Genomic DNA, 461373 nt, shown 5'->3' with positions numbered 1-461373 from the left:
GTGCAATAAAATGTGGATAAATAACGTCAACAGGGGCCGCTAAATTTGTCTCTTGTCGGTAAGAATTAAACGTATTCCCCGTCGTGTTCAAGGCAATATTTTTAGTGACCGTCGTGATATCACTTAAAACACTGTTAGCCGTCGGTAATTCGCCGGCACCGGGGCCATAAAACATCGTATCTCCCACGGCCGTCCCAGTCACCATAACGGCATTATTTTCATTTTGTACCGTCGCTAATGGATGCTGATCTGAGACCAGTACTGGTCCGACCGATACCGCAATCCGATCATCCAGTTCTTCAGCAATCCCTAATAACTTGATGGTATAGCCCAGTTGATGCGCTTCGGCAATGTCTTCCGGACTAATTTTAGTAATCCCTTGTACCTTAACTTGGGATAGCGATAAACTCATCCCAAAAGCGAATTGTGTCAAAATGATCATTTTATACGCCGCATCCAAGCCTTCAACGTCATTCGTTGGATCCTTTTCAGCAAACCCCAATGTCTGCGCACTCGCTAAGGCTTGTTGATACGACCAGTTTTTAGTTAACATTTGTGTCATGATATAGTTAGTCGTCCCATTGACAATTCCCATTACCCGCTGAATCTTATCCGCCGCAAAACTATTATCAATCGTCCGTAAAATCGGAATCCCCCCAGCAACACTCGCTTCATAGAAAAGATCACGATGATTTTCACGCGCAATTTGAACCAATTCGCGTCCGTACTGCGCAATCAAATCCTTATTAGCAGTCACCACATGTTTGCCTGCTTGTAGTGCGCGGGTGATGTATTCTTTGGCTGGATGGATTGATCCCATGACTTCAACCATAATTTGAATCTCGGGATCATCGATCAAGGTCTCAATTTGATCGGTCAATCGGACAGTGCCAAGTTCGGCCTGTTGATGATTGTTCAAGTTATGCACGACAACACAAGCTAATTCGAGCTTGCGACCAGTAATCTCTGAAATTTTTGCTTGATGTGCTTGTAACATTTTGACCACGCCAGTCCCAACTGTTCCTAGACCGACAATACCAATTTTGATTGTTTCCATCGCTAACGCCTCCAAAATTCCTAATAGTTAAGCCCATTCTATCGAACCACCCACTGATAAGCAACGCTTTTCACACTAACTTAATCGGTCCCTGACAACGACCACAAGCATAGCGGTTCAGATTCATTCGCCGTTTCCGGTGATAGACTTGCCCACAACGTTGGCACCGATACGTATATCGATAGGCCAAGGTCGTCGTTTGCTTGGGCTTAGGCGCATACCGTGAACCGTGTACTTGGGCTAATAGCTGTTTAAAGCTTCGGTCGCGATGTTGATAGCCTTGCCGTGCCAGATGCAAATGATAATGACACAGCTCATGTTTAATCACACCAATCAACGTTGCTTCGTCAAAATCGGTCAACATTTTTGGATTAATATCAATGTTATGACTAGCCAATTGATAACGACCACCAGTAGATCGTAAACGCGTATTAAAAAATGCCCGATGCTGAAAGGACCGGTGAAAATCATGGTCCGAAATCTGTTCAACTAACTGTTGGAGTTGCGAGTCAGTCATGCTCAACCTCAGTGGGTGCAATCATTGTCAATGCGATCCGTTGGCGTTGCTCATCCACTTCATCGACCCAGACCGTCACAATATCGCCCACGGCAACAACTCGCCGGGGATCTTTCAAAAACTTAGTCGTTAACTTAGAAATGTGCACCAAACCATCTTGTTTAACACCAATGTCAACAAATGCTCCGAAATCAACCACATTGCGAACCGTTCCCTGTAACTGCATCCCGGGTTTTAAATCACTCATTTTTAAGACATCCTGTCGCAATAATGGCGCTGGCATCGTCTCACGCACATCCCGTCCTGGTTTTTGCAAACTCCGACTAATATCTTGCAAGGTTAACGTCCCGACCTCAGTTGTCGATGCAACTTGCGTCAAATCTACCTGCGCTAATTGTTGCGCCTTCGCCGTCCCAACATCTTGAGTCGCTAAGTCGGCCGCTTGTAACAGGGCCTTCGCCGCTGGATAACTTTCTGGATGAATATCAGTATTATCAAAAATAGTCTTACCCGCAATGATACGTAAGAAACCCACTGCCTGTTCATAAGCTTTAGGTCCTAACCGTGGCACTTTCTTCAATTGTGGCCGACTACTGAACTCCCCATTTTCATCCCGATAAGCGACAATATTTTGTGCAATCGTCTTCGATAGCCCGGAGATATGGGTCAATAATTCGGCACTGGCTGTATTCAAGTTCACCCCAACTTGGTTAACCGCTGTTTCAATCACGACATCTAATTGGGCCGACAACGCTTTTTGCGGCACATCATGTTGATACTGACCAACCCCCACAGATTTCGGATCAATCTTAATGAGTTCCGCCAAGGGATCTTGCAACCGCCGACCAATACTAATGGCACTGCGTTGTTCAACGTGTAAGTCTGGAAATTCGGCCCGCGCATTATCACTAGCTGAATAGACCGAGGCCCCCGCTTCATTAACAATCACGTAATACACCGGTCGCTGCAAGGTTTTCAAAATCGTTGCCACGAATTCTTCCGATTCGCGTGAAGCCGTACCGTTACCAATCGCAATCATTTCAACCTGATACTTTTCAATGAAGGCCGTAAATTCTGCGGTGGCCGCATCGCGTTTCGCCATTGGCGCCGGCTTATGCGGATAAATGACGAGCTTATCCAGAAATTTACCATTCGCATCCATCACAGCCAGCTTACAGCCCGTCCGATAAGCGGGATCAAAACCTAATACGACTCGGCCTTTTAACGGCGCTTGCATTAGTAAGTGGTAAAGATTATCGCCAAACACATTGATGGCCTGTTGATCAGCCGTCGCCGTCAATTCATGCCGCAATTCACGTTCAATGGCCGGTGCAATAAAACGTTTATAGGCATCTTGATACGCCGCTTCAATCAGAGCAACGGTCGGGCCTTGATGTTGGCCGATAAAACGAAAATGACAATACCGTTCAATTGCGGTTGGATCGACTTGCAAATTAACCCGTAACACCTTTTCATGCTCGCCCCGATTAATCGCTAAGACCCGATACGAAACAAGCTGTTTCACGGGACTTGTAAAGTCATAATATTGTTGGTAAACGCCCTGTTCATCTAAGGCTTTCCCTTTGGGCTTCACCTGGACCACCAAGTCACCATGATTGCGCGTCTCATTGCGAATCCAATTGCGTAAATTCGCATTATCGCCGAAAGCTTCGGCCAAAATTTCATGGGCCCCAGCTAAGGCGGCGGTAGTGTCTGAGACGGCCGCTGTCACATACTGTTGCGCCTGTTGGTCAACATCGCCTTGCGGGAACTGAAGCAACCAAGCAGCTAACGGTTCTAGCCCTGCTTCTTTGGCAATTGTCGCTTTAGTCCGCCGTTTTTGCTTATAAGGCAAATATAAATCTTCAACTGTTTGTAGCTTATCAGCCTTCATAATCGCAGCTTTTAGCACTGGGGTTAACTGTTGTTGTTCAGAAATCAGCTTGATTACATCAGCCTTACGACTTTCCAAGCTAGCCAACCGATCATAGTTTTCCTTAATCGCCCGAATTTCGACTTCGTCCAGATCACCAGTACGTTCTTTCCGATATCGTGCAATAAATGGCACAGTATTGCCTTCAGTCATTAAGCTTAGCACCGCTTTAATTTGTTGCGGTTTAAAATCAGTTAGCGTTTGTTCAACCAACTTTAAAATTTCATTATCCATATTTTCACCCAATCTTTAACTAACTATTACGTTATATTATACGCGCTTAACCCGTGATTTTCGTTAAATAAAAAGAGGAACACAGCCAATCGGGCCGGGTCCTCTTCATTTGATGCGAGTTACATCACCATCGTCATAATCCGTTGGACATCATTGGAAACATGCGTCATCGCAGCTTCTTGATCCTTTTCAGCTTGATTAAATGCAGCAACGTCGACAGTTTGATCGGCAATTTTCAAGCTCGCCGTCATCGCGGCACAAGCCGTCGTATAAGCTTCATATGCCGCCAACAAGTTACGATGCTTCCCAATCAAGCGCGCGGGAACGGCCGCTTGCTTTAATTGTTGTAGATTTTTTTGGTATTGCTCAGTGCCATCTGTGAATTCCATCTGAATATCATTAAATTCAGCGGGAACCATTTTAGCAATCGCATCCGTATCTACTGCCTGACGAATCTTTTCAAAACCGGGATTCATTTGTTCGCCCATTTTTTCGGTACTTTCAATAACTTTTGATAAAACTGGCATGTAGGTCGCCATCGTTGCTTTTTTCATGAGTTACGACTCTTTTCTTAGTTTAAGTTACCTTTTATTCTAACAGTTCCTTAACCATTATGCTTGCGTAGCCACCAACGTTGACCGAACTTAACAATTTCAACAACAATAACCATTGAAATTGATGCGGCCGCTACGATTCCCCATTGGTAACCATCCAAATGACTGACATGGAACAAGCCATTTAAGCCTGGCACCATGATAGTCATGGCAAGTAAGGCAAACGCAATTAAGATTGCCCAGTTAAAGAACTTATTTCGGAACAAGCCAACTGTGAACAGTGACTCATGAATCGACTTAGAGTTAAACGCATGGAATAACTGAATTAACCCTAAAGTGGCAAAGGCCATAGTTAACGCATCAGCATGGGCCAAGCTCGCATTAGCATGAACGGGATACGTAATCGCCAGCCAATAAACGAACAGAGTAATCCCACCTTCTAGTAACCCTTGATAGATAATACTAGAGAACACACCCCCTGAGAAGAAGTTCGAGTTACGTCCACGTGGTTTATGCTGCATAATGTTCTTTTCAGTCGGTTCAACGCCCAACGCAATTGCTGGCAAGGTATCAGTCACCAAGTTAATCCATAAAATATGCACCGGTGCTAAGATTTGCCAGCCCAGCATAGTCATCATAAACAAGGTCAAAACTTCGCCTAAGTTTGCTGATAACAAGTATTGAATCGCTTTTTGAATATTGGCAAAGACCTTTCGTCCCTCTTCGACAGCCACCACAATCGTCGCAAAGTTGTCATCTGCTAAGACCATATCACTGGCCCCTTTAGAGACTTCCGTACCAGTAATTCCCATTCCAATACCGATGTCGGCAGCTTTCAAGGCAGGCGCATCATTGACCCCGTCACCAGTCATGGCGACGACCTTCCCACGTTTTTGCCACGCATTAACGATACGTACCTTATGTTCCGGTGCCACACGGGCATACACCGCGTAATCGGCGACTTTTTTACTGAATTCAGCGTCACTCAATGCATCTAATTCTGCACCCGTAATCACGGCAGCATCATCACCCGCTTCAATAATTCCCAGACGAGCTGCAATTGCCTCGGCAGTATCACGATGATCACCAGTAATCATTAATGGGCGAATCCCCGCTGACTTGGCTTCGGCCACCGCTTGTTCAACTTCTGGACGTTCCGGATCAATCATGCCGACCATCCCAGCAAAAATCAACTCATTTTCTAAAGTCAGTGAATCAACCGTTGCGGGAATTTCATCGATAATCTTATAAGCAAACGCCAGGACACGTAAGGCTTGTGTCGCTAACTGATGGTTAGTCGCTAAAATTTGATTGCGAATTGCTGGCGTAAATGGTCCCACCTGTTGCTCGTTTTCAATCGCCGTAACGCGTTTTAATAGTTCATCTGGCGCCCCTTTAACGGCTACTAAGAATTGACCATTCGGTAATGGGTGCACCGTTGACATCAATTTACGTTCAGAATCAAAGGGCACTTCATCCACCCGTGGCCGGTCTTTTAAGAGCTGATCAACGGGATAATCCTGATCTAATTGGTACTGCACTAATGCCGTTTCGGTCGGATCACCGGCTAACCCATCGGCCATGATTTTCGTATCGTTACTCAAAATCATCACTTGTGCCAAATGACTGTCTGGCGCTAAATGAGTCGTCCGGGCGTCAATTAATTTCTGGTTAACGACTAATTTTTCAACCGTCATTTTATTCTGAGTTAACGTCCCGGTCTTATCCGACGCAATAATATCGGTACTTCCAAGCGTCTCAACGGCGGGAAGTTTACGAACTAACGCATGGCGTTTCGCCATCCGTTGTGTGCCCAACGCTAAGGTAATGGTCACAATGGCTGGTAAGCCTTCGGGAATCGCTGCGACGGCTAACGAAATGGCAGTTAGCAGCATGTTAATCAGACTTTCACTGCCCCGCAACATCCCGACCCCAAACACAACTGCGGCAATGATTAAAATCAAAATAGTTAACGATTTTCCTAATTGCGTTAAGTTATCTTGCAATGGTGTCGTCGTCTCATCAGCCGCTTCAATCATACCGGCAATCCGGCCAACTTCGGTCTGCATCCCAGTTGCAACCACGATTCCAGTGCTGCGACCATACGTCACGTTACTGTTCATATAGGCCATATTGACCCGGTCACCAATAGCTAAGTCCGCTGCAGTCAACGTCACCGCTTGCTTCTCAACGGGGACTGATTCCCCGGTCAAAGCGGCTTCTTCAACTTTTAACGAGGCACTGGTCAATAACCGTAAATCCGCTGGTACAATGTCACCAGCTTCTAACGACACAATATCACCTGGGACTAATTCATCGCTTTTGACTGTTTTAAGGGCTTGATCGCGTAAAACGGTCGCATCTGGGGCCGCCATTTCTTTTAACGCATTAATCGCTTCTTCAGCTTTGGATTCTTGGAACACCCCAAAAACCGCATTCAATACGACAACTAATAAAATGATGATAGCGTCCACGCCTTCACCCGTAAAGGCCGCAATTAATGCCGCCACCAGCAAGACAATAATCATAAAGTCTTTAAACTGGGCAATAAATTTTTGCATTAATGACGTTGTTTTTTGTTGATTCAACGCATTATGGCCGTATTTTTCTAGGCGGGCGTCCGCCTCAATTTGGCTCAGACCTTGGTCGTCGGTTTGCAAGTGCTGATAAATCGTTGCTAAAGACTGCTGATAAATCGGTGTTGCTTTTGACATAAAATCTCCTCCTCGCATCTGAGCCTCATCTTCTTGGTATAGAAAATGAGACTCATGTATGCACGCAAAATGTGACATACATAAGTCTCACTATTTAAGACAACACCGGATTGGCTTCTTGTTGACGACGTTGCCGCAGATAATCTGCTAGTTACTCCCTTATGATTGTAGCATCAGTATAGCGAATAACTGGACCGTTGTCTACTAATAGCCATAAGTAATCTTTATTTCCAAAAATCATCAAAGACGTTAATTGCGGCGTGCCGCTTGTGCGCAGTCTTTAAATACCACGCTTCAATCTTTTCAGCGGCAGCAGGGGCAATCGACCGGCCTTCTAAATAATCATCAATCTCATCATAATGCACACCTAACGCCACTTCATCCGGTAAGGCGGGGCGATCATCTTCCAAGTCAGCCGTTGGGACCTTTTCATAAAGGTGTTTAGGCGCTTGTAGATAAGTCAACATCGCGCGCCCTTGTCGTTTATTTAAGCGATATAAAGGCACTACATCAGCGCCACCATCACCATATTTCGTGTAAAATCCGGTGACTGCTTCAGCGGCATGATCCGTACCCACAACGACGCCGTGAGTTTCACCGGCAATCCCATATTGCACAATCATCCGTTGTCGAGCTTTAATGTTCCCTTTGTTAAAATCATGAATGGCCAGTGAGTTGGCTTCCAAAGCTGCAACCATTGCATCCGTTGCGGGTTGAATATCGACACGGTCAACCACATCGGCTTGCATAAAGTCAATCGCCGCCATCGCATCAGATTCGTCCGCCTGATCACCATAAGGCAACCGAACCGCAATAAACTGGTAATCAGGATTGCCAGTTTCCGCACGCATTTCGTCAATGGCCATTTGGGTCAATTTGCCGGCTAGCGTGGAGTCTTGACCACCCGAAATACCTAAAACGTAGGTTGTCAAAAATGAATTCTTTTTGAGATACGCTTTCAAAAAATCAATACTCCGCCGAATTTCGGTTTCGGGATCAATCTGGGGGGCAACGTGGAGTGCCTTAATAATTTCAGTTTGTAATGGCCGCATCGGCTAAATTCCTCCTAATAGTCTTTTTGACTCACCCAGTCACGGACTGAATGAATGATGTTCATTTTATGATCGTAGAGTTTTTGCGATAAATCCACCGGATAATCTTGCGGATTTAAGTCGCGCTTATACTCATCCCATAACGAATCCAAACTATCATAAGCGTATTGCTTAATCGCCGCCAATTCAGGCAACTGATAGACTTGTTTTCCTTGATCATAAATAGGGACTAAAACGGGCCGCGCATCAAAATCACTAACCGTTTTGTTAATATACGTATAACTAGGATGGAACATGTAAATCGATTCTTCATTACGCGGATCTTCATCAGATAAGGTCACATAATCTCCTTCTGATTTACCATCCGCCCGCTTCGTAATCCGCCAAATCTGTTTGCGACCAGGTGTCGAAACCTTTTCCGCATTGTTGGACAACTTAATCGTATCAACCATCTGATGCTGATCATCTTCAATGGAAACCATCTTATAAACCGCCCCGAGTGCTGGTTGGTCAAACGCCGTAATCAGCTTGGTTCCAACCCCCCAAACACTAATCTTGGCGCCTTGCATCTTTAAGTTTTGAATCGTTTTTTCATCTAAATCATTTGAGGCATAAATCTTGGCATCTGGGAAACCGGCTTGATCCAATTGTTCGCGCACCCGCTTAGATAAATAAGCCATGTCGCCACTATCGATCCGGACCCCTTGGAAATTAATGCGGTCGCCCATTTCTTTAGCCACTTTAATTGCACTCGGAACCCCACTGCGTAACGTATCATACGTATCAACTAAGAAGACACAGTCGTGATGGGTCTCTGCATAAGCTTTAAAGGCTGCATAATCATTGCGGTAAGTTTGCACTAACGCATGGGCATGCGTCCCGCTAATTGGAATCCCAAAAATCTTACCCGCACGCACATTACTAGTCGCATCGAAGCCGCCAATATACGCAGCCCGAGTACCCCAAATTGCCGCATCAAATTCTTGGGCCCGCCGAGTTCCAAACTCCAATAAGCCATCTTCACCCACAACCGACTTAATACGGGCAGCCTTGGTCGCAATCAAAGTTTGATAGTTAATAATATTCAACAGCGCCGTTTCAATCAATTGGCAGGTCGCTAAGGGCCCTTCCACTTGCATCACGGGTTCATTATTAAAAACAAGATCCCCTTCACGAGCGGAACGAATCGTCGCATCAAATTTAAAATCTTGTAAATAAGCTAAAAAGCCTTCAGAATAATCTTCGGCTTCACGCAAATAAGCGATATCAGTCGCCGTAAAGTGAAGATTATTGATATACTTAACCACTCGTTCCAAGCCCGCAAAAATTGCGTACCCATTTTGGAACGGCATTTTACGGAAAAAGACCTCAAAAACAGCGTGCTTGTTATGAATCCCTTGTTCCCAATAAGTTTGCATCATGTTAATCTGGTAAGCATCCGTATGCAAGGTTAAACTATCATCCGGATATATTTGAGTCATGCGTCCAATTCTCCATTTCGTAAGTTGTAAGCGACTTTACAAATAAGTTAAGCCTATTTTAGCATTCTTTTAAAAACTAATGAATGTTAGCACCTGAAAAAGTTGCAGAAATTCATGATTTAACTATACTCTAATTAGGATTAGAAAGTGAGGCCTCTTATGTCAGCACCTTTTGACACCGTCACCATTTTAAACGTTTCGTTCATTAAGACGACAAACGTCGCTTTTCAAGCACAATTACAACAAGATATCTTGCAGCACCGCAATCGGTTTGTGGTCACCGCTAACCCGGAAATTCTCATGTATGCTCGCGAACACCCGGATTATCAGCGCATCTTGGCCCAAGCCGACTATATCACGCCCGATGGCATTGGGGTCATTCAAGGGGCAAAAATCTTAGGAACCCCGTTACCCGAACGAATTACCGGCTATGACACACTATTGAGTTTATTGACTTGGGGCGCAAAACATCACCAACGCGTCTTTTTGCTAGGTGCTAAACCAGCCGTTTTAACCCAAGTTGTCGCTAAAGTAACGGCACGCTACCCGCAACTAGTAATTGCAGGCGCCCAAGACGGTTATTATACCGATGAAGCGGCCGTCGTTGACCAGCTAGTTGCGGCACGACCAGATATGATTCTGGTCGCAACGGGCTTTCCCAAGCAAGAGGTCTTCATCGCCACTTATCGTCACCGAGTTGACGGGCTTTGGATGGGTGTTGGCGGGAGCTTCGACGTATTAGCCGGGACCGTCAAGCGCGCGCCAAAATTCTGGCAACAACATCATATTGAATGGCTCTATCGCTTAATCAAAGAACCTAGTCGTTTCAAACGGATGCTCGTGTTACCACGCTATTTACGACTCGTCAAAAAAATTGCCCGCCAACATTAACCAATGCTAAAAACAGGACCTGAGCGCTTTTATCTCAGATCCTGTTTTTAGACTAGTTTATTTTTCTAAATAAAATTCAAACCGATTGCCCACATATTGTGTCCGCACATATTCAAACGGTTCGCCCGTTTGTAAGTACGAAATTTGGCGTAAGCGTAACAATGCATCCCCGCGCCGAACAGACAAAAACTCCGCAATTCGTTCTGAAGCCGACATCGCCGAAACCGTTTGTTGTGCCTTACCAGGTACAAACCCAGCTTTGGCTTCCAACGTCCGATACAACGAACTCGTGACCTCATCCTTAGTAAATTGTTTGACTAGGCGTTCGGGCACCGTTGCGACTTCAAAACAAATTGGCAAGTCATCACCGTACCGAATCCGTTCCATCCGTAAAACCTGTTCGTTAGGTTCTAAAGCTAACTTTTCACTTTCGGATAAGGACGGGCTCGTCACGTGATACGAAATCGTTTTACTGGACGGGACCTTACCTTGAGCTAGCATTAAATCGGTAAAGCTAGTCACTCCTGACATTTTTTCCTGCACTTTTTGGTTAGCAACAAAGGTGCCAGCGCCGACTCGCCGCTCCAGTATTCCCTCATCAACCAAAGTCTGAATGGCTTGGCGCAAGGTCATGCGACTCACGTCAAACTTATTGGCCAACTCACGTTCAGATGGAATTCGGTCACCGACCGCCCACCGACCGGCCTCAATGGCTTGTTTAATTTGGTTGTGAATTTGAATATAAATTGGCGAACTCACGGTCCTCATCCCTTACTTCTAATTATTTATTTAACAGCTTTTTGACCGTAGCTATAGGTAGCGACCAAATCTTGATCAGCATCTAAGATGTTAAGGTCCGCATCTTTGCCAGCTTCCAACGTCCCTTTTTTCGTGAGCTTAAATTCCTCAGCTTGATTAACGGATGACATCTTAACGGCTTCCGCAATACCACAACCAGTGAACTTTTGGACATTCTTAAAGGCGTTGATATAAGTTAACACAGAACCGGCTAAGTTACCAGCTTCCAAACGTGCTTGACCATCTTTAACGATAACCTTTTGGCCACCTAATTCACTGATACCATCAGGTTCACCCTTAGCACGCATCGAATCAGTAACTAATTCAATCCGGTCGACACCCTTTTGTTCATAAGCAAGTTTAATCATGTCAGGGACAATATGGAACCCATCACAAATCAATTCGCAGTACATGTTATTTTCAAGCATGGCATGCCCGGTTACACCTGGTTCGCGGTGCTTAAATTCACGTTGCGCATTGTATAAATGCGTGACATGGGTGGCCTTACTTGCAAGCAACTGAGCCCGCGTCGCATTACTGTGACCAACTGAAGGCACAATGCCATTTTCCAAGCAATACTTTTCGAATTCACGCGACCCAGGATCTTCGGGAGCATAAGTAATTAGCTTAACGCGCCCGCCCGACAATTTATTCCAATTGTCTAATAAAGCCACATTGGGATTCTTAATGTATTCTTCAGGTTGCGCACCTTTAAAGCTAGCTGAAATAAATGGCCCTTCCAAATGAACCCCTTGAATAACTGGATTTTCTTTAGCCGCGGCATTAATTCCGGCCATCGAATGATCTAAGTTTTCATTTGACTGGGTCATCGTCGTACAGAAATACGAGGTAATCCCTTCGCGTGCCACCATATCGTTGACCATTTCATTAATTTCAGCTGGATCACCATCCATAGCATCAAAACTATAACCACCATGACTATGAACATCAATAAAGCCAGGGACAATTGTCTTTCCGCTAACAAATTCAATGTCATCATCTGGTTGTGCGACATAATCGTCCATCGAACCAACCGCTTCGATTTCTTTGCCGAAACGAATATAACCGTCATCAATCTTTTCTAAACCGGTATAGATGATCGCATGTTTTAACACTTTGCTCATGAACTATTCCTCCTAAGATTTACTGGTTATATTATAATCGGTATAGACCAAACATGCAACCATAAAAGTTGTTTAGTCCATCCAATCTCAATAGCTTTAGTTAATCCCTAGTTCCTTGGCAATCGTTGCATCAATCCCTTTAACAACCGCTGTCATAAACCCAGCTTCTTCCATGGCTAATAACCCAGCAACGGTCGTACCACCTGGTGATGAAACTTGATCCACTAATTCAAACGGGACTTTATCGGAATCTAAGACCATCTGGGCACTACCCAAGGTCGCTTGGGCGGCAATTTTAGTCGCCGTCACCTTGTCCAAGCCATGCTTCACCCCAGCCCGGGCCATGGCATCAATGAAGAAATACACATACGCCGGCGAACTACCCGCTAACGCCGCAAAGGTACTAAAATCTTTTTCGGCCACGGCGCTGGTTTGACCAATCGCATCAAATAATTGTTGCCCACTGGCATATTGCGCCGCAGTCAACGTATCGTTACCAACCAAGGCTGTCATGCCAGCACCAATTGCCACATTCACATTTGGCATGATACGTAAGATCGGCAGGTTACCAACCGCTGCTCGATAATCCGCTAAATCTAATCCAGAAATCATCGTAATGACCCATTTATCCGCCGTAATAGCCGGTTGTACGCTTTTGAGCACATCTAACGCAATATTAGGCTTAACTGCCAACACAATCACATCAGCCGCCTCAGCGACCGCTAAATTAGAATCTAACGCATGTAACCCCTTCGCCTTCGCGTATGGACCATAGCTGTCAGCGTGCGCACTATGCAGATAAATATCCGTTGGCGCCACTGCCGCCATTTTAAGCCAACCATCAATAATTGCCCGGCCCATATTGCCGGCTCCAATAAATCCAATTTTCATTTTATTCGCTCCTTGTCATAACCGTTCATTTCATCTTACAAAGGTCTCACTAGTTTGTAAAGCTGACACCCTTAAGGCTTAAAGTTCATTTTTTTAGCAGATTACTTCTTATAGTGTAACAGTTTTTTGAAAACTGAGGTCACACTTAAAGTTTTATGAGCTGGTTACTTTATTGATTATGAGTCATTTAGCGCTTGCAACCTAAGACGTATAAAAATCCATGCTTTTAGGCATACTTTTATACACTGGTGTTCAAAACCGGTGCAGCCGTTAATGCAGTATCAACAATCCTGGATTATGCTGATTTAAAAACCACACAAACCATTTATTTACGACTTACTGCACTGTGTTGTACATCAAAAAATAAAAAAAGTCGTTAATTCAAGCTTTTCAGCTCTCATTAACGACTATCCGGATACTGCAATTGGGCTAGCTGGGTTCGAACCAGCGCATGACAGGATCAAAACCTGTTGCCTTACCACTTGGCTATAGCCCAATAATTAAATGGAGGGAAGTGGATTTGAACCACCGAACCCGAAGGAGCGGATTTACAGTCCGCCGCGTTTAGCCAGACTTCGCTACCCCTCCATGAATCAATCAACTATATTAGAATACAAAACTTTGAATAAAAAATCAAGTCATTTTTCAAAGTTTTTTTATTTTTCCGGTAAATTAAGCAAAAAAGTGTCCCGATACCACTCTGAAATAAAGTCGGACGCCTGCCATTCATTAATTCGTTTTAGCCCATAACCCACGGCTTGATCATAATACGTGGTCGCTCCCACGACTTTAGGTGCCGGATGTAAATGTAAATGACCAAATAAGACATGTTCAACTTGATATTGCTCAACCAGCTGCCCTAATCGCGGCGTCCCCATTAAAGCTTGGGCCATCTTCCAAAAACGATTAGTCGGCAAGTTCGGCAAATAATCAGCTCGTGGGACAAAATGTGTCATCAGAATCACCCGTTTTTTCGCCACCTGCGCTAATTTCAACTGTGTTTGAACCTGCTTGAGGACTAAATCACTACGTTCCGGATCACTCAATGGTTGTTGAATCGCTCGATCAATCCAATACGCCTGTTTCCAAGTTTTAAAATCGGCCAGTGTCTTATCTGGCACTGCAGCGGCAAATTGATAGTCATACCAGCCATTATTGCCAATAACTCGCCAGTCACTATTTGGCAAATCCACATATTGGTTATGCAAATAGCCCGCAAAATGACCGGTTTCAAGTTCATCAAACGAGATACCATGAACCATGTCATGATTTCCCGCCACCCATAAAACATGCGTCTGCGTGCCTAATTTGGCCTGCAAATCAACAACAAACTGTTGACTGCGCTGAAAATCATTAAATAAGTCGCCAGCAATTAAATACCATTGTACCTGTTGACGTAACAAATAATCCGCCTGCGCAGCTAACATCGTTGCGACGTCCACCCGATTAACATCAAAATGATTATCACTACTAAAAGCTATCCGAATCATTCATTTCATCTCCAAAAAAAAGATACATTATCATAAAGATAACATACCTTCTTAAATAATTCGCTTATAAAACGCCCTTCATTGCGCGTTTAATCATTGGTACCATCATAAACAGGATAATTCCCAAGATGATACTTACAATCCCAATCGTCGCAAAATATGGGACTTCTGTCTTAGTTGAATAGAACCGAACTAGTTGGGCATTCAACGCACTCCCAGCTGAATCCGTTAAGAACCACATACTCATCATTTGTGATGCAAACGCCTTAGGTGCTAATTTGGTGGTTACGGATAAACCAATCGGTGAAATCAACATTTCAGCAATTTCAACGACGGCCCAACTACCAACTAACCAAAGTGGACTAACTTTACCCGCAGTGCCAAATAAGGCCCCAGGCATCGCCATAATTAAGTACGATGCACCGGCAAAAACTAACCCTACCGCAAATTTAGCTGGTGAACTCGGTTGCTTTTTACCCCACTTAGTCCATAACCACACGAATGGAATGGTATATAGCATAATGAACAATGGATTTAGAATCTGAAAATCAGAAGCGGCTAAGTGGAAAATTCCGAAGTTCAAGTTAGTTCGATCTGCCGCAAACAACGCTAAGACCGCTGAACCTTGTTCTTCAATAGCCCAGAACAATGCCGCAGCGATGAACAGTGGAATATAAGCCCGGACTCGTGACCGTTCAACTGCAGTCGTCTTTTCAGAAGTTAACATCAACGTAAAGTAAGCAATTGGAGTTAAAATAACCAGCACACTAATTAAAGTAATGATATTAACTAAAGTTAAGGCATGTAATAATTGCATCAGAATTAAAATCAGCCCTAATCCAATGACACCAAGAACGAAGCGACGAATAACTTTCTTTAAGTCGCCTGGTTCCAACGGATCAGTTGGATATAAGCTAGCGGTACTTAGATTTTTTTTGCCATCAAAGTAATACTGTAACAATCCGAAGAACATCCCAATGGCTGCCAATGAGAAGCCTAGATGGAAGTTAACGTTCAGACCAATGCGGCCCACCAAGATTGGCGCGACTAATGACCCCAAGTTAATCCCAAACACGAAAACACTGAAACCAGCATCACGCCGAGAATCCTCAGTCGTATAAAGTTGACCAACCATGTCAGAAACATTAGGCTTTAATAGGCCAGTCCCAATAACAATTAAAGCGATTGAGATAAATAGTGCAGCCACGCCAAATGGTGTCGCCAAGACGATATGGCCGACCATGATTAGGACCCCACCAATAAAAACCGTCTTTCGACTCCCCCAGACACGATCGCTTAAGAAGCCACCGAACACACTAGATACATAAACCAGTGCTGAGTAAATCGACATAATAGATGCGGCAGTCCCTTGATCGAACCCTAGGCCACCTTTAGCAACACTATAGTACATGTAAAAGATTAATAGTGCGCGCATCCCATAGTAACTGAATCGTTCCCACATTTCAGTAAAGAACAACGTTCGCAAACCGCGTGGTTGGCCAAAAAACGACCGATCCAGCTTTTGTTGTTTATCCAATTAAATTTCCTCCAGACGTCATTAAAACCGATTGAACTTCGTTTAAAAGAAACAAAAATAGTTTCCTAATTAAACATAATAACCATTATACTATCCTTAATCTTATTCAACAATATATTTAATCAACTTCTAATTTGCAACCCATAAATAAAAACTATCCTCATAATAACATTTCAATCAAAAAGCCCGTCAAATCACTAAATCTAATAGATTAAAGTGTTTCGAGACCCTTTTATGAACTATTTAATGACATTAATTTCTAATTCACTATGAGAGCAAGTCCGGTTGTTTTCAACAAAAAAAGTGTTTTAACAGCAATTTCAATCTGATTATCTAATTAAACAAAAATTGGATTTATGGGATTATCCTCGTTTCTTGTCCGTTCGCCCTCAAAATCACGTCATACTAAACAGCGTGTGTTAGCAACGCTTGCGCCAAATTCGAAAGCGATGGCCTTCAATCGTTGGGCTTTCATCATCAAGCTCGATTAAAGTTTTTGGTACGGTATTACGGAAATTGAAACTTTGCTAACAAAAAAAGCTCAGGAAATTCCCAAGCCCTTGATCGTCGCTCGATTAAAATTATCATGATAACAAAAAAGACGAGAACCACGTCTCGTCCCAACAAGTGCCGGCTACCAGAGTCGAACTGATGACCCTCGGTTTACGATACCGATGCTCTACCAACTGAGCTAAGCCGGCATGATAGAAAAAAGATGTCAACACTGTGGCCAACATCTACTGTCACTCCGACAGGCGGGCTCGAACCGTCGACATCTTGATTAACAGTCAAGCGCTCTACCAACTGAGCTATGTCGGAATATTGCATGGCAACGTCCTACCCTCGCAGGGAGCGATCCCCCAACTACTCTCGGCGCTAAGAAGCTTAACTTCTGTGTTCGACATGGGAACAGGTGTATCCTTCTTGCCATCGTCGCCACACTATTGAGAAACTTGTGCTCTCAAAACTAGCTAATATCAAATTGTATTTTTCATCTTACCGGAACACCAATTACTTGGTTAAGTCCTCGACCGATTAGTATTAGTCCGCTTCACACGTCACCGTGCTGCCACTTCTAACCTATCTACCTGATCATCTTTCAGGGGTCTTACTTCCATAAAGGAATGGGAAATCTCATCTCGAGGTGTGTTTCACACTTAGATGCTTTCAGCGTTTATCACATCCATACGTAGCTACCCAGCGATGCGCCTGGCGGCACAACTGGTACACCAGAGGTATGTCCATCCCGGTCCTCTCGTACTAAGGACAGATCCTCTCAAATTTCCTACGCCCGCGACGGATAGGGACCGAACTGTCTCACGACGTTCTGAACCCAGCTCGCGTACCGCTTTAATGGGCGAACAGCCCAACCCTTGGGACCGACTACAGCCCCAGGATGCGATGAGCCGACATCGAGGTGCCAAACCTCCCCGTCGATGTGGACTCTTGGGGGAGATAAGCCTGTTATCCCCAGGGTAGCTTTTATCCGTTGAGCGATGGCCCTTCCATACGGTACCACCGGATCACTAAGCCCGACTTTCGTCCCTGCTCGACCTGTCTGTCTCGCAGTCAAGCTCCCTTGTGCCTTTACACTCTGCGAATGATTTCCAACCATTCTGAGGGAACCTTTGGGCGCCTCCGTTACTCTTTAGGAGGCGACCGCCCCAGTCAAACTGCCCACCTGACACTGTCTCCCACCACGCTAAGTGGTGTGGGTTAGAGTGGTCATACAGCGAGGGTAGTATCCCACCAACGCCTCCACCGAAACTAGCGTTCCGGTTTCTATGGCTCCTACCTATCCTGTACAAGCTGTACAAACACTCAATATCAAGCTACAGTAAAGCTCCATGGGGTCTTTCCGTCCTGTCGCGGGTAGTCCGCATCTTCACGGACAATATAATTTCACCGAGTCTCTCGTTGAGACAGTGCCCAGATCGTTACGCCTTTCGTGCGGGTCGGAACTTACCCGACAAGGAATTTCGCTACCTTAGGACCGTTATAGTTACGGCCGCCGTTTACTGGGGCTTCAATTCTGAGCTTCGCCGAAGCTAACCCATCCTTTTAACCTTCCAGCACCGGGCAGGCGTCAGCCCCTATACGTCATCTTACGATTTTGCAGAGACCTGTGTTTTTGATAAACAGTCGCCTGGGCCTATTCACTGCGGCTGATCTTGCGATCAGCACCCCTTCTCCCGAAGTTACGGGGTCATTTTGCCGAGTTCCTTAACGAGAGTTCACTCGCTCACCTTAGGATTCTCTCCTCGACTACCTGTGTTGGTTTGCGGTACGGGTAGTTAAATACTCACTAGAAGCTTTTCTCGGCAGTGTGACATCAGACGCTTCGCTACTAAATTTCGCTCCCCATAACAACTTGTCCTTAAATTGATAAGCATTTGACTCATCAAAAGACTTGTTGCTTGGACATCCTAATCCAACAGGATGCACATCTTAGCCTACTGCGTCCCTCCATCGTTCAAACGCATTTAACTAGTACAGAAATATCAATCTGTTATCCATCGTCTACGCCTCTCGGCCTCGACTTAGGTCCCGACTAACCCTGGGAGGACGAGCCTTCCCCAGGAAACCTTAGTCATTCGGTGGATGGGATTCTCACCCATCTTTCGCTACTCATACCGGCATTCTCACTTCTAAGCGCTCCACAAGTCCTCACGATCTTGCTTCACCGCCCTTAGAACGCTCTCCTATCACGTGACCTAATGGTCACATCCACAGTTTCGGTAGTATACTTAGCCCCGGTACATTTTCGGCGCAGAATCACTCGACTAGTGAGCTATTACGCACTCTTTAAATGGTGGCTGCTTCTGAGCCAACATCCTAGTTGTCTGTGCAACTCCACATCCTTTTCCACTTAGTATACATTTAGGGACCTTAACTGGTGATCTGGGCTGTTCCCCTTTCGACGGTGGATCTTATCACTCATCGTCTGACTCCCGGATATGAATCAATGGCATTCGGAGTTTATCTGAATTCAGTAACCCAAGACGGGCCCCTAGTCCAAATAGTGCTCTACCTCCATGATCCTTCATCCGAGGCTAGCCCTAAAGCTATTTCGGAGAGAACCAGCTATCTCCAAGTTCGATTGGAATTTCACCGCTATCCACACCTCATCCCAGCAATTTTCAACTTACACGGGTTCGGTCCTCCAGTGCGTTTTACCGCACCTTCAACCTGGACATGGATAGGTCACCTGGTTTCGGGTCTACAACCTCGTACTAAAAACGCCCATTTCAGACTCGCTTTCGCTACGGCTCCGACTTTTAAGTCTTAACCTTGCACGGGATCGTAACTCGCCGGTTCATTCTACAAAAGGCACGCCATCACGCATTAACGCGCTCTGACTTATTGTAGGCACATGGTTTCAGGAACTATTTCACTCCCCTTCCGGGGTGCTTTTCACCTTTCCCTCACGGTACTGGTTCACTATCGGTCACTAGGGAGTATTTAGCCTTGGGAGATGGTCCTCCCGGATTCCGACGGAATTTCACGTGTTCCGCCGTACTCAGGATCCTGAACTGAGAACGTTTAATTTAATCTACTGGGCTATCACCATCTATGGCGGATTTTCCCAAATCCTTCGACTATCAAACGTTTTGGTAACTCAAATGTTCAGTCCTACAACCCCAAAGAGCAAGCTCTCTGGTTTGGGCTGTTCCCCGTTCGCTCGCCGCTACTTAGGGAATCGAAATTTCTTTATATTCCTGCTGCTAATGAGATGTTTCAGTTCACAGCGTTTACCTCCGACTAGACTATGTATTCATCTAGCGGTAACAGTTGATTAAAACTGCTGGGTTGCCCCATTCGGAAATCTCCGGATCATAGCTTACGTACAGCTCCCCGAAGCATATCGGTGTTAGTCCCGTCCTTCATCGGCTCCTAGTGCCAAGGCATTCACCATGCGCCCTTGTTAACTTAACCTCATTTTCCTAACGGAAAATGCGATTAATGAGTTTAGCGATTTAAAACTTCTTTAAAAAACTCAAAAAACGCGGTGTTCTCGGTTTAATTATGAAAAATTATATTTGATATTATCTAGTTTTCAAAGAACAAGTTTCATTGACAACCAATGTTGTCAATGGAGAATAACGGGATCGAACCGTTGACCTCCTGCTTGCAAAGCAGGTGCTCTCCCAGCTGAGCTAATTCCCCATAGTGATGCAAGGACAAAAAATCCTCGATGGGCCTAAATGGACTTGAACCATCGACCTCACGCTTATCAGGCGTGCGCTCTCACCAACTGAGCTATAGGCCCAAAAGCGTTATTAAATTGAGAGTTAGACCTCTCAAAACTAAACAAAGTTTCAACAATCATGTGTAAGGTTTCCGTAATATTCCTTAGAAAGGAGGTGATCCAGCCGCAGGTTCTCCTACGGCTACCTTGTTACGACTTCACCCTAATCATCTGTCCCACCTTAGGCGGTTGGCTCCCGAAGGTTACCCCACCGACTTTGGGTGTTACAAACTCTCATGGTGTGACGGGCGGTGTGTACAAGGCCCGGGAACGTATTCACCGCGGCATGCTGATCCGCGATTACTAGCGATTCCGACTTCATGTAGGCGAGTTGCAGCCTACAATCCGAACTGAGAATGGCTTTAAGAGATTAGCTTGCTCTCGCGAGTTCGCAACTCGTTGTACCATCCATTGTAGCACGTGTGTAGCCCAGGTCATAAGGGGCATGATGATTTGACGTCATCCCCACCTTCCTCCGGTTTGTCACCGGCAGTCTCACCAGAGTGCCCAACTTAATGCTGGCAACTGATAATAAGGGTTGCGCTCGTTGCGGGACTTAACCCAACATCTCACGACACGAGCTGACGACAACCATGCACCACCTGTATCCATGTCCCCGAAGGGAACGTCTAATCTCTTAGATTTGCATAGTATGTCAAGACCTGGTAAGGTTCTTCGCGTAGCTTCGAATTAAACCACATGCTCCACCGCTTGTGCGGGCCCCCGTCAATTCCTTTGAGTTTCAGTCTTGCGACCGTACTCCCCAGGCGGAATGCTTAATGCGTTAGCTGCAGCACTGAAGGGCGGAAACCCTCCAACACTTAGCATTCATCGTTTACGGTATGGACTACCAGGGTATCTAATCCTGTTTGCTACCCATACTTTCGAGCCTCAGCGTCAGTTACAGACCAGACAGCCGCCTTCGCCACTGGTGTTCTTCCATATATCTACGCATTTCACCGCTACACATGGAGTTCCACTGTCCTCTTCTGCACTCAAGTTTCCCAGTTTCCGATGCACTTCTTCGGTTGAGCCGAAGGCTTTCACATCAGACTTAAAAAACCGCCTGCGCTCGCTTTACGCCCAATAAATCCGGATAACGCTTGCCACCTACGTATTACCGCGGCTGCTGGCACGTAGTTAGCCGTGGCTTTCTGGTTAAATACCGTCAATACCTGAACAGTTACTCTCAGATATGTTCTTCTTTAACAACAGAGTTTTACGAGCCGAAACCCTTCTTCACTCACGCGGCGTTGCTCCATCAGACTTTCGTCCATTGTGGAAGATTCCCTACTGCTGCCTCCCGTAGGAGTTTGGGCCGTGTCTCAGTCCCAATGTGGCCGATTACCCTCTCAGGTCGGCTACGTATCATTGCCATGGTGAGCCGTTACCCCACCATCTAGCTAATACGCCGCGGGACCATCCAAAAGTGATAGCCGAAGCCATCTTTCAAACTCAGACCATGCGGTCCGAGTTGTTATGCGGTATTAGCATCTGTTTCCAGGTGTTATCCCCCACTTCTGGGCAGGTTTCCCACGTGTTACTCACCAGTTCGCCACTCACTCAAATGTTATATCACTCAGGTGCAAGCACCGTCATTCAACAACCAGAGTTCGTTCGACTTGCATGTATTAGGCACGCCGCCAGCGTTCATCCTGAGCCAGGATCAAACTCTCAAATTAATGATGAGTTCTAAAAAAGCTCATTTAGTACTTGATTTAAAAATTGTTTGTTTACGAATTGACTTCGCAAATGTTTGCTACCAATTCAAGAATTGATAGACCCTACACATTTGATTTGTCGAAACTTTGTTCAGTTTTCAAAGGTCTAATTCGTTGGTTGATTACCTCAACGCAACTTAATCATCATATCAAGTAGCAAACCATTTGTCAACTACTTTTTATAATTCTTTTTTCTGTTGAAAGCTTGCGGCTAACCGCTTTGTGCGCCTCAACAACGTATATAAATTTACCAATTTTTGTACCTAATTGCAAGCCCTAAATTGATAAAAAAACCAGTCAATATTATCATGTTTAGGCATGTGTCAATTCATTGTACGGATATGTCACCTGTACAGACTAATTCAACTGTTATTCGACGTTTCAAAACTAATAATCCTAACATAAAAAGCACTACTGGCTAGTAATGTTCGTTTTAAAAAAGTTCAGTTTTTTTTAAAAAAGTCTCTTTCAAACTGAATTCCCACGTAAAATCTACCTAACACGCCCGTTTTTCTCGCTCGACATCAAAAAAACTAGTCCTAAAATTACCGTAGTAATTTCAGAACTAGCTTCAAATTGTTAGTTTTCTTCTTCTGGACGCATCGTTGGGAACAACAAAACATCACGAATTGAATCAGCATCCGTCATCAACATGACTAACCGATCAATCCCAATACCAAGACCACCAGTTGGTGGCATCCCGTATTCCAAAGCTTCGACGAAATCTTCGTCAATTTGTTCAGCTTCATCATTACCAGCAGTTCGTTCCGCAGCCTGAGCTTCAAAACGCTGGCGCTGATCAATTGGGTCGTTCAATTCACTAAAGGCATTTGCATATTCATTACCCAAAATAAATAGTTCAAACCGATCCGTAAAACGCGGATCTTTTTCATTCTTCTTAGCCAATGGTGAAATTTCCACTGGATGCCCATAAATAAAGGTTGGTTCATTCAGGGTATCTTCTACAAACTCTTCAAAGAATGCATTAATGATATGACCAACTGTCCAGTAGCTTTCATACTTGACATGATGTTCATCCGCTAACTTCTGTGCGGCTTCCAAAGTCATTGGCTGCCAGAAGTCGATACCAGTCTGCGCCTTAATGGCATCCACCATATGCACGCGCTTAAACGGTTGGTTCAAGTCTACTTGCTGGTCATGATACGTAATAATACCATCATCAGTTACCGCTTTGGCCGCAGCTTTAAAGATACCTTCAGTTTCGTCCATCACGTCATGGAAATCAAAATAGGCCACATAAGTTTCCATCATAGTGAATTCAGGATTATGTTCACGGTCCATCCCTTCATTCCGGAAAACACGACCAATTTCATAGACTTTTTCCATCCCACCAACGATTAAACGCTTGAGGTGTAATTCTAAGGCAATCCGCAAATACAAATCAATATTCAATGCATTATGATGTGTAATAAATGGCCGCGCTGCTGCCCCACCAGCTTGATTATGCAGCATTGGCGTCTCAACTTCAGTAAAACCTTGACCATCCAAATGATGCCGAATTGCAGAAATAATTTTAGTCCGCTTCAAAAAGCGATCAAAACTATCACGATTCGAAATCAAGTCCAAATACCGTTGTCGATAGATTTGTTCCACATTCTGTAACCCATGGAACTTATCTGGTAGTGGCCGTAACGCCTTAGATAAGAACGTTAACCCAGTAACCTTTAAGGTTAATTCACCAAAATCAGTCTTGAAAACTTCCCCAGTGATACCCAAAAAGTCACCAATATCGGAACGTTTGAAAACATGGTACACGTCTTCGCCAACAACATCTTTACGAATATACAATTGCATCTTACCGGAACGATCCCAAAGGTCAGCAAAGGCAACTTTACCTTTACCCCGTTTAGCTAACATCCGACCAGCAATGGTCGCAGTAGCTTTTTGCTCATCTAAGGTATCTTTATCAATATCACCATATTTGTCTTTTAAATCCCGGGCCAAATCAGTCCGTTCAAAACGATGACCGAAGGGGTCAATCCCTGCTTCACGTAATTCATCCATTTTATCACGACGAACCTTAAGTTGATCATTCATCGTTTGCTCTTGTCGTGCCACTAGTCTTCCTCCATTTCCAGTTAACAACATTGTTTACCCATGTCGCTATCCATTCACTACAATGTTAATTTTGACAATTAGACTGCAAAAAAGCAAGTTAATTCTGCATTTTACGATTTAGTTGCCAAATAAGTCGCGGTTTGATCCATAAATTGGTCAATAATCGTCGTCATCTTAGTCGCATCATCCGTAGCCATCAAAGCAACTTTAGTTCGTGTCGACCGGGGAATTCCTTTTAGGTAGTATGGGACTTGCCCGCGGAATTCTTGGCATCCCTCGTGTTCACCCTTTAATGCGACTAGCCGTTGTAAATGTGCCTTGGCTAACGTCATCTTTTCCAGTGGCGTTGGTGCTGGCAATAACTCGCCCGTTGCCAAGTAATGTGTTGTTTGTTGTAACATCCAGGGATTACCTTCAACCGCACGACCAATCATGACCGCATCTGCACCAACCTCGGTTAACATCCGTTGTGCATCTTGGGGAGTCTTAACGTCTCCATTTCCCATAAACGGAATTGTTAGTTGTGCCGCTACTTGTCGTAAGAGGTCCCAGTCGGCAGACCCCCGATAACCTTGTTGCCGTGTTCGACCATGCATGGCAATTGCGGCTGCGCCAGCACGTTCAGCCGCTAATGCATTTTCAATTGCATTACAATGGTCCGCATCCCAACCGGTCCGCATCTTAACGGTAACTGGTTTACGGACCACATCCGTGACCGCCGCAACCATCTCGTAAACTTTAGCGGGGTCCAATAACCATTTAGCACCAGCGTCCGTCTTCACGACTTTATTCACCGGACATCCCATATTAATATCAATAATATCAGCATTAGTCTGTTGATCCACAAACTTAGCCGCTTGTACTAATGTCGCTTGGGAGCCACCATAAATTTGAATACTCATCGGGTGCTCTTTAGGATCAACGAACATCATGGCCAGCGTTTTTTGATTATGATACATGATACCGCGATCAGAAATCATTTCGCAAACCACTAGGCCAGCACCAAAATCTTTACAAATCACTCGAAAAGCAGCGTTAGTCACCCCCGCCATGGGAGCTACGACCACGCGATTTTCAATCGGCACACTGCCAATTTTCCAAGTTGCTGTCATCTACCGTCACTCCTATTCAGTAATCTAGGCTTGACCGTGTGATCGGGATAGTACTGCCTGTAATTCAGCTTCAGTAAAGTGATACTGATTGCCACAAAAATGACAGACAGCTTCCGCCCCATGATCTTCATCAATCATCGCTTGAACCTCGTGCTTAGGCAAAGCCATCAAGGATTCACCAAACCGTTCCTTAGAGCAGTCACACTTAAATTTAACTGGCATCTGATCAAGCACTTTAACATCGTCAAAGAGCGCCTTTAAAATATCTTGTGGCGTTTTGCCTGCTCGTAGCAGTTGTGACACTAGCGGGAGCTCTTGCAGTTTATGTTCTAAATCACTAATTGCTTCATCCGTGGCGCCAGGCAGAACTTGTACTAAAAATCCCCCGGCTACTTCAACCGTATTATCTTCATTAACAAAAACCGACAATCCCACTGCTGACGGAATTTGTTCGGACTGTGCCAGATAATACGTGAAGTCTTCGCCTAATTCGCCAGACACTAACGGGACTTGACCCGTAAATGGATCCCCCACCCCTTGGCTCTTGGTTACGGCCAAAAAGCCAGTTGACCCGACTGCCGCTTTAACATCAATCTTATGTTGCGCATTTAAAGGAAGATGCACGTGCGGATGCTGTAAGTAGCCTTTAACAGTACCGTTAGCATTACCATCAATCACAATGCCACCCACAGGACCATTCCCATTAATTTTAACGGTCATCGTCTCGTCACCTTTTAATCCAGCTGAAGCCATTAGCAACGTTCCAACTAGACTACGACCCAATGCCGCTGAAGCCGCACTCCACGTGTCATGTCGTTTCTGGGCTTCAGCAACAACACCAGTTGCATTCACAGCGTACGCGCGAAACATGTCATTACCAGCAATACTTTTAACTAAATAATCTTCCATCAATATGCTCCTATCTCGTATTTAATAGTCCGATTAATAATACCGCATAAAAAGAGCCGAGACAAAGTCTCGGCTCTTCCGAACAAATTTAAGTTAAGCTTGACTACCCGAATCATCCTGAGATGACGCCGAACTAGTCGTACTCGTCGCACTGGCACTTGAGCTAGCTTCAGCATCAGCTGAATCAGGCGTTGGGGCTTGTTGCGATTCACTTGGGAAGGTTGGTTCTGTCTTAGCATCCGTATCGTCAGCTTGGTCAGCCGCTTGCTTTTCAGCTTCTCGGCGTTCCAGTTCACGTTTAGATTCTTCAAAGGTTGCCGCTTTTTCACTAGGAAATTCGTTACCACCTTTGGCAGGCATTTCCCCGGTCTTAAACAGACTAAGAATTTGCTTTTCATCCAATGTTTCATACTTCAGTAAGGCTTCTGCAATCACCTTGTGTTGTTCACGATGGCTCTGAATGATGTCCGTTGCAGTCTGATGAGCTTCCTCAGCCAGGCCACGAATTTCATCATCAATGAGTTGCGCCGTATGTTGTGAAAAGGCACTAGACCCCATGCCTTGTTGGTAAGCAGCTTGCTGGTTAGCATTTTCTAACTCAACTGGACCAAGCTTTTTGCTCATCCCATATTGAGTGACCATTGCACGGGCAATTTGCGTTGCCTGTTCAAAGTCATTAGAAGCCCCAGATGATTGTGCATCAAAGATTAACTCTTCAGCAGCACGACCACCCATTAAACCAGCCATCTGTTCCTTGGCATCACGTTTCGACATTAGCATCTGGTCTTCTCGTGGTAACATGATGGCATAACCGCCAGCACGACCTCGAGGAACAATCGTGACTTTATGCACGACCCGGGCGTCATTTAAGACTAAACCAACAATCGTATGACCAGCTTCATGATAAGCCACGGTTTCACGTTCATGCTTGCTAACCACCCGATCATGCTTGGCCGGACCAGCAATAACTCGATCTTCAGCTTCATCTAAATCAGTTGCTTCAACTTGTTTCTTATTACGCCGAGCCGCAAGTAAAGCCGCTTCGTTCAATAAGTTTTCCAAGTCAGCCCCGACAAAACCAGGCGTTTGCTTAGCGATTTCTTTCAAATCAACATCCGCAGCCAATGGTTTATTCTTCGCATGGACTTTCAAAATTGCTTCACGGCCTTTGACATCTGGACGACCAACTAAGATCTTCCGGTCAAACCGACCTGGACGCAATAAAGCAGGGTCCAAAACATCAGAACGGTTGGTAGCTGCCATGACGATAACACCTTCGTTACCCGTGAATCCATCCATTTCAACCAATAATTGGTTCAAGGTTTGTTCACGTTCATCATGACCACCACCGCCCATACTACCACCACGTTGACGACCAACCGCATCAATTTCATCGATAAAGATGATTGATGGGGCATTCTTCTTAGCTTGATCAAACAAGTCTCGAACCCGGCTAGCCCCAACCCCGACGAACATTTCGACGAAGTCTGAACCAGAGATTGAGAAGAATGGCACGCCCGCTTCACCGGCAACTGCTTTAGCAAGTAAGGTTTTACCAGTACCAGGAGGTCCCTCCAGGAGTACCCCTGATGGAATCCGAGCACCTAACGACACAAACTTGCGCGGATCTTTCAAGAATTCGACCACTTCGACCAATTCTTGCTTTTCTTCTTCTTCACCAGCAACATCTGAGAAACGAATTTTGTTTTGTTTACTATCGGCTGGTTTCGCCTTCGTCTTACCAAAATTCATCACTCGGTTGTTCCCGCCGCCTTGACCAGCTTGTCCCATCATCATATAGAATAGGAATACAAACAAGATCAATGGCGCGATGTACATCAATAACGTGACCCAAATACCGCTAGATTCTTCAGCTTTTGCGGTTAATTTAACGTTCTTTTTAGTCGCTAACTTAGATACTTGATCGACCGTCGAGTTATTCTCCAACATAGTTGTGGTAAACGACGTCGTCTTTGAAGACGAACTCGTAATCCCTAACGCATTGGTTGAAGAAACCTTGCGGGCTTTCCGGTATTGACCAGTAACCTTGTAAACGCCACCACTAGGCTGAATACTAACATTTTTCACGTTATTCTTGTCTAATTGTTTGACAAATTCGCTATAGCGAATATTTTGAGTTTGGGAGCTGGAATTATTACCAAAGAAAAAGTAAATAATCCCCATCAAGCTTAGAAAAATCAAAATATAAAATAAGCTATTACGAAAGAGTCCGTTGCGTCGATTGTTCATATGGGCCTCCTTCATCGAAACTTTTATATACTGTTAAAAGCACGGTACTATACTTCGATAGTTTAAATAATAGCACATTTGACTATCATTGACCAATTATTTATGCTCGTAAATCGCTGGTTTTAAAATTCCAACATACGGTAAGTTTCGGTACCGTTCCGCATAGTCTAAACCATACCCGACCACAAATTCATTTGGGACTTCAAACCCAATATAATCGGCTTTAATATCAACTAAACGACCGGCTGGTTTATCCAATAACGTACAAACTTTAACCGAATTAGCTGATCGTCGCTTCAATAGATCCGTTAAAAACTTCAAGGTCCGGCCAGTATCAATAATGTCTTCAATGACCAAAATATCGCGACCAGCGACCTCAACATCCAAATCCTTGGTCAATTGGACTTCCCCACTGGAGACAGTCTCACTACCATAACTGGACAAGTTAATGAAATCTAAATCCGCATACACATCCATTTCACGGATAATATCCGTGGTAAATAAGACGGCACCCTTGAGTACACAAATAATCAATGGATTTTTACCCGCATATTCAGCGGTTAGGGTTTGACCCAATTTCTGCGCAACTTCGTGGATATCTTCGCGACTATACAGTACTCGTTCAATGTCGTTGTTCATCGTTTCAGATGTACTCCTTTCAACTCCGTATGTTTTAAGGCTAAAAACACTGTTTGGTGACCAACATCCGGCGCCCGGTAACTGAACTTGTGCCCAACAAGCCACAAAACAGTCCCTTGTGCAGTAACCAGCACCATCGCCGTCGATCGCTGGGCCACTGGGACCTTTTGATCAATTAAAATTCGCCGGACTGACTGATGACCATGCCCTTTCAAAGCCAAGCGATCGTCACTTTGCCAGCGTCGAAATGTCAACGGCCAGTCAGTGGCTTGTAACCGAAATGGTTGTGCAGTCGGATTTGGTGCCTGCTGAAAAACCCCCGCAGTTTGCCAATCAGTAATTTTCTGCCATTGGTCTAAGTCTACCATAATTTTTTCAGAGGGCATTAACTTTTTATCCCTTTTTTTTAAGGGCCGGACCTCAGCCAGATTACCGGCTTTGACCAATGTAACGGTGGCGCTTAGCTGGACTGTGCCAGTCGGTTGCTGTGGATTTTTTAGCCACTGATAATAGGGCTGCAGTTTCGTTGAACTCAATCGGACTGCCGCTTGTTGCTCGAGCCAAGCTTTTAAAACCACTAACTGCCATTGACTGGGGAGTTGTTGTAACGCTGGTAGCCGTAATTGTTGGGTGGTAGTTAATACCGTTGGCAATAAAACTGCTACCATCTGAGCTTGCGCTGCTAAAAGCGTTTGCAACTGCTTTTCGTAGCTAGCCACATGCGTCAGTAACGCCGAATTAACCGCCGTTAGTTCTGGCACAACACGGTGGCGGACGCGATTGCGGGTGAGCTGAACATCCGTATTCGTAGCATCTTCAAAATAAGGCACTCGCTGGGTTGTCGCATAATCACGCAATGCTTGTTTCGACCAATCTAATAGTGGCCGTACCAAGTGCCCCTCACCCAAAGGCCGGGTTGCTTGAATCCCCACTAACTGTGCTAAGTCTCCGCCCCGGGCCAGCTTCATCAAATATGTTTCCACCTGATCATTAGCATGGTGGGCGGTTAACACCGTTTTTGCACCAGTTGCCCGCATCACTTGGGTAAAAAAATCATACCTAAATTGACGAGCGGCGGCTTCAATACCATGAGCGGGGTGCGCTGCCATGGGCCAATCCGCAAGTTTTAAGGCTAATTGCCGTTGCTGACAATATGTGGTGATAAAGTCGGCCTCTGTGACACTTTGGGCCCGCAAATGATGGTTAACATGGGCCACGATAAGTTGTGGTCGTTGGTGCCGTGGAATTTGTTGTAATAACGTCAATAAGACCATCGAATCAACGCCAGTCGAGACCGCCACCACAACCGTTGCTGCTGGCGTCAATAGGTTTTTTTGTGCCAACTGACGATTAAATTGTTGAATTAAGGTCATGGCCTGCCTCCATTTTGCTGATAAAGCGACAAAAAAAGCCCATGCTCGACAAGGACTGTCTCACACGAGCTTTAGTTTTTAGCTAGATTAATGGTACCAATAAGCTGGTACTGACCACTATAGCAGTTCCGTTATCCCTGCTTAGCTACGCCGGCCACCACGACCGCCACGTTTACCTTCAGTATTACGCTTTAAGGTTGATAAGCGGTCTTCGCTATCTTTTAAGAAACCAGACATTAATGAATCAAAGTCTTGCTTCTTGGGTTCATGTTGCCGTGATTGGAAACGACCACCACCGTTACCGCCACGACTATGAAAGTTATTGGGCCGATCACGTCGATTGCCACCATTACTTTGGTGTTCACTGTGGTCAGAACGACCGTGATTATTGCTTTGATGACTATTATTATGGTCATGATGGTCGGCTTCACCCTGAGGATGATCAACAGCCTTACGAATTGACAGACCAATCTTGCCATCATTACCAACTGATAACACTTTGACGGTCACGTCATCGCCAACACTCAAAACATCGTGGATGTCTTTAACGAATCCATCAGAAACTTCACTGATATGCACCAGCCCCGTTTGATTGTTTCCCAAGTTCACGAATGCACCAAAATTGGTGATTCCTGATACTTTACCAGTGACTTTCGTACCTACTTCAATTGCCATAAAAAAAGTTGTTCCTCCTATGAAATAATGGTTTTAGTATAGCATACTTTGTGAAACGCTGAGTTAAATTTTTAATGACTTGTTTTAAAATGGTCTACCTATAAACAGCCAGTCAAAATCCCGTCTAATTAGCAGTTACGTCCGCCGCATTGTCATTTGGTAAGCTATAAACCGTCTCGCCGCTCTTCGTATAATCGTATTTCGAACGCAATAATTTTTGTAAGTAATCTTTATTATTGAGTTGCTTAATCTGCGTACTATACGCCGCATGTTTCGCTTGAGCGTGCTTCAACTTGACTTGACTAGTCGCAACCTGGCGATTGACCTGATGTAAGCTCGCACGAGTATTGATCAGTTGGTAACCAAAAAATAATACTAATGCCCCAAAAACAGCCACAATCACAACAAATCGACGCCGGCGAACCTGACTGCGACGCTGCTCATAGCTCAGCTTATTCGTCGCAACCTGACGTGAAAAATCATTATTTAACTTTTTGACCTTACTCCGTGACCCATTCGTCATGTTGCCCCAGTCCTTTCAAATTGAATTGACTAAATTATAACAAGTTCAACCAGCGGTGTAAACGACATCATTACGATTAGAACAATGTTTATGGCGATTTTTTTGAACTAAAGCCATTTGTAACACTAGCCGTTAATCGCTAAAAGGTTGCCGAAAATCCGTCTTATAGTCTTCGCTAATAATGTCATACATTAATTCAGCATCATTTTTCTTAGTTGTTTCTAGCAGTTGCGTAATTTTGACCGTTAATGTCTTATTCCCAAAGCCAATAATCAACGTATCGTCAACATTAACATTCGACGATGATTTGCCAACTTTACCATTAATTTGAATACGACCTTTATCCGCAATTTCTTTTGCGACCGACCGTCGTTTAATAATCCGTGAAACCTTTAAAAATTTATCTAAACGCATACTCATGAATGATGTTCCTTTCCTTGTGCGACTAATTTAATCAATTTTTTGCCATAAGGGAGTACGAGCCATTCGCGAATAGTGAAGAGGCGAGCACCCACTGCGCCAGCCACAAAGACCACAACACCAACCACAACCCCAGCTAGCGTAATCAGCCCCGCAATCCCACGATTATTCGCCATCGCTGGACCGACCAATGCCCGTACCTCATGGCTAGTTAACAAGACTACGATACCCATCAAGCCACTCACAGCGAGTAATTTAATGAGATAACCGCTTTCCACCAACACCTGGCGCAAGTCTTCCGGTGAGCCTAACCACATAATACCAAACATCACCGCTAAGCTGGCAACCGTTGTCAAACTGGCGCCGTTAATCCCAAAATGAACGACCATGAGATAATTCAAGCCAATCTTCGTCGCTAAACCACCAATAATCCCAATAATCATCGCCGTATATTGATCCAGGCTTTGTAAGACACTTGTATAAGTCGTAATGAGCGCCGCAAATAAAATGCTGACGACATAGACTCTTAACGCCGTAGTCCCAGCGATTGATCCAAATAACAAATGATTGATTTGCGGCATTAATGCCACTAAGCCCACCGTTGCTGCCATCGATAATGCCAAGCTGACATGCACCATGGCACGGGTATGCCGCTTGAATTCAATAAATTGTCGTTTGGCTAACGCAGCAGTTAAAGCTGGCAGTAAAGTCGCTGAAAACGATGTCGCAATCACTAAGCCTAATTGAACTAGGGGTTGGCCGCGATCATAAATCCCCTTAATCCCCTTGGCAACCTCAATGGGTTGTCCTTGGCGCACCAAGCCCCGCATAACGGAGAAAGAATCAATTAATTGTAACAAAATAACGACTGCCGCTACCAGACAAAGCGTCCCACCTTCGACTATGAATCGTTTCGTCAATACCCGGTAACTTGATAACGGCCGGGTAGCCACGGGGGCCGGCGCTAATAATTGCCGCAATCCGAAGCTTAGAAAAATCAACGATGAACAAAATGCGGCAATGGCAGCCGAGCTCATGGCCCAAGTCCCCATGTGATAATCATTCCAACCACGATGGAGGCCAAAATAAGCCGCCATAATAATAACACCCACACGCACAAACTGTTCAATCAACTGTGAGACCGCCGTCGGTCCCATCAAGAATTTACCTTGATAGTAGCCGCGCCCGGTCGCTAACCACGGCATGAAGAGAAACATCCAAGCTACTGAACGAATAATCGGGGCCAATAGCCCATCGCCCATCCGCACGGCTAACCAATTTGATCCCAGTTGCAGGCCCAAGAACAAGACTAACGATAAGCCACTTAAAATTTGAAAAGCCCGGCGCGTGATTAACGACTTACTCGCTTCATCCGGTTGTTCGGCAACCAATTTTGAAATAAAAGTTGGAAATCCCGTTAACGCAAAGGTCATCCCGATGCCATAAATCGGATAAATCTGCTGATACACATAAAAACCAGTATTACCAACCATGTTTTGAAATGGAATCCGGTAAACTGCGCTTAAAATCTTGGCGACTAACGATGACACCGATAAGATTAACGCGCCCCGAAACATGGTATTCAAATGATCTTTTGGCATAACAATTCCCTTCTACCGCAATTACTTGCTTGGTTCGGTGACCGGGGTCAGTAACACGGTCCCTAATTGCTGGACAAACAACGTTAACTGTTCCAACCAGTCGGCCACTTGCATTTTAGGCTGAATGACTAATTTAACCTTCATTTTATCATCATCAATCCCGACTGTCGCTCGTAATTTGGTTTTTGCTAAGGCTTTAAAGATATCTTTAGTATCTAGTTTCGTGGTTCCAACCTGTGATAACGTCAATTGTAAATCGTTATCGACCCGTTGAATCTTTTCAATCAAGGCGTCATCAGCCAGCATTTTCAACTTGCCAACCGCCAACAAACCCGCGACCTCAGTAGGATAGTCGCCAAACCGATCAATCAAATCAGCTTGAACTTCCAAATATTGATCATTATTTTCCAACTGCCGAATCCGTTTATAAATTTCAATTTTTTGGCGTTCATCTTCAATATAAGTTGTTGGTAAATAAGCCTCAATGCCTAATTCAATCGTTGCATCCGTCTTGGCCTTGACCGTTTGACCACGTTTCTTTGCCACTGCCTCTGACAACATCTGCGTATATAAATCATACCCGACAGAATCAATAAAACCATGTTGCTGCTTACCCAGTAAGTTACCGGCCCCACGAATGGACAAATCACGCATCGCAATTTTGAAACCTGACCCTAATTCAGTGAAATCCTTAATCGCTTGTAACCGTTTCTCCCCGACTTCAGTCAACACCTTGTTCTGTTGATAGGTAAAGTATGAATAGGCGACCCGACTACTCCGTCCAATCCGACCACGTAATTGATACAGTTGTGATAGGCCCATATGATCCGCATTTTCGACAAATAACGTGTTCACATTCGGAATATCGACGCCAGTTTCAATAATCGTTGTGGTCACTAAGACATCATATTCCCCTCGAATAAAGTCATATAAAATGCCTTCTAATTGTGACTCTGGCATTTGGCCATCAATATGGGCGACCGCTGCATCCGGGACCAAATCCTTAATCTGTGCAACCACCTTATCAATATCATGCACCCGATTGTGTAAGTAAAAGACTTGCCCATTGCGTTGCATTTCACGTTCAATGCCTTCTTTGATGACGCCATAATTTTGTTCCATGACGTAGGTCTGAATCGGATAACGGTTCGTCGGCGGAGTCTCCATTACCGATAAGTCACGAACACCCAACATTGACATATGCAACGTCCGTGGAATCGGGGTCGCGGTTAAGGTCAAAACATCCACATTCGATTTCAATGCTTTGAGCCGTTCCTTGTGTTTCACCCCAAAACGCTGTTCTTCATCGACAATCAGCAAACCCAAGTCAGCAAAGTTCACATCTTTTGACAATAAACGATGGGTACCGACTACGATATCCAGTTCACCGTCTTTTAATTGCTTAATCGTAGCTTTCATTTCTTTGCCCGTCCGAAAGCGTGATAACATTCCCACATTCACTGGATAGCCTTCAAACCGATTCAACATCGTCTCGTAGTGTTGTTGCGCTAAAATTGTCGTTGGCACTAAGAAAGCGACCTGTTTTCCGGCTTCGATAGCTTTAAAAGCTGCTCGCAAAGCGACTTCTGTCTTCCCATACCCGACATCCCCAACTAACAACCGATCCATTGGTTTGGGCCGCTCCATGTCATGCTTAATTTCAGCGATACTCCGGAGTTGATCCGGCGTTTCCGGGTATGGAAAATCATTTTCAAAATCATCCTGGTAACTATCATCTGGCTGGAAAGCATACCCGACTTCGGCTTCTCGTTGGGCGTAGAGTTCCACTAGTTCATCCGCAATATCTTCAATCTTAGCCGCAACCTTACGTTTGGCCTTACTCCATTCCGTCCCACCTAACTTATTCACCCGGGGCGTTTTAGCTTCAGAAGACACATACTTTTGAACGAGATTCAGCTGAGTCACCGGAATAAAAATCTTCGCATTATTCTGATACGCAATCGTAATGTAATCTTGATGGACACCATCGACTTCCAGCGTCTGCATCCCCACATACTGGCCAATCCCATGGTTCACATGAACCACATAGTCACCGGGTTTTAAATCCGTATAACTTTTCAGCCGTTCAGCATTGGCTAACGTTTGTCGCCGGGGGCGTTTTTTAGGAACTTTCTTAAACATCTCTTGTTCGGTCACAATCACCAAGTGACCATCAGGGAATTCAAACCCATTTTGTAAAGTGCCTTGAACAATTTGAACGACGCCGGGCTGTAGATTCTCTGCCTTTGTCATAGTTGCTTCAATCTCAAAATCATCTAATGTATTGCTGACCTTAGTCAATCGCTCAGCTTCTGACACCATTAAAACAACCGTTTGTTTGAGCTTATGCCACCGGTCTAATTCAATTTTCAAAGTAGGTAACTGACCAAAGAATTCTTGCATCGGTCGGGTTCGCACGGGGGTGACTTGTGACAGTCGCACATTCCCAATACCTTTTTGAAATAGCGACATTAAGACTTGCGCATGATGATCACTTTTCAGTAAGTCACGCATATCGTTGCCATAATTAGCCGTAGATAAGACCCGATGATGCGCGAGTTGGTCCGTAATCCAATCAGCTTCAGTTTGTAATAACTGTTGCTCACTATCTAAAATCCGTGAATATTCATCAAAAATAACGACACCCGCAGCTGGGGTATAGTCAAAAATACTCGTTTTACTCCCATAGAGGTACACCCCATACAGTAATAAATCATTACCAATCAATCCCTTGCGCATATCAGCTAACGGTTGAGCCAAGTTATCTGTCAAAGTTTGTTGATCCACCGCATCTAATCGTTTATTTTCCACTGCTAATGCCGCCGTTAAGCGGTCAGCCCCGGCGGTCATCATGGCTTGCGTCAAAATGAAATCAGTCGCCGGTAACACGGTAAACGTCTCCAAATTATCTACTGATCGTTGGGTCTCTGGATCAAAGTATTTTAATGTATCAATTTCAGTATCAAATAAATCTAACCGCAACGGATAATCAGCATCCAACGGATAGATATCAACAATAGATCCTCGCACCGCGAAATCGCCTGGCCGAGCGACCAATTTTTCCTTAATATAGCCCATATCGTGTAACTGGACTTGGAGCTGTTCTAAATCTAAATCATGCCCCACTGTCAAAGTTAATGCAGCTGTTTTAAAGGTTTGTACGGGTGGTAAAAATCGCCGCGCACCTGAAACCGAGGTCACGACAATCACCGGTTTCGGACTTAACAAGGCAGCTAACGCTTGCACCCGCTGAGCCCGATACTCCGGCGAGCTGGTCGCTAACTCAGAAGCCAGCATCTCTTCGGCTGGAAACAAATAGACTTGCTCATCCGCCAATAAACTAGTTAAATCATCCACCGTCTGGCTGGCATGAAAGAGATTATCCGTCACAATTAATACCGAATGCGTGAGTTGATGGAACAACGCACTGATATAGACGGTTCGTGCTGATCCATTCAGACCGGTCACTAACTGGCGACTAGCTGGACTTAATCCAGCTAAAATCGTTTGAAAATCCGGGGTCTGCTCAACAATTGCTTCAATATCCATCGCAACTTTCCTCCTATTAATTGTACTGATTCATGAGCGTTGCAAAATCAGTCCCAGCTAACCATGCTTCAATCGCTGCTGCGGCTGTGATTTTAGCATCTGCCACTAACGGCTGTTGCGTTGGCGTGAACTTGCCAAGGACATAGTCGACAACACTCATCTTTTGCGGATGTTCAATGCCCACTTTAACCCGCTTAAACGTTGGGTCCCCCACATGGCTAAGGATGCTCTTAATCCCATTATGACCACCGGCTGAACCCTTTTGTTTCAAACGTACTTTGCCGACCGGTAAATCTAAGTCATCATGCACCACTAGTAAATCTGATGCTACTAGCTGATAATACGTCATTAATGGGCCAACTGCCCGGCCAGAATCATTCATATAAGTAGATGGCTTAACCAGTAAGACTTTTTCACCATTAACAAAACCAGTCGCCACTTCCGCTTCAAATTTACTCGTTTTAAACGGTACCGCGAGTTGCTCGGCTAACTGATCAACAATCATAAACCCAACATTATGCCGCGTTTGGGCATACTTCGGCCCAATATTACCTAAACCAACAATCATTTTCATTTTAATTATTAACTCCAATATCCGTATTAACATGCAAAACAGGCCGAACCAGTGATAACCTGATTCGGCAACACTCCTTTGCAAGTGTCGATTAACGTTTTTTAGGCGCACCAGCTGACGACTCACCACTGAATCGCCTAGTTGGACGCCCTTTTAGTTCAATTAGTATACCACAAACCCTGCCTTAACACCTCGTTCAAACGTTTCACCAAGCTGGATTGCAATTGGATTAGAAGCACGCTGAAATTAGCGACTTCTGATTATTAAACATGGTATACTCTAATCGTTGAAAAACAAATTTTCGTTATGAGAGGATGACTTATTTTGTCAAGCATGCCAAATCATCAAAAAGTTGTGCTAGTCGGTGACGGCGCAGTTGGTTCCAGCTACGCTTTTGCGATGGCCCAACAAGGAATTGCTGAAGAATTTGTAATTGTCGATGTCGCTAAAGATCGTACTAAAGGGGATGCCCTTGACCTTGAAGACGCCCAAGCTTTCACCGCTCCCAAGAAGATTTATTCTGGTGAATACTCAGATTGTCAAGACGCTGATTTAGTTGTCATTACCGCTGGCGCACCACAAAAGCCCGGTGAATCACGATTAGACTTAGTTAACAAGAATCTAAACATTCTATCTTCAATTGTTAAACCAGTCGTTGACTCCGGTTTTGACGGTATCTTTTTAGTTGCCGCTAACCCAGTTGACATTTTGACTTATGCAACTTGGAAATTATCTGGTTTTCCAAAGCACCGGGTAATTGGTTCTGGAACTTCCTTAGACTCCTCCCGTTTGCGAGTTGCTCTAGGCAAACAATTCAATGTTGACCCCCGGTCCGTCGATGCCTATATCATGGGCGAACATGGCGATTCAGAATTTGCTGCTTACTCAACTGCCACTATCGGGACTCGACCAGTTAAAACGATTGCTAAAGAACAAGGCGTATCCGACGCTGACTTAGCCGCTTTAGAAGATGGTGTTCGTAACAAAGCTTACGATATCATCAACTTAAAGGGCGCAACGTTCTATGGTATTGGGACCGCCTTAATGCGGATTTCTAAAGCCATCTTACGTGATGAAAATGCAGTTCTACCTGTTGGCGCCTACATGGACGGCCAATATGGCTTGAACGACATTTATATTGGGACCCCAGCCATCATTGGTGGGACTGGTTTGAAACAAATCATTGAATCCCCATTATCAGCTGACGAATTAGCTAAAATGCAAGCTTCTGCCGCTACTTTGAAAAAAGTTTTGACAGATGGCCTAGCAACACTTGAAAACAACTAATTAACTCGTAACAATCAGAGCTGTGACTGCGGTCATGGTTCTTTTTTTTCGTCAAAATTTACTGACCAAAGTGGGCGACTAATTGGCTTCATATTTGCACTCCCCATTAAAATGTTATAAGGTGGGAACATTATTATGGACATGGAGGCCAATGTTAATGACATACAAACGTGGACTAATTATTGCTGGCAGTCTCGTCAGCTTGTTAGTCGTCGGGTACTTGGCAACAAGTTTGATCTGGCAACACCAACAAACTTTCTTAGCCAATACCCAAGTGGCCGGCGTCAACGTCAGTGGCAAAACCGCTGCGCAAGCCGCACCAAAAGTTAATGCGGCCCTTGAGCACCGCACTTATCATATCGTTGAAAATCAGAAAAAAGTTTATACCTTTACTAGCAAAACCGCTGGGATGACCATCAACACCAAGTCAGAACTGAAAGAATTAATCGCCAAACAAAATTATTGGCGCTGGCCATTAGCCTTAATGCAAGCTGCACAAGCGGCGGATACAACCAGTTTAGGCGCTTTAAACGTGACTAAAACGACACTACACACGCTCGCCACTAAAATTACGGCGCAAGCCAATCAAACGAAGCGGACCCAAACTGAGAACGCTAAGTTAGTTTATAAAAATAACCAAGTCGCCATTCAAAAAGAAGTTCAAGGGACCGAAATTAGTACCCCAAAACTAAAACAAGTCCTGACTAAGGCATTGCGTACGGGACAAACAAAGATTAATTTAAAAACGGCTTACGTTACTCCAACCGTTACTAGCACGAGCAAAACGCTAAAAACGGCACAAACAGAAACGCAAAAATACGCAAGTGAAACCATCACTTATAACATCAATGGTCACAAGTTTACGGTGCCACACGACTTAATCTTAAGCTGGCTAAAAGTTGATCATGACGGCACTGTCACAATTGATCAAGCAGCCGTACTCACATATGTTAAGCAACTTAACGAAAAGTACCATACTTACCATACCACGCGAACTTTTAAGAGCACTAAGCGGGGAACGGTCAAGATTAGTGGTGGCTTCTATGGTTGGACCATTAAAACTGAGGCTGAAGCCAAAGCCTTAGCCAAGCAAGTCTTAGCGGGCAAAGACTTTACCCGCTCACCACTCATCAATGGTTCTGGCTATAACACTGATCAAACTGATATTGGTAACACGTATATCGAAGTTGATAAAGTCAACCAACATATGTGGGTCTATGTTGATGGCAAGATCAAAGTTTCGACGGACGTTGTCACCGGGAAACCTGGTAAACATGCCACAACTACTGGGATTTGGGATGTTTGGAGCAAACAAAAAAATGCCACGCTCAAAGGTGACAATGATGATGGCTCTAGCTATTCACAACCGGTCACTTACTGGATGCCATTCGATGATACCGGTGAAGGGATTCATGATTCTTCTTGGCAAACTAAGTATGGCGGCACTTGGTATAAAACCAATGGCTCTCACGGTTGTGTGAACACACCACCCAGTGTCATGGCTAAAGTTTATGCGGCGGTTCCAGTTGGCACCCCCGTTGTCGTTTTCTAATTTAAATCTAATTTAAAAAGTCAGTCCGGTTACTTATCGGGCTGGCTTTTTTTGATTAATGACTATCACACGGCGCATATTACTCCCCCATCGGTCTGGCTTTTATGGTATGATTTATTAAAATAAACTAATAATTGGGGGATTTATCATGTTATTAAAAACACTCGTTAAACCGAAAGAACGTTTAACTACGGTCACCGCCGACGCAACACTAGCGGAAGCGCTCCAAGTCTTAGAAGATTCTGGCTTCCGATGTGTCCCAATCCTAGACGAAACCGGGCACATTTTCCGCGGTAACGTTTATAAAATGCACATTTATCGGCATAAATCACGGGGTGGCGATATGTCGTTACCAGTTACGGCGCTTTTAAAGAATGCCACTAAAACGATCCAAGTTGACGCAGCCTTTTACAACGTCTTCTTCTCCATTAAAGACCTACCTTACATCGCCGTTTTAGATGAACATGGTTATTTCTACGGCATCTTGACCCATACGCGACTCCTCGACATGCTCTCACAATCCTGGAACGTCAACGTTGGTAGCTATGTTTTGACTGTCGTTTCAATTGGTGAACGGGGTGACTTAGCCGCCATGGCCAAGATTATCACGAAATATACCTCGATTGCTGGTTGTTTGACGCTAGATGTGCAAAGTGGCACGCTCGGTCACCGGACCCTGTTCACCTTGCCGGAAGACGTTGATACAGAAAAACTCAAACGCATTACCGATAACTTGAATCGCAAACAATTTAAAGTGATTGAAGTGGAAGATTTACAAGCTGAATAACTAGTTTAAATACCAGCACAGCCCCCAATGAATCATCATTATTCATTGGGGGCTTTTTTGACGTTTAAGGACGATTTATGTACGTTAATTAAAAATCTGATTACTAATGGTAATTCTGCAGTAAACTGAACTTGTATCAAAAGCCAATCAAAGAAAGCGGTGTCATTAGATGAAAAACTTTAAATCTTTATCCGAACAGGAACTTGATAGTATTACTGGTGGTGGGAAAAAGTTCGGTTTAGCTGTTGCAGTTGACTGGGCCATAGTTCAAGGAAAAGAAGCATGGAAAACCTATAAAAAAGACTATCGACGCTGGAAATAGTCAAAAATTGAAAAGGAATGAATGAAATTATGAATAAAAAATTATTTATTTATGCTAACTTATCTGACAAAGATTTAGCAACTGTTAGCGGCGGTAGTTTAGGAAATATAGTTGGCCATATCTTATATTTTACATCTAAAGGGATGCGTGAATACGGGAAAACACTCAACAAAGCCTATACTAAAAAACATTGATTGGTTAACAAACTCATGAATAAAATTATTAGAAAAGATAATCTGCCAAAGGCCGCTCTGGATTTTATTGTCAGTATGCTTCTATATACCTTGGGCCAGCTACCACTACTCATTAATAATTCCTGGCGCTCTAGCATGATCACTATCAGTTTAACTTTCTTAGAACTTATGCTAGGTGGTCTCGTTATTGTTATGATTTGGAAAATTTACATGACCGCTGGCTACTCTCACCACAATAAATGGCCTATCAAAACCTATTTATACAATGTAATAATTGGCTATTTAAGCTTGAATACAATTAATCTTAGTTTGGGTGCCTTCCAATCTAAGATTACTGAAAATCAACAAACTGTTATAACTGGTCTTCACAGTAGCTCTCTGCCACTATATTTTATTTGGCTAGTTTTTATGGCACCGATTATTGAAGAACTAATTTTCAGAGGGATCCTGATGGACTTTTGCTTCAAAAAACAAGCCATTATCAGTGCCAGCATGACTAGTGGAATCGTCTTTGGTCTATTTCATGGCTATAGTAATCTTGCTGGCTTATTAACTTATAGCGGTATGGGACTAGTATTCGCATTATTTTATCGTTGGACTGGTAAGTTATCCGTAGTCATTTTAATTCATGGTCTGAATAATCTAATTGTCTTTTTTGAAATCTACTTATTACCAGATTTCGAACCAAGCCTTTTATGGTTACTTACAATTAACATCAGTCTCATTATTGGATTGATCGTCCTAAAAAATAGCTATCACCATTACCATAATGTAAAAACAAACTTCTGATACTAGATACGATTATAACTGAATAATTTTGTGCGACATAATCTCGATAATACATTCATTCTCCCCTTAATTACATTACCTAACTAACTGTTTTAAACCATTTGGCTAGCTCTCGCCCCTTACGAAATGAAACTTTACATGTCAACTCACCATACAGTTGCAACACTCTTTTTTTAGCATCATAATTCTCAATGTAATCAGGATTTATCAGCAAGCTTTTATTGCATCTAAATAAATTAGGATAAGCGGCTTCCAGAACGCCCAAGCTCCCCGGAAAACTAGCTTCTTTTTTTTCTCCTGTCGCTAATACGGTTAACTGCCCATTCGTTGCTTGATTGATCTGTACTAAGACAACTTGGTTCATTGGAATCGAAAAAAAACGATTACCAATTTTATAATTAAATACTATCTTTTTTTGAAACATTGTTTTCGCTTGTTGTGCCTGAACATTATCAATATCCATAACAATTTTTTTCTGAATAGCTTCTAAGAATTGATCTTTTAAAATATAATCTAGTGGTGCTACTCGCCGCTCCAATGTTACAAATGATAATTCCTCATGAGTTGTAATGAAAACAATGTTTGCCAGCGGTAGTTGTGCTCTTATTTTTTCTGAAATTTTCAAGCCAGCAGTTGTATCTTCTTTAATTTCCATATCTAAAAAAAAGAGTCCTGTTTTGGTGTGCTGACTAGCAGCTAATAGCTTCTTTGGATCATCTGTTGACAACATTAAAGTCATCGCATATTCATTAATCATAATGGCTTTTTTTATAAAATCCGTATATTGTGTGCGTTGGCTCTGATTGTCTTCTAACAAATAAACTGGAAACATCTCGTTACTCCTTTGTCATGATTAAAGTCATGCGAACTTTATTACTTGGTGTTTCAATATCTAAGAATAGATTGTTTTGTTTCGCAATCAAATCTTTAACATTATCTAAGCCTAATCCCCGATTAGGCCCCTTCGAAGAATAACCGGGCTTGAAAATTTTATTGACATCAAAAGTATTATCAATCGCATTCTCAATTGAAATTTCAGCGGTTTCGCCAATTTCGTTAAACGCAATTACGACTGTCTTATCTACCATTTTTTCGGCCTGATCAATAGCATTATCTAACAAATTACCTATGATCCGCACTAACGTAACTAAGTCTTGGTTCACCTTGAACTGTTTATCCATTATTTCAATATTCAATTTCACACCGCGTTTTCTTGCATCAAAAAATTTCTGTACGATTAAACCTTTAACAGCTTCATTTCCTAAATTCTGGACTTGTACAATTTGAGAATCATCCAAATCAACCGATGGCATAGCTTGTTTTTTTAAATTAGTTAGATAATCATCTGTACTTCTAATATCTTGGTCTTCATTTTTAACAGTTAAACTAATTATCAAATTCCGATAATCATGTTTAAACCGTCTTAATGCCATGTATTGTTGCTCAATGCTCTTCAAATAATTATTCAATTGTTGGTTTTGCAATTTTTCATTTTCAAGTGCTTGTTGTCGAGCATAGGTTCTTATAATAAATCCCATTTGTGAGCCCATCAACCCAACCATTAACGTAAAGGTGAAAAGTAACGTCATTTGAATTTTGGCTGTAACACCTTCCATATCACTAATCATTAACAATAATTCAATTGAGAAAAATAATACAAATAAGATAACGAAAATTCTAGCATCAATTTTTAGTTGTCGTACTTGTATTATCACATCAGGATGTTTTCGTATGTACTTTAGTGATACCTCCAATAAAAATAGTGCAATTGTATACACAATTCCTACTTCAACAATCACAAACAAGGTACCAGCTCTAGACAATGCTACTAAAGAACGACTCTTCATTATGTTAAATAAAATTAACTTGCTTATCGCTGATGAAAACGACAAAATTAAATTTTGTAACGATATTAATAGCAACAAAATGTTTAAGCGTCCAAAATCCATCTTAAGGGTTCGTTGTCTGACCCACTCAGAGAAGAACATATAACCAAAAACCATCAAAAAAAGACCATCATTTATGATGCCACCAACAAGGGCAAAACAGATACTAAACACGATAGTTTTTACTAAAGACCAAAAATTAATACTTTGAATAGTGAACGTATAAATGAACATAACACCAAAAATCAGAAAAAACATCTGTAAAAGACCAACCATAATACTGGGTTCAATCATTAAAACCACCAAATTTCACTTTATCTAAACGTCTTTTTGATAAGCTTTTTTACTTTTCGAACAATAGATACTCCCATAGTTAAATCGTTACCGTACTTCTTTCCACCTGTAACCCGTTGTAGTTCTCCCTGATTCAAATCTTGATACTTATTAATATTGCTAAAATTAGTCATTTCATTCATCTCCTCATATTTATAATGATAATATAACATAATTTTTATTTTTATTATTATATTTGTATAAACGTACATATTTGATGCATTAACGTCAGAAAAATCACTTATATTTGCCCTTTTCTCATTAAAATAGCAACTTAATCATTCCGAATTAGTTCCGAATGATCAAGCTGCTACTCATTAAATCTCAATAATTTACTACTATATCGTATAGAGCATCCCACGCTTACCAGTACCAAGATATTGGCGAGAAAGCTCAGTGAAAAATGGCACGAGTACCGGTGTTAAATTCTTCGCCAATGCTAACTTGGAAAGCTGAGATTTTAAGGTTGCGGCAACCTTTTCATCGTAGATTCCCTTAGCAAGCGCAAGCTTAGCATCTGATAACAATTGCCGTTCAACCTTTGAAATAGTTGGATCCTTAATTAAAACATCCAAGGTATTAAGAATATCGATCTTTTTTTTCATTTTATCAGTCTCCTATACTTTCCCCCACAAAATTCAAATTACTAAGCCACGTTTATAGTATTTTAATTATCCGTGAAAAGATTTAGCCCAACCAAACGCCATCGTCTTGGCTGTCCAACTTGCAGTACTCGTCGTTTGACGACGAGTGATTTTTCCAGTTTTAGTATTTTTATAAAGTGTAAACGGCCCAACCGTCATATATTTAACAATCTTTCCACCCGTAACCGTCGCCAATTGTGTTGAAGCCATCGTATTCAGATTCCCGAGTCCAGTATAACTTGATAAACCTCGCATTTTTTTGATCATCATCTATTCCCCCCTAATTTTCTCCATCACTCTTTGGAACAAAATTAGTATAAGCCCAATAATTAAACAATTACGAAAAGAAATAAGAACGTCCACTTTTATAGGATTATCGTATATCATGCTTGCTTTAATTACTCGTAAGGAACACAATTGCTGATGATTTTAAGGCTATGAATCTACCTAGTGTCATCAAGCCCGGATACCAATAAATAGTCAACATATTCTTGAGAATTTTAAAAGCTGGTCAGACAAGTAATTGCCGACCAGCTTTTTAAAGTTACCGACTAATTCGGTCACTAAATTGTAAGATACGATTCAAACCGACCATAATGGGCGCCGTAATTGTCATGATAATGAATTCAGAAAGGGCCGTCGTTAAGTAAGTTGGCCAAAAAGCGGTCGCTCCGCCAACTAGCATTAACATCCAAGCAATCATGCACATTGAAATAGTGAATAAAATAATATTCAAGACCAAGCGTTGCCAAACTTTAGTGAGTTTCGGGCCAAGCCAACTCACAACTAACAAGGCAATTAGCGATTGCGCCCCACCAAAGACCACGTTTAGTAAGCTAGCTCCTGGGCCAAATGCATCAAATAAGATAACCCCCGCCACAATCCCCCAAATATATTTCCGGTTAAAGACGACCAGATGATTCAGGCCTTCCGAAACACGGAATTGAATGGCGCCCGAAGCTAAGTTAAAAGCAGCTGGACCAACAGATAAAACGATATAAATAGCCGCGACTAAAGCATTAATAATCCACGGCCGAATTTTTGATTGCGTCATGTTACAAAATCCTCCTAGTTTTTTAACGTGGGATGGTTACGAACCACGTATTTTTTACAGCGGATTCCATCGTAGCACTGGCACAACCCTATCGCAAGGGCCGCTTAACTAAAAAGCTGATCTGGAATAAATAAATGACCCAGACTGGCCGCCATGATGGCTTTAATCGCAGGCATTCGATTTCCAGCTTCTTGAAAAATGACCGCTTGGGGGCCATTGAAGACGGCATCGGTAATTTCGACCGCATCCAAATCAAATTGTTGACCTAATTTTGCACCAATGACGGTTTGCTGATCATGAATCGCTGGCAAGCAATGCATCACAACCGTTGTGGTTTTCCCGGTTGCGGCAACTAAGGCCGTATTAAGCTGAAATGGCAATAGCGCCTGAATGCGTGACCCATAATCAACTTTTTCACCCATCGACACCCAAACATCCGTATACAAGGCATCCGCTTGAGCGACAGCTTGTTGCGGATCTGCAGTAATCAGCAACTGACTCCCACTTTTAGCCGCTAGTTGTTGCGCAATCGCAACAATTTCAGGTGCCGGTTGTAAGTCGGTTGGCGCACCAATCTTCACGTTGACACCCAACATTGCACCCGTAACTAACAGACTGTTCGCCATATTATTGCGGCCATCACCGACGTAAGTTAACGTCAATCCCGCTAAATGCCCAAAATGTTCTTTCAAAGTCATAAAATCCGCAATCATTTGCGTGGGATGCCAAGTATCGGTTAAGCCATTCCACACTGGTACCCCACTATATTCGGCCAACTGTGCAACCGTTTTTTGGTCAAAACCGCGAAATTCAATGCCATCAAACATGCTACCCAACACTTTGGCTGTATCAATAACCGATTCTTTTTTTCCTAACTGAATGTCCGCCTGTCCCAGGAACTCCGGATGCGCTCCCAGGTCATTGGCCGCAACGGTGAATGCCGAGCGGGTTCGAGTTGACGCTTTTTCAAATAGCAAAGCAATATTTTTACCTTGTAAATAAGGATGCGGAATATGGTGTTGCTTTAGCGCTTTTAAATGAATCGCAAAATCAATTAAATAAGTTAACTCCGCTGATGTGTAATCTATTTCCTTTAAAAATGACCGACCTTCAAAATGATTCATCAAATCCACTCCACTTCCAATTGACTTAATCGTCCAACCATCACTAACACACGCTTATTTCACACTATATTCTAATCGTCCATTAGATGCAAGCTCTCTATGATAATATATTCATAAATAGCGATTATTTTGAATATTGCGTCACATTAAATTGGATTTATGCATAAATAATGTATAAACAGGCTTGACATTTCATTGAAATAATTGTTTACTAGTCCCATACGAAAAAACAGTTTTAATCATTTCATTAGAAAGGTCGTGGTCGGATGCAGAAATTTTTAACGTTAGCTGATGGTACGCAATGGACGGGCACAGGCTTTGGCGATCTCAATGTGATAGGTGCTGGTCCGCTCGTCTTTAACACTGGGATGACCGGTTACCAGGAAACCATCACTGACCCTTCCTACCTCAATCAGCTCATTGCTTTCACTTATCCCCTAATTGGTAATTACGGCATCGATCCTACCGTTAACCAGTCAGCGACGCTCGGCACACAAGCGGTGATTGTCCATGAATTGACTGATTTCGCTGACCACTACACCAGCCGTCAATCACTCGATAACTTCTTGTTAACTCATCATATTCCTGGAATTAAAGATGTGGATACCCGTTCATTAACTACTCATCTACGGACAACTGGCACTCAAATGGCAATTCTCAGCAATCAACCAGTGACCGACTTTAATGCAACTTTGGCGATGGCGCCTTTAAAGCAACTCATCCCTAAACCATTACCAGCCAACTTACCCACGCAATCCGCTCACCACTTAATCGTCCTAGACTTTGGCGAAAAGCAGGCCATTACTACTGCATTGCAAGCCCGTGGTTGCCAAGTCAGTGTGTTACCTGCAACCAGTTCTTTTAAAACCATTCAGGCTTACCACCCTGATGGCGTCCTACTTTCAAACGGTCCTGGAAACCCACAACATTATGCTGCGATATTACCGTTAATTCGACAACTCGCACAACATTATCCCTTGGCTGGTATTTGTCTCGGACACCAATTAATTGCACTGGCTTATGGGGCCAAAACCTATCAATTGCCCTTTGGCCATCACGGCTTAAATCATCCGGTACAAGCTACCGCAACCGGGCAAGTCATTATGACCGCACAAAATCATGATTATGCTGTTGACCCAGCCTCGTTAACAACCACGCCACTACATGTCACCTACACCGAACTCAACGACAGCAGTGTTGAAGGCCTGGCATTACCCCAAGCAACCGTCATGTCTGTCCAATTTCATCCTGAGGCCCACCCAGGTCCACAAGAAGCTGGTCAGTTTTTCGATCAATTTATTGCCGTCTTACAAAAGGAGGCTATGCTTAATGCCTAAAAATATTAACATCCATTCAATTGTTGTCATCGGTTCCGGCCCCATTAAAATCGGCCAGGCAGCTGAATTTGATTATGCCGGCACCCAGGCTTGTTTGAGTTTAAAAGCTACTGGCTACCACGTTATCTTAATTAACTCTAATCCAGCCACTATTATGACGGACACCGATACCGCCGATGAAGTTTTCTTAAAACCATTGACCCTACCGAGCGTTACTAAAATTTTAGAACAGACTCAACCCGATGCCCTACTCCCAACACTTGGCGGGCAAACTGCCCTCAACTTAGCGATGGCTTTAGATCAAGCAGGTGTCTTAACTCGACTCCACATTCAATTACTCGGAACTTCATTAAAAACGATTAATCAAGCTGAAGATCGCGCAGCATTTAAAGCCTTAATGACGACGTTGCATCAACCCACACCTGCTAGTACAACCGTTCATCACATCGCAACTGCGCTAACCTTTGCCGAACAAATCGGCTACCCCGTAATTGTTCGGCCTGCTTTTACGTTAGGTGGCTTTGGTGGTGGTATTGCAACAAACGCCACCGCACTAACTCAAATTTTACAGCGAGGCTTAACCCTCTCTCCTGTCACGGAATGTTTAATTGAACAGAGCATCGCTGGCTTTAAAGAAATTGAATTTGAAGTCATGCGCGACAATGTAGGCACCAAAATTGTTGTTTGCAGTATGGAAAATTTCGACCCCGTTGGGATTCACACCGGTGATTCGATTGTCTATGCCCCGGCACAAACTTTAAGTGACACTGAATATCAGAACTTACGTAACGCAGCATTAACCATTGTTGACGCCTTAGATATTAAAGGCGGCTGCAATGTTCAATTAGCCCAAGACCCGGCCAGTAACCAATATTATATTATCGAAGTCAATCCGCGAGTCAGTCGATCCTCAGCACTAGCGTCTAAAGCCACCGGCTACCCCATTGCAAAAATTGCCGCTGAAATTGCGGTCGGTTTGAACCTATCTGAAATTAAAAATCCAGTGACCCAGACGACTTACGCAGCCTTTGAACCGGCTTTAGATTACGTGGTCGCAAAAATTCCGCGTTTTGCATTTGATAAGTTTCCCACGGCGGATGCGCATTTAGGCACCCAGATGAAGGCCACCGGTGAAGTCATGGCAATTGGCACGACTATTGAAGAAGCGACGTTAAAAGCGGTCGCCTCCTTAGAGACCACCGCCACTTTGCAAACAACCTTACAACCCACTGGTCCAATTACGACAGCCGAATTTTTGACAGCCTTACAAAAACCAACTGACCAGCGGTTATTCTATCTCTGCGCAGCTTTTGCTCACGGCTGGCCCTTAGTAAAATTGGCTGAATTAACGAAAATTACCCCATTCTTTTTATGCAAAATACAACACATTATGCAGTTAGCCCAGGCACTTGTTGACCACCCTACAACTGCTAACCTCCTAACGGCCAAAAAATACGGTTTATCGTTAGCCACCTGTCACTATTATTCCGGTTGGACAACCGCTGAAATTAGGGCCACAACTGCACAACACCCACTTGTCTATCATATGGTCGATACATGTGCAGGTGAATTTGCGAGTACGACACCTTATTTTTACAGTACAGCATTCGGAGAAGTTAACGAAAGTCAACCACTCGGCAATAGCATTTTAGTTTTAGGCTCTGGCCCAATCCGGATTGGTCAGGGAATTGAATTTGATTACACTACCGTGCACTGTGTTAAAGCCATTCAACAAGCTGGTTATCACGCTATTGTCGTCAACAATAATCCTGAAACCGTTTCGACTGATTTTTCAAGCTCGGATAAACTCTACTTTGAACCATTAACTTTAGAAGCTTTACTACCGATTATTGAATTAGAACAACCACGTGGCGTCATCGTGCAGTTTGGCGGCCAGACGGCCATTAACTTAGCAAAAGCATTAGCTGATCATGGAGTTAATATTCTAGGTACAAGTGTCGCAGCCACTGATCTCACTGAAAACCGGCATGATTTCGCCAACTTACTCCACACCCACCAGATTGCCCAAGCGACTGGCACAACCATTACCACCTTAGCTGCCGCCCACCCAGCAGCTCAAGCAATTGGCTATCCTTTACTTGTGCGACCTAGTTTCGTACTCGGTGGCCGTGCCATGGCAATCGTCCACACTGAAGCAGAACTGACCCCCGTCATTAACGCTGCTTTGGCTGCTGGTCAAGGTGCCCCAATTTTAATGGATCACTACTTATCCGGACTAGAATGCGAAGTAGACGTTTTATCCGACGGTCAAAACAGTTGTATTCCAGGTATCATGACCCACATCGAGGGAGCGGGGATTCATTCTGGCGATTCCATCGCCGTCTATCCGCCACAACATTTATCCACCGCAACTCAACAGACCATCGTGAATATTGCGATCGAACTAAGCCGAGCACTTCATTGCGTAGGGCTCCTCAATATTCAGTTTGTGGTGACTAAACAGGGTATTAATGTGATTGATGTTAATCCCCGGGCCAGCCGAACCGTGCCATTTATGAGCAAAGTCACCCATTTACCACTTGCGCAATTAGCGACGCAGTTAATTTTGGGACAAACCTTGGCTAACATTGGCTTACCAGCGGGCATCTACCCGATTAGCGACCAGGTTGCAATTAAAGCACCCGTCTTTTCTTTCAATAAGTTGCCAGCAATGCCAACTATTCTAAGCCCCGCGATGAAATCAACTGGCGAAACCATCGGTTTAGGCGCAACCTTTGCCAGTGCTTGGCAAGCGGCTATGGCTGACAGTTATCAATTAGATAATTGGCAACTAAGTGATGGCATTATTACGGATGCTTTCACGATAGCACAACCTAACGTCCAACAATGGTTAGCATTGTACCCGGTCCCAATCACCGTTGTAACAACTACAACCGACTTCCCCGTCACAACCAAAGCGGTCAGTTTTTCACTGGACCCGACCGCACAAAATCTACTCACCAATTGGGCTTTAAATCAGGCCCAACCATTAGTGACCGCCCTGGATACTTTAAAAACCTTAGTACAAGTTAATCAGAATACTGTTGAAGCATAAAAAAGCATTAAGACTAGCCCCAAACGGCTAATCTTAATGCTCTTTGTTCGATTCCCCAAAACGGATCAATTATGTAAATGACTAATCCCCATGCCTTATTAGGATTGCATGGTACGCCGTGAACGATGCTTCGTGCGATCAGCTAAGCCAACACTAACCTGGAGCGCACTATCAACCCGTTGCATCGTTTGTTCATCTAAGTGCGTTACGCGATCTTTTAGCCGTTGTTTATCTAACGTCCGAACCTGTTCCAACAAGACAACTGAATTTTTTTCAATGCCAGTATGCGCCGCATTGATGTTCACATGCGTGGGCATCTTTGCCTTTTGAACTTTCGCTGTAATTGCCGCAACAATGACAGTCGGACTATAATGATTACCAACGTTATTCTGTACGATTAATACCGGTCGCATGCCGCCCTGCTCGGACCCCACAACTGGCGATAAATCGGCATAAAAGATATCACCACGCTTAATATCAGCGGTGGTCATCGCCTCATCTCCCTTTAATCCTGTGACCAAATTACTAGCATGCATCTCCCCAATATACCGGTCCATCCTAGCCGTTCATGCTACTCATAATAGCATGAACCCTTAGCTTTTAGCAACCGTTTACTAACCGACTACACTTCCACTTGGTCCAATGGGCACCTTTAACTTGGGACTTATTATCGTTTAAATCAAGCTTTCACAATCAAACCACTAAAAAAGCCGAGGCACTGACCGCCCCGGCTAACCTTAATCCGTATAAACTCGTGGCAAGCGCGTCGCCAGTCCACAGGCAATTTCATAGTGGATGGTCTGACAATAATCAGCCATTGCTTGTAAGGTAATCATGTTGGCACCATCAGTCCCAATCAGCGTTACCTTGGTACCCACCGCTAACTGATATGGGAGTCGAACCATCAATTGATCCATGCAGACCCGCCCAACGATTTCACAAAACTGACCATCGATTAGAACATGGAATCCTTGCAAGCGGCGTTCATAGCCATCAGCGTACCCAATCGGGACCGTGCCAATCCATTCCGACTCACTGGCAGTATAGGTTGCGCCATAGCTGACGGACTTGCCTCGCGCCAACTTTTTGACGAACGTTAACTCAGCCGTTAATGACAATGCTGGTTGTAACGTATATGGCGCACTCAAAGCCTGACCGGCGGGATTCAAGCCATATAAGGCCACGCCAAACCGAATCATGTTACCATTACAAGCCTGATGCCATAAGCTGGTGGCCGAGTTAGAAACATGAACATAGCGTGGCAACTCATCAACCGCCGCAATTAACTGCTTCCAGGTCGTTAATTGCTGATTAAAATAAGTGTCATCAGACTGATCGGCCGTTGCAAAATGAGTAAAGAGTCCGGCAAAATCAAAGCACTCTGGTTCGGCACGCAAAGCTGCGACCGCCGCCGCTAATTCAGCTGGCGTTTGAAAACCAATTCTTCCCATCCCGGTATCTAATGCTAAATGCACTTGCAGCGCGGGCTTAACCGTGTTGGCTGCCAAAACGGCTGCGGCTTGGGTTAACCAAACTTGCGAGCCGACTGCTACTGAAATGTTTTTTTCAGCAATCAAAGGTGCATATTCTGGTTCCGTAATCCCTAACACTAAGATTGGGGCGGTTAAACCAGCCGCCCGTAACGCCAACGCTTCATCCAAAATTGCGACACAAAAGCCCGTTGCGCCAGCTGCTTGCGCCGCCTGCGCTACTTGAATAATTCCATGACCATAGCCATTAGCCTTGACCACTGCCCATAGTTCCGTCAACGGATCTTTACGAGCCATTTCTTCATTAATATTATGTTTAATTGCCTGCAAGTCCACTTTGACTTGCGTGTGGCGATGTTCCCCAATTACAACCATCACACATTGCCTCTTTCCAAAATAACTTGGGTCATGACGAGCTGATCAGTATGTGAAATCGAAACCCAGGCCGAACCATTAAATGGATGGTGCTTAATCTCTGGCCGTCCCATCGGGTTGTCTAAAATTTCAATATCCTGAAAGCTGACTTCCGCACCAATCCCCGTTCCGAATGCCTTACTATATGCTTCTTTAGCTGAAAAGCGTCCCGCCAAAAATTCAATTTGTCGCTTAGCACCATAGGCGTTAAAAACAGCCAATTCAGCTGGGGTCAACACTTTACTGGGTAACTGCAACCCTTTTTGTAAAATAGTTGCAATTCGCGTTAATTCAGTTAAATCAATGCCAGTTCCGTAGATCACGTCCCCATCGCCTTTCAAATCCAATAGTTCCAATTTACCACAGTCCGTAACTTTGTAACAGGCCTGCTAGCACGCAATCTTTTCACGTCACCGTGAAGACCATTTAATCTCAGCATTAACGTTGTGTTCACGCCGAATTGATAGCCTAATTTTAGCATTTACAGTACAAAAAAAGCCGAGCAAAACGCTCGGCTTTTCAATTGAACCCCGCTTATCAACGAGTTCAGTTGGTTATTTTAATGAGTTAGCTTAATCGTTAGTCCGAATCGTGAAGTTCCGCTTGCTACTTTGCTTACGGCCATCATCATGATTCCGGTTATTACTGCGATTATCTTCACGGCTCCGGCTCTTGTAGCCACCGCTCTTATGATCGCCATGACTATTGTCACGGTCACGATTGCCACCGCGATAACCGCCACGGCTACTGCCGCCACCGTTACCACCACGACTACCGCCATTACTACTACGATTACGGTTACGATTACCACCGCGATAACCGCCACTACGACGGTTACCACCGCCGCCGCCTTTATGGCGAGGTAATGGGCGTTCTGGAGTGATTTTAACTGGAACGGCAGTTGCGTCGTCCTTCGTTAAATCATTCAATAGCGCTGCCACTAAATCAGTCGCATCATACTTTTGTAATAGTTCAGCTGCTTGATCCGCATACTTTTCAGTAGCAGTCTTAGCAACTAACGTATCTACATTAGCTTCAGCAGCTGCGATTTGACCAGCAAAGGCTTCATCGTCAGTTGGTGGCTTCAATGGTAACATCCGCTTCTTGGTTAACTTTTCGATAACCCGCAAGTATTCCATTTCATTAGGCGTCACAAAGGTTAAAGAAACCCCTTTGTGTCCGGCCCGGCCTGTCCGGCCAACCCGGTGAACATAACTGTCAGGATCTTGAGGAATATCATAGTTGTACACATGGGTAACCCCAGAGACATCTAAGCCCCGGGCTGCAACATCAGTAGCAACTAAGATATCCAATTGACCTGCTTTGAATTGACGCATGATTTGCGTCCGGCGTTGTTGACTCAAATCACCATGAATCCCAGCAGCGTTGTAACCACGCGCTTCAAGACCCTTTGATAATTCATCAACTCGACGCTTCGTCCGACCAAAGACAATCGTTAAATCAGGTGACTGAACATCGAATAAACGTGTCATAATATCGAATTTTTCAAATTCTTTAGCTTTAACGTAATATTGATCAACCGTATCAGCGGTCATTTCTTTTGATTTAATCTTAACGTGATGTGGTTCGTTCATGAACTGAACCCCGATGCGCTTAATTTCTGGTGGCATCGTGGCTGAGAACATCATAGTTTGACGTTCGCTAGGAACTTGTTTGATGATTGATTCAATATCATCCAAGAAACCCATGTCTAACATTTCATCGGCTTCATCTAAAACCATCATCCGCACGTGGTCTAACTTAACAGTTCCACGACGAATATGATCTAATAATCGGCCCGGCGTCCCAACAATTACTTGGGGATGCTGTTTTAAGTTTCTGATTTGACGGCGAATGTCAGCCCCGCCATAGACGACTTGCACTTTAGCGCGTTCGTCTTTACCTAACCGGAAGATTTCTTCCTGGGTTTGGATTGCTAATTCACGTGTTGGTGAAATAACTAACGCTTGGATGTTGGGATTGTCAAAATCCAACCGTTGTAGGATTGGCAGTGCAAACGCGGCGGTTTTACCAGTACCGGTTTGAGCTTGTCCAATCACGTCTTTCCCCTCAAGAACCATTGGAATGGTTTCAGCTTGAATTGGGGTTGCTTCCTCATAACCTGCTCGATTAACTGCTTTAAGTAGGCTATCAGATAAGCCTAGTTCTGTAAACTTCAAATATATTTCCTCCTAAGGATGACACCATGGGATTACTGGCAGCTAGGAAAAAATCCGTTCCCCGTGAGGCGCTGTCATGTAAGCCAACGGTCTGACTTTCAAATAGTACAACTAAATTATCATACACCGGTTATTATAAATTAGCAAGAGCGAGCCCTGGCGGTCAAAGCGACGACTCACTCGGTTAAACTCATGTTAGCGTCACCACTTCCCGGCCAATCACCAGTGGCTTGTAAACTAAATAATTAATTTACATTAATTATTTAATTTGTAACCTAAGCTTCGAGGGCCGCTAGGACATTCTCCAAGTGAATGCCATGGCTCCCCTTAAGTAACACTTCATCATCAGCCGTGACAACTTGCTTTAAATCTGCAATCAGTTGGGGCTGTTCTGCCGTCGGATAATAGTGAATCGCCGCTGCCGGGTACTTTGCCGTTAGGTCCTGTGCCAAGACTTGCATATGTTGTCCGTTAAGATAGACACTCTGAATCATCGTCGGATCAAGTTCACTGGCTAGGCTGGCATGTAACGCATCGGCCTGACTACCTAGTTCCAACATATCCCCTAAAACCACGATCCGTTGTCCCTTAGTTGGAATGGCGGAAAAGGCAGCCAAAACACGCTTGGCAGCAGTAGGATTAGAATTATAAACATCGCTTAAGATAGCTTCGCCTTGCTGACCCGTTAACCATTCAGTCCGGTTTTCAGTTGGCACAAAACTCGCTAACGCTTTTTGCGCCGCCGCTGGCCGAATATGGAACGTATCTGCAACTAGTAAAGCCGCCAAGGCATTATTAACATTATAAGCGCCCATCATCGGAATCGTATACGTTTCGGTTGGCCAAAGGCTCGCTTTGAACTGCGTCGTTGCTCGGCTCGTTTGAACCGCACTCCCTACTAACGTGTTCGTAGCTGCCAATCCAAAGGTTCGCTGCCGTTGCTCAACGGTCGCAGCGCGGGCAGTCAATAATGGTTCATCACCATTATAAATGAAGGCACCATCCGCCTTTAAGCCGTGCACGATTTCCATCTTCGCATCGGCAATCTTATCGCGCGTGCCAAAGAATTCAATGTGCGCTTCTCCAATCATCGTAATAACGGCCACATCTGGCTGAACTAACCGACTTAGAAAGTCCAATTCACCAAAATGATCCATGCCCATTTCAACAACGACCACTTCCGTATTGGGTTCCATACTCAATAACGTAATCGGCACCCCAATTTGATTGTTAAAGTTGGCATGGGTCTTAGTCACGTTATATTGCGTGCTCAAAACGTTGGCAATCATATCCTTAGTGGTCGTTTTGCCATTACTACCCGTTACTGCGACTACTTTGGGATTGATTTTTTTTAAATAATACTGACCTAATTGTTGCAAGGCAACCAACGTGTCAGCCACTAAAATCACCGGTAGCTCGGTTGGTGCACTGGTCGCATGATCACTGGCCCATAAAGTTGCCACGGCGCCATGATCGATGGCACTTTGAATGAATTGGTGGCCATCATTAGCCCCGATTAACGGGATAAATAAGTCACCCGCTTTTAGCTGACGGCTATCGAAAGCAACACCTGTTACACTCACATTTGGCCAGGCTTGAGTCATATTTTCGGCTTGCACGGCCTTCGCAATTTCAGTCACTTGCATCTTCATAAAAATAAACGCTCCATTCATGGTTTTCCTATAATAGTGATAGAAAACCGTTCTTCTGACTAATTGTGCCACTATCTCGTCTTGCCAGTTTAATTTTGGCTACTCGCATAAAAATTATACCACTTTGCTAGGCCGGACTCTATGAACGCTCATAAACAAAAGGGGTAACCAGCAGTCTTTCTCAGACGACGCGGTTACCCCATTCCATTAACTCACTTTATAAATGATCTTCAAAAGCCGTTTTATCATGAATCTGAAGACCCCATTCACCAGAATTTAAATTAAATCGCAACGTCGCCACGTTATGGGTCCGCCTTGATTCTTCACTTCTTGCGGGATCAAACACCTCGATATCATCATTCGCCAATTTGGTATGCACAGGCACTAGTAATTGCCGTTGCCGGACCATGGATTGGTCAAAATAGATAAAGAGACCATCTGGCATCAACCGGACTAATTGTTTTAAAATGGCTTCTGGGACCCGCGGCACTTGTAAGCTCCGCATAAACATCCGCCGACCACGATATGCCGCTAAAGTATGGCGGACAATCGACGCACTCAGAACGTGACTAAAAGCCGAAATATAATAGAAGTATAGTTTAATCCCACCATTACGTTGCTCCAAGAAAACGTAATGATTGCGCAACTTGTAATTGAATGGCGAGCGAATCGGCCGATTCATATGGCCCAGATAAAGTAATTCAGCAATTTCCGTGGCCGTCAAAAAATCTAAATCACCGATTTCATCGTAATCCATCCATTTAACCACGGTCGAATGGCTCTGCAATAAATAACGGCGAATCTCATTTTCATCATTAATCACGTTTAAACCAGTATGCGCATTAACGGCATGCTCTTCATCGTCTACCCCGACCAGTGAAACTAAGTTAGCGGGCAACCGTTTAATGCCATGCACAAAATCACTTTGGTCAATACCATAAGCGAATACTAAATTATCAAGCTTTTCTAAATTCGCGTAAATATATCTGCGTTGCAACCGACTCACTCTTTCAACTGTCTATTTGGGATGATTCACATCTGCTTTAATCGTTCAATACGATCAGCCATGGGCGGATGCGTATCAAATAAATGGGTCCAAGAACGCTTGGCTTTAAAGGGATCCGAAATATATAATGCCGCACTGCTCGGGTCCGCTTTTTGCATTGGCTGGCTATCATCAATCTTCGTTAGTGCCTCAATCAACCCTTGTGGATTACGGGTCAACTCAACGCTCCCAGCATCCGCTAAATACTCACGGTTACGTGATAACGCCAACTGCACTAAACTAGCTGCAATTGGTGCCAAGATAATGACAATCACCGCAACCACCATCAAAATCACTTGTAACCCATTGCTACCGTCACGATCGTCATCACGTCGACGTCGACCACCACCCCACCAAAAGGAATTTAATCCCCAATTAACGAGTAAGCTGATTGCTGCTGTCAAAGCTAACGCAATTGTTTGTAGCCGAATATCATAATTTCGTACATGCGTCATTTCATGCCCGATAACGCCTTCTAATTCTTCTCGGTTCAAGCTGGCTTGAATACCAGTAGTGACTGCCACGGCAGCATGTTCCGGATTATTACCAGTCGCAAACGCATTCGGACTGGCATCCTCAATAATGAAGACACGCGGCATTGGCACTTTCGCGACTAGCGCCATATCTTCAACCATATGCCAAAGCTCAGGTGCCTCGTCAACTTGCTGAATTTCACGCGCATGATTCATATTCATGACCACATTGGTCGACTGACCAACCATAATACCAATATAAACTAACGCCACAATCAGGGCCATCACGAGTCCAGCCACGGCACTATCAAAAAACACATAGCCCACCGCCGCACCAATTACAGCCACTAACACGACAAAAGCGGCCATCACGTAAACCGTGTGCCGCTTATTGCGGGCAATTTGCTCAAATAACATGGGCGTAACCTCTAATCATCAAATGAAACGGTTGGTGCAGCTTTTTCAGCTTCTGGTACCGTTAAGAATTCAGTTGGTTGGAAATGATGCACCCCAGCCACTAAATTAGATGGGAATTGTTGCAATTTCATGTTGTAACTAGCCGCACTTGAGTTAAATAACTGCCGTGAATAGGCAATTTTATTTTCTGAATTCGTTAATTCTTCCATTAACTTGCTGAATTCCTGGTTTGCTTTCAAATCAGGATAGTTCTCAGCGAGAGCAAAGATACTTTTCAATGACCCCGTTAATTGATCAGAAACCGCCATGGATTGCTGATGATCACCACTAGGAACCTGGGTTAATTGATTTCGTAACGCGACAACTTGTTCCAAAGTACTTTTTTCGTGCTTCGCATACCCTTTAACGGTACTCACTAAGTTCGGAATTAAATCACTCCGACGTTTTAGCTGAACGTCGATTTGACTCCAAGCTTCTTGGGTATACATCCGGGCTTTAACAATGCCGTTATAGATAATTGCATAGATTGCCACCAAGACTAACACGACTGCAATAATAATTAATCCAACCATCAAGTGTAACCTCCTCATAAAATCTGATACTAGTCCTATTGTACCGTGAATTAACGCCTAACAACACTTAGCGGCTCAAAATTTAATATTTGTTATTGAAATGACTCTCAAATGACTTTTGTACAGCTGCGGGCGCTTGGGTAAAGGCCCATTTTTGGACATATTGGCCCCGAATCATCAATCGTCCCGCACCCGTTTTATCACACGTAATCAATGTAATCAGTGATTGACCAGGGACATCATTAATCACCGCTACGTCCGTCGCAGCAATAAATCGACGTTGTGTCGTCTTATAAGCATAAATATGTTGTGCATCCGTTAAATAAATCATTTGGCCAACTTGACTCTTATAGTAGAGTGGGCTGAACAATGCGCCGTGCTTAATCATATGATGACCCGCTAACGCATAGTTACCAGCCCCCATGGTCTGATTAGCTTTCAACGTACCTGCTGAAAGTGCAAGTGTCGCATTACTGACACCTTTACCAATCGGTAAGTATAAGTCAATCGACGGAATCGCAATCGAACCCACCACATTGACTGCGGACTTACTCAAGCGGGCCTTAGCCACCGTTTGAAAATCGAGTGACTTCACTTTAGTAAAATCAAAATCACCCTTTTTTTTGGTATTCTTTTTGACAGATTTAGCAGTAATCTTTGGTGCATATGAGCTGACCATTTGATCCTTGATCTGTTCATTAAAAATCAAAGCTAATGATAAGGCAATCAAAATCACGAAAATGCCTCGTCCTAACCACTTTAAGCCTGTTTTTTTCTTTGGCTGCATCGCCAGACCTCCCCCAATACTTAACCATTATCATCACGGTTCAACGTAAATATACCTTAATTAGCGCTAATAAGAAAGTCTCGTTCTCAAATGTTTTTCACCAATTAATTATTGCTTATCCAGTTCATAATATTTGCATAATCGATACTTGGTCTGTTATGCTATTAACATCAACTAAAAGAAAGTAGGTTGGACCTATGGATATCATGGTAAAAAATGATCTTAACCAATTAATGCAACAACGCGATGCTGGACCATTCATCGCCATCTATCTGAACACAGAAGCCGTTTTAAATGATTTGAACCGACGCCGTTTACAATTTAAACAACTCGTGAGTGACGCTCAGGAACAATTAGCACAACGCTTTCCTAAAACGAGTTTTCGACCGTTCCAAGTCCAATTCGATCAATTAGCTAATGACAATAGTTTCTGGTTAAAGCATACTGGCCCACAAACTGGCTTGATTGCTAACGCCCAACAACTATTAATTTTCGATTTACAAACACCCACTGATAATCAGGTCATCGTCAATAGTATGCCGGCGATTCGACCAATCTTAGCGGACCGGCAAAATGAATTTGATTTTGACCTACTAGCCCTAAGTGAAACTACAATGGCGCTTTATCAACAACGCCAAGGTCAGTTGATGGCAGTACCGTTACCAGATGACGCTCCTACCACGCTGAAAAAAGCATTAGGGTCTGAAAAACGTGGTGGTGACTTAAACTTTAACTCAAGCCCGGCTCACGGTTTAAACTACCACGGCCATAATGCCAAGGCTGAAGAACGTGAAATTGACCAACGCAACTACTTCTTACAGGTCGACCAGTATTGTTTAACCCACTACTCACAAGCGTCACAACGCCCATTAATCTTAATGAGTTTAGGGAACAATCAAGCCGCCTTCCGGAAGCTCAGTAAAAATCCATACTTGTCGCAACACTTATTAATCGAGACGTCGCCAAATGACCTATCCTTAACGGAAATCCAAGCGGCAACCGCTCCGATTCAGAAGAAATGGCATACTGAATTAACGGACATTCTCTTAACCCGTTATGATAATGCCAAATCGCGACAATTAGCTTTGGATGATCCATTTGACATGATTCAACCCGCCTTGGCTGGTCGGATTGATACCTTAATCGTCGCTGCCGATGCTCAAGTTAGCGGAACGATTACCGCTAGCGGCCAAGTCCAAACCACCGAGTTGACCATGCCAGATAACTTAATCGACGATTTAGTCGATGTGGTCATGAGTAAGCAAGGCCAGATTCGAATTATCCCGGCCGATCGGATGCCAGTTGAAACTGCCGCCTTAGCGTTATTACGTTACTAATTCTAAAATACTAAGTCAGCGCCGTCCAATTAGGACGGCGTTTTTGATATACGTCTAAACAGTACAAAAAAAGCCAACCGATAATTCGGCTGGCTTTTCATTAAATAAACGCTTATTTGAGACCATATTTCTTGTTGAAACGATCGACCGCACCATCGACCTTGGTAAACTTTTGCTTACCAGTGTAGAAAGGATGTGAGTCCGAAGTAACTTCAACCCGGATTAATGGGTAAGTGTTACCATCTTCCCATTCAACAGTTTCGTCAGACGTTGCTGTTGAACCAGAGATAAACTTAAAGCCAGTTGTTGAATCTTGGAAAACCACTTGGTGGTAATCTGGATGAATTCCTTTTTGCATAATATTACGCTCCTTTGCCCTGAATCATTTGCTGAGACAGAGATTATCATAGTTTTAATCAACGCTAAATATTTTATCATGAATCCGCGCGACACGCAACGGTTATCTATGTGACCGCCGACTAGCTGGATTAAATTTAAGACTGCCTAAATCATGTAAGAAAGCCGTATTCGTCTCGGTATGCTTTAAGAATTGGAGAATCTGTTCCGTATATTCTAACGCATTCCCCGTCATTGACCGCCGTAATTGCCAGACTGGCTCTAAATTAGCCTGCCGTAACAAGAGTTCTTCTTTTCGCGTACTGGATTGTTTCAAATCCAGTGCAGGGAAGACCCGTCGTTCGGCCAATTCCCGGGAAAGCTGTAACTCCGAGTTACCAGTTCCCTTAAATTCCTCATAAATCATATCATCCATCCGACTACCCGTTTCGACTAACGCCGTCCCTAAGATTGTCAGACTACCGCCCTCTTCAATATTTCGGGCTGAACCGAAGAACCGCTTAGGCTTATAGAAAGCCGTCGGGTCTAAACCACCGGATAATGTACGCCCACTAGAAGGCATCGTTAAATTATATGCACGCGTCAACCGCGTGATTGAATCTAACAAGATAACCACATCTTGTTTATCTTCCACTAAGCGACGCGCACGCTCCAAGACCAGTTCCGCTACGCGGACATGGTTTTGCGGTTGCTGATCGAAAGTCGAGCTCACAACTTCACCTTTAATCGAGCGTTCCAAATCAGTAACTTCTTCTGGCCGTTCATCAATTAATAACATAATTAATTTTGCCTGGGGATAATTCGTCATAATCCCATTGGCAATATTTTTGAGCAAGGTTGTTTTACCGGCCTTAGGTGGCGCAACAATTAAGCCTCGTTGTCCGAAGCCAATCGGCACAAATGTATCAATCAACCGAGTTGATAACGTTTGCTTATTGGTACTCAGCTTAATCTGGCGTTCTGGATATAGCGGCGTTAGCGCTGGAAAATGGGGCCGCTGTTTCGCCTCATTCGGATCTTTGCCATTAACGGTTCCTACGCGCATCAGCCCATAATACCGTTCACTAGGCTTGGGTGGCCGGGCTTGACCAGCGACATAATCCCCATTGCGCAACCCAAAACGATGAATTTGTGATTGCGAAATGTAAATATCTTCTTGGGAAGGGCCATAATTAATTGGACGCAAAAAGCCGTAGCCCTCTTGCCCAATTATTTCGAGGACACCCTCCATTTGGACAAAGCCGCGCTTCTTATCTTGTTCCCTTAAAACTGCTAATGACAATTCTTTTTTATTCATCTGTGAATAATATTGAATTTTATAGTCACGCGCATAAGTATAAATTTCCTTGAGGGTCTTTTGCTCAAGGTCATGCATTGTTAGAATCTTTTCCATTATCACTGCTCTTTCTCAGCTTATGATGAGCGGCTTTAGCCCTCAGGAACTTGTTCGTCAGTTGCAATTTCGACATCTGCACCTAACGTATGCAACTTTTCAACCACTCGGTCATAACCACGTAAAATGTTATCGGCGCGAGAAATTTCAGTTGTTCCATTGGCAATTAGTCCAGCAATCATTAGGGCCGCACCCGAACGGATTTCGCCAGCTTCCACGTGCGCACCTTGCAGATGAGCTGAATGGCCCACCACAATTAAGTTATCTTGAACGTGAATATTAGCGCCCATTTTTCTTAGTTGCGCAATGTGTTGCGTCCGTTGTGGATAAATCGTATCAATGACGACACTACTGCCGTTAGCCCGCAACAAAAGTGGGGTAATCGGTTGTTGTAAATCCGTGGCAAAGCCCGGATAGGTCATCGTCTTAACCCGCACTGGGCTTAATTCCCCAACACGAGGTACATAAATACTATCTTCATTAATCTGTAGATCAACACCCATTTCGAGCATTTTAGCCGTGAAGGACTCCATGTGTTCTGGAATCACATTCTTTAATAAGACGCCATCGCCCATAGCAGCAGCTAATGACAAATAAGTCCCAGTCTCAATCCGATCGGGAATAATCGTGTGGGTTGCGCGTGACCGTAATGAGTCCACGCCTTCAATCCGGATAACATCCGTACCGGCACCGCGAACTTTGGCCCCTAAGTTATTCAAAAACGTAGCTAAATCAATAATTTCAGGTTCTTTAGCAGCATTCTCAATAGTCGTCGTCCCGTGTGCTTTGACGGCGGCCAAGATAATGTTAATCGTTGCCCCAACTGAGACGACGTCTAAAAAGATACGGGCACCATGTAAGCCTTCCGTACCCGTCGAAATAAAAACGGAATCATTTTTCTCGACAACGTTGGCACCCAGAGCCTTAAACCCTTTGATGTGCTGGTCAATTGGACGCGGACCGATATTATCCCCACCTGGGAATGTGACGGTTGCTCGATTAAATCGCCCGAGTAATGCGCCCATAAAATAATAAGAGGCCCGCAAGCTTTTAATTGCGTGACTTGGTAATTCAGATTCATTAATATGCGTTGGATCAATCGTTAAAACATCATTTTCAAAAGTGGAATGGACATTCATCGATTCCAGAATAATTTTTAAATTGTGTACGTCTAAGATGTGCGGAACCGTATCAAATCGGACCGGAGTGTCTGCTAAAATCGCAGCAGGAATCAGTGCGACGGTACTATTTTTTGCGCCACCGATCGTTAATTCCCCAGAAAGTCGTTTTCCGCCATGGATAATCATTTTTTTCATAACATAACTTTCCTCGCTAAATAAGTGTCACACTGTATCATACAATCAATAACCATAATAAAGAATGTCATGCAAAAAAACAACCAATATCAGGAAACTGTAATCTTTTTTGCGCATAAAATTTTAAACTTAATAAATTTAACCGTTTTCATTACTGATTTTAACTTTTTTTGCCAAAAAAATAAGTCTGGGTTGCCCCAAACTCATTTATTCAATCGTTATTTAACAGTACCCGTCACATTTGCAGCATCAATGAACGCTTTAAATAAGCCTTCAGGCCGGTTGGGACGTGATAAAAATTCTGGATGATACTGACTTGCAACAAAGAACCGTTGCTTAGGTAATTCAATCACTTCTACCAAGCGGTTATCTGGCGAAGTCCCAGAAAAGACCATCCCTTTAGCTTCCATCGCTTCACGGTATTCATTGTTGAATTCATACCGATGACGGTGCCGTTCCATGACAACTTCTTCATTATGATAAGCTTTAGCTGCAACCGTTCCCGGCTTCAACTTGCAGGGATAAGCGCCCAAACGTTGGGTGCCACCCATTTCTTCAACATCTTCTTGGTCCGCCATCAAATCAATAATGTTGTCTGGCGTGTCTGGATCAATTTCCGTTGAATTAGCAGTCTTTAAGTTTAAGACGTCGCGGGCAAATTCAACACTTGCCATTTGCATCCCTAAACAAATCCCTAAGAATGGCACATCATTTTCGCGCGCATACTTAATTGTCGTAATCTTGCCTTCAATCCCACGGTCGCCAAAGCCACCGGGAACCAAGATACCGTCCGCATCGCCCAGTAATGCTTGCACATTTTCAGGTGTGACATCTTCTGCGGAAATTTTATTTAGTTCAATTTCGGCATCATCCGTATAACCAGCATGCTTTAATGCTTCTGTAACGGAGATATAGGCATCTTGTAACGCAACGTACTTTCCAACCAAAGCAATCTTAATTGTCCGTGAGAGGTGCTGTACGTGACGTTCAAGGTCTTCCCATTCGCTCATATCAGCCTTAGGTGCTTGCATTTCAAAATGATCTAAGACAATCTGATCCATATTTTGTTTTTGCACATTTAATGGAATGGAATAGATCGTCTTAACATCTAAGGATTCAATTACGGCTTCTGGTTCAACGTCACAAAATGAAGCAATCTTATTGCGCATTTCGCGCGTAATTGATTGTTCAGTCCGCACCACCAACATATTAGGTTGAATCCCGTAACTCCGCAGTTCTTTAACAGAATGTTGCGTTGGTTTAGTCTTCATTTCACCAGCAGCCCGCAAATAAGGAATTAAGGTCGTGTGAATGTAGAACACATTATCTGACCCTAAGTCACTCTTCATTTGACGTAGTGCTTCAATAAATGGTAAAGATTCAATATCCCCAACCGTCCCACCAATTTCAGTGATGACAATGTCAGAATCAGTTGTCGTGCCGGCCCGCATAATTTTTTCTTTAATTGCATTAGTAATATGTGGGATAACTTGGACCGTGGCGCCTAAATAATCGCCCCGTCGTTCTTTTTGTAGAACTTCTGAATAAATCTTACCGGTCGTTACATTGGAATATTTGTTCAAGTTAATGTCGATGAACCGTTCGTAATGTCCCAAGTCCAAATCAGTTTCCGTCCCGTCATCAGTGACAAAGACTTCACCATGTTGGTAAGGACTCATCGTACCAGGATCAACGTTGATATATGGATCAAACTTCTGAATGGTGACTTTTAAGCCCCGATTTTTCAGTAATCTCCCTAATGATGCTGCGACAATGCCTTTACCAATTGACGACACAACGCCACCAGTTACAAAAATATATTTGGTCATGTGATAACTCCTTAAAGATTTATTTCGTGGGGATATTATAAATAAAGAAAACTCCCTATTCAGTGAATAGGGAGCTTGATTTCGTTCGTTTGTCTCTAGTATGACTACCAGAGAGCCCAAATAAGATAATACAAGTAGAATCAACATCCGTCAAGTTAAATCCCAGCAAATAGTCTACTTGTTTTCGGTTTCGCTGTCATCATCATCGAAGTCGTCGTCATCATCGTCATCGTTCAACTCTGATAATTGCCCTTCAATACCATCTGGCAACGTTTCGTCAGCTGCATCATCATCATCGGTATCATCGACACCTGATAAATCATCATACTTGCTGGCGCTAGCCGAATCATCATCGTCATCGGCCTGATCGTCATCATCATCGTAGTTATCATCGTCTTCAGGATCGTCGTCATCGTAATCAATCACGTCGTCATCGTCCCCGGCGTCTGCTAAGAAAGCATTAACCTTCTTCCGCTTTTTACGCTTAGGCCGATCTTCATCCTCATCGTCGTCGGTATGGATAACCGCTTCGTCAATGGATTCAAATGGGTACCATGCACGCAGGCCCCACATATTGTCACCGAGCGAAATGAAACTACCATCGATGTTTAAATCGGTATAAAATTGTGATAAACGCTCCCGAATTTCTTCGTCACTTTTACCCAAATAAGTTTGTACCGCATTAGCTAAGTCGGCAAAGCCCATGGCATCGCCATGTTGCGACAAAATCGCATGACCAACCTCGATTAAAGATAATTCGGACTTTTTCTGTCCATCAAATTGTTTTAGTTCCAAACTGGTGCACGTCCTTTCCACAGTTTACAGTTCATCATACCAAATCAAGCTGTAAATTGCAATCGTAGCTTGTAGTCGCCAATCGGTTGTTCACCTGCGTATAACTGATAGTTAACGTTGACTTCGCCTGAAAATGGGCGTTCTCGCAACCGGACGCGTAGCATCGGTGTCACCGTGTCGACCGGCAAAATACCCATCGGCGTCCGATAACGGGCTTGAATCCGTTTGCCATTGGAAAAATGGAGCCGCAACCGATTTTCAGCACTCCGCGTTAAGACCACATCGCCATTGGAAACCAGCTTGATGGTTACGGGGACGGGCGCCGCATCATCGCTCACTTCTTTGTACCGCAAATAAAAAGCGTCCCCCATCTGTACTAACTGACCATCAACATCCAGGGCATAATTGGCGGTATCACCTGCTTGTATCGCTTGGGTCTCCAGATGGATCGCCACCGGGACCCCCGTTGTTAAATCATCCATCACTGTTCCTCCTTATCAGTAGCCGTTTCAAGTTACCAGTCAATAACCAAACTTGAAACCAACCTTATTAAGTCACTTAAATGCTATTCTAAACGCTCAAACCAAAACCAGCAATAACCAGCCTCGGATTCGGCTAATTAACCACACCTCACTAGTCAAATTAGAGCCTAATCGCCGTTACGACATGCTAGTTTAATTATAAGCCATGCCACTAAAATTGCCTAAAAATCAATCTATCCAGTAATTGCCCTGCGTGGTGCTTACTTTTCGAGTATAATTAACGTTGTAACCGATATTTTGAGGGGATGACACCGTCATGCAATCAACTATTGCAACTTTAACACAATTTTACCAGCCTGACGAAATCGTGGACAGCTTTGCTTATACGAATGCTTTATTATGGTTAACTGCTGAAATTCAGCAACCACTGGTTCATTATTGGCAGCTGCCCCAAACAGTCATCCTAGGTTTGCTTGATCAACAACTGCCCGCTTTAAAGACCGGTCTCACGACCCTTAACGCTGCCGGCTATCGGACACTGTTGCGTAACTCGGGTGGTTTAGCTGTTGTCGCCGACCCCGGCGTGCTGAATGTGTCACTCTTTTTACCAGCACAACGGGCCGACTATTCCATTGAAGCAGCTTATCAGCTCATGACGAGTTATGTGCAAGCCGTTTGGCCAGCCTGGCCAATTCAAGCCGGCGAAATCACACACTCTTATTGTCCGGGTGCTTATGATTTAAGTATTGCAGGTCAAAAAATTGCCGGTATGTCACAACGCCGAACGGCTTCCGCATTAGTCATCATGCTCTATCTTAGTGTGAATGGCAATCAAGCCCAGCGGGGTCAGCTCGTCCAACAATTCTATCAAACAAGTTTAGCGGGTCAGTTGGACGATCGCTTTCCTCAGGTGGACCCGCAAGTCATGACGACCATGGCCGATCAATTACACCGGCCATTAACAGTCCAAACGGTCATTCAGCGCTTCGATACTGTCCTCGGACAACACGGCGTCGTTGACCGGCAAAAATTACCACGGTTAATCGCTGAGCCTGAGTTTCAAGCACACTTAACCCACGCCTATCAGCAAATGCGACGCCGTCAAGAGCGCCTTAAATAAAATTAGTGAACGGAGGCATTTAGTTGTCATATCGTAATCAATTATTGCCCATGGAAAAGGTCTTTCGCGACCCTGTCCATGACTACGTTTATATTCAGCATCAAGTGATTCTAGACCTTATTAACACATCTGAATTTCAGCGGTTGCGTCGCATCAAGCAATTAGGCACCACATCATTAACTTTTCATGGCGCTGAGCATTCACGCTTTGGCCATTGTTTGGGCGTTTATGAAGTTAGTCGACGTATCTGTGATAACTTTGAACGCAATTACCCAACCAAGATCCCTGGTGATGGCGGTTGGGATGACCGTGAACGCCTCGTCACATTGTGTGCCGCTTTACTCCATGACATCGGCCATGGCGCATACTCGCATACTTTTGAACATATTTTCCATACCGACCACGAAGCCCTGACCGTCAAAATCTTGACGTCGCCGGAAACTGAAGTGAATCAAGTGTTACGGCAAGTGGCCCCAGAATTCCCAAGTCAGGTTGCTGCAGTTATTCAAAAAACTTACCCAAATCCACAAGTCGTCCAAATGATTTCCAGTCAAATTGATGCTGACCGCATGGATTATTTATTACGGGATTCTTATTTCACCGGTACTAATTACGGTAATTTTGATTTAACTCGTATTTTACGGGTGATGCACCCCTATCAAGGCGGCATTACATTCGCAATGGAAGGCATGCATGCGGTTGAGGATTATATTGTTAGTCGCTTTCAAATGTACATGCAAGTGTACTTCCATCCGGTCTCACGTTCGATGGAGGTCATTTTAGACCACTTATTGGAACGTGCCAATGAACTTTATCAAAGTCATGCGACCGATGCTGAAGCTACCCCTTATATGCTATTACCCTTTTTTAACCACAACTTTACGTTACAAGACTATTTGCGCTTAGACGATGGCGTTTTAAATACTTACTTTACCCACTGGCGTGATAGTCAGGATCCAATTTTAGCCGATTTAGCCATGCGCTTTTTAGATCGCCGGCCATTAAAATCTGCCCGGATTGATGTACAGACCCAATCGCTCGTCCCAAAACTACAAACTTTAATCGAACGAGCAGGGTTTAATAGTCATTATTACACTGATACTAATGATAGTTATGACTTACCCTATGATGCTTATGACCCTAAGATGAAAAAGCCGCGGACACAGATTGAATTAATGCAAGAAGACGGCAGCTTAGTTGAACTCTCAACAGTCAGCGATCTCGTCCGGGCGATTACTGGGAAAGTCTCTGGCGATCGGCGCTTCTTCTTTCCCAAAGAAATGTTGAGTCGGACAGCTGAGGTTGACTTATTTGATCCAATCTATCAAGCTTTTCAGCAACATATTCAAAATGATCGGTTAATTATTTAGCAGTTATTATTTTACATGGAGGAATTAGTCTAATGTCAGTTAAGCTCATTGCCATCGATATGGATGGCACCCTACTAAACGAACACAGTGAACTCAATCCAGCAACCATTCAGGCCGTGCAAGCAGCCCGGGCTCAAGGAATCAAAGTAGTACTCTGCACCGGCCGTCCCTTAAGCGGCGTCACCCCTTTTCTGAAACAATTAGCCATTACCGGAGATGACGAATACGTCGTAACCTTCAATGGGGCCATGGCTCAAACCGTGGAAGGCCGCATCATTACCAGTTTGACGCTGTCGCACAATGATTATATTGATATCGAAGCGTTGAGTCGGAAGATTGGCGTTCATTGTCACGTCGAAAGTGAAGACCACATCTATACCGCCAATGCTAACATCAGTCCTTATACAGTCGGCGAAAGCTTCTTAGTTAATATGCCAGTCCGTTACCGGACTGCCGAACAGATGCGGTCTGATTTGCCGATTGTAAAATGTATGTTCATTGATGACCCCCAGATTCTAACAGCGGCCATTAAAAAGATTCCAGCTGAAATTTATGACCGTTATTACCTGGTCCAATCAGAAGCTTACTTTTTAGAATTGATGAATCCTGAAGCTAGTAAAGGTCGGACCTTACAAGTACTCGCTGAACGATTAGGCTTCACGGCGGATGAAGTGATGGCCATCGGTGATCAAGGCAATGATCTCAGCATGCTTAAGTATGCAACGAACAGCGTTGCAATGGGCAATGCAATTCCCCAAGCAAAGGCGCTCGCTAAATACGAAACTAAAACCAACGTTCAAGACGGCGTCGCCCACGCCATTAATACTTGGGCCCTCGCTAAATAACCGCAAATCACAAAAACGAGCCTGAAAAATCAGGCTCGTTTTTGTGTTTAACTTATTCTGAATCATGGTTAGCTTGTTGCTCAACTTGCCCACTCGTTGGGTAATACCGATAAATGTCGGTCGTACTTGTCGCCACGGTATCAGTTGCATGAATGACTTCAATCTGATAATAATGACTCGTCCTAGCAAGCACATTGAACTGGTCTGACTTGGAAAACGTGACCGTTGCCGCCGCCTTAAATTCACTCAAAATAGCCTGATCAGAGACCGCACTACTGCTCATGCTACTGGTCGCTTCGTTAGCTTGGCTCGTCGCCGTCTCACTACTTGTACTAGCAGTACTACTACTCGTACTGCTCTCAGCAATACTACTTGAACTGGTTGTACTCGTGGTAGCAGTCTGACTGCTGCTAGTGGTACTTGTACTAGCGACTGCCGAACTTGCTTGCCCTGAACTGGTTGATTGCGACGCTTCATAGTTCATAATGGCTTGCTTCATTGCCAGTGCTTTTTTCTGTAATTGTTTGATAACTGGGTGAACAGGATCAATTTGGTCTAACTTATCAATCGCCGTTTTCGAACGAGCTAGCGCATGCACACTTAGCTCATCACGGGCCGCATTATAATAGCTGTTCGCTAACTTAACTTGCTGATACTGATGAACCAGTTCAGCGCGCGCTTTAATAAAAGTGGCATCAGTGGTGCCTTGATAAGCAGTCAACGTCTCAAAATAGCCCTTGGCTAAGCTCAATTCATTATCACTTAAAGCATCCGCCGCTTTTTGATAATGCTTTAAACCCGTCGTCAAATTATCAATCGTTGCATTTGACGTCTTAGCGGCCGCCAATGTTTGTAGCGCCGCTGCAATTTTTTGGTGCGAAATTTGTTGATTCGCCTTGGTCAAAACCGTTGCGTTACTGTGCGTGGTCGTTCCAGCAGTAGTTGAACGATTCGTTGCACTCCGCGAAATTGGCGCACAACCCGACAAAGTGAAAAGCCCAAATAAGATGATCACCATCAGCCCCAAACGTGGTCGATGTGTAAGATCCACGGCAAATCCCTCCCTTTTAACTTCGTCCATTATAACATTAACGTTAACAATGCCACCTATTTTCTCAAAACCACCGCGCTAACCTAAATTAACTTTACTAACCAGGCCCCGTAAATCAGAATCAATCCAATAACCGCAACCAAGTTAGCCCAATGATATAACACAATCAAGGCCAAATACTCACGAAACATCGCAAAGGGAACATAATACCACGGTGTCCGCGATCCTCGGCTAACTATATTCAAACGTAACCGGCGTGCTAAAATATTAGCACGAAGCACATGGTAATCGCTGGTCACCACGACTGCCCGATAAAAGGGCTGGCGTTTGACCAACCAAGTGTGCGAAAATTTTAGATTTTCAAGCGTCGAAGTCGATTGATTTTCTTCTTGAATCACATCAACTGGTATCCCTAGCGCCACTAAATATTGACGCATAGCCGTACTTTCAGCCATGATTTCATCTGGACCTTGACCACCCGAAACAATTAACTTAATTGGTTGATGATATTGCGCACGTTGCCCACGATAAAATTTAGCCGCCGCTTTCAATCGATAACTTAACGTGCGCGTTGGTCGACCATCCGGCATTAAGCCAGCACCTAACACAATAATTGCATCGACCGGCCCGCGCCGACCTAACCGAGTCGTCACACCCGCGACTAAATAGGCCAAAAATCCAGCCGCAAAATAGGCGGTTAACACTAACGCTAGCCCTAATAATTCCCAGAGCCATCGTTGCTGCCAGCACAAGCCATTTAATGCCAATAACCCAAGCATGGCAACCAATAAAACACCAACGATTGCTAACAAACTATAATGTAAGTGCCAGCCCTCTTTGCGAATTAAGCGATAACTATACCGAATAAAGCTTAGGGCCACGACCAATACGAGGATTGGTAACACCAGATAACCCACTAGCTTTAGCCCCACAATAATAAATTGCCAAAGGGGACTAGCTTGATTGCTAACCGTCCGATAAGCTGCTAGGGTCAATCCAATAATCGCGGCACTCACAAAATACCCCGTTAACCAGCGCCGCCGATCCGTCAATTGTAGCGTAATCGCAATGACCAACGCTAAACTGCCCCAATAAAACCAATTCATGTCACCCCACCTCCCTTTAGTCCAATACTTCCATTGTAGCTAAAAACAACCCTAATTGCAGATTTTAACTTAATTTAGCACCAAAAAAAGTGTTTGGGTAATTGCCCAAACACTTTGTCATTAAAAATTAGTCTAGTTTTCTTCGTTATGGAACCGATTTTTGAACAATGGACTAACTGGTTTGTTTTCATGAATGAACTTAATGGCTTGACCCATCAATTGTCCAACGGAAACTTGAACAATCTTATCAATCTGCTTTTCAGCTGGTAAAGCAATCGAATCCGTCACAATCAATTTTTTGATAGGTGACTTTTCAATCCGTTCAATCGCTGGACCTGAAAGTACTGGATGCGTACAACTGGCATAAACATCCGTAGCACCAGCATCCATCAAGGCTTGCGCCCCCAAAGTAATCGTCCCAGCAGTATCAATCATATCATCAATCATGATGGCCCGTTTGCCCTTCACATCACCGATAATGTTCATAACTTCTGCAACGTTAGCCCGTGGTCGACGTTTGTCAATAATGGCAATTGGGGCCTTCAAGAATTCAGCTAACTTCCGAGCCCGCGTCACCCCACCATGATCTGGTGAAACCACAACGGCATTTTCAGCTAAGTGATGCGTTAAGAAATAGTCAGCCAACAGCGGCGCTCCCATTAAATGATCCAATGGGATATCAAAAAATCCTTGAATTTGAGCAGCATGTAAATCAAGTGCCAAAATCCGGGTTGCGCCAGCTGTTTCCAGCATGTTAGCAACTAGCTTGGCAGTGATTGGTTCCCGCGAACGCGCTTTGCGGTCTTGGCGTGCATACCCATAATAAGGGATGACCACGTTGATGGTCTTAGCACTAGCTCGCCGTAACGCATCAATCATAATCAATAATTCCATTAGGTTATCATTAACTGGTGCTGAGGTCGATTGGATGATGTAAACTTGGTCACCACGAATACTTTCCTCAATGTTAATACGAATTTCGCCATCGCTAAACCGATCGACGGATGTCTTACCTAACTTAACACCAACGGCTTCAGCAATTTTTTCTGCCAATGGTTTATTTGAATTCAAAGCAAAAATCTTCAACTTTGGATCAAAATACTGTTCTGACATAATTTCCTCCATTCAAAACTTATTACATATAAATAATATGCATTTTGGGGCCGAAAAGCAAGCCCCCCTAACCGTTATAAATTGCATTAGACTGGGCTAGCAGTGGCTATTTCGGGTTTTCAGCGCCGTTGTTACTTTAATATTAAAGTTTCGTGAGGTGAAATTCGTTCGGATTTTACGAGTATACCGACTTAACCCAAACAAAACGAAACCGTTATCACAAATTTCGATTCATCTTTGGCTGGATACTCTGATGACTTTTGCGCTAACATCTTTGTTTTTAATGCCGCTACTTCGATCATCCTGTTCAACGCTGATAAAACGGCAACTTCAGGTTAGCTTCCATGCAAGTCACAATTTTGCCAACTGAAGCCACCCCAGTGTTACTAATGCTAGAATCAGCCCGACCGCAAAAGTCGCCGTTGCGCCCCCGATATTATAGCTTAAAACAAATCCCAAGCTGCCGATTGGCGTTGCCAACATGACGACCGTACTAATCAAACCAAAAATTGCGCCTAGTTGCTGCGGATCGGCTTTGACCATAATTAAAGCAAAAAACTTAGGATCCAATTTACCAGTCAAACAGGCCAAGCTAAAGGTGGCTAGCAAAATCGCCCACAAATGTGGATATACCAGTAGCACGAGAAACTCACTCGCCAAACAGCCAGCAATGCTGATGATGAGCTGCCGTATACTGAGTCGATCTACCCAAGTTTGTTTTGTCAGACCACCAACTACCGTTCCACCAACAAAGCCAAAATTCACTAATAGAATAGCAACACTATAGCTGACTGGTAACTGATCAGCTCGATTAATAAAGAATAAATTCAACGTTGCGGTTAAGCCGTTGGCCAACAGATTGCACCCCATCACAAGCCCTAATCCACTAACCGCCGATAGTTGCATCACGTCACGTAATACTGGTTGCAAAGCCGGCCACACATGCTGCTGGGAGCGTGGTACTGATAATTGGCTAGTCGCTGGCATTTTTAGCGTTGCGTGACCAAGTTGCAAGCAGACCGCCGACAGTAAAAAGGCAATGGCATTCAAGTCGCCTGCGAGTGCATAGTTATGTGTTGCCGCCATTACGGCAACCCCGCACGCTTGCCCAACTGGCTGAACCAATGTACTGACACTCTGATTCAGACCCAACGCCTGTTGTCGATTGCTAGTAACGATGCGGCCCTGCAACACTAGGGTAAACAAACTACTACCGTAATTACCAATCGTATCAGAACTCATATTAATGGCAACGACCACGTAAAAAACCCAAACGACATGCTGATTAATCACTTGGGCTAACACTAAATACAAGGCCGCTTGCACTAATTTGGTCTGAATCATCAACCGTGGCTTCCGCTTAGTCTGATCCGCCGCTCGACCAACCAGAACACCAAAAACACTTGGTAAAACGGTTGCCACTGACACGACTGAAACCAATAATTTGGGCTGCGTAAAACTCTTGGCATAGGTTAACAAAATAATATTAAACAAACTGACCCCCAACGTTGAAAAAAGGTTGGCGCTAACTAGCGTTTGGACGGTTCGATTTCTCAGTATTGTGTGCAATTTTCAAGACCTCCCTAATTGACTAAACCTTAGTTTACGTGCCATAGTCGTGTTACAACGATTAATTAGGTGGCATATAGGCCACATTAAGGAGGTTACAATGAAAACTCTCGGTCTAACAGTCAAACAAATTCGTTTAGATAAGGGCTTTTCTCAAAAAGAAATCTATACTGGCATCGTCTCGCGATCCTTTGCAACCCGCTTCGAGCATGGACAGCATGATATCGCAGCGACGAAACTCTTCGCCATCCTAGATAATCTAGGTGTCTCAGTTGACGAATACCGGTTTATTGCGCAACACTATCAGTCTTCACCACTTGACCGAGCCTTGCTAATCACTACTCAGGCCTATCGTGACCAAAACTTTACTTTTCTAACTGATTGGGTGCGTGACCATCAGCATAGTCCCAAAACTTACGAACGACTGATTGCTAGCTATACAAGTATCCGTTTGATTGCCTTTGATCATCGACAGATGCCCCTCACCGCCGCTGTCCAACCGGCCTATCAACACTTACGTCAAACAAAGACTTGGACGGTACAAGAATTAAAATTAGTCAGCTTGCTCCCCGCCTTAGTCGCAAGTGACGCCGGCATTGCAGCGCTAGCTGACTTTACCCTTAAAATGGAACAAAATTGCTCCCGGTAACAAACGACATTTGGTGATCCATTCCACGTTTTAAATGACTTGATTGACTACTATGGGACTGTGTTGCAAACTTACCTTAACTGGCGCGAATTTGATTGTGCCCGTGCTTTGGCAACTAAATTTCAAGCACTCGATCCAACCCGCTTAAATTGGGATGGCCGCATCGGTCGTCAATTTTGGTTAGCCATCTGGGCTCTTTATTTTGGCGACGCAACTACTGGTCAAACAACGCTCAAAAAACTCATGGCAGTCGAACGACTACATCGGCCGATTATTGATACGAATTTACGGACAATTATTCAAGTACGCCAGCTGGAAGCCCAAGCCTACCGAAAAGGCAAGCTGAATTAAATGATTGCCTTGGTTTTGTTGCGATGATTAACAGCTTAATTATTTTGACTTAACCGGCCTGTAAAACAAAAGTTGCTAGGAAAGACTCAAAAACGAGTCTTTCCTAGCAACTTTTCGTTTAAATCAGCATTATGCCCCTGATTTATTTTTAATTACGGTCTAATTATTTTCTGGTTCATGTGGTAATTTTTTCCAATAGTCTGGTTTATTGGTTTGACGGGCACGTGCAATCGCCATGTCGTGGAAATTAACATCGTCCGTAATCGTCGAACCAGCCGCGATAAAGGAATGATCGGCAACTTCAACTGGTGCAATAACATTGGAATTGCTACCGATGAAAGCTGCATCACCAACGTTAGTATGATGTTTATTAACGCCATCATAATTGATAAAGACCACACCACAGCCAACGTTAATATCCTGACCTAAAGTCGCATCACCAACATAAGTTAAGTGACCTACCTTTGTCCGCGCGCCGATTTGGGCTTTCTTCACTTCCACAAAGTTACCTAAGTGGACATGTTCCCCAATCTCAGCTTGTGGTCGTAAATGACTATAAGGCCCAATATTGCTATCCGCATGCATGATGGAATCTTCTAAGAATGACGACGTAACGGTCACCCGGTCTTCAATCGTCATATCATGAATTTCTGAATGTGCGCCAATAAAACAATCTGAACCAATCGTCGTCTGACCTTTAATTAAGACCCCAGGTTCCACAACCGTATCGGCTCCAATCTTAACACCAGCATCAATATACGTCGCTGCGGGATCAATGATTGACACCCCATTAGCCATATGCGCTGTATTAATTCGTTCTTGCATAACCTTCGTGGCTTGGGCTAATGCTGCTCGCGTATTAACACCCATGGATTCATCAAAATCACTCATCCGGTAAGCGGCAACAATATCGCCTTGCGCCTTCATAATCTGAATCACATCAGTTAAATAATATTCACCTTGCGCATTATCATTGGTCACTTGATGTAACGCCGCAAATAATTTCTGATTATCAAAACAGTAAACGCCGGTATTGATTTCATGAATCGCTTGCTCAGCTTTAGTCGCATCTTTTTGTTCAACAATTTTTTCAACAATGCCTAAATGATTCCGAACAACGCGTCCATACCCTTGTGGATCAGGGGCTTCTGAAGTCAACACGGTCCCAGCGGCCTTCTTTGCCTGGTGGTATTCAAACAACTCTTGGAAAGTTTCAGCGCGGAATAACGGGGTATCCCCACTCACAATCAAAGTCATCCCGTCAGCATCGCGTAATAAATCTTCAGCTTGTAAGACAGCATGACCGGTCCCTAATTGGGACGTTTGCTCCGCATAATAGGTCCGGTCACCTAAAGCCGACTCCACGTCCTTAGCACCATGACCCACAATGGTCACAATCTTATTCATCGAAGTGGCTTCAACTTGGGTCAACACGTGGTCAACCATCGCCTTACCACAAACTTGGTGGAGCACTTTGACTAACTTGGATTTCATCCGGGTCCCTTTACCAGCGGCCATGATGATAGCATTTTTGGTTGTCATAACAAAATTTCTCCTTAGTCTTCAATTCACTTAATCATACCAAAGAATAGGTTCAAAAACATGGCCTTTAGACCTCCGCTCCAAAAACCTTCTCTAAATAGTTACCAGGAATGACTTTGATTGCTTTTTCATTATCATTAACATTAGTGACCTGTAACAATGACGTATAGTCATCAATCAACCGATTACCCGTAAAGGCCGCTTCGGCAAAGACGGTAATGCCAATCAAATTAGCATCAAATTCTTCAATTAACGTCTTCATCCCGTTAATCGTGCCGCCACCTTTCATAAAGTCATCCACAATTAAAACATTGGCGCCTTCGGTTAGACTACGCTTCGATAATTCCATTTTTTTAATGCGTTCAGAAGAACCGGAAACATAGTTCACGCTAACCGTAGAACCTTCGGTAATTTTAGAATCGTTACGGACAATCACAAATGGCACGTTCAAATACGTTGCCACACTCTGGGCAATTGGAATTCCCTTGGTAGCTACCGTCATCACTGCGTCAATTTTTTGATTCAAGTATTGCGTTGCAATCACTCGACCCACTTGCCGCAAAATTTCTGGTTGCCCCAAAATATCGGATAAGTAAATATAGCCGCCGGGTAAAACCCGATCCTTGTCAGCAACTAAGTCCGTCATTTTATCAATAAATGTTTGGGCTTCTTCTTTTAAGATATAAGGAATAAAGCGAGCGCCTCCCGCAGCGCCTGGAATCGTTTCTAGAATCCCGGTACCGCGCATCTGGAAGGTGCGTTTCAAAATCGTTAAGTCTTCACTAATGGAAGATTTCGCCGATTCGTAACGCGCCGCAAAATAAGTTAACGAGACCAATGTATGGGGTCGTTCCAACAAATAGCGCGTCATATCAATTAAACGTTCGCTTCTACGTACTTTCATGTTTCCACCTCAACCTAAATCATCTTTTTTAAAGTCTATGCAAAATGATAACACAAACGTTCGGAAATTAGGTAATCTTTTGCTATCTTTTTAGAAAACAATCGGAATTTCTTAATATCATTCGTTAAATAGTGATTAAACATCTAAATTTTTGGTTAAATTGAGAACAATCAAAAAAAGACGCGTACTAACGGCTTAGCCGTCGGTGCACGTCTAGACGACCCAAGTTAACTGCCAACCCGTAATCGTTGGTAACCTAAAGCCGAAAAATAAAAAAGACACTCGATTGAAGCAATAAAGAAACTGACCGGTAGATTCGTCACGTAACTCAGATACAGGCCCAGCCAGACCCCAATCAGTGCAAAAACAATTGATAACCCAATCATTTTGCTGACAGTATGCACAAAGTAACGTGCCGCAGCTGCCGGTAATGTTAACAGAATGAAAATTAACAAGGACCCAACAATCTGGGCGGCCACACTAACACTCATGGCTACTAAAACGAGGAAAACCACTGAAATTGCCGTCGTCCACAGGCCACTGACTTTAGCGCCAATCGCATCGAAAGAATCGAATTTTAAGGGACGATATAACCCCAACATCACTAGAATAACCAATCCTGACAATACGGCTACCCGGATGACATCCGCTTGGGCAATCCCAATTACACTACCAAATAAAATACTGGTGGCGTAACTCGACGTTTGATTTGACAGCGATAAAAACAAAATTCCTAGTCCAATAAACAATGCCGAAATAGCCGAAATCGAGGCTTCACGTCGTGACTGCTTTACACTCATCTGACCGACAATCACCGAACTAATGACCGTAAAAATCAGCATCCCAGTCAACGCCGTCCAGCCCATAAAAATCCCAAAAGCGGCACCGGCGAATCCAATTTCAGATAAGGTATGCGTCAAAAATGACAAATTACGGGCAATCACAAAGACGCCGATAGTGCCACAAATAATTGCAATAAACGTCCCAGCAAAATAGGCGTTCCGCATAAAAGCTAAACTAAACATTTGTGACCTCCTTTAGTTGGGCCACCGACATCTCGTCAATCGAGCCAAACTGTTGATACCCTGGCTTCAGCGCCAAATAATGCTTGGCATATTGCTTTGCTAACGGAAAATCATGGGTCACAAATACCACGGTAATATCACTTGTTTGATTCAAGTTTTGAACCAAATCTAATAATTCATATTTCATTTCGTTATCTAAACTCGCAGTCGACTCATCGAGAATCAGCAGTTGTGGTTGTTCAACAATAGCTTGCGCTAAGTAAGCCCTCTGTTTTTCACCACCGGATGCCATCCCGAGTTGGCGTTGCTTGATTTTTTTGACGTTAGTCACCGCCATTGCAGTCTGCACTTGTTGGTGTTCCGCCTTTGATAACCAAGGTAACCAGCCCCGCACATTCAAGCCCACAAAATCTTCAATAGTTAACGGATATTCTTGATCCAAATTACGAAATTGAGGTACATAACCTACTTTAATTGCGGCTTTATTGGGATAATACTTAATCTGACCCGCGCTAGGCTTCAACATGCCTAACAAGGCTCGAATTAAAGTCGTTTTACCAACGCCATTTTCACCAATAACAGTCAAAAAATCACCGCGTTGAATCTTAAAATCTAAATCTTTAAAAACCTGGTTATTTGGAAAACTAATTTCCAAATGTTGGACGGCTATTAAGGGTTCCGTCATAGTCTAACCCCCATCTCTCTAAATAAGGTAAATAGTAATGATTACTATTTTAGTTTACCTGAAACCGCCAATTTGTCAACAGGTCAATTCCACTCCAAAAAACGCGACCAGCTTGATCGCGTTAACTTAGCTCTGCCGGCATGTAAACTGACTGGCCCAACTATTTAGGAGGTTAGTCCCACTTGTTCAGTTAAAAATTCACTTACCACGGCTTGATACCGATCTGGATGCGTCCGAACCGCTTGGACGTGGCCCGCATCGGCATCAATGTACAGGCCTTTTTGTTGCGCCACCCGATTATAAAGTTGGTGCGCATTGCGGACCGGTACCGTTGTATCATGCATCCCATGAATAATCAGAATCGGCAAAGCCCCCGTTTGGACCTGCTGTAAAATGTGCCCATCATTGAACGCATAGCCGGCACTGCGACGCGCAATTTGATTAGCCAGCGGCATGATTGGGTAAGCTGGCAAATGAAATTGATGCGTCAATCGAAATTTGGCTTCATCATATAAATCTGCATAACCACTATCTTCCACAATTGCTTTAACATTTTCGGGCAAAGGGTCGCCGCTAGTCGCCATAACCGTCGCCGCCCCCATCGAAATCCCCATCAAAACGATTTCGATGTCAGTGCCTAATTGCGTCAAGGCCATGGTAATCCAGCGATCATAATCCAACCGATCTAACCAGCCATAACCAATTGTATGCCCATCACTATCACCAAAGGCGCGCGCATCTGGCATCAGCACGGCGTACCCCAGACTCATAAAAATACGAGCATAGGGAATCATCTGTTCACGTGAATGGTTGAGACCATGGGCTAAAATAACCAATCGCCCGTTCGCTTGAGGATTGGGTAGATACGTGGCAACTAAGTTCAAGCCATCAAAGCTTTGCAACTGCCATTGTTGTTGTGGGTGTTTATCGTACCAAAAATTTTCGATTTCAGTATTTTCTGACCGCGATAACTGTTGACCACGCTTTTTTTGTTCGTCACTCACGTGCATGGCGACCTGATAGGCAACAGCACCACCAAGCAATGCACCGGCATAGGTCGTTGCACCAACCACTCCCGCTAAAGTTAACCCTAATTTAGTTGTTTGCTTCATTATCATCCACCTCATTTATTTCAATTTAACCACACCTCACCCCACTTATGCTGGGTTCAGCCATTGCATAACAAAAAAAAGCGGTGCTGACCAATTAAGTCACCCGCTTTAATGATTGCTCTTAACGATCTGTTAGATTCACCGGGCGAACCAGATAAACTTCCCGACAAAAACCCTTGAGCGAGTTATAGACGCGCTGGGCGCGCGAACGCTTGCGACAGACGCCAAACACCGTTGGTCCCGTGCCACTCATCTGCGCTGCATCCGCCCCAAAAGTTAATAATTGTTGTTTAATTTGCATGATTTCTGGATAACGATTAGCCGTGATGGGCTCTAACACGTTACCCATATGTTGAAAAATCTGTTCTAAATTGCCCGTTTGGACACCAGCAATTAATCCCGGGATTTCCGGGTGCGTGGTTAATTGCCGATAATCAATCTGCCGTAAGATGTTCGGCGTAGAGACGCTGATTTTAGGCTTGGCGAGTACAATCCACAATGGTGGCAACTTGGGTAGTGGTCGCACTAATTCTCCTTTGCCAGTCACATGAGCGGTCTGACTATAAACACAATAGGGAACGTCCGAATCAATCTGTAATCCTAAGCGGGCCAGGGTGGCTAAATCTAAATTAAGTTCCCACAACCGATTCAACCCCCGTAAAACGGCAGCAGCATCCGAGGAACCGCCACCTAATCCGGCCGCAACTGGAATCGCTTTTTTTATTTTAATCCGCACACCACTCCGAATATGATATTGGCGTTTTAATAAACTTACCGCTTGAAAAGCGAGATTTCGCCGATCGTTCGGCAAAAAGCCACTATCGGTCGCCACTTCAATCCGATTGGCAGTCAGGGTCTCAATCTGCACGTAATCGGCCAAATCAACCGACGTCATCACCATATTCCATTCCTTGGCACCGTTTTGATGTTCAAACAACGTATCTAAGCCCAAGTTGATTTTTGCCGGCGCTTTTTCCACGATCTGCACGCGTCTCACCCTCTTTTATGACCGCGATTATCTGGGTCGTTATCTTACTTTGATACAATTATACTAATATCAGGGCAAAATAAAAAGACCTTGCTGCGGGTCTTAGTATTGAGAGTTCGCACGTGGCGAATTAAGCTTCAGTTGTTTCATCTTCAAAGGCGATTTGAACGTTTTTCGTTAACACATCCGTGTAACTGTATGAGACCCGTTCAAAAGAGTTTTCCTGTTGGTCTAAATCAACGACAAATACAGAACGGTACGTTTCTTTCAAGATACCATGACGTTCAGTGGTCTTTTTACGGCCCGCTTGGGCAACGACTTTCATGTGTTGCCCAATGCGAGCGTCAAGCTTATCTTTAATTGCAGCTAGTGAAATTGGCATTCAGAAACCTCCTCATGTGAAACTACTATACTAGCTTTTCACGAAAAAGTCAATATTATATCACAAGGTTTTCTAATGTGCAACTGTTTTATAGGCCAATTAGGCCAACCGCATGTAAGGCATCCGTCAAGGTAATAAACGTATCGACCGTCAGACGTTCCGCCCGAATTTTTGGATCAATTTCAGCCTGATCCAAAGCAGCTTGGATTAACGTTCGTGTTTCTGGTTGTTTCCCAAATAAGCTCTGTAAATTATTCCATAAATTCTTGCGCCGATGGGCAAAACCGGCCTTAACGACCTTAAAGAACGCCGCTTCATCAAATGGCACGTGGGTCCGCGTTGGTAACGCCGTTAACTTCACAATCGCTGAATCCACATTGGGAGCTGGCACAAAAACGGTGCGGGGCACCACTAGTGCAAGTTCTGCAGCCATCCGATATTGGACTGCAATCGTCAAAGAACCGTACGCCTTAGTCCCTGGTTCCGCTGACAACCGATCGGCAACTTCTTTTTGCATCATGACCACAATGTTCTCAAACTTAACATCGCCCGCCAATAAATTCATTAAAATTGGCGTCGTAATATAGTAAGGTAGATTAGCCACCAATTTTAAAGGCCGCGTGGGGTCTAAGTGCGCCTGAATCATTGCCGGTAAATCAGTTTTCAAAATATCTTGGTTAACCACATCAATATTGTCATAATCAGCTAACGTTTCATCTAAAATTGGCAATAAGCGATCATCAATTTCAAAGGCTAGTACTTGATGCGCCGCACGGGCTAAATATTCAGTCAAAGACCCAATTCCGGGGCCGATTTCAATGACATTATCTTCAGGACTAATGTCAGCAATGGCGACAATATTATGCAACACATTTTGGTCAGTTAGAAAGTTTTGACCCAAACTTTTCTTAACACGTAAACCATATGAATTAATGATGGCTTGCGTACGGGCGGGATTTGCAATATCAATTTCTTTACTCATTTTGTCTCCTCTGTGTGTAATTGTGCGACGGCCTGCCAAAAATCAGCTGGTTGCACTTGAAACAATTGCAACCGCTTAGGCAATTGCTTGCCATTCACGTAGCCGATTTTTAGTAATTCACCGAGCTGTTCTCGGCGCTGACGAGCAGCGGGGCCAGCTAATAAACCAGCCTGAATCAAATCAGTTTTAGTAATCAGGGTCGTCGGTTCACTCAAATTTTCAGTGTACAGATTGGCTAAGGCCGTCCGAATTGCTGCTGGACTAGCGTGTTCCACACCTAAGCTCCCACCCGCTTTGGTGGGCACTCCCGCTTTGCGCGGTAAAAAGGCATGCTGGACCCCAGGAACGGCCGCCGAAACAATCCGCCGAATCCGTTCACCTGAGAAATCTGGATCTGTAAAAACAATCACGCCACGGCTAGCTTGTAATCGTTTGATTTGTGCCACGGTCGCCGCTGAAACTGCCGAGCCATTCGTTTCAATCGTATCGGCATTCACCGCTAACGCTAACCGTTTCGTATCGTCCTTACCTTCGACGACAATAACTTCTTTAATCTTTTTCAATCTTAAATAATTCCTCTGCATTTTGATAAGTTTGGGCGGCAATTTCGGTGGGCGTCGTTGCTCGTAATTTCGCCACGGCATTCACCACGTAATGCGTATAACCGGGTTCATTTTGCTTGCCCCGATAAGGTTCGGGCGTTAGATACGGCGCATCAGTCTCAACCAACAACCGATCACTCGGTGTTTGTTGGACCGACGCATGCACGTCATCAGCATGCTTGAATGACGCCACACCACTATATGAGATGTGCATACCCAAATCCAAAAACTTTTTGAGCCATTCCGGGTCACCGTTAAAGCTATGCATGACCCCACCAATATCGCGGACATCAGCCGCCTTTAAAATCTGATAAGTATCTTCAAAGGCGTCACGATTATGCACCGAAATTGGTAAATGTAAGTCTTTAGCAATCGCCACTTGCCGGGCAAAAACCGTTCGTTGCACGGCTTGCGGTGACGTATCCCAATGATAATCCAGTCCAATCTCGCCAACCGCCACAACTTCTGGCAATTGCAGTTGGTCAATTAATTGGGTCTCCGCTGCTTTAGTATAATCTTTAGCATCTTCAGGATGCCAACCAACAATGGCTACTAATTCAGGATACGTGGTCGCTAACTTAATGGCAGCAGCGTTCAATTGCGTATTTGACCCCACAATTGCCATCCGGACCACGTCTAACGCTTTCGCTTGGGCTAAATACTTGGGAACTTCGTTAATAAATTCTTCACTGTTTAAATGGGTATGGGAATCAAAAATCCGCATGTCACGGCCCCTTTCTAACTTTCGTCAACCCGACAACTATCATCGGCTGACCCAAAATGTATCTTAATTGATTTTACCATGCAACGCAAGCACCCGCTAACCGTCTTAGGCCAACCTTTCAACAATCAAACTTCAGTGGTAAAAAAAGAGCTTGGATTTTAATTATCCCAAGCTCTCAAGCAGCCATGTTTATGAAATCAAGGACCCATTCACTAGGTTTTCTGGTACCGTGATTAGTTGCACATCCCCATCATGTTCAGCTGATAGTAACATGCCTTGGCTCATTTCACCACGCAATTTCCGTGGCTTTAAATTACCAACGATGATCACTTTCTTACCAATTAAAACATCTGGTTCTGGATACCATTTGGCAATTCCAGAAAGAATCTGACGATGATCAGAATCACCAGCGTCTAATCGGAATTGTAACAGTTTGTCCGCCCCTTTTAATTTTTGAACGGCAATGACTTCAGCGACTTTTAATTCAACTTTATCAAAATCATCAATCGTCATCGCATCTTTGGTGAGATTAAGCTCAGTTTCAGCGGGGTTCCAATCGCTTTCAACTTCGGCTTCGTGTTTCGCTGCTTCCATAGCGGCCCGACCCTTCTTTTTATCTGACTTGGTCATTTGACCCTTTAAGAAATCAACTTCAGCGTCCATCTCGACCCGTGGGAAAATTGGCGTCCCTTTAGCAACGACCTGCGTTGCGGCTGGTAAGTCACCGAATTTTAATGCGGCTAACGTTAGACTCGCTGGATCTAGGCCCAATTGGGTAAAGATTTCCTTGGGCGCATGCGTCATCACTGGACTAATCAAGCTAGCAATCACCCGCAAACTGGCAGCTAAATGCGCCATCACACTGGCTAGTTGTGCCTTGGCGTCGGCTGCATCGCTTTTAGCTAACTGCCAAGGCGCGGTCTCATCAATATACTTATTGGTCCGGCTAACTAACTTCCAGACTTCACCTAAAGCGTCGGCCAAATGTAACTCATCCATCCGCGCATTATAGGCATCAATCGTAGTTTTGGCCGTTGCTTCTAAGTCGGCGTCAAATTCAGTCACCCCAGTTTTTAAAGCTGGCACTTGACCATTTTCATACTTATTAATCATCGCGACAGTTCGGTTCAACAAGTTCCCCAAATCATTAGCGAGATCATAATTAACCCGGGCAATAAAATCTTCCGGCGTAAATAATCCATCATTGCCGTAAGGCATGGCCTTAATCAAATAATAACGTAGCGCATCCAAGCCATAGCGTTCCACTAAGGTTTCTGGATAAATCACGTTACCCTTTGATTTCGACATTTTACCGTCTTTCATCAATAACCAACCATGACCAAAGACGGTCTTAGGTAGCGGTAAATCTAAGGCATGCAAAATAATTGGCCAGTAAATCGTATGGAATCGCACAATTTCTTTACCCACCATTTGCACATCAGCTGGCCAGTATTGCTTGAATAACTGGTCATCATCCGTTGCGTAGCCTAAGGCAGTAATATAGTTAATCAAAGCGTCCAACCATACATAAACGACATGCTTCGGATCACTCTTAACTGGAACACCCCAAGTAAAGCTCGTCCGAGAAACCGCTAAGTCTTCTAGCCCCGGCTTGATGAAATTATTAATCATCTCGTTCATCCGATTAGCTGGTTGAATAAAGTCTGGGTGGGCTTGGTAATACGCCAACAACCAGTCAGCATACTTACTCATTTTAAAGAAGTATGATTCTTCCTTAACTAATTCAACCTCATGACCACTAGGGGCTTTGCCGCCAATGACTTTGCCATCATCATCATGATACACTTCGGCCAATTGTGTTTCGGTGAAGTATTCTTCATCATCAACGGAGTACCAGCCTTCATAATGGCCTAAATAAATATCGCCCTTTTTAAGTAGACGTTCAAAAATTGTTTGGACAGCTTGTTCATGGTAATCATCCGTCGTCCGAATAAACTTAGTATTGGAAATCTCCAACAATTTCCATAAGTCTTTAATTTGTTTTGCCATCCCATCAACGTAAGTTTTAGGATCAGTATTTAGCTTTTCAGCTTTTTCTTCGATTTTTAAGCCGTGTTCATCCGTCCCAGTTAGGAAAAAGACATCGTAACCCATCGCCCGCTTATAACGTGCTAAAGTGTCACACGCAATCGTCGTGTAGGAGTTCCCGATGTGTAGTTTACCCGAGGGGTAATAAATCGGTGTTGTAATATAATATGTTGGTTTTGTCTCTGCCATGATTTTAATTCCCTTCAACCCGTTATAAATTTACTTATAATATCATTTTAGCTAAATTCTTTCTAATTGTATCATACTTCCTGTTTAGATCACTTAGCGATTACATCCCATGATAACGGTGATACCCTCACTTGGTCAAAGAAAATACTTAGCGCCAATAAATCAGCGGTACCACCAGGACTCAAGTGCCAGTTAATGAGCTGTTGATCCAGACTATTTAACGCTTGCGTCCAGTCCAGGGCCGTCGTTAAGCCTTGATCTAAAATAGCCTGAGCCGCCTGTTGAACCCGTATTAATCCGGACCGCCCACCCCGATGCAAAAGATTGACATCTTCGAGCGTTGCCATTAGATAAACCATTAGTTGCAAATAACGTAAGGTCATTGGTAGCGTAGCGTGCTGTGCTAAAAATGGTAAGGCGACGTTTTGTAACATGGGGTAACCAGCCTCAGCTTCACCACGAATTCCCGTTACCCCTTCCTTTACATAGAGTGCCTCACCATATGACCAATGTGGTTTAGCTAAAACATGCGCAAAATCCGCGGCCGTGATGCCCGTTGTCATCATTTGGACCGTCTTAAAAACCGCTGTAAAGCGCTGCTCACACAATTGCTTTAGTGTTTGCGTCTTTAAACACCATCCCAATGCTCCCAATAAGATAGCGTAAGAAAAATTAGCGCCCTTATGGGTATTAATTTGATGCGTTGCCGCTAACATCGCAGTTTCCCCTTGTGCACCTACTTGCCGCAACGCCGTAAATAAAGTCGTCAGCGTCGGACATGTTGCACCAATCGTCAAGTATTGTTTTAAATATGGTGACCAGGCTTGAATACTGGTCAAAAACAGATCATAGTCCATATCAACATGGGCCCCCGCTGAAAAGGGATCCACTAATCCCGGTTTCGGCGCTAGGGATACCTCAATTAGCAGCGATTGTTGCGCTAAACGTGGCAACACCGTCAAGTCATGCGTATTAATCAAGGTTGTGTGCCCTCATTTCTTTAATGATAAACTGTAGCGATTGTCCCAAATGTTCACGAATAATTAAATTAATCTGAACCTCGTCCTGATTAACCATTGCTTGATAAATTCGCCAATGTTCTTGTAGCGCCAAACCTCGGCGCTCACGAGACACAATTGAGATATCGCGAAAATAAACTAAGTAAGCTTGTAATTTAAAAACGATTGTCACGAGATGGGGCATGTCACAATGCTGATAAATAAACTGGTTAAAATCAGTAAAATAGCTAATCATCATAATATCTGGGACTTCATCCAATTCTCGCTCGGTCTGTTCCAAGAGCTCACGCAACGTTGTAAAATCAGCCGCTGTCATCCGCAACATCGCTTTGCGGGTCGCCAGCGAGTCTAACTCTTTGCGGATATCAAAAATTTCATAAGCATCTTTAATCGTAATACCTCGTACAACCATGCTAACACCAGGAATACTTTCAACTAAATTTTCACTAGCTAACCGTCGCAATGCATGCCGAATGGGGGTCCGACTAACATTTAATTCTTCCGATAACTTTTTTTCATTAATGTGCGTTCCAGCCGAAATGTCACCTAAAATAATCGTTTTCCGTAGCGCATCAAAAAGCGCATCTTTGAGGGGCTTGTTCTGTGACAAATCTAAATTATTAGCAACTGCTTGCACGGTAGCATCCATTTGCTTTTCTCCTATTTCTTTCTATTATATCAGAGTATGTAAGCGTTACCCGGAGTGTGCAAAGAATAGTTTTTTAGACTAAAAAAGCTCGGAGCTGTAATCTCCGGCTTTTTCAGTAACCCTTTTCGTTAACTTTCGGACGTAAACTCAAGTTTAATCTTTTGAACGGGCACATCATAAAACCGATCTTCACGCCGCCCTAAGAAGTCGCGCCCTTGATCTGGGAACAACCCATAAGTTAAAACATCTTCTAAACTATGGGCGTAATCGCCAATTTCAGCTTTGAATTTCGGTAATTGAGGGGCAATGTCATCCGCGGGTCGAGTCGTAATTGGGCGTTCATCACCGATGATTTTCTTGATCATCGCCGGCGCAATTGCCACTGGTGGCCGCCCATATAAGCCACGAACATAGTCTTTTATTTCATTTGGAATTAACTGATAGCGCTCACCGCTCATCACATTCATCAAAGATTGGGTCCCGACCATCTGCGATAAGGGCGTTACCAACGGTGGATAGCCCAAATCAGCACGAACTTTAGGGACTTCATTCAAGACCTGCTCATACAATGCCGCTTGACCCGCATCTTTAAGCTGTGCCAACAAATTAGATAACATTCCACCAGGAACCTGATAACGTAGGGATTTCGGTTGAACGTCCATCACTTTAGGATTTAGACCACCGGCTTGACGAAACCGATCCCGAATTGGCGCAAAATAGGCTGCAATTTCAGCCGCTAACGTTGGATTAACCCGTAAGTCATAACCTAAGTCTTTCAAAGCGACTAACATTGATTCCGTAGCTGGCTGACTAGTTCCACCAGCGAATGGTGAACTTGCCGTATCAATAATATCAGCACCAGCTTCAATGGCTTTTAAATAAGTCATCGTCGCAATCCCACTTGTCGCATGGGTATGGATTTCAATTGGAATCGTGATGGTGGCTTTTAATTCGCTAACTAAATCGTAAGCCCGCTGTGGCGTTAAAATACCCGCCATGTCCTTAATACATAGTGAATCGGCCCCCATCGCCGTCATTTCTTTAGCCAGCTTAACGTAATATGGAATCGTATGAAAGTCACTAGTTGTATACGCAATCGTCATTTGGGCATGCCCACCATATTTTTTGGTCGCAGCTAAAGCCGTTTTTAAGTTACGGGTATCATTTAAAGCATCAAACATCCGAATAATATCAATCCCATTCGCTAATGATTTTTGCACAAAAGCCGTCACAACGTCATCAGCATAATTTTTATAACCCAGAATATTTTGCCCCCGCAGTAACATTTGTAGCTTCGTATGGTGTGTGTGCTGGCGAATAACCCGTAATCGTTCCCAAGGATCTTCATCTAAATAACGTAAACAAGCATCAAAAGTCGCCCCGCCCCAGACCTCTAACGCATGATAGCCAGCTTGGTCTAATTTATCCAAAATCGGTACCATATCCGTGATTGGCATCCGCGTCGCAATTAAGCTTTGCTGCCCATCACGTAAAACTGTTTCCGTAAGTTCAACTTTTTGCTTACTCAAATTTCTCGCCACCCTACTGTGATAATCTCATCAATGGTCCGCTGAACATCAATTAACCCATGCCGACGTGATCGACTACAAACTTTAGCATCTGCACCACAAATCAAACAGGGACGCACCGGTAAATCCAAGCCGTGCCGATTAGTCTGGTGTAACTGGTTATTAACTAATGTTAAGACGTCTAAGTCACACAATTGACTAAAACCAGGAGACTGTTCAATCATAATTAAGTGCCGCTTAACCCTGCTGGCAGTTTGATCCAAAATCAAGTAAAACTCGAAGCCTGTGGCCCGATTAAATTGCCCTGATGCCAGTACTCGCAGCCCATAATATTGATTTAAGTGTGCCAATACCGTTTGGTACGCAGTCACGAGCCGTGGACCGGTTTTAATCGGCCCTGGAATCCGGACGGAAGACCAAATTAAAGTTGTGCCAAGGTAAGTTTGCAACAGCTTTAATTGTTGGGCAGACCGCCAATCCCTAGTCGCTAACATTTGTGGTAAGGTAATGACTGGCCCAGTCAAATTCTGAAATGACTTAGACATTTTTAACCACATCAATTAAGGTCCCATCCCGATATTCAATTAAGGCTACGGTTTGATCACCATGTTCAATCTTAGCTGGTACGCCAGTAATCGCATACGCTCGGTCTTTAAGTTCTGTAATCGTTAATTGAGGAACCTTTAAGTCTTTAAACATTGCAATTAAGTCTGGTCGTTGTGGATTAATCGCAATTCCTAGTTCAGTCACAACCACGTCAACACTAGCACCTGGCGTAATCACAGTCGTTACTGCATCTACAATAGTTGGGATGCAACCACGAACTACCGGTGCAATCACCATGCTTAACTTGCAAGCGGCACTCGTATCACAATGGCCACCGGAAGCACCTCGCAAAACACCATCTGACCCCGTAATAACGTTAACGTTAAAGTCAGTATCAATTTCTAACGCTGATAAGATTGCCACATCTAATTGATTAATGACAGCCCCTTTGCTCAAAGGCGAGGCATACATGGTCGCATCGATTTCATAATGATTGGCATTCTCAGCCAACGAAATGGCTGCTGGGTGATCAAAGTCTTGCACGTCCATCAGCTTATCAACCAGACCTTCTTTTTGCATCTCAACCATTGCATTGGTAATGCCGCCAAGCGCAAAACTCGCTTTAACATTTTGATCAATCATCGTTTGGCGTAAAAAACGGCTCACTGCTAGTGCCGCCCCGCCACTTCCGGTCTGAAAAGAAAAACCAGTTTTGAAATAGCTAGAAGCCGTGATAACTTTAGCTGCATATTCGGCAATTAATAATTCTTTCGGATTCTTAGTAAACCGGGTAGCTCCTTTGGCAATGCCATCTGGATCCCCGATTTCATCCACTTGGACCACATAATCCACATCGGTTTGCGGAATGCTGATGGGGGTATTGGGATAAGGCATTAAGGTATCTGTGATTGCGACCACTTGATCAGCATACTTAGCATCAACCATGGCATACCCCAATGAACCGCAAGTGGCCTTGCCATGGGTACCGTTAATATTGCCATAGATATCAGCACTTGGTGCGCCTAAAAAAGCAATATCAATATGAATATCTCCTCGTACAATTGCCCGGGCGCGACCTCCATGTGACCGAATAACGACTGGATTAGCCATAATACCACTGGAAATAGCCGCACCAACCTTATCACGTAACCCACTGGAAGTAATATTAGTCACCACACCATTTTTGATATGGTCAATTAAGGGCGCATGCACATTAGCAATTGAACTCGGTGCAATGGACAAGTTTTTAATACCCATCTTAGCAATTTCAGCCAACACCAAGTTCATAACATAATCGCCTTCCCGGAAATGATGATGAAATGAAATCGTCATCCCGTCTTTTAAACCAGTCTTAACAATGGCATCGTGAATACTGGCAACTAATTTACTAGTATGTGGCTGAAGTGGCTTTATCCGGCGGGTTGCCTCCTGGTAGTGTTCAATATGTGTAAATTCACCGGTATAGACCCCATATTGCGTTGCATATTTTGCTGGAATCTCACGTTTCACTTGATTAACAACCATCTTTAGTTCACCTCCATATTAGTTGCTTTTGCTAAAGCTAAGACCCGCTCAGCTCGTTCAACTACTGGCTTATCTACCATCTGACCATTCACCGCAATCACGCCAGCCCCTTTAGCTTCAGCTGCTTTAATTCCAGCCATCATTTCTTGCGCTTTTTGCACTTCCTGACTAGTTGGTGCATAAACCCGATTAATAATTGGAATCTGACGTGGATTAATAACCGACTTACCATCGAATCCAAGTTGCTTAACTAATTCAGTTTCACGTTGCAAACCAGCTTCATTGTCAACGTCCGAATAAACGGTATCAATGGCGGCAATTCCAGTAGCACGAGCAGCATGTAAAATATAATTACGGGCAAAAAACAATTCAGCCCCATCCGCGTATCGCCGAGTTTTCTGGCTTGTCACATAATCCTCGGCCCCTAACGCGATACCAATCATCCGATCAGATGCTTGAGCAATTTCACGCGCATTCAAAACACCCTCAGCTGATTCAATCGCAGCCATCATTTTAGTTTTGCCCACGGTTAACTGATATTTAGTTTCAACGGCTGTAATCGTCTCATCAACGGCCACAATATCTTGCGCCGTTTCCGTCTTCGGCAAACGAATGACATCAATTCCACCTAAAATCATTGCTTCGATATCTTGCTTACCACCGGCATTCAAGGCATTCACACGCACCACGGTCTCAACTGCCGTATAATCGAACGTTTTTAAAGCGGAATAGACTAATATACGTGCTGTATCTTTTTCTTTTAATGAAACGGCATCTTCTAAATCAAACATAATCGAGTCGGCGCCATATAAGATGGCATCGCGCAACATCGCCGGGTTGGCTCCTGGGACAAACATCATGGTTCTTCTTAAACGTGCCATGCGTTAATCGCCTCCCAATCATAGTCAGTTTTCCCTTGTAACCGATAAATTGCCGCAATTGTTCGGGCTTTAATCGTACAATCCAAAGCCCCTTTATCAACAGCTATCACTTGAATATCTGTCACACCAAAGTGCTGTAAAGTTTCAATAATTAGCGTCGTAATGTGGGTGCCAAATTGCTTTTTAACGTTACTTTCTAGGTCAACTTGAATGCCACTGATATTCGGTTTGAGGGTAATCATTAAATCACTTGATTCCAAGGTTCCTACGGTAATGGTTTGAGGTGTTTGCATCGTCTAACTTCCTTTCAAGAATTGCTTATTAATGGGTGGTACTTGTTGTGCAACAGTGGCCCAATCACCAACTGCTAGCGCTTGCCGCACGGTAGTTGCACTAATAGGGCGACCAGCTTGTTGTAATCTTGGTACAACCGTCAATGGTAGTTGATCAGCAAAAACTTGAGCCATCTGATCGTTATAAATCTGGGTAACTGGCGAATCCGGTTCTGCGCCAACAAATCGTTGTTGAATAGCCAGCACTGGCTTGATTTTAGTCAAAAATAACGTCGCATCTAAACAGGCTTGCGTTTTTGCAACAGCTAAATTAGCTTGGTCTTTCAAAAAGTAGGCCGGGAAAGTCGCATTCGAAACCAAATAATGGTTTGTTTCTAAAACTACGACCCGCTGATTTATTGCAACTGCTCGCCTAACCATCGCTAAGCGGGTTGCTGTTTTAAATTGAGAACGATCCTCAGAAACAACAAAGACATAAACCACATCACTACTTTTTAAGGCTTGCTCAATTAAATATTGATGCCCTAACGTAAATGGATTCGCATTCATCACAATAGCAGCGGCATTATCACTCGGGCGCTTATGTCGACGCAAGTAAGCTTGATAATCATCAAAATTAGGATAGCCCCATTCTAATAGACTCACTTCGGCCGTCGTAACAATCACCTTAAATCCCATTGCTTCAAAATATGGCGCTGTCTTAGGCTTGGTATACACGAATGCCGCTTCATATTGGGTCTCGGTTAATTGATCCAACAAGGCTTTAATTAGTGGTGCCAACAGGTTTTGCTGAGTAGCCGCTGGGTCAATCGCCACACACTTAATGATGTTTTGATAAAGTGACCCCGTCCCAATTAACTGCGATCCATCATAAATGCCAACCGTATAATCGACCTGCTCATCCGGCACTAATTGTCCTGCGACTAATAACTCACGCCATTGTTGCTTTACACTTGGCTCAAATTGAAACCAGAGTTGTTTTAACACTGTCATATTGGCCTCACTTAGCTGGTAACAGCTTCAATAGCAACTTGGCAATCAGAAAAATAATAAAGAGCACTAAGAAGACGCCACCCATGCCAAAACCCATTAATTCAAACGCAATTTTCAAATTTTCAATCATGGTACCGGCTCCTCTCTACATAAAGAACGATAACAATAGACCACCTGCAATGACCGAGCCAATCTGGCCTGAAACATTGGCCCCCACGGCATACATCAAGACAAAGTTTTTAGGGTCTTCATCTGAAGCCATTTTTTGGATAACCCGACTAGACATTGGGAACGCTGAAATGCCGGCAGCTCCAATCATGGGGTTGATTTTTTCTTGTCGAAAAACATTTAATAACTTGGCAAACAAAACGCCACCAATGGAATCCATGACGAATGCCACTAACCCAAAAGCAATAATCATCAAAGTTTGTAAGTTTAAGAATTGTGCTGCTTGTAATTTCACGGAGATGGTTAATCCTAATAAAATACTGACAATATTAACCAATTCATTTTGCGCCGTAGCTGCTAACCGATCCAAAACGCCACATTCCCGCAATAGATTGCCAAACATCAAAAAACCAACTAGCGGTAACGAGATTGGCGCAATAAAGCCCGCCAGAATAGTGACGATTATTGGGAACAGAATCTTTGTCGTTTTAGAAACACTTTCAGCCTTATAAGTCATTCTAATTTGACGTTCTTTTTTGGTGGTGACCGCTTTAATCGCCAATGGTTGGATAATAGGGACTAATGCCATATATGAATAGGCTGCCACCGTAATTGGTCCCAGTAAGTTTTGAGCTAACTGGTTAGAAACAAAAATTGCAGTCGGCCCATCTGCCGCACCGATAATACCAATCGAGGCGGCTTCTTTAATATCAAAACCACATAAAACGGCTACGATAATGACAAAGAAAATTCCAAATTGAGCCGCAGCGCCAAATAAGAGCATAAATGGATTTTGTAATAAGGGACCAAAATCAATCATGGCACCAATCCCGATGAAAATTAATAATGGAAACAACTCCGTGGTAATACCGGCTTTAAAGAGAACATCTAAGACCCCTTCTGCTTTAGTTCCTCCAACGATTTGCGTTAAAACGCCTGTATCAGGAAAGTTCACCAAAATAGCGCCTAGTCCCATTGGAACTAGTAAAGTTGGCTCATATTCTTTTTTGATGCCTAAATAAATTAAGATGCCACCAATTAGCATCATCGCAATTTGGCCTAAGGTAATTGACGTTATCCCTTGAATCAATGTCTCCACAGTCTTACTCCCTTCAACTAAGTTTAATTAGCGCGTCACCGGCATTGACCGTATCATTTTTAGTCACATAGATGGCGGCTACTACTCCCGCTTGATTAGCCACAATTTCATTTTCCATTTTCATCGCTTCTAACACCATTAGTGGTTGATTTTCGGTCACTTGATCACCAGGTGCCACTAATATTTTTATAATTGCCCCTGGCATTGGTGCTACCATCGCAGTAGTATCCGCAGCTGGTTGTGAGGATTTAACTGGCGCTACCGTTGCAGCTACTGGGGCTGGGACCACTGGTTGTGACGAGCGACCACCAATTTCTTCCATTTCAACTAAATATTCTTTACCGTCAATTGTAATTTTGAATTTACGTAACATTAGTGCCGGTCAACTCGCTTTCTAATTGATTTAATAACAAATGTGCCATCGCCTAGCTCTAATGCACAACTACTGGTGATAATGCTCACCAATTGGGCCTCAGGATTTTGAACAGATAACTGTTTTAAAACCAAGTGACTATTCGGCGCTTGATCAGTCACCACGCTAGCGGCGATTAATGCCGGCATGACTTGTTCATGGGGATCAACAGCAATATATTCTGGCACGACCTCCCACTCAGCATTATTCAGTTCATTAATTTTGCTACCCACAGCTGGCAAAGGCTTCGTGCTTGGTACCGTCGAATGATGAAATAATTGTTGCAAAAAATTGGGCATCCTTGTCACCTCCTTATCACGGTAGTCAGATGAATCGCTTTCATTTGTTACTAACGCTCATTGCGGAATATAAAATGGCATATGCCCCGTTAACAGAATTGTTACCACGAAAATTGCGAAAACGCCTAAGGCATATTTGGCCGTTTCTTTTTGCCAAGCCCCCATGTCTAACCCAGTTAACCGTAGTAGTAAGTAGATAAAAGCCACGAGTGGACTGAGCAAATGGAACGCCTGACCCATTAACGATGCTAACGCCATTTGCATATTGGTAAATCCATATGCTCGCCCAGCTTGGGCCAAGACTGGTAAGACTCCGAAATAAAACCCATCATTCGATAAGAAGAAGGTACCGAGTGCCGAAATAACTGCAATGACGAGTCCCCAAAAACCGGCCAATTGATGCGGGATAATTTGGGTAAAACTTTGGGCCAAAGCAGTTGCCATCCCGGTTCCTTGGAAAATCCCCATGAAGACCCCTGCCGCAAAAACTAAAATGACAACTTGAACTGCGTCGCCACCATTAGCACCAATGCGTTTCGACTGATCTTTTAATTTAGGATAATTAACCATTAGCGCGATACAAGTCCCCACTAAGAATAAAAGCAATGGTGGCATCTCTAACGCTTTAATAAAGGAACCAGCGACTAACCAGGCAATCAGTACAATCGTTAAAATGCCATTAAAAATAAAGTTCTGTGGCCGTCGAATATCCGCAACTTCAGGATCAGTCACTTGCGTCATCGCTTCAATTTCTGCAGGGGTTAACTGTTTAACACCCAACCGTTTACGTTCTTTTTTACCCATACTCGGCGCAACGATAAAAGTAACGTAAAGTAACGCCAAAATCATGCCAGGCAAAACATAGGCTAGGATGCTGGCGCCAACATCTAAAACAGCCATTGCCCGTGCGGTAGGGCCACCCCAAGGCAATAAGTTCATGATGGTATTCTGCAAAATGACTAAGACTCCTAAATTCATCATCCGCATCTTTAATTTTTTGTAAATTGGAATAAAGGCAGAACAACAAATTAAGGTCGTCGTGGTCCCATCACCGTTTAATGAAACGGCAGCCGCCACTACTGCGGTTGCAATCAAGACTTTCATCGGATCGCCCTTTGCAAAATAAATCATTTTCTTAGTAATCGGATCAAACAAACCAGCATCTAACATAATCGAAAAATAAAGAATAGCAAATAATAACATAATTCCCGTGTTGGCAGTGGTCTTGATGCCTTCCAAAACAAAATCGCCGATGGTTCCCTTTTTAGCAACCCCGGCGACCATCGCAATAATTGCAAAAACTAACGGTACTAGCACTAATGCCGTGAATGGTGATAGCTTTTTCTTCATGATAATAAACATGAAGACGACAATCATGGCATAAGAAATTATTGTCAGTAACATGATTTCAGCTCCTCCTTAGGTTCTCTATATGCCCAGCATAGTCTATTGAAAGCGTTTACGATATCGTTTTTACGGGTAAACACACTTAAAGAACACTTCCAGCTAAAAGCCAACATAATATTGAATAGTAGCCAACAAAAAAGCGTCTGAGTTTAGCTCAAACGCTTGCTTAGCTGGTTACTTTGACTACCAGTCACCAAATTTTTCATCTTTTAACTGTTGTAGCAATTTTTGATAATGCGCCGTTCCCATTTCACCGTGAAAATGACCATCTTCTAATTTATTAAATCTTTCAGCCATATAGTAGGCTGTTAAATATAAGGTTAATTTGCGTTTAACAATCGCTTCAGGATCTAAGTCATCCGAAACGCGATGAGAATTCACAACCATTTCAGCAAACTTATGCCGATTTAAAGCCAAATTATTATCTTTAGAATCCACTTTTCCCACCGGGATTACCTCCTAAATTAGTTCATCCGTGCTATCCATACTTATAAGCTCAGATTAACATACTTTAGGCAATGCACCCTGTTCTTTTAGTGTTCTTCTGTGCACCTAAAACAAATCCAACTGCTGCGGCCCTAAATCACCAAAAGAAACGCCCAGTAACGTCTTTAGTGCCAATGCATTATCCGCGGCATCACCACCGGCATTATTATTGAAAATAACACAAACCTCCTGGGTCTGGGATTGTAACTGTTCAACTAAAACTTTTAACTCGGCTAACTCGGTATCGCTATACCGGTATAAGGTCCGCTGTCCCCGCCAGTTAGGCCCTTTAGTCGACCAGCCAGTTTGATTGCGCCCATGCAACCGTATCATGGCAAGCTTAGGGCTCGTCACCACTGGTTCTAAGCTAACGCCATCATTTAAGGCGTGCGGCTCGTCGACCACCACGTGAATAATACCTAAGTCCTTTAAAAAACTTAAAACTGAGTCCTTCACACCGGGTTCATACCAGCTTTGATTCCGGAACTCAACTGCAATTGGTAAGCCTGGTAGCCAAGTCACCATCCGTTGTAAATAATGAAAATTACGCGTTGAGCGTTCGAAAAACGGTGGAAATTGGAATAAAATCGCCTTTAATTGCTGATGCTGTAGCAATGGTTTTAACATGGCCCGATAATTTCGATAAGCTAATTTCAAAGCATCCATCGAAATACCATCTTCATACGAATCATGCAAGGTCATCGTTTGATTCGCCTTAAGAATAAACTGAAACCTGGCCGGGACCGCTTTTTGCCACTTGGCAACAGTACTTGGTTTGGGAATACCATAGAAGGGTGTATCAACTTCAACTACCGGCAAGACACCCGAATATTCCGTTAAAGTTAATTTGTCCGTCCCGCCCAGTAGGCGCGGATGTTCCGTCCAAGTTGTTAGCCCAATCGTTATCATCAAACGGTCACCCCTTCAAAAAATTAACAACCTTCATTACGACCATTATCGAATCGTAAACGGTTCCTGTAATTCAGTTAATAAGTCCTTTACTGATTTTGCGTATAGCGTTTTGAAAAAAGCATCACTCCGTTTTTGGGCCGGCGCTGGAATGACAAACGCATTTTGCCGATCACCTTTATTTAACCCAATATACGCACGTGTATGTTTGGTCTTATCAACCATTTCAGAATGATAAACATCAAATAATTGCCGCACTTCTAACCGTAATTGCCGTTCACTCAACACACTTTGAACCGTCACGAATTCACTACCATGTAGTAAGGGTAGCTGCCATGCCGTCATCTGGGCATCGAACGCATTGAACAATTTAACGACCGCACGCCGCATCGCAAAAGGTGTGGTCACTGGCTTAGCCGTCATCCCGGCATATAACTGTTGGGCAGCCGCCCAAGCTTGTGGATAATCAGCGGCGACTTTATCAGCTCGAGTTGGCGTCAGTTGACCATCAAAAAAGACTAACAAATCCGTTAGTGTCAACAACCGTAATGTCATCATCGCATCCGTTTTTTGCGGATTTTCTGGATCAATCGTTGCCGCAACCCCACTAAAGTAGCGGTCTTCAATATCCTCATCGATTAATGCATGTTGGCGTTGTTTTTGAACCACAAGAATGTGTGCCACCAAATCATACAATTCCATTGCGATTGCCATTAGCTGTTCATCCAGTTGATCATTTCTAGTGGTTAGATTAAAGGTCACTTGTGGAAAACCTTGTAACAGTAATAATAAATGTAAGAGTTCATGTGATGCCGTATAATTTGGCGCTGTCACATCGCTAACATGAATCTCAATGTCCCCCGCCGTCATCACTTGTTGCGCTTGGTCATGTCGCACATATCCAGAAACCGTCTCACCAAAAGTTACGGTCACATTCCCCGGAAATAATGAATTCGTCGTTGTTAATAAATCCGATACTGCTTGATTTAAGTTAATTTTAGTCATGCGTCTCTTCCTTTGATTGCCTTAAAGTGGCGATAAGTTGTTGGGTCGTGGCTAAGTCTTGTTGCGGTGCTTGTTCCAAACGTTGCAATACTACTGGTAACTCAGCGGTGGTCGCACCGGCCGCTAACGCTAACGATTTCAGTTGCAAGTGCATATGGCCTTGTTGAATTCCAGTTGTCACTAGCGCCCGCAAAGCCGCCAAGTTTTGACCTAAGCCTACTGCTGCCATGGTTTTAGCCAATTCAGTGGCCGTCGTCACGCCCAATAAGCGTTGATTCAGTTGGGCCAGCGCATTAATTTTGATTGACCCCCCGACAATTCCCACCGGTAACGGCAATTCTAAGGTGCCAACCAGCTCTTTTCCGGCCAATGTCCAGGTACTCAGGCCCCGATACTGACCGTCGCGGGCCGCATACGCATGGGCCCCGCTCTCTAACGCGCGCCAATCATTTCCCGTTGCCATGGCGACCGCATCAATTCCATTCATGATACCTTTATTATGCGTTGTTGCCCGATACGGGTCTAACTGTGCCACGGTACTGGCCGCTACCAGCTTTTGTGCCACTAATTGACCTGAATAACGCCCCGCTTGTAATAGACTAACTGGTAGCCGACAACTGGCGCGAACCAAGCTCGCCGTTGCATAGTTAGACAAGATACTCATCAACGCATTATGTTTGGTTAGCACACCAATCGACTTGGCAACGGCTTCCAACATACTATTTAGCATATTAGCACCCATCGCAGCTTGAACATCAACCAATAAATCAATTGATAAATAACCCTGACCTAAGCGCCGAATACGTAATTGTCGGGCGCCACCGCCACGCCGTTGTAAACTTGGATGGGCCGCATCCGCTACAGCTAAAAGTGCTGTTTGCTGCGCCATAATCAGTTGTGTAGTTGCCACCACGTCGTCAACTTTTTCCAATACGATTTGACCAATCATTTCACGTTGGCTCACGCTCGTGCTAAAGCCACCGGCACGTTTCACAATTTTGGCACCGTTACTAGCTGCGGCAATCACCGATGGTTCTTCGGTCACCATCGGCACTAGCCGCGGCGTGCCATCCACAACAAAGTTCACGGCTACGCCCATCGGCACCGCATAATCCGTTAAATAATTCTCAATAATCTCACGATGCTTAGGGTCATAATGCTGTTTAAACAGCGCAGTTTCCGTTGCCGACAACTGCGCTTGTTCAGCGACTAAGGCCGTCCGTTCAGCCCAATCTTTTTGATAAAAATGGCGAAAATCAGCCGTCATATAATCAGTCCTATCTTTAAATTCAGTTTACTGATTTAAATATTCTGAAATGATGCCTTCACGGACACCACTTTCTGAAAAAATCACGCGGTCACTGTCTAACATTTGTAACAAGGTGACTAACGGCAACATGCCCCCGACAATAATATCTGCCCGGCCATATTCCATCCCGGAAATATCCTGACGTCCTTGACGCGACCGGTTTAATAAGTCTAAAAAAGTATGATAGACCGTTTCTGTTTTTAAGCGATACCCATGAATATCTTCTACTTTTAACTTTTTTTGTCGCCGACGATTGATTCGTGCTAGCGTCCGATTAGCCCCGCCCAATAAGACAATCGGGTAATGCACAGCCTCACTAAGCCACCAAATATCCGCCAACCGATTGCGCAAAAACATCTGCGCCCGAAATAGATTAGCTGCGGGCACCAAATCATCAAGTTGAAATTGTTCCGATAGAGTCACCGCCCCAAAGGGCACACTAATCAATTGTTGCTTGCGACCGTCTTTTACTAAAATCAGTTCACAACTGGCCCCACCAGTATCCAAAATCAAACAATCCTGAATGACTAACGAGTTCGCAACGCCTAAGTAATCATAGTAGGCCTCATCGTCACCAGCCAAGACTTGGAGGTCTAAGCCCACTTCCTTTTTAACCCGATCCAAGAACTCGGTCTGGTTTTTAGCCATTCGAACCGCCGCCGTCGTGATTCCGATGACTTTGGTATTCGGTAAATGCACATACAATTGCTTAAAATTTAATAGGGCTTTGATGGTCCGCTCAATCGCCGCTGGTTGTAGGATATGGGCTGCCCCCATTCCTTTTGATAACCGCGTGTCTTCTTTGACGCGTTTGATTTCTTCAACCGTGCCATTGGGGTGAAGGCGATTAACTGCCATTCGTGCCGAATTTGATCCCAAGTCCACAATTGCTAAGTTTTCCATCAACACCACGCTCACTTTACATTTTAGTTATTATTTTTATTTTAACATTAAAGCCGGTGCGTTGCGGGCGTGAGGTTGCAGGCCAATCAAAAAGACTCCCGACATTTAAAAGTCGTGAGCCTGATTGACTATTAACTTAATTGCGCTTCAAAATCAGTCAAAATTTGCCGCACAGCTGTCGTTGATTTCGCTGCCATCAACTGGTTCCGTAACGCCGTTGCCCCTAACTCTGGGCGGGCATAGATCTTAAAAAACCGTTTTAAGGCTGGAAAGCGCGGCACATCATAGCGCGTCGCAAAATCATCAAACAAATCTAATTGCCGTCGTAGCAACCCGAGTAACTCCGCTAAGGTCTGCTGATGTGGTTGTTTCGCAAATGCAAATGGACTTGCAAAAACCCCACGGCCAATCATGATACCATCTAATCCCGGATGTTGTTGCGCTAAAGCTAACCCAGCTTGATAATCTGGAATATCTCCATTTAATTGTAATAAAGTCTGTGGCGCAATCGCATCTCGCAATTGAATCAACTCATCAATGAGTTCAAAATGAGCGCCAACTTTACTCATCTCTTGCTTGGTTCGCAAATGCACCGTTAATAGGTCCACATCTTGTTGTAACAACGTTGTTAACCAAGCGCGATACTCAGTAACTTTGCTATAGCCTAACCGCGTCTTAACACTCACCGCCAAGCCAGCCGTTTTGGCCGCTGCAATACATTCGACCGCCCAATCAGGATGTCGAATCAAGTCACTACCACCATGATGCTTAATAATCGTGCCATCCGGGCAGCCCATATTTAAATCAATGGCTTGAAACCCTTGTTGCTTAACCGCCATGGCCGCGGTCGCAAAATCAGCCGGTGTCTGGCCCCAAAGTTGGACAACCGGCGCCTTAGTTTCTGCCGGTGCTACATATAGCCGCCCATGTATGGGGAACTTCGTTGTCGCATCTGTAACACTGCGCGCATAGACGAATTCAGTGAAAAAAGCATCAGGCGCTGCCGCTTGTGCGACAACCTGCCGAAAAACAGTATTACTAACGGCTTCCATTGGTGCCATCGTAAAAAATGGTCGCTGTTCTGAACGGGCCTGCGTCGCCAACGCTTGCCAAAATGTTGATTCTGTCACTACTAAACGCTCCTCTATCAATTATAATTGGTTATCATTCTATCATGCTTCCACCTGATTGGCGAAAACAGCGCTTGAACACAATTAATACGGTTAGGTGGCTGAATGATGGTGGGAAACCAAAAAACGGCAGTCATTCTCAAAACCAGAATGGCTGCCAATTTCATGTTCACACTCACACATGACCCTAAATGAACTTAGGTTTTAATCGAAATAATTAATGCCAATCGCCGCTTGCATCTCACGCCAAGTCTGATCAGCAACCACGTTAGCTTTGGCTGTGCCAGCTTTCAAGATTGCCATAACTTGGGCTGGATCAGCTTCATAAATAGCCCGCCGTTCCCGGATTGGCCGTAAAACACCATCTAAAACTTCAATTAAGTAACGTTTAATTTTGACATCACCTAAACCACCATGTTGATATTGAGCCTTTAAGTCCGCAACCTTAGCTTGGTCCGTGCCAAAAATATCCAAGTAAGTGAAAACCACATTGCCGGCAACCTTACCAGGATCTTCCACGTGAATATGGTCTGGGTCCGTATACATTGACATAACTTTCTTTTGGACGGTATCGGCGTCATCCGCCAAATAAATCGCATTGCCTAAAGACTTACTCATCTTAGCATTCCCATCTAACCCAGGAATTCGACCTAACCCTTTAGGTGGAAAATAACCTTCTGGTTCAACTAAGACAGCTTGTTGATAAGTCTTGTTAAAACTCCGAACAATTTCACGCGTTTGTTCTAACATGGGTTCTTGATCATCACCAACGGGCACTGTCGTCGCTTTAAAAGCTGTAATGTCAGCTGCTTGGCTCACTGGATAAACAAAAAATCCGGCTGGGACACTCTCACCAAAAGCTTTTTGCTTAATTTCAGTTTTAACCGTGGGGTTCCGATTCAACCGCGCCACCGTGACCAAGTTTAAGAATTGATTCATCATATCGGTTAACGCTGGAATTTGTGACTGCACTAAAATCGTTGATTTTTCAGGATCAATCCCAACAGCTAAATAATCCATCGCCACTTGTAACAAGCTCTGACGAATCTTTTCAGGATCATGCGCATTATCTGTCAACGCCTGATTATCCGCAATCATGATGTAAGAGTCATAGTCCCCTGAATTTTGTAACGTCACACGGTTCCGTAATGACCCGACGTAATGGCCAATGTGCAAACGACCAGTTGGACGGTCACCCGTTAAAATTACTTTTTTTGTCATACTTAAAACTTCCTTTCAAAAAAAACGTCCTCATCAACTAAAACAATAGTCAATTAGGACGCATTACCGTGGTACCACCTAAATTGCAGAATTTTATTCTGCCACTCATTCAACCGATAAGGGTGGGTTCCCGGTTTTCACCGAATCTCCAAAAAGCCAATTCATTAGTCCATCTTAGCTTTCAGCACACACTAAGTCTCTGTTGTTTGGACGCCTTACTGTTCTTTTCTTCAACGATCATTTACCTTTAGTTTAAGCGTTACACGCACCGCTGTCAAAACAAATCCCAAGCAGTCGGCACCTACTTTCGTAAATTAAGTTAAACCCAGGCGCTTTAATTGACACTACCCCTAAATCCGCCTAAAATTATTCAAGCAAAATGGATACAATTAAGACTGGAGGCTGTTATCAGTGACAACATCAAACCAAGAACAGCAACAAGAACAACAGCGGGTGGACCAAGTCGTTGAACAGGTTAAGGCACGGTCTAAACAGACCGATCATCTCTTAAACCAAGCCCATCTTGAAACCGATGTAATTCAGAAAAACTATGGTGATAATAACTCCGTCAATACCTTTGAAGTGGATGACCGCATTGAAACCAACGCTGCGTTGCAACAACAAAAACAAATGGTGGAACGTGCAGTTGAATCCGAAGCTATTTTAAAACGGCAAGTGGGCGTCTTAAAAGACCTCAGCAATTCGCCCTATTTTGGCCGCATTGATATTCAAGATAGTCCAGATGACACACCTGAACGCCTATATATTGGCACGGCTTCTTTCGTCGACGCCGACCAAAACTTCCTCGTCTATGATTGGCGGGCTCCCATCTCATCCGTTTACTACAATGGGACGTTAGGTCAGGTTCAGTATCAAGCCCCGGCTGGTACACAAAGTACCGAATTACTTAAGAAACGGCAATTTCAAATCAATCAGGGTCAAATTAAAAATATGTTCGACACTAACGAAACCGTTGGTGACGAAATTTTACAAAACGTCTTAGGCGAACAAAATGATGCCTATATGCAAAATATTGTTGCCACGATTCAAAAAGAACAAAATGATATTATTCGCGACACTTACAGTGATTTACTCGTTGTTCAAGGGGTCGCTGGTTCCGGCAAAACGTCCGCTATTCTGCAACGAATTGCCTTCTTGCTATATCACTCACGAGCATCGCTAGAAGCTGATCAGATGGTTTTATTTTCACCTAATCGCCTCTTTAGTCATTATATTTCTGAAGTGCTACCTAGTCTGGGTGAACGCAATATGCGGCAAGTGACACTGGCTGAATTTTTAAGCGCTCGTTTTCAAGGGTTGACCGTTGAAAGTCTCTTCGAACGCTACGAACAAGACCACCAAGCGACCACCCTTAATCCGGCCATCCGTGACTTTCAGGAAGGTGCCGCATTTATGCAACAAGTTGATCGCTACTGTCATGAATTACCAGCCGCTGAGCTTCGGTTTACAGATATTGTCTTCAATGGCGAGGTCTTCTTTTCAAAGCAAACTATCACCCAGTTGGCCATGGATTTACCAGCTGCGATGCAGCCAGCCGACCGATTTTTAGCACTCAAGAATACGTTAATTAAACAGTTAAAAAAACGTATTGATCACGAAGCACAAGCTGATTGGGTCAACGATATTATCGATCAATTAAATGATGAAACCTATCATGACTTACTCGGGCATAAACGTCGTGGTGAATTTCAATCTTTAGACGATGAAGTCTTCTACATTGGACAACAGATTGTGACTAAACGGCTCCGCCAAGTTTACGATGCTATTTATAATGGGTATTTTCTCGATACCTACGAACAATATAACGACTTTTTAGCCCAAATTGACCGGCCAGAACCTATTACGGCTGAACAATGGGCCGCGCGACAAAAAACCTTTCAAACGGGCATTGAATACCATCGGATTGCGCTAATTGATTGTGCACCACTATTACTCCTACGTGATATTTTAACCGGTAGTGGTCAAAATCGACGGATGCAATCGATTTTTGTTGATGAAATGCAGGATTATTCACTTGCACAATTATTGTATATCAAACATGCCTTTCCGTTAGCTAAGTTCACCTTGCTTGGTGATAGTGAACAAGCCTTGTTCAAAGGCATCGAAGCCCCCAAGGAATTGCTCACCCGCTTAAAGGCGGCGTTCGACGTTCGCCGGGTTAACCTGATTACGCTGAATAAGAGTTACCGTTCAACCATGCAAATCACCAACTTTGCTAAAGCCTTGCTACCGGATGGCGACCAAATTCAAGCCTTCACCCGCGAAGGTGACCTGCCAAAAGTCATGTTGCGTTACGGTGAGACCAATGCCTTAAAAGGGTTATTGACTGAAGTGAACCGGCAACTCACTAAGACCACAACCGTCGCAATCTTAACGAAAGACCTGTCTGAAAGTAAAACAGTGTATCAATATCTCAAACACCATACCGTCGCAACTTTGATGGCTGACAACGATCGCACCATGCCTCAAGGCGTCATCATCATGCCCATTTATCTCGCCAAGGGGTTAGAATTTGATGCCGTGATTGCTTATGATGTTTCTGCCACGGCTTATCCGGATGACCGCTCCGTTGGCTTGCTCTATACCATTGCATCACGTGCCATGCACCACTTAACCTTACTTAGTGTTGGTGATGTTTCGCCATTAATTGCCCGCATGGCGCCGGGCTTATTCACCATCGAACATCAAGTTCGCGTTTAATTATTCAAAAAATCGACTGATTAATTGGCCTGTCCAATCAATCAGTCGATTTTTTATGTGCTTTAATTTAACGCATAGCGTTGAATGGCAGCCGCCAAGCCGTCAGCATCATTGGTCTCAGTAACATGGTTAGCATGTGCCTTAGCAGCTGCTGAGCCATTGCCCATTGCGACCGCCGTCCCCGCAAAATCAAACATTGTGATGTCATTTTGCTCATCGCCAACTGCCATTATCTCACTCGCATCAAGCTTTAACAGCTGTGCCAAATCTTGGAGTGCTTGGCCTTTGCTGACCCCTGGATGCATGAGTTCCAAAAAGTTAGCAGCGGCGCGAACCACGTATAAGGACTGGCCAAATTTTTGCTTAACCAACGGTTCGATGGCATCTAATTGTTCGGGTTCCCCTACGAATAACCCCTTCGTAATTTGAAAATCAGCTGGTAAGTCGTCCGGTTGGCGAATTAGGAGTCCGGCCTGATTCTCCCAAGCTTGGACGACTGTCACCCAGCTCACATCGTAGTCAGCCGTATAGATGACGCTTTCATCATCGAGCACGTTAAATGGGATATGTTGTTGTTGCCCGAACGCCGTCAATTCACGATAGTAGCTATTAGTCACCAAATGTTTCGCCACGACACGCCCCGTGACTGCTTCAATCACGGCACCATTATAAGTCACCACATATTGGTCATCACCGGTAATGTTAAGTGCCGTCAGATAGGGTTGAACGCCAGCTAAAGGACGGCCAGTACAGAGCACCACCTTAATACCCTGTGATTGGGCTTGTTGAACGGCTGTAATCGTACTTGGTAGTAACTTACCCTCCGAATTGAGCAGCGTATCATCAATATCTAAAGCAATTAAACGAATCGACATAATAAATTCCTTTCATTCACGAATTCGGTTACATCATCGCTGTTGCAACCGTCGTCGTGACTTGAGTTTAGTCTAAATATAGCATAATCCAGCACCTAACGGGGCCGATTTTTGAAACTCGCTAGGGCCATTTTCCGTTTATTTAATCCCTGACGCACAAAAGCAGACCGCTAAAATTAGCAGTCTGCTTTTGATAACACCTTAATATAAATATTGTAAATCACTAGCTGGTGTTGGATACGCCCAAATCAATTGTTGTAACTCTGGTAACGTCATTTGCTTCTGAATCAAAATCATCAAGTAATTGACGACTTCATCCGCAATCTCACTTAGGCAAGTGGCGCCCACTAGTAAGCCAGTCGACTGGTCAATCACGACCTTAGCTAACGCTTGGGGCGTCTGTAACCGATAATAGGTGAACCATTTTGTCATATCTAACGTGTTAACCGTATATTGTGCCGGTTGTTGCGCCGCCTGCGTTGGCGTGACCCCAACTTGTGCCAATTTCAATTCTGAAAAGACTTGCGTCGGAATAACCGGATAACTAATAGCCATACCAGGCGCGGTTAATTCACCGACTAAGTAACGTGCTTCATAGCCTGCGACGGGCGTTAACTTCGGTGCTGGCGTATCGCTAACATCTCCAATCGCATAAACATGGGTATTCGTCGTTTGCAAATGATCATTAACTTGCACGCCACGGCGATTCGTTGCCACTCCAATATTTTCTAACCCAAGATGGGCAATATTAGGTTGGCGTCCAGCTGAACAAATCACTAAATCAGTTGTCAATTCAAAGCCGTGATCGTCGGTTAAATGAATGCCATCTGCTTGTTTAGTTAGGCGTTTGATGCCGATATTCAAATCAAACGTGACACCCATGGTCGTCATATTCGCCATTAATGCCGTCACTAAATCCTGATCAAAAGCCTTCAACGGCCGCTCGTTATGGTGAATCAAATGAACGTCGGCGCCCGCTGCTTGTGCAATGCCAGCTAATTCAAAGCCAACATAGCCGCCACCCACGAAGGTCACCCGCTTCGGCATAGTCTCAAGGTCTAAGAAATCCGTACTCGTCTGAAAGTAGTCGTGCCCTTCAATCGGTAAAATCGTCGGTTGTTGACCAGTGGCAATCACATAATCAGTGCCGTTAACCACGGTCCCATCAACCGTGAGCTGACCATCAGCTTGAAAGTATGCTTGCCTGTGTAACGTATCAATATCACTGGCTTTTAAACCTTGTAAAGTGCCGTCATTAATGCCATCGGTATACCCACGTTTCGTGGTCATCAAAGCTGTCCAGTCCACTTGGGGAACACCACTCAGGCCGTGGCCTTGTAAATCTTGTGCGCGGCGCTTTGCTTCAACCGCACTCAACAGAATCTTTTTGGGATCACAGCCCCGATTGGGACAAGTGCCCCCCATAAATCGGCTTCAATAATTAAAACCGACTTGCCTTGTGCCTTTAAACCACTTGCCACGGCACCCCCAGCTGGACCGCCACCGATTACAATTACATCGTATTGTTTCGTCATTAGTTTACCCCCTAAGGTTTGCCCACATCGTTAACACCTAATCTGGTTCATGTTGACTCAAATAACGCATTACTAACTGCCGATCTAAATACCCTTTAATCTGACCGTCTTCAGTCACGGCTAAATAATCGTGCGTCGCTAACGCTTCAAACGCCGTCCGTAAAGTTGTTTGACCATCGACCGTTTCAATCTTCCCCGCGGCCACGGTTGGCTTTTTAGCCAAATAGCCTTGGACTAAACCAACTCGACCAACATAAATGTCATACACTTTTTTGGCCCGACTGGCATGGAAGAAATCACGCACAAAATCATTCACCGGATGGCGGGCAATGGCTGTTGGCGTATCAACTTGTAACAGTTGCCCCTGCCGCATAATACCAATCCGATCACCTAATTTTAAAGCTTCACTCATGTCATGGGTAACAAAAACAATCGTATTATTATAGCGTTGATGTAATGACAGAACCAAATCTTGCAACTGCTGCCGTGACAACGGGTCTAGCGCACTAAAAGGCTCGTCCATTAAGACAATTGAAGGGTGCGAGGCAATCGCCCGTAAGATACCAATCCGCTGTTGCTCGCCACCCGATAGTTCGTCCGGCATTCGATCACGATAAACAGTGGGATCCAAGCCAACTTCTTTTAATAAGTCATCAATCGTTTGGTTGATTTCTTTTTTCGGCGTCCCTTTCATTTCCGGAATGACCGCGATATTTTGTGCCACCGTCATCGTTGGGAATAGGGCAATCTGTTGTAACACGTAGCCCATTTGCCACCGCAATTCTCGGAGGGGCACGGTGGTTGTTGCTTGGCCGTTGACCAAAATTTTGCCAGCCGTAGTGGATTCTAAGCGGTTAATCATCTTAAGCGACGTTGTTTTCCCACTGCCGGAAGTGCCGACTAACACGAACAATTCACCCTGTGCCACCGTTAAATTCAGGTCTGGAATAACCACGTTATCATTGAAATTTTTTTGTACATGTTGAAATTCAATTGCTGCAGTCATTTAGTTGCCCTCCTTTAATAAACCGTGTTGTACTAAATACCGTTTCGCAACACTGGCGGCCGATTCATTTTTAACATTAACTTCATAGTTCATCTCTTGCATATCAGTTTCCGAAATCTTGCCAGCTAATTTATTTAAAGCTGCCACCACTTGCGGATGTTTCTTCGCAAAGCTGGCTTTCATCAGTGGTGCCCCCTGATAAGTTGGGAAGAAATGCTGGTCATCTTTTAAGATAGCTAAGTGATACTGGCGCAGTTCACTATCAGTGGAATAGGCATCGACTAAGTTAATCCGCCCCTTGCTAATCGCTTCATACCGGAGCGCTGGTTCCATCGACTTCGCAGTGACATCTAACCCATAAGCCTTCTTTAACCCTTTTAATCCGTCATCACGATCAATAAATTCCAACGTCATCCCTGGTTTTAAGATTGATTCTACTTGGGTTAAGTCGCTAATGGTCGTTAAATGATGGGCCTTCTTAAATTGCTTCGTGACTGCCAAAGCGTACGTATTGTTGTACTTCATTGGTTGTAACAAACTTAACTCATCCTGACTAGCTAAGCGCTTTTTCGCTAACTGGTAAGTCTGGTTAGCCGTCAGATTCTGCGGATGACTCCCACTAACTAAGGTTTCTAACACCGAACCCGTAAATTCTGGATAAATATCAATTTGACTATTTTTCAACGCACTGAATAGGAAGGTCGTTTTCCCAAAATTAGGTTTCAAGGTCACTTTAACGTGTTCATCATTGGCTTCAATCAATTGCTTATACATGTTTATCAGGATTTCCGGTTCAGAACCTAGCTTACCGGCAATTGTAATCGTTTCAACCCGATTAGCGTAAGCACTGTAGGCGCCACCGCCACCAAGTAAAGCTAAAATCCCCACAAAAACAATTAAAGCTGATTTTGCTTTGGCCGTTTGGAACCAACGCACAATTGCACTTAAAACAATTGCCAGTAAAGCCGATGAAATAGCTCCAATTAATAGTAAGGACGTATCGTTACGATCAATTCCCAGCATGATAAAGGTCCCAAGACCGCCAGCCCCGATTAAGGCCGCCAACGTAGCCGTCCCAATAATTAAAACCAGCGCCGTCCGAATCCCTGAAATCATTTGCGGCATCGCAATTGGCAGTTCAACTTTAAAGAGTTTCCGCATGCGTGACATGCCAAAAGCATCCGCGGCTTCTTCAATTGACTCATCAATTTCTGAAATACCCAAATATGTATTTTGAAAAATCGGTAATAACGCATAAATCACCAACGCAATCACCGCTGGTACCGTCCCAATCCCGACTAGCGGAATCAATAGTCCCAGCAAGGCTAGTGATGGAATCGTTTGTAAGACACTGGTTAATTGCAGTAATGCTTCCGCCATTTTCGGCCGCCGAACCGCCCAAACGGCTAATGGCATCGCAATGACCATGGCTAAGACTAACGCCGCCAGTGAAATTTCCAAATGTTGCCACAACGCCGTTAATAGATCACCGCGTCGTTCAACTAATGTTTGAATCAAGGTCTGCATGATTACCCTCCCGTAATTTCCCTTTAATATTTTTAATCCTAGCATAACCTGCTTTAAAACCGCACTAAAATGCTTTCATCGTTTTAAATGCTGTGATTTCAAAAGTTACATTAATTATATTAACATTTTTATGTTCAAATGTTAATTTAATTGTTTTTTTATTCACCTGTTGCCAGAAAAAAACAACCCTGCGATTAGCAGCGTTGCAAGGTTCATACAGACTTTAATTCATCGTGCGGCGATAGTGCGCTTTGCCAGCCCGTTGGCCGCGATGTTGTAATTTGGCTAACTTAGCTGCACCGTTAATCGCTTGACCCATCATCCGGTCGAACTGGCGATCGGATAACCAGTGGCGAGCGGTTAATGATAATCCGGCACCCATCCCGGCATGATAGCGTGTTTTCGGCCGTTCATCATTAACCGCTCGCGTCATTAACTTGGCAATGACACCTGGATTCGATGCAAATTCATCAAATAACGACAGCATGGCGCCGACTTTGACTGCTTGCTTGACATAGGCAGTCTCACCTGAAACGACTAATAACTTTTCTTCAGCAATTCCGGCCCATTCTGTCTTAATCCCACCAGGTTCAATAATTGAAACTTGAATACCAAAGGGCGCCACTTCCATTCGCAACGCATCACTCATGCCTTCAATCGCATGCTTGGTCCCCATGTACCAGGCACTTAATGGTTGATAGATTTTGCCACCAATCGACGAGACATTAATAATTCGCCCGGCATGTTGCGCCCGCATCATTGGTAAGACAAGTTGAATCAAACGCATCACACCAAAAACATTGACTTTAAATTGATACTCGCCTTCTGCCAAGCTCACATCTTCTAAGGCGCCGTAAGAACCGTAACCCGCATTGTTAATTAAAACATCTAACCGACCTTGTTCAGTTTTAATCGTTTTGACAGCAGCGACTAACGTGGTCTCGTCCGTCACATCGAGCTTTAAGACATGCACACCACTGGCTGCTAAATCCGTCATTTTTTCAATTCGGCGGGCCGCCCCGTACACAATATTACCTTGTGCCTGTAGCTTCAGAGCCGTGGCTTTCCCAATTCCTGATGACGCCCCGGTAATTAAAATCACGCGTGATTTATCCATGATAGTTGCCTCCTAATAGTCTATGTTCTGTTGTCATGCTACGGCAGTTACGCGGCAAATGCAATCGAATTCACTGCCACGGTTATGCTAAAATAGAGCTAAGTTATTTGGGAAGGTCGTGATTGGTTATGCCAGTCAAATTTGGAATTTTAAGCGCTGCTTCTATTGTGCCACGTGTCGTAGCCGGGATGCACGAATCACCAGTTGCTACTCCGATGGCCATTGCAGCTCGTTCACAAGTTAAAGCCCAACAACTAGCCGCTCAATGCCACATTGCTACTGTGGCACCAACTTATACGGCGCTAGTTGATAATCCACAATTAGATGCCATCTATATTCCAACCTATAATGCCGGTCATTTTCCGTTGGCTAAATTGGCCCTTGAACATCACCAAGCCGTGTTGTTAGAAAAGCCCTTCACCATGACGGTAGCCCAAGCTAATGACTTGTTTGACCTTGCACAGCGAAATCAGGTGTTGTTAATGGAAGCGCAAAAAGCCGTTTTCTTACCTATCACCCAACAGATCAAACAGTTATTGCAAGCTGGGACCCTTGGCACCGTGCGCACAATTGACATTACAGAATACCATCCGCGAGGTAACCCAACAGGTTGGTTCACTAACCGAGCGGCTGGCGGGGGCGCTTTATATGGTAGTGGCGCCTATGCTTTAGATTATCTACAATACTTATTGGCGCCCACCACCGTAAAGGTCACCGGGGTCGCCACGATTCCGATTGGCCTGACCGATACACAAGCAGCACTCAGCCTGAGTCTTGACGACTGCTTGGTTAATCTCTTAATTACGGCCGCCCAACCACAGCCCAGTCAAATGGTGATTCACGGTGACTTAGGGACTATTACCATTCCAAATTATTGGAAGACTGATCATGCGACCTTAGCTTTAAACGACCAACTGCCGCAACAACTTAAAGTCACTCAGCAAAGTGAATTTGTTTTTGAAATCAATCATTTTTGTGACTTACTAAGGCACCACCAGCTCACTAGTCCGATCATGACACCGGCCATCACAAAACAAACGATTCAGTTAATTGAACACTGCTATACACAGTGGTATCACTAAATTTAACACCATTTGGAGGGAATACTTATGTCAACCAAAATTATTATGGATACAGACCCAGGCATCGATGATGCCGCTGCGATTACCATCGCCATCAACCATCCGGCGTTTGATTTGGACCTCATCACGACCGTTGCCGGCAATGTGACCGTTGATAAGACTACTTTAAATGCTTTAAAATTAACTCGCTTTTTCAATAGCGCCATTCCCGTTGCGGCCGGCGCCGCCCAACCGTTAATCAAACCGTTTGAAGATGCAGTCCGGGTACATGGCGTTTCAGGCATGCCGGGTTATGATTTTCCAACTGATTTGGCCCAGCCGCTAGCCGAAACAGCGGTCGAAGCTTTACGTGATCACATTATGCAAGCTGAACAGCCCATCACGTTAGTCCCCACAGGTGCTTACACTAATATTGCGCTCCTTTTTAAGACTTATCCAGAAGTTATGCCACACATTAAAGAAATCGTTGCTATGGGGGGTACCTTAGGTCAGGGCAATATGACCAGTGCAGCCGAATTCAATGTCTTTACCGATCCACATGCGGCCGCAATTATGTATGCCTCAGGTGTACCAATTACGATGGTCGGTCTCGACGTCACGATGAAAGCACTGCTAACGCCGGCAACCATGCAACAATTACCAAGCTTAGGTCGGACTGGCACCATGCTACATGCCCTCTTCAACCATTATCAAGACGGCGATCAGACTGGTTTACCCATGCATGACGTAAACACATTATTTTATCTCCTACATCCAGAAGCCTTTACGACTGAGGCGATGTGGATTGACGTACAGACGGAAGGCCCCGCCAATGGCGAAACCGTTGGCGATACCCGTGGCGCTTACCATGCGGGTCAAACCAATGCAACCGTCTGCGTTGATATTGATGCCCCTGCTTTTAATGCTTGGTTCTTGAAAACAATTGCCGCAATTGGATAAATCAGTTTAAATGTGACAGTAAAGACACCTTGGTCAGCTTGTGCTGACCAAGGTGTCTTTTTAGGTATAAGATTCCAGTTTATCGCTTACTTAAAACTAACGCCTTAATCCCGGAAATAACTAATACGGGCACTGCCGGTAAGAAGATGACCATCAGATAGACCAGCTTGCTTAACCGGGCCGTTCCCATAACTTCATTAAAGAACGGTGACATCGTCACAAACAGCGAACTTAACGCTGAAAAAGCTACCGCTAGCAATAATTTTGGATTGCTGAACGGATTACGGTGAAATAGTGTTTTAGCACTCCGCGCATCAAACACATGCCAGAGTTGCCCAAAAACTAAAGTTAAAAATGCGACCGTTTGAGCTGATTGTACCGCCATTCCGCTAGTTGCTGCCCAAATGAACGCAATAAATACGGTAAGACCCATCACGGTTCCCCGCACCAACACCCGAGGTAACATGCCATTTGCTAAGATGGACTGATGTGTATTTCGCGGTGGCGCCTGCATGATATCTGCTTCGGCAACATCATAGCCCAATGCAAACGATGGTAAAGCATCGCTAACCATATTCACCCATAAAACCATTAATGCAGTTAGCGTCGGCACGTTACTGCCAACCTGACCAATATCGTGTGTAATCAACAATAGTCCGAATAATAAGGACAGGACCTCGGCCACATTGGTGGTTAACTCGTGGCGCATAAAATTCTTGATATTAGTAAAAATGGTTCGGCCAGCCGCGACAGAATGTTCGATGGTCGTGAATTTATCATCTAATAAAATTAAATCAGCCGAATCCTTGGTCACATCCGTACCGTTAATCCCCATCGCAATCCCAATATCAGCTGCTCGTAACGCGGGCGCATCATTCACGCCATCTCCAGTCATGGCAACCACTTCACCATGCCGCTGTAACTGCCGGATAATCCGTTGTTTGTGTTCTGGTGAGACGCGGGCATACACTCGAATTGCCGGCACCTTTTCATATAATTCATCATCCGTTAATTGATCAAGCTGTTGCCCTTCCATAGCAGCCGGACCATCGGCGGTAACAATGCCTAATTTTTCAGCGATAGCTTGCGCTGTTTTAGCATGGTCCCCAGTAATCATGACGACGTTAATCTTTGCTTGGTGTAACGTGGCGACGGATTGCCGAACTTCCTCACGCGGTGGATCAATAATGCCCGCTAATCCCAATAACGTTAACTGTTGCTCCAACTCAGTCATTGATAATTCTAACGCTTCAGCTTTGGTAATCACCCGTTCACCCACTGCCAAGGTACGCAAAGCAGCCGCTGCAAATTCATCAATTTTAGCTGTAAACAACGTATGTGCCGTTGCAATCGGAACTCGTTTACCATTCAATTCAATCGCTTCAGCTTGTTTTAATAACACATCGGGCGCACCTTTAGTAATCACCTTATACGTTTGACCACTTTTAATAACCACACTCATCAACTTACGGGTACTATCGAATGGGAATAGTCGCAGAATATCAAAATCGGCCGTCGCCGTTTGATTTAATAATTCGGCTCGATCTAATCCCGCTTTTAACCCTAAGACAACTAACGCCACATCGGTCGGATTACCAAATGGCACAAAAGCCCCATTCTCATTTTTTGACACATTGGCTTCATTATCTAAAATACTGGCACTAATAAAGGATTGCGCCGCCGTCACTTGTTCTTTCGGCGTAATCTCGCCTAATGGCGCATAGCCACGCCCTTCAACTTCAAAATCAATCCCGTTCGCAAAAAAACGCGTGACCGTCATTTCATTCTTAGTTAACGTTCCTGTTTTATCCGAAGCAATATAAGTCGTTGACCCCAAGGTTTCCACACTTTTAAGCGATTTAATCAGGCCATTACTTTTAGCCAACACAGTCGCACCAATCGTTAATACGATTGATAATACTGCTGGCAACGCATCTGGAATAGCCGCAACCGCTAAAGCAATCGCCGTAGATAATAAGGCGATGAAACTCATAAATGAAAAACTCCCCGTGGTTAACCACGTTTTAAGACTCCCAGCAAGCAACGTAAAAATAACAATGCCGCCAGCAACCAACATCAACTTATGCGTTAACGCATTAATCGTCTTTTCAATTGGCGTCTTTTGATCCGGTGTCGCTTGTAGCAAGTCGGCAATTTTACCAAGTTCCGTTGCCATTCCGGTCGCCACAACCACCGCATAACCGTTCCCATTAGTTACTGTTGAGCCTGAATAACCCATATTTTTACGGTCGCCTAAATCCGTGGTAACCGGCAGTTCGGCAACCGCTTTCATAATTGGTTCTGATTCGCCAGTTAAATGCGCTTCAAGTACTTGCAGTTCTGAAACTTTAATCCAGCGTACATCCGCTTCAATAAAGTCTCCTGTTTTAACACTAATAATGTCGCCCGGAACCAGTTGATTGGCCGCGACTTTATCCCACATATTCTCCCGTAACACCGCCACTTGGTGCTTGTTCATTGCTTTCAGTCCGGCTAATGACTTCCGTGCATTCACTGTCTGCCAGACTGATAAGCCACTATTAATCAAGATTAATATCATAATAGCGGTTGCTTCATAAAATGATGACCGCGCATGTTCACCGTTACCATTCTGAATTAGATCATAACTACCACTTACAACTGATAACAACGCTGCCAACAATAAAATAATAACTAAGGGTTCTTTAAAACTCCGCAACAAGACTAACCAAATTGGGGTTGGCGGGTCAGTTTTCATTTCATTAGTCCCATATTTTACGAGCCGTTGTTGCGCATCAGCCTCGGCTAACCCAGCATGACGACTCGTTTGTAAGTCTTTTAGAACCTTTTCTTTGGTTTGATCATAAAACATCGCGCGCCTCCTTATTTGACTTAGTGACAACTTAAGCTTAACAAATCGGCACGACGAGTACGCCCCAAAACCCTCAATGCGATTAACTAATTGACTGCGCAAAAAGACAAAAGGACGTCTCTATTATAGAAGCAACTTAATTACTGATGATGTCCACATTCTCATCAAATCCCCATTTACACACTAAAAAAACAGTTGGCTTTTATCCCAACTGTCTTAATCTATACTTCTAATCAACACGCCAACTTATCATAATTGGCCCAACTCTTTAGGGTCCGCACCGTTAGCTACTAACCGATCAAATTCCTGCCGGACCGCTGGATCCACGTGATTGGTGTGCGGTAAATAATGGCTTGCTTCCGTTCCCGCCTGCAAAGCAGTCTTGTAATACCACTTTTTCCAGCGTAAAAAGTCTAAGGTTTGTTGCATCCGGGCCATTTTTTCTTCCAACTCGGTCTCGTGCTGGTCTAAATAGTCATACCGGCTTTGCAGCGTGACATCACCAGCCATACAAAGTGCAATGAACGCTGCAATTTGTTTTACCGGTACCTCCGCTTCCTTTAAGCACATGATTACTTCTAAATAATTAAAATCATTATCTTTAAATCGCCGGCGCCCCGCAGCATTCCGCTCAACAAAGGGTAATAGTCCGGCTTTATCATAATAACGTAAGGTGTACGGACTAATCGCTAACTTTTTGGCAACTTCGCCGATTGAATAGGTCATCTCTAAAACTTCCTTTTTTAATTTTACTTGACTTAGAGTTAACTCTAAATTATATACTACAATCAATCAAGTTATTAATTTGGAGGCTACTTATGAAAACACAAAAACCATTAGTCGTTATTACCGGTGCTAGCTCCGGCTTTGGCGCTGAAGACGCAAAACTATTTAATGCTGCAGGCTACCCCTTACTTTTACTAGGTCGGCGGCTTGAAAAAATCAAGGCCCTTCCCTTAAACTTCGATAACGTGCTCACGGCAGCCGTTGATGTGACCGACTATGCTGCTTTAGAACAAGCCATTCAATCAGCCGAAGCCCAATACGGCGCTACTGATTTATTAATTAACAATGCCGGCGTGATGTTACTGGGTAACGTGCAGCGACAAGACCCGAAAGAATGGCAAACGATGCTCGACACCAATGTCATGGGCGTTTTGAATGGCACCAAAATCGTGCTCCCAGCGATGGTTGCACGCCAACATGGGACCATCATTAATATGTCTTCAATTGCTGGATTTAAATCCTTCATCAACCATGCGGCTTACGTCGCTAGTAAATTTGGCGTCCATGGCTTATCCGAAACGATTCGCCAAGAAGTCGCCAATGATAATGTGCGTATCTCACTAGTCGCGCCGGGTGCCGGCGAAACTGAACTATTGACCCATGTGACAGACCAACAAGCCTTAACCGATTATGAAGCTTGGAAAGCCACCATGGGCGGCACTACTTTGGATGCGAAAGACGTTGCCACAACGGTCAAATTCATCTATGACATGCCTCAAAATGTTAATATTCGTGAAATTGATTTGGCAGCCACCCGTCAAGATAACTAATCAGTCATTTAGCACTAATTTCAAAAAACGGCAGCGACAACTCATCCAACTAGGATAAGTCATCGCTGCCGTTTATATTAATTTTAAGGAGGGTTAGACCTCACTAGGCGTATCTAACGCCAATTGTAACAATGGTTGACCAAAGTTTACTTCATCACCATTTTTAGCTAATAACGCCTTCACTTGTCCAGCTTGCTGAGCCACAACCGGTCGCATCATCTGCATTGCCTGAATCAGACCCACTTGTTGGCCCACACTAACATGATCGCCAATCTTAACATATGGGGCTTCATCCGCCGAATGTGCTTGATAATAAATGCCCACAACTGGCGCCGTCACACATTCTTTGGGGTCGATCTCATCAGCTGTCTGTTCCGGATGTGGTGCTAACCGTGTCCCAACTGGAGTGGGCGTCGCTGTTGAGGTCACCGGCGTATTCATGATTGGCGCTGGCGTCACGGGTGCTGGCTCAGTGACAGGGGCGCTAGGCAATGGGACCGGTTGGCCGGCCACCGTTGCTTTACGATGCCCCTTTTTGCCCATTTGAATCTCAAATTCTTGGTCACGATATTCAAAATCAGTTAAACTACTTTGCTCAAACTTATCCATCAGTTGATAAACTTTATCTAAATCCATCAAACAACCCTCCAATAGTTTGCAGTTACCATATATTGTTCAGTGTATCGCAGGATTGTGGTGGAAATATGAATGCTTCTTTAAGAATTTATCAATTATCTAGTCAGTGCAGTAGTTACACACGGCAACACTTTGAAGCGAAATAATGGTGCCGGTGATTTCCCCGCCTTAACGTAAGCCAACACGGCATCGACATGATCTAGTTGTAACAACCGATTATCCAGTTGCCATAAATTTCGTTGATAATAGTCACGACAATATTGCACTAAATGAGTTAACAGATTGCCGACGGCTTCATTAACTGTATTACCACGACCATCAACACCCCAAAAATCAGCAGATTCTACCCAATAACGACTTTCTGATAATTCCCGATAGCGGTCAGTTTCATGAACTAAGACTAAACGTGGTACCATTGCCAGGGCCTCCTCTTAAATGCTGGTTACCTTTAATGTCATTAAAGATAGCACGTTCACGTGTCCCCGACAATCCACTGAAGCTATTCCGTTTCAAAGTAAGCTGGTAGCAACCACTAGCCTAAGTTTTTGAGGAATTTTACGCCTCAAATTAAGAATCTAAAGGCGGCTTTTGCGCCAAAAAATACCCATGGTGTTGCGTGTCTCGTTTTAAATCAGCCATTGTGAATTGATGATAATAAGCGCGATACTGTTGATCTGCTACCGTAAACAAATCAGTCAATGACTCACTTAAATTAGCCGCAATGGGCGAAGCTTCAACCTCATCATCGGTCCGAGAATGGCCCGTAATAAAGCGCGCATAACTCAGAGTAGGTGGAATCGTTAAATCATATAAATCGCCTAAATTCATCGCAGCTAAAGGCTTTTCTAGTTGATAACCACCATATTTGCCGACCGTTCCCAGTAGATAGCCTGCCTTATGTAACACGGACAAAATATTGCGAATCATTACTGGATTCAAATGTAAGGATTGTGCCAATTCACGACTAGATACCTTATCTGCCCGATGCTCATCTAAGTACAGTAGGCTGTGGACTGCCACCGAAAAATCAAGCTTCATCAATATCCCTCCCAGAACCAACTCGTTTAACCTCATTTTACCACCGACTGTAATGATTATCATTTCAATTAATATTGACGTTACGTTACAATAGGCGATAGGAGGCTTTTTTATGACAACTGAACTTAGCGCGGCGACCTTTAAGCTGACTGCGACGGCCGCTTTGTCACCCGCACAACAACAATTGGAACACGCTTTATTGACTTTTATTACCACGCATTTGTCGCAACCGACCACTGGCCTATTCGTCATTCATGGCGATGCCGGTACTGGCAAAAGTGCCGTGCTAGCTGCCGCCTTTAGTCGTCTACAAGCCTTAAGTCGCAGTGCGACGCCAAACGCCTTACAAGGCACTGACAATTATTTAGTTGTCAATCACAACGAAATGTTGAAAATTTATAAACGGTTAGCCGGTTCAGCGCCCAATTTACGAAAAAAAGATTTCCAAAAACCGACGCCCCTAATTAATCAATTAACCAAAACTGACCGCCTAGCCGATGTGGTCTTTATTGATGAAGCACACCTCTTACTCACGCAACCCGACCGTTATAATCGCTTTAACGGTCAAAATCAATTAGCGGAACTTATCAATCACAGCCGCGTGGTCGTCTTAGTCTTTGACGCGCATCAAGTCTTAAAGTTAAAGAGTTACTGGCAAGCAGCGGATTTACAACCTTTCTTGGCCCAATATCCGCACGAAACATTCAATTTAGATGAGCAATTCCGAGTTACCGGGAATGCACAGGTAATCAATTGGATCGACCAGTTTACCCAAGGTCACTTATTACCGCAACCTGTTGATGCTAACTTTGATTTTCGGATTTTTGCGGATGGGCAACCCATGTATGACTTGATTCGCCAACGTGATCGTCAAGTACACTTGGCTCGACTCATTGCGACTGCGGACTTTCCCTATGTGGTAAATCACGGCACTTGGTATGTCACTGCCGGCCACCTCAAACTCCCATGGGATAAAGTTAATCTGACCGATGATCCGTGGGCCCTGCGACCAGAAACCTTAAACGAAGTTGGCTCAATTTATACAATTCAAGGATTCGACCTCAACTATGCTGGCGTTATTTTAGGGCCATCAGTCGGCTATGACGCGGCAACAGATCGCATCATTATTCATCTGAACCGCTATGAAGATCAAGAAGCCTTTAAAAATCGGTCGGATTTAGGTGAATTGGCGGCTTTAAAAACTCAGATAGTCTTTAATTCTATTAACGTTTTAATGAAACGTGGACGCTATGGACTCTACATAACCGCAGTCGATCCAGCATTACGGCAGCGCTTATCAGAATTATCAGCATCACAATCTTAAGGAGGTTTTTTTATGAAAGTTTCCATTCCAACCGAAAACGGCGTCCTCGCCGCAGAATATAGTAAGCAAGCCGCCCCTGACCAACAATATAAGGGCCATCCCATTATGTCATTTCCAATTGAAATCACCGCCGTCCCTGCCGAGACCCAAACTCTTGCATTCGCTTTTTATGATCATGATGCGATTCCAGTCGGCGGCTTTACGTGGATTCATTGGATTGCGGCCAACTTACCCGCCGAGACAACAACGATTCCAGCCAATGCTAGTCAAACGGGAGTTGTGCCAATGGTTCAAGGCAACAACTCGACAGCCGGAAAGTATACAGGAGAGACTGACTTAAAAGTCACGCAACATTACGTGGGCCCTTATCCGCCCAACAAAGACCACGAGTATACTTTCACGCTCTATGCGCTGGACACAACATTACCTTTAAAACCAGGTTATTGGTTAAACAACTTTTATAAAGTCAGCGCCGGTCATATTCTAGCTACTGCTGAAACCACGGTAATTGGAAAAAAATAACGCCTCAACAACTTGGATGAAAAAATAAGCACTGCAAGAATTCAAAAAATTCTTGCAGTGCTTATTTAGCATCCGGTCATCAAGGCTACCGAAACGGGCCCCAAAAGTTAATTTGTTACACTTAAGCTAAACAAACTAAACCGAATGCAATTAATGCGGGTAACCCTTGAATAATCATAATACTTTTGCTAACTTTAACGCTCCCGTAAATAGCTGCTACGACGACACACGCCAAGAAAAACAACGTTACGCCAGTACTAGCCACCGCCGGGACGACAAACAAACTAAAAAGAATGCCGACCGCTAAAAAACCATTGTACAGCCCTTGATTCTTAAATAGAAGTTGCACGGTTGGCTGCGCTAACTGCGCACGTGGTATGCCAAACGCTTGTGCCGTCATCTCGCTATCTGCATTAAACATCTCTAACCACAAAATGAAAAAATGTTCTAAAGCAACTAGTACCGCCATCACCATTGCTACAATTGCCATGTTTAACCCCACCTTTTATGACCCATTTAATACCCTAAGTTTAACAAACTAACGACCAAAGCTAAAGCTATTACAACACCAACAATTTTTCGAATTTTCTTTAATATAGTTTAAGAATAGCCATCTTCTCTGTTGCATTGTTTAAATCCTCGGTAGCTAACCTGAAAGCCCTGATTAGTTGTGCTATAATCGAAAACAATTGGTTAAATTCAATAATTTTTTTATATCATTAACTTAGGAGGTTATCAGTATAATATGCATTTAAGTAAACGTGACTTACGTGATTATCTGGCGGGATTTGCATTAGTTCTACTGATGGTCGCAGCAGCAACTTGGCTCAACGATTATGAAGTGATTTTACCAGAAATCGCAGCGCTAACGACCGGTATGTGGATTTATCATAACCAGAATTGGCTACGCCAACCGTATAAGATTTTCTTAGCACCGTCCGGGACGGCCATCATTGGCTTTTTCGTCAATCAATTGACGTTAACCTATCCCGCAAAGGTCTTATTAGCGCTTGCGCTGATGCTGCTATTATTAAGTGTTTTGCAATCAACCTTAGCACCAGCTTTCGCTACCGGGCTGCTCCCAATCATTGTTAATGCCACCCATTGGTCCTTTATTGTTGCCATTTTCTTATTCACATTCATCCTGATGGTGGGCGTCCTATTACGTGGCTTACATAAAGGACTTGGCAACGGTTTGGGTGCTAGCTACCAGACTATTTTTATTTTCATAGGCGCTGTTATCGTTTGGACGGGCGCCGTTTGGTTAGTCGGGCAACCACAAATGGCCGCGATACCACCCGTATTAGTCGTCTTTTTCGAGGTCCTGCAACAACCCACTTACAGTGGTAAAATGGCCAGCAAACAAATCATCACATTAGCTGGCGCCGCAACAATTGGCGTTTTAGTTCATTTACTTTTCTCAGCTTGGTTAGTCACGACTCTGATTAGCCTGCCATTAGTCTTCGGACTACTCCAGTTACTGCACTTAAAATTACCAGCCGCCTACGCTTTTCCGTTATTGGGACTCGTTTTACCAACCAACATGTTCCGGACGCTGCCATTAACCGCTTTATTAGCTGCCACCTTCTTTTTAGGCTTTAGTTTTAGCTACAAGAAATTTATGGCGGTAAACAAACCGATTATTGACCCATCTAAAAACAAAGTGAACCGCTAAGATCGGCCTATTGGTCCAATCTTAGCAGTTCACTTTATTTTCATTTCATCACAGTAGTACCATTAAAAACACCCACATGTGTAGCCAAAACCTGTTTGACCCATGCTGATTAATTACATTCCTGGCATCCAAACATCTTCTGGTTTAACGCCTTGTTCTTCAGCGAATGCCTGCCGTAACGTTTCCATATCCATTAGGTGATACGTCTTAGGATGATCAGGATCATACGATTCAATCTGGGCCATCATGCCACCATCTTCATGTTCAATAATATGGCAATGATACATGTAGACACCAGTCAAATCAAACTTGACTTTAATCCGAACCGTCTCGCCAGGATTAACACCAACGGTATCTTTTAAGCCATGTTCGTTAGGATAAACCGGGCCATCGTTACGGGCCAAAACCGTGAATTGGGTCCCGTGTACATGGAACGGATGGACCATCCCGTTTTTGGTGCTATTCGTATTTGTAATTTCCCAAATGACAACATCGTTGACCTTTTGGCGCGCATCAATGCGTTCCATATCAAATTTTTTGCCATCCATCGCAACTTCTTCGTCCATCCCATCCATCGTAATTTTCCGAACAGGTACTCCGGGGGTTGGCGCTTCATCGGGAATATCTACCAAGTGGTCTGGTAACGTCGTGTTATCAGGGACAAAAGACTTAATCCGGAAATGACATAACGGGGTCTCATCAGACATCAGCGTCACTTCATCACCAGGTTGATATTGGCCGAAATCAATCACGATTTCATCACGTTCGGCACAAGTAATCATGAGTTTTGACAGATAGACTGGCGCTGGCATAATGCCACCATCCGAGCCCACTTGTGCAAATGTCAACCCATCATCAAAATGCAATCGCCATTCACGCCGGTTAGATCCGTTCAAGATTCGTAGGCGGACCCGTTGTGTCGTGACATCAAAATAAGGATTGATGGTCCCGTTAATTAATGCGGTATGCCCTTGCACACCATCGGGATCATAATCAGTCCGATAATCGAACTGGTTATCCGCATGAAATTCACGGTCTTGTAGAACTAACGGAATATCATCAACCCCATAGTTTCGAGGCAATGGTAATTGTGCTTCTACATCATCTTGAATAATCACCATCGCTGCTAAGCCTTTCCAGACTTGGGTCGCCGTTGATGGACAAGGATGCGCATGGAGCCACGTGGTTGCAGCTGGTTGCATGACTTTAAAATCAATATGATTCGTTTTTCCGGGATACACTGGCGCATGACAGCCACCATCCGTAATTGGTCCGGGCACATTTAACCCATGCCAATGAAAGGTCGTTAATTCTGGTAAAGCATTCTTCAAATCAATATGCGTTTGTTTTCCTTTATGGAAAACGATTGTTTGCCCCAAGAATCCCGCATTATAACCCCAAGTTTTCGTTTTTTTACCTGGTAAAAATTGAGTTTCACTAGTTTCAGCTTTAACCGTGTAATAGTCATCCGTCGCCGTTTGTTTATCCGGTTGCAACAGCGGTGGAATCGCCAACGGTTGTGGCGCTAATTGTGGTGTAACTAGCGGAATGTAGCCACCATCGTGTGTATTATAAGCTGGTTCATCAAAAAAATAATCAGTATAGACTTTTTTTGCCATTTCGACATCCCCTTAAAATTCTAAACAATAATTACCATTGAATCACGTCCTAGTGTCAGCGCTTACCAACACATTAGCTCTAGTTTAGAATTATTTTAAAGGAGTGTCAATCAATATCAAGGTTTAATATTTTAAACTTATCAACCCTAAAATGCCCCGATTAAAATCTTAATTGGGGCATCAAAAGTGAACACCGGTTAAATCAAAACCAGTGAGGTGCGGCGTTACCTTTATTGAATTGATAGCTATACTGGTCATGCAATTTAAAAACTATTTAGTTGACGCTTCGCCAACCGGTAACTGATAACGCTTTTTGACCGCCACAATATCGGCCTGACTAATATGATTGTAACGATTGTCGGCTAACATCACACTATAGGCATCACGACTATGTTGTAAGCCAATCACATGCCCAAGTTCATGCTCAGCCACATGAATTTGATCCGCAGTGGTGTAATGATAAGTCGCTAAATTTCGCGTTAACAGCAGGACTTGCGCCTTAGTAAAGTAATGATCAGCTTGCTCATACGTTAACGTTAGTCCAGCTAACAGATGATAGCGTCCGGTCGTCGCTGTACTAGTCCCCAAAGTCACCTGATGATGTGCCGCAGAACCCGGCACGAATCGAAATTGACCGGTTGCATTCCAAGCCTTAATCGCCGTAGTATAGATTTGCCGGTAATGTGTGGATCCGGTCAGCACGTATGTGACCCGCGGTTTTGGCCAGCGACTAACACCAAACGGAGTGGTTGCTGCCTGGGCAACGGGACTCATACTTAATATCATGATTACTGTCAACGCCATTAACTCGAGTTTATTTCGAATGCTTTGCATTGCTGTTACCCCTTTCACCATAATCAAGGTAGCCATCAATACAGTTATAGTGTAAAACCAACCACTGAAGATACCCATTCTACGGCTCAATATCAGCTCAAATTTGACTTTTAAACAACGGGTACCAGTTAATTAAGCAAGCAATCTAAATCCCGATCACAATCCCGTGGTATGATAGGCTTATCCCAACAATTTTTGGAAGTGAAACTAATGACAATTAAACAACTCATTGCACAAACTGCATTAACCCACATTCAACCGGGGATGGTTGTCGGCTTTGGTGGTGGGTCAACGGTTGCTGAACTCGTTAATGAAGCCGCTAACTTAGTTAATGATATTCAGGTCGTGACACCCTCGCCAACGACCCAACAATTAGCCACCGTTTTAGGTTACACTGTGATTAACCCACAGTATTGCGATCGCATTGATATTGCCTTTGATGGTTGTGACCAGCTTGACCACCACGGTTCAGCTTTAAAAAGTGGTGGCGGCATTCATACAAATGAAAAAATCATCGCTAACTTAGCTGATGAATACTGGCTATTAACTATGCAATCACGGGTAGTCGACCATTTCGATTCCCAAATCCCATTGGTACTAGAAGTTTTGCCCCGCGCTTTAGCCTTAGTCATGCGATCAGTAGCGGCCCGCGGTGGTCAAGCGACCGTTCGGACTGCAACCAATCGTGATGGCCTCACGCTTACAGATAATGGTAATTTAATTATCGATTGTCAATTTCCTAGCTATGCACATTTATCCGAACTCAACCAACACCTCCGACTGATTGCCGGTGTGGTTGAAACATCTTACTTTGACCACCTTGTGACTAACGCCATCTTAGGTAACGAAGTGACTGGAACCGTACAGACATTGTTTTAGCTCGTGCGCAAAAAAACTAGATAAGCTAAAAAAGCTAGTGCATGCTGGCCAGATTCATCATCCCCAGTCGCACTAGCTTTTTTGTTGTATCCGGTTAACTCATCGTTCACTACGCTACTATAATCTTTTTTACAGGACCACCACGTGCTTACCGCTGTATTGACCAGATTCTAGATTTGCTTGGGCTTGGCCAACTTCTGCTAAGCCATGATAGACTTTGGCAATCGGTACAACCACTGTGCCCCGTTCAATTTCAGCCAAAATATCATTAAATACCTTCGCTGGTAGATCTTTAGCCTCACCGGCATAGCTCGTAAGGAAGATTCCCGTTGGAATCATAAATGGTGAAAAATCATCTAACGTCCATTTACCCGACAAAGCACCGGTAAAACAGAGCTTACCGCCCGCTTTCAAAAAATTAATATCTTGCAGTAAGGTTGTTGTACCAACCAACTCTAATACCTTATCCACACCATCCGGCGCAATTTGCTGCATGTTTTTTTCAAAATCTTGATCATCTAATAATGGATAAGTTGCGCCATATTTTTTTAGACTGGTTAAACTTTCCGCATGCCGTGACGTCGAAATGACCGTTGCACCAAAATGCTGCGCAAGACTAGCCGCCATCAACCCGACCGTTGATGATCCACCTCGAATTAACAAGGTCTCATTTTTTTGCAAATTCAAGCCGCGACTGAGTGACCCATAAGCCGTCTGCAACATCTCAGGTAAAGCACCGATCGTGCCCCAGTCTAGGCTCGTCGTTATCGGGATAACATTTTCTTCTTTGACTAACGTATAGTCTGCATAGGACCCATCAATGGCTCTTCCCAGTCCACCCATCATCGTTGCGACCTTTTGACCGATTTCAAATGAACTGTTTTCGCCAACCTCTGCAACAACGCCGACGCCTTCAATCCCTAATATTCTTGGATAAGAAAAATCCGCTGAAGATTCACCTTTACGACTAGTTACTTCTGATTCATTCACCCCGAACGCCTTAACCTTAATCAAAACATAACCAGCTTTAATAACTGGTCGTGCAACCCATTCAGGGACTAGATCTTTGGTATCAACGGGTTGACTAATTTTAATTGCTTGCATTTTACTTGCCATTTTTGTACTCCTATCGTTTATTTTATATTTTTAAACAATCGTTTTTTTCTGACCGAAATCCATATCCATTGGTCGAATAAATGACCAAGTTGACTGGATAACTTTCCAACCGCTGGCCTCTTTTTGGTAAACTTCAACACAATTGTACCGCATATCATTTAACGATGTTTTTGCAAACAATTGATAAGTTAAAACTGCCATATCCACACCAGCCTGTACGCGTGGGGACAAGAAATCATAGCTATCGGCAAATAATTTCCCTTCAACGTTAGCTAATACCGCTGCTTTGACGTCTTGATAGGTATCAATCCGCTTTTCAACAACGCCATCGAAGTAAGAAAAGTTAGTCTGTGACCAGATAGCTAGGTACCCAGCTGTATCCCCTTTAAACCACTTATCTAAGGCCCCTTTTTCTAATGCAATAAGCTATTTTGTTAGAACTTCATTTGTTTGTTCAGTCATTGATATACTCCTTAATGTTAGTTAGTTATAGTTAATTATCCTGTAACCACATGTTATAATTAATTATATGCTGTAACGTAACGTGACAGTCAACGAAGGAGGCTTACCCATGTTAAAAATAAGTGAAATGGCTAAATTAGCTCATACAACCCGGCGGACCTTAATCTTTTACGATCAAGAAGCCCTCTTTACGCCAAACTATAAAACTGCCGCTGGTTATCGTTACTATGACTATGATCAGTTATATGATTTACTATTCATCCTAGGCTTACGGAACTTGAGTATCTCCTTAGAAGAAATCAAAAAAATTAAGGATCAATCAACCGATGTTGCCATTTCGCAACTGCTAGGCACCCAAAGTAAAATCGATGAAAAAATCAATGAACTTGTTAGAATAAAAAAGGTCATTAATAAAAGGCTTGAAAATCAGGCCGTCATTGCGGACACGTCATTCTATCAACCTGCAATTAAAGACCGACCCCCAAAAAAATTCTGGTGTTCGCGCCAATCAGTCGGTTGTACTGAAGAAGAGGTCGCCCAATTATTCTCTGAGTTCTATAATCAGTTGGATTCGCTAGCTGTTATGGATACTAATAAATCAGGCTTTTTAACTAACTTGACAGTTGATCAGCCCGCCGACTACGACACGGCTTCATTTCGGATAATCAGAGAAGTTATTACTGACGCTGCCAACGCCCCACTGCCGACTATCGAGAAAGATGCCGGCAAGTATGCTTGTGTGTTAGTTGAAAATAATTCTGCTGGTATTCATCACGGCTTAACGAATCTGAAAACGTTTTGCCAAGCAAATGGCCTAGTAACCGAAAAATTTTTATGGCAAATAAACGCCAGTAGTACCTTTGTTAAAACTGGCTCCTCCAAGTATGGTTGGCTTGAATTTGCCATCCTTAATGCCTAGTGAAATCAGCTTTAAATGGCGCTTTGCTGTCAGATACCAAATAATCGCTTCAAGAATTTGTGCCTTCTTGAAGCGATTATTTTTGTCCAATTCACTTTAGGTTGTCAAAGATTTTACCGAAACCGCTGATGCCGGTCTAGCAACCGGGCTAATTGTCCTTGGAATTCACCTTGATGCTTTTGAATATCGGTTAATTCTGAACTGATTGGCACCGTGTAATCCGCAACCTCACCGTGTTCACCTTGATCCAAGCCCAATTTTTCTTCGGCCACATCGACCCGCATTTTGATCAAACGTTTCAAAATAACAATAATCACCACACACATCACTGTGGTGAAACCAATCGTGGCTACGGTCGCCAGCACCTGTAACCCGAATAGCTGCCAACCGCCACCATAAAACAACCCATTTAACGCAATACTGGCATTCACTTGTTTCGTGGCGAATAGGCCAGTCAAGATACTACCCACTATCCCAGAAACACCATGACAACCAAAGGCATCTAGCGCATCATCGATTCCTAAATGTGGTTTCACTAACGTAATGAAGGTATAACTCGTCAGCGTCGCAATTAAGCCAATCCAAAAGGCCCCACTAACGGTCACATAACCACAGGCCGGGGTAATACCAACTAGTCCACACAAGGTCCCCGTACAGACCCCGACTAAAGTCGGCTTTCCCTTAGTCGTCATTTCAATGACCATCCAAGTCATCATTGACGTCGCAGTTGCAACTGTAGTTGTTAGGAAGGCCTGGATGGCAATCCCATTAATCGCCAATGCTGAACCAGCATTAAATCCATACCAGCCTATCCAGAGAATTGAAGTTCCTAATAAGACCCATAAAATATTATAATGTTGTGTCTCACCTTTGCCATAATTATAACGTGGCCCTAGGAACGCTGACAAGATTAGTGCAGTAATCCCGGCATTAATATGAACAACCGTCCCACCGGCAAAATCAATCACCCCAAGTTTGGCAAATAACCCATTGTCCCAGACCATGTGGACCATTGGATAATAGATTAAGATGGACCAACAAGCAATGAACGCTAACAAGAATTTAAACCGAATCCGGCCAACGACTGCCCCGACAAACAATGCCGGTGTGATAATGGCAAACATCATTTGAAAAATTAAATATAAGCCGTTGGGGATTTTAGTCGGCGTTAGCGCTTGTAGATTAACCCCATGTAACCAGACCGCCTTTAAATTACCAACAACCCCCCCAAAATCACCAGAGAATGAGAGCGAATACCCTAATAATAACCATAGTAGGATTGCGAGTCCGCAAATCATAAAAACGGATAACATCGTATTAACAACGTTCCGTTTAGAGACTAAGCCACCGTAAAAGAAGGCTAAGCCCGGTGTCATGAACAATACCAATATACTAGATAGAACTAAGAACGTTGAATTTGCAGCATTCATAATCATAACTCCAATCCATACCATTTGATGTGAGAAATTATAACATTAATTATTAGAATTGCCCATTATTTTTTAATAATTCGGGTTATTTTGCTTTTTTTATTCAGATTATTAACCGATTAAGGCTGTTGTTTGTTATATCTTATAACATATCTATTTTGGGTTAATTATCTTAATCCAAGCATGGTAACTTATCGGCACAGCTTAGTACCGTACTTAATATTATAATGACCTCATCAAGAAACCGTTTTCGACAATTGACAGGCGCTGACGCCCGCTGTAAGCTAGGCCTCGTTATATTAAAAATAAATTAGATTGCTAATTTTAATCTTATTAACAAAAAACAGGAGGATGATGTTTATGCGTAAATATGCCATTATCGGGGTGGGCCACGTCGGCGCCACCATTGCTTATACTTTAGTTTGTAAAGGAATTGCTGATGAATTAATTTTAATCGACACCAATCAAGCTAAGGCCCGCGCTGAACAATTAGATTTGCAAGATGCGCAAGCTCGATTAGATAGTCGTACCATTATCAAAATCAACGACTACAGCGAATTAACCGATACTGATATTTTATTCATTACTAGTGGTAATATTCACGCTCTAGATCATGCTTCCGGCAATCGCTGGGCAGAATTCGAATACACCAAACAGATTGTCCAGTCAATTGCACCTAAGGTTAAGGCCACCGGTTTTAATGGCGTGGCAATCGATACGATGAATCCTTGTGATGCGATCACCCACTACTTCCAGCGGGCCACCGGACTTTCGCGCCAACAAGTCTTTGGCACCGGAACCTTTTTGGATACGGCCCGGATGCAAAAAGTGGTTGCCGAAACTTTTGACTGCGATCCTAAAAACATTAGCGGTTACGTTTATGGCGAACACGGCGAATCTCAGTTCACCGCTTGGTCGACGGTCCAAGTTAACGGCATTCCCATTACTGACCTCGTTAAATCCCATCATTTGGACTTAGATGCACTAGAAGCAGAAGCTCGGCATGGCGGTTGGGCCGTTCACTCTGGTAAAGGGTATACCAGCTTTGCCATTGCAACTTGTGCCGTTAAGTTAAGTGAAGCCGTTTTTGCTAATGCCCGATTAGCTTGTCCGGTTTCTGCCTACAGCGAAAAATACGGGACTTACGTTGGTCAACCCGCTATTATTGGCAAAGACGGGATTGAATCAGTCACGACGTTAGCCTTGACTGCCCCAGAACAACATAAATTTCAAAATTCAGCTAACACCATTATTGATAAGTTCCACGCCTTCGATGATGTCTTACCCGATAACTTAGTCGCCGCAGCTCGTAAGCAGGCCTAACTAATCTGGCGCCCCAAGCTCATCTTTCACACCCACTAATTAGTAATAACTTGTCAAAAATAGGCTATTAATGGTAAAATTTTACTTAGCAGAACGTTCAATACGTCAACTAATTTATGGTGGGATGATGGGATGCAACAACGACTAACTAATCAACGACGAGTGCTGATTATCGTCGTTTTAACAATTATTAGCATTGGCAGTGCGTTACTCGGTAAATGGGGCTGCACGCTGAGTGCCATTTTGATCGGTATCGCTCTTGCAACGCTAACTAGTAGTTGCCTACACTTTTTTAAGCGGTTGGGACTCAACCAGACCAGTGGCATGCTCTTTTCCCTAGTCATCGCTACCGGGTATGTCCTAGCAATTTTAGGCAGTTATGGCTACTTCCGTGGTTAACTTAAAAACAATTAAAAGTTGCGTTGAAATTTCCAATCAGAAATTTCAACGCAACTTTTTTAGCGTCATTGGTAACCGGACTAAAAATCCCGGTTACCAATCGAAACGTGCTATGATGGAATGATAACAATCAAAGGGGGTTAGACTAGATGAGTTCAATCATGACAGAGTTACAATTGGCCGAACAACAGGCCCATCTCATCAATCTATATCAAGCCGACAGTGAAGTCGTTTATACCGGCTATATTGATAGTCTGGCACCCGACGGCGTCATCTTAAACACCTACGACGATGCCGGTCTCCAAGATGGGGCCGTCTTTATGCGCTATCGAATTATTGATGAAGTCGAAACGATGAGTGAGGATTTAGATAATATGGCCTTTCGCATTGAGAATGCTGGTGTTGAAGGCCTCAGTACAGTCCCTCAAGTGACGACGCCTTTTAATGCGCACCACGCGGAATTGCCACAAATTCTAGCAGATGCCTTAACGACCAATCAAATCATCTTGCTCGTTCAAACAGACAACGATAATTACTTAGAGGGCCAAGTACAGACGTTGGCCGAACAACAATTTAGCTTTCAAACCTTTGATAAATTTAATTATCAAAAGCAACCAGCGCAAACGATCGATTATGACCAAGTTGAAATTATCGAATTTCGCGGCAATGAACTTTTGCTTGAGAGTGCCTTTGTCAAAACCGACTATCATCACGTCAACACCTTAAAAGTGACGGGCGACTTAGCCATCAACGACACCCTCGACCATGCCCAAGCGGACCATCAAATCATTGCGATTCAATCAGCGGATGGCTCCGACATGTTCTTCGTGGGCTTTATCAATACCTTGAATGCTGACAGTGTTTTAATCAATCTCGTTGATATGACGGGGCAATTCGGTGGTTACACCTTATGTCGGCGGTCATTAATCGAGTCAGTGACCGTTCAATCTGATTACTTACAAACCATGCTAGGCTTCATTGAATTGAATCAACAATACGAACTAAACGTGCAACCCGTTTTAAATGATGAACGGCTATTTGACGCCACTACCGATTTATTCGAAACGCTGCTACGACAGGCCGGAAATTTTAATAACCTCTTGCATCTCACAACCGATAATCCAGGCTTACCCGATATGACCGGTTATCCAGGTACATTGACCAATGGCCATTTTATTTTTTATAACATTGATGAAGATAACCAGGTTAATCGTATTGGCACCTTGATTGAATTGGATCAAGTCGTTGAGTTGTCATTTGGATACATGGATGCTTATTTATTAGAAAAACGTTTGAAAAATACCGGTAATTTATAATAGCAATTGGCGCTTGGAGCTTAAACTCCAGGCGCCTTTTTCATTACTGAAACGAGTTAACTGGGGCGTGAGTTGACCCTTACTTTTCCAGTAGTCCCGGATTATATTGAACAGCACTATTTAATTTGTGACGATTGAAAACATAAATAATTAATACTAATGGAACAATCGTTAACATAATTGGATAGAGTAATTTTAACGGTAAAAAGGCTGGGATAGCACCACCTAAAATTGGTCCTAAAGCCATGCCGATATCAATCCCTAAAAAGTACGTTGAATTCGCAAGCCCTTGTTCTGTTATCGGTGCCAATAAAAGTGCCGTTGACTCACAGATTGAGACCATTATCCCAAAGCCTACCGCCATCATGCCAGCTGCGAGAATCATTTCTACATTGTTTTTCATTATCGTCAAAAGGATAATATACGCAATTGTGGCTAACAAACAGATGTAAAACCAGATACCGAATGCAATTTTGTCAAAATAATCTTTCAAAATAATTCTGATGGCAAACAAAATAACGGAATAGGCCACAAAGAATAATCCAACGGTCACGTTTAGCTTAAGTGTCTCAACATACATGACAATGTCAGCTAGCGTGGTGAAATACGGAATTGACAATAGTGAAATAATGATTGCCGCTGGTAGCGCATCTCGTTGCACAACTTTAAAGTGCTGCACTGTCATGATTGACGCTTGGGGCTTAGCTTGGTTACCGATAAATTGAATAACAATTATCATCGCCACCGCACTTATCGCTGCTAGAATTAAAATAAATCGATAACCCAGATGCTGGTATAAACTAATGGCGATAGCAGGTGCAATTGCCATCGCAACAGCGTTTAATAACCCATAATACCCCATCGCTTTGCCAACATGTTGCCGTGGTACTAAAAATGCTAGCCACGTCGCCAAACAAACTGTACAAAGGACAAAGCCAACACCATTAATCATCCGCGCAAACAATAATTCGGTCGCATTAGTTGACCAAAGATAACCCAAATCACTAATTGCACACAAAACACCACCAATAAATGCTAGTTGGTATTTTGAGACCCGATCCGTCAAGTTACCTGCAAATGGTCTTAATAGCATTGAAGTAATGCTCATAACACCGACAATGATCCCCGTTAAAGCACTATTAACGCCCAAATTACGAGCATATCCGTTAATTAACGGATTAATAGCTTGAATACTAAATTGGTAAAAAAATGTTGCTATCATGATACCTATCATATCTCTTGAGAAAAAAGAAACTCGTTGCGCCAATTTTTTTGCCCCTTACTCACGTGTATTTTAATCGACCGTACAAACTAAGTTAGCCTTCGTCCAATTAAAAAAAGACAATTCAATTAAGAATTCTCTTTCTTTACTGGCTTAAGTATTAAGACCATTCAAGCCGCTATGGCCGTGTGATGCCTTTAAACAAGGCCAATACTTCCTTAGCGTGATCTACGCCAACATAAGGCCGTTGACCAATATCTTTGATGATCACCTGGTCCGCTTTAGCAGCCGGCCATAAGTTGTCATGCTGATTAGTCGCAAAGTTAAGCAAGGCTTCCGCGGTAAAGTGGTCCCGTGCAAGCTGTTCCTCACTACCATTCGGCGCTGCTTGCCCCACGATGCCATACATATCTGTACCATGATATGCCGGTGAGCCTTCCACTGGACCAACACTGAGTTGATAGGCACGACCCCCTGCCGCAGCATGATCATGCACTTCTCGCAATGCTGGCAAAGTGAAATTATAATCGGTATAAAATTGCGCTCTAACTTCGACCGGTTTATCCTTTCCGGCACCACAATGAGCCGCAATTAGCTCTGCTTGTTGCCGGGGAATGTGACACCCATAAACCATTTCATCAATCACGGCGTTAATTGTCTTAGGATCAATATTATCTGCCCGATTGGCAACATACCAACTTGCTTCAGCAGTTGTCGACGTCATCAGTAAATCAATCGCTTTGTGTTCGCCGGATCTAATCACATCTGCTGGATGAGCTTTTAAAATACCGTTAGGTAAGAACTCATCATCAACTATCCCGATTGAATTTGTATTTAAATTAGCACGGTCTAAAATATCGGTTGGCAATAATTTGTTAACCGTCTTAAATAGGCAGTCATTATCAACCGTTAATAGTTGATCCACCGAAGTGAACTGTAACTCTTTCAAGACTTTGTCAGCGAGTTCTTCTGCCCACCATGCAGGAATGTAACGTGCCGCATAGCCAGAAAAGGCAGCCAATTTATGATATAACCCATCAGCTTCAGGAACAGCTAGTAGCGTCATCAACATAAAGGACCCTGCACTATGACCGGTTAAGGTCACTTGGCTAGGATCGCCACCAAATTGGCTGATATTTTGTTGAATCCATTTCAAAGCCAAAACTAAATCTTGTAACCCTAAATTACTGGCATCCTTAAACTTACCGCCATATTGGGATAATTCAAGCCACCCCAGCGGTCCTAAACGGTAGTTAACGGAAACGCCAATCACTTTACCACTTGCGACCAAGCCAGATAAATCAGACGTATCTTGCGAGTTAGCCCCATACGTCCACCCACCACCATGGATATAGACCACGACGGGTAATTTCTCTTGTTGTTCAGTTGGTGCCCAGATATTAAGATTCAAGCAGTCTTCACTTTCACCTTTATCCGAAGTTAGAAATTTCGGTTCAGTAAATTGGACTGCCGCAGGACCAGTTTTAGTATGATCCTCAGCGGTATCAAATTGGACCATTTCTGCTTTTTGAAAGCGTTCTGCTTTACCATAGCGTACACCCAACCATTCTTGAACATTGGGAAATTTTTGATTGACTTTTGACATTTAAATTGCCTCCTAAACTTTACACACCTTACTGTGCTTATCTCTTAATACATCCTAAAGTATCACCTAACGTTACAGTCAAGTAAAACATTATTGTTAGCTGATTCAATCAACTCATTATGCTTAGCAAAAGCGACTTTGACAAAAGAAAACAATCGCTTCAAGAATTTTGTGAATTCTTAAAACGATTGTTTTCTTTGATCATCAAGGCTACCGAAACGTGACCTAAAATTTAGCTTGCATACATCACTTTATGACAAGCGTTTTTCAACGTGGTACTTACGGGCAACGGGTGCCTGCTTGTCCGTCGAAATGAGATCATCTGCATAAAAAACTGAATAGCCATGATCCTCTTCCAGTGGTTTTGCAATCAACAAACCGCGTTTACGGCCATGTTGGGCATTATAGATATCCGCACTCCGTAACGCTTCGTTATAATCGTGTGATTCAGAAATTGCATCGCCTGGATTAAATAAGACATTTTCATCCATTTCAGATCACCCCTTTCGATTGATACCTTAATTATACACGCTGCTACGCTAAAGCAAAATTTTAAAGATTGATATCGACATTATAGGTTAACTTCGATAAAGTTAAGCCCTTCGTAATCAAACGACCAATTAACGCCTCAGCCTTATCCCGCATATCCGCAACCATCACTTTGTCTTGGGCAGTCAAGAACGCCGTTAAGTCAGCACCAGTCAACTTAGCTGCTTTAGCATCCGTAGCCGCAACAAAGCGTCCTAAGTCCATCCGGCATTCTTTCAAGTAATCAATATCCTCTTGAACGAAGTCCGCATAATGTGATTCTACAATCATTGAGACTGTCCGGTATAACCAATAAGCACTCTTACGGTCATAAGTTAATGGGGTGTTTGCAAAGCTAGGATCAGTTTCCGAAACGTTCGCATGGAATGGTAAGAACGGCGCAAAAGCAGGGGTCCCAAAGGTCATCCACATGATAGCACTTTGTTCAACTGGCACATCATTTCTGATTTGCATCACATGCGCATTTTGCGTCCGGTTCATTGAAATCGGCCGAAACTTCTTAGCGTCCGGTGAATCAGTGAAAGGATCATATTGCGTTTCATTGTAATGTGACCCTAAGACATATTCTACATCCGCCACTGAAATCAACTTAGCTGCATGGCAAATAAATGGTAATTCGCTTGATTGCGGATCTTGTTCGATTTCTGGATTGAAGACATGTTGCCCATACCAGACCCGCGGTGTATTGTAATGGCGATCTTTTTCATTATCAGTCCCAAAGATATGCCGGAAATTAAAACCAGTTCTGTCAGGGTTCAAATGATGTTCCGTTACAAATTCTTGAATGCCATCAGACCACATAAAGTTATCTGAATCATTAAAATCAACCCATTGAATAGCAACTTGGTTCGCTGCAACTGCATAGGCGTCGTCTGGAATCCGTTGTGCAACCCAATGATGGCCGGTGACGATTTCCATATACCAAACATCATCTTTATCATTGAACAACACGCCGTTACCTTCTGGTGAGCCATATTTAGCGATCAATTTGCCTAAATATTGCACGCCTTCTTTAGCGGAATCAATAAAAGGCGTTACCATCGTTGGTAAAGAGTCTTCAGCCAACCCATTTTTAACAAATGGATCAAACGTCAAAGTATGTTCGTTACCATAAACACTTTCAGTTGATGAAACACCGACATTCTTTTCGTTAAAGCCGTTTTCTTCAAAGACCCCTTTTTCAGCAACTTCGATATTAGGGACGCCTTGATAACGATAGCCATCAGCGGGTAATGGCGCCGTAAAACCGTTCTTACCAGAGGTTAACGTTTCTTTACGACCGTGGACTGCGGGGTGCACAATGAATTTTTGTGGCGTGATGGGCATAAAAGTATCATCATTCCGGGCAATCATCGTTGAACCATCCACACTGGCCTTTTTTCCGACTAAAATGGTTGTACAAGCTTGTTCGTTCATGCAAACACTCTCCTATTATTTATAATTGTAAAGCCGTCTATCAATCTTAATTTTACACGCTCTCCTAAAAAATACCACTATCTTGGAAACGTTATCAATGAATTCTTACGCAATTCTAATTGCGACGGTGCCCCAATCAGCCATAATTTTAATGATTTGTTGATATTTAATGAATTATTCTTAAAATTGAAAAATCATCGCCACACTTTCTTCATAATTCGTTGGTATAGTTTACTCATAGCAATTAAGGAAGTTACTTCCAAAATTACTACTATAACAATTAACATTCTTTTCATTTACTCCTCCAAAGTAATGAAATCTGTCAGAGCGGATAGCTTTGACAACCCCAGTGAGCGGCATGTGAACGTCCCCCCGCTTATATGAATAAACGTTCACTGGGTACTCACCACGCGACTCCCCATTGCGTGGTGACCTACTCCTTTTGACCTTCGTATTCCCGTACGAAGGTTTTTTTGCGTCCACTGGCAATCGCCTACCTATCAATTCCCCTCTAAACAGCCTATAATTAGGCTATTACAACAAAAAGGTGGGAAGGGTTATGCAAGAAGGATACTTAGATCAACGCTTAATCGGCCAGCGATTTCAGCTAAAAGCAACGGATTTGACTGACGGAATAACGTTTTACGGCATCTTTTACCATATCCACGCGGCAACACCGTTACAAGTTGGCGACTTAGTTGAAATTACTCAAGTAAGTGCACACGGCTTAACTGTAACGGTCGTTACGCCACAATCATAGGGGGAATAAGTATCATGATGGCATTAATTATTGGTATCATTATCGTTTTATTACTTATTATTATCTTAGCAGCGGCAATTCGGATTATCACTCAGCCTAATCAAGGCGTTGTTTTAACATTCGGGAAGTTCGAACGCGTCATTGGTTCCGGTTTTCACTTCATCAAACCATTCATCTCACGAGTCATTACCGTAACAACAGCCCAAACACCTGTTGACTTGAATCAACAAGTCGTGATTACCAAGGACAATGCAGAAATTTCAGTGAAGATTTCTTTGAAATATCACGTCACTAATATCGAAGACTTTGTTTTTAAAAATGAAGATTCCGTTCGAAGTATGATTCAAGATACCCGGGCCGCTTTGCGTGGTATTATCGGGAATAAAGAATTAAACGAGGTCTTAAATGGCACCCAAGAAATCAACGCCGCCCTCTTTAAGGAGATCTCGTCCGTCACAGCCGGTTACGGGTTGAACGTCGACCGGGTCAATATTGATTCGGTGAACCCTTCCGCTGACATTCAAGCTTCCATGAACAAGTTATTGCAGGCCACCCGGGAACGGGACGCTACCATTGCAACCGCCGAAGGAAAAAGCCGCTCCATCACCTTGGAAAACGAAGCCAATAACCAAGCCCTATTAGCGACGAACAAGGCCCAAAATGAGGCTTTAGTTAATAGCGCCACGGCGAAAGCGACTGCTATCCAAACAGAAGCGGATGCCGATGCTTATCGGACGCGGATTTTAAATACCGCATTGAGTAATTCCTCAGAAAATTACTTCATCTTCCAAAATACGGAAGCCGTCAAAGCTTTGGCTAACGGCGATTCCAATACCGTGGTCTTGCCAAACCAAACTTTAGATAGCTTGGGTTTAATTCCAGCCTTAACTAAACTGGGGAAAACCACTAAAAATTAAATTTAATCGGGTTATCATCGCTGCAAAAGCTACGATGATAACCCGATTTTTAATAATCATCTATTCTTGAACCCAGCACCTAAAATTAAATTGGTGTACAATTCACTCATGTGAAACTAATTGAACGGAGATGATAACTTGAAACAGCCTTGGCAAACTGCTTGGCCGGAACGGATTAGTTACGGTCTAAGTGACGCCGCTGACAACCTCGTCTTTCAAATGATGACGACTTATTTACTATTCTTTTATACGGATGTTTATGGTCTTTCGGCGAGTGCTGCTGCCATTTTATTTATCGTGGCCCGCCTCGCTGACGTTGTTGAAAGCTTAATTATTGGAATCATGATTGACCATACCCATTCTCGCTTCGGTAAAAGTCGGCCCTTCTTTTTATGGTACGCCCTGCCCTACGTCATTTTTGCGGTGCTCACCTTTGTTACCCCTAATTTTGATCAGACAGGCAAATTAATTTGGGCTTACGTCACCTACTTAGGTCTCGGTTTTTTCTATACCGCCGTTAACCTACCCATTACGTCAATCTTACCGACGCTCTCTCAAAATGAACATGAATTAACCTTACTCGGCGTTATTCGCCAATTCTTTGGCAGTTCCGTCCAGATCATCGTCGCAGTCTTCACTTTGCCGTTAGTCGCCTTCTTTGGCCGTGGTAATCAACAGCTCGGCTTTCTACTGACGATTATCGTTTTTGGAATTATCTCATTAGTTCTGATTTGGAATACTTTTTTTCATGTCCATGAGCGCTTTAGTCAACCAGAGCAGGCTCATCAGCCCCTTAGCGAAGTCTGGGGCATGTTGAAGCAGAATCAGCCCTGGTTCATTATTTCTATTGTCATCTTGCTCTACTGGCTCACAACTGCCATCAAGAACCAAACGACTATTTATTACTTTAAATACTTGCTACATGCCGAAAAACTAGTCCCACTCGTCAATGGCTTTACCTTTGCCGCCTTAATCGGAGTCTTATTAATCGTCCGGACCTCACGACAACTAGGTAAAAAGCGTACCATGCTAACTGGTATTGCTGTCGCTGCCTTGGGTCAACTCTTATTGGCAGTAGGCGTCATACAAACCAATTTAGCTATCATTTTTGCAGGTACCTTTATTAATGCCATCGGGAATGGCCTCATCATTGGTCTAGTATCCATTATGATTGCTGACACGATTCGTTACGGCATGACCATGGGGATTCAGGCTGAGGGCATCCTAGCTTCCACTGATGACTTCGGTGTCAACGTCGGTTTGGGGCTTGGCGGTCTCGTCACTGCCGGTCTCTTCCATTTGTCCGGCTACGTTGCCAATCAAGCGCAAAACACCGCCACACAACACATGATTACCTTAAACTACGCTTGGCTTCCCTTAGGCCTATACGTGCTCATGTTTATCGTCTTACTTTTCTATCGTGAACACCAACTCATGGCAGCCATTAATTCCTAAATACTTTTCAACACAAAAAACGCCTGAGAATTTAATCTCAGACGTTTTTATTTTATTTATTGTTAATAATCATAAGAAAAGTCGACCAAGGTCGACTTCTCCGAATCAAAAATCTAATTATTTAACAGCTGGTGTTTTGAACCAACCAATCCGTGATGTGATAACATCAACGATGGCTTTCTTACCAGGTGCCAATAACTTACGAGGGTCGTAGCCCTTACCGATTTGGTCAGCGCCAGATTCGATGTAAGCACGAGTAGCGTTAGCGAAAGCCACTTGGTTTTCAGTGTTAACGTTAACCTTGCTAATACCCATTTCAACAGCCTTAACGATTTGGTCCTTAGGAATACCAGAACCACCGTGAAGTACTAATGGCATCTTAACAGCGTTTGAGATTTCTTGTAAACGATCAAAATGTAAGCCAGTCCAGTTTTCTGGGTACTTACCATGAATGTTACCAATCCCAGCAGCTAAGATGTCGATACCAGTAGCAGCTAAGGTCTTAGCTTCTTCAACAGATGCTAATTCACCTTCACCGATGATACCGTCTTCTTCGCCACCAATTGAACCAACTTCGGCTTCGACAGAGATGCCTTTAGCATGAGCCAATTTAACGATTTCCTTAGTCTTTTCTAAGTTTTCGGCAAATGGTAGGTCATGACCATCAAACATAACTGATGAAAAACCAACTTCGATACATTCTTTAGCAGCTTCGTAGTTACCATGGTCTAAGTGCATAACAACAGGAACAGTGATGTTCATGTCTTCCATAGTATCAGCAACTAAGTGCTTGATTAGCTTATAGCCACCCATGTACTTAGCAGCGCCCATTGAAACTTGAAGAATAACTGGGGTGTTGGTTTCTTGAGCACCCTTTAAGATGCAACGAGTCCATTCAAGGTTGTTAGTGTTAAACGCACCAATAGCGTAATGGTTCTTGTATGCGTCTTGTGTCATATCAACAGCATTTACAAATGACATAAAAATAACCCTCCTAGGTTAATTAAGAGATACGATTTTTGAATCACACTTATTTTAGCACACTTTACCTAGGAGTGATAACCGATTTATCATATTTCTTACCTAAGTCAACGCGCTTAAGACTAGGGATTAACAAACCATTTGACAATGTAAGCCTTTCCTAAAATTAATATTATTTATTTCGGTAATTAATAAACGATTGATTTTCAAGATATTTAATTGTGAATCAAATAACTAATTATCAAAGAATTAATAATGTAAGCGTTTTCTTTTATTTCACAATAAAGTCCACTAACACCGGCATTACCAAAAGTAAGTAAAACTAAATTGTCGTAGAAAAGTTCTTATTTACATTTGTGAAGAAGTGTTTATAATAGAACTTGTGAAATAAACAACAAGTATCGTAATCGCTTAGGAGGAATCACTCGATGTTGAAAGAAATTGATGCAAAACCTGAAATTAAACAATCAATTGATCGCTTAGTGTTAAATGCCTCTTTGGCTGCCAGTCGCCTGGAAGTCATGGACCAAGCCCAGATTGATCAAGCTGTTGCAGCCATGGCTCACGCTGCTCATGCTGCTCGTGGGATGTTAGCTGCAATGGCCGTTGATGAGACTGGCCGAGGGAACTACCGTGATAAGGTGGCGAAGAACGACTTTGCTGCTAAAAATATTTATAACTATATAAAAGATGATAAGACGGTTGGTATCATTAGCGATGACCCCGTCAGTGGCATTACTAAAGTTGCGGAACCAGTTGGGATTATTGCCGGGGTAACTCCCGTGACTAACCCAACTTCGACTGTGATTTTCAATGCTATGTTAGCCTTAAAGACCCGAAATCCCATTATCTTTGGCTTCCATCCGTTTGCCCAAAAGACTTGTGTCGAAACTGGAAAAATCATTCGTGATGCGGCCATTGCTACGGGTGCCCCTAAAGATTGGATTCAATGGATCAAACAACCTAGCTTGGATGCCACTAATTCTTTGATGAATCATCCAGGCGTCGCTACTATTATTGCTACCGGTGGTGCTGGCATGGTCAAAACAGCCTATTCAACTGGTAAACCTGCGTTAGGCGTTGGTCCCGGTAATGTCCCTTGCTTCATTGAAAAAACTGCTGACGTTAAGCAAGCCGTTAACGATGTGATTGTCTCTAAGTCATTTGACAATGGGATGATTTGTGCGTCAGAATCTAACTTAATCGTTGATGACAGTATCTATGATGAGGTCAAGCAAGCATTGAGTGCCGATGGTGTCTACTTCGTTGGGCCCGAAAACTTTAAGGCTCTCGAAAGCACGGTCATGAACTTGAAAAAGCAAGCCGTCGATCCGAAAGTTGCCGGTCAAACGCCTTGGCAGATTGCCAAATGGGCTGGTTTCGATGTCCCAGCTACCACTAAAGTCTTGGCCGTTGAATTGGCTGACATTGGTGGAGATCAGCCCCTTTCACGTGAAAAGCTATCGCCCGTTTTGGCCGTGGTTCACGCTAAAGATACCGCTGCAGGCTTTAACTTAATGAAACGTAGCTTAGCGCTCGGTGGCTTAGGTCACACGGCCACTTTGCACACGACTGATGAAGCCGTGATGAATGACTTTGCACTTGAGATGACCGCTTGTCGGGCCTTAATCAACGTGCCATCCTCACAAGGTGCCATTGGCTTTAAGTATGACAACGTTGCCCCTTCCTTAACGCTTGGCTGTGGGACTTGGGGCCATAACTCCATTTCACATAACTTGGAAGATTGGGATTTGTTGAACATTAAAACTGTCGCTAAACGCTTAAATAAAATTCGTTAAACCTTTAAATACAGATGTAGAATTGCCGCCAAAAAGCGCCGCCACTCAGCAAGTTTAGCTTGCTAGTGACGGCGCTTTTTAGTAGACCTGTTTTAGCTTAATTTTTTAAATTTAAAAGCATCCAGAACTCGATCCGGTCGATACATGAGCCAACGCCCAATACTCCAAGTTAAATAAGCCGTGACGATTGCCATGATAATGCCTTGTAACCAAGGAAACTGATCATAGGCCTGACTAGTCACTGTATTTAACAAGAGCGTACAAAAACCAGAGAATCCCACGCTAATGCTCAAATAAATGACTGCTAACCATAAGAATAGCGTTCTAAATTGTGGGAATAGTAAGAAATCGCCACTATTCTTCAGTGATAAGTGTTGACTGGCCCAGCGATTCAATCCATATAACCCAATGATGACCACTAAGGAGCCAATCATCACCAGCCAAAATCCCGGCCAAGTGGCTTGATTCAATTGGTGCAAAGGATCAATTTTAATTGAACTCACTTGCATTAGCTTGGCGCTTAAGCTCAAAACACCATCATAAAAGAAGACTAAGCTTGGTAAAAAGATCAGAATAACCAAAACACTTGCTAATGGCTGGCCTAACCACAAACCAATCGTGGCAACTAGTAGGTAGAGCGCCAGGATAAACATTAACTGACTAATCGTGTAACGTAACGTTTCACCCCAATTGAGATTATAGGCCCGTGGATAATGTGTCAATAACCGCACCAGCCCTAAAAATACCCCTTGCATCAACACATCACTAATCACAATGGTACTCATAAATAGCCCTAATTTTTGCTGATAAAGCTGTTGCCGTGTCGCACGTAAGGCCAGCAGGTAATGATTAAAGTTAGTATAGTTATCCCACATAAATGTAAACCAACCTAGGATAATCACCATCCCAAAGATGGCCAATAACATCGGCACGCCATTATCATTAGCTGGGGCCCCATGTAAAAATACCTTGTTCGATAAAATGGCTGTATTGATGGCTGCACGGACGCCACCAATCAGCGCTAACCCGCAAGCAACGAGTAGTACGCCCCAATAACGATGCCAGAGTAACCGCCGTACCGCTTGATTTGTCATTTAGTTTGCCCCCTAGTTTAACCTAAAATATCGTAATCCTGTTCATCCGTTAAATTTGCCATGAATAAGTCGGTTAACGACAATGGCAATGTTTCTTGAAAGGCCGGCTTAGTCGCAGTTAGCTGCGTGGCTAATTCAGTCGTAAAGTTCTCAAAGACCACGACAATGACCCGACCAGAAACACTGACAATGTGACCTTGTTCTCGCAATAGTCGCGGAATCTTCTTATCTCGATAAACTAATTGCAGTTTCCGAGCTTGCGTTCGCATCGTTTCTAACTGATAGTCATGAATCAAGCGGCCCTGTTTTAAGATTAAGGCCCGGTCGATAATGCCTTCTAATTCTGACAAATTGTGGGACGCAATCAAGACAGCGCGTTGTCCCTTTGCCACCTCATCAATCAAAATGCTCAACACATTCTTACGAATCAACACGTCCAGCCCATCCAAAGGTTCATCTAAAAACAAATACGGGGCTTCGGTTGCTACACTTAGAATAATTGTAAATAGACCGAACATGCCTTTTGAAAAATGTCGCAATTTTCGATTAAGGGATAGGTGGTAACGTTCGGCAAGTTGGGTAAACTTCACCACATCAAATGCCGGATAGGCAGCTTGATAATACCACTGTACTTGTTGACCAGTCAGGCCTTTAAAAAAATTGGCTTGGGCATCCACAAAGCTCAGTTGCGTTTTTAAGTCTGGCTGGTCACTGAGACTTTTGCCATCGACCAAAACTCGGCCACCGGTTGGCAAATATTGCCCATTAATGGTGCGAAATAACGTCGTTTTACCCACACCGTTACGCCCAATCACACCGACGATTTGTCCCAACTGTAGGTCGAAGCTAATTTCAGTTAGCGTCGCTTGTTGGTCAATTTGTTGACTTAATTTATCAATTGTTAAACTCATGATGAGGTCTCCTCCAATTCGGTTAACCAAGTAATTAAATCCGCAATCGGCACGCCAACTTGTTGAGCTTGCTGGACCAATTGTTGGAGATTTTGTTGAATCGTCTCCCGCTCAGCGGTGCGATCAGGCGGATTGACATAACTACCCTTGCCTTGCACGGTCCGAATCACGTGCAGAGCTTCCAATTGTTTGTACGCCTTACTGACGGTATTCGGATTCAATAAGTGCTGCCTAGCCATTTCACGCACCGATGGCAGTTGGTCGTCCGTCTGCAAAACACCATGCGCAATATCTTGTTGCAAACCCGCAACCAGTTGTGCATAGTACGGCTGGCCGTTTTGATGATCAATCATAACCATAGCGCTACCTCCGTAACTGTCTTACACTGTACTACACATCATACAGCATAGTACAGTGTAAGACAACTTAGCGCAAAAAAATAATCACGACAAGAATTTTGTGAATTCCTGTCGTGATTATTTGGCCTCAGTCATCAAGGACACTGACTTCCGACCCATACTAACTTATTTACGTCGTAATTCATGAACAGCATATTCCATAATCCCCATTAAAATAATTAAGCCACTTGGAAAGGCAATCGCACTGACGGTCATACTAGCCGTTAATTCGAAAAAGTAACCGATAGCTGCCACCAAAATAATTGCGGTAATCAACAGCCCCGTGTCCACTTTTCCCCAATGTCTAATCATCAAAATAACCTCATTTCTACTGTTTTTGTCACCACGAGTGTAACATGCCTTGCAACAGTTTATGAGCGCTTTACCGTAAGAATTCCATTAGAATTATTTTAATGTTGACGGCCGGTATTTAAGCTAATAGTCGCGTCATTGTCGTTACTGCTAACCGACCATCATGGGTCAATGGCAAGAATAACTGATCGCCATCTTCAAAGCCCAACTTTTTCCAAAAAGTCGCAGTTACAGTATCATCTGTCACTCGTGATAGCTGCAAGCAATGGATATTACTTTGGAGAGCTGCTTGCATTAGCCCCGTGGCAATCACACTGCCCACTGAGCGCCGCTGGTAGGCTTGACCAACCATCAATAACCCAATGAACAAGAAATCTTGTTTCGGATATTGGGTTAACACGTCTAAAACTGCCACCAAATGATGCGCCAAATAAAACCCAAAAACTTGTTTTTGTTCCGCTGCTACGCCATCTGGACGGGCTGTCAAATCATTTTGGACTTCGGCTAATGTTAAATCAGTTGGTGAAAAATACTGATGATATTGGGGATTGCTTTGTTCGAGTTCCAATAAAGCTTGTTGATCCGCCAACGTTAATAATTTAACTGTAAAGTTAGGCAATTGCGTTTGTAAAGTTGATAATTTCATGATTGGTTACTCCCATGTTTTTTCTAAGTTATACCAAGTCTCGCCGGCATGTGTCGATGCTGCGACCCCTTGGTTTTTAAAGCCGTTCTTCTCATAAAAAGGAATCAACCGGGCCAGACAAGTCAGTGCCATACTCGTGCGCCCTGCTTGTTGGGCCACCGTAGCTAATGCTGTCAACAGTTGACTGCCGATATTTTGATGCTGAGCAGTCGGGGCCACAGCCAAAGTAAATACCAATTGATGACCACCCTGTGCTAAGTTAGCCGGCGTCACCGTGTACATGTGATCTTCAATATATCGGGCCGTCACGGCGGGGCCAACAATAAACCCTAAAACTGTATTAGCCTCGCGAGCCACTAAGAACGTGGTCGCTAACTTAGTCATCCGTTCGCGATAAGCTAGGGCCGTCCCTTGTTCGGCGGCCGTAAAACCGGCTGCTTCAATCGCTAAAATTTGTGGTAAGTCAGTTGACCTTACTGGCGTAATTTCCATGTCTAAGGACTCCTTTCAAGCTTAAAATCAGGCCTTAACTTGCTTTATTATAACAGAAACAATCCTCGTAACGACTTTAACCACTGACCATCGCAAATGGCTTGTCGCTTACTGTTTCAACATGCTATACTTAAGTTGTGAATTCGGTTACAAAAAACGGAATTCAATACTCTAATCGAAATTAGGTGAAAGTTATGCCAGCACAATCAGCAGCACAACTATGGAAAGACTTTAGTGAAACCACTACTACCAGCGGCGTTTCGTATCAGACACGCTGGTTCGGTGATCAAAAAAAGCCAGCTGAAGTTCAAGCATTAACCGATGCGATTTTAGCTGGTATCAAAACAGCCACAACGACTCCACTAGATGCCTACACGGCTGAACAAGTGGCCATCCCGCAAGTTGGTGATTACAACGTCCTTTTAGATGGCGATATGAAACCCGTCGCCATTCTTAAAACGGTTGTTTCAGAATTAATCCCCTTCTATCGCATCTCCGCTGAACATGCCTATCATGAAGCAGATGGTGATCGTTCTATTGGAAATTGGCGGGAACTAAAAACCCAAGCTTTTACACCTGACTTGGAAGCCCATGGACACGTTTTAAATGCAGATACGCCCATGGTCAGTGAAGTCTTTGAACTCGTCTACCGCGCCGACTAATTAAGCGAATCCTACCAATCAAGTGGAAGCGGCAGGGATCTGAGGCCATCGTCTCAGACCCCTGCCTTTTTACGAGCCTTTAAGTCAGGATTCTCCCAGCAAGTTGCCGCTTGCTACTGGGTATTTTTTCGTTATAATTAAAGTTCGAACGATCCGAGGAGGTCTTTAAATTGGCGGTTAACACACAACCGATAATTCGGTTAACTCAGGTTGGTAAAAGCTATGGCGACCAACCCATTCTTAAAAACATTAATTTAGAACTTGAGGCCGGTAAATTTTACACTTTGCTGGGGCCCTCCGGTTGTGGTAAAACCACCATCTTACGGACCATTGCTGGCTTTACAGCGGTCACTAGTGGTCAAGTTTATTTTGATGGTCAGCTTATCAATGACTTACCTGCTAATCAGCGTCAAGTCAATACGGTCTTTCAAGACTATGCACTATTCCCACATTTAAATGTCGCTGAAAACGTGGGCTTCGGCTTAAAATTACATAAAGTCGCTAAAGCTGAAATTGCCACTCGGGTCCAACAAGCCCTGGCACTAGTCCAACTGGCTGATTTTGGTGACCGTGAAATTAGTGCCCTATCTGGTGGTCAACAACAACGAGTCGCAATTGCCCGGGCACTGGTGATGCAGCCAAAAGTGCTCTTACTCGATGAACCCTTATCAGCGTTAGACGCTAAACTCCGTAAAGCCATGCAATATGAGCTCCGCGCCTTACAACAACGCTTAGGGATTACCTTTCTCTTTGTCACTCATGACCAAGAAGAAGCGCTCGCTATGAGTGACGAGATTTTCGTCATGAATGACGGTCAGATTTTGCAAGGCGGTTCTCCTGTCGACATTTATGATGAACCCATTAATCATTTTGTAGCGAACTTCATTGGTGAAAGTAACATTATTCCCGGTCAGATGGTCAAAGACTTCGAAGTAACCTTTGTTGGTAAATCTTTCGAATGTGCAGATGCTGGGATGCGCCCCAACGAAGCCGTGGAAGTCGTTTTACGGCCGGAAGACTTAGACATTGTCAGTGCCGACCAAGGCAAGCTCGTGGTAACCGTTAATTCACAGCTGTTCCGTGGCAATTACTTTGAAATCGTCGCGACCGATAGTGATGGTAACGAGTGGCTGGTGCACTCCACCAATCCGGCAACTGAAGGCGCCCCCATCGGGTTAACCTTTGACCCCCAAGATATCCATGTCATGCGTTTACACGAATCCGAAGCCGCTTTTGACGCGCGCTTGGAACGTTATGATGCGGATTAGGAGGCGCTTAAAATGCAACGAAAACAACGCTTAAGTCGTAATACGGCTTACTTCGTGCCATATATCCTTTGGATTTTATTATTTGTATTGGCACCGGTTATCTTATTGATTTATCAATCATTTTTCAACATAGATGGTCAATTTACTTTGGCTAATTACCAAACTTACTTCACCTCTAAGACCTATCTATTAATGACGGTCAATTCGGTCTGGTATGCCTTTTTAATCACCTTGGCAACAGTCTTAATCAGTTATCCGACCGCTTATTTATTGAATGAAACGAAACATGCCCAACTCTGGTTATTGCTCATCATTATGCCAACTTGGATTAACTTACTATTAAAGGCCTACGCCTTTATTGGGATTTTTAGCCAAAATGGTATTGCCAATCAATTTTTAAGTTTCATTGGAATTGGTCCAAAACAGCTCTTATTTACGAATTTTAGCTTTATCTTTGTGGCCGCTTATATTCAGATTCCATTCATGGTTTTACCGATTTATAATGCGCTGAGTGAACTCAAGCCTTCTTATATCAATGCCAGTCGGGATTTAGGCGCCACCAATTGGCAAACCTTTAGTCGCGTGATTTTCCCACTGACCTTACCGGGTGTCAAAGCCGGGATTCAAGCGGTTTTCATTCCATCACTCTCGCTCTTCATGTTAACGCGGCTGATTGGCGGTAATAAAGTCATTACATTAGGTACGGCAATTGAAGAACACTTTCTCACCACCATGAATTGGGGACTAGGGTCAACGATTGGGGTCATCTTAATCATTGCGATGGTGATTATTATGTGGTTAACTGGCGGCGATAAGCGCCATCATCGAAAGGGGCTGACAAAATGAAGCACCTCGCTTTCAAGTGGCGGCACTTATACCTCTGGTTGATTTTTATCGTGCTATACGCGCCAATTATCTTTTTGGTTGTTTACTCCTTTAGTGCCGGCACCACCATGACAAATTTCCACGGGTTTACTTGGGCTCATTATCAAGCCTTATTCGCTGATAGTCGGCTGATTGCGATTTTTCTAGACACCTTATTAATTGCTTTGTTATCGGCTATTTTAGCAACGACCATTGGGACTTTAGGCGCTTTAGGAATCAATAATACAACACGACCGGTCACCCGCAACACCTTATTAGCGTTAAATAATATCTTGATGGTTTCCCCCGATGTCATTATTGGCGCGAGCTTTTTAATCTTTTTTACTGCTCTAAAAATTCCACTCGGTTTTGGCTCGGTTCTGCTTAGTCACGTGGCTTTTTCAATCCCCATCGTTGTGCTCATGGTCTTGCCTAAAATCCAAGAAATGGGCACCAGCTTGCTCGACGCTGCCGCTGACTTAGGTGCAAATAACTGGCAACTCTTAAGCCAAGTGATCGTCCCCTACATCATGCCCGGGATTTTTTCCGGCTTTTTCATGGCATTAACCTATTCGCTGGATGACTTTGCGGTGACTTTTTTCGTAACCGGGAACGGTTTTACGACGTTATCTGTCGAAATTTATTCCCGCGCCCGCCAAGGCATCAACCTCGAAATCAACGCCTTATCCGGACTAATGTTGCTCTTAGCGTTGGTCCTAGTCATCGGCTATTACTTTATTAACCAGTATGGGCGGCGACAACGCCGCTTACCAAGGAGGCGCCGTGGATGAAAAAACTACTGAGTGCGATTGTCGGCTTACTTCTAATTTGCGGCTTACTGGCGTTAGGTGCCCATCAGTTGCAAACCAGTGCGGGAAGCAATAGTCGCCACGTCTTGAACCTCTATACTTGGGGCGATTATATTGACCCTAGCTTGTTGACCAAGTTCCAAAAACAAACGGGCTATCACGTTAACGTTGAGACTTTTGACAGTAACGAAGCGATGTTCACTAAAATCAAGCAGGGCGGCACTAGCTATGATTTAACGGTACCCAGTGATTACATGATTGAAAAAATGAAAGCCGCCAAGTTACTCCTGCCATTAGATAAAAAACGCCTGACGGGAATGCAGAATTACGACCCGCGTTTTTTAAATTTAGCTTTTGACCGGCACAATCAGTATTCTGTGCCCTATTTTTGGGGCACCCTTGGCATTATTTATAATGACAAGACTGTTCAACCGGGTAGTATTCAGCATTGGCAAGACTTATGGTCCCAGAAATATCGCAATAAAATCATGTTGATTGACAGTGCCCGCGATGTCATGGGGATGGCCTTAGCATCCATGCATCAATCCATGAATACGACTGATCCGGCCACTTTATTAGCGGCGCGCAATAAGTTAGATCAACTATCGCCCAACGTCAAAGCTGTCGTTGCGGATGAAATCAAAATGTATATGATTCAAAATGAAGCGTCCGTGGCTGTTGACTGGTCCGGGGAAGCAGCCGAAATGCTAGCCAATAACTCCCATTTACATTACGTTGTCCCCGCTGAAGGTAGTAACCTCTGGTTTGACAATCTAGTGATTCCTAAAACGGCGCGTCATTTCAAAGCAATCTATGCCTTTTTGAACTTCATGAGCAACCCGAAAAATGCCGCACAAAATGCGGCTTATATCGGTTATGCCACACCTAATCGGGCTGCTAAAGCCTTGTTACCTAAAGCGATTCGTAACGATCGCCAATTTTATCCGGATGATAAGACCATCCGCCATCTTCAAATCTATCAAGATCTCTCACCAGCAAAAGTGGGTCTATATAACGATCGGTATTTAGAATTCAAGATGCATCATTAGAACCAAAAATCAGGACCGACTTGTCGTCGATCCTGATTTTTTGCGTTAATGATACCAGTCAAAACGGCCTTTTTTCAAAACCGTACTCAAATGTGCGCTTTCAACTAACGAACGGTCCGTAATAACTTTTTTGAGCACCGAAGCTGGATAGCCTTGAACGGGACGATTATTACTAAGGATCTCACCAATCCCATCCCGATCACTCAAAGAGGCCACCGTACCACTCGATTGATACCTAAATGGCGTCGTCGGCTGGTTATGCCGCAATGCCCCAATATTTTTAGCTGCTTGTTCACCCGCAGCTAACGCAATCTGCGCCGTAGTTGGATAAGGCCGATTATTAGCAGGATCTATGACTGCCGCAACATCACCAACAATGAACACTTCCGGATGATCCGTCAACGATAAGTCAGGCTGAACTGTCACCCGATTTCGCCGTTGCTCAAAGCCAGAATCATTAATCACGTGCGACCCACTCACGCCGACCGTCCAAATAATCGTATTCGCTGCGAATTCTTGTGCTTGCTGGGCACTGTCTTCGTAAGCCACCACACCGGGTTTGATTGCCGTAATGCTAGCACCTAACTTCATCTCAACATCATGTGCTGCCATAAACGTTTTCGCATAGTTTTGCAATTTCGATGTGAACATCGGCAGGATGCTGGGCATGCGCTCAAAACAAACTAACTTAATTGCCGGCGTCTGATACTTAGCCCGCAACTTTGGCAACGATTGGGTCAACTCGCCTAACAACTCAATCCCCGTAAAGCCAGCGCCACAGACGGCAACTTTTAGATCATTATGATTTTTAGTCGTCGCATACCCTTTGACCTTAGCTTCTAAATGCTGATAAACCGCTTCAGCCGTCGTCAAGTCATCCATTGGTAACGCATTATCATCCGCTCCCGGAACCCCGAATGTTTCTGACTGAAAACCTAATGCCACGACTAAATAATCATAAGTAATCGTCGGTTGATCCACTAACGCCACCCATTGATTAGCAACATCGATTTTAGCTACAACTGCTTGCATAAATTTAACCCGTTTATCAAGCACGGTTCGAATATCATAAGTAATGCGTTCCGGTGCAATGGTGCCCGCGGCGACTTCATGCAGATTAGTTTTTTCAGTATGCGTTGGTGTCTGATCAACTAAGATCAAATCATCATCTAATGGCGCCTTTTTTTGTAAAAATTTAAGCGCCCGCATCCCTGCATAGCCCCCACCAAGTACTAAAATTGTTGCCATATTAGTGCCCCTCTTTTCTAACTGCGGTTACGCTTGCTTTTGGACAGATTCCAGCTTCACTGGCAGTTGCCTTTATCGTACACTGGTAATCACCAAAAATCAGCTAAAGCCACTGGTTAGTTTATTAGCTGGCACTACTGTTCAATTTTAGTAGTAGTATCGATGGCAGTTACGGCTTGCAAAAAGTGGAGCTAAAGTCAATTGGTTCCGTCTCCAGGTTAAAAGCGCGCCTGCCGCCGACTTTTGTCCACACAAAATTTTTGCTGACTTAAATAAACCCAATCGGGGCTAAGCCTAACCAACTCATCACATTCACAGTGACGCCAGCCGGTAAAACAGGCTTTAAGGCCGCCCGAATCTCAGCCTCACTAGCTAAAGTGTGCAAATCATACCAGTAAGTCCCCTTTTTATCGTTTCCGACTAACATCCAGTCACCTAAACTCGCTAATTTTTCCACGTCCAAATCAGCCGGCATTTTTTTCAAAAAGATGTGCATCGTTGGTTTCCACGCACCATCATAATTTTGTGTCCGCACCCGTAATTGATTCGCCACCCGCTGTAACTTTTTGGCCCGCAGCGCACGAAAACCAATCAAAGCTAACTCAATCAAGATAATGGGCCCAAACACTGAATCGAATCGTTGTACGCCCATGATAAAAAGCAAGGCGATGATAATCACTAAACCGGCATAAATCGCAATATTCATTAAATTAAGCTGATGAGCGCGCATGCCTAAAACAATCTTTAACTGGATTTGCGCATCTTGTTGGTCGACGCGCGCCTGCTGTACTTCCGGCTGGGTGCTCCCCGTATAGATCACCTGCATTTTTGGCGCTTTTAACGGGACCGTCGCCAAAATTTCAAAGATAGCCGGCTTTCCCGTTAAAGCCGTCACCACTTCGGTATTGACATATTCACTAAATAGCCGATAATGCGCCTTGGTTGCCGTAAATTGATACCAGTTGCCAGTGATGCCAGCTAGTAGCCACCCCTTTTGCGCCATCTTATTCAACCAAGTCAGTTCAGTTGCTGAGCCTTTAATCATTGTTCGATACCGTCGCATCTTAACCTACCCCCGATAGGCTTGCCAGTTCCCGCTGACAACCACCAAATTTTTCAAGCCACTTGTTTAACACCCGTTAAAGAAAGCGGTTTCCATGTCTCTGTTTTAAATTATGCGTCAGTTGATTATTGAATGCAACCCTGCGCCAACACCTATTAAAACCCAGCTAGCAGTGCTAGACTAAGTTATGATAGCGGTATCATCCGTTATTAACGGGGGGCTTTATTTATGTACAGTAGTCAGCAGCAGCCATGGAAACAAGCATTACAGCTGCTGCCAGCCTTGATTTTTCTCCTCTTACCAGTTAGTCAAAATTATGTGCACTTATTTCAATTAGATTTTAAGCCCATCATTTTCCTTTATTTCGGTTATATCTTACTCATTGGCATCACCGAAGAATACGTTTATCGTGGCGTCTTATTGCCCTTACTGGGGCGGGCTTTACCTCATCGGCCGATGACTGCCATCATTATTGACAGCTTACTCTTTGGCATGAGCCATGTTTTAGTTAACAGTCATCAGTTAGCGCTTAATTACGTCATTCCGCAAGCGCTATACGCAGCTGTTTGTGGCTTATTACTTTGTGGCGTTTATCTCAAAACAAGAAATTTGATACTGCCGATGTTATTGCATGCGCTCAGTGATGTAGGCCTAGTCGTTCAATTCATGACCCACACCCATACGCAGCGTGCTTTAACCTTTTCTGCTCAGACGACCGTCATCTCATTAATCCTAACTAGTGGCTTTTTTATCATCGTTGCCGCAGTCGTTTATTGGCAAATTCGGCACGTCACCATCGAAGAACAATTACTCATTTAAACTAAGAAGTCCACTTATATCAACGCTAATTGCTGATATAAGTGGACTTCTTATTAATCTAACTTTAAATAGTGACGTAAATGTTGGGCGGTAAATGACTTCGGTACGGTCAATAAGTCCTTAACCGGGCCCTCAAACAGCACATGCCCACCATATCGACCAGCATGCAACCCCATATCAATGACCCATTGGGCTTGGCTGATAACTGCTAAATTATGTTCCACGACAATGACTGTCTTGTGTTGGGCCACCAAGCGCTGTAAGAGCGCCAATAAATCGACCAAATCGGCCGCATGTAACCCCGCACTCGGTTCATCTAAAATAAAGATAGGGTGCGAATCTTTGGTCACTAAGCTTTTCGCCAGCTTTAGGCGTTGTAATTCACTCCCTGAAAAGGTCTCAAGTCCTTGCCCCAGCTTAATATAACCAAGCTTCACATCGATTAAAGCTTGTAACTTAACCTTTAAACGTGGTTTAACTAACGTGATGGCTTCGGCGGCTGTCAATTGTAAGACATCATCAATATTATAACCATGCCATTTGACTGCTAATGCCGTGGCATTATAACGCCGACCATGACAAGTTGCGCACGGTTGGCGCAGCGTGCCATGATACGCTGAATCAAAATCAATCACCCCTTTACCGTGACACACCGGACAAGCACCGGCACCGTTAAAGCTAAATAAGCCCATTGGTTCGCCTGATGATTGCGCAAAAAGTTGCCGCACCGTTTCAAAGGCGCCTAGATAAGTGAGTACATTAGACCGACTACGGCCATGAATGACACCGCGATCAAACACTACTGCGCCAGGATATGCCGCTGGAAACAATTGTTGCATGAGGGTCCTTTTTCCCGCGCCCGCCACACCAGTTACAACTGTCAAGGCGCCTTTGGGAACCCGAATGGTCGCGTGATGCACATTAAATCGACTAACATCTGTTAAGGCATAAAAGTCCGTCAGCGCAGCGGACTCGGACTTAATCTGCCGCGGTGCCTGTATGGCCCGACTCGTGACCGTTGTACTTTTAAGTAATTCCGCATAAGTCCCCGTAAAGGTCACTTGACCGCCAGCGTGACCCGCACCCGGACCCAACTCAATCACATAATCTGCATTTTTAATAATATCTAAGTCCTGGTCAACTAAAACCACCGTGTTCCCCTGATCACGTAGCTGCATGAAAACCCGATTAATGCCAATCAAATCTTCGGGATGCAACCCAACACTGGGTTCATTCAAAATATACAGCACATCCGTTAAAGGGCTGTTTACATATTGCGCCAACTTAATTCGTTGCACTTCACCACCGGATAATGAACTCGTCGCCCGATTCATGGTTAAATAACCTAATCCAATCGTTAGTAAATTTGACAAACTTTGTTGCATCTTATGTAAAATTGACTCAATTTGCTCATCATGAATCGTATTAATAAATGCCAATAATTCTGTCACCGATAAATCCACACAATCAGCTAGTGACCGGCCATTCAGCTTGGCATTTCGTACCCGGTCATTAACTCGCATCCCCCCACAAGCTGAACAAGTTTGCGTGCGCATTAATGCCGCCAATCCAGCTAATGACTGACCCGCAGCTAACGCTTGTTTGATTGTCGGTATCACACCCAGATAAGTCATTGCTTGGGGCCACTCGGTCGTCGGCTGGTCTGGTTGACTGCCCTCATCATATAATAACCGTTGCCACTCATCCGCAGTATATGCAGCTAATACCTTATCATTATCAAAGTTACCTGAAGCCGTGTAACCTGCTAACTGAGCACCGCCAGACTGGAAAGCCAGTAATTGAATGGCCCCACCGTTTAAAGACTTGGTCCAGTCAATCAGCCGGGCGACCTCAAGTTGTTTTTCAATCCCACGCCCCAAACATTGCGGGCACCAGCCAGTTGCATTATTGAATGAGTACGCCATGGCAGACCCAATTGCTGGTTGGGCTAACTGGGCAAATAGTAATTGCAACCCTGGATAGACCTCGGTCACAGTCCCCACCGTTGCGCGGGCATTTAGTTCAAATGATTTTTGATCAATCACAATGGCGACCGGTAACTGCTCAATCGCCGCCACTACTGGTCCCGTATCAGTAGCTGCTTGGTAATTCCCAGACCCACCTAGTAAACGCTGCGACGTCGCTGCTAAAGTATCTAACACCAGCGATGATTTACCAGCACCTGCCACCCCTGTTACCACTGTAATCTGGTGTTTAGGCACCCGAACATTAATATGTTGTAAATTAGTCGTACTGGCATCATGAATTAAAATATCTGTTGCTAGCATCATGTTCCCCCTCTTCCATGCCATCACACAGTAAAAGTGCCCCACAAACTTGTGAGGCACTTAAAAACACTGTTTTAAGTTTAACACATCTTACTGCGGCATGGGCGCCCGATGCGTCAACCGTGCGACATCGCGGACAATCATTAATTCTTCATTCGTCGGCACAACCATCACGGTAACTGGCGCACCAGCCTGACTGATAACTTGCTCCTTACCATGGATTTGATTCTTTTCTTCATCCACCGTAATCCCAAAGTAACCCAGTTGTTTCAAGATACGTGACCGCATCGCAAACGAATTTTCACCAACACCAGCCGTAAAGACTAACGCATCAATGCCATTCATTTCAGCGATATAACTCCCCACGTATTTAACAACACGGTTGGCAAAAATTTCCAAGGCGAGTTCGGAACGTGGCCGGTCATGTTTAGTTTCATCTAAGTCTCGCATATCTGGTGATAAGCCAGAAATCCCTAGTAGACCGGATTTATTATTCAAAATATCAATAAAGTCCTGCACGTCCGTAATGCCTAAATGACGCATTAAGTAAGGGATCAACGATGCGTCAATATCACCAGAACGGGTACTCATGGTTATTCCTGCCAATGGGGTAAAGCCCATCGACGTATCAACCGCCTTACCATGATCGAAGGCCGTAATCGAAGCACCAGAACCTAAATGCAACGTGATTAGCTTCAAGTCAGCTAACGGCTTGTCTAAAAGTTCCGCCGTGCGATGGGCGACGTAGCGATGACTCGTTCCGTGGGCGCCATATTTACGCGCACCAAATTTTTGATAATAGTCATAAGGAATACTATAGAGATAATTTACTGCCGGCATCGTCGCATATAGTGAGGTGTCAAAGACCGCCACTTGGACCGTCTTTGGCAATAATTGCTGAAAAACTTCAATATAATAAGCTTGCGTTGGATTGTGTAACGGCGCATATTCGGATAATGCCTTAATTTGTTTTAACGTCGTTGGGGTAATAATTACTGAATCTTTGAATTCTTCCCCACCGGCGACGATTCGATGACCGACCCCAGTAATTTCACTCAAATGTGCTAGAATGCCGTCACTCTTTAACCGCGTCAAAACCATGGCGGCGGCTTCATGAACATCAATCTTGGGTTTCGTCTCTGAATACTTCACCCCGTCCGCCTTTTTAATCTCAAAAACTGAATTAGGTAAGCCTAACCGGTCCACCATTCCAGAAGCGATGACCGTTTCAGCTGGTAAATTAAACAACTTCCATTTCAAAGTCGAACTACCAGCATTAATTGCTAATACTTTTGCCATTATGCGATTTCCTCCATCCATCATCAAGTGTGCATACTGTTAGTGTAACCAATTATGGATACGCTTTCAATAGCACGTTGAAAATGGCACCATTTTGTTCACCTACTGACGCATATTATTTTTGCCCCCGCAACGGCTACGGTATAATAGCCTTAACGAAAGCGAGGGGATTGAGATGGCAAAGCAACCTTTTCATTGGAGCATCAGTAACTTATTCGCAACCGTCTTATTAGTCGTGGGCGCTGGCTTATTAGTCATCGCCCTCCTGACCCAGTTCGGTACCCGCCTAAGTGTTGAAGCCACTGTAACAGCCGCAATCTTATTCTTAGCAGGGCTCATCTTCTTTAAGCCCACACCTTTCTGGCTGTTAATAAGCACGATTAGCTTGATTAGCTTATGTACCGGCTATGCCGCTTACTTCAGCACACCTTACACTTGGCTAGGTGCCATCATTGCCACCGTTGTCATGGCTGGCATTGTGAGTTACGGCTTCAACCTTGGTCAAGTCATGAAACGGCGGCGAAGTCGTTGGTATCAATAAGAGTATGCCTTAAAATTAGTCAGACCTTTGTCGCTAGATGAAGGTCTGTTTGTGGTGGCGATAATCTTTCATGTATTTTTTAAAGGCTCGACTACTATTTTGATAGCCGAAACGTGCTTCAAAAGGCAACTACCTGGGCTTAGCTACGCCAGACCTCCGATGCCTAGGGCGCATCAGAGGAACTTTGACTATTTTGATAGACGAAACGTGCTTCAAAAGGCAACTACCTGGGCTTAGCTACGCCAGACCTCCGATGCCTAGGGCGCATCAGAGGTCTGGCGTAGCTATGCTCGGTGGCTGACCACCTTTTGGCGCACTCTTGCCGAAAGCGAACGTCTGTTTTATAATTAAAGCCAATCAAAATCAGAAAGGCGTTGCGTATGGCGACTAAAATTGGGATTCGTCAACTCGTTGAGTTCGTCCTGCGTAAAGGCGACTTGAACGAAATTAAAAATAGTCAAAACACCGCCCTCGCTGGTGCAAAGATTCATCGGCAACTGCAAAGTAGTCGATCGGTGGATTATCAAAGCGAGGTTTATCTTAAAAAAACTGTGACAATGGCGGGCACCGACTACTTAATTTCAGGTCGCGCCGATGGCATTCAGACCACGGATGCTGGTACTCTAATTGAAGAAATCAAAACTTCCGATCAAGCCTACGACGACTTAACTGATAACACTCGGGATTTATATTGGGGCCAAGTTCAAGTTTATGGCTACCTCTTCTTACAAGACCATCCAGCAATCGACCAGGTCACATTACAACTCACTTACTTTCAAGTTATTAATGAAAAAATCACTAAAACTCAACGTATCTTGACCCGCGCTGAACTGGCGACCTTCTTTAAAACGTTGATTACTGAATACAACTATTGGCTAACCTTGCGGGCTGATTTACGCGACCAGCGCAATGCTTCAATCAAGTCACTGCCCTTTCCATTTCCTGCCTATCGGACGGGTCAACGGGAATTAGCTGTCGCTGTTTACAAAGCCATTCGCTTACAAAAGCGCCTTTTCGTCGAGGCACCCACGGGAACCGGTAAAACTATTTCTACCCTATTTCCAGCAATTAAGGCTTTAGGTGAAGATACCATCGAACGCTTATTTTATCTAACAGCCAAGCAAAGCACGCGCCACGTCGCTGAAGATGCAGTGACTTTAATGAGCCACGATGGGTTAACCTTAAAAAGCATCACCTTAACGGCTAAAGATCAGATTCAGTTTCCAGAAGAACGCGACGTGCCACCAGAAGAGAATCCCTTCATGCTGGGCTACTACGATCGACTAAAGCCGGCCTTAAAGGATTTATTAACGCACGAAGATCAATTGACTCGTCCCGTTATTGAAACTTATGCCAGGAAACACACGTTGGACCCGTTTGAATTTTCACTGGACGCGGCCCTATTTTGTGATGTCATTATTTGTGACTACAACTATCTATTCGATCCCTTAGTTTATTTACAACGCTTCTTCAGTGAGTCCGATGAAAACACCTTTTTCTTAGTCGACGAAGTCCATAATCTAGTTAGTCGCGCCCGTGATATGTATTCAGCGACCATCAGTGACCAACCCATCGCGGCTTTATTAAAGTTAGCCTTACCGGACAAATCCCAAGCTAGCGACGACTTACAACAGGCATTAAAAAAAGTGCAACGGTCCTTTACTCGCCTCAACAAAGTGCTCTTAGCTGATGACGTCACCTCACAAATTGCGATAGAACCACCTGAAAAATTATTAAAGACGTTGCGCACTTTCAATGAATTCGTCAGTGATTGGCTTCAACAGCAATCACCATCCGAGCTCTTAAATGCCGTTCGTGATTATTTTTTTGCAAGTCTCACTTTTGTTAAAATCGGCGATTTATACGATGGTAGTTATCAGACACGGCTTGTCCGTGACGGGCATCATATCACGGTTAAGGAACTTTGCCTCGATCCGAGTGATTTTTTAGACCAATCGCTAAGCCTAGGTGCTGGTGCCGTCTTATTTTCAGCGACTTTATCACCTATGACCTACTATCAAGACGTGTTGGGCGGGCAAGCTAACAGCCTCGCCTATCAATTACCTTCACCATTTCCGCCTAAACATCAAGCAATTCTGGTCACACAGTACGTCCAAACCACTTACCATGAACGTGCGCATAGCGAGGCCGCCATTATCGCAAGTCTGCATGCCTTAGTGACCGCTAAAACAGGCAACTATCTGATTTTCTTCCCATCATATGGTTATCTCAGTCAGCTGAAAGCCGCTTTTGAATTAGCTTACCCGGACATCCAAACGACCGCCCAAACGACGGGCATGGACGCGACCGCTCGGACCACTTTTTTAGCCCAATTTAAAGCCGAAGCGACTGAAACGTTAGTTGGCTTTTGCGTTTTGGGTGGCATCTTCTCTGAAGGCATTGACTTACGCGGTGACCGCTTAATTGGGGTCGCTATCGTTAGTGTCGGCCTGCCCGGACTAAGTGCCGAAACGAATCTGATTCGCGACTACTATGACCATAACAACGGTAACGGCTTTGCCTACGCTTATCAGCTACCCGGCATGAATAATGTGTTGCAAGCAGCGGGACGACTGATTCGCAGTAGCCATGATACCGGCATTATTTTGTTACTGGATCAACGCTTTGCCAGCCGGCGCTATACTGAGCTATTTCCACCGCACTGGCAATATTTCCAACGGATCCAATCTGTCCCACAACTCACCGCCACGATTGCTAATTTTTGGCAAACCACTCAGGGAGACCACACACATGAAAACTAAATTAACCCGTCAATTAGAAAGCACCCTTTACCATTACTGCCTCGACCAAGGGGCCTACGTGGTTGAAGAAGTTTCAATGCCAGCTGATCAGGGCATTGTCGACACCTTGAGCTATCAACAACTGGCCGATGGGCAGGTTGAATGGCGCTGTTACGAACTAAAAGTGACCAAAGCTGATTTTCATTCCAAAGCCAAATTATCCTTTATTGGTAACTATAATTATTTCGTGCTGCCCAAAAAGCTTTACGATGAAGTTGCCGCCGAAATTCCGGCGCATATTGGGGTCCTCATTTATCGGGCCTTTGACCAACGCGCCTTGGACTTAGCGCCCGCACCGCTAACAACCCCGGGCTTTTTAACCATTGCTAAAAAGGCCCAGCATCAACCATTACAAGTTGACGCTGGCCCGCTGACGAGTCATTTCATTGCTTCCTTATTTCGTGAAGTCGATAAAGCCAAACGAGTCAAAAAAGGCCTGGCCTTGTATTCTGATGACCAACTTTTCAAAGCGCTTAAACAACGGGCCCAAGTCGGCTACGATATCTATCACCCTGATCAAAATCTCTATGATCGGTTCGTCACCGACCTCCAGACCGAAGCTGTTACTGCCCTTCAAACCGAACTAGATGCTCGGAATTCTGAGTATCAAGCGCTGCAATTAAAGTTGCATGCCTTAACACAGCCCAACTTAGCGGATCGCTTATGACAACTTATTATCCTTATCTGCGCGGTCGGATGTATGACTTGCTAGCTTTAAAAGCGCTATGTGAAAACCAGCAGCTGGGCCCGCATATCATTCCTATAATTGAACCCGTTCGCGATTCCAAGGAACTCCAACAAACGGTCCAGGTCTTGTTAGCAGCGAAACAACCCTTTAGTGTCATTGCCAACCCCCAAGTGAGTGTTTACGGCTTGAATCACACTAGGTTGTATCCCTTACCAGACCTCACCAGTGCCCCATTTTATCATCCAAGCGCCATTTTAGCGGCAGATTTTAGTGCGGATTTTTTAACCACTACGCCTGGTCAGACGAGCCTCTCGATTGCGCCCAACTATCCGTTGCTCAAGACTTACCAACGTACGGCAGTTTTAAAACAAGTCGCCGGTATCTTGATTCCAAATGAAGCCCGCCTCCATCAAATAGCTGGCTCACGGTCAATTTTGTTAACTGATTCGCTCACCTTTTGGCCCCATGTCGCCGACTATGCCCAGCTAACCGATGACTATTTCGCCCCTGCCAATTGGCATCAATTACCCTTGGGCTATCAAGCCTTTGGTGATTATTCGATAGTCGGCAGCGTTTACTTCGATAAAGGCTTTCCCGCTCGTGCGATTGCCATCCACGTGATTTATGTGACGCCGACTGGTTGCTTACGAATTCACCATTTTGTTTCTGATAGTAATGAGCAGCGTGGCGGTCAAAAGCAAAAGTTTTTTGAGGCCCTCACTAAGTTGATTACGTGGGCGCCAACACATTTAACTGGCCTTAATGCAACTCCGGCCTTAGCTGAATTAGTGGCCTATGCGCACCAACCTAAGTTTCCCGGTCTGGGACCAATCAAAAAATTAATGTTAATGCATCATCTGCAACTGATGAACCGCTTATTGGCTGACTAGGCAAGCATGTTATACTTAAACGTATTAGAAATCGGAGGTTACACCATGCCAGAACATTTACCCGTTTGGAAGACCGTCTACTTATGGTACAAAACTGATTACCAAGAACGCCACGAACTGATGGCTTATGGCGACCTGTGGTTACAGTTAAAATCACGGCAACGGCTAGTCCTTGGCTTAACTGCAGCTGGTCAAGCTGAATTGGGGACCATTACCGCTGTCACCTATGCCGCTGTTGGTCAACACTTGGCAGCTGGTGATGACTTAGTAACCATTATTGGCACTAAAGCAACCAAAACATTAACCCTTCCCGTCAGTGGTCACTTAAAATCACTCAATCAAGCCGTTTTAACTCATCCCGACTTATTAAATGGTAAAGCTGAAAAAAAACGTTGGTTAATCAAGCTGAAAGCTGATTAATCTAAAATTAATTGCACGATTAGCCCTTAATATTACAAAAGATTACAAAAAACGGCTTATATTACAAACACACGGCCAATTCGTAAAATGATTGCTATTCGTTTGTTACAATTGACGGCTATACTATGAGTTAATAAAGTGCTTGGGATGTGTTTCGGGGCCAAGCAAAAATTCGGACTAAAAAAATAGGAGTGACCATTACTTATGAAAATTAAGAATGTTTTATTATCTACTGCAGCAGCCGCATCAGGTCTTTTTGCTATTGGCGCCACCGCTCAAGCCGCAACCGTAACGGTTAAAGCTGGCGACACCGTCTCAGCAATTGCTAACGACAATGATACGACCGTTGCCGCCATCGAAAAAGCAAACCAATTAACCAACGTTAACTTGATCTTCGTTGGTCAAAAGCTTGAAGTTAACGATACGACGACTGCTACCACTACACCAGCCGCAAGTACTACGACTCAGACCCAATCAACAACAACTGCTACACCTAGTCAAAGTACAACGACTACACATAGCACTAGCACCCCAGCCGCAACTACTCAGAGCACCACGACAACTGCGACTAACACCAGCAGTAACACGAGTTCTTCTGATAGTTCTGCTAAAGCTTGGATTGCTAACAAAGAATCTGGCGGTTCATACGGTGCCCGTAATGGCCAATACATTGGTAAATACCAACTAAGTGCTTCTTACTTAAATGGTGACTACTCAGCTGCTAACCAAGAACGCGTTGCTAATAGCTACGTTAGTTCACGATACGGCTCATGGTCGCAAGCTAAGTCACATTGGCTCTCAACTGGTTGGTACTAAAGCTTAAATTCAACTTTTAGCAAAGCACATTACCGGTCCAAGTTCAACTTGGATTGGTAATGTGCTTTTTATCTGTTAATTTTCACGACCAGTTTGTCGAAATTGAGTCGGTGTCATCCCTTGAGCCTGCGAAAAAGCTTGGTAAAAACTCGTCACATTCTTATACCCCAGTTCAAAACTGATTTCCGTAATCCCCTTCGTCGTCAAACTTAGCATTCGACCAGCCATTTCCATTCGAATCCGAGTTTTTACTGCCGAAAAAGAGTCATCAAATAGCGTGCGACAGAGCCGCGAAAAGTAATTCGGCTGATAACCAAAATGAGCAGCAGCTTTGGTTAAGGTCACCGTCGCAATCTGGCGCGATAGATAAGTAAAAATAGCGCCCGATTGCGTCTCCCGACCGGCATGCCGAATCGCTTGAACCGGAAACTGAGAATCCACTAACGAGACCGTCTCGCGATGTTGTCGTAACAGTTCAGTTAATAATAAGCTAAAGACTTGGTTTCGTTCAAAATTTAAGTAGCGATCCGCATCCTGCTGATCCATTTGCGCTAATAAATTACAATAAGTATGACTTAATCGATTTTTCAAATGATGAAAGACCACATATTGACTGGCTGTGCTCGCATCATTCATTAAATCGTGAATTAATGGATTATCACCGACCACAGTCATATTTAGTGGATTAGGAAACGTCACGCTAGCCGTAAATGTCCGACATTTAACCAAATCCTGTTGTGCGCTCACCTTAATTTGCGTGGCTTGCTGGACTAAAATAATATCTTGCGGATTTAACGGCAACACTTGTTGGTCAATTTCACATACACTGGCTGTTAAACTTTCAATGATCAATAACACTGTTTGCTGAGACGCTGGCGTTACCTTTTTAACCCCGGTATGATTGTATATTCCGGGTATTTTAATCGGTTGCTTACTTTGATAATTTCGACTCATCAGCGCTCTCCTCAATTTTAAAAGATATATTTTCATCAGAAAAAAGATACTTCACTTAGTTATATTGTACATTTATTCACTTTATAATGGAATCAAATTCAATTAGGAGTGATTCATTATGACAACAACTATTAAAACCGATGTCATCGTCGCTGGTGCCGGTGGGACCGGGCTGGCAGCCGCCCATGCAGCCGCTGAACAAGGTCTTCAGGTCCTAGTCTTAGAAAAGCAGGCCCAAATTGGTGGTAACACCAAGATTTCTAGTGGCTTTTTTGCAATTGACTCTAAAGAACAACGTGCCAAAGGCCTTCAGTTATCAAAAGCCGAAGCCGTCAATCAGTTAACCACTTATAATCATAATCTTGCTAATGGCCCGTTAATCCATCATATCGTGGATACGGCCGCCGATACGTTAACTTGGTTAGAAAATCTTGGCATGGCAATTCAATTAAACGATAACGCTAAAACGACCCAATTTGCCCATCGTGATAACCCCTATCAAGGTGGCGCTTACCATATGTATCAAAACAAACCTGAAAGTTATGCGCGGATTCAAGCCAAGCTTGAAAATGAAAGCGTTCAATTCAAATTTGGTGTCACCTTAACTGACCTACGTCAAACTGCCGATGGTAAAATCATTGGCGTTTCGGCAACGGATGCCGCTGGGATGACCTTCAATGTTGATGCCCAAGCAACTGTCATCGCAACTGGTGGCTTTGGTGGTGATCGTAAGAAAGTTGCTCGTACAATGCATACCACAGCTTTACGGACTTTAGGCGTCCCCAATATGGGCGAAGGGCTACAAGCAATGGTCAAAGCTGGTGCCGAAGATATTGACGGAACCGCATTAATCCATGCGGCCCAACTAGCTAAATCAACGGTCACTCAAAAAACTTCAGCCGAACATCTGGCGGGCTTTTCACACACCGCTTTAACGCAACTCCTATTAACGCCCTTATTCTGGGTCAATCGGACCGGACAACGCTTTACCAATGAAGATGTTGTCTATGATACGGTCAACTGGGCCAACGCTGGCTGGTCGGTTGGGGGCCAATATTACTTCGTCGTGGACCAAGCAACACTAGATAACTTCACCAAAAATGGTGGTGCATTAGAAGTCTCGCAAGCTGGACCCGGTGCAGATACGGAACCCGGTGATTTCACTGCTTTAGCCAACGCTTCAGTCGCAGCTGGCACAGCCTTTAAAGGCGCCACAATCACCGAACTAGCCACAAAAGTTGGGATGGTCCCAGCGACTTTAATTGCGGCAGTTAAAACTTATAATCAAGCGGTAACAACAAAAACTGATTCCACCTTTAGTAAATCTGCCGCTTCACTAGTTTATCCAGTTAATGTAGGACCTTTCTATGCCTTTACAGCGCAAGTCGCTTACTTAGGCACGGTTGGTGGTGTTCGCGTCGATGAAAACTTACGCGTTTTAGATCAACAATTCCGACCAATTCCTGGGTTATTTACCGGAGGTGCCAATGCCGGTGGGTATTACGAAGGCCATAGCTATCCTGCCTATGAAGGACTAGCATCGGGATTTGCTTGGACCTCCGGCCGCCTAGCTGGCACTAGCGCAGCCAAATTCATTGCGCAAAATACCACTGAGGAGGCGTGACAAACATGCCTAAACAAAACACGCACAGCTGGCCTTTCAAACTCGCTTTACTGTCACTGTCCATCTTGGCAATGACCGCCCCATCAATCGCAATTGCAAATCCCTTGATGGCTAAAACCTTCACTGACCAGACCACGGCCCAAGTTGAGATGATTGCCACCTTGCCAAATCTAGGCGTCTTATTGCTCATTATGTTTTCAACTTGGATTGCACAAAAATTAGGAGTTAAGCGAACCATTATGTTGGGGTTGTTTTTATATCTGATTGGCGGTTTAGTGCCGGTCCTAATTAGTAATTACGTCATTATTATCCTAGCTCGCTTTGTCATGGGCTGTGGGATTGGCTTATTTAATCCCTTCTCAGTTAGTCTAATGTACAACTTCTACCATGATCAAGAGTTAGCGGATATGCTAGGTTATCAAAATACCGCCCAAAATTTAGGCAACGCTGGGTTTGGCCTATTGCTTAGCTTGCTCGTGTTAGCTGGTTGGAAGACCGTCTTTACTGGCTACTTAATTGCCCTAATTCCACTACTATTATTTGGTTTATTGGTTAAAATTCCGACACCTAAGATAGCCGTCAAAACAAGCAGACCTAAGCAAACCACTAATAGTCACGTTTTAGCGCTCGCCGGACTCATGCTAATTATTTTTGGGATGTTTATGATGATGACAATTAAATTAGCCAGTTTTGTCACCACCCAACAACTGACGACCCCTGCCATGGCTTCAACTATTTTAGCCGTTATGGGAGCCGCTTCAATGGTTGCCAGTGCCATCTTTGGCAAGTTGAGCCAGCGCCTAGGTAACTATATATTACCGGTAGCTCTAATCGGGATTGCCCTGGGCTTTCTCATTGTCGCAACTGCCAGTAATGTAGCTTTGCTGTTTGTCGGCGTCATCATTGCTGGTAGCTTCTTTGGTTGGGTCTTTCCCCAAGGATTCCTCCGAGTTGCTCAAATTGCACCCGCACATTCTGAAAACTTATCGACATCCATTATGTTAATGGGGATTAACTTAGGAGCGTTCTTATCACCAACCTTAGTTAACGGGGCCGCTAATCTACTTGGCAACGACCAACCGGCCTTCGTTTTGACTATGTGTGGTTGGGGCTTCGTCATACTCGCAGTTGGTACCGGTCTCTATACCCTAATTGATAATCGTCGGCAAACTAAGGTCCGCAGCTAAGTCAATCTTTAAATGAAATACGTCGGTTTAACTAAGTCTTATCATCGAAACATTTTAAAAGGCTCATCGCATTTTTGTTGCGATGAGCCTTTATATCGTCAATTAAACTTACCTATAATCTAAAGATGATTATCGTCGTTGCTTTTAGTTTTAGTCCTTAATCAATTAATCAGCCATTTTCAGTCTTAATTGCCGCTTAATTTGGTCATATTCATGAAAACGTCACATTTATTTCCAGAAACCATCACCAAATATTACAATTCATTACAAAAAACGCGTTATATTACAATAACTGGCCTAAAACGTAACCTCCTGTTTATTGTGTTGCAATACTCGCTCGGTATACTAGTCATTGTTAATTAGTTAAGGCGACATTAGTTTCCATTGACTAACGCGAGATATTTAGATAAGACAATCGACCCCATTTAAACTTATAGGAGTGTATGACTAATATGAAAATCAAGAACCTTGCATTATCAACTGCCGCAGCTTTAGCTTTATTTGCTGCTACGACAACCGCTGCTGACGCCGCCACCGTTACTGTTAAAGCTGGTGACACCGTTGCCGAAATTGCGAACACTTACAACACCAGTGTTGATGCAATCAAGAACGCCAACAACTTAAGCAACGTTAACTTAATTTTCGTTGGTGACCAACTTGAAGTTAATGGTACTGCAACGACTACCACTACTTCAACGACCACGCCAGTTGCTAATACAACTACAACCACAGCTGCAACGACTCAAAGTAACCATTACCAAGCAGCAGTGTCATCATCAGCTAACACAACTAACAACACGACTGTAACCACTGCACCTAAAGCAGCCGCTACTAGCAGTTCAGTTGCAACAACGACAACTAAACCAGCTGCATCAACGACTAGTACCTCTACTACCACAACTAATGGCAGTGAAGGTTCAGCCAAGGCTTGGATTGCTAACAAAGAATCCGGTGGTTCATACAGCGCAACTAACGGTAACTACTATGGTAAATATCAACTAAGCAAATCATACTTAAATGGTGATTACTCAGCTGCTAACCAAGAAAAAGTTGCTAACAGTTATGTTGCTTCCCGTTACGGCTCATGGGCTGCTGCTAAAGCTCATTCACAAGCTAACGGTTGGTACTAAAATTTAAATTCAATGCTTAAAGACCATCGTCATGATGGTCTTTTTATTTACCTTAGTTTTAGGCTTTGATTTTGAATGCTTATCGAACGCCGGTTAAGGTTGTTGACTCAGCGTACGTGTGAAAAGCTCATTAATACCCACAGGATTAGCCCCACTAATGACAGGCCTAACCACCAATAACGAACCAGCCATTCCCAACTACCATTGGTCGTCAGCTGAGGCAACGTCGACAGTCGACGATTAGCCGAATCGCCTAAAACCAAGTCATCCAAACTAACCTGTAACAACGCTGCTAACTTAATTAATTGATCTAGTTCTGGGGTTGTTTGTCCCTGCTCCCATTGCGTGATAACCGAACGTGGTAATGTTAATTGACGAGCCAGTTGGGCTTGGGACAAGTGTTGTTGCTGCCGAATTTTGGTTAGTTGATGAGCAAAAGTTATCGCCATGCTAACACCTCCTGCTTTTATTTTACGGCTGCATAATACCTCAATTGTGCCCCAATCTGCAACTATTTCGTCAATAACCAAGCTTTAAACCCATTAAAAAAGGAAATTCCATGTGGAATTTCCTTTTTTAGACTTAATTTAAGTTTAGTACCAGCCGTTAGCTAACCAGTGTGCTTTAGCCGCACTCCATGACCCATAGCGGGAACTAACGTAGCTATTTGCAACTTTTTCTTGGTTAGCGGCTGAATAGTCACCATTCAAGTAAGACTTGCTTAATTGATATTTACCATAGTAATTGCCATTTGAAGCAGTGTATGAGCCACCAGATTCTTTGTTAGCAATCCAAGCTTTAGCGGCACTGTCGCTAGAACTAGTAGTTGTTGTAGCAGTTGTACTAGTTGTGGCGGTCGTAGCGCTAGTCTTAGCAGTCGTTGTGCTGGTTGTGTCAGTGGTTGAACTCGTACTAGTCGTAGCTGAAGTTGTTGTGCCATTAACTTCAAGTTGATCACCAACGTAGATTAAGTTAACGTTGCTTAAGCCATTGGCTTGCTTGATGGCACTGACCGTTGTGTTGTTATCACTAGCAATTTTAGCAACGGTGTCACCAGACTTAACTGTCACCGTATCGGCATTAGCTACCGTATTACTAACTGCAAACAATCCTAAAGTGGCCACCGTTGATAGTACAATATTTCTAACCTTCATTAAATTAATTCACTCCTGTATTTTCTAATTGTTTTTTATAAGTTATCAGTCATTAAGTTTCGACTGGCGTTAACCAATCAACACTAATTAGTATACCGGCTACATGTTGCATGCGGATAAATGGCAGGTTACAGTTTGCTGGGTCACTTGTAATAAACTAAGGATTTCGTAATGGTTTGTAACATTATTGCTGTCCTTACGGCTACCACCAATAAAAAAACGGCCGCGACAAGTAATGTCTACGGCCGTCCGAACTATCAAAACACTTATGCCTCTAGTGTAAACTCATGACTGGCTAACCGATAAGCATGGTCGCAAGCGCGCGCCACGTCCGGTTCATGCGTCACAATAATCACACATTTTTGTTGTTCATGCGCAATCTTTTGAAATTGATCAATCACATATTTCGTGTTTTCTTCATCTAAGTTACCGGTTGGTTCATCCGCTACCACCACTTTGGCATCGCAGACCATCGTTCGCGCAATGGCGACCCGTTGTTGTTGCCCACCAGATAACTTCTGCACATTTTTCTTCATTTGGTCATCAGTAATACCAAGCTTATGCAACATATCCGCCGCATACTGCTTGTCACCACGATGACTAGAAGCCGTAATCGCCATCGCCGTTAACAAGTTGTTTAATGGTGACATGTAGGTAAACAGATTATAGGCTTGAAATACGATTGCAACATGCGATTTTCGATAGGCCGTTAAACCGATTTTATTAATCGGTTCACCGTTTAATTCGATTTGACCGGCCCGAGGTTTATCTAGCCCGGCTAATAATGATAAAAATGTCGTCTTACCAGAACCACTCTGACCAACAATCGCATAAGAATTGCCCGCCTTGAATTCGAGATTCACATGCTCGAAAAGGCTGTTTGCTTGGCGATCATACCAATAACCAATATCATTTGCTTTTAACATGAGTAACTCCTCTCTATTCAATCAGGACTTTCTTCGGTTGTAGCCGGAGAATGCCACCAGACGCCAACATAATGGATAAGAACATAATTGCTAAGCCAAAACCACCTAGTTCAACTAAGTCCATGATCGTCACACTGATATCTAATTCAGTTTGTTTTTGTGAGGCCGTTGCACTCGTCGTACTACTGCCTGGGTTGCCACCCATGTTACCGCTAGGCTTACTGCCACCAGTGGTACCACTAGGTGCGCCACCGCCAGTCCCACCAGGTTGCCCCGTCTGAGTACTAGTAGAACTCGTTGTCGCAGTGGTCGTTTGTTGAGAAACCAGTTGTTGGCCTAATTGATTGCCTACGAACTTACCGCCAATCCCGGCGATGACAATCGAAACAACTAAGACCATCACCATTTCAACAAAGAACTGCGCCACAATCTTCCAGCGTGCTTCGCCTAAGGATAGTAAGACACCAATCTCATAACGGCGTTCTCGAATCATCAAGATAACGATTAAGGCCAAAATAATGGTCCCGGCAATCGCCACTAACCAGACAATTTTATCTGCAAAGGACTTCACGTTGTTCATTGAAGACTTAACTGTTTGATAGCTACTATCATCCGTCGTCAACGAATATTTCGAGGTATTGATTAATTGTTTACCTGCTGTTTTAACTGCACTCACTTTAGCTGGATCCGAGACGTTAAACGTAATCGAATCAGCTGTGTTCTTATATTTCGCACCTTTGACCGTATTTGCAAAGGTGTATGACGTGTAGACACTGTTCGATGGATCAGTTGCATCTGGACCTTGGGCAGTTGTCGTGCTAGAACTAGCCTTATAGACCCCAACAATCTTCATCGTATAAGTCGTCTTGCTCCCAGTGGTTGCCTTAAGTTTAATGGTATCACCCACACTCAAGCTATCCTCTTTGGCAAGTTCACTTTCAATGACGACATTATTCGTGCCTTCATCGGCCGTTGTAATTCCGCGGCCTTTTGTAATTTTGCTCGTGCTATCTTCAAAATCAGAAGTTGCACTGGTTGATGTTACCCCAGAAATCGCAATATCGCCGGAACTGGTGGTACTTGCACCACCCATTCCTTTCATACCACCACTTTGACTGCTGCTAGTCGTCGAGATAGCATCAAACCCTTTGGCATTTGCAGATGTCGAAACCGTTGCCGAATAGCTGGCAATATTATTAAGCTTCGCAATCTTTTTGGCATCACTTAACTTAACGGGCGAAGTCGTTAAAGTCGGCTTACTCTTTTTACTCGTTGATGCGCGCCGCATCTTCTTAAAAGCAGCGTCGCGATTAGCAGACAAGGTGACGGTTGCCCCGACACTCTGCTTCGCGTTACTCGTTGCCGTATCAGCGGCATTTCGTATCAAAAGACCGGCCAATACAAATAACATAATAGCTGATGTGACCAGAATTAATAGGACTGAACGCCCCTTCTTCGCTGTTAAATTAAGCCATGCGCGTTTAAAGAAATTCACGGCTTGTAACCTCCTTAAAAAATAAGTATTGAGACTGCTTGTTTCTGAACAAGTTCTAACATACCCGGCAAAAGTATCTAAACTGTGAAATTCCTAAGTCAATTCATCGGCTACCCAACGAATTTTTTTGATAAGTAACGTCTAATGCTCAAATAAATGGGCTTACATCAAAAAAACAGTTACGCGCGCCACCCACTGGCTAACGTAACTGTTTAAACCTCAATTATGATTCAGTTTTAGCTGGTCGCTTACTTTTAGCCAGCCGTTGCAAGGCTGGTGCCAATGCCGCTTGCTCCGTCGATGTCAGCTCGGCCACTAACCACTGATTGGTTTCAGCAAGTAGCGCTTTGATTTCAGGATAAGCCGTTTGCGCTTGCGTTGTTGGAAAAAGCTGCGTCCGGCGACGATCTTGTGGATCCGTCACACGTTGTAACCATCCCAGCGTAATTAAGCGCTTGACCATCTTCGTCACAATACTATGTTCCCGGTAAATATCTTGATTCAATGCCTCTTGCGAAATACCCGGCCGTTCACAGACCCGTAAGACTAACATAAAGTTGCTCTCCGTTAACGTATATGGTTTGAGTTGTTGCGCCAAATGTTGACGGGTGGCCCGATTAATAATCGCAATATTTTTTTCAAAATCCATTTCAACTACCTCGATTGCTAGACTTATTGTCTTTATCATACCGGGGGGCTTATTGATTTGCAACGGCTTTTATTGCTCGAATCTCGCTAATCCCTAACCAAACTAATCCCAGCGCTGCTACAATCGTGACACCCATAGCCAACTGAAAACCACCATTAAAGTTAGCTTGACTATTGACCGCCCAGATAAGGACAGTATTCCCCAGCGAACCTGCGATTTGACGGACCGCGTTATTTAAGGCCGTTCCATGGCTCAACTCACGCCCGGCTAACGGCGCCAAGGCTTGGGCGACCGTGACTGAGATAATCATGGCACTCCCACTCATCCGTAATGCATAGGCTAAAATGATAAAAACGACCGGAGTTTCAGCAGTAATGAAATAAAACCAACCACTGGCAACAAGGGTTAACGCTAACCCAATCATCATGATTTTTTCAAGGCCATGCTGATCATACCAGCGGCCGACTAATGGCGCCAAAATAACATTAGCTAGTGCCCCGGGTAACATAACCAGTCCAGTCTGCATACTACTTAACCCCCGATGCGTTTCTAACAAAACTGGTAACAACGTTTCGGTACCCATCATCACTGCGAACGTTAACATCACCGCTAACGTCATCCGAGTAAACGTTGCATTTTTGAATAATCGTAAATTTAAAATAGGCTGTGTCGTGCTTAACTGTTGGCGTACAAATCCTGCCGTCAAAAAAACACCAACTAATAATAAGCCCAGGCCCCATTGCCAATTCGTTTGTAACGTACTAATTCCAATCAACAGTAAGCCCATTCCGGTCACCAATAGGCCAATGGCCACCCAATCGAATTTAATTGGTTGACCAGCTTGCAAATCGGGTAAAAATCGCCAGCCTAGCCCTAAAATCAGCACCATCACGACTAAGACGACCCAAAATAAACTATGCCAAGTAAAATGGGCTAATAAGATACCAGCAAAGGTGGGACCAATCGCCGGGCCCGCCGAAACGACCATTGAAAATAATCCCAAAATCGTGCCACGTTGTTGTGGTGAATATAATCCTAACAATGCAATCTGACTAAAGGTCATTAAAATCCCACCCATTGCGGCCTGACATAGGCGTGCAATCAGGACCATCGCAAAGTTAACACCACTGGCCCCCACTAACGTCGCCACAATAAAACTAATAATAAGGGTGATAAATAAATGGCGGGTACTGAACCTTTCATATAATAATGCCGAAATCGGGGTGGCGATTCCTAAGACTAGGACATACCCCGTCGTTAACCATTGAGCCGTTGTTAGTTTAATAGAAAATTGTTGCATCATGACCGGTAATGCGGTGACCATCACCGTCTGATTCAATAAAGCGGTAAAAACGGCCACTAATAAAGTTATTGTCAAAATAAAGCGTTGCTTTTTTGTCATTTAAAGTTGCTCCTAGTTTTACGTGCAAATGCACTTATTCGTGTAAGTCCATAATATGTGCATTTGCACGTAAATGCAAGCTTTTTTCTTAAATAAGACAAAAAAACTGATAACCATCAATCGTTAAAGATTGATAGTTACCAGTCTATCCGACGTAATTAAAATTATTTAACCCCAAATTTACTAAAATAAGCGGACAGTGGTTGTAATTCTTCAGCATCATAAGTGTGCTTAAAGTCGGCTACCGACGCTGCCGAAGTCTTTACTGGATCAACGTCCAAGATTTCAACTGGCAAGCCCCGTTTAGCAGTAATCTTGGCATCAATGAGCACCGGACGGCCGGCTTTAAGTTCTGCCATCGCTGTTTCAAAGGCCGCATGCAGTTGGTCAAATCGTTCGACTTTAATCCCCTTAACACCCATGCCTTCTGCAATCATGGCAAAATCGGCGCCAATTAAGTCAATCCCATAATAAGGCTGCGGAACATCTTCTTGTTCCGACTTAATAAAGTTCAACGTTTGATTCGATGTCACAATATTAAAGATTGGCAAATGATACTTCACTTCAGTCAATAAATCCTGCATGACCATTGAAAAGGCTCCGTCACCTGCAATATTGAACGCTTGACGCTCTGGATAACTTAACTTCGCTGCAATCGCCCCTGGTACCCCGGCACCCATCGTTGCAAATAACGCTGAAGTTAACAATTTTTGTTTCGGATTCATCTTTAAGAAGCGGAAACTATTAATCGTATTGTCCCCAACATCCATTGAGAAGATGGCATCGTCAGCTGCCACACGATTGATTTCTTGATAAACTTGTTCATATTCCAATGGATCAGTGGTCCGTTCACTAAGCCGTTGCAGATAACGTTGCCAGTCAGCCATATCGGCTTGGGCAGCTTGATAATACGGCGATGGTGCCGCTGGTTCACCTAACGTCAAAGCGCGTTTAATGAAGGCTTTCGCATCGCCATGAATCCCGTAATCTAAGTGATGATGCCGCCCAAACTTAGCCGCATCCAGTTCAATCTGGACATACTTAAACGTATGCGTGGTATACATGATTTGTGCAAAAGAGTAATCGGCCCCAACGGAAACCACTAAGTCCGTGATTGCCATTAACTCATCCGCCGCTTTTGAGGCCGCACGATAAGCACTGCCCATGTTCCCAGCAAAACTATCTGGAATCACACCTTTAGCCAAGCCGGTGATAATAATCGGAACTTGTAACCGGTCGGCCAACTGCATCATGGCTTCACTGGCACCGCGAGTTCCTTGACCCACGTGAAAGACCGGATACTTGGCCGCTTTGATTAAAGCGAGTACGTGCTCAATCTGGTCATCGGCAATGGCTGGCGCTGTAACCGTATTCGCTGGTACACTCGCTGAATCGTAGGCCACATCAGGAATTTCCACGTAACCAAAATCATTGGGAATCGTGACAACCGCCACGCCCTTTTCCTTGTAGGCAGTCCGAATCGCCTTATCGACCACATATGGTAAGCTTTCAGCCGTCATGACAGTCCGATTAAAGACCGCCACGTCACTAAACATGGGTTCTTCTGCAAACTCTTGAAAATAATCATAATTCATGTTGGTATGGGCCACTTGACCCACCAAAGCCAACACTGGTACATGATCTTCTTTAGCATCATAGAGGCCATTCAAAAGATTGACAGCGCCTGGACCCGCAGACCCAAAAGCGACCCCAATCTGACCATTCAACTTCGCTGCCGCTGCTGCCGCTAAGGCGCCGACCTGTTCATGGCGCACTTGAACATAGTGCAAGCGGGCTTGTTCAACATCGAGTGCATGCATCGTCGAATTAAACGACCCACCAGCGTACCCATAAATCTGCTTAACGCCCCATGCTTCCAAAACTTTTAACATTGCAACTGATGCTTCAACTGTTTTAACCATGATTATTGCCTTCTTTTAAGTATTATTGTTAGCGTTTTCATTCATGAGTTAACTGTAACGCTATTTGGTGTGAAATTCAATTGTTTACAATCGAAAAAGGTGCTAATTCATTGACAGAATTAGCGCCTTCAACCAAACAGCGTAATACGCTAGCAGATAACGTTCATCACAGTTATCAGTAACTGGTCTTTCGATGTTCCGGTGCCCAATCACAGCTCGCCAAATGATCATTGACCAAACCAGCGCCTTGTAAGTAGGCATAAATCGTCGTCGGCCCGACAAACTTAAAGCCTAACTTTTTCATGGCCTTCGAAATTTCAATCGCTAAAGTCGTCGTTGGCGGTAAATCACGACTAGTCGTCCAGGCTTGCCTGATTGGTTGGTCATTGACAAACTGCCATAACCACGCCGAATAGGACTGCTTTAACGGCCAATCACGAATAATTTGTGCATTATTAATCGTCGCCATGAGTTTTTGGCGATGCCGAATAATGCGTGCATCCGTTAATAACCGATCCACATCAGCCGCGGTCATAGCGGCCACGCGCTCAATATCGTAATTATAAAAGTCTTCATTAAAAGCTGCCCGTTTATTCAGCACCGTTTGCCAACTCAGTCCAGCCTGATAGGTTTCGAGGCATAACAGTTCAAACAATTGTTGCTGATTATGAACCGGTTGCCCCCATTCGGTATCATGATAATGCTGCATTGCTGGCGATGAATCCGCCCAGTCACATCTCGTCATTTACTGACCTCCATTTTCAACCAAAAAACGACGCCCGCCAAAATTGATTGCTCAATTTCGACCGGCGTCGCCAGTGCTTTAACAGTAACATACCTGCTAAATTAACTTTAATAATTAGTGTCGGTTACGCTTAGTTTGCTCGCCAGCTTCGGCATCATCCGTCATCTTATCAGTCAACGGATACGTTAACCGAATCAAGCTTGGAATAACCGCTGGAATCGCAAAGACTAAGATAATCAGCCCAATGATAACGACCATTGCAACTTGAATCAAGGTTAAGACCCCAGATGGCATCAAGGCCGCGAAGGTCCCACTCAAGATTAGCGCTGCGGATAAGACAACCGCGCCAATAACAGCCGAGGCCCGTACAATCCGAGTGCTTGGCGTTGCCGAAGTATTATCAAATTCACGATACTTCATCATCAAGAAGATACTGTAATCAACCCCAAGGGCAATTAACATGATAAACCCGAAGAATGGGGTGTTCCAAGTTAACATATCTTGGCCCATGAACCAACTGCTGAGCATCCGTGTAATACTTAAGGACATAATGTAAGCCAATAACAAGGTCCCTAAGATATAGAATGGTTGCAAGACTGAACGAGTGATAACCATTAAGGCAATCAGAATCCCAATCAACATAATCGCAGCCGTCCGAATGAAGTCACTCGACGCAATTGATTGGGTATCGTTAGTCGTTGATGTCTGACCACCGATGGCAATCGTTGAACCTGATAAGGAAGTCCCCTTCAACGCATTAGTTGCTTGCGTTTGAATGGCATTAACCTTATTCATCGCCGCCTTCGAACTTGGATTATCATTTAAGACAATCGTCATCTTAGTGGCATGGTTATTACCAGACATGTAAGCCTTCAAAGCAGTCTTGTAAGTCTTACCCTTCAAGGTACTCTTTGGTACATAGTAAGTCTTGGCCGCATCCGACTTCTTCAAACCGACTAGGTAGCTATTCGCTGACCCAACCCCTTTGTTGATTGTCTTCGTGCCATCACTCGCCGTACCTAAGCCCTTTTGTAAGGTTGCCATTTGCTTAACTAGACTTTGTAACGTGGTATACATGGTCTGGTTCCCATCAGCAACTTGTGAAGCACCGTCCGCTAAGGTTGCTGAATTAGCAACTAACTTATTGGTCCCAGCGTCTAATGCACTGATTGCACTCGTTAAGGTTGGAATTTGACCTTGTAAACTCGTCATCCCAGTTGAAACTTGGCTTGCGCCTGAAGATAACTTGTTAACACCACTCACAAGCGTTGGTACTTGCGCATTTAATTGCCCATTACCACTTGCAAGTTGTGAAGCCCCACTGTTAAGGGCACTGGAATTGGCAACTAACTTGTTCGTCCCAGCATCCAAAGCACTGATGGCACTCGTTAAGGTTGGAATTGATGATTGTAACGTCCCAACCCCATTGTTGACTTGGTTAGCACCCGAAGCAGCGCTTGAAACGCCGTTCGTGTATTCACCTAAGCTGGAAGCTAACGTCGTTGTACCAGATTGTAGTTGACTCAGTCCAGTCGTTAATTGACTAGAACCTGGTACTAAACCAAGTTGCGTATTGGTACCTTTGAGCGCAACTTCAATTTTTTGCATGCTGGCAACTGCTGTTTGAAGCCCACTAACTGCCGTCTTAGAATTATTATTAACGTCAATTGTCTTTTGAGCTAACGTAGACAATTGTGACAAACTGCTTAACTGGTTGCTTAAATCAGACAACTGTTTCGTTGCTTTTTCCATACTGGTTAATTGCTCTTGTAAATCAGATAATGCTTGTAAACCAGCGGTGGCATTAGTTGTCGAACCAGCTTTTGTAGTTGCCGTCGATGAACTAGTATTTGCAAATTCGGAAGCAACCGCAGCACTAATGGCCGCTTTTTCTGAATCCGTTGCCGACGATCCGGCTGCCGCAATCGCTGCCGAAGCAACTGAATTGGCGTTGACACTGGTACTAGTCGTACCCGCAGCGTCCGTCTTGGCAGCACTTTCTAAAGCAGCTTGAATAGTCGTCATGTCTTTTGTAATCCCAGATTGAGATTTCGACATTGAGTCTGAAACAGAATTCAAAGTTGAGACGCTTGATTCAATACTACCAGAGGATTGAATTAAAGCTTCCATCTGCTTATTAATCGCATCTAAGCCAGCTGTTAATTGGGCTAATTTAGCCGTATCAACGGTACTCGTCCCAGCTTTAATCTGTTCATCCATTTGGGCCAAACCATTAGAAATTGAGCTAGCACCAGTTTGTAGTTGTGCCACACTAGATGTTAGATTTGCTGTCCCATTAGCAATCGTTGAATTTTTACTACTTAACTTATCCAACCCAGTTGACAACGATTGGGTCCCACTAAATAGTTGATTGACACTCGAACTCAACGTACCAGTCTTACTATTTAACGTACTTAAGCCCTTATTAACCGTATAAACGCCGTTCGTGTAAGTCACGACCCCGGTCTTTAAACTATTGGCCCCCGTTGATAACTGACTCGTGGCACTGGCAAGCGTCCCGGTCTTACTACTTAACGTATTCAACCCGGTACTAACTTGCTTTGAGCCACTTGCTAATTGGTTGACACCACTAGATAACGTACCAGTCTTACTGTTCAACTGGTCTAACCCGTTATTAACCGTGTAAACACCATTAGCATAAGTGACCACGCCGTCAGCGACCGTTTTAGCCCCGGTAGCAAGCTCTTTAGCGTCGCTGACACCAGATGACATGTTGGACCCTTTGAGCTGACTATCGGCACTATCTAAGCCACTACTAATCTTAGTGAGGCCCTTACTTGCCGATTTCATCCCACTTGTTACTGTTCCTAATTGACTCTTAACGTATAACGCACTGATTTCTGAGCCACCTGGTTGGGTCGCTGAAGCCACGGTCTTAACCCCGTCAACTTTTTGCAGTTGTTTTGTTAATGAATCAATCACTTTTAAATCTTTTTCATTATTTAACGCATGATCACTCTTGATATATAGGGTTGATGGTTCCGCCGTCCCTTTCGAGAAATGCGTTTGAACCACTTTAAACCCTTGCTTAGCTGGAATCGTATCTTTCAATTCAGCTAAGGTATCGTAATTTAATTGATTATTATACGTCAAAATGAATGGCAACGACACGCCTAGGACCACGACCAACGCGATAATTGGATAACGCACTGAACTGGCCGAAATGCCATGCCACATTTTACTTGTACTACCGCCGGCAAACTTCTTAGTCGGCCAGAATAGTCTTGGCCCTAAGATTGCCATGAAGAATGGGTTCAAGGTTAGTAAGACTAACAACAAGACCGCCACCGCAATAGCAACCCCAACGGCTGACCGATAAATTGAGAAGTTCGCTAAACCTAGCGATGTAAACCCAATTAATACCGATGAGCCACTATAGAGAATGGTCCGTCCAGCAATCTTTACTGCTCGCCCAGTCGCGGCAACAGGACTATCGCCATGACTGAGTTCTTCTTTGAATTGATCGAACAGCAAAATATTGTAGTCGGTCCCAATCCCAAAGAGCACCACGACCATAAAGACTTCGGTAAAGTTTGACAGTGGAAAATCAAATTTATTAACCAAATTCATCACGATACTCAACGAAATAATGAAGGATACCCCGACTGATAGCAATGAAACAAGTGGGGTAATCGGTGACCGGAAGACTAACGTCAACACAATGAAAATAAAGATGACGGTAATAATTTCGGTCTTTTGAATCCCGGCTTCAGTCTCTTGCGTGAAGTCATCGTCTAAGATATCACTCCCAGTGATGTAGGTTTTCACCCCACTGGTCTTCGCCCCAGCCGTGATGTTAGCAGTCATATTCTCAACAGTCTGCGTCTTACCGACCATTAATTGTAACAACTCGGTCGATTTATCTTTAGAAATCAATTGTTTCTTAGCCGCTGAGTTGTCACTCGCAGCCGTCATTGACTTCACATGATACTTCGACTTTTGAACCTTAAAGCGTTGAATCGTCCCAGCGATTTCTTGCTTCTGGTTAGCTGTTAATGGCTTATCACCATTACTAAAGACCACCACCACTTGGCGGGTATTATTCTGATTACGTCCCCAATGATCTTGGATAACTTGTGCAACTTGACTCTTAGCCGAACTCGGCAACTGTGTCTGGCCCTTATCGCGAACCAGTTGGCTGACATTTGGGAGCATAACAATGGCCGCCACCATTACTACGACCCAAATGAGTGCCTGGATTATAAAGCGTCTATGACTCCCTTTCAATCTGTATCCCTTCCCTAAATCAGATTCTAAAACGACATCGTGACATTTAATCAACAATGTGTTTAAATAATAACAACATGTTAGTTGAAAACAATATAAATTTCAACCAACAATTTTCATAAATATGTCATTAAATAAACAATTAATAGTGAACTGTCCATATAATGGAGTGATTTTAAAATGGTTGGAACAAAAAACAATCGGCGGTCCCAAATGACCGACCGTTTAATCCAAGATAGCTTAATTGAACTACTACAAAAACAAACGATTAACGAAATTACCGTGACCGCCGTTTGCAAGGTCGCTGACATTAATCGTGGGACTTTTTACGCCCACTACGAAGACGTCAAAGACTGCATGCATACAATGGAACAAGACGCCACCAAAGAATTACTCGCTGTGATCAATGAACATACGCATCCGAATTCCTTACGTGCGATTCTAACGGGGATTTTCGAAATCGTAAAAAAGCGGCATGCCGTAACCTCCTTCATTTTGACCACTGACCAAGACTTTTTGATGCATTTCATTGCCACGACTAAGCGCGAAATTCTCGAACACGACCGGGCAAAAGTTGGCGCCACCAGTATTCGTGAGGGTCAGTATATGTTTGAATACTACTTAAATGGTATCGTGGGTGTTGTGCGTTATTGGTTGAAGACCGGTTTACAAGAGACTCCCGAACAACTCGCTAGCTTCATTAACGATTGGTGGTATCGTGGCAAACCTTTGAAAGATATTACGGATTTGCCTACCGAACCTTAACTAGCTTTACCAATTCACAACTTTCCTTACCGGAACTAAAGCAATTCATAACGAAAAGATCATTTAACCCCAGCAAAATGACCACATTTTATCAGTATGATTATCATAGTGTGATTAATGAAGTCAGCTGGAAAGTGAGATGCACAATATGCTACTAGATAATAACCCACGTATTAAAAATATCATGGCGGCCAAAATTGTGAAAGTATTCTATCCTCAAATTATTGTCCAAACGGAAACCGGTCACTATCTCCCCGTCAACATCAGTGATCAGCAGCGCCAAGACACCATCTTTTGGGAAAGTGTCCAAGATATTTGGCACGCCCAACTGTGGGTCCCCATCGGTCGTAAGTTCCACCAATTACTCGCCGACGACTGGCTGTTACCGCAACGCGATGAACTGGGTCTACTCAATTAAAAATAAAATAAAGCGCCGGCTAACTGGTTTAACCCAATTGGCCGGCGTTTTTAAGGTACTAAGACTAGTTACTTAGGATCTTGGTCATACATGCGGGTCTTAATATCATCCATTTCTTGATCTAAACGGGTAATTAACCGCGCCTTTTTAGTCAAGGCTCGTTGTAAGGTCGCTTGTTCGGGAACATTCTTTTTATAGTTCAGTTCATGTTCTAACGACGCCCAGAAATTCATCGCAATTGTCCGAATCTGTAATTCAACTTCAATAATATTCGGACCATCAACCGTATACACCGGGACACCCAAAATCAAATGCAAACTTTGATAACCGTTCGCCTTCGGATGATGCACATAATCCTTGACGCGTAATACTTTAATATCTGCTTGGGTCGCCAATAAGTCTTCGACGGTTTTAATGTCACTCAAAAAGCGGACGATTAACCGAATCCCAGCAATATCGTGTAAATTATCAAATACCGTCGCCAGCGTCAAAGGCAACTGCTTACGTTTGACCTTACCGATGATACTTTCCGGCGACTTGATGCGGGACTGTTCACTATCAATTAAAGCATAGCCATAGCGCAGTTCATATTCACGACTAATATAGTCTAACTTATCTAAAACAAGCTTCATTGCGACTTCATACCGCAACGAATACGCCTTCAATTGATCGACTGCTTGTAATAATTCAGGCGCGGCGGGTAATAATTGATTGGCCGCATCCGATTGAGGATTTGCTTTACTCACGTTGTTTTATCGCTCCAATGATTAACTTGACCTAGCCAACATCTTATTGAATCGTGACTAACCATTCTCTCACAATTTGATGATAGTCAATCGTGTACTGTTCACGGCCGGCATGATAACTTAACTGCCCCTCAACATCTTTAAAATCACTCGGAATTAGCCCATGACCTTCTAAAACATTCAGATGACCTAGCACCACTCGATCCTCTATAAAATGTTCAAATCGGTGCCAAAAACGTTGAAAACTGGCAAAATCTTCGATGTCAAAAATCTCATTACGCAAGACCTCCGCATCAAATTCAAGGCGAATTTTGGATTCTTTTGTTGCCATAACAAGCGCCTCCTTATCTTTCAAATCTACCCTTATATCATAAGCATTATCTTCACGTGACGCAATCTTATTCCGCTAATTTAACCTTTCATTAAACGACCCGGCCTTTTCCAGACAGACTATTTGCACAGTTACCTATCTAAGACGGTTCAATGGTATCTATTTTTTAAATTACGTACACTTAAATTAAGTATTTTCCAGTTCACAGTAAAACCAGTATGCTAGCTACTATAGTTTTAAAAAAACGCGGGGAACGTTGCACCAAAAAACAGAGGGGAAGTTACAAACAACTTATGGCACATTTTAAATTACGACCGGTACTAATCGCAGTGGGCATCGTTGCCCTAATCGTTTTAATCGCTGGCGGCCTATTCGTTCATCAAACTTTAGCGGCCTATCAATCATCGATTAATTCCGGTAAAACGGCCAAAAACGTTGATACCAGCAAGCCACTCAGTATTTTATTATTGGGAACCGATACTGGTGCCGATGGCCGGATTGATAAAGGGAATTCTGATACGATCATGGTCGTGACCATTAATCCCAAGACTAAAAAGACGGTCATTACCAGTATTCCACGTGACACCTTAGCCGAAATGGTGGGCGACTCACAAACTAATGTTCAAAAACTGAACGCCGCTTATAATATCGGCGGTTCCGATATGGCGAAAGCTAGTGTCAGTCGATTGCTCAACATTCCCATTAACTACTATGCCACGATTAACATGGGCGGCTTGAAACAAATTGTGAATGCCGTTGGCGGGGTCACGATTACCAGTCCCATGGATGTCACCTTTGACAATATTACCGTCACTAAAGGGACCCATCACCTCAACGGCAAAGAGGCCTTGGCTTATACCCGGATGCGGCACCAAGATCCCCGGGGCGATTATGGGCGCCAGCTACGGCAGCAGCAAGTCATGAAGGCTGTCCTAGCTAAACTCGCTAAAACGGCGACCCTCACTCATTACAGCGAGTTATTAAGTTCACTTAAAGGCAACTTAAAGACCGACCTGAGCTTCAAAGAATTAGTCGGCTTAGCCACGCATGATCATGAAAATACGAAGAATATTCAGTCTACGCAACTAGTCGGCACCCCCGCTTGGATTAATACCAGTTCTTATCAAATTGCCAGCACGAAGACCTTACAAGCAACTTCCGATGCGATTCGCCAACAATTAGGGCTTAAAAAGGCTAAGTTGTCGAACATGGAAACCAAGTTAAATGCGTTAAATCCAACCTATGATGGCATTAACAATTTAAATTATGACACCAATGGTTTGGACCGTATCACTTATACCGATAGTACCAACTAAAAATACAGCCTAACCTAAATAGACACTGCAAGAATTTTCACAACTAATTCTTGCAGTGTCTATTCTTTTGGTCCTGCTTGCTTTATCTTAATAGCCGAACACCATTAACACTGGTGTTGCCAATTCATTAATTGGGTTATTAAGCCGCCCGTATCGTCATTAAATTCATACTTTTTGTGCGTCGTTGCCGTCACGACTTGGTGGTGACTGACACGCAAATCGCTCACGCGAAAGGTCAGTTCAAAGGGTTTAAAAGCTTGAAGCGACCGAATTTGAATCCATTCTGCCTGCTGACTTGCCGCTACAAAAAAATACTGTTCCGCCGTCGTCTTCAAATCAATTTGCTTCAAAATACCCGTTTCCATGAATTAACCCTCCCACTTGAGATTTACTTTTGAGGCTACTATAACTGGTGAAACGCGTTTCAGGTCAAGCAATTGCGCTTTATTTTTTTAATTGCAACTATGTTTGTTACATTTCAATAACACTTTTGTAAAAAGCTAGGATTATTAGTCAAGCGGTTGTACTATATATTGGAAAGTTAATTTAAGGGCTGACGTAATTAGCGCCGTCCTACCACGACAAAGGAGCTGACTATCATGGTCGTCACCGCTGCAAGCCATCAATATAATTATTGCTACTTACTGGAATTAACTGGCAATCGTTATACTGACTTATTGATCAATCTAACCCCCGATGAGCAAAATATGGGGACTTGGGAACGCGTTTACGCCGCTAATTTGCCGACTTGGCGACTTTGGACTAACGCAAATGCTGATATGGTTCGTTTCGTCATCACGCACGTTATCGCACGCCATGCGCTCCCACAAAACGACTACTGGCTTATTCAATATCAGGGTCACGACCATCAGCATCCCAAGTTACTGCATCCGCAATTTCATACGAGTTAAAAAAACGAGCCTGAGGATTTCCTCAAGCTCGTTATTTACTCATATTAAGCTTTGACAGTTTCGCCAGCCGCTTGTTTTTCAGCAAACGTTTTTTCTTCTTTAATCTTATCACGATCTAAGGCCTTAAAGAAGAAGTAGTAAATCGCACCATCCATGATGATATTAGCAATTTGTAAAACCACCCCAGAAATGTGACCCGTTGCTAAGTAACCAGAAATAATTGGCGGCGTGGTCCAAGGAACCATGACCCCCATCGTCTTAGCAACCAAGCCAGTCGACATCGTGACGTAAGTGGTCACAACGTTAGCTAATGGTGCCACGATAAATGGAATTGCCATCCGATAGTTCATAACGATTGGTAACCCGAAGACGATTGGTTCATTGATATTAAAGATCGCCGGACCAATAATCAATTTACCTAACGTCTTAAATTCAGCACTCTTCGAGACAAAGGCAATCATGAAAGCTAACCCTAAGGTCGCACCAGAACCACCCATGTGGACGAAGTTATCGAAGAATTGTTGGGTAACGACGTTTGGCAAAGCTTTACCAGCTTGTAACGCATGCGCATTTTGTGACATCGCAGCCAACCAGATTGGTTGCATGACACCACTGACCACGTTGGCACCATGAATCCCAAAGATCCAAAGGATACAAACGACGAATTCAGCGACCATCGCACCAGGTAAGGTGTTGCTTAGTAAGCCCAATGGTTTTGCCAAAACGAAAGAAATGACATTTGGAATACTTTGCATTGGCGTTGCTTCCACAAGTAAGCGTAATAACCAGATTAGAACCAAGATGATGGCCCCTGGTACTAACGCCGCAAACGAGTTACTAACAGCCGGCGGTACACTATCGGGCATTTTAATCGTCCAATTGCGGTGCACCATAAAGACATAAAGATCGGTAATAAATAGACCAATAATAAGAGCTGTAAACAAACCGGCTGAATCAAGTTGGGTCAATGGTACCCATAAAGCCCCAGCTTTATCGCTGGTGAATGGAATCGTTAATAAGAAAGCACTCATCGAAACAATTGCCGCTGAAATTGGATCAACTTTGTAACTCTTTGCCAAGTTATAAGCAATCCCGATAACGGCAATCAACCCCATCACATGGAACGAGGCGTTAGTTGGATATTGAACAATCGTTGCCCAGTTCTTACCAAAGGTATTCAACATGAATGTTTGATACCCTTTGATTGGAAACTGCGCGATAATCATGAAGACCGACCCGATAATAATCATTGGTACGGCTAGTGTCATCCCATCACGTAACGCGATTAAGTGACGAGAACCAGCAATCTTACCAAATAATGGGACAAGTCGATCATTAACGAAACTTGATTTATTATTTTCGCTCATGTCGTGACCCCCTAGAATAATTTAAAAACCACTTGGGTGTGACCAGCTTGGATATCGCCAAACCAATTCACCTAAAACCTACCTACCAACAACGGCCGCTTGCCAGTAAGCCCTGCTAACCGATAAATAACACTATGTTTCACAACAACGCGACACTTATTCAGTGGAAACGTTGAATGCGCTTTCCACAACATCCATTATACCAATCGATGACTGAATGTATACCCTTTCAAAACAAACAGTGTCCTGTTTCCAATAAAGGAATTTGTTCCATTTGTGAAACATGTTCCATATCAACTTGGCACATCGGTCTATTCCAAGGGTTGGACGCCCATCGCCAATTGTTCTAAAAAATAAACGACTGGTAACTGTGACAAAGTGCTGCCACCACTGACCGCCTGCACTTCCGGAATATCATAGGTTAAGACCACCTCGCCAATTCCAGCTGCGGTGGAATGACTACTAGCGGTGATGACAACTAAATGCGCCCCACTTTGCTGATAATATAACCCTTGTTGAATGACCGCTTCGGATTCTCCAGAAACGGATAAGAGCAATAACACCGTTTGCGACAAATCACGATGTTGAACAGGCAACGGTTGCATCGTCTCCACAATTTGTAAAGCATACACGCCAAAGTTAGCTAGTAAGTGCGTGCCATAACTCGCCAAGCCTTTGCTCGTCCCCGCGCCAATGAGAACCACCGTTTGGGCATGTTGAATCAAGGTCGTCGCTTGTTTTAATTTCGTCGTGACCGCTGGAATATTCAGGCGGTCAAAAAAGGCCCGCATCGGCACAACCGTTTTAGCTAAAGGTTGTTCAGCATCTTGCTTCAACTGTTCGCGCAAGGTAAATTTGAATTCAGCGTAGCCGTCATAACCCATCCGCTTTAAAAACCGCAAGATGGTGGTCGCCGAGACATGACTTTGATTCGCTAATTGTCGGATCGTCATGGTACTCACTTCTACCGGATGACCCATAATATACTTATAAATCTCAATCTCTAAGCGATTCAACTGCTGAACTTGATCATATGAAAACATCTTTTCCACCTCAAGCTTTTATTAATTGGTATATTATATAATTCATAGTTACAACCAGAACTTGTAGGAACAAATTCCAATTATTACCGATCGCCCCAGCGGCCATCCATTTCCGGCTTAATCGTGACATCCGTCATTTCAAGTGGGCAGGTCGCAATTGCCGCCGTCAACTTTTGGGTAAACTCGGCCACCTTAAATGGTGAATCGAATTCCCAGGTTTTAAAATTAGGAGTTCGGTTTAATTGACCTAACGCCATAATCGCTGGCACCGTTTTCGGATCGATTGCCGGCGCCGTTTTTTTAATAATGATGGCATACCGATAATGGCCACTATGATATAAAGCTTGCATTGCATCGCCAAAAAGTCCCATTTTGCCACTCCTTTTCTATTTTATTACTAACTCAAGTTTACCATAAGTCACTAAGGCGCTTACATTTAGATGATAAGTTCAGTTACCAATTCAGTCGACTATCGCCAGATATCCGTTATAATTAAACTAATCAATCATCATCAAAGGAGTTTTGTTAACTGATGAAAAATACAATTCTAATCGTGGAAGATGAACACAGCCTCTCCGGTTACCTAACCAAAGAACTACAATTTGAAGATTTCAACGTGCTAGTCGCTGACGATGGCTTGGCGGCAATGGCGACTTATGAAGCCCATCAAAATGAACTCTTACTCATCTTATTAGACTGGATGCTCCCCAAGCTAGACGGTATGGAAGTTCTCCGGCGGATCCGTAAACACGACCAAGTCCCAGTCATCATCATGACTGCGCGGGATTATATCGGCGATAAAGTCGCTGGCTTAGACAACGGGGCCGATGATTATATGACGAAGCCCTTCGAAATTGAAGAACTCTTAGCTCGGGTCCGGGTCATTCAGCGCCGCGCCGAAAACCAAGCTGAACCCAATCAAGTCTATCAACTTGATGACCTGATTTTAGATACCAAAGCACATCGGGTAACCAACGCCGGTGACGATGTCCAACTTACCCATCGCGAATACGACCTGTTACAATTTTTCTTAGCCCATCCCGAACAAGTCTTCACCCGTGATGACTTACTCGACCAAGTCTGGGGGGCCGACTTTTTAGGCCAACAAAACGTGGTTGATGTCTACGTTGGTTATTTACGCAATAAAATTATCAGTCCAACCGCTACAGAACCCTTAATTAAAACGGTCCGCGGGGTTGGCTATAAACTAAGGGAGCCGTTAGCCAATGCAAAAAACAACTGACACCACCCTCACCTATGAACAACTGATTAACCGGGCCATCAAACGGCTGGTATTGACCATCACCCTGATGATTAGCTTGATTATCTTAGTCTTAGTTGGGGGCCAGCAGACCATTAATACGACGCATGAGGCCCATGACCTGATGAGCAGTCTCAAACGAGCCAATATTAAAGACGTCCCGAGCTTTATCCAGTGGAATAATTCGACCACTCGCAACACGAAGCAACCCGCCTTTATTCGGGTCACGACGCAAAAAGCCACGTTAACGACCACGACGAAGAATCGCCGCACCATCTTAACGTCACCGTCATCCAAAAGCTTTTTCGCTAACCGGCAAACACACCTAGTTGGACCATTAATTTACGTCCAAAAATTCGGTTTCGTTCTATTGTATACACAAAAAGACGGTCACAATACGTATCAACTAGGCGTCAGCTTGCAGCGCTTAATGCATAGCTTACTCATTTTGATTGCGTTAATCATTGCAGTTACCCTCTTGACGCTAGCCATTGGCACTTGGTGGGCCCACCGTTTGGCTGCCCGGTTAAGTGCACCGACGATTGCGCTCGTTCATGAAACGAAATATACGTCAAATAATCCTGAAGCCGATCAACCAACCTTAAAAGTTCCGACCAGTCCACGTGAAATCAACGATTTAGGCCAAGCTTTTAATGAACTTTTAGTGACCCAGAATCACCGCCTGCAACACGAACGGCAATTTATTTCAGATGCTTCTCATGAATTACGGACCCCGATTGCGGCTATTCGGGGTAATCTCAGTCTCATTCGTCGCCGGGGCACGGCTCATCCGGAAGTCATTCCGGAATCGTTACACTTTATCGATGAAGAGTCCTTGCGAATGCAGCATTTGATTGAGAATCTCTTACATTTATCTCGGGCCGACCGAGCCAAGTTAACCTTGACGGACCAAAACTTATCGGACCTCTTGTTACAACTCGCTGATCATTATCAGCCGTCTTGGTCACAACCGTTAAAATTAGCCATTGCTCCCAATATTCATGTCGCCGGTAATGCCGAAATGTTACAACAAATTGTGGTCGCCCTCTTAGATAATGCGCATAAGTATTCACCAGCTGACCAGCCGATTACGTTAAGCTTAACTCAGACCGCTGAACAAACTCAGCTGGCCGTCGCTGATTTAGGTGAAGGCGTCCCTGACGACCAAAAAGCTGCCATTTTCCAACGATTCTATCGCGTCGACCAAGCACGGTCGCAAACGATTGAAGGCAGTGGCCTAGGCTTAGCAATTGTGCAACAACTCGTCACTTTAAACCAAGCGACTATCACGGTCACTGATAATCAGCCCCAAGGGACGATTTTCACAGTAAGCTGGAAAATAAACTGATAGCTTTAACTAAGCGTTTGGCCGCTACCAAACGCTTTTTTGCTGCCAAAAATACTATTCTAAATGCTTTTCTAAGAAATTCTTATTTAAAGCTTACTAAAACTCGATAGTTAGTTAGACCAGTTCCCGGTAAACTAAAGTCATTCAAGTCAAGCCAGCAACTAAGGAGTTGTCCATATGTTATTAGATACCGACCCAAAAATTAAAAACATTACTGCGGTGCATTTAGTCAAAGTCTTCTACCCGCTCATCATCGCCAAAAGTGAACAAGGCGAGTACATCAAGGTTAAGTTAAGTGACGAGCAACTCAGTGATCCGCTCTTTTGGGAAACGGCACGCAACATTTGCAAGTCCGAATTATGGGTGCCGCTTGGCCGTCACTTCCACCAACTACTTTCAAATGATTGGCTGATGCCAGTCGTCTAACATAAAAATAACACTAACAACTAAAAGGAGTTCGAAACTAATGAAAAATACATTTAAAAAGCTCACCATCACCTTAATGGCCGCCGGGACCCTCTTCGCAACCACCGCTACTGCCATGGCAGACACGACCCCAACCACCACTGCTCAAACGACAACAACCCTGACTAAAAAAGTCAATCATGAGACTAACTTGGCAATGCCAGCAACTAAACATCCCATTGCTCCCGACCTGACACCAAAAGCAACAAAATTAGTCAATAAGACCATCCAAAACCAAGTACTGGCAACAATTGATGCCAGTAGTCAAAGTCTCGACAAGCTCAAATATCAACCAGCCGCTGATTAAACCCACCAAATATGAAAGGAGCCTTGCCAGATGTCGACTTTAACCACTGCGATCGAACAACAATTACGTCAAAACTATCAGCGCCCAATCATTAAAAATCCCGCCCAAGGCATCTGGTATACTGGCGCCGACCTACTCGAGGATGCCACCCTGTGCCGGACCAGCTTACAACAGCAGGCCGTGACCCCCGGACAAACAATTCTCATCAGTCTCCTTAACTTAACAACTTTGCCGGCCTTACTACTCGCAAGCTGGCAATTGGACTTAACGGTGCGGCTGACGCCCCCAACGGCGGCTTTACCACAATTGGCGCCGAAGCGTTACGCAGCCATGGTTTACCCGGCCACCCAAATGCAACAATTAGCCCAGCAACTTAATCCAACAGAAATTAGTCGCTTACCCTTGTTATTGAACACGGCCCCCGACTTTGCGTACTTCGTCCATGACTTAGCCCCCAAACTAGCAACCACCACGGCCCCCGCTCTGATTCTAGCGGATGGGCATCCTTACTCTCTAGCTGATTTAAAGCAAGCGGCCAGCAGTCCCAGCTCCCCGGTAATTAATATTTATGACTTCGAAACGGGCATCCGACCACTGCTAGCGACGCTCCTCAACTTGACACCATTTACTTTGGCCTCTGCCGGTTAATCAAATTTTGGTCACTAAAAAACGAGCTGGGGACTTATCCCAAGCTCGCTGCTTTAATTTATCATCGTTATCGGCAAGAAAACTGTCTAAACTAAACCGATTGTTTGCAGAATCAAGTAAATATTCAAAATAATTAATACGGCCGTAATGACCCAAGCTGTCCACTTAACCCAAGTACGGCTCTTGAAATTCCCCATCAATTGCTTATCACTCGTAAACATCACGAGTGGAATCATCGCAAATGGCAAGGCAATACTCAAGAAGACTTGTGAGAAGGTCAATAGACTTTCAATCTTGGCTTCATTGCCATGATAATAAATGGCAAATACTAAGACGGGCGTTACTGAGATGAGCCGAGTTAACAACCGTTGTGCCCATAATGGCATCTTTAGCCGGATGAACCCTTCCATAATAATCTGACCAGATAACGTCCCCGTAATGGTTGAACTTTGTCCAGAAGCCAGTAACGCAACTGCGAACAACATACTCAATACTGGACTGGCAATTGCGCCAACAACCTTACTATCACCCAAGGCATTGTATAAATCCACGAAACGACCCAAGTCACCCTTAGTTCCGAAGAATAAGGCTGCCCCTAAGATTAAGAGCAAACTGTTCACAACAAACGCAACTGATAACTGAATATTAGAATCAATCGTGGTGAACTTAACCGCCTTGGCAACTTCTTTTTCATCGCTACGGTCAACTGCACGTGTTTGCGAAATTGACGAACCAAGGTACAAATTATGCGGCATAACCGTCGCTCCAACAATCCCTAATGCCAAGTACAACATTGACTGATTGCTGACAATTTGTGTGGTTGGCACATAACCTTTGAACATTTCTGGTACGTTTGGTTGTGAAATAATAACTTCATATAAGAAAACAAATAAGATAACGGCAACCAAGGTTGCAACAATTGCTTCAATCTTTCGGAAACCAAGCTTCATCAACAACAACAAGATTAAAACGTCAGCCGTTGTTATCAGGATCCCCACAATTAGGGGGAAGCCGAATAACAACTTTAAGGCAATCCCAGAACCAATGATTTCGGCCACATCCGTTGCCATAATCGCTAATTCAGTAATAACCCAGAGGAAGATTCCCATCCCTTTTGACGTTCGTTCACGTGTCAATTGAGCTAGATCTTTTCCGGTGACAATTCCTAACCGTGCTGCCATTGCTTGCAATAACATGGCAATTAAACTTGATAACAAGATAACGGATAGCAATGCGTACTTATATTGTGAACCCCCAGCAATTGATGTAATCCAGTTCCCTGGATCCATGTAACCAACTGCTACCAGTGCGCCCGGGCCCGTATATGCAACTAATGTGCGCCAAAAGTTGGCATTTTTCGGGACCCGAACACTCCCATTCACTTCGTCCAAGCTCTTACTATCGGTCCCAGTTGAATGAACCCCCGTACTACCTTTGGTGGCCACCATCGCTGAACGGTCCTTCGTTTTTGCTAGTTTCATTATGAAACCCTCTCTTCTATTGGTTTAGAATTCAGGTTGTGGACTACTGTGTGATCCTCAACAGCTAACACCCGTTACTATTCAATTGAGCGCTCGCTTTAATTCCAATAAGTAGTATATCATCATTGAAAAATTAGTCAACTGTTTTCACTTATTTTTTTGGCGTTCCTAAACTCAATCAAACCCCGGCTCATCAACATGTAAAGGCATCCGTCGCGGACTCAATCCGTTTACTAAGAAATCGCTGAGGTACGTAATCTTAGCGGCGGTTGCCATCCGATTCAAGGTTGGATATAAGACCTCTTCCACCATGTACCCGCCTAACGTTGAAAACAACAACTGTAAGATCATATGGTTTGGCCAATCGACCAATTCACCGGTAGCTTTTAATTGATCCATCACTTGATTGGCTTGCGTTAGAATCGCCGGTGATACCATGCCCATGACGGCAGCACGATCAGCCGCATTATTAAAAAATTGCGATAAAACCACCGCTAGCGACGCGCGATTCTGTTCAATAAAAGCAACTCGGTCAGACACTAATGCCAGTACAAAGGCATCTAGCGTTTGTTTTTCACTGTCTAGTACCGCTTGATCTAAAGCATTCAACATGGCCGGTAAGACCTGCTTCACAATTGGCTGTATAATGGCGGCGAGAATCCCATTTTTATTCGTAAAATTATGAAAAAGAGTGCCTTCAGCCACGCCAGCACGGTCGGCAATTTCACGGGTCCCGACTTCTTCATACCCTTTGTCAGCAAATAACGCTAAAGCCGCTGCGAGTATTTTTTGTTGGGTTTTCGTAATTTGACCATCCTTACTCAATGAAGCGGCATAATATGCCTGGATAGTTTCAAGCTCACTCATGTTGATTTGGCTCCTTTTGCAGTAACTGCTCAATTTAGTACCATCATCATAACCGATTTTATCCTAATAAGCGATAATTATCGTTAAAAAGTTACATGATAAGTTGATACTCACTTGATAATTGCTTTAATAATCTGCTTAGTTTATAATCACGGTAATTAATTAAGTTACAGGAGGAACTATAGATGCGTGTGTCAACTCGTTTTAGTGATTCGATTCACCTGCTAGCATTTATCAAAATCTATGACCAAGCCAAGTTAACCAGTGACTTGATTGCCAGTAGTATCGAGACCAGTCCCGTGGTCGTTCGCCGACTGATGAGTAAGTTACGCCGGGCCGGCTTGATTACCACGACGCCGGGAACGGCCCAGCCCGCTTTAGCCAAACCCCTAAGTGACATCTCACTTTTGACTATTTTTTATGCCATTGAAGGTGATAAGGCCCTGTTTGCTGTTGACCCAAAGACCAATCCTGAATGTATCGTCGGTGGCAATATTCAAAATGTGCTCCAACAATATTATCAAGATGCGCAGACAGCAGCGGAAGCACGACTCGCAAAAGTGAGCATGCAAGACGTGGTCGATAGTATTTTAGTCGATCAAGCTAAGAAAGACGCGCAACATTAAAAATGAGCCGACAATCCAGCTGTTTGCACACATTAATCTGAATCGGCAGTCACGCTGTGTTTGAGCATGACTGCCGTTTTTTCATTAACCGATCCATCCTGACTTTTGGCGTCCATGATGACCGCCTTACTGACTGCTGCTAAATAATCGAGATTATTTTAGCAAAAAGCCTTGCCTTCAACTTACTGTAACCCTGTATGCTAGAGGCAATCAAGTGATAAAGGAGTGCTCAATATGTCAAAAAAAGTATTGATTGTTGATTATTCATGGTCGCAAACAACAGCCGCAATGGCGGCTCAATTGCAACAACTCACAGCGGCAACCCGGATTGAACTCACTGTTGCGCCAGACACTTTTCCTAGCGATATGTTCGCCACTGCCGATGTTGCTAATCAGCAACTAGCTAGTGGACACTTACCTGAACTAACCAATTCATGGCCTGAGTTAAACCAATATGCCATCATTTTAGTCGGTGGACCCGTGTGGTCGGCAAAAGTTGCTACCCCGGTCCGCACATTTCTACAACAACTCACAACCTATTCAGGCACAGTTGCACCCTTTTATACTGATGCCGGAACGCCCGGAAACTACGAGGCCGACTTTGCCAGCCTATTACCAACAGCAACGGTAGTTCCAGGCATTGGTTTGACGGCAAGTGCCCTTCAAACTGCAGCACAGCCACTCACAACTTGGTGGCAAACATTGCTTAGCGAGCTAAAATAAACCTAAGAATGACAAAACGCTAGTCCCCCATCAAGATGATGGTTGACTAGCGTTTTGTGAATCAACTGGTTAACGATAATATTCAGGCTTAACAGCTTGAATCGGATTAGCTTGTAACCAAGCAATAATTTGTTGGCCTAAGTCTAGGGTCATCGGCGTGGCCGCCGCAATCTGCGCCTTCGTAATCTGATTAACGTGAATCCCAGCAGTAATCGTACAGCTCCCCGTTAGATAGGGCTGTAACTGTTGTGCTAAGCGTTCTGAAATGAAATTATCTTTATGAAAACGGCCATCATGACTTGGAAATTTAACCGTTTGTGGGCTCGTTGTCGCCGTTAGCGTGGTGACATCGCCAATATGAGGATTCGTTCCACCCGTCACTACGACCAATAAATCAAATCCAATCACTTGCAAGGTTGCCGTCATCTGGTAACCTGCTTGTGTCGTCGTAAAATTTGGCATTACTAAGCGCCCTCCCAACGGTGATCATTCTTATTAGCAATTTGGAAGGCATCCAAGATTTTCATCGTCTGATGATTAACTAAATCCTGAATGGTTTTCGGCTGATTATAAAAAGCTGGAATCGGTGGAATAATCTGCGCGCCTAATTGGGCTAATTTGGTTAAGTTTTCTAAGTGAATCACGCTCAACGGTGTTTCACGTGGAACAATCACTAACTTACGTTGCTCCTTAATCATGACGTCCGCCGCTCGTGAAATCAAGTTGTCACCAAAACCAGTCGCAATCCCTGCGACCGTCTTCATGCTAGCCGGCACAATGACCATGCCATCATTTAAGAACGACCCACTCGCAATCGTGGCACCTTGATCGTTAATGTTATACGTGTAATCGGCTAACGCCTTTAATTGCTTTAAGGTGTAGTCCGTTTCTAAGGCTAAATTTTTCTTAGCCCAGGTACTCATTACCAAATGGACTTCCACCGTTGGATCTTGATGTAACTTTTCTAACAAATCAACCGCATAAATCGTTCCGGACGCCCCGGTAATTCCAATCACAATCCGCTTCATCTCTATGACCTCACTTACTAACTCTTTTTTATATCGAATTTCAATCTGCTCACCTTACTTATGTTAAGCGTTTCGGCGCTAACGAACAACTCGACTTTTGACTAAGTGATATTCGTTTTAAGAATATTAGCTTAAAATGGCCATTCGACAGTTGTGCAATTGCCAATAAAAGCCGAAACTCAGCCAACAATAATGATCACTTTAAAGGTGCCAATGCTTGCACCCAAAGTCAGTTTGTTCTGCTTAAACCAAAATCGGCAGTCATTCCTTAACCTAGAATGACCGCCGATTTTAAGTTAATCTTCGCAAACTAGCCGAGCTTTGACGACGCTCTGCGATGTTAACTATTATTCAATTTAATTTTGGCGACCACCGAGAGATGCCACCATTTTTGGATCACGGTGATCGAAGAAAGCTGATTCCTTCATATCAAGGTTTGCAATCTGAACCATCTCAGCATCTGATAGTTTGAAATCGAAAATATTGATATTCTCTACCATCCGGCTTTTATGAACTGATTTTGCCAATGACACGACACCTCGCTGATAGAGCCAGCGTAGTACGACTTGACCAACACCTTTATTGTGAGTCTGGGCAATTGTTACTAATGTTTCATTAGTAAACAAGTGATGCTTGCCTTCAGCAAATGGTGCCCAAGCTTCTGGTTGAATGCCTTCCTTATTCAACCAATCCATTTCATCCTTTTGCTGATTCCACGGATTGATTTCAATTTGATTCAATTGTGGCGTGACTTCGTTGTGAATATCAAGATCAACAAACCGGTCAGCCTTAAAGTTAGAAATGCCAATAGCCCGAACCTTACCAGCCTTTTTCAAGTCCTCCATTGCACGCCATGAGCCGTACACGTCACCATAAGGCTGGTGAATCAGGTACATGTCTAGATAATCTAGTTGCAATTTAGCTAATGACGCGTCGAAAGCCTTCATTGTAGCATCATAACCGGTCGAGCTAATCCACACTTTGGTTGTCACAAAGAGTTCTTCACGAGCAACAGCTGACGCTTTGATAGCTTCACCAACTTCGGCTTCATTGCCATACATTTGCGCTGTGTCAATTAACCGGTAACCTGCATCAATTGCATCTAAAACCGCTTGTTTGGTCCCACCATTTTCAATTTGAAAAACACCAAACCCAACTGCTGGAATCTCAACACCATTGTTTAATTTAATCATTGGTACGTTTGCCATAATTATAATTCCTCCTTATTAATTCTTAGTAAAAACTAGGCTTTTCAAAGTCCGTTCCTGGCTCACCCAGACCCAAGCTCTCACGATGGTAATCCGCCTGCCCTGTCAATAAATCCGTGACAAATTGAGCAACCGCCTGTCTTGTGACCTGCGCTTCAGTAAAAGGTTCACCTTTCTTCGTCACATGAACTGCTGTATTTCCTTCTTGATTGTACAGCCAAGTAATTCGTAAAATAATGTAATCTAACTGACTACTTTCGATAATATCTGCGGCCTTTTTGTATGGTGTCTGCCAAATAATCCCTGTATGTTCCCGATACCAGGATTGAAAGTTACCACTCACTTCTTGATAGAGATCTGGAATATTGGCTGCAATAAATCGCTTAATGCCAGCTGCTGCCAAAGTTTTCACTAAAGGACCAATGACATCATCATTAGCGACAAAACTTAAGTAAACAGCATCTACATCCGTTAAGTTTGCTTTAATTGTCGCCACTTCTTGAAAGGTACCATCTACAAGTGTTACCCGGGAGCTCTTCAAGTTGCTCAACCGTGACGTCACATTTCGACCATATAAAACCAAGTCATCATCTGTCTGCTTTAACAGATTTTGCGTAACCATTCGACCAATCTGACCGGCGGCCCCTAAAATCATAACTTTCATCATCATTACCCCTAACTTTTTTAAATCATTCGACTATGCTAAATCACTACTAATTTGTTTGCGTCTTTGCAACCCAAACATTGATGCTTTTATCTGCTTGATTAACTTTATTCCCATCAACAACTAGCGCCGATACAAATTGATTTTCGCTTGCACCATCTGATTTTAAAATTGACTTAATTCGATCAACACTATCACCTTGACCATACCCCCCCTCAGTCATAAAAGGGGCTATTTTCTTATCAGTTAATTGGTTACCATTTTTTATCAGGAAAGCCGTCATTGGATGTGATAAGGTCATGGCCCATATTGGATATCCCAGATAAACAGTATCGTATTGCTTCAAGCTAGGGACCTGCATATGCAATTCGGGAAAGTCTTGTGACTCACGTTCTGAATTTGCACGCGCTAGCGTCTTTTGATAATTTCCTGGATATGGCTTGCTGACCACGATCTCTAATAAATCAGCATCAGTCTGCTTAGCAATCTTACTAGCCAGTAGTTCAGTGCTACCAGACCTCGAAAAATAAATCACAATACTTTTTGCAGCTTTGGTTAATCGACGTGTTGGTTGATTTTTACTGTTGGTATCTTGATTGTCAGATTGAGTTCCATAACCATTTCGCCAACCACTAGCTGATTTTCCTAATTGATAAGCCGCTATTGGTTGACCCGCAATTTTCTCAGTTGTCGAACGCGCCGGTCGCTCTCCAGTAGGCTTATTCAAATACATCATAAACACCGCTCCCATTAAAATAATACTCATTATTCCAAGCCTGATTCGTCGCTGAACTCGCATTAGTAATCCTTATTAACCCTGACCATCCTTGAAAGCAGGATACAAAGTCATCCCACCATCAATAAATAACGTAATACCGGTAACATAACTAGACTCAGCGGAGGCTAACCAGGCCGCTCCGGCAGCAACTTCTTCCGGCGTTCCAATACGATTCATTGGTACCATATCAGCCGTTTGCGCATATTGTTCAGGGTCAGCAAATTTCTTAGCGTTGATCGGTGTATTAATTGCACCAGGTCCAATTGCATTGACTCGAATGTTGTCCTGAGCATATTCCATCGCAATTGTTTGTGAAAACAACTTGACGCTCCCTTTTGCGGCTGCATAACTCGCAAACGTCGGCCATGGAATCCGTTCATGAACAGATGACATGTTAATAATATTTCCTGGCTTATTATGCGCTTTAAAGTAAGCTAATGCCGTTCTTGAACCTAAGAACACCCCAGTCTGATCAATAGCCGTTACCTTATTCCAATCATCAAGTGTGAGTTCATGCGTTGGCGACTTAATTTCCATGCCCGCATTATTAACCCACACATCCAGATCACCAAAGTTATCTATCGCTGCGCTTAATAAGTCATTAGCACCTTTTTCAGTCGCGATATTAGCTTGAACGATGACAGCCTGTCCACCAGCGACCTTAACCTCATCAGCCGTTTTTTGTGCACCGACCGGATCACTATTATAGTTAATCACGACATTCATTTTTTCCTTGCCAAAACGTTTTGAGATTGCTGAGCCAATTCCTTTGGAACCACCTGTAATAACAGCTACCTTACCCTTTAAATCTTCATACATTATCATTCACTCCTTAACCAGTTGAATTAATGTGCCGTTTTGTTCGTGCACCGTTCTGATTGAATATCTATATATTAAAACCAAAATTGGGCTTTGAAAATTACCAGATAATCATGCTACCATACGTTCAACGCATGGTGGACCAAACTACCCGATTAGTCAGGACTTCAACTAACTAAACAACAGGATTAGTTAGCAACAAGTCCACCGCTATACCTCACTTAGATCAACGTGGTCACAATTGCGCCCACCACAATCAGTCCTAAACCACTTAGCGTTAACACCAATTCATGCCGTGATTTTCGTTCATGTAAAAATAACAATCCGCCTAACGTGGAAATCACTACTGATAATTGAGACACAACAAATGCTGCATTAACCCCATTTTGACTCACCGATACAATATAGCTCAGTGAGGCGATCGAAAAAACAAGGCCACCAATAACATTCAGCCAACTCGTCCGTTGTCTCACAATTTTCACTTGACCACGAAATAACATATAAACAATTACAGCTACAACCATTCCAATCGATTCAGGTAAGAAAATGGCAATCCCCGATGCTGATAGCGCTCTAGGAATTGCATTAAAAACAATGAACCCAATCGTCGTTAGCACTAACATGACAACTGTCTGTATTTGCTTGCCACTGGTTTCTCCTTGATGATCCTGAATAGCGGTCATGATCACTCCGAGGACTAACAACCCGATTCCAATACCACCAAACACCCTAGCAGTTATCGTGTGCCATTCACCAAACAAAAAGACACCTACTAATGCTGTGCCAACCAGCTGTAAACCGGTTGAAATTGGCATCGTCTTAGAAACACCTATATTGGCATAGCCTGTATATTGTCCCAACTGCCCCACAATCCAGAACGCACCTGCCGCAGCTGCCATTAAAAATGCCGTTAGATTAATAGCTGGTTGTAATATAATTTGAACAACGATGCTGGCTAATAACGTCCCAATAGTTGTGCCGAAAATCTGATTGATTGGTCGACCACCTAATTGACTCACAATCAATGGTAAGATGCCCCACGCAACTGCAGGCAATAACATCCAAATAACAGTCATAATTCTATCCCTCATTCTTTTAATTTTTTTAGTAAAACTAAGTTCTTACGATGGTAGACTATCTTTCCAGTTAGCCGCCCGATTCTTTTGAATACTTGTGCCAAAAATCTGATCGATAGTGACTGGATCACGGTGATTAAAAAATTGGCTATAATGTTGATCAAGCGTGGTAATTTGCTGCATATCCTGATCATCCAGTTCAAAGTCACAACTATTATGATTTGTTTCCATCCGGTCTCGATGACTTGTTTTAGAAATAACCACAATTTGACGTTGCAATAGCCAGCGTAAAATCACCTGACTAACTGACTTCCCATACCGTTCACCAATCGCAACCAGCTTCTGATTGGTGAAAATATCTTGTTTTCCCTCTGCGAATGGTGCCCATGCCTCAGTCTGAATGCCTTCTGAGTGTAAAAACTGAACAGCATCGGTTTGCTGATACCAGGGATTAATCTCTATCTGGTTAATTGCAGGCCTGATAGCCGTTGTTAACTCTAAATTTTTTAATTGATCGGCATAAAAGTTTGAGACTCCGATAGCGCGGATTTTCCCCGCCTGATAGGCCTCTTCCAATGCCCGCCATGCACCAATAACATCGCCATAAGGTTGATGTAATAAATATAAATCTAAATAATCTAAGCCCAGTCGGTTAAGTGATGCGTCAATCCCCGCCTTAGCTCGTTCATATGAGGCATCAGCAACCCATAGTTTAGACGTAATAAACAGTGCTTGGCGATCAATACCACTTTTTTTAATGGCCCGCCCAACCGCAACTTCATTTTGGTAAGCCGTAGCAGTATCAATTAAGCGATAACCTACTTGCAAGGCCTGAGTTACTGCAGACTCACATTTTTGTTCATCAATAATTTGAAAAACACCGAAACCAATTTGTGGCATTTCAACCCCATTATTTAATTCTACCAATTGCTCAACCATGCGCTTACGCCACCTATTTCTCTAATTGAATGACTCTATCATAGGTCGCAACTGAATATTTGAAAATTACCAGATAAACATGCTAATATACGTTTAACGCATGCTTAGGAGCTGATGAAATGATTGAAAATTATTTATTAGAAGAACTCACCGTCTTTGCTCAGACCGGAACACTGACCCAAACGGCGGCCCAATTGAACGTGACCCAACCATCGGTCACGCGTGGCATGCAAAAACTAGAGGATGATTTTGGTGTGCAATTATTTGTTCGCCAAGCAAATCGAATCAAACTCACACCTACTGGTGAACTAGCCGCTAAAGAGGCAACCAAGCTATTACAAGAAAGTACCGCCATGGTTTCCAGAGTTCAGAACTACTACCATAGCCAACACACAACAATCCTTGCCGCCACCGTCCCTGGTCCACTAATTTTATTGAATCAGTTACAGAACACCCTTAACGAAAAAATTCAACTTGTCGATAAACTTATCCCCACAGAAGAGATTGAAACAGTACTGAATAGCAATCAATATTCAATCCTATTTTCCAATCAAGAGATTTTTGCGACCGACATCGAATCTCAATACATTGGTGAAGAACGACTACAAGTTAATCTAGACCAGTTTACGTACCTAGCCAACCAAGCAACCGTAACTTTCGACGAATTAAAAGGCCTAAGCTTTATCGTCATGCGTGCCATTGGCTCATGGCATAAAATAATCGAAGAACAGATTGCAAATGCAAAATTTATGTATCAAGACGATCGTGATTCTTTTACTGAAATCACTAAATATTCTCGTTTTCCATTCTTTACCACTAGCCTTTCACAGAGTGACGCTTTATATGATAAAAGTGTTAAAGCAGACACTGATCGAGTTTCCGTACCAATTAGCGACGATAGTGCTCAGATGCCAATCTATGCCAACTATTCACTGTCCCAAAAGAGCCGCTTAATCCCCTTAATTAGGGACATCCAACAACACTGGCCTACTGCTATCCCAAAATAGGAAAATTTAGTATCAAAAATGGTCCAATCAATGGGTTTTAGTCATTGATTGGACCATTATTTACTTCATTTCTAAGCTTACACTGCTAAGATACGAATCAGCCGTTGATCCGCATCGATAGTCACTTCATCACCTTGCGCGCCCGTCACGACTAAAGCTGTCGCCGTCACTTCAATCGTATAGATAATCCCGCGATAACGTAACTTAAACGTACAACTGGTCCAGTTGGCAGGTAACTGTGGTCGTAAAGTAGCCACATCATCATCAACGGTTAAGCCCATCAGCCCCCAAGCAAAGGTTAGCCAACTACCACCCATGGCCGCTGAATGCAGGCCAGCCACCGGATTACCCTGTTCATTTTCTAGGTCCGTATTAATGGTCCGTTGCAAGAAGGCACTCGCGTCAGTATCATCACCAAAACGTGCCGCCGCAATCGCATGGATTGCTGGCGAAAGTGATGAATCAGGTGCTGTCAACGGTTCGTAATAATCATAGTTAGTCTTTACTTGTGCCATGCTGAACTGTTCTGGTAACAATACCATTGCTAATAGTAAATCTGCCTGCTGCAAAACTTGTAACCGGTATAACATCAAGGGATGGTAGTGTCGCGAAAGTGGAAATTGATCCTTAGGAATGCGTTTCAAATCTAAGCGTTCCTTCGACAAGAAACTATCATCTTGCGCAATCAAATCGCCATGGGTTTCAAAGTACATCTGATCCGCTGCAGCTTTAAAATGATCCCATTCGCGTTGTGAAACTTTAAAGCGGCCGATATCTTTTTGCGTGAAGTGGTCCGTTAAATAACGCAGTTCAAATTGAACCAGATAATTCGTATAAGCATTATTATTAATTAACGCCGTATATTCATCCGGTCCCGTCACCGTATTCAAAACAAATCCTTTTTCCTGATCAAAATTGCCATAACTTAAATAAAAACGACTGGTTTCAACTAATAATTCCTGACCATAGTCCCGCATAAAGGTCGCATCATGCGTAACCTGATAATAGCGAATCACCAAATAGGCAATATCCGCATTAATATGAATAGCCGCCGTACTAGCTGGACAGTAGGCTGACGCCGTTTCATCATTAATCGTTTGCCAGGAGAACAAGGCGCCATTCAGGCCTAATGCTTGTGCGTGGGACTGTGCCTGCACCAATTGCTGGTAATGGCCTAATAATAACCGCCGGGCTAACTGCGGCTGGTTCCAATAAAAGAAAGGGGCTTCATAGATTTCAGTATTCCAAAAGTAATGCCCATTATAGCCACTCTCGGTTAATTCCTTTGCAGCAGTGCCTTGACAACCTTGATACGTTCCCGACGACTGTAATAACCCAAATTGTGAAAAACGGAGGCCTAATTGTGACGTTGAATCCCCACTAATTTGAATATCACACGTGGCCCAAAGCTTTGTTAACACCGCCGTTTGTGCCTGTGCTAATTCTGCAAAGCTCGTCGTCAACTGGGTAGTCGCCGTTGTTGATAAGGCCGTGAGGGCGCCTAATTGGAACCACCCGGTTTTGGTTAAGCTGATTGGTTGCGTGGTTAATTCAAATTCACTCAACCAATTTCCATCAGCAACCCACTGTCCAGGTTGATCATAGTGGGTCACTAAGGTCACAATTTGTTTACTGTGTGGCGCCGTATAGGTTAACCCACGTAAGGCTGGCGTTAATTGCGTCACTGCTGGTTCAATACTCTGATCAGTCGCCTCAGCTTGTGCCTGCGCATGTCGCCCAGAAATCACCCGCAAACGACCGTGTTCAAAATTAAGCGCTTGCACTCGGAGCTGTTGGGTTAATAGCCCTGCAGTATCCAAGCTTGCAAAACGCGTTAAGGTAATGGCTAGTTGTCGACCGGTCGCCTGTTCTTCCCAAGTAATCGTATGGGTAAATTGCCCGGTTTGCATGGATAACTGATAATGTTGTGCCACGAGTCGCCCTTGTTGTAAATCCACTGGCACATCGTCCAACCATAGGTCAAAACGCGTGGGCGCTGGTAGTGGCAACATGGTTTGATTTTGTTTTGGAAAACCAAATTGGGCTTTACCGTATTGAATCGGGGCATCATCATAAAACCCATTCACATAAACAACCGTATCAGTCGGTTGTCCGGTTTGTAACTGTGGTATTTCAGTTAAATCTTTAACCCCAATCAACCCATTACTAACCGTGAATTGGGTTGCCAATTCACGGGTTGGTTGATCGGCTTCAATTGTCCATAAATCCATTTTGGGCCTCCTCAAACTCTTACCTGTTAACCGTCTAAAACTGGTTATCAAATAATCAGCTCTCACTTTCTATTATACCGCGGTCACCCCGAATTACCGCCGAAAGTCATCAGTCTTTTAAAATTTGAACCTTATTTGTGTGGTCCGCAGTACTTTGACCTATACTCAGGGTAGTTTATTTAGTCAGGAGAGATGCGTGTTGGCAAAATGGCGAACAACTCAAATTTCACAACCATTCATTAATACCGCCAGTCATCGGCGTCAACTCCAGCTAGCTGTTCAGACGGCACTCCCTCCTACTGTTCATATCCTAGCGCGGAACTTTGCGCGGTCTAGTGCCAGTTCCTACTGGTTATTAATGTTGGATCAACCAGCACCACAAGCCGCCCGTTTTTTAACGTTACGATTAGCCGACCATCCGCTATGGTTAACAAATCACGATCAATTAGCGCTAACTTGGCAAGCCGGTGATTTTTTGGCGTTGCAACAGACTTTACATACTCACCTGACCCCCACCAACTTAAACCATTATAGTTATGCCCTAACGCCAACGGATGTCGTCACGTTACGACTACTGCTGCACCTAGAGCAACATCAACTCATCTGGTTAGTTCAACTATCACCGGTGATTGCTAAAGCCTATAAGAATCAACAGTTGGACTTACACACTGACTTTCCGCACACAAAATTATTATTAGGGGATATGAACAACAGTCGTTTGCAACTCATTCCAGTCAATCAACCCGGCTTTCAAGCTCGCTTAGGACAGCTCTTTGGGCGCAATTTATTATTCTCCCAATTCACGAGCCACTGCTTATTACGCTTGCTCCCAACTAATCAATGGATTCGGCCTTTACTGCAAGTCTTGCCACCAACGCCGAATCTTGAACAACACTTGGCGACCACGTATGGCACCGACTTTGTACGGATTTATGTTGAAGCGATGCACCAACAAGCGCATGTGAATCAGCTTAATTAAAAAAACGGCATGAATTCGAGAAAATAAACGAATTCATGCCGTTTTTGCGTCACATATAAATTTTTAAAATTAGGCCGTTTCACCTAAATGACGTTTCTTAGGCGCCGTCTTAACGGTTGCGACATCTTCATCCTTAAAGCCGAAGAACCAAGTTAAGGTAAATGACACCACAATTGTGGCAAGCGTCGCAATCCAATAACCCCAGAAGCTAAAGTCCAACCCCTTCGGATTCACAAAAGAAGTAAATCCAATTAACGACCCACTAAAGCCCCACATATTAACGTGTAGCAGTCCGGTCAAGAAGCCCCCAACGGCAGCCCCGATACTGGCGGTGACAAAGGCGCGACCATACTTTAAGTTAATCCCGTACATCGCTGGTTCTGTCACACCAGAAAAGGCTGAGATGGTTGCCGGCCAAGCTAACTCTTTGATATTAGCTAATTTAGACTTCATCGCAATCGCCAGCACGGCCCCACCTTGAGCAACCATGGTTGCAGAAATGATGGCATTTAAATAACTATGCCCCGTCGACGCAATATCGTTAGCGACGATTGGAATCAAGGCCCAATGTAATCCAAAAATCACGAGAACTTGATAGAACCCACCAATAATCAACCCAGAAATTGCTGGACTTAAGTTATAAATGGCCACAATGGCATTGGCTAAGCCCGTTGAAATCACAGTAATGATTGGCCCGAGGAATAAAATAATAACGCCAGAAATAATGACAACTTCGAATAATGGCACAAAAATCATCCGTAAAACCACTGGAATTACCCGTTTTAACCACGGTTCAAGCTTGCTAGCCAGCCAAGCCCCCGCAATCATTGGAAAAATAGAATACGTATACGACGCCATATGCACCGGTAAGCCAAAGAAACTCGCATTCACACTCATACCGAGGAAAGTCCCCAACGTCTTGCCACCACCCGCAATTGAAACCAAGGTCGGATAGGTTAAGACGCCACCAATAATCCCCATAATGACTGGATCAGACCCTAACTTTTTCGCAGCGGTGAAGCCGACAAAAATCGGTAAGAAGTAAAACACCGAATCACCCATGGCATTAATAATGATATACGTCGAGGCCTTTGGATCAACAATATTAAAGGTCGTCAGTAATGCCAGCACCCCTTTTAGAATCCCAGAAGCAGCCAATAATCCAATCACCGGAATCATCGACCCCGTAATCACCCCAATTAGACTACTAAAGGCATACTTGATCTGACCCCACAACGTGGTTGGCCGATTGGCAGCGGCATTGGTTTCGGCGACCGCTTTAGCCGTTTCCGCATCATTGGATAATTCGGGTCCGATTAACTTAATTACGGCATCATAGACATCCGTTACAGCTGGCCCAATAATCACTTGATATTGACCGCCGGCTTTCGCAACGTCGATAACGCCTTTTAAATTCGCAATGACCTCATCATTAGCTTGCTGTTCATCCTTAAGATAGAAGCGCAGCCGCGTAATACAGTGAATCAAACTCTTAATATTCTCAACGCCACCGACATTAGCAACGATTGCCGCTGCTAGTTCATCATACTTACCTTCTTGTGGTAAGCGGCCCTGCCGCTTGGCATTAAATGTATTAGCATTTAGTCGTCCCGTAGCAACCGTTTGACCTGCCGTAGCAGTCCCAGTCGCAATATCTAACGAGTCCAACTTATCACTAGAATTAGTCACCGCTAGAATCACGGTCGTCTGCTTATTGGCTTGTTCGATAGCTGCTAAATCCATGGTCGCAATCACGTCGCCGGCTCTCACCTCGTCACCAACTTTGACCGTTAAGGTAAACGGTGCACCTTTTAAGTCCACCGTATCAATCCCTAAATGTACCAACACTTCTAAGTTATCAGCTGGTGTACTGAAGCCAATTGCGTGCTTGGTTTCAGCGACCATCGTTACTTTCCCACTGACTGGTGCGACGATTTGCCCATCACTAGGCTGCACGCCAAATCCAAGTCCCAACATGCCGGCTGAAAAAACCGGATCTTTCACTGATTTTAACGGGATAACCGTTCCATTAACAGGGGTCAAAACTGTAACCGTTTGCATTTTCTTCACCATAAAAATGGCCTCCTTTTTATGCTTGCATTAAGACAACTGATTGGTAAGGTTTCAAAACTAAGTTAGGTTGCACATGAACTTGCGTATAATTAGAGAGCAAGACTTTGGCCGTGACCATTTCAGCGGGGAGGGGTACCGTCGTCGCCGTGCCGTAGAAGTTATTTAAGACTAGTAACCGTTGCGTCCCTAATTGCCGCCAATAACCAAAGACTTGATCATCATCTAAGCGCCACGGCTGATAATCCCCATCCGCAACAATTGGCATGGTCTTCCGCAAGTGAATCAACTGTTGATAATAATTGAAAATTTCGCCATGGGTTAATTCCTCATCAACATTAATCTCAGCCTGATTAGTTGGCTGAAGCCAGGGCGTGCCAGTCGTAAAGCCGGCAGTTGCACTCGCATCCCATTGCATCGGTGTCCGTGAATTATCCCGCGCTTTGGCTTTGACAATGGTGAAAGCATCTTCAGGACGATACCCTTGTTGAATCAAGGTGTGATAAGCATTTTCAGCTTCAACATCCACATAGTCAGTCATCGACTGATAATCCGGATCGGTCATCCCGATTTCTTCACCCATATAAATGAACGGCGTGCCCCGCATCAAATGAATAACGGTGGCTAACATCTCGGCCGACTTAATACGGTACTTGCCAGCATCACCAAACCGATTAATGGCCCGCGGTTGATCGTGGTTATTCCAAAATAGTGCTTGCCAACCGCCACCGGCAGCCATTCCCTTGGCCCAGTCATCTAAAAGTTGTTTCAAGCGGGGAAAGTTAAAGGGCATTTTTGACCATTTGCGACCATCGACATAATCGGTCTTTAAATGATGGAAATTAAACACCATCGACAGTTCCTGATTAGCCGGCGCCGTATACCCGATACTGTTTTCAATCGTGGTCGATGACATCTCACCGACAGTAATGCTAGCCGCATCTTGACCATAGCTGGCTTGATTCAGTTCTCGTAAATAATCATGCACCACCGGTTGATCCGTATAAAGCGTCTTGCTGGCAACACCAGCGGGCGCATCAACTAAGGTGGTGGCTTTGCCAGTCACATTGAAAACATCAAAACGAAAGCCTTTAACACCCTTTTGACGCCAAAAGTTAACGACTGCGCTACAAGCCGCACGCACGGCGGGATTATGCCAATCCAAATCCGCTTGTGTGGGGTCGTATAGATGTAAATAATATAAATCAGTCGTCCCTAACGGTGCCCAGGCCGGCCCGCCAAACTTCGATTCCCAATTCGTTGGTAATTGACCATTGGCTTTGGCTGGCCGCAAATAATAAAATTTTTGATAGTTGGGATCGCCGGCTAACGCCTTTTGAAACCAAGGATGCGCCGTTGACGTATGATTGAAGACCATATCGAGCATAACCTCAATCCCAACTGCCTTGAGCTTCGCGACCAATTCGTCAAAATCAGCCATCGTGCCAAAAGTTGGATCAATTTGATAATAATCCGCAATATCATAACCGTTATCATTTTGCGGTGATACGAAGAACGGATTGAACCAAATCATATCAATATTCAGTTTGGCTAAGTAAGGAATCTTGGCAATAATCCCTTGCAAATCACCAATTCCATCACCATCACTATCGTAAAATGATTTTGGATAAAGTTGATAAATGACTTGTTGTGATAACTTCATAACGCCGGCTCCTTTCTAGTTTGACTTCTTAGTCCGGCGGGCAAAGTCACGAAACCGAAACTTATCCGCACGATGCCGTGATTCGGTATATTGGAATGGCGTCGCATCCGCTAGACTAGTGACACTTCGAACTACTGCCATATACGACCCAGCTGCTAAATTGAGGCGCTCGCGATCTTCGGCGTTCGCCGGTTCCATCGTAATCTCCTTGGTGGCATAGGCAATCTCTAACCCCAATTGATCCTCAAAGTAGGCATACAATGAATCTTCAGCTGCACTTTTCGGTAACTCTGGCACCACCGCTTGTAAAATATAATCCTTGTCGATAATATCTGGTTCCCCATCAATAACCCGAATCCGCTTAATCGCAGTCACTGGTTCGGCAGCCATCTCAACCCTTAACGACGTAAACTTTTGAACTGGTAAACTCACATGTGGTTCAAAGTAATAGACGTCATTTTCAGTATTCACGTGTAGCTGTTGCGCTAACTCTTTATAACTGACAATCCCAGAAACTGGAAATTCATACTGTCGATGCTCAATCACCATCGACCCCTTCCCACGAATCTTCTGGATATAACCATCCTCAGCTAACATTGCCAAAGCCTTGCGCCCAGTTTCTCGTGAGATACCGTAAAGTTCGCAGATTTGATATTCACTAGGCAGATAAGTGCCCAGTTTGTAAACCTCGCGATCAATTTTTTGCATTAAGTCATCATAAACTAACGCTGATTTATTTCGCATCTGATTGACCCTCCAATTGATTAAGCAATCGCTTTCAAGGATGACTATAAACTTGTTTAGACAAGTTGTCAAATAGCAGTGCTTTTCACTTTTAATCATGGGTTTCACAGCATCTACGCTTGTCTATACTAGCTAGACAAGTCATCAAAAAACGATTGCGACGTCAATCATCGCAATCGTTTTTTAATCGTGTTACCTATTCTGATTAATGATTTAAACTAAAGTCCGTTGCGGCATCATCCGCTGATTCACTGGCAGCGGCCTTTTCTTCGGCAATCAAGCGAGCCCGTTCATGCTTGTTATACCAAGGCGAAACGGTAAACGCTAAGACGTCATTCATTAAGTAAACGGAACTATTAATGAACATTGCTAAGGTTGCAGAACCTTGTCGGAACGAGATGAACCAAAGGACCATTTGTGCTAACCCCGATGCGATCCACCAGAAATATTGATTATTGTAACGTAAGTAGCAAATCACACCTGCAGTTAAGCAAATGGCGAAACTAATCGCATCAACCCACGGCCGTGGATCATCCGTTAAGGCGCCGATTAAGTAACCAGATACCCCATATACCACTAAGGTTGCCACAATGGCTACGACCCAAGTCCGGCCAGTAAATTTTCGGATTTTTGAGACCATGTTGACGTTCCAGCTCGCACTGAGTAACACTGGAATATCTAAAGTCACGACGTAAGCAAGCTGTTCCCCAATACTTAAATAGTTTTTTGCTGAAAAACCAACAACTACGAAGCAAATCGCTGATATAACGCCCAACAAACCGTTGACTGATTTCGCCGCATTGATTGCTAAGACACATAAAACGCCCAAGGTCGTCCCAATAAATGTTAGAATAGATAGGATTGTGATGGGCGCACTTACCAAGGTCATCACTTGGCAACCCAGGCTAAAATAAAATAGATAGTAGTTCTGTTGTGGCCAACCTTTTAATTGGTGGGACAAAAATTTAAAATAATTACTCAAAATAAAGTTCCTCTTTCCATCGCTAAATATACCGCTGTATGCTAATAGTTGGCCAACTATTCGGTAGCCACTACAATATGTAGTGGCCTCGTTTGAAACAACACTATATATTGTATCATTAACTTTTGGGATGACCAGCCTTTATTTTGAAATGTCGATTCAATTGTAAACAACCAATCCGCTTACTTGCCCGCCAGTTCAATATCGACGGCCGAGTAAATTTTTTATGATTTTTTTATTACGCCGACTCGTCACGTCATGCCACAAACAATGCATTTTGTCGGATATGGCTGGTTGCAGTATACTAACAAGGGAACCAATTTTACTTATAAATTCATTTAATTTTTTTGGAGGAAACATGATAACTCTTAAATCAGATCGCGAGATTAAGGGCATGCAAGCAGCTGGCAACATCATGGTCGGCTTGTTTCATGCCTTAGAAGATTACATTAAGCCTGGCATCACAACTTGGGATGTGGATCATTTTGCTTATGATTACATTACTGATCACGACGCCACTCCGGGTGAACTTAACTTTGAAGGCTACAAATACTCAACTTGTGTCAGCGTTAATGACATGATTTGTCATGGTTGCCCTAGCAAAGACATCTTAGTTAAAGACGGCGATTTGTTAAAAATCGACACCGTCATTAACTACCATGGTTACTTAAGTGACTCTTGCCACGCTTTCGTTGCCGGTACAGCTTCACCAGAAGTCAAAAAACTGATGGCTGTCACCTATGAAGCACTTTACCGTGGGATTGACCAAGCCGTTGTTGGCAACCGTATCGGTGATATTGGCTGGGCAATTCAAGATTACGCTGAAAACCAAATGGGTTACGGCGTGGTTCGCGAATACATCGGCCATGGCATCGGACCAACGATGCATGAAAAACCAGACGTCCCTCATTATGGTGAAGCTGGTCACGGGACACGGCTCAAGGCTGGGATGACGATTACCATTGAACCAATGGTGAACATCGGCGACTGGCGTTCTGGCGAAACGGCTGACGATGGCTGGACCGTCCGGACAATGGATGGCAGTTTAAGTTGCCAATATGAACATACCCTCGTTATTACCGATGATGGGCCTAAGATTTTATCCTCATTCAATCATGTAGCGGATGCGGCCTATTTATTAAAATAAACTGGTTTGATGTGACCAAATTTCAAACCTCGATAAAACAAAAATAAAGTGACCCTCAAGGATTGGACAATATTTGTCCTAATTGAGGATCACTTTATTTTTGTTTTATTTGAAAACGCCACATAACAATGCTTAATAAAATAAGAAAGCCTATGTTCTAATCAACAAGATTGCTAATGCGAAGAATGCAAACGCAATGGCTTCTTTTAGTCTAAGCTTGTTAGCAAATTGGTAGTCCGCAACCGTTGGTATAATGATTTTTTGATTAGGATTGGGCTGTTGCGACCAATAATTATAGATTTGTTTAGGCATTATGATAATCCCTGGAATATATGGTGAACTACTCGACCATGAATGACCAAGCTTCTGAGAACACTGCTAACTTACGCAATAGCGCCTAGCACTATGCACAGCGGTTACAGCTATTTATCACGGCTCGTTCCGAGCCTAGCTAGTCTGGTTAAGCGCTTAGTATATTCTTGGCGGCATTAATGTCTCGATCGTGGTTAACACCACAACTAGGGCATGTCCATTGCCGTATAGCCAGCCCATGCTTACCGTCATCGTAACCACAATTAGCACAAATTTGGCTGGTTTTTCGAGGGTTTACAGTGACCAGTTGCTTACCATACCAAGCACATTTATATTCAAGCTGGGTGCGTAGTTCACGCCAAGCCTGATTGGCAATTGCGCGAGCGAGCTTATGATTTCTGAGAAGATTTTTGGTTTTCAAATCTTCTATTTTAATCACATCGTACAGCGTTACTAGTTTCTTAGTGAGTTGATGTAAATAGTTATTTCGCCGGTTAGCGATTTTCTCGTTATATTTGGCAACCATTGTACGTGCCTTACGATAATTACTGAAATCGGTTAATTCACGGGGTTCTAATACTTGATTGTGTTTATCCCAAGCAATTTCTTTCAAGGCTTGTAACCGACGTCGGGCTAGCCGTTTTTCCCAATAATGTTTCTTTTGCGATAAGGCTTTATCAAAGCGAATGGTGGGATATTTGACACCATCACTAGTAATCATTAAATCCGCTACCCCCATATCAATCCCCACTGATTGCTTAACTTTCGGCAGTTCTTGCACATCATTATCGACTAACACAATGGCGTAGTATTTGTCGGTAGCAGATAGACGAATTGTCACGTTCTTAATCTTACCAGTGAGTTGTCGGCCAGATTTAAAGGCAATACAGCCTAATTTTGGGATTTTGATATGGTGTTGATTGATTTGAGTAACGTTGTGATTGACGGCACTAGACTGATAACTCTGTTTGGGAAATTTTCGTGATTTGAACTTCGGAAAACCGCTGTGTTCCTTGAACAATTTCTGAAAAGCGTGATGTAAATCACGACTAACATGTAAAAGACTGGTTGATTCCGCTTGCTTTAAGAAAGGGTATTCCTGTTTGAGACACTTGATCAGATAATTCATGCCAAATTCGTTGACGTAGGCGCCACCGTTATTATGGCGTTCAATCTGCATACTTAATAGTTGGTTCCAAACGAAACGACAGCAGCCAAAGTTGTTAATGATTTTTTCTTGTTGGTCAATTTGGGGATAGATCCTTGTTTTAATCGCCCGCAGTGTCATCTAAAGATACCTCTTTTATTTGTTGGTCATCAATGCTTGTTGGCTAGTAATACTAATATTTTCGACATCATTACTAGGTGATTACCAGTGACGATTAGTTTTTCGCCGATAACTTTGGCGGTACATTAACTAATAAGTAGCTATAATCATCCTGACCAATTTCCATCTATTCAATACTAAATACGCATTTTGAAACAATTTCTATTAAATATACGCTACTTACAAACCCAAAAGCGATTCATCACGTCCTTAAAAGAACATGTTTCCTCGCCTAATTTGATAAAAATGCGATAGCTAGGAACTCTTGATTGAATAGCCACTGCATCGTTTGGTAAGCGGCGATGAAATCCGTACCAATGCCAGAACATAGATAACAACCCAAAAGATTGAACTTCACCAGGTCGCGCCATTGACTTTAACAACTTTCCTTGCCGCCGAAAATAGAAAAGGCTGCCGAAAGCCACTATTGCTACTGTAAGATTAATTCATGTTTTAATTGTTTCAGCACACTCTCTTCTTTTTTCGTATCATACCATAAAATATATATAACATCTGAAACTAATCTTAGGGACCAAAATTCCACACACCTAAAAGACCAAATGCCGTCGCATCTGGTCTTTTTTGAATTTAATTCAGTTAATCTAACTGTAAATAAGTTTGATAATCACTTTCAACTTGGTCAACATACGCCTCGGCCCAGTTGCCCATCGCTTCATCAAATTTATCTGAGCTCCCGACATACCCGCGAATCATTGCGGCAGTTGGGCTTTGCGCATGTGCTTGGGCTAAAATCATCGCACACGTATTTGCATAGGCGCTAAATTGGCCCCATGACAACGCTGGAATATCAATTGACTCTTTCATATCGCGGAATTGACGGACGTAAAAACTCTTATCCGCCATCTGAAAATACCCTAAAAAGACATCCGAAGTTGATTGCAGAATTCGTTGCGCACTCACAATCCGTTGCCCTTCTGTCAATTCCAAAGCCGCCGTTAACTTAGGCCCGGTCGTTTGACTACCGATTTTCCGAGTTGGTAGGGCTTCTTTGATCTGTAAGACCATGTGACTGCCATCGGTACTCGTCAATAATACGAGGTAACATAAAGAACCAAAGCTCCCCACCCCAACACTATGCCGAATAATATCCGTGACTTCATATTGTGACAAGAGTAACGCCACATCCGTGCGCACCGTCTGTAAATAATCTAAGATACCCTGCTTCAATCCACGATACGTTTTTTTATCAATGTGAACTGAACGGGGGGCGTTGTCTTTGAATTGGCGCTCACCACGACTGTTCGTAATTGTAAACTTTCGGACAACCTGTTCTGAATTTCGGCGAGCAGCCTTTTTAGCTAACTCCGCAATAAAGTCCACCGTATCTTCCGGTTCACCACCAAAGTTCAAGACGGATTGTGCTTCATTATCCCGATAAAAGCGTTCCAGTGTCGTTTGGTTAAACATCCGTTTAATCCCATCACGATAGCTGGCACTGGCTTCGCGAACTAATTTTTCAATTTTTTTAGGTTTGAAATCAGAATCCTTGGCCGCCAGAATGATACTGACCAATAACCGCCGCAAATCCCATTCCCAAGGATGGACACTGGCTTCATCAAAATCATTCAAATCAAAAACTAAACGTCGTTCCGGTGACGCATAAAATCCAAAATTACCAATATGGGCGTCACCGCAAACCACGGCCGAAATTTCAGTTGATTTTTGATAATCTAAATCATAATCCATCAATTCGACAGATCCCCGAAAGAAGGCAAAACTAGAAGCCGACATTCGTTCCCGCCGCAATGGTAATAATTCTGGCACTAACATTTTACGGACCCGCTTCAAATAAGCAGCCGCATCCCGTTTTACGGGGATAAACGTCCCTAATTGGTCAAAAGTTGTAACCAATCGGCGCGCCTTTCCAAGCGCAATCAATTCGGCAACCGTATGATGCTGGCGAATATGCGTTAAATCAAGTGGTGGCATGCACATCAATCCTTTGTTTTTGAGCTACTTTCATTATACCGGTAAAATCATTTTAGGAATACGATTAAGCTGATTAATTCAGCCTAATTATAACTTATTTCATGATTTAGCCTGTCCTTAGTTGACGTCCGCCCTTGGTTCATCTACAATTTAAGTTAATCAACATTGAAAGCGTTTTCTAAAACTTTAGGAGGTCCTTGATTATGGCAAATTCTGAAAAAACTTTAGTACTGGTAAAACCAGATGGTGTCCTCGAAGGTCACATTGGTGATATTATTTCTCGGTTTGAACGTAAGAGCTATCAAATCACCGCACTGAAAGTCATCACTGCGACACCTGAACAATTACGGCAACATTATTGTGAAAAAGTTGAGAAACCTTACTTTGCCGAGATTGAAACTTATATGACAGAAGGCCCCCTAGTCGCCATCATCGTTAGCGGCACTGGTGTCGTCAAGTCAGTGCATAATCTTGCGGGTAAGACCCGGCCAAATGATGCCCAACCCGGCACCATTCGAGGCGACTTTGCACATGAATATCCTGATGGCATTCTGCGCAACATCATTCACACCTCCGACAGTCGTGAAAATGCCCACCATGAAATTGCCATTTGGTTTCCAGAATTAGCTGTTAAATCACGTAAAAAAATCGAAAAACTGGCTAAAAAATAAGGTCACCTAGCTAGAAAGTTAAAAAATCAACTAGTTTACATGAAATCGGTAGTCATTCTGTTTTTTGAGAATGCCTGTCGATTTTTTATTAGCCGAAACAACCTGACAAAACCGCTGTTTGTAAGCCTTACTAAGATATCTTATAAAGATACCCAACTAACGACCCTTACATGTCGAAATTATAGAACCTTCGCTTAAAAGGCCTTATGATTAAACTATCAATTAAGGATTTGGGGGAATTCTTATGAATTTAGTTGTCGGACCTTTTTTACGTAAAACACGGACAGTCCCAAAAGTTTCAATGTATACAGCCTTAGAACGTGTTGACCAGTGTTTAAAGTTAATCACTAACACGGGGGCCATGGGGCTGACCAATTCAACCGCCACGTTAGGACTTAACTTAACACACTTACTTGATGCTAATGTCGTTGTAACCAGTAATCATCAGACCTTTAACATCATCATTCAAGTTCAAACCGAAACGCTGGTTATGACTGGCTGCGTCATCAAAGATGCCTTTCATAACATGGTCAATCCCATGCATCCCACTTATTTGATTTCGTTAGATCGTCAATTAATTGTTAATAGCGATGATCTGATTGAAGCCATTTACACTCATCTATAGGTTACTATCCGAACAAAAAAAACGCCGTTCAACAATTTTCCTTGTTGAGCGGCGTTTCTGACTGGCCTAATTAAAAATGGCAACGTGTTTCCAAAAACACTGTCATTCACAAAAAAATGGAAGTACACTTCCAAAAAAATAGTTTTTACGCTAAAATGGAAGTATACTTCCATTTTATAATTTAATATTTTGTTGAAAAGAGGCCAACATGATTCAGCGTGATGCTTACCTAAATAAGTTAATTCAATTAAAAGATATTGATGCCATCAAAGTTATTACCGGCGTACGTCGATCTGGTAAATCTGTCCTGCTGATGCTCTATCGTGATTATCTAAAAACACAGGGCATCTCTGAGCAGTCAATTTTATATTATAACTTTGAAGAGTTCGAGCTCTTAAATATCCGCAACCAATCTCAATTAATGACCTTGTTAAAACCAAAACTAACTAAAGAACGACATCTCTACCTGATGTTTGATGAAATTCAAATGGTTACCGGTTGGCAAAGTGTGATTAATGGGGTGCGCGTCAGTTACGACTGCGACATCATTATCACCGGTTCCAACGCAAAAATGTTATCCGGCGAATTAGCGACCTTATTAAGCGGTCGCTATGTTGAAATACCAATTTATCCATTTTCATTTCGAGAATTCTTAGCCGCTAAGGATATTAATCCTAACACACCTAATATCGATCAAGCATTTTTAGAATATGAACAGTATGGCGGCTTTCCATCCGTAGTTTTAGCCAATCCCGCTATTAAAGACACCATCTTATCTGGCATTTTTGATACGATTATTTTAAATGATGTTTCAATGCGGGCCAACGTCCGTGATCCCGAATCATTACGTGGCTTGGTTGGCTTTTTGGCAGATAATATTGGCCAGCTTGTACGACCGGCAAAAGTAGCGGGCACCTTAACCAATGAAGGAATTAAAATTACCAATCATACGATTGAACGTTATCTACAGTTGCTAGAAGACGCCTTTTTATTTTATCAAAGTCGACAATATGATATTCGAGGCCGCTCTTATTTGAGATCAGCCGGTAAGTATTTTATTGTGGACCCTGGATTAAGAAGAAATGCCGTTGGACGCCGACCCGGGAACTATTCAGGTCAATTAGAAAGTATTGTTTATCTTGAGCTAATCCGACGTGGCTACACTGTTGATGTCGGTAAATTGGATACAGCGGAAGTAGATTTTGTCGCCCGTAAAGTTGACCAAATCATCTATATCCAAGTCACTTACGAAATCCCTAAGAATTCCCACGAAACTGATAACTTATTGCACATTCAGGACAACTATCAAAAAATTCTAATCACACAGCGACACTATCCCGACCTTCAAGAAATTGATGGAATCCCGATTATTAATATCGTTGATTGGTTACTATCAGAATAGCCTGCCTTTTGTCAGTATACCTAAAAACGCTAGCCACTAATCACATCCGATTAGCGGCTAGCGTTTCCTGTTAAACTCATTATCCCGCCGTTACTTCTGCGAGCTTTTGATCTAAATATTTTTTTAAAGCCCCTTGCGGATGAAAACCCACGACTTTTTCGGCTGGTTGGCCATTTTTGAAAACAACCAAAGCTGGAATACTCATGATTTGCAACTCTTCTGCTAGTGCTTTGTTTTGGTCAACATCTAATGATGCAAACTTAATTTTGCCATCGTATTCTTCATCTAATGCTTCTAGTGCTGGCGTCTGCATCTTACATGGCCCACACCAATCCGCCCAAAAATCAACGACCGTTAAGTCAGTACCAGCAGCAACAGTCGCAAACTGATCACCATTGATTGGTTCAATCATCTTAGTCCCTCACTTCAAATTCATTTACTCATTATCATAGCACGTTTAGGAACTAACTTTCTCAATTGAAGTTTCAAATCTAATGACTAGTTAAGGCATTTCCGTCAGCATCTAATGTGAACTCACCAGTTGATGATAATCCATTCACAGATAATACTTTTTCAAATTTCGCTTTATCGGAATTAGTTAAGACATACTTATTTTGGATGTATTGTAAATAATCACTCAACGTCATTACTTTTGATTGCATCATTTCAGCATAGATAACGCCAAAATTAATTTTATCAATTTGTTTTTCAGTTAAATCATCGTCTAAATAACGCTCCGTAATATAAAAGTCTTCGTCTTCACCAGTTGACTTAACATCTAACAAATCATATAACACTTGCTCAACAGTCTTATTGGTTGATTTGCCATACAAACGATTAATGTTATTAGCATTATCAGTCTGAACTTCAGTATCAGTCGCATTCATGTCATAATCATAGGCAAACATGTCACCAGCAAATAGGGCCAACCCTTCTTTGTAGCTAATCTTAAAGTCCGTATTATAACTATAATGCGAGGTGTACGAACCACTTGGCAAACCTGCTGTTCGATATAAATTCCAATGAGTCCACTCATGCATAACATTAGCCATTAAATACCGAGATGTAAATGAACTGAGATTAGTTCGATCAGCTAAGACAATATCTGGCGTTCCACTCCCATCATGACCATTACGGTAAAAAGCATTACTTTCATTCAGATGATAGCCCCGTTCATAGGTAATATTAATTGGCGCTAATTCAAAGGTAGAAATACCAGTAAATTGTTTATGTGCCATATCAATTGCACTAGTCAACTCCTGAATAGCTTGTACATAGTAGTTATTAATTCGAGTTGAAATATAGTTGGTTTGATAAGAGGCTTCGTTCCCGGCTTGACCAAATTTTGAATTGCCAACATAATTAATCTGATTATTATTCGGAATTGCCTTAATATACGTAAACTGACATTTTTTGCCAGTTGACCGTAATATATATCCCCGAGACGAATTTCCTAACGTATAGTTAAACTTAATTGTTGAAACATCCGTGGGAATATCAGGTAGTGTGACATTCTTGATTGCGCCCTCACTATCAGTCTCGCCCTCGGCTACCTTAACTGATTTACCATCAGCATCGGCATACGTAATGGTATATTCACTATCCGGAATTGAGGCAGCTTGGTCAGCATCATCATAATAAACACCAATTGTAAAATTATTAACCGTTACGTCTCGACCTGTATCAGCTTGACCGTTAATGTTTAGACTTATAAAAGTACCGATAACAATTATTACACTCAGTATGGTTCCTAAAACAACCCTCAGACTATTCTTTTTCATATTAATTTCACTCCCCTTTTTATTGGTGACCTTTTAAACTAATATTAATTAGCACCATCTACAACGGAATCACAACCGCATTCAAATCGCCATCCAATTTAGTCGTTGCGTATTCAGTACCAAACACACCCGCTGCTTCTTTAAAATCTTCATCATTCACAAAGGCCGGTTGCCAGAAAGTTTCACGATTATTGGCATAAAATGGACATAGATAGAGACGTTGCTTGTCCAAATCAAGCCGAACTGTCGCACCGTAGGCTAAGCACCCACGCTTAACAAACTCCCCATTATTATTGAATACACCGTTGCCGATACTGTAGATTACTGGTGCCTTACCCACATACTTAATTGGCTGTAAGATATGGGGACCATGCCCAATAATCAAATCTGCTCCGGCACTCACGAGTTTTTCGGCCGTTGCTTGCTGGACTGGCATAATTTTTCCTTGGAAATCATTACCCCAATGAGCACTAACAATTACCTTGGCATCCGGATTTTGTTGCTTATAGGTGCGCACATCTTCCCACACCAACGTATCTAAACAATTAACACCAGCCACGTTTGTCTTCGCATAAAAATCAAATAAATTATAGGCTGGATTGCGATACCAATAACCATTGAACAAGGCAATTTTTTGCCCGTGATAGTCAAATTCAACGAAACGACGGCTATCAGTCTGATCAACACCAGCACCTACCGTAGCAATGTCAGCTTGATGAAAGGCCGTAATACTAGCCGTCAATGCTTCTGCGCCCGCATCTTTCGCATGATTATTCCCCATCATCGCTAGATTAAAGTGGCGCCGCTTTAATTCAGCAATCGTTGGCTTAGCCTTAGCATCTAAGACAAATGGCTTAATCCCCGTAAGCGCACTCGGCCCATTAGCAAAGACCGCTTCAAAATTAAAAATATTATAAGCTGTGGCTGAAAAGAACGACCCAATTTTTTCAAATGAATGCCCATAGCCATATTTTTGTAGACCATCATCAATCTGGCGCCGTTGCCGGTCTCGCGTATACATTTCACCAAAGTAAGTGTCACTCAATAAATTAACAATCGGTTGTTTCAACTTAACCGTATTCACAGGTGCTTTAACAGCCGTCGCTGGCAAGCCACCGTCAATCAGTTGTTCCAACTTAGTATCAATATAACTAATATGCGGCGCATTAATAAATGCAATAGCCCGCTTACCCGTTGGTGTATTGAAAAAGATCAAACCGTTACTTTCTTTAGGTCCAAAGAAAACCGAACCATAGCTTTTCCCAGTTTTTAATAACTGCGACCGCTTCTGATAACTCTTATGACTATTCGCTAATTGTGCCCACTGTAAACTTAATAAGCTCAAAAATTCATTGGGTAATTTAACTAAGGCAGCCCCAATCTTTTCCACATCACTTAAATAAGTCCGTTGCGGATGACGGGTTGGCCGACCGGTAATGTTAACTACCGCTTGGGCCGATAATCCCAATTGCTTGGCCCGCTGTTGTAAGCCTTGAATTGCCGCTCGATTACCGCCAAAGATTGATTCGGCCAAGTTAATAATGACATCCGGTGCTGGCGCAACAATCGCTAGACTTATCAATTCTAACAGCGTATGTGATTCGCCCACTGTTAGTCCAACCTTATTCACACTACGATCGTGATTTAAATCTTGCGTAATTTTAACTAAATCTGTCAGTTTTAACTTGCGATACGTTAAGCGTTCTAAACAACTTAAAATAACTAATAATCGTCCGACACCATTAGTGGTATATGCCGTTGAACTTGGCGCAATCTCAGCAATTGCGACTTGATCAGCACCGTCAACATAGTGTGGCGCCTGTCTTACAAATTGCCGACTAATACGATTGATTTTAGAATTACGACTCGATCCCTTGATAAAAATAACCGTATCCGTGGATAAACGCTTCGTAATCGCTTGAATCAGTAACTCAATTGTCTCAAAATGTCCGCCATAAAGCGCTGGCTTAAATTCGGCTGCAACTTGATCAATCTCTGGACCAAACGTATAGACCGTATCAAACTGACTTTGATTAAATTCCGTCACTAGTTGCTGATAAACTTGGCGAGCTTGCGATTCTAAATTAATAATCCGCCCAACAATAAAAATCTTTTGCGTCTGCGCTGAAACTGGATAACTTTGGGCATACCGCATAAAGTTCGTCATCGAGAGTAACTCGGCATTATGCGTATCATCAATAATAGTGACCTGATGATCCTGAACCGTCGTCTGTTGCAAAGCTTTGACAGCCAAAGCCTGACAACTGGTGGCAAAAGTTGTTAAATCAGCCGACGCCAAATTTCCTATTAACAATTGATGAGCTGCTAAAGCACCAATAATATTACTGATGAGACCTTGGTCAAAACCAGCCACTGTTAACGTCGCCACTACTTTACCTTGATAAGTCACGGTCAGTTGTCCTGTAGCATTGACTTGCCCAACAAAATTACAGGCCGCAGTGGTTCCATACGTCACGATATTTTTCGTATACCGTTGCGCATCCGTTACTACTTCATCAATATTGGCAATATCCCCATTAACCAAAAAGGGTTGACCCGGCTTTAAACCATAGGCAATCCGTGTTTTAAAATCGGCCATTTTGTGTTCATCATAACCACGTTGGCCGACTCCCACCTGGGTTAAGATAGCCAAATCTAGCTTAACATCTTCCACAATGCCTACTTTTTGGCGGCCATACCATAACGATGCCAATGCAATCTCTAAAACATTGTAATCAGCTTTAGAATTATTCAGAACCGTAATCCGCGATGACGTCCGTGAATTATGGTTCAGTGGCGTTTTATTCGCCGTGGTCGTGCATGATAACAAGGTTGCAACTAATTCCTTCATCGTACTTTTTCCAACAGTACCCGTAATGCCCACGTTACGACTAGGATTATGTTGATTGACCCATTTAAAGAGTGTGACCATCGCTACATAAGGGTCTGCGACCTGTAGCTGTGGCACGGTCGTGTCAGCCACCGGATGTTGGACAACTGCCATCTGCAAGTACTGTTGATATTGACTAACTTTGGCATGTGAATCAGCAAAAGTGGTGGCATATACCCCAGTATTACTAGTCCCTCGTTGCCAAGTTGGGACATCCATTGCGAACCATAAATTGGCATTGTCCTTATGTATTAGCTCACCAGAATAAATTGCATAGTGCTCGACCAACGCTTGGTCATCAGCCGGTGGCAGCACCCACTTTCCGTCTAACATTTCAGCAATTTCATGCATACTTAGGAACGTTTCATTACTAATCATTACTTGTCAATTCCTCCGTCTTCAATGACTGATACAATCAGTTTTTATTAATTCAATTATGCCATCGCTTACATTTTTTGTATGCTAATTGCGCTTGCCAACCTGAATTTTTTAATGAATTCAAGCGGATAATCATTAATCTAAATTAGTAACCCCGTGACTCGAAAAAAAAGGACCGATTGCCCTAGCGGTTGGCAATCAGTCCTTTAAGTTAACTTTATTTTTCAGCTAAATGCTTTTCATACGCAGCCTTGATTTCATCAATCAAAGCGGCATCTTTCAAACCAGTCGCTGTTTTAATGACTGTTTCAATTGGTTCATCCTTCAATAATTGTTGTAACTTGACGCTTTCGGCATCATTCGGGTAATCAAAGAAGAACATCATACCAGCAGTGTCCACTAAGGCACTGTAATCACGGCCACGTTCCTTCAATTCACGAATTGGGCGAATGAAACGTTCGTCAAAACCCAACTTCCGAATGGGCGTCCGACCAACCCGTTCGATATCATCGGAAATATAAGGATTTTCAAAGCGACTCAAAATTTTAGCTTGATAAGCGTGATGCACTTCAGGATCAAAGCCCCACTTTTGAATGAGTAAGTCCCCAGTCTCGCCTAAGACGCGTTGCGCTTGGGCAACGACACTGTCATCTTTAACCGCTTCGCCAATCGTCTTGTACCCTTTCATATTACCGGTATAAGCCACGGTTGCATGCCCGGTATTAACAGAGAAGAGCTTCCGTTCGATATAAGGTTCCAAGTCATCTGCATAATCGACCCCTTTTAATTGAATCTTGGGGTTCTTCATTTGCGACTTGTCAATGACCCATTCTTTGAATGGTTCGACTGAAACAAATAACGGATCATCATGTTTTTGTAACGGTACAATCCGGTCAACAGCGGCATTAGGGAAGCCAATATATTGGTCTGCCCATGCTTTTTCGCTATCATCCAAAGCTTCATAAACGGATTGCTTCAAAGATTGACTCCCACCAATCATATTTTCACAAGCAATCACATCTAAAGGCGTGGTATCAGCATTAGCTTGACGTAACTTAATCCCATCCGCAATCAATGGTGCGATGAACTTCAGAATCTTAGGCCCAATCGCAGTCGTGACTAAGTCCGCTTGCGCGATTTCGGCGGCAACGGCTTGTGGATCTTTACCGTTATTAATCCCTTTAACGTCATGAACTTCGATATGTTCTTGGCCTTCTGCCGCCAATTCAATCGTATAACCATGTCGTTTGTTTAATTCATCAATCAACGTTTCGTTAACATCCACGAAAGTAATCTTAAATCCATTGTCCGCTAAGGTTTCACCAATGAAACCCCGACCAATATTACCGGCACCAAAATGTACGTCTAACATGCTAATCAACTTCCTTTAATAGATTAATAATTTCATCTTCAGATTGGGCATCAGCTAACTTCGCCACGTTCGCCACGTCACTACAGTAGATGGCAATCTGTGATAAGAGGTTCAAGTGTTCACCATTTAAGCCAGCAATCCCGAAGATTACTGTGACGGCTTTATCATCGTCATCATTTTCGGGATCACCCCAGCTCACACCCATTGGAACTTGCACCACGGAAATTCCTGTTTTCTTAATATATTTCATGCCATCCTCAGTTCCATGGGGAATGGCAATGAAGTTACCCATATACACGGAAACATCTTGGTTACGTGCCTGCATCGCATCAATATATTCAGGTTCGACACAACCACCGTCGACCAATAATTGACCGGCTAACCGAATCCCTTCCGCTTGCGTGGCAACTTGTTGATTTAAAGCAATCATCTTTTTATCTAAAGCTTCCATTTTTATTCACCTACACTATTTCGTTAGTTCGTTCAAAAATGCTTGACTAATTAATTGATACAATTCCGGGCGATTCCCCGTCATAAAGGCGGTGGTATTCGCTTGGTTTTCAATCACTAGGGCACTTAACTTGCCCATTAAGCGGTTTTCAAAACTATTCATATTTTCTGGACCCAGCATCAGTACGATGCGCTGGAGTTGAATCGTTTGGTCATCCATACTTTTAAACGTTATTGGCGTTGTCAGTTCAAAGATGGCGCAATACGGCGCCGTGACTTGTTGACTTAAAGTATGCACGAGCGCCAGGTTGGTTTTGGGAATACCAACTGGGGCAACCCCAATTCGGTGTAACAATTTCCCGGCCACTTCTAGCGGATCACGAACAAGTTTAGAATCAAGTGAACGCGTGATTTTTACTAGGGTTTCCGCAATCGTCGCCTGCTCATTAGCAATAGCGGTAATTGTGAATCGATCCAAGATTTGTTTTGCCATGGTTAACCGTCGATAGGTCGTGTCGAAGTCTAAAGTGAGTTCCGGCTGGGGGGCCGGTTGCGCATCCACTAATTGGGTACTTGGAAAATACTGGTGGATATAATCACGCAATGCACTCACTTCATTTTCAAGTAACAAGGGACTGACTACCCGATAATTCAACTTGAATCCCGGTAGTTGGGTCGTGGATAGAATCATGTCAAATTGTTTTAAGTCAATCTGACCAAGATTCCCAATCCGAGCCACTTCAATCATGGTAATTTCTGGAATCAACCGTGCCAGACGCGTCTTTAAAATCCGTGCCGTTGTCATCCCATTGGGACATAGCACCAAGACCTTCAACGCCTGATGACTTAACTGTTGTTCATAGGTACTGGCAAAATGAATCAGCAAATACGTTAGTTCATCAATTTGAAAATTTTGATCCGGGAACGTGGCCGCAAAGCCCCGCACCACGGCCGAATATAACTTCGGATACTGAGAACGAACTTCTTGTAATTCCGGACTCGGCGGTACTGGCCCGGGAATGCCGTTCCGTTGTAATGCAATCTGCATGTGCGCCGTCAAATTATTAAGCAGTTGATCATCCGTACCGAACGACCAATCAAAATATTGGGCGACGGCATCAATTAACTTCTTCACTCGATATGTGAGTTGCAAATCATAGTTAGACAACGACGCATCCTGATCAATCCGAAACGTGAGGCCTTTAATCTGCTGGGCTAAAAAGTCAATCTCAGCACCGGTAATCTGGGCTTTCAACGTTCCCGGCAATTGCGTCAAAATCGCTAAGGCAATCCGTTGATACTTTAAGAAGTCATCACGATTGATGCCTTGTAAATACGTCACCCGTTGACCGCGTTGTAACCGCATGACAGCGGTCGTTAGCGTGATAATCAACTGTTGTAATTGACCATCAGGTACTGCGGAAAAATATTGTTTTTTCAGGCTCCGCACCGCTTGATAACAGTACATCAAGACGGTGGTATCTAATTGACTGAGAAAATAAGATTGTTCATCAATCGTTGACACTTCCAACCCACGCTTGAGCTTGCCAATTGTTTTGAAGAATTCGTAGTCATTGATGGCATGATTCAAAATCGTAGCAAACAAACTTCGAATATTACCTTCCGTACCGGCCACTTGAATTCCCCGCGACTTTAAACGTTCAATCGAAAGTTCATAGTCCGCAAAGGGGGTACTCAACGTGTTTAAATCATTGGAAATGGTCGCAATACTGACGTTAAAATCTAACGCTAATTCTTTTAACTTCATCGAACGGTCCGCCATTAAGACGCGACATGCCAAGGCATTCTGCCGTGTTTGCGAATCAAAGGCGGGCGTAATCCCATGACTAGCTGTCAATTGGGCTTTAAAAGCCGTTAATTCCGTCGCCGTCCCACTTAATTGGAACCGATGCTCGTGATTAACAACTTTTAAATGCGCATTTTCAAGAACTAGTTCTAAGTTGCTAAACTCTCGATAGATCGTCCGACGACTGCTATTGATGGCGGTTTCAATCTGACTCATGCTGAGTCCCGTTGGGCTAGCCAACAATAGTTGTAGTAATTCGTCTTGACGTTTCGTGAACTTAACCATGGGTCACCTCATATGATAACGGTTTATTTTAATCCTAAGACCATCTTATCATATTTAGGCGAGTTCAGAAGATCGTCCGTGACTAACACTTGAACGTGTGTATAACGGGTCTTCAAGTTTTTAGCGGCTTCCGAACTGGAAACAACTAAGAGACTGTGGTTATCTTGCAATTCATCAATACCTAAGTTCTTAACGGCAATTGACTTGTTAGCTTTCTTTAAACGCCCTTTCATCAACGACGTTGCCATGGTTGCGGTACCCAAGTGACCATCATGATGCACAAAGACCACTTCGTTAACAACGGTTAAATCTAAGTTATCAGGTAATGCACTCGGATCTTCGGTGGCACTTTGTGGTGCTGCTGAAGCAGGTGCTGGTTCCGGATTAACTTGATCGCGAGCCTTTAGGTTAACGACTACTTGATCATACTTAGGACTGCTCAAGAAGTTATCAACAGCTAACCGTAAAGCGTGCGGCGCTTTTTGGGCAGCTCGATCAGCTAATTCATCTTGCGTGATAACTAATAAGCCTGGTTCATCTTTCAAATTACTGATGGCCGTATTCGTCACGGACATCTCAATACCAGCTTTCTTCACTTTATCCCGTAATAAGGATGCCCCCATTGCGGAAGATCCCATACCGGCATCACAAGCGAAGATGATATGATCAACATCTTTATAAGAAGCAATCACGTCAGCGGCTTCGGCAGGATTAACCGCTTCACCATTTTTAGCATTCTTCATTGCACTCATTTGACCTTGAGCAGCGGCCAAATCTTCGGTGCCCATACTCTTATCACGACGTAAGATAATCGCCGCAACAATGAATGACGCCACCGTTGCTAAGGTAACCCCTAACAAGAGACCAATGTAATTTGAAATGCTACGTGGTGACATGATGAATAGCATGAAGATTGAACCAGGTGATGGCGTTGACTTCAAACCAACATTTAACAAACTAAAGGTCGCCGTACCGGTAACCCCACCAGCGATAACTGCTAAGAACAAGGCTGGTTTCATTAAAATGTATGGGAAGTAAATTTCATGAATCCCACCGAAGAAGTGAATAATCATCGCACTTGGTGCCGAAGCCTTGGCAGTTCCTTTACCGAATAAGGCAAAGGCTAACAAGACCCCAAGACCTGGACCTGGATCTGGTTCAAGTAAGAACAGAATTGATTTACCAGCTGAAGCAGCTGATTGAATCCCAAGTGGGGTTAAAATCCCCTGATTAATTGCATTATTTAAGAATAAAATCTTGGCTGGTTCAATAAAGACATTCGCTAATGGTAATAAGTTAACCTTGATAATCCAGTTAACTCCAGCGGCCATTGCCGCACTAGCACCCGCAACAACAGGCCCAATACCGTAATACCCAACAATGGCTAGTAACATCCCCATAATCCCGGCGGAGAAGTTATTAACGAGCATTTCAAAGCCACTCCGGACTTTATCTGAAATCGCATCGTCCCATTTCTTGATGGCCCAGCCACCAAGTGGTCCCATAATCATGGCCCCAATAAACATTGGAATGTTGGACCCAACAATGACCCCAATGGTCGCAATCGCACCAACGACCCCACCACGATGACCGGCAATCATATTCCCACCGGTAAACGCAATTAGTAATGGTAAGAGATAATTAACCATGGGTTGAATCATCTTAGCCAAATCCGCATTTGGGAACCAACCACCCTTCATAAAGATGGCGGTAATTAACCCCCAAGCAATAAAGGCCCCGATGTTCGGCATGACCATGTTACTTAATGCACTCCCAAATTTTTGTACACGGGCTTTGATACCCGGCTTCTTTGCAACAGGAGCGGATTGGGTTGCAGAATTATTTACATTTGCTGCTTTCATTACACTAAAGCTCCTTCCTTTTTCTTAACGTCTCTATCATATCGAGTATAGAAAACGGTTTCAAGGAGTTCTAGGTAGACCGGTGGCACAGGAAAGTGTGCCAGAATTAAACTCACTAATTCACAAAATAAAAGTTTGGCACACATCTTAAAATCGCTGTTTTAAAAGGAATGATAACCATTTCATAAATTAAATTGCCGTATTAATGATTACGTTTTCACAAACGCTCAATCCAACCACCGTTGAATTCTCTCCTCAGACTCCTATACTAGAAGCAATCAAGGGGGCAACACTAATGATAAATAAAAGTTCTGATTGCACCGAAATATTAGTTGGCAAAGCCGCTAGTATAGATGGTTCCACAATGGTGGCACGTAACGAGGATGGTTACGGCCCGATTAATCCCATTAAATTTGTGGTCCATCCCGCCATTGATCAACCTAATGCGACCTTCACCTCAGTGACGACCGGCGTGACCGTGCCGTTACCCGACCACGCTTACCGCTATACGGGTACCCCGCAGGCAGACCAAAGCGACGGTCAATATGAAGAAGCTGGGATTAATGACTATAACGTCGGCATGAGTGCAACTGAAACCACAGCGACCAATGCCCGTGTTTTAGGTTACGATCCACTCGTCACCGATGGGATTAATGAGGAAGCAATGGTCACATTAGTGTTACCGTACATCAAAAGTGCGAAAGCCGGCGTCCAACGGCTGGGCGCCTTGATCGAAAAATACGGGACTGGTGAAAGCAACAGTATTGCGTTCAATGACCATGATGACATTTGGTTGCTCGAAACCGCTGGCGGTCATCATTGGGGCGCCATGCGCTTACCTGAAGCGACCTATGCAATTGTCCCTAACCAAATGGTCATGGAAGAACTAGATTTAAGCGATCCTGATAACTTTTTAGGTGCCACCGATTTAGTGGCCTTTGTTAACCAAAACCATTTGAATCCCACTCCTGATCACTTTAATTTCCGTCAGATTTTTGGGACCCATGGCGAAGACGATGCTTACTACAACACGCCGCGAACTTGGTACGGGCAAACCTTGTTCAATCCTGAGGTAACCACGCAACAACCGACCGATCAAACGATGCCAATGTATCGTAAACCCAGCCGTTTATTAGCGGTTGACGACGTTCAGTTCTTCCTATCTTCACACTATAATGGCACGCCGTACGATCCATTCGACACCTATGCTTCTGGAACCGTTGCGGAACAAAAGCGGTACCGTTCGATTGCGATGGACCGCAATCAATGCCAATCCATCTTGCAAATCCGCAACGATGTTCCGGCCGAGCAAGCGGCGATTCAATGGGTAACGATGGGCTTGTTCGCTTATGCACCTGCCGTCCCATTCTTTACCAACATTAATGACACACCGCTGGACTACCGCAATACAACGGCCACGGTCGATAGCCATAATGTTTACTGGTTAAACAAAACCTTATCCGCTTTGATTGAACCACACTGGCACGACTTTGCTACCACGGTTAATGCCTTTCGTGAAGATTGCCAATCCTATGCGCTGGGTCGTGTGGCTAAAACGGATGCCATGGTTCAAGGGAAAAATGTAACGACCACTTTAACGCGGGCAAACGCTGAAACAGCCGGTGAGATTTCAAAACGGACCTATGCCTTATTCGATCAGCTGGTTAAACAAAGCTTATTATTATCGGCAACAAGTTGGGAAAAAGGCCAGAATCTATAACTTGATACCCAAAACGCCACCTTGATCAGTTTCAGGGTGGCGTTTTTTCGATTATTTTTCAATCAGCAAAAAAGCATCACAAAACCAAAGCGGTTTTGTGATGCTAAGCTTCTAATATGCGTTTAAATTAATATTTTTTGCTTAATTTGCTAGCTGCGGCTTCATCAATAATAACGGTAACGTTAGGATGATTTTGCAAAATGCTGGCTGGTAAATCTGGCGTGTCAGGACCTTCAATCATGCCCTTAACTGCATCTGCTTTGTTTTCGCCAAAGGCTTCAAGCAATAAGTGCTTGCTCTTCATGATTGAAGCTAAGCCCATTGAGAAGGCTTGCTTAGGCACATCATTTTCGCTGGCAAAGAACCGAGCGTTGGCTTCGATGGTTGATGGTGTCAAATCAACAACATGGGTCGTGACATCACGAGAAGTACCAGGTTCGTTGAACCCAATATGACCATTCCGACCAATTCCTAAGATTTGTAAATCAATTGGATGTTCGTCGATAACCTTATCATAACGTTTAACTTCTTCATCTGGATTAGCAGCTAACCCATTTGGTAAGAATGATGCCTTGAATGGCTTTTGGTCAAATAAATGTGATTGCATGAAGTACTTATAACTTTGGTCGTTGTCTGGTGCAATACCAACATATTCATCCAAGTTAACGGATGTGCAGTTACTGAAATCTAAGTCACTCTTTACGATTTCTTGATAAGTTGTAACGGGTGTTGAACCAGTTGCCAACCCAAATACTTTAGCCCCATCATCTAAGGCATCCTTAAAGACCTTAAATCCTTCTTTGCCGCCGGCAGCTTGATCCTTTACTACGATAACTTTCATAATTAACTGACTCCCTCTTTGTTTGGTATAGTCCAATTGTATATTGGTCTAGACTAAAATTCAAGCAGTTTGTTCAAAATATTTTATTTTTCTTTGTAATCGTTACCATATTCATCATTAATGCCACTTCTTTAATAACATAACAATTGTATTTTTTCATTAATTTGCCTATACTGAAAGTGTTCGTAACTCCGTAAGGCGTGAGAAACCTTACAACTAGCCAAAGCTGTAAAGCTATTGGCTATTTTTTTGGTCTTAATTGCAACCCGTCTGCCGAGCCAATTCCTACTTAATTAACACTAACCTGTCGCCGATTATCTAACTAACACCCATCTGGTACCAATTCAAATAAATTTGCGGTAAACTATTGTCAGCAAAATCCAAGTAATGTGAGGTTTTAACCCATGGAACCAACCTTTAATAAAATGACAGCAGCCGGTTACCACGCGATTGAGCAAGAAATTGCCGAATTGATTGCCCAACGTCCGCACCGCATCAAAGTGCTGGCCGCAGCCGCAGCGCTAGGTGACCGCTCTGAAAACGCCGAATATACGAATGCTAAACGTGATTTGGGCCGTCTGGAGAGTCGCGTTCGCTTTTTAAATAAGCAATTGCAGTACGCTAAAGTCGTTACGCCGGCTGATAATGACCAACTTGATATTGGCAAATCAGTCACGTTAGAATTCATGGACGACCACGACCGCGTGACTTATCAATTAGTCGGTAAACAAGAAGCCAACCTAACTGATAATAAAATCTCATTCACCTCGCCCATTGGTGCCGCCCTGAACCAACACACGGTTGATGACATCGTCACCGTCATGGCGCCCAATGGTCATTATCAAGTTAAAATTATTGCGATTCATAAGGCCTAAAATTTCCCTCATCAACTCACTGACAAGCACCATACCTAAGACTGCTTGCTTTACTACTATCTCTATTATTTAAACTTATGCTGATACCCAATCATATCGTTTAAGGAACTTATCTGATTGATGCTTGGGTTCAGACTGTTTGGTATTTTCCTTAGCCTGATGTAATTTAAAGTTAACATCCAAGTTAAGGAGTAATTGACTAGAAATACCCATAACTGTTTCAATTCGTAAAGCCAATAACTCATTTATGAATCGTTTGCGTTTAAGAATATCTGAAATGTTTTTCTGACTAACGCCTAATCGAGCGGCTAAATCAGTTTGGGTAATTTGATAAAAGTCCATGGTTTCTTTAATTAAATCGGCAGCTGAACTTGTGTGATACTTCCGAATAATATTCTCGCGATGCAACATACTCTTCAACTCCTTAATGATAGTCTTCAATCTTTATAATTTGAACAGTTACAATTGATGACTTTTCAACTGAAAATTGATCAGCTTTATCGTAACCCTCAAAAACAATGCGGAAATTCTTGCTGACATCAACGGCAAATTTGCCTTCTAAATTGTTACGCAATCGATGACAGCGAGGCGGTGGATCAAAAGGAATTTGCTGCAGCGTATCAGCAGCGTTGAACTCATCAAGGCGAGCTTTAATTCGTTTAGCTCGATCATGGCCAAAAGTTTTAACTAGCAAACGGGAATCGTTCAATATTTTTGTGAGCTTGCGATTTTCAGCAAAGTACTCCATACATTCTTCCACCTCAATAGTCATTATACCGTTATGGTATAATATAGTAAAGCGATTTTCTTAATATTATTTTTAATCATCTGTCACAATCAAGAACTGTATACGAGTATTCCTAAGCCAATAAGTTTTATCAATCGGTTTGGTTTCTAAATTGATAACCACAAAATATTAGATGTACAATCTAAGTTAAAGTGAACCCAAATTTTCCTCATCAACACTGGTTGATAAGGAACCCCAAAAAATAAGTGTGTTAAGAATTTTGCGAATTCTTAACACACTTATTTTTTGTCCACGTCATATTTTTAAATGTCGTAATCCAGCCTAAAATTCTTGATAAACAGCGGGGTCCTGAGCTTTCAGTCGGCCATCCGCCTGATTTAACCCATTAATGGTTGCCATATCTGCCGTCGAAATTTCAAAATCAAAAATGTCGAGATTGCCGGCTTGTCGTCCGGGGGTCGAAGACTTCGGAATTGGCAGTACCCCGAGTTGCGTTTCCCAGCGTAAGATCAATTGACCCACATTTTTGTCATAGGTAGCCGCCAGCTTTTTAAGCGTTGGATTTTTTAACAGCTCACTGGCCCGTCCAAGCGGGCTCCAAGCTTGCGTTAAGATACCGTGCGCCGTGTCATAGTCACGCTGATCCGCTTGATTGAAGTACGGATGGAGTTCAACTTGATTAATCACCGGTAGCACACCCGTTTCCTGCGCTAGGCGATCCAGATGAGCTGGCAAAAAGTTCGATACGCCGATTGACCGCACCAGCCCAAACTTTTGGGCATCAATCAAAGCCTGCCAAGCTTCTACATAGTGGTCCTCCTTAGGATTGGGCCAATGAATCAGATAGAGGTCATAATAATCTAACCCTGCCCGATATAAGGATTCTTCAATCGTCGCAATCGCTTCATGATAAGTATGATGCCGGCCGGGCAGCTTCGACGAAATAATTAAGTCAGAGCGCGGCACCGTTGTCCGCCGCACTGCTTCACCAACGGCCCCCTCGTTTTCATAATTGAAAGCCGTATCCAATAACCGGTATCCGCGATCAATGGCACTATCAATCACTTGAACACCTTGTGCACCATTCAATTTATAGGTTCCAAAGCCAACCTTTGGCACCGTTAAGCCATCGCGTAATGTATAAGTTTCCACACTAAATTCCTCCCGTCTTATGACCGATCCGCTAATGCATCGCGAATCGCTGCTTCAAATGTTTCTGGTCGCGTAGTAGGTGCAAACCGATTTAAGACGCGCCCATCACGACCAATTAAAAATTTTGTGAAGTTCCATTTAATCCGACCATGTCCCGCCGTTTGTTTCAGGTAAGCAAACAATGGATCTTCGTCCTCACCATTGACTAACACCCGTTTGGTCATCGGAAAAGTGACGCCATAATGCCGTTGACAATAGTCATGGGTCGCCGCATCATCCGCCTTTTCTTGGTGAAATTGATTCGAAGGCAAGCCTAAAACGACTAACCCCTCAGCTTTATATTTTAGATACAACGCTTCTAAGCCTTTAAACTGCGGTGCTAAGCCACAATTACTAGCCGTATTAACAATTAAAATCACTTGCCCACGATACTGCTCTAATGCGAGTAAGTCGCCGTTCATTTCAGTCTCTTTAAAATCATATATTGTTGTCATCCTAACAACCTCCAACTTGACTGCCACTTGATTAACTTGCAAGTTTACTAACTTATAGTAAAGCACAAAATCAAGATTTTCCAATGAACTTTGCTCACCCTTGGTAAGAAGTCGTTGCATGCCCCACTGAATTCGGTTACACTAAGCGTAACATTCATAGCAACTGGGGTGCCAAACGGCTGAGATAATACCCATTGAACCTGAATCTGGACAATGCCAGCGCAGGGAGCAATGCTTTTAGGGAACCATCAATACGGACTTTAGCCGGCCACCACTAGTTATTTATGACTAATGGTGGCCGTTTTTAGTCTACCGAATGCATGAATGCCACATTATTGGGGAGGTTTTATTGATGAACTGGACAAAAGCATGGCATTTAAGTGATATTATTTTGATTGCGTTAATTGGGATTTTTTTTGGCGCAATTTTTATGGGAACTAACTATGTTTACGATGTTTTAACGGCCCTCTTAGCGCCCGTTGGACTATCGGGACTCGCAAATGAACTCTTATTGGGCCTTTGGTGTATGCCAGGGATGTTAGCTGGCTACCTCATACGCCTAAAAGGGGCGGCGACACTGGGGGAACTACTCGCTTCAATCGTCGAAATGTTTTTTGGTGGTCAATGGGGCATTTCAACTTTGATTTCGGGGGTAACGCAAGGTATCGGCGCTGAATTAGGTTATGTGGTCACCCGTTATCGACACTACGACTGGTTAGGCCTGACTACTTCAGCCCTGACGACCACCATTGTCACCTTTGCTTGGGACTTGGCCCGCAACGGCTATATCAAGCTCCAACTTTGGTTACTAATCTTGTATTTCGTCGTCCGCTTCTGCTCCATGTTCTTATTCGGCGGCGTCTTAACTCGCTTAATCACCAATTTATTAGATCGTAGTCATGTTTTTACAACGCACACTAATTAGAAAAGGGGCTTTTTGATGGCAACGATTGCGCTTAAAAAACTCACTTACACGTATCCGGCGGCGCAAACGCCCATCTTTGATCAGGCAACGCTCACCTTTCCGGCCCACCGGTTCACTTTACTCACGGGGCCATCCGGAACAGGCAAATCCACCTTACTCAAATTGATGGCCGGCTTATTACCTGCAACCGCCGCTACCGATGCTATTTATTATGATCAAACACGGCTCACCGACTTACCGCTCACCAAACGTGCTGGTCAAGTCGCGTTAATGTTTCAAAATCCGAACCAGCAATTCGCTATGGATACAGTTGAAAATGAATTAATCTTTGCGTTAGAGAATCGCCAAGTCGACCCGGCCGCCATGCCAGCAAAAATCACCCATGCTTTAGACTTGGTCGGCATCGGGGCACTCCGCCACCGTTTGTTGGATCAGTTATCCGGTGGGGAAAAACAAAAAGTCGCTTTAGCGGTCATTGTCGCCATGGATAGTGATGTCATTTTATTAGACGAACCTTTTGCTAGCGTTGATCCAGCCGCCCGGGCAAGTCTGTTACAGTGTCTCGTTCAGCTCCGTGACCAAGCTGGTAAAACCATTATTTTAGCGGACCATGATTTCACTGGTTATGCTCAACTCATTGATAATCTGGTCCAGATTACTGCAACCCAAGGCCTAGCCACGTTGCCATCCAATCAGTGGGTCTCATTACTAACGGCCTTTGAAACGCCAACCTGGCCCTTACCGGCGCCAACTGCGACGCCCTTGTTTAAGCTTGCTAACGTGCAACTAACGGCCGGAACCCGGCTCTTGTTAGCACCCACTGACCTATTGTTATGTCAGCATCACAATACCTTGATTACGGGCCCAAATGGCAGCGGCAAATCAACTCTTTTTGAAGCACTCGTCCGGCTGGCACCCTATCTAGGCACGATTAGTTACGCTGGCCGTGACATCAAAAAAATCAAGCGTACCCCATATGCGCGACAAGTCGCACTCTTATTCCAAGAGGCTGAGACACAATTCTTAACGATTACCATGGCTGAAGAATTAGCGCTTAGCCAGCAACACGCTTATGGGGACTATTTCACGCCAGCCCGTATTCAGGCAGCACTACAACAGCTGAATCTAGCCGACCACACCGACCAAGTCATCTATACGTTAAGTGAAGGTCAAAAGAAAAAGCTACAGATATTAACGATGCTCATCATGCAAACGCCGGTATTACTCATGGACGAACCGCTAAAGGGGCTGGACTTAGCTTCGGTGCATGCCTTAGTCACATTATTGCAGACCACCCAAACGGCCACTCAGCAAACCCTGATTATTATTAGTCATCAGTTAACCGGTCTGACCCCTTTAATTGATTATCATTTGCGGTTTGAGCAACAGCACTTACGTTATCCGGAGGTGCACGCATGAATCCTAGTATTAAGCTATTACTACTATTAATAGTTGCTTTAGAAATTTCGTTTACGACGATTATCAGCCTCAACGTTGCATTAGTCATTTTAGCCATCATCAACCTGCTTTGGCACGGGACCAAGTTGCGCACGCTCGGCTGGTTATTACTGGTACCATTGCTGCCCGCCATCGGTTTATGGAGCACGCAATATATCAACGGTAGTGGCAATCGGACCATGATGGCCTGGGTGTTATTTACCCGGATTTATGCGTTCGTCTTTACTGGAGCAACCTTCACGCTAACGACGAACATTCTCCAATTAGCTGATTCTTTAGAACAAAATTGGCATTTACCCGCTAAGTTTGCCTACGGGGTCTTAGCGGCTTATAACCTGGTTCCAAAGATTCAGCACGAAGTCAAAGTGATTCACACGGCAGGCTTAATGCGTGGTCAGGCGCTAAGTTCCTGGTCACCCAAGCTGTACTTTAAAGCCGTGCTAGTGGCCGTTAACTGGGCACAAAATCTAGCGCAAGCGATGACCTCCCACGGTTTTGTCGAAGACGCCGCGCGCACCCATTATCGACAAGTGCCATTGCGATCACGCGATTGGGCCCTCTTAATTAGCGGTATTATTTTAATGCAACTCGGGGTCTTCGTCATTCCTTGGCACTAACCTAAAATCGGCAGTCATTCAGATACTGAGAATGACTGCCGATTTTTAGATTAAGTGACAGATACTGACTTTTAGCCCACACGTTTTATATTAACTTATTTTAAGGCCTCAATTTGCATACGCAAGGCTTGGATGTCAGCGGTTTTAGCGGTTGGATCTTGCATTAATTGATCATACTTGAACTGTAACAATGGTAAATCTGACGGTTGGGCCGCTTGCGTGGCAACTTGGGCTGGATCAATCAAAGTCCGGTCGGCGAAGGTTAGCGTCCGCGTCACGACCTGTTGCCGAAAAGTCGCATCATGAGAGACAAACAAGACCGTGCCGGGATAATGCTGCAAGTAAGCAGCTAATGCATCTAAGGCGGCAACGTCTAAATAATTGGTCGGTTCATCCAGAATTAAGACGTTGTACATCCCGACTAAAATCCGGGCCAGTTGAAGCTTGACCAATTCACCACCACTCAAGCTTGCCACGAGTTGTGAATAGAATCGAGCCGGCAATCCCAGGGCGCCCAAAACGTTACGAATCGTTTGATCCGGCAACGCACTGGTCGCACGGACTGTTTTCCAGACCGTCAACTGACCGTCTAGTAGCGTCATATCTTGATTAAAGACACCAATTTTAGCGGTTGGCGCCACGGCTAGGCCCGCCGTTCTAGCTTGAATAGCCTGTAATAATGTTGTTTTGCCACAGCCATTCGGACCGACTAATGCCACCCGTTCGCCCGGTTTGAGTTGCAAATTAAGTTGGTTTAAAATCGTTTGGTTGAACGCCCTTAACGTAAAGTCCGTCGCAGCAACGACTGTTTTACCCGTCAATGGCGGAAAGTCGGTTGCCACTAATTTGAAACCAGTCGCAGTCACTGGTTTGGCGACGGTCGCTTCACGCGCCCCCCGCTGGCCCAAGCTACTAGCACTGCGTTCCAACTTGGCAGCCGTCGCTTCACGTAACGATTTTGAATTAGCCCGTTCCGCTGGTGTTAAACGCCGATTGCCCCGCCGAACCCGTTGAGCCTTTTCACGCCGTGCCTGCATGGCCTGTTGTAACTCCTGCGTATGCCGTGTTTGACGGTCATACGCATTCTGTTGACTGGCTAACTGTTGCGCCTGCACTGCGGCATAAGCCGCATAATTACCAGCATAAGCCGTAAATTGGTGCTGGGCAACGGCCCACGTCTGGTCAGTCACCGCATTGAGCAACTGGCGATCATGGGAGATGAGCACTAATAGGCCGCGATATTGCTGTAGCTTTTTAATCAACCACGCTTGATGCGTCTCATCCAAATTAGATGACGGTTCATCCAAAATCAGAATTTCTGGTCGCTCCTGTAACGCCTGCCGCACCCGGGCCAACATAGCTTGCCCACCACTGCGGTCATGATTCGCTGCAATTTGTGGCACATAGCTGACTGGTGCATCGACCAATACTTGGCCGGTATAATCCTGATCGGCACCTGTAATCAGGTGGGCCAGGGTCGATTTACCAGCCCCATTGCGACCCACGACACCGATATGTGCCGAACCCGTCGCTTGTAATTGGTCAATTTCAAACAACGTTTGACCATTAATTTGTTTTTCAATTTTGCTTAATTTAAGACTTACCACGTTAAATTCCCCCTTAAATTCAGGGATTAAACTGGGCACAAAAAAAGTGCTCTCAATTAAGAGACCACTGGCATTTAGTATCCTGCCAGCCCAACTAATTAATCCCAAGAAAAGACAGTTGACCCCTTAAAGAGTGGTCAAAACTGTTCAATTACTCGCATTAATTAGTTACGCATTGGCTGAATACCCCGTTTTTCATAAGTTGTGTTATAGATTAACATGCTTTAATTTATTTTGCAACTAGGCTGCAAAGGCTTTAAACTGAAGCTAAACAATTCAAAGGAGCCAATATTTTTGAAAAAAATAAGTGCCATCGCCATTTTTGCTTTTATCGGTGGCGGTAGTCGTGAATGGCTCAGTCTGCTCATCAGCTGGCCGCAACATTTTTGGCTAACCGTCATTATTAACGTGACGGGTGCTTTCCTATTGAGTCTCGTAACGCAATTACTCCCAACCTGGCTATCGCTGTCCGAAGCGGTCATCACCGGGTTAAGCGTCGGCCTCATCGGTAGTTTTACCACCTTTTCTACTTTCACATTTGAAACCTTGCAACTCCTCCACCAACATCAGCTAGGTTTAGTAGGCGCTTATGTTGGTGCCAGCTTAGGATTAGGACTCGTCGCCAGCCTAGCAGGAAATTTACTGAGTCATTATTGGCTTACTAAGGGGGCGACCTCATGTTGATGGCAGTTAGTCTAGTTGGTGGCGGTGCGTCACTGGGCGCCCTCACCCGCTACGGTGTCATGACCCTCGCCAAGCCACTCAATCGTCGTTTCGCCTTACCCCTGGCTACCCTCATCATCAATCTTGTTGGCGCCTTACTCCTTGGCTGGGATTTGACCAGTTCATTGCCGCCGTTATGCCAACTTTTCTTGGGGGCTGGCATTATGGGTGGCCTGACAACGTTTTCCACCATGATTAACGAAATTATTTTATTAGCGCGTCACCACCATTGGGTCACGGCCAGTTGGTATTTAGGCCTCAGCTTTTTCGGCGGCTTAAGTTTTGTCTGGCTAGGAACTTTGCTTTAACCCACCATCAACCTGAACTGTACTTTTTATTTTACGCCAAAAAGCCGTCAGTCGTAATCAACCAGTGATTACGACTGACGGCTTTAAAAATAGCTTGAATTTACTAATTACGAAATGGGCTGGCAACTAAGGCTAAACCACCGATGGCTAGCACGGCAACACCTAGCCATAAGGCAATCCGAATTAAGAATAGGCCGACCACAATCATAGCCGCCAATCCAATCAGCCAAAAACCAACTTTAAAGACAACTTTCAGCAACCAAAAGCCAATTACTAAAGTAATCAATAACCCGATCATCTATGCGCTCAACAAACTGAGCTTCCCTCCTTACGGTCATCACAACCGCTGGTTGAACAAACTTGTTCTCAACGTTAAGTTTAGCATGGGCTGGCACCCAACGCCTACCGTCCAGTTCCAAGTTTAGGAAAGCTTAATTACTGTTGTAATGCGGCGACTTGGCGCACCATTGCTAACTCTTCGTTGGTTGGAATTAACATGACTTTAATCGCTGAATCGGCGCTACTAATCACACCTTCGTTACCGGCAGCATTCAAGTCAGCATCCAGCTTAAGACCAAAGATACTTAATTCATCAACAATTTGTTGCCGTAATTGCGCATTATGTTCGCCAATCCCACCGGCAAAAATCACCGCATCGGCCCCGTGCAATTCAGTCAAGTAACTACCAGCATACTTCGTAATACGGTTCACAAAAATATCAACCGCTAACTTCGCTTGCGGATTAGTCGTTTCTTGGGCTTTAATCTCGCGCATATCTGGTGAAATCCCTGAAACACCAAGTAATCCTGACTTGTTATTCAACATCATCATGATTTCATTGGGATCGCTAATCTTTAGGACCTGCATTAAATAAGGCAACACAGCTGGATCGACATCCCCAGCACGCGTCCCCATCGTAACACCCGTTAATGGCGTAAAGCCCATCGAAGTATCATAAGCTTTGCCGGCTTTAACGGCGGCTAATGAAGCGCCACTACCTAAATGTAGCGTGACCAAGTCGACTGCTGAAACGGGCTTACCCAATAATTCAGCCGCCCGATTAGTCAAATAGCGGTGTGAAATACCATGTTCGCCATACCGGCGAATATGGTATTTTTGTGTTAATTCATACGGTAAACTATAAATCGCGTTCATCTCTGGTAAATCCGTAAAGAATTGACTGTCAAAAACAGCATACTGCTTCACATTAGGTAAGGTTTGTGCCATGGTTTCAATCCCTTTTGCTTCCATCGGATTGTGTAACGGCGCAAAGTTACTTAACTGCTTAATCGTATCCAAGACGGCTGGCGTTACTTCCACTGCGTGCTTGAAAGTTTCACCACCGGCAACCACGCGATGGGCCACCGCCGTAATTTCTGCCAACGTTTGAATCACATGCAACCGTTGTAATTCTGCCAACATCATTTGAGCCGCTTGGTTCTGGTCCAAATTATCAACCACGGTCTCAAATTTTTGATGGTCACCGTACTTAATCGTAAAGATTGAGCCGGGCATACTAATTCGCTCTACCATACCGCTAGCTAGCACCGTTTCAGCGGGCATTTCAAATAACTGCCACTTTAACGACGAACTACCAGCATTAATAATTAATGTTTTTTGCATCGAAATATCAACCTCCCATATAATAGAATACCGAATTTTCATGAAAAGTGTTGAATTATTTTGAATGCGGTATACTAAACCTACGTTTATCTTCAAGCAAAGGACGGTTACTCATGTCAATTTCAACCGAACCAACCGATACACAACTCGTCCAAGCTGCGATGACCCGGCAGCTTTTTCGGACTAACAAACAAATTACAGCTCTAACCCGCGCCATTGGTCAAGTGGGTGATGCCACCGACCTACAAGTCAAAGGCACTTTACTAAAAACCTATGCGAGTCAAATCACTGGTCATCAGCAGACCGTGACCTTGCCCGATTATCGAACCCCTGGGCAGACCATTACGATTCAACTCGATGTCGCTAAGTCGATTATGGTCAATGCCGAAGCTTACTTCCATGCTTATCGCAAAGCCAAACGTGGCCTAGCAACCGTCACTGAACACTTGCAAACAGCTAAGCAGCTTCGCCAAGCACAACTCGACCGGCAGGCCAGCTTTCAACCGACCGACGCCGCACAAGTTGCCACGCTAAAACAAGCATTGATTGCTGAAGGCGCCTTAAAAATGCATGTTTTACATTCATCAAAAGCGCCCGAACCAGCACATCCGCGTCGCTTTTACACGAGCGACCACGTGTTAGTGGAAGTTGGTAAAGATAGCGATCAAAACGATCACTTGACCCTGACTGCCCGTAAGGATTACTACTGGATGCATGTAAGCGAACTCGCTGGGTCACACGTGGTCATTCATAGCAATCACCCTAGCCAACAGACCTTAACCGAAGCGGCCGTCTTGACGGCTTACTACAGTAAAGGCCGCAAATACCCACGGGTTCCGGTTGACGTCTTAAAAGTTAGTCAACTTCGAAAGCCGAAGGGCGCCAAATCTGGCCTCGTCACTTTTAGTGGTCAAGCGCAGACGATCACTGTCCGACCGGATGCCACATTAGTCAAACAGTTACGGGTTCAAGCTGATTAACACGCACTTTGAGCCAAAAAATAATCGCCGCAAGAATTCAAAAAATTCTTACGGCGATTATTTGGTATCGGTCATCACCGATACTAAAACAAGCTTTTGGGCTGACTAGTTAACGCTGCCACCAGGGTTCTTTCAAAAAGACAATCTCAGTCACATCGCTGATGGCAATTTGATTAACAATGCCGGCCTGTTGATTTAAGAAGACGGCCGTATCATTGACCGCTGCGATTAAGCCGCTGGGATTGCGCCCATCCGTTAAGCCTAATCGCACCACACAATTCAATTCATACGCTTGTAATAACGACGCTTCAATTGTTTTCAGCTGTTCCATTCAGATCACCTCATCGAAAATAGTATCCTAATCATAGCACATTTACAGAACGCATGTTCGATATTTAAAGTTACAGTTTGATTACTTTTTAGTCTACCGACCTAGGCTAAAATTTGCTTAATCGTGGTCACTCCGGTAGCACTAAAAGTTAACGGCTGCGTCGCTGCTGAATGAGTCAATTTAAATTCCCCGCCATTTTTAAAAGCCAACTTGCCGATTATAATAGCTCACATAGGCGCGATCTTCCGCTGGCACCACGGTCAACTTCGTCACACTGGCATTATCCGGTTCAGGAATACTCATCGGATCAGCCGGTTTTAAGATAGCAAGTAACATCGCCTTCACTGTAAACCCGTGCGTCACCACGATAATCTGCTCAGTTGGATGGGTTTGTGCCGTCGTCGTTAAGAAGTCGGTCACTCGTTGGACCACATGATCAAACGACTCTCCAGCCGTTGCAACCTTGATATAACTTGGCAAGACGTCATGTAAGGCGGGATCAAAATATTGGGGATACTGCGCTTTTAGCTCGGCATTTTTTTGACCATCCCATTGACCATATGAGATTTCAAGTAAGCGCTCATCGAGTGTGATCGGCAAATCACGACCATGATTTAGAATAGCGGCAGTCGCTTGCGTCCGAGCTAACGGACTCACGATTAAGCGGTCAGCAAAACTAATGTCAAAACGTGCTTGTAGTGCTTGTGCTTGGCGCTCACCAACCGCATTTAAATGCGTAATAGCGGTATTAATCGTCCCTTGTTTTAAGTCTTGAGCATTGGCAGTCGTTTGACCATGCCGGACAATATAGAAAGTAGTCATCAGCTGAATCTCCTTGCATTAATTGGCTTAGTTGCTTTTCATTATGCCACAATAATTTTAGTCATGTTAGCTTGACAAATTTTTACCGGCTTGGTAGATTTAAGGCAACGAAATTTTAGGAGTGGTCAGCATGGTTATTAATCGTCAAGCTAACTTAATCGTCTCCTCCTGGTCAACACAGACAACTGTGTCGGCCTAGTTTTGCGTTCCAACAAAGCCCGCGCACTTGTCAATGACCATTGATGACGCGGACGGTTATAACTCCTGACTTTAAGTCCGCGTAATCAAAATTGATTGCGCGGACTTTTTTTAGCTAGTCGTCCGTTAATTTGAAAGTGGGGATATTAATGCCAATTTATAATTTTTCCGCCGGTCCGGCCGTCATGCCGCAATCAGTGATTGCTCAGATTCAAGCTGAATTACCATCATTTCAAGGATCGCACATGAGTATCATGGAACTTTCACACCGCTCCCAGTTATTTGACCAGGTTATCACTGATGCTGAAGCTGATTTACGGACGCTGATGCAAATTCCTGATAATTATCGCGTGCTCTTCTTTCAAGGTGGTGGCACCTTACAATTCACCGCCGCACCGTTAAATTTAGCGATTCAACATCATCATATCGGTCTCCTCGATAGTGGTCATTGGGCGAGTCGGGCTGCGGATGAAGCCACGCGCGTCCACACTAAAGTCGATATTTTGGGTAGCAGTGCGGCGACTCACTTCACCACCTTACCGACCCTCAATCAGCCGGTCGCAACTGACTTAGACTATGTCCATGTCACAACTAATAACACGATTGAAGGCACAGCCTATACCACTTTACCTGTCACAGGGACCGTCCCCTTAGTCGCCGACATGTCGTCTAACTTTTTAGGCCAGATTTACAACGTCGCCGACTTTGGGATGATTTTTGCCGGTGCTCAAAAAAATCTCGGTCCAGCTGGCTTAACCTTAGTCATTGTTCGTGATGACTTAATTGGGCACGCAAAACACCTGCCCAGCATGCTTGACTATCAGCTCTTTGCAACCAAACGGTCGATGTTCAATACCCCGCCAGTCATGGCCATTTATGCCGCTGGACTAGTCTTGAAATGGCTCAAAACACAAGGTGGCGTCGCCGTCATGGCCCAACGTAACCGCCAAAAAGCGGCTTTATTATATGACTTTTTGGATCAATCCACGTTGTTTAATAATCCCGTCGCCCCCGCTGACCGGTCACTGATGAACGTCCCTTTTAAGACGGTTAGTCCAGCCTTAGATACGCAAGTGATTGCCGGTGCTACTCAAAATGGCTTATTGAATTTAAAAGGTCATCGCTTATTAGGCGGCATGCGTGCTAGTTTTTATAACGCTATGCCAATCGCTGGTGTGCAAGCACTCGTTGATTATCTCGCCACTTTTGAAGCCACTCATAAAGGAGTTCAGTCAAATGTATCAAATTAAAACTTATAACGCGATTGCCCAAGCCGGCTTAGACCGGTTTACCAGCGATTACCAACTCAACCAAACCGATGATCCTGATGCTTATCTCATTCGCTCAGTCGACCTCACGCACCAACCCCTACCAGCAACACTCAAAGTGATTGCCCGCGCCGGAGCTGGCGTCAATAATATTCCCATCGCCGCCGCTACTAAAAATGGGACGGCGGTTTTCAACACACCTGGCAGTAACGCCAATGCGGTTAAAGAACTCGTCATTGCGCTCTTAATTGTGGCCTCACGGAACTTAATCGAAGCCGCTAATTATTCAGCCCGCCACACTGAAGCAGACGTCTCGCAACGCACCGAACATGACAAAACCAAATTCAACGGTACCGAATTATACGGCAAGACGCTCGCCGTCGTTGGTCTGGGACATGTCGGGGTCTTAGTGGCGAACGCGGCCCTCGCCCTCGGGATGAACGTTGTCGGCTACGATCCGTACCTGTCAGCCAACGCTGCCTGGAATATTTCCAAACAAGTCCAGCGCGCCGCTACCTTACCGATGGCCGTTAAAGATGCAGATTATGTCACCGTTCATGTCCCTAAAAGTGCGGCAACTTTAAACTTAATTGGCGCCCCTGAATTGGCTGCAATGCCAGCCAAGGTCCAATTATTCAATTACGCGCGCAGTGGAATTGTGGATAATAGTGCCGTTTTAGCAGCCATCAAGACTGGCCAAGTGGCCCACTATTACACTGACTTTGGTGAACCGAGCTTGGCTAACCAAGCCCAGGTCACCGTCACTCCCCACATCGGCGGATCGACCATCGAGGCCGAAGTTAACGGGGCCACCGCAGCCGCCCAAGCCATCATGACTTACCTTGAAACGGGCAATGTTCAAGATGCCATTAACTTACCCAACCTAAGCGTGCCATTTAATGCCGCCAATCGATTCACTATCATTCATCAAAACGTGCCCAATATGGTTAGTCAAATCACCGCAACACTAGCAGCAGCAGGGCTCAATATCGCGTCAATGGCGAACGCTGCTAAGCAGCAAACCGCCTACACCATCATTGATATTGATGCGCTTGACCATACCCGTAGTCAGCACTTAATCACGACACTCAACCAAATTCCGGCTGTTGATCGCGTCCGGCTACTTAAACGACCTTACTAAACCAAAGCTACTCTGACATTGTTAGGTGAATTCTTTTACTAAGCAGTCCCGGTGAAACCCACCGCTGGGACTGCTTTTTTGATGTCCGGCTAAAAATAATTTTAATTTTAAGTTGATTTTAATCTATTTTTAATGTATTCTCATCCTTATATCATAAAAGGAACTAGGGGGTCCCCGCTCATGAAATGGCAAAAAATCACTGCGGCACTTGCCGTCACTGCCACCATCGGGCTATTATTAGCCGGTTGCGGCAAAACCAACTCGTCCAGTAGTAACAGTCAATCAACTGGCAAACTAGCCAGTTCACAAGTTTTAAATTGGTCTGAAAATGGCCAAGATTTATCCACACTAGATCCATCACTAGCAGTCGACGTCATTAGTGGCACCATGATTAGTAACTCACAAGAAGGCCTTTATCGCATTGGCAATGATAGTAAAATCACGCCGGGCATTGCGACTGCCACCAAGATTTCTAAAGATAAGTTAACCTATACCTTTACGTTACGTAAAAATGCCCATTGGAGTAACGGCGACCAAGTCACGGCGCAAGACTTCGTTTATGGTTGGCGCCGGAGTGTCGATCCCAAGACGGCCTCACAATACGCTTACCTCTACTCCGGCATTAAAAATGCCGATAAAATCACCAGTGGCAAAGCAAAGCCCACAACTTTAGGGATTAAAGCTGATGGTAAGTACCAGTTAACTGTCACGTTAGAAAAACCCATTGAGTATTTCAAGCTATTGATGGGCTTTGATGTTTTCTTCCCCCAAAACGAAAATGCCGTTAAAAAATATGGTAAAGCCTATGGGACCAGCTCTAGTAAAATGGTCTACGATGGGCCGTTTAAAATGACTGGTTGGGAAGGGACCAACGCTACTTGGACCTTAGTTAAAAACGACCAATACTGGGACAAAAAGAATGTCCACCTAACCAAGATTCATGATCAAGTCATCAAATCAACCACGACCGCCTTTAACTTGTTCCAGAGCGGTAAGCTTGATATGGCAACCTTATCTGGTCAACAAGTTAAAAACGAAAAGAACAACAATAAGTTAGTTATTCGCAAATCTTCCCGCCTAAATTACTTGGAATTCAATCAAAAGAAAGTTAAGGCCTTAGCCAACACTAAGTTGCGTCAAGCCATGTCCTTAACGCTCAACCGGAAACAGCTCGTCAATAATGTTTTAGGTGACGGTTCGGTCACGCCAAAGGGCTTTGTGACCGCCGGCTTAGCGAAAGATCCAACCACTGGCAAAGACTTCGCCACGGAAAATACTGTTAACAGTTCAGTGACCCAAGACAATGCCAAGGCCAAAAAGCTCTGGCGTGAAGGCTTGGCAGCGGTTGGCAAAAAGAGCTTAACATTGACTTTAACGCATGATGATACTGATCAGATGAAAGCTCTATCAGAATATGTTCAAGGCCAATTAGAAAAAGAATTGCCAGGCCTAAAAATCACGAGCATCACCGTTCCTTATAAGACACGGATTGCTCGAGAAACTGCCGGGAACTTCCAATTGGTACTATCCGCATGGCAAGCTGATTTCTCCGATCCAATTTCAGATTTAGGTATCATGACCTCAACGAACGATTACAACTTCGGTAAATGGGCCAACTCAGATTACGATGCCGCAATTACGACTGCCGCTAATACGACCAACAGCAAAACTCGTTGGGCGGCTTTAGCCAAAGCTGAAAAGATTATCGGGACTGACCAAGGCGTCGCCCCACTTTCACAAAACGTCATCGCCCAGATGGTTAATCCAAAGCTAAAAGGTTTAATTTACAATACTGCGGGCATTAACTATAATTTCAAGTCCGCTTACATGGCTAAATAACTGCACCAAGTCACATTGAAGTGCCCCATCATCATTAACTAACTAGTCTAATGATGATGGAGCACTTTTTTACTGCCAGATTCCAGTCAAGGCTTGTCACACCCGATGTTAGCCTTGTTGTTCATCGTCAATTCTGATAAAGTTAATGCGATAACCTTTAAGGGGGTCCATAAAAATGAACATTGAATTATTTATTGCCCGTCGCAAGGCTTTAGGCTTATCACAAAAAGCCCTATCTGCGGGAATCTGTACCCAAGCAACCTTAAGCAAATTTGAAAATAACGGCAAGGCCCCAGCAATTCGGATTGTCGCACAACTTTGTCAGCGCCTCCAATTACAACTAGAAGACGTTTTCCCAACGGAACGGGTCGCAGATGCGGCTGTCTTAACGGAACTCGAAAAAGTTGAATTTGATTTAATTACCAGTGACTACGCCGACGCCGAAATACGGCTCAAAAAAATTGCCGACCTGCCCCGCCACGATCAAGAAACCAAGCTACAATATTACTATTTAAACGGCTATGTTGCCGCCCTTAATCACCATCCCATTAGTGATGTCTTATTTAATTTTGACCAAATCATCACCGATTTAGATGAACAGCATGCCCTCATTTATACTCAGCTCGCTTATTGTGGCAGCGGGATTGCCTACCAATATAATCATGAACTAAATAAGGCTCAGTATTACTTTGAAAAAGTTCGTCATGCTTTGCCAAATCTCGCTTTAACAACGACGGCCAGTGTCTGGCGCGTGATTAATTTAGCCTTTCACACGGGCGCCTTTTACGCTGAATTAGGCGAAACCGACCAGAGTGAGAAGCTGCTTGCGTACGCTATCAAGATTTGTGCCCAATTCCACGTCACTTTTTATGTTGCTCGTGTTAAATTTTTACAGGCGCAATTAAGCTCAGATCCAGCCAAGACTGCATTACTCTTAAATGACGCTGCCGCCTTTGCAAGAATCAACAATAATCAACAATTACTTAAGAAAATTGCAACTTATGCAAAAGTTCGTTAATTTACCAGCTTATTAATTGCATTTCACCGCCAACTCGCCTAAACTGCAAGTAATCAAAACGTTACTAGTGCTTTAACGAAAAGGAGGTCTTGCACATGCTACTAGCAGGTTTATTAGCAGCTGCTGGGCTCGCGGCCGTTGCTGGTGTTGTCGCCGGGAACCGCGTCCCCGCTGCTCAACCCGTTCGAATAAGACCCACAAACCGATCACATCAAGATCGGCGTTAAGGACCATTCAATCAAAATTCAAAAAAACTGCGACTAACTAACGTCGCAGTTTTTTTATGGCTAATTTATTTACCGCCACCAAAGATATGGTCCAAGCTTTGATTAAAGCGCTCACGGTCAATCGTCGTATCACCGCTTAGTTGCAAGCCTGGCCTTAAAAAACGGCCTTTCGATTAACTCACTTACATAATAACGTTTTCATTCCAATCGTAAAGTAGGAAGTTACCAACTAAACCATTGTATTTAATTCGGTTTGTTTATAATAATATTTTATACTGAATTAACAAACTCATTGATTTTAAGCCGTTTATCGAATTAATAATCGGTTTAGTATTATAATAACTTATATAGAACAGATGATTCCCAACACCGCTAGCTAAATTAGCACACCCCTTTAACCAATACGCCGTGATTATGTCGGTTTATATTAACTTAGTCAGTACAGCCCAACCACTCAGCCAGACTAAATCGACTTATTAACATCAGTTATAGTTTTAGGGGGTTAACTTTATTCGTCGTAAAATTAGTCAAAACTAAAGAAAACGTTGTCAACACTAACTTTTCCTCCTTTTCAGCTGGCAAATCACCTCGTTGAAATTAAATATGACACCGCTTTAACCGATAAGTAATGCTTATAAGTTGCTTTTTTGTTGCTTGGTCGATAACTCATCATAATTGGGTGCGTCAAACAGGTTATAAACTAAATTTATTTTCTAGCGTTGTTTTTTCTATTTCTAATATTAATTATAACCATTTCATAGTGGTCCTACCGGCACTCATTTTATGAGATCCCCAGTTAGCTGCGCCATTTCATTTAACCATTGGGAGCGTTGAAACCCCTCAGTCATCAGCATTTCCGGTCGTCAACACTGCCGATTAATCATTATTAAAATTAATTATAAATTTAAGCCTTCAACCATTATATGATTAATTGCCCTAAATTAAATATTCAGTAACATAATTAGCCTGTTCAAGCGATAATCGTGGTATGATTAATTGGTCAACTGATAACCCAAACATCAAGGTCGGGTCATTGAACACCCCCTTAATCAATAAGTTTTTTTTATAATTATGTCTAAATAACTCAAACTTTAGCTAGCCCAGAACGATTCTTTGATGAATCGTCACTAACAATTCTTATGGAGGCTACATTTTCATGAACATTAAGGATCTGTATTACTTTCAGCGTTTGATTAGTACCCAGAGTTATACCCAAACGGCCGCCGACTTTCATGTTAGTCAGCCAACAATTTCTCAGGCTATCAAACGTCTTGAACGTCATTTCCAAGTGACACTCTTTTTTCGCCAAGCCAAGACTAAAGCCCTGGTCTTAACGCCCAGCGGTCAACAACTCTTATTAGCCGCTAATGATATTACATCTAACTGGCAACACGTAAACGAATCCATTAGTCACTTGCGTCAGCACACGTTGCGGCTCGGTGTTGAACCGGCCATTGGTGAACATTATTTGCCAGCCTTAACCAGACCGATTATTGAAAAAGACTTATTGGATAGTGTCCACACCGTTGAAATGGGTGCTAACCAATTAGTCAAACAAGTCTTAGCTGGTCAGCTTGACTTAGCAATTAGTGGGAATCTCGACCAAACACTCGATGAACGCTTAGCGGTAACGCCCTTGCGACCATTTGAGTTTAAAATTTTGAGTCACCCTGATCACCCATTTGCACAATTAGAACATCCTACTTTCAAGGATGCTTTACAGTACCCGTTCGTAATTTTAAATGCCACTTACCTAAACAAACTTGTCTTCCACCAATTGACAGAACAATTATCAATTGAACCGCAAGTTCTATTTGAGTCGGATAATAGTAATTTAATCAGCGGTTTAGTCCGTGAAAACATGGCGTTAGGCTTTGTTTCAGACATTACCACGGCACCCATTGATGGCTTAGTTAAATTACCCATTAACGATGTTCAAATTCCAAGCGTGCATATCAATTTAATTCGCCGGTCCCACCAATTTCCAATCGGCTTGTTCAAAGAAGTCATGGATATCGTGGAACAAACCTTTAATGCGGATCAAGGCTAACCTTTTAACTGTCACACTTGACGTTCTGGTCACAACATGCTAATATCGCCTTTAACTTAATAATGAACGTTAATTTTACTTTCAAGTAACATCTTAACTGTGGGTCAGGAAGTCGGTGGTTGCTGCGAACCGATCAGGTTAATGATGCCGAAATACGGTAAAATGTCCGGGTTCGCCCGGCGGATAATAACTAGAACCGTTACCTTCTAGTGAGTGGAAGTGACTTAAAGTTGCTTCAAGCTGGGTGGTACCACGGTCTAATCAATCGTCCCTGTTGCATTAATTGCAATAGGGACGATTTTTTTGTCAAAAAAAAGGAGTGTTGACCATGCAACCTAATTCTCATTGGCGGCCGGTTCGTTTACCCGCCGCGCTACTTATTTTATTACTCATGTTAACGATTATGGGGCTAGGCGTCATCAAGTTCGGGCTTTCTCCACAGACCCCCGTCATTTTAGTTATCGCATTACTGATTCTCTGGGCCAAAACTCGCGGGGCAACCTGGGAAGAGATTCATGCCGGCATTGTAGATGGCATTACCACTGGTATCATTCCAATCTTTATCTTTCTGTTGATCGGTGCCTTAATCAGTGTTTGGATTGCGGCCGGTATTATTCCATCCATGATGGTCTTCGGCTTCCATCTGATTTCCGCACAATGGTTCGTGCCCTCGGTCTTCTTAGTTTGTGCCATTATCGGGACTTCAATTGGGAGTGCTTTTACCATTATTTCGACGATTGGGATTGCGCTATTCGGGATTGGGACCACTATGGGGATTAACCCGGCCTTAATTGCCGGTGCCATCATTTCCGGTGCTATTTTTGGAGACAAGACGTCACCACTATCTGATTCAACAAATTTAGCCGCTGCCATCGCTGAAAGTGATCTCTTTAACCATATTCGAAACTTAATGTGGTCCACGATTCCCGCTTTCGTCGTTTCGCTTGGCCTATACACCATTCTCGGTTTAGGGGCCGCCACAGGTAGCCAGTTGGGAAAAATCCAAACAACTTTGGCCGTGCTAAATCAAAATTTCACCATTAGTTGGTGGGCAAGCTTACCACTGTTACTCATGTTAGGCTGTGCGTTACGCAAAATTCCCGCCATTCCGACCCTCTTATTGAATATTGGTCTGGCCATCGTAATGTTGTTTATTGAACAGCCCCACACGCCATTAACCAAAGTTGCCGGCATGATTGAAACAGGGTTCGTGGCAAAAACCGGCAATGCGGGTGTCGATCAGTTACTGTCCCGGGGTGGTATCAGCGCAATGATGGGCACCGTTTCGTTAATATTGTTGACCCTAGCGTTAGGCGGTTTGCTCATGAAATTCAACCTCGTGCAAACTGCCATGGTGCCCCTCGCCAAGCGCCTCCATGGCACCGGCGCCACTGTCACCGCAACAATTCTAGCGGGTATCGGTGTCAATCTCTTTGTTGGTGAACAGTACCTCTCCGTTATTCTGCCAGGGAAAGCTTTCAAAAAAACTTTTAATGACCGCGGCTTAGCTAATCTCGCCTTGAGCCGAGTCCTAGAAGATGGCGGAACCGTCATTAACTACCTCATTCCTTGGGGCGTTGCGGGCGCCTTCGCAGCCAATACATTAGGCGTGAGCACGCTGGCTTACCTCCCATTTTGCTTCTTCAGCTTATTGTCGCCGCTCTTCTCCATTCTAAGTGGTTTCACTGGTTGGGGGCTCAAGCGTCAGCCTAAAAAAACAGTTGCCGAGTGAATAAGCAAGCCATTGCGCTTACTAAGTTAGTCACCAAACAAAGCCCCTAATCTGATGGTCGTAGCTTGTGGTTTGCCCTTGTCCGCCGCTACAATTGGCTTAAAGAACTTTTTTGCCTAGGAGGGGGAAAACGATGCTTGCATATGGTTATCGCAAATTTGGGGGACCTGCCATTTTTGAAGCAATCGAACAGCCAGCTTTAGAACCAACCGCGAATCAGCTGGTCATTGAAACATCAGCGGTAAATTTAAATGATATTGATCGCCTTGATCATCTGGGAACTAACCCGGACACGCCATTACCACTCATTCCCGGCCATGATGTCGTTGGTCGCGTCATCAAAGTGGGGGCCGCTGTGACAGATATGCCGTTGCAGACCCGCGTAGCTGCGCATACAGAACATGCCTACGCTGAACAAGTCTGTGTAGATGCTGATACTGTGGTCACAGTGCCGGACAATTTAACAGCGGCAATGGCAGCTAGTCTGATTACACCGGGTATTACCGCTTATAAAACCGTTCGTTATTTTGCTGACGTTCAGGCCGGCCAAACCGTGATTGTCAAAGGCGCAGCCGGTGGCGTGGGAATGCTCGTCGTCCAATTGGCCCAGCGTCTAGGAGCCCACGTGATTGCCATTGCGAGTCAGCGCCATGCAGACGAACTTGCGGCCTTAGGTTTAGACCAGTTTGTGGCTTATGATCATCAAAATCCCGCCCATGTCTTAGCTGACCGGGGGGACGTGATTATCAACGTCACGCTCAATGGCGTAGATGGTAAGACCGATTTGGCGATGGCTAAATTTGATGCGACAATTGTTTCAGTCGCTAAACGGTTACCAGCTAGTAGTAAATCAATTCGTTTCCAATCCATTCACGCAACTAATGCCATTTCTGACCAGGCCGCGTTACAAATGTTATTCAAATTACTCAGTACTGATCAATTACGGACCACCATTGGGACCCACTTACCATTCACATTAGCAGGCTTCACTCAAGGCCAAGCATTATTAGCGGGAACCCATGATGGCCGGATTGTTATTGAAAAATAACTGCAAAAAAATTGCGTCAAGAATTTTGTGAATTCTTGACGCGATTTTTTGGGTTTATACTCAATTAACGATGTTAAACGGCGTAGACCTTAGCTTCATAAGGCCGCAATAAATCGCCCTGATCATCCGTATAATTGCCAATCATCAGCTGTGCTTGTGGTGTCAAATATGGCGTCAACGAGCGCGTGACCTGCTCGGCGGTAAAGTTGCAAACAACTAACCAAGTTTGCGATTGATAGTGGCGTTGATACATAAATACTGCTGGATCAGTCGGTAACAATAAGGTAAAGGTCCCCAAGGTGACCAGCGGATAATTGTGGCGTAACGCAATTAATTTTTGATAATAATACCAGACTGAATTAGGATCAGCTAATGCCGCAGCCGCGTTCACTGTTTGGTAATTGGCATTGACCTCAATCCACGGTGTGCCAGTACTAAAGCCCGCATTTTCATGGGCATTCCATTGCATTGGGGTTCGTGAATTATCACGTGACTTAGCTGCAATCCGGGCCAACATATCTGGTGCAGTTAACTGATGGTTAGCTGTGACTAGGTCACGATACGCATGTAACGTTTCAATATCTCGATACTGACTGAGGTGGTCAAAATGTGCATCCGTCATGCCAAGTTCCTCTCCCTGATAAATATACGGGGTCCCTTGTAACAGATGTAAACAGGTCGCTAACATTTTAGCCGACCGTTCACGATACTGCGGGGTATCATTACCAAACCGTGAGACAACGCGGGGGGTATCATGATTATTCCAAAACAAACTATTCCAAGCCTGACCATTTAACCCGACTTGCCATTTTTCAATCACCGCTTTCAAAGCTACCAGTGGCGTTTTGCGGGTACTCCACTTGCCGTAACCAGCCTGACTGTTGTCCAATTTAAGATGGTCAAATTCAAAAACCATATCCAATTCACGTCGGTCTTGCCCCGCATATTTAAGCGCATCTGCCGGGGTCACCCCATGGGTTTCACCGACGGTCATCACATCGAACTTTGCCAACACCTGCTGGTGCATTTCTTGCAAAAATTCATGCACTCGCGGACCATTGGCTAGTTGAGAATCGCCAAAAGCACTATTCGGTTTCAAAGGCCCATCCGGTAAGCCCGGTCGCTTGGAAATCTGATTAATAACGTCCATGCGAAACCCATCAACGCCCTTCTCCAGCCACCACGTCATCATCTGATAAATGGCTTGACGCACCGTTGGATTTTCCCAATTCAAATCTGGTTGTTTCGTTGAGAAAGTATGCAAATAGAAGGCTTCCGTCTGCTGATCATACTGCCAAGCGGAACCACCAAAGGCCGAATCCCAGTTATTAGGTGCGGCTTCACCATTGCCAGCACGCCAAAAGTAAAAATCACGATAAGCATTGGTCGTACTTGAGCGACTCTGGCGAAACCACGGATGTTCATCTGACGTATGGTTAACCACTAAATCCATGATAATTTTGAGGCCCCGCTGATGCGCAGCAGCTAACAAGGTCTCAAAATCTGCCATCGTGCCAAATTCTGACGCAATTTTTTGATAATCACTAATATCATAGCCATTATCGTCATTTGGTGACCGATAAATTGGATTCAACCAGATTACATCGACCCCTAATTTTTTCAAATAATCTAAATGAGCGGTGACACCGGGTAAATCGCCAATACCATCCTGATTTGTATCTTGAAAACTCCGCGGATAAACTTGGTAAACTACGGCTTTTTGCCACCATTTAATTTCTGCCGTCTGCATCTTCAAACCGCCTTCCTTATTTTAAGTTAAGCTGTGGTCCCTTTAACTAATTTTACTGGTAACGTGTATTTCGCTTCTAATTCACAATTTGCATCGGTAATGCGTTGTAATAATAATGAGACCAATAACGTACTAATATCAGCCAAAGGTTGCTCAATCGTCGTTAGTTGTGGGTGATAGTTGCGTATCAAGGCCGTCCCATCATACCCCACCACTTTTAATTCAGTGGGAACATTAATCGGAATTTGCTGCGCCACATTAATCGTGAGTAGCGCCGTCAAATCATCACTGCAAAAGACCCCATCATAGTCATTATTTTCTAAAATAGTCCGAATTTGCATCATTTTTAATGCTGGTGACAATTCAAAGGGGATCTCGTGAACATGCGGTGTTAATTGCTGTTGCTCTAAATAGGATGTAAAACCTTCCCGGCGCCCATTAGTTGGGGAACCGGCTTGATTTTTACCCGTAAAAATCGCTAATTTTGTTGACCCAGCTTGCCGTAAAGCTTGCGCAGCCAAGTAACCGCCATTAAAATTATCCGAGCTCACAATTGGAATATTAGCTGACAAATAACGGTCAAACGAAATAATCGGTAAGCCATACTGTTGATATTCCTCCAACCCCAAATTATGTGCCCCGGCAATAATACCATCGACTTGATTGGCCATTAACATTTGTAAATAATCGCGCTCTTTTTGGGGATCATCGGCACTGTTACATAAAATAACCTTATAATTTTTGGCAAATAATAACTTTTCAATCCGGGAGACCAGCTCGGCGAAAAACGGATTACTAATATCTGAAAAAATCACGCCCACCAATTGGGTATTCTTGCCTTGTAACGAACGCGCCATATTATTCGGCTGATAATGTAACTCGCGCATCGCTGCCATAACTGCGGTTTTTGTTTTTTGACTCAGATAACCATGATTGTTAATCACGCGCGACACCGTCGTGACCGAAACACCGGCTAACTTTGCCACATCATTTAATTTTGGTTTCATTATTTGACTCCATTGCTCACTTATTTACGCCATTCCCAGACGGTGCCAGTAGCCAGCGAACCGGTTAATTGAACCGTGGTTGGCGCTTCATCTAAAAAGAAGCGTCCCGTTAAAACGGTATAGCCCTCATTAATATAGCATTCAAAGACTGACACATCTATGATTAGCCGCATTTTTATCGCAGCACCGGCTGTTACTTGAGCTGTTCGAAGCTGACCATACTTTTCCGCAAAGGGATGGCCCGTGGCACTTCGATCAACAGTGACCTGACCACGCTTGGCATCTAAGATTACGGTTAAGTGCCCGCCCGTGGCAGTCCCCGTCTTAATCGTGACCGTCGCGATAGTTGCGGCCGGAGCGGTGAGTTCTACCTCAAAAGTACCGTTCAGTTGCGTTACTTCGGTCACTAAATCATGGGACTGCGTTCTTAATTGCATCACTTCGGCAACTGGATTTTGATAGAGGTGGTTATCTTTTAACGTTAACGTCTTCACCACACTTAAACAGTGGGCCCAATTCTCAACATCCGTCGGGTAAGCGACTTCTGGTAATCCAATCCAACTCACCGCTAAGGCACGGCCATCAGGCGCATTAAAAGCCTGCGTCGCATAGACGTCAAACCCAGCATCCAATTGCATTGGACCGGTGGGCGCTGTCAAAGTCGCCTGTGACCAATCAAAGGTTTGCCCGACAATATAAACATTAGGATAGATATTTTGATAAGCCATAGTCGTTTGCGGTAATCCTTGTGGACAAAACAAGAAAACTGGTTGTCCCGCAATAAAGACTAAATTAGGGCATTCCACCATGTACCCACGCATCGCTGCTGGCAAGTTGAGTTCACCTTTAAATTGCCAGTGTTGTAAATCTGGTGAGTCATAGACTAAGGCCGCCCCAACTTCGGCAGTCGTCTGACCACCAATAATAGCTTGATACCGCCCATCGTGGTGCAATAAGTATGGATCACGAAACGAAGTCGTGTAACCCTTGGGTGCGGCGTCAATTAATGGCGCTGCCAGCTTTTCAATGTGATTATCTGAGTCCATCCAAGCACCCAACTGATAAGCTTGCCGCTGCCAAGCTTCGTTGCGGACATTGCCGGTATACATAATGAATAATTGGTCGTCAACGGGTAACGCCGTCCCTGTATAGGCGCCATGGGAATCGTAACGGGTATCTGGCTGAATCGCTAGGCCCTCATCATGCCAATCAATTAAATTTTTAGAAGTCACATGTTGCCAAGCTTTCAGACCGTGCACGGGTCCATATGGAAAAACTTGATAAAACAAATGCCACTGCTGGTTAAAATAAGAAAACCCATTTGGATCGTTCAACAGGCCACTAGCGGGTTGAATATGGTGCTGCATCCGCCACTTGGACCCTTTGGCTTGCGCTTTTAAGGCCGTTAACCGCGACTGCGGCCACTGTTGATAGGGGGTATACCTTGTTTGACGATTCCATTCCATGATTGTTAACTCCTTCGATGGACTAATTTAAGTTAAGCCTATTATAAAACCGCTTACAACGATATGTCAAACGCTTGTCACATTTCGCTTAATTATGTGTTATTTTTTATGAAATCGGCTGTTCAATAAAGAATACACTGATAAATTATTTTATGTTAAGCGCTTGACATATTTTGATAACTTGTTATTATTGGATTGTGTAAAGCGCTTGCAAAACTAATTTATCAAACTTAAAGGAGTGGTCCTAATGAACCATCAAGCAGTCGCTGATCGTGTTTTAGCTGCGATCGGTACTAATAATCTTCAAGCCGCTGCCCATTGTGCAACTCGACTACGGTTAGTGATTAAAGATGAAAGCAAAATCAATCAAAAAGCGTTAGATGATGATCCCGATGTTAAGGGCACCTTCGAAACTAACGGGCAATACCAGATTATTATTGGACCCGGTGACGTTGATTACGTATATGATGCTTTAATTGAAAGAACCGGCCTTAAAGAAGCCACCCCTGATGACATTAAAGCCGTCGCCAGTGCAGGCCAAAAGAAAAACCCATTAATGGACTTTTTGAAAGTGCTATCTGATATTTTTATTCCAATTATTCCAGCCTTAGTTGCTGGTGGTCTATTAATGGCTTTAAATAATGTGTTAACGGCCGAAAATCTATTCATGGCCAAGTCCGTGGTTGAAGTTTATCCCGGTCTCAAAGGCATTGCCGAAATGATTAACGCCATGGCGGCTGCCCCCTTCACCTTCTTACCAATCCTACTAGGCTTTTCAGCCACGAAACGGTTCGGTGGTAATCCATTCTTAGGCGCTGCCATGGGAATGATTATGGTCTTACCCGACCTCGTTAACGGTAATAGTGTAGCCGCCGTTACCGCTGCCGGCAAAATGACTTACTGGAATATCTTTGGCTTAAATGTTGCCCAAGCTGGGTATCAAGGTCAGGTCTTACCCGTGCTAGCCGTTTCTTTCATCCTAGCTACGCTTGAAAAATTCTTCCATAAACATATTAAAGGCGCCTTCGACTTTACGTTCACACCCATGTTTGCCATTGTGATTACCGGGTTTCTAACTTTTACCATTGTTGGTCCGGTTTTACGAACGGTCAGTGATGCTTTAACTAATGGGCTAGTTGGCCTTTATAACACCACCGGCTGGATTGGAATGGGGATTTTCGGGCTCCTCTACTCAGCCATCGTGATTACTGGGTTGCACCAGACTTTCCCGGCGATTGAAACTCAGTTATTAGCTAATATTAGTAAAACCGGTGGTTCCTTTATCTTCCCGGTCGCTTCCATGGCTAACATTGCACAAGGGGCCGCAACCTTAGCGATTTTCTTTGCAACTAAGAGTCAAAAACAAAAAGCCTTGACTTCATCTGCCGGACTATCAGCGTTATTAGGAATTACTGAGCCCGCCATTTTCGGGGTCAACTTAAAAATGAAATATCCCTTTATCTTTGGCGCCATTGCCTCTGGGATTGCTTGTATTTTTCTAGGTCTGTTTCACGTTTTAGCCGTCGCCATGGGGCCAGCTTCCGTAATTGGCTTCATTTCGATTGCATCACGTTCAATTCCGGCCTTCTTGTTAAGCGCTTTAATCGCCTTTATTGTGGCTTTCATTCCGACTTTCATCTATGCAAAACAAACTTTGGGTGATGATACTGATGTTCGTGAAACCACACCCGATGCGCCCGTTGTTAGTGCCGTCGCTGATGAAATCTTAGTAGCGCCCGTCAGCGGTACCAACGAAAGTCTCCGCCAAGTTCATGATCAAGTCTTTTCCGCTGAAATCATGGGTCAAGGGGCTGCCATTATTCCTAGCAGCGACCAAGTTTTAGCACCAGCTAGTGGGATTGTCACCGTTACTTATGACAGTCACCACGCTTATGGTATTAAAACAGATGCTGGCGCTGAAATCCTGATTCATCTTGGTATTGATACCGTTAACTTAAACGGCGAACACTTTACGACCAAGGTCGAAAAAGGCGACCACGTCCAAGCTGGTGATCTATTGGGAACCTTTGACATTGCTGCCTTAACTGCGGCCAACTATGACCCCACGGTGATGCTCGTCATTACTAATACACCGGCCTACGCCAATGTTGAACGCTTAAAAGTTGACCAAGTTACAGCAGGGAACCAATTAGTTGCCCTAACACAACCAGCAACTGGTGGCGTCGCTGCAGCCATTTAAATCTGATTGGAGCCTTTAAAATGCCCGTTAAATTCGATAAAACGAGTGGTCTGATCCAACTTTATAATCATCAAATTAGTTATATTATTCAGTTACTCGACCACCGGTATCCGGTGCACCGCTATTTTGGGCGTTATTTGCCGAACTATTGCGGAGAACCCGGCTTGCCAACTGGCGCACATGCCTTTGCCACTGACCCCACTGCGACTTTTCCATATGCCATCACGTCGCTTCCGTTAGAATATGCCACGATTGGCAGCGGGGATTATCGGCAACCAAGTTACTTGATTAAAGACGCGGCTAATCAACTATTACCGCTCCTAACTTACACTGGCATGACAGTCACGCAAGAGCCCTTAAATCCAGAACAATTACCGCCAACGGTTAAAGCCGGGACAGCAGTGACCACGCTAATTTTACATTTAAGCGATACCGTCACCCAGTTAAAGTTAGATTTAAATTATACGATTTTTGAAGATTCAGCTTTAATCTTACGTAGTACAACCTTAATTAATGCGGGTTCGACCACGCTGATGGTCGACGCTGCGGCCAGTCTACAATTGGACTTAGCGGATGCGAACTATAAAGCGCTAACCTTTAGCGGCACTCATGCTCATGAAGCTCAGGCTAACTTCACTCCGCTGCATCCTGGATTGCAAAGCCAGCGGAGTTTGCGCGGCACCAGTGGGCCACAACACCAACCATTTGTGGCGTTAGCTCGCCCCCAGACAACTGAATTCACTGGCGAAGTCTTGGGAAGTGCGCTAGTCTGGAGCGGTAATTTTCAGCACACCATAGAAGTCGATCAATATCAGCAAACCCGCTTAACAATTGGCTTAGAGCCCACGACTTTCACTTGGAAACTAGCCGCTGGGACCACTTTCCAAACACCAGAAGCTGTTTTAAGCTGGTCTGATCAAGGCTTTAACGGTCTGTCGCAATCATTGCATGCATTTGCTAACCAAATGCACCCAACTACAATTCACAATCCAATTGCCCTGAACACCTGGGAGACCCTAGGTTTTGACGTCTCAGCTGCTAAAATGCAACCTTTGATTCAGACGGCACAAAAATTAGGCTTAACCATGGTGGTCTTAGACGATGGGTGGTTCGTTAACCGTAATAGTGAGCACGGCCAATTGGGCGATTGGGTGGTAGATTCACAAAAATTTCCACAAGGGTTACGCCCCTTAGCTGAGCAAGCTCATCAGGCTGGCTTAAAATTTGGCTTATGGGTTGAACCAGAAATGATCACCATGACCAGCCAACTTTACCAGCAGCATCCTGATTGGGCACTCCACTATCAACAACGTGCCCCCATTACTGCACGCCATCAGTTAGTTTTGGACTTATCTCGAACCGTTGTCCGTCAACACCTCTTAACAACGTTGACCACACTAATTACCACCAATCATTTGGATTACTTGAAATGGGATATGAATCGTCATTTAACCCAAGTGGGCAATGATTGCCTCCCTAGTGACCAACAAGATGAACTTTATTACCGCTACGTCTTAGGGTTGTACGACCTATTGGGTCAGTTGCGCGCCCGTTTTCCGGCCTTAATCATTGAAAATTGTTCCGCAGGTGGCGGCCGCTTAGACTTTGGGATGTTAGCTTACACGGATCAAACTTGGCTGAGTGACTTAACCGACCCAGTCGACCGCGCCACCATTATCAAAGGCTTTAGTTATCAGTTCCCTCAATCGGTGTTTAGCTCCCACGTCGCTGCTAGTCCAAATGCACAAAATGGTCGGGCCACACCATTAAAAACTCGTTTGGATTTAGCGACAATCGGCCAACTAGGCTTCGAATTGGATTTAAATACCTTGTCGGCAACAGCTCAAGCGGCCATTAAAAATCGGCTTAAAACGTATCAAACTTGGCAACCACTTTTTAAAACCGCTAACTTTTACCGGTTGGCAACGCAACATCCTGCAACAACTGAACAAGCTTGGCTGTTAGTGACGGCTGATCAAAAACATGCCATCTGCTTCTACACCGCTGGCTTAAGTTCTGCGGTCAAAGTACCCACTCAGCTACCCTTGCGCTATCTCAACGAAACTGCGAGTTATCAATTAACCACCGGGGGCCAGTGGTCCGGTCAAGAACTAAACCAAGTCGGCTTGTCATTAGCCCCGCCGACCCATGATTTTGAAACTAAGTTATTATTCTTGCACCAAGTTTAACGATTTCCTAATATGCGTTGCCTCGTTTGCAACTATATAACATGAAATTGGCAGTCATTCCGTTTTTTGGAATGATTGCCAATTTTTGATTAAGCGGAACAAACTGACTTTTAGCATCCTTGATGACAAAAAACGTATTCCCATTCAGGAATACGTCGTTTAGGAGTAGTTTAGAATGACGATTAACGCATTCTAGGGTGTGAAAACTTGATTCCAACCAGATTCGGCCACGTTGAAATCAAGCCTAAACTTTAGTGGCTACTGTATCTTTCAAGTTGACTGCTTGACCAGCCAATTCAATCGTCAATGGGGCACCTGAAACCAATTCAACCGTCGACCCTTGTTGATCAACATCAACTTTCAATAACCGCCCACGGAAGTTGACATGGAATTGATAATGCGACCAAGCTTTCGGCACAAATGGCGCAAACGCTAATTTACCATCGCGTACTCGCATCCCTGCGAAACCTTGGACAATTGCGAGCCAAGAACCTGTCATTGAGGTAATGTGTAACCCATCGACCGTATCATTATTGTAATTATCCAAATCCAAACGCGCCGTTCGTTGATACATTTCAACAGCCTTATCTTCATAATGCAAGTCCGCAGCTAAAACCGCATGCACTGCGGGTGACAAGCTCGATTCGTGGACTGTCAACGGTTCATAAAAGTCAAAGTTAGCTTGCTTTTGGGCCGGTGTAAACTGGTCCATAAAATAATAGATGCCTTGTAACACATCTGCCTGCTTAATGTAAGGTGACCGCAAGATACGATCCCATGACCAGTGTTGATTAATCGGCCGTTGATCAGCTGGAATTGACGCCGCTGGTTTCAAATCCTTATCTAAATAAGTATCGTTTTGAACAAAGATGCCTAATTGATCATCGTGTGGGAAGTACATCCGATCCACAATATCTTGCCATTTAGCCCGTTCAGTCGCACTCACGGCGAGTTCTGCTTGCTTCGCTGAGGTCACTTTCTTCAAGCTTGCCAACGTATATTGCAACGTCCAGCGTGCCATAAAGTTGGTGTACCAGTTATTGTTAACATTATTTTCATATTCGTTGGGACCAGTGACCCCATGAATCATATATTGTTGCCGCCGTTCTGAAAAATGAACGCGATCCGCCCAGAAACGAGAAATTGCGGTCAACACATCGATGCCATCCGTCTTCAAATAAGTTTCATCACCGGTATAGCGAGTATAATTGAAAATTGCGTATGCAATCGAACCATTCCGATGAATTTCTTCAAAAGTAATTTCCCATTCGTTATGACATTCGATGCCGTTAAAGGTCACCATCGGGAATAATGCACCGTCCAAGCCTTGCATCTGCGCATTATGATACGCACCATCTAATTGATTGTGTCGATATTCTAGTAAATTTTCAGTAACTTTTGGTTTCGCTAATGACAGGTAGAATGGCACGCCGAAAGCTTCTGTATCCCAATAAGTTGCGCCACCATATTTTTCACCAGTGAACCCTTTTGGTCCTAGGTTTAGCCGCTTGTCCTCACCATAATACGTACTAAATAGCTGGAACAAGTTGAATCGAATTCCTTGTTGCGCCGCATCGTCACCGTCAATCGCCACATCAGCTAATTCCCAACGTTGCGCCCAGACTGCCACGTGCGCTTGCAATAGCTCTTCATAAGTCTGCGTATTGATTTTTTCACTTAGCTCTGCCAAGCCGGAACGTAAAGCTAACATATCTTCATAGTCGCGCGAGGTCACCACGAGCACCCTTTTTTCAAAGTTTTTCGTTTCATCCGCTGCCAGGGTGCCACGAAAAATATTGGTGACTGACTTTTCAGTATCCGGTGCATTAACACCCCGAAAATCAGTCCGATGCATCATTTGCAATCCTAAGGTAAACCGCGGTGTCCCAAAGTCGTTGGGTTTTGTTTCAGCTACCATGCTGCCACCGGTAATGGTATGCCGCTTATCAAGAACCTGCCAGAATTGTTCATCATAATTAGCATCTTCATTAAAGACATCCGCATCAATTTGTGAAATAAAACCAATTTGAACGGGTTCTGCACTCAAATTATGCACGCTATAGTGAACGTCAAATAATTCTTTTTGTGCAACACTAACGAACCGGTCAATCATGAACTGAACGCGTTTAGCACCTTTTGTTACGATGAATGATCGCCGTAACACCCCCGTGTGCATATCTAAATCGACCGTAAAATCACTAATATCATCTTTAGCCAAATCTACTTGATCACCATCAATCGTTAAGTTCACTTTAATGAAATTAACCGCATTAACAACCTTGCCAAAGTAGTCGGGATAGCCATTCTTCCACCAGCCTACCCGGGTCTTATCTGGATACCAAATACCGCCAATGTAAATTCCTTTGAGCGTATCATTTGAGTAATGCTCTTCAAACATCCCGCGCATCCCCATATAACCATTACCAATACTTGTCATGCTCTCTTGTAGTCGCTTATCAGTCGGCACTAATTCGTGACTAATCACGTGCCATGGATTGACTTCAAAAATACGTTTCATTTGCTTACGTCCTCCTAATTAGCCCCGCTAAAAAAGAGCCTGCGACAGCTACTGCCACCAGACTCTTTTCATCAGCATTAACTTAACCCCGCAACAATTGTTTACTCAATTGTCAATTCAGTTTCGTCATCGAAGAAATGAGCTTTACTCATTTCAAAGGCCATTTTAACTTCTTCGCCTGGTTTATGATAATCACGTGCATTAACTTGGGCTACAAATTCCGTGGCCCCTGTCCGTGAATAGAGCATTGAATCAGTACCTAAGAATTCTGAAACTTCAACTTTAGCATTAACAACTGCATCTGCCATGGCATCCAAAGCAACTTGTTCGGTATGAATATCTTCTGGTCGAATCCCAACCGTTAATTTCTTGCCATCGTAGCCTTGCTCGCGTAAAAGCTTTAAGCGCCCTTCTGGTACCGCGACATCCAGACCCTTGCCATTTGAAACACGACCATCTTTTAGTTCGGCTTCAAAGAAATTCATTGACGGTGATCCCATAAAGCCAGCGACAAATTTGTTAACTGGTTTGTTATACAAATCATCTGGCGTCCCAACTTGTTGGACTTTACCATCATTCATAATCACAATCCGATCAGCCATGGTCATCGCTTCAATTTGATCATGCGTCACATAAATCATATTGGTCTTTAAGCGCTGATGTAACTGCGCAATTTGAGTCCGCATATCAACTCGAAGTTTGGCATCTAAGTTTGATAAAGGTTCATCAAGTAAGAATAATTTAGCATCCCGCACAATAGCGCGACCTAAAGCCACCCGTTGACGTTGCCCACCAGATAACGCACCCGGTTTCCGTTTCAAATAATTAGTGAGGCCTAAGATATCAGCCGCATTATTAACCCGTTTTTCAATTTCATCTTTTGGCATTTTTCGGATTTTTAGCCCAAAAGCCATATTATCAAAAACTGACATTTGTGGATATAATGCGTAGTTTTGGAAAACCATTGCGATATTTCGATCTTTGGGTTTAACATCGTTCATAACTTCTCCATCAATCTTTAGATCGCCCTTGGTAATATCTTCCAATCCGGCAATCATCCGCAAAGTTGTTGATTTACCACACCCAGAAGGACCGACAAATACGATAAATTCATTATCTTTAATGTCTAAGTTAAAATCAGTTACCGAGTCTGCGTCGTTTCCGGGATAACGTTTATAGATGTGTTCCAATTTTATTTCTGCCATTATGCCAACGCTCCTTTATTTCCATCATTCATTTAGTTAAAATCAGTTTGTCGACTCGGCTTTTAAACGCGGGTTAAAAATTCGATAGGTTGTTAGCGCTGACAAAGACATGCTAAACAACAAGATAAAGAAAATCAGCCGCAACTCGAAGTTAAGTGCAAATAGAATTATCGTAACCACTGCTGATAGTAGTAGCTTGAATGGGTGGGCTACCACCAATTCAATGACCGATAAATTTTCAAACTGACAATAATTCCACCCGTTCCAAAGAGTTAGTAATACAATGCCGAAAACTAGTGTCGCAACATGTAACCCAACATTAGTTGTCGTTAGTCTTAAAGCCGTTATCCAGCTACCTGCTACTACTGCCATGAGCAGATTCGCCTGCCAATGCATTAACGCCCCTAAATAAGCGCGCCAAGTGACCTTGATAAATGAGCCACTGTCGGTAGTCTGCCACACTTGCACGGCTTGATACGTCGCAGTCGTGGCCGGTACCGTGAAGGCTGCTAACATCACAACCGTAATCACCAGTGAACCAGCATACGTTTGGTTTAATGGTACGCTGAAACTTAAAACCAACATCACCAGAACCGGCAGTGTCACTAGAAACCAAATGAGATTAATTGTAACCAATGCTGCGAACCAATTACCAATGACGATCAATTTTTGTCCAAACTTTGATTGTAGATTTAACATTAGCACCCTCCCTTCGCTTTAATTCAATTGCTTAATTTACTTGACCGCACCATCAGTAACACCTTTGATAATGTAACGTTGTGCAAAGGCGTAAAAGAGAATGACTGGAATAATCGACAAAGTCAATCCGGCTAACGCTAGATGCCATTGTTTGGTATATTGACCAAAGAAGAAGAACATCTGTAGCGGAATTGTATACTGAGTTTGTGGTAAGACCAGTGATGGTAACAGATAATCGTTCCAAATCGAGATAATATTTAGGATCCCAACAGTCACTGTAATTGGTGTTAACATTGGAAAAATAACTTTAAAGAAGATTTGGAACCGATTAGCCCCTTCCAATTCAGCCGATTCATCCATGGCAATCGGAATACTGCTCATTGTACCTTGATACAGGAAGATTGATAAGCTGGCATCAAAGCCAAGATACATCAACATTAATCCCCACATATTTAACATATGAACATGTCCAAAGTTTGCCGTTAATGGAATCATAACCGTTTGAAATGGAATCAGCATCGCTGAAACAAATAACATTAACAAGGCACCGCTTAACTTACTCTTGTTACGTTGCAACGCGTAAGCCGCCATTGATGAAAAGAAGACAATGATGACTACCGAAACAACAGTAATTAGTAACGAGTGGCCTAATGAATTCATGAAATCTAACGCTTTAAAAGAGTTTTTATAGTTAGCCGTCGTAGCCGTTGTTGGCAAGCCTAATACGGATGCAAAAATTCCCTTTGGCGTTTTAAAAGAGTTTGTCAAAATCATGTAAAATGGAAAGAGCCAGACCAGCCCTAACAGAATTCCTAAAATCCCTAAGAAGATTCGACTAGTTTTCTTCATTACAAATCTACCTCCCGCTTACGGTTATAGTAGACTTGCAACATGGAGATGGCCGCCACAATCAAGAAGAATATTAAAGCTTTCGCTTCAGCTAAAGCAAAATTATTTTCTGAGTAAGCCGTATTAACAATATTCATTGCTAACATTTCCGTTGATTTATAAGGACCACCGTTCGTTAATGACAAGTTTTGATCATAAATCTTAAAACCATTTGAAAGTGTTAAAAACATGCAAATCGTAAAGGCTGGTGCAATCATTGGGAACGTAATATGAACGAATCGTTGCCACGGTGAAGCTCCATCCATTTCAGCAGCTTCAATTACTTCACTGGGGATATTCTGCAAATAAGCAATGTAAATAATCATGATATAACCACTCATTTGCCAGACAGTGACAATGACTAAGCCCCAAAAACCAGTCTTAGCATCCGTCAACCACCCCGATAATCCCGCGATGTGTAAAGCTTTACCGATTGCTGTAAAAGCTTGGGTAAAGATAAACTGCCAAATGAAACCTAAAATCAACCCACCAATTAAGTTTGGCATGAAGAAAATTGTCCGTAATAAATTACTACCCTTAAACTTTTGCGTTACTAATAACGCTAATGCCAAACCAATCACGTTCAATAAGATAACGGTTACAATTACAAATCGGACAGTAAACCACAAAGCGGCTAAAAAGCCACTGTTATGGAAAAGTGTGATGTAATTTTTAAAACCGAGCATCTCAGTATAGCCAAGTCCATCCCAGTTAGTGAATGAGTAAAATACACCCATAATGGCTGGAATAAAGACAACTAGTGCTAACGCAACGAGGGTTGGCGTTAAAAAGAGCCAGAAAGATAAGCTTCGATTCTTCATATATAATCCCCTCTTCTGAAATACCTTTAGACTTTACTAATTTGACGATTGTTGTTCGTTCCAACCCTTAATTGAATTCTTAACGGTTGTATCCCAGCTTTGTTTGCCTGATAGATACTTCTGTAAGTTTGGTTGGAAGGTATTTGGATCCCATGATGTCCCAGTGTAAGCAGGGAATGCCCAACCAATTGTCTTATTAGCTTTTGAGTACTTGAAGACAACTTGTGACAACGCATCTGGCATCTTAACGTTACCGTAACCCTTGTAAGCTGGTACGAAGTGAAGCTTGTTAACAACTAACTTCTTACCTTCTTTAGATGTATATAACCAATCCAAGAAGTTCTTAGCTGCAGTTTGTTCAGCAGTTGACTTGTTCTTGTTAACACCCCAGTATAATGAAGTCCCAACTGGTAATTTATTCTCATAACCTTTAACTGGAATTGGAATCATGCCAATATCATTTTTAGCAAATTTCTTATCGATTTGTTCAACTGTTGAATAAATCCAGTCCCCTTGTTGAATCATCGCAACCTTACCTTGTGAGAAGTTTTGGTTAACTTGAGCAGAGTAGTCTAATTGCATAACTGGTCCAACGGAATACTTCTTTTGTAGATCAATCATTGACTTCATTTCTTTATTAGCTGTAAAGCTCATACTCTTAGATTTATACATCTTTTGCGCATTGCCATTAAATTGTTGACCCACATACAGGTTAGCTAAATGGTCAGAAAGAATCCAAGTTTCCTTACCAGGTAGTGCAAAGACGCCTTTAATCCCTAGTTCAGATTTTTCAGAATCAATCTTCTTAACAGCGGCAGTTAATTTAGCCATTGTTGTTAAGCTAGTTGGATCGATCCCAGCTTTCTTGAAGATTGTCTTGTTATAAACAAACCCATAACCTTCAACGTTGAATGGTAATCCAACTGTTTTACCATTCGTTGTAACGGCGTTCAAAGTCCCAGATTGGGCAGCTTTAGCAGCCTTAGTGTTAGACAAATCAGCTTCTTGTGAAGCAAATTGCTTAACATCTGCTGGTCCAGCTAAACTAAAGATTGTTGGGGCATTTCCTGAAGAAATCCGTGTCTTTAGAACCGGACTATAATCGGTCCCCCCACCAACTGATGAAACTGAAATTGAAACATTTGGATGTAACTTATGATACCGTGCCGCAATTTGTTTAAATTGCTTGTTGGATTCAACCTTCCCTTGGAAGATTGTAATCTTAACTTTCTTGTTAGAAGTACTTGAAGAATTGCTGTTACCACAACCGACCAATGTTAATGCCATTGCCCCGGCTAAAACTGTAACTCCTAACTTTTTCCATCCCTTTGTCATGATGTTACCCCCTACTTAATTTTATTAAGATCCATAACCTTTTATGACAACTTCAATTATGCGGTTTTGAAAGCGTTTTCGCAACCCCTTTCACAATGTTACCGATAACAATTTTTATATTCCGTTTATAAACAGCGTCATCACGCGACTTACTACTAGAAAAAGCCCATGCAATCGGTTGCGGAAATTCAAACCTTCTTAACATTATTTTCACGCAAAAACCTTAAATCATCTCGTGATATCACTGAATTTTTACACAATTTCATTTTAAGCAAATCAATTATTTTATTAAAATAACTGGGTCACCAGTGAAGGTAAAGTGGTTGTTTTTCACCGTAATATCTTGACCATCCAGTTGATTAAGATACTTTCCATTCGCTAACGAACAATTAATCTCACCGCTAAAAGTTTGAAATGCAAAATAACCTAAGGCCAGTTCATCAGCTTGCTGATACTGAACTTGCATTACTTGTTCATTAACTGGTTGAACCCGATAGGCCCCAGTTGAAAAAAGAGTATGATGCTTAATCGAACTCATTTGGCGAATCATCGGCGTCAAAGCTAGCGGACCATTTAAAGCAACCGGATCACGATCAAATAAACTCGGCAAATGCTTAGCGCCGAACTCTTCACCGGCATAAATTAATGCACTTCCCTTTTCAAATAAGTTAAATGCTAATAGATTCTTTAATTGTTGGGGTCCTGAAAGATAGTCGGCCGCTCTAGGTACATCGTGGTTTTCTAAAAATCGTAGCTTTACATAATTTTTCGGGAAAGTAACATCTTGTTTCATTAGGATTCGGGCAAACTCGCTGAGATTACGCTTGCCAGCTACGGTGGCATGTAAATCAGCTAAAGTATCATAGTCATATACCATATCAAAAGCTTGATATAGTTCACTATCTGATAAATCTTCAAAACCGGCATCACGAACTTGCTTCAAAAAAGCTGAATCATTACTTTCCGCTAACCAAATTAGCCCTGGTTTATAGGCCGCCAATTCTCGCCGAGCGGTTAACCAAAAGTTTAAAGGTACTAGAGGCGCTACATCACAACGAAAACCATCTACCTCGACCGCCCATTGCTTTAAGGTCTCAATTTGATACGTCCACAAGGCCGAATTTTGATAGTCTAAATCAATGATATCCGACCAATCTGCCACACGATTACCAAAATCACCATTCGGTTTATGATAGAACCAGTCCGGATGCTGTTGAACTAACTTCGAATCTGGCGACGTATGATTATAAACAATATCAATAATTACTCGCATCCCTTGTTGATGAATTGCAGCCGTCAATGCTTTAAAATCTGCCATCGTTCCTAATTCTGGATTAATACTGCGATAGTCTTCGATTGCATACGGTGAACCTAAGGCGCCTTTACGATGGACCTCGCCAATCGGATAAATTGGCATTAACCAAATAATATCAGTGCCCAAGGCCTTTATTCGTGGTAAATCAGCTTTAATCGCGCTAAACGTGCCTTGTGCAGTATAATTGCGCGGAAAAACAGAATAGATTAATTGTTGTCGTAAATTGGTAGTCGTATCATTTGCCATTTAAAGAAACCTCCTAATTTTTAGTGACGATTACTGACCAAGGCTGATAAGTCGTCGTAGTCGCAGTCTGAGTAACTTTGCCTTCCAATAATTGCACTTTAGCCAACGTAGGTACCGCGACTGTAATGCCCGTATCCGTCAGATTACAAGTAACCGTTGCCCGCATGCCGTCCAATTGACGTGTAAACTGAAATAATCCTTTTGGTGATGCCTCAATCAGCTCATCACCAGCTGTAAATAACTCAGTCTGTTTAAGCTTGAATAACTGGCGATAAAAACTGAATAGGCTCACCGCAGTTGCTGGACTTTCAGGCTTAGTTTGACCAATTAGCCAAGGTGTTTGTGTTGAAAATCCACCATAGGGCTGGTTTTTATCCCATTGCATCGGACCACGGGCTGCCAACTTATGCGTTTGATTCAACATCTGCATAACTTGATGCCGATCATAACCTAAGACCTGCGCTTGACGATCGAATGGGCCCACCGTTCGGTCCTTAAATGCTTGCAAATTTGGCAAAGTTAAATTTTCCATACCAACTTCTTCACCATAATAAATAATCGGAATACCACGTTGTAAATATAGCATCGCTGCTAAGCATTTAAGACTTTGCTCATGATGCTGTTTGCTCGCATATCGCGTCGCTAATCGCGCCATATCGTGATTGCTCCAATATAAGACTGGTAAGCTAACACCAGCTAACTTAGTTTGGATCGTAGTGAGTTGCCGCTTCATTCCTTCAATATCCAAAGGCTTAGGTTGAAATTCCACGGGCAATTTTGGATTAAGATGACGTTTATCATCAACCAATGACCGAAAAGTAATGACTGCATTACATTCATTATTAGCCGGACGACTATAATCCATTAGCAATTCTGGGCTGGCAGAAGCTGCTTCACCTAAAATAAAAATATCCGGCTTAAGTTGCCGTAATGCGCCACAAAATTTACTTAAATAAGGTTGAACATGCGGTAAATGTGCATAAAACTCCTCAGCAATAACCGGTGCAGTCGACTGGCTAGGAACCTGTTGCTTAAAGTTAGCTTTATCAATATGGATAAAAGCATCTAAGCGTAAGCCGTCGATACCTTTCTTCACCCAAAATTTGGCAATCTCTAGCATTGAATGCCGTACTTCTGGATTGCGCCAATTTAAATCCGGCATGTGTCGATCAAATAAATGAAAATAATATTGTTCAGTTTCTCCCGGATCAGCTTCCCAAACACTCCCGCCAAAAAATGACCCCCAATTATTCGGTAATTGATTAGCCGGTGCATCTGACCATAAGTAATAATCCCGGTACAATCCCTGAGGGTGCTTAATGGCGTCTTTGAACCAAGGATGTTGATCAGATGTATGATTCATGACAAAATCTAACAATAAGTGCATGTTGTTTTGATGCAACGCTTTAATTAACGCCTCGACATCACTCATCGTGCCCAAAGATGGCTCAATCGCATAATAATTTGAAACATCATAACCATTATCAACTTGCGGTGAAACATAGATTGGATTTAACCAAACTGTGGTGATTCCCAATTTCTTTAAGTAGGGAATTCGTTTAATCACACCTTGTAAATCACCGATACCATCATCATTTGTATCTTGAAAACTTTTTGGATAAATTTGATAAATAATCTGTCGATCATACCAATTTATCATTGCAACTACCCCCTTCGCCTATTAAAAAAACGCTTTCTTATACAATAATCCTACTGACTATCCATAAGAGAAACAAGGGTTTTCTAATTGTTATCGCTAACAGATTTCAGCCCAATAAAAAAATCAGGATTTTCATCCTGACCACCTTTTATAAAAGCTATGCCAAATCAATTTATCTTGTTGAACCACCGATTAGTAACGTCGGTTTCACCTGATGGATTCCCTGTGGCTGACCGGCTTGACTAATTTTAGTCAATAACATCTGTGCACATTGGACACCCAATTCGAAAACAGGTTGCTGAATCGTAGTCAATTTGGGGGTTGCAACCTGATTTAAAAAGACCCCATCAAAGCCAATAATTCCAAAATCTGTGGGAATTTTAGCGTTAAAACGCGTTAAGCCCTTCTCGATGCCAAACGCCAACCGATCACTGGCACAAATATAACAAGTATTGACTTGTAATCGTTGGGCCTGTTGCTGAATATATTCCATGGCTAAGTGACTGTGATTACTAAATCGTTGAATCGACGTGGTTAATTGGTGCTTTTGCATGCTGATCAAATAACCCGCTTCACGTGAATATTCGAAAGGTTCTTTTACATTAATGCCAATAAATTCAATCTGCGTATAACCTTGTTTAATTGCATATTCAGTGGCCATTTTGGTACCCAACGTATTATCCGTATCACAATAATCGAACTCTAGGCGATTCTCCCCAAATAAAACGACTGGTCGCTCTAAGCGTTGTAACCACTCATAATCAGAATGACGCATCCCAGTAACGATATACCCGTCACAACCACCAATATCAAAGTTATGCTCCGTTACTAACTGTAATGAATATTGCTCTTTCCCTAATTCCTTTGAGATTCCGGCTAAAAGTTTCATGTAATAGGGTTCCGTTGTATCCATATCTTCTAATATAAATAACTTTATAATTTGAGTTCGATTATTTACTAACGCTTTTGCAGCAACATTGGGCCGATAATTCAACGCTTGCATTGCCGAAAAAACACTGCGTTTCAATTCATCACGAACTTGTTCTGGATGATTAATCACCCGTGATACCGTCATCTTGGAAACATTGGCCCGCTTTGCAACATCTGTTAATGTGGTCACACTTACACCTCCGAAAATGATGTTTTACATAGTTACGACGGAATGACGTTCAATAATTTGATGAGGAACAATGATTTTAGTCGTTAAATGTTCGTGCGTTTGTAAGCCTGCCGCAATTTTAGCCGCCTCATTACCTAAGCGCCGTGGGAATACTTCCACAGAAGTTAAAGCTGGATGAGCCGCTTCTGAATAGACCGAATTATTAAAACCAACAATTGAAATTTGACGTCCAGTTACCATTTCAGAAGATTGCAGAACTTGTTGAATCCGTAAACCTAACATATCATCAACCGTCACAAAACCGGTTATTTCAGGATGTTGCGTTAAATATTGAATAACTAATTGTCGCCCACCCGGATATTCTTGTGCTGGTAATGCCAACATATTAACTGGAAAATGATTTTCCATCATAATTCGTTGATAGCCTAACAATCGATCATTTTGAACCATTTTTTTTAAATCATTATGCACAAAACAAATTTCATGATGCCCATGCGCAACTAAAAATTGGGTAGCATCCGAACCAGCTAAAATATTATCGTTATCAACATACGGCGTTTCATTCACCAATTGATATGGTTTCCCAATTATGACATATTGAGCCTCTAATTGTCGTAGCTTAACTAAAATTGGATCATCGCGTTCCGAATACAGGACAATAAACCGTTTAATCATACCCTGAGTAACCATAATATCAATACTTTTTAATAATTCAGCTTGTGACGATCCGGTTGCTAAGTTAACCATCATTTTAGCATGATAACATGCTTCACTAATCCCACGTATAACTTCCAAGAAAAACGGATTGGTGAATATTTCTTGTTGATCAATTGGTAAAATTACACCAATTGCATTACTACGTTTGTTTGCTAGCCCTTGGGCATTAAAATCCGGCGCATAATGTAAACGTTCCATTGCTCGCCAAACTCGTGCTTTCGTTTTTTGACTGATTGCTGGATTATCATGCATTGCGCGGGATGCCGTTGATGGCGAAACCTGCGCTAATTTTGCAACATCTTTAATTGTCGCCATAAAATCGCCCCCTACATTTTAACTTTCAATAGTCATTGTAAGCGTTAGCCGGCACCGATGCAAACGGTTGCAAAAATTATGTTGCCGGATTAGGCTAACAATAATAAAACGTGTCAAGCCAACTTAGCACTAAAACACTTCAATTTAATTGGCAATCAATTCGGTAATCATCTCTTTAATACTCGACTCTTTAAGTGTTGATAAATAGCCTAATAATTGATTGGTGTCATCCGCCTTATCAAACGCCTGCCAAATTTGCCACTTAATTTCAAAATCTAACTTTGAAAATTGCAACCGTTGCTTAATTAAGTGCGCCACTATGGTTTTTTGAGACCGAATTTTGTAATTCTTAAATTGAAACGTAGTAGCCGTCATTGAGGCTATTTTAGCAATTGCCCCAACTAATACCGGTTGATACTCGCGGTTAACCGGTATTAAGTGAGTAGGATCATCACTAACAACACTTAATCGTTGCTGGTCTTCCTCCCAAGTAATCGTTGTGATAGCCTTTCGTTGCCCCAAATGTTCAACGAGTTCATAAGTCCCCGCTTGACCAGTAAATATCTTAAGTTCTAGTTTTGTTGGTAATTGCGTCAACGGAGCCATATAATCGAGGCTTAAAGGGATAATACTGCCAGCTTTAACAAATACTGGATAAGTCGCCTTTTCACGATACGCTTCAAATACACGGTTTCCTTGATAGCGTAACCCGGTAAAGAAATCATACCAAGTACCTGCAGGTAGCCAGACCTTCGTCTTCGCTAATTGTGTCACTGCATCTGCGGGCATCGTAATTGATGCCACAATCATGGCAGGTCCAAATTGATACTCATTAGGCACTTGATAAGCCATCTCAGTATTCGGATGACCATAATACATTGGTTGCACTAATGGTAACCCTTCCGCATGCGTTTGATAATTAGCACTATCTAAATAGGGCAATAACTGTGTCCGTAATTGTAAGAATTTAATCATCACCGGCGCTATTGTTTGATCATAATTCCAAGGCTCTTTCCCCATGAAGATATTGTTAGAACTATGCAAGCGCAAAATCGGGCTAAAAACACCTAATTGTAGCCATCGCAATGCCAGTTCACCGTCATACGTACCACGCATATGACCACCAATATCATGACTCCACCAAGTATAACCAATATTACTAGCAGTCGCCGTGAAGTAAGGTTGAAACTGCAATGAAGCCCACGAAGCAACCGTGTCACCAGAAAATCCAATTGGATAGCGATGACTCCCAGGACCAGCATATCGTGATAGTACGAGTCCCTCTCCTGGATGCTGCTGTTCATTGTCTAAGTAATGATTAAGATTTAATAACCATAATGGATCAATTTTTGACTTACCACGAGCGCCTCCTTGTTGCCAATCAACCCACCAAAAATCTACCCCTTGTTGTTCTAATTGTCGATGAACAAAATTAAAATAAATCAGTTTGAATCGGTTGTCTTGCAAGTTAAATAAAGCTGGTTGTTCATTAGCACGATCTAAATTCAATTTTTTCGCAACAACAGGGTACTCGGCCTCACTCGCACGAATACCAGCAGCTGGATGGACATTTAAAGTCACTTTCCGACCCTGAGCGTGCAATTGTTGTATCATTTTAACTGGATTTGGAAAATAATCCCGGTTCCAAGTATAGCCAGTCCAACCACTACCATATCTTTTAGGAATAGCAGTTATATGCCAATTCATATCAAAGACAGCGACCGCAATCGGAACTTGCCGCTGATCAAATTTTTGCATTAACTCTAAATATTCATTCTGAGTATAAGGATAAAAGCGACTCCACCAATTTCCTAAAGCATATCGTGGCACTAACGGAGGAAAACCTGTTAACTGATAATAGACTTGCAACGTCTGACGATAATCGCGGCCATAAGCAAAATAGTATAAATCAATTTCTGACTGTTGCCGCACACTAACTTGATCATTTTCTAAAATAAATGAATTTGAATCATCTAACACACTAAAGCCATCTTTAGACATCAGACCATCTGCTAACGGAATAGCACCATCTGCTTTATCCAAAGTTCGAGCAGTTCCCTTTAAATTTTTGGTCAATGGCTCTCCGTAATACCAGCGACTATAATGAGTTCCATAATTCGAAGCTGCATCGATAAACAAGCTTCCAGCATCAAGTTCACCGCCATCATAGTACAGATGAAAACCAGTCGTCACCAATTCTAAAACATGTCCATGTTCATTTTGGTAAATTTTAAACTGAACTGGCGGAAAATCTCGATTTTGAACCAGTTGCGTCTTTTGATTCTCAAATTGACCAGACTTTGAATATTCGATTCGAATTAATTTATCTGTTAAAATGGTAAACCGGACTTGCTCATTTTGGATAATACCATCTTTAATTTGCATGTTTAACTCCCCTTATTCTGATATTAAAAACCCTAGACTTCGTAGTTCTCGGATAGCCCTATTGACCTGGTACCAGCCGCGGTCTAAAAAAATAGCTTCCGAAACGACACTTTGTGTTCGGAAGCTGTACCTATTAACTATTTTATCCTCACTTCAAAGCCGCCAAAATCCCAGCCAAAAACGTAGCTGCCGTCCCAACAAACGCTTGCTGTGACACTCTAAAAATTGCTGCCGTGGCATCCTCATTGACTGATAAAATGTGGGCAGCTCCCATCATGCCGCTAACGTATTGTTCGGAACCAGAAATACCGATATTAATAATCACTTCCGGGGTCACCGTGGCCCCACCGGTGCCGATTTGTTGGTCAATGCTGAATTGTTCTTTAGTGGTCAAAGGCCGGGTCACGGCTACGGCCGCCCCAATCCATTTAGCCAATTGCTGCGCTTGCAACAAAACTTCCGGATCATCAGCCCCTCGCCCCAATGCAATAATTCGTTTGGCGGTACGAATGCCACCGACCGTCACAGGAACCTCTTCCGTCAACCGTAATGCCTTAATCACCTGTGGAAAATCGGTAACTTCAATCCGTTTTGTCACGGATACCGGTTGTTTGGCCGTTAGGTGCCCGTGATTAGCCACTCCTAGCTCAGCTGCGCCTAATTCCTGTTGCAACATTTCGACAGGGCCATCAATGAGTGTTAGGGCACGCATATCGCGCATCAATTGTTCAAATGGCAACTGATTGGTGTAAGCCAGCCCCCCAGCCAATTGTAAGGCCTGATTTGTAACCGTCAGGCCGTTTTGACTCCCAAATAACGTTGCCATCGTCGCAGCAGCGGCAAAATCTGGTTGTCGATCCATTTGGCGCGCCGCATCGAGCGTTAACAGTTGGGTTGCTCGTAACGTTGTTGCCATCGTGGCGACTTGGGTTTGTGCGGTTGCGAACGTGTTTAGGGGACCATCAACTAAGTGTCGTTGTCGCGTATACGATTTCAATTGGGTTAAGGCGTGTTGCATGATTCCAGCTGCCAAAGCACCATTGAAGATTCGAGCCATATTTTGTTGGTACCGTGAAATTTCTAAGCCTTGACCAATTTGGCCTAATAGATGCGTGGCAGTAACGGCCACATTATTCAATTGTAAGCCGGCTACCGCAACCCCACGCAGCCCTAACGTGTCAACTGACTGAGTCACTTTAACACCTGGCATCGTAGCATCAATTATAAAAACAGCAAAATCATTTTGATCAGTTTTCGCCAAAACTAAATAGTGGGCTGCTTGCCCGCCATTGGTAATTAACACTTTTTCGCCATCTAATAACCAGCCGGTCGTGCTTTTAAATGCGGTCGTTTGGACACCTAACGCATTCCCACCACCCGGTTCAGTGACGGCAAAGCCCATTAATTTAGTCTGCGCCGCCGCTAGCAAAGTCGCGCGCTGGTCAGCCGTGCCATACCGATCAATTTGCGCCGTAATTTGCCATAAGCTCGCTAACACTGTGGCAACACTGGCAGAACCTTGCGCTAATGCCATGACACATAGCACTTGCGATACCATATCTAAGCCCTGCCCAAAGGGTGCCGTTAGCCCTTGTTGTGGGAGACCTTGTTGCACTAATAACGCATAAGCTTTGGCCGCAAACTGACCTTGTTGATCAATATCATGATCCAGTGGCGCTATTTTTTGCGCAGTAAAAGTCGTCATCTTTTGCCACAACGCTGCCTGTTCTGCCGTTAAATTCAATTCCATCATCGTTACTCAACTTTCACTATCATTTTTGGGGCCAACCAACCCAACTTCTAAAATATGCATATAAGCCTTAGCCCGTTCCACAATCCATTGCGTATCCGCCATGGTCGTCATCACTGAATGGGCCGGTAACTGTTGTTGAAATTCGATGAAAATTTGATTATAGACGCCCATAATTAACGCCACCACCGTTGGTCGATCTAATTCTGGTCGCAGAACCATCCGCTCAAGAACTGCTTCAATCAACGTTTGCATCGCCACCATACTTTGCGTATAAAGTTGCGTTAATTGCTGCTGAATCTCGCTTGGCAATTGTTCGGCATTACCATACGACGCAATCATAAGCCGCATTTCATCAGGATAACTTTGACCAAAATCAGCTTTAGCTTGCGTACTTTGAACCACTAACGTCACTAAATCAATCGGCGCTGGGGGTATCACTGAAACTAGCTTCAACTTGATTAATGCCGTCGCCGCTTGCACCGTTTCAAAATAAAGTTGTTGCTTATTCCCATAATAATGAAAAATTAAGCCCTTTGACACCTGAGCCGCTTTAGCAATCTGGTCGGTCTTCGCCTTGGTATACCCCTGACTGGCGAATTCATGGGTCGCTGCCTGCATGATTCGCCGCACTTTCTTGGGATCTTGCGGTCGTCTAACTACTGCCATGCTTGCCGCATCCTTTCTGGCTGATCGGTTATTATTCATTAATAGTATCACAATTAAGTTCAGCCAACCGGCTCCGCAAAAAAACAAGCTGTGCAAATTTAGGGCAGCAAAAAAGGCATTTGGATTTTATCCCAAACGCCTGCAATTAATCATCAGACTTATGTACGCGTTATTCCGCGCTTGACTTGGCATATTCGGCTAACACGGGCATCACATAATGTTGTTCCGCCTGTTTGCGCGCTAAAATAGCATCATCCATATCAGCAAATTGCTGATTTAAAACCAAGCGACCACGATACATTAAGCGGGCCACCCATTTTTGTGAGCACCGATCAAAAGAAACACCGATAACACCACTGCGGTTACGACTATTCGGCTTCAAACGGTCTACGGACGTACCTTGATATAATGGCAAATTATCGCTACGGCCCATATTTTGACGGGTTTTAGGATTTTCAAAGATATTTTTTCGACTGACGTCGGCCCGTAAACAGCCACAACTCTTCGTAATTTCTTTACGCAACCGATAACTGTCAACAACCACTTTTCGCCCACACGAACACTGACATAACCAGCGTGCATTGCCATTAGGTGCGCTTTCGGCCCGTTCAATCACTGTTAAACGGGTAAAAGTTACCCCAGTTAAATCTTTTAATCGCATCAAAATCACCTCGCTAATTTTTTCCTGGTCAACCTAATTGACCCTAACTACAATTTAAACTGATTTTATGAAAATAGTATGACGAATACCGCAACATTCATAGCATTATTTATTTATATTTTAATAGACCAATAATTACTGATTATAATAACGCACATCCCTGCTTTAGTCTTTATCAGAGTACTACTATTTTAATTTTGTGTCACCTAATATTATTTATATTATAAAAACCCTTGGTTACTGATACGCAAAAAGGACCCGTTTAATTTTCCGGGCCCTGCCTTAATATTCGTTAACTAACCCAACCAAGTGGTGCTAATCCCAACCAACTAATCACATTCACTTGTCCGGCAACTGGTAAAAATGGTTGGAGGGCTTGTTTAATTTCGGCTGCTGACGCTAACGTTTGCAAATCATACCAGTAAGTCCCGTTAGGGCTATGACCAACTAACGTCCAGCGGCCCAAACTCGCTACTGGCGCCAACGCTAGGTCACTCGGCATGGCCGTCAAAAAGACATGCATCGTCGGCATCCAAGCCCCCTCATAGTCTGCCGTCGCTCGGCGTAAAATTGCAATTTGTGCCTGTAAATTCTTAGTTGCCTTGGCAAATCGTAGCGCGACATAGATGCCAATTGCCCCATACACCGTCAATAGGATAAGCTGCAAATCACTATCCATGGTAAAAATCAGCAAACCAAAAAAGCCAACGCCTAAATAGATTAATAGATTCATTGTATTGAGAGCGCGATCGCGTAAACTGAGCGCCACTTTTAGACGCATTGGCGCATCCCCTGGTGATAACCGTGTCGCTTGGACCGCAGCTTGCGGACTCCCCGTATAAACAATTTGAATATCTGGGTTTTTGAGTTGAACCGTTGCTAACACGCTAAATAGCTGATTGCCCTGCGCCACAGTCGTCATCAATTCAGTGGGCACATACTCACTAAATAGACGATATGTCGCCTTCGTCCGCCGAAAATGATACCAATTCCCCTGAATTCGAGCCAGTAACCAGCCTTTTTGGGCCATCTGATTCAACCAAGTTAACTCTTGTCCTGATCCTTTAATTAAAAACCGATAACGCCACATTGACTCGCTTCCCCATTAAATCATTCATCTAAAACAATCATGCTTACACCTGTTCCCGTTTTAAAATCGCCGTTAATAGTTGCAGGCGATCTCGTTCGGCCGCTAACACCGCTTCACCGCCCCCAGTGATTTCATAAATGGCTTGATCATCATCATCTAAGCGCTCCGTCATTAAATAATCCTTGGTCATCGCATGTAAAGTCGTAAATAAGGTGCCTAATCCCAATTGCAACTTTCCCTGTGTCAACGCCGCAATTTTTGTTGGCAGCGCCGAACTTTTAATTGGTTGCCGGACACTCACTAAAATTAAAAAAGCCGCTTCTGTCATCGGTTCATACTTATCAATCAAACGTTGATAAAAATCTTCAGCCATTTGAAAGCCCCCTTTAGCGTTTTGGAAAGCGCTTACTTTTTCAACTAAATTATGCACCTCTTATTTACCGAATGCAACCTACGCAAAAAGCCCATGTAACGGCCATGGGCTAATGATTGTCGCTAAATTAGTGCACCTGAATATCCGCCACAACGGTACTACTGGCATACGGAAAATGCGATTCTGATAATTCAAAAGGTTGCCCATCATCCGTGTAACTGACTTGCTTAATCACAAGTACCGGATCACCAAGCTGAGCAGCCATCGCTTCAACATCTTCGGCCGTCGCTTTTGCCGCCGAAATCAGCCGATGAGAACCAGCTAACGACATGCCGCGAACCTGTTCCAAATAACCATAGATTGAACCTTCTAACACGTTTCTCGTTAAGGTCACAATACTGGTGGGCATCAGTGTATGCTCGTAGGCCCAAATTTTGCCATCCACGAATCGTGTTCGCCGAATCACGTAAACGGGATCCATCTCATCAATCATGAGTTGTTCAGCTTCGTGGGCGGTTGGTAAGCGAGCCTGTAATTCTAACACTTTACTGGTCACCTTTTTACCCTGATTGGTTCGCGTTGTCCCTAAAGGGCGGTCGACTTGGCTCGCCTGCCGCTGTTCTTTTAGCCCGAAATCTTTTCGCACAAAAGTCCCGGCCCCCCGCTTAGAATAAACCATCCCTTCAATAATCAATAACTGAATGGCTTTATGGATTGTAATACGCGTAGTGTCAAACGTGGTTGCTAACTTATTTTGATCCGGCATCAATTCACCTGGGGCATACTTACCGGTTTTGATATCTTGCCGCAAACTAGTTGCGATGGCTTCATACTTGTAAGCCAAATTAGTCACATTCCTTCTTCATTAGTCTTCTTGTCCAACAGTCTAACCTATTTTAGAGTGAAAATAAAACATTTGTATATACTTTTTATTTTAATTGTCATTTTCATCAGTTCCGGAGTTTATCGTTCCCCTTAACGGCGATTAATCGCTATAATAACGATAACTGGACTGTATTTTTTTAATGAGGTGATTAACGATGGAAGTCCATTCCTTAAAACTTGATCAAGACGCTGTGATTTATTCAGCCGCCATTAAAGCGCTGGCTGATTTCAAGCCCGAAATCGACGTTGATTTTTCAAAACTATCGAACCAAGCAGAGGCTCAGATTTTAGCTCAGGCCACCACTGAACAATTTACTGTAATTTTTCAAAAGTTATTAGAACAGGGTTATGCCAAAGCAATCTCAAAAGGCCAATTAGCCGAATGGGGCGCTTATTATATGGCCCATAAAGTCCACAATAAATAAATTAACCGTTCAATCTCGTGTAAACGGCTTCATTTGTTCGGATTTGCTTGCTTATCCAGTTAGTTTAGCGTATGCTATGGTAAGTTAAATTCAGATGAGAAAAAGCTGTGACGAGATGAGTAGCTGGTCAAGCGTCCTAAGAGAGTCGTGTTTGGTGCAAGCGATGGCGTGAACTGGTGAAGATGGTCTTGAAGAAGCCACTGAGGGTAACCTTGGTCGGAGCGATCCGTTACCATCAAGACAAGTCCCAGTATCGGGAAAATTCAGGTGGTAACACGCAAACGCGTCCTTGAAAGCATTTTGCTTTCAGGCGCGTTTTTTTTCGTCATCCGTACAACTTTAACTGATCTAGCCATTATAAGGAGTGTGTCATTAGATGCAAAATAAACAATCAACTTCCATTCGGACCGTTGTCGCCACTGGTATCGGCGCAGCTGTCATTTTTGTCCTCATGAAATTTGTCGCCATCCCAACCGGAGTCCCGAATACGCAATTTAACGTTGCCATGGGATTTTTAGCCTTACTAGGTGCCATTTTTGGCCCCGTTGCAGCTGGATTAGCCGTTTTTATCGGGCATGCTTTAAATGATTTTGTCACTTACGGTTCCCCTTGGTGGACTTGGGTCATTGTCGATGGCTTAATTGGGGTGGCTTTTGGGCTTGCCAAAAATCGCCTTAAGATTGACCAGGGGGTTTTAAGTAAAGCTAAGTTAATCTGGTTCAACCTCTACCAAATTGTCATTAACTTTATCGGCTGGGTTATCTTAGCACCCACCGGTGACATTATTATTTATCACGAACCTGCTAGCAAGGTCTATGTTCAAGGTATCACCACTTGGATTGTCGACTCAATTTCAGTGGCCGTCATTGGGACCATCCTGCTCGTTTTATACGCCCGGACGCGGACTCAACATGGCAGCTTAAAAAAGGAACGTTAACCTATGACTGCACCGATTATTACCTTCAAAGACTTTTCATTTCAATATGATAGTCAAACGGAACCAACTTTACGTCACCTTAATCTTGCCATTTATCCCGGTGAAAAGGTACTGATTGCCGGGCCATCAGGTTCAGGAAAATCAACGCTAGGTCGCTGTCTCAATGGTTTAATTCCCCAATCTTTCAAGGGTAAGCTCAGCGGTGAAGCTAGTGTGAACGGACAAGCAGTCCAAACAACTTCCATTTTTGAACGTTCACTGGCCGTTGGGACGGTCTTACAAGATCCCGATAGTCAATTCGTCGGCTTGTCCGTAGTAGAAGACATGGCCTTTTCCCTTGAAAATGACCAACAATCACAACCACAGATGCAAGCTGCCACGGCTAAATGGGCCCAAACATTACACCTGCAAGCGCTGTTGGATCAACGACCCCAAGCCTTATCTGGTGGTCAAAAGCAGCGGGTTGCCATGGCTGGCGTTTTAATTGATAACAGTAAAATCCTTTTATTCGACGAACCCTTAGCAAGTCTTGATCCCGCAGCAGGCAAAGCTTCAATGGCTTTAATCGAACAGTTAACTCACACAGAAGCTTTAACCGTTGTTATTATTGAACATCGCATTGAAGCCGTCTTAGAACAACCGATTGACCGGTTAGTCATCATGAGCGACGGTCAAATCGTGGCCAACGATCGACCCGAAGTTATTCTGAAGACCGCGTTGTTAGCGCAATTAGGCCTCCGCGAACCGCTTTACTTAGCCGCCTTAAAATTAGCTGGCATCGACCTACATGCAGTTAGTCATGTGGCGGACCTGCAACAATTAACCGTACCGAACTTAACAGCAACCTTGCAGCATTGGACAGCCGGGGTCGCCTTAAAGTCACCCGTGCCGCATCTTGATTCCTTGCTTAACATCGACCAACTTAGTTTTGGTTACGACCCTAGGAAACCAATTATTGACCAATTGTCGCTAACGTTGCATCGCGGTGAAATGGTTAGTTTAGTCGGCCAAAACGGGACTGGCAAATCGACTCTTAGCAATCTCATCACCGGTTTTTTAACACCTCAAGCGGGACACCTAACCTTCGATGGCCACGACCTCTTAACCCAGTCTGTTAAAGAGCGTGCAGACAAAATTGGTTATATTTTACAAGATCCTAATCAAATGCTATCAAAGACATTGATTTTTGATGAAGTCGCAACTGGGCTGGTTTTACGTGGCGTTGCGACCGCCACTATTAAAAAGCGCGTCTTAGCCACTTTAAAAGTCTGTGGCCTTTACGAATTTCGCCATTGGCCTATCTCAGCCTTAAGCTTCGGTCAGAAAAAACGCGTGACCATTGCGGCTATTTTAGTCTTGGAACCAACCATGCTCATCTTAGATGAACCCACGGCCGGCCAAGATTTAAAGCACTATACTGAAATGATGACCTTCTTAACGACGCTTAATCAGCAACAGCATTTGACGATTATGCTCATCACCCATGATATGCACCTGATGCTTGAATATACCGACCGGACCCTCGTGTTAGGGCATGGCAAAATCATCAAAGATGCGGCCCCCGCTGACGTCTTAACCGATACCGCCATCATCAAAACCGCTGGCTTGGCTAAAACAAGTCTCTACACGTTAGCGGCGCAACACCAACTCAATCCAACCGAATTTGTCGCTAAATTCGTCCAAGCGGAACGGGAGGCGCGTTAAGATGTCACAACTGCTTATCGGTTACACTAATCGACAGACTTTCTTACATCGACTCAGTGGTAGCACTAAATTACTCGGGTTTATTGGCCTATCAATCATCGGTATGATGACTTACGATACCCGCTATCTCATTGGAATTATGATTTTTTCGCTTATTTTGTTTCACTTTTCAAAAATTAAATTCCATGAAATTTCAGTTGTTGTCAGCGTCATTATCGGCTTTTCAGTGCTCAATCTGGTCATGGTTTATATTTTTGCGCCCCACTATGGTGTGACCATTTATGGGACTGAACATTTACTATTAGGTACCAATCAGCATTACTTTAATCTCACTACTGAACAATTATTCTATGAGTTTAATCTATTGCTCAAATACACGTTTGCCGTGCCCCTCGCACTCATTTTTTTAATGACGACTAATCCCAGCGAATTTGCGGCCAGTCTCAACAAGATTGGAATTTCTTATCGCATTAGCTATTCGGTTGCCATCGCTTTGCGTTATATTCCTGATGTTCAAAATGACTACCGAACAATCAGTCTAGCTCAACAGGCCCGCGGCTTTGAACTCTCTAAAAAAGCAACCCTACCAACGCGAATTCGGGGTGGCATCCAAATTCTTTTGCCTTTGATTTTTTCAAGTCTCGATCGCATTGAGATTATTAGTCAAGCCATGGAATTACGACGCTTCGGTAAGGGGAAGCATCGGACTTGGTATCGCGCCCAAAAATTTCAGTGGCGCGACTATCTAGCACTAACCATCGTCTTCCTCTTAATCCTCCTCGGCATCGCCGGCTTTAAACTCAATGGTGGCCGTTTCTGGAATCCTTTTAAAAACTAACTAAACCAATAGCCAACATATCCCTTATTAATGGGTCAACTTTAAAAGTTGGCTCATTTTTTGATGCTGCTGGCTCTTTTCACAGTGACTCGAAAGGTAATGATACCAGCATTGAACCCGAATACACTTCAATCTCCAGGCAAAAGAATATACAAATATAGTTAAAAGGATTGTTTTTAATACCAGTTCAGGCTATACTATCAGTGTTAAGGAAAGCGCTTCCTGCTACAACTTTTAGATTGGAGAAAACGATGCAAGAATCACGTAAAATGCCTAAAGATTTTTTCTGGGGGAACTCCGTTTCAAGCATGCAAACGGAAGGCGCCTGGAATGTGGATGGTAAAGGCTTATCCGTTTATGATGTTCGACCAGCGACGGCAACTACCGCTGACTGGCACGATGCGATTGATGAGTATCACCGTTATGATGAGGACTTAGATCTCATGCAAGCGTTGCATATGAACATGTATCGCATTCAAATTTCGTGGTCACGAATCGTCCCTGACGGTGATGGCGACTTTAATCCCGCAGGCTTGGCCTTCTACGATCGCCTCGTCGACGGCATGATCAAACGTGGCATTACGCCGATGATTTGTCTCTATCACTTTGACATGCCCTTAGCTTTAGCTCAAAAAGAAAACGGATTCATGTCTCGTCATACCGTGGCGGCATTCGTCCGTTTTGGTAAAAAAATTATTGAACATTTCGCTGATCGCGTTAAATATTGGATTACGTTCAATGAACATAACCTCTATTTCAGTGATGAAGCCTTTAATATCTCCGGCTACACCACTGGCGATCGGTCATTGAGTGATCTGTACACGATTTTTCATCACACGATGCTCGCCCACGCGCAGTTAGACGCCTTTGTACATGCGACCTATTCAGACGTCAAAATTGGTGGTATGTTGGCTTACACACCGGTCTACCCGGCGACTGCCAAACCGAACGACGTTTTCGCCGCCCGCCAATTAGATCAATTTTTGAATCAAAATTTGAATACGGCCTTCGTTAATGGACACTATGATCATGAAGTCCTGACCTTTATTAAGAACCACCATCTTGATTATGATTTACAACCTGGTGATGAGGCTATTTTAGCGGCAATGCATGCTGATTTCTTAGCTTTCAGCTATTATCGTTCAACCACGATTAACGCTGATAAAATTCCAGCGCACACGGCCCCTAATCGCTACTTAAATTTCGGCATGGAAAGTAACCGCTTTCTAGAGGCTAACGAATGGGACTGGCCGATTGATCCATTGGGTTTCCGCAATTTAATTACTGATTTATATAATCGTTACCAAGTTCCCGTCTTTCCGATTGAAAATGGGATTGGCATCCGTGAGCATTGGGATGGTCAGCATCCGATTGCTGATGACTTACGGATTCGCTATCACGCCGAACATTTAAAAGCGATGAAAGATGCCATGTTTCTAGATGGTGCCCAAGTGTTAGGTTACTTGGGGTGGGGCCTCATTGATATTCCAAGTTCACACGCGGATATCGAAAAACGTTACGGGGTTGTTTATGTTAACCGAAGTAATCATGATTTAAAGGATCTAAAACGCGTGCCGAAAAAATCTTATTATTGGTTACAAGCAGTTTTAGAAAAAAATGGAGATGAATTGTAATGGATGAAACAAGTAGTAACAGTGCTTTCAGTAATTTCATTAACAAAAAAGTGCTACCACCGATTATGAAGTTCGTGAACACTAAACCGGTGAAAGCCTTACAAGATGGGATGGTTTATGCGCTCCCCTTTATCATTATTGGGTCAGTCTTCTTAATCCTATCAAATATTCCAATCGCTTCCGTTGCGGCAGCGGTGAAAGCTTCCGGCTGGTCAGCCTTCTTTAACCAAGCCTATACCGTTACCTTTGGGATTATGTCACTTTGGGCCGCCGTTGGGATTGCATACGTTTATGTCCGTAATGAGGGTTATGAAGCTTTGCCAGCTGGCTTAACGTCGATGGCAACTTTCCTCTTATTACAAACTTTAAACATCGCTAGTCCATTAGCTGGTGCAATGGGTAAAGCCGGTACTGGTATTACCAACGCCGCTGGCAACGTGGTTATGTCTGGTGGCGCCGTTGCAACCAACATCGACAAATTACCAACCGCTTTACAAAACTTTGTCACCTCCCCCGTTACTGGCGTCATTAATATCACCTGGCTAGGTGGTCAAGGGATGGTTGCTGCCATTATCGTTGGGATTTTGGTTGGTTGGTCATATTCTGCGATGATTCGCGCCGGCTGGAAGATTACCTTACCTGAACAAGTCCCTTCAAGTGTCGCTAATCAATTTACTGCGATGATTCCTGCTGGGATTATCCTGATTGTTTCAATGTTAATTTATGCTGCTTTCAATGCTTTTGGCAATACTGATGTTTTGCAATTTATTTATAAAGTTTTACAAACACCTTTACAAGGATTATCTGATTCTTTAGGTGGTGCCTTAGTCATTGCCCTATTAGTCCCATTCTTCTGGTTCTTTGGGGTCCATGGTGGCTTAATCATGGGAGCCATTACCAGTGGCTTGTTAATTCCCAACACCTTTGATAATGCCGCTTTATATAAAGCCGGTAAATTAACTGTTGCTAATGGTGCCCACATTGTGACCAATGAATTCTACAATAACTTTATTAACTTAACCGGTTCTGGGATTACGATTGGCTTAGTTATCTTTACGTTAGTCGCTGCTAAGTCAGTCCAGTTTAAGACAATTGGGAAAATTGAATTAGTCCCAGCTCTCTTCAACATTAACGAACCTTTCCTATTTGGTTTACCGATTGTCATGAATCCGTTCTTGGCAATTCCATTCTTCCTGACACCAGTCATCGTCGCTTTGTCGACTTACTTAGTCATCTACTTCGGGATTGTACCGCCATTGAATGGATTCGCTGCACCTTGGACAACACCTGCCATCATTTCTGGCTTCTTAATCGGTGGTTGGAAGATGGCCATTTGGCAAACAATTACCCTGTTAATGTCTGTCGGCATCTACTTCCCATTTGCTAAGAAATATGACGCAATCTTGACAAAACAAGAAGGCGCTAAAGCCGCAGCTGAAGCAGCTGCTGGCAACACTGCTACTGAAAAATTATAAAATTAAGTCCTAAAAGGAGTTCATCATTATGGCTGAAAAAATAATTATGTTGGCTTGTTCGGCTGGCATGTCAACCTCGTTACTGGTTTCTAAAATGGAAGCGGCCGCTAAAGCTGATGGCGTTAATTACAAGATCTTCGCCACCGCTTCATCCGACATTGATCATCAACTAAAGTCTGAACAAAAGCCAGATGTTTTGATGCTAGGACCACAGATTAGTTATATGGCTGCTGATGTAAAAAAGAAAGCCGACCAAGCTGGGATTCCAATGGCGCTTATCAACATGCAAGATTATGGCATGATGAACGGTGAAAACGTCCTAACCACTGCTGAAAAACTATTAGGCGATAAGTAACCGGCTAGCTGAGTAGCACAAATTAACTTTTGGTACACGTTTCGACCTGCTGGATAACCAATACCAAATAGGGACTGCAAGAATTAATTACATTCTTGCAGTCCCTATTTTTTTGTCTTAGTCGGTACTTTTCATTTGGTGCTAGCTATGCTAAGGTATTGCTTAATATACCGTCGTAAAGGATCCTCACCAATGCCTAAAAAAACCATCATGTTAGCTTGTACCGGTGGCATATCCACCTCATTACTCGTTGCTAAAATGCAGACAGCCGCCGAACAGCAAGGTACCAATTACTACATTTTCGCCACTGCTGCAGCCACAATTGACCGCGAGTTAACGGCCGCCCAGCGCCCAGATGTCCTCTTATTAGGCCCTCAAATTAGCTTTTTAGCACCAAAAGTCAAGCTGCTCGCTGCCCAATTACATATTCCCATGGCTATTATCAACATGCGTGACTATGGGACAATGAACGGTCAAAAAGTACTCGCTTTAGCAGAAACCCTTTTGACATCCTAAGTAGATGTTTCACGTGAAACATTTTAAAACTACGCCAATCAAACTAGCACGCATTATTGTCGCAATAACCACTGCAATTGCTGGAGCGCAACTTGATGGTCGGCAGTACTATGTTTCGCCACGTAATAATACGCTAAAGTCTCGTGCCATTGCATCTGGCGCTCAGCTGGCAACTGATAATAACGGTCAAAAGTTCGCTGGAAATCTGCCGCTGTAGCACTCGCAGTCAACTCTCGCTGGCAAAATTCTCGTAATTCTGGCCGGGTTAATCGCGATCTGGCAATTGGTCCGGATGTCTTGAACCGCTGTTCCAGCTGAGTTTGCATGGTCGTATCGGCATGCTTGGCTAGCCAAGCAACCACAGTAGCGTCAGTCTGCTGAGCCAGTTCTTGGAACCAAGCCAGTGACAGTTTAGTACCAAACCGAGTCGCTAACAAACGTTGCCAATCGGCCCGTTGCTCGGCGGCCTGATGATAGATCCAACCCCAACAACTATTATAAACATCATCATAAAACCGAATCGTTTGGCGCTGATCTAATTGCCGGGTAACTTGGTTCAACGCTTGCACAAAATCACGATCCAACATTGCCAAACGGCGCACCTGAATTTGGCCATTCTGCTGATACTCCGTCACCATTAATCCAAACTGGTAAGAATTGACTAGTGGCCGGGTTGTTGCTGGTGGTGTCAGTTTACTGAACAGTGCTTTAGCTGTCGCACGGTCTGGGCGGGCCACAATAATGACCGCTAATTGATGTAAATATTGACGGTAAAGTGGACTAGTCTTAAGCTTTTCGACAGCGGACTGAACCGTTCGTTGCGCTGCTTTAGTCCGTTGTTGCTGAGTTGCATCCGCTTGCGCCTTTTGAACAGCAGCTTTAGTTGCGACCGTTTTCACTTCCAACTTGACCAATTGGTCATAATCCTTTAGAGCTGGCTTTAAGGCTAACAGCGGTAAGGTCGTCGTGCGACGTTTCAAATAAGTCGTCACCGTTTGGCTAGTCGTCGTTCGCAACTGCTGTGCCTGGGCATGCTGGTCGCTTGATAATTGTGGTAACCATGGTTGCTGGAACATAATCGTTGGGATGACTGGCACTTGGGTCGTCAACGTTTGATATTGAGCGACTGCATAAAAGTTATCTTCCGTCGTAATCACCATTAAATACCGCGTTTCTGCATTCATGAACTTCTTCACGCATTCAGAACCCACCACTAAAGCTTGCTGGTTATGTTTATTTTGCACATGATATTCATAGCGCACTGGCTTATGACACAGCTCGCAATGGTGCCAATTATGCCGGTCATCGCTCGGATTAATCACATACGGTAAGCTCGCTAAAAGCTGCCACTCATGGCTACACGCTGTCAGCCATGCCGCATGGTCATGCAAGATCAAATTACGCACCGTGTCTAATAAAAAGTCACTGGTCGCTTTGACGGTCACATGGTCACGGAGCAGGCCGCTAATTTGTTGTAATGTCGTGGTTCGTCGGGCTCGTTCGCTCAATAGAAAAAAGCGATTCTCGGCTGGCGTAATCAACGTGGTCATTGCTGGCATATCAATTCCACTCCTCATAAAAAGTCTTTTTCTAGCATAGCATACCTCGTTGAAAATCCGGGCTGATAAGCCTAGTTATGATTAATGCCGACTAAAAAAAGAGATTAGTCGCCCAATCTCTTAAAACCAACTTTAGTTTTAGTCAAACATTTTCTTAGTAGCCTTCATCAAGGTCTTTGGATCCTTGTCATAACGTGGTGTCTTAACTAAGTTATCCATTGGGACTCCTGCAAAATGATAAGCTGCAATTTCACCAGAACGAACAGCACTTTGTTCCGTGAAAATCATTTGGTAAGGTTGTTCCGCAAATTCACCCGTAAAGGCTAAGTTGGTTGAATGTTGTGGGATAACTTCTGGCCGATCAGTCTTGGCCCGGTTATTGAACAACGCCGACGCATATGGCATGTAAACCGGAATATTATTGATGATACTATCTAATAATTCTTTTTCCTTATCCTTAATGTTGCCGGGACCAGGATCAACTTTCGAAAGCTGACCAATTAATTCTTGTGCCATTTCTTTACCCGTCATCTTAATGTATGGCTTGTGGACAAATTCACCTTGCCGCCGTGGATAGAGGAAGTAGCCCCAAAGCACGGTTTCATTTGGATTTTGCGTGGTAAAGTGTGGCTGATGATGAATAACAATCGACATGTTGATATCTTTTTGATTCAATGGCGTAATTGGCGTCGTTGATAAGAAGGAATTCAACGCATTCCCTGGTTCTTGCGTCGTAATCCGCACAATTTCATTTAAGAAAGCATGATCCTTGGTCGTTAACGTAAAGCTGACCCATTCACTTGCATTCCGATCATTAAAGAATTTATCCGGCGTACCCAAGTTATAGAAGCGTTCTGTCGCTTTCTTCCAAAGTGCGGCACTAATCCCATACTCCATATTTTCAGGTGCGGGCGTATTGTAATCCCCCATGGTAGCAGAATCGGTAATTGACCCATTGGTAAAGATTACCGCTGTATCATCATCAACTTCAACTTCTTCAGTCTCACCAGTTTTAGCATCTTTAACAACTAACCCGGTTACCGTAATTTCATCTTGCATTGCGGTATCTTTGAATTGCCAATCTTCAACAATCTTGTTGTCAATAAAGGTGACATTTTGAGCCTGTAAATACTTAATCAGTGGTTCAATCATACTTTCAAATTGGTTGTAACGGGTCCGATTGACCCCAACTAGATGTTCAATTTGAGTAAATTCATAAATCATTTGATGCATGTAACGCCGTAGTTCTTGCGCAGAACTTTGAGTTCTAAACGCAAAGGTCGTTTCCCACATGTACCAGAAATTCGTTTGGAACATATGTGGATCATCCGCAAAATATTCTGCGATGGTCACATTATCGAGTTTTTCTTCCTCACCATCTGGCATCAAAATCAGCTTCGTGAGTAAGGCCCGATCTTTATTGTTAAAGCCTAACTTGCTGGCATTGATAATACCTTTGCCACCTTGTAGTAACCGTGCTTTATCAAAAGTCCGATGTTTTGCATCAAAATCACGCGTATCTTCTGCGGCAGTCATACCTGGTTCAGTAATTGATGGAATCCGGTCTAACAATTCCATAAGATCCACGTAGGTCCGATAATTTAACATCCGACCACCCCGAGCTACATACCCGGTTGTGTTCTCCATGGGATGATTCTTGTTCCAATATTCGTTCGTGAAGTCGGCGGTTGACCCACCATCATTAGCACCATGCATATCGACCCCGTAAAAGGTGATATCTTTGCCATCCCAATGACCATCTTGAATCAAATACACTGCTGAAGCCATGTTCGATAGCCCAGCACCAATCATAATTGCTTTACTTTTAACCATAAATAACGCCCCCAAATTCGGATTTTGTTAACGCTTACAGGTACATTATACAACTTGGATATCAATTGTCTAGTTTGAACTGAAAAAAATCTATTACTTTCATCAATTTACACCTAATTTAAGTTTTTACCGTGATGTTTTTCAGTAATTTCCCTGACGCCTGCCAACTTCTAGTATAATAGCTTTATAGGAGTGACGTTAATGATGACACCTTATTTAATCTTTTCTGACGTCGACGGGACGCTCATGATTGACCATACCCACCTGACAACAGTAACTCAGCAAACACTCAATCAAGTGATGGCCCGCGGTCACCATTTTTATATCGCTACCGGTCGCATGCTACCACTGGCACGACAAGCCGCAGAACAAATTGGCGGACCCGTTAAAATCATCGCCGCTAATGGCGCAACTTTTGAACTCGGCGACCAATTACAAACCGCTTACTTGTCAGCAGCCCAATTAACGACGATTTACCAGACAGTCTTGGGTCACGACTGCAAAGTCTTTTTCTTTGAAACCGACCGTTTATATTACACTGGCGACGAACCCCCTTATCAGGCAGACGCTGCCCAGGCCAATGTCACCACGATGCCCGATTTAAACGCTTTGCCACTGATTGGCCCGGAATACTTGCCTAATCTCGCTGGTTACGTCACTAATGCCATTGCTTATGGTGACCCCAGTAAATTAGCTGCCATCCGTGCTGAGTTAGGCCACCAGACCCAGCTAAATTTATCTAGCTCCAATACTAATAATTTAGAACTGATTCCGCAGGGCGTTGATAAAGCCAGTGCCATCACCACCATTCAACAGGCTACTGGCATTGATCGTGCGCACACCTTAGTTTTTGGCGATGGCTTGAATGACTTAGGGATGTTTCAGGTCGCCGATTACAGCATTGCCATGGGAAATGCCCCTGACATCGTGAAGCAGGCAGCCACGGCCGTCACTTTACCCAATACTCAAGACGGCGTCGCAGTTTATCTTCAGGACTTCTTCAAATTAACTGACTGAGCGTTAAAATACCACTCAAACGACAGCAACCAGCTAGTTCTTTAACTCGCCTTAATGAACTTAGTCTTTTTATTAGCTTATTTAGTTTCAACTTAAAGGGCTGCTTGATCAAAATCTGATTAAGCAGCCTTTTTGGTACTTTATTTTAGGGTTAGACTAGTGACTTCCGCCCCATGTTTAATCGGTTGCGTGATAATCGGTGTTAAACCGGCTAACTGTGTCGCAGAATTAGTAACCAACGTTAATACAACTGTCTCTTTACCAGCGGCTTTAATCTGATCAAAATCGACATCCGCTAAGACAGCCTTAGGAGTGACCTGATCATTTTTTTGAACCTCGATGCTGAATGGTGCACCATTCAATTCAACCGTATCCAAACCAATGTGTATTAATACTTCTAATCCTTCCGGCGTGGTTAGACCAATGGCATGTTTAGTTTTAAACACACTAGTAATCGTACCATTAATCGGCGCATACACTTGACCACTGGTTGGCTGAACACCAAAACCTTCTCCCATTAATTTCTGTGAAAAAACAGGATCGTTCACATTTTCTAACGCCACTATTTGACCATCAACTGGTGCCGCTAACTTTAACGCTACTTTTTTCTTTAAAAATTTAAACATTTTATTTTTCCTCCTAATCGGTACCTAAAATCTGATTAATCTCTTGACTATACAAATCTGCTTTACCACCAAAAACAGCTTGGATACCGCCGCCCATTTCAAGAACAGCAGTTGCACCTAATGATTTCAGCTGTGTTTTATCAACTAGACCACTATCTTTAACCGCAATACGTAGTCGCGTCGCACAAGCTTCAATTGATTCAATATTCGTCGCACCGCCCAATGCGTCAATGATTATTTGCGATTGCGTATTTAAATCACTATCGCTACTGCTGGATTCTGCTACACTAGTGCTATCGGCATCTACCATTCCTGGAATAGCAACTTTAAATTTTCTAATACAAAATGAAAAAACAAAGTAGTAAATGAATGCCCAAGCAATCCCATAAGGAATAACATACATCCAATGAGTCCTATCTTGACCTTGTAGCACACCAAAGAGTAAATAATCAATCAAACCACCGGAAAAAGAATTACCAATTCGAATATTTAAAATATCAGCAACAAAGAAAGAACAGCCGTCTAAGAACGCATGAATAACATATAACCAGGGTGCAACAAATAAAAATGTATACTCTAAAGGTTCAGTAATACCCGTTAAAAACGATGTCAAAGCGCCGCTAAAATACAAGCCACCATTTTGTTTGCGATTACGTTTTGGAATGGCATGATACATTGCTAACGCCGCAGCTGGTAGGCCAAACATCATTGTTGCAAACCGACCAGCAAAGAATCGTGTGCCATAGGTGAACAACCCCGTATGATTAGGGTCAGCTAATTGAGCAAAGAAAATGTTCTGTGCCCCTTGAATCGTATGACCAGCTACAACTTCAGTTCCGCCCAAAGAGGTGTACCAAAACATAGGATAGATAGTATGATGCAGACCAACCGCACCAAGCAAGCGAAGTAAGAATCCATATAAAAAAGTGCCGATACTACCTAAGGTTGCGATTTCTTTACCCGCAACCACTAACCATCCCTGAATCGGTGGCCAAATTAAGTAAAAAATCATGCCTAGAACGATTGCTGCAAAGGAAGAAACAATGGGAATGAACCTTGATCCACCAAAGAAACCTAAAAATTGTGGTAATTCAATTTTACGGTAGCGGTTATGTAAATAGGCAACTACCCCACCAACGACAATGGAACCTAAAACACCCGTATCAATTGCAGCATCTTTGGCTGAAAACAATTGTAATAATCCACTGATTGTAGCGGTATACACTAGGTACGCTACAGCCCCAGACAACCCTGCTGTGCCTTTATCTCCTTTTGCTAAACCAACTGCAATCCCAACTGTAAAGATTAGCGCAATATTAGCAAAAACAGCATTTCCTGCAAAATTCATTACTTTTAGAATAGTTTGTAGCCAACTAACATCCAAGAAAGGGTACGCCGTCAGCGCACTTTTATTCGTTAAAGCCCCGCCTAATCCAAGTAACAATCCTGCTGCGGGTAAAATGGCAATTGGCAACATAAAAGCTTGACCCAGCTTAGAAAATTGTTTAAACATTTTTCAATCCTCCTAAAAAGTTATTTGATTGCTTGAATAAAACGCGTCGCAATCTCTAAGGGCCGAGTAATTGCCCCACCAACTACCATTCCAGCCACACCTAAACTATGAACGACCTTCGCTTGTTCGGGACTATGAATACGACCTTCAGCAATCACGTCAACCCCGCCAGCTACCAGCTTATTAATCAGATCAATGTCAGGGCCAATTAATTTAGGACTTTCTTCTGTATAGCCACTAAGCGTGGTCCCGACAAGATCAATCCCTTGTTGCCAAGCAGTTATCCCTTCATCAAAAGTTGAAATATCAGCCATCAATAATTGATCAGGATACTTGGCTTTAACTTGCTGAATAAAAGCCGTCACGGTTAGCCCATCATGACGTTGACGATTAGTACAATCAAACGCAACTACTTCAACCCCGGCCGCAACTAACGCATCAACTTCTTGCATGGTTGCTGTAATGAATGGCTTCTCTGGCAGATAGTCTTTTTTTATAATGCCAATAATTGGTAAATCAACGACTCCTTGAATTTCCTTGATATCCCGAATTGAATTTGCTCGAATTCCGACTGCTCCGGCCTGTTGTGCGGCACTTGCTAACAGTGGCATCACCCCACCAGTCTTTGTGTACAACGGTTCACCCGGTAATGCTTGGCAAGAAACAATGAGACCATTTTTAATTTGTGATAAAAATTGTGATTTTTCCATTATCCATATTTCCTCCATAAATAATCTTTTTGGATTTTATCTCCAAATAAAATATAACAGCTGTTTTGGATAATGTAAAGCGCTTTATTTGATTTTGCGGAGTAATACTCCAATTTAATTTTATTTAGAATAGCGTATAATATTCCCCATAAGGATGGTGATACCTGTTGCGCTATGATTACTTAATTCATGAACAGTATGAAACGCTAACCCGTTCAGAAAAAAAAGTTGCCGACTACGTCTTAAAAGTTGGTAGTCAACTAATGTACGCTACAATGAGTGATATCAAAATGGCAACTAAAGTTGGTGATGCAACCATTATTCGGTTTTGTCAAAAATTAGGCTTTAGTGGCTTTTCTGACTTCAAAATCGAAATTGCTAAAGAGGATTTTACTCAAAAGGAACAGACCCGACCAGCTGATTACTATGATGATATTAATCGCCATCTACAAGATGCTTTAACTGCGACTGCCCAATTAATTGATCCTAGTCGACTAAACCAGGCTATTGATTTGCTGAGTCAGGCTAAATCAATTTATATTTTTGGTGTTGGTGGTAGTGCCCAAGTAAGTGAGTCATTTGCTTCAATCCTTTTGCGGGTGGGCGTTCAAGCGACCCCCGTTAGTGACCCACATATTCAGGCGCAAGTTGCCTCATTATTTAAGTCAACTGATTTAGTTATCGGTCTGTCTCTAACCGGCCGAACTAAAGATACTTATGATGCGCTAAAAATTGCCAAAAATAATCATGCTAAAGTGATTGCGATTACCAATAATTTAAATAGTCCTGTCGCTCAACTCGGTGATGTTGTTTTACAAACAGCCATCGAAGAATTTTTAAATGGCGGGTCTGTTGCTGGACGGATTTCACAGCTATACATTTGTGATGTGCTCACTCAAGGCTATGAAAATCGTAACCAAGTAGATGCAGTTGCACTACGTGAGAAAGTTCTACGTTCAATTCTTGATAAAAGTTTAGATTAGTCTAAAAATCTGCTTAATATAAATAACGCCATTCTGACAAAAATTTGTCAGAATGGCGTTATTTATATTATATGAAATTTACCGAATTGCACCGGTATACTGAAAATCATCACTTGTCGGATCCAGTAAGAATGTCTTCAAATCAGCCATATTCTGAACCGTCGCTTTACCCGATTTCGCCAACATTACATTAAAGGTCCCATCGGCTAAAGTTTCAGCGTAGTAAGCCACTGGAATGTCCAGTCCAAAGGCCGTACCAGTCTCCCAGATGGTCCCCGTATCAAAACCATCCACGACTGCAACGACTAGCTTAGCTTGTTTCAAATGCGCCACGTTGTCATCAAAGACGGCATTACGGTCGGCGTCAGTTGCATCCGGCGTGAGATCGATCCCATCTAGGCGTGGACTGTAATACGTTAATTCTAACTCATTCATGAGCTGTTCAATCTTCGCTAACCGTTCGGGTTGCCCCGCTGTAAACCAAGGCCCTGCCAAATAAATCATCGGTGTCGTACTTTCGAGACGTGTCTTCATCTGATTATTCATCCTCTTTCAACTTAAGCTTTCTTTATTTTAAACGTAATTGGGGCTCGAAAACAAGCGCAAAAAAAAGCGTTTGGACTTGACCCCAAACGCTAACCGTTTATTTAAGACTTAATTGACTTAGTTCGTTGAAATCAGCTGTCGTCAAGTCGACGTTAGCAGCAGCGACATTATCCGCCAAATGAGCTACAGAACTGGTCCCAGGAATTGGTAAAATATTTGCCGACCGCTTCAATAACCAAGCTAAAGCAATTTGCGCAGGACTTACTTGATATTTTTCAGCCATTGTACTCAACGCACTACCTGGTTGTGCTAATTGACCAGTGGCTAATGGGAACCAAGGCAAGAAAGCCATGCCTTGTTCAGCCGCATAATCAACCACGTCATCATCATGATGATCAGCAACATTATACAAGTTTTCAATCGCATCAATTTTGGCAACTTTTTGCGCTTCCTTGATTTGAGCAACCGAGACCTGGCTCAAACCGATATGCTTGATTTTGCCTTCAGTTTGTAGCTTTTTCAATTCACCGACTTGTTCAGCCACTGAAAAATGACTGTCAATTCGATGCAAGAATACCAAGTCTTCATGGTCTAAGCCCAAGGTCATCATGGACACTTCGACTTGTTGCCGCAAATAATTAGCTTCACCATGTGGCGTCCAAATATTTGGTCCTTGCCGAGTTTGACCAACTTTATCCGAAATAAAGATTTGATCCCGGTTAGCAGCACCCTTTAAACCGGCTGCTAAATACCGATCGGCAAACCAAGGCCCATAAGAATCCGCAGTATCAAAAAAGTTAATCCCATAATCAAGGGCTTTTTTAACGACTTTAATCCCCTCTTCAGGGTCTTTGTAAGGGCCCCAGGTTCCAGGGCCAGTTAATTGCATGGTCCCATAACCTAACCGATTCACCTTAAAATTATCATCAAATGCATAAGTGCCCGCATTAGCGGCATTAATTGTTGCCATCGAATTTTGCTCCTATCATTTTTTATTGCCTTCATTTACAAGTCTTAGTGTAGTCCCTGTCACCGGGGTCAGGTCAATTATTTGACCCGCAAATTTTTAACCCTGGGTTGGATTGTGAAAGACGGAGGCATCCACAACCGACATCGCATTTAGCGTCACCATATCCGCCGCACTAATTTCAAAGTCCAACTTAGTATTGGCTTCAATATGATCCGGATTAATCGCCTTAGGTAGCGGTAAAATGCCATTTTGAAGCACAAACCGTAACGCCAACTGAGGGACACTAACCTGATAGTGATCAGCAACTTGCTGAATTGCCGGATTGTGCAAAAGTCCACCCGTTGCTAGTGGTGAATAAGCTTCAACCAACATACCGTTAGCTGTCGAAAATGCCGTGATTTTAGGTTCAGTATAACCTAAATAATATTGAATCTGATTAACCATCGGTTTAACTTCGGCCTGTTTCAGAATGTTTTTCAAATCCCGAACGGCAAAATTAGAAACCCCAATGGCTTTGGCTCGACCACTCCGATAAATAGCTTCCATCGCTTGCCAAACTTCTAAATTAGCTTCATCATAGTTGCGCCCAAGTTGACCCCATGGCCATGGGGCATGGATAATATACAAGTCAACATAGTCCAAGCCTAAATTGTTTAGTGATTGGTCAAAATCCGCTAATGTCCCTTGATAAGACTTTGTTTCAGCAGGTAACTTAGTCGTGACAAAAATCTCTTCTCGTGGAATACCAGCATCACGAATCGCTTCACCGACACTGTGTTCATTGCCATAAGCTAAGGCGGTATCGATATGCCGATATCCTGCCGCCAAAGCATTTTTAACGGCTTGATACGTGGTGTCACCACTTGAAATTTGCCAAGTGCCGAAAGCGACCTGTGGAATCTCAACACCATTGGTTAAGGTATAAGTATCTGTCATTACTGTCATTTTAAGAAATCTCCATTTCTATATTAAATTAATTATTTAAAATCGACTTAATGCCGACGTCTAATCCGTTGAGTTGCTAGTGGTCGTGTCGGATCACCAATAAGGGTCAATAGCCCAGTCGCAACCAAAACAACGACTAAAATCTGAATTACTGCCATTGTTGGGCCCTCCTAATTAAGATAGCTTGATTAAGTGTAACAATGCTCAGTTTAAGACCTTAGTCCTACTCTAAGGCAACTAATTAGTTCGCAAATTCAAATTTTTTTAATTTAATAAAATAACACAGCCTAGTCATAAATTGACGTATGCCGCTGTATGACCAGCCCTGCTAACGTGAGTAACACTGAAAAAATAATTGCCAACCACAGAACTGGTGCCCAACCAAGCTGACTCCCTAACCAACCGAAAACGACCGGACCTAAAGCCGCCAGTAAATAACCAGCGGATTGGGCCATGCCTGATAAATCTGCTGTTTCAAAACCAGTCGTCGTTTTTTGCGTAAAGAACACCACTGCCAAGCTAAAAGCCGCACCTGAGCCGAGACCGATTAACACACATAAACCCGCAACGACTGCAAAATTAGTTCCAGCCACCAAAATACCAGCAATCCCGGCAATAAAGCCAATACCCACAACCGCTACCATCACATGCACCCCAACTTTTTTGTTAGCCGTTGCTGGCACGATGTAGGCCATCGGTAGCCCACTTAATTGCATGACAGTAACTAAATTTCCAGCGGCAACTAGTGTAAAGCCATGCGCCACTAAAATAGTCGGTAGCCACGTTAACAATGAATAATAGACTAAAGCTTGTAACCCAAAGAACGCCGTCACCACCCAGGCTAAGGGTAACCGCCAGACACTGGCATGTGCTGATGCACTCACCTGGCGCTTAACGGTGGGACGCTCGGCACGGTGATTATATTTCAGATTAGGTCCCCAAGCAATTAGGTTAACTATTCCTAGCACCGATAAAACTGCCATTGTAACTGGCAGCGACCAATACGCTGCTAGTACGCCAGAAAGTCCCGTCCCAAAAGCACCAACAAGTAGCATTGACAAGGTATACTCACTGGTAGCGACGCCAATTTTAGTTGGAAAATTATCCTTAATAATTGCTGGAATCAAGACATTACCACCATCAGCGCCAATTCCAACCAGTAACGTCCCTAAAAATAGCAAGGCAATCGACGGAATCACCCGTAAATAACTGCCGATGGCTAAGATAATAAGCATGACATAAATGGTCAGCTCATTACCAAACCGGCGGCCCCACCGTGAAATTAACGGTGACATCACGGCAAAGGTCAGCAACGGGATCGTCGTCAATAAACCTGCCATTGAGCTCGGTAAACCTAAAGTTCGTTTCAAACTACTGATTAACCCTGGCATCATCGTAATCGGCAAGCGCATATTAGCGGCGGCTAACATCATGCCTAAAGTCAGATAACGACTATGTTGATGCGTGTCCAACATGAAAATCCACTCCTCTTAGCTTACGTAATTCGACAAATATCGAACTAAGTTTCAAAAAAATTATAATGTGCTTAAAAATCCAGGTAAATACTGGTCAAACGTTGCCGGACGTAAAGACAAATATTTCGTCTGCGCCACGCGTCGTGTATTAGTTAAACCAACTAATCGTAAGGCTTTAAAATGATAAGACACCGTGGACTTGCTAATCTTTAATTGCGCACCTACCTCACTGCAAGTCATTTCACGGTTCGTCTGATAAAGCACTCGGATAATTCGCAATCGGTTTTGGTCGGCCAAAGCTTTAAAAATTGCGACACGTTGTTGGTCTCCACTAATTTGTTGCTTTAGTTCGATAGTCATAGAACTACCATACGCCTACATTTAAATTTTGACAACAAAAAATGATTAGCGAGGTACACCTCCCTAACCATTTAAACCGTACTATTCAGCTAATGGTCCATGTTGTTTCCAAATTCCTGGGACCAGCCACAAAATCAAACCTAAGTTAATGGCCAACATCACGGCAGTTAGAATAAAGACTGAATTATAGTCAAAAATTCCGGCAATTACGCCACCTAACAAAGCCCCTATCATATTACCAATCGCCTGAAAAGACTGATTGTAACTAAAAATCGTTGACGTCAGATGCACCGGCGTATTCTTAGTCAATAAGGTTTGAATTTCTGGGAACAATGCCCCATCAGAAATTCCAATCGCAAATCGTAACAGCCCTAAGGCAATCACACTCGTGACCCAACCTTGTGGGAAATACATAATAACTGCAAAAATATACCCAAACAATAGCACACGCCCTGAGCCATGCTGGTCGCCATACCGACCAAGCCGCGGGGCCGCTAAAATATTAGAAATTCCGGGCAAGGCAGCAATAATCCCGGCCACAACCGTAATGGGACCTTTATAATGCATCAATTCGCGCACATACAAACTAATAATCGGCGCAATTGAAGCATTGCCTAGTTGGACAATCATGGTCGAGCACAGCATGATAATGATTAACTTAGGATTTTGAAAGGCTGCCAATGGATTTCGACTAGCCCCCGGTTCCCGATGATGATCAACTGGTTTGAAATGTTCTTGCACGAAGAACAAACTCAGCAAGAATGCGCCGACTAATAGCCCCGCCGTAATAAAGAACGTGTTTCGAATCGAGAACACTTCGGCTAAGATACCACCGATAACTGGCCCAAATAATTGACCACTAACAGCGCCAGTGATTAAGGTACTCAACGCGTGACCACTATATTTACGCGGTGTTTGCGAAGCAACTAGCGCTTGCGCATTGGAAATAAAGCCTGCAAAGACACCTTGTAAAGCCCGTAAAGCGACTAATTGCCAAACATTAGTGACAAACCCCATTAGCCCCATCGCCAATGCCATCCCTAACGAAGCTCGTAGTAACATCACTTTACGCCCTTTTTTATCCGCAATAATACCCCACAATGGGGCGGAAATGGCGGAAATAGCATAGTCGGCTGCATAGGCGAGACCACTATAAAAGGTCACCTGCTGTTTATTAAAATCACCTAGCTGGCTCACAAACAATGACAAGAATGGCATGATTTCACTAAATGCCATCCCAGCCACAAAGGTACAAAACCATAAAACAATTAAATTACGATGCCATGGTCCGCGCTCACGTTCTGCGTCATCCACAACTATCATCTCCAAATCTAGCTACTACTAATTTTTCGTAAGTTAAGATAGTACAACCTAGCTTATCATATTTTAGCTCCTATTTTGTAATTATTTCCTGGGAAATTTTTAGCATTAAAAATCGCAATTATGCCCGTGGCTTTCAATTACTTGTCATTCCCGGATGCTAGTCACGGCTTGATTTGTCGAATTCGGTGCATCAAGGTCACGAACCGGGTTAATTCCGCTGGTGTATAGTCTGCGGCAATGGCGCTGGCCTGTGCGGCAATCGCCAACTTTAATTGGTGCTGGAGTTGTGCCACCTGTTGTCCCGCCGTCGTTAGCCGAACTAAAACTTCTTTATTGTTTTGTAAACTCCGAAATTTTTCAACTAAGCCCAACTGCGCTAATTTAGTAACTGCTCGTGAAATTGTCGCTTGTGACAGCGTTGTTAGCTGTGGCAATGCCTTAGCATGCGTTGCCGGCTGGGTGGCCAATTGCGCAATTATTTTAATATCAGTGGTCGATAATTGCTTGAGTTGTTGTTGCAGGTGGACATCCGTCGTCTGCCGTTGCGCCCATTGCTTCTCATCATCATCAATGCCATCTTGGGCAATAAATGCATTTAATTCGGACATTATCTGCTCGATTAACGGTTCGGTCATCTTTCTATCTCCTTTTTAATTCACATGAATAAATACTTGTATTATTAATATTATCCGTCTATAATAACATTTTGTATTCACATGAATCAATAATGAAATGGAGTTAATTAATTATGCAAACAATTGCGATTATTTTAGGCAGCACCCGTAAAAGTTCCTTAGGTCGTTCTTTATTCAACCATTTGCAGCTAACAGCACCCGCATTATGTGCTGAATTAGCCATCAAGGCGACCTTTTTAGACTTAGCTCAATACAATCTTCCCTTCTTCGATGAAGTCCTGCCACCAATGGCAAACAACCAGCGTCACTTACCTGCTAATCAGCAGCAATGGATCAGTGATATGGCCCAAGCAGATGGTTATCTTATCTTGACACCAGAATATAACCACGCGATGCCCGCCGCACTCAAAAACGCCCTCGATTTTCTAGCATTTGAAGGCCAGCGTAAACCGGTTAAACTCATCTCATATGCTGATAACATGCGTGGCGGCCAGTTTGGCGCGGCAGCGTTGGTCCCCGTCTTACAACGGCTGGGCATGCTGGTCTTACCTAAACCTACCCCCGTTGGTCAGTTACAAAATAACCTGCAACCCGATGGTCATTTCATCGCCGCAGCGCCATTAAAAGCACGCTATACCAAGGGATTATCACAAGCACTTCAAGAAATTGCTTACTACACGACAGTGCTCACTGAACACCCGTTTCCAACCGCTTAAAGCATCTCAGTAGACGGACCAGTCTGAACACGATACACTTGAGGTAAATATACTTCAAGGAGGGCTTTCGTCATGAAAATTAACATTCATCGTTCTAATCAAAATCGTGTGATTGCGGGTGTCATTGGCGGCATTGCAACACGTTACGACTGGAATGCCAATCTCGCACGACTTATTTTCGTCGTACTTGCAATTACACCAATGTTTCCAGGATTAATCGCTTACTTAATCCTTTGGCTACTCATGAAGGACCCCGTCGACTAATCTGATAATACCTTTAGAACATTAAGCGCTCAGGACAAAAAGTCCGAGCACTTTTTTGATATACCGCCCTTTTAAGGACCTCAAAAAAGCGTGATCAGTTACCCGCTATGAGTAACCGATCACGCTTTTTTCTGCGATGACTATTAACGCTGACCTTTATTAATCTCCGCTACTAGTCAATCAAATAAGCCAGGCCATAATCATCCACAAAATGACCATCTATGTAAAAAGCCTCGCGAGCAACACTTTCAACTTGAAATCCCAGTTGTGCATAGAACTGACGAGCTACTAAGTTAGTCGCTAGGACCCGTAATTCAAGCCGATGAATTCCGAGACGCCGTGCTTCAGCCTTTAACTTCGTCATCAAGCCCCGTCCAACACCTTGGTGCTGCGCTTGCGGTAAAATACCGATGCCAATATCCCAAGTAAATCGCATTGACATAAAGGGCGGCATTGGATTCCAAGAAATCATCCCTAAAATTTGCTCATCTTGAACCGCAACCAATTGACTGCCAACTGGATAATTTTGTGCATATGTCGCTAAATTCTGGGCTAGCATTGGCCCTGGACTATTTTGTGAATTCCAGATAGTTTGATCAATGGCGAATAATGCTGGTAAATCCGCCGCTACGGAATAGCGATAAGTAATCATCAAATTGTGCCCTCTTTTAGTCATATTTACTAGTCATCATACTGGTTTTAAATCCGTGATGCAATGCTAACTAGCGCCATTTAACGGGTAATCTGATATATTATTGCAACTAGAGTCATCAAGCGTCATATAACTATAAAACATTTTTATAACAACCTTGATTAATATTCGTTTATAATAATAACTAACGATAGCTTAAACCTGGAAAGGATGTGGCCGAATTGGCCTGCTTAACGCACAAACCACGTTGCATTTTTACTGAGCCCCATCGCTAAGCCTAAACTTTTATAGGAGTGAATTTAATGATAGATGATAACCAGCAGCAGTTGACCAACCCGGAAGACCAAGACCAGGTGCCTCCCGATACCGATACTACCCATTTGTGGCAGCTTGATGAACCAACTTTAGCGACTAAGTACCAGACTGATCCTGTCACTGGCCTTAGTGCCGCTGAAGCTGAGCACCGTCTACAACAAAACGGTCGGAATGAACTGGAAACTAAGCACACCTCACGCTTCATTCAGTTCATCAAGCAGTTTAATAATAGTATTATTTATATTTTAGCGGCTGCTGCAATTATGACCTTTCTAATGGATCGTTATTCAGATTCAATCGTTATCGGACTAGTCATCATTGCTAATGCCATCATTGGTTATGTCCAAGAACGTCAAGCGGGTAACGCTCTGGAACGCATTCGTGAAATGTTGATTTCTAAAAACTTCGTCATTCGTGATAACCAAAAGCTTGAAATCGACGCCCGCGACTTAGTAATTGGTGATTTGGTTAACTTAGAGGCGGGGGATGCAGTCCCTGCTGACATGCGACTCATTTCCGCCGATAACTTAAGCGTCCAAGAATCCATTTTAACTGGTGAAACCAATCCGGTTGAAAAGATTGAAGAACCAATGCCGGACCAGCAACTTCCCTTAGCGGACCGCCGTAATTTAGTTTACGCCTCAACTGCAGTAACTAGTGGTTCGGGCTTAGGGATTGTCGTTGCCACGGCTGAGGCAACCGAAATTGGTGCAATTCAGCAATCAGTTGGCGCCGTCAAAGAAAAACCAACGCCCTTAATGCGGAACTTGAATTCATTAGGACTCGGTTTATCAATTGCAATTATCGTCGCCGCAGTCTTATTATTTGGCTTAGGCCTGCTGATGGATACTTACAGCTTACCAACCTTACTAATTGCTGTGATTACCATGGTGGTTGGCTCCATGCCAGAAGGGTTGCCCGCTAGTACTTCAGTCGTCTTAGCGATGGGGACCCGGCGGATGACCAAGAAAAATGTCATTGTTAAATCACTGCCAGCCGTCGAAACGTTGGGTGCCGTGGATATTGTTAATACCGATAAAACCGGGACTTTAACCAAAAATGAAATGACCGTCACTAAAGTGGTTACGCCACACCATTTCTTCGATGTTACCGGTGTGGGTTATGATGCTGATGGCGGCGTTAACTTCGATGGTGCCTTAAAACTGAATGGTCAAACTATGGATTGGCACCAAGATCAAAGCATGGAATGGCTGGTAAACATTGCTGGTCAAACGACTGATGCGCAATTACACTTTGAAAACAACAAATGGGAACTGACGGGTGAACCAACTGATGGTGCCTTAACGACACTTTATCGTAAGATGACCGGACATGATCCTGAAGTGGCTGAAGTGGATTCGCTACCGTTTGACTCGGCTTTCCGATTTTCCGCCCGCCTAGCTGACTTTGATGGGCAGCGCATCTTGATGGTCAAAGGGTCCCCTGCCACCATTCTACGATTAACCAATCAAAAAACGGACCCAGCTTATTGGGATCATGCCATGACTGACTTAACGGCGGACGGGTTGCGAGTTGTCGCCTTAGCTTATCAAGTTGTTGCGGCTGATGTGACTGCTATTGATGCTAAAACCATTGGTAACTTAGAATTAGCCGGTATGGTTGGCATCATTGACCCACCCCGTGAAGAAGCGGCCGCTGCTATTGCAGAACTTCGGCAAGCTGGTGTCCAAGTTAAAATGATTACTGGTGATCATCCGGATACCGCAACTGCCATTGCCAACAAGCTGGCTTTAGCACCGCAAGTCAAAGCGATTACCGGACCCGAGATTGACGCTTTAGATGATCAGCAACTCAAAGCTCAAATCGATGATTATAACGTCTTCGCTCGGGCAACACCGGCCAACAAATTACGAATTGTCCGCGCACAGCAAGCCAACCAACACGTTGTTTCCATGACTGGTGATGGGGTTAACGATGCGCCGGCCCTCAAACAAGCCGATATCGGGGTTGCTATGGGGATTAAGGGCACTGAAGTTGCCAAAGAAGCTGCTAATATGGTCTTAGCGGACGATGATTTCGCTGATATTGTAGCTGCGGTTCGTGAAGGTCGTCATGTCTTTGATAATATTCGGAAAACAATCCGCTTCTTACTCCCAACTAGTTTTGCGGAAGGGTTAGTGGTCATCATTAGTATTCTAATGGGCCATGAACTGCCGCTCTACCCGACCCAGTTGCTCTGGATTAACATGGTTTCGGCATTAACGATTCAGTTTGCGTTTATCTTCGAGCCACCGGAAGCTGATATTATGGCCCGTGGTCCTAGGAATGTCAAAGCCGGCCTACTGTCCAAGCTAGACTCGTTTGAGATTGTATACGTCTCGTTACTAATTTCCGGACTCGGCATTTTTGCCTACGACTACTTAACAGCACTAGGCTTGCCAAACGTAGTCGGGAGTACAATGTCGCTAAACATCATTATCTTTGGTAAGATTTTCTACTTGTTTAATTTACGAAATAATCATCCAGTAATTTCTAAGTATCTATTCCAAAATAAAATGGCTTTCTACATTGTCGGTATCCTGATTCTTCTACAGCTAGGGATTGTCTACTTGCCATTTATGCAATCCGTCTTCCATACGACTAACGTTAGTTTTGGTTACGGTTGGGGAATTCCAATCTTAGCTGGGATTGTGGTCCTAATTGTCACTGAAATTGGTAAGTTCATCCGCTTCCACTTCTTGGAAAAAGATCCGAACTTAAATTAAGCTTTAAAAACAAGTCATACAAAAAAATCCTCGCCGGAAAAATTTCCGACGGGGATTTTTTAATCTAACCGATTGTTTCACGTGAAACATTTTTTACAGCGGGGCCAATTGTTCCCCACATAGCCATTGCATCACCATCGGTAACTGCTGGTTCCACAATGGCCAATCATGGCGTCCTGGTAATTCTTGCCAGGTGAAATTCGTTTTAAATGCATTGGCAAAACGTGGCTGGTACGCAACGTCCATGGCACGTAACATGTCCTCACTCCCAGTCGTCATCAAAACACGCAACGCTTGGCTAGGGGCAGTTAAATGCTGTAACAAATAATCAATACCAACTGGTGTATCACTCAAATGTTGCGGATCAAAAGCCAAATCAAAATCGGGCATGATGGCTGCTTGGTCAACCCTGAATCGTGCTAAATCAGTCACTGGCGATAAAGCTGCGACTGCCGCAAAGCGTTCCGGATAAGTCAGGGCCCACCTTAAGGCGCCATACCCGCCCATGGAATTTCCCACCACAAAATTTTTTTCTCTAGCAGCACTTAATGGAAACATGAATCGTAATCGGTCTGGCAATTCAGTTGTCAGAAAAGTCCAATAACGTGGCCCAGTAACCATGTCCGTATAAAACCCGCGTTCCGTTTGTGGCATCACCACCGCAACGCGATATTGTGTCGCTAATTGTTCAATTGCGGTTTGACGTACCCAAGTCGTCGCATCGCCCCCTAAGCCATGCAGTAGCCAGATAACAGGCAACTGGGATGACCCCTGACTAAAAGCAGCAGCTACTTTACCTGCTGAGTTCAATGGCTCCGGTAGAATCACGGTCACGTTAACTAAGCGTCCTAACTCATTAGCATAGAAATTATTATAATGAATTGACATTAAGCCACCCCCATTTCGTTCGCTTAATTTAGCCAAATTTATCGTTAAAATATATTCGAATAAATTATGACATATTTAGCCAACAAAAACAACTAAACCGGGGTGTCAATCCGATAAGCTTAAGCGATGGTTGCTAAAAATGGCAGTAAGGTGGCATTGAAAGCTGCGGATTGTTCCGCCATCACAATATGCCCAGCTTCCGGAATCACAACACTATGCCCTTGTGGCGCAGTTTGCGCTACAACTGCTGCAAATTCTGAATTAAAGTAAGGTGACTCTCGTCCCGCAATGATCAAAAAAGGCTTGGTCAGCTGGCGCACAACATCTCGCCAGTCTTGAACCGCATGATTAATGAGTAATGGCCCCATTAAAGCTGCATCAAATGGCGCTTGAGCAGCAACCGCTTTAACTTGGGCATAGGTGTCATCATCAATATGCTTGAACGTCGAACGGCCAAGTGGCTGCTGAAAACTAGCTGGAAAATCTGCCCAGGTTAATTTTTTAAAACCGTATGCCCATTGCGGTGTATTTATCATTTTAGGTGATTGGTCAACATCTATCACTGCTCCGACATTGGCATCACCAAACAAAGATAAATAGGCAAACCAGGTTGCCGCCCCCATTGAATTACCTAGTAAAATCGGTCGGTCTAATTGTAAAGCCGCAATTAATTCGGCCGCATCCAAGGCTCGACGACTCATCCGTAACCCTTTTGCTGTATGTTGCGAGAGACCTTGGCACCGCCCATCCAGATTGATGACGCGATAACCCGCTGCCACTAGCACTGGAATCTGGGCCGCCCAAATAGCTTTAGATCCCCCAAATCCGGTTAAAATGACCACTGCACGCCCATGGCCGGTATCCGTATAATCCAAACTCACATGATCAGACGTCATAAATTTCATCAGAATAGCTCCTTTTTTGAACGCTTAGTCAAAATCACTAGGCGTTAACTTTGTTAATTGATTTAACCAGGTCTGAGTACTGGCCTCAGCACTCGAACTAGCCGCATCAATCGGCGCCAACACGATTGCCACTTGTTGCCAGTCAATCCTCGTCGCCGTTTGCAGGCTAGTTTGCAATTGTGTTACCTGGGCCGTTGTCACTTGTGCCAATCGTTGTTCATTTTGCCCCAACAGTCCTAATAATGCATTAACGGCTAATTGTTGTGTTAGCTGGGCTCGCCATTGATCCGGCGACCACTGATCCGTGAGCGTTAAGCGGTGGGCCAATGGTACCGCTGGCACTTCTTTAGCCAAGAAAGCTTGCCAAGCATCGAAATTTTGACTCACAATCGCATAACCTTGCCATGGTAATTGCTGGTTGAATGCTTGCAGTGTTTGCGCCGTCAAGGTTGTGACTGACCAAGTCCTGGTCGGCGTCGCTGTAGCTACTGTCAACCACTGTGTCAACCAGCGTTGCATCGTTTTACGGACTACGGGCCGTTGTGACTTAGCTTGCGTCAGATGATACCGAACGCTTAAAAATTCAGCGGTCGCGGTCGAATCAATCACCCGGTCAGCTTGCACTTGATGATGTCGTTTTAATTGATGTGCAACTTTACGACGACTTGCTTTCGCATAATGTCCTTGTTTAACCATCGCATTGAGTCTCCTTTCATTAATCAATCAATACTTAATTTTACCGCAACTTTTGCCCAAATAAAAAGCCTGCAACTATTAAGCCACAAGCTGATTACTGACCCTATATTACGATGCATCCGTCGGTTGACGATATTTCCGAAAATAGATAATTGTCATAATAACTAGGAAAACAACCCCGACCAAAATAGAATATCGTGTTTCTGGATTAATAAACATGAACACTAGGGTTAACGCTAAGAAAGCGAGCGTTAAATAATTCGAGTATGGTGAAAATGGCATTTTGAATGGATGATTAACCATCTTAGCCGCATTTTGCTTTCGAAATTCAATTTGACTAACTAAGATAACAATCCAAGGGACCATTCCAGGTAAGACGCTGGAACTATAAACCATCACAAAAATCTCACTGGCACTCTTAAAGTAATAAGGTAAGATAACATTCAATAAGACCCCAATTAAAATACCAACTGAAATTGAAATGACCGCGTAGAACGGCACGCCATGACGATTTAATAGCGTCATTTTGTGTGGTAACTGTTGATTTTCCGCTAAGGTATATGTCATCCGGCTGGCACTATAAATACCAGAATTAGTTCCTGACAACGACGCCGTAATGACCACAAAATTAATAATTGAAGCTGCTGCGGTGATTCCGATTTTTGCAAAAGTTTGAACGAATGGAGAACCAATCTGACTTAGTTGGTCCCAAGGGTAAATACTAACAATTACGAAAATGGCCCCGACGTAAAAAATCAAAATTCTAGCAACTGTTGATCGAATTGCTTTAACTAAGGTACTTTGTGGATTTTCAGCTTCACCAGCCGTAACCCCAATCAGCTCAATCCCTTGATAGGAAGCCAACACAATGGCCAAAGCAAACATGAACCCCTTCACACCGCCCGTAAAGAAGCCACCATGTGTCCATAGGTTACTGATACCAATGGCATGACCGTGATTGCCAAAACCAAATAAAATGAGTCCCAAGCCCGCAATAATCATTAAAATAATGGTCACAACTTTTATTAACGAGAACCAGGTCTCCAACGCGCCAAACATTTTAACCGAAATTAAATTGGCGGCGCATAGGAACCCAATCGCAATTAACCCTGGAATCCAATCAGGCAAGTTCGGCCACCAGTATCGACAATACCCGCCTAACGCAATCATTTCGCTCATTCCAACGACCACAAATTGAAACACATTACTCCAAGCAGTTAAATAACCGAATACTGGGTGAATGTATTCAGAAGCAAACTTGGCAAACGATCCCGTATTTGGATCAACGTACAACATTTCACCGAGGGCCCGCATAATCAGGTACAGAAAAGCGCCCGCGACGATATACGCAATCAAAACTGACGGTCCGGTCCACTTGATGGTTGATCCGGAACCCATGAAGAGTCCCACGCCAATCGTGCCACCTAATGCAATCATCTGCATTTGGCCCGTACTTAATTTTCTTTGCATCGATTTCTCTCTTTTCATTATTCAAAACACTAATTACTACCTAGTAGGATATAGCTTCCATCTTAGCTAAAAATTAGCGGATGCGCAAATCCTAATTAAACGTTGACACACTAGTCAGGTTGCCCTGATTAAGAAATAGGCCCTAAATGTAACCGGTTTATTTATCGCGATTAACGCGTATAATTACCTTTAATAACATCAAAAGTGAGGTATTCAAGCATGGCAAATTATATTCAAGAAATTCGGGCCTTAGTGGGCCACAAACCTATTATTTTAAATACTGCTGCTGGTATCCTAGTTGATACCCAGCAACGAGTCCTTTTAAACTTACGAACCGATACCCATAATTGGAGCTTGCCTGGAGGCTACTTAGAGTATGGTGAAACTTATGCCGAGGCTTGTATTCGTGAATACCAAGAAGATAGTGGTCTTAAAGTTAAAATCAGCGCCCCGATTGGCATTTTTGATCGTGGTGAAACCGCCTATCCTAATGGCGACGTGGCTCAGACTATTACCCAGCTATTCTTAGTGCAGGCTATTGGTGGTCAAATCTTAAATCAAGCAACCGATGAGACCCTTAAACTAGACTACTTTGACTTCAAACAGCTGCCACCATTGCTTAATCAGCAAACCGCAGATTTAATTGAAGCCGGTCATCAATTTATTACTAAGGCTTAAACTTAAGTATATCAATCTTGACCATACGGTAAAATTCGATCGTTCTAGCTCATTGAAATTGCAATCTTCAATTAGAGCCCTTTTTCAAAACATAGTTGCGGCTGTGGGTGATAACGCCACAACTAACCTAACATCCTAACCAACAGACTTATCTTTAATTTCAAAATAACCTCATCATAGGCCAGTGGCGTTTAAATCAGTTATTAGTACCTGTTCAGATAACTGAACAGGTACAGTTCACATGCCTACCATTGCTCGCAGTTTTAACGTTTCCTAATTATCACAACTTTAAAGCCATTAAAGCGACCTCTTTCACGATAATAAAAGCCCTACCAGCCAGTCACAAAAAGAGTGCCCACCACATTTTGCGGGCACCCCCCTGACTTATTTTGATGTAAGTGCCGTTAAATAGCGATACACTTGTTGTCCAGCTTGGCGCCCAAAAATCACAGTTTCAGCAATCGAATTACCGCCAATTCGATTATTACCATGGAGCCCACCAACAACTTCACCCGCCGCATACAACCCCGGAATCACTTGTTGGTCAGCATTCAAAACTTGGGTTTGGGGGTTAATCTTAATCCCGCCCATCGTGTAATGAACTGCCGGTGCAATGCGAATAGCATAAAATGGCCCCGTTTTAAGACCATGACTCATGCCCGTCGTACGTCCAAATACTGTATCTTGGTGCGTGGTGACTGCTTGGTTCCAAGCAGTCACGGTCTGTGCTAGCGCCGCTGCTGGTAGTTTGGTTTTAGTTGCAAGCTGCGTTAAGGTCGACCCATTTTCAACTAAACCGATATGGTCATAAAATTCAATTGCTGGCACTCGTTGACGAACGGCGTGGTCCAGAATTAAAGTCGCCTTTTTCGTTGGTAATTGATTAATAGCAGCGGTCACGTTTTTGCGGGTATCCAGTTCGTTAACAAACCGCTGACCATTGTCATCAACTAAGATGGCTCCTTCCCCACGGACAGCTTCACCAATCAAAAATGGATGATTTGTTTCTTGCTGGACCGTTGGGTGCACCTGAATCTGATCCATATCAACCAATTGTGCGCCAACCTGTTTGGCTAGCGTTAAGCCATCACCTGTCGCACCTGGTTGATTAGTGGTTTGATAAGCCTTTAAGTCTGGTCGATATTGGCCAATCAACTCCTTGTTCGCCCCAAAGCCCCCGGTGGCTATAATGATTGCTGAGCCCTGTAGTGTTCGTTGTTCCCCGGTTGCTAGTTGCACTTGGACCCCCGTCACTTTTGTTGCGGTCTGTTGTAGTTGTGACACCTTCACTTCAGTAAATAACGGAATCTTTTCAGCCGCAATAACTTTTAACAATTGCGTCACTAAGAAGCCTCCGATTGGTGCCAAGCTACTTGGTCGATGCGTTCGTTTAACCCGCATCCCGCCAGTAATTGTTAAATCATCTAAGTCAATATGATGTGCCGCCAACCAGTCAATGGCTAAAGCCCCGTGTGACGTGAAATAATCCAATAGGGCTGGGTCATTCTGACGGCCACCACCAATAAAAGTCTCGTGATAAAAATCAGCATAGCTATCCACGACTTGATGTTTTAATTGCACCAAACTCTCGGCAGCGTTCATTCCGGATGAGGCCCGTGTCGTATTACCACCGATTTTAGCCATTTTCTCCAAAATAACCGGTTTTAAACCCAACTCGTGCGCTTGGACCGCACTTACAAGCCCACTACTTCCAGATCCAATAATGATGACATCATACTGATCCTTTAACGCAGTAATTGCCGTTGAGTCAAATTGAAACTTTTCCGCCATGCTGACCAATCCCTTCACTAACCGTTAATTTTGAATGTTTCACGTGAAACATGCTTGGTTACTTTCTATTTTACCGTAATCCGACTAAATAAACAGGTCTTGTGACTATCTGAGATTAACCTAAAATTAGCCCTGCAAAACCAAATTGGTTTTGCAGAGCTAATTTCAATCTACCTCACCATTTTTTTAAAGTTGGTGATGCGCACCCAAAAGTCAACCTTATTTCCAATAGGCATATCGGTATAACGCATCTCGTAACAAGGTGAAGTGAACACCGCCAACCTGCTTGCTGACGAGGTGTGCCGCTGCCGTTTGATAGAGTGGCGTCACGCCTTGCTTAGCTGCGACCAATTTTGCGGCTTGTTGCATACTTTGATACCGTTGCGATGTGCTTTGCGTTCCAGCCGTAATCTTTGCAATGCTAGCTTCATAAGTTGGATCCTTAAATTTCCCGAAATCAACTGAATTCGTCACCGAGGCTTTATTCAAGAAATCAATCGGGTCTTGAAAATCGCTTGACCATGACAAGGTTGCAAAATCAAAGTTACCACTACTCAAAGTTGAAATTTCATTGGTGAGCGGTACCGATTTGATTGTCACAGTAACCCCAGTTAGATTTTTTTCAATTGCAGCTTGAATAAATTCAGCAACCGATTTATTCACATCGCTATCATTCGTTAACAACTGTAAAGTAAGCTTTTTTCGACCCAAACTTGCTTGCGCCTTTTTCCAATAGGCTTTGGCTTTAGTTGGACTGTAGGGATATAAATTTCCAGTATCCGTATTGAAATCTTTACCCGTAGTCGGATTGGTCGTATTTCCCGTTGGAACTAATGAAGTTGCGGCCGTTGACCCGTCCTTTAAAACATCTTTTACTAACGATTGCCGATTTAACGCATAACTAACTGCCCGCCGTAAATCTGCGTTTTTAGTGACTGTGCGGCGTTGATTCCAAGGCATAAAGTACAGTTGATTTAATTTCGTAATTGTTAAACTTGAGTTCAGCTTGCCTTGTTGGGCATTTTCAACTTGAGTTCCGGTAATTTGCGTTACTTGAGCCCCGTTACTTTCAAATAGGTTCTGTGCTGTACTATTGGTTTTAACCGTTTGAACCTTAATGGTCTTAATCCGAACCCCTTGACGTGCGTAATAGTACGGGTTCTTCGTGTATTGCCAAGTGTCACTGGTCCCATTCCAAGCTTTTAAAACATAGGGGCCATTTGATAACGTCTTACCAGCCGTGGTACCATATTTATTACCGTATTTTTCAGTGAATGTTTGATTTAATGGATAAATTTCAGTTGCCAAGCGGTAATTAAAATAGGGCACCTTCTGGGTTAGTGTCAATTGTAAGCGATACTTGCCTAAGGCCTTAGCCCCTAATGTTTGCACTGATTTTTTTCCGGCTGTAATTGCCGTCGCATTCTTAATTTCAGCCACATGTCCGACTTCTTGAGATTTTGTCGTCGGCTTAACTTGGCGTTGTAACGCATAAACAAAATCCGCCGCTGTTACTTTTTTACCATTCGACCACTTGGCATTGTGACGTAACGTAAAGGTATACGTTTTGCCACCATTGGTTGGTTTAACAATTTTGGTTGCAATGGCTGGTACAATTTTGCCCGTCGTGTTAGTCGTATACAGGCCTTCCATAAATTGTGAAATGGCCGCCTGACTAGCAATGTCGTCTGCTTTATTCGGATCAGCCGTCGCAATCGCTTGCGAGGCTGTCACTTTTAACACTTGATTACTTTTTTTAGCCTGCTTTGAATTAGTTACGCAACCAGCTAAACCCAATCCAAGTAGCACAATACCCAGTCCACTTAACCATTTTTTTGTTTGTTGCATTTAACTGACCCCCGACCTAAAATTTGATGTTACACAGCACTAGTGTTAATAAACTTAGCAAACAATTGTGACATTACCGGATTAGTCGGTTGCATCATTTCCGGATGCCATTGAACACCCAACTGTAGTCCGCCCGTCGTTGCCTCAATGGCTTCAACAACTTGGTCCGGTGCTGTAGCCACCACGTTAAACCCTGGTGCAATTTTGTTTAACGTTTGATGATGAAACGAGTTAACGGTTAGCTTTGTTTGCCCCAAATAAGCCGCCAATTGTGACGACGCAGCAACCTGGATATGATGTATGCCATAGGCCGGCAACTGGGCTTGCATATGTTTGATGGTTCCTTCACCAGCAGGCATATCCGCTACATCTTGGTACAACGTGCCACCATATAACGTATTCAAAAGTTGCAGTCCCCGACAAATACCCAACACTGGCTTATGTGCCGCATGTGTGGCACGCACTAATGCCATTTCATATTGATCACGTTGTGGGTCAATCTCACCGAGCTCAGCCAACGGTTCTTCACCATAATTGAGCGGATCAATATCTTGTCCCCCACACAACAATAAACCATCAATTAACTGACTATACTGTTGAATCATCGCCGCATCAGCTGTCACCGGTAAAATCAACGGCACGCCGCCATTGGCCGTTACTGATTGTAAATAATCGCGATTGACATAATCACGTTGTCGCCCGGGAAACATATGGCTATCCACTGTTAAAACACCCGGTGCAATCCCAATAATTGGTTTTGTCATCCCGACTTCAACCTCCTTCTTTTGCCATAAAAAAGCCCCGCACACCTTTAAACGGTATACAGGGACGTTAAATTTCGTCGTCATACCCTAAGTTTATGAACCAAAACTCCGCTCAAATCAAGCATGACTGATTTAACCAACTTGATTAAAGAAAAGTGATAATTCAATTAATTATAGGTTAGGGGTAATTGATTCGAATGTCAACTAATAAGTTAGACCACTTAGAACGCAACTACATGGATGTATCACTTATCTTGTTATCTCGTAACTGTTGCCACTGTTTCAAAGTGCGCAAATTCAACACTTAACCAATCAGTGATTTCCATCGAAAGCTAATATTCCGTATCACGGTCAGTCTATTTCCCGGGAAATAAATCCTCTGTTACATCGTTGCCGCTAACATGGCCTGAACTGTTGCCGGATAGTCCGAGCTTTGAGTGATTAACGAAATCACCGCTGACCCAACGGCCCCAGTTTGTGCTATTGGCCTTAGTTGCGGTGCAGTAATACCACCAATTGCAACAACCGGATGACTGGCAGCTTGAACCAATTGAGTTAGCCCAGCTAAACCAATTACTGGGGCAGCATCGCGTTTAGACCGCGTTGGAAAGACTGGTCCACTGCCTAAATAGGCCAAATCTGAAAGCTGATTAGCAGTTCGAACCTCAGTTAGGGTCGTACATGACAACCCCACAAACAGCTTTCCGGCTACCTGTTGTAAGACTTGTTGAATCTGATGATCCGTTTGGCCGACATGCACACCATCGGCCTTCAATGCCAAAGCCAGCTCAACATCATCATCCACAATAAACGGCACTTGCGCTTGTGCACAAGCAGCACGTAATGTCAGGCCTAACTCGTAACGCTGACTAGCGGTTAACTGGCTAGTCCCTTTATCTCGATACTGGAAAGCTGTAATTCCCGCAACTAACGCTTTTTGCAACACTTGTCGTAAATCCTGACCTGGAACATCCTGAGTACCTGCAACCAAGTAAGCCCGTAGCTGCGCTGGTTCAAAATCAAGCCTCATCTTCGGTCACCGCCAGACTTGGACTCGCCCAATGGTTTAAAGGCCCATGACCATGGCCGACTTGAATCGTTGCCGCAATCGCCGCTGTCACCACAGCTTTGCCCGTCCGAATCGCTGCCCGCAACGGTTGTCCTTTAGCTAATTCAGCCGTAATACAGGCTGACAACGTATCACCGGTACCGTGTGTCCGACTAGTAGCAGTACGCGGAGCAGATAACCAAAAGGCCGTGCCATCTGCTAGCAACACAAAATCACGTGCCCGTTTAGCATCCGTTTGATGACCACCCTTAATCATGACATTTTGAGCGCCTAGCTTTTGCAATGCGACTCCCGCTGCCACCATGCCAGCAGCATCCGTAATTGTCAAACCGGTCAGTTGTTCCGCCTCCGGTAAATTAGGTGTGATTAACGTCGCTAATGGGACTAACTCGGAACGAACAACTTGCACAGCATCTGTCGCTAATAGCGCCGCCCCACCTTTAGCAATCATCACAGGATCAACTACCAATGGGCCAAAATCATAACGCTTTAAGTTTCGTACGACTGCCTGCACATGTTTCGCATCTGCCAGCATCCCGGTCTTACAGGCCTTAATTTTTAAATCAGCTGCTAATGACTCAAACTGGGCGTCAATCAATTTAGTCGGTAAGGCCATAAAGTCTTGGACTCCGATTGTATTTTGAGCGGTAACAGCAACCACCACCCCGGTCCCAAACACGTGTCGGGCTTGCATCGTCTTTAAATCTGCCATCATACCGGCACCACCACCACTATCCGTGCCAGCAATCGTTAAAGCTTGTGGAAAGTCAGTCATCAGCTATTACTCCTTTTTCGTTAAGTGTTCAATTTCAGCGATTGTGACTAAGTGTAACTTGTCAATGAGCGCCGTCCCAAATGAGCCCGGCCGGTCCGAAGTTAATTGTTTGGCCACGAGTTCGCCCGTCGCCCCTAATACCAAGCCAGCGACCTGGGTCGCTTCAAAATAATCACTGGGACTAATCGCTAATAAGGCCGCCACCACACTTGATAGCAGATCGCCAGACCCAACGTGTAATTGTAATAGCGGTGTCCCATTAGTTAACATTGTCATGCGGTGACCATCCGTAATAATATCAGTGGCCCCAGATAGTAACACCAAGCAATTATATTTCAGCGCACAAGCCTTAGCAATTTCAACTAGATTGCCGGTCCCAGTTCCAGCATCAATCCCTTGCGACTGCCAATCAAAGTCAGCCAGGGCTGCAATTTCGCCAGCATTACCTCGAATCACAGTGACTTGGATCTGTTCTAACAGGGCTAACGCCACCCGTTTTCGATAAGGAACAGCCCCAACCGCTACCGGATCAAATACAATTGGTTTATGTCGTTCATTAGCTAACCGACCCACCACTTGCATTTGCTCAACTTGTAGACTATTTATGGTCCCTAGATTAAGACAAACCGCTCCCGCAATTTCAACTAATGCTTCAGCCTCTTGAACTTCTGCCGACATAATCGGTGAAGCGCCCAGTGCCTTTAATCCATTAGCAACATCCTGAACCGTAACGAAATTAGCCAAATTAAGGACAATCGGCTGTCGTTGTCGGAGTTTTTCCAGTAAAGTTAAATCCATTTCATTTCCCCCTCACATTGATAGTTAACTGACTGCAACACAAAAAACGGCCGCTTCAACTTTCATTGAACCCGGGACCGCTAGTTAGTAACTCATTAACTCATTAGCTGTGACACTTTCCCTACGCAAGTTTGAACTTACAGGTTCAAAGGGATCAGCGCATCGGCACTGTCTCAGCCCAGTTATGGACACCCCTAGTGTATATATTTTCAGTGTACCGGTTGTAAGCGTTACCGTCAACTGGTTAACTGAGCTAAACTTTGCTATGATTAACTAAGGCTCTGGTTATTGGTAATAGTGCATTAATCTGACAATAATCTTAGTTATCAAGCGGATTCAACACTGTCCATCAAAGTGACACAATCCCACGAAAATTTTCGCGGTAAATTGTGCGATTGATGACTTTATAATAATAAGGAGTTGGAGAATTTGATTAACCCAAATGGTGCCGTTCATCGTGGGTGGAATCGACGCGTGGTTACGGGTAAAACTTTGGCTGAATGCGACGAACTACTCGTTCAATATTTAAATGATCAAGATTACGGTTCTGGTGAATTCGTCGTTTTACATGAAAATGACGGTAGTAACCTCAACACTGGTTATGATTTACCCGATGGTGATCAATGCTATATTAGTTTCTTAATTTATAACAGTCGTCTCTAATCACGACCAAGAGTTTGGGATTAAAAACCCAAGCTCTTTTTTAATCGCCAAATCATTAAATTAAGGACATTGATTTACCCCAAGAACACTTCGGTTATTGACTTTCCGGTTGAGTTACACAAAAAAGTTTAAAATTTCTCCTTGCTAGGGAGTTAGGTACAGGGTTTACAATAAATACATAAATTAGGAAAGCCGGTGAGTTTCGATGAATAGAAAAGAAGTTTCAAACTTAATTGGTTTCTCAACTGATACCCTGCGTTACTACGAAAATATCGGTGTAATTCCGCCGATAAGACGTGACAAGAATGGCTATCGCGACTATCGTCCAAACGATTTGAACTGGCTGTTTTTGGTCAAGTGCTTAAAAGATGCTGGCTTATCGATGGAAGCATTGATTGAATTTGCCAGATTAAATCAACGGGGCGAAAATGAACCAGCTCAAAAAGCAATTTTACAAGAACAACTGGAAGACCTTAATCAAAAATTGACTGAGATGAAACGAACTCAGGCGCTACTTCAATACAAGATCGATACGTTCGAGGATCACACTGCCAAGTTCAAAACTGGCGAAATGGATGATGATCATGTTGAAGAACTTTGGAAGATGTCTAAATTTAAGACGGCTGAACATTAACCATTCAACTATGAAAGAAGTGCTATAAATGACAACCAATAGATATGAAAAGACTATGACACCATTTACCTTTAAGAATGGACTGACACTTAACAACCGAATGGTCATGGCACCGATGACAACGTGGTCTGGAAATGACGATGGCACAGTTGCTGATCAAGAAATCGCTTATTATCGTCGTCGGGTTAACGGCTTAGGACTAGTCATCACAGGATCAACACCAGTCGCCGCAAATGCAATTGGCTTCAGTGATGAATTTGCTGGCTATGATGACAAGTTTTTACCAAGTCTGACACGGCTCGCAACTGTTGCTAAAGGTGGTGGTGCCAAAGCAATTTTACAACTGTTGCATGCGGGTAATAAAGCTAACACCGATTTAGTAGATCCTAAAGATGTCGTAAGTTCAAGTACGATCACAACCAAAGAAAGTACCTTTGTCAAAGCTCTGAGTCCACGAGCTTTAACTGAAAAAGAAATTTTGGCAATCATCAAATCATTTGGTGAAACGACTAGAAGAGCAATTGCTGCTGGATTTGATGGCGTTGAATTACATGGTGCGTTTGGTTTCTTGTTCCAAAACTTTCTCTCGCCATACTATAACAAACGACAAGATCAATGGGGCGGTTCACTTGCCAATCGAATGCGTTTTGCATTAGCCGTCGTTGACGAAATAAAATCAGTCATTGCACGCTATGCAAAACACCCCTTTATCTTAGGGTATCGTATTACGCTTGAAGAACATCTCGATGGTGGCTTACGGTTACATGATTCGTTGGCCTTAATTGATGAGTTGATTAACCGAGATATCGATTATGTTCACGTCACATTGAACAATGTGTTAACCTCTAAACCAATTGGCAGTTCCAATGACGATCCGACTTATCTTGAAACATTAGCTCAACACATCGACCACCGGGTGCCATTGATTTCTGCCGGCTCATTAAATACACCAGCACAGGCAGAGCAAGCCTTGGCTGAAGGTTTAGATCTTGCTGCGATTGCGCATGGGCTAATCATCAACCCTGATTGGGCTGAGAAAGTTAAAACCGGCGAAACCGCCGACATTGAAAAACAATTACACATCTCTCAATTAGCCAATATGAAATTACCTGATAAGTTGTGGCAATTATTGCAAAATTCGGGTGATTGGTTTGATATCGTACAGTAGTGCGAGGAAAATCAGGATTACAACTACCAGCAGGTAGCTCCTACGTTCCAAATATATTTAGCTAAAAAGCAGTATGGTTTCCGCCAGCGAGGGGAACCATACTGCTTTTTAGTTATTAAACTAGCAACTAAGGACACAAAAAATGCGCTGAACCCGACTCAATCGGTCATTCAGCGCATCATGATTTTATTTATCAGCCAATTCGTTTAAAGCATTACTTGAAATGTAACGTCCCTTTGGGTTGTCCAAGTCCCGGATCAACATAGACATCTTTGAGCACGAGTTCAAAGACAACTAACTTAGACCCGATTAAATCCCAAACTTTTTGATAATTCGGCACCGTTGCAAGGTAACTAGGCAACAAATCGGTCATTGTCTTTGTAGAAGGCCGCAACTGCACATGTTGCGCCCGCATATAGGGATTACCCGGCGTCCCATCCTTGGGTACCGAGATGAACGCCAAGTCAGGATTTTGCGCATAAATAGCTAGTGCTGGACTATCTTTGACCGATGAAAAATATAAGCGATCTGGTTGTTCAGCCAACCAAATAAAATTAACGATTTTAACATCAGCCTGATGATCTAACGCCGTACTTAACGCAATCTTGTTACTCGTTTTAATGACTTGTTGTAAGGCAGAAACTTCCATGATAAAGTCACCTTTCCTACTAATTGATAACTTCTATTATACCCCTTTTCTGCCCATAAGGGAACGCACGTTTGGGTTAATTTTGACGGGTGGTACGATGCACGTGCACTTGATACCAGATAATCCCAATCAGGCCAAACAAAACTGGTCCGACTAACATCCAAATCGTATTTTTAAAGTTCCCCGTAGCTAGGATTGGTTGAATCAACGTGAAAATATTGGCACCTAAAACAACAACGAATACGACCCAACTAATTAATACCGTTAGCCGCGGTGATTTATAAACTTCAAATGGTTTTTGAATCGCATGATTTTGTTTGAACTTTGGAAAAGCATAGAGTAAAAACAAGTATGGCAAGGTCATTGAAACGTTGGCCATCAGCGTTAAGACATTATAAAAAGCTGAGGCATCACTAGTCGCAAAGGAAGCCACTAAGATAATCACAATAACAATTGCGCATTGGACCATCATCGCATAACTAGGCATCTTGTTTTCGTTTAATTTTGTAAACTTTTTAGGCCATAAAGACTTTGGTGTCCCAAGAATCAGCGTTTTCAGTGGCGAATAAGTTAACGTAAAGAACGCTCCAGAATAAGCTAAGAACATGCCTAACCCCGTATAGCGCGCAAACCACAAGCCGATTAAATTACTTGTCGCTTGGCTCAATCCTAATGACTGCCCTAAAACTAGCCCTAAATTACGCATCATCACGTAACTAATATTACCCATATTCGTCGTTGGGTTAGCTAAGACAGCTTGCCAGTTCGTACTAATTCCCCAGCATAAAATCCCCAACGCATAGCCAAGTGTAATCACGATGGCCGAAATAATAATACCACGTGGAAAAGTTTTTTCTGGATTCTTCGTCTTATCGACCATCCCGCCAAGGACTTCTAAGCCCCCGTACGCAAAAATAGCAAACACCGCAAAACTCATCAATCCCACTGGCTGCTGATAACCAGGATTAGGCGAATCTAACAGATGGGTCATTGGTTGGGCAAAATGACCGTGATTTAACGCCAAAATGACCCCTGAAACGACCAATAATATCGCGTTCAAGCTGGTCACTGCTAAACCACCTAAACTTGTGATTCGGACAATCCCTTTGACCCCTTTAATGGAAACCAGGGTCACAATAACCATCCACAGACATGATAATAGACCAATCACTTGGGTTGCATTCAAGCCTAAAAAGGCGAATTTTTGCGTTTGATCACTCCCAAAAAACATTGTGGTAAAGGGAATCCAAACTTTCGCTGACGTCGAAACCAACCAAATGATATAAGAAGCAAACCACATAAAGGTGCCGACAAACGCAAAGCGCGCATTGACACTCACTTCTAACCACTTATACATCCCACTACTATCCGATTTAATCGCCGCACCATATTCCGCCATCATCATGGCAAACGGAATAAAGAATAGCACCGCCGCTAACAAGTAGAATAAGATTGACGCATAACCCATCAAGTAAAATGCCACCGTACTATTGGCAAAGCCAAAAACCGTAGTAAAGATCATCATAACTAACGCCGTTAGCGTTATTTTATTACTATTTTCCGCCATTATTTCGCCCCACTGCTTCTCATTTAAAATTATTCCGTTTTAAGGGAAATTAATATCTAATTATAATTTTAAAGTAAAAACAATATAATTACGTTGAGGTTTACTAACAAGCAGCTAATTTTTTTATGTGATAATTGCATCGTTTATTAATTAAATAAACTCAACTAACCGCAGCCAATTTTGAAGCAGCAAAAAGGCGTTTGGATTTTCATCCAAACGCCCTCCCAGTGAATTAATGACTTAGTTTTGGATTGCAAACGTAGCTAATTGTTGCTTAGTCAACGTGTCATTCATATGACCACTCCGGAAGCCACCTAAATCTAAGGTAACATATCGGAAACCTAATGATTGTAATTGGCGATTAACACGGTCATTGAAGACTAAGAAATCTCCAATCCGAGCTTCTGGTAATTCAATCCGAGCAATATCATCATGATAACGAACCCGTACCGTTGGGAAGCCTAAGCTACGCAAATACTTTTCCGCTGCCATCACTTGTTTAACGTTAGCATGCGTCAACGTGGTGCCATAAGGGAAGCGTGAAGAAACGGAACATGAGGCCACTTTATTCCAGTTAGTTAAGCCAAGTTCTTGCGCCAAGGCCCGGACATCTACCTTATAAAAGTCGGCTTCTTGTAACAAGCTCCGAGCTCCGGCTTCAGTCCGTGCCTTCAAACCAGGCCGATAATCTTGTTCATCATTTTTGATCATGCCATCAAGAACGGTGGCACTCCCATTTTCAGCAGCTAAAGCTGTCAAACGATCGTAGAACATTTTCTTTGCATAATACCAGCTGTCTGCTGTGTTATGTTCGATATGCGTATCGCTTAAGTAATCTAACGTGGTCGTTTGAACTGTAGCGCCTAATTCTTGTGCCAAGCTAACGGCTTTTTCAAATTCTTCATCCGTAAATAATTCTGAATTAGCAACAACGGCAGTGACGTTTTCAGCGCCTAATGTGTTTAAAGCCATTTTTAAAACTAAGGTACTGTCAATTCCGCCTGAAAATGCGACGGTAACACGTTTTAAATCTTTTAATAAGTTGCTTAAAGTTGCTTTCTTAGTTGCTAAAGTTGTCATTCTAATGACCCTCTTCTATTTAGTTTAAATTAAATACCAAAAAATCCATGCATAAACCAAGCCGCCAAGGCCGCCCCGACAAATGGTGCAATCCCTGGAACCATGATACCGTATTGCCAATCGCTATCCGCTTTATTGGCAATAGGCAAGATGGCATGCGCAATTCTAGGCCCCATATCACGTGCTAAGTTCATGGCGAAACCGGTAGGACCCCCAAGTCCCATCCCGATGGCCCAGACTAGTAAACCGACACCGATTGGCACAATTCCGGGCGTCTTTACCGTCGAAATAGCTAAAATTCCTGAAATAAAAATAAACGTATCAAATAATTCGACGAAAAAGTTCCGTGGTAAGTTCCGCACAGCTGGGGACGTACAAAATAAATTTCGAATCGTAATCGGTGAAATCTCATCAGCCGACGCTTTAAAATGATCCGCATACATAATCCATACAATGACAGAGCCGACGACCCCACCTAAAACTTCGGCGATGGAATAAGGAACGAACCGACTCCAAGCCAAGTTGCCTAACAAACATTGGGCCAATACCATGGCCGGATTAATACAAACATTACCAAAAATAAATAAGGCAATCGTAATCCCAAATCCCCACGTGGTGATTGCAAAAATATGACCAGAACCACGATATTTGGTCCCTTTTAGCACCGTACTACAGTGCACGCCGACCCCAAAAATAATCATTAAGGCGGTGCCCATAAATTCGGCAATTAATTGATGTAACAAAACTCATTCCTCCTGCTTCAAGTCAGTTGCGGCCACTAAGGCAGCTTGGTAAACGGTCATAAACGGAATATGGTAACGCTGCGCCAAATGAGCACAGTCCGCATATTCTGGCGTCCGTTTTTCAAGGTCGTCATATGTCGCAATTTTGATTTGCACGAGTCCATATGGCGTTTCAACGCTCGTAAACCGCCGCCGCATAATGGTCCGTTGCCAAGTCTGATAACGTACGCCCATTGTGCTAGTGGCCGTTAAAATAATTTTAGTTAGTTTTTCACGATCTTGCGGCTGACCTAATACCGACAACTTAGTGGCAGGTCGATTTTTCTTCATTTGAATGGGGGTAAAGTAGACGTCATAAGCGCCAGCTGCCAAGAGTTCCGCCATCGCATATCCTAGGCTCTCTCCCGTTTGATCATCCAAATTTGCCTCAATTAAGACCACCGCATCCGCCGTCTGATCAACCAATTGATGACTTAGTTTTTTTTTTCGAATAAAACCGCGCGTAACGCATTGAAGCCACCGGTATCACGTTGCCCAAAACCATAGCCAACCTTGAGTGGCGTCTGATCTGCAGGTAATGGCCCAAACTCATGCACTAAAGTTTTAACCAAGCCCATCCCGGTTGGCGTAATCAATTCTGTTTGCACATCTAACCGTTGGTGAATTGGAATCTGGGTACCGACACGCATCTGCATCACAGCAGGCACTGGTACGGGCATCTGCCCATGCGCCACCTGGATAAACCCGCTACCATCACTTAATGGTGACGCGATTATCTGGTCAATTTGCATCAATTCCAATGCCACACAACAGCCGACGATATCCACAATCGAGTCTAATGCCCCGACTTCATGAAAATGAACCTCGGCAAGTGGCATTTGATGGACGGTAGCTTCAGCTTGCGCAATTTCAGTGAAAATGGCCTGCGCCCGTTCCTTAACCGTGGTCGACAAGGCACTATTATCAATTAGCGTTAAAATATCGCTTAAATGACGGGCCGCACCATGGTGATGGTGACCAGCATCAGGATGATGATGTTCCACGAACCCATGATCCTTGCCACCAGCGACTTGCACATCAAAGCTAGTCCCATAAATACTACTTTTAGCTTGTCGGACATGGGTTAAGGTATAGCCAGTCACGGGTAACTTGGCGAGTTCCGTTTTTAAGGCTTCAAAATCCAAGCCTAAATCCAAGAGTGCCCCTAAAAACATATCCCCGCTAATTCCGGAAAAAGCATCTAAATAAAGTATTCGCATGTTGTTTCCCTCTCTGTTCAGTTAATTGAACAATCCTATAATTGATTAATCATGCTGGCCGAATACGCTGCGCCAAAACCATTATCAATATTAACTACGGTAATTCCAGACGCACAGCTATTTAGCATGGTCAACAATGCGGTCATGCCTTGGAAATTTGTGCCATAACCGACACTGGTCGGTACAGCAATTAAAGGTTTATCAATCAAGCCACCAACGACACTGGCTAAAGCGCCTTCCATGCCCGCGACCACGATGACGACTTTAGCGCCACGAATCACGTCTAGCTTAGCAAATAACCGATGAATCCCAGCCACACCGACATCGTAGACCCGTTCAACCCGGTTACCAAAAGTTTGGGCGGTAATCACCGCTTCTTCTGCTACCGGCATGTCCGACGTCCCGGCTGTTACCACAGCAATATAATCCGCTGACTCAACTGGGTTTAACGCCCCAACCGTCATGCATTGGGCCGTGGCATGATACACCGCTGTTGGTAAGGCCGGCTGAATAGCCGCAAACTTAGCTGCTGACAATCGTGTCGTTAAAATCGGCGCCGCTGTAGTAGTCATCGCTTTTACAATATCGACAATTTGAGTCGCAGTTTTACCTGCACCGTAGACGACCTCTGGAAACCCATTGCGATGTTGGCGACTTAAATCAACATTAGCAAACCCTAAATCAGCCGTTTGCGTGGCTTCTAATTGACTTGCGGCAGCCGTTGGACTAAGGCTACCAGCAGCGACGGCTTGTAAGATTTCATCAGTTGTCATGTTATTTTACAATGACACCTAAACCGTCAGGAACAACGGTAACTCGAGCCTGCTGGCCTTCGCGAGCATAAGCTTTAGCCATTGCTTCATCTAAGGTTTTAGCGAGTTCCATATGCATGCCCGTAATCAAGGCTGGGTCAACTAAATCTGACACAAAGATAACGTGATGATGCACTAAAATCCGGGCAAAGATTTGCGCAGTCCATTGATCAGGAATCGTCTTTAAACGCGGCGTATTAATGGCCTGGTCTAAGAATTCTTTCGGATCGTCAACATCAGCCAAATTATGGAAGAAGCCATCGCCACCGTGACCATCTCGGGCACCAGCAACCATCACAATCGTACCGCCTTCTTTATTCGTTGCTTCGGCGGCTGTCATCCCTTTAACAGCTTGATAAATGTTTTGATCTAAGGGGTAACCACCATTGGTTGAAATTGCAATATCACAATCAATTTTAGGGACACTGGAAAGTTCTTTGACAAAGTCACAACCAACTTTGTGCGCTGCTTCCATGTCACCAGCAAAGGATCCAATAATTTTTTTATCTTCATCTAAAACAACATTTAAAATAAATGCCAGCTTAGCTGTCCGGGCAGCATAAACCATATCTTTATGAATCGGATTATGCATCAAATTCCCGGTCCGGGCTTTAGGTGAATTAATAAATTCACCCGAATGATTAGCCATAATCGTCTTATAAGATGCAACCCCCGGCAAAACTGACTTACGACCACCAGAGAACCCGGCAAAGAAATGGGATTCAATGAAGCCTTCTGAAATTAATAAGTCGGCTTCAGCAGCGACTTTATTAATAATGCAAGCGCCACCAGATGGTAACTGGCCGATTTGAACCATACTGCTATCATCGGTTGACACATGCATCACGATTTCTTCATTAGCAACGATATCAGCACCATATTTGTTAACTAATTCCTCATGGGTTGATGGCCGATGAAAGCCTGTCGCGACTAAAATCCGAATCCGTGCATCTGGCGCAACGGACCGTAACCGCCGTAATAAAATGGGCGTCATAATGTGTGAAGGTACTGGCCGGGTATGGTCGGAGCTAATAATGACAATGTTCTTTTTTCCTTGAGCTAAAGTTTCTAATTTATCCGTGCCAATGGGGTGATTTAGTGACTGTTCCACCGTTTCACTTTCGGATAATTTGTTATGATATGTTGCAGCTTGTGAGACTAGTTTACCGGCGAAATTCTTTTCAGGAATTTCAGCGGTAATCGTGGTCTTGTCATAGGGTAAATCAATTGCAACCATGTCTTTTGGCCATCCTCTTTCATTAAACTATTTTTTACACGCACCTCTTGTTATACTCGTACCTGCCAAAATTAACTGCTACATTTAAAGTTTTCAAAACGCGTTAACAAATGTATACTTTAAATGCGATTGTACTAATTTCAAAAAAAGGTATGCTTAACAACGGACTGATCGTGATTAGGACAATCGTGAGCCTAAATCTATTCACGAAAGAACTGAAACTAAGATGGTATTAACTGATATTGAATATTTACTGAGTTATTTAGAAGCCCATCACGTGCCGACAATTCAAAAAAAGCGTCATACTTACTTGACCTATCACGGCTTAGCGGAACACTACACGTACGTCTTAAAGGATGGCATTATTAAGAACAGTATCATTTTGCAAGACGGTCGTGAATTTAATTTATCTTACATTGCTAAACCAGATGTCATCTCCTTACTCCGTGATGAAGTGTCACGCTCGACCGATCAACCCTTTAACGTTCGGATTGAATCCGAATACGCGACATTTTACCAAGTTAATCGGGTCGATTTTTGGAAATACGTCAACCATACCCCAGAGTTACAAAATTACGTCAAAAATTATTATCGGAAAAAGTTATCCGAAAATATTTTCCGCTTGCAACGGATGGTCATGAACGGTAAAAAAGGGGCAATTTGTGCTTTTATTTACAGTTTAGTCAGTTTATTTGGCCGCCAGATTAAAGCCGGGATTTTAATTGATTTTGTGGTTACTAATGAAGACATTGCGGGATTTTGTGGGATTAGTTCACGGAGCAGCGTCAACCGAATGCTAAAAGAATTGCGGGCTGATAACGTGCTATTGGTTCAAAATCATAAGTTCATTATTCAAGACATCAGTTACCTCTTAGATCAAATTGCTAATTAGAAGAGGTGCTCATCCGTGCATATTCCGGATAATTATTTAAGCCCTGCCACTTGTGGCACGCTCGTTGCCGCCATGGCGCCCATTTGGACCGTTGCGGTACTGAAAGTTAAAGTTCAAATCAAAGCCCATCATGAAACCTTACCGATGCTCGGGATTGCTGCCGCGTTGGCTTTTTTAATCATGATGTTTAATCTGCCAATCCCAGGAGGAACCACGGCTCATGCCGTTGGTGGTACCTTGTTAGCGGTGCTGATTGGGCCCTGGGCGGCCTGTTTAGCCTTAACTGTGACTCTGTTGCTACAAGCCTTACTTTTCGGCGATGGCGGCATTCTGGCCTTTGGCGCTAATGCGTTTAACATGGCGGTCATCATGCCGTTTGTTGGTTATGCTTGCTATCGTATCGGTCAAAAATGGCACCACGAAAAAATCGGCCTTGCAGTTGGGGCCTACCTTGGGATTAACACTGCTGCCCTAGTTGCTGGGATTGAGCTTGGTCTACAACCCTTATTAGCGCACACCGCTAACGGCACGCCGCTCTACTGTCCTTATGGACTCAATGTCGCTGTTCCGGCCATGCTGGTTGCTCATTTATTAGTCGCTGGTTGGGTGGAAGTCGGTTTTACGTTACTGGTTTATCAGTTCGTTAAGAAAGTCGCGCCACTTAATTTGTATCAAGCGACACCCCGGACAACTCGGCGACCATGGTTATATTTGCTGGTCGGCCTGGCGCTAATTTCACCATTGGGCTTACTCGCCAGTAACACCGCTTGGGGCGAATGGAGTCCCAGTGAGCTCCAACAGCGGCTCGGTCAATCAACCGCACCACTCGGAATGACCCATGGCATTCATTTTCAAGCCTTATTTCAAGATTATTCAATTGCCGGATTACCACTCGCCATTGGGTATATTTTATCTGCTTTGACGGCCATTTTACTTTGTTTATTATTGATCCGAGGTCTTCAACATGATGTCAAAAGTACCCACTGAGCTACCAGCCTGGTTGCAACAGGCCCCACAGCCGGTTACTGCTGGTAAACAACGCCCATTTTTAGCACGCAACCAGCGCCGACTAAAAAAATTATTGGCACAGTTTGCACAGCCAGCACCGGTCCAAACACCATCGCATTGGCAACTTGCGCCCGCCATTAAATTGGTTCGATTGTTACTGCTATTATTATTAATCACTTTAATTCAAAACAGCTTACTCTTATGGGGATTAGCCCTACTACTTGGCGGTCAATTACTCAGCCTATCACCACGACAATTGCGCCGTTTCACCCGTGATTGGGCTGTTAGCTTACTCGTCGCTCTATTAGTGGTGTTGCCTAGTTACTGGCTGACCGGTCCCACGACGGTGCTATTCTTCGGTATCAAGACTGCCCTGCTACTGGCAAATGCCCATTATTATCGATTAACGACCCCTTTTCAAGACTTATTGACTGGACTCAAACACTTGCACTGTCCCGATGTCTTAATTATGACGCTAGCGATCGCCATCACTTATTTACGGATGCTCGGCAACTACTTGCTACACACCATGGAAGCATTAGACTTACGAACCGTTGCACCGACTAAGCACCCTTACCATTTAATTGGTGCCCTATTCGGCAATCTCTACTTAAAAAGTTACGCCTATGCTTTAGAACTTTATGACGCAATGGAAGCTCGTGGGTTTAACGGCCATTATGTGCAAGTTCCTACTAAACAACATCACTGGCAAGACTACCTGTCACTTAGTCCTGAACTGATTCTAATGGCTGTTTTACTACTAGGGAGGCTCTAAATTGACCTTAATCAAGCTTGAAAATGCGACCTATGATTACCCCGACACACAGGGTCTGGATCAGTTGAGTCTAACTATCAATACTGGTGAATTGGTTTGTTTAATGGGACCAAATGGTTCCGGAAAATCTACCTTATTACGCCTGCTAAGTGGGTTAACCACCACTAGTCAGGGCCAGTATTGGTTTAATGACCAAGCAATCACACCGGCCTATCTCGCCAACCCTGCTCAGCGGCAACAACTGCACCAGCAAATCGGGATGGTTTTTCAAAACACCGATATTCAATTGTTTAACCCCTCAGTGGCTGAAGAGATTGCCTTTGGTCCTCAACAATTGGGATTAAGTCCAGCTGAAATCAGCCAACGGGTGACTGACTGTCTTGAGCTAACCGACTGTGTGGCCTTACGTGATCGTGTTCCTTATCAACTCTCCGGTGGTGAAAAAAAACGGGTGGCTTTAGCCAGCGTATTAGCACTTAATCCGGCCGTTTTATTGCTTGATGAACCACTCAATGGCCTAACCATTGCCGCCCAACAGCAAATGCTGGCCCTACTTAAACGCCTTCAAGCAGCTGGTAAGACCATCATTATGGCTAGCCATAACTATCAACAGGTTCAAGCTGTGGGCCAACGTTACCTAATTTTTAATGCCGCTCATCAAATTGAAGCCGACCTAACCGCAGCAGAACTGTCAGCACAGCCTCAACGTCAAGCGCAGCTACAAACTTTATAATTAAAGGAGTTAAAAAATTATGATTAATCCAAATGGTACCATTCACCGCGGCTGGAATCGTCGCATTGTCACCGGTAAGACCTTAGCGGACTGTGATGAAAGCTTAGTCCTTTACTTAAACGATCAAGATTACGGCGCCGGTGAATTCATCGTATTACATGAAAATGATGATTCAAACCAAAATTCTGGTTACACTTTACCAGACGGCGATACGTGTTATATCAGCTTCTTGATTTATAACAGCCGCCTTTAAAGCACTAAAAAACGTTGAGAAAAATCTCAACGTTTTTTGATGTTTCACGTGAAACATTTTGTTTTTTAGTTGACGGCACCTAGTTGAACGTGCGATACTACTGATGGTGCCAAACCATGATGGAGGTACGCGATCGGCGCGCAAGCGTTCTGAAGGTCGCCGCACTTCATCAAGAAACACGCTGGTCATGCCTTTCGGGGCATTACCAGCGTGTTTTTTTGTATTCACAACAGAACGTGTTCAGTCACTAACCGGATATCCTGGCGCTTTTGTCGAAAAGTGCTCAGCCAACCAGCGACCTCCGCTTAGCTACACAACCCCGCCGATGCTAAAACCCGCATCAAAGGGGTTACTAGGCTATGCTCAGTCGCTAACCGGTTGGCTGAGCACTCTTACTTCATTGTTCCCATGGATACTTGCCGTTTTCATCTTTTTTTGTCCGCGCCATCAAGCGCTTGGTTTCTTCATCCATTTCGGTGCGAGATTTTTTACGGTGTCGGTGTCGAATAATCAAAACCAGACCACCTAGTACCAAATAGGCCACTAAGCGGATACCCATTTTGATACCTGTGTAAGTCGACATCATAATTAACATTTATCAGGCCCTCACTTTACAGTTGCCGCGACTGGCTTAGCACCACTCGGGAAAGCTTCTAACAATGTTTGCCACTTATCAAAAACTGCCGCCGCTGAATAACGTTGACTATTTTGATAAGCATTAGTGCTATAAGTCGCCAACTTATCTTGATGACTCAACAAATCCAACATTGCGTCTGCTAATTGCTGCACATTACCAGCCGTCGTTAAGACCCCACTAACACCATCTTGGATAATATCACTAGGACCATACTTCACATCGTTCGCAATCATTGGTAACCCATGTGCTTGCGCTTCTAATAACATCAACGAGAATCCTTCGGCCCGACTAGGCAAAAGTCCCACTTGAGCATGGTTGTAGACCGCATTCACATCGTTAGTATAACCTTTGAATTGAATCACTTTTTCTAAATTAGCCGCTTTAACTTGGGCCTTTAGCTGCTGTTCAGTATCACCATTGGCATAGCCCCAAAATTCTAAACGCGCTTCTGGGAACTGCGCATAAACTTGTTGAAAAGCCTCAATCGAATGATTTTGTTGCTTTTCTGGTGATAGCCGCGCGACTTGTACCATCAAATACTTTTGACGCTGTTCAAATGGCACTTGTGGCGCATTTAACGTTGTTTCTTCGACATATCCAACTGGAATTGTAAAGGCCGGAATTGATTGTCCAAATCGAGCAATTACATCTGCTGACTGCTCTGGTGTCGCTGAAATAACTGCATCCCAGTTAGCCCAATTATTCAATGCGTGGGCATAGTTATTGTTAAAGCTAGCATGCAACGAATCAGCCTCTTCACCCACATGATTATTATGCAGATGCAAGATTTTTTTAGCTGGCGTCACCATATTGAACAAGCCCCAAGCGCATTCAACTGTCCGATCACAAATGAAGACATTCTCTTCATCGTTTTGATTCAATTCATCATAGAAGAAACGCGTTAAGTCATTCAAACCATTAAAAGTCCAACTGGTTCCGTGATAGTTCAAGACACGCCAGGTAATCCGTTCTTGCCCAGCATGATTTAAAAAGTGTAATTTTTCAAGATGAATTTGCTCGTCTGGGCCAAAATAAGCTTCTTGGACAATTTTGCCGTCCCAGTCAAACAACTGTTCCAAACACTTCATCCCACGGGTATCCCACCAAGTCATTTTTAAAGTCTTGCCGTTAATATCAAAATACTGCACATTACTGATTTCATCCTCAGTTGGCCGCAAATAAATAATCATCATTAATTTACCTTGGCGGACAACGTGGACTTGACGGTCTTTTCGGGTCTTGATGGCATCAGCCGGAATCTTAAAATCAGCAAGCTTAACTGATTGCGACGAAACCTGTTGGCTGCCACAAAAGAAATCAAATAAATTGACCAAATCTGTATCAGCTAAGCCAGCATCAGCCATAACTGCATGTAAATTCATGGCAAAAATCCGCGTCACAATCTTAGCCGGAATCTGATGTTGCTTAAAAAGCTCTAAGCGTTTCAATTCTGCATGTTCAATCCCAGATTTAGAAAATTGTAAGTTGTCATTCAAAAAATAATACAAATTTTTATCCTCCGTTTTTCAACCCTAATAACCGTTGCCACTGATGCCAAACCTTTAAGTAAGTCTGCTCAGTATGCAATTTATGATAAGCAGCTTCACTAAATGCCGTCAATTGTTTCGTATCAGTCAACAATTGCACGATATGATTACTCATTGCAAGCTGATCGCCTGGTTCAACAATGTAACCATCCTGACCATCATTAATAAAATCCCGTGGCCCATAATTAAAGCGATAGCTCACAACTGGTACACCTTGTGCCATTGCTTCTGGCATTGCCATTGGCCCACCATTAACTAACTCGGTATTCAATAACAACTGATAATCTTGATAACGTTGTTTTAAATCTGGTTGATAGCCACTTAGATGGACATTGGTCTTCAGGTCAAGTTCATCAATTAATGCGATGAGCGTCTCAAGATACGCCGTATCACCATAACCATATAAATCTAGTTGGATGGTCGGTATTTGATGCTTTACTAATGCCACGACTCGAATCAACTGATCAAGCTGCCGGTCTTCTGCCAATCGACCCACATATAACAGCTGTTTAGGCCGTTGTGTGATCGGTGTAAGTTGACTTTGGCTTAACGGTGTCGTCGCAACTACTGGCAACTGAGTAACTGTCGCCTGTGGGAATCGTGTTTGTAAATGCTGTGCTTGAGACGTCGTTGATGTGATAAAGCCATTAAAATGAGGCGCATTATCAAGGGCCGGTTCCAAGAAGCCATCTAACGGCGCATGTAACGGATCATTTAGCGCCTTTGCATGGTAAATAGGGACCATAACGTATTTTTTAGCATCATCATTTAATTGTAATAATGGTTGCACCCCAGTCCCAGGACGGTCACTAATAAAGGTCGTCACTTCAGTATCTTGGTGACTTAGTTCAGCAATGAAAAAATTAAATAAATCGGTCGTATTTTGGAAGAAACGATCCCCTTGGCCTTGGTAATCCTTAACAATTAACCGTGACGCTAATGGGTTGCCCTTCGTATCCGGCACAAAATATTGTTCCATGGCAATTTTTCCAGCTGGCGTATAGTACCGTTCCATGGTCAACTTACCATTTTGGCCAAAATACTGTGTACTCGATTTAAAGCCACGCCAGTCCCATAAATCAGTTACCATTCGATTGCCTTGATTATCCATAAATTCTTGATAAAAAACACGACCGATGGTACCCGGAATGAACCCGACATTTTCAACTAACTCGTCACCATTAAAAACACGACTGAAATTAGCGCCAACTTCGACGGCATATTCAACGGGTAACTGAAGTTCTTCCGTGTGATAAACCTTGGTAGGAACTGTCGTTGCCTGTTGAAAATAATCGAACATGTTAAGCACGTGATCAGCTGGCAATTCAAACGTCTCAATCGTTTGGTGTAATAAACGATCATACATTTTAGTCACAATTTTAGCCGGTGTTTGGTAGTGATTAAAAAGCTTTACCCGATCCATCGCACTATGTTCCACACTAGAATTTTTAGGTAGTAAATATTCATTAATAAAGTAAAACATACTAACATCCTCTCCGAATCATGATGGCACTCGTTTATTGGTACGTATAATTATAGTAATTGATTAATCCTGATAAGAAGTGTTCACAGTCATCAATCCGAGTTCGAAAGCTATCATGTCGTGCATAAAAGCCCCCGATAAACTTAGCTGGTCGGTAATAATACATTGCTAATTCTGGTAAGAAGCTCCCTGTCGTCACTTCATATTCCGCACGATATTTTAAAACTTGTCGTAATCGGATAACATCATACGGTGCCAGTAAATCCTCATTACCGGAAGCCCGCACAAAGTCAGTCATTTTAACGGCGGCATCGACTAATTCTAATAACGTCGGATAAGTGGTATCACGTTCTTCGATGAACTTTAAGTGAATGAACACATTCTTCAGACCCAACGCCATGTAATCGCGGTTGTCTGGAAAAACTTGTAAGGCTTCATTAATCGCATATGAGATCCAGTGATCATGGTACTTTCCGTAATCATTAGCCACCATATAATCTAGAATTTGCTTAACCAATTCAAGAACGGCTGGATCGTGATTTAATTCGTACAACCGCGATAGGCCGAATGCCACTTCACCTTCATAATAAATCGTTCGATAAGCACTTTTAAGGGTTAAGTCCGTGTTTAACACGTGATTTAATTTCCCAGAAGCTTCACGGAAAAATGGCACCCCTTTAAAGGCCTTATTTAAAACTGGTTCAAAACTTTTATCACCCGTAACCGTTTGATATTGGCAAAGCGTTAGCATGAGTAAGGCTTGGCCCCCCAATTTAAGCTCCCCATTATCATTAATAAAGAGTGCGCCTTGCTGTTCAATCGTTGCGTTGTCCAGTCCCCACTGAATCGCTTGCTTAACTTTGACATAGTCCGCGGTACGACCAGTAAACGGAATCGCTTCTAGCAAGGCATACAGTGATGAAAAGTGTCGCACACAATTATAGTTAGATAATACTTTTTGTCGACTTGGAAAATAGCCATAAACAAATTGCCCGTCAGGTTTAATTTGATTAATCAAAAAGGTTTCGCCTTGGTCAATCACAGATGCAATCTCTTTCTGTGGATCAGTGAGCACTCGAATCCCCTTAGCACAATTTTCCTTCGTTTCCAACGTCCATAGCTGATCACCATCGGTAAAGACCCCAGCTGTCGTAAAGACCCAGACAAATTCAGTCTGTTCAATATCGACTGGTAGTGAACCCATTCGTTGCTTTAAATAGGGTGTAATCCGCTGATAATCAGCCCACGATCCAGACCGATTCCGACCAATGCGATGCTCCTTACTTGGTCGGAAAAAGGCTTGTCCATTAATTTCCATCTCTAACAAGGCCGTTTTAAAATCAGCATCGAAACTCACACCATACCGCCAATAATTCATACGGAACGTCGCTGCTAATCGCTGCACAAATTCTGCTCGTGGTAAGCGCTGAATTGACTGAATGCTTTCAACTCTAACCCAGCTGTGTTGCGGCGTTGTCGCCAAAATCGTCTCAACTTCTTGCCAAGCTTGATTGAATGTTTCTTGGCGAATAAATTGAACCTTAGCTCGATGTTGTTGATCAGAAATGGATACTGCCAGGGTGACCGTATTGGTCCCATGATCCACCACATTTCCAGTCGCTAAAACGGCCTGTTTTAATTGTTTAATGGTTGTCTTTTGCACGTTAGTCACCTTGCCTTTTTCTATTATGTATATCAGGGAAGCTATTAAGCCTCCCTGATGTGTTAACTCTAATTTACCATGTTACTGACAAGTCATCATGCAAAACCACCTATAAATCTTAGTTCTTGTTACGACGACGCCAGCCAATGGCTAGAACACTACCCAAAGCAGCAGCGGCAATAGCAGCTAACCAAGCCCCAATTGTTGCCCAGTTATTGCTTGAACTAATCTTATCGCTATCACTTTGTTTCTTATCTGGCAGTATTTCTTTAGCAACAGTCTTCGTCTTGGCCGCTTTCTTCACAGCTGCTTTAGACTTAGCCTTTTTGCTAGTTGTATTAGTTGCTTCACCAGTATCACTATTGGTACTTGCTTGCGCCGCAGTTGCTAATGCAACCGCTGGTGTTGTTGATGCTGCACCATCGCTCAAGGCATTGCCAGTTGTTGCAGCGTTAGTAGCAGTTACACCACTAACATTGGCATTGTTAGTTTGAGCACTGAGACTAGTAATACCGGTCGTTCCATTGCCAGTAGCGGTATTGGCTACTGCACTTAATTGTGTCGTAGTCGTGCCATTACCCATGTTGGAACTGGTTGTTGATCCGGTTCCAGTAGTCGTGTTATTACTACCGTTGGTTGACCCGGTTCCAGTAGTCGTGTTCGAACCATTATTTGAACCAGTAGTCGAACCTGATCCGTTACCTGTTCCTGAACCATTACCCGTACTACCATTGCCTGAACCAGTATCACCATTGCCTGAACCAGTATCACCTTCAGAGCCAGAATCAGTTCCTGAACCATTACCTGAGTCAGTGTCAGTATCAGTATCTGTGTCGGTATCAGTATCCGTATCGGTATCAGTATCGGTATCCGTGTCGGTATCTGTATCTGTATCGGTATCTGTATCCGTATCAGTATCCGTGTCGGTATCCGTGTCGGTATCCGTATCAGTATCAGTATCGGTATCTGAGTCGGTATCCGTATCAGTATCCGTGTCGGTATCTGTATCTGTATCCGTATCGGTATCGGTGTCGGTATCAGTATCTGTGTCGGTATCAGTATCTGTATCCGTATCAGTATCGGTATCCGTATCCGTGTCGGTATCCGTATCGGTATCTGTATCCGTGTCGGTATCCGTATCTGAGTCAGTATCGGTATCAGTATCGGTATCCGTGTCCGTATCGGTATCAGTATCCGTATCCGTATCGGTATCCGTATCCGTATCCGTATCGGTATCCGTGTCCGTATCCGTGTCGGTATCAGTATCGGTGTCGGTATCCGTATCCGTATCCGTGTCAGTATCAGTATCGGTATCTGTGTCGGTGTCGGTGTCGGTATCCGTGTCGGTATCAGTATCTGAGTCAGTATCGGTATCAGTATCAGTATCAGTATCCGTATCAGTATCCGTATCAGTATCGGTATCCGTATCGGTATCTGTGTCGGTATCAGTATCGGTGTCCGTATCGGTATCGGTATCTGTGTCGGTATCAGTATCGGTATCCGTATCAGTATCTGAGTCAGTATCGGTATCCGTGTCCGTATCCGTGTCGGTATCGGTGTCGGTATCCGTGTCGGTATCTGTATCTGTATCGGTATCAGTATCTGTGTCGGTATCGGTATCAGTATCCGTATCAGTATCAGTATCGGTATCGGTATCAGTATCCGTGTCTGAGTCGGTATCAGTATCCGTGTCGGTATCGGTATCAGTATCGGTGTCCGTATCGGTATCCGTGTCGGTATCGGTATCAGTATCCGTGTCGGTATCCGTATCGGTATCCGTATCTGTGTCGGTGTCGGTGTCGGTATCCGTGTCCGTGTCCGTGTCCGTGTCGGTATCCGTGTCGGTATCGGTATCCGTATCAGTATCAGTATCTGTATCGGTATCAGTATCCGTATCTGTGTCGGTATCAGTATCCGTATCCGTGTCGGTATCGGTATCAGTATCCGTATCAGTATCCGTGTCGGTGTCGGTATCGGTATCAGTATCTGTATCTGTATCAGTATCAGTATCAGTATCGGTATCGGTATCGGTATCTGTGTCGGTGTCGGTATCCGTATCCGTGTCGGTATCCGTATCAGTATCTGAGTCGGTATCCGTATCAGTATCCGTATCCGTATCCGTATCTGTATCCGTATCTGTGTCGGTATCCGTGTCCGTATCGGTATCGGTATCGGTATCAGTATCAGTATCGGTGTCGGTATCAGTATCAGTATCGGTATCGGTATCCGTATCTGTGTCGGTATCGGTATCAGTATCCGTGTCTGAGTCGGTATCAGTATCCGTGTCGGTATCCGTATCAGTATCGGTATCCGTATCTGTGTCGGTATCGGTATCGGTATCAGTATCAGTATCGGTATCTGTATCAGTATCTGAGTCGGTATCCGTATCAGTATCTGAGTCGGTATCCGTATCAGTATCGGTATCTGTATCAGTATCAGTATCCGTGTCGGTATCAGTATCTGTGTCGGTATCGGTATCAGTATCTGAGTCGGTATCCGTGTCCGTATCGGTATCAGTATCAGTATCCGTGTCGGTATCCGTATCAGTATCGGTATCAGTATCGGTATCAGTATCAGTATCGGTATCGGTATCGGTATCAGTATCCGTGTCTGAGTCGGTATCAGTATCCGTGTCGGTATCGGTATCAGTATCGGTATCAGTATCTGTATCTGTGTCGGTGTCGGTATCCGTATCAGTATCCGTGTCCGTATCGGTATCGGTATCGGTATCCGTGTCGGTATCAGTATCCGTATCCGTATCCGTATCTGTATCGGTATCAGTATCAGTATCAGTATCGGTATCTGTGTCGGTATCAGTATCCGTATCAGTATCGGTATCAGTATCAGTATCGGTGTCGGTATCAGTATCAGTATCGGTATCGGTATCCGTATCTGTGTCGGTATCGGTATCAGTATCAGTGTCTGAGTCGGTATCAGTATCCGTGTCGGTATCCGTATCGGTATCAGTATCGGTGTCCGTATCGGTATCAGTATCCGTGTCTGAGTCGGTATCAGTATCCGTGTCGGTATCGGTATCGGTATCAGTATCGGTGTCCGTATCGGTATCCGTGTCGGTATCGGTATCCGTATCAGTATCCGTGTCCGTATCGGTATCGGTATCCGTATCGGTATCCGTATCTGTGTCGGTATCGGTATCAGTATCCGTATCAGTATCCGTGTCGGTATCGGTATCAGTATCAGTATCAGTATCTGTATCCGTATCCGTATCAGTATCCGTATCGGTATCGGTATCCGTATCGGTATCGGTATCAGTATCTGTATCAGTATCAGTGTCAGTGTCCGTGTCCGTGTCCGTATCCGTATCGGTATCCGTGTCGGTATCCGTGTCAGTATCGGTATCGGTATCTGTGTCGGTGTCGGTATCCGTATCCGTGTCGGTATCCGTATCAGTATCTGAGTCGGTATCCGTATCCGTATCCGTATCTGTGTCGGTATCAGTATCTGTGTCGGTATCAGTATCTGTATCGGTATCGGTATCCGTATCGGTATCTGTGTCGGTATCAGTATCTGTATCCGTGTCGGTATCCGTATCTGAGTCAGTATCGGTATCGGTATCAGTATCCGTATCCGTGTCGGTATCCGTATCTGTGTCGGTATCCGTATCGGTATCAGTATCTGAGTCGGTATCCGTGTCCGTATCAGTATCAGTATCAGTATCGGTGTCGGTATCAGTATCAGTATCAGTATCGGTATCAGTATCGGTGTCGGTATCGGTATCAGTATCGGTATCAGTATCGGTATCAGTATCTGAGTCGGTATCGGTATCAGTATCCGTATCGGTATCAGTATCAGTATCCGTATCGGTGTCGGTATCAGTATCTGTGTCGGTATCCGTGTCCGTATCGGTATCAGTATCAGTATCCGTGTCGGTATCGGTATCAGTATCAGTATCGGTATCAGTATCTGAGTCGGTATCGGTATCTGTATCCGTATCGGTATCGGTATCCGTATCGGTATCCGTATCGGTATCCGTGTCGGTATCGGTATCCGTATCAGTATCGGTATCGGTATCCGTATCGGTATCGGTATCCGTATCGGTATCGGTATCAGTATCCGTATCGGTATCAGTATCAGTATCTGAGTCGGTATCGGTATCAGTATCGGTATCAGTATCCGTATCGGTATCCGTATCGGTATCCGTATCAGTATCGGTATCCGTGTCGGTATCGGTATCTGAGTCGGTATCTGAGTCGGTATCGGTGTCGGTATCAGTATCCGTATCGGTATCAGTATCAGTATCAGTATCCGTGTCCGTATCAGTATCAGTGTCGGTATCAGTATCAGTATCGGTATCGGTATCCGTATCGGTATCTGAGTCGGTATCCGTGTCGGTATCAGTATCAGTATCGGTATCCGTATCCGTATCCGTGTCGGTATCCGTATCTGTGTCGGTATCGGTATCCGTATCAGTATCAGTATCAGTATCCGTATCGGTATCGGTATCGGTATCAGTATCAGTATCTGAGTCGGTATCGGTATCCGTATCAGTATCGGTATCGGTATCAGTATCTGAGTCGGTATCGGTATCCGTGTCGGTATCTGTGTCCGTATCGGTATCAGTATCAGTATCGGTGTCGGTATCAGTATCAGTATCGGTATCTGTGTCGGTATCAGTATCAGTATCGGTATCGGTATCAGTATCGGTATCAGTATCAGTATCAGTATCGGTATCGGTATCAGTATCGGTATCGGTATCAGTATCGGTATCCGTATCCGTATCGGTATCCGTATCAGTATCAGTATCGGTATCAGTATCGGTATCAGTATCGGTATCAGTATCCGTATCGGTATCTGAGTCGGTATCAGTATCCGTGTCGGTATCGGTATCAGTATCGGTATCGGTATCTGAGTCGGTATCAGTATCCGTGTCGGTATCTGTATCTGTATCCGTATCGGTATCTGTGTCGGTATCTGTATCAGTATCAGTATCAGTATCGGTATCCGTATCCGTGTCGGTATCCGTATCCGTATCCGTATCCGTATCTGTATCCGTGTCGGTATCCGTATCTGAGTCAGTATCGGTATCCGTATCGGTATCCGTATCAGTATCCGTATCAGTATCAGTATCGGTATCAGTATCAGTATCGGTATCCGTATCAGTATCCGTATCGGTATCCGTATCCGTATCAGTATCCGTGTCGGTATCAGTATCAGTATCAGTATCTGTGTCGGTATCCGTATCCGTGTCAGTATCAGTATCGGTATCTGTGTCGGTATCCGTGTCGGTATCCGTATCTGAGTCAGTATCAGTATCGGTATCAGTATCCGTGTCAGTATCCGTATCGGTATCGGTATCAGTATCGGTATCTGTGTCGGTATCAGTATCTGTGTCGGTATCGGTATCTGAGTCAGTATCGGTATCCGTGTCGGTATCGGTATCCGTGTCGGTATCTGTATCAGTATCCGTATCCGTGTCGGTATCCGTATCGGTGTCGGTATCGGTGTCGGTATCGGTATCAGTATCTGAGTCGGTATCCGTGTCAGTATCAGTATCAGTATCGGTGTCGGTATCCGTATCAGTATCGGTATCCGTATCGGTGTCGGTATCGGTATCGGTATCGGTATCGGTATCGGTATCGGTATCCGTATCGGTATCAGTATCTGAGTCGGTATCGGTATCAGTATCCGTATCGGTATCCGTATCAGTATCCGTATCGGTGTCGGTATCAGTATCCGTATCGGTATCTGTGTCGGTGTCGGTATCCGTATCCGTATCCGTATCGGTATCCGTATCCGTATCCGTATCAGTATCAGTATCGGTATCCGTATCGGTATCGGTATCCGTATCAGTATCCGTATCGGTATCTGTGTCGGTATCAGTATCCGTGTCGGTATCCGTATCGGTATCCGTATCGGTATCAGTATCAGTATCGGTATCTGTGTCGGTATCAGTATCAGTATCGGTATCTGTGTCGGTATCAGTATCAGTATCGGTATCTGTGTCGGTATCCGTATCCGTATCCGTATCAGTATCCAACGCATCTGCAGCTAACGCGGCGTAATAACCAGCATCATCGGTTGCTTGCGCAGCTTTTTTCTTGGCCTCTGCAGCACTTGAAGCAGCTTCCTGCGCTTTTTTAGCATAACTTGACGCAGCCGAATTTTGACCAGCAGCTTCTGCTGAATCAGCATTAGCTTGCGCTTCCTTAGCAGCAGCAGCAGCACTTTTAGCATCTTCTGTAGCTTGTTGTGCTGTTGCAGCAGCATCCGCAGCCTGTTGTGCATATGAACTAGCAGCGCTATTACCATCCGCATATTCATCAGCAATGTTGGCATATGATCCAGCAATACTACCATAGACTGAAGCATCATCTGCTGCTTCACTGGCTTCATTGGCTGAAGATTCAGCTGCTGAAGTTTGGATCGCATTAACCGTTAGATAAGCACTACCAAGCGTAACCGTCTGAGTTGTGACAGTACCATCATCAGCAGTTGAAGTTCCAGTAATCACAAGGTAATAGTAACCAGAATCATTAACTGAAATATCATCCTTGTTTAACGTAGCACCATTAGCACCACTGATAGCAGTACCAGTGCCATCTTGAGTCTTGGAGTAATACCATTGGTAACTAATGTCATCACCGGCATCGCCAAGACCACCATCTGGAATCCACTCAATTGTGTCACCAGCATTAACTTCTTTATCATCTAAACCATTACCGATAGTAATGACTTTAGAAGTTGAGTAGGTGCTACCATCCGCATTAGTAATCGTAACCATAATCGTGACAGTCCCACTACCAACTACCGTAATTAAACCGGCATTATCAATAGTAGCAACACTTTCATCACTACTTGACCAAGTGATTTCACCGGTTGCATTGCCTGGATTAGTTGTAACAACGTATTGACCGGTCGTCGCATCATCGTCACCACCAACCGTCGAAATTACGATATAGTCATCACCGCTAATTTCAACGCCAGTTGCTGGAATATCACTATCATAAACGTTCACTTGCGCTAAATCACTGGCATAAGTTGCCGTTGTGATACCTAAGTCTTTAAACGTTGTAACCATTTGGAAAATTAATGACCCTGTAAATGAATCGCTTAATTTGACAGTCAAGGCACTCCGGCCAGTTGAAGCCAGCCCTACCAAGGAACCACTATCATTACCGACTGCCGTCGCACTAACAAAGTAGCCAGCCTTTACTGCGGCCGCAACGGTCATCCAAGTCCCATTAATTTGGACATACCAGGTATTCGTAACCCCAATTGCTGGAACGCCTAATCCTAATGAAGACGAAGCTGACAAGGTGAAGGTATTCCCGGATTTCGTTGACGTCACTGCGGCTGGTTGAGAGGTCATCCCACCGACAACGACTACGCCAAAGACCGTACCAGCATTTCCTGTTTTATTCGATTGCTTGCTTCCCAAATTATTGGAGAAAGCAACTGCGGAATCAGCAGCAACACTCCCTGAATTAGCAGCAGCGGTTGCCATTGCCGCATAAGAACTCGCATCAGCGTAAGCACGATCCGCACTAGTGACATAAGAACTTGCATCGGCAAAGTTCCCGGCATTAACTGCAGAAGTGGCCATGCTCATATATTGAACGGCCATCGCTGCAGCCGAATTGGCAGCAGCAGCGGCGCTATAAACATCTTCAGCGTAACCCTTGGTATCAGCAACATATGATGAGCCTAAAGCTGTATTGCTGGCATACTTCGCTGATAACGAGTTGGCAACTGATGCAGCTGAACTTGCAGCTGAACTCGCGGCTGCAGCAGCGTTTTTAGCATCTTGAGCTAAGGAGTTATAATACGTGCTTTGTGCTTGAACAATGGTTGAAGTCACCATGTTAGCCGCACTTTGCGCAGCATTCAACTCATTAGTGGCATAAACCAATCGTAATGCCGCTAAATCCTGTTGCACGGAAGCGTTACTATAATCACCTGTTGCTGCATATGATTGCGCCAAGCTGGCAGCGGCACTAGCATCAGCCGCATAAGATTGAGCGGCGGAAGCGGCGGAAGCGGCAGCAGAAGAATAGCTGGCCGTTCCATTATTGAAGTTAGGTGAAGCAGTATAAGCATTGTTGGCATTGTTGGCATTGGAGGCCGCTAAACTAGCTTGCTTGGCCGCTGAAGAAGCGGCAGCGGCGGCGGCGGCGGCATAGCTTGAGGCTAAATAGTCAGCAGCGGCGTTATCTTCAGTTTCACTGACCGCTTTTTCTAGCGCCGTATTTAGTGCAGCCATCGCTGCTGAAGCAGCGGTTGAGCCCAATGTTGCATATGAATTCGCATCGTTAGCGTAACTAGCCGCATTAACAGCATATGAGCTAGCCAATTCATAATTTCCACTAGCTTCATAACTTGCAGCACTAGCTTGCGCAGCATTGGCGGCACTAGCAGCACTAGCAGCTAATGCTGCATAAGAGCTTGAAACTTTGTAAGAAGAATTGGCTTGACTAGCATAAAAGCTAGCTAAAGATCCATTCAAGTTAGCTGAAGAACTGGCATTTTTAATCGCATCACTAGTTGCATTGGCATTTGAATTGGCACCATTAGCGTAGTCTGACGCAACATTAGCAGAACTGCTAGCTTGATCAGCGTACGTTCCAGCTGGATCAGTAACCACAACTGTCATAACATTCGATGCAGCTTTAAATTTAGTGGTATAAAGAACTAATGTCTTCGACCCAGAAATCACAGCTTGGAAATAGTAAGTCCCAGCGACATTCATTGACGCACTGTAACTAGCTGCCGTGGCACCGCTAATAATGGTCCAAGTCTTACCATCAGTTGACATGTACCAAACATAGGTTTTCCCAGAAGTCGTATAACCGGTCCCTATTCCTGAAAGATCAGTGGTTAGATTAACCGAACTACCGACATTAATCGTCTCATTAGTAACCGAAGTTGTCAGAACTGCACCATCAGCATCCGTTTGTTCATTAGAAACATCCGTACTGAATTTTTTAGCTAACGTAGCGTTCGTTGCTGCGATTGCAGCGTAACTATTGGCTTCTTCCGCCGCAGTAGCTGCGATTCGAGCATACGAGTTCGCATCTTTAGCGGTGGTAGCTGTAGCTGCCTCAGCGGTTGCTAAGCTAGCCGTCGCATAGGCGGCTGCCGCAGCCAATGCTGCTGAATTAGCTAAGCTCGCATATTGTGAAGCCTGCGTCCCAACATAATTAGCTGCCTCACTAGCTTGTTTGGCTGCTGAAATACTAGCGGTACTAGCAGTCGTCGCATCTTTAGCTGCTGACGAGGCCGTATCACTAATTGAGATACTTGTGGCTGTGCTAGCTGCTGACTGTGCGGTTGAATTGGCCGCAGTCGCAATATTCTTTTGATTAACCGTGGTGGTCATATTTACCGTAGCGCTTGAATAAGCGGTACTTCCAGCAGCATAATCATCGGCTGCCGCTGCTGATACAGCATTGGCATAAGCGACTGAAGCTTGTTGTGCAGCAGATTTAGCATTAATTGCAGCAGTTGAAGCGGCTGCAGCATTACTCGTTGCCGTGTTATAGGCAGCGGCAACGGAGGAACTATTTTTATCATATTGTGTTGCTAAATAAGCACTATTGGCCGCATCAGCTGCTGAACTAGCAGCAGCTTCGGCAGCTTTAGCAGCATCGCTGGCAACAGCGTATGTACTGCTTGCCATGCTAGCTAAACCTTGAGTTGCAGCACTACGCGCGGTTTCGGCTGCTGAAGAAGCGGTCGTGGCATAGTCAGCTGCGGCGGTTGCAGCTGATTGAGCAGCCTTAATGGCATCAGCGTAACTCAATGCGTTGTCTGAAGGTGTCCCCACCCCATCATCAACGGCATCTAAATACATATTCGCCAAACTATTATAATGTTTAGCTAAATCTGCCATCTTCAAGGCTTCTTGGTAAGCACTTTGGGCAGAGCTATAAGCACTCTGTGTTTGTAAATTATTAACTAAGCTCGCGTAACTACTAGCGGCAACCGCATATGAAGAGGCCAAATTTGCAGCTGAATTTGCAGCATTGGCGGCACTACTATCGGTGTTATTGCCTTTGCTAGCAGCATTACGAGCTGCTTTAGCCTGAGCAGCCGCAACGGCAGCTTCATCAGTAATATCAGCGGTGGCTTGACTCGTTAAATTCTGATTAGTCGCCGCACTGCTGACTGACGAAGACAGTTTGTCCGCATCACTAGTTGCTGTGACGGTATTATCAGTGCTCGTTACTGCTGCAACACTGGCGCTAGCAGTATCCGTTGTACTACTGCTAGTTGCAGCTGAGCTCGCAGTGGAAGTTGTCGTTGAACTGGTTGTTGCCGTGCTACTGGCGGCACTGCTAGTTTCTACAGTACTGCTACTAGTCGCACTACTGGTTTTGGTCGCGGCGCTACTGCTACTTGCACTGGTCGTCGTCGCATCACTAGCTGCAGTGCTACTGGTTGCACTAGCGGTACTGCTACTACTAGTTGCGGTGCTACTTGCAGCTGATGAAGTTGTAGAACTGGCTTTCGTACTAGCCGTGGCACTACTACTGGTTGCATCGCTGCTAGCGACACTACTGCTACCACTGGCAGCGGTCGCCATTGCTGCAGCTAATGACGCTGCATCAGTGGCGCTGGAGCTGGTACTACTGCTGGTTGTCGTTGTTGCTGCACTGGTAGCAGCCGCCAATGCCGTTGCTGACGCATCATCAGTATCCGCAACGGTAGTGTGAGTAGTCGTCGCACTACTGGTGGCAGTCACACTCGCCGTTGTTTCATTATTAGTTGTCGTCTCGGCATGGGCTGCTAATTGCATCCCACCAGTTAAAGCGAAAGTCGCCATGGTGGTAAACACCCAAGAACGGCCAACTTTAAACATCTTGTATCGCAATTTAGGATCGCCTTTAAAAGCCGTATTCCTCAAGAATTTCACAATTATGCCCTCTTTCACAAATCTTAAAAGTATCAAAATATAATTTTATTTAATTGATTCAATGCATTAATCGTCATTGACAAACTACATTGTATCATCAATTTATTGATACGTGGGGATAATTAATCCCGTTAACCTTTATCGACCTGCAGGATATAAATGTGAAAGTCACTTTACTTGCACAGAATCAAAAACTACTGTCACAGGCGTTTTTAGCCGTTAAATCAAGATTATGGTTCTAATAATTTATATCTAATATGCGTTATAAAACTGATGGCCGCAGTATCAAACTGACGTGATTAGTTTATCAACCGACTCAACTAATTATGTATTCACCCGGTATATTTTGGTTAATGGATCGATTTAATTTAACAACTTTCACGTTAAAATGAACCCGCTTCCATTAATTTTTTTATCATTTTTTTGATTTTTATTTTTTTTATTTTTTTTTTGCAATTTAGTTTTATTCTTAAAGTTTAAGAACTGTTTTAAACGTGCTGTGTCTCATCTTTAGGCTAATCGACTTACTAAAAAAAAGCGTTTGGGCTGAATGCAGGAAAACCCCACAAAAAACCAAACACTTTTTAAATCCTCATCTTTTAATTTGGTTGGATCGACTTCGTTGCCAGACTATCGTTATTATCAATCAAAAATCGCTGTAACTTAAAGCCTGACGCCAACTTAAAACAAGTCTCAGCATCACGTAAATCACACCCTGTAATCGTTGTAATTGCTTTCAACCGATTCCGTAGCGTATTCGGATGCACGTAAAGCTTTTTAGCCGTCCGCGTTAAATTACACGTCGCTACTAAATAAGCATCCAAGGTCGGTACTAACGTCGTCTTATTCTTAGCATCATAGCTGATTAACGCTTTTAAGGCCGGGTTCACGAAAAACGGTAAAATCTCAATATGATTAACTCGCGCCAACGCTAAGTTATAAAACTCATCTTCACAAAAGACCACGCGACTGTGAATCGTCTTTAACTTGGCCGTGCGGCTGCACACCAGATAGGCCGCCGCAGTATCTTCCGGCTGGTTATAATAATTTGAAACAATCAAGCGACAATCAGCTTGCTTCGTAATCTGCTGCAGTTGCGCCTTAAATTCCAAACTATTATAGGCTGCCAAACTAATGGTCACCAGCGCCAAACAGTGTTGCCGATAAACCGAAATTAAACTTTGCGCAAATAATGGTCGTAATAAATATTGGAGCCGTTGTTGCAAAATCATTGGCGCCTGCTCAGCTAAGGGCTCACACTTAATGAGGACCATTTCAGTTGGCAACTTAGCATTTTGTTCTTTAAATTGGGCATCAAAAGTCGCACTTTGACGTTCAGTTAATAACATATTAAGTAGCCGGTCTCGTTGAGAAGCTGCGGTTGTCATAATTTGATTCTTAACTAAAGAACCTGCAATAATTTTACTTAAACTATTAATCAGTAAGGCATGCTGTGTGTTTAACGGTGTCGTCAATGCAGGCATCACCAGATAGCCTAAGGGTTCTTGCCGGTGAGCCAGTGGCGTCACTAACATCGGGACCGCCGAAAGCTGATCTGAGGCCACATAGATTTGCGTCAAAAAATCTAACTTTTCCGGGGCAAATCCCCGCTCCAATAACCAGCGCCCAATCTGATTGTTACCTACCGCCGCTTGTATACTCGCACCGTTTAGCTTTGTCATATGTGATCGAGACAAGACTTGCCCGTTTAAATCAATAATCGCTAATGGATTTTGAACTAATCGCACCGCCCGGTCAAAAATCGGATCAAAGTCAGCTGTGATCGCATCAATCGCTAAATCATTAAGCGTCGTTAAGCCAGTCGTGACGGGCTGCAATATCTGTCCAAGCATAAAAAGTAATTTTAATAGTTGATTTTGTGTTTGGGCAACCGTCAGTTGCTTGGGACCTAATTGAATAGTCGCCACAACCTGCCAGCTACCTTGCATATCGCAACTTAAACGAACTTGCTGGTCAACTGGCAACTGTAATAATAACGTCTGGGCATCAATTGGTGGTCGTCCCTTATTTTCAAATTGCGCTTGGTTAATGACTAATGCTGCGGTCGCAGTCGTTAAGCTAGTCGTGACTTCAAACTTAGCCGCTAAGCGTTGGATAACTTGTTTAAGTTTCATATCGGCTCCTTAGATGAACGGACTTCATTGCCTTCATCATAGGCAATGTAAGCGCTGTTGTAAAGGGCCATAAAACAAAGTGATCCAATCCCAGTAATAAAAAAAGAATTTGGGTTTTATCCCAAATTCTAATTCGGTAGTTAACCACCATCAATAACCAGCTTCAAATTCAATCCACTGACAAAAAGTCGGTTAAGGTCTTAGCATCATAACGATCCGTCTGCAATGGTTCGGTCGCAGCCTTACCAAGTGCAACCCCCATGACCGGAATGTAACGTTTTGGATCAAGGCCTAACGTCGGAATCATATGTTCAAAATCAATCCCTGAAAAGGCATTCGCATCATAGCCGTGAGCCCGAGCTACCAATAAAAGCTGCATCCCAACGATGGAACAATCAATGGTCGCATCAAATTTCAAAAAATCAGGTGTTGCATGTTCATACATTGGCAGGAACGTCCCTAAGATTTGATCCAAACGTTCTTTAGTAATTTTACCGGCTTTATAAACTTGATTCCAGACATCTCGATAAACGAAATGGGATTGCGTATCACCGGCAATAAAGACAATCGCCGCTGCACTATCAACTTGCGGATAGTTAAAGCTCATGACTGACTCCTTGAATTTAGCCTTAGCGGCTGGCGTATCAATAACCACAAAATGCCATGATTGTAAATTACAAGCAGATGGTGCCTTTGCTGCTTCCGCAATCATTGCTTGCAGTTCGGGACGTGGAATCTTAACTTCAGGATCAAAATCCCGTACTGAGTGGCGATTAAAAACGACATCTGAAAAATCATTATTGACCATTGTAGGTCTGGTTTGTGTCATATTAAACCCTTCTTTTCATTAATTTTAACGCACTACTAAATCGTATATGTGGTCGCTTTCGGATTGAAGAACGTCCGATCATAGCGACTAGTTAATAATTTTGGCATCGTCACATCAGCATCAACCGTTTCTAACTTCAACGTATTGAACATGACTGAAGTGTCAAAGTGGAACCAGGCTGCCCCAAGTGGTTTCAAAACTTTTAGCTCGCCAAACGGATCATCATCCGTCGAATTCATGGTAATCGTCAAATTTCCAGGTTCAACTTGATCAGCTAACGACCGTAATTGCGTTGCCACTAGTTCAACATTCGTGAAATGATTGGAGCCATCGGGATGCTGATCTAAATCATAGGTGTAGAAGAAACTATTCATTTCTGCTTCCTTACCCAATGCCAATTGACCCGCAAATTGTTGCATGATTGATGGATCGTTTAGTTCGCCAGCCGTCCATGACACATCTAGCAATGTTTTGCCGTGGCGTTTGACGGTCGCTGTCGCAGAATTATCGTTGCGGCGTAATTCAATGGCATCGGCTAACTTTTTAGGAATCCCGGCACCTTCACGACCAGCGATAACCCCACTTTCAGCACCAGGACCGTGCAGTAGTAACGAGATTGGATAGGCACCCATCATCTTGTCTTTGTAGCTCACCAAAGCAAATAAACTTTGTTCCAGATATGGGGCACTAAATGTCGGTTTTCCCATGTGAACGACGTAACCACAAACCACTGGCGCTAATAATTTTAGCGGTGCCGGAATTAATTTTTTCAATAGAGTCTCATCCGTTGCATAGGCAAAGCCAATCCCAGCTTGATCATTCATACTTGGCAGATTTAAAAAGTTTTTCATATCGTCATTACTTGCAATAAAACTAGCCATTATTCAACACTCCTTTTTAATTCTAAAACGTTACATGAGCCCGTCCATAACGTGCACATCGGGTGCACCATCATGGACAATCCGATCAACTCGATCTGCAATCAACGGGTTAAATTCAGGATGCGTCAGGATATAGAATCGATTATCTTCGAGCGCCTTAAAAACCGTCGCCGCAATCGTGTCAATTGGCTTCCCAGTTGTAATCACATATTTCGCAAATTGTTGCCCTTTTAAGTAAGCTTCACTCTGATAGTATGGATCGGTATCATCCCGATATTGATCAGGCCGATGACTTTCCGTGTGATAGAGGTCCGTCTGAACAAAACCAGGACACATCACATGCATATCAATATCCGCTTTAATCCGTTGTAAATCATATGCTGTCGCTTCGGTCATCCCCACTGAGGCAAACTTACTGGCATGGTACGACGGCATACCTGGCGTATCAACCAACCCGGCAATGGACGCCACGTTTAAAATATCCGCATGGGTCTTTTGTTTCAGCATAATTGGAATAATTCGTTTCATTGCATAGACTTGACTCATCAAATTAATATGCATAATCCATTCCCAATCGCGAGTTGGTAATTCCCAAATCCGCCCGGGTAATGCAATACCGGCATTATTAACCAATAAATCAATCTGACCAAATTTAGCCATAGTTTGATCGACGGCCGCATTCACGTCATCTTCTTTGGTGACATCTGCGCCAATCATAATCGCAGTGGCCCCAGCATCCGTAACAGCTTGATAAGTTATTTTTAAAGCAGGCTCGTCAATATCAACCATTGCGAGACGCATCCCACGTTTAGCACCAGCTTCAGCGATCACTTGTCCGAACCCATGGGCCGCACCGGTAATAAACATGACCTTATCTTTAAAATCTTTCATGAAAAATAACCTCCTTGATGAAACAGTCTTGATTGTGAATGATTTAATTATATTTAATGATGACGATGTTAATGACAATAACTAGTTATTCCTTACTACGCCTATATGGTAACACTTACATTGTCTTTGGATAAGGGACAATAGCTACAGTGTTTGGGCCAAAATTATGTACATTTTTCACATGGTCAGATTTATTTACGGTGTCAACGCTGATCCTATGCTAAACTTAAGGCCTGATTATCTCTGAAAGAAGGCCTCGTTATTAAAATTATTATTGCGCCCGCTAAAAAGATGCTCGTGGATACCGACACCTTTGCCGTTGCTGCCTTACCGCTGTATTTAACCCACACCCAACTTATCTTGCAGGCTTTACGCCGCTTATCCTATCCAGCTGCCAAAACCCTGTGGCATTGTAGCGATCGGCTCGCCCAAATCAACTACGACTGGCTGCAACACTTAGAACTAACTCAGAACTTGACGCCCGCCCTGTTCAGCTTTAGCGGTATTCAGTATCAGTATATGGCTCCAGACATTTTTACGGCTCCGGCCTTAGCTTATTGTCAGGAAAACTTACGGCTCTTGTCTGGTTTCTACGGCAGCCTACGCCCCTTTGATGGCGTCGTACCCTATCGGTTGGAATTTCAAGCCAAATTGTCGGTTGCGGGAACTAACAATCTTTATGATTTTTGGGGTGACCGCCTCTATCAAGCCTTACAATTGGGGCCAACTGAGCCCGTAATTAACTTAGCCTCTGAAGAGTACGCTAAGGCCATCTACCCTTACATGCAGCCGCAACAACCCTTTATCACGATTGTCTTTGCCAGCTTAGTTAACGGCAAGTTAAAGACTAAAGCCACCTTGGCCAAAATGGCCCGTGGCGCAATGGTGCGCTTTCTTGCCGAACACCAAGTGACTGACATTGCCACTATTCAGCAGTTCGATCATCCTGACTACTATTTTGATTCGGCCCATTCAACAGCTACCCGTCTCGTCTTTTGCTATAAAAAATAGTCTGGTTTAATCAGAATCCTGATTAAACCAGACTATTTTTTGAGATTAGGTGAAGAAACACGTTCTTTTAAGGACGTGATAAAGCGCCTTTTGTTTTGTACGACGAATGGTTAAACCAAGTGCAACACTTTGTCGAATAAAAGCTCTGCTGGCATACGATAGCCAAGAACCCTTTTAGGACAATGATTTAACTCCCATTGGCAATGTTTTACTTCTTTGATGAGATAATTCAATTAGTCACTAATCACTAACAATGATTTAATGGCCGTTCGTTGGTCCATCGCTGTATAAGCGTCTTGAATATGGTCTAAATCAAAGCGTTGTGTAAAGACCTTGCCCGGATGAATGGCGCCCTTTAAAACAGCGTCTAATAAGACTTGCCGATCAGCGGTCGTTACTGCGGCAATCCCACCACGTAAGCCGATATTTTTCCAAAAAAGGTTATTCGTATTCATCTCAGCTTTTTGTGGTACCCCAACACGACCAACAACTGCGCCGGCTCGGCCCACTTTGACTGCCGTATCAACTGATTGCGCCGTTCCAACACATTCCAAAACAGCATCAGCGCCGGCACCAGCAGTTAACGCCATGACCCGGTCAACTGCGTCAGTTCCGCGTTCGGCAACAATATCAGTCGCGCCAAATTCTTGCGCTAATTGTTGACGATCAGCATGCCGGCTCATCGCAATAATCCGCTTAGCACCCAATAATTTAGCCGCAATCACCCCACATAAGCCAACGGCACCATCACCCATAACGACTACGGTATCACCAGCCTTAACTTCCGCACTAATAGCCGCATGATAACCCGTCGCCATCACATCGGATAACGTTAATAAATCATTTAATTGGTCATCAGTATAATCAGCGGGTTGGCCGGGAATCTTGACTAAAGCCCAATTAGCGTTCGTAAACCGTAAATATTCACCTTGGTAACCGACAACTTCTGAATCGGTATTATTTTGGCAATCACCATCAAAACCAGCTAGACAAGCAGCACAATGTCCACAACCATGGGTAAATGGTGCAATCACAAAATCACCAGGTTGCACATTCGTCACTTCAGCCCCAACACTTTCAACAATCCCAATCGCTTCGTGGCCGGCGGGACTATTAGCTGGTCGCTTGGCCAGGCCCCGATACCACCAAAGGTCGGAACCACAGACACAGGCCCGGACCACCTTTAAGACGGCATCTGTTGGCGCTTTAATCGTCGCTTTAGGTAAATCTTGTGCCACCATTTTACCAGGTTCAATAAATACTGCTGTTTTCATCATTAATCACTCCTCAACTTATTAATATAATTAAGTGTACCCCTTAAAGTAAACTTTAAGGCAACTAACTAATTTTAAGCAACTATAACCAGTAACTTAAATCCACGACTGGTCTAGTTATGATAGCCAAATCGCATTTGTTCAGTTAGCTGATTTTTATTTAAATTTTCACACTTAGATAATTATAGCCTTAACTCATTAAAGATTGTATGATAACAGATAGTAGGACCATCAAAAGTGGAAAGAAGTGGGGATTAATATGTTAAAAGACCACCAGATTGTTTGGGCAATTCATCAAATGGAAGCTGAGATTGGACCAGTGGGACCATCATTAGATTCGCGTACCCCGTTTCAATACCTGATATCCGTAATTTTAAGCGCTCAAGCGACGGACGTTTCCGTTAACAAGGTAACACCGCGTTTGTTTGCGGCTTACCCAACCCCAAAGGACTTAATGGTAGCGGATGTCACCGCCGTTGAAGACATCATCAGAAGTGTGGGCTTGTTTCGTAATAAAGCCAAAAACATTATCAAAACAGCGCGAATCGTACACGAAGACTTGCATGACGTCGTCCCAACCACCCGCAAAGACCTGATGGCGTTACCCGGCGCCGGCCGAAAAACCGCTAATGTCGTTTTGAGCGACGTCTTTGAACAACCTACCTTCGCAGTGGATACCCATGTTTCAGCTATCGCCAAACGCTTGTACTTTGTCGATCAATCCGCCTCACCTTTGCAGGTCGAAAATAAGATTGTCGGGGTACTAGCACCAGCGGAATTGCATCAAGCGCACCATACCATGATTGAATATGGTCGCAAATACTCCATGAAATTAACACCAGCTAAAGAAGTTTGCCAGTTAATTATTGATTGCGATAAATTAAACGAAGAAAATGAGGCTGAAGTCTAAGTCGGATAAGTTAAAAAGCGTAGGACAAAAATCAAGTTGTCCCACGCTTTTAGTTAGCTCAATTTTTCTAAATCAGTGGCTGTATAAGTATAAGGCACGTGTGCCATTGCCGGCACCGCATCCCAAGAGACAGGATAGCCAGCACCATGCGTACAGAAAACTGAATCTGGTGTATTTTCTAAATCCGCCACTGGTTGATAAGCCATGTCTGCAATAACTGCGGCAGCATTATGACAAGGGCGATAGCCATCAACGACACAGTCCAGTTGTCCTTGACCATGCGTATACGCTTGGACCACCTGCGAATAAGCTTGCATTTCGGCCACTGGCGCCATCCCTGTAATTGTCGTTAAAGTTGCATCATGACCAGCTTCCGGCGGGTCAAACGTTCCGCTCATGCGTTGAATATCCGTCAATGCTCGTCCCACTTGGTCGGTGCCAATTACTAAGCTGAAACGATACCACGGTTCAAGTAATTGACATTGATCCGTGGTTTGCAAAATCATCAAACCTTGCCGAACCGCGCGCCAGGTTGCTTCTCGAAAATCGCCACCAACTGAATGGACATTGCTAGCCTTACCACTAACCAGTGTAATTTTCAAATCGGTTAACGGTGACCCAGTCAATACCCCGAGCTGAGTTTTGGCCTGTAGATTACTCAAAACTTGATGTTGCCAGTTGCGACCTAATACTTCCAAATCACATTGTGACGCCACTGTTAATCCACTACCAGGTGCGGTGGGCGCCAATAATAAATGAACTTCCGCATAGTGCCGTAAGGGTTCAAAATGGCCAACCCCTTCCACCGCATGAGTAATCGTTTCCTTATAAAGAATTTGGCCTTCATCAAAGCCAACATCCAAATTAAAGCGATCGTGTAGTAATTGTTGCAGAATTTCAAGTTGAACCGGACCCATGAGTTGCAACCGGATTGATTGGAGCTGTTCGGACCAAACCACATGTAATTGGGGATCTTCATCAGCTAGCTGACGTAAAATCCGCAAACATTCATGACTATCACGGCCTTTAAGATCAAGTGTGTAGTTCAAGACTGGCTGAATTTCCGGCGGCCGCCCAGCTGGTTCAGTGCCTAAGCCTTGTCCCGGATACGTCCCGGTCAAGCCTGGAATGACACCTACCATTCCAGCTGATAAAGTCGGTAAGCTCTTAAATTTAGTCCCATTATAAACGCGCAGTTGGTTCACTTTCTGATCACCTAAAAGTAGGGCTTTAGTCGCCAAGGTCCCGCCCGTCAACCGTAGCCACGTCAGCCGTTCACCCTGGGCATCATGTGAAATTTTAAAGACCCGTGCGCCAAATTTTTCAGGATACGTCACCGGCTGTGTCCAGTGATCAAGCCCGGTGAGTAAGTCAGTAACCCCCGTCGTTTTAAGCGCTGCTCCAAAGTAACAGGGAAAAACTTCACGCTGTTGAATCATTTTTCGGACGGTGACATCACTGAGTTGCTCCGTCTCCAAATAATCAGCTAACACCGTGTCATTTTGCATGGCCATTGTTTCATAAGTCGCCGTCGTTAAGTCATTATCTCCAAAATCAACACATCCGGCTGCCAATTCTTGTTGCAATTGTTGTAGAATGGCCGTACGATCCGTCGCTGGCGCGTCCATTTTATTCACAAAAATAATCGTCGGCACGTGATAATGTGACAGTAACCGCCACAAAGTCCGGGTATGGCCTTGGACGCCATCTGTGGCTGAAATTACTAAAATCGCCATATCTAAAACGCTCAAAACTTGTTCCGTTTGCGTGGCAAAATCCACGTGTCCGGGGGTATCCAATAACGTGAGATCTAATTCTCGATAATGTAAATTCGCTTGATGCGAAAAAATCGTAATGCCTCGTTGCTTTTCAAGCTCATCCGAATCCAAAAAGGCATCACGTTTATCAACCCGACCTAATTGTCGTAACGCCCCCGCTTGATACAACATTGCCTCTGAAAGCGTCGTTTTTCCAGCATCCACATGGGCAATAATCCCGGCTACTACTGTTGCCATTGTTCAGGACTCCTTTCTCATTTCACTCATCTCAACTATCATACTACGGTGTTCATAAAGATGTGTCCCTTTAAACTGGTCATTAAAAAAACACGCTAGAAATTTTTACTTTCCAACGTGTTAATCACTAAGTTAGCGCATCATTTGCATCATTTCGGGTCCTTTATTAGTTAGCACATAACCTGTTGAGGACCGATGTTTAAAGACTAAACCTTCAAATTCACGATTCCCCTTAAAATTGCTGGCACTCACATCGTTCGTTCGCAATTTACCGAGTCGATTTGTCGGTATCGAGAAAATACTTTCATCCGATGCTAGGTAAAGGCGATGATTGCTCGTATTATAGCTCATCGATTGCAAGACTTGACCGGGAGCTTTATTAATCCCTTGCATCACGAGTTTAAAATGCACATTGCTGGTGCTTAATTTCCCTTGGTAAATCTTAACCGAATTGACACCCGCTTTGGGCCAGGCCGTCTTCATTTGTGCCCAGAAATAAGCATTGCCAGCATCATCAAAGGTTAAAACACTTCCCATGTGAACATTAGATTTTAATTGAAATTTCACAGCGGCATTCGGCTTTAACGTGTTCGCATTTAACCGCTCCGCCGTCGCTTGATACCCATTCTTGTAAGCTTTAATAAACCACAATTCATTGGTTTTTGGATTTAACGCCAACGACTGCGCATGGCCGGTTGCAAACCGTGGTCCAACTTTGATACAGGCTAAAACTTGCCGATCAAAGGCCGTCGTTGTCCCATGCCAGTACCGATTAGTTGCCCGCCGCAACATATCCATCCGACCGGCTTTTGAGGCACCTAAGCTAGTTAATCGATTCCAGTCATAGCGAATCACCCAGCCTGGCTGACTATCATTATTCGCCTTCGTATTGTCGGTATACATCACGTATAAATAACGATCATCTTTCGAGAACGTGGCACTTTGGGGATTACCAAGCACACTCTTGCTGGTAAATCGATTAGTCGGTGTACTCTTATAATCAATTGGCAAATACATGCTTGTTTTAAGCGTATAGCGACTAGTACTGTCACGCGTGCGCCGTAATAATCCTAACGTTTCAGGATTCGTTTGAAAACTACCGAGCCTTTTATATGAGGACATGTATTGGTACTTGATGGGGCCCATCATATAATTGCCAATCTTCACCGTCGAAAAAGCCCGTGTTGAATAAGCAGATAAATTCATCCCATCAACTTTATATTGGGTCATGCCGTTACTAGTCCCCGTCTTAAGCGAGCGGCCAAAAGCTGACTTCAAGCTATTGCTTAACACCCAGCCCGTCACCTTACCATGTTTCGAATTTTGCACGTAATAGTAATGGTATGACTTCTTCCCTCGTTTGAGGGTCATTTGTTTGGTTGCTTTCCAGTTAGTCTGCGTATAATTTTTCAACGCATGGTTAGCACGTAACTTCGTCTTTTTAGCAGCCCCACTAATCTGATAAACTTTAGCCGTTCTATTCGTTGAATAATACCATCTGGTCGCAAAGCTAGTGATTTTTGACCGTTGATACGTCGTCGCTGCTTGCCCGTTGAGTCCCGTTCCAACCAGTAACCCGACCATCATGACAATTGCTAATAACACTTGTTTCTTAAGTTTCATGAGTTAATTTCCCCAACCTTTTATTTAAAATGACATAATCCAGTTATTATTTTAACATTAACTGCAATTGATTAGGTTGGTATTTCTTAAAAATCACTCATGGTTTTAATCGAACTTTTACGGTATTGACTACCTGATACTCAAAGTGACAATTGTTTCACGTGAAACAATTGTCACTTTGAGTATCAGATTTCAATTGTCATTTTGACCTAAAAACATGACGCTAGTGCGCTAACGCGTTAGTACTACTAGTCACGTAATACTTGTAACTATTCTCTAAAGCCATAAATAAGCGCTCACCATTCTGAATGGCGCCTTGATCCTCAATCGAAAATAGATAGAGCTGGAAAAGACGAAAAACAGCTGGGGTTGCATCAAGCGTCCTGTTTTCTTGATAGCTGTTAATCAGACAAGCCAGCAAGCTTTCTTGTGTCCATTGTCGTAATCGTCGATTATAGTTCACCACCATATTATGATGAATTTGTAAAATCCATGATTCATAAACTGTCCAATCTGATAGTGCTAATTTATCTTTAACCGCCATTTGAAAGTTATTAAGTAAGCGATGGGCTTGCTTCAGTTCTAAGTCTAACTGATGCTGATCCAAATATTTTTTTAATTTTAACGGTTTCTGAGGTACAAAGGTAGCCATCGCTGGTTGCGGTTGTCCCATTTTAGCTAAGACTACTCTTGCCTTACCGACATCAATTGTATAATTCGGTTTAGTAAAAATTTCGTCAGCTAATTTGCGCCCTTGACTGAATAACATCATTTCTTGGTTAAAATTCTGATTATCAGCCTGCCGAGCTTTGACTACGCCGATTAAAGCTTGATTGCCAATTCGCTGAACAACAGCGTATGCTTGGGCATTAAGCAACTGATTGTCTAGCATGAATTTTAGTAGCAAATGAAATACCTTTGCCAAATCAATAATTGCTGTCATGTTTAATCGCTTGGCAAATATCCAACAAATAAAAAATCTAAAAGCAATATCATCATCTGCCTGTTCCGTTAGCTTAAGACCATCGACATCATCAGCCGCTTGTAAAATATGACCAAGTATGTCGTCTTTCTCCATAAAAAAGGCATACGCCAGCTGTAACTGAGCTGGACTATGTTTTGCTGCAATTTGGTCAATAAACCTATTAAAATCAATAACATTATATTGTGGCTGTGTGAAAAAAGGCGTGATTGTAGCGTCTTGTAAAATAACCGGAGAATTTTGAAAAAAGTCTGCAATCCTTATTGGTTCTGGTTCACCATACATTTTGTTAAAGCTCGCTTCATCAGGAAACATGGCAAAAATCCTCTCATAAAATAAAATTTTTTTAAGCTATCGTTTAGCGTACCCGCCAACTTCATTCTTTAGTCTATAATAAACTTATATTATAAGCTATGGGTTAGGGTTAAACTAAACTAGAAAAAAATAAATCTATTTGAATCATCTTCTGAGTTAGACGTAAATTGAAGAAAATTCACCCCTACTAATTTTCTCTATCACATATTAATGCTGCTATATGTAAACCACATCGCTTGCATAACATTACCAATTAACAGAAATTGTGAAGTAGGCCCCTAAGGCTAATTTTGTTCAACCTTAGGGGCCTATTTTATATTTAATAATTATTTTTAAACTTAAATTGCACCAAAGAATCCTTCAGAAAATCCGGTTAACCCTAGAATAATAAAAATAATAGCAAAAACAATTAAAACCGTCCCTGCAACAGTTCGGTGCTTTTTAATCACCATAGCGCCTAAAACAATTGAAATCACGCCAATAATTGGAACAAAAAGTGAAATAACGGCTGAAACCCAGCCCCAGAATACTAACCAACCAGTTTTTTCATCAGCTTTCGCTTGAACTGGCTCTTGATAATTGTTAACCGTTTGTGTAGCCGCAGGCTGTGGTGTTACTGTATTTTGTTCCTGATTATTAGGTTGTTTTGCGCCACATTTTGGACAAAAATCAGCATTAATAGAAATTTTCTCCCCACACTTAAAACAAAATCTTGTTGTCTCTTCCATTCTAATCCTCCAAGTACGATCAGCTTTTAAAGTCATCAGTATTTGGACTCAGGCTACTCATTAATAATCCTTAACTCGTCAATCGACGTGTGAAACACAACGTTTAAATTAACATGATAAGGAATGTATTATTAAAATCTGCCTTATTCTAGTTTAGATGAACAGCACTGAAATGTAAACTACCCTCTATAAATTTTTAGAATAATACCAATTATTAATTTCCTGTTTTTTCATACCTGCAAAAGTATGGCTGTTTCACGTGAAACAATTTCTCCTAAAAATGGTTATATGCTGTGAAAGATATATAGTTGATTTCAAAAAAGCCTTAGTTAGTCCGCTTTCTCGCTATTTTTCATAAGGTGAAGTCCGGCTCTCATATATAGAGATTTGTCTTTACTGGTAAGTCTAAATACAATGGCCATGTCTTCTTTAAGAGCGATGACTAAGGCTGGTCGAATAAAATGTGCGGGTAGTCCATCATTAGTGAGTTGATTAATACAATATTTTGTGGTCGTAGATGTGCGAAAGCGTCAGTATTAACTGTAGTCATCCTCTTTCATCCAGTTTGCAAAGAAGGGAGATTTTTTAGCATTAACTGAGCCATCTTCATTGAGTACAACGCGTTCAATTGGAAGCCCGGCGACTGCGTTTTCCCAATCAGTAGCAGTTGGTTTTTTCTCTAGTACAAGATTACTGTTCTTGTCTTCTCTGATTAACATTTCATCGCCTCCTTGAATATTTAATTCGCGACGTAATTCGGCAGGAATCGTGAATTGTCCTTGGCGTGACATCTTGATGGTATAGGTAGTTTGTTCTTTAGTTGTTTTAGGCATGATATTAACCTCCATCTGAATTTAAAATTTTTTTCATTTTAAATTTTAACTTAACTCGTATTAAAAACTAACTGTTTTGTCTACAAATTGATTTTTGGGCGCCGAGAGCAAAAAAATCTGCTTTAGTACATCAATGCCATTGAGGATCACCCTCACATGCGTGGGGAATACATTTTCTTGCCAAAGCAACTTTATGTGATATGAGGATCACCCCCACATGCGTGGGGAATACCAATATGATATCAAAGGGATTGCAGCCGATACGGGATCACCCCCACATGCGTGGGGAATACTTCCATGCACCGGTCACTCTACTTTTGACTGTAGGATCACCCCCACATGCGTGGGGAATACTTCTTTACGATCAATATTACGATCAATCATGTGGGATCACCCCCACATGCGTGGGGAATACTAAAAAATCACTGTTATACCGCGGTTCTTAAATTTTCAAAACCCTGTTTTCAATTAACTTGTCTGCTAACTTGAACGTTGCCGTCGCATCTGATAGTGCATTATGTGGCGTGTTATTTTCGATACCATATTCGCTCAATACAGTTGCTAGTCGGTAATTATCTAAAAATTTATTCGACTTTTTTACCATCGGTAGTAAATCTAACCATTGATTAGGTAAATCAGCTTGCCCGATTTGTTCAAAACCAGTTGTCAGAAAGAGCTCATCAAATCGTAAATTGTAACCCACGATTGGTAAATCACCGACGAACACTTGCAATGCTTGTAACCCCGCAGCTAAGCTAACACCGTTTACACTCAATATTTCAGAAGTCAGCTGCGTTAGGGCCGTAATTTTCTTTGGTACTGCTGATTTAACCTGGATTAACTGATAAAAATGATCTACTTGATTCGCTGCTAATCGTCTAACTGCGCCAATTGATATAATTGCATCTTTAGCCGCATCTAAGCCCGTCGTTTCAAGATCAATCGTCACGAACGGCGGCAACTTAGCTGGCAATGGTGCTCGATTAGCCACTTTACGGGTCATCACCTTAGCACGATGAAACTTCGCCGCATCACTAAACCCATGTTTGACATTTCCAGTCGCAACATTTAAATGCATCATCAATGGCACCCCATCAAAATCAAGGACCGCTCGATCTTGACGGGTTGTTTTAAACTGATAACCAAATTCATTATTCGCATTATAGACCATGGTTGCTTCACCACGACCAATATTTTGCATAATTCGATCCCACAATGCGTCGCGAATACGCGCGCTAACATTGCCCACATAAACCCCCGTCTGAATCTCCTGATACCACTTCGTTAGGTCCCCTTGCAGCGACTTTGGCACTTTAGTCAGCGTTATCACAATCATGGGCGTTCATCTACTGGCAGTTCATGATACTGAACACCGAACTTTTGCAGTCCCATCTTATCATCCCACAAATTAACAACCCCAACGTCATCTTCAACTACTGGCAGGCCTAAAAGTGCTTTTAAATCCTTGACCATGCGAATTAATAATTTACCGTCAACAAAAGTATCACGCATTGCTAACCGGGTTCGACTACCAATGTCTGGGTCATCTTCAAATTCAGCAGCAACCCTAAACGCTGTTGGAATCGAAAATTCGGCCTTATATAAATCAGCAAAATCGTAAACAAAGGCCAAGTCATGCCCAGTATGCACAAAACCAAGCCCCGCTGAAGCACCCATTGCGGCAATCACACTATAACTCAACCCATATAAAGCCTGATGCGCAGCCGTTAATGCTTTGTTAATTGGCGTACCAGCCTCAAAATCATCTGGATTGTACTCACGTTTTTCCCAGGCCACACCGGTTTCACGAGATTGTTCTAAATAAACTTGACGCACACGTGCACCTTCCTTGCCGCGTAATGCTTGCATCGTAAGCTCCGAAACATCATCATTAGGAAAACGCATCTGATACATCTGCCGCGCAACCATGAGTCGTGACCGTTGATTAGATACTAACTTGGCCTGTGCCTCAAGTAAGGTTGAGGAATGATTCAATGAACGACCAGCTGCGTATTGCCGGACCCCATATTCACCAACCCAAACAACACCCAAACCAGATTCACCAATAAGTTCCATGGCCCGATGCGTCACGTCAACCCCTGGGCCGAGCATGAGCACACTGATTATCGCCGCTGGAACGTAGACCACACCCCGCTGATCTGTAACTTGAATCGCACTATTTTGACGATTTAACTTGGCATGTTCCAAGTATAAGAAAGTAACTCGATCACGAACTCGTCCTAACTCATAGCGTTCTGGGTGCTTAGCACCAATTTGTTTAGCCATTTGCTAATCCTCCGGGATAACCGTCATTAAGCCCATTCCAAAGGCTTTTTCACGACCAAGTCCTTTAATCAAGGTTTGCTTAAAATCAGCCACATCAGTGATTCTTAAGACGCCCTCAAAAGTCACCCGACTCAAGCGGACACCCCGACCAGCTTTGCGATGCAAGACGGGCCATTCTCGACTAACAATATCGAAGGTTAGCGACTCCTGTAAGTCCGATACATCAGCTGCCACTGGCGTGCTTAACTGAAAGCCTGATTTTTCAGCACGATCCATTAACCATTTTCGTTGTTGGTCAATCGTAATATGTGGGACCACTCGACCTTGCGCTTTACCTGGTTGACTGATGGTATGCGTGGGATTAGCCGTTAGCCGAAACCGCATCAACTGCCCCACTTGTAGCTTGTCTAAGAATTGATCATACGATTTCGTTATCGCCGTTCCAGGCACACCGTATTTCACCAGCAAGTCTAAATCGGGCTTATCGGCACTTAACACTAACAAATATTTTCTGCCAGCCAATTCATCAAGCCGCCATAAATGCCGATTCCGTTGTTCTGCGACTAATTCAGCTGGAAAACTCTGTTCAACCCAATTATGAAAGGCCCCAAGATGTGTTAAATCTTTGATTTTATACCGATTGTTATAATCAATTTCAACTCTTGATAAATACATACTTGCTCCTTTCTAGAGAAATCCCATAATATCATGTGCCTGAGTACCTAGCTGGTTCAAGCTGACGCTGGTCTTAGCAATCGCTCGAAAGCCATATCGCCGATCACGTTGGTCAAACGACTCAACTTGGTCTTTAATCATCGCACCTTGAGCCGTTGGTATTAAATTAGCATCCGCAACAATATCTAACGTGCGCACTTGATTCTTTTTTTGATACCATGGCGCTGCCTGCCAAGCAACCTGTTCTAATACCGCAAGCGGAGTGGTCTCTGTGAACACCTGTAACTGAAGAACACCAGCCGGAGCATTTGAACGCCGCCCTAAAAACAATTGAAAATGGGGATGACGTAAAGCATCCTGAATCTCATCAATTAACTGATTCTGCTGACTACCGAGTGCGACCATGAACACCGCATCTTGAAGATAGTCTCGATACGTAATCTTTCTCGTATCCTTTTTCCATTCAACCGTTTGATAATCCGTGAGTATTTTAGCAGCTTGATCAATCCTGACTGCAAAACTCAAATCATTGAGTGCTAAAATTCGCTGATCCGATCGCCGATAACCCAAAGCTGCTGCAACCATTCCAATCACAGCACTTTTGGTCGGATAATGCGTCGTGGTACGCCGTGAAAAACTCGCTTCGTTACCATATGACTGTAACGGCGCCGTTAATTTAATCGTTAGTGTTTTCATCCTGAACCGCCTTTGATAAAGCCTCGGTAACCTGCGCCAAAAGTTCATCGAGGTTTGTGACCTGTTTTCCAACCTGTGACTCAGTTTTACTCAAAATTAAATTTTCGAGTGGTTGTGCCAAAAATTGACGCGTAGCTGTATATTCAGCTTCAAGTTTTTTGATTGACGGTGCAACATAGCCCTTACTGGAAGTAACTGGTTCTTCAAAGGCCGATACTAAGTTAACTGGGGTGTCCGTCCGCAACGTAATCATCACATAACTAGGCAACGTCTTATTCGCAAATGTATTCTGCTTACCACTTGGCATTGACAACAAGAAATCTTTAATAAAGGCCGTGGCCCCCTGAATCGCATCAGTTTCATTGAGATTATGGCTTAATTCAGTCATGTTCAAATTAGCATAACGATAGAGTGTTGCTGAGTTAAAGTCGATAGTTCCTAACATTGCTGCACCAGCAGTATCTTTTTGTTGTTCATCATCCAGTGCCGTGAAATAATCATATTCTGGCACAACTTCATGGGTCGAAATCGCATGGGCCACCTGTGCTGAGGCATCCACATTCAATTCAGGGTTATCTGCCACCATGCGGCCAAACAACGCCAAATCCAATGACTGATCGCCTTTTAACACTTTTTTCAGTTCTTTTTTGTCTAGCTCTTCATTATCAATGGCATATTGCGCTAACTTGCTAAGTTGACCATGACTAATTAATAAGAGTGCGCCGGTTTCGCCATCTTTATTGATTTTAATGCCAGCGGCTTTAAAAATTTCGGTCACTTTTTTCATGGCTGCTTCATCATCTAAGGTTGCATCACATTTTTGTAGCTCAGTCGCTAGTAAAGTCGGCGCCGTTTTAGTCCGGGTTCCAACCGAAACATTGTCATTTTTAAATTCCTTCCGAACTGCATGCTTCCAACTTTGAGAAGAAACCCGAGCCCGCATGACACCACCATAAAGGGCCGTTTTCGGTGCCCCAGTATCGTCACGGTTAATATTTGATGATGGCACGGTTTGTAACACATTCAAATCAATATATAAATTTTTACTCGTCATTAGTTTTGTGCTCCTTCGTTTTTAGTGGTTGCTTGCTTAATCCAAAAATACTGTTGTCCCCAGCGTAAACGCACCCGATTAGCTTGCTCATAGCTGGCCTGTAGCCCATATAAATCTTGTGCTAACCAAGCATAATCAATTTTTTGCTGTCTATCATTAGCCTTTAATATTTTAACCAATTGGGCCAATCCATTAATCACACTGGTCGGATTCGTCGTCGCTAACAGCGGTTGTACCCGTCGATCTAATGCCACCCGGGTCTCTTCTTGAGCCCTTAACTGCGCTAAAGCCGAAAAGAATGCCTGTCTATTGCCATTTTCCGCCGATTCATAAACTAACTGTGTTTGTCCCTGTTGCTGTATGGCATAGAACCGTAGTGCCGCATATACCGCAACTTCGGCTGAAGTTGGCACACCATCGCGACTAAGTTGATAGCGTTCTAAGTTCGCCATCATAATTGGCCAAACCCCTTGAGCACGTTGACTCGTCACGGTAGCAGCACTTCTTAAATCAGCTAATACTGCCTTATTGGGTTCACCATTACGATAAAGCGTCTTAATAATCCGTGCGGTCGTTGTTGCTATTTTTCCTGTCATAAGTTTTTAATCACCCTTTCTGTGGCTTGAGATGCTGCCGTAAGTTGTACATGAGACGATTCTTTGCGGTAAAGATGTTTAAAATGCCATGTTCCGTATTGATACCTTTAATATCGCGTGGTGAGCTGATTTGTAACGTCTCATCAACCGCCTGCACCACAATGCTCTCCAAGGTTTGCTTCCACAAATTAATTTTTTCTTCACGATTATCGTCTCCCGTTAAGTCGGCCAACCAGGCCTTGAACGGTTCGTTTAACGCTTCGTAAAATTTAGCACTCATTCCGTTGGCAAATGTGCGCACATCCAAATTACGAATGCGACCAACATCGCTAGCGAAATGATAGTAATCAGTGCCAATAATTTGGGTTAATTCAATCGTGTCTTCAATTCGCAGCGGCCAATAGTCAACATTTTCTGGATCAAACAAGACATCGGCTTGCAGTTGCATATCATCGACCACTTCAACTGCCGGTGCCTGCGAGGTTGCATTCCCATCACTAATTAAAGCTACCGAATTCAGAATCAACGGTTTATTATGAGAAATTATCTCTTTTTCTTTTAGCGTCCGTAGCCAAATTACAATCCCCGGTTCATGACTATCATCCGCTTGTCTGACTTTGACATACTGACCAAAATTACGCCACATCGCAATCCCTAATGATCGTAATCCCTTAACCGCCGGCCGATAATCATTGGTTTTCTTATCCAATCGCCAAGTTGTCATCGGTTCAATTAAGGCATTATCGGCGGCAAAGATTGGAATTCCCGCACTAAAAATAGTCGGCTGTCCAGCTGCATCCCACTCAATATGTAGGATTCTGGACCAAGTAGTATACAGCGCGGCTAAATTATCTGGCTGCAGCTGTTGCTTTCGTTCATCAATATAGGCACTGACTGTCGGGTACTCCCACACTGGTCTTTGTAACGTATATGGGGCCATTTCATCCCGTTTATTAACTAAGATTAAATTCAACATTAACGTTTCAAACAGGGACGTTCCTTTGGCAAAAACCGGATTAAGCCGATAAGGCCATCCTGCTGAATTAGAAAACTTTTCATCAGTTACGACTTTGGTTTTATCCGTTACCCCAGTAAAATTCTGATAGGTCATAACCCAACGGACTAATTCATCCAATGCTAATTCATTCTTAGTTTCCCCCGCCTTTGGTGAAAAAAGGGCTGGTGTATTGTTACTTTCCGAAATGCGGCGATTCAGTTGTTTAAGCGCAACCTGCCCTTTTCCCGCCGCAATCTGCTTGTTTTTAGGGACTAAGGCATCATAATCTTTCGTTGTTACTTGATAAAAAGGCCGTTCCCCAAAAAAGTCAAACCGTTTAGTTTGTTGTTTTAAATATGTCGTAACTGCAGCGGAAAAATGACCAGATTGATTGAGTTGTCGCCAGGTGCCTAACAAGTCTTCCTGAATATCAGGCCCATCTGCCTCTTCATCGACCACTAATGATTGCGCCGAATCTGGACCGGGTACTAACCAATCATATTGCTCATCATCGGCATCAAATCGTGAATACACGGTGGTTAATATTGCGAGTAAAAAACGTAAGATTGCCAAATCTTGGGCATGCATCTCGCCGGCTAATTGCCGGTAATCTTGGGCATGTTCAAATAAATCAATCAAAGAAACCGTTCGTGTTTGATTAGTCTGCCTTTCAATGACTTTAATCCATGGCGCCGTAGTTAAATTAAACGTTTGCTTATTCATGCTCATCCTCCTTTATATAGCTCAGACCCAGAGTTGGCGTATACGATAAGTGCCAGCCCTCAAAATCGGTTGCTAAATTTTGATCCAATGGTAGTGCCAAAGCCCCTTTCAGCCAGACGTTATTTTGCCAGCCTAAAAAGTAGTGACTAGTTAACGTTTCTAAGGTTTGAATAGCCTGATCAATCCGTGGCGTTACTGCGTTTGGCAATCGGATGACCTGTTGCGCAATGACTTGTTCCGGCACACTGTCTAGCGGTCGCCCATCTAACAAGAACTTACCGGCACTTGTCTGCTGCACCAAAATAACTTCCAAAGTTTCCTTAATATCGCGCACCGCCGCACTAGCCTTTTGCTCATCTTGATCAACACGACCCAGATTACGCCCTAACCAATCATGGATTGTGGCTTCAGCTCTAAGGTTAGGCTTAGCAATTTGAAAGACATTTGCCTTTTTACTTTCTTGTGCCAAATCAGTATCAAATTTTTGCTTAGCGGTCTCAATATCAGCAACTTCACCATCCGTTTGCGAATCATAAACTTGCTGAACCAATGGTGAAATATCAGTTGGTAACGTCAGCGTGTTTTTCAGAAAATGCGCGGTTTTCATCAGCAAATACTTGCCATAAACTGCTTCATTCCCAGCGCCATAATCATTTTGGTCTTGAATCCCCATAATAAATACTTGCGGCACTTTCAAGGCCTGTGGGCGCTCAATTTGATGACGATGTAGCCGCCCAACCCGTTGTAAAATAAGATCCATCGGTGCAATATCCGTGTATAAAACATCGAAATCAATGTCCAAAGACTGCTCTAGCACTTGGGTCCCAATCACGATTAATTTAGTCGGCCGGTCACCCTGCTTCCCAATCGCCGCCTGTAAAGCCGTTTCCTGCGCTGTTCGATCCGTTGCTAAAAAAGCCGAATGTAAAACCATTAATTTAATATCCGCCGGAACTAACTGCGCCAATGTTTGCGCACGTTTTACGGTATTAACAATCACCCCGGCAACGCCACCAGCCGCTATCTTGGCCGTCACTTGTGACATCAGTTCCTCATCCGAGCCAATTAACTGTTTGACTTGTACCTTCATCGGCGGTTGGTCACTCTGACCTGGAAAGTCTTCAACTTGTTTGATTTCACAACCATCCAGCATACTTAACAACGGATACGCTTGCGTTTCGGCCCAGTTTGCTGGTGCAACTAATTGTTTTTTATATTTGCGACCATATTTGCCAACCAAATACGCCTCTAATAACGCTTTTCGTTTGGCTTTTGGTAACGTCGCTGACAAAATCACAATTGGCACATGGTAGGCACCTAACCAACTGATGGCTTTATAGAGGTACTGATCCATATAAATGTCATAGGCGTGGACTTCATCAATAATAACAACCTTGCCGCTGAAACCTAAATGACGCAGGAATAAATGCTTTTGTTTCAGTCCCATCAGTAATAGATTATCAATCGTCCCAACCGTAAACTTCGTTAAAATAGACTTTTTCCCAGCAAACCAATCATTAACCACCACTGCACCCGCATCGTCTTCGGCCATATAAATATTCGCTGCATGGGGCAATTCTCGATAGGTTTGATTGAATTGCGATTTACTGTGCATTAACTTAATAGCCAAATTTTTATCTTGCTGTTGCGCTAAAAAGCGTAACCAATCGTCGACCCGCTCAAACATGGCATTGGTGGTCGCTTGCGTAGGTAACCCGATAAAAACCCCATCACTACCCGTTCTATACGCCAGCTCTTCAGCCGCAATTAGGGCAATTTCAGTCTTTCCCAATCCCATGGGTGCCTCCACAATAACCATCCCGGGATCAGTGAGTGCACCGATTGCCGCAGTCATCACTTTTTGAACCGGCCGCGGCTCATAACCCCACCGTTGTTGATAAGCATGCTCTAGCTGAACACGCTGTGGGTCCCACTCGTCACTCAGGTCCCAAGCACTGATAGCGGCTTGAAACCGCGTGGTTAGATTGATTGATTGCCAAGACTGATTTAGCGGAATTAGCGGAAAGAGTGGTATGGTTTGCTCGTAATCTAAATACTCACTAGAGGCTAACCAATCAGCCATGATGAGTACCCCCTCTAAGATAACCGCCTGCGGTTGCTTAATCGTGGGCACTTCAGTTGCTGAGTGATAACCTGCCGATGCTAGCCCCGTGTCAAATAAGTCTTTTTGAACCTGCCGCCAGGGGGCCTGTAATTCAGGGTCATTATCACTTTGAAAATAATTGGCTGTATAAGCTTCCAATTGTTCAAATGGCCGACTACTTTCTGGCTTGCCATGATGACCACCAATAATTGCGCCAATTGCGGTTGGTAGCCCAAGCTCATCAACAATCACTTCACCTGCGCGAGCATGCAGCGACTTATTCGGTGATGCCAAGCATAACTTATCTAAATCAAGAAACCCGCTGTACGCTAACTGTGCCTTTAACTGGTCATCCAATTCGTCATCGCGGTCATACGACTTTTTAGTTTGAAAAGCAGGGGTGGCTTTTCCAATATCATGGATAAAGCCCACTAGTTCAACCAGCTGCTGCGCTTCCGCCTCGGATAATGTCCCCTGCAATAACTGCCGTTGACCAGCACTCAGCCAATGATTAAATAACCAGTTAATGGTATTTTTAGTATCAATTAAATGTACGATCAGTGGTAGCCACGCTTGTTGACCGTCTTTCGATTGCTTTTTGGCCCATAAAGCGCCGGCTTGTTTAGATAGTTTCATAACCACGCTCCTCCTTTGTTTGCTTAAACGATTCAACCTTAAGGCAAACTTTTGTAACCGTATTCATTAGTGCCCCCACTTTAACCCTCATAATTCACCCCCACATCTGTAGGGAACACTGATCAGACCTTCCTAATCATTGGATCACCCCCATGTATGGGGAACATATCAATATTAGCAAATATGATAAGGAATTAAAAGCTAATAATTTGATTGAGTCAAAAAGTTAGTCGGTAATTCACTTTACCTTAATGCAACTCAAATATTTTTTGAAAAATGTGTTATGACGATTAACACCAAATTAGTAGTTAGGGAACTACCATTCGAAAAAATTAATCTAGTACAAAAAATAAAAGTATTAAAAAAACAAGTCACAAAAATTGTGTGTGAGTGTTTTGTTTGATTGTTCGGGTATTTATGTTTGTCATAAACTTTTTAGTTTGTGTAAACAGTTCTCTATATCATTGATACTTATAGACATAATTATCAAAAGCGTCTAATAAATAATTTTGTTCGACTATTTATTTAATAGATATTAAGAGTTTATTTTTAATTTTTAATAGAATTAATATAGTATTTAAGCTCTTAAACACTGATTATATGGGATTAAGCGGCTGTGGCTACAGATGGCTACAAGTGGCTACATATTTTTTTATCTAAATAGAAATCAGGTTAAAAGCCTTAATTAGTAGCGATATTAGCTGATTGTTTTAATTTTTCCTATATGGCTACTATGTGTCTATTGTAGTCATATTAATTGGATTTCATTATGGATAAAGCACAATATTCAAATAAATGTTCATTATTTCAGAAAATTTAATTCCAGGAAGTGATTTCACATTCATTTTTGAGCCAATTTGTTTTTGCGTATGCTATCGATTTGTAGCCACTATTCTCTTTTTTGGCAACAAAGTAGTCTGGACTGACTTAGAACTTTTCCGCTCTGAATGCCGTTTTAATAGTCTTTTTAAACACGAACAATATTTGTAAGTATTTTGTAGACCCAGTGTAGCCACGAATTTCAATGTGTTATGTAATTATCTTTGAATAGGAATTCTTACTGAATATGGTATGTGTATGTATTGAAAATTATTCATACTAAATCGTTGGATGATTGTCATGATTTTAAATTTTCATGTCCATGCTAAATAAGATAAAAACGTTAATTTTTAAGGAATGCGTGGCTTATTATGTACACGATAAAAAAAATGATGTACATGATAAAATCATGTACATCATTTTTGATATTTTGGTAAATTTATTATTGTTCTTACAGCCCATGGGATGCTTCGGAAAAATACAATTGGGGTAAGTGTTAACGTTAAAATAATGTCTGTTACTAAAAACAAACTGGCTTTAAAAGGATTTTTGAAAACTAGCTGTTCTTTGATTGCAGTGCGTCTGAATAAGAATGTGCCGATATAAATTAGCACAAATATTGCATAGTGTTCTGCAAACCAGGTTCCGTTAAACGATACCCAGAAAAAAAATTGGATAAAGGTTATTAGTCCATATAATATATATATGATTATTTCGTGTTCTACGAGTTGATCAACAAATTTATCGGATCGCTGTTGCTTTCTAGCATAACTAGTTTTAATCGTTTCGTTTGCTAAAGTTATCATCGTGTTTGCCCCCTTTTTATGTTATTGTACATCGGGATCACCCCCACATGCGTGGGGAATACTTTGATTGAGCGAGACGAAGACGGGAACTGCAAGGATCACCCCCACATGCGTGGGGAATACTTTAGGCTTAGATAAAGGTAGTCGTCCTTAAGGGGATCACCCCCACATGCGTGGGGAATACATTCCGTCCATGGCCGGGCTCTGTAGGTTAAAGGATCACCCCCACATGCGTGGGGAATACAATTTCACAAAATGTTAAAAGCACGTGGTGTGAGGATCACCCCCACATGCGTGGGGAATACTAAATGCGGTTCGTGTTTTGACGTCAGTGTAATGGATCACCCCCACATGCGTGGGGAATACGATGAGCTGGCTAACTCACTAGAAGCTTCTATAGGATCACCCCCACATGCGTGGGGAATACGGTTTTTCAGTCAAAAAAGTTGGCAGATACTTAGGATCACCCCCACATGCGTGGGGAATACCCTAGTAGTAACAGTAGTAGTATAGGTATAAGGGGATCACCCCCACATGCGTGGGGAATACCAGTGGAGATTACGGATGAACTTAATTCTGACGGGATCACCCCCACATGCGTGGGGAATACAGGGGTAGTAGTATATAAGTAGTAAGCAAGTAAGGATCACCCCCACATGCGTGGGGAATACAGACCCAGTCGACCACATATTTAGGACGGTTAGGGATCACCCCCACATGCGTGGGGAATACCTACTGATATCACAGGTTTTTAGTGCGGTCCCTTGGATCACCCCCACATGCGTGGGGAATACCTAATCATAAATGGGACGGATGGGTCAGTCAAAGGATCACCCCCACATGCGTGGGGAATACAGCGTTGAAGAGCAAATGAATGGGCTATACGAGGGATCACCCCCACATGCGTGGGGAATACACTAAAAAATCCTTGATATAGCAACGTTCCTAATTCTTAAAAACCTTGATTTACATTAACTTGGTTTTAAATTGTCCATAAAAAATGGCTCATCTTAAAACCAACCTACTGCATAGTAACTAGTCACAACTTTGTACTCTGAAAATACCAGCACAACCAATTCTCATTAAAACACAAAACACCCCATACTACCTATCACTTATGATAAGGACTACCGACGTTAATCATAAATGCCCGATATACTTGCTCTGTCAACACTAACCGCATCAACTGATGTGGTAACGTAAAACGGCCAAACGAAATTTGGGTATCGGCCCGCTGCAAAACTTCTGGTGCCAAGCCTAATGAACCACCAATCACAAAATCAATATCGCTATGGCCATACGTCGTTAACTTATCGATTTCCGTTGCGAATTCTTCGCTGGAGCGCTCTTTACCTAAAATGGCTAATGCGTACACATAATCGCGATCTTTAATCTTGTCGAGAATTCGTTGCCCTTCTTTTGCCATCACATTTTCCATCTCTGCGTTACTTAATGACTCAGGAGCCTTTTCATCCGGGACCTCCACAATTTGGAATTTAGCGAATTTACTCATCCGTTTGGCATATTCCGCAATGCCCTGTTTGAAGTATTTTTCCTTTAATTTACCGACACAGATAATTTTGATGTTCATAATTAACCACCTTTACACAAGTTATTAACAAAGTTATCCACAGGGGTATAACTAATTTATCTATATATTGTGTTGAACATACGTTTGCCACAACATTTATTTCACCCGCTTTTGTCAAGGGGCCTCCGACTTATCCACAGTTTTCCACAGCAACGTTTGTTCGCAGACGACGGTTACAAAACCTATTATATCAACAATTGCCGCAATTTAAAATATATTTTTTAAATTTAGTCCACAGCCCCGCACCCCACTTGTGGATAACTTTTCAACCGCCCGAATTGCCGATTTAACGCTTGTTAATAAATTGTCCCACCTAACCTTAAAAGTTATCCCCGAAGTTATCCACCGTTTTGCACTCCCACCCATTCGAGTTATAAATGGTTCACTGCGCTTGAGCTGAATTTGTTCGGTTTTGCCATCCTCAGACTACCAAGCTTAAGACCTAACGCCCTGTTTTGAAACTCATTCGTTCGCTTTTTCAATCGGTCAGCTCAAAACTACAAAAAAACGCCCCGCAACGCAATTACCGTTGCAGGACGCTTATGAAAACTACTTCATTTAATTGGCTTGTTTATTCAACGTTTTGGTCGTTTCCGTTAACTTCATGTTGGTCGTTTTTAGCTTACCTTCATGATAGTACGTCACAGCAACCGTATCATTGACGCTATGTTCGTATAACGCCGTCCGCAGTGTTGCCAGACTAGTAACCTTGGTATTACCTAACTTCGTAATCACATCATACTTCGTTAGTCCTGCGGTTTTCGCCGGTGACCCAGTGTAGGTCTTCATAATAACGACCCCATTAGTCACATTAGTTGGCAATTTCAAGACAGATTTACGATCACTAGCTTGGATGCTTGATACATTGTACGTTGCCACGCCTAACGCTGGCCGGACAACTTCACCATTTTTAACTAATTCATTGATAATCTTAACGACTTCGTTACTTGGAATGGCAAAGCCCATCCCTTCAACGCTCGTCCCAGAACTATCGGAAGACAACTTCATCGAATTAATCCCGATGACTTGGCCTGCTAAGTTAAAGAGCGGCCCACCAGAATTACCAGGGTTAATCGCGGCATCCGTCTGAATAACAGACGCGTAACCTGTCTGTTGTCCAGATGTATTGGTCGTGGCGACCGTCCGCTTCTTCGCAGAAATAATCCCCTCAGTTAGTGTTGTCGCATAACTAGACCCTAATGGTGATCCAATCGCTAACGCATTTTCACCAACTTCGATATTATCGGAATTACCAAAACTTGCGGTCTTGGTTACTTTATCAGCATTAATCTTCAAGACGGCCAAGTCGGTCACTGAATCAGTCCCAACCAGCTTTGCGGAGAGCTTAGTCCCATCGCTCATAATCACGCGAACGGCATTTGAACCACTCACCACGTGATTATTAGTGACGATATAAGCAACATTGCCACTCTTTTTATAAATTAACCCAGAGCCCTCACTATATTCTTCAAGTTTACTACTGGAAGAATTCGAGCTGGAACTGGAGCTATCACTACTAGATGATGACCCATCGTCACCACCCAAAATCCCACTCCAACTATTGCTAGCAGAACTTTGTTTTTGTAAGTTAATGACGGAGACGACCGCAGCCTTATTATTCTTGAAGACCTTGGTGGCTTGGGAACTCACATTAACTTTAACGTTCGTGGTCGCAGTCGAACCAGATTTATTGGAGCCAGTCGGCACACTGGTTGACGACGTGGTGACATTGTTATTACCGAAGTAACTAATACCGCCGTAAGCAATCCCGCCACCTAATAATCCAGCAACCAGCGCCGTGACAGCAACTTTGACTAATGAATGATTTGTCATAATTTCGCGTCGAAACGCGATCCCTCCCTACCTAGTATCAATTTTTAAGTTTAGTTTACCGAAAAAATGTGATTTTTCTATGACTGAATCCTTGTGGAACACTTAAATCTAACCTAGAGGGTCACTAATTGCGTCGCCGTCTCAGGATCGGTATCGAACAACTGAAAATCATGTTCGACACCAAAATCGTGTTCTTTCATCATTGAAGCGACTGTTAAATGCGCTAACGTCTTCATATTATTATCCTGACTACGATGCCCCAAATAAATACGCTTAGTCCGCGTTCCGATAACATCCATCAAAGCATTGGCACTATCTTCATTTGACAAGTGACCCTCATCACCTAAAATTCGTTGCTTTAGTGGCCATGGATAGCGGCCCATTCGCAACATCTCTAAGTCATGATTACATTCAAATAAATAACCATCCGCATCCTTAATGACCCCTTCAACACGGTCGGAAACGACCCCCGTATCCGTAATCACAACAAAGGATTTTCCTGCATGGTGTAATTCATAGAATTGCGGTTCAGCGGCATCATGCGACACACTAAATGACTCAATATCTAAGTCACCTAAGTCTAAACTCGTATCCGGGGCAAAGACGTGCTGCAATTCTGCTGGTACATTACCAACAGTATGCGCCATGGCATCCCAAGTCCCCTGATTTGCATAGATATCTAACCCATACTTACGCGCTAAAATCCCCGCAGCTTTACAATGATCTGTATGTTCATGCGTCACAAACAAACTATCGACTTCGTTAATGTCACGACCAATCGAGGTCATCAAATTGGCAATCTTTTTACCACTCAACCCCGCATCCACTAGCACTTTGTGTTCCGGTGTCTCGATATAAGTCACATTGCCAGTACTCCCTGAAGCTAAGATACTCACTTGCATTTGATCCGTTGCTAACTTTAATACCATTATTTAGGTTCTTCCCATCTCTGAAATCAGATTCTACCTTATTATGATACACGCTTTTACTGGCCTTGAAAAGTCAACGAGTGCCACCGTCCCAATAAAAAAAGTTTGGGTACAAAACCCAAACTCCTAAAATGGACTATTCAACATTCCACACCATACCAGCCGTCGTTTCACTGGCCGCAGTACCAGTAGTCGCACTCGTATTGCTAGCCTTCATCGCTGCCCCTGTAAAGGCATTGATCCGATGTACACTAACATTGGAACTATTCTTACTCCGCACCGCAAAGACCCAAGTTGGCACGTAAACACTACTATCTTTTAATTTCAATAAGCGTGAATAACCTAACTTCCGCCAGACAATCCGCGAATTATTAGAAACTTGATTATATTGATATAGCGCCACTAACGCCTTTTTTTCACTAATCGTCACCGCTTTTTCTCGTAACGTTTTCACGTTATTCACGTACGCTTGCGTATAACTTACTAACTGATTATTCTTGTTAACCAGCAAATGCAATTGACCCGTGTTAGTTAGAATCTCACCATCCGCCACTTTTTGGACGTAGACGTAGGATCCTTTAGATGACAGCGACGCACTATACACATATTGTTTGCCATGAATAACATTAGTCGACTGATGCACAAATTGATCCAACGCCGCTTGCGGATGACTTTCATCCACCGTAACCGTACGCCGTAATGTGCTTGTTAACTTACCATCACTTTGAAACTTCGTTACCTGACCAGTTAATTGACTGAGGTGTTGCTTGAGCCCGCTATCATTACTCCCAGCAATATAGTATCCAGTGCCTTGCTGCGCACTCGGATTACTAAAGCTAATATTATCCTCGTGCATCTCGCGAATCACCATTGTCGTCGTATCACTGGCGGTTTTATTATTGGAATCACTTGAGCTCGTCTGGACAAACATGTACGCCAAGAAAATGTCTAATACGACAAATGCGACGATAAAGATCCACTCAATTCTTCGAAAATTCATTGTGGCCGCCCCCCTTACGATCCGCTTAGCAGCGACGTATACGTCCGCCAAGCATTATTATAGTAGACGTAATACGTCGGGGTTAAGTCAATCACGAGCTTCGACGACTTATTCTGTGACCACTGATAGCCTAACTCGATTGAACCAATCTTATTTTCCTTATACCCCGCAGCCACTAACTGTTTTAACACACTGCTAGAACTTGGTAGCGTGACCGTTTGTTGTTTGCTCGTAGTGGGAACTGGAACTTGTAGACTATATAACGAGAAATAATAGCGATCTAGGCCATTGGCGGTCATTTGAATCCGCACATCCCCGTTTTCCGTTTGATTAAAAATCGGGAAACCTTCCACGTAGCTGCGATAAATCACACTACTACTCGTCGTATCATAACCATAATACCGAATGTTATCCATCGGCACCCCTAAAGTCGTCAATTGATTGTAACTCTTCTTTAATTGACTCGTAAACGAGAGATCACGAGTATCTCCAGAATCGCTATAGTCTTCAAAATAAACGGTCCCCAATTTCTTGTTCACCGTCATCCGTTTAAATGAACCCGTGGTATATTCTTGACTGTCCTTACGATTATGCACTGAAACACTCGAATTACCATCCGCATCCAACAAACGGTTCGCTAATTCACTCGCCGCTAATTTGTTCATTAAATAACTATAATGTTGCATTTTAACCGGCTGCGTATAATTCAAATAGGTGGCCCCATTCGTATAAGTCATCTTAACCGCAATCGCCGTTACCTTATCCGCCTGTAAGACTTGTTGGACTGACTTTAATGACTTCTTTTTCAACCGAACGCTATAAATTTGATGTTGATTATCATTCAACAGATAGAGATGATTCGTATCATTGATTGGAATCACAATGCGGCTAAATTCTGACGACCGAAAATTTTTCAGTTGCTGATTAAAAGTCGTGTTAAATAGACTAACCGTCACGCTATCCGGAAAGTTCAAGACGTACGAATCTTGCCCATTTAGCAACGCCGCATAACTTTTAGCTGATGTGACACGTACCTTCGAAATACTGCGCGCGTCCCATTTACTGATTTGGGCTTTGAATTGTTCAACTAAACTAACACTTTTATTCAACAAGAGGGTCTGCTTACCAGCCGCATCCGTGCGAATTAATTGCGTCGGTAAATAAATGTCATCAATCGTCCGTGTTAACGTGGAGCCAGACGACGTGGTACTAACCTTATTTTCACGTTCATACCGGGCCGGATTCGTCCAAATGTACATGGATAGGCCCACACTGAGGACAATTAAAACAATGAGGATAATTGGTAATATTAGGCCTCTAAACTTGTGAGTCGTCATCCCAAAGGTCCTCCTCTTCATAAGGTTCATACGGCAATGAGATATAGAACGTTGACCCTTGGCCTTCGACACTATCTACCCAAATCCGACCACCTAGCATTTGAACGACTTCTTTCGAAATTGCCAAGCCCAGTCCAGTCCCGCCTTGAGCACGGGAACGAGCTTTATCAACCCGAAAGAACCGATCAAACACATGACCCAAATCAGCGCGTGGAATCCCTAAACCTTGGTCATTAATACTAATAATCACTTGGTTATGGGTCTCTAATAGCCGACAGGTCACGACGCCACCATCAGGCGAGTACTTAATGGCATTGTTCATAATATTATCCAGTACCTGCGTGAACTTATCGGTATCAATTTCAACCCATAAGTCGCGCTTGGTGAATTCTCGTTTAATCGTGTAATACTTCGCTGGATTATCATCTTTTTTCAAAATCATATCAAAGCGATTCAACACATAGTTAAACAACTCGTTGATATTAACAAGTTCCATATCAACCCGAGTTGTACCTGAATCCATCCGCGACAAGCTTAATAGCTCATTAATCATCCGAATCATGCGATCCGTTTCTTCTTGGGTCACTTTTAAGAACCCTGGCGCAACTTCTGGATCTTTCCAAGCGCCATCACTCAACGCTTCAATGTAACTTCTTAAACTGGTCAACGGCGTTCGTAATTCATGTGACACGTTCGAGACGAATTGCTTCCGGTCATTATCAATCTTTTGTTGTTCCGTCACATCGTGTAACACACAAACTAGACCACTGATAAAGCCAGATTCTCGTTGAATCAACGAGAAATAAGCATTTAAAATTAAATCTCGATCATTCGATGAAAAATCTAACGTAAGTTCATCTTGATTTTCAATTAAATCCCGCAACGAATACGTCTCGCGAATCTGAAGCATGTCTAGAATTGAATTACCGATGGCCTTTTCTGCACTGACATCCACAAATTCTGAAGCCGTTTCGTTAATAATCGTAATGTTCCCACGTCGATCCGTCGCAATCACCCCGTCGCTCATATGGGCTAAGACACTATCCAACCGACGACGTTCGGCTTCCGTGGATTCTTGCGATTCTTCCACCCGAATGGATAGATTATTAATGGCCCCAGCTAGTTGACCTAGTTCGTCATCACTATAAACGCGGACTTGCCCAGCATAATCGCCGCGTGCAATCCGTTGCGTCTGCTGTTTCATTTCCTCAATTGGCCGTGTAATCGCCCGCGCAATCACAATTGCAATCACTAAGCCCAACGCCATTGCCACTAACGACGCCAACGCAAAAATACTCATAATTGAATTAATCGTATTGTAGACGGACTTCAAATTCGCCCGGACATACAAAACGCCAACTAACTGATTATTATTCCCAGTCGCATTCGAATTATACAACGGAACAATTGAGATATAATACCGGCCGTTATTCTGGGTATCATAAGTATTTTTAGTATAGGACCGGTTATTATAGATTGCATTTTTAACATTACGATCCGTGGTTTTTTGGCCGACAATCGTTTGATCGTTAACATCATTTGTCCCGCGAATCGTCCCTTTACTGTCAATAATCCGAATTTCATCAATATTAGCATTGTTATAGTCTGACAGAATCGTTTTAATCTTAGCGTTCGCTTTCGACGCACTGCCTGCTGATAATTGTTCCGCTAACGAATTATCAACATACGTTGGGATTTGTACTTGCGTCTTAAACTGCCGTAAATTTTGAGTTTCTAATTGCCGCACAAAAATGGCACCAACAATTTCTAACGTGATTAATAGTAGTAACGCAAAGACCAACGCAATTTTAAAATTAATTGATTTTAAAAAATTCTTTCGTTTAAATCTCAACACGACCTAACAACCTCTACTCATTTTCAGGATTGCGAAGATAGTACCCGACGCCTCGCCGAGTCACGAGCCATTTTGGATGACTCGGATTATCTTCAACTTTTTCTCGTAACCGCCGGACTGTGACATCAACTGTCCGCACATCACCAAAGTAGTCATATCCCCAAACAGTCTGGAGTAAATGTTCCCGCGTCATGACTTGACCGGTATGTTGGGCTAGGTAGTGTAATAATTCAAATTCACGGTGGGTGAGTTCAATGCTCTCACCTCGTTTAGAGACCATATAAGCATCCGGATGAATCACTAAATCACCGACTTCAATATCGGAATTGGCTTCTTCTTCAGCTGGTTGTGCCGCTGGGGCCCCTTGTCGACGTAAGTTCGCCTTGACTCGTGCCACCAATTCCCGGTTAGAGAAAGGTTTAGTCACATAATCATCGGCCCCCAGTTCCAAGCCCAAGACTTTATCGAGCTCTGAATCCTTAGCCGTGACCATAATAATTGGCATATCGTAGTTTTTACGGACTTGACGGGCTACTTCTAACCCATCCATTTTAGGTAACATTAAATCCAAGAGAATCAGGTCTGGTTGGACCTCATCCACTTTTTGAATGGCTTCTTCGCCATCTGCGGCCACGTGGACCTCATACCCTTCCTTCGTCAAATTAAACTTCATAATATCGGAAATCGGTTTTTCATCATCAACAACTAAAATCTTTTTCATACACAGCTTCCTCCTTAGGGGAAAATCAAGTTAAGTCAATTTTTTATTAAATCCATCGAATAATACAGCGCCGTAACGATCACAGCCTGCGTCAGGCGGGTTGAAGTCCTCTTTCAACACTGTTTTAGTATATCACAAATAACCGGGGCTTTCTTTGAATGCTAACCCGCATGATATCAGTATTTCCCGGGAAATATCTGGCAGCTAATCATGCTTTTTGACGTGACCGTTTTCAAGAAAATACCCTTTTTTTGAAAAAAGTTTCAAAATAGTATTGTCAGATGGCCGAATTCATGATATTATATTTTTTGTTGAGTTATGGGCAGTTAGCTCAGCTGGCAGAGCAACGGACTCTTAATCCGTGGGTCCAGGGTTCGATCCCCTGACTGCCCATCCATAACCACTAATCAGTTTTCACGCCGTGATAATCCACCGTGAGAGCTGATTTTTTTGTTGTCATAAAATGTTTCGCATTGTAAATATAATGATATTTACCGACCGTAAGTATTAAATGATCACTTTTATACGAGGTAAACTAAGCAAGCTTCATTTTACCAGTAGTATAAGCATCTTTAAAAATCCGAACAATCAAAAAAGGCGCTATGAATAGTTGGTATTAATGGCTTCTCACCGTTGATGCTGACTATTTATAGAACCTACAAAGCCTCAATTGCTACTGGTCAAAAATCGATAAATTGATAGATCAACGAGCGATGGTCATAAGTTCGCCCGTTGATTACAAGCGGTTGTGGGGCTAAGACAAAGTTACGGGTGCGCTGAATCCATAAAAATTGAACTTGCTTGGTCGTATTCTCAAGTTTGATTTGATATCGACCCGAAACTAATTTTTGTGGCTTAATTAGACGTCCCTTGGTATTAAGGGTCATACGCTGACCAGTGGTAACGTTGATTAATTGCCCCTTGATTTTTGAGTGTCGTGGCAAACTCAATTCAACCCGAGTCGCAACGTGGTTTAATTGAATTATTTGGGTAACCGTTGTCCTTGGCTTAATCGCCGTTTTAGCTGCACCATACTGGGCTGACAATTGACTTCGCTGCGCAGCCACAATCTGCGGTTGCGGCTGTCCATGATATCCCAGCTGATAGCTATACCAAGAATCATTAGCAGCAACACTATCCTTAACCCTCGCAGCCAAGTTTTTTTAGCTTGCTGTCGTTGTGGCGGACCAACTACCGGAATCGCAAAGCTATTAAGAGCTAATAGTAATGGGAAAATGATTTGCCCGTACCGACTTTCAGCTTCCCATAATAACGTGTGAAAAGCCAAATAACCCAGAATTAAGATCACGATTAATTCAAAACATACTGGTATTCGTGCTAACTTGCTTAGCAATCGACTTCGTTTAATCACCATAATGGCTAATAAAATCCAGTACACTCGAAAAATCAGTGACCCCAGCGTACTGAAAAACACACCATACCGTTGATAAAATGTTGGTGCCACTTGATAGCCACCCGTGTAAGCTTGTTGAATCGAACTAACATTTAATAATTTAACAAGTTTGGTCAACCATTGCATCAAAATGCCTTTAATTCCCAACGTCTCCAGGCGCTTGGGTAATTCTCGTTTAATATATGCTTGTCGGGCTTGCTTTGTTTTAAGTTGGTTAAGTTTATCAACATCTGTACTCGAATAACTGCCGGCCGATTTGGCATTAAACCCCATCAGAATCCATGAACTAGTCGGCAATTCATACCTAGATTTCGTTTCAAATTGAACAACTTGCATCAATCCTGATTTCGTTGGCACCGTCGCAATAAACCCCATACCAATGATAAGCCACGGTAACCACCATTTCACTAGTAACCGCAGATCATAGCTAGCCAACATACCGATCACTACTATAATCGCTACTAGTAAAACAATTAAATTTGGTTTGATTAACTGTCCTACTAAAGTTGTCAAAAACAATCCTAGCCCTGCTAACCCCTTTTTAATCCCGGTTAATGTGGGCCAGCTCATCAAAATAGCGACCAAGCTTGCTAGTAGGAAAAGACTTGGCATGTCAGAGTAAAAAACCTGTAAATAATACGTATAAGCAAATGGACTGATAACAAAAAACAGTAGTGTTGCCAAGGTGTATCCATTACGCCGGCCTTGTTGCTGGATTAATTTTAGGATAATGATTATGAAACCATCTAAAAAAAGCAGCGATAATACTTGCAAAGCCCAATTAGTTGAAAGATGAAAAATTGACATTAATTTTAGCCATGCCGTCATCCCGACAACTAAGGGGACATTATTAGGATATCGCCAAAAATAAGTACTTATCCCCCAATTATGACTGCCCGTACATAACACTTCAGCTTGCGCTAACAAACGGAATGGATCATGATAAATTGTTACTGGAAAAAACTGTAACCGCAAGACTTGAATAATAACAATAACAACAAAACCAATCCAGATTAAAAATTTCATCTGCCGATTGGTTAAGTGATTCACACACCGATTCAACCACGGTAGTCCTGTTAAGCCTAAAATAACGACGGCCATAACTATCAAACTAAGACTAAGATTTAGCGGTTCAATAATATTTGAAATGATACCAATTAATAGGCTGATCCATAAAATCAACATAAATAATCGTGTTATTAACGTTCGTTGTATCATTTTAGGACCATTTCAATCGTGTACCGCGGTCGGTGCTTGGCTTCAGCAGTTAGCTTTCCTATATACTCACCAATAATACCTAAACTAACCATCTGTAGCCCCCCTAGAATCCAAATCGAAATCATCAATGATGACCAACCATGCACGGCTAATCCTAGCCACTTAACCGTGAACGTATAAATTAACATGAATACACCTAATAATCCTGCTGCTAAACCAATCGCCAGAATTAATCGAACGGGTGCAATCGTAAATGAAGTTACCCCATCCCATGCAAAAGCCAACATTTTTTTCAATGGATACTTCGACTCTCCAGCCATGCGCGGTGCTCGTTTATAGTAGACTTTCTCAGTCCTAAAACCTAGCATTGGAATAACACCTCTAATAAACATATTACGTTCATGATATTGTAAAAATGTCATAATCGCCCGTTTTGACATTAATCTAAAATCAGCATGATTGGGAACCAACTCAACGCCTAAAAAGTTAAGACTTCGATAAAAGAATTGTGCCGTATTACGTTTGAACCAAGTATCGGTATCACGATTATTTCGAACACCATAAATAATATCTGTACCTGTATTGAATTTAGTGACCATCTCGGCAATAACGTTAGGATCATCTTGTAAGTCAGCATCAATTGTAACAACCATGTCTGCTGTCTTAACGACCGTTGTCATACCAGCAATTAACGCATTTTGATGGCCAAAATTCCGACTAAACTTAATCCCTTTAACCCGAGAATCCTTGGTATGCTGTGCCGTAACTAATTCCCAAGTCTGGTCACTAGACCCATCATCAACAAATACTAATTCTGAATCAGGTGCAATTTGTTGTTGCTTCGTTAAGTCATCTAAAACTCGGATTAACCGCTTAACTGATACTGGGAATACAGCCGCTTCATTAAAAGCCGGCACAACAATTGCCAATTTATTCATGACTATCGACCTTCTTATTTTTTGAGTCTTCACCAACTAATCGCGCAATTATGCGTGTATAACGTTGCTTAAAACCTAACATACCGCTCCACCAAGCAAGTGCTAGTAAGACACTGCCAATAATATCCGATGGGAAATGGGCTCTTAGATAGATTCGTGAAAAAGCAATTACTAAAAACCAAACCCCGGCAGTCAGGATAACAATTAATTGAACTTCCGGATTTTTAAATTGCGGTACAATTACGAAAATAACAATTAAAACTAATAAGGCCGCACTAAATGCGTGCCCACTAGGAAAACTAAACCCACTTTCGGCAACTAATTGTTGCGTTGGTCGGGCACGCTGAATCACTTCTTTGAACATGAAGGCCAGCCCTTCGCCACCTAGAAGCGTTCCGCCTAACCAAATTGCTAATACCCGTTCATCTCGACAAAAATACCAAACAACCATGACCATCACTAGCATAATGACCACGACAGGACTTCCTGTCATGGCAGCTAAGGTTAAGAACCATGTCGTTTGGCTAGTAACCAGTGGCTGGATTGCCAATTGAATGCTAGTATCAAATTGTGCCAAGCCAAGCGGCCAATTCATAGCTACCATCCCGGCTAAACTGATAAACAACACTGTACATATCATGCCAACTATTAGCCAATCATTACGATGACTTGTTTTCAATTAAATCAGTCCCTTTGAAAGTTTTCTTTTAAGTACAATAATGATGGTTGGCAACAGCGAAATAATGACGATTGCTAACATGATTAATTCAAAATGTGCTTGAACCATGGGAATATTGCCAAAGAAATAACCGGCTAACACTGCTACATTCACCCAACAAATCCCCCAATGATGTTATACAGCACAAACTTGCGATAATTCATCTTGCTGATACCCGCAATAAAAGGGATTAAAGTTCGCACAATTGGCATAAATCGGCCTAAAAAAATTGCACCACTTCCATATCGTTTAAAAAAACGTTGCGTTAATTGTAAATGGGCTGGTTTCAGCCAACGACGTCCACGCACACTTGTGGTTAACCGTTGACCAAACGAGCGGCCAATTTCAAAATTAACACTGTCACCTAACACTGCTGCAATACTTAACAGTATGATTAAGAGCGCTAGGTTAAGTGAGTGCGTCGTCAATGCTGCAATCGATCCACACAAAAACAATAGCGAATCACCTGGTAAAAATGGTGTGACTACTAGACCAGTTTCAATAAAAATAACTAAAAACAAACCGATGTAAATCAAACTACCATATTGCGAAATTAGATTTGGTAATAAAGTATTCAGATTTAAAATTGAAGCTGCTAGGGTTGTTAACATCGTCATTCTCCTCATTTTCCTTACGTCTTCGTCAAATTAGTTTTGCATAATCACTAAGCTTTAACATCACGTTTTTTAAAACCATAAATTATTAGTACGCTTAGGGCTCCTAGCCATAGTAAATCGACTAATTGATAACCTAACGCTGGTTGACCTAATGCCAAATAAGTTGCAGCTGTCATTCCGACCGGTTGCAGCAAGCTAGTGGCCCCAATAAAGGCAATCAATTTTACCAACCGTTGATGACTCATTTGATACCCGAAAACACTGACTAATAACAAGCCACTCAAACTAATTAATTGTGTCACCCTCGCCAATTGGAATACCGTTGTAACCCAGCTATTAGTCGCACTGCCGAATAAAAAACTCACTATCGTTATTAACCAATAATCCTTTTCAGCTTGAGCCGTGACAATCCTAGTAACAGTTAACGATTCTTTCAATGCTCGCCAGCGCCAAATAATCACACTTCCACTACCACCGGCGATCATCAACAACCCCTCATCAGAAATACCTAATCCGGCCACCATTAAGTCAATGAACGCTGTCTCCATAACTACTAATGACGTCACGGTGGCCCAATAAAATCCCGGCTGGTAATCCTCATTTTGACATTGTGAGGTCAACAAGGTGCCCATAGCAACACACGCAATTAATAAAGTCGCTGGCTGTGAAATAATTGTCATTAAAGTTGCCGTCACGGAACTACCTAGACCGGTTATCGTCAATTCCGTCAGCCAAAAAGCAACCCCGAAATTAGGAACCTTGGGTAACTCAAATCGCTGTTGCAACTCATTCACCTCGGTTTTTAGGATAGCTATAGCATACTCATTAAGGCTGTTGATAAAAAGTTAGGTTTGATAAACTAATTATGAAATTTTTTTAGTTTAAAAACGCAATGCCTGCCAATCCCACTTTCAAAGCGGGTCATTTCTGAGATATTTTCAGAATACGCACTAAAATAAGCTTCAAAAAATGGCATCATTTTTTGAAGCTTATTTTTATAATGATTTAACCCGCATTAATGCTTAAAAGCTAGTGTGAAAATACTCCCTTGCGGTTGATTATCAGTAACAGTTAAGGTGGCATGATTTAGACTGGCTAAGCGCTTGGCAATAGCTAAACCTAACCCGGTCCCATTGGTCGTTCCCCGCACATCCGCACCCCGATAAAAACGATCAAAAACTTTGGTCTTATCAGCGGCTATAATTCCTGGGCCAACATCTACGACTTGCACCAATAGTTCACTATTATTAGCCACCTGCAATCGCAATTCCAGTAAACTTTCAGCCGGTGTATATTTGCCGGCATTCGTCAGGAGACTAGTGACAATCTGATTAACACTGTCTTGATTAGCCGTAACTTCAATGGCTGCTGGTATCACTAATTTTAATTTTTGACTTAAAACTGGCTGCATGCGCTGTGCTAATTCAGTCAATGATGCACTGATATCATACGGAGCTAGTGGTAGTACCACCTTATCCGCCCGTGATAAAACCAAAAGTTCATCTACCAAAGTTTGCATTTGCTGCGACTCTTCATTAATATAACCAAGTGATTTTTCAATAATTTCTGGATGGGCTTTACTACGGCGTAATACCAACTGTGCATTACTTTTAATAGTTGCAATTGGCGTCCGTAACTCATGTGCTGCATTCATCACAAAATTTTTTTCTCGTTCTGTTTGTTGATAGACTTCGGCCAATAAATCATTAAAACTAAGCGCTAAGGTCTGCACTTCAGTTGGTTTATCAGGAACCGGCAATTTAATCAGCTGATCATTATTATCAGTTACAGCCACTTGTGCAGCCGCAGTTAACGTTGTTAAAGGCGCCGTCAATCGCTTAGCAACCAATCGAATATAGAACGGACTCACCAGTAATGTTAATCCTAAAATAACAATCATTACTTCAATAACTCGCATGAGCAATTCCAATTGATTGTTCAATTTTACCCATAATTGATAGTGGATACCGTGAGCGTGACCATGGACCATATATAAAAATCCAACATGATTACGATAGTATAAGTTCTTAATTAATGGCACCTTTTTAGGACTAACTTTCAGCAAATCAATCGTATCTGGTGAATAATAGTTTTTGGTTTTCGCATGTACCCGCATATTCTGAACATGAACATAGCTGGTACTTGTATCTAAAGTACTATTTCGCCGCCAATTTTTCCAATCATGATTACCATCAATAACCGTTTTTTCCAGACTTTTCACAATGTTAACAGAATTTTCATTAGCGACTTCTAGCAACTGATGCCCAACAGCAACAACTGTTGTTAATCCTAATAATAACGTTATTGCAACCACCATAAAAATCATATTTCGCAACATGATTGAAGCATTATTCTGTTTAACCTGTATTTTCATTCGTCATTTTCCTCACTAGCTATAGTTAGTCGCTAAAGCGTATCCCACGCCACGCACTGTTTGAATAAGCTTGATCTCATGCGGATTACAATCAATTTTATTCCGCAAATATCTGACATACACGTCTACGATATTTGGCTGCCCTTCAAAGTCAATGCCCCAAACTGCATTCAACAATTCTTCACGCGTACAGGTCTCACCACTATGCTTAAATAATTCTAACAACAACTGAAATTCTCTTTGCGTTAATTGAATATTCTGCTCATGTCGACTCACTTGTTTCGTTTTAACATCTAAATTTAAATCAGCTAATCGGTAATACTGACTATCATCCACATGATTTTCTTGGTGCCGTAATGCCACTTGCATCCGTGCCAACAATTCTTCAATATCAAATGGCTTCGTTACATAATCATCAGCACCGCCTTGTAGTCCTGCGACTTTATCCCCAACATAATCGCGCGCAGTTAACATAATTACAGGAACGGTTAGACTTTGACGCCGAATACGCCGCAATACGCCCAATCCATCTAACTTTGGTAACATCCAATCAAGAATTATTAAATTAATTTCATTTTGATTTTCATGAAACAGCGTTACTGCCTGCAAACCATCCGCAGCCTTAATAACCTCGTAGTCTTCAAATTGAAATTCAGTTGCTAATGAGTCAGCCAGTCCTGGTTCATCTTCTACTAGTAATATTGTTTTTTTCATATGCTAAATGACCTCAATATGTTTTTATTACTTCAAAGGATACACCATTTAAATTTAAAAAAATTAAATATGTCATCGAAATTAGCACTTTCCATGGCTCAGATTCCCCAAAGCAAATCAAATGACAACCGCACCCCCTTCCGGCATACTAGCATTAGCTAGTTTCAAAAAAGGAGGGGGTTCAAATGCAACATACGACCCGTCAGGCCGCTCTGCAAATGATTCAAACAACACCGGTCTTTACCGTAGCAACCGTTGATACAACTGGATTTCCAACGCTGGTTGCATTAAGTCCATTACCGACTCACCGGACACTCGAACAGCTCTTTTTCTATACCAGCCGTCAAACCATGACAGCCCAAAATATTCAGCATAATCGCCGGGCGACATTATTTTGTTATCATCTGGCCGACTATGCGTCTTTAATGCTCAAAGGACATCTAACACTCAGCAGTCCCGAACAAATAGGCCCCACTTGGCAACCGGAGCTCACTACCTTTCAGCAACAATTGGCTTATAAAGATCCCGTTATCCTACGCTTTCAAACCCAAACGATTAAAATTCGTCAAGCCATGACCATTGATCATCTTGAGCGCGTCGCTAATACTGCTGAATGGACTAGTCTTAACCCCAATTAACACCCTCACGGCCAACAGGTCTGCGGGCGTTTTTTTGACTAAGCCACCACGAAGCAAAACACCCAGATTAGAAAATGACCAACAGTCACCATTCCCATCAACTTTTCAGGATTATTACAACTTCATTCCAAAATTAATGAAAGCGTTGTCAATAACGGTGTAAGTCGGTATAATGACTTTGACCAATAGCATTTACAAACACTGAACTCGTACTGAAAGCATTCATCTGGGTATCACGGTGACTACTGACCAGCAACCCACGAGTCAACTTACGGCTAAAATGCACCATTTACAGGCCAATCAACCACTAACGGTGGCCGATGCCGAAAATTAGGAGGCTCTTACAATGGCAAAATTTTCTGATATTAAAGGCTTTGTTTTCGATTTAGATGGGGTGATTACGGATACTTCGATTTTTCATAGCCAGGCTTGGCATCAAGTGGCAGATCAAGTCGGCGTCAAGTGGGACGACCACTTGGCGGATGCTTTAAAAGGCATTAGTCGCATGGATTCATTAAATCTGATTTTAGCGCATGACCATCGTGAAAATGACTTTACACTTGCTGAAAAAACAACGCTAGCAACGCAAAAAAATGAGAATTACTTAAAATTAGTCGCCCAAATGACGCCGGCTAATATTCTCCCTGGCATTAAACCATTCTTAGCAGATTTAAAGGCTCATGGTTACTTACTATCACTAGCTTCAGCTTCAAAAAATTCACCACTCGTTTTAAAACACTTGGGCTTAGAAGCTTATTTCACGAAATCAATTGACCCCACGAGTTTAACTCATGGGAAACCCGATCCTGAGATTTTCCGTCGTGGAGCTGAAATTCTCAACTTGGATCCGCAACAATGCATTGGGGTCGAAGATGCCGCTGCTGGCGTGCAATCAATTAATGGCGCCGGTGAGACTTCAATTGGGATTGGTGACGCAACCGTGCTCGCCGCAGCTGACATTAATTTTGCCACCACCGCTCAGCTCACGTTAGCCAACATTAAAGCTGCCATGGCTTAACCCTACCAGCTAAAAAGTGTTCGGGAATAATCCTCGAACACTTTTTTAGGTTCCAATAATTGATCAAAACTCAAATCAAGTCAAAATGTTGCAGCCCTTGTCTGATGCCATCATGCTCATTATCAGCGGTCACATAACGTGCCAAGCGTTTAACTTGCGGATTGCCATTGTCCATTGCGACAGGATACTGCACGCGGTGAAGCATCTCAATATCATTTAAGTCATCACCAAACGCATACGTGGGCACCTGGGTTAACTGCGCTGTCCTTAAGATATCATCAATCCCACTTGCTTTTGAAACACCCCATTGCATCGTATCTAACGCCTGCGGATTATTACGAACTAAGCTCAAACGCCCTCGATACCGTTGCTGATATTGTTCGGCAGCATGCGTATTAAAAATAAGTAAAAAGTTAATATGGTGATCCCGATAGTAATTCGGACGAACCTGAACCGCTTGTTGTAAGCTGTGATAGTTATGAACCGTTAACGCATCTTGATGACTTAGCGCAAAACCGGCGTTGTTGTAGTAGGCCAAGGCTTCTCCGCGCTGATTCGCAAAGTGCGTGATATCCGTTAATAGGTCTTTATCCAATTCATGCGCCGCTAAAAATTGCCCTTGATATTGCACATAACTCCCGTTAGCACTCACGATTGAATCAATGTGCGTTTGGCGCATAATAGACGCTACTTCAAACACATTACGGCCAGTCGCAATGACCGGTAAAATCTGGTTGGCCCGCAACTGTTGAATCGCTTGCACGCTACTAGGAGCCACTGTTTTGTCGTCCCGCATTAGGGTCCCATCTAAATCAAAAAACACCACTGCTTGATACACGTTGAATTCCCCCTTATGAAAAACCATCACCTTGAAGTTCATGTCCGCTTAAGTATAACCCGCTTAGCCAAAAAGCACCGGTCTCAACCCAGTTAGAAAACAAAAAAAAGCCATGACCAATCAAGGAAGTCATGACCTAATTTTACGTCTTTAAGGATCGACGGGGATACTTCTTAATGACTAATCGCGGGGTGCTGATTAAGAAGTACACCCATAATATAGCGCTATCCCAGCTAAGCAACTAGCACGTTATTGTAAAAAATATGTAAACTTCTTTACAATTCTCAATTACAGCCGCAATAACCGTTGTTTAATTTTAACCGACTAGTTATTCAAACCAACCATTAGAATGGCGTCAGCAGGCTTTGAACGTCCAATCTGTCCCGCTTAAGGCCTGCTGGCATCTTAATTTAAGCCCGCGTCTGGCCATTGCCGTCAATCACATACTTATATGAGGTTAATTCAGCTAAGCCCATTGGCCCACGTGCGTGTAATTTTTGCGTTGAAATTCCGATTTCGGCACCAAACCCAAATTCAAAACCATCCGTGAATCGTGTGGAAGCATTAATATAAACACATGCCGCATCTACCCGTTGCTGAAAGACTTTGCCAGCTTGATAATCATCCGTCACAATTGCTTCAGAATGCTGCGTATTATAATGATTGATATGCGTAATTGCGGCGGCTTCCGAATCAACCACCTTAATCGCAATGATTAAATCATTATATTCGGTACTCCAATCAGCCGCCGTCGCTGGCTTAACATCTGGCACAATGGCTTGCGTCGCTGCATCACCACGGACCTCCACATGATGTTTTCGTAGTGCTTTGATAATCGTTGGCAAATAGTCAGCTGCCACTGCCCGATGAATCAATAATTTTTCAGTTGCGTTACAAACGGATGGCCGTTGGACTTTCCCGTTCACGACAATCGCTGTCGCCATTGGTAATTGTGCCGCTTGATCAACATACACATGACAATTGCCAGCGCCGGTTTCGATTACAGGCACCGTCGCTGTTGCCAGGACCGTTTGGATTAAGCGGGCACTCCCACGGGGAATCAACACATCCACATAATCCGTCAATTGCATGAAGGCTGCAGCCGTCTGATGCGACGTATCTTGAATTAATTGAATCGCATTCTGATCGATTGCCATCGCCGCCAATACATCTCGTAAAATTGTCACTAAAGCCTGATTAGAATGCAAGGCCTCTTTACCGCCACGCAAAATGACAGCATTCCCCGTTTTAAAACATAGCGCCGACGCATCAATCGTCACATTCGGCCGGGCTTCAAAGATCATCCCAATCACCCCTAACGGTACCCGTTCCTTGGTTATCAGCAGACCAGCCGCATTCCGCCAACCACGATCAACCGTGCCAATCGGATCCGCTAACGCTGCCACTTGTTCCAGACCAGTTGCCATCGCAGCAATCCGCTCGGCTGTTAGCGTCAACCGATCAATAAATTTTGCTGGGATTTGCGGATTAGCTAAGTCTTTGGCATTAGCCGCCAAAATATCAGCTTGATGAGTCGTCAGTGCCGTCGCCATTGCCCGTAAAACTGCATTCTTTTTAGTTGTTGTTAATAATCCTAAGGTGTAACTTGCTGCTTGGGCTTGCGCCCCTAATTGGTCTAAATTAACTGTTGCCATCTGCCGCTTCCTCCTTAATTCAACGCCCGAATAACGTTCCGAGCGGTTCACCATCAAGTAAGTCAAAAATCACCGTTGGGTCTGCCCCATTTGCCAAAATCATTTGACCATGGGCCGCAATCATCCGTTCAGCCGCTTTTAACTTGGTTACCATGCCACCCGTGCCAAAACGACTGCCACTACCACCAGCCAACGCATAAATCTGGTCGTCAACTTGCGCAATATGGGGCACCAGTTGCGTCGCCGGGTCCTTGGGATTGCCATCATAAAACCCATCAATATCTGACAACATAATTAATAAATCCGCCCCAATATTAGTCGCTACAATTGCTGACAATTGATCATTATCACCGAATTTAGTCTCATGATCCAACTCATCAACTGCGACCGTATCATTCTCATTCACAATTGGGACCACCTTTTCGGCTAGTAACGCTTCAAACGTATTCAAGACATTATGATGACTGGTCGGGTAAACAAAAATATCGCGCGTTAATAATAATTGCCCAATTTTTTGCTCATAAATAGCGAAACGTTCTTTATAGATTGCAATCAGTTCAGTCTGCCCAATTGACGCAATTGCTTGTTGTTCTGGAATAGCCGCTGGGCGTTTCGTAAGTCCCATATAATTGAGTCCGACACCAATTGCCCCCGAAGACACCAAGACAACTTCACGGCCGCGATGCTGCATTGCACTAATCACAAATGCCAATTGATCAATTGCCCGCAGATTAATTGCCCCATCTGGGTAGACTAGCGTGCTCGTCCCAACTTTAATCACCACGCGTTTTGCGCGAATTTTTCGTTTATCACTCACGATTTGGCACCCACCTCTAACTGATTTGTTTCACGTGAAACATTTTTATTTAACCGGACCATCCATGTAATTGACCGCTTTTTGGTGATTCGTCCGAACCACCACCATATTAATACCTAAGACTACCAGTAAAACGCCAAAAGCCAATAAAAACAAACTCTTATATGACCAATTATCAATAATCACGCCGCCAAATAACGGGCCAAACGATCGACCCAAAGCACAAAATGCTTGCACAAGGCCTTGATAGCGTCCTTTTGACCGAACCGGTGATAATTGACTGACTAGTGTCGGAATTGCCGGTGACCAAGTTGCTTCCCCAATCGTTAACAGAATCATGGCAAAGATAAAATGTGGATAATCATGAGCAATCACTAGTGACAGGAAAGATAAGCCCACAAAAAACATGCCAAAGAAAAATTGATAGTAAAGATTCTTAACCCGATTGCCTAGCAAACTTAAGATGCTTTGAATAACCACTAATAGCCCGGCATTGACCGTCCATAAAAAGCTATAGTTCCTCAATGGCATCCCTAAATTAGTCATGTAAACCGATAAATTGCTGACCCATTGCTCGTATAATAGCCAAATAATAAATAAACTAATAAAAAACGTCCAAATAATGCGATAATTAGCCCGTGGTAACTGAATTGCCCGTGCTTGCCGCGGATCCACCCCCGTGACGTTCGAAGAATCAACGTTGTACTTAAATAATGCAATCACTAGAAAAATCACATAAAGTCCCGTAGTCATTGAAAATAACAACGCCATGCCCGAGCTATAGACAATACCCACAAACATCGTGCCAAAAACCACGCCCAAGTTAGCGGCTAAATACATAAACGTAAAGGTGCGTCGGATTTTTTCACGGGGAACACTTGCAGCTAGTGCATTGAACATCGTATTCAGCCAACCACTAGCAAAGCCAGTCACTACGAGCAACATTGGGTACCATGGCCAACTGTGATAAAAAATCAACATGAAGTTAGCCCCGCCATTCAAGAGAATTCCCATTAACAGGAGATAATACGGGTTACCACGGTCAAAGACCCGCCCGCCAATCGTACTCGCTAATACATTCGCCACAGAATTAAGCAATAACACGATTCCCGTTTCCGTCAATGATTTTCCCAATACATTATGCATATAAATGGTCGTTAATGGCCAAATAAAACTCATTCCGATATTATTCATAAACTGCCCAACAATTAACCATGGTATGCCAATGGTTTGTTTACGTGTCATATCTGCATCCCCATCCTTTTTAAAGCCTTACTCCCATCATAGCAAACTCAATTTAAAATAACAGGGCACGCCGGCTGGTTCCACAGGGTAATTAGTGAAATTTCGATGCTAAAAAAGAGCTTGGCATTTAACTACCAAACTCTACTCATCATGATTAATTAGTTACGCTTGTTGTGGGTCTTGCGCATAGGAGACCGACGAAAACTTATTGAATGGTTTAACAAACAATAATTTCACGGTGCCACGCGCCCCGGCCCGATTCTTTTCAATAATAACTTCGACTTCACCGACATCTTCAGAGGCATCCTGTTCACGTGGATCGCCACCATTGAAGTTACCGCCACCGCCGAAATTACCACCACTATCATCATCGTCGCCTTCGCGATCATAATAATCTTCCCGATATAAGAACGCGACAATGTCGGCATCCTGTTCAATTGACCCAGATTCACGAATATCGGATAGCACCGGTCGTTTATCTTGCCGTTGCTCCACGCCCCGTGATAGCTGAGATAAGGCAATCACCGGGACACCTAATTCTTTAGCCAGCTTCTTCATTTGACGTGAGATTTCGGAAACTTCTTGTTGCCGACTTTCGTTATTACCACCTTCGATTAGCTGTAAATAATCCACGACAATTAAGCCGAGGTTACCTTGTTCTTTTGCTAATCGTCGACTTTTCGCCCGGATTTCAGACATTTTGATTCCCGGCGTATCATCAATATAAATGCTAGCTTTGGAGAGACTCCCCATCGCCACCACCAAGTGTTCCCACTCTTCTTCATTCAATTGACCCGTCCGCAAATGCCCAGCATCAATACTGCCTTCTGCACACAACATCCGGTTAACCAAGGATTCAGCGCCCATTTCCAAACTAAAAAGGGCCACGGTGGTATCCGTCTTAGTTGCAACGTTTTGCGCAATGTTTAACGCAAAGGCCGTTTTACCAACGGCCGGTCGCGCTGCTAAAATGATCAAGTTATCCGGTTGCAAGCCCGCTGTCATCTTATCTAATTCCGTAAAGCCGGTTGGTAACCCCGTAATATCATCATCATTTTGATATAACCGATCGATTTCTTCAATTGATGAATTTAACACGTCCGAAATTGATTTAAATCCACTCTGATTACGCTGTTCTGAGACATTCATAATGTCTCGTTCCGCATCATCTAGTAGGGTGGTCACATCGTCATTTTCAGTATAGGCCTTAGTCGTAATTTCCGTGGCCGTCTTAATTAATCGCCGGACCGTGGCTTTTTGTGCGACAATTTTGGCATAGTAACCCGCATTGGCCGCCGTTGGTACGGACCCCGCGAGTTCAGCAATATAGCTCATCCCGCCAACATCATCTAATTGATTTTGCGCCGTCAATAAATCACTGACCGTCACTGCATCAATGGCTTCATCACGATCATTTAATGTGACCATGCATGCAAAAATAATTTGATGGGCCCGGCGATAAAAGTCTTGTGCTTCCACGAATTCCATCGCTTCGACTAACGCATCACTATTTAAGAAAACGGCACCGAGGACCGCCTTTTCAGCTTCAATATTTTGTGGTGGTGTTTGATCTAACCCATCATTGTTCATGCGCGATCCGTCCTTTTACTTTTCGACAACGTGGACACGAATCTTCGCCGTTACTTCCGCGTGTAGCTTAACTGGCACATTTGTGTACCCTAACACCCGGATTGGTTCTGGTAATTCGATCTTGCGTTTATCTAACTTGACTTGATATTGATCAGCTAACGCCGTCGCAATTTGCTTACTAGGAATTGACCCAAATAAGCGGCCATCAGTTCCAGCTTTAGCAGTTAATTCAACAACCGTAGCGTCAGATTCTAATTCAGTTTTTTTAACTTTAGCGGCAGCTAATTCTTCAGCAGCCCGACTAGCTTCGGATTTTTGTTCAGCTTTTAGGGTATTAACAGCTACTTTGGTCGCTTCTTTAGCTAACCCTTTTTTAATCAAAAAGTTTTGGGCATAACCAGCAGGAACCTCTTTGATTTGGCCCCGTTTACCTTTACCACGGACATCACTTAAAAAAATAACTTTCATCTGTGTTCACTCCTAATTAGATTCTGGATTTTCATCATCAGTTGCAGTCAGTAAGTCAATCAAAGTTTGTTTCGCTTCATCAACGGACTGGCCTTCAATTTGAGTTGCGGCATTCGACAAGTGACCACCACCACCCAATTTTTCCATGTAAACTTGGACATTAATCTCACCTAAAGAACGCGCTGAAATGCCAACCCGACCATCTTCACGTCGTGTAATCACGAAGGAGGCATCAACCCCCGACATAGATAACAACGAATCAGCGGCTTGGGCGGCCGTGACCGGATCATACACTTGGTCATTTTCGCCGACGCATAACGCCATATCCTGATTAACAAATTCAACGGATTCAATTAAATGATTACGCTGTAAATAACTATCGACATTTTCCTTCATGAACTGTTGAACTAATAAGCTATCTGCACCGGCCGACCGTAAGTAACTGGCCGCATCAAAGGTCCGCGATCCAGAACGCAGTGAGAAGGACTTCGTATCAATGACAATCCCAGTCAACATCGCCGTGGCTTCAATCTTATTAATTGCTTCTGCATCATGTGACTGATACTCAAACATTTCAGTAATCAGCTCACACGTTGATGAGGCATACGGTTCAATATAAACCAAAACTGGGTTTTCAGGAAATTCTTCGCCTCGCCGATGATGATCAATAATCATCACGCGGTTTTCCAACCGTTCATAGAGCGGTTGTGACATCGAAATGCTGGGTTTTGAATGATCAACCATCACTAATAAACTTTGATCAGTGGCTTTCTCAAGCGCCTCTGCTGGTGAAATAATAGCCGCTTCAATCGTCTCATCCGACCGCAATTGGTCCAAAAGACGTTGAATATCCGAATGTAGGTTTTGTTCATCTAAAACAATCCAACATTGCTTGCCATTCATCTCCGCAATCCGCCGAATACCTAAACAAGCGCCCACCGCATCCATATCCGGTTGATGGTGTCCTTGCACAAAGACTTGGTCCGATTGATTCATCAATTCTTGGAGCGTTTGACTAATCATCCGGGCTCGGACTCGGGTCCGCTTTTCCATTGGATTGGTCTTCCCACCGTAGAAACGAGCAGGTTCATCTTCAGCCCGAACCACGACTTGATCGCCACCCCGGCCAAGCGCCAAATCCATATTACTTTGCGCTAAATCAGCCAAGTTATTCATATTACGTTCACCATACGCAATCCCAATGCTCAATGTTAAAGGGAAGTTTTGCTTCGAAGTTGACTCACGAATTCGGTCTAAAATCCGAAACTTATTTTCTTCCACCCGGCGTAAACTATTGGCATAGCCTAATAAGAAAAAGTGGTCATCATCTAACCGTTTCAAATACATCCCAAACGTTTGCGTCCATTTGGACAGTTCGTTGGTCACATAATTATTTAGATTAGAAATATCCGTATCGGCCATTGACTGTGTAATCTCATCATAGTTATCCAAAAAGATTTGCCCAATGACTAACTTCTCATCCTCAAATTGATTGGCTAACTCAGCATATTTGGTGACGTCCATCATATATAACGTATTAGTGCTCTGTTGCACGCGTAAATCAAATTGATAGTCCTGCCACCGAATCGTCGCCGGTTCATCTTGGTGGGCGCTAACTGCCGCCGCCAGTTCCTTATCGAGATCAACTAGCCGGTAGCCCAAGACGTCTTGTTGCCCAAAGTAACGTTGTAGGTATGGATTAACCCACTCGATTGTTTGGTCCGCATTAAAAATCATGACCCCAATCGGCATTTGGATCAAGGCTTCTTGTTCGCCACGCTTAATGCGATAGGATAAATCTGATATATATTCATTAGCACTCGAACTTAGTTCAATCAATGTGTTGTAAGACAGGATACCGGCCATAATAATTAGGACTAAGATAATGGTACCAAAAATCCAGTTCACTAAAAAACCAGTCACTAGCGTAATCAGCGATAGGCCCAAAATGACTAACGACAATAGGCGTAGCGGTTGATTTTGTAAGAAAAATGGAATGTTTTCGCGCGAAAAAAATTTTTTCATTTGAAATTCCCTCAAGAGTTCTCAGTAATAGTTATATTCTATCACAAACCGCGCTTTCATTTTAGTTTCAGGTTAAGTGACTGACCTGACGCCTTCTATCCAGATAGCATAAAACGGAATTCATCATTATCAATGAATTCCGTTTGGCAGTCCAATCACTATCAACTATGCTACTCAGTTGGCGTATCTTGTAAACTCCAATTAATTTGGCCAGTATAATCACCCGCATAAATACCTGGCAGTGCTTCTAAGAAGATACCAATACCTTTAGAACTATCCCAATCACTAGTTACCTTAGTATCAGTAGTCCCGGCAACTTTAGTCCCCGACCCCACTAACGTACTCGTATTAGTCAGATTCTGTTGGTCCGTACTACTTGTTTTATAAATCAAATTACCTTTTAACGTGTGCGCAGTCGTTCCAGTCCCCGTTGTTAGTGCCGTGGCCGTCGCATAGACATACCATTTCGACCCAGTCGCTCGTGAATCTTCAACATTAATGTCAAAGTTACTGGTTGGACTAATCACCATTTCTTTACTCGGTACCGTTGTCGATCCAAAACTAATATCCGCTGATAACGTGCCGAAAGTCAACGTTGTCGGTTCCTTAATCAATGACACCGCCACTTTATCAGAAACGTCAGCACCATTTTTAGCGTAGATATTAACTGTCGTACTACCATTTTCAGCTAAGGCTTGAATAGTCGCTGCTAAACCAGTCTCGTCAGCAGTAAATGTTGGTGTCCCACCAGAGCCACTTTTTGCGGTAATACCAGCTTGTTTTACAATCCAACTTATCATATCACTATCAGACTTGTCTTTTAACGCCACCACATCATCCGCATCTAAATTCAAACTGGTTTTATCAGCTGCAATCGTTAAATCTTTGGTGACAGTAGCACTAGCAGTCCCAGCATCACCGACACTATTTTTTTCTGTCACCGTGACGGTACTCTTACCAGCTAACGTTGTACCTAAATTCAGGGTATAGGTGCCATCACTGCCAACTGTCGTTGTGACGCCGTTAACGTCACTACTAATGACATCGCCAGCAGTGGTCCCCTTACCTTTAATCGTGGTTGAACTAGTGGTTAGCGTATTCGTAATCGTTGGATTAGCATCCGCTGGCCACGCCTTATAATCATCAATCTCAGCTAGCCCAATCGCACCAGCATCAGTAGGCGCATTACTCGTTGGGAATTTCAAGGCGATATATAATGGGGTCGTACCGTTCCACTTTTTGGTTCCAGTTCCCCAACTAATCCCGATATTTTGCACATTCGATGTATCCATGCTAAAACTCAACAATTGATCAATTGCTTTATGTCCGAGCGCTCCGAAAATGTTTTCAGTATCGCCGCCATCAAAATTCGCATCGGTACCCAAAATGGTCCCATCGGCACTCATTATTTCACCATACACACTGGTAAACCAACCTTTACCGCCAATTGTAAACGTCCCACGATAAGTCACTTTAATTTTCGTGGTCCGATTAGTAATTTTACCATCGAGGGTATAATTGGCACTAACCGCCGTGACAGTTGGCCACGACGTGACGCTAAACGTATCTCCATAACTATGCAACACTTTATTGACACCATTCTTAAAACTAGTATCCGCTGTCACATCAACAAACGTATCCGCATCTGCAGCCTGTCCAACGACCCGGCCACCAAATACAACGCCAACTAACATCAATAATCCTACGCCTAACTGCCAAATTATCTTTTGTCTTCTCATTGCTCATTCACCCGATACTTTTCTCCAGCTAATCCCCGCCGTTTTAATCGATATATTAATAACCCCAATAATAGTAATACACCGATAATGGTTGTAAGAATCGTGCCAACTTCGTTAGTTTGTGGTAATTGTAGCTGTTTGACCTGCTTAATTAAGGTCGCTGCCGTTACAGGTTGTGCTTTAATGAGTTGAGTCTTAACCAAGTATGGTGTTTGACCATCTGGGATATCAATGACATCAGCATAGGTCCTCGCTGTCGTTTTCGCTTGATAAAAATCAATATTGACGGCCATACTACCACCATTAATCGTTGTTGCGCTCACTGGTGCCACACTAATAAATCCTAACCCTAATCCAATTAGTACACTCAATATGAGACGTTTCATCACGATCACCTTCCCCCAACAGTTGATGGTCTTACCTAGTCGTCAGACTTTTTTTGGCGTCGTTTCTTAACAATGAAGTAAATAATCAACCCAATAATTATGATAATAATCAACATTGCTAACGCGCCTAACCCGATTAACCACCAAATGTTAATTCCAGAATTATCCACCGCTTTTTTATTGTATGTTTTGGCATCATTTTGAGAAATCGTAAAATCTTTATTGAAAGTCCAGGTGTGATCCGTATTCTTGACCACCATCTTAATGTGATACTTTCCAGCCTGTAATTCCGTCTTACCTAAGAGTAAGGGATACCGGAACGTTGAATTTGGCGCCATTTGCACGCCCGTCTTCTTTGCTGTCTTAACAACTTTTCCAGTGTTCGTGTTGGTAATCGTCGAATTAATCGTTAAGTTCGGAATAATAACAGCGGTTGGATTTTGTAAGTAAGGAAAAATCCCTTTATGATAATTTTCTAGTCCCGCTTTAACCTTAGTCAACTTCATGTTCGGTGTCACCGTCTTACCCACGGTATACTTCATCCCGATAACATATGAATATTCGTTCTTAATATTCATGGACCCTTTAACTGAGCCGGTTACTTTATCGTCGATGCGTTTGAAATACCAACCACCTAAAATTACGCCGTTAAAGTTCCCACTAGGCATTGTAACTTGGGCACTCACAACTTTTGAACCATTGGCTGGAACCGTTACCGTTTTGGTATTTAGTTTTGTAATAGTACTCATCTTATATTCTAACGACTGGTCATAAGTCTTAGTCGTGTTGATGTATTCGATTAACCCATTGCTATTGGTATAAGCCGTGTGAATGGCCGTTGCAATTTTCAACTCTTTATCTGACGAATTGTACAAAACAGCTTTTAACGTCTGAGTCTGTCCCATCGTCATTTTTAAATCAAAGAAAGAATTCTTCTTATTGATTTGATTTTTAGGGATTTCCGCTGCCACGCTATAGCCGATGTTATTGCTGGCAGACGAACTACTACTACTGCTATTAGCGGCTTGCACACTTTGACTAGCGCCCCCACCCCAAACGGCCCCCACCGTTACTAACATTAATAACCAACGTTTCATAAATTTATTCATTTGCTTACTCCCTCTTCAACCTAATTATGTAAGAAAAGATGGCCACTGTTTGCACAATGACCATCTTATTTTGTGCGTTTTTGTTTTTAGCTAGCTGGTGTGTCAGTTAATGACCAGTTAACAGTGGTTGAATAAGCTTCGGCTTTAGCCGTGTTAGCTGGTACCGTTAATTTAACATCTGATGGATCTAATTGATCAACAGTAACCCCAGCACCCATTGTATTAGCAGCAGTCAAAACATTTGTAGCGGTTCCTAATGCATTCGTAACTGCAACTGATTTAGCACCATTAGCGCCATTAGAACCGGAGTTCGTAACATCCCCAACTGGTAAAGCTAAGGTGCCGCCCTCAATGGTATCACCACTTTCTGATTTTAGTGCTGAACCAGAAACTTGTAAAGACCAGCCGGCATTAGTCCCACGGGTATCTGAGACTTCAATGACAGCCTTGTTGCCCCATAAGGCACTTGTATTGGCATTGGTCGTTGCATCTTCAGCATTAGTGTAGTTAGCTGCGTAAGTATTTGAGTTCAAAACATCAATAGCATGTGAGCCGAAGTCTAATTTATTCGTGACATAGATAAGTGATAAGCCACTACCAGCAGTCCCACCGTTATTACCATCACCGCCAGTACTTGGTGTATCAGGATCAGTTGGGTCAACGGGGGTTACGTCTGTATTCCCAGCCGTAAACGTTGCAGTAACGTCTGTACTCCCATCGCGGCTTTCAGCGGCGTGTGCGACCGTTGGTAATGCGACTGATACTAAAAGTGCCCCAGATAATAGTAAACTTCCAATAATTTTTTTCATAATTGAGATATCCCCTTTTGTTTATATGTTATTGATAGTTTACCATAGTCACTATTAACCTTGCTAACGTTAACGTGGGTTTTGCACTGATTCGTAACTAAAGTTAGTGACGCCTTTTTGGCGTATTACATTCAGTAATACTACTAAATAACGCCTAAGCGATTAGTTCACGGCTTTTTCACCGTTTGCAATCACAAGTGAAGGTATTAGATAAGGTACTATGGCACGCTTTAGCACCTTAACATAATCCAACACATCTCAAGAATGTACACGTGTTTTTCATAATAATCAATCATTACTCAGTATAATAAATGCTTATTATCAATTTTGCCGTCACTTAAGAAAATTAAGTGACGGCAAAATTGGTCTGGGCATAATATTTAGTTTTGAATTAAAAATTATCAATAATTGGATAACTATTTATTGCTTATTTCTTTGGGTATTCACTAATTTTGTCCTCATAGTCTTATTTTAGGCTTAACTATTAATCATTTCGTCATCGATACTTTCTCCGCTGCCAAAACAATTGGTATAGTTAAGAATCACCCAAAAATCGAATAAAAAAAGACCATAGCTGGTTAGCCATGGTCTAGTATGATCTGAATTATTCTTCAGAAACGAATGGTAATAAGCCCATAATCCGAGCCCGTTTGATAGCAATAGTCAAAGAACGTTGGTTCTTTGCACTAGTCCCACTTACCCGACGAGGTAAAATCTTGCCTCGTTCTGAAACGAAACGACGTAATAAGTCAGTATCTTTATAATCGATGTATTCGATGTGGTTAGCGGCGATGAAGTCGACTTTACGACGACGACGGCCACCTCTTCTTTGTTGTGCCATTAGTATTTCCCTCCTCGATATCTGCAGCTAGTCTGCTAGAATGGTAAATCATCATCCGAAATATCAATTTGATCCCCATTATTGGCAAATGGATCAGCTTGGTTTTCATTAGACCCACTAGTTGGGGCACTATTGTTACCAGCCGTCCCATTGGTGTTAGATGCACCACTAGGATTACCATTACCAAAAGGATTATTGTTAGTCGCTGATGATTGTTGAGGAGCTGCGTTTTGGTCTTGACGATTATACCCACTATTATTAGTGTTGTTATAACTAGCATTATTGCTGTTATTACTACCACCATTAGCAGACTGATGACGTTCAGATTCTGCACGTGATTCTAATAATGAGAAGTTGTCAACGACCACTTCTGTAACATAAACGCGTTGTCCCTGTTGGTTTTCATAATTCCGGGTTTGAATCCGGCCATCAATCCCAACCAGCGACCCTTTATGGGTAAAGTTCGCAAAATTTTCAGCAGCTTTACGCCAAATGACGCAATTGATGAAATCAGCTTCACGTTCCCCATTTTGATTAGTAAAACTCCGGTTAACAGCCAGCGTGAACGTTGCCACAGCAGCGCCACCAGAAGTGTATCGTAATTCGGGATCTCTTGTTAGTCGGCCAACAAGAACTGTACGGTTAATCATAGACAGAAGTGCTCCTCTCGTAATTTATTTCAAGTTTAATTTAATCTTCGCGACGAACGATCATGTGACGTAAAATGTCATCATTGATCTTTGAAAGACGATCAAATTCGTTCAATGCGGCATCATCAGTCGTTTTAACGTTAACGATATGATAAGTACCTTCATTGTAACCGCCGATTTCGTATGCGAAACGACGCTTTGACCAATCTTTTGAATCAATTACTTCGGCACCGTTATCAGTTAAGATTTTGTCGAAACGATCAACTAAAGCTGTCTTAGCAGCATCATCAATGTCTGGACGAACGATGTAAGTAATTTCATATTTCTTTGATTCACTCATGAAATTTGCACCTCCTTATGGACTTCAGGCCCTTTCTTTTGAAAGAGCAAGGAAAGTAATCTAAATCATTGTTAGATACTCACGAATTATAAGTATAGCATCTAAATTAATCTGTTGCAAGGTTGGAACGGCCGACGAAACAAAAAATCCCGATGCACGATACACTTATCAATTACGTTTATTACCCGGGAAATACTTTTTTGTTGATGAATTTTCAATTTTAAATGCTAACGAAGGCTGTGACTAGGTACTGCTAGAGCAACCAATGTCATCGTTGCTCTAATCTTGCGTGCCATACAAAAAAGGACCAGCAATGTTCACTAGTCCTTCTCGTTTGAGCTAAATTATTCTGAATCAGCAGGATTATCAGCCTCAGTTGCTGGCGTTTCAGTTGGTGTTACGTCAACTGAATCACTAGCTGGGGCATCAATCGCCGCATCCTCCGGTTGATCATCCGCAGTGGCATCATCGATGACGTCTGGTTCTGGATCAACCTTCGCCATTGTCGCCACTTTACCGCCATCATCTAAGCGAATCAAACGAACCCCTAAGGTTGCCCGGCCAGTCTGTGAAACTGTCGCAATATTAAAGCGAATCATGACCCCATGATCGGTCATTACCATAATATCTTCAGTCCCTTCAACCGTCGTTAAACCGGCTAAGGAACCATTCTTTTCGGTCACGTTGGCTGTCTTAATCCCTTTACCACCACGTCCCTTAATTGGGTAATCAAGTGCTGGCGTCTGCTTACCATAGCCCTTTTCGGTAATGATAAAGACCTTGCTGTCAGGTTTAAGAATATCGAAGCCGATGACAAAATCATCATCACGTAAGCGAATCCCACGCACCCCAGCAGCTGTCCGGCCCATTGAGCGAACCGTTGTTTCATCAAAACTAACAGCGTAACCAGCATGGGTTCCGATAATCACGTTTTGGTGACCATCAGTAATCGTAACCCCAATCAATTCATCGTCGTCTTTCAATGTAATGGCTTTTAGCCCATTACTCCGAATATTGGCGAATTCTTGTACCGGAGTCCGCTTGACAACCCCTTTAACGGTCGTGAAGAACAAGAACTGTTCACTCTCACTGGCATCGCCGGAAACGTTGACCACGGCTTGGATCTTTTCACCAGAGTTAACCCCCAGTAAATTAATCACCGGAATCCCCTTGGCCGTTCGACCATATTCAGGAATCTCGTAAGCCTTCATCCGGTAAACTTTCCCCGCATTCGTGAAGAATAACAAGACGTCATGTGTAGAAGTCGTTAAGAGGTGCTCAATAAAGTCATCATCATGGACATCCATCCCTTGAATACCACGACCACCACGATGTTGTGACTTGAATTCGGTGGTTGGGAGGCGTTTAACGTAACCATTATGCGTTAACGTCACAGCGACTTCTTCCTCTTCAATCAAGTCTTCATCTTCAAGGCTCAAAACTTCCCCAATCATGAGTTCAGTCCGCCGGTCATCGCCAAATTTACGTTGAATTTCAAGTAATTCTTCGTAAATAATTTGGTTAATGCGTTCTTTGCTAGCCAAAATGGCTTTGTAGTCCGCAATCGACTTGACCAAGTCTTGATATTCATTCTCAATCTTTTCACGTTCCAAACCAGTTAACCTTACCAGCCGCATATCTAGGATGGCTTGTGCTTGCTTATCTGACAAGCCATAGTTATCCATCAACTGGTTCTTAGCAATTTCACTCGTTTGTGATTGTCGAATAATGGCAATAATTTCATCAATATGATCTAACGCAATTCGTAACCCTTCCAAGATGTGAGCCCGAGCTTGGGCCTTCTTTAAATCGAATTGGGTCCGACGCCGAATCACATCTTCTTGATGTTCCAAATAATAGATTAAGATTTGCTTCAAGCTTAAGACTTTAGGTGCCCCTTTAACGATAGCTAGCATGTTAAAGCCAAAGTTAGTCTGCATCAACGTCATCTTGTACAAGTTATTTAAAACGACGGACGCACTGACGTCCCGCCGAATATCAATCACCATCCGCATCCCTTCACGGTCACTTTCATCGTTGATATCAGTGATACCTTCGATTTCTTTGTCCCGTGCTAAACCGGCAATACGTTCGATTAACTTGGCTTTGTTCACCATGTAAGGTAATTCATTAACAATAATGCGTTCCTTACCGTTCTTTTGTTCTTGAATATCCACTTTGGCGCGAATAATAATATTCCCGCGACCCGTTTCATAAGCTTTTCGAATCCCGGATTTCCCCATCACAATCCCACCAGTTGGGAAATCTGGACCTGGGACAGCTTCCATCAAGTCAGCTGTCGTCACATCCGGATTATCCATCAACATATGGATGGCAGAGATAACTTCCGTTAAGTTATGCGGTGGAATATTGGTCGTCATTCCGACCGCAATCCCAGTTGCCCCGTTTACTAATAGGTTTGGAAAACGAGCCGGCAATACTTCTGGTTCTCGTTCGGTATCATCATAGTTAGGTTGCCATCTAACCGTGTCTTTATTAATATCCCGGAGCATTTCAACGGCAATTTTACTCATCCGGGCTTCGGTATACCGCATGGCTGCGGCGCTATCGCCATCGACAGAACCAAAGTTCCCATGACCATCAACTAGCATGTACCGGTAGCTAAAGTCTTGGGCCATCCGCACCATGGATTCATAAATAGCCGAGTCCCCATGGGGATGATATTTCCCCATGACATCGCCGACAATTCTGGCTGATTTTTTGTATGGTTTTTCAGGGGTAACACCTAATTCACTCATCCCATAAAGGATTCGCCGGTGAACGGGTTTTAGACCGTCTCGTACATCAGGTAAAGCCCGCGCCACAATAACACTCATGGCATAGCTCAAAAACGACGTTCGCATCGTCTTGGACAGATTCACATCGGTTATCCGATTTGGTAATTCTGCTTCAGCCAAATCTTTCATCCTCCTTCATCTACGCTTGCCAATTATTTCCCGGGCAATTATCGGTTTGCTTAGACGTCCAAATCTTGGACGAACTTCGCATTATCTTCAATAAATTCACGTCGTGGTTGGACATGATCACCCATCAGCATTGAGAAGACGCCATCTGCATCGGCGGCATCTTCATCCCGCACTCGGAGTAAGCGACGCTTTTCAGGGTCCATCGTCGTTTCCCACAGTTGTTCAGCATCCATTTCCCCTAACCCTTTGTACCGTTGCACAACGGGTTTTGGTGATGGCGCTAATTGCCCCATGACTTCACTCAACTCTTCGTCCGAATCAATATACCGCACAAATTTACCTTGGCGAACTTGATACAACGGTGGTTGCGCAATGTAGACGAAGCCAGCGTCAACTAATGGCCGCATGTAACGGTAGAACAACGTTAGTAATAACGTCCGAATATGGGCACCATCAACATCGGCATCGGTCATGATAATTAATTTATGGTAGTTAGCCTTGCTTAAATCAAAGTCACCACCAAAACCGGTGCCCATCGCGGTAAACAAGGATCGAATTTCTTCATTGGCTAAAATCTTATCAATGCTAGCCTTTTCAACATTTAAAATTTTACCCCGAATTGGCAAAATTGCTTGCGTCAACCGTGAGCGGCCTTGCTTAGCAGAACCACCGGCGGAATCCCCTTCGACAATGAATAATTCACTGATTTTAGGATCTTTACTTGAGTTATCAGCTAATTTACCAGGTAAATTGCTGATTTCTAGCCCACTCTTTTTCCGTGTAACTTCCCGCGCTCGTTTGGCAGCAACGCGGGCTTTAGAGGCCAGTAACCCCTTATCCACGACTTTGCGCCCGATACTAGGGTTTTCCATCAAATATTTATTGAAATGTTCTGAGAACAACCGATCAACGGCAGCTCGCGCATCCGAGTTCCCTAATTTGGTCTTCGTTTGGCCTTCAAATTGTGGATCCGGATGCTTCACACTAACAACGGCGGTCATACCTTCACGGACATCTTCCCCTGATAAGTTAGCCTCGTTATCTTTTAATAAGTTGTTCTTTCGCGCATAGTCATTAATAACCCGCGTTAGAGCCCGCTTAAAGCCTTCTTCATGGGTCCCACCTTCGTAGGTATGGATATTATTCGTAAAGGTCATTAAATTACTGTGGTAGTCATCCGTATACTGTAAGGCCACTTCCACAGTAATCCCATTTTGGGCTCCTTCCACATAAATCGGTTCGGGGAATAACACCGTTTTATTCTTATCCAAGTATTCAACATAGTGCCGAATCCCACCTTCGTACAAGAAATCTTGTTCCGTAGGTTTTTCCGGGCGTTCGTCACGAATCGTAATCTGTAAGCCCTTGTTTAAGAAGGCCAGTTCCCGGATCCGCGTCGTTAAAATACTAATATCATATTCCGTTGTTTCACGGAATATATCAGCATCTGGTAAGAAGTGCACGATTGTCCCATGAGCATCCGCTGGTGCGGTATCAACAACTCGCATGGCGGTTTGAACCTTACCACGCGCAAAATCCATGCCGTAGACTTTCCCATTCCGAATAACCTTAACATCGAGTTCTGAAGATAAGGCATTCACAACGGAAGCCCCAACCCCATGCAGACCACCGGAAACTTTATATCCGCCACCGCCGAATTTACCACCGGCATGTAAAATTGTGAAGACTGTTTCCAAAGCCGGTTTCCCTGTTTTCTTTTGGATATCAACTGGAATTCCCCGACCATTATCGGTCACCGTGACACTATTATCCTTTTCAACGGTCACATGGATTTCGTTGGCAAAACCTGCTAAGGCTTCATCAATCCCATTATCCACAATTTCCCAAACAAGATGATGGAGACCCTGACTACTTGTCGTCCCGATATACATTCCTGGCCGTTTCCGGACAGCTTCAAGACCTTCCAAGACCTGAATCTGGCTCGCATCATATTCACGAGCACGTTCAAGTTTGGTTTCTTTTTCATTTTCGGTCAATGCGGTTCCTCCTCATGTAAAATGCCATGGCTAACTTCAAATACTTTGGGTTGCTTAATTAATTTACGGGCCACCCCATCCAAACTCGGGGTAGTCAAAAAGGTTTGTACCTTATCTTGGATAGCGGTCAACAAATGGGTCTGCCGTGCCGCATCTAATTCTGATAAAACATCATCCAATAATAAAACTGGATACTCACCAGTCTCAGCTTTCATCAGATCAATCTCAGCTAGCTTAACTGATAATGCCGTCGTCCGTTGTTGGCCTTGTGACCCAAAAGTCTGCACGTTTTTGCCGTTCACACTAAACTGCAGATCGTCTCGATGCGGCCCTAGTAACGTCGTCCCTTGAAAGATCTCTTTAGCTTGTTGTTGTGCATACAATTGCTGTAACGCCGGATAGAGCTGTTCAACCGTCGTCAGCGTTGCCTCAAGTTGCGTTTTGTAATGAAAGCTCAGCTGCTCTTGATTTTGCGTAATTTCGGCATGAACTACCTGGGCCCAGCGCTCCAGCTGTTTTAACAATTCTAGCCGCTTGGCAATAATTTCTGCCCCAAATGCAGCCAGCTGATCGGATAATACTTCTAAATAAACTTTATCTTTCGCTTGATGATGATGTAACTGCCGTAAATACTGATTACGTTGCTTCAAGATAGCGCGGTACTGGCTGAGATTATAAAGATACTTCGGACTCATCTGTCCAAATTCCATATCCATAAATCGGCGGCGTATGGCCGGCGCTCCTTTCACAATCGATAAATCCTCCGGCGCGAAGACAATCACATTCAAGTTGCCAATATATTGCGATAACTTTGCTTGTTCTAAATGATTAACTTTGGCCCGTTTGCCGCGCCGACCCAATTCTAATTCTAGTGGTAAGCTACCGGTCGTCTTATGTAACCGACCCTTTAAAGTGGCGGTCGTGGTTTCCCAGCGAATGAGCTCTTTGTCATTAGCGGTTCGATGACTGCGTGTTAAGGCCAACACATAAATCGCTTCTAACAGGTTTGTCTTGCCTTGCGCATTTTTACCTAATAAGACGTTCGTACTCGGACTAAAGCTCACTGCCAAATCCGGATAGTTGCGAAAATCATGTAATTCTAAATTCTCTAAGTACATCTAATCAGTCGTTTCTGTCTGATTTGAGCGTATAAAAAATGACCCATTGTCGGCAATGTCAATCGTGTCACCGGGATACAACTTTCGGCCACGCCGATCATCGGGTTCATCATTAACCAAAACATCTACTTCTTGTAAGAACCACTTGGCTTGACCACCGGAACTGATGATGGCCTCTTCTTTTAATAATTGGCCTAAAGTAATAAAAGGCGTATCAATTTGTACTGGCTTTTTCATAACTATCACCTACCTAACCTTTCAATTACAAGCTTTCAAGCTTGACCGTTACCGGTTTTGGTCCACTCTTCAACAGGTTACATTATACTTGTTTTTCGCACAAAATTCAATTTATAACCGCGTTCAGAGCCATTTTAAGCCGATTTAAGTAAAACTAATGTCGGGGTACTAACCCCGGGGTAAATTTGCTAGGATTTGAAAAAATCGCTTATTTTCGCAAAATCACTGTTTTTTTAACCGTTAAAATCAGGATAAATTGGGTTGATTAAAACTAACGGTTAGTTGCTCAGGGCTTTCTTTTCACCTTAATGTGTCTAAATTATATAACTTGCATAAAACCAGCCTTGCTTTCAAATAACGGTAACTCCAAAAGTTTCATCACGTTTCATCCTTGCTATAGCTTGATTATATTGACCCGAGCTGATTAAAAAAAGTGCGCCAATTCATACCGAATTGGCGCACTTTTAGTTACTTTTGTATATTTATTCAACCAAATTAAAACGTCCGCACTGGTGTAATCAATTGAATAAAGTTTTCGCCTTCTTCAGTTGGCACCAGCGTAAAGGGTCGTAACGCCATCGTGAATGAAATCTTAATCATGGCTTGACCGAATGAGTGCAAAGCTTCTTTCATGTAATCGGGATTAAATGAAATTTCGAGTTCTTCCCCCGTCAATTCAGCAGGTTGTAATTGTTCCGTGACTTCCCCTACATCGGGTGAATTTCCAAAAATCGTGATGGTTTTATCACTGGGGTTGACGGAAAGACGAACAACGTTATTGCGACTTTCATGTGACAGTAAGGAAGCTCGTTCAATTGCTGCGGATAACGCAGGCGCTTCGATTTCAACTGTCGTATTTGAGTCTTTGGGAATTAGCCGCGACGTATCGGGATAATTTCCTTCCAACAAGCGGGAATAAAACGACGTGTTACCAAGCACGAAGAGCACTTGGTTTTCTGACAACCGCATTTGAACATCTGGGTTGTCATCACCAATCATTCGTGACAATTCAGTTAAACTTTTTCCGGGAATAATCACATCATAGTTGGCATTATTGGCTGCTGGTAATTTGATTTTACGTTGACTCAAGCGGTGTGAATCGGTAGCGACGGCTAAAAATTCACCATCAGCTAAGATAAAGTGAATCCCAGTTAAGATGGGCCGACTTTCTTGATTAGAAACCGCAATAACCGTTTGACCAATAAGTTCCTTGAAGACATCGCCGGCCAACGTAATCGTATTAGTCGTATCAATTTCTGGTAAATGTGGATAGTTATCAGGATCTAAACCATTAATGGTGAATGAAGCTGCTCCTGAAGTGATTTGTGTTTGAAACCCTTCGGCAACGGTTACAGTCATCGTGGTTTCTGGTAATTTTTTAACGATTTCACTGAAAAAACGGGCTGGTAAAACGATTGAACCTGCTTCTTCAACGACTAACGTATTGTTATCATCATTGGCTGGAATCGTGGTTTCAATTGAAATATCGGCGTCACTCCCAGTTAAGGTAATGGCTTCCGTAGCCACGTCTAATTTTAGTCCCGTTAAAATGGGAATCGTGGTTTTTGATGAGATGGCACGTTGAACATTGTTTAATTCTTTAATAAAGGCCGATCGATTAATCGTGAACTTCATAATAAATCCTCTCTTCTTTGCTGATGCGGGTTTAATATAGATTAGTTATAAAAGATAGTAGTACTAGTAGAGCAGTGGATACTGTGGAAAAATAGGTAGAACCCTTGTAGCAATCGAGTTTTCCACATGTGCATAAGCTGTGGAAAACTTTTTGACTTAAGTTAGTTTATCCACACTAGCCATTTAGCTGACTTTTGAGATCGCCGATGGCTTGCTGTAAATCAGGATCAGTTTTTAAGGCGGCCGCAATTTTATCATAAGCATGAATGACCGTGGTATGATCTTTGCCACCGAACTCGTTGCCAATCCGGGGTAGGGAACTATCCGTTAATTCACGGGATAAATACATTGCTATTTGGCGCGGCGTCACAATTTGTTTGTTCCGCTTCTTACCTTTTAGCTCCGTCATTGTGACGTGATAATATTTAGCCACTTTTTCCTGAATAATGGGAATTGAAACCTCGGATAGTTTACTACTAAGGTTGAGACTTTTGAGGGCGTCGGCGACTAGACTGGTGGTAATTGGTGACTGGTTTAGTTGCGAATAAGCCTGAACACGAGCCAAAGCGCCCTCGAGTTCACGGACATTAGAGTCAATCTGCCCGGCAATATAACTGAGCGTATCGTCCGGAATATTGATGCCCTCTAAATCGGCTTTATTCCGTAAAATGGCAATTCGTGTTTCGAGGTCAGGTGGGGTGATATCAACGGACAAGCCCCATTTGAACCGGGAAACTAAGCGATCTTGTAATTTAGGAATCTCGTTAGGCAAGCGATCGGAAGTTAACACAATTTGTTTATCATCTTCATATAATGCATTAAATGTATGGAAGAACTCTTCTTGTGTGGCTTCTTTATTAGCGAAGAATTGAATATCATCAACAAGTAGTAAATCAACACTCCGATATTCTTCGCGAAATGATTCTTGTGTTCCAGTTTGAATGGAATTAATCAAGTTGTTGGTAAACGCCTCACTCGTGACATACTTAACCTTGCTATTAGGATTTGACTCGAGTAATTTGTTACCGATAGCGTGCATTAAATGGGTTTTGCCTAACCCAACACCCCCATAGAAAAACAACGGATTATACATATTACCAGGTTCTTCAGAGACCACCAAGGCTGCGGCATGAGCCATTTGGTTCCCCTTACCAATGACGAAGCTGTCAAATGTATATTTCGGGTTGAGTTTCGTTTCCCGCATAAATGTGGGGGTAGTTGCGGCGACAGGTGCGTCACTAGCAACGTTACCGGTAGTAGCAGCTTGCGATTTTTTCGTAAGCTGCTGACGTTCTTCCTCGGTTATCATCACCGGCGTAATCTGCTCATTAGTCGCTTGGAAAGCATAATCTGAAAATTTAGCCGCCAAGTTATTTTCCCAATAATCACGATGAAGTTTTGTGGGGACTTCAATCGTCATTTGCGAATTATTGAGCTGGAGTGGTTTCGCCGGTTCGACAAACGTTTGAAAGGTAATCGATGAAAGATCACTTTTCATGGAGAACTTAATGATATTCCATAAGTCATTACGTTCCAGCACGTGGATACCCCTTTTCTTAAAAAACGTAATTCTATTTTAGCATGAACATCGTGAGTTTTCCACAGGGGGTGCGTGAGTTGTTAAAATAAATCACACCCTGTTTTTAAAGTTATGCACAAGCTGTCAAAAAAGCGACGAATAATTTAAAAATCGGTAGTTGTCCACAGTGACGTGTTTGGAATTGAGTGTATTATAACAGCGTTTATAGAAGTTATACACACAAAAAAATAACCCTGTGGAAAACTAATGCACACCCCGTGAATTTGTCGACAAGTCGGTGCATAAACTGGGGACAAGAAAAATGGCAGCTGGTTCATCCACAAGTGTTTTGCACCAAACTTGAGATCATCGCTAAGGTGCTAAAAAGGATAAAATCAAGGCGTGCATTGTGACTGGCAAGCCGGTCGTAAAAGGATAAAAACAAGATAGTGGTTTTCAAATAAGGTTATTTATGCTATAGTATTCAGGAAATGCATTTAGATATAGACTGCGTTTTGAAAATAACGACTTAATCGACTTGATTCATGTCATTAGATTGAAGGAGGATTTGTAATGAAAAGAACTTACCAACCAAAGAAACGTCATCGTCAACGCGTGCACGGTTTCCGCAAACGCATGAGCACTAGCAGTGGTCGTAAAGTGTTAGCTCGTCGACGTCAACGAGGCAGAAAAGTATTGTCTGCATAGGCCACTGATAATCAGTGGCTTTTTCTTTACAGTCCTGAACCGCGTTTAGGTTCAGGACTGTAAAGTTGTGTAGCAATTCGCTCAGGTGAGCTTGAGCGCACACATGGAGATGGATTATGCGAAAATCATATCGGGTAAAAAAAGAAACTGAGTTTCAGCAAGTTTTTGAGACCCGCAACTCGTATGCCAATCGTCAATTTGTCATTTACGTTTTGGAGAAACCGGAGCAGCCACATTTTCGGGTCGGTATTTCAGTCGGTAAAAAGATTGGAAACGCCGTTGCTCGTAATTGGGTGAAACGCCGGATTCGGCAATCAATTACCGAGTTAAAGCCGCAACTTAAACAAGATGCGGACTTCCTCGTCATTGCCCGACCAGCCGTTGCCGGCAAGTCGCAAGCCGAAACCAAAGCTTATCTAAGCCATGCGCTAAAGCTAGCGCACCTGCTGGACAATGATTAAAGTGAGGACATTCGTTTGAAAAAGTACAGAAAAATACTGGCGATGTTGGCCGTACTGGCACTAGTGCTGGTTTTATCGGGGTGTAGCAATACGCCGATTACGGATAAGAGCACTGGGTTTTGGGATGGCTGGATCATCTTGAACTTCTCACGGGCGATTATTTGGCTATCACAGTTGTTCGGTCATAGTTATGGTTTAGGGATTATTGCCTTTACCATTATTATTCGGATTGTGATCCTACCATTGATGGTCTTCCAAACTCGAAGCATGGTTGCAATGCAAGAGATCCAACCGCAGATGAAGGCGCTGCAAAAGCAATACTCATCACGCGATATGGAAACGCAGCAAAAGCTCCAAGCCGAGATGAAGAAGCTCTATTCAAAGTATGGGGTTCATCCGATGGCCAGCATGTTGCCGTTACTAGTGCAAATGCCGGTTCTGATTGCCTTGTATCAAGCCATTTGGCGGACACAAGTCTTGAAGAGCGGGACGTTCTTATGGTTACAACTTGGGAGCAAAGACCCGTATTATATCTTACCAATCTTAGCGGCGCTCTTTACGTTCGCTAGTTCATGGTTGTCGATGAAGTCACAACCAGAACAAAATGGTATGACCACGTCTATGACATACTTGATGCCGTTAGTAATCTTAATTACAGCTATCAATGTGCCATCAGCGTTGTCATTATACTGGGTGATTTCTAATGCGTTCCAAGTTGGTCAAACTTTACTACTTCAAAACCCCTTCAAGATTAATCGCGAACGGGCGGCGAAGAAGCAAAAAGAACGTGAGCGGACGCAAGCGCTTGAAAAAGCTAGAAAACGCGCAATTCGGAATCATAAACGTTAAATGTAAGTTGGACCTGCCGATTGGTGGGTCTTTTTTTGTGGGATTTTTTAATAGTAGTGGTCGTGATATGCATTTTTACCAAGCAGTCAAAATGATAAATGTGATGGCAACTTGGTCAATTGACCGGAAGCAACACGAGTGGGAGATGAGAATGCTATAATGAATGCAGGTATTTTTATCGAGGAGGAAATCGTATGACAGTATTTGAAGGTAATACCGTCGAGGACGCGGTTGCAGCTGGTTTAAAACAATTGGCACGGACGCGTGATCAAGTCACCATTGAGCTTGTAACAGCGCCTAAGAAGGGCTTTTTAGGCATTGGCAAGCAAGCGGCGCAAGTCCGGTTAACCGTGAAGCCCCAAGCAGCGCCTAAGCCTAAGGTCACTACAACACCAGCGAAAAAGCCAGTCCAAGCTAAAGCGCCAGTGAAGCCAGTAGCCAAGCGTGTGGTGAAAGTAGCACCAAAGGTGACTAAAGCTAAAACACCGACACCAAAGCCAGCGGTCACGCAACCGCAACCGACACCGGCAAAATCAGTAACGCCGGAAAAAACACCGGCCCAAATTGCGGCCCGGCAAGCAGCCAATGAGCAAGCGGTCCGTGATTTAAGTGCCTACTTATTAAAGATTGTGAAGCAGTTAGGGATTACGGCGGACTTAGATGTTGATTTTGGCAATCGCTATGCTCTCTTGAACTTTGATACGGTGAAGCAAGGTTTATTGATAGGGAAACATGGGCGTACAATTAATGCATTACAAGATTTAGCACAAGTCTACATGAATCATCACGGGGCCTCCCATGTTAATGTGAGCCTAGATGTTGACGATTATCGTGAACGGCGTGCAGAGACTTTACAGCGATTAGCTGAGAATACGGCGCGTGAAGTTATTGCGACGGGCAAACAAGTTTTCCTAGATCCGATGCCATCCTTTGAACGGAAACTCATTCATGCGGAATTAGCTGATAACCATCACGTCACCACTTTTTCAGCGGGCCGTGATCCGCACCGGGCCGTGGTTGTGGCGATTCGGAAGTAGGACTGTTGCGGATGCAAACAGGCGTTTGACAAACCGCAAATGAGCTATTATAGTATAGGTATTAATCATTCTTATCTTTTAGATAAAGTAGTCAAAGTGCTTTATCCACGCTTTAAGGTGGCGTGGACTAGGCACTTTTTTTCTGCATTTTAGGACATATTGTTAACTAATTGTAAGTGAAATTTGGTATGGTATTTGAGACGGTAAAGCGTTCCAGACACGTTTAGAAAGGACCTGAAGGTATGGCAGTAACCACAGAATTTGATACAATCGCAGCAATTTCAACGCCACCTGGTGAAGGGGGGATTTCGATTATTCGCGTGAGCGGTGATCAGACCTTAGACGTCATTGCACAGATTTTCAAGGGCAAGGATCTTAGTCAGGTCCACACTCACACGATTAACTATGGGCATATTATTGACCCAGAAACCCATCAAGAAATTGATGAAGTCATGGCTTCCGTGATGCGGGCTCCCAAGACGTATACGCGTGAAGATGTCATTGAAATTAACTGTCACGGTGGTTTGGTCGCGACTAATGAAATTTTACAATTGATTTTGAGTCATGGTGCGCGGATGGCTGAACCTGGTGAATTTACCAAACGGGCCTTTCTTAATGGCCGGCTGGACTTGTCACAGGCCGAAGCCGTGATGGATTTGATTCGGGCTAAGACTGATAAATCCATGAAGGTGGCCTTAAATCAGCTTGATGGAGATCTTTCTACCTTGATTCGTCACTTACGTCAAGATATCTTAGACGTGTTAGCGCAAGTCGAAGTGAATATTGACTATCCCGAATATGATGCCGTTGAAGCAATGACGACTAAGATGCTAAAAGAAAAAGCAACCGAAGTCGGCCAAAGTATTGGTCAGTTACTCGCCACGGCGAAGCAAGGTAAAGTCTTGCGTGAAGGCCTGGCAACGGCGATTATCGGCCGGCCGAATGTGGGTAAGTCGAGTTTATTGAACCACTTACTGCACGAAGATAAAGCGATTGTCACGGATGTCGCTGGGACAACGCGTGATGTGATTGAAGAATATGTCAATGTGCGCGGTGTGCCGTTGAAGTTAGTCGACACGGCTGGGATTCGTGATACGGATGACAAAGTCGAAAAAATCGGTGTTGAACGCAGTCGTAAAGCGATTGGGGCCGCTGACTTGGTCTTATTAGTTCTCGACAATAGCCAACCATTGACACCCGAAGATGAACAGTTATTACGTGATACGGCGGCTTCTAAACGCATCGTTATCTTGAATAAGACTGATTTGCCAGCGAAATTGGACCAAACGGCCTTATTAAAAGTGGTTGATGCCAGCGACGTGCTAAACATGTCTGTGTTACAACAAGCAGGCGTCGATGAGCTGGAGCAACGAATTGCGAAGATGTTCTTCCATGAAGGCATCGAAAGTAGTCAAAATACGGTCATGGTTACCAATGCTCGGCATATTGGCTTGTTAAATCAAGCCAAGCAAGCCTTGCAAGACGTTCAGACTGGGATTGCCACAGGGATGCCGGTGGACCTAGTTCAAATTGACATGACTCGTTGTTGGGAATTTCTCGGTCAAATTACCGGGGATAGTTATGAAAATGAATTATTAGATCAATTATTTAGCCAGTTCTGCTTAGGCAAGTAGCCGGTACGGAGGAAAAGAATAATCATGACAGAAGTAAAGGAATATACTGGCCGCGACTATGATGTCATTGTCGTTGGGGCCGGCCATGCGGGCGCTGAAGCGGCGTTAGCGGCTGCCCGGATGGGTAATCGCACCCTTTTAATGACGATTAACTTGGATATGGTAGCTTTCATGCCTTGTAATCCGTCAGTTGGTGGTCCGGCCAAAGGAATTGTCGTGCGTGAAATTGATGCGCTTGGTGGCGAAATGGGTCATAACATCGATAAGACGTACGTTCAAATGCGGATGCTAAATACGGGTAAAGGTCCAGCTGTCCGGGCTTTGCGGGCCCAAGCAGATAAGCATGCTTATCATTCTGAAATGAAGCATACCATTGAACAGGAACCCAACTTGACGTTACGCCAAGGTATTGTTGATGGCTTAATCGTTGAAGATGGTGTCTGCGAAGGCGTTATTACCAATACTGGTGCGCGCTATCGGGCTAAGAGTGTGGTGTTGACCACTGGGACAGCAGCTCGTGGCAAGATTATTATTGGCGAATTGATGTACTCATCGGGTCCGAATAATTCGCAACCCGCGATGAAGTTATCAGAAGATTTGGAACGGCTTGGTTTTGACCTTGAACGGTTCAAGACAGGAACCCCACCACGGGTTGATGGGACGACCATTGATTATAGTGTGACTGAAGAACAGCCTGGGGATAAGGATCCGCATCATTTTAGTTTTGAAACTAAAGATGAAGATTACATTGACTTAAAGCATCAGCTCTCATGTTGGTTAACTTATACGAACGAAACGACCCATCGGATTATCCGAGAAAATCTTGACCGTGCTCCGATGTTTACCGGGGTGATTGAAGGGGTTGGGCCACGGTATTGCCCATCAATTGAAGATAAGATTGTGCGGTTTGCTGATAAGAAACGGCATCAGTTGTTCTTAGAACCAGAAGGACGCAACACGGATGAATGGTACGTTCAAGGCCTTTCAACATCAATGCCAGAAGAAGTGCAACAACGGATTTTGCATTCAATTAAAGGTCTCGAAACGGCTGAGATGATGCGGCCCGGTTATGCTATTGAATATGATGTGGTAGCGCCCTATCAATTAAAGGCCACGCTAGAAACGAAACGGGTTAAGAATCTTTATACGGCTGGTCAAACCAATGGGACTTCCGGCTATGAAGAAGCTGCTGGTCAAGGGCTGATTGCCGGGATTAATGCTGGGTTACGGGCTTTAGACCGGGGTCAATTGACCTTGAAGCGCAGTGATGCATATATTGGGGTCATGATTGATGACTTGGTGACTAAGGGAACGAATGAACCTTATCGCTTATTGACGAGTCGGGCGGAATACCGGTTAATCTTACGGCATGATAATGCCGATTTACGGTTAACAGATAAGGGCCGGGAACTTGGGCTCATTAGTGATGACCGTTATGCTGCTTTTGAAGCTAAAAGAACCGCAATTGAAAATGAACTTGACCGTTTAGGCAAGATTAGAATTAAACCGAATGCTGCCGTCAATCAATTTTTACAGGAGCATCATTCAGGTGAATTAAAAGATGGCGTATTAGCGGCTGATTTCTTGAAACGACCAGAAGTGAGTTATGCTGATTTGATGACCTTTATACCAGCACCTGAAACACCTTTAGAACGGCATATTATTGAACAAGTTGAGATTCAAATCAAATATGCGGGTTACATTAAGAAGGCTGAGGAACAGGTTGATCGCTTGAAAAAACTAGAAGCTAAAAAGATTCCAGACCGGATTGATTATGATGCAATTGATGGATTAGCCACAGAAGCCCATCAAAAATTAAAGAAGATTCAACCAACGACGATTGCACAGGCTTCACGAATCAGTGGCGTTACGCCCGCTGATATTGCGATTTTGAGTGTTTATATTCAACAAGGTCGGATTGCCAAAGTTGCGAACTAATTGATTTTAACAATGAAATAACGAACTTGAGCTTGGAGAAAATCCAAGCTCTTTTTTGATGCAAACTTAGCAGATTGAGGCTGAGAGCGTTATCGCCACTCAAGGTTAGGGGCATGGGGTTCTTTATAATTTGTAAAAAGCATTAGAGATTAACGGACAAGTTTACTTAATTGGATTATACTTATTAAAAGTATTTAAGGCGGGGATAAGGGAGCAGTGTTGATGAAAACTTTCAAAAATATCATGAGCTGGATATTACCGATTGTAGTGGGATTATTGATTGCAACGGTCATTCGCCATTTTGTATTCACGATGGTGCGGGTCGATGGGCCGTCAATGGAACCTAATCTCGAGAATAATGAGCGGGTGGCGGTTGTGAAGACCGCCAAGATTCAGCACCTGAGTGTGATAGTCTTTAATGCTTATAAGGTTGATCCGGATGCATCATCTAAGACAGTTAAGTATGTGAAACGCGTGATTGGGATGCCAGGGGATACCGTTAGTTCTAGGGATGGTAAAGTCTATGTTAACGGTCATGCCATTAAACAAGGTTTTATTAGTCAGTTTGAACGGACGCAAGGTACGGGAAATTGGAGTTTGGCTTCAATCTCGAATAAGAATAGTTGGGCCATTCCCGCAACCAAAGTTCCTAAAAATTCGTATTTTGTTCTGGGGGATCATCGTTCGGTCTCAAATGATAGTCGATATTGGGGCTTTGTCCCGGCGAATAAAGTCTTGGGCGTGGTTAAAGTGCCAATTTGGGATACCAGTACGACGAAACGACATAATGTTAATGCCATTGGTTATTAAAGTAAACGGTGAACCTGGGGAGTTGTCCTGGGTTCATTTTTTTGCTTGGATTGCACTATGTTAGATGAATTTAAATAAATTAAACTGAAATAGTTTAGAAAAGTAAACAATTAGTTGGTTTGCATTGAATTTCCGTACTAACAAGGCTAAACTGATGGCAAGTTCATTTAATTGATAGCACTAAAGCAAACTAAGATCGGAGGTAATTCTGAATGAGTTTATTTGCTGAACGATTAAAAACAGCGATGCAACGAGCCCAAATGACATCGGCACAATTAGCTAAAGCGACTGGGATTGGGCGGTCTTCCATCAGTCAGTGGTTAAGCAGTAAATACGTGGCGAAACAAGATAAAGTCACGGCGTTAGCACAAGCGTTATCGGTTACGCCCGAGTGGTTATTGGGCACAGTTACTGTGGCATCAGGGCCAAAACAAATGACGCCTGAATTAGTCACATTATGGGAGCAGCTCGATGCGACGAATCAAAAGAAGTTACTTAAAAAGGCGCGTAAATTAGTACTTAAACAAGCGCCAACGGCCAAAACGAGTAAGCCAAAAGGTAAAAAGAAAAAAGCCAAAAAATAATGGCTTTTTACTAATCGTTTATTGCAGTCGTTCAGAATAGTCTAAGTTTAGCGCCGTCAACCTGAAGTAGGTGATGGCGTTTTTTGATTATCTGCGACGTCATTGTTGAAGTTTGTTTTTGTGCTTAGTTATTGAAGATTGAGTCAATCAATCGGGCCATTTTTCCCAATCTTTGGCCCAAATCAGTCCCATAACGCCTTCGCCAACGTGCACACCGACTACGGGGCCAATTTCGCTTTCGTCGATAGTTAAATCCGGGAAGCTTTGGATCAAATCGGCGGTCCACTCTGCTTGTAATTTAGGATTGTTGCCGTTTTCAATCGTCACACGCAAAGGATAGTCCGCAGCTGCAATAGCGGCGGCTAGCTTAGCTTTGATGGCCTGATAAGCACGACGCATTGTGCGTTCTTTTTCAATTGCTACAATTTTGCCATCCTCAAAGGTTAGCACGGGTTTAATCCGTAAGAGGTTACCCACTAAGCCGGAAGCGTTAGATAACCGGCCAGTCCGGACGAGGTGACTAAGGTTATCGACGACAAAGTAAACCTCAGTTGTTTCACGGAGTCGGTGAAGCTGCTCAATGACTTGTTCTGGCGTCTTGCCAGCGGCCACTAGTTTGGCTGCTAAAAGCGCCATGTAAGCTTCGCCAGCTGCGGTAATCAAAGAATCAAATGGATAGACTTTGATGTTGGTAACATTGGGCAGAAAACTTTCAAGGTTGGTGATAAAGCTGGTAATGCCTGAAGATAGATGAATACTAATGACATTATCGTAGCCTTCCGCAGCTAATTGGTCATACATTTGTTGCATTTGTCCCAACGTGACCTGCGTGGTGGTTGGCAGTTCGGGAGCTGTACGCATCCGTTCATAGAATTCTTTGGTCGTCATTTCAACGTTTTCTAAATAAGTTTGTTTACCGAAGATCACGGTAATTGGTACGACGTGGATATTGTACTTTTCGATATCCGCAGCTGATAAATAACTGGCACTATCGGTCACAATTGCTGTTCTCATTTTTCTCCTACTTTCAGGGTGAAAGATTTAGACTGTATTATACCGCTAGTCCGAGGGTGAAAGCTAGTTTTGCCAGGTTCAAATATTAAAAAAACAATCATTGATTGCGTGAAATTAAGACTTAGCGATTCTTGATGCTATTAGTTTGGTTGTATTCTGTTACAAAGACTCGCATAATAAAATAAATTATGGGGGAGGTTATGAAAACGATGGCAGTGATTCAAATTAAAACTGCAACGCAAGCTGACCGGACCGCCTTAGCACAGATTTATTTGGTTGATCGTCAGCAGGATTTTCCATGGGTGACGAATCCACGACTACAAGATTTTGACCAAGATAGTCGGGGTGAATTTGTTTTGGTGGCTTGGATTGATGGAAAAAGAGCGGGCTTTTGTTCACTTTATCGGTTAGCTAATTTTATTCATCTCTTATTTGTCGATCCAGCTTTTCGCCAATTAGGTGTCGGTGAAAATTTGCTGACTGAAATGCGACAATATGCCACCGAGCCAATGACATTAAAGTGTGTGATGGCCAACGAAGCCGCACTACGATTCTATGCGCAGGTTGGGTTTCAGATTGTTAAGGCCGACCGCGATGCTTTGCCACCCAACTACACATTAAGAGATACACATACTGAGCAATATGTGGCGTTAAACGTGGATTAATGCGCACAAACTGACTTTTGGCACCTTGATGGCAGATACTAAATAGTCGCTTCAAGAATTAGTTGTAAAAATTCTTGAAGCGACTATTCTTTTTATGCCATGCGTTTTAATGTTTCACGTGAAACATTATTTGTTTAGGCGATGATAATTTTCGTCAAAATAGTTACCGTTACGAACATCATCAGGCAGGCCAGCGTAAGGGGCTTCACTAATAACATCATCGTTATCTTGCCCAGCATCACCCATATAAGTAATAGTGGCGAATTCAGGAACGACTAGTTTTGGATAAGTCGCATACTTTTCACGAGCTGCTTCCATAACATCGATGTGGTCATTTTGGAAGGTAACGGTGATTTCAGGATGTTCTTGAACCCACTTAGGGAAGAAAATGGTACCGTTAACTTTCTTTTCGTTAGGCAAAAAGTCTAATGCAACGTCAGTTCCAGTTGGTTCGGTCCAAGCAACCTTATAAATACCTTCAGTTAGCATGACGATATTGGCTTCTTGGTCTTTGACCCAGCGACCAGCAACCATACCGCCATGAATACGATAGTCAACGGTATGGTCATTCTTTGCATACCATTCGTATTCCCAGCCGTTATCGTACGTATAAATAAAATGGGTACCTAAAAAGTCAGCTAAAGTTTTAAATGTTTTGGTCATTATTAAAGATCCTTTCAAAAGTGAAAATAAGTAAACTAAAACGTGTTATAAATTACATGTTTTAAACAACAAAGCTAGTGTATACTTAAGCTAAAGATTCGTCAAGGGGGTCCTACCAAATGGCGCAAAAAAATAAATTACAATTCATTATTCTTGGACTATTGAATCAACAACCATTGACTGGTTACGATTTAACAAAAGCATTTGATCATGAAATTGGTGAGTTTTGGCAGGCACAGCATAGCCAAATTTATCCGCAGCTAAAACGGCTTGAAACGCAAGGGGCCATTACGCATGAAATTACAATCAGTGGTGAAAAATTAGAGAAAAAGCTCTATCATATTACGCCGACTGGTTTAGCTTGGTTACGGGAGTGGATCAGTGTGGGCACCCCAGATTTAACAGCGACCAAGGATGAGTTTATCTTAAAATTATATTTCATCCAAACGAATCGTGACCCGCGTTTGCCAGAAATGTTAACGGAACAATTACAATTACATCAAACAAAATTAATGCATCTGCAAGCGCGACTAACGACGGTTTTTAAAGGCCGTCAACCGCAAACAACGACTTATGGTCATTACTTGATTTTGCAGCATGCGATTGGTCGTGAAACTTACTATGTTGATTGGCTTAAGCAGACTTTAGCGGCGTTACCGGTGAATCGGTAAGTCAATCTAAGAATACGATTGTTTGCGACACGTTGCCGCAGTGGAACTGGTATAATGACGATGGTAAGCAGCAATTTAATGAGGAGGTCATGTAGATGGATCAAAATGAGATTGATAAGCCCTTCGTTTATCGGCGGATTTTATTGACGGTGGATGAGGATGACACGACGTCTTCTGAACGCGCCTTTCGTTACGCGCTGACGTTAGCCCATGATTATAAGGTTACCTTGGGGATTGTGTCGGTCTTGGAGAGCGAAGATATTAATATCTTTGATTCGTTGACACCGTCGAAATTACAGGCGAAACGGAATCATGTGACGCAAGTTGTTCAAGATTACGTCAAGCTCGCCACCGAACGTGGGGTTCAAAATGTTGAACCGTTAGTTTACGAAGGTGGTGATGTGGATGACGTTATTTTGGACCAAGTCATTCCTGATTTTAAGCCAGATTTACTAGTAACAGGGGCCGATACTGAATTTGCCCATGCGAAGATGACGGCTGCCATTGGTCCCCGGCTAGCTCGAAAAGCGCCCGTTTCTGTGATTGTTGTTCGGTAATGGGGCGTCAAACACTTGAATAAATGACTTGAGTAGAGGATTGTCCGCAGTTTAGTTTCAGCGGACAATCCTTTTTTTGTTGTTTTCAGAGTCAGTTAAGCACGTAGTGGATTGTATAGTGAACAAATTACTTGTTATTGTCACTTTCGTATTGTTCCAATGCAGAAACTACAATATTTTCAAAGAGCATCTCCAAGGTTATGTTTTTCTCACGAAAAATGGGTCTCATTTTTATTAATAAATTAATAGAAAGGGAATTAAAACCGTTTTCACAATTCCAGAGTGTTTTATAGTTGATATTCATTGCTTGCGACAGTTCAGTGCGACTTATTGCGTTTTTTTTCCGTAATGTGATCAAATTCTTACCGATGAGTTGATCTAATTTATTAATACTATCTTTTTGTGTCATAAATATACTCTCCTGTATAAATGTCTTAGGGCCAATTTATTTTGGTCCTTGGACCATTGAATCTATTCTTAGTATAAATTATATTATAAATGTAATTAAAAACAATTTTAATATTTATACAGGAGGGAAAATTATCATGGAAAAAGATGCTTTGATCCAGTTTACGATTCCTACTGCCAGCGCAGTACGTATTAAGAGTCCCTACTCAGAGTCGAATAGTTATATTTGGCATGTATACGCTAATGTCCAGGATATACCAGATAATATTCCTACAGAAGTAAATCCAAGAAAGACGAATATGCACACCAAGGTTGCCACCATGATGGAAAATGGGTTAGAGAAAAATGACCACGCGTTTTATAAAAAAAATCGGGGTATCTTGCTGTCAGCTGAAAAAATAAGCAATGATATGGGAACGTTGAAAATTAGTATGGGGCATGATAATGATGATGATCGGAGTAAATACGGTATTCTAGATGGTGGTCATACGTACAGAGCTATTTTAAATAAACGCTCAGAGCTTGATCCTGACAACTTACAGTTCGTACACTTAGAGATCATGACGGACATTGGCGATATTGACGAAATGGCATCTGCTCGTAATAGTAGTATTCAAGTCAACGATAAAGCAATAGCTGAATTAGCTGGTAAGTTTGATTTTGTAAAAAATGCCATTAAAAAAGAAGCGTTTAAGAAACGTATTGCTTATAAGCAAAATGAAGCGGATAAAGATATTGATGCAGTTGATCTTGTACGCTTAATGTTTGCGATGAATCTTAAAAGGTATGCGGAAGGTTCTTTTAAACAACCAATTCAGGCATATAGTGGTAAAGCACAGGTATTAAAAGATTACTTAAGTGAATATGATAGAGCTGAAAAAAAAGAAAAATCTGATAATCCGTATGAAAAATTAGCAGTACTATTACCCGAAATCACCAAATTATATGATCGCATTGAGATAGATATGCCTAGTGTATATCGAAAAGCGAACAATAATGGACAGTTTGGACGAATTAAAGGTGTGGATACTAAGGGAGGAAAAACAAAATATTCAGAAGAAAAATTAGACTATCAAATATCAACAGGACTTATTTTCCCAATTTTAGGGGGATTCAGAGCATTAATTGAAGATGATGGCGACTCATTTAAATGGGCTGTTGATCCATTGGAAGTGTGGACTAAGGTAGCACCTAAGATGGTTTCAAATACTATATCAATGTCGCGTCAATTAGGTAATAATCCTCAAAGTGCTGGGAAAAGTATCCCTCTATGGGCGCAAAATTATGATACTGTTGCTACGGAAAAAATTAAATTATTGTATGTAAAAAGATAAGTATTTGAACCTCAACTACTTCTGTAAAACAGATTTGGTTGAGGCTTTTTTTGTGGACTTTGTGCAAAATAAAACTTTATTTTTAATGTGATCGGGACGGCTTAAAGCCCACCGGGTAAGGGCTGTGTAACTGTTGATATGAATTGATTTTAATAATCGAAAAAGACAGCGCTTGCATTTTTGCAGGAGTCCGTTATAATAATGTTTGTAAATTAATTCACAAAAGAATTGAATGGAGGAACATCTCATGATTAAAATTAAACCCAACGAAAAAAAGACCGCTGCTGAAACTGAAGTCGCTAAATTAGTGGCACGTTCACAAGCTGCATTAGCTGAATTGAAAACGTATACACAAACCCAAATTGATGATTTGTGTGAAAAGGTCGCCGTCGCCGCATTAGATAATCATATGAAGTTAGCCAAATTGGCCGTGGCAGAAACTGGCCGTGGGGTCGTGGAAGATAAAGCCATTAAGAATATTTATGCCAGTGAATACATTTGGAACAGTATTCGGCACGATAAGACCGTTGGTATTTTGAAAGATGATGCTGAAACGCAATTGATGGAAATTGCAGAACCGGTTGGGATTGTTGCCGGGGTTACCCCAGTCACTAACCCAACGTCAACGGTTGTTTTTAAAACGTTGATTTCATTAAAGGGCCGGAACACCATTGTTTTTGGGTTCCATCCGCAAGCACAAAAAGCGAGTGCCGAGGCTGCTCGGATTATGCAAGCCGCAATTAAGGCCGCTGGGGGGCCAGCCGATGCAATTTTATACATTGAACATCCTAGTATTGAAGCGACCAATGCCTTGATGCATCATCCTGCGATTGCAACGATTTTGGCAACTGGTGGACCTAGCATGGTCACGGCGGCGTATTCTTCTGGTAAGCCGGCGTTGGGTGTTGGCCCTGGGAATGGCCCGACTTATATCGAGAAGACGGCTGATATTCAACAGGCTGTGAATGATATTGTCTTATCGAAGACTTTTGATAATGGAATGATTTGTGCTTCAGAAAATAGTGCCATTGTGGATGCCGAAATCTATGATGCAGTGAAAGCTGAGTTTAATCGGTTGGGCTGTTACCTCGTGAAACCGCAAGAAGTCGCAGCTTTAAGCGATGCTGTGATTGATCCCGAACGTCATACGGTACGCGGGCCGGTTGCTGGGAAGACTGCTTATCAAATTGCTAAAATGGCTGGCTTGAAACAAGTCCCCGTTGATTGTCGGGTTCTAATTGCGGAGATTGATGGTGTCGGCGTTAATTATCCATTGTCTGGTGAAAAACTCTCGCCAGTGTTGACTTTGTACAAGGCCCAATCGACAGCCGCTGCTTTCAAACGAGCAGATGAATTATTGCATTATGGTGGTTTAGGGCATACTGCGGGTATCCATACCAAAGATGATGCCTTGGTTAAAGCGTTTGGACTCCAAATGCCGGCCTGCCGAATCTTAGTTAATACCCCATCTTCTGTGGGCGGTTTGGGCGATATTTATAACAACATGACGCCATCGTTAACGCTAGGTACGGGTTCATACGGCGGTAATTCTATTTCACATAATGTGACAGATATGGATTTGATTAATATTAAGACGGTCGCAAAACGCCGCAATAATATGCAGTGGGTGAAAATGCCACCCAAAGTCTATTTTGAACGCAATGCCGTCCAGTATTTGGAACATATGAGTGGTCTCAAAAAGGTTTTTATCGTTTGTGATCCTGGAATGGTTAAATTTGGGTATACGGATCGCGTAACGGCAGTCTTAAATCAACGGACTGAACCGGTCGATATTGATATCTTTTCAGAGGTCGAACCTAATCCTTCGACAGACACGGTGATTAAAGGGGTCGCACGGATGCAGGCGTTCCAACCAGATACAATTATCGCATTAGGTGGGGGCTCGGCAATGGATGCAGCTAAGGGGATGTGGCTCTTTTACGAACATCCCGAAACGTCATTTTTAGGGGCTAAGCAGAAGTTTTTAGATATTCGGAAGCGGACTTATCAAGTGCCAGCAGCGCATAAAGTAACTTATATTGGGATTCCAACAACGTCTGGTACTGGTTCAGAAGTTACGCCATATGCAGTTATCACGGATTCTAAGACCCATGTTAAATACCCAATTACTGATTACGCAATGCAACCAGATATCGCTATCGTGGATCCACAGTTTGTGGAAACGGTCCCTAAGCGAACAACAGCCTGGACGGGCCTAGATGTGATTACGCATGCAACGGAATCATACGTCTCAACGATGGCTTCTGATTTCACCCGCGGTTGGTCGATTCAAGCGCTACAATTAGCCTTTAAGTATTTGAAAGCCTCGTATGATGGTGATCAATTAGCACGTGAGAAGATGCATAATGCCTCGACTCTAGCTGGGATGGCGTTTGCCAATGCCTTTTTGGGAATTAATCATTCGATTGCTCATAAATTAGGTGGTGCATTCAACTTACCACACGGATTAGCGATTGCGATTACGTATCCGCAAGTCGTTCGCTATAATGCGGAAATCCCAACTAAGTTAGCGATGTGGCCTAAATATACGCACAATACAGCATTAGCGGACTATGCCAACATTGCGCGAGCCTTGGGGTTAGTTGGCAATACGGATGAAGAACTCAAAGAAAGCTTAGTGCAAGCGTATATTGACTTGGCGCATTCAATGGATGTCACGTTATCTTTGAAAGCGAACCGTGTTGAGAAAAAACAGTTCGATGCTAATGTCGATCAGTTAGCTGAATTAGCGTACGAAGATCAATGCACCACGGCCAATCCACGGGAACCTTTGATTAGTGAATTAAAGGCGATTATGCAACGTGAATGGGATGGTCAGGGAACTGAAAAATAAAAATTTGATCTAGGTTGATAGCTTTAGAAGATTATTAGCATTATGTGAGATCATCGTCACTTGCCTGATTTGGGCGGCGGTGATCTTTTTTTGTTTGGAAAGTTAATTGGTAACCTGAGCTAACGTTAGCAAATAGCAGTAAACGAGGTCATCCATTGATTTAAGGTTAAACCCGCTACAGCGTTCAAATTTATCAATGCGATACAGTAAAGTGTTGCGGTGTAAGAAGAGATGTGTGGCTGCTTGACGGACATTACCTTGAGTTTGGTAAAGTGCGATTATCAGCTGTTGGTTATCAGTATTCGCTAAGCAATCGTCCGCTAAGGTAGTTAATTCATGGCGGTGTAAAGTGGCTAGTTGAGGCAAGAGGCTATGACTAATAGTTCCGATTGCTTGTTTATGATCCTGATCAAATAATTGGCGTTCTATTTTACAATCATGTTAAACCGTATCTCAATTTGCATCATTTCGATTTGCCGGTTGAACTCTATGATAAATACGGTGGTTGGGAATCCAAGCATGTGGTGGACTTATTTGTAAAATTTGCGACTCAGTGTTTTAAATTGTTTGGAGACCGAGTTTATGATTGGTTCACATTTAATGAGCCTAAGGTTGTCGTTGATGGTCAGTACCTGTATGGTTGGCACTATCCTTGTTTAACGGATGGACCAAAGGCTGTTCAAGTTGCCTACAACATGAATTTGGCCTCTGCAAAAGCGATTGCGCGTTTCCATGAAATTTGTCCGGGAGCAACTAAGAAAATTGGTATTATTTTGAATCTGACGCCAGCCTATGCTGCCTCAGATGATCTTGCAGATGTTGCCGCAGCCGAGTTTGCAGAGTTATGGTCGAATAATCTTTTCTTGGATCCCGCCGTTTTAGGCCATTTCCCTAAAAAATTGATTGAAGTTTTAGATCGCGATGGCGTTTTATGGGATGCGACTGACGAAGAATTGGCATTGATTGCAGCTAATCCAGTTGATTATTTGGGTGTGAACTATTACCATCCATTTCGTGTTGAACGACCAGATATTAGTCCTACTAGCCTGCAACCTTGGTTACCAGATATTTATTTTAAAGAGTATGCGATGCCTGGGCGAGTGATGAATGTTGATCGTGGCTGGGAAATCTACCCACAAGCAATGACAGATATTGCTAATAATATTCGTGATAACTATCATAATATTCCGTGGTTCATTTCTGAAAATGGGATGGGCGTCGCTGGTGAGGAACGGTTTATAGATGCCGATGGTGTTGTTCAGGATGATTACCGGATTGACTTTATGAAGGCGCATCTGAGTGCGCTGGCAAAAGGCATTGACGCTGGATCGAACTGTCAAGGCTACTTTGTCTGGACCGCGATTGATTGCTGGTCTTGGAATCATGCCTACCACAATCGTTATGGTTTAATTCGTGATGATATTCATACGCAGAAAAAGATTTTGAAGAAGTCGGCTGCTTGGTTTAAGCAGGTAAGTACTAGTAATCAGTTTTGAGACTAATTATTAGAAGTAGCTTGGTATATGTGTTTATTTATAAAGTATGATACTGAGACAAGCTATCATAGAACCGAAATAACCCTCTTTACGCAATAAAGTGTAGAGAGGGTTATTTAGTTGATTCTGTTAAGCCTGATATGATCCACCAATGAAAATTTCTAGGTGATAAATGAATTAAGCGTTATAAACAGGGTCTTTAACATTATATTTTTTAATTAGCCGGGTTGTAAGCCAGCCGAATAAAGCATTGAATAAAACGCAACCAACTAGAATCCACATTAACAGCTGTGGTGATTTAGACATAATCGTCGGTGTGACTAATGAAAACAAATCACATAAAAATTGGACTCATTTTGGCCATTCAACACTAGTCACTTTAATTGATCGTAAATCATGATATTTATTGGCCGAGCGGGTTAGTAAAGTAGCTGCCAAGCCAGTGGTACAAGTCATGATAGATTCACTAAATAGTATTATACCAGAGCATGTATGAGCCATCACTCCCGACAGAGGTACTGAGTTTGCCAATTATCAGGAGATCAGCAACACCTTAGAAATACCAGTGTTTTTCCAGACTCACACGCACTACAGCAACGTGGCACCAGTGAAAATATTAATAGCTTGATTCGTGAGCATTTTTCTAGAGGAACAGATTTAAACGATCTGAATGAGCAAGAAACCAGCGCATTCGTCACAGACCTAAATAATCGTCCACGCAAAATCTTGGGTTGGAAAAGTCCCAGTGAGGTTTTCTTTGGTAAAATGTTGCGTTTGATTTGATAATTCATCTCATAAAAAATGGAATAGGTTAGATGAATTGCACTTTTCATCTAACCTGATTCCATTTTTTTTATAGCAATATATAGGTTGAGGTAATAGTAACGCTTAATGATTTGATGATGGATGATTGAAAATTATTAAGCGCTTTTAATGCGGTTGAATTCTTTCATGTACTTCACGGCATTTTCAGTGACTGTATTAAAGTCACCTTTGTCGCCAGGTCCAACTAGATTACCACCGGCACCAACAACGGTTGCACCAGCAGCAAACCAGTCTTTCAAGTTTTCAAGATTGACACCGCCAGAAGGCATAATACTAATTTGTGGGAAGGGTGCCTTGACGTCGCCAATCATCTTAGGAGATAAGATGTTTCCAGGAAACATCTTAACAAGACTTGATCCGTATTGCATTGCGGTTTGCATCTCAGTAACACTCATGCAGCCAGGAATATAAGGGATTTCGTAGAGGTTACACAATCTAGCAACATCGGGATCAAAAGTAGGAGCCACTATAAATTTAGCGCCAGCAATAATTGCTAATCGAGCGGTTGGTGCGTCAAGCACGGTACCAGCACCAATAACGGCATCTGTATCGACGTACTTTTCAGCTAACTTAGCAATGACTTCATTGGCATTAGGAACCGTGAAGGTTAATTCAATTCCTTTGACGCCACCTTTAATGGCAGCTTCAGAAGTTTTAATAGCTTGTTCTGATGAATTGCCGCGAACAACGGCAATTATGCCAGCAGCTTCGATGTTTTTCAAAATTTCGATTTTTTGCATGTGTATTACTCTCCTGTAATCAATTCAATTTGGTGCTTGTAGAGGAATGCCACAGGTGGCTTAACGTACTAAGTAACCACCGTCAACAGCTAATAGGTGACCATTGACATAATTTGAAGCAGCACTTGCTAAGAATACGGCAACACCCATTAATTCGTAAGTACCACCCCAATGACCAGCTGGAATTCGGTCAAGGATTTCTTTGTTTCGGGCGGGATCTTCACGGATGGGTTCTGTGTTAGCGGTCTTGATGTAACCAGGAGCGATAGCATTAACCTGGATGTTGTAAGCAGCCAACTCACTTGCAAATGACTTAGTTAAACCGGCAACCCCATGCTTACTTGCGGTGTATGAAGGAATGAACTTACCACCTTGGAATGAAAGCATTGAACCAATGTTGATAATCTTACCTGATTTTTGCTTAGCCATAACTTTACCAGCAGCTAATGACATGTGGTAAACGGTACTTAAATTAATTCCGATAACGCGATCCCAGTCCGAATCTTTTGATTCAAGCAATGGGTTACGTTTGATCATTCCGGCGTTGTTAACCAAGATATCAATGTGACCAAATGTATCAACAGCCTTTTTGATAACTTTATCAGCAATACCTGCTTCGGTTAAGTCAACATCCATAAATTCAACTTTACGGCCACGTTTTTCAACCATCTTACGAGTATCTTCCCAGCCATTTTGACCAAAGGTAGGAATAAAAATGTCAGCACCGGCCTCAGCAAAAGCAATCGTGTAAGCTTGACCTAAACCAGTATCACCACCAGTAACAACGGCAACTTTACCCTTTAATGAATACAAATCCATATTGAAATGGTCTAAATCCTTTTCACGAGCTAAAATATCTTCACGTGTATCTGCCATATTAAAAGCACTCCCTTAAATTTATATTTTTTCTTTATAGGAAATTGAATTTCCTTATTACACTTAATAATATAAAGCGCTTACGGTAAAAAATCAAGGGCTATTTTAATTATCTTTGTACCAAATACGTAGAATTAGCATTTTGAAGGTAATACTTGTTAATCTGGAAAGTAAACAGTATAATTTAAAATGGATTGTTTTCCAGATGGGAAATGTCGATACCAACTATAATTGGCCGGTTGAGTAATTTAGCATAAAAGCATAGAGATAAAAGGGAAAATCCATCAATTTAAGGAGAATGGCTGATGGGAAATGATAAACCAAAGCTTTATGGGTCGGTACTTATTAAAGCTAAAATGATTTTAGATGCAATTTTGACTGCTGAATCCGCACCAACTTTGAATGAAGTTAGCCGAGTTGCAACACTTAATACACCAACAACTTTAAAAATTCTAACGACGTTAGAGGCTCTGGGGTTTGTCCGGCGAGATTCTGACTCCAAAAAGTACTATCTTGGGACTCAATTTTTGATGTACGGTCAAAAGGCTTCTGAAAGCTTTGATATTCGTTCAGTCACGCGTACATTATTACAACAGTTACGAGATGTAACTGGTGAGACAGTTAATCTAGGTGTTTGTGAAGATGATCGTGTTGTTTTAGTTGAAAAGCTTGAGAGTCCTTCGAGTATTAAATTAAAATCAACGATCGGCGGTCGAATGAACTTATATTCCTCATCGATGGGGAAAGCTATTTTGTCACAGTATTCAGATGAAAAGTTGAAGGCCTATTTTGCACGGACTAAATTATTACCAGTGACGAGAAATACTCTCACGAAGATTCCACAGTTGCGGAGCGACTTAACGAATATTCGAAATGTCGGCTTTTCGATTGATGATGAAGAAAACGAACCTGATGTTTATTGTATTGGGGCGGCGATCGTGAAGGATCAGCAGCTTTACGGGGCATTTAGCGTGAGCGCACCAAAATATCGTGTTCCAGAAGAACAACGGCGCAATTTTATTCGGTTGGTGTTAGAAACACAGCATCAAATTCAAAAATTGCTTTAAGCACTAGAAGGGATGGCACTGTGATTTCACAGTACCATCCCTTTTAGATTCCAACATTGAGGTGATGAATTAAAACGCAATTAAGAGAGATCATGATTTTATTTAGTCAGATCTTTTGAAACGCGTCCTTTACGTTGCAAACGACGGTAATACCACATGGTAACAATTGGGGTCAAAATTGCCGTAATCAAGACACAGGTCGCCACAATTGCTGTGGCTGACTGAGCAACTGGTTTAAATGATTTATCCATTTCAGCAATGACGACAGGAACAGAAATTGCGGCACCCGCAGTTGAAGAGGCTGCCCAACCTGCTAAACCATCAGAACGTGCGATGTAACGATCGGCCAGATATAGGACGAATCCACTGACAAATACGACAGCGATGCCCATTAAGATACCGACTAGGCCGGATTTTAAGAGCATACTAAAGTTCATACTATAACCAATTGTAAAAGCAAAGAATGGAATCAATGCACCACCAACGGGATGGAACATCTTCCGAATTTCAGGATCTAAACCACCTAGAATCAATCCTAAAGCAAATGGGACCAAGGTCGAAACGAGTGCTTGCCAAGGAAAGGCCCCAATACCAGCGATGCCAAGTGTTAGCATTGTAAAGAAGGGTCCTGATTGAATGCTAAAGAAAGGATACGCTGCTAGATCAATTTCACGATTTGGAATCGTGGACATTAAGGCTGTATACAGACCACCATTGGCCGCGTTAAAGGAGGCGATTACGGCTAAGGTTGAGAAACCAGCAAAGACACCGCTGGTAATCCCAGTGATTGGCAATACCTTGTTGATAAGAATCCCAATCAGGGCCGCCAGTAAGACTTTGACGAGTAACATAGTGATCCCTTTGCCTGCGATTTTTCCAGAGGCTTTCAAATTAATCCCGGTACCAATGCAGAAGAAGAAAGCGAATAATAATGCTGAGGTTCCAACCATAAACGAGCCTGTAACCCCGGATAATTCAATGTCCAGCTTAGGCCACAAGGTGTGGATTAATACTCCAATAATGAGTGGCACAATCATAATACCACCAGGTACTTTATCAATTGCTTTTTTAATTGGCATGCTAAAATCTTCTCTCTACGTTACTTTTATCGTATGCAAGCGCTGTCATTTTTGGGAATAATAAATGCAGAGCCGTGGCCCTGCATTTATCAGAACTATTAGTGTTTTACTGATGATTAACGCAAGTCATGCATGTCGACTTGGTCCATGTCATCATAAGTTTGGTTTTCACCACACATTGCCCAAATGAATGAGTAGTTAGTTGTCCCAACACCACAGTGAATCGAGAAGCTAGGGTTGACAACAGCTTGATCTGGTTCAAGGAAGATATGCTTAGTGTTGTTAGGTGTACCCATAAAGTGCGCAACACGAGTATCAGGATCGCCAAATTCAGTGTAAAGGTATGTTTCCATCCGACGAGCATGCGTATGAGCTGGCATCGTATTCCATGAGTTACCTGGTTCAAGAACTGTATAACCCATTTGTAATTGACAAGTGTCCATTTGTGAAGCATCGATATACTTGTGAATGACCCGCTTATTCATATGCTTTTGATCACCTAAAGGCATTGAAATTGAGTCTTTATAGGCTAATTTCTTTGAAGGATAGGTCTTGTGAGCAGGTGTTGCAACAACGTAGAATTTGGCAGGCTTGTCAGCATCGTCAGATTCGAAGACGACATGCTTAGTACCCATACCAATATAGTAACCATCATGTGGTTCAATATGTTCTTTCTTACCATCGATCGTTACAGAGCCGCCTTCACCAATATTGATAAAGCCAAGTTCACGGCGTTGTAAGAAGAAATCAACACCTAATTGTTTGTCTAATTTAATCTCTAATGGTTCAGTTGTTGGGGTAACCCCACCAAAAATCATCCGGTCGTTATAAGTATAAGTTAAATAAATATCACCGGCACTGAAAATCTTTTCCATTAAAAATTGTTCCCGCATTTGATCTGTATTGTAATGATCCATATCTTCGGGACTATGTGCATAGCGTGTTACCATGTTAAATGACATAAAATAAACCCTCCATTTTCTAAATAAGAAAACACGTTTCTTGTTTGCGCTTACAAATTCAGTATAACGGCTATCAAAAAAAATGCAAGTGGAAAAAAGTAAATTAGTAGTAAACTTTTGTAGGTATCAAATGAAATCTGCTTGCTGAATAGCCGTTCAGAGATGCTGTGACTAAATTTTGTGTTGTATTTCAATGCTATTAGGCAATGACTTTGTAAGACTGCTTTAAAGTTAATCACGACAGTAGGCGTTCATGGTCTAAGTCTTCCTTGTAAGGATGTTGTGGTGACCGTATTTTACAAGAAATCAAGCTATGGATTTTCTTTTTTTTATCATTTGTTGTACTTCAAGCGTAAATTTATCTTATAAATTTAGCTCTCTGATAAATAGTTGGCAAACTGGTCTGACAACTACTAGAATAAAGATAACTTATTGAAATTTGGAAGGGACTATCAATGTTATGGAAAAAGCCACCATTCAGGATGTTGCATTAGCAGCCGGTGTGTCCAAATCAACAATGTCGCGTTTCTTGAATCAAAATTACTCACATATGTCAGTTAAAACCCGACAACGGATTGCCGATACAGTAAAAGAAATGGGCTATCGCCCTAATCGACGAGCGCAATCATTAAAAACGAAGCACAGTCGTCTGATTGGGATCATGATTGCTGATATTTCTAATATTTATGTGTCACTATTGTTGAAGGGGATTGATAGTTATTTAAAAAATCTTGGCTATCAAATGATTATTATGGAGTCTAGCAATTCAGTTATGCAGGAAAAAGAGCAATTGAAGCAACTCTTGGATCAGTCAGTCGAAGGGATTATTTTGCAACCCAATTCTCGAGAATCAGCAGATTATGACTTTATTGCCACCGAAAAGGTACCAATGGTCCTCGTTGATCGTGAAACTAGTCCATTACAATGGGATACCATTGTAACTAACAATTACAGTGCTTCACAGTATCTTGGCCAGTTGGGGCAGATGTCGACACAAAAATATACGATGGGGATTTTTATTAGCGAAAACATTAAAGCAGTTTCAACTCGTGAACATCGTCTAGCAGGTTTTAAAGTGGGGATTGCGCCATTACCGGTTGAAATTATTGAATATGATGAAAATCAGGCTGAGATTCAAAAGCAGCTCTCTGTTTTAATTGCATCTGATGAGCATCCTTTGATTTTTGCGGCAAACGGTAAAGTCTTGACGGGGGTCTTGCGTATTTGTCAAAATTTAAAATTAACCATACCAGACCAAGCTGGTGTAACGGGTTATGATGACTGGAACTGGGCTGGTCTGGTTAATCCTGGAATTTCAGCGGTTGAACAGTATCCTGATTATATTGGTCGGTTATCTGCAGAGATATTAATGGATTTGATGAAGGGACGTAATTGTGATCAGGCCGCTAAAGTACATACGTTATCCGCAGATGTAATGGATCGGTATTCAATTTAAATTTTTATGCCTCATGGGATGTAACATTATGATGTAGTAGTTGACAAATGTGTTCAAGCATCATAACCTATAATTTAGGAAACCGGTTTACAAGCCTTGAAAAAGTAACTAAAAAATAATTATTTCGTCAAAAGATAAGGAGTCGATTACCTATGAGTGAATTTTTAACAATTGGTGAGCCAATGGCACTATTTGCCTCACAAGATGAAGATGTGACTTTAAGAGATGCAACGCACTTTCAAAAATTTTTAGCAGGTGCCGAAGTTAACGTTGCTGTGGGGGTTTCACGGTTGGATCATTCCGTTGAATATGTCACGCAATTGGGTGAAGATCCGATGGGCGAGTATATTAAGGACCAGTTGCATCAGAATCAAATTGGAACTAATTACATCAGTACGACCACCGACTATTTAACTGGCTTTCAAATGAAGGAAAAAGTTAGTACTGGTGATCCCAATACATTCTATTTCAGGCATGGGTCAGCTGCTTCACACTTAGCTATGAGTGCGTTAGACAAAATTGATTTTTCTGAATTAAAGTTGGCACACTTAACAGGAATTTTTCCTGGTACCTCAGATGAAGCTTTGGCAACGTTCAAGGCATTAGTTGCTAAATTAAAAGTACATCATATTCAAACGACTTTTGATCCAAACTTAAGGCCACAATTATGGGAGAGTCGTGAAAAAATGATAACCACGATCAATAGTCTCGCTGCTGACGCTGAAATTATCCTGCCAGGGATTAACGAAGGTGAAGTCTTGATGGGTTCGCGGGATCCGGAAGCTATTGCCGATTTCTTCTTAGCTAATGGTGAGGCCACGCAGACGGTTGTTGTCAAACTTGGTGCCAAGGGCGCTTTCTTGAAAACCAAGTCGGGGGAGACTTATAGTGTGCCGGGCTATAAAGTAGCTAAAGTTGTTGATACAGTTGGTGCTGGCGATGGATTTGCTGCTGGTTTTATTACTGGTCAGTTAGATGGTCTATCAATTGAAGCTTCAGCTTTACGAGGTAATGCAGTGGGATCATTTGCTGTGCAAGCCCCTGGAGATAATGATGGTTATCCAACACCAGATGAATTGGAATCATTTATGACGGCCTATGCACGACTTTAAATAATAAATAATCTCAGGGGTTAAAAGATGAAAACTGCTGGAATATTATTATGACTTCCTGTTGTTACTGATAGCATGCAGACGTAGATCCAGAAATAGTGCGGTCTTACACCACTGTCAGGTCCGATGCTATCAGCAGCAAGCTACAGTTAATCAACGGTTTTGATTAGTATATAACTGGTCGCTCTGACTGACGGAGTGTTCTCCATGATGCGAATTTAGGAACAATAGTTGCTGACATGATAGTTTTTAGTCTTTCGATCTTTAAATAAATAATAATATGAGTGACTGACTTAGCTTTTAAAGTTAAGTTAGTCACTTTTTAATAATAAACTTGTTGAAACCGTTTACAAATGGTGGAAATCATGCTAAATTATATTTGTTGGGTTAACCGGTTAACCGGAGGTGTTTAAGAAATGCAATTAAAATATCAGCAAGTCGAACAGTTTTTATTGTATCAATTGAAGAATGGTGAATTTAAGGCAGGTGATAAGTTCTACTCAGAAGCCGAACTTAAAAAGCGATTTAAAGTGAGTTCCGCAACTGTCATCAAGGCAATTAATGAATTAGTTTCAAAGGGATTATTGGTTAGACATCAAGGAAAAGGGACCTTTGTGTCGCGTGCTCGAAATGGGCAAGTCGTTAAGATCTTCGATCGGGAAAAAAATAACGATGCTGATGAGCGGGTCAAAGTTTTATCAATTAATAAAGAACATGATCCGCGAATTCTTAAAGAATTGGGATTAGCAACTGGCGATGGCTATTATCATATTATGCGGTTACGCCAAGCCAATGACATCCCTGTACAGTTGCAACATACTTATTTAGTTGCTGACTACTTCAATTTGAAAGCGCTTAAGAATCCAAGCTATTATGATTCATTATATGAGCGAATCCGTGATGATAGTGGTATTGATTTATTCAGTACCAAGATTGATGAAACAACTAATATCATTTTTCCAGTACCAATGGCCGAAAGTCAATTGCTACAATTAGATTCAGCACAACAACCAGCGGCTTTTATTCACCGTCACAGCTATTTATTCGATAACACAGTGATTGAATATGTCGAGAGTTATAAACGATGGGATTATTTTGAAGTAGAAGTAAAAACCGTTTAAGGGGGATTTTGTAACATGACAATTCAATGGTGGCAAATATTATTAATTACGCTATATTCAGGTTTTGCAATTTATGATGGTAACAACACCACATTTGGAATGGTTAAGCCAACGATGGCTGGTTTCTTTGCCGGCTTAATCATGGGAGACGTACAAACTGGTCTGATTGTTGGTGGAACTTTGAACTTGTTAGTCCTCGGAGTTGGAAACTTTGGTGGTTCTTCGATGCCAGATTATATGACCGGGGCTTTGCTCGGAACAGCGTTTGCTGTTTTGAGCGGAAAAGGAGCTGAATTTGGGGCAACTCTAGCTGTTCCAATTGGTCTATTGATGATTCAGTTAGATGTCTTGGCCCGTTTCTGCAACACGTTCTTACAACACCATGCTGAAAAATTGGTTAGTGAAAGTAAGCTGAAGTCTGCGACATATATGAACCTGTATGGGATTATTCCAACGTCACTCTCGCGGATGTTACCTGTTTTCTTAGCATTAGTTTTCGGCTCACAATTCGTTCAAGATGTTGTCAATAACCTACCAATGTGGTTAATGAATGGTTTGAAAACGGCCGGTGGTATCTTGCCAGCCTTAGGAATTGCTATCTTGCTACGCTACTTACCATTAAAGAAAAATTTTGCTTTTCTATTAGTTGGTTTTTTCCTAGCGGCCTTTTTGAAGGTCCCCGTTATCGGAGCTGCAATGATCGGTTTAGCCATGGCATTAATTGCGTTTGGTATGGACAATCAAAAATCAGCACAACCAACTGCTGCCGACACTGATGATGAAGGAGATATGGAAGATGAGTAATAAAGTTGAATTAAGCAAAACGAATAAAAAGACTTTTTGGCGCTGGTATTTCTTCGGCCAAGCCGGTTGGAACTACGAAAAAATGCAAGGCTTAGGCTATTATTACAGTGTTTATCCGCTGATAAAACAAATTTATGGTAAAACCGATATTGCTGCCGAAGCTGCCATTAATGAATTACAATTCTTCAATACGAATAACTCGATGGCACCAATCATCTTAGGTGTCGACAGTGCGATCCAAGAAAAACAAGGGATTGCCGCTAAAGATACAGTTGCCGGTCTAAAAACTGGGATGATGGGACCATTCGCCGGGATTGGTGATACGTTGTTTGCGGTTATTCCAAACACGATCATTGGCTCGATTGCCTCATACATGGCTTTGAAGGGTAATCCAGTTGGGTTAATTCTATGGATTGCTTACGGGTTCTTGCGTCTTGGAATTATGCGTAGCTTCTTCGGCATGGGTTATCGTGAAGGGATCAAGTTGATTGATTCTCTTGGTAATCGACTCAAGAAGATTACGAGCGCAGCCAATATTCTTGGTTTGACCGTTATTGGGGCATTGATTCCATCCGTCATCACTGCGGTCTTTGCTTACAAGTACAAACAGGGTGGCGTTAAGATTTCATTACAGGATATGGCGGATCAAATTATGCCAGGTCTTGCTCCTGCGTTAGTTGTTTTGCTGGCTTACTGGTTATTAGGTCGTAAGAAGATGAATTCAACTCGAGTTACCTTGATCTTGATCGTAGTCGGAGTTTTAGCTTATAACTTGAAGATTTTTGCTTAAAGAGTAAGGAGCGCTAAACATGCAAGGATTTGTAAATATTAGAATTGATGATCGTTTGATTCACGGTCAAGTTGCTACGCGTTGGGCCACTGGTTTACGGGTCAACCGCATCATGGTAATCGATGATGAAGTTGCTAACGATAGCATTCAAAAGAGTATCTTACGGATGGCAGCCCCTAGTGGCATTAGTACTTCAATTATTACCGAAGAAAAGGCAATTACGAATATTCAAGCCGATAAATATGTAAAACAACGGGTGTTACTAGTCGTTCGACGGCCCAGTGTTTTATTGGATTTAGTGAATGCTGGCTTAGATATTACCAAAATTAACGTTGGTAATATGTCTAATCGTGAAGGTACGGTGCAGGTCAAAAAGTCAGTCAGTCTCTTACCTGAAGAACGGGCTGATTTAGAAGCCTTGATTGCTAAAGGTGTTGACGTGACGGCGCAAATGGTACCGGATGATGCGGAAGTTGAAATGAGCAAGTTTTTGAAATAGTCCGTTAGAGATAAATGGTGGAGCCTGCAATTCGCTGACAGCGTCATTTCAGTGAGATCGCGGGCTTTTAGTTTAAAGTGAACGTGAGGAGTGGTGGAAGATGTTAAAAGCCCAAGCGACTGCACAGTTAACAAAATTAGCAGCACCGGTAGATGACCAATGGGTAACAGATCGATTGATGGCTTGTGTTGAAAAAGTGCGCGCCCAAATGCCTAGGTTTAGTGGTCACTTTCCATCAGCTTGCACGACAGAGATGCAGTATCGGATTAAAGGTAATGATGACTGGACCAATGGGTTTTGGACGGCCATGTTATGGATGAGCTATCAAGTTACTGGTGATGAACAGTATCGTCAGGTTGCCAGCGATCAGTTAGTCAGTTTTCAGCAACGATTGGATGATCATTTTGTTTTGGATCATCACGATATTGGTTTTTTGTATTCATTATCAGCGGTAGCGGGGTATCAGGTCACTGGTCAATATCAAGACATGATTATGCAAGCGGCGGATGTGCTTTTAAGCCGGTTCCAAAGTAAGGGACATTTTATTCAGGCTTGGGGTCAAGTTGGTGATCCTAAAGAGTATCGATTGATCATTGATTCTTTACTAAACTTACCGTTATTATTTGCCGCCACGAGGCTTTCTGGTGATGAACGATACGCGGCGGCCGGACAAGCCCATTACCAACAAGTCATTCAGCATATTGTGCGGCCGGATTACTCGACTTACCATACGTTTTACTTTGATCCTAAAACGGGTGCGCCATTAAAAGGTGCGACTTATCAAGGCTATTCGGATGATTCCTGTTGGGCTCGCGGTCAAGCTTGGATCTTGCTAGGGTTACCGTTGTATAAAAGTTGTTTTCCAACAGCGGATGATCGGCAGCTTTACGACCGGCTACTCACATATTACTTGGAGCATTCAGCGACCGATCAGGTACCTTATTGGGACTTGATTTTTGATGAAACCAGTCATGAACCGAAAGATAGCTCAGCAGCAGCGATTGTCGCTTGTGGGTTGATTGAAGCCCAGCGACAAAGCTATGTGTTACACGGTCAACGTGATGCGAAAGGAATTTTAAGTGCACTCGATGCTTATCGTACTCAACCGGGTCAAGCCGGTTTGTTACAACATGGGGTGTATGCTTATGCACAAGGCAAAGGAATTGATGAAGCCAATTTATGGGGTGACTACTTCTATATGGAAGCCTTGATGCGCCTACATGATCCGGCTTGGCAAACATATTGGTGAGAAGTGATAAATTATGGAAAAATTTGAAGTTAAATCACAATTTTATTTAAATAACCAACCGTTTAAGATTCATGCGGGGGCAGTTCATTATTTTCGCTTGGCACCAAGTGAGTGGGAGCCTACCTTACGCGCCTTGAAGTTGTCCGGGCTGAATACGGTCGAGACGTACATTCCTTGGAATATCCATGAATCAGTGGAAGGTCAATTTAACTTTGCTGGTCAAGCAGATGTCCGGGAGTTTGTCTTATTGGCGCAAAAGTTAGACTTATACGTCATTTTAAGACCGAGTCCGTATATTTGTGCGGAATGGGAATTTGGTGGTTTTCCAGCCTGGTTATTACGTTATTCAGATATGCTGGTTCGTTCGAATACGCCTAGATTTATGAGTAAGGTCAAAGCGTATTATGCCGAATTATTTAAGGTCTTGGTCCCCTTACAAATTACTCATGGTGGGCCAGTCTTAATGATGCAAGTTGAAAATGAATATGGATCGTTTGGTAATGATAAGGCCTATTTACGTGCAATCAAGCAGATCATGATCGATGACGGTGTTGATGTTCCCTTATTTACCGCGGATGGTAGCTGGCAACAAGCCCTGGCTGCAGGGAGCTTGATTGATGATGATGTGCTCGTCACGGCTAATTTTGGATCCCATTCATCAGAAAATTTAGTTGAATTACGGCAATTTATGAAAGCACATGGTAAACAGTGGCCCCTTATGTGTATGGAATTTTGGGATGGCTGGTTTAATCGTTGGCAGGAAAAAATCATTAAACGTGATGTTTCAAGTTTTAAGACTGATTTACAAGAGCTAGTTGATGCTGGTGCTAGTTTCAATTTATATATGTTTCGTGGCGGAACTAACTTTGGATTTTACAATGGGAGTTCTTCCCGGCAAGTGATTGATTATCCACAAGTGACTTCGTATGACTATGACGCAATTTTGCATGAAAATGGTCAACCTAATGTCAAATTTACTGAATTACAGGCGGTCTTAAAGGTGCCATCTGTTGTACCAAACATGCCGACTACTAAGACTTACCCAGCGGTTAAAGCAATGGTGCAAGTGCGGTTAATTGACGTCTTAGACGAGCTCGGGCAAGTCGCTGATTCAGTCATACCCCTGCCGATGGAACAGGGTAGTGGCTATGGTTATCAATTTTATCAAACGACGGTTGCGGGTCAAAATCAGCCTGAAAAACTTAAATTAGTCGATGCTGCTGATCGTGCTGATATTTATGTCAATCAAAAATTGGTGGCAACCCAATATCAATCAACCTTAGGTGATGAACTAGAAGTACTGATTACGTTGCAAACTCAGTTACAGATTCTGGTTGAAAATACTGGTCGCGTTAATTATGGGCAACGGTTATTATCGCCGACGCAGTCTAAGGGGATTCGAACTGGGGTCGTCATTGATCGACATTTACATTTTGGTTGGCGACAATGGTTTATTGATTTTAGCCGTTTATCTCAAGTAGACTGGCAAACGAGCACTACTGTTCAATATGGGCCAACGTTGACGAGGTTTAACTTTGACTGCTCGGAGCTACATGGAACCTACCTTGATTGCTCTCATTTTGGTAAAGGTGTTGCGATTTTGAACGGTCATAATTTAGGACGGTATTGGCAAGCCGGTCCGATGCAAACTTTGTATATTCCGAAAGATTTTTTAAAGTCCTGTCAGAATGAATTGGTGGTTTTTGAGACAACTGAAAAAGCAATTACCCAATTACAATTTAGTGATCAAGCAAAGGAGGCAGACGAATGCGAAAATTAATATTAGTAAGTCATGGTGATTTGGCACAGAGTTATTTGAATAGCTTGGATATGATCGCCGGTGGGCATGAAAATGTTGCTGCAGTAATTTTTGATGGCGAAATCAGTAAGGATGAATTAGGTCAGCGGATAGATATTGAATGTTCAACAACGAGTGAAACCGTGATCGTTGTGGATCTACCGGGTGGAACTCCTTGCAATGTTTGTTTGGAACAATACGCAGATAATGAGCAAGTTAGTATTCTAGCCAGCCTTAATTTACCAATGATTCTAGACTTATATTTAAACTTAAGCAACGATGCATATCAGCCGATAGCAGCTTTACTAGTTGGTCAGGATAATCTGTTTGATGTTGTAACGCAGTTAGAAACAACTGATAACGACAATGATGAATAGCAGTGTTACAAGAGATTGGGCAATGAGCACAATCTCTTTTTCGTACAGGTTTAATAGCAGCACGAATAAAAGCTCTGCTGGCGTACAATATTCTCGAATTAAACCATTGGTATTTTCATTGGTTCCTCGTGGTTCTATTGAACATGGGTTTGACCAATAGATGGTGATGCCTAAATCATCTCGAATATTGTTTAATTGTAGGAACTCTGTACCTTGATCAGGGATAATAGAATTTGAAAGAACATTTCTAGCAAGGCATCGTTTACTGATTGGGTATCTTTTCGATCAGCTTTTGTTATAAGTGTGTGTCGTGTTAATTAATCTATCACAGTTACTGGCAATTCACAGCCAATTTTCTCAGATATGTCTAGGGTGTAAGACTGATAAAATTATCGGTCAAGACACCATCACATCCGATGTTATCAGTAACAACATATAGCTAAACACTGGTTTTAGATGGTTGGCCATTTGTTTTGACCCAATTTTTCATATTGACTGACGAAGCAATGAATTCGTACAAATCCATTTTTAGACATAGCTATTGTCAATATCACTAT

At 43.3% G+C, this 461373-nt stretch carries 407 protein-coding genes, 7 tRNA genes, 3 rRNA genes, 6 pseudogenes, 2 CRISPR repeat arrays and 3 riboswitches (1 of these 428 only partly in view); of the genes and pseudogenes, 133 read left to right on the top strand and 290 right to left on the bottom strand.

The features are described from left to right. The 7 genes from C5Z25_RS08820 to C5Z25_RS08790 form a co-directional block, all read right to left on the bottom strand. Positions 1–1057, bottom strand: the 5' portion of a protein-coding gene (locus tag C5Z25_RS08820; protein WP_105452291.1) for a homoserine dehydrogenase. It extends 230 nt beyond the left edge of the window; only the first 1057 of its 1287 coding nucleotides appear in the window; the start codon lies at positions 1055–1057; its stop codon lies off the left edge, out of view. Between the two features lie 70 nt (positions 1058–1127). Beyond that, complete coding sequence (locus C5Z25_RS08815; RefSeq protein WP_105452290.1) at positions 1128–1574, bottom strand: SprT family protein; 447 nt, start codon at positions 1572–1574, stop codon at positions 1128–1130. Beyond that, on the bottom strand, positions 1567–3741 hold the full coding sequence (locus C5Z25_RS08810; protein ID WP_105452289.1) for a Tex family protein: 2175 nt from the start codon (positions 3739–3741) through the stop codon (positions 1567–1569). The genes C5Z25_RS08815 and C5Z25_RS08810 overlap by 8 nt, the downstream gene beginning before the upstream one ends. A 119-nt stretch (positions 3742–3860) precedes the next feature. Continuing rightward, positions 3861–4295, bottom strand: a complete 435-nt coding sequence (locus C5Z25_RS08805) for a hypothetical protein (RefSeq protein WP_105452288.1) — start codon at positions 4293–4295, stop codon at positions 3861–3863. Between the two features lie 50 nt (positions 4296–4345). Further along, entirely contained in the window at positions 4346–7009 is a 2664-nt protein-coding gene (locus C5Z25_RS08800; RefSeq protein ID WP_105452287.1) for a cation-translocating P-type ATPase, read from the bottom strand. A gap of 224 nt (positions 7010–7233) precedes the next feature. Next, entirely contained in the window at positions 7234–8061 is an 828-nt protein-coding gene (nadE, locus tag C5Z25_RS08795; protein ID WP_105452286.1) for an NAD(+) synthase, read from the bottom strand. Positions 8062–8075: 14 nt separating this feature from the next. Beyond that, a complete protein-coding gene (locus tag C5Z25_RS08790) occupies positions 8076–9542 on the bottom strand; it encodes a nicotinate phosphoribosyltransferase (protein WP_105452285.1) in 1467 nt (488 codons plus the stop codon). 159 nt (positions 9543–9701) lie between these two features. Between C5Z25_RS08790 and C5Z25_RS08785 the strand changes: the two genes are divergently transcribed. After that, positions 9702–10433, top strand: a complete 732-nt coding sequence (locus C5Z25_RS08785) for a WecB/TagA/CpsF family glycosyltransferase (RefSeq protein ID WP_105452284.1) — start codon at positions 9702–9704, stop codon at positions 10431–10433. A gap of 57 nt (positions 10434–10490) precedes the next feature. On the opposite strand, the gene C5Z25_RS08780 is transcribed toward C5Z25_RS08785, so the two are convergent. The 26 genes from C5Z25_RS08780 to pth form a co-directional block, all read right to left on the bottom strand. Then, entirely contained in the window at positions 10491–11192 is a 702-nt protein-coding gene (locus tag C5Z25_RS08780) for a GntR family transcriptional regulator (RefSeq protein WP_105449813.1), read from the bottom strand. 26 nt (positions 11193–11218) lie between these two features. Continuing rightward, positions 11219–12355 (bottom strand): N-acetylglucosamine-6-phosphate deacetylase, encoded by a 1137-nt coding sequence (gene nagA / locus C5Z25_RS08775; RefSeq protein ID WP_105452283.1) that lies wholly within the window; start codon positions 12353–12355, stop codon positions 11219–11221. A 96-nt stretch (positions 12356–12451) separates the two neighbouring features. Next, positions 12452–13246: a pyrroline-5-carboxylate reductase gene (proC, locus tag C5Z25_RS08770; RefSeq protein ID WP_105452282.1), complete on the bottom strand. Its 795-nt coding sequence runs from the start codon at positions 13244–13246 to the stop codon at positions 12452–12454. A 424-nt stretch (positions 13247–13670) separates the two neighbouring features. Beyond that, positions 13671–13742 (bottom strand) — tRNA-Gln (locus C5Z25_RS08765). A gap of 9 nt (positions 13743–13751) precedes the next feature. Then, positions 13752–13834 (bottom strand) — tRNA-Tyr (locus C5Z25_RS08760). 68 nt (positions 13835–13902) lie between these two features. Next, positions 13903–14736: a metallophosphoesterase gene (locus C5Z25_RS08755; RefSeq protein ID WP_199774906.1), complete on the bottom strand. Its 834-nt coding sequence runs from the start codon at positions 14734–14736 to the stop codon at positions 13903–13905. A 64-nt stretch (positions 14737–14800) separates the two neighbouring features. Next, positions 14801–16273 carry a peptide MFS transporter gene (locus tag C5Z25_RS08750; protein WP_105452281.1) on the bottom strand — a complete coding sequence of 491 codons (1473 nt, stop codon included), beginning with the start codon at positions 16271–16273 and terminating at the stop codon, positions 14801–14803. A gap of 628 nt (positions 16274–16901) precedes the next feature. After that, positions 16902–16974: transfer RNA gene (locus C5Z25_RS08745), tRNA-Thr, on the bottom strand. Between the two features lie 45 nt (positions 16975–17019). Next, a tRNA-Asn gene (locus C5Z25_RS08740) sits at positions 17020–17092 on the bottom strand. A gap of 5 nt (positions 17093–17097) precedes the next feature. After that, positions 17098–17214: ribosomal RNA gene (rrf, locus tag C5Z25_RS08735) — 5S ribosomal RNA — on the bottom strand. A gap of 74 nt (positions 17215–17288) precedes the next feature. Further along, positions 17289–20209, bottom strand: a 23S ribosomal RNA gene (locus C5Z25_RS08730). A gap of 158 nt (positions 20210–20367) precedes the next feature. Then, a tRNA-Ala gene (locus C5Z25_RS08725) sits at positions 20368–20440 on the bottom strand. Positions 20441–20469: 29 nt separating this feature from the next. Further along, a tRNA-Ile gene (locus tag C5Z25_RS08720) sits at positions 20470–20543 on the bottom strand. A gap of 87 nt (positions 20544–20630) precedes the next feature. Further along, positions 20631–22204 (bottom strand): 16S ribosomal RNA (locus C5Z25_RS08715). Together the 16S, 23S and 5S rRNA genes with 4 tRNA genes alongside form the textbook arrangement of a ribosomal RNA operon. 618 nt (positions 22205–22822) lie before the next feature. Then, positions 22823–24322, bottom strand: a complete 1500-nt coding sequence (lysS, locus tag C5Z25_RS08710; protein ID WP_105452280.1) for a lysine--tRNA ligase — start codon at positions 24320–24322, stop codon at positions 22823–22825. 110 nt (positions 24323–24432) lie between these two features. Beyond that, positions 24433–25434, bottom strand: coding sequence for a tRNA dihydrouridine synthase DusB (gene dusB / locus C5Z25_RS08705; protein WP_105452279.1), 1002 nt, complete (start codon positions 25432–25434; stop codon positions 24433–24435). A gap of 24 nt (positions 25435–25458) precedes the next feature. Beyond that, the gene (hslO, locus tag C5Z25_RS08700) at positions 25459–26343 is read right to left on the bottom strand and encodes an Hsp33 family molecular chaperone HslO (protein ID WP_105452278.1); all 885 of its coding nucleotides are present in this window, start codon (positions 26341–26343) and stop codon (positions 25459–25461) included. Between the two features lie 93 nt (positions 26344–26436). Beyond that, positions 26437–28593: an ATP-dependent zinc metalloprotease FtsH gene (gene ftsH / locus C5Z25_RS08695; protein WP_105452277.1), complete on the bottom strand. Its 2157-nt coding sequence runs from the start codon at positions 28591–28593 to the stop codon at positions 26437–26439. 96 nt (positions 28594–28689) lie between these two features. Next, positions 28690–29232, bottom strand: coding sequence for a hypoxanthine phosphoribosyltransferase (gene hpt / locus C5Z25_RS08690; protein WP_105452276.1), 543 nt, complete (start codon positions 29230–29232; stop codon positions 28690–28692). Beyond that, a complete protein-coding gene (gene tilS, locus C5Z25_RS08685) occupies positions 29229–30605 on the bottom strand; it encodes a tRNA lysidine(34) synthetase TilS (RefSeq protein ID WP_105452275.1) in 1377 nt (458 codons plus the stop codon). Before tilS ends, hpt begins: the two co-directional genes overlap by 4 nt. Before the next feature lie 141 nt (positions 30606–30746). After that, a complete protein-coding gene (locus C5Z25_RS08680) occupies positions 30747–31280 on the bottom strand; it encodes a S1 domain-containing RNA-binding protein (protein WP_105449802.1) in 534 nt (177 codons plus the stop codon). A 124-nt stretch (positions 31281–31404) separates the two neighbouring features. Beyond that, positions 31405–31803: an FtsB family cell division protein gene (locus C5Z25_RS08675; RefSeq protein ID WP_105452274.1), complete on the bottom strand. Its 399-nt coding sequence runs from the start codon at positions 31801–31803 to the stop codon at positions 31405–31407. Between the two features lie 132 nt (positions 31804–31935). After that, the gene (locus C5Z25_RS08670; RefSeq protein ID WP_199774952.1) at positions 31936–32217 is read right to left on the bottom strand and encodes an RNA-binding S4 domain-containing protein; all 282 of its coding nucleotides are present in this window, start codon (positions 32215–32217) and stop codon (positions 31936–31938) included. Positions 32218–32219: 2 nt separating this feature from the next. Then, positions 32220–33824, bottom strand: coding sequence for a putative polysaccharide biosynthesis protein (locus tag C5Z25_RS08665; protein ID WP_105452273.1), 1605 nt, complete (start codon positions 33822–33824; stop codon positions 32220–32222). A 21-nt stretch (positions 33825–33845) separates the two neighbouring features. Beyond that, a complete protein-coding gene (gene mfd, locus C5Z25_RS08660; RefSeq protein WP_105452272.1) occupies positions 33846–37373 on the bottom strand; it encodes a transcription-repair coupling factor in 3528 nt (1175 codons plus the stop codon). A gap of 16 nt (positions 37374–37389) precedes the next feature. Next, a complete protein-coding gene (gene pth, locus C5Z25_RS08655) occupies positions 37390–37947 on the bottom strand; it encodes an aminoacyl-tRNA hydrolase (protein WP_105452271.1) in 558 nt (185 codons plus the stop codon). Positions 37948–38271: 324 nt separating this feature from the next. Between pth and C5Z25_RS08650 the strand changes: the two genes are divergently transcribed. The 6 genes from C5Z25_RS08650 to C5Z25_RS08635 all read left to right on the top strand — a co-directional run bounded on the left by C5Z25_RS08650 (position 38272) and on the right by C5Z25_RS08635 (position 42878). Further along, positions 38272–39234, top strand: a complete 963-nt coding sequence (locus tag C5Z25_RS08650; protein ID WP_105452270.1) for an L-lactate dehydrogenase — start codon at positions 38272–38274, stop codon at positions 39232–39234. Positions 39235–39391: 157 nt separating this feature from the next. Beyond that, the gene (locus C5Z25_RS08645) at positions 39392–40786 is read left to right on the top strand and encodes a L,D-transpeptidase family protein (RefSeq protein ID WP_105452269.1); all 1395 of its coding nucleotides are present in this window, start codon (positions 39392–39394) and stop codon (positions 40784–40786) included. Positions 40787–40934: 148 nt separating this feature from the next. Beyond that, a complete protein-coding gene (cbpA, locus tag C5Z25_RS08640) occupies positions 40935–41573 on the top strand; it encodes a cyclic di-AMP binding protein CbpA (protein ID WP_105449794.1) in 639 nt (212 codons plus the stop codon). A 169-nt stretch (positions 41574–41742) separates the two neighbouring features. Then, positions 41743–41895 (top strand): bacteriocin class II family protein, encoded by a 153-nt coding sequence (locus tag C5Z25_RS12525; protein WP_158682936.1) that lies wholly within the window; start codon positions 41743–41745, stop codon positions 41893–41895. Between the two features lie 29 nt (positions 41896–41924). Further along, positions 41925–42089, top strand: a complete 165-nt coding sequence (locus C5Z25_RS12520; RefSeq protein ID WP_158682935.1) for a bacteriocin — start codon at positions 41925–41927, stop codon at positions 42087–42089. 15 nt (positions 42090–42104) lie between these two features. Then, the gene (locus C5Z25_RS08635; protein ID WP_158682934.1) at positions 42105–42878 is read left to right on the top strand and encodes a CPBP family intramembrane glutamic endopeptidase; all 774 of its coding nucleotides are present in this window, start codon (positions 42105–42107) and stop codon (positions 42876–42878) included. A 79-nt stretch (positions 42879–42957) separates the two neighbouring features. On the opposite strand, the gene C5Z25_RS08630 is transcribed toward C5Z25_RS08635, so the two are convergent. The 7 genes from C5Z25_RS08630 to argF form a co-directional block, all read right to left on the bottom strand. Then, on the bottom strand, positions 42958–43710 hold the full coding sequence (locus C5Z25_RS08630) for a response regulator transcription factor (RefSeq protein ID WP_105452267.1): 753 nt from the start codon (positions 43708–43710) through the stop codon (positions 42958–42960). A 4-nt stretch (positions 43711–43714) separates the two neighbouring features. Then, positions 43715–45058 carry a sensor histidine kinase gene (locus C5Z25_RS08625; protein WP_105452266.1) on the bottom strand — a complete coding sequence of 448 codons (1344 nt, stop codon included), beginning with the start codon at positions 45056–45058 and terminating at the stop codon, positions 43715–43717. A 20-nt stretch (positions 45059–45078) separates the two neighbouring features. Continuing rightward, positions 45079–45231, bottom strand: coding sequence for a hypothetical protein (locus C5Z25_RS12515; protein WP_158682933.1), 153 nt, complete (start codon positions 45229–45231; stop codon positions 45079–45081). A 204-nt stretch (positions 45232–45435) separates the two neighbouring features. Then, entirely contained in the window at positions 45436–45702 is a 267-nt protein-coding gene (locus tag C5Z25_RS08620; protein ID WP_105452265.1) for a bacteriocin immunity family protein, read from the bottom strand. Between the two features lie 66 nt (positions 45703–45768). Next, positions 45769–46011 carry a lactococcin family bacteriocin gene (locus C5Z25_RS08615; RefSeq protein ID WP_105452264.1) on the bottom strand — a complete coding sequence of 81 codons (243 nt, stop codon included), beginning with the start codon at positions 46009–46011 and terminating at the stop codon, positions 45769–45771. Positions 46012–46285: 274 nt separating this feature from the next. Beyond that, on the bottom strand, positions 46286–46795 hold the full coding sequence (locus C5Z25_RS08610; RefSeq protein WP_105449792.1) for a QueT transporter family protein: 510 nt from the start codon (positions 46793–46795) through the stop codon (positions 46286–46288). Positions 46796–46803: 8 nt separating this feature from the next. After that, a riboswitch (PreQ1 riboswitch) is annotated at positions 46804–46848 on the bottom strand. 51 nt (positions 46849–46899) lie between these two features. Beyond that, positions 46900–47919 carry an ornithine carbamoyltransferase gene (argF, locus tag C5Z25_RS08605; protein ID WP_199774905.1) on the bottom strand — a complete coding sequence of 340 codons (1020 nt, stop codon included), beginning with the start codon at positions 47917–47919 and terminating at the stop codon, positions 46900–46902. A 266-nt stretch (positions 47920–48185) separates the two neighbouring features. Between argF and C5Z25_RS08600 the strand changes: the two genes are divergently transcribed. Further along, positions 48186–49256 (top strand): carbamoyl phosphate synthase small subunit, encoded by a 1071-nt coding sequence (locus tag C5Z25_RS08600; RefSeq protein WP_105452263.1) that lies wholly within the window; start codon positions 48186–48188, stop codon positions 49254–49256. Continuing rightward, positions 49249–52311: a carbamoyl-phosphate synthase large subunit gene (gene carB, locus C5Z25_RS08595; protein ID WP_105452262.1), complete on the top strand. Its 3063-nt coding sequence runs from the start codon at positions 49249–49251 to the stop codon at positions 52309–52311. The genes C5Z25_RS08600 and carB overlap by 8 nt, the downstream gene beginning before the upstream one ends. A gap of 98 nt (positions 52312–52409) precedes the next feature. Here the strand turns inward: carB and C5Z25_RS08590 are convergent, their stop codons facing one another. From C5Z25_RS08590 to C5Z25_RS08550, 9 genes are all read right to left on the bottom strand, one after another. After that, positions 52410–52802: a type II toxin-antitoxin system PemK/MazF family toxin gene (locus C5Z25_RS08590; RefSeq protein WP_105449787.1), complete on the bottom strand. Its 393-nt coding sequence runs from the start codon at positions 52800–52802 to the stop codon at positions 52410–52412. Positions 52803–53048: 246 nt separating this feature from the next. Then, positions 53049–54176 carry an alanine racemase gene (alr, locus tag C5Z25_RS08585; protein WP_105452261.1) on the bottom strand — a complete coding sequence of 376 codons (1128 nt, stop codon included), beginning with the start codon at positions 54174–54176 and terminating at the stop codon, positions 53049–53051. Further along, the gene (acpS, locus tag C5Z25_RS08580; RefSeq protein WP_105452873.1) at positions 54176–54538 is read right to left on the bottom strand and encodes a holo-ACP synthase; all 363 of its coding nucleotides are present in this window, start codon (positions 54536–54538) and stop codon (positions 54176–54178) included. The genes alr and acpS overlap by 1 nt, the downstream gene beginning before the upstream one ends. A 249-nt stretch (positions 54539–54787) precedes the next feature. Further along, complete coding sequence (gene cshA / locus C5Z25_RS08575; protein WP_105452260.1) at positions 54788–56395, bottom strand: degradosome RNA helicase CshA; 1608 nt, start codon at positions 56393–56395, stop codon at positions 54788–54790. A gap of 275 nt (positions 56396–56670) precedes the next feature. Next, positions 56671–58047 (bottom strand): UDP-N-acetylmuramoyl-tripeptide--D-alanyl-D-alanine ligase, encoded by a 1377-nt coding sequence (locus C5Z25_RS08570; protein WP_105452259.1) that lies wholly within the window; start codon positions 58045–58047, stop codon positions 56671–56673. A 217-nt stretch (positions 58048–58264) separates the two neighbouring features. Beyond that, a complete protein-coding gene (locus C5Z25_RS08565) occupies positions 58265–59053 on the bottom strand; it encodes a hypothetical protein (protein WP_199774904.1) in 789 nt (262 codons plus the stop codon). Positions 59054–59079: 26 nt separating this feature from the next. Next, positions 59080–59982: a zinc metalloprotease HtpX gene (htpX, locus tag C5Z25_RS08560; RefSeq protein WP_105452257.1), complete on the bottom strand. Its 903-nt coding sequence runs from the start codon at positions 59980–59982 to the stop codon at positions 59080–59082. Between the two features lie 11 nt (positions 59983–59993). After that, positions 59994–60554, bottom strand: coding sequence for a LemA family protein (locus tag C5Z25_RS08555; RefSeq protein ID WP_105449781.1), 561 nt, complete (start codon positions 60552–60554; stop codon positions 59994–59996). Positions 60555–60636: 82 nt separating this feature from the next. Continuing rightward, entirely contained in the window at positions 60637–61341 is a 705-nt protein-coding gene (locus C5Z25_RS08550; protein ID WP_105452256.1) for a class A sortase, read from the bottom strand. A gap of 197 nt (positions 61342–61538) precedes the next feature. Between C5Z25_RS08550 and C5Z25_RS08545 the strand changes: the two genes are divergently transcribed. Next, positions 61539–62678 (top strand): baeRF6 domain-containing protein, encoded by a 1140-nt coding sequence (locus C5Z25_RS08545; protein ID WP_105452255.1) that lies wholly within the window; start codon positions 61539–61541, stop codon positions 62676–62678. A gap of 112 nt (positions 62679–62790) precedes the next feature. Here C5Z25_RS08545 and C5Z25_RS08540 read toward each other — a convergent pair whose 3' ends face one another. The 6 genes from C5Z25_RS08540 to C5Z25_RS08515 form a co-directional block, all read right to left on the bottom strand. After that, positions 62791–63036 (bottom strand): type B 50S ribosomal protein L31, encoded by a 246-nt coding sequence (locus tag C5Z25_RS08540; RefSeq protein ID WP_105449778.1) that lies wholly within the window; start codon positions 63034–63036, stop codon positions 62791–62793. A 102-nt stretch (positions 63037–63138) separates the two neighbouring features. Then, a complete protein-coding gene (rho, locus tag C5Z25_RS08535; RefSeq protein ID WP_105452254.1) occupies positions 63139–64428 on the bottom strand; it encodes a transcription termination factor Rho in 1290 nt (429 codons plus the stop codon). Positions 64429–64463: 35 nt separating this feature from the next. Beyond that, complete coding sequence (gene murA / locus C5Z25_RS08530; RefSeq protein WP_105452253.1) at positions 64464–65744, bottom strand: UDP-N-acetylglucosamine 1-carboxyvinyltransferase; 1281 nt, start codon at positions 65742–65744, stop codon at positions 64464–64466. A gap of 218 nt (positions 65745–65962) precedes the next feature. Next, positions 65963–67573 carry a CTP synthase gene (pyrG, locus tag C5Z25_RS08525; RefSeq protein WP_105452252.1) on the bottom strand — a complete coding sequence of 537 codons (1611 nt, stop codon included), beginning with the start codon at positions 67571–67573 and terminating at the stop codon, positions 65963–65965. A gap of 174 nt (positions 67574–67747) precedes the next feature. Further along, on the bottom strand, positions 67748–68368 hold the full coding sequence (gene rpoE / locus C5Z25_RS08520; RefSeq protein WP_105452251.1) for a DNA-directed RNA polymerase subunit delta: 621 nt from the start codon (positions 68366–68368) through the stop codon (positions 67748–67750). A 44-nt stretch (positions 68369–68412) separates the two neighbouring features. Continuing rightward, the gene (locus C5Z25_RS08515; protein ID WP_105452250.1) at positions 68413–68850 is read right to left on the bottom strand and encodes a YwiB family protein; all 438 of its coding nucleotides are present in this window, start codon (positions 68848–68850) and stop codon (positions 68413–68415) included. 316 nt (positions 68851–69166) lie between these two features. Here C5Z25_RS08515 and C5Z25_RS08510 point away from each other — a divergent pair, with 316 nt between their 5' ends. Genes C5Z25_RS08510 through yidA form a run of 3 tightly spaced genes read left to right on the top strand, consistent with a single transcriptional unit; the run spans position 69167 to position 72185 of the window. Then, positions 69167–69970, top strand: coding sequence for a lipoate--protein ligase family protein (locus C5Z25_RS08510; protein ID WP_105452249.1), 804 nt, complete (start codon positions 69167–69169; stop codon positions 69968–69970). A 23-nt stretch (positions 69971–69993) separates the two neighbouring features. Beyond that, on the top strand, positions 69994–71340 hold the full coding sequence (locus C5Z25_RS08505) for an HD domain-containing protein (protein WP_105452248.1): 1347 nt from the start codon (positions 69994–69996) through the stop codon (positions 71338–71340). A 32-nt stretch (positions 71341–71372) separates the two neighbouring features. Next, positions 71373–72185 (top strand): sugar-phosphatase, encoded by an 813-nt coding sequence (gene yidA / locus C5Z25_RS08500; RefSeq protein ID WP_105452247.1) that lies wholly within the window; start codon positions 71373–71375, stop codon positions 72183–72185. A gap of 52 nt (positions 72186–72237) precedes the next feature. Here the strand turns inward: yidA and C5Z25_RS08495 are convergent, their stop codons facing one another. The 4 genes from C5Z25_RS08495 to C5Z25_RS08480 form a co-directional block, all read right to left on the bottom strand. Beyond that, complete coding sequence (locus C5Z25_RS08495) at positions 72238–73236, bottom strand: hypothetical protein (protein ID WP_234002734.1); 999 nt, start codon at positions 73234–73236, stop codon at positions 72238–72240. Between the two features lie 83 nt (positions 73237–73319). After that, positions 73320–74342 (bottom strand): YdcF family protein, encoded by a 1023-nt coding sequence (locus tag C5Z25_RS08490; RefSeq protein WP_105452245.1) that lies wholly within the window; start codon positions 74340–74342, stop codon positions 73320–73322. 132 nt (positions 74343–74474) lie between these two features. Further along, positions 74475–75455, bottom strand: a complete 981-nt coding sequence (locus C5Z25_RS08485; RefSeq protein WP_105449766.1) for a ribose-phosphate diphosphokinase — start codon at positions 75453–75455, stop codon at positions 74475–74477. 351 nt (positions 75456–75806) lie between these two features. Further along, positions 75807–76949 (bottom strand): MFS transporter, encoded by a 1143-nt coding sequence (locus C5Z25_RS08480; protein WP_234002733.1) that lies wholly within the window; start codon positions 76947–76949, stop codon positions 75807–75809. A 175-nt stretch (positions 76950–77124) separates the two neighbouring features. On the opposite strand from C5Z25_RS08480, the gene C5Z25_RS08475 reads away from it, so the two are divergent. Next, positions 77125–77673 carry a helix-turn-helix domain-containing protein gene (locus C5Z25_RS08475; RefSeq protein WP_105452243.1) on the top strand — a complete coding sequence of 183 codons (549 nt, stop codon included), beginning with the start codon at positions 77125–77127 and terminating at the stop codon, positions 77671–77673. A 108-nt stretch (positions 77674–77781) separates the two neighbouring features. Then, positions 77782–78024 (top strand): hypothetical protein, encoded by a 243-nt coding sequence (locus tag C5Z25_RS08470; protein ID WP_158682932.1) that lies wholly within the window; start codon positions 77782–77784, stop codon positions 78022–78024. Between the two features lie 159 nt (positions 78025–78183). Here the strand turns inward: C5Z25_RS08470 and glmU are convergent, their stop codons facing one another. The 31 genes from glmU to trpS all read right to left on the bottom strand — a co-directional run bounded on the left by glmU (position 78184) and on the right by trpS (position 106990). Further along, positions 78184–79566 (bottom strand): bifunctional UDP-N-acetylglucosamine diphosphorylase/glucosamine-1-phosphate N-acetyltransferase GlmU, encoded by a 1383-nt coding sequence (gene glmU, locus C5Z25_RS08465; protein WP_105452241.1) that lies wholly within the window; start codon positions 79564–79566, stop codon positions 78184–78186. A gap of 67 nt (positions 79567–79633) precedes the next feature. Continuing rightward, positions 79634–80470, bottom strand: a complete 837-nt coding sequence (gene purR, locus C5Z25_RS08460) for a pur operon repressor (protein ID WP_105452240.1) — start codon at positions 80468–80470, stop codon at positions 79634–79636. 227 nt (positions 80471–80697) lie between these two features. After that, positions 80698–81495 carry a metal ABC transporter permease gene (locus C5Z25_RS08455; RefSeq protein ID WP_105449761.1) on the bottom strand — a complete coding sequence of 266 codons (798 nt, stop codon included), beginning with the start codon at positions 81493–81495 and terminating at the stop codon, positions 80698–80700. Beyond that, positions 81488–82180, bottom strand: coding sequence for a metal ABC transporter ATP-binding protein (locus C5Z25_RS08450; protein ID WP_105449760.1), 693 nt, complete (start codon positions 82178–82180; stop codon positions 81488–81490). Before C5Z25_RS08450 ends, C5Z25_RS08455 begins: the two co-directional genes overlap by 8 nt. Before the next feature lie 164 nt (positions 82181–82344). Continuing rightward, a complete protein-coding gene (locus tag C5Z25_RS08445; protein WP_105452239.1) occupies positions 82345–83292 on the bottom strand; it encodes an alpha/beta hydrolase in 948 nt (315 codons plus the stop codon). Positions 83293–83413: 121 nt separating this feature from the next. Next, the gene (ispE, locus tag C5Z25_RS08440; RefSeq protein WP_105452238.1) at positions 83414–84280 is read right to left on the bottom strand and encodes a 4-(cytidine 5'-diphospho)-2-C-methyl-D-erythritol kinase; all 867 of its coding nucleotides are present in this window, start codon (positions 84278–84280) and stop codon (positions 83414–83416) included. Positions 84281–84410: 130 nt separating this feature from the next. Next, positions 84411–84662: a Veg family protein gene (locus C5Z25_RS08435; protein WP_105449757.1), complete on the bottom strand. Its 252-nt coding sequence runs from the start codon at positions 84660–84662 to the stop codon at positions 84411–84413. An 88-nt stretch (positions 84663–84750) separates the two neighbouring features. After that, positions 84751–85644 carry a 16S rRNA (adenine(1518)-N(6)/adenine(1519)-N(6))-dimethyltransferase RsmA gene (rsmA, locus tag C5Z25_RS08430; protein ID WP_105452237.1) on the bottom strand — a complete coding sequence of 298 codons (894 nt, stop codon included), beginning with the start codon at positions 85642–85644 and terminating at the stop codon, positions 84751–84753. Then, on the bottom strand, positions 85641–86207 hold the full coding sequence (gene rnmV / locus C5Z25_RS08425) for a ribonuclease M5 (RefSeq protein WP_105449755.1): 567 nt from the start codon (positions 86205–86207) through the stop codon (positions 85641–85643). The genes rsmA and rnmV overlap by 4 nt, the downstream gene beginning before the upstream one ends. Further along, positions 86194–86970 (bottom strand): TatD family hydrolase, encoded by a 777-nt coding sequence (locus C5Z25_RS08420; protein ID WP_105452236.1) that lies wholly within the window; start codon positions 86968–86970, stop codon positions 86194–86196. The genes rnmV and C5Z25_RS08420 overlap by 14 nt, the downstream gene beginning before the upstream one ends. A gap of 189 nt (positions 86971–87159) precedes the next feature. Next, complete coding sequence (gene metG / locus C5Z25_RS08415) at positions 87160–89208, bottom strand: methionine--tRNA ligase (RefSeq protein ID WP_105452235.1); 2049 nt, start codon at positions 89206–89208, stop codon at positions 87160–87162. Positions 89209–89297: 89 nt separating this feature from the next. Next, on the bottom strand, positions 89298–90188 hold the full coding sequence (gene citG / locus C5Z25_RS08410) for a triphosphoribosyl-dephospho-CoA synthase CitG (protein ID WP_234002731.1): 891 nt from the start codon (positions 90186–90188) through the stop codon (positions 89298–89300). Next, the gene (locus C5Z25_RS08405) at positions 90181–90876 is read right to left on the bottom strand and encodes a GntR family transcriptional regulator (RefSeq protein ID WP_105452234.1); all 696 of its coding nucleotides are present in this window, start codon (positions 90874–90876) and stop codon (positions 90181–90183) included. Before C5Z25_RS08405 ends, citG begins: the two co-directional genes overlap by 8 nt. 128 nt (positions 90877–91004) lie before the next feature. Then, the gene (locus C5Z25_RS08400; protein ID WP_105452233.1) at positions 91005–92405 is read right to left on the bottom strand and encodes an oxaloacetate decarboxylase subunit alpha; all 1401 of its coding nucleotides are present in this window, start codon (positions 92403–92405) and stop codon (positions 91005–91007) included. Beyond that, a complete protein-coding gene (gene citX, locus C5Z25_RS08395; protein WP_158682931.1) occupies positions 92402–92950 on the bottom strand; it encodes a citrate lyase holo-[acyl-carrier protein] synthase in 549 nt (182 codons plus the stop codon). The genes C5Z25_RS08400 and citX overlap by 4 nt, the downstream gene beginning before the upstream one ends. Then, complete coding sequence (gene citF, locus C5Z25_RS08390) at positions 92943–94475, bottom strand: citrate lyase subunit alpha (RefSeq protein WP_105452231.1); 1533 nt, start codon at positions 94473–94475, stop codon at positions 92943–92945. The genes citX and citF overlap by 8 nt, the downstream gene beginning before the upstream one ends. 2 nt (positions 94476–94477) lie before the next feature. Next, complete coding sequence (locus C5Z25_RS08385) at positions 94478–95356, bottom strand: aldolase/citrate lyase family protein (RefSeq protein WP_105452230.1); 879 nt, start codon at positions 95354–95356, stop codon at positions 94478–94480. Beyond that, entirely contained in the window at positions 95344–95649 is a 306-nt protein-coding gene (citD, locus tag C5Z25_RS08380) for a citrate lyase acyl carrier protein (RefSeq protein WP_105452229.1), read from the bottom strand. Before citD ends, C5Z25_RS08385 begins: the two co-directional genes overlap by 13 nt. 3 nt (positions 95650–95652) lie before the next feature. Then, positions 95653–96642: a [citrate (pro-3S)-lyase] ligase gene (gene citC / locus C5Z25_RS08375; protein WP_105452228.1), complete on the bottom strand. Its 990-nt coding sequence runs from the start codon at positions 96640–96642 to the stop codon at positions 95653–95655. A 7-nt stretch (positions 96643–96649) separates the two neighbouring features. Next, positions 96650–96772 (bottom strand): OadG-related small transporter subunit, encoded by a 123-nt coding sequence (locus C5Z25_RS12740; protein WP_255414756.1) that lies wholly within the window; start codon positions 96770–96772, stop codon positions 96650–96652. 15 nt (positions 96773–96787) lie between these two features. After that, positions 96788–97909 carry a sodium ion-translocating decarboxylase subunit beta gene (locus tag C5Z25_RS08370; protein ID WP_105452227.1) on the bottom strand — a complete coding sequence of 374 codons (1122 nt, stop codon included), beginning with the start codon at positions 97907–97909 and terminating at the stop codon, positions 96788–96790. Between the two features lie 13 nt (positions 97910–97922). Next, a complete protein-coding gene (locus C5Z25_RS08365) occupies positions 97923–98282 on the bottom strand; it encodes an acetyl-CoA carboxylase biotin carboxyl carrier protein subunit (protein WP_105452226.1) in 360 nt (119 codons plus the stop codon). Next, entirely contained in the window at positions 98282–98620 is a 339-nt protein-coding gene (locus tag C5Z25_RS08360) for a hypothetical protein (RefSeq protein WP_105452225.1), read from the bottom strand. Before C5Z25_RS08360 ends, C5Z25_RS08365 begins: the two co-directional genes overlap by 1 nt. A 57-nt stretch (positions 98621–98677) precedes the next feature. Continuing rightward, positions 98678–100024, bottom strand: coding sequence for a CitMHS family transporter (locus tag C5Z25_RS08355; protein WP_105452224.1), 1347 nt, complete (start codon positions 100022–100024; stop codon positions 98678–98680). 186 nt (positions 100025–100210) lie between these two features. Beyond that, entirely contained in the window at positions 100211–100414 is a 204-nt protein-coding gene (locus tag C5Z25_RS08350) for a hypothetical protein (RefSeq protein WP_105452871.1), read from the bottom strand. Positions 100415–100579: 165 nt separating this feature from the next. Next, the gene (locus tag C5Z25_RS08345; RefSeq protein WP_105452223.1) at positions 100580–101422 is read right to left on the bottom strand and encodes a DUF72 domain-containing protein; all 843 of its coding nucleotides are present in this window, start codon (positions 101420–101422) and stop codon (positions 100580–100582) included. A gap of 45 nt (positions 101423–101467) precedes the next feature. Continuing rightward, positions 101468–102427, bottom strand: coding sequence for an IpaB/EvcA family protein (locus tag C5Z25_RS08340; protein WP_105452222.1), 960 nt, complete (start codon positions 102425–102427; stop codon positions 101468–101470). Then, entirely contained in the window at positions 102420–103694 is a 1275-nt protein-coding gene (locus C5Z25_RS08335) for a hydroxymethylglutaryl-CoA reductase, degradative (protein WP_105452221.1), read from the bottom strand. Before C5Z25_RS08335 ends, C5Z25_RS08340 begins: the two co-directional genes overlap by 8 nt. Positions 103695–103721: 27 nt before the next feature. After that, positions 103722–104639, bottom strand: coding sequence for a Ppx/GppA family phosphatase (locus C5Z25_RS08330; RefSeq protein WP_105452220.1), 918 nt, complete (start codon positions 104637–104639; stop codon positions 103722–103724). A 131-nt stretch (positions 104640–104770) separates the two neighbouring features. Next, positions 104771–105769, bottom strand: coding sequence for a tRNA dihydrouridine synthase (locus C5Z25_RS08325; protein WP_105452219.1), 999 nt, complete (start codon positions 105767–105769; stop codon positions 104771–104773). 204 nt (positions 105770–105973) lie between these two features. Beyond that, positions 105974–106990 (bottom strand): tryptophan--tRNA ligase, encoded by a 1017-nt coding sequence (gene trpS, locus C5Z25_RS08320; protein WP_105452218.1) that lies wholly within the window; start codon positions 106988–106990, stop codon positions 105974–105976. Between the two features lie 411 nt (positions 106991–107401). Here trpS and helD point away from each other — a divergent pair, with 411 nt between their 5' ends. Then, positions 107402–109711 carry an RNA polymerase recycling motor HelD gene (helD, locus tag C5Z25_RS08315; RefSeq protein ID WP_105452217.1) on the top strand — a complete coding sequence of 770 codons (2310 nt, stop codon included), beginning with the start codon at positions 107402–107404 and terminating at the stop codon, positions 109709–109711. 62 nt (positions 109712–109773) lie between these two features. Here helD and C5Z25_RS08310 read toward each other — a convergent pair whose 3' ends face one another. The 5 genes and pseudogenes from C5Z25_RS08310 to C5Z25_RS08290 form a co-directional block, all read right to left on the bottom strand. Beyond that, positions 109774–110586, bottom strand: a complete 813-nt coding sequence (locus C5Z25_RS08310; RefSeq protein WP_105452216.1) for a Cof-type HAD-IIB family hydrolase — start codon at positions 110584–110586, stop codon at positions 109774–109776. Between the two features lie 201 nt (positions 110587–110787). Continuing rightward, positions 110788–112121, bottom strand: a pseudogene (locus C5Z25_RS08305) (dihydrolipoyl dehydrogenase family protein). 37 nt (positions 112122–112158) lie between these two features. Beyond that, positions 112159–113127, bottom strand: coding sequence for an ABC transporter ATP-binding protein (locus C5Z25_RS08300; protein ID WP_105452215.1), 969 nt, complete (start codon positions 113125–113127; stop codon positions 112159–112161). Further along, positions 113128–114654 (bottom strand): ABC transporter permease/substrate-binding protein, encoded by a 1527-nt coding sequence (locus C5Z25_RS08295; protein WP_105452214.1) that lies wholly within the window; start codon positions 114652–114654, stop codon positions 113128–113130. It lies immediately after the preceding gene. Positions 114655–114877: 223 nt separating this feature from the next. Beyond that, positions 114878–115771: an oxidoreductase gene (locus C5Z25_RS08290; protein ID WP_105452213.1), complete on the bottom strand. Its 894-nt coding sequence runs from the start codon at positions 115769–115771 to the stop codon at positions 114878–114880. 128 nt (positions 115772–115899) lie between these two features. On the opposite strand from C5Z25_RS08290, the gene C5Z25_RS08285 reads away from it, so the two are divergent. Together C5Z25_RS08285 and rihC are read left to right on the top strand one after the other, a co-directional pair. Further along, positions 115900–116853, top strand: coding sequence for a Gfo/Idh/MocA family protein (locus C5Z25_RS08285; RefSeq protein ID WP_105452870.1), 954 nt, complete (start codon positions 115900–115902; stop codon positions 116851–116853). A gap of 27 nt (positions 116854–116880) precedes the next feature. Further along, complete coding sequence (rihC, locus tag C5Z25_RS08280) at positions 116881–117792, top strand: ribonucleoside hydrolase RihC (RefSeq protein ID WP_105452212.1); 912 nt, start codon at positions 116881–116883, stop codon at positions 117790–117792. A gap of 79 nt (positions 117793–117871) precedes the next feature. On the opposite strand, the gene C5Z25_RS08275 is transcribed toward rihC, so the two are convergent. Together C5Z25_RS08275 and C5Z25_RS08270 are read right to left on the bottom strand one after the other, a co-directional pair. Beyond that, entirely contained in the window at positions 117872–120643 is a 2772-nt protein-coding gene (locus C5Z25_RS08275) for a cation-translocating P-type ATPase (RefSeq protein ID WP_105452211.1), read from the bottom strand. A gap of 249 nt (positions 120644–120892) precedes the next feature. Beyond that, complete coding sequence (locus C5Z25_RS08270; protein ID WP_105452210.1) at positions 120893–121369, bottom strand: MerR family transcriptional regulator; 477 nt, start codon at positions 121367–121369, stop codon at positions 120893–120895. Between the two features lie 92 nt (positions 121370–121461). Between C5Z25_RS08270 and C5Z25_RS08265 the strand changes: the two genes are divergently transcribed. After that, on the top strand, positions 121462–122199 hold the full coding sequence (locus tag C5Z25_RS08265) for an SDR family oxidoreductase (RefSeq protein WP_105452209.1): 738 nt from the start codon (positions 121462–121464) through the stop codon (positions 122197–122199). A gap of 93 nt (positions 122200–122292) precedes the next feature. On the opposite strand, the gene C5Z25_RS08260 is transcribed toward C5Z25_RS08265, so the two are convergent. From C5Z25_RS08260 to C5Z25_RS08250, 3 genes are all read right to left on the bottom strand, one after another. After that, complete coding sequence (locus tag C5Z25_RS08260; protein ID WP_105452208.1) at positions 122293–122835, bottom strand: acetyl-CoA carboxylase biotin carboxyl carrier protein; 543 nt, start codon at positions 122833–122835, stop codon at positions 122293–122295. A 95-nt stretch (positions 122836–122930) separates the two neighbouring features. Further along, positions 122931–123251: a hypothetical protein gene (locus C5Z25_RS08255; protein WP_105452207.1), complete on the bottom strand. Its 321-nt coding sequence runs from the start codon at positions 123249–123251 to the stop codon at positions 122931–122933. 151 nt (positions 123252–123402) lie between these two features. Then, positions 123403–123873 carry an RrF2 family transcriptional regulator gene (locus C5Z25_RS08250; protein ID WP_105452206.1) on the bottom strand — a complete coding sequence of 157 codons (471 nt, stop codon included), beginning with the start codon at positions 123871–123873 and terminating at the stop codon, positions 123403–123405. A gap of 112 nt (positions 123874–123985) precedes the next feature. Here C5Z25_RS08250 and C5Z25_RS08245 point away from each other — a divergent pair, with 112 nt between their 5' ends. Next, positions 123986–125197: a DUF2075 domain-containing protein gene (locus tag C5Z25_RS08245; protein WP_105452205.1), complete on the top strand. Its 1212-nt coding sequence runs from the start codon at positions 123986–123988 to the stop codon at positions 125195–125197. Positions 125198–125209: 12 nt separating this feature from the next. Then, entirely contained in the window at positions 125210–125719 is a 510-nt protein-coding gene (locus C5Z25_RS08240; protein ID WP_105452204.1) for a YbhB/YbcL family Raf kinase inhibitor-like protein, read from the top strand. A gap of 121 nt (positions 125720–125840) precedes the next feature. Here C5Z25_RS08240 and C5Z25_RS08235 read toward each other — a convergent pair whose 3' ends face one another. Beyond that, positions 125841–126209, bottom strand: coding sequence for a DUF1304 domain-containing protein (locus C5Z25_RS08235; RefSeq protein ID WP_105452203.1), 369 nt, complete (start codon positions 126207–126209; stop codon positions 125841–125843). Between the two features lie 255 nt (positions 126210–126464). Between C5Z25_RS08235 and C5Z25_RS08230 the strand changes: the two genes are divergently transcribed. Continuing rightward, complete coding sequence (locus tag C5Z25_RS08230; RefSeq protein ID WP_105452202.1) at positions 126465–127394, top strand: hypothetical protein; 930 nt, start codon at positions 126465–126467, stop codon at positions 127392–127394. A 113-nt stretch (positions 127395–127507) separates the two neighbouring features. Here the strand turns inward: C5Z25_RS08230 and C5Z25_RS08225 are convergent, their stop codons facing one another. Both C5Z25_RS08225 and C5Z25_RS08220 read right to left on the bottom strand, forming a co-directional pair. Further along, on the bottom strand, positions 127508–129013 hold the full coding sequence (locus C5Z25_RS08225; protein ID WP_105452201.1) for a multicopper oxidase family protein: 1506 nt from the start codon (positions 129011–129013) through the stop codon (positions 127508–127510). A gap of 270 nt (positions 129014–129283) precedes the next feature. Then, the gene (locus C5Z25_RS08220; protein WP_234002729.1) at positions 129284–129847 is read right to left on the bottom strand and encodes a matrixin family metalloprotease; all 564 of its coding nucleotides are present in this window, start codon (positions 129845–129847) and stop codon (positions 129284–129286) included. A gap of 210 nt (positions 129848–130057) precedes the next feature. Between C5Z25_RS08220 and rpiA the strand changes: the two genes are divergently transcribed. Beyond that, the gene (gene rpiA / locus C5Z25_RS08215) at positions 130058–130726 is read left to right on the top strand and encodes a ribose 5-phosphate isomerase A (RefSeq protein ID WP_105452199.1); all 669 of its coding nucleotides are present in this window, start codon (positions 130058–130060) and stop codon (positions 130724–130726) included. A gap of 129 nt (positions 130727–130855) precedes the next feature. On the opposite strand, the gene C5Z25_RS08210 is transcribed toward rpiA, so the two are convergent. Then, complete coding sequence (locus C5Z25_RS08210; RefSeq protein WP_234002728.1) at positions 130856–131842, bottom strand: zinc-binding dehydrogenase; 987 nt, start codon at positions 131840–131842, stop codon at positions 130856–130858. 30 nt (positions 131843–131872) lie between these two features. After that, positions 131873–132202 carry a nuclear transport factor 2 family protein gene (locus C5Z25_RS08205; RefSeq protein WP_234002801.1) on the bottom strand — a complete coding sequence of 110 codons (330 nt, stop codon included), beginning with the start codon at positions 132200–132202 and terminating at the stop codon, positions 131873–131875. Positions 132203–132413: 211 nt separating this feature from the next. Between C5Z25_RS08205 and C5Z25_RS08200 the strand changes: the two genes are divergently transcribed. Beyond that, entirely contained in the window at positions 132414–133223 is an 810-nt protein-coding gene (locus C5Z25_RS08200; RefSeq protein ID WP_105452198.1) for a MerR family transcriptional regulator, read from the top strand. A 113-nt stretch (positions 133224–133336) separates the two neighbouring features. Here C5Z25_RS08200 and C5Z25_RS08195 read toward each other — a convergent pair whose 3' ends face one another. After that, complete coding sequence (locus C5Z25_RS08195) at positions 133337–134653, bottom strand: ammonium transporter (RefSeq protein ID WP_105452197.1); 1317 nt, start codon at positions 134651–134653, stop codon at positions 133337–133339. 360 nt (positions 134654–135013) lie between these two features. On the opposite strand from C5Z25_RS08195, the gene C5Z25_RS08190 reads away from it, so the two are divergent. From C5Z25_RS08190 to C5Z25_RS08180, 3 genes are all read left to right on the top strand, one after another. Further along, on the top strand, positions 135014–135976 hold the full coding sequence (locus C5Z25_RS08190; RefSeq protein ID WP_105452196.1) for an L-lactate dehydrogenase: 963 nt from the start codon (positions 135014–135016) through the stop codon (positions 135974–135976). A 132-nt stretch (positions 135977–136108) separates the two neighbouring features. Next, positions 136109–136375 (top strand): hypothetical protein, encoded by a 267-nt coding sequence (locus C5Z25_RS08185; protein WP_105452195.1) that lies wholly within the window; start codon positions 136109–136111, stop codon positions 136373–136375. A gap of 149 nt (positions 136376–136524) precedes the next feature. Beyond that, positions 136525–137691: a hypothetical protein gene (locus C5Z25_RS08180; protein WP_105452194.1), complete on the top strand. Its 1167-nt coding sequence runs from the start codon at positions 136525–136527 to the stop codon at positions 137689–137691. Positions 137692–137770: 79 nt separating this feature from the next. Here the strand turns inward: C5Z25_RS08180 and C5Z25_RS08175 are convergent, their stop codons facing one another. From C5Z25_RS08175 to C5Z25_RS08160, 4 genes are all read right to left on the bottom strand, one after another. Then, positions 137771–138958, bottom strand: coding sequence for an MFS transporter (locus tag C5Z25_RS08175; protein ID WP_105452193.1), 1188 nt, complete (start codon positions 138956–138958; stop codon positions 137771–137773). 133 nt (positions 138959–139091) lie between these two features. Beyond that, the gene (locus C5Z25_RS08170) at positions 139092–140519 is read right to left on the bottom strand and encodes a carboxylesterase family protein (RefSeq protein WP_105452192.1); all 1428 of its coding nucleotides are present in this window, start codon (positions 140517–140519) and stop codon (positions 139092–139094) included. Between the two features lie 251 nt (positions 140520–140770). Continuing rightward, complete coding sequence (locus C5Z25_RS08165) at positions 140771–141010, bottom strand: hypothetical protein (RefSeq protein ID WP_105449711.1); 240 nt, start codon at positions 141008–141010, stop codon at positions 140771–140773. A gap of 61 nt (positions 141011–141071) precedes the next feature. Then, positions 141072–142484, bottom strand: coding sequence for a C69 family dipeptidase (locus C5Z25_RS08160; protein WP_105452191.1), 1413 nt, complete (start codon positions 142482–142484; stop codon positions 141072–141074). Between the two features lie 559 nt (positions 142485–143043). Between C5Z25_RS08160 and C5Z25_RS08155 the strand changes: the two genes are divergently transcribed. The 3 genes from C5Z25_RS08155 to C5Z25_RS08145 all read left to right on the top strand — a co-directional run bounded on the left by C5Z25_RS08155 (position 143044) and on the right by C5Z25_RS08145 (position 145616). Continuing rightward, a complete protein-coding gene (locus C5Z25_RS08155) occupies positions 143044–143244 on the top strand; it encodes a hypothetical protein (RefSeq protein WP_105452190.1) in 201 nt (66 codons plus the stop codon). 14 nt (positions 143245–143258) lie between these two features. Then, positions 143259–144161 (top strand): SPFH domain-containing protein, encoded by a 903-nt coding sequence (locus tag C5Z25_RS08150; RefSeq protein ID WP_105452189.1) that lies wholly within the window; start codon positions 143259–143261, stop codon positions 144159–144161. Positions 144162–144299: 138 nt separating this feature from the next. After that, the gene (locus C5Z25_RS08145) at positions 144300–145616 is read left to right on the top strand and encodes a glycoside-pentoside-hexuronide (GPH):cation symporter (protein ID WP_105452188.1); all 1317 of its coding nucleotides are present in this window, start codon (positions 144300–144302) and stop codon (positions 145614–145616) included. Between the two features lie 117 nt (positions 145617–145733). Here the strand turns inward: C5Z25_RS08145 and fba are convergent, their stop codons facing one another. Then, a complete protein-coding gene (fba, locus tag C5Z25_RS08140) occupies positions 145734–146597 on the bottom strand; it encodes a class II fructose-1,6-bisphosphate aldolase (RefSeq protein WP_105452187.1) in 864 nt (287 codons plus the stop codon). 428 nt (positions 146598–147025) lie between these two features. On the opposite strand from fba, the gene C5Z25_RS08135 reads away from it, so the two are divergent. After that, complete coding sequence (locus C5Z25_RS08135; RefSeq protein ID WP_105452186.1) at positions 147026–148396, top strand: aldehyde dehydrogenase family protein; 1371 nt, start codon at positions 147026–147028, stop codon at positions 148394–148396. A 92-nt stretch (positions 148397–148488) separates the two neighbouring features. Here the strand turns inward: C5Z25_RS08135 and C5Z25_RS08130 are convergent, their stop codons facing one another. The 6 genes from C5Z25_RS08130 to C5Z25_RS08105 form a co-directional block, all read right to left on the bottom strand. Continuing rightward, complete coding sequence (locus tag C5Z25_RS08130) at positions 148489–149490, bottom strand: hypothetical protein (RefSeq protein ID WP_105452185.1); 1002 nt, start codon at positions 149488–149490, stop codon at positions 148489–148491. A gap of 17 nt (positions 149491–149507) precedes the next feature. After that, positions 149508–150401, bottom strand: coding sequence for an ATP-binding cassette domain-containing protein (locus C5Z25_RS08125; RefSeq protein WP_105452184.1), 894 nt, complete (start codon positions 150399–150401; stop codon positions 149508–149510). Further along, positions 150398–150760 (bottom strand): GntR family transcriptional regulator, encoded by a 363-nt coding sequence (locus tag C5Z25_RS08120; RefSeq protein WP_105452183.1) that lies wholly within the window; start codon positions 150758–150760, stop codon positions 150398–150400. The genes C5Z25_RS08125 and C5Z25_RS08120 overlap by 4 nt, the downstream gene beginning before the upstream one ends. A 165-nt stretch (positions 150761–150925) precedes the next feature. Beyond that, positions 150926–151111: a hypothetical protein gene (locus C5Z25_RS08115; protein WP_105452182.1), complete on the bottom strand. Its 186-nt coding sequence runs from the start codon at positions 151109–151111 to the stop codon at positions 150926–150928. A 118-nt stretch (positions 151112–151229) separates the two neighbouring features. After that, entirely contained in the window at positions 151230–151757 is a 528-nt protein-coding gene (locus C5Z25_RS08110) for a GNAT family N-acetyltransferase (protein ID WP_105452181.1), read from the bottom strand. 6 nt (positions 151758–151763) lie between these two features. After that, a complete protein-coding gene (locus tag C5Z25_RS08105) occupies positions 151764–152249 on the bottom strand; it encodes a GNAT family N-acetyltransferase (RefSeq protein ID WP_105452180.1) in 486 nt (161 codons plus the stop codon). Positions 152250–152443: 194 nt separating this feature from the next. Here C5Z25_RS08105 and C5Z25_RS08100 point away from each other — a divergent pair, with 194 nt between their 5' ends. The 5 genes from C5Z25_RS08100 to C5Z25_RS08080 all read left to right on the top strand — a co-directional run bounded on the left by C5Z25_RS08100 (position 152444) and on the right by C5Z25_RS08080 (position 156901). Further along, complete coding sequence (locus C5Z25_RS08100) at positions 152444–152911, top strand: ASCH domain-containing protein (protein ID WP_105452179.1); 468 nt, start codon at positions 152444–152446, stop codon at positions 152909–152911. Between the two features lie 170 nt (positions 152912–153081). After that, a complete protein-coding gene (locus C5Z25_RS08095) occupies positions 153082–154179 on the top strand; it encodes an ABC transporter ATP-binding protein (RefSeq protein ID WP_105452178.1) in 1098 nt (365 codons plus the stop codon). 12 nt (positions 154180–154191) lie between these two features. Then, positions 154192–155025, top strand: coding sequence for an ABC transporter permease (locus C5Z25_RS08090; protein ID WP_105452177.1), 834 nt, complete (start codon positions 154192–154194; stop codon positions 155023–155025). Then, positions 155022–155834 carry an ABC transporter permease gene (locus C5Z25_RS08085; protein ID WP_105452176.1) on the top strand — a complete coding sequence of 271 codons (813 nt, stop codon included), beginning with the start codon at positions 155022–155024 and terminating at the stop codon, positions 155832–155834. The genes C5Z25_RS08090 and C5Z25_RS08085 overlap by 4 nt, the downstream gene beginning before the upstream one ends. After that, entirely contained in the window at positions 155831–156901 is a 1071-nt protein-coding gene (locus C5Z25_RS08080; RefSeq protein ID WP_105452175.1) for an ABC transporter substrate-binding protein, read from the top strand. The genes C5Z25_RS08085 and C5Z25_RS08080 overlap by 4 nt, the downstream gene beginning before the upstream one ends. A 45-nt stretch (positions 156902–156946) precedes the next feature. Here the strand turns inward: C5Z25_RS08080 and C5Z25_RS08075 are convergent, their stop codons facing one another. Together C5Z25_RS08075 and C5Z25_RS08070 are read right to left on the bottom strand one after the other, a co-directional pair. Next, positions 156947–158149 carry an NAD(P)/FAD-dependent oxidoreductase gene (locus tag C5Z25_RS08075; RefSeq protein WP_105452174.1) on the bottom strand — a complete coding sequence of 401 codons (1203 nt, stop codon included), beginning with the start codon at positions 158147–158149 and terminating at the stop codon, positions 156947–156949. Positions 158150–158417: 268 nt separating this feature from the next. After that, positions 158418–159212 (bottom strand): hypothetical protein, encoded by a 795-nt coding sequence (locus C5Z25_RS08070; RefSeq protein WP_105452173.1) that lies wholly within the window; start codon positions 159210–159212, stop codon positions 158418–158420. A gap of 228 nt (positions 159213–159440) precedes the next feature. Here C5Z25_RS08070 and C5Z25_RS08065 point away from each other — a divergent pair, with 228 nt between their 5' ends. Continuing rightward, positions 159441–160031, top strand: coding sequence for a CPBP family intramembrane glutamic endopeptidase (locus C5Z25_RS08065; protein ID WP_105452172.1), 591 nt, complete (start codon positions 159441–159443; stop codon positions 160029–160031). A 53-nt stretch (positions 160032–160084) separates the two neighbouring features. Here C5Z25_RS08065 and C5Z25_RS08060 read toward each other — a convergent pair whose 3' ends face one another. Together C5Z25_RS08060 and C5Z25_RS08055 are read right to left on the bottom strand one after the other, a co-directional pair. Continuing rightward, positions 160085–162322: an ATP-binding cassette domain-containing protein gene (locus C5Z25_RS08060; RefSeq protein ID WP_234002727.1), complete on the bottom strand. Its 2238-nt coding sequence runs from the start codon at positions 162320–162322 to the stop codon at positions 160085–160087. Positions 162323–162409: 87 nt separating this feature from the next. Next, entirely contained in the window at positions 162410–163618 is a 1209-nt protein-coding gene (locus C5Z25_RS08055; protein WP_105449687.1) for an acetate/propionate family kinase, read from the bottom strand. Positions 163619–163793: 175 nt separating this feature from the next. On the opposite strand from C5Z25_RS08055, the gene C5Z25_RS08050 reads away from it, so the two are divergent. From C5Z25_RS08050 to apf (C5Z25_RS08025), 6 genes are all read left to right on the top strand, one after another. Then, positions 163794–164159 (top strand): hypothetical protein, encoded by a 366-nt coding sequence (locus tag C5Z25_RS08050; protein WP_105452170.1) that lies wholly within the window; start codon positions 163794–163796, stop codon positions 164157–164159. A gap of 380 nt (positions 164160–164539) precedes the next feature. Continuing rightward, positions 164540–166921, top strand: a complete 2382-nt coding sequence (locus C5Z25_RS08045; RefSeq protein WP_105452169.1) for an ATP-dependent DNA helicase — start codon at positions 164540–164542, stop codon at positions 166919–166921. After that, the gene (locus tag C5Z25_RS08040; protein WP_105452168.1) at positions 166911–167627 is read left to right on the top strand and encodes a hypothetical protein; all 717 of its coding nucleotides are present in this window, start codon (positions 166911–166913) and stop codon (positions 167625–167627) included. Before C5Z25_RS08045 ends, C5Z25_RS08040 begins: the two co-directional genes overlap by 11 nt. Further along, on the top strand, positions 167624–168538 hold the full coding sequence (locus tag C5Z25_RS08035; protein WP_105452167.1) for a sce7725 family protein: 915 nt from the start codon (positions 167624–167626) through the stop codon (positions 168536–168538). Before C5Z25_RS08040 ends, C5Z25_RS08035 begins: the two co-directional genes overlap by 4 nt. Positions 168539–168583: 45 nt before the next feature. Further along, the gene (locus C5Z25_RS08030; RefSeq protein WP_158682930.1) at positions 168584–168958 is read left to right on the top strand and encodes a glycine cleavage system H family protein; all 375 of its coding nucleotides are present in this window, start codon (positions 168584–168586) and stop codon (positions 168956–168958) included. Between the two features lie 204 nt (positions 168959–169162). After that, positions 169163–169774 (top strand): aggregation-promoting factor, encoded by a 612-nt coding sequence (apf, locus tag C5Z25_RS08025; RefSeq protein WP_105452165.1) that lies wholly within the window; start codon positions 169163–169165, stop codon positions 169772–169774. Between the two features lie 75 nt (positions 169775–169849). Here the strand turns inward: apf (C5Z25_RS08025) and C5Z25_RS08020 are convergent, their stop codons facing one another. Beyond that, positions 169850–170728, bottom strand: a complete 879-nt coding sequence (locus C5Z25_RS08020; protein WP_158682929.1) for a helix-turn-helix domain-containing protein — start codon at positions 170726–170728, stop codon at positions 169850–169852. Between the two features lie 118 nt (positions 170729–170846). Between C5Z25_RS08020 and C5Z25_RS08015 the strand changes: the two genes are divergently transcribed. From C5Z25_RS08015 to apf (C5Z25_RS08005), 3 genes are all read left to right on the top strand, one after another. After that, entirely contained in the window at positions 170847–172352 is a 1506-nt protein-coding gene (locus C5Z25_RS08015; protein ID WP_105452163.1) for an FAD-dependent oxidoreductase, read from the top strand. 5 nt (positions 172353–172357) lie between these two features. Then, positions 172358–173539: an MFS transporter gene (locus C5Z25_RS08010; RefSeq protein ID WP_105452162.1), complete on the top strand. Its 1182-nt coding sequence runs from the start codon at positions 172358–172360 to the stop codon at positions 173537–173539. A 452-nt stretch (positions 173540–173991) separates the two neighbouring features. Further along, complete coding sequence (apf, locus tag C5Z25_RS08005; RefSeq protein WP_105452161.1) at positions 173992–174669, top strand: aggregation-promoting factor; 678 nt, start codon at positions 173992–173994, stop codon at positions 174667–174669. 107 nt (positions 174670–174776) lie between these two features. Here apf (C5Z25_RS08005) and C5Z25_RS08000 read toward each other — a convergent pair whose 3' ends face one another. From C5Z25_RS08000 to C5Z25_RS07960, 9 genes are all read right to left on the bottom strand, one after another. Further along, a complete protein-coding gene (locus tag C5Z25_RS08000; protein ID WP_105452160.1) occupies positions 174777–175118 on the bottom strand; it encodes a helix-turn-helix transcriptional regulator in 342 nt (113 codons plus the stop codon). Between the two features lie 144 nt (positions 175119–175262). Beyond that, complete coding sequence (gene apf / locus C5Z25_RS07995) at positions 175263–175823, bottom strand: aggregation-promoting factor (protein ID WP_105452159.1); 561 nt, start codon at positions 175821–175823, stop codon at positions 175263–175265. A gap of 266 nt (positions 175824–176089) precedes the next feature. Beyond that, a complete protein-coding gene (locus tag C5Z25_RS07990) occupies positions 176090–176749 on the bottom strand; it encodes an ABC transporter ATP-binding protein (RefSeq protein WP_105452158.1) in 660 nt (219 codons plus the stop codon). A 13-nt stretch (positions 176750–176762) separates the two neighbouring features. After that, positions 176763–178244: an ABC transporter permease gene (locus C5Z25_RS07985; protein ID WP_105452157.1), complete on the bottom strand. Its 1482-nt coding sequence runs from the start codon at positions 178242–178244 to the stop codon at positions 176763–176765. A gap of 223 nt (positions 178245–178467) precedes the next feature. Further along, positions 178468–178893: a MarR family winged helix-turn-helix transcriptional regulator gene (locus C5Z25_RS07980; RefSeq protein WP_158682928.1), complete on the bottom strand. Its 426-nt coding sequence runs from the start codon at positions 178891–178893 to the stop codon at positions 178468–178470. A 49-nt stretch (positions 178894–178942) separates the two neighbouring features. Continuing rightward, a complete protein-coding gene (locus C5Z25_RS07975; protein WP_105452155.1) occupies positions 178943–180295 on the bottom strand; it encodes a DHA2 family efflux MFS transporter permease subunit in 1353 nt (450 codons plus the stop codon). A 164-nt stretch (positions 180296–180459) separates the two neighbouring features. Next, positions 180460–182217 (bottom strand): pyruvate oxidase, encoded by a 1758-nt coding sequence (gene spxB / locus C5Z25_RS07970; RefSeq protein WP_105452154.1) that lies wholly within the window; start codon positions 182215–182217, stop codon positions 180460–180462. A 175-nt stretch (positions 182218–182392) separates the two neighbouring features. Then, the gene (locus C5Z25_RS07965) at positions 182393–182962 is read right to left on the bottom strand and encodes a DNA-3-methyladenine glycosylase I (protein ID WP_105452153.1); all 570 of its coding nucleotides are present in this window, start codon (positions 182960–182962) and stop codon (positions 182393–182395) included. 114 nt (positions 182963–183076) lie between these two features. Continuing rightward, positions 183077–187210 (bottom strand): MMPL family transporter, encoded by a 4134-nt coding sequence (locus C5Z25_RS07960; RefSeq protein WP_105452152.1) that lies wholly within the window; start codon positions 187208–187210, stop codon positions 183077–183079. A 180-nt stretch (positions 187211–187390) separates the two neighbouring features. On the opposite strand from C5Z25_RS07960, the gene C5Z25_RS07955 reads away from it, so the two are divergent. Beyond that, entirely contained in the window at positions 187391–187975 is a 585-nt protein-coding gene (locus C5Z25_RS07955; protein ID WP_105452151.1) for a TetR/AcrR family transcriptional regulator, read from the top strand. A 148-nt stretch (positions 187976–188123) separates the two neighbouring features. Continuing rightward, on the top strand, positions 188124–188393 hold the full coding sequence (locus C5Z25_RS07950) for a hypothetical protein (RefSeq protein WP_105452150.1): 270 nt from the start codon (positions 188124–188126) through the stop codon (positions 188391–188393). 68 nt (positions 188394–188461) lie between these two features. Here C5Z25_RS07950 and C5Z25_RS07945 read toward each other — a convergent pair whose 3' ends face one another. Beyond that, positions 188462–189139, bottom strand: a complete 678-nt coding sequence (locus C5Z25_RS07945; protein WP_105452149.1) for a GTP pyrophosphokinase — start codon at positions 189137–189139, stop codon at positions 188462–188464. A 43-nt stretch (positions 189140–189182) separates the two neighbouring features. Continuing rightward, complete coding sequence (locus C5Z25_RS07940; RefSeq protein WP_105452148.1) at positions 189183–189470, bottom strand: hypothetical protein; 288 nt, start codon at positions 189468–189470, stop codon at positions 189183–189185. A 293-nt stretch (positions 189471–189763) separates the two neighbouring features. Between C5Z25_RS07940 and C5Z25_RS07935 the strand changes: the two genes are divergently transcribed. Continuing rightward, a complete protein-coding gene (locus C5Z25_RS07935; RefSeq protein ID WP_105452147.1) occupies positions 189764–190786 on the top strand; it encodes an LCP family protein in 1023 nt (340 codons plus the stop codon). A gap of 104 nt (positions 190787–190890) precedes the next feature. Here C5Z25_RS07935 and C5Z25_RS07930 read toward each other — a convergent pair whose 3' ends face one another. Continuing rightward, entirely contained in the window at positions 190891–191151 is a 261-nt protein-coding gene (locus C5Z25_RS07930) for a hypothetical protein (RefSeq protein WP_105452146.1), read from the bottom strand. 234 nt (positions 191152–191385) lie between these two features. Here C5Z25_RS07930 and C5Z25_RS07925 point away from each other — a divergent pair, with 234 nt between their 5' ends. Further along, positions 191386–191697 (top strand): hypothetical protein, encoded by a 312-nt coding sequence (locus tag C5Z25_RS07925; protein WP_105452145.1) that lies wholly within the window; start codon positions 191386–191388, stop codon positions 191695–191697. 44 nt (positions 191698–191741) lie between these two features. On the opposite strand, the gene celB is transcribed toward C5Z25_RS07925, so the two are convergent. The 3 genes from celB to C5Z25_RS07910 all read right to left on the bottom strand — a co-directional run bounded on the left by celB (position 191742) and on the right by C5Z25_RS07910 (position 194478). Further along, on the bottom strand, positions 191742–193064 hold the full coding sequence (celB, locus tag C5Z25_RS07920; protein ID WP_105449662.1) for a PTS cellobiose transporter subunit IIC: 1323 nt from the start codon (positions 193062–193064) through the stop codon (positions 191742–191744). 311 nt (positions 193065–193375) lie between these two features. Then, on the bottom strand, positions 193376–194107 hold the full coding sequence (locus C5Z25_RS07915) for a MurR/RpiR family transcriptional regulator (RefSeq protein ID WP_105452144.1): 732 nt from the start codon (positions 194105–194107) through the stop codon (positions 193376–193378). Between the two features lie 83 nt (positions 194108–194190). Next, positions 194191–194478 (bottom strand): hypothetical protein, encoded by a 288-nt coding sequence (locus C5Z25_RS07910; protein ID WP_105452143.1) that lies wholly within the window; start codon positions 194476–194478, stop codon positions 194191–194193. A 161-nt stretch (positions 194479–194639) separates the two neighbouring features. On the opposite strand from C5Z25_RS07910, the gene C5Z25_RS07905 reads away from it, so the two are divergent. From C5Z25_RS07905 to C5Z25_RS07885, 5 genes are all read left to right on the top strand, one after another. Then, a complete protein-coding gene (locus C5Z25_RS07905; protein ID WP_105452142.1) occupies positions 194640–195350 on the top strand; it encodes a response regulator transcription factor in 711 nt (236 codons plus the stop codon). After that, entirely contained in the window at positions 195334–196716 is a 1383-nt protein-coding gene (locus C5Z25_RS07900; protein ID WP_105452141.1) for a sensor histidine kinase, read from the top strand. Before C5Z25_RS07905 ends, C5Z25_RS07900 begins: the two co-directional genes overlap by 17 nt. 177 nt (positions 196717–196893) lie before the next feature. Beyond that, positions 196894–197142, top strand: coding sequence for a hypothetical protein (locus C5Z25_RS07895; RefSeq protein ID WP_105452140.1), 249 nt, complete (start codon positions 196894–196896; stop codon positions 197140–197142). 40 nt (positions 197143–197182) lie between these two features. Further along, on the top strand, positions 197183–197488 hold the full coding sequence (locus tag C5Z25_RS07890; RefSeq protein ID WP_105452139.1) for a hypothetical protein: 306 nt from the start codon (positions 197183–197185) through the stop codon (positions 197486–197488). Between the two features lie 30 nt (positions 197489–197518). Then, positions 197519–198136 (top strand): hypothetical protein, encoded by a 618-nt coding sequence (locus C5Z25_RS07885; RefSeq protein WP_105452138.1) that lies wholly within the window; start codon positions 197519–197521, stop codon positions 198134–198136. A gap of 86 nt (positions 198137–198222) precedes the next feature. Here C5Z25_RS07885 and C5Z25_RS07880 read toward each other — a convergent pair whose 3' ends face one another. Both C5Z25_RS07880 and C5Z25_RS07875 read right to left on the bottom strand, forming a co-directional pair. Further along, a complete protein-coding gene (locus C5Z25_RS07880; RefSeq protein WP_199774950.1) occupies positions 198223–199584 on the bottom strand; it encodes an Nramp family divalent metal transporter in 1362 nt (453 codons plus the stop codon). 207 nt (positions 199585–199791) lie between these two features. Beyond that, positions 199792–200484: a TetR/AcrR family transcriptional regulator gene (locus C5Z25_RS07875; RefSeq protein ID WP_105452136.1), complete on the bottom strand. Its 693-nt coding sequence runs from the start codon at positions 200482–200484 to the stop codon at positions 199792–199794. Between the two features lie 185 nt (positions 200485–200669). Here C5Z25_RS07875 and C5Z25_RS07870 point away from each other — a divergent pair, with 185 nt between their 5' ends. After that, complete coding sequence (locus C5Z25_RS07870) at positions 200670–201110, top strand: Rrf2 family transcriptional regulator (RefSeq protein WP_105452135.1); 441 nt, start codon at positions 200670–200672, stop codon at positions 201108–201110. Between the two features lie 234 nt (positions 201111–201344). After that, the gene (locus C5Z25_RS07865; protein WP_105452134.1) at positions 201345–201833 is read left to right on the top strand and encodes a flavodoxin; all 489 of its coding nucleotides are present in this window, start codon (positions 201345–201347) and stop codon (positions 201831–201833) included. A 69-nt stretch (positions 201834–201902) separates the two neighbouring features. On the opposite strand, the gene lpdD is transcribed toward C5Z25_RS07865, so the two are convergent. From lpdD to C5Z25_RS07825, 8 genes are all read right to left on the bottom strand, one after another. Beyond that, on the bottom strand, positions 201903–202295 hold the full coding sequence (gene lpdD / locus C5Z25_RS07860; RefSeq protein WP_105452133.1) for a prenylated flavin chaperone LpdD: 393 nt from the start codon (positions 202293–202295) through the stop codon (positions 201903–201905). Between the two features lie 2 nt (positions 202296–202297). Next, on the bottom strand, positions 202298–202861 hold the full coding sequence (locus C5Z25_RS07855) for a UbiX family flavin prenyltransferase (protein WP_105452132.1): 564 nt from the start codon (positions 202859–202861) through the stop codon (positions 202298–202300). Positions 202862–203217: 356 nt separating this feature from the next. Continuing rightward, the gene (locus C5Z25_RS07850) at positions 203218–204069 is read right to left on the bottom strand and encodes an aldo/keto reductase (protein ID WP_199774903.1); all 852 of its coding nucleotides are present in this window, start codon (positions 204067–204069) and stop codon (positions 203218–203220) included. A gap of 25 nt (positions 204070–204094) precedes the next feature. Further along, entirely contained in the window at positions 204095–204733 is a 639-nt protein-coding gene (locus C5Z25_RS07845) for an NAD(P)H-binding protein (RefSeq protein ID WP_105452131.1), read from the bottom strand. 49 nt (positions 204734–204782) lie between these two features. Continuing rightward, positions 204783–205469, bottom strand: a complete 687-nt coding sequence (locus tag C5Z25_RS07840) for a flavodoxin family protein (RefSeq protein ID WP_370447192.1) — start codon at positions 205467–205469, stop codon at positions 204783–204785. Positions 205470–205544: 75 nt separating this feature from the next. Continuing rightward, on the bottom strand, positions 205545–206330 hold the full coding sequence (locus C5Z25_RS07835; protein ID WP_105452130.1) for a glucose-1-dehydrogenase: 786 nt from the start codon (positions 206328–206330) through the stop codon (positions 205545–205547). A gap of 221 nt (positions 206331–206551) precedes the next feature. Beyond that, positions 206552–207406 carry a GRP family sugar transporter gene (locus tag C5Z25_RS07830; RefSeq protein ID WP_105452129.1) on the bottom strand — a complete coding sequence of 285 codons (855 nt, stop codon included), beginning with the start codon at positions 207404–207406 and terminating at the stop codon, positions 206552–206554. 45 nt (positions 207407–207451) lie between these two features. Then, complete coding sequence (locus C5Z25_RS07825) at positions 207452–208345, bottom strand: aldo/keto reductase (RefSeq protein ID WP_105452128.1); 894 nt, start codon at positions 208343–208345, stop codon at positions 207452–207454. A gap of 119 nt (positions 208346–208464) precedes the next feature. Between C5Z25_RS07825 and C5Z25_RS07820 the strand changes: the two genes are divergently transcribed. Continuing rightward, positions 208465–209352, top strand: coding sequence for a LysR family transcriptional regulator (locus C5Z25_RS07820; RefSeq protein ID WP_105452127.1), 888 nt, complete (start codon positions 208465–208467; stop codon positions 209350–209352). Positions 209353–209429: 77 nt separating this feature from the next. Here C5Z25_RS07820 and C5Z25_RS07815 read toward each other — a convergent pair whose 3' ends face one another. Then, complete coding sequence (locus C5Z25_RS07815) at positions 209430–211583, bottom strand: glycosyl hydrolase family 65 domain-containing protein (RefSeq protein WP_105452126.1); 2154 nt, start codon at positions 211581–211583, stop codon at positions 209430–209432. 196 nt (positions 211584–211779) lie between these two features. On the opposite strand from C5Z25_RS07815, the gene C5Z25_RS07810 reads away from it, so the two are divergent. After that, positions 211780–212562 carry a hypothetical protein gene (locus C5Z25_RS07810; RefSeq protein WP_370447191.1) on the top strand — a complete coding sequence of 261 codons (783 nt, stop codon included), beginning with the start codon at positions 211780–211782 and terminating at the stop codon, positions 212560–212562. Positions 212563–212631: 69 nt separating this feature from the next. Here the strand turns inward: C5Z25_RS07810 and C5Z25_RS07805 are convergent, their stop codons facing one another. The 4 genes from C5Z25_RS07805 to pnuC form a co-directional block, all read right to left on the bottom strand. Beyond that, positions 212632–214635 (bottom strand): PTS sugar transporter subunit IIABC, encoded by a 2004-nt coding sequence (locus C5Z25_RS07805; RefSeq protein WP_370447190.1) that lies wholly within the window; start codon positions 214633–214635, stop codon positions 212632–212634. A gap of 16 nt (positions 214636–214651) precedes the next feature. Next, positions 214652–216295: an alpha,alpha-phosphotrehalase gene (gene treC / locus C5Z25_RS07800; protein WP_105452124.1), complete on the bottom strand. Its 1644-nt coding sequence runs from the start codon at positions 216293–216295 to the stop codon at positions 214652–214654. A gap of 15 nt (positions 216296–216310) precedes the next feature. After that, positions 216311–217039, bottom strand: a complete 729-nt coding sequence (gene treR, locus C5Z25_RS07795) for a trehalose operon repressor (protein WP_105452123.1) — start codon at positions 217037–217039, stop codon at positions 216311–216313. A gap of 205 nt (positions 217040–217244) precedes the next feature. Beyond that, the gene (gene pnuC, locus C5Z25_RS07790; protein WP_105452122.1) at positions 217245–218024 is read right to left on the bottom strand and encodes a nicotinamide riboside transporter PnuC; all 780 of its coding nucleotides are present in this window, start codon (positions 218022–218024) and stop codon (positions 217245–217247) included. Positions 218025–218379: 355 nt separating this feature from the next. Between pnuC and map the strand changes: the two genes are divergently transcribed. Then, complete coding sequence (gene map, locus C5Z25_RS07785; RefSeq protein WP_105452121.1) at positions 218380–219168, top strand: type I methionyl aminopeptidase; 789 nt, start codon at positions 218380–218382, stop codon at positions 219166–219168. 150 nt (positions 219169–219318) lie between these two features. Here the strand turns inward: map and C5Z25_RS12510 are convergent, their stop codons facing one another. From C5Z25_RS12510 to C5Z25_RS07775, 3 genes are all read right to left on the bottom strand, one after another. Further along, on the bottom strand, positions 219319–219480 hold the full coding sequence (locus tag C5Z25_RS12510) for a hypothetical protein (protein WP_158682927.1): 162 nt from the start codon (positions 219478–219480) through the stop codon (positions 219319–219321). A gap of 148 nt (positions 219481–219628) precedes the next feature. Further along, positions 219629–220768, bottom strand: a complete 1140-nt coding sequence (locus tag C5Z25_RS07780) for an RNA-guided endonuclease TnpB family protein (RefSeq protein WP_105452120.1) — start codon at positions 220766–220768, stop codon at positions 219629–219631. 636 nt (positions 220769–221404) lie between these two features. Beyond that, positions 221405–222757, bottom strand: a complete 1353-nt coding sequence (locus C5Z25_RS07775) for a DUF2252 domain-containing protein (RefSeq protein ID WP_105452119.1) — start codon at positions 222755–222757, stop codon at positions 221405–221407. Positions 222758–222960: 203 nt separating this feature from the next. Here C5Z25_RS07775 and ndk point away from each other — a divergent pair, with 203 nt between their 5' ends. The 3 genes from ndk (at position 222961) to C5Z25_RS07760 (ending at position 225455) form a co-directional block, all read left to right on the top strand. Next, positions 222961–223428, top strand: coding sequence for a nucleoside-diphosphate kinase (ndk, locus tag C5Z25_RS07770; protein WP_105452118.1), 468 nt, complete (start codon positions 222961–222963; stop codon positions 223426–223428). A gap of 244 nt (positions 223429–223672) precedes the next feature. Beyond that, positions 223673–224053, top strand: a complete 381-nt coding sequence (locus C5Z25_RS07765; protein WP_105452117.1) for a hypothetical protein — start codon at positions 223673–223675, stop codon at positions 224051–224053. 208 nt (positions 224054–224261) lie between these two features. After that, entirely contained in the window at positions 224262–225455 is a 1194-nt protein-coding gene (locus tag C5Z25_RS07760; protein WP_105452116.1) for an ATP-binding protein, read from the top strand. Positions 225456–225534: 79 nt separating this feature from the next. On the opposite strand, the gene trxA is transcribed toward C5Z25_RS07760, so the two are convergent. The 7 genes from trxA to C5Z25_RS07725 all read right to left on the bottom strand — a co-directional run bounded on the left by trxA (position 225535) and on the right by C5Z25_RS07725 (position 236280). After that, positions 225535–225867 carry a thioredoxin gene (gene trxA, locus C5Z25_RS07755; protein WP_105449632.1) on the bottom strand — a complete coding sequence of 111 codons (333 nt, stop codon included), beginning with the start codon at positions 225865–225867 and terminating at the stop codon, positions 225535–225537. A 79-nt stretch (positions 225868–225946) separates the two neighbouring features. Continuing rightward, positions 225947–227236, bottom strand: coding sequence for a hypothetical protein (locus C5Z25_RS07750; RefSeq protein ID WP_105452115.1), 1290 nt, complete (start codon positions 227234–227236; stop codon positions 225947–225949). A gap of 58 nt (positions 227237–227294) precedes the next feature. Continuing rightward, positions 227295–230504 carry a CapA family protein gene (locus C5Z25_RS07745; RefSeq protein WP_105452114.1) on the bottom strand — a complete coding sequence of 1070 codons (3210 nt, stop codon included), beginning with the start codon at positions 230502–230504 and terminating at the stop codon, positions 227295–227297. A 217-nt stretch (positions 230505–230721) separates the two neighbouring features. Beyond that, positions 230722–231876: a mannitol-1-phosphate 5-dehydrogenase gene (locus C5Z25_RS07740; RefSeq protein ID WP_105452113.1), complete on the bottom strand. Its 1155-nt coding sequence runs from the start codon at positions 231874–231876 to the stop codon at positions 230722–230724. 1 nt (position 231877) lies between these two features. Next, complete coding sequence (locus tag C5Z25_RS07735; protein WP_105449629.1) at positions 231878–232327, bottom strand: PTS mannitol transporter subunit IIA; 450 nt, start codon at positions 232325–232327, stop codon at positions 231878–231880. A gap of 15 nt (positions 232328–232342) precedes the next feature. Continuing rightward, complete coding sequence (locus tag C5Z25_RS07730) at positions 232343–234418, bottom strand: BglG family transcription antiterminator (RefSeq protein ID WP_105452112.1); 2076 nt, start codon at positions 234416–234418, stop codon at positions 232343–232345. Between the two features lie 23 nt (positions 234419–234441). Then, positions 234442–236280: a PTS mannitol transporter subunit IIBC gene (locus tag C5Z25_RS07725; RefSeq protein ID WP_105452111.1), complete on the bottom strand. Its 1839-nt coding sequence runs from the start codon at positions 236278–236280 to the stop codon at positions 234442–234444. Between the two features lie 298 nt (positions 236281–236578). Here C5Z25_RS07725 and C5Z25_RS07720 point away from each other — a divergent pair, with 298 nt between their 5' ends. Next, positions 236579–238000 (top strand): C69 family dipeptidase, encoded by a 1422-nt coding sequence (locus C5Z25_RS07720; protein WP_105452865.1) that lies wholly within the window; start codon positions 236579–236581, stop codon positions 237998–238000. A gap of 127 nt (positions 238001–238127) precedes the next feature. Here the strand turns inward: C5Z25_RS07720 and C5Z25_RS07715 are convergent, their stop codons facing one another. Beyond that, entirely contained in the window at positions 238128–238841 is a 714-nt protein-coding gene (locus C5Z25_RS07715) for a glucosamine-6-phosphate deaminase (protein WP_105449626.1), read from the bottom strand. A 404-nt stretch (positions 238842–239245) separates the two neighbouring features. Between C5Z25_RS07715 and greA the strand changes: the two genes are divergently transcribed. Continuing rightward, positions 239246–239716, top strand: a complete 471-nt coding sequence (gene greA, locus C5Z25_RS07710; RefSeq protein WP_105452110.1) for a transcription elongation factor GreA — start codon at positions 239246–239248, stop codon at positions 239714–239716. 75 nt (positions 239717–239791) lie between these two features. Here the strand turns inward: greA and C5Z25_RS07705 are convergent, their stop codons facing one another. The 4 genes from C5Z25_RS07705 to C5Z25_RS07690 form a co-directional block, all read right to left on the bottom strand. After that, on the bottom strand, positions 239792–240127 hold the full coding sequence (locus C5Z25_RS07705) for a helix-turn-helix transcriptional regulator (RefSeq protein ID WP_105452109.1): 336 nt from the start codon (positions 240125–240127) through the stop codon (positions 239792–239794). A gap of 13 nt (positions 240128–240140) precedes the next feature. Further along, positions 240141–240464 (bottom strand): type II toxin-antitoxin system RelE/ParE family toxin, encoded by a 324-nt coding sequence (locus C5Z25_RS07700; RefSeq protein ID WP_105452108.1) that lies wholly within the window; start codon positions 240462–240464, stop codon positions 240141–240143. A 321-nt stretch (positions 240465–240785) separates the two neighbouring features. Then, positions 240786–241616 carry an aldo/keto reductase gene (locus C5Z25_RS07695; protein ID WP_105452107.1) on the bottom strand — a complete coding sequence of 277 codons (831 nt, stop codon included), beginning with the start codon at positions 241614–241616 and terminating at the stop codon, positions 240786–240788. A 17-nt stretch (positions 241617–241633) separates the two neighbouring features. Further along, positions 241634–242110 (bottom strand): glutathione peroxidase, encoded by a 477-nt coding sequence (locus C5Z25_RS07690; protein WP_105452106.1) that lies wholly within the window; start codon positions 242108–242110, stop codon positions 241634–241636. Between the two features lie 154 nt (positions 242111–242264). Further along, positions 242265–242357, top strand: a riboswitch (TPP riboswitch). 105 nt (positions 242358–242462) lie between these two features. Between C5Z25_RS07690 and C5Z25_RS07685 the strand changes: the two genes are divergently transcribed. From C5Z25_RS07685 to C5Z25_RS07675, 3 genes are read left to right on the top strand one after another with little or no spacing between them, the layout of a single operon-like run. After that, positions 242463–243035: an ECF transporter S component gene (locus tag C5Z25_RS07685; RefSeq protein WP_105452105.1), complete on the top strand. Its 573-nt coding sequence runs from the start codon at positions 242463–242465 to the stop codon at positions 243033–243035. A gap of 15 nt (positions 243036–243050) precedes the next feature. After that, positions 243051–244454, top strand: a complete 1404-nt coding sequence (locus tag C5Z25_RS07680; RefSeq protein WP_105452104.1) for an ABC transporter ATP-binding protein — start codon at positions 243051–243053, stop codon at positions 244452–244454. Continuing rightward, on the top strand, positions 244451–245110 hold the full coding sequence (locus C5Z25_RS07675) for an energy-coupling factor transporter transmembrane component T family protein (RefSeq protein WP_105452103.1): 660 nt from the start codon (positions 244451–244453) through the stop codon (positions 245108–245110). Before C5Z25_RS07680 ends, C5Z25_RS07675 begins: the two co-directional genes overlap by 4 nt. Positions 245111–245205: 95 nt before the next feature. Here C5Z25_RS07675 and C5Z25_RS07670 read toward each other — a convergent pair whose 3' ends face one another. Continuing rightward, positions 245206–246717: an ATP-binding cassette domain-containing protein gene (locus C5Z25_RS07670; RefSeq protein ID WP_105452102.1), complete on the bottom strand. Its 1512-nt coding sequence runs from the start codon at positions 246715–246717 to the stop codon at positions 245206–245208. Between the two features lie 294 nt (positions 246718–247011). On the opposite strand from C5Z25_RS07670, the gene C5Z25_RS07665 reads away from it, so the two are divergent. Both C5Z25_RS07665 and C5Z25_RS07660 read left to right on the top strand, forming a co-directional pair. After that, complete coding sequence (locus tag C5Z25_RS07665; protein ID WP_105452101.1) at positions 247012–247401, top strand: fluoride efflux transporter FluC; 390 nt, start codon at positions 247012–247014, stop codon at positions 247399–247401. Beyond that, a complete protein-coding gene (locus C5Z25_RS07660; protein WP_105452100.1) occupies positions 247395–247748 on the top strand; it encodes a fluoride efflux transporter FluC in 354 nt (117 codons plus the stop codon). The genes C5Z25_RS07665 and C5Z25_RS07660 overlap by 7 nt, the downstream gene beginning before the upstream one ends. Positions 247749–247851: 103 nt before the next feature. On the opposite strand, the gene C5Z25_RS07655 is transcribed toward C5Z25_RS07660, so the two are convergent. Together C5Z25_RS07655 and C5Z25_RS07650 are read right to left on the bottom strand one after the other, a co-directional pair. After that, positions 247852–248046: a small multidrug resistance protein gene (locus C5Z25_RS07655; RefSeq protein WP_105452099.1), complete on the bottom strand. Its 195-nt coding sequence runs from the start codon at positions 248044–248046 to the stop codon at positions 247852–247854. Between the two features lie 137 nt (positions 248047–248183). Further along, positions 248184–249371: an acetate/propionate family kinase gene (locus C5Z25_RS07650; protein ID WP_105452098.1), complete on the bottom strand. Its 1188-nt coding sequence runs from the start codon at positions 249369–249371 to the stop codon at positions 248184–248186. 113 nt (positions 249372–249484) lie between these two features. Here C5Z25_RS07650 and C5Z25_RS07645 point away from each other — a divergent pair, with 113 nt between their 5' ends. Beyond that, positions 249485–250351 (top strand): NFACT RNA binding domain-containing protein, encoded by an 867-nt coding sequence (locus C5Z25_RS07645; protein WP_234002726.1) that lies wholly within the window; start codon positions 249485–249487, stop codon positions 250349–250351. 109 nt (positions 250352–250460) lie between these two features. Here the strand turns inward: C5Z25_RS07645 and C5Z25_RS07640 are convergent, their stop codons facing one another. Together C5Z25_RS07640 and C5Z25_RS07635 are read right to left on the bottom strand one after the other, a co-directional pair. Continuing rightward, a complete protein-coding gene (locus C5Z25_RS07640) occupies positions 250461–250682 on the bottom strand; it encodes a hypothetical protein (RefSeq protein WP_105449615.1) in 222 nt (73 codons plus the stop codon). Positions 250683–250880: 198 nt separating this feature from the next. Beyond that, positions 250881–251504 (bottom strand): histidine phosphatase family protein, encoded by a 624-nt coding sequence (locus tag C5Z25_RS07635; protein ID WP_105452097.1) that lies wholly within the window; start codon positions 251502–251504, stop codon positions 250881–250883. Between the two features lie 347 nt (positions 251505–251851). Here C5Z25_RS07635 and serC point away from each other — a divergent pair, with 347 nt between their 5' ends. The 8 genes from serC (at position 251852) to C5Z25_RS07600 (ending at position 262025) form a co-directional block, all read left to right on the top strand. Next, positions 251852–252952: a 3-phosphoserine/phosphohydroxythreonine transaminase gene (serC, locus tag C5Z25_RS07630; protein WP_105452096.1), complete on the top strand. Its 1101-nt coding sequence runs from the start codon at positions 251852–251854 to the stop codon at positions 252950–252952. After that, positions 252939–254111, top strand: a complete 1173-nt coding sequence (locus C5Z25_RS07625) for a phosphoglycerate dehydrogenase (RefSeq protein ID WP_105452095.1) — start codon at positions 252939–252941, stop codon at positions 254109–254111. Before serC ends, C5Z25_RS07625 begins: the two co-directional genes overlap by 14 nt. A gap of 180 nt (positions 254112–254291) precedes the next feature. Next, a complete protein-coding gene (locus C5Z25_RS07620) occupies positions 254292–255950 on the top strand; it encodes a peptide ABC transporter substrate-binding protein (RefSeq protein WP_105452094.1) in 1659 nt (552 codons plus the stop codon). 175 nt (positions 255951–256125) lie between these two features. Beyond that, positions 256126–256968: a helix-turn-helix domain-containing protein gene (locus C5Z25_RS07615; RefSeq protein ID WP_105452093.1), complete on the top strand. Its 843-nt coding sequence runs from the start codon at positions 256126–256128 to the stop codon at positions 256966–256968. A gap of 95 nt (positions 256969–257063) precedes the next feature. Beyond that, positions 257064–257195, top strand: coding sequence for a hypothetical protein (locus tag C5Z25_RS12735; protein WP_255414755.1), 132 nt, complete (start codon positions 257064–257066; stop codon positions 257193–257195). 1156 nt (positions 257196–258351) lie between these two features. After that, on the top strand, positions 258352–259245 hold the full coding sequence (locus C5Z25_RS07610; protein WP_105452092.1) for a LysR family transcriptional regulator: 894 nt from the start codon (positions 258352–258354) through the stop codon (positions 259243–259245). A gap of 328 nt (positions 259246–259573) precedes the next feature. Further along, a complete protein-coding gene (nhaC, locus tag C5Z25_RS07605; protein ID WP_105452091.1) occupies positions 259574–260977 on the top strand; it encodes a Na+/H+ antiporter NhaC in 1404 nt (467 codons plus the stop codon). 133 nt (positions 260978–261110) lie between these two features. Next, entirely contained in the window at positions 261111–262025 is a 915-nt protein-coding gene (locus C5Z25_RS07600) for an NADP-dependent oxidoreductase (RefSeq protein ID WP_105452090.1), read from the top strand. A 73-nt stretch (positions 262026–262098) separates the two neighbouring features. On the opposite strand, the gene C5Z25_RS07595 is transcribed toward C5Z25_RS07600, so the two are convergent. From C5Z25_RS07595 to C5Z25_RS07585, 3 genes are read right to left on the bottom strand one after another with little or no spacing between them, the layout of a single operon-like run. Beyond that, on the bottom strand, positions 262099–263775 hold the full coding sequence (locus C5Z25_RS07595) for a glycoside hydrolase family 13 protein (RefSeq protein ID WP_105452089.1): 1677 nt from the start codon (positions 263773–263775) through the stop codon (positions 262099–262101). Positions 263776–263801: 26 nt separating this feature from the next. Next, positions 263802–264782: a LacI family DNA-binding transcriptional regulator gene (locus C5Z25_RS07590; RefSeq protein ID WP_105452088.1), complete on the bottom strand. Its 981-nt coding sequence runs from the start codon at positions 264780–264782 to the stop codon at positions 263802–263804. Positions 264783–264802: 20 nt separating this feature from the next. After that, positions 264803–266248, bottom strand: coding sequence for a sucrose-6-phosphate hydrolase (locus tag C5Z25_RS07585; protein WP_105452087.1), 1446 nt, complete (start codon positions 266246–266248; stop codon positions 264803–264805). A gap of 247 nt (positions 266249–266495) precedes the next feature. Here C5Z25_RS07585 and C5Z25_RS07580 point away from each other — a divergent pair, with 247 nt between their 5' ends. Continuing rightward, positions 266496–268448: a sucrose-specific PTS transporter subunit IIBC gene (locus C5Z25_RS07580; protein ID WP_105452086.1), complete on the top strand. Its 1953-nt coding sequence runs from the start codon at positions 266496–266498 to the stop codon at positions 268446–268448. A gap of 20 nt (positions 268449–268468) precedes the next feature. Continuing rightward, the gene (locus tag C5Z25_RS07575) at positions 268469–270637 is read left to right on the top strand and encodes an alpha-galactosidase (RefSeq protein ID WP_105452085.1); all 2169 of its coding nucleotides are present in this window, start codon (positions 268469–268471) and stop codon (positions 270635–270637) included. A gap of 244 nt (positions 270638–270881) precedes the next feature. Here the strand turns inward: C5Z25_RS07575 and C5Z25_RS07570 are convergent, their stop codons facing one another. From C5Z25_RS07570 to C5Z25_RS07490, 17 genes are all read right to left on the bottom strand, one after another. Further along, the gene (locus C5Z25_RS07570) at positions 270882–273155 is read right to left on the bottom strand and encodes a glycoside hydrolase family 65 protein (protein ID WP_105452084.1); all 2274 of its coding nucleotides are present in this window, start codon (positions 273153–273155) and stop codon (positions 270882–270884) included. A gap of 101 nt (positions 273156–273256) precedes the next feature. Then, on the bottom strand, positions 273257–274360 hold the full coding sequence (locus tag C5Z25_RS07565) for an ABC transporter ATP-binding protein (protein ID WP_105452083.1): 1104 nt from the start codon (positions 274358–274360) through the stop codon (positions 273257–273259). A 42-nt stretch (positions 274361–274402) separates the two neighbouring features. Next, the gene (locus C5Z25_RS07560) at positions 274403–275059 is read right to left on the bottom strand and encodes a hypothetical protein (protein WP_105452082.1); all 657 of its coding nucleotides are present in this window, start codon (positions 275057–275059) and stop codon (positions 274403–274405) included. Positions 275060–275095: 36 nt separating this feature from the next. Next, positions 275096–275908, bottom strand: coding sequence for a carbohydrate ABC transporter permease (locus C5Z25_RS07555; protein ID WP_105452081.1), 813 nt, complete (start codon positions 275906–275908; stop codon positions 275096–275098). Beyond that, entirely contained in the window at positions 275908–276768 is an 861-nt protein-coding gene (locus C5Z25_RS07550) for a carbohydrate ABC transporter permease (RefSeq protein ID WP_105449596.1), read from the bottom strand. The genes C5Z25_RS07555 and C5Z25_RS07550 overlap by 1 nt, the downstream gene beginning before the upstream one ends. A gap of 36 nt (positions 276769–276804) precedes the next feature. After that, positions 276805–278103 (bottom strand): ABC transporter substrate-binding protein, encoded by a 1299-nt coding sequence (locus C5Z25_RS07545; protein WP_199774902.1) that lies wholly within the window; start codon positions 278101–278103, stop codon positions 276805–276807. A 280-nt stretch (positions 278104–278383) separates the two neighbouring features. Further along, positions 278384–279664: an alpha-amylase family glycosyl hydrolase gene (locus C5Z25_RS07540; protein ID WP_105452079.1), complete on the bottom strand. Its 1281-nt coding sequence runs from the start codon at positions 279662–279664 to the stop codon at positions 278384–278386. 13 nt (positions 279665–279677) lie between these two features. Then, entirely contained in the window at positions 279678–281324 is a 1647-nt protein-coding gene (locus C5Z25_RS07535) for an alpha-glucosidase (protein ID WP_105452078.1), read from the bottom strand. A 172-nt stretch (positions 281325–281496) separates the two neighbouring features. Beyond that, positions 281497–282444, bottom strand: coding sequence for a LacI family DNA-binding transcriptional regulator (locus C5Z25_RS07530; protein ID WP_105452077.1), 948 nt, complete (start codon positions 282442–282444; stop codon positions 281497–281499). 24 nt (positions 282445–282468) lie between these two features. After that, on the bottom strand, positions 282469–283476 hold the full coding sequence (locus tag C5Z25_RS07525; protein ID WP_105452076.1) for a LacI family DNA-binding transcriptional regulator: 1008 nt from the start codon (positions 283474–283476) through the stop codon (positions 282469–282471). Positions 283477–283620: 144 nt separating this feature from the next. After that, complete coding sequence (locus tag C5Z25_RS07520; protein WP_105452075.1) at positions 283621–285861, bottom strand: glycoside hydrolase family 31 protein; 2241 nt, start codon at positions 285859–285861, stop codon at positions 283621–283623. A 148-nt stretch (positions 285862–286009) separates the two neighbouring features. After that, positions 286010–287614, bottom strand: a complete 1605-nt coding sequence (locus C5Z25_RS07515) for an acyl-CoA dehydrogenase family protein (RefSeq protein WP_105452074.1) — start codon at positions 287612–287614, stop codon at positions 286010–286012. A 6-nt stretch (positions 287615–287620) separates the two neighbouring features. Beyond that, the gene (locus tag C5Z25_RS07510; RefSeq protein ID WP_105452073.1) at positions 287621–288280 is read right to left on the bottom strand and encodes a TetR/AcrR family transcriptional regulator; all 660 of its coding nucleotides are present in this window, start codon (positions 288278–288280) and stop codon (positions 287621–287623) included. A 169-nt stretch (positions 288281–288449) separates the two neighbouring features. Next, a complete protein-coding gene (locus tag C5Z25_RS07505; RefSeq protein ID WP_105449587.1) occupies positions 288450–288941 on the bottom strand; it encodes an alcohol dehydrogenase in 492 nt (163 codons plus the stop codon). A gap of 292 nt (positions 288942–289233) precedes the next feature. Next, positions 289234–290031, bottom strand: a complete 798-nt coding sequence (locus C5Z25_RS07500) for a DUF2812 domain-containing protein (protein ID WP_105452072.1) — start codon at positions 290029–290031, stop codon at positions 289234–289236. 43 nt (positions 290032–290074) lie between these two features. Continuing rightward, the gene (locus C5Z25_RS07495) at positions 290075–290404 is read right to left on the bottom strand and encodes a helix-turn-helix transcriptional regulator (protein WP_105452071.1); all 330 of its coding nucleotides are present in this window, start codon (positions 290402–290404) and stop codon (positions 290075–290077) included. A gap of 127 nt (positions 290405–290531) precedes the next feature. Continuing rightward, positions 290532–291248, bottom strand: a complete 717-nt coding sequence (locus tag C5Z25_RS07490) for a GntR family transcriptional regulator (RefSeq protein WP_105452863.1) — start codon at positions 291246–291248, stop codon at positions 290532–290534. 196 nt (positions 291249–291444) lie between these two features. Between C5Z25_RS07490 and C5Z25_RS07485 the strand changes: the two genes are divergently transcribed. From C5Z25_RS07485 to C5Z25_RS07450, 8 genes are all read left to right on the top strand, one after another. Next, positions 291445–291714 (top strand): hypothetical protein, encoded by a 270-nt coding sequence (locus C5Z25_RS07485; RefSeq protein WP_105449584.1) that lies wholly within the window; start codon positions 291445–291447, stop codon positions 291712–291714. A 376-nt stretch (positions 291715–292090) separates the two neighbouring features. After that, a complete protein-coding gene (locus tag C5Z25_RS07480; protein WP_105452070.1) occupies positions 292091–292651 on the top strand; it encodes an ECF-type riboflavin transporter substrate-binding protein in 561 nt (186 codons plus the stop codon). A gap of 3 nt (positions 292652–292654) precedes the next feature. Beyond that, positions 292655–294355, top strand: a complete 1701-nt coding sequence (locus C5Z25_RS07475) for an ABC transporter ATP-binding protein (RefSeq protein WP_105452069.1) — start codon at positions 292655–292657, stop codon at positions 294353–294355. Position 294356: 1 nt separating this feature from the next. After that, a complete protein-coding gene (locus tag C5Z25_RS07470) occupies positions 294357–295193 on the top strand; it encodes an energy-coupling factor transporter transmembrane component T family protein (protein WP_105452068.1) in 837 nt (278 codons plus the stop codon). Between the two features lie 251 nt (positions 295194–295444). Next, positions 295445–296827: a glycoside hydrolase family 1 protein gene (locus C5Z25_RS07465; protein ID WP_105452067.1), complete on the top strand. Its 1383-nt coding sequence runs from the start codon at positions 295445–295447 to the stop codon at positions 296825–296827. Beyond that, entirely contained in the window at positions 296827–298302 is a 1476-nt protein-coding gene (locus C5Z25_RS07460; RefSeq protein ID WP_105452066.1) for a PTS sugar transporter subunit IIC, read from the top strand. Before C5Z25_RS07465 ends, C5Z25_RS07460 begins: the two co-directional genes overlap by 1 nt. Before the next feature lie 28 nt (positions 298303–298330). Beyond that, positions 298331–298657, top strand: coding sequence for a PTS sugar transporter subunit IIB (locus C5Z25_RS07455; RefSeq protein ID WP_105452065.1), 327 nt, complete (start codon positions 298331–298333; stop codon positions 298655–298657). A 192-nt stretch (positions 298658–298849) separates the two neighbouring features. Beyond that, entirely contained in the window at positions 298850–299173 is a 324-nt protein-coding gene (locus tag C5Z25_RS07450) for a PTS sugar transporter subunit IIB (protein ID WP_105452064.1), read from the top strand. Positions 299174–299226: 53 nt separating this feature from the next. On the opposite strand, the gene C5Z25_RS07445 is transcribed toward C5Z25_RS07450, so the two are convergent. Next, positions 299227–300732 carry a hypothetical protein gene (locus C5Z25_RS07445; RefSeq protein ID WP_105452063.1) on the bottom strand — a complete coding sequence of 502 codons (1506 nt, stop codon included), beginning with the start codon at positions 300730–300732 and terminating at the stop codon, positions 299227–299229. A gap of 138 nt (positions 300733–300870) precedes the next feature. Further along, positions 300871–302565 carry an oleate hydratase gene (locus C5Z25_RS07440; protein WP_105452062.1) on the bottom strand — a complete coding sequence of 565 codons (1695 nt, stop codon included), beginning with the start codon at positions 302563–302565 and terminating at the stop codon, positions 300871–300873. 201 nt (positions 302566–302766) lie between these two features. On the opposite strand from C5Z25_RS07440, the gene C5Z25_RS07435 reads away from it, so the two are divergent. Further along, on the top strand, positions 302767–303582 hold the full coding sequence (locus C5Z25_RS07435; protein ID WP_105452061.1) for an HAD family hydrolase: 816 nt from the start codon (positions 302767–302769) through the stop codon (positions 303580–303582). Positions 303583–303722: 140 nt separating this feature from the next. Here the strand turns inward: C5Z25_RS07435 and C5Z25_RS07430 are convergent, their stop codons facing one another. From C5Z25_RS07430 to C5Z25_RS07420, 3 genes are read right to left on the bottom strand one after another with little or no spacing between them, the layout of a single operon-like run. Further along, entirely contained in the window at positions 303723–304208 is a 486-nt protein-coding gene (locus C5Z25_RS07430; RefSeq protein ID WP_105452060.1) for a PTS sugar transporter subunit IIA, read from the bottom strand. Between the two features lie 13 nt (positions 304209–304221). Then, on the bottom strand, positions 304222–305721 hold the full coding sequence (locus C5Z25_RS07425; RefSeq protein WP_105452059.1) for a PTS transporter subunit EIIC: 1500 nt from the start codon (positions 305719–305721) through the stop codon (positions 304222–304224). A gap of 20 nt (positions 305722–305741) precedes the next feature. Continuing rightward, positions 305742–306431: an N-acetylmannosamine-6-phosphate 2-epimerase gene (locus tag C5Z25_RS07420; protein ID WP_105452058.1), complete on the bottom strand. Its 690-nt coding sequence runs from the start codon at positions 306429–306431 to the stop codon at positions 305742–305744. 167 nt (positions 306432–306598) lie between these two features. On the opposite strand from C5Z25_RS07420, the gene C5Z25_RS07415 reads away from it, so the two are divergent. Continuing rightward, positions 306599–307414 carry a MurR/RpiR family transcriptional regulator gene (locus C5Z25_RS07415; protein WP_105452057.1) on the top strand — a complete coding sequence of 272 codons (816 nt, stop codon included), beginning with the start codon at positions 306599–306601 and terminating at the stop codon, positions 307412–307414. A 78-nt stretch (positions 307415–307492) separates the two neighbouring features. On the opposite strand, the gene C5Z25_RS07410 is transcribed toward C5Z25_RS07415, so the two are convergent. The 7 genes from C5Z25_RS07410 to C5Z25_RS07380 all read right to left on the bottom strand — a co-directional run bounded on the left by C5Z25_RS07410 (position 307493) and on the right by C5Z25_RS07380 (position 313668). After that, positions 307493–307948: a nucleoside 2-deoxyribosyltransferase gene (locus tag C5Z25_RS07410; RefSeq protein ID WP_105452056.1), complete on the bottom strand. Its 456-nt coding sequence runs from the start codon at positions 307946–307948 to the stop codon at positions 307493–307495. A gap of 109 nt (positions 307949–308057) precedes the next feature. Then, entirely contained in the window at positions 308058–308930 is an 873-nt protein-coding gene (locus C5Z25_RS07405; RefSeq protein WP_105452055.1) for an aldo/keto reductase, read from the bottom strand. A gap of 96 nt (positions 308931–309026) precedes the next feature. Beyond that, positions 309027–309875 (bottom strand): aldo/keto reductase, encoded by an 849-nt coding sequence (locus C5Z25_RS07400; RefSeq protein WP_105452054.1) that lies wholly within the window; start codon positions 309873–309875, stop codon positions 309027–309029. A gap of 287 nt (positions 309876–310162) precedes the next feature. Further along, complete coding sequence (locus C5Z25_RS07395) at positions 310163–311350, bottom strand: CynX/NimT family MFS transporter (RefSeq protein WP_105452053.1); 1188 nt, start codon at positions 311348–311350, stop codon at positions 310163–310165. 60 nt (positions 311351–311410) lie between these two features. Next, positions 311411–311710: an ArsR/SmtB family transcription factor gene (locus C5Z25_RS07390; protein WP_105452052.1), complete on the bottom strand. Its 300-nt coding sequence runs from the start codon at positions 311708–311710 to the stop codon at positions 311411–311413. Between the two features lie 81 nt (positions 311711–311791). Beyond that, positions 311792–313024, bottom strand: coding sequence for an MFS transporter (locus C5Z25_RS07385; RefSeq protein ID WP_105452051.1), 1233 nt, complete (start codon positions 313022–313024; stop codon positions 311792–311794). Between the two features lie 170 nt (positions 313025–313194). Beyond that, positions 313195–313668 (bottom strand): MarR family winged helix-turn-helix transcriptional regulator, encoded by a 474-nt coding sequence (locus C5Z25_RS07380; protein WP_105452050.1) that lies wholly within the window; start codon positions 313666–313668, stop codon positions 313195–313197. A gap of 113 nt (positions 313669–313781) precedes the next feature. On the opposite strand from C5Z25_RS07380, the gene C5Z25_RS07375 reads away from it, so the two are divergent. Both C5Z25_RS07375 and C5Z25_RS07370 read left to right on the top strand, forming a co-directional pair. Further along, positions 313782–314384, top strand: a complete 603-nt coding sequence (locus C5Z25_RS07375) for an NADPH-dependent FMN reductase (RefSeq protein WP_105452049.1) — start codon at positions 313782–313784, stop codon at positions 314382–314384. A gap of 72 nt (positions 314385–314456) precedes the next feature. Beyond that, positions 314457–314648 carry a PspC domain-containing protein gene (locus C5Z25_RS07370; protein ID WP_105452048.1) on the top strand — a complete coding sequence of 64 codons (192 nt, stop codon included), beginning with the start codon at positions 314457–314459 and terminating at the stop codon, positions 314646–314648. Between the two features lie 172 nt (positions 314649–314820). Here C5Z25_RS07370 and C5Z25_RS07365 read toward each other — a convergent pair whose 3' ends face one another. Then, positions 314821–315300 (bottom strand): GNAT family N-acetyltransferase, encoded by a 480-nt coding sequence (locus tag C5Z25_RS07365; RefSeq protein WP_158682926.1) that lies wholly within the window; start codon positions 315298–315300, stop codon positions 314821–314823. Positions 315301–315602: 302 nt separating this feature from the next. Between C5Z25_RS07365 and C5Z25_RS07360 the strand changes: the two genes are divergently transcribed. Continuing rightward, complete coding sequence (locus C5Z25_RS07360) at positions 315603–318341, top strand: HAD-IC family P-type ATPase (RefSeq protein WP_105452046.1); 2739 nt, start codon at positions 315603–315605, stop codon at positions 318339–318341. Positions 318342–318434: 93 nt separating this feature from the next. Here the strand turns inward: C5Z25_RS07360 and C5Z25_RS07355 are convergent, their stop codons facing one another. From C5Z25_RS07355 to C5Z25_RS07340, 4 genes are all read right to left on the bottom strand, one after another. Further along, entirely contained in the window at positions 318435–319229 is a 795-nt protein-coding gene (locus C5Z25_RS07355) for an alpha/beta hydrolase (protein ID WP_105452045.1), read from the bottom strand. Between the two features lie 119 nt (positions 319230–319348). Beyond that, complete coding sequence (locus C5Z25_RS07350; RefSeq protein ID WP_105452044.1) at positions 319349–320134, bottom strand: alpha/beta fold hydrolase; 786 nt, start codon at positions 320132–320134, stop codon at positions 319349–319351. A 24-nt stretch (positions 320135–320158) separates the two neighbouring features. Then, positions 320159–320830: a hypothetical protein gene (locus C5Z25_RS07345; protein ID WP_105452043.1), complete on the bottom strand. Its 672-nt coding sequence runs from the start codon at positions 320828–320830 to the stop codon at positions 320159–320161. A 108-nt stretch (positions 320831–320938) separates the two neighbouring features. Further along, positions 320939–322300 carry an amino acid permease gene (locus C5Z25_RS07340; RefSeq protein ID WP_105452042.1) on the bottom strand — a complete coding sequence of 454 codons (1362 nt, stop codon included), beginning with the start codon at positions 322298–322300 and terminating at the stop codon, positions 320939–320941. 219 nt (positions 322301–322519) lie between these two features. Here C5Z25_RS07340 and C5Z25_RS07335 point away from each other — a divergent pair, with 219 nt between their 5' ends. Beyond that, positions 322520–322978: an NUDIX hydrolase gene (locus C5Z25_RS07335; protein WP_105452041.1), complete on the top strand. Its 459-nt coding sequence runs from the start codon at positions 322520–322522 to the stop codon at positions 322976–322978. A 384-nt stretch (positions 322979–323362) separates the two neighbouring features. On the opposite strand, the gene C5Z25_RS07330 is transcribed toward C5Z25_RS07335, so the two are convergent. The 6 genes from C5Z25_RS07330 to thiM all read right to left on the bottom strand — a co-directional run bounded on the left by C5Z25_RS07330 (position 323363) and on the right by thiM (position 330023). Next, positions 323363–324769, bottom strand: a complete 1407-nt coding sequence (locus C5Z25_RS07330; protein ID WP_105452040.1) for a flavocytochrome c — start codon at positions 324767–324769, stop codon at positions 323363–323365. A 219-nt stretch (positions 324770–324988) separates the two neighbouring features. Beyond that, on the bottom strand, positions 324989–326617 hold the full coding sequence (locus C5Z25_RS07325) for a peptide ABC transporter substrate-binding protein (protein WP_105452039.1): 1629 nt from the start codon (positions 326615–326617) through the stop codon (positions 324989–324991). Between the two features lie 29 nt (positions 326618–326646). Beyond that, positions 326647–327381, bottom strand: a complete 735-nt coding sequence (locus tag C5Z25_RS07320) for a gamma-glutamyl-gamma-aminobutyrate hydrolase family protein (RefSeq protein WP_105452038.1) — start codon at positions 327379–327381, stop codon at positions 326647–326649. Positions 327382–327763: 382 nt separating this feature from the next. Continuing rightward, a complete protein-coding gene (gene thiE, locus C5Z25_RS07315) occupies positions 327764–328411 on the bottom strand; it encodes a thiamine phosphate synthase (protein ID WP_105452037.1) in 648 nt (215 codons plus the stop codon). Beyond that, complete coding sequence (gene thiD / locus C5Z25_RS07310) at positions 328401–329225, bottom strand: bifunctional hydroxymethylpyrimidine kinase/phosphomethylpyrimidine kinase (protein WP_105452036.1); 825 nt, start codon at positions 329223–329225, stop codon at positions 328401–328403. The genes thiE and thiD overlap by 11 nt, the downstream gene beginning before the upstream one ends. Positions 329226–329231: 6 nt before the next feature. Further along, positions 329232–330023: a hydroxyethylthiazole kinase gene (gene thiM / locus C5Z25_RS07305; RefSeq protein ID WP_105452035.1), complete on the bottom strand. Its 792-nt coding sequence runs from the start codon at positions 330021–330023 to the stop codon at positions 329232–329234. 100 nt (positions 330024–330123) lie between these two features. Beyond that, positions 330124–330229, bottom strand: a riboswitch (TPP riboswitch). 223 nt (positions 330230–330452) lie between these two features. Between thiM and C5Z25_RS07300 the strand changes: the two genes are divergently transcribed. The 3 genes from C5Z25_RS07300 (at position 330453) to C5Z25_RS07290 (ending at position 332488) form a co-directional block, all read left to right on the top strand. Beyond that, positions 330453–330686, top strand: a complete 234-nt coding sequence (locus C5Z25_RS07300; RefSeq protein WP_105449537.1) for a hypothetical protein — start codon at positions 330453–330455, stop codon at positions 330684–330686. 205 nt (positions 330687–330891) lie between these two features. Continuing rightward, on the top strand, positions 330892–331320 hold the full coding sequence (locus tag C5Z25_RS07295) for a MerR family transcriptional regulator (protein ID WP_105452034.1): 429 nt from the start codon (positions 330892–330894) through the stop codon (positions 331318–331320). 28 nt (positions 331321–331348) lie between these two features. Beyond that, positions 331349–332488 carry an NADH-dependent flavin oxidoreductase gene (locus C5Z25_RS07290; protein WP_199774901.1) on the top strand — a complete coding sequence of 380 codons (1140 nt, stop codon included), beginning with the start codon at positions 331349–331351 and terminating at the stop codon, positions 332486–332488. Positions 332489–332702: 214 nt separating this feature from the next. On the opposite strand, the gene C5Z25_RS07285 is transcribed toward C5Z25_RS07290, so the two are convergent. The 8 genes from C5Z25_RS07285 to larA all read right to left on the bottom strand — a co-directional run bounded on the left by C5Z25_RS07285 (position 332703) and on the right by larA (position 339835). After that, a complete protein-coding gene (locus C5Z25_RS07285; protein WP_105452033.1) occupies positions 332703–333137 on the bottom strand; it encodes a pyridoxamine 5'-phosphate oxidase in 435 nt (144 codons plus the stop codon). A 76-nt stretch (positions 333138–333213) separates the two neighbouring features. Next, positions 333214–334704 carry a glutamate/gamma-aminobutyrate family transporter YjeM gene (gene yjeM, locus C5Z25_RS07280; RefSeq protein WP_370447188.1) on the bottom strand — a complete coding sequence of 497 codons (1491 nt, stop codon included), beginning with the start codon at positions 334702–334704 and terminating at the stop codon, positions 333214–333216. A 240-nt stretch (positions 334705–334944) separates the two neighbouring features. Further along, positions 334945–335784: an ATP-dependent sacrificial sulfur transferase LarE gene (gene larE / locus C5Z25_RS07275; protein WP_105452031.1), complete on the bottom strand. Its 840-nt coding sequence runs from the start codon at positions 335782–335784 to the stop codon at positions 334945–334947. Between the two features lie 29 nt (positions 335785–335813). Next, positions 335814–336527 carry a D/L-lactic acid transporter LarD gene (larD, locus tag C5Z25_RS07270; RefSeq protein ID WP_105452030.1) on the bottom strand — a complete coding sequence of 238 codons (714 nt, stop codon included), beginning with the start codon at positions 336525–336527 and terminating at the stop codon, positions 335814–335816. Between the two features lie 3 nt (positions 336528–336530). Continuing rightward, complete coding sequence (larC2, locus tag C5Z25_RS12730) at positions 336531–336992, bottom strand: nickel pincer cofactor biosynthesis protein LarC2 (protein ID WP_105452029.1); 462 nt, start codon at positions 336990–336992, stop codon at positions 336531–336533. 8 nt (positions 336993–337000) lie between these two features. Beyond that, a complete protein-coding gene (gene larC / locus C5Z25_RS12725) occupies positions 337001–337786 on the bottom strand; it encodes a nickel pincer cofactor biosynthesis protein LarC (RefSeq protein WP_105452028.1) in 786 nt (261 codons plus the stop codon). Positions 337787–337821: 35 nt separating this feature from the next. Then, positions 337822–338559 carry a nickel pincer cofactor biosynthesis protein LarB gene (gene larB / locus C5Z25_RS07255; RefSeq protein WP_105452027.1) on the bottom strand — a complete coding sequence of 246 codons (738 nt, stop codon included), beginning with the start codon at positions 338557–338559 and terminating at the stop codon, positions 337822–337824. Position 338560: 1 nt separating this feature from the next. After that, entirely contained in the window at positions 338561–339835 is a 1275-nt protein-coding gene (gene larA, locus C5Z25_RS07250) for a nickel-dependent lactate racemase (RefSeq protein WP_105452026.1), read from the bottom strand. Between the two features lie 226 nt (positions 339836–340061). On the opposite strand from larA, the gene C5Z25_RS07245 reads away from it, so the two are divergent. The 5 genes and pseudogenes from C5Z25_RS07245 to C5Z25_RS07225 all read left to right on the top strand — a co-directional run bounded on the left by C5Z25_RS07245 (position 340062) and on the right by C5Z25_RS07225 (position 343496). Then, a complete protein-coding gene (locus C5Z25_RS07245; protein WP_105452025.1) occupies positions 340062–340727 on the top strand; it encodes a Crp/Fnr family transcriptional regulator in 666 nt (221 codons plus the stop codon). A 15-nt stretch (positions 340728–340742) separates the two neighbouring features. Then, on the top strand, positions 340743–341714 hold the full coding sequence (gene cbiM / locus C5Z25_RS07240; protein ID WP_105452024.1) for a cobalt transporter CbiM: 972 nt from the start codon (positions 340743–340745) through the stop codon (positions 341712–341714). Further along, the gene (locus C5Z25_RS07235) at positions 341692–342510 is read left to right on the top strand and encodes an energy-coupling factor transporter transmembrane component T (protein WP_105452023.1); all 819 of its coding nucleotides are present in this window, start codon (positions 341692–341694) and stop codon (positions 342508–342510) included. Before cbiM ends, C5Z25_RS07235 begins: the two co-directional genes overlap by 23 nt. A gap of 67 nt (positions 342511–342577) precedes the next feature. Further along, positions 342578–343243: pseudogene (locus tag C5Z25_RS07230) on the top strand (energy-coupling factor ABC transporter ATP-binding protein); the annotation flags it as partial. A gap of 19 nt (positions 343244–343262) precedes the next feature. Beyond that, positions 343263–343496, top strand: coding sequence for a hypothetical protein (locus C5Z25_RS07225; protein WP_105452021.1), 234 nt, complete (start codon positions 343263–343265; stop codon positions 343494–343496). Positions 343497–343893: 397 nt separating this feature from the next. Here C5Z25_RS07225 and C5Z25_RS07220 read toward each other — a convergent pair whose 3' ends face one another. The 9 genes from C5Z25_RS07220 to C5Z25_RS07180 form a co-directional block, all read right to left on the bottom strand. Beyond that, entirely contained in the window at positions 343894–344091 is a 198-nt protein-coding gene (locus C5Z25_RS07220; protein ID WP_105452020.1) for a hypothetical protein, read from the bottom strand. Between the two features lie 11 nt (positions 344092–344102). Then, complete coding sequence (locus C5Z25_RS07215; RefSeq protein ID WP_105452019.1) at positions 344103–345641, bottom strand: glycosyltransferase family 4 protein; 1539 nt, start codon at positions 345639–345641, stop codon at positions 344103–344105. A 4-nt stretch (positions 345642–345645) separates the two neighbouring features. Then, positions 345646–347163, bottom strand: a complete 1518-nt coding sequence (locus C5Z25_RS07210; RefSeq protein WP_105452018.1) for a glycosyltransferase — start codon at positions 347161–347163, stop codon at positions 345646–345648. A 34-nt stretch (positions 347164–347197) separates the two neighbouring features. Beyond that, positions 347198–348826 (bottom strand): glycosyl transferase family 1, encoded by a 1629-nt coding sequence (locus tag C5Z25_RS07205; RefSeq protein WP_105452017.1) that lies wholly within the window; start codon positions 348824–348826, stop codon positions 347198–347200. A gap of 118 nt (positions 348827–348944) precedes the next feature. After that, a complete protein-coding gene (locus tag C5Z25_RS07200) occupies positions 348945–359699 on the bottom strand; it encodes a KxYKxGKxW signal peptide domain-containing protein (protein WP_105452016.1) in 10755 nt (3584 codons plus the stop codon). 599 nt (positions 359700–360298) lie between these two features. Then, entirely contained in the window at positions 360299–361834 is a 1536-nt protein-coding gene (locus C5Z25_RS07195; protein ID WP_105452015.1) for a PucR family transcriptional regulator, read from the bottom strand. A gap of 169 nt (positions 361835–362003) precedes the next feature. Next, positions 362004–362663 (bottom strand): nitroreductase family protein, encoded by a 660-nt coding sequence (locus C5Z25_RS07190; RefSeq protein ID WP_105452014.1) that lies wholly within the window; start codon positions 362661–362663, stop codon positions 362004–362006. A gap of 35 nt (positions 362664–362698) precedes the next feature. Continuing rightward, on the bottom strand, positions 362699–363544 hold the full coding sequence (locus C5Z25_RS07185) for an acetoacetate decarboxylase family protein (protein ID WP_105452013.1): 846 nt from the start codon (positions 363542–363544) through the stop codon (positions 362699–362701). Positions 363545–363574: 30 nt separating this feature from the next. Next, the gene (locus C5Z25_RS07180) at positions 363575–364435 is read right to left on the bottom strand and encodes an SDR family NAD(P)-dependent oxidoreductase (protein WP_105452012.1); all 861 of its coding nucleotides are present in this window, start codon (positions 364433–364435) and stop codon (positions 363575–363577) included. 261 nt (positions 364436–364696) lie between these two features. Here C5Z25_RS07180 and yaaA (C5Z25_RS07175) point away from each other — a divergent pair, with 261 nt between their 5' ends. Further along, positions 364697–365446 carry a peroxide stress protein YaaA gene (gene yaaA / locus C5Z25_RS07175; protein WP_105452011.1) on the top strand — a complete coding sequence of 250 codons (750 nt, stop codon included), beginning with the start codon at positions 364697–364699 and terminating at the stop codon, positions 365444–365446. Between the two features lie 233 nt (positions 365447–365679). Here yaaA (C5Z25_RS07175) and C5Z25_RS07170 read toward each other — a convergent pair whose 3' ends face one another. Next, entirely contained in the window at positions 365680–366720 is a 1041-nt protein-coding gene (locus C5Z25_RS07170) for a zinc-dependent alcohol dehydrogenase family protein (protein ID WP_105452010.1), read from the bottom strand. 259 nt (positions 366721–366979) lie between these two features. Between C5Z25_RS07170 and C5Z25_RS07165 the strand changes: the two genes are divergently transcribed. Then, a complete protein-coding gene (locus tag C5Z25_RS07165) occupies positions 366980–367630 on the top strand; it encodes an endonuclease III domain-containing protein (RefSeq protein WP_105452009.1) in 651 nt (216 codons plus the stop codon). A gap of 53 nt (positions 367631–367683) precedes the next feature. Here the strand turns inward: C5Z25_RS07165 and C5Z25_RS07160 are convergent, their stop codons facing one another. The 21 genes from C5Z25_RS07160 to yycF form a co-directional block, all read right to left on the bottom strand. After that, a complete protein-coding gene (locus C5Z25_RS07160) occupies positions 367684–369645 on the bottom strand; it encodes an elongation factor G (protein WP_105452008.1) in 1962 nt (653 codons plus the stop codon). 132 nt (positions 369646–369777) lie between these two features. Further along, positions 369778–371268: a hypothetical protein gene (locus C5Z25_RS07155; protein WP_105452007.1), complete on the bottom strand. Its 1491-nt coding sequence runs from the start codon at positions 371266–371268 to the stop codon at positions 369778–369780. 223 nt (positions 371269–371491) lie between these two features. Beyond that, a complete protein-coding gene (locus C5Z25_RS07150; RefSeq protein WP_105452006.1) occupies positions 371492–372565 on the bottom strand; it encodes a hypothetical protein in 1074 nt (357 codons plus the stop codon). 338 nt (positions 372566–372903) lie between these two features. After that, positions 372904–373293 (bottom strand): zinc-ribbon domain-containing protein, encoded by a 390-nt coding sequence (locus C5Z25_RS07145; RefSeq protein ID WP_158682925.1) that lies wholly within the window; start codon positions 373291–373293, stop codon positions 372904–372906. Positions 373294–373829: 536 nt separating this feature from the next. Then, positions 373830–374126, bottom strand: coding sequence for an AbrB/MazE/SpoVT family DNA-binding domain-containing protein (locus C5Z25_RS07140; RefSeq protein WP_158682924.1), 297 nt, complete (start codon positions 374124–374126; stop codon positions 373830–373832). Positions 374127–374269: 143 nt separating this feature from the next. Further along, a CRISPR array of direct repeats spans positions 374270–374541; the repeat unit is 28 nt; unit sequence GGATCACCCCCACATGCGTGGGGAATAC. Positions 374542–374568: 27 nt separating this feature from the next. Further along, positions 374569–375462 carry a type I-E CRISPR-associated endoribonuclease Cas2e gene (cas2e, locus tag C5Z25_RS07135; RefSeq protein WP_105452003.1) on the bottom strand — a complete coding sequence of 298 codons (894 nt, stop codon included), beginning with the start codon at positions 375460–375462 and terminating at the stop codon, positions 374569–374571. Continuing rightward, a complete protein-coding gene (cas1e, locus tag C5Z25_RS07130) occupies positions 375459–376412 on the bottom strand; it encodes a type I-E CRISPR-associated endonuclease Cas1e (RefSeq protein ID WP_105452002.1) in 954 nt (317 codons plus the stop codon). Before cas1e ends, cas2e begins: the two co-directional genes overlap by 4 nt. A gap of 3 nt (positions 376413–376415) precedes the next feature. Beyond that, complete coding sequence (gene cas6e, locus C5Z25_RS07125) at positions 376416–377087, bottom strand: type I-E CRISPR-associated protein Cas6/Cse3/CasE (RefSeq protein WP_105452001.1); 672 nt, start codon at positions 377085–377087, stop codon at positions 376416–376418. Positions 377088–377099: 12 nt separating this feature from the next. Further along, positions 377100–377783, bottom strand: coding sequence for a type I-E CRISPR-associated protein Cas5/CasD (gene cas5e, locus C5Z25_RS07120; RefSeq protein ID WP_105452000.1), 684 nt, complete (start codon positions 377781–377783; stop codon positions 377100–377102). Beyond that, positions 377764–378837 carry a type I-E CRISPR-associated protein Cas7/Cse4/CasC gene (cas7e, locus tag C5Z25_RS07115; protein ID WP_105451999.1) on the bottom strand — a complete coding sequence of 358 codons (1074 nt, stop codon included), beginning with the start codon at positions 378835–378837 and terminating at the stop codon, positions 377764–377766. The genes cas5e and cas7e overlap by 20 nt, the downstream gene beginning before the upstream one ends. Then, a complete protein-coding gene (casB, locus tag C5Z25_RS07110; protein WP_105451998.1) occupies positions 378837–379433 on the bottom strand; it encodes a type I-E CRISPR-associated protein Cse2/CasB in 597 nt (198 codons plus the stop codon). Before casB ends, cas7e begins: the two co-directional genes overlap by 1 nt. Before the next feature lie 10 nt (positions 379434–379443). After that, the gene (locus tag C5Z25_RS07105; protein WP_105451997.1) at positions 379444–381153 is read right to left on the bottom strand and encodes a type I-E CRISPR-associated protein Cse1/CasA; all 1710 of its coding nucleotides are present in this window, start codon (positions 381151–381153) and stop codon (positions 379444–379446) included. After that, positions 381146–383893: a CRISPR-associated helicase/endonuclease Cas3 gene (locus C5Z25_RS07100; protein ID WP_105451996.1), complete on the bottom strand. Its 2748-nt coding sequence runs from the start codon at positions 383891–383893 to the stop codon at positions 381146–381148. Before C5Z25_RS07100 ends, C5Z25_RS07105 begins: the two co-directional genes overlap by 8 nt. A gap of 1235 nt (positions 383894–385128) precedes the next feature. Beyond that, entirely contained in the window at positions 385129–385518 is a 390-nt protein-coding gene (locus C5Z25_RS07095) for a hypothetical protein (RefSeq protein ID WP_105451995.1), read from the bottom strand. Positions 385519–385552: 34 nt separating this feature from the next. Next, positions 385553–386434: a CRISPR direct-repeat array (repeat unit 28 nt; unit sequence GGATCACCCCCACATGCGTGGGGAATAC). 195 nt (positions 386435–386629) lie between these two features. Then, on the bottom strand, positions 386630–387109 hold the full coding sequence (gene rlmH / locus C5Z25_RS07090) for a 23S rRNA (pseudouridine(1915)-N(3))-methyltransferase RlmH (protein ID WP_105451994.1): 480 nt from the start codon (positions 387107–387109) through the stop codon (positions 386630–386632). A 558-nt stretch (positions 387110–387667) separates the two neighbouring features. Next, positions 387668–388942 carry a S1C family serine protease gene (locus C5Z25_RS07085; protein WP_105451993.1) on the bottom strand — a complete coding sequence of 425 codons (1275 nt, stop codon included), beginning with the start codon at positions 388940–388942 and terminating at the stop codon, positions 387668–387670. Positions 388943–389055: 113 nt separating this feature from the next. Next, complete coding sequence (locus tag C5Z25_RS07080) at positions 389056–389871, bottom strand: MBL fold metallo-hydrolase (RefSeq protein WP_105451992.1); 816 nt, start codon at positions 389869–389871, stop codon at positions 389056–389058. 136 nt (positions 389872–390007) lie between these two features. Next, the gene (locus C5Z25_RS07075; RefSeq protein WP_105451991.1) at positions 390008–390871 is read right to left on the bottom strand and encodes a two-component system regulatory protein YycI; all 864 of its coding nucleotides are present in this window, start codon (positions 390869–390871) and stop codon (positions 390008–390010) included. 14 nt (positions 390872–390885) lie between these two features. Beyond that, entirely contained in the window at positions 390886–392208 is a 1323-nt protein-coding gene (locus tag C5Z25_RS07070) for a YycH family regulatory protein (protein WP_105451990.1), read from the bottom strand. Continuing rightward, positions 392189–394063, bottom strand: a complete 1875-nt coding sequence (walK, locus tag C5Z25_RS07065; RefSeq protein WP_105451989.1) for a cell wall metabolism sensor histidine kinase WalK — start codon at positions 394061–394063, stop codon at positions 392189–392191. The genes C5Z25_RS07070 and walK overlap by 20 nt, the downstream gene beginning before the upstream one ends. A gap of 13 nt (positions 394064–394076) precedes the next feature. Beyond that, positions 394077–394784, bottom strand: coding sequence for a response regulator YycF (yycF, locus tag C5Z25_RS07060; RefSeq protein WP_105451988.1), 708 nt, complete (start codon positions 394782–394784; stop codon positions 394077–394079). 320 nt (positions 394785–395104) lie between these two features. Here yycF and C5Z25_RS07055 point away from each other — a divergent pair. After that, positions 395105–395177, top strand: a tRNA-Lys gene (locus C5Z25_RS07055). Between the two features lie 589 nt (positions 395178–395766). Here C5Z25_RS07055 and C5Z25_RS07045 read toward each other — a convergent pair. The 7 genes and pseudogenes from C5Z25_RS07045 to C5Z25_RS07015 all read right to left on the bottom strand — a co-directional run bounded on the left by C5Z25_RS07045 (position 395767) and on the right by C5Z25_RS07015 (position 402777). Then, on the bottom strand, positions 395767–397416 hold the full coding sequence (locus tag C5Z25_RS07045; protein ID WP_105451986.1) for a hypothetical protein: 1650 nt from the start codon (positions 397414–397416) through the stop codon (positions 395767–395769). After that, on the bottom strand, positions 397413–398354 hold the full coding sequence (locus C5Z25_RS07040; RefSeq protein WP_105451985.1) for a glycosyltransferase family 2 protein: 942 nt from the start codon (positions 398352–398354) through the stop codon (positions 397413–397415). The genes C5Z25_RS07045 and C5Z25_RS07040 overlap by 4 nt, the downstream gene beginning before the upstream one ends. Further along, on the bottom strand, positions 398347–399033 hold the full coding sequence (locus C5Z25_RS07035) for a phosphatase PAP2 family protein (RefSeq protein ID WP_105451984.1): 687 nt from the start codon (positions 399031–399033) through the stop codon (positions 398347–398349). Before C5Z25_RS07035 ends, C5Z25_RS07040 begins: the two co-directional genes overlap by 8 nt. Then, positions 399034–399683, bottom strand: a pseudogene (locus C5Z25_RS07030) (VTT domain-containing protein). Positions 399684–399736: 53 nt separating this feature from the next. Then, positions 399737–400474 (bottom strand): COG4705 family protein, encoded by a 738-nt coding sequence (locus C5Z25_RS07025; RefSeq protein ID WP_105451983.1) that lies wholly within the window; start codon positions 400472–400474, stop codon positions 399737–399739. A 230-nt stretch (positions 400475–400704) separates the two neighbouring features. Continuing rightward, positions 400705–402063: a sensor histidine kinase gene (locus C5Z25_RS07020; RefSeq protein WP_105451982.1), complete on the bottom strand. Its 1359-nt coding sequence runs from the start codon at positions 402061–402063 to the stop codon at positions 400705–400707. Positions 402064–402078: 15 nt separating this feature from the next. Beyond that, positions 402079–402777: a response regulator transcription factor gene (locus C5Z25_RS07015; protein ID WP_105451981.1), complete on the bottom strand. Its 699-nt coding sequence runs from the start codon at positions 402775–402777 to the stop codon at positions 402079–402081. A 185-nt stretch (positions 402778–402962) separates the two neighbouring features. Between C5Z25_RS07015 and C5Z25_RS07010 the strand changes: the two genes are divergently transcribed. Continuing rightward, complete coding sequence (locus tag C5Z25_RS07010; RefSeq protein WP_105451980.1) at positions 402963–403415, top strand: pyridoxamine 5'-phosphate oxidase family protein; 453 nt, start codon at positions 402963–402965, stop codon at positions 403413–403415. Between the two features lie 346 nt (positions 403416–403761). After that, positions 403762–404433, top strand: a complete 672-nt coding sequence (pgmB, locus tag C5Z25_RS07005; protein ID WP_105451979.1) for a beta-phosphoglucomutase — start codon at positions 403762–403764, stop codon at positions 404431–404433. A gap of 70 nt (positions 404434–404503) precedes the next feature. Here the strand turns inward: pgmB and C5Z25_RS07000 are convergent, their stop codons facing one another. The 20 genes from C5Z25_RS07000 to dnaA form a co-directional block, all read right to left on the bottom strand. Then, a complete protein-coding gene (locus C5Z25_RS07000) occupies positions 404504–405271 on the bottom strand; it encodes a Cof-type HAD-IIB family hydrolase (RefSeq protein WP_105451978.1) in 768 nt (255 codons plus the stop codon). 410 nt (positions 405272–405681) lie between these two features. Beyond that, the gene (locus C5Z25_RS06995; protein WP_105451977.1) at positions 405682–406926 is read right to left on the bottom strand and encodes a glutamate-5-semialdehyde dehydrogenase; all 1245 of its coding nucleotides are present in this window, start codon (positions 406924–406926) and stop codon (positions 405682–405684) included. A 19-nt stretch (positions 406927–406945) separates the two neighbouring features. Further along, the gene (gene proB / locus C5Z25_RS06990) at positions 406946–407743 is read right to left on the bottom strand and encodes a glutamate 5-kinase (RefSeq protein WP_105451976.1); all 798 of its coding nucleotides are present in this window, start codon (positions 407741–407743) and stop codon (positions 406946–406948) included. 45 nt (positions 407744–407788) lie between these two features. Next, on the bottom strand, positions 407789–408988 hold the full coding sequence (locus tag C5Z25_RS06985) for an MDR family MFS transporter (RefSeq protein WP_234002725.1): 1200 nt from the start codon (positions 408986–408988) through the stop codon (positions 407789–407791). A gap of 162 nt (positions 408989–409150) precedes the next feature. Beyond that, positions 409151–410578, bottom strand: a complete 1428-nt coding sequence (gene dnaB, locus C5Z25_RS06980) for a replicative DNA helicase (RefSeq protein WP_105451975.1) — start codon at positions 410576–410578, stop codon at positions 409151–409153. Between the two features lie 15 nt (positions 410579–410593). Next, positions 410594–411046 (bottom strand): 50S ribosomal protein L9, encoded by a 453-nt coding sequence (gene rplI / locus C5Z25_RS06975; RefSeq protein ID WP_105449480.1) that lies wholly within the window; start codon positions 411044–411046, stop codon positions 410594–410596. 12 nt (positions 411047–411058) lie between these two features. Next, a complete protein-coding gene (locus C5Z25_RS06970) occupies positions 411059–413071 on the bottom strand; it encodes a DHH family phosphoesterase (RefSeq protein WP_105451974.1) in 2013 nt (670 codons plus the stop codon). Between the two features lie 170 nt (positions 413072–413241). Beyond that, a complete protein-coding gene (locus tag C5Z25_RS06965; protein ID WP_158682922.1) occupies positions 413242–414810 on the bottom strand; it encodes a cell surface protein in 1569 nt (522 codons plus the stop codon). Next, positions 414807–415196, bottom strand: a complete 390-nt coding sequence (locus C5Z25_RS06960; protein WP_105451972.1) for an LPXTG cell wall anchor domain-containing protein — start codon at positions 415194–415196, stop codon at positions 414807–414809. Before C5Z25_RS06960 ends, C5Z25_RS06965 begins: the two co-directional genes overlap by 4 nt. A 35-nt stretch (positions 415197–415231) precedes the next feature. After that, positions 415232–416305 (bottom strand): WxLIP family cell surface protein, encoded by a 1074-nt coding sequence (locus C5Z25_RS06955; RefSeq protein WP_105451971.1) that lies wholly within the window; start codon positions 416303–416305, stop codon positions 415232–415234. A gap of 86 nt (positions 416306–416391) precedes the next feature. Further along, positions 416392–417114: a WxL domain-containing protein gene (locus tag C5Z25_RS06950; RefSeq protein WP_105451970.1), complete on the bottom strand. Its 723-nt coding sequence runs from the start codon at positions 417112–417114 to the stop codon at positions 416392–416394. Positions 417115–417718: 604 nt separating this feature from the next. After that, on the bottom strand, positions 417719–417955 hold the full coding sequence (rpsR, locus tag C5Z25_RS06945; RefSeq protein WP_105449474.1) for a 30S ribosomal protein S18: 237 nt from the start codon (positions 417953–417955) through the stop codon (positions 417719–417721). Positions 417956–417990: 35 nt separating this feature from the next. Next, positions 417991–418605, bottom strand: coding sequence for a single-stranded DNA-binding protein (gene ssb, locus C5Z25_RS06940; RefSeq protein WP_105451969.1), 615 nt, complete (start codon positions 418603–418605; stop codon positions 417991–417993). 40 nt (positions 418606–418645) lie between these two features. After that, positions 418646–418945 carry a 30S ribosomal protein S6 gene (rpsF, locus tag C5Z25_RS06935; RefSeq protein ID WP_105449472.1) on the bottom strand — a complete coding sequence of 100 codons (300 nt, stop codon included), beginning with the start codon at positions 418943–418945 and terminating at the stop codon, positions 418646–418648. A gap of 344 nt (positions 418946–419289) precedes the next feature. Next, a complete protein-coding gene (gyrA, locus tag C5Z25_RS06930) occupies positions 419290–421809 on the bottom strand; it encodes a DNA gyrase subunit A (protein ID WP_370447222.1) in 2520 nt (839 codons plus the stop codon). Between the two features lie 113 nt (positions 421810–421922). Then, positions 421923–423869 carry a DNA topoisomerase (ATP-hydrolyzing) subunit B gene (gene gyrB / locus C5Z25_RS06925; protein ID WP_105449471.1) on the bottom strand — a complete coding sequence of 649 codons (1947 nt, stop codon included), beginning with the start codon at positions 423867–423869 and terminating at the stop codon, positions 421923–421925. After that, positions 423866–424987, bottom strand: coding sequence for a DNA replication/repair protein RecF (recF, locus tag C5Z25_RS06920; RefSeq protein ID WP_105451967.1), 1122 nt, complete (start codon positions 424985–424987; stop codon positions 423866–423868). Before recF ends, gyrB begins: the two co-directional genes overlap by 4 nt. Next, on the bottom strand, positions 424988–425224 hold the full coding sequence (gene yaaA, locus C5Z25_RS06915; protein ID WP_105451966.1) for a S4 domain-containing protein YaaA: 237 nt from the start codon (positions 425222–425224) through the stop codon (positions 424988–424990). A 495-nt stretch (positions 425225–425719) separates the two neighbouring features. Next, complete coding sequence (dnaN, locus tag C5Z25_RS06910; RefSeq protein ID WP_105451965.1) at positions 425720–426859, bottom strand: DNA polymerase III subunit beta; 1140 nt, start codon at positions 426857–426859, stop codon at positions 425720–425722. A 175-nt stretch (positions 426860–427034) separates the two neighbouring features. Further along, positions 427035–428399, bottom strand: a complete 1365-nt coding sequence (gene dnaA / locus C5Z25_RS06905; protein ID WP_105451964.1) for a chromosomal replication initiator protein DnaA — start codon at positions 428397–428399, stop codon at positions 427035–427037. A gap of 552 nt (positions 428400–428951) precedes the next feature. Here dnaA and rpmH point away from each other — a divergent pair. From rpmH to C5Z25_RS06865, 8 genes are all read left to right on the top strand, one after another. Further along, complete coding sequence (gene rpmH / locus C5Z25_RS06900) at positions 428952–429086, top strand: 50S ribosomal protein L34 (RefSeq protein ID WP_105449466.1); 135 nt, start codon at positions 428952–428954, stop codon at positions 429084–429086. 116 nt (positions 429087–429202) lie between these two features. After that, the gene (gene rnpA / locus C5Z25_RS06895) at positions 429203–429547 is read left to right on the top strand and encodes a ribonuclease P protein component (RefSeq protein WP_105449465.1); all 345 of its coding nucleotides are present in this window, start codon (positions 429203–429205) and stop codon (positions 429545–429547) included. 15 nt (positions 429548–429562) lie between these two features. After that, complete coding sequence (gene yidC, locus C5Z25_RS06890) at positions 429563–430396, top strand: membrane protein insertase YidC (RefSeq protein WP_105449464.1); 834 nt, start codon at positions 429563–429565, stop codon at positions 430394–430396. A 194-nt stretch (positions 430397–430590) separates the two neighbouring features. Continuing rightward, entirely contained in the window at positions 430591–431433 is an 843-nt protein-coding gene (jag, locus tag C5Z25_RS06885) for an RNA-binding cell elongation regulator Jag/EloR (protein ID WP_105451963.1), read from the top strand. A gap of 242 nt (positions 431434–431675) precedes the next feature. Next, positions 431676–433067: a tRNA uridine-5-carboxymethylaminomethyl(34) synthesis GTPase MnmE gene (gene mnmE, locus C5Z25_RS06880; RefSeq protein WP_105451962.1), complete on the top strand. Its 1392-nt coding sequence runs from the start codon at positions 431676–431678 to the stop codon at positions 433065–433067. Between the two features lie 24 nt (positions 433068–433091). Next, positions 433092–435005 carry a tRNA uridine-5-carboxymethylaminomethyl(34) synthesis enzyme MnmG gene (mnmG, locus tag C5Z25_RS06875; protein WP_105451961.1) on the top strand — a complete coding sequence of 638 codons (1914 nt, stop codon included), beginning with the start codon at positions 433092–433094 and terminating at the stop codon, positions 435003–435005. Positions 435006–435227: 222 nt separating this feature from the next. Next, positions 435228–435815: a signal peptidase I gene (gene lepB / locus C5Z25_RS06870; RefSeq protein ID WP_105451960.1), complete on the top strand. Its 588-nt coding sequence runs from the start codon at positions 435228–435230 to the stop codon at positions 435813–435815. 212 nt (positions 435816–436027) lie between these two features. Further along, entirely contained in the window at positions 436028–436399 is a 372-nt protein-coding gene (locus C5Z25_RS06865) for a helix-turn-helix domain-containing protein (protein ID WP_105451959.1), read from the top strand. Positions 436400–436546: 147 nt separating this feature from the next. On the opposite strand, the gene C5Z25_RS06860 is transcribed toward C5Z25_RS06865, so the two are convergent. Next, complete coding sequence (locus C5Z25_RS06860) at positions 436547–437413, bottom strand: DegV family protein (protein ID WP_105451958.1); 867 nt, start codon at positions 437411–437413, stop codon at positions 436547–436549. A gap of 209 nt (positions 437414–437622) precedes the next feature. Between C5Z25_RS06860 and C5Z25_RS06855 the strand changes: the two genes are divergently transcribed. Next, positions 437623–438078, top strand: coding sequence for a GNAT family N-acetyltransferase (locus tag C5Z25_RS06855; protein ID WP_105452861.1), 456 nt, complete (start codon positions 437623–437625; stop codon positions 438076–438078). A gap of 126 nt (positions 438079–438204) precedes the next feature. Here the strand turns inward: C5Z25_RS06855 and C5Z25_RS06850 are convergent, their stop codons facing one another. Next, positions 438205–438741, bottom strand: a complete 537-nt coding sequence (locus tag C5Z25_RS06850; RefSeq protein WP_105451957.1) for a phenolic acid decarboxylase — start codon at positions 438739–438741, stop codon at positions 438205–438207. 119 nt (positions 438742–438860) lie between these two features. On the opposite strand from C5Z25_RS06850, the gene C5Z25_RS06845 reads away from it, so the two are divergent. Further along, a complete protein-coding gene (locus C5Z25_RS06845; protein ID WP_105451956.1) occupies positions 438861–439412 on the top strand; it encodes a PadR family transcriptional regulator in 552 nt (183 codons plus the stop codon). Positions 439413–439507: 95 nt separating this feature from the next. After that, positions 439508–439969, top strand: a complete 462-nt coding sequence (locus tag C5Z25_RS06840) for a universal stress protein (protein WP_105451955.1) — start codon at positions 439508–439510, stop codon at positions 439967–439969. A 127-nt stretch (positions 439970–440096) separates the two neighbouring features. Here the strand turns inward: C5Z25_RS06840 and C5Z25_RS06835 are convergent, their stop codons facing one another. After that, complete coding sequence (locus C5Z25_RS06835) at positions 440097–440378, bottom strand: helix-turn-helix domain-containing protein (protein ID WP_105451954.1); 282 nt, start codon at positions 440376–440378, stop codon at positions 440097–440099. A 136-nt stretch (positions 440379–440514) separates the two neighbouring features. Here C5Z25_RS06835 and C5Z25_RS06830 point away from each other — a divergent pair, with 136 nt between their 5' ends. Both C5Z25_RS06830 and adhE read left to right on the top strand, forming a co-directional pair. Then, on the top strand, positions 440515–441711 hold the full coding sequence (locus C5Z25_RS06830; RefSeq protein ID WP_105451953.1) for an AIPR family protein: 1197 nt from the start codon (positions 440515–440517) through the stop codon (positions 441709–441711). 247 nt (positions 441712–441958) lie between these two features. Then, positions 441959–444565: a bifunctional acetaldehyde-CoA/alcohol dehydrogenase gene (gene adhE / locus C5Z25_RS06825; RefSeq protein ID WP_105451952.1), complete on the top strand. Its 2607-nt coding sequence runs from the start codon at positions 441959–441961 to the stop codon at positions 444563–444565. A gap of 102 nt (positions 444566–444667) precedes the next feature. On the opposite strand, the gene C5Z25_RS06820 is transcribed toward adhE, so the two are convergent. Next, a complete protein-coding gene (locus C5Z25_RS06820; protein ID WP_234002724.1) occupies positions 444668–444931 on the bottom strand; it encodes a helix-turn-helix domain-containing protein in 264 nt (87 codons plus the stop codon). A gap of 53 nt (positions 444932–444984) precedes the next feature. Here C5Z25_RS06820 and C5Z25_RS06815 point away from each other — a divergent pair. Continuing rightward, positions 444985–446061 (top strand): annotated as a pseudogene (locus C5Z25_RS06815) (glycoside hydrolase family 1 protein); the annotation flags it as partial. Positions 446062–446401: 340 nt separating this feature from the next. Then, positions 446402–446844, top strand: a pseudogene (locus tag C5Z25_RS12800) (IS30 family transposase); the annotation flags it as partial. 137 nt (positions 446845–446981) lie between these two features. On the opposite strand, the gene C5Z25_RS06805 reads toward C5Z25_RS12800, so the two are convergent. After that, positions 446982–447626, bottom strand: coding sequence for a bifunctional 4-hydroxy-2-oxoglutarate aldolase/2-dehydro-3-deoxy-phosphogluconate aldolase (locus C5Z25_RS06805; protein ID WP_105451950.1), 645 nt, complete (start codon positions 447624–447626; stop codon positions 446982–446984). A gap of 60 nt (positions 447627–447686) precedes the next feature. Beyond that, complete coding sequence (gene kduD / locus C5Z25_RS06800; RefSeq protein WP_105451949.1) at positions 447687–448502, bottom strand: 2-dehydro-3-deoxy-D-gluconate 5-dehydrogenase KduD; 816 nt, start codon at positions 448500–448502, stop codon at positions 447687–447689. 305 nt (positions 448503–448807) lie between these two features. On the opposite strand from kduD, the gene C5Z25_RS06795 reads away from it, so the two are divergent. Next, positions 448808–449569, top strand: a complete 762-nt coding sequence (locus C5Z25_RS06795) for an IclR family transcriptional regulator (protein ID WP_105451948.1) — start codon at positions 448808–448810, stop codon at positions 449567–449569. Positions 449570–449667: 98 nt separating this feature from the next. On the opposite strand, the gene C5Z25_RS06790 is transcribed toward C5Z25_RS06795, so the two are convergent. Both C5Z25_RS06790 and kduI read right to left on the bottom strand, forming a co-directional pair. Further along, complete coding sequence (locus C5Z25_RS06790; protein ID WP_105451947.1) at positions 449668–450648, bottom strand: 2-keto-3-deoxygluconate permease; 981 nt, start codon at positions 450646–450648, stop codon at positions 449668–449670. Between the two features lie 116 nt (positions 450649–450764). Further along, entirely contained in the window at positions 450765–451610 is an 846-nt protein-coding gene (gene kduI, locus C5Z25_RS06785; protein WP_105451946.1) for a 5-dehydro-4-deoxy-D-glucuronate isomerase, read from the bottom strand. Between the two features lie 460 nt (positions 451611–452070). On the opposite strand from kduI, the gene C5Z25_RS06780 reads away from it, so the two are divergent. The 9 genes from C5Z25_RS06780 to C5Z25_RS06740 all read left to right on the top strand — a co-directional run bounded on the left by C5Z25_RS06780 (position 452071) and on the right by C5Z25_RS06740 (position 460816). Then, complete coding sequence (locus C5Z25_RS06780; protein ID WP_105451945.1) at positions 452071–453066, top strand: LacI family DNA-binding transcriptional regulator; 996 nt, start codon at positions 452071–452073, stop codon at positions 453064–453066. A 152-nt stretch (positions 453067–453218) separates the two neighbouring features. Then, positions 453219–454178: a sugar kinase gene (locus C5Z25_RS06775; protein ID WP_105451944.1), complete on the top strand. Its 960-nt coding sequence runs from the start codon at positions 453219–453221 to the stop codon at positions 454176–454178. Between the two features lie 416 nt (positions 454179–454594). After that, positions 454595–455299, top strand: coding sequence for a GntR family transcriptional regulator (locus tag C5Z25_RS06770; protein ID WP_105451943.1), 705 nt, complete (start codon positions 454595–454597; stop codon positions 455297–455299). Positions 455300–455314: 15 nt separating this feature from the next. Beyond that, on the top strand, positions 455315–456103 hold the full coding sequence (locus tag C5Z25_RS06765; RefSeq protein WP_105451942.1) for a PTS mannose/fructose/sorbose/N-acetylgalactosamine transporter subunit IIC: 789 nt from the start codon (positions 455315–455317) through the stop codon (positions 456101–456103). Further along, complete coding sequence (locus C5Z25_RS06760; RefSeq protein ID WP_105451941.1) at positions 456096–456893, top strand: PTS system mannose/fructose/sorbose family transporter subunit IID; 798 nt, start codon at positions 456096–456098, stop codon at positions 456891–456893. The genes C5Z25_RS06765 and C5Z25_RS06760 overlap by 8 nt, the downstream gene beginning before the upstream one ends. Positions 456894–456912: 19 nt before the next feature. Then, entirely contained in the window at positions 456913–457392 is a 480-nt protein-coding gene (locus C5Z25_RS06755) for a PTS sugar transporter subunit IIB (RefSeq protein WP_105451940.1), read from the top strand. Positions 457393–457492: 100 nt separating this feature from the next. Further along, the gene (locus C5Z25_RS06750; RefSeq protein WP_105451939.1) at positions 457493–458641 is read left to right on the top strand and encodes a glycoside hydrolase family 88 protein; all 1149 of its coding nucleotides are present in this window, start codon (positions 457493–457495) and stop codon (positions 458639–458641) included. Between the two features lie 13 nt (positions 458642–458654). Next, entirely contained in the window at positions 458655–460421 is a 1767-nt protein-coding gene (locus C5Z25_RS06745) for a glycoside hydrolase family 35 protein (RefSeq protein WP_105451938.1), read from the top strand. After that, positions 460409–460816 carry a PTS sugar transporter subunit IIA gene (locus C5Z25_RS06740; RefSeq protein ID WP_105451937.1) on the top strand — a complete coding sequence of 136 codons (408 nt, stop codon included), beginning with the start codon at positions 460409–460411 and terminating at the stop codon, positions 460814–460816. The genes C5Z25_RS06745 and C5Z25_RS06740 overlap by 13 nt, the downstream gene beginning before the upstream one ends. 87 nt (positions 460817–460903) lie before the next feature. Here C5Z25_RS06740 and C5Z25_RS12795 read toward each other — a convergent pair. Further along, positions 460904–461133: pseudogene (locus C5Z25_RS12795) on the bottom strand (IS30 family transposase); the annotation flags it as partial. Positions 461134–461373: the final 240 nt, after the last annotated feature.

It is taken from the genome of Lactobacillus sp. CBA3605, from assembly GCF_002970915.1.
Taxonomy (GTDB): Bacteria; Bacillota; Bacilli; order Lactobacillales; family Lactobacillaceae; genus Lactiplantibacillus.
The sequence above is the reverse complement of the archived record's forward strand: the minus strand, read 5'-3'. Positions and strand labels throughout refer to the sequence as shown.

Coding starts and splice junctions, on each gene's coding strand:
- C5Z25_RS07645 (WP_234002726.1), top strand. CDS start 249,485: ATGTCAATTTCAACCGAACCAACCGATACACAACTCGTCCAAGCTGCG.
- C5Z25_RS07675 (WP_105452103.1), top strand. CDS start 244,451: ATGAATCCTAGTATTAAGCTATTACTACTATTAATAGTTGCTTTAGAA.
- spxB (WP_105452154.1), bottom strand. CDS start 182,217: ATGGTTAAAACAGTTGAAGCATCAGTTGCAATGTTAAAAGTTTTGGAA.
- C5Z25_RS08335 (WP_105452221.1), bottom strand. CDS start 103,694: ATGACGGCTGATTTTCGCCATTTTTATCAAAAAGATTGGGCTGAACGG.
- hpt (WP_105452276.1), bottom strand. CDS start 29,232: ATGAACAACGACATTGAACGAGTACTGTATAGTCGCGAAGATATCCAC.
- C5Z25_RS06955 (WP_105451971.1), bottom strand. CDS start 416,305: ATGAATAAATTTATGAAACGTTGGTTATTAATGTTAGTAACGGTGGGG.
- C5Z25_RS08275 (WP_105452211.1), bottom strand. CDS start 120,643: ATGTTTTATGATCAAACCAAAGAAAAGGTTCTAAAAGACTTACAAACG.
- treC (WP_105452124.1), bottom strand. CDS start 216,295: ATGAAGTTATCACAACAAGTCATTTATCAACTTTATCCAAAATCATTT.
- rnpA (WP_105449465.1), top strand. CDS start 429,203: ATGCGAAAATCATATCGGGTAAAAAAAGAAACTGAGTTTCAGCAAGTT.
- C5Z25_RS06740 (WP_105451937.1), top strand. CDS start 460,409: ATGCGAAAATTAATATTAGTAAGTCATGGTGATTTGGCACAGAGTTAT.
- C5Z25_RS06995 (WP_105451977.1), bottom strand. CDS start 406,926: ATGGCAACAGTTAATTTAGACCAATTAGGGGCGCAAGCCCAAGCAGCA.
- C5Z25_RS07220 (WP_105452020.1), bottom strand. CDS start 344,091: ATGTTAATTATGATGTCGACTTACACAGGTATCAAAATGGGTATCCGC.
- C5Z25_RS07150 (WP_105452006.1), bottom strand. CDS start 372,565: ATGTTTCCTGATGAAGCGAGCTTTAACAAAATGTATGGTGAACCAGAA.
- C5Z25_RS07350 (WP_105452044.1), bottom strand. CDS start 320,134: ATGAAATTTATGACGTCTGATCATGTGAGTTTGGATTATACGGATACC.
- kduI (WP_105451946.1), bottom strand. CDS start 451,610: ATGTCATTTAACATGGTAACACGCTATGCACATAGTCCCGAAGATATG.
- C5Z25_RS06960 (WP_105451972.1), bottom strand. CDS start 415,196: ATGAAACGTCTCATATTGAGTGTACTAATTGGATTAGGGTTAGGATTT.
- C5Z25_RS06760 (WP_105451941.1), top strand. CDS start 456,096: ATGAGTAATAAAGTTGAATTAAGCAAAACGAATAAAAAGACTTTTTGG.
- dnaB (WP_105451975.1), bottom strand. CDS start 410,578: ATGAACAATGATGGGTTAGATCAAACACCACCACAAAATATTGAAGCT.
- rpiA (WP_105452199.1), top strand. CDS start 130,058: ATGACAATTAAACAACTCATTGCACAAACTGCATTAACCCACATTCAA.
- C5Z25_RS06780 (WP_105451945.1), top strand. CDS start 452,071: ATGGAAAAAGCCACCATTCAGGATGTTGCATTAGCAGCCGGTGTGTCC.
- C5Z25_RS07245 (WP_105452025.1), top strand. CDS start 340,062: ATGGTATTAACTGATATTGAATATTTACTGAGTTATTTAGAAGCCCAT.
- C5Z25_RS07730 (WP_105452112.1), bottom strand. CDS start 234,418: ATGGTTAAGTTCACGAAACGTCAAGACGAATTACTACAACTATTGTTG.
- C5Z25_RS08240 (WP_105452204.1), top strand. CDS start 125,210: ATGAAAGTTTCCATTCCAACCGAAAACGGCGTCCTCGCCGCAGAATAT.
- C5Z25_RS08630 (WP_105452267.1), bottom strand. CDS start 43,710: ATGTTTCCAGTTTATTTGTTAGAAGACAATCAGAGCCAACGCACACAA.
- C5Z25_RS08230 (WP_105452202.1), top strand. CDS start 126,465: ATGCATTTAAGTAAACGTGACTTACGTGATTATCTGGCGGGATTTGCA.
- C5Z25_RS07560 (WP_105452082.1), bottom strand. CDS start 275,059: ATGTTAAATCTACAATCAAAGTTTGGACAAAAATTGATCGTCATTGGT.
- C5Z25_RS07900 (WP_105452141.1), top strand. CDS start 195,334: ATGCAAAAAACAACTGACACCACCCTCACCTATGAACAACTGATTAAC.
- yycF (WP_105451988.1), bottom strand. CDS start 394,784: ATGAAAAAGATTTTAGTTGTTGATGATGAAAAACCGATTTCCGATATT.
- C5Z25_RS06775 (WP_105451944.1), top strand. CDS start 453,219: ATGAGTGAATTTTTAACAATTGGTGAGCCAATGGCACTATTTGCCTCA.
- C5Z25_RS08350 (WP_105452871.1), bottom strand. CDS start 100,414: ATGGTTGTGAATTCTCATCGCGTTTCGGATGACTTAGATCCTGAAGCG.
- C5Z25_RS07655 (WP_105452099.1), bottom strand. CDS start 248,046: ATGATCGGGTTATTGATTACTTTAGTAATTGGCTTTTGGTTGCTGAAA.
- C5Z25_RS07465 (WP_105452067.1), top strand. CDS start 295,445: ATGCAAGAATCACGTAAAATGCCTAAAGATTTTTTCTGGGGGAACTCC.
- C5Z25_RS07815 (WP_105452126.1), bottom strand. CDS start 211,583: ATGGATTTATGGACAATTGAAGCCGATCAACCAACCCGTGAATTGGCA.
- C5Z25_RS08100 (WP_105452179.1), top strand. CDS start 152,444: ATGCCAGCACAATCAGCAGCACAACTATGGAAAGACTTTAGTGAAACC.
- C5Z25_RS06840 (WP_105451955.1), top strand. CDS start 439,508: ATGGATCAAAATGAGATTGATAAGCCCTTCGTTTATCGGCGGATTTTA.
- C5Z25_RS08420 (WP_105452236.1), bottom strand. CDS start 86,970: ATGCGGATTTTTGATTCCCATACCCATTTAAACAGTGAAGAATTTATT.
- C5Z25_RS07935 (WP_105452147.1), top strand. CDS start 189,764: ATGGCACATTTTAAATTACGACCGGTACTAATCGCAGTGGGCATCGTT.
- C5Z25_RS07930 (WP_105452146.1), bottom strand. CDS start 191,151: ATGGAAACGGGTATTTTGAAGCAAATTGATTTGAAGACGACGGCGGAA.
- C5Z25_RS07875 (WP_105452136.1), bottom strand. CDS start 200,484: ATGAGTGAGCTTGAAACTATCCAGGCATATTATGCCGCTTCATTGAGT.
- C5Z25_RS07290 (WP_199774901.1), top strand. CDS start 331,349: ATGACAACCAATAGATATGAAAAGACTATGACACCATTTACCTTTAAG.
- C5Z25_RS08080 (WP_105452175.1), top strand. CDS start 155,831: ATGAAAAAACTACTGAGTGCGATTGTCGGCTTACTTCTAATTTGCGGC.
- cas6e (WP_105452001.1), bottom strand. CDS start 377,087: ATGTATTTATCAAGAGTTGAAATTGATTATAACAATCGGTATAAAATC.
- C5Z25_RS08785 (WP_105452284.1), top strand. CDS start 9,702: ATGTCAGCACCTTTTGACACCGTCACCATTTTAAACGTTTCGTTCATT.
- rpsF (WP_105449472.1), bottom strand. CDS start 418,945: ATGAGTGAATCAAAGAAATATGAAATTACTTACATCGTTCGTCCAGAC.
- C5Z25_RS07425 (WP_105452059.1), bottom strand. CDS start 305,721: ATGTTTAAACAATTTTCTAAGCTGGGTCAAGCTTTTATGTTGCCAATT.
- larA (WP_105452026.1), bottom strand. CDS start 339,835: ATGGTTGCAATTGATTTACCCTATGACAAGACCACGATTACCGCTGAA.
- serC (WP_105452096.1), top strand. CDS start 251,852: ATGCCAATTTATAATTTTTCCGCCGGTCCGGCCGTCATGCCGCAATCA.
- C5Z25_RS07725 (WP_105452111.1), bottom strand. CDS start 236,280: ATGAAAGCAGCAAATGTAAATAATTCTGCAACCCAATCCGCTCCTGTT.
- C5Z25_RS06755 (WP_105451940.1), top strand. CDS start 456,913: ATGCAAGGATTTGTAAATATTAGAATTGATGATCGTTTGATTCACGGT.
- C5Z25_RS07480 (WP_105452070.1), top strand. CDS start 292,091: ATGCAAAATAAACAATCAACTTCCATTCGGACCGTTGTCGCCACTGGT.
- C5Z25_RS07370 (WP_105452048.1), top strand. CDS start 314,457: ATGAAAATTAACATTCATCGTTCTAATCAAAATCGTGTGATTGCGGGT.
- C5Z25_RS07805 (WP_370447190.1), bottom strand. CDS start 214,635: ATGGTGAAGAAAATGCAAACGGTTACAGTTTTGACCCCTGTTAATGGA.
- C5Z25_RS07235 (WP_105452023.1), top strand. CDS start 341,692: ATGATGTCAAAAGTACCCACTGAGCTACCAGCCTGGTTGCAACAGGCC.
- C5Z25_RS07095 (WP_105451995.1), bottom strand. CDS start 385,518: ATGATAACTTTAGCAAACGAAACGATTAAAACTAGTTATGCTAGAAAG.
- citX (WP_158682931.1), bottom strand. CDS start 92,950: ATGTCTAAGTCATTTCAGAATTTGACTGGGCCAGTCATTACCTTACCA.
- C5Z25_RS07075 (WP_105451991.1), bottom strand. CDS start 390,871: ATGAATTTTCGAAGAATTGAGTGGATCTTTATCGTCGCATTTGTCGTA.
- treR (WP_105452123.1), bottom strand. CDS start 217,039: ATGCGAAATAAATCAGCGTTAGTTTATGATGACTTAATGCAAAAAATT.
- C5Z25_RS08265 (WP_105452209.1), top strand. CDS start 121,462: ATGAAAACACAAAAACCATTAGTCGTTATTACCGGTGCTAGCTCCGGC.
- C5Z25_RS07040 (WP_105451985.1), bottom strand. CDS start 398,354: ATGAATAAATTGGCAATTGTTGTGCCGGCTTTTAATGAAGCGGCTGTA.
- C5Z25_RS07600 (WP_105452090.1), top strand. CDS start 261,111: ATGCTTGCATATGGTTATCGCAAATTTGGGGGACCTGCCATTTTTGAA.
- C5Z25_RS08060 (WP_234002727.1), bottom strand. CDS start 162,322: ATGATGCTAGCAACAGATATTTTAATTCATGATGCCAGTACGACTAAT.
- C5Z25_RS08030 (WP_158682930.1), top strand. CDS start 168,584: ATGCCAGAACATTTACCCGTTTGGAAGACCGTCTACTTATGGTACAAA.
- gyrA (WP_370447222.1), bottom strand. CDS start 421,809: ATGCGAACGTCGTTTTTGAGCTATGCCATGAGTGTTATTGTGGCGCGG.
- C5Z25_RS07775 (WP_105452119.1), bottom strand. CDS start 222,757: ATGCCACCACTTGATTTAACGCATATTCGCCAGCATCATACGGTTGCC.
- C5Z25_RS08810 (WP_105452289.1), bottom strand. CDS start 3,741: ATGGATAATGAAATTTTAAAGTTGGTTGAACAAACGCTAACTGATTTT.
- C5Z25_RS08345 (WP_105452223.1), bottom strand. CDS start 101,422: ATGATAACGATTGGGCTAACAACTTGGACGGAACATCCGCGCCTACTG.
- C5Z25_RS07020 (WP_105451982.1), bottom strand. CDS start 402,063: ATGAAAATACAGGTTAAACAGAATAATGCTTCAATCATGTTGCGAAAT.
- C5Z25_RS07750 (WP_105452115.1), bottom strand. CDS start 227,236: ATGAAAAAGAATAGTCTGAGGGTTGTTTTAGGAACCATACTGAGTGTA.
- C5Z25_RS08110 (WP_105452181.1), bottom strand. CDS start 151,757: ATGAAATTATCAACTTTACAAACGCAATTGCCTAACTTTACAGTTAAA.
- C5Z25_RS08245 (WP_105452205.1), top strand. CDS start 123,986: ATGACAACTGAACTTAGCGCGGCGACCTTTAAGCTGACTGCGACGGCC.
- C5Z25_RS07340 (WP_105452042.1), bottom strand. CDS start 322,300: ATGCAAAGAAAATTAAGTACGGGCCAAATGCAGATGATTGCATTAGGT.
- C5Z25_RS06770 (WP_105451943.1), top strand. CDS start 454,595: ATGCAATTAAAATATCAGCAAGTCGAACAGTTTTTATTGTATCAATTG.
- C5Z25_RS08490 (WP_105452245.1), bottom strand. CDS start 74,342: ATGAATTGGTTTTATTGGGGCAGTTTAGCGTTGGTCATTGCGATTACG.
- C5Z25_RS07505 (WP_105449587.1), bottom strand. CDS start 288,941: ATGCGATTAAAAGATTTAACTGGGGTAACTTTTACCCGTTTAACAGTG.
- C5Z25_RS08065 (WP_105452172.1), top strand. CDS start 159,441: ATGTACAGTAGTCAGCAGCAGCCATGGAAACAAGCATTACAGCTGCTG.
- C5Z25_RS06985 (WP_234002725.1), bottom strand. CDS start 408,988: ATGACACGTAAACAAACCATTGGCATACCATGGTTAATTGTTGGGCAG.
- C5Z25_RS08090 (WP_105452177.1), top strand. CDS start 154,192: ATGCAACGAAAACAACGCTTAAGTCGTAATACGGCTTACTTCGTGCCA.
- C5Z25_RS07295 (WP_105452034.1), top strand. CDS start 330,892: ATGAATAGAAAAGAAGTTTCAAACTTAATTGGTTTCTCAACTGATACC.
- C5Z25_RS08200 (WP_105452198.1), top strand. CDS start 132,414: ATGTTAAAAATAAGTGAAATGGCTAAATTAGCTCATACAACCCGGCGG.
- C5Z25_RS07745 (WP_105452114.1), bottom strand. CDS start 230,504: ATGATTAGTAATGAAACGTTCCTAAGTATGCATGAAATTGCTGAAATG.
- C5Z25_RS07545 (WP_199774902.1), bottom strand. CDS start 278,103: ATGACAAAGGGATGGAAAAAGTTAGGAGTTACAGTTTTAGCCGGGGCA.
- C5Z25_RS12510 (WP_158682927.1), bottom strand. CDS start 219,480: ATGCCTAAACAAATCTATAATTATTGGTCGCAACAGCCCAATCCTAAT.
- C5Z25_RS07210 (WP_105452018.1), bottom strand. CDS start 347,163: ATGTTTTACTTTATTAATGAATATTTACTACCTAAAAATTCTAGTGTG.
- C5Z25_RS07335 (WP_105452041.1), top strand. CDS start 322,520: ATGGCAAATTATATTCAAGAAATTCGGGCCTTAGTGGGCCACAAACCT.
- alr (WP_105452261.1), bottom strand. CDS start 54,176: ATGGTTGTAATTGGGGAACATCGCCACACGCAAGTCAAAGTGGACTTG.
- C5Z25_RS06835 (WP_105451954.1), bottom strand. CDS start 440,378: ATGACACAAAAAGATAGTATTAATAAATTAGATCAACTCATCGGTAAG.
- C5Z25_RS08615 (WP_105452264.1), bottom strand. CDS start 46,011: ATGATGATCAAAAAAATGCGAGGTTTATCAAGTTATACTGGACTCGGG.
- C5Z25_RS07780 (WP_105452120.1), bottom strand. CDS start 220,768: ATGACACTGCGGGCGATTAAAACAAGGATCTATCCCCAAATTGACCAA.
- C5Z25_RS08180 (WP_105452194.1), top strand. CDS start 136,525: ATGAGTTCAATCATGACAGAGTTACAATTGGCCGAACAACAGGCCCAT.
- hslO (WP_105452278.1), bottom strand. CDS start 26,343: ATGGAAGATTATTTAGTTAAAAGTATTGCTGGTAATGACATGTTTCGC.
- C5Z25_RS08435 (WP_105449757.1), bottom strand. CDS start 84,662: ATGCCAATTTCACTAGCTGCAATTAAAGATAAGCTTGACGCTCGCATT.
- C5Z25_RS07660 (WP_105452100.1), top strand. CDS start 247,395: ATGTTGATGGCAGTTAGTCTAGTTGGTGGCGGTGCGTCACTGGGCGCC.
- carB (WP_105452262.1), top strand. CDS start 49,249: ATGCCTAAAAATATTAACATCCATTCAATTGTTGTCATCGGTTCCGGC.
- C5Z25_RS08150 (WP_105452189.1), top strand. CDS start 143,259: ATGATGGCATTAATTATTGGTATCATTATCGTTTTATTACTTATTATT.
- C5Z25_RS08055 (WP_105449687.1), bottom strand. CDS start 163,618: ATGGCAAAAGTATTAGCAATTAATGCTGGTAGTTCGACTTTGAAATGG.
- C5Z25_RS06750 (WP_105451939.1), top strand. CDS start 457,493: ATGTTAAAAGCCCAAGCGACTGCACAGTTAACAAAATTAGCAGCACCG.
- purR (WP_105452240.1), bottom strand. CDS start 80,470: ATGAAAGTACGTAGAAGCGAACGTTTAATTGATATGACGCGCTATTTG.
- C5Z25_RS07555 (WP_105452081.1), bottom strand. CDS start 275,908: ATGAAGAAAACTAGTCGAATCTTCTTAGGGATTTTAGGAATTCTGTTA.
- C5Z25_RS08255 (WP_105452207.1), bottom strand. CDS start 123,251: ATGGTACCACGTTTAGTCTTAGTTCATGAAACTGACCGCTATCGGGAA.
- C5Z25_RS08000 (WP_105452160.1), bottom strand. CDS start 175,118: ATGGCGATAACTTTTGCTCATCAACTAACCAAAATTCGGCAGCAACAA.
- C5Z25_RS07400 (WP_105452054.1), bottom strand. CDS start 309,875: ATGACAGTAATGACAGATACTTATACCTTAACCAATGGTGTTGAGATT.
- C5Z25_RS07820 (WP_105452127.1), top strand. CDS start 208,465: ATGATTGAAAATTATTTATTAGAAGAACTCACCGTCTTTGCTCAGACC.
- apf (WP_105452161.1), top strand. CDS start 173,992: ATGAAAATCAAGAACCTTGCATTATCAACTGCCGCAGCTTTAGCTTTA.
- C5Z25_RS08295 (WP_105452214.1), bottom strand. CDS start 114,654: ATGCAGACCTTGATTCAAACATTAGTTGAACGACGCGGTGATCTATTA.
- C5Z25_RS07380 (WP_105452050.1), bottom strand. CDS start 313,668: ATGACCGAACCGTTAATCGAGCAGATAATGTCCGAATTAAATGCATTT.
- C5Z25_RS08405 (WP_105452234.1), bottom strand. CDS start 90,876: ATGGATGCTACCGTGCAAGCAGTTGCTAATAATTTAGATTTGTCACAG.
- pyrG (WP_105452252.1), bottom strand. CDS start 67,573: ATGACCAAATATATTTTTGTAACTGGTGGCGTTGTGTCGTCAATTGGT.
- C5Z25_RS06970 (WP_105451974.1), bottom strand. CDS start 413,071: ATGAAAAAATTTTTTTCGCGCGAAAACATTCCATTTTTCTTACAAAAT.
- C5Z25_RS08015 (WP_105452163.1), top strand. CDS start 170,847: ATGACAACAACTATTAAAACCGATGTCATCGTCGCTGGTGCCGGTGGG.
- C5Z25_RS07880 (WP_199774950.1), bottom strand. CDS start 199,584: ATGGTGGCCACCAAAGGTAGTACGGGGGTTCATTCAACTGGGACCGAT.
- nhaC (WP_105452091.1), top strand. CDS start 259,574: ATGCAACCTAATTCTCATTGGCGGCCGGTTCGTTTACCCGCCGCGCTA.
- C5Z25_RS12735 (WP_255414755.1), top strand. CDS start 257,064: ATGCTACTAGCAGGTTTATTAGCAGCTGCTGGGCTCGCGGCCGTTGCT.
- C5Z25_RS08355 (WP_105452224.1), bottom strand. CDS start 100,024: ATGTTACTGACAATAATTTCTTATGCCATGATTGTCGTCTTCATGTTT.
- C5Z25_RS07640 (WP_105449615.1), bottom strand. CDS start 250,682: ATGGAACAGCTGAAAACAATTGAAGCGTCGTTATTACAAGCGTATGAA.
- C5Z25_RS08120 (WP_105452183.1), bottom strand. CDS start 150,760: ATGGTTATGATTGATCATCAAAACGGCCAGCCGTACTATGCACAACTG.
- C5Z25_RS08075 (WP_105452174.1), bottom strand. CDS start 158,149: ATGGCAACAATTTTAGTACTTGGTGGGGGCTATGCAGGGATGCGGGCG.
- C5Z25_RS08360 (WP_105452225.1), bottom strand. CDS start 98,620: ATGCCCAATTTTTTGCAACAATTATTTCATCATTCGACGGTACCAAGC.
- C5Z25_RS07580 (WP_105452086.1), top strand. CDS start 266,496: ATGAACCATCAAGCAGTCGCTGATCGTGTTTTAGCTGCGATCGGTACT.
- C5Z25_RS08130 (WP_105452185.1), bottom strand. CDS start 149,490: ATGACAAATCAAGCGGTACGGCGGTTACTCTGGCATCGTTATTGGGGC.
- C5Z25_RS07735 (WP_105449629.1), bottom strand. CDS start 232,327: ATGGAAGCTTTAGATAAAAAGATGATTGCTTTAAATCAACAAGTTGCC.
- C5Z25_RS07840 (WP_370447192.1), bottom strand. CDS start 205,469: ATGATGTATTTGAATAAGCCTACTGGAGAGCGACCGGCGCGTTCGACA.
- C5Z25_RS06830 (WP_105451953.1), top strand. CDS start 440,515: ATGGAAAAAGATGCTTTGATCCAGTTTACGATTCCTACTGCCAGCGCA.
- C5Z25_RS08260 (WP_105452208.1), bottom strand. CDS start 122,835: ATGGATTTAGATAAAGTTTATCAACTGATGGATAAGTTTGAGCAAAGT.
- C5Z25_RS07905 (WP_105452142.1), top strand. CDS start 194,640: ATGAAAAATACAATTCTAATCGTGGAAGATGAACACAGCCTCTCCGGT.
- C5Z25_RS07845 (WP_105452131.1), bottom strand. CDS start 204,733: ATGAAAGTTATGATTTTAGGGGCCGCCGGTCAGATTGGTCGAATGGTT.
- C5Z25_RS08590 (WP_105449787.1), bottom strand. CDS start 52,802: ATGACCACCGCTGATATTAAGCGTGGTGATATCTTTTATGCCGATTTA.
- C5Z25_RS12515 (WP_158682933.1), bottom strand. CDS start 45,231: ATGACTAATTTTAGCAATATTAATAAGTATCAAGATTTGAATCAGGGA.
- cas2e (WP_105452003.1), bottom strand. CDS start 375,462: ATGATTGTGATAACGCTGACTAAAGTGCCAAAGTCGCTGCAAGGGGAC.
- C5Z25_RS07955 (WP_105452151.1), top strand. CDS start 187,391: ATGGTTGGAACAAAAAACAATCGGCGGTCCCAAATGACCGACCGTTTA.
- nadE (WP_105452286.1), bottom strand. CDS start 8,061: ATGCGGCCATTACAAACTGAAATTATTAAGGCACTCCACGTTGCCCCC.
- lpdD (WP_105452133.1), bottom strand. CDS start 202,295: ATGCCAAATTTTACGACGACACAAGCAGGTTACCAGATGACGGCAACC.
- glmU (WP_105452241.1), bottom strand. CDS start 79,566: ATGACAACCAAAAATGCTATCATCATGGCCGCTGGTAAAGGGACCCGG.
- C5Z25_RS07740 (WP_105452113.1), bottom strand. CDS start 231,876: ATGTTAGACGTACATTTTGGTGCCGGTAATATTGGTCGGGGTTTCATT.
- C5Z25_RS07825 (WP_105452128.1), bottom strand. CDS start 208,345: ATGGTTGAGCAATTGGTAGAATTAAATAATGGGGTTGAAATGCCACAA.
- C5Z25_RS07435 (WP_105452061.1), top strand. CDS start 302,767: ATGATGACACCTTATTTAATCTTTTCTGACGTCGACGGGACGCTCATG.
- lepB (WP_105451960.1), top strand. CDS start 435,228: ATGAAAACTTTCAAAAATATCATGAGCTGGATATTACCGATTGTAGTG.
- C5Z25_RS07455 (WP_105452065.1), top strand. CDS start 298,331: ATGGCTGAAAAAATAATTATGTTGGCTTGTTCGGCTGGCATGTCAACC.
- C5Z25_RS07345 (WP_105452043.1), bottom strand. CDS start 320,830: ATGGTTAAACAAGGACATTATGCGAAAGCAAGTCGTCGTAAAGTTGCA.
- C5Z25_RS12740 (WP_255414756.1), bottom strand. CDS start 96,772: ATGATTGAAAATTTGAAAATTGCGTTTGAATTAATGGGTTTTGGCATG.
- C5Z25_RS07760 (WP_105452116.1), top strand. CDS start 224,262: ATGATTCAGCGTGATGCTTACCTAAATAAGTTAATTCAATTAAAAGAT.
- C5Z25_RS08755 (WP_199774906.1), bottom strand. CDS start 14,736: ATGATTCGGATAGCTTTTAGTAGTGATAATCATTTTGATGTTAATCGG.
- C5Z25_RS07355 (WP_105452045.1), bottom strand. CDS start 319,229: ATGTCAATTCATTATAATAATTTCTATGCTAATGAGTTAGGACGCTTA.
- C5Z25_RS07625 (WP_105452095.1), top strand. CDS start 252,939: ATGTATCAAATTAAAACTTATAACGCGATTGCCCAAGCCGGCTTAGAC.
- C5Z25_RS08670 (WP_199774952.1), bottom strand. CDS start 32,217: ATGCGTTTAGATAAATTTTTAAAGGTTTCACGGATTATTAAACGACGG.
- C5Z25_RS12520 (WP_158682935.1), top strand. CDS start 41,925: ATGAATAAAAAATTATTTATTTATGCTAACTTATCTGACAAAGATTTA.
- C5Z25_RS07510 (WP_105452073.1), bottom strand. CDS start 288,280: ATGGCAGTAGTTAGACGACCGCAAGATCCCAAGAAAGTGCGGCGAATC.
- C5Z25_RS07965 (WP_105452153.1), bottom strand. CDS start 182,962: ATGACGAGATGTGACTGGGCGGATTCATCGCCAGCAATGCAGCATTAT.
- C5Z25_RS07515 (WP_105452074.1), bottom strand. CDS start 287,614: ATGATGGAATTGAATTTAACGGCAGAACAGGCAGCGTTGTGGCAAAAG.
- C5Z25_RS08540 (WP_105449778.1), bottom strand. CDS start 63,036: ATGCAAAAAGGAATTCATCCAGATTACCACCAAGTGGTTTTCCAAGAT.
- C5Z25_RS08070 (WP_105452173.1), bottom strand. CDS start 159,212: ATGCGACGGTATCGAACAATGATTAAAGGCTCAGCAACTGAACTGACT.
- C5Z25_RS07430 (WP_105452060.1), bottom strand. CDS start 304,208: ATGTTTAAATTTTTAAAGAAAAAAGTAGCGTTAAAGTTAGCGGCACCA.
- C5Z25_RS06860 (WP_105451958.1), bottom strand. CDS start 437,413: ATGAGAACAGCAATTGTGACCGATAGTGCCAGTTATTTATCAGCTGCG.
- C5Z25_RS08510 (WP_105452249.1), top strand. CDS start 69,167: ATGCAATCAACTATTGCAACTTTAACACAATTTTACCAGCCTGACGAA.
- C5Z25_RS07620 (WP_105452094.1), top strand. CDS start 254,292: ATGAAATGGCAAAAAATCACTGCGGCACTTGCCGTCACTGCCACCATC.
- C5Z25_RS07495 (WP_105452071.1), bottom strand. CDS start 290,404: ATGGCTGAAGATTTTTATCAACGTTTGATTGATAAGTATGAACCGATG.
- C5Z25_RS08645 (WP_105452269.1), top strand. CDS start 39,392: ATGACATACAAACGTGGACTAATTATTGCTGGCAGTCTCGTCAGCTTG.
- C5Z25_RS06765 (WP_105451942.1), top strand. CDS start 455,315: ATGACAATTCAATGGTGGCAAATATTATTAATTACGCTATATTCAGGT.
- C5Z25_RS08450 (WP_105449760.1), bottom strand. CDS start 82,180: ATGACGGAACCCTTAATAGCCGTCCAACATTTGGAAATTAGTTTTCCA.
- C5Z25_RS07850 (WP_199774903.1), bottom strand. CDS start 204,069: ATGGCAAACGTACCAATGATTAAATTAAACAATGGTGTTGAGATTCCA.
- C5Z25_RS08010 (WP_105452162.1), top strand. CDS start 172,358: ATGCCTAAACAAAACACGCACAGCTGGCCTTTCAAACTCGCTTTACTG.
- C5Z25_RS07445 (WP_105452063.1), bottom strand. CDS start 300,732: ATGCCAGCAATGACCACGTTGATTACGCCAGCCGAGAATCGCTTTTTT.
- C5Z25_RS08135 (WP_105452186.1), top strand. CDS start 147,026: ATGTTGAAAGAAATTGATGCAAAACCTGAAATTAAACAATCAATTGAT.
- tilS (WP_105452275.1), bottom strand. CDS start 30,605: ATGACCTTAATTCAACAATTTAATCGTCAGTTGGCACAAAAAAACCTA.
- C5Z25_RS07615 (WP_105452093.1), top strand. CDS start 256,126: ATGAACATTGAATTATTTATTGCCCGTCGCAAGGCTTTAGGCTTATCA.
- C5Z25_RS07475 (WP_105452069.1), top strand. CDS start 292,655: ATGACTGCACCGATTATTACCTTCAAAGACTTTTCATTTCAATATGAT.
- C5Z25_RS08190 (WP_105452196.1), top strand. CDS start 135,014: ATGCGTAAATATGCCATTATCGGGGTGGGCCACGTCGGCGCCACCATT.
- C5Z25_RS08300 (WP_105452215.1), bottom strand. CDS start 113,127: ATGACTGCAGCAATTGAATTTCAACATGTACAAAAAAATTTCAATGAT.
- kduD (WP_105451949.1), bottom strand. CDS start 448,502: ATGGCAGATACACGTGAAGATATTTTAGCTCGTGAAAAGGATTTAGAC.
- C5Z25_RS08600 (WP_105452263.1), top strand. CDS start 48,186: ATGCAGAAATTTTTAACGTTAGCTGATGGTACGCAATGGACGGGCACA.
- C5Z25_RS08210 (WP_234002728.1), bottom strand. CDS start 131,842: ATGGCAAGTAAAATGCAAGCAATTAAAATTAGTCAACCCGTTGATACC.
- thiM (WP_105452035.1), bottom strand. CDS start 330,023: ATGGATTTAACTTTACTGGAAAAACTCCGACAACGACAGCCGATTGTC.
- trxA (WP_105449632.1), bottom strand. CDS start 225,867: ATGATTGAACCAATCAATGGTGATCAGTTTGCGACTGTTGCTGCTGGT.
- C5Z25_RS07085 (WP_105451993.1), bottom strand. CDS start 388,942: ATGACAAATCATTCATTAGTCAAAGTTGCTGTCACGGCGCTGGTTGCT.
- C5Z25_RS07100 (WP_105451996.1), bottom strand. CDS start 383,893: ATGAAACTATCTAAACAAGCCGGCGCTTTATGGGCCAAAAAGCAATCG.
- C5Z25_RS07890 (WP_105452139.1), top strand. CDS start 197,183: ATGAAAAATACATTTAAAAAGCTCACCATCACCTTAATGGCCGCCGGG.
- C5Z25_RS07925 (WP_105452145.1), top strand. CDS start 191,386: ATGGTCGTCACCGCTGCAAGCCATCAATATAATTATTGCTACTTACTG.
- C5Z25_RS08270 (WP_105452210.1), bottom strand. CDS start 121,369: ATGACCTATTCAATCGGCGAAGTTGCCAAAAAGTTAGCGATTAGTCCG.
- C5Z25_RS08220 (WP_234002729.1), bottom strand. CDS start 129,847: ATGCAAAGCATTCGAAATAAACTCGAGTTAATGGCGTTGACAGTAATC.
- C5Z25_RS07145 (WP_158682925.1), bottom strand. CDS start 373,293: ATGGAAGAGACAACAAGATTTTGTTTTAAGTGTGGGGAGAAAATTTCT.
- adhE (WP_105451952.1), top strand. CDS start 441,959: ATGATTAAAATTAAACCCAACGAAAAAAAGACCGCTGCTGAAACTGAA.
- C5Z25_RS08310 (WP_105452216.1), bottom strand. CDS start 110,586: ATGTCGATTCGTTTAATTGCTTTAGATATTGATGATACGCTGCTCAAT.
- C5Z25_RS07835 (WP_105452130.1), bottom strand. CDS start 206,330: ATGTATGAAGATTTAAAGGGTAAGGTAGCTGTTATTACAGGTGGTTCC.
- rho (WP_105452254.1), bottom strand. CDS start 64,428: ATGGAAAAGATTCTAACAATGCATGACCTTGAGCAAAAGACCCTCAAG.
- cas1e (WP_105452002.1), bottom strand. CDS start 376,412: ATGGCTAAACAAATTGGTGCTAAGCACCCAGAACGCTATGAGTTAGGA.
- map (WP_105452121.1), top strand. CDS start 218,380: ATGATAACTCTTAAATCAGATCGCGAGATTAAGGGCATGCAAGCAGCT.
- C5Z25_RS07990 (WP_105452158.1), bottom strand. CDS start 176,749: ATGTTAAAAGCAAATGATATTGGTTATTGGTATGATCGCCAAGCAAAC.
- casB (WP_105451998.1), bottom strand. CDS start 379,433: ATGACAGGAAAAATAGCAACAACGACCGCACGGATTATTAAGACGCTT.
- C5Z25_RS12525 (WP_158682936.1), top strand. CDS start 41,743: ATGAAAAACTTTAAATCTTTATCCGAACAGGAACTTGATAGTATTACT.
- thiD (WP_105452036.1), bottom strand. CDS start 329,225: ATGACTGACTTTCCACAAGCTTTAACGATTGCTGGCACGGATAGTGGT.
- C5Z25_RS08675 (WP_105452274.1), bottom strand. CDS start 31,803: ATGACGAATGGGTCACGGAGTAAGGTCAAAAAGTTAAATAATGATTTT.
- C5Z25_RS08455 (WP_105449761.1), bottom strand. CDS start 81,495: ATGTTTAGTTTAGCTTTTATGCGGAACGCCTATTTTGCTGGGACGTTT.
- C5Z25_RS06805 (WP_105451950.1), bottom strand. CDS start 447,626: ATGCAAAAAATCGAAATTTTGAAAAACATCGAAGCTGCTGGCATAATT.
- C5Z25_RS08160 (WP_105452191.1), bottom strand. CDS start 142,484: ATGAACGAACAAGCTTGTACAACCATTTTAGTCGGAAAAAAGGCCAGT.
- C5Z25_RS08475 (WP_105452243.1), top strand. CDS start 77,125: ATGAAAACTCTCGGTCTAACAGTCAAACAAATTCGTTTAGATAAGGGC.
- citC (WP_105452228.1), bottom strand. CDS start 96,642: ATGACAGTGTTAAAACAACTCTGGTTTCAATTTGAGCCAAGTGTAAAG.
- C5Z25_RS08185 (WP_105452195.1), top strand. CDS start 136,109: ATGCAACAACGACTAACTAATCAACGACGAGTGCTGATTATCGTCGTT.
- ftsH (WP_105452277.1), bottom strand. CDS start 28,593: ATGAACAATCGACGCAACGGACTCTTTCGTAATAGCTTATTTTATATT.
- C5Z25_RS07285 (WP_105452033.1), bottom strand. CDS start 333,137: ATGGAAGTTTCTGCCTTACAACAAGTCATTAAAACGAGTAACAAGATT.
- C5Z25_RS08570 (WP_105452259.1), bottom strand. CDS start 58,047: ATGAAGATGCAAGTGACTGAAATTGCGAAGGCCGTGCAAGCCGAAAAT.
- C5Z25_RS06795 (WP_105451948.1), top strand. CDS start 448,808: ATGGGAAATGATAAACCAAAGCTTTATGGGTCGGTACTTATTAAAGCT.
- C5Z25_RS07165 (WP_105452009.1), top strand. CDS start 366,980: ATGTTAAAAGACCACCAGATTGTTTGGGCAATTCATCAAATGGAAGCT.
- C5Z25_RS08035 (WP_105452167.1), top strand. CDS start 167,624: ATGACAACTTATTATCCTTATCTGCGCGGTCGGATGTATGACTTGCTA.
- C5Z25_RS08250 (WP_105452206.1), bottom strand. CDS start 123,873: ATGAAGCTTGATTTTTCGGTGGCAGTCCACAGCCTACTGTACTTAGAT.
- C5Z25_RS08445 (WP_105452239.1), bottom strand. CDS start 83,292: ATGAAGCAAACAACTAAATTAGGGTTAACTTTAGCGGGAGTGGTTGGT.
- C5Z25_RS07195 (WP_105452015.1), bottom strand. CDS start 361,834: ATGAAACTTAAACAAGTTATCCAACGCTTAGCGGCTAAGTTTGAAGTC.
- greA (WP_105452110.1), top strand. CDS start 239,246: ATGGAACCAACCTTTAATAAAATGACAGCAGCCGGTTACCACGCGATT.
- C5Z25_RS07325 (WP_105452039.1), bottom strand. CDS start 326,617: ATGCAACAAACAAAAAAATGGTTAAGTGGACTGGGTATTGTGCTACTT.
- C5Z25_RS06745 (WP_105451938.1), top strand. CDS start 458,655: ATGGAAAAATTTGAAGTTAAATCACAATTTTATTTAAATAACCAACCG.
- C5Z25_RS08045 (WP_105452169.1), top strand. CDS start 164,540: ATGGCGACTAAAATTGGGATTCGTCAACTCGTTGAGTTCGTCCTGCGT.
- mfd (WP_105452272.1), bottom strand. CDS start 37,373: ATGGATATTGAAGCAATTGTTGAGCAGACCCCGGATTTTCAAACGATT.
- C5Z25_RS07650 (WP_105452098.1), bottom strand. CDS start 249,371: ATGCAAAAAACATTAATTATTAATGCTGGTAGTTCGTCGTTAAAGTGG.
- citD (WP_105452229.1), bottom strand. CDS start 95,649: ATGCAAACACCTCAAACCATTACCGTAGGAACCTTGGAATCAAGTGAT.
- yjeM (WP_370447188.1), bottom strand. CDS start 334,704: ATGGCGGAAAATAGTAATAAAATAACGCTAACGGCGTTAGTTATGATG.
- C5Z25_RS07010 (WP_105451980.1), top strand. CDS start 402,963: ATGCAACATACGACCCGTCAGGCCGCTCTGCAAATGATTCAAACAACA.
- C5Z25_RS08635 (WP_158682934.1), top strand. CDS start 42,105: ATGAATAAAATTATTAGAAAAGATAATCTGCCAAAGGCCGCTCTGGAT.
- C5Z25_RS08195 (WP_105452197.1), bottom strand. CDS start 134,653: ATGAATGCTGCAAATTCAACGTTCTTAGTTCTATCTAGTATATTGGTA.
- C5Z25_RS08680 (WP_105449802.1), bottom strand. CDS start 31,280: ATGGCAATTGAAGTAGGTACGAAAGTCACTGGTAAAGTATCAGGAATC.
- C5Z25_RS07185 (WP_105452013.1), bottom strand. CDS start 363,544: ATGGCTAGTTTTATTGCAAGTAATGACGATATGAAAAACTTTTTAAAT.
- C5Z25_RS07080 (WP_105451992.1), bottom strand. CDS start 389,871: ATGGTATTAAAGTTAGCAACGGATCAAATGCAAGTGAGTATCTTAGCT.
- C5Z25_RS07680 (WP_105452104.1), top strand. CDS start 243,051: ATGGCAACGATTGCGCTTAAAAAACTCACTTACACGTATCCGGCGGCG.
- rsmA (WP_105452237.1), bottom strand. CDS start 85,644: ATGAGTAAAGAAATTGATATTGCAAATCCCGCCCGTACGCAAGCCATC.
- C5Z25_RS07895 (WP_105452140.1), top strand. CDS start 196,894: ATGTTATTAGATACCGACCCAAAAATTAAAAACATTACTGCGGTGCAT.
- pgmB (WP_105451979.1), top strand. CDS start 403,762: ATGGCAAAATTTTCTGATATTAAAGGCTTTGTTTTCGATTTAGATGGG.
- C5Z25_RS08485 (WP_105449766.1), bottom strand. CDS start 75,455: ATGTCAGAACAGTATTTTGATCCAAAGTTGAAGATTTTTGCTTTGAAT.
- C5Z25_RS07375 (WP_105452049.1), top strand. CDS start 313,782: ATGCAAACAATTGCGATTATTTTAGGCAGCACCCGTAAAAGTTCCTTA.
- C5Z25_RS07915 (WP_105452144.1), bottom strand. CDS start 194,107: ATGTTTTCATATGATCAAGTTCAGCAGTTGAATCGCTTAGAGATTGAG.
- C5Z25_RS07170 (WP_105452010.1), bottom strand. CDS start 366,720: ATGAAAACAGCAGTATTTATTGAACCTGGTAAAATGGTGGCACAAGAT.
- C5Z25_RS07485 (WP_105449584.1), top strand. CDS start 291,445: ATGGAAGTCCATTCCTTAAAACTTGATCAAGACGCTGTGATTTATTCA.
- C5Z25_RS07765 (WP_105452117.1), top strand. CDS start 223,673: ATGAATTTAGTTGTCGGACCTTTTTTACGTAAAACACGGACAGTCCCA.
- yaaA (WP_105451966.1), bottom strand. CDS start 425,224: ATGAAAAAGCCAGTACAAATTGATACGCCTTTTATTACTTTAGGCCAA.
- C5Z25_RS07105 (WP_105451997.1), bottom strand. CDS start 381,153: ATGAATAAGCAAACGTTTAATTTAACTACGGCGCCATGGATTAAAGTC.
- apf (WP_105452165.1), top strand. CDS start 169,163: ATGAAAATTAAGAATGTTTTATTATCTACTGCAGCAGCCGCATCAGGT.
- C5Z25_RS08555 (WP_105449781.1), bottom strand. CDS start 60,554: ATGGTTGGATTAATTATTATTGCAGTCGTGTTAGTCTTGGTGGCAATC.
- C5Z25_RS08365 (WP_105452226.1), bottom strand. CDS start 98,282: ATGTTACGTAAATTCAAAATTACAATTGACGGTAAAGAATATTTAGTT.
- C5Z25_RS07015 (WP_105451981.1), bottom strand. CDS start 402,777: ATGAAAAAAACAATATTACTAGTAGAAGATGAACCAGGACTGGCTGAC.
- larB (WP_105452027.1), bottom strand. CDS start 338,559: ATGACAACTGATGAAATCTTACAAGCCGTCGCTGCTGGTAGCCTTAGT.
- C5Z25_RS08170 (WP_105452192.1), bottom strand. CDS start 140,519: ATGTCAAAAGTCAATCAAAAATTTCCCAATGTTCAAGAATGGTTGGGT.
- C5Z25_RS08545 (WP_105452255.1), top strand. CDS start 61,539: ATGGATATCATGGTAAAAAATGATCTTAACCAATTAATGCAACAACGC.
- cbpA (WP_105449794.1), top strand. CDS start 40,935: ATGTTATTAAAAACACTCGTTAAACCGAAAGAACGTTTAACTACGGTC.
- metG (WP_105452235.1), bottom strand. CDS start 89,208: ATGGCAGAGACAAAACCAACATATTATATTACAACACCGATTTATTAC.
- htpX (WP_105452257.1), bottom strand. CDS start 59,982: ATGTTATTTGAGCAAATTGCCCGCAATAAGCGGCACACGGTTTACGTG.
- C5Z25_RS08800 (WP_105452287.1), bottom strand. CDS start 7,009: ATGTCAAAAGCAACACCGATTTATCAGCAGTCTTTAGCAACGATTTAT.
- C5Z25_RS07870 (WP_105452135.1), top strand. CDS start 200,670: ATGCGTGTGTCAACTCGTTTTAGTGATTCGATTCACCTGCTAGCATTT.
- C5Z25_RS08515 (WP_105452250.1), bottom strand. CDS start 68,850: ATGGATGATTTAACAACGGGGGTCCCGGTGGCGATCCATCTGGAGACC.
- dnaN (WP_105451965.1), bottom strand. CDS start 426,859: ATGAAGTTCACGATTAATCGATCGGCCTTTATTAAAGAATTAAACAAT.
- C5Z25_RS06965 (WP_158682922.1), bottom strand. CDS start 414,810: ATGAGAAGACAAAAGATAATTTGGCAGTTAGGCGTAGGATTATTGATG.
- C5Z25_RS08805 (WP_105452288.1), bottom strand. CDS start 4,295: ATGAAAAAAGCAACGATGGCGACCTACATGCCAGTTTTATCAAAAGTT.
- C5Z25_RS07540 (WP_105452079.1), bottom strand. CDS start 279,664: ATGGCAAATGATACGACTACCAATTTACGACAACAATTAATCTATTCT.
- C5Z25_RS07045 (WP_105451986.1), bottom strand. CDS start 397,416: ATGATACAACGAACGTTAATAACACGATTATTTATGTTGATTTTATGG.
- cas5e (WP_105452000.1), bottom strand. CDS start 377,783: ATGAAAACACTAACGATTAAATTAACGGCGCCGTTACAGTCATATGGT.
- C5Z25_RS08385 (WP_105452230.1), bottom strand. CDS start 95,356: ATGGCACGTTTAAGAAGAACCATGATGTTTGTCCCAGGAGCCAACCCG.
- C5Z25_RS08040 (WP_105452168.1), top strand. CDS start 166,911: ATGAAAACTAAATTAACCCGTCAATTAGAAAGCACCCTTTACCATTAC.
- C5Z25_RS08125 (WP_105452184.1), bottom strand. CDS start 150,401: ATGAGTTTAACAATTGATAAATTAAGTCAACAAATTGACCAACAAGCG.
- C5Z25_RS07885 (WP_105452138.1), top strand. CDS start 197,519: ATGTCGACTTTAACCACTGCGATCGAACAACAATTACGTCAAAACTAT.
- C5Z25_RS08790 (WP_105452285.1), bottom strand. CDS start 9,542: ATGACTCAAATATATCCGGATGATAGTTTAACCTTGCATACGGATGCT.
- yidA (WP_105452247.1), top strand. CDS start 71,373: ATGTCAGTTAAGCTCATTGCCATCGATATGGATGGCACCCTACTAAAC.
- C5Z25_RS07440 (WP_105452062.1), bottom strand. CDS start 302,565: ATGGTTAAAAGTAAAGCAATTATGATTGGTGCTGGGCTATCGAACATG.
- C5Z25_RS07595 (WP_105452089.1), bottom strand. CDS start 263,775: ATGCAGACGGCAGAAATTAAATGGTGGCAAAAAGCCGTAGTTTACCAA.
- C5Z25_RS07410 (WP_105452056.1), bottom strand. CDS start 307,948: ATGAAGACACGTCTCGAAAGTACGACACCGATGATTTATTTGGCAGGG.
- C5Z25_RS06850 (WP_105451957.1), bottom strand. CDS start 438,741: ATGACCAAAACATTTAAAACTTTAGCTGACTTTTTAGGTACCCATTTT.
- C5Z25_RS07225 (WP_105452021.1), top strand. CDS start 343,263: ATGATTAATCCAAATGGTACCATTCACCGCGGCTGGAATCGTCGCATT.
- C5Z25_RS07685 (WP_105452105.1), top strand. CDS start 242,463: ATGAACTGGACAAAAGCATGGCATTTAAGTGATATTATTTTGATTGCG.
- C5Z25_RS07330 (WP_105452040.1), bottom strand. CDS start 324,769: ATGGCGGAAAAGTTTCAATTTGACTCAACGGCAATTACTGCGTTAAAG.
- C5Z25_RS06865 (WP_105451959.1), top strand. CDS start 436,028: ATGAGTTTATTTGCTGAACGATTAAAAACAGCGATGCAACGAGCCCAA.
- C5Z25_RS06845 (WP_105451956.1), top strand. CDS start 438,861: ATGGCGCAAAAAAATAAATTACAATTCATTATTCTTGGACTATTGAAT.
- C5Z25_RS07830 (WP_105452129.1), bottom strand. CDS start 207,406: ATGACTGTTATTTGGATGTTATTGCCTGCAGTTGCGTGGGGCATCTTA.
- C5Z25_RS08610 (WP_105449792.1), bottom strand. CDS start 46,795: ATGACGCAATCAAAAATTCGGCCGTGGATTATTAATGCTTTAGTCGCG.
- trpS (WP_105452218.1), bottom strand. CDS start 106,990: ATGACAAAAAAAGTAATTTTAACGGGTGACCGTCCAACTGGTCGTTTG.
- proC (WP_105452282.1), bottom strand. CDS start 13,246: ATGAAAATTGGATTTATTGGAGCCGGCAATATGGGCCGGGCAATTATT.
- C5Z25_RS07975 (WP_105452155.1), bottom strand. CDS start 180,295: ATGACAAAAAAGCAACGCTTTATTTTGACAATAACTTTATTAGTGGCC.
- citF (WP_105452231.1), bottom strand. CDS start 94,475: ATGGTTGTTAATCAAGTGAAACGTGAGATTCCAGCAAAATATGCAACG.
- C5Z25_RS06790 (WP_105451947.1), bottom strand. CDS start 450,648: ATGCCAATTAAAAAAGCAATTGATAAAGTACCTGGTGGTATTATGATT.
- ssb (WP_105451969.1), bottom strand. CDS start 418,605: ATGATTAACCGTACAGTTCTTGTTGGCCGACTAACAAGAGATCCCGAA.
- ndk (WP_105452118.1), top strand. CDS start 222,961: ATGGCAAATTCTGAAAAAACTTTAGTACTGGTAAAACCAGATGGTGTC.
- C5Z25_RS08020 (WP_158682929.1), bottom strand. CDS start 170,728: ATGAGTCGAAATTATCAAAGTAAGCAACCGATTAAAATACCCGGAATA.
- C5Z25_RS07590 (WP_105452088.1), bottom strand. CDS start 264,782: ATGAAACCAAAATTAAATGATGTGGCAAAGTTAGCCGGTGTTTCGGTC.
- C5Z25_RS07420 (WP_105452058.1), bottom strand. CDS start 306,431: ATGGAAAAATCACAATTTTTATCACAAATTAAAAATGGTCTCATTGTT.
- C5Z25_RS08665 (WP_105452273.1), bottom strand. CDS start 33,824: ATGCCAAAAGATCATTTGAATACCATGTTTCGGGGCGCGTTAATCTTA.
- C5Z25_RS08290 (WP_105452213.1), bottom strand. CDS start 115,771: ATGGATAAATCACGCGTGATTTTAATTACCGGGGCGTCATCAGGAATT.
- C5Z25_RS07460 (WP_105452066.1), top strand. CDS start 296,827: ATGGATGAAACAAGTAGTAACAGTGCTTTCAGTAATTTCATTAACAAA.
- mnmE (WP_105451962.1), top strand. CDS start 431,676: ATGGCAGTAACCACAGAATTTGATACAATCGCAGCAATTTCAACGCCA.
- C5Z25_RS07395 (WP_105452053.1), bottom strand. CDS start 311,350: ATGTTGGACACGCATCAACATAGTCGTTATCTGACTTTAGGCATGATG.
- cas7e (WP_105451999.1), bottom strand. CDS start 378,837: ATGACGAGTAAAAATTTATATATTGATTTGAATGTGTTACAAACCGTG.
- C5Z25_RS08625 (WP_105452266.1), bottom strand. CDS start 45,058: ATGATTGAACCCAGTATTATGGTTGGTCTTTTACAGATGTTTTTTCTG.
- C5Z25_RS06950 (WP_105451970.1), bottom strand. CDS start 417,114: ATGAAAAAAATTATTGGAAGTTTACTATTATCTGGGGCACTTTTAGTA.
- C5Z25_RS07190 (WP_105452014.1), bottom strand. CDS start 362,663: ATGACACAAACCAGACCTACAATGGTCAATAATGATTTTTCAGATGTC.
- C5Z25_RS08085 (WP_105452176.1), top strand. CDS start 155,022: ATGAAGCACCTCGCTTTCAAGTGGCGGCACTTATACCTCTGGTTGATT.
- C5Z25_RS07570 (WP_105452084.1), bottom strand. CDS start 273,155: ATGAAACGTATTTTTGAAGTCAATCCATGGCACGTGATTAGTCACGAA.
- C5Z25_RS07535 (WP_105452078.1), bottom strand. CDS start 281,324: ATGATAAATTGGTATGATCGACAGATTATTTATCAAATTTATCCAAAA.
- apf (WP_105452159.1), bottom strand. CDS start 175,823: ATGAAGGTTAGAAATATTGTACTATCAACGGTGGCCACTTTAGGATTG.
- larE (WP_105452031.1), bottom strand. CDS start 335,784: ATGACAACTTTAGCAACTAAGAAAGCAACTTTAAGCAACTTATTAAAA.
- C5Z25_RS07140 (WP_158682924.1), bottom strand. CDS start 374,126: ATGCCTAAAACAACTAAAGAACAAACTACCTATACCATCAAGATGTCA.
- jag (WP_105451963.1), top strand. CDS start 430,591: ATGACAGTATTTGAAGGTAATACCGTCGAGGACGCGGTTGCAGCTGGT.
- C5Z25_RS07690 (WP_105452106.1), bottom strand. CDS start 242,110: ATGACAACAATATATGATTTTAAAGAGACTGAAATGAACGGCGACTTA.
- C5Z25_RS07940 (WP_105452148.1), bottom strand. CDS start 189,470: ATGGCAACAAAAGAATCCAAAATTCGCCTTGAATTTGATGCGGAGGTC.
- rihC (WP_105452212.1), top strand. CDS start 116,881: ATGTCAACCAAAATTATTATGGATACAGACCCAGGCATCGATGATGCC.
- fba (WP_105452187.1), bottom strand. CDS start 146,597: ATGTCATTTGTAAATGCTGTTGATATGACACAAGACGCATACAAGAAC.
- C5Z25_RS08235 (WP_105452203.1), bottom strand. CDS start 126,209: ATGGCAATTGTAGCAATGGTGATGGCGGTACTAGTTGCTTTAGAACAT.
- C5Z25_RS07980 (WP_158682928.1), bottom strand. CDS start 178,893: ATGGATTTTGAAAAAAATATTGCGATTATTAATCGGGCCACCCGTCAA.
- dusB (WP_105452279.1), bottom strand. CDS start 25,434: ATGACAGCAACTTGGAAAATTGGCAGTGTGCCGATTGAAAATCGCGTG.
- C5Z25_RS07470 (WP_105452068.1), top strand. CDS start 294,357: ATGTCACAACTGCTTATCGGTTACACTAATCGACAGACTTTCTTACAT.
- C5Z25_RS08330 (WP_105452220.1), bottom strand. CDS start 104,639: ATGGAAAACTTAGCAATTGTGGACTTGGGATCAAATTCGGCACGAATG.
- C5Z25_RS07950 (WP_105452150.1), top strand. CDS start 188,124: ATGCTACTAGATAATAACCCACGTATTAAAAATATCATGGCGGCCAAA.
- rlmH (WP_105451994.1), bottom strand. CDS start 387,109: ATGAACATCAAAATTATCTGTGTCGGTAAATTAAAGGAAAAATACTTC.
- argF (WP_199774905.1), bottom strand. CDS start 47,919: ATGAATCATTTTGAAGGTCGGTCATTTTTAAAGGAAATAGATTACACA.
- C5Z25_RS08225 (WP_105452201.1), bottom strand. CDS start 129,013: ATGGCAAAAAAAGTCTATACTGATTATTTTTTTGATGAACCAGCTTAT.
- C5Z25_RS08050 (WP_105452170.1), top strand. CDS start 163,794: ATGGCAAAGCAACCTTTTCATTGGAGCATCAGTAACTTATTCGCAACC.
- C5Z25_RS08165 (WP_105449711.1), bottom strand. CDS start 141,010: ATGGATGAAAATGTCTTATTTAATCCAGGCGATGCAATTTCTGAATCA.
- C5Z25_RS07405 (WP_105452055.1), bottom strand. CDS start 308,930: ATGGCAACAATTAATGCCGCTAATGCGGGCACTTATGCATTTGATGAT.
- C5Z25_RS08620 (WP_105452265.1), bottom strand. CDS start 45,702: ATGAAAAAAAAGATCGATATTCTTAATACCTTGGATGTTTTAATTAAG.
- C5Z25_RS08155 (WP_105452190.1), top strand. CDS start 143,044: ATGCAAGAAGGATACTTAGATCAACGCTTAATCGGCCAGCGATTTCAG.
- C5Z25_RS08815 (WP_105452290.1), bottom strand. CDS start 1,574: ATGACTGACTCGCAACTCCAACAGTTAGTTGAACAGATTTCGGACCAT.
- C5Z25_RS06855 (WP_105452861.1), top strand. CDS start 437,623: ATGGCAGTGATTCAAATTAAAACTGCAACGCAAGCTGACCGGACCGCC.
- C5Z25_RS07865 (WP_105452134.1), top strand. CDS start 201,345: ATGTCAAAAAAAGTATTGATTGTTGATTATTCATGGTCGCAAACAACA.
- C5Z25_RS08340 (WP_105452222.1), bottom strand. CDS start 102,427: ATGACTAAAATTAACTTAAATCAAGCAGTATCGGATTTATTAACAACG.
- C5Z25_RS07705 (WP_105452109.1), bottom strand. CDS start 240,127: ATGTTGCATCGCGAGAATATTATTCGGAAGTATCACACAAGTTCAGCT.
- thiE (WP_105452037.1), bottom strand. CDS start 328,411: ATGAGGCTTGATTTTGAACCAGCGCAGCTACGGGCTTACTTGGTTGCA.
- C5Z25_RS07365 (WP_158682926.1), bottom strand. CDS start 315,300: ATGATTACTTATCGCTATTCCGTAGCGGCGGATTTACCAGCATTATTC.
- C5Z25_RS07360 (WP_105452046.1), top strand. CDS start 315,603: ATGATAGATGATAACCAGCAGCAGTTGACCAACCCGGAAGACCAAGAC.
- C5Z25_RS07700 (WP_105452108.1), bottom strand. CDS start 240,464: ATGGAGTACTTTGCTGAAAATCGCAAGCTCACAAAAATATTGAACGAT.
- C5Z25_RS07500 (WP_105452072.1), bottom strand. CDS start 290,031: ATGTGGCGTTATCGGTTTTTAATTAAAGGATCAGGACAAGAGTTAACT.
- rplI (WP_105449480.1), bottom strand. CDS start 411,046: ATGAAAGTTATTTTTTTAAGTGATGTCCGTGGTAAAGGTAAACGGGGC.
- larC (WP_105452028.1), bottom strand. CDS start 337,786: ATGCGAATACTTTATTTAGATGCTTTTTCCGGAATTAGCGGGGATATG.
- C5Z25_RS07160 (WP_105452008.1), bottom strand. CDS start 369,645: ATGGCAACAGTAGTAGCCGGGATTATTGCCCATGTGGATGCTGGAAAA.
- C5Z25_RS07715 (WP_105449626.1), bottom strand. CDS start 238,841: ATGAAAGTTATCGTAGTAAAGGATCAAGCTGCCGGCGGCAAAGAAGGA.
- pth (WP_105452271.1), bottom strand. CDS start 37,947: ATGAAAATGATTGTTGGTTTAGGTAATATTGGGCCGAAGTATGCCCAA.
- C5Z25_RS07635 (WP_105452097.1), bottom strand. CDS start 251,504: ATGACTACTTTCTATATTGTCCGGCATGGTCAAACGACTGCCAATGCT.
- rpsR (WP_105449474.1), bottom strand. CDS start 417,955: ATGGCACAACAAAGAAGAGGTGGCCGTCGTCGTCGTAAAGTCGACTTC.
- mnmG (WP_105451961.1), top strand. CDS start 433,092: ATGACAGAAGTAAAGGAATATACTGGCCGCGACTATGATGTCATTGTC.
- rpmH (WP_105449466.1), top strand. CDS start 428,952: ATGAAAAGAACTTACCAACCAAAGAAACGTCATCGTCAACGCGTGCAC.
- C5Z25_RS07180 (WP_105452012.1), bottom strand. CDS start 364,435: ATGAAAGATTTTAAAGATAAGGTCATGTTTATTACCGGTGCGGCCCAT.
- C5Z25_RS07070 (WP_105451990.1), bottom strand. CDS start 392,208: ATGACGACTCACAAGTTTAGAGGCCTAATATTACCAATTATCCTCATT.
- C5Z25_RS08285 (WP_105452870.1), top strand. CDS start 115,900: ATGCCAGTCAAATTTGGAATTTTAAGCGCTGCTTCTATTGTGCCACGT.
- C5Z25_RS07525 (WP_105452076.1), bottom strand. CDS start 283,476: ATGGCGACAATTAAAGATGTTGCAAAATTAGCGCAGGTTTCGCCATCA.
- C5Z25_RS07390 (WP_105452052.1), bottom strand. CDS start 311,710: ATGACTATCGAACTAAAGCAACAAATTAGTGGAGACCAACAACGTGTC.
- C5Z25_RS07855 (WP_105452132.1), bottom strand. CDS start 202,861: ATGAAGCGGATTGTGATTGGAATTACCGGGGCGTCCGGAACGATTTAT.
- C5Z25_RS07575 (WP_105452085.1), top strand. CDS start 268,469: ATGCCCGTTAAATTCGATAAAACGAGTGGTCTGATCCAACTTTATAAT.
- C5Z25_RS07610 (WP_105452092.1), top strand. CDS start 258,352: ATGAACATTAAGGATCTGTATTACTTTCAGCGTTTGATTAGTACCCAG.
- C5Z25_RS07565 (WP_105452083.1), bottom strand. CDS start 274,360: ATGGCAGAAATAAAATTGGAACACATCTATAAACGTTATCCCGGAAAC.
- C5Z25_RS07520 (WP_105452075.1), bottom strand. CDS start 285,861: ATGCAAATTAAAGATGGTATTATCCAAAATGAGCAAGTCCGGTTTACC.
- C5Z25_RS07155 (WP_105452007.1), bottom strand. CDS start 371,268: ATGAAACTTAAGAAACAAGTGTTATTAGCAATTGTCATGATGGTCGGG.
- C5Z25_RS08550 (WP_105452256.1), bottom strand. CDS start 61,341: ATGCAGCCAAAGAAAAAAACAGGCTTAAAGTGGTTAGGACGAGGCATT.
- C5Z25_RS08115 (WP_105452182.1), bottom strand. CDS start 151,111: ATGATTAGACATTGGGGAAAAGTGGACACGGGGCTGTTGATTACCGCA.
- C5Z25_RS07450 (WP_105452064.1), top strand. CDS start 298,850: ATGCCTAAAAAAACCATCATGTTAGCTTGTACCGGTGGCATATCCACC.
- murA (WP_105452253.1), bottom strand. CDS start 65,744: ATGAAAAAAATGATTATCCATGGCGGAAAACGACTTTCTGGGGAATTA.
- nagA (WP_105452283.1), bottom strand. CDS start 12,355: ATGAGCAAAGTGTTAAAACATGCGATCATCTATACCGGTTTAGAAAAG.
- celB (WP_105449662.1), bottom strand. CDS start 193,064: ATGAGCGAAAATAATAAATCAAGTTTCGTTAATGATCGACTTGTCCCA.
- C5Z25_RS07585 (WP_105452087.1), bottom strand. CDS start 266,248: ATGGAATGGAATCGTCAAACAAGGTATACCCCCTATCAACAGTGGCCG.
- C5Z25_RS07320 (WP_105452038.1), bottom strand. CDS start 327,381: ATGACAAAACCAATTATTGGGATTGCACCGGGTGTTTTAACAGTGGAT.
- recF (WP_105451967.1), bottom strand. CDS start 424,987: ATGTACTTAGAGAATTTAGAATTACATGATTTTCGCAACTATCCGGAT.
- C5Z25_RS07550 (WP_105449596.1), bottom strand. CDS start 276,768: ATGAAGAATCGAAGCTTATCTTTCTGGCTCTTTTTAACGCCAACCCTC.
- C5Z25_RS08105 (WP_105452180.1), bottom strand. CDS start 152,249: ATGGAAATTACGCCAGTAAGGTCAACTGACTTACCACAAATTTTAGCG.
- C5Z25_RS07910 (WP_105452143.1), bottom strand. CDS start 194,478: ATGGGACTTTTTGGCGATGCAATGCAAGCTTTATATCATAGTGGCCAT.